General features: G+C 36.8%; 447 protein-coding genes, 2 tRNA genes, 3 rRNA genes, 1 other RNA gene, 10 pseudogenes and 2 riboswitches (2 of these 465 running past the window's edge). Of the genes and pseudogenes, 207 read left to right on the forward strand and 256 right to left on the reverse strand.

From position 1 onward, the window contains the following. Positions 1–1088, forward strand: partial view of an adenylate/guanylate cyclase domain-containing protein gene (locus tag I9192_RS10485; protein WP_004830892.1) — the 3' portion only. It extends 349 nt beyond the left edge of the window; 1088 of the gene's 1437 nt are visible here — the last part of the coding sequence; the start codon falls outside the window, past its left edge; it ends in the stop codon at positions 1086–1088. Between the two features lie 137 nt (positions 1089–1225). Here I9192_RS10485 and fdx read toward each other — a convergent pair whose 3' ends face one another. From fdx to I9192_RS10525, 8 genes are all read right to left on the reverse strand, one after another. Continuing rightward, on the reverse strand, positions 1226–1564 hold the full coding sequence (gene fdx, locus I9192_RS10490) for an ISC system 2Fe-2S type ferredoxin (RefSeq protein WP_004830890.1): 339 nt from the start codon (positions 1562–1564) through the stop codon (positions 1226–1228). A 17-nt stretch (positions 1565–1581) separates the two neighbouring features. Continuing rightward, positions 1582–3441, reverse strand: a complete 1860-nt coding sequence (gene hscA / locus I9192_RS10495; RefSeq protein WP_200150385.1) for a Fe-S protein assembly chaperone HscA — start codon at positions 3439–3441, stop codon at positions 1582–1584. Positions 3442–3507: 66 nt separating this feature from the next. Next, a complete protein-coding gene (gene hscB, locus I9192_RS10500; RefSeq protein ID WP_009584991.1) occupies positions 3508–4023 on the reverse strand; it encodes a Fe-S protein assembly co-chaperone HscB in 516 nt (171 codons plus the stop codon). 100 nt (positions 4024–4123) lie between these two features. After that, a complete protein-coding gene (iscA, locus tag I9192_RS10505; protein WP_004830887.1) occupies positions 4124–4444 on the reverse strand; it encodes an iron-sulfur cluster assembly protein IscA in 321 nt (106 codons plus the stop codon). Between the two features lie 46 nt (positions 4445–4490). Next, positions 4491–4877, reverse strand: coding sequence for a Fe-S cluster assembly scaffold IscU (gene iscU / locus I9192_RS10510; RefSeq protein ID WP_004830886.1), 387 nt, complete (start codon positions 4875–4877; stop codon positions 4491–4493). 108 nt (positions 4878–4985) lie between these two features. Then, a complete protein-coding gene (locus tag I9192_RS10515) occupies positions 4986–6203 on the reverse strand; it encodes an IscS subfamily cysteine desulfurase (protein WP_004830885.1) in 1218 nt (405 codons plus the stop codon). A gap of 1 nt (position 6204) precedes the next feature. Continuing rightward, complete coding sequence (locus I9192_RS10520; protein WP_004830884.1) at positions 6205–6678, reverse strand: Rrf2 family transcriptional regulator; 474 nt, start codon at positions 6676–6678, stop codon at positions 6205–6207. Between the two features lie 141 nt (positions 6679–6819). Continuing rightward, positions 6820–7473, reverse strand: a complete 654-nt coding sequence (locus I9192_RS10525) for a hypothetical protein (protein WP_139421107.1) — start codon at positions 7471–7473, stop codon at positions 6820–6822. Positions 7474–7839: 366 nt separating this feature from the next. Here I9192_RS10525 and I9192_RS10530 point away from each other — a divergent pair. The 3 genes and pseudogenes from I9192_RS10530 to I9192_RS10540 all read left to right on the forward strand — a co-directional run. After that, positions 7840–8223, forward strand: a pseudogene (locus tag I9192_RS10530) (phasin family protein); the annotation flags it as partial. A gap of 165 nt (positions 8224–8388) precedes the next feature. Continuing rightward, positions 8389–8661 (forward strand): HU family DNA-binding protein, encoded by a 273-nt coding sequence (locus I9192_RS10535; RefSeq protein WP_004720620.1) that lies wholly within the window; start codon positions 8389–8391, stop codon positions 8659–8661. Between the two features lie 130 nt (positions 8662–8791). After that, positions 8792–10666 carry a SurA N-terminal domain-containing protein gene (locus I9192_RS10540; RefSeq protein WP_200150386.1) on the forward strand — a complete coding sequence of 625 codons (1875 nt, stop codon included), beginning with the start codon at positions 8792–8794 and terminating at the stop codon, positions 10664–10666. Between the two features lie 81 nt (positions 10667–10747). Here the strand turns inward: I9192_RS10540 and I9192_RS10545 are convergent, their stop codons facing one another. After that, a complete protein-coding gene (locus I9192_RS10545) occupies positions 10748–11668 on the reverse strand; it encodes an AraC family transcriptional regulator (RefSeq protein WP_151797346.1) in 921 nt (306 codons plus the stop codon). 191 nt (positions 11669–11859) lie between these two features. Here I9192_RS10545 and I9192_RS10550 point away from each other — a divergent pair, with 191 nt between their 5' ends. From I9192_RS10550 to I9192_RS10560, 3 genes are all read left to right on the forward strand, one after another. Continuing rightward, positions 11860–13077, forward strand: coding sequence for an alkane 1-monooxygenase (locus I9192_RS10550; RefSeq protein WP_199936485.1), 1218 nt, complete (start codon positions 11860–11862; stop codon positions 13075–13077). 319 nt (positions 13078–13396) lie between these two features. Next, complete coding sequence (locus I9192_RS10555; protein ID WP_004830878.1) at positions 13397–13876, forward strand: winged helix-turn-helix transcriptional regulator; 480 nt, start codon at positions 13397–13399, stop codon at positions 13874–13876. 440 nt (positions 13877–14316) lie between these two features. Continuing rightward, a complete protein-coding gene (locus I9192_RS10560) occupies positions 14317–15660 on the forward strand; it encodes a metallopeptidase domain-containing protein (protein ID WP_200150387.1) in 1344 nt (447 codons plus the stop codon). Between the two features lie 78 nt (positions 15661–15738). On the opposite strand, the gene I9192_RS10565 is transcribed toward I9192_RS10560, so the two are convergent. From I9192_RS10565 to tusD, 4 genes are all read right to left on the reverse strand, one after another. Continuing rightward, positions 15739–16050, reverse strand: a complete 312-nt coding sequence (locus I9192_RS10565) for a TusE/DsrC/DsvC family sulfur relay protein (RefSeq protein WP_005029096.1) — start codon at positions 16048–16050, stop codon at positions 15739–15741. A 77-nt stretch (positions 16051–16127) separates the two neighbouring features. Continuing rightward, positions 16128–16412, reverse strand: coding sequence for a DsrH/TusB family sulfur metabolism protein (locus I9192_RS10570; RefSeq protein WP_005029094.1), 285 nt, complete (start codon positions 16410–16412; stop codon positions 16128–16130). Between the two features lie 20 nt (positions 16413–16432). Further along, complete coding sequence (locus tag I9192_RS10575; RefSeq protein WP_005029092.1) at positions 16433–16783, reverse strand: hypothetical protein; 351 nt, start codon at positions 16781–16783, stop codon at positions 16433–16435. A gap of 43 nt (positions 16784–16826) precedes the next feature. Then, positions 16827–17195, reverse strand: a complete 369-nt coding sequence (gene tusD / locus I9192_RS10580) for a sulfurtransferase complex subunit TusD (protein WP_004830867.1) — start codon at positions 17193–17195, stop codon at positions 16827–16829. Between the two features lie 69 nt (positions 17196–17264). Here tusD and I9192_RS10585 point away from each other — a divergent pair, with 69 nt between their 5' ends. Together I9192_RS10585 and fumC are read left to right on the forward strand one after the other, a co-directional pair. Next, positions 17265–18269 (forward strand): NAD-dependent epimerase/dehydratase family protein, encoded by a 1005-nt coding sequence (locus I9192_RS10585; protein ID WP_005028938.1) that lies wholly within the window; start codon positions 17265–17267, stop codon positions 18267–18269. Between the two features lie 162 nt (positions 18270–18431). After that, on the forward strand, positions 18432–19826 hold the full coding sequence (gene fumC, locus I9192_RS10590; RefSeq protein ID WP_005028937.1) for a class II fumarate hydratase: 1395 nt from the start codon (positions 18432–18434) through the stop codon (positions 19824–19826). A gap of 123 nt (positions 19827–19949) precedes the next feature. Here fumC and I9192_RS10595 read toward each other — a convergent pair whose 3' ends face one another. Further along, positions 19950–20096: a hypothetical protein gene (locus I9192_RS10595; RefSeq protein ID WP_004830864.1), complete on the reverse strand. Its 147-nt coding sequence runs from the start codon at positions 20094–20096 to the stop codon at positions 19950–19952. Between the two features lie 235 nt (positions 20097–20331). On the opposite strand from I9192_RS10595, the gene I9192_RS10600 reads away from it, so the two are divergent. Continuing rightward, a complete protein-coding gene (locus I9192_RS10600; RefSeq protein ID WP_005028935.1) occupies positions 20332–20589 on the forward strand; it encodes a hypothetical protein in 258 nt (85 codons plus the stop codon). An 87-nt stretch (positions 20590–20676) separates the two neighbouring features. Here the strand turns inward: I9192_RS10600 and I9192_RS10605 are convergent, their stop codons facing one another. Continuing rightward, entirely contained in the window at positions 20677–21120 is a 444-nt protein-coding gene (locus I9192_RS10605) for a BLUF domain-containing protein (RefSeq protein WP_004830862.1), read from the reverse strand. A 400-nt stretch (positions 21121–21520) separates the two neighbouring features. On the opposite strand from I9192_RS10605, the gene I9192_RS10610 reads away from it, so the two are divergent. Then, the gene (locus tag I9192_RS10610; protein WP_005028931.1) at positions 21521–21985 is read left to right on the forward strand and encodes a hypothetical protein; all 465 of its coding nucleotides are present in this window, start codon (positions 21521–21523) and stop codon (positions 21983–21985) included. Between the two features lie 226 nt (positions 21986–22211). Here I9192_RS10610 and I9192_RS10615 read toward each other — a convergent pair whose 3' ends face one another. Beyond that, a complete protein-coding gene (locus I9192_RS10615) occupies positions 22212–22589 on the reverse strand; it encodes a winged helix-turn-helix transcriptional regulator (RefSeq protein ID WP_005028929.1) in 378 nt (125 codons plus the stop codon). A 98-nt stretch (positions 22590–22687) separates the two neighbouring features. Between I9192_RS10615 and I9192_RS10620 the strand changes: the two genes are divergently transcribed. Then, positions 22688–23518, forward strand: coding sequence for an enoyl-CoA hydratase/isomerase family protein (locus I9192_RS10620; RefSeq protein WP_005028926.1), 831 nt, complete (start codon positions 22688–22690; stop codon positions 23516–23518). A 380-nt stretch (positions 23519–23898) separates the two neighbouring features. Here the strand turns inward: I9192_RS10620 and I9192_RS10625 are convergent. Both I9192_RS10625 and I9192_RS10630 read right to left on the reverse strand, forming a co-directional pair. Further along, positions 23899–25031 (reverse strand): IS3 family transposase gene (locus I9192_RS10625; RefSeq protein ID WP_223672967.1). Its coding sequence is split into 2 segments (ribosomal slippage): positions 23899–24779 and positions 24779–25031, totalling 1134 coding nucleotides; the frame shifts between segments, so codons are not numbered across the junction. An 833-nt stretch (positions 25032–25864) separates the two neighbouring features. Next, positions 25865–26997 (reverse strand): IS3 family transposase gene (locus I9192_RS10630; protein WP_223672967.1). Its coding sequence is split into 2 segments (ribosomal slippage): positions 25865–26745 and positions 26745–26997, totalling 1134 coding nucleotides; the frame shifts between segments, so codons are not numbered across the junction. An 18-nt stretch (positions 26998–27015) separates the two neighbouring features. Here I9192_RS10630 and I9192_RS10640 point away from each other — a divergent pair. The 3 genes from I9192_RS10640 (at position 27016) to I9192_RS10650 (ending at position 29105) form a co-directional block, all read left to right on the forward strand. Next, positions 27016–27351, forward strand: a complete 336-nt coding sequence (locus I9192_RS10640) for a hypothetical protein (RefSeq protein WP_228289341.1) — start codon at positions 27016–27018, stop codon at positions 27349–27351. A 527-nt stretch (positions 27352–27878) separates the two neighbouring features. Beyond that, entirely contained in the window at positions 27879–28232 is a 354-nt protein-coding gene (locus I9192_RS10645; protein ID WP_200026108.1) for a DUF3969 family protein, read from the forward strand. Between the two features lie 132 nt (positions 28233–28364). Further along, entirely contained in the window at positions 28365–29105 is a 741-nt protein-coding gene (locus I9192_RS10650) for a hypothetical protein (protein WP_200026109.1), read from the forward strand. 64 nt (positions 29106–29169) lie between these two features. On the opposite strand, the gene I9192_RS10655 is transcribed toward I9192_RS10650, so the two are convergent. Then, positions 29170–29364 carry a hypothetical protein gene (locus I9192_RS10655; RefSeq protein ID WP_200026110.1) on the reverse strand — a complete coding sequence of 65 codons (195 nt, stop codon included), beginning with the start codon at positions 29362–29364 and terminating at the stop codon, positions 29170–29172. Between the two features lie 117 nt (positions 29365–29481). On the opposite strand from I9192_RS10655, the gene I9192_RS10660 reads away from it, so the two are divergent. Next, entirely contained in the window at positions 29482–29919 is a 438-nt protein-coding gene (locus I9192_RS10660; RefSeq protein WP_200026111.1) for a hypothetical protein, read from the forward strand. Between the two features lie 167 nt (positions 29920–30086). Here the strand turns inward: I9192_RS10660 and I9192_RS10665 are convergent, their stop codons facing one another. Then, entirely contained in the window at positions 30087–30422 is a 336-nt protein-coding gene (locus I9192_RS10665; RefSeq protein ID WP_199959991.1) for a hypothetical protein, read from the reverse strand. A 67-nt stretch (positions 30423–30489) separates the two neighbouring features. Continuing rightward, a complete protein-coding gene (locus I9192_RS10670) occupies positions 30490–30696 on the reverse strand; it encodes a hypothetical protein (RefSeq protein WP_199959992.1) in 207 nt (68 codons plus the stop codon). 109 nt (positions 30697–30805) lie between these two features. Here I9192_RS10670 and I9192_RS10675 point away from each other — a divergent pair, with 109 nt between their 5' ends. From I9192_RS10675 to I9192_RS10710, 8 genes are all read left to right on the forward strand, one after another. Continuing rightward, positions 30806–31027 carry a hypothetical protein gene (locus tag I9192_RS10675; protein ID WP_198261675.1) on the forward strand — a complete coding sequence of 74 codons (222 nt, stop codon included), beginning with the start codon at positions 30806–30808 and terminating at the stop codon, positions 31025–31027. Next, positions 31024–32187 carry a replication initiation factor domain-containing protein gene (locus tag I9192_RS10680; RefSeq protein WP_227567243.1) on the forward strand — a complete coding sequence of 388 codons (1164 nt, stop codon included), beginning with the start codon at positions 31024–31026 and terminating at the stop codon, positions 32185–32187. Before I9192_RS10675 ends, I9192_RS10680 begins: the two co-directional genes overlap by 4 nt. Before the next feature lie 3 nt (positions 32188–32190). Then, a complete protein-coding gene (locus tag I9192_RS10685; protein ID WP_200150388.1) occupies positions 32191–32484 on the forward strand; it encodes a hypothetical protein in 294 nt (97 codons plus the stop codon). A 115-nt stretch (positions 32485–32599) separates the two neighbouring features. After that, the gene (locus I9192_RS10690) at positions 32600–32791 is read left to right on the forward strand and encodes a hypothetical protein (protein ID WP_199959968.1); all 192 of its coding nucleotides are present in this window, start codon (positions 32600–32602) and stop codon (positions 32789–32791) included. A gap of 3 nt (positions 32792–32794) precedes the next feature. After that, the gene (locus I9192_RS10695; protein ID WP_200150389.1) at positions 32795–33046 is read left to right on the forward strand and encodes a hypothetical protein; all 252 of its coding nucleotides are present in this window, start codon (positions 32795–32797) and stop codon (positions 33044–33046) included. Positions 33047–33191: 145 nt separating this feature from the next. After that, positions 33192–34640, forward strand: a complete 1449-nt coding sequence (locus tag I9192_RS10700; RefSeq protein WP_200150390.1) for a hypothetical protein — start codon at positions 33192–33194, stop codon at positions 34638–34640. Continuing rightward, positions 34633–34911 carry a DUF2523 family protein gene (locus I9192_RS10705; RefSeq protein WP_200150391.1) on the forward strand — a complete coding sequence of 93 codons (279 nt, stop codon included), beginning with the start codon at positions 34633–34635 and terminating at the stop codon, positions 34909–34911. Before I9192_RS10700 ends, I9192_RS10705 begins: the two co-directional genes overlap by 8 nt. Continuing rightward, positions 34911–36128, forward strand: coding sequence for a zonular occludens toxin domain-containing protein (locus tag I9192_RS10710; RefSeq protein WP_200150392.1), 1218 nt, complete (start codon positions 34911–34913; stop codon positions 36126–36128). Before I9192_RS10705 ends, I9192_RS10710 begins: the two co-directional genes overlap by 1 nt. A gap of 554 nt (positions 36129–36682) precedes the next feature. Here the strand turns inward: I9192_RS10710 and I9192_RS10715 are convergent. Together I9192_RS10715 and I9192_RS10720 are read right to left on the reverse strand one after the other, a co-directional pair. After that, the gene (locus I9192_RS10715) at positions 36683–37018 is read right to left on the reverse strand and encodes a hypothetical protein (RefSeq protein ID WP_199959991.1); all 336 of its coding nucleotides are present in this window, start codon (positions 37016–37018) and stop codon (positions 36683–36685) included. A gap of 67 nt (positions 37019–37085) precedes the next feature. Continuing rightward, on the reverse strand, positions 37086–37292 hold the full coding sequence (locus I9192_RS10720; RefSeq protein ID WP_199959992.1) for a hypothetical protein: 207 nt from the start codon (positions 37290–37292) through the stop codon (positions 37086–37088). 109 nt (positions 37293–37401) lie between these two features. Here I9192_RS10720 and I9192_RS10725 point away from each other — a divergent pair, with 109 nt between their 5' ends. The 9 genes from I9192_RS10725 (at position 37402) to I9192_RS10765 (ending at position 42724) form a co-directional block, all read left to right on the forward strand. Then, positions 37402–37623 carry a hypothetical protein gene (locus I9192_RS10725; RefSeq protein WP_198261675.1) on the forward strand — a complete coding sequence of 74 codons (222 nt, stop codon included), beginning with the start codon at positions 37402–37404 and terminating at the stop codon, positions 37621–37623. A 67-nt stretch (positions 37624–37690) separates the two neighbouring features. Continuing rightward, the gene (locus I9192_RS10730; protein WP_200150393.1) at positions 37691–38782 is read left to right on the forward strand and encodes a replication initiation factor domain-containing protein; all 1092 of its coding nucleotides are present in this window, start codon (positions 37691–37693) and stop codon (positions 38780–38782) included. A 3-nt stretch (positions 38783–38785) separates the two neighbouring features. Next, a complete protein-coding gene (locus I9192_RS10735; protein WP_200150388.1) occupies positions 38786–39079 on the forward strand; it encodes a hypothetical protein in 294 nt (97 codons plus the stop codon). A gap of 115 nt (positions 39080–39194) precedes the next feature. Then, on the forward strand, positions 39195–39386 hold the full coding sequence (locus tag I9192_RS10740; protein WP_199959968.1) for a hypothetical protein: 192 nt from the start codon (positions 39195–39197) through the stop codon (positions 39384–39386). Positions 39387–39389: 3 nt separating this feature from the next. Next, on the forward strand, positions 39390–39641 hold the full coding sequence (locus tag I9192_RS10745) for a hypothetical protein (RefSeq protein ID WP_200150389.1): 252 nt from the start codon (positions 39390–39392) through the stop codon (positions 39639–39641). Positions 39642–39786: 145 nt separating this feature from the next. Continuing rightward, entirely contained in the window at positions 39787–41235 is a 1449-nt protein-coding gene (locus I9192_RS10750) for a hypothetical protein (protein ID WP_200150390.1), read from the forward strand. Then, positions 41228–41506 carry a DUF2523 family protein gene (locus I9192_RS10755; RefSeq protein WP_200150391.1) on the forward strand — a complete coding sequence of 93 codons (279 nt, stop codon included), beginning with the start codon at positions 41228–41230 and terminating at the stop codon, positions 41504–41506. Before I9192_RS10750 ends, I9192_RS10755 begins: the two co-directional genes overlap by 8 nt. Next, on the forward strand, positions 41506–42450 hold the full coding sequence (locus tag I9192_RS10760; protein ID WP_200150394.1) for a zonular occludens toxin domain-containing protein: 945 nt from the start codon (positions 41506–41508) through the stop codon (positions 42448–42450). Before I9192_RS10755 ends, I9192_RS10760 begins: the two co-directional genes overlap by 1 nt. Positions 42451–42469: 19 nt before the next feature. Further along, the gene (locus tag I9192_RS10765; RefSeq protein ID WP_200150395.1) at positions 42470–42724 is read left to right on the forward strand and encodes a hypothetical protein; all 255 of its coding nucleotides are present in this window, start codon (positions 42470–42472) and stop codon (positions 42722–42724) included. Positions 42725–43448: 724 nt separating this feature from the next. Here I9192_RS10765 and I9192_RS22320 read toward each other — a convergent pair. Beyond that, positions 43449–43613, reverse strand: a complete 165-nt coding sequence (locus I9192_RS22320; protein WP_228289342.1) for a hypothetical protein — start codon at positions 43611–43613, stop codon at positions 43449–43451. A gap of 41 nt (positions 43614–43654) precedes the next feature. Beyond that, positions 43655–43888, reverse strand: a complete 234-nt coding sequence (locus I9192_RS10775; protein WP_200150396.1) for a hypothetical protein — start codon at positions 43886–43888, stop codon at positions 43655–43657. A 109-nt stretch (positions 43889–43997) separates the two neighbouring features. Here I9192_RS10775 and I9192_RS10780 point away from each other — a divergent pair, with 109 nt between their 5' ends. The 10 genes and pseudogenes from I9192_RS10780 (at position 43998) to I9192_RS10825 (ending at position 49317) form a co-directional block, all read left to right on the forward strand. Next, on the forward strand, positions 43998–44219 hold the full coding sequence (locus I9192_RS10780) for a hypothetical protein (RefSeq protein ID WP_198261675.1): 222 nt from the start codon (positions 43998–44000) through the stop codon (positions 44217–44219). A gap of 67 nt (positions 44220–44286) precedes the next feature. Beyond that, a pseudogene (locus tag I9192_RS10785) lies at positions 44287–45379 on the forward strand (replication initiation factor domain-containing protein). A 31-nt stretch (positions 45380–45410) separates the two neighbouring features. After that, positions 45411–45677, forward strand: coding sequence for a hypothetical protein (locus I9192_RS10790; RefSeq protein ID WP_200150397.1), 267 nt, complete (start codon positions 45411–45413; stop codon positions 45675–45677). A 115-nt stretch (positions 45678–45792) separates the two neighbouring features. After that, complete coding sequence (locus I9192_RS10795; RefSeq protein ID WP_199959968.1) at positions 45793–45984, forward strand: hypothetical protein; 192 nt, start codon at positions 45793–45795, stop codon at positions 45982–45984. A 3-nt stretch (positions 45985–45987) separates the two neighbouring features. Beyond that, positions 45988–46161 carry a hypothetical protein gene (locus I9192_RS10800; protein WP_200150398.1) on the forward strand — a complete coding sequence of 58 codons (174 nt, stop codon included), beginning with the start codon at positions 45988–45990 and terminating at the stop codon, positions 46159–46161. Between the two features lie 223 nt (positions 46162–46384). Then, entirely contained in the window at positions 46385–47011 is a 627-nt protein-coding gene (locus tag I9192_RS10805; protein ID WP_200150399.1) for a hypothetical protein, read from the forward strand. Between the two features lie 50 nt (positions 47012–47061). Beyond that, entirely contained in the window at positions 47062–47832 is a 771-nt protein-coding gene (locus I9192_RS10810; protein WP_200150400.1) for a hypothetical protein, read from the forward strand. After that, positions 47825–48103, forward strand: a complete 279-nt coding sequence (locus tag I9192_RS10815) for a DUF2523 family protein (protein WP_200150391.1) — start codon at positions 47825–47827, stop codon at positions 48101–48103. The genes I9192_RS10810 and I9192_RS10815 overlap by 8 nt, the downstream gene beginning before the upstream one ends. Positions 48104–48280: 177 nt before the next feature. Next, entirely contained in the window at positions 48281–48835 is a 555-nt protein-coding gene (locus I9192_RS10820; protein WP_200150401.1) for a zonular occludens toxin domain-containing protein, read from the forward strand. A 5-nt stretch (positions 48836–48840) separates the two neighbouring features. Beyond that, positions 48841–49317, forward strand: a complete 477-nt coding sequence (locus tag I9192_RS10825; protein ID WP_200150402.1) for a hypothetical protein — start codon at positions 48841–48843, stop codon at positions 49315–49317. Between the two features lie 554 nt (positions 49318–49871). On the opposite strand, the gene I9192_RS10830 is transcribed toward I9192_RS10825, so the two are convergent. Both I9192_RS10830 and I9192_RS22500 read right to left on the reverse strand, forming a co-directional pair. Further along, positions 49872–50207: a hypothetical protein gene (locus tag I9192_RS10830; RefSeq protein WP_199959991.1), complete on the reverse strand. Its 336-nt coding sequence runs from the start codon at positions 50205–50207 to the stop codon at positions 49872–49874. 67 nt (positions 50208–50274) lie between these two features. Further along, positions 50275–50480: pseudogene (locus I9192_RS22500) on the reverse strand (hypothetical protein). A gap of 109 nt (positions 50481–50589) precedes the next feature. Here I9192_RS22500 and I9192_RS10835 point away from each other — a divergent pair. From I9192_RS10835 to I9192_RS10870, 8 genes are all read left to right on the forward strand, one after another. Further along, the gene (locus tag I9192_RS10835) at positions 50590–50811 is read left to right on the forward strand and encodes a hypothetical protein (RefSeq protein WP_198261675.1); all 222 of its coding nucleotides are present in this window, start codon (positions 50590–50592) and stop codon (positions 50809–50811) included. Continuing rightward, positions 50808–51971: a replication initiation factor domain-containing protein gene (locus tag I9192_RS10840; RefSeq protein ID WP_227567243.1), complete on the forward strand. Its 1164-nt coding sequence runs from the start codon at positions 50808–50810 to the stop codon at positions 51969–51971. Before I9192_RS10835 ends, I9192_RS10840 begins: the two co-directional genes overlap by 4 nt. Positions 51972–51974: 3 nt before the next feature. Then, the gene (locus I9192_RS10845) at positions 51975–52268 is read left to right on the forward strand and encodes a hypothetical protein (protein WP_200150388.1); all 294 of its coding nucleotides are present in this window, start codon (positions 51975–51977) and stop codon (positions 52266–52268) included. Between the two features lie 115 nt (positions 52269–52383). After that, positions 52384–52575, forward strand: a complete 192-nt coding sequence (locus I9192_RS10850; RefSeq protein ID WP_199959968.1) for a hypothetical protein — start codon at positions 52384–52386, stop codon at positions 52573–52575. Between the two features lie 3 nt (positions 52576–52578). Beyond that, positions 52579–52830 (forward strand): hypothetical protein, encoded by a 252-nt coding sequence (locus I9192_RS10855; RefSeq protein ID WP_200150389.1) that lies wholly within the window; start codon positions 52579–52581, stop codon positions 52828–52830. Between the two features lie 145 nt (positions 52831–52975). Beyond that, positions 52976–54424 (forward strand): hypothetical protein, encoded by a 1449-nt coding sequence (locus tag I9192_RS10860; RefSeq protein ID WP_200150390.1) that lies wholly within the window; start codon positions 52976–52978, stop codon positions 54422–54424. Continuing rightward, the gene (locus I9192_RS10865; RefSeq protein WP_200150391.1) at positions 54417–54695 is read left to right on the forward strand and encodes a DUF2523 family protein; all 279 of its coding nucleotides are present in this window, start codon (positions 54417–54419) and stop codon (positions 54693–54695) included. The genes I9192_RS10860 and I9192_RS10865 overlap by 8 nt, the downstream gene beginning before the upstream one ends. Continuing rightward, positions 54695–55912 (forward strand): zonular occludens toxin domain-containing protein, encoded by a 1218-nt coding sequence (locus I9192_RS10870; RefSeq protein WP_200150392.1) that lies wholly within the window; start codon positions 54695–54697, stop codon positions 55910–55912. Before I9192_RS10865 ends, I9192_RS10870 begins: the two co-directional genes overlap by 1 nt. Before the next feature lie 554 nt (positions 55913–56466). Here I9192_RS10870 and I9192_RS10875 read toward each other — a convergent pair. Beyond that, a complete protein-coding gene (locus tag I9192_RS10875; RefSeq protein ID WP_199959991.1) occupies positions 56467–56802 on the reverse strand; it encodes a hypothetical protein in 336 nt (111 codons plus the stop codon). A gap of 67 nt (positions 56803–56869) precedes the next feature. Beyond that, positions 56870–57076, reverse strand: a complete 207-nt coding sequence (locus tag I9192_RS10880) for a hypothetical protein (RefSeq protein ID WP_199959992.1) — start codon at positions 57074–57076, stop codon at positions 56870–56872. 109 nt (positions 57077–57185) lie between these two features. On the opposite strand from I9192_RS10880, the gene I9192_RS10885 reads away from it, so the two are divergent. The 8 genes from I9192_RS10885 to I9192_RS10920 all read left to right on the forward strand — a co-directional run bounded on the left by I9192_RS10885 (position 57186) and on the right by I9192_RS10920 (position 62508). Beyond that, positions 57186–57407: a hypothetical protein gene (locus tag I9192_RS10885; protein ID WP_198261675.1), complete on the forward strand. Its 222-nt coding sequence runs from the start codon at positions 57186–57188 to the stop codon at positions 57405–57407. Continuing rightward, positions 57404–58567 (forward strand): replication initiation factor domain-containing protein, encoded by a 1164-nt coding sequence (locus tag I9192_RS10890; protein WP_227567243.1) that lies wholly within the window; start codon positions 57404–57406, stop codon positions 58565–58567. Before I9192_RS10885 ends, I9192_RS10890 begins: the two co-directional genes overlap by 4 nt. A gap of 3 nt (positions 58568–58570) precedes the next feature. Further along, a complete protein-coding gene (locus I9192_RS10895) occupies positions 58571–58864 on the forward strand; it encodes a hypothetical protein (RefSeq protein ID WP_200150388.1) in 294 nt (97 codons plus the stop codon). Between the two features lie 115 nt (positions 58865–58979). Continuing rightward, positions 58980–59171: a hypothetical protein gene (locus I9192_RS10900; protein WP_199959968.1), complete on the forward strand. Its 192-nt coding sequence runs from the start codon at positions 58980–58982 to the stop codon at positions 59169–59171. A gap of 3 nt (positions 59172–59174) precedes the next feature. After that, positions 59175–59426: a hypothetical protein gene (locus I9192_RS10905; RefSeq protein WP_200150389.1), complete on the forward strand. Its 252-nt coding sequence runs from the start codon at positions 59175–59177 to the stop codon at positions 59424–59426. A 145-nt stretch (positions 59427–59571) separates the two neighbouring features. Beyond that, positions 59572–61020, forward strand: a complete 1449-nt coding sequence (locus I9192_RS10910) for a hypothetical protein (protein ID WP_200150390.1) — start codon at positions 59572–59574, stop codon at positions 61018–61020. Further along, entirely contained in the window at positions 61013–61291 is a 279-nt protein-coding gene (locus I9192_RS10915; RefSeq protein ID WP_200150391.1) for a DUF2523 family protein, read from the forward strand. Before I9192_RS10910 ends, I9192_RS10915 begins: the two co-directional genes overlap by 8 nt. Further along, the gene (locus I9192_RS10920) at positions 61291–62508 is read left to right on the forward strand and encodes a zonular occludens toxin domain-containing protein (protein ID WP_200150392.1); all 1218 of its coding nucleotides are present in this window, start codon (positions 61291–61293) and stop codon (positions 62506–62508) included. Before I9192_RS10915 ends, I9192_RS10920 begins: the two co-directional genes overlap by 1 nt. Before the next feature lie 554 nt (positions 62509–63062). Here I9192_RS10920 and I9192_RS10925 read toward each other — a convergent pair. Together I9192_RS10925 and I9192_RS10930 are read right to left on the reverse strand one after the other, a co-directional pair. After that, positions 63063–63398, reverse strand: coding sequence for a hypothetical protein (locus I9192_RS10925; RefSeq protein ID WP_199959991.1), 336 nt, complete (start codon positions 63396–63398; stop codon positions 63063–63065). A 67-nt stretch (positions 63399–63465) separates the two neighbouring features. Next, positions 63466–63672, reverse strand: coding sequence for a hypothetical protein (locus tag I9192_RS10930; protein WP_199959992.1), 207 nt, complete (start codon positions 63670–63672; stop codon positions 63466–63468). A 109-nt stretch (positions 63673–63781) separates the two neighbouring features. On the opposite strand from I9192_RS10930, the gene I9192_RS10935 reads away from it, so the two are divergent. From I9192_RS10935 to I9192_RS10970, 8 genes are all read left to right on the forward strand, one after another. After that, complete coding sequence (locus I9192_RS10935) at positions 63782–64003, forward strand: hypothetical protein (protein WP_198261675.1); 222 nt, start codon at positions 63782–63784, stop codon at positions 64001–64003. Next, positions 64000–65163: a replication initiation factor domain-containing protein gene (locus tag I9192_RS10940; RefSeq protein WP_227567243.1), complete on the forward strand. Its 1164-nt coding sequence runs from the start codon at positions 64000–64002 to the stop codon at positions 65161–65163. Before I9192_RS10935 ends, I9192_RS10940 begins: the two co-directional genes overlap by 4 nt. A gap of 3 nt (positions 65164–65166) precedes the next feature. After that, positions 65167–65460, forward strand: coding sequence for a hypothetical protein (locus I9192_RS10945; protein WP_200150388.1), 294 nt, complete (start codon positions 65167–65169; stop codon positions 65458–65460). Between the two features lie 115 nt (positions 65461–65575). Continuing rightward, complete coding sequence (locus I9192_RS10950) at positions 65576–65767, forward strand: hypothetical protein (RefSeq protein WP_199959968.1); 192 nt, start codon at positions 65576–65578, stop codon at positions 65765–65767. A gap of 3 nt (positions 65768–65770) precedes the next feature. After that, a complete protein-coding gene (locus I9192_RS10955) occupies positions 65771–66022 on the forward strand; it encodes a hypothetical protein (RefSeq protein ID WP_200150389.1) in 252 nt (83 codons plus the stop codon). A gap of 145 nt (positions 66023–66167) precedes the next feature. Continuing rightward, on the forward strand, positions 66168–67616 hold the full coding sequence (locus tag I9192_RS10960; RefSeq protein ID WP_200150390.1) for a hypothetical protein: 1449 nt from the start codon (positions 66168–66170) through the stop codon (positions 67614–67616). Beyond that, positions 67609–67887, forward strand: a complete 279-nt coding sequence (locus tag I9192_RS10965) for a DUF2523 family protein (RefSeq protein WP_200150391.1) — start codon at positions 67609–67611, stop codon at positions 67885–67887. Before I9192_RS10960 ends, I9192_RS10965 begins: the two co-directional genes overlap by 8 nt. Continuing rightward, entirely contained in the window at positions 67887–69104 is a 1218-nt protein-coding gene (locus I9192_RS10970) for a zonular occludens toxin domain-containing protein (RefSeq protein ID WP_200150392.1), read from the forward strand. Before I9192_RS10965 ends, I9192_RS10970 begins: the two co-directional genes overlap by 1 nt. A gap of 581 nt (positions 69105–69685) precedes the next feature. Here I9192_RS10970 and I9192_RS10975 read toward each other — a convergent pair. Beyond that, positions 69686–69874 carry a hypothetical protein gene (locus tag I9192_RS10975; protein WP_004830790.1) on the reverse strand — a complete coding sequence of 63 codons (189 nt, stop codon included), beginning with the start codon at positions 69872–69874 and terminating at the stop codon, positions 69686–69688. 70 nt (positions 69875–69944) lie between these two features. After that, a complete protein-coding gene (locus tag I9192_RS10980; RefSeq protein ID WP_199959706.1) occupies positions 69945–70844 on the reverse strand; it encodes a LysR family transcriptional regulator in 900 nt (299 codons plus the stop codon). Between the two features lie 99 nt (positions 70845–70943). Here I9192_RS10980 and I9192_RS10985 point away from each other — a divergent pair, with 99 nt between their 5' ends. Beyond that, positions 70944–71384 carry a CidA/LrgA family protein gene (locus tag I9192_RS10985; protein ID WP_004830792.1) on the forward strand — a complete coding sequence of 147 codons (441 nt, stop codon included), beginning with the start codon at positions 70944–70946 and terminating at the stop codon, positions 71382–71384. Then, positions 71384–72079, forward strand: coding sequence for an LrgB family protein (locus I9192_RS10990; protein ID WP_009586300.1), 696 nt, complete (start codon positions 71384–71386; stop codon positions 72077–72079). The genes I9192_RS10985 and I9192_RS10990 overlap by 1 nt, the downstream gene beginning before the upstream one ends. Before the next feature lie 42 nt (positions 72080–72121). Here the strand turns inward: I9192_RS10990 and I9192_RS10995 are convergent, their stop codons facing one another. After that, complete coding sequence (locus tag I9192_RS10995) at positions 72122–73285, reverse strand: MFS transporter (RefSeq protein ID WP_200150403.1); 1164 nt, start codon at positions 73283–73285, stop codon at positions 72122–72124. Positions 73286–73676: 391 nt separating this feature from the next. On the opposite strand from I9192_RS10995, the gene I9192_RS11000 reads away from it, so the two are divergent. Both I9192_RS11000 and I9192_RS11005 read left to right on the forward strand, forming a co-directional pair. Further along, a complete protein-coding gene (locus I9192_RS11000) occupies positions 73677–75290 on the forward strand; it encodes a zinc metalloprotease (RefSeq protein ID WP_005028843.1) in 1614 nt (537 codons plus the stop codon). 557 nt (positions 75291–75847) lie between these two features. Next, positions 75848–76081, forward strand: coding sequence for a DUF2171 domain-containing protein (locus I9192_RS11005; RefSeq protein WP_005028845.1), 234 nt, complete (start codon positions 75848–75850; stop codon positions 76079–76081). 166 nt (positions 76082–76247) lie between these two features. Here I9192_RS11005 and I9192_RS11010 read toward each other — a convergent pair whose 3' ends face one another. Then, positions 76248–77198: a DMT family transporter gene (locus I9192_RS11010; RefSeq protein ID WP_005028849.1), complete on the reverse strand. Its 951-nt coding sequence runs from the start codon at positions 77196–77198 to the stop codon at positions 76248–76250. A gap of 148 nt (positions 77199–77346) precedes the next feature. Next, positions 77347–78117 carry an alpha/beta fold hydrolase gene (locus I9192_RS11015; protein WP_004830798.1) on the reverse strand — a complete coding sequence of 257 codons (771 nt, stop codon included), beginning with the start codon at positions 78115–78117 and terminating at the stop codon, positions 77347–77349. A gap of 337 nt (positions 78118–78454) precedes the next feature. Here I9192_RS11015 and I9192_RS11020 point away from each other — a divergent pair, with 337 nt between their 5' ends. Both I9192_RS11020 and I9192_RS11025 read left to right on the forward strand, forming a co-directional pair. Next, on the forward strand, positions 78455–79660 hold the full coding sequence (locus tag I9192_RS11020; RefSeq protein WP_005028851.1) for an amino acid aminotransferase: 1206 nt from the start codon (positions 78455–78457) through the stop codon (positions 79658–79660). Between the two features lie 331 nt (positions 79661–79991). Then, complete coding sequence (locus tag I9192_RS11025; RefSeq protein WP_005028853.1) at positions 79992–81560, forward strand: ATP-binding cassette domain-containing protein; 1569 nt, start codon at positions 79992–79994, stop codon at positions 81558–81560. A gap of 405 nt (positions 81561–81965) precedes the next feature. Here I9192_RS11025 and I9192_RS11030 read toward each other — a convergent pair whose 3' ends face one another. The 7 genes from I9192_RS11030 to I9192_RS11060 form a co-directional block, all read right to left on the reverse strand. Next, complete coding sequence (locus I9192_RS11030) at positions 81966–82394, reverse strand: VOC family protein (RefSeq protein WP_005028854.1); 429 nt, start codon at positions 82392–82394, stop codon at positions 81966–81968. 31 nt (positions 82395–82425) lie between these two features. Then, positions 82426–83172, reverse strand: a complete 747-nt coding sequence (locus I9192_RS11035) for a helix-turn-helix domain-containing protein (RefSeq protein ID WP_005028855.1) — start codon at positions 83170–83172, stop codon at positions 82426–82428. A 531-nt stretch (positions 83173–83703) separates the two neighbouring features. Further along, on the reverse strand, positions 83704–84963 hold the full coding sequence (locus I9192_RS11040) for a hypothetical protein (protein WP_005028856.1): 1260 nt from the start codon (positions 84961–84963) through the stop codon (positions 83704–83706). Positions 84964–85001: 38 nt separating this feature from the next. After that, positions 85002–85946, reverse strand: coding sequence for a hypothetical protein (locus tag I9192_RS11045; RefSeq protein WP_005028857.1), 945 nt, complete (start codon positions 85944–85946; stop codon positions 85002–85004). A gap of 159 nt (positions 85947–86105) precedes the next feature. Continuing rightward, the gene (locus I9192_RS11050) at positions 86106–87431 is read right to left on the reverse strand and encodes a serine hydrolase (protein ID WP_227567245.1); all 1326 of its coding nucleotides are present in this window, start codon (positions 87429–87431) and stop codon (positions 86106–86108) included. A 1025-nt stretch (positions 87432–88456) separates the two neighbouring features. Next, complete coding sequence (locus I9192_RS11055) at positions 88457–88765, reverse strand: I78 family peptidase inhibitor (protein WP_200150404.1); 309 nt, start codon at positions 88763–88765, stop codon at positions 88457–88459. Between the two features lie 162 nt (positions 88766–88927). Then, a complete protein-coding gene (locus tag I9192_RS11060; protein WP_005028868.1) occupies positions 88928–90037 on the reverse strand; it encodes an S-(hydroxymethyl)glutathione dehydrogenase/class III alcohol dehydrogenase in 1110 nt (369 codons plus the stop codon). Positions 90038–90227: 190 nt separating this feature from the next. Here I9192_RS11060 and I9192_RS11065 point away from each other — a divergent pair, with 190 nt between their 5' ends. Further along, a complete protein-coding gene (locus tag I9192_RS11065; RefSeq protein WP_005028871.1) occupies positions 90228–91706 on the forward strand; it encodes a phospholipase D family protein in 1479 nt (492 codons plus the stop codon). A gap of 53 nt (positions 91707–91759) precedes the next feature. Here the strand turns inward: I9192_RS11065 and I9192_RS11070 are convergent, their stop codons facing one another. Both I9192_RS11070 and I9192_RS11075 read right to left on the reverse strand, forming a co-directional pair. Beyond that, the gene (locus I9192_RS11070; RefSeq protein ID WP_005028874.1) at positions 91760–92410 is read right to left on the reverse strand and encodes a class I SAM-dependent methyltransferase; all 651 of its coding nucleotides are present in this window, start codon (positions 92408–92410) and stop codon (positions 91760–91762) included. 201 nt (positions 92411–92611) lie between these two features. After that, positions 92612–94012 (reverse strand): aminotransferase-like domain-containing protein, encoded by a 1401-nt coding sequence (locus I9192_RS11075; protein ID WP_005028881.1) that lies wholly within the window; start codon positions 94010–94012, stop codon positions 92612–92614. A gap of 156 nt (positions 94013–94168) precedes the next feature. On the opposite strand from I9192_RS11075, the gene I9192_RS11080 reads away from it, so the two are divergent. Continuing rightward, complete coding sequence (locus I9192_RS11080) at positions 94169–95032, forward strand: DMT family transporter (protein ID WP_004830818.1); 864 nt, start codon at positions 94169–94171, stop codon at positions 95030–95032. A 186-nt stretch (positions 95033–95218) separates the two neighbouring features. Here I9192_RS11080 and I9192_RS11085 read toward each other — a convergent pair whose 3' ends face one another. The 3 genes from I9192_RS11085 to I9192_RS11095 form a co-directional block, all read right to left on the reverse strand. Beyond that, positions 95219–95809, reverse strand: coding sequence for a uracil-DNA glycosylase family protein (locus I9192_RS11085; protein ID WP_005028884.1), 591 nt, complete (start codon positions 95807–95809; stop codon positions 95219–95221). A 62-nt stretch (positions 95810–95871) separates the two neighbouring features. Continuing rightward, entirely contained in the window at positions 95872–96375 is a 504-nt protein-coding gene (locus tag I9192_RS11090) for a hypothetical protein (protein WP_005028887.1), read from the reverse strand. 99 nt (positions 96376–96474) lie between these two features. Further along, positions 96475–97176, reverse strand: coding sequence for a hypothetical protein (locus I9192_RS11095; RefSeq protein WP_005028889.1), 702 nt, complete (start codon positions 97174–97176; stop codon positions 96475–96477). A 331-nt stretch (positions 97177–97507) separates the two neighbouring features. On the opposite strand from I9192_RS11095, the gene I9192_RS11100 reads away from it, so the two are divergent. After that, entirely contained in the window at positions 97508–97858 is a 351-nt protein-coding gene (locus I9192_RS11100; protein WP_005028892.1) for a hypothetical protein, read from the forward strand. A gap of 13 nt (positions 97859–97871) precedes the next feature. Here I9192_RS11100 and I9192_RS11105 read toward each other — a convergent pair whose 3' ends face one another. From I9192_RS11105 to I9192_RS11125, 5 genes are all read right to left on the reverse strand, one after another. Next, entirely contained in the window at positions 97872–98597 is a 726-nt protein-coding gene (locus I9192_RS11105; protein ID WP_026040424.1) for an SGNH/GDSL hydrolase family protein, read from the reverse strand. Between the two features lie 203 nt (positions 98598–98800). Next, entirely contained in the window at positions 98801–99544 is a 744-nt protein-coding gene (locus I9192_RS11110; RefSeq protein ID WP_004830827.1) for an SDR family oxidoreductase, read from the reverse strand. A gap of 41 nt (positions 99545–99585) precedes the next feature. Next, the gene (locus I9192_RS11115) at positions 99586–100284 is read right to left on the reverse strand and encodes a histidine phosphatase family protein (protein ID WP_005028896.1); all 699 of its coding nucleotides are present in this window, start codon (positions 100282–100284) and stop codon (positions 99586–99588) included. After that, entirely contained in the window at positions 100281–101402 is a 1122-nt protein-coding gene (locus tag I9192_RS11120) for a phosphotransferase family protein (protein ID WP_005028897.1), read from the reverse strand. The genes I9192_RS11115 and I9192_RS11120 overlap by 4 nt, the downstream gene beginning before the upstream one ends. 132 nt (positions 101403–101534) lie before the next feature. Further along, positions 101535–102773, reverse strand: coding sequence for an acyl-CoA dehydrogenase family protein (locus I9192_RS11125; RefSeq protein WP_005028899.1), 1239 nt, complete (start codon positions 102771–102773; stop codon positions 101535–101537). Between the two features lie 106 nt (positions 102774–102879). Here I9192_RS11125 and I9192_RS11130 point away from each other — a divergent pair, with 106 nt between their 5' ends. Next, positions 102880–103797: a LysR family transcriptional regulator gene (locus tag I9192_RS11130; RefSeq protein ID WP_005028902.1), complete on the forward strand. Its 918-nt coding sequence runs from the start codon at positions 102880–102882 to the stop codon at positions 103795–103797. 131 nt (positions 103798–103928) lie between these two features. Here I9192_RS11130 and I9192_RS11135 read toward each other — a convergent pair whose 3' ends face one another. The 4 genes from I9192_RS11135 to I9192_RS11150 all read right to left on the reverse strand — a co-directional run bounded on the left by I9192_RS11135 (position 103929) and on the right by I9192_RS11150 (position 110631). Continuing rightward, positions 103929–105833 (reverse strand): lipase family alpha/beta hydrolase, encoded by a 1905-nt coding sequence (locus tag I9192_RS11135; protein WP_005028907.1) that lies wholly within the window; start codon positions 105831–105833, stop codon positions 103929–103931. An 8-nt stretch (positions 105834–105841) separates the two neighbouring features. Continuing rightward, positions 105842–106843, reverse strand: coding sequence for a T6SS immunity protein Tli4 family protein (locus I9192_RS11140; protein ID WP_005028909.1), 1002 nt, complete (start codon positions 106841–106843; stop codon positions 105842–105844). A 61-nt stretch (positions 106844–106904) separates the two neighbouring features. Beyond that, complete coding sequence (locus I9192_RS11145) at positions 106905–107900, reverse strand: T6SS immunity protein Tli4 family protein (RefSeq protein WP_005028911.1); 996 nt, start codon at positions 107898–107900, stop codon at positions 106905–106907. After that, positions 107893–110631 (reverse strand): type VI secretion system Vgr family protein, encoded by a 2739-nt coding sequence (locus I9192_RS11150; protein WP_200149797.1) that lies wholly within the window; start codon positions 110629–110631, stop codon positions 107893–107895. The genes I9192_RS11145 and I9192_RS11150 overlap by 8 nt, the downstream gene beginning before the upstream one ends. Before the next feature lie 521 nt (positions 110632–111152). Here I9192_RS11150 and I9192_RS11155 point away from each other — a divergent pair. After that, on the forward strand, positions 111153–111914 hold the full coding sequence (locus tag I9192_RS11155) for a DUF805 domain-containing protein (RefSeq protein ID WP_005028916.1): 762 nt from the start codon (positions 111153–111155) through the stop codon (positions 111912–111914). A 417-nt stretch (positions 111915–112331) separates the two neighbouring features. On the opposite strand, the gene I9192_RS11160 is transcribed toward I9192_RS11155, so the two are convergent. From I9192_RS11160 to I9192_RS11180, 5 genes are all read right to left on the reverse strand, one after another. After that, positions 112332–112439 carry a DUF2474 domain-containing protein gene (locus tag I9192_RS11160; RefSeq protein ID WP_085944238.1) on the reverse strand — a complete coding sequence of 36 codons (108 nt, stop codon included), beginning with the start codon at positions 112437–112439 and terminating at the stop codon, positions 112332–112334. 101 nt (positions 112440–112540) lie between these two features. Next, positions 112541–113545 (reverse strand): cytochrome d ubiquinol oxidase subunit II, encoded by a 1005-nt coding sequence (gene cydB / locus I9192_RS11165; RefSeq protein ID WP_005028917.1) that lies wholly within the window; start codon positions 113543–113545, stop codon positions 112541–112543. Then, a complete protein-coding gene (locus I9192_RS11170) occupies positions 113545–114981 on the reverse strand; it encodes a cytochrome ubiquinol oxidase subunit I (protein ID WP_004830850.1) in 1437 nt (478 codons plus the stop codon). The genes cydB (I9192_RS11165) and I9192_RS11170 overlap by 1 nt, the downstream gene beginning before the upstream one ends. A gap of 283 nt (positions 114982–115264) precedes the next feature. Beyond that, a complete protein-coding gene (locus I9192_RS11175) occupies positions 115265–115702 on the reverse strand; it encodes a DUF2946 domain-containing protein (protein ID WP_004830853.1) in 438 nt (145 codons plus the stop codon). Positions 115703–115995: 293 nt separating this feature from the next. Beyond that, positions 115996–116973, reverse strand: coding sequence for a GlxA family transcriptional regulator (locus tag I9192_RS11180; RefSeq protein WP_005028918.1), 978 nt, complete (start codon positions 116971–116973; stop codon positions 115996–115998). A gap of 126 nt (positions 116974–117099) precedes the next feature. On the opposite strand from I9192_RS11180, the gene I9192_RS11185 reads away from it, so the two are divergent. Further along, entirely contained in the window at positions 117100–118887 is a 1788-nt protein-coding gene (locus I9192_RS11185) for an acyl-CoA dehydrogenase (protein ID WP_005028919.1), read from the forward strand. A 67-nt stretch (positions 118888–118954) separates the two neighbouring features. Here the strand turns inward: I9192_RS11185 and I9192_RS11190 are convergent, their stop codons facing one another. Continuing rightward, a complete protein-coding gene (locus tag I9192_RS11190; protein WP_005028921.1) occupies positions 118955–119557 on the reverse strand; it encodes a nitroreductase family protein in 603 nt (200 codons plus the stop codon). A 547-nt stretch (positions 119558–120104) separates the two neighbouring features. After that, entirely contained in the window at positions 120105–120596 is a 492-nt protein-coding gene (locus I9192_RS11195) for a hypothetical protein (protein WP_005028923.1), read from the reverse strand. A 127-nt stretch (positions 120597–120723) separates the two neighbouring features. On the opposite strand from I9192_RS11195, the gene I9192_RS11200 reads away from it, so the two are divergent. Beyond that, a protein-coding gene (locus I9192_RS11200; RefSeq protein ID WP_223672967.1) for an IS3 family transposase occupies positions 120724–121856 on the forward strand; the annotation gives its coding sequence in 2 pieces (ribosomal slippage) (positions 120724–120976 and positions 120976–121856; 1134 coding nt in all). Positions 121857–121951: 95 nt separating this feature from the next. Here I9192_RS11200 and I9192_RS11205 read toward each other — a convergent pair. The 7 genes from I9192_RS11205 to I9192_RS11235 form a co-directional block, all read right to left on the reverse strand. Then, a complete protein-coding gene (locus tag I9192_RS11205; protein ID WP_004830774.1) occupies positions 121952–122209 on the reverse strand; it encodes a hypothetical protein in 258 nt (85 codons plus the stop codon). A 327-nt stretch (positions 122210–122536) separates the two neighbouring features. Beyond that, positions 122537–122848 (reverse strand): helix-turn-helix transcriptional regulator, encoded by a 312-nt coding sequence (locus I9192_RS11210; protein ID WP_004830773.1) that lies wholly within the window; start codon positions 122846–122848, stop codon positions 122537–122539. Beyond that, positions 122845–124176: a type II toxin-antitoxin system HipA family toxin gene (locus I9192_RS11215; protein ID WP_200149798.1), complete on the reverse strand. Its 1332-nt coding sequence runs from the start codon at positions 124174–124176 to the stop codon at positions 122845–122847. Before I9192_RS11215 ends, I9192_RS11210 begins: the two co-directional genes overlap by 4 nt. Positions 124177–124570: 394 nt before the next feature. Continuing rightward, entirely contained in the window at positions 124571–125461 is an 891-nt protein-coding gene (locus I9192_RS11220; protein WP_228289347.1) for a LysR family transcriptional regulator, read from the reverse strand. Positions 125462–125514: 53 nt separating this feature from the next. Beyond that, a complete protein-coding gene (locus I9192_RS11225; protein ID WP_121775868.1) occupies positions 125515–126867 on the reverse strand; it encodes an MFS transporter in 1353 nt (450 codons plus the stop codon). Between the two features lie 46 nt (positions 126868–126913). Continuing rightward, positions 126914–128200 (reverse strand): salicylate 1-monooxygenase, encoded by a 1287-nt coding sequence (gene salA, locus I9192_RS11230; protein ID WP_199958322.1) that lies wholly within the window; start codon positions 128198–128200, stop codon positions 126914–126916. 350 nt (positions 128201–128550) lie between these two features. Beyond that, positions 128551–130743: a TonB-dependent siderophore receptor gene (locus tag I9192_RS11235; protein ID WP_200149800.1), complete on the reverse strand. Its 2193-nt coding sequence runs from the start codon at positions 130741–130743 to the stop codon at positions 128551–128553. 852 nt (positions 130744–131595) lie between these two features. Between I9192_RS11235 and I9192_RS11240 the strand changes: the two genes are divergently transcribed. Continuing rightward, positions 131596–131946, forward strand: a complete 351-nt coding sequence (locus tag I9192_RS11240) for a hypothetical protein (protein WP_227567326.1) — start codon at positions 131596–131598, stop codon at positions 131944–131946. Between the two features lie 22 nt (positions 131947–131968). On the opposite strand, the gene I9192_RS11245 is transcribed toward I9192_RS11240, so the two are convergent. After that, positions 131969–132715 carry an IS5 family transposase gene (locus I9192_RS11245; RefSeq protein WP_005032014.1) on the reverse strand — a complete coding sequence of 249 codons (747 nt, stop codon included), beginning with the start codon at positions 132713–132715 and terminating at the stop codon, positions 131969–131971. Between the two features lie 63 nt (positions 132716–132778). On the opposite strand from I9192_RS11245, the gene I9192_RS22325 reads away from it, so the two are divergent. After that, positions 132779–133330: a DUF6685 family protein gene (locus I9192_RS22325; protein WP_228289319.1), complete on the forward strand. Its 552-nt coding sequence runs from the start codon at positions 132779–132781 to the stop codon at positions 133328–133330. 70 nt (positions 133331–133400) lie between these two features. Here the strand turns inward: I9192_RS22325 and I9192_RS11255 are convergent, their stop codons facing one another. Beyond that, positions 133401–134204 carry a helix-turn-helix transcriptional regulator gene (locus tag I9192_RS11255; RefSeq protein ID WP_200149801.1) on the reverse strand — a complete coding sequence of 268 codons (804 nt, stop codon included), beginning with the start codon at positions 134202–134204 and terminating at the stop codon, positions 133401–133403. Between the two features lie 73 nt (positions 134205–134277). Then, positions 134278–134820, reverse strand: a complete 543-nt coding sequence (locus I9192_RS11260) for a YbhB/YbcL family Raf kinase inhibitor-like protein (RefSeq protein ID WP_042088775.1) — start codon at positions 134818–134820, stop codon at positions 134278–134280. Between the two features lie 344 nt (positions 134821–135164). Here I9192_RS11260 and I9192_RS11265 point away from each other — a divergent pair. After that, a pseudogene (locus tag I9192_RS11265) lies at positions 135165–135356 on the forward strand (alpha/beta hydrolase); the annotation flags it as partial. A gap of 136 nt (positions 135357–135492) precedes the next feature. On the opposite strand, the gene I9192_RS11270 reads toward I9192_RS11265, so the two are convergent. The 8 genes from I9192_RS11270 to I9192_RS11305 form a co-directional block, all read right to left on the reverse strand. Continuing rightward, on the reverse strand, positions 135493–136734 hold the full coding sequence (locus I9192_RS11270) for an acetamidase/formamidase family protein (protein ID WP_199936511.1): 1242 nt from the start codon (positions 136732–136734) through the stop codon (positions 135493–135495). A gap of 221 nt (positions 136735–136955) precedes the next feature. After that, positions 136956–138293 (reverse strand): MFS transporter, encoded by a 1338-nt coding sequence (locus I9192_RS11275; protein ID WP_200149802.1) that lies wholly within the window; start codon positions 138291–138293, stop codon positions 136956–136958. Positions 138294–138441: 148 nt separating this feature from the next. Further along, entirely contained in the window at positions 138442–139467 is a 1026-nt protein-coding gene (locus I9192_RS11280; protein WP_200149803.1) for an enoyl-CoA hydratase/isomerase family protein, read from the reverse strand. 15 nt (positions 139468–139482) lie between these two features. After that, positions 139483–140256, reverse strand: coding sequence for an enoyl-CoA hydratase (locus tag I9192_RS11285; RefSeq protein WP_005031632.1), 774 nt, complete (start codon positions 140254–140256; stop codon positions 139483–139485). Between the two features lie 45 nt (positions 140257–140301). Further along, the gene (locus I9192_RS11290; protein ID WP_005031633.1) at positions 140302–141429 is read right to left on the reverse strand and encodes an acyl-CoA dehydrogenase family protein; all 1128 of its coding nucleotides are present in this window, start codon (positions 141427–141429) and stop codon (positions 140302–140304) included. A 63-nt stretch (positions 141430–141492) separates the two neighbouring features. Then, on the reverse strand, positions 141493–143154 hold the full coding sequence (locus I9192_RS11295) for an AMP-binding protein (RefSeq protein WP_200149804.1): 1662 nt from the start codon (positions 143152–143154) through the stop codon (positions 141493–141495). 94 nt (positions 143155–143248) lie between these two features. Continuing rightward, positions 143249–144139, reverse strand: a complete 891-nt coding sequence (mmsB, locus tag I9192_RS11300) for a 3-hydroxyisobutyrate dehydrogenase (RefSeq protein WP_004830714.1) — start codon at positions 144137–144139, stop codon at positions 143249–143251. A gap of 15 nt (positions 144140–144154) precedes the next feature. Beyond that, positions 144155–145672 (reverse strand): CoA-acylating methylmalonate-semialdehyde dehydrogenase, encoded by a 1518-nt coding sequence (locus I9192_RS11305; RefSeq protein WP_100885265.1) that lies wholly within the window; start codon positions 145670–145672, stop codon positions 144155–144157. Between the two features lie 166 nt (positions 145673–145838). Between I9192_RS11305 and I9192_RS11310 the strand changes: the two genes are divergently transcribed. Next, positions 145839–146720, forward strand: coding sequence for a LysR family transcriptional regulator (locus I9192_RS11310; RefSeq protein ID WP_005031638.1), 882 nt, complete (start codon positions 145839–145841; stop codon positions 146718–146720). Positions 146721–146806: 86 nt separating this feature from the next. Here I9192_RS11310 and I9192_RS11315 read toward each other — a convergent pair whose 3' ends face one another. Then, positions 146807–149011, reverse strand: a complete 2205-nt coding sequence (locus tag I9192_RS11315; protein WP_200149805.1) for an OsmC domain/YcaO domain-containing protein — start codon at positions 149009–149011, stop codon at positions 146807–146809. 623 nt (positions 149012–149634) lie between these two features. On the opposite strand from I9192_RS11315, the gene yddG reads away from it, so the two are divergent. Continuing rightward, the gene (gene yddG / locus I9192_RS11320; RefSeq protein ID WP_004830705.1) at positions 149635–150561 is read left to right on the forward strand and encodes an aromatic amino acid DMT transporter YddG; all 927 of its coding nucleotides are present in this window, start codon (positions 149635–149637) and stop codon (positions 150559–150561) included. Between the two features lie 193 nt (positions 150562–150754). Here the strand turns inward: yddG and I9192_RS11325 are convergent, their stop codons facing one another. Next, a complete protein-coding gene (locus I9192_RS11325) occupies positions 150755–151810 on the reverse strand; it encodes a Rieske 2Fe-2S domain-containing protein (protein ID WP_200149806.1) in 1056 nt (351 codons plus the stop codon). A gap of 289 nt (positions 151811–152099) precedes the next feature. Here I9192_RS11325 and I9192_RS11330 point away from each other — a divergent pair, with 289 nt between their 5' ends. Beyond that, the gene (locus I9192_RS11330; RefSeq protein WP_042088758.1) at positions 152100–153032 is read left to right on the forward strand and encodes a LysR family transcriptional regulator; all 933 of its coding nucleotides are present in this window, start codon (positions 152100–152102) and stop codon (positions 153030–153032) included. Positions 153033–153205: 173 nt separating this feature from the next. Here the strand turns inward: I9192_RS11330 and hpxO are convergent, their stop codons facing one another. After that, positions 153206–154363, reverse strand: a complete 1158-nt coding sequence (hpxO, locus tag I9192_RS11335) for an FAD-dependent urate hydroxylase HpxO (protein ID WP_200149807.1) — start codon at positions 154361–154363, stop codon at positions 153206–153208. Between the two features lie 212 nt (positions 154364–154575). Between hpxO and alc the strand changes: the two genes are divergently transcribed. Together alc and I9192_RS11345 are read left to right on the forward strand one after the other, a co-directional pair. Further along, positions 154576–155583, forward strand: coding sequence for an allantoicase (gene alc, locus I9192_RS11340; protein ID WP_200149808.1), 1008 nt, complete (start codon positions 154576–154578; stop codon positions 155581–155583). Between the two features lie 4 nt (positions 155584–155587). Then, positions 155588–156082 (forward strand): ureidoglycolate lyase, encoded by a 495-nt coding sequence (locus tag I9192_RS11345; protein WP_200149809.1) that lies wholly within the window; start codon positions 155588–155590, stop codon positions 156080–156082. 149 nt (positions 156083–156231) lie between these two features. Here the strand turns inward: I9192_RS11345 and I9192_RS11350 are convergent, their stop codons facing one another. The 15 genes from I9192_RS11350 to ureE all read right to left on the reverse strand — a co-directional run bounded on the left by I9192_RS11350 (position 156232) and on the right by ureE (position 167341). Next, the gene (locus I9192_RS11350) at positions 156232–156954 is read right to left on the reverse strand and encodes an outer membrane protein OmpK (RefSeq protein ID WP_151961328.1); all 723 of its coding nucleotides are present in this window, start codon (positions 156952–156954) and stop codon (positions 156232–156234) included. 145 nt (positions 156955–157099) lie between these two features. After that, entirely contained in the window at positions 157100–157420 is a 321-nt protein-coding gene (uraH, locus tag I9192_RS11355; protein ID WP_200149810.1) for a hydroxyisourate hydrolase, read from the reverse strand. 24 nt (positions 157421–157444) lie between these two features. Next, on the reverse strand, positions 157445–157951 hold the full coding sequence (gene uraD, locus I9192_RS11360; protein ID WP_200149811.1) for a 2-oxo-4-hydroxy-4-carboxy-5-ureidoimidazoline decarboxylase: 507 nt from the start codon (positions 157949–157951) through the stop codon (positions 157445–157447). Positions 157952–158017: 66 nt separating this feature from the next. Then, the gene (gene puuE / locus I9192_RS11365; RefSeq protein WP_200149812.1) at positions 158018–159001 is read right to left on the reverse strand and encodes an allantoinase PuuE; all 984 of its coding nucleotides are present in this window, start codon (positions 158999–159001) and stop codon (positions 158018–158020) included. Between the two features lie 80 nt (positions 159002–159081). Further along, positions 159082–160137, reverse strand: a complete 1056-nt coding sequence (locus I9192_RS11370) for a hypothetical protein (protein ID WP_200149813.1) — start codon at positions 160135–160137, stop codon at positions 159082–159084. A 17-nt stretch (positions 160138–160154) separates the two neighbouring features. After that, positions 160155–160736, reverse strand: coding sequence for a histidine phosphatase family protein (locus I9192_RS11375; protein ID WP_058967666.1), 582 nt, complete (start codon positions 160734–160736; stop codon positions 160155–160157). A gap of 80 nt (positions 160737–160816) precedes the next feature. Further along, positions 160817–161410: a lysozyme gene (locus I9192_RS11380; protein WP_200149814.1), complete on the reverse strand. Its 594-nt coding sequence runs from the start codon at positions 161408–161410 to the stop codon at positions 160817–160819. A 148-nt stretch (positions 161411–161558) separates the two neighbouring features. Continuing rightward, positions 161559–163259, reverse strand: a complete 1701-nt coding sequence (gene ureC / locus I9192_RS11385) for an urease subunit alpha (RefSeq protein WP_005031666.1) — start codon at positions 163257–163259, stop codon at positions 161559–161561. Then, positions 163259–163582 (reverse strand): urease subunit beta, encoded by a 324-nt coding sequence (locus tag I9192_RS11390; protein ID WP_004830685.1) that lies wholly within the window; start codon positions 163580–163582, stop codon positions 163259–163261. The genes ureC and I9192_RS11390 overlap by 1 nt, the downstream gene beginning before the upstream one ends. A 29-nt stretch (positions 163583–163611) precedes the next feature. Then, positions 163612–163914, reverse strand: a complete 303-nt coding sequence (ureA, locus tag I9192_RS11395) for an urease subunit gamma (RefSeq protein ID WP_004830684.1) — start codon at positions 163912–163914, stop codon at positions 163612–163614. 73 nt (positions 163915–163987) lie between these two features. Continuing rightward, positions 163988–164857 carry an urease accessory protein UreD gene (locus I9192_RS11400; protein WP_005031667.1) on the reverse strand — a complete coding sequence of 290 codons (870 nt, stop codon included), beginning with the start codon at positions 164855–164857 and terminating at the stop codon, positions 163988–163990. A gap of 50 nt (positions 164858–164907) precedes the next feature. After that, the gene (locus tag I9192_RS11405) at positions 164908–165474 is read right to left on the reverse strand and encodes a HupE/UreJ family protein (protein WP_004830681.1); all 567 of its coding nucleotides are present in this window, start codon (positions 165472–165474) and stop codon (positions 164908–164910) included. Positions 165475–165525: 51 nt separating this feature from the next. Next, the gene (gene ureG / locus I9192_RS11410) at positions 165526–166140 is read right to left on the reverse strand and encodes an urease accessory protein UreG (RefSeq protein WP_004830680.1); all 615 of its coding nucleotides are present in this window, start codon (positions 166138–166140) and stop codon (positions 165526–165528) included. 66 nt (positions 166141–166206) lie between these two features. Beyond that, a complete protein-coding gene (locus I9192_RS11415; RefSeq protein ID WP_005031668.1) occupies positions 166207–166872 on the reverse strand; it encodes an urease accessory protein UreF in 666 nt (221 codons plus the stop codon). Then, positions 166859–167341 (reverse strand): urease accessory protein UreE, encoded by a 483-nt coding sequence (gene ureE / locus I9192_RS11420; RefSeq protein WP_005031669.1) that lies wholly within the window; start codon positions 167339–167341, stop codon positions 166859–166861. The genes I9192_RS11415 and ureE overlap by 14 nt, the downstream gene beginning before the upstream one ends. 365 nt (positions 167342–167706) lie before the next feature. On the opposite strand from ureE, the gene I9192_RS11425 reads away from it, so the two are divergent. Next, positions 167707–168168, forward strand: coding sequence for a universal stress protein (locus tag I9192_RS11425; RefSeq protein ID WP_004830675.1), 462 nt, complete (start codon positions 167707–167709; stop codon positions 168166–168168). A gap of 33 nt (positions 168169–168201) precedes the next feature. Continuing rightward, entirely contained in the window at positions 168202–168645 is a 444-nt protein-coding gene (locus tag I9192_RS11430) for a universal stress protein (protein ID WP_004830674.1), read from the forward strand. A 65-nt stretch (positions 168646–168710) separates the two neighbouring features. On the opposite strand, the gene I9192_RS11435 is transcribed toward I9192_RS11430, so the two are convergent. After that, positions 168711–168944, reverse strand: a complete 234-nt coding sequence (locus I9192_RS11435) for a hypothetical protein (RefSeq protein ID WP_004830673.1) — start codon at positions 168942–168944, stop codon at positions 168711–168713. Positions 168945–169331: 387 nt separating this feature from the next. Between I9192_RS11435 and I9192_RS11440 the strand changes: the two genes are divergently transcribed. Together I9192_RS11440 and I9192_RS11445 are read left to right on the forward strand one after the other, a co-directional pair. Beyond that, positions 169332–169811, forward strand: a complete 480-nt coding sequence (locus I9192_RS11440) for a CinA family protein (RefSeq protein ID WP_005031670.1) — start codon at positions 169332–169334, stop codon at positions 169809–169811. A 130-nt stretch (positions 169812–169941) separates the two neighbouring features. Continuing rightward, positions 169942–170415: a hypothetical protein gene (locus I9192_RS11445; RefSeq protein ID WP_005031671.1), complete on the forward strand. Its 474-nt coding sequence runs from the start codon at positions 169942–169944 to the stop codon at positions 170413–170415. Positions 170416–170558: 143 nt separating this feature from the next. Here I9192_RS11445 and aroC read toward each other — a convergent pair whose 3' ends face one another. From aroC to I9192_RS11460, 3 genes are all read right to left on the reverse strand, one after another. Continuing rightward, entirely contained in the window at positions 170559–171653 is a 1095-nt protein-coding gene (gene aroC / locus I9192_RS11450) for a chorismate synthase (RefSeq protein WP_200149815.1), read from the reverse strand. 12 nt (positions 171654–171665) lie between these two features. After that, positions 171666–172676: a 50S ribosomal protein L3 N(5)-glutamine methyltransferase gene (prmB, locus tag I9192_RS11455; RefSeq protein WP_005031679.1), complete on the reverse strand. Its 1011-nt coding sequence runs from the start codon at positions 172674–172676 to the stop codon at positions 171666–171668. A 114-nt stretch (positions 172677–172790) separates the two neighbouring features. Beyond that, a complete protein-coding gene (locus tag I9192_RS11460) occupies positions 172791–173174 on the reverse strand; it encodes a lysozyme inhibitor LprI family protein (protein WP_200149816.1) in 384 nt (127 codons plus the stop codon). Positions 173175–173385: 211 nt separating this feature from the next. Between I9192_RS11460 and I9192_RS11465 the strand changes: the two genes are divergently transcribed. The 8 genes from I9192_RS11465 (at position 173386) to gcvH (ending at position 180883) form a co-directional block, all read left to right on the forward strand. Further along, positions 173386–173691, forward strand: coding sequence for a hypothetical protein (locus I9192_RS11465; RefSeq protein WP_026040356.1), 306 nt, complete (start codon positions 173386–173388; stop codon positions 173689–173691). 146 nt (positions 173692–173837) lie between these two features. Beyond that, on the forward strand, positions 173838–175211 hold the full coding sequence (locus I9192_RS11470; protein WP_004830666.1) for an ABC1 kinase family protein: 1374 nt from the start codon (positions 173838–173840) through the stop codon (positions 175209–175211). A 247-nt stretch (positions 175212–175458) separates the two neighbouring features. Beyond that, positions 175459–176745 carry an acyl-CoA dehydrogenase family protein gene (locus tag I9192_RS11475; protein WP_200150422.1) on the forward strand — a complete coding sequence of 429 codons (1287 nt, stop codon included), beginning with the start codon at positions 175459–175461 and terminating at the stop codon, positions 176743–176745. Between the two features lie 23 nt (positions 176746–176768). Continuing rightward, entirely contained in the window at positions 176769–177968 is a 1200-nt protein-coding gene (locus I9192_RS11480; RefSeq protein WP_005031685.1) for an acyl-CoA dehydrogenase family protein, read from the forward strand. A gap of 116 nt (positions 177969–178084) precedes the next feature. Further along, the gene (locus tag I9192_RS11485) at positions 178085–178582 is read left to right on the forward strand and encodes a GNAT family N-acetyltransferase (protein ID WP_005031686.1); all 498 of its coding nucleotides are present in this window, start codon (positions 178085–178087) and stop codon (positions 178580–178582) included. Positions 178583–178816: 234 nt separating this feature from the next. Next, positions 178817–179266: a MaoC family dehydratase gene (locus I9192_RS11490; protein WP_004830661.1), complete on the forward strand. Its 450-nt coding sequence runs from the start codon at positions 178817–178819 to the stop codon at positions 179264–179266. A gap of 93 nt (positions 179267–179359) precedes the next feature. Then, positions 179360–180391 carry an AraC family transcriptional regulator gene (locus I9192_RS11495; protein ID WP_005031687.1) on the forward strand — a complete coding sequence of 344 codons (1032 nt, stop codon included), beginning with the start codon at positions 179360–179362 and terminating at the stop codon, positions 180389–180391. 117 nt (positions 180392–180508) lie between these two features. Then, entirely contained in the window at positions 180509–180883 is a 375-nt protein-coding gene (gcvH, locus tag I9192_RS11500) for a glycine cleavage system protein GcvH (protein WP_004830659.1), read from the forward strand. Between the two features lie 81 nt (positions 180884–180964). Here the strand turns inward: gcvH and I9192_RS11505 are convergent. Continuing rightward, positions 180965–181738: pseudogene (locus I9192_RS11505) on the reverse strand (3-deoxy-7-phosphoheptulonate synthase); the annotation flags it as partial. 85 nt (positions 181739–181823) lie between these two features. On the opposite strand from I9192_RS11505, the gene I9192_RS11510 reads away from it, so the two are divergent. Together I9192_RS11510 and I9192_RS11515 are read left to right on the forward strand one after the other, a co-directional pair. Then, positions 181824–182956 (forward strand): IS3 family transposase gene (locus tag I9192_RS11510; RefSeq protein WP_223672967.1). Its coding sequence is split into 2 segments (ribosomal slippage): positions 181824–182076 and positions 182076–182956, totalling 1134 coding nucleotides; the frame shifts between segments, so codons are not numbered across the junction. An 833-nt stretch (positions 182957–183789) separates the two neighbouring features. Next, positions 183790–184922 (forward strand): IS3 family transposase gene (locus tag I9192_RS11515; protein ID WP_223672967.1). Its coding sequence is split into 2 segments (ribosomal slippage): positions 183790–184042 and positions 184042–184922, totalling 1134 coding nucleotides; the frame shifts between segments, so codons are not numbered across the junction. A gap of 61 nt (positions 184923–184983) precedes the next feature. Here the strand turns inward: I9192_RS11515 and I9192_RS11520 are convergent. The 7 genes and pseudogenes from I9192_RS11520 to I9192_RS11550 form a co-directional block, all read right to left on the reverse strand. Next, positions 184984–185271 (reverse strand): annotated as a pseudogene (locus I9192_RS11520) (3-deoxy-7-phosphoheptulonate synthase); the annotation flags it as partial. Positions 185272–185729: 458 nt separating this feature from the next. Beyond that, on the reverse strand, positions 185730–187871 hold the full coding sequence (locus tag I9192_RS11525) for a sensor domain-containing protein (RefSeq protein ID WP_005031689.1): 2142 nt from the start codon (positions 187869–187871) through the stop codon (positions 185730–185732). Positions 187872–188197: 326 nt separating this feature from the next. After that, entirely contained in the window at positions 188198–189064 is an 867-nt protein-coding gene (locus I9192_RS11530) for an MBL fold metallo-hydrolase (RefSeq protein WP_005031690.1), read from the reverse strand. 6 nt (positions 189065–189070) lie between these two features. Next, on the reverse strand, positions 189071–189481 hold the full coding sequence (locus I9192_RS11535) for a DUF6691 family protein (protein WP_005031691.1): 411 nt from the start codon (positions 189479–189481) through the stop codon (positions 189071–189073). 2 nt (positions 189482–189483) lie between these two features. Further along, positions 189484–189900 carry a YeeE/YedE family protein gene (locus I9192_RS11540; RefSeq protein ID WP_010591261.1) on the reverse strand — a complete coding sequence of 139 codons (417 nt, stop codon included), beginning with the start codon at positions 189898–189900 and terminating at the stop codon, positions 189484–189486. A 202-nt stretch (positions 189901–190102) separates the two neighbouring features. Continuing rightward, the gene (locus I9192_RS11545; protein WP_005031693.1) at positions 190103–190855 is read right to left on the reverse strand and encodes a hypothetical protein; all 753 of its coding nucleotides are present in this window, start codon (positions 190853–190855) and stop codon (positions 190103–190105) included. Between the two features lie 7 nt (positions 190856–190862). Continuing rightward, a complete protein-coding gene (locus tag I9192_RS11550; protein ID WP_005031694.1) occupies positions 190863–191120 on the reverse strand; it encodes a hypothetical protein in 258 nt (85 codons plus the stop codon). Between the two features lie 232 nt (positions 191121–191352). Between I9192_RS11550 and I9192_RS11555 the strand changes: the two genes are divergently transcribed. From I9192_RS11555 to I9192_RS11575, 5 genes are all read left to right on the forward strand, one after another. Beyond that, on the forward strand, positions 191353–191664 hold the full coding sequence (locus I9192_RS11555) for an ArsR/SmtB family transcription factor (RefSeq protein ID WP_004830638.1): 312 nt from the start codon (positions 191353–191355) through the stop codon (positions 191662–191664). A gap of 117 nt (positions 191665–191781) precedes the next feature. Beyond that, entirely contained in the window at positions 191782–193509 is a 1728-nt protein-coding gene (locus I9192_RS11560; protein ID WP_005031695.1) for a SulP family inorganic anion transporter, read from the forward strand. 169 nt (positions 193510–193678) lie between these two features. Next, positions 193679–194875 carry a serine/threonine transporter SstT gene (gene sstT / locus I9192_RS11565; protein WP_005031697.1) on the forward strand — a complete coding sequence of 399 codons (1197 nt, stop codon included), beginning with the start codon at positions 193679–193681 and terminating at the stop codon, positions 194873–194875. 31 nt (positions 194876–194906) lie between these two features. Then, positions 194907–195581, forward strand: a complete 675-nt coding sequence (locus tag I9192_RS11570) for a YoaK family protein (protein ID WP_005031699.1) — start codon at positions 194907–194909, stop codon at positions 195579–195581. 15 nt (positions 195582–195596) lie between these two features. Continuing rightward, positions 195597–196130, forward strand: a complete 534-nt coding sequence (locus I9192_RS11575; RefSeq protein WP_004830633.1) for a DUF2058 domain-containing protein — start codon at positions 195597–195599, stop codon at positions 196128–196130. A gap of 263 nt (positions 196131–196393) precedes the next feature. Here the strand turns inward: I9192_RS11575 and I9192_RS11580 are convergent, their stop codons facing one another. The 6 genes from I9192_RS11580 to I9192_RS11605 form a co-directional block, all read right to left on the reverse strand. Further along, on the reverse strand, positions 196394–197134 hold the full coding sequence (locus I9192_RS11580) for an adenosylcobinamide-GDP ribazoletransferase (RefSeq protein ID WP_005031701.1): 741 nt from the start codon (positions 197132–197134) through the stop codon (positions 196394–196396). Continuing rightward, on the reverse strand, positions 197131–197742 hold the full coding sequence (locus tag I9192_RS11585; protein ID WP_005031703.1) for a histidine phosphatase family protein: 612 nt from the start codon (positions 197740–197742) through the stop codon (positions 197131–197133). Before I9192_RS11585 ends, I9192_RS11580 begins: the two co-directional genes overlap by 4 nt. A 24-nt stretch (positions 197743–197766) precedes the next feature. Next, entirely contained in the window at positions 197767–198819 is a 1053-nt protein-coding gene (cobT, locus tag I9192_RS11590; RefSeq protein ID WP_005031705.1) for a nicotinate-nucleotide--dimethylbenzimidazole phosphoribosyltransferase, read from the reverse strand. 71 nt (positions 198820–198890) lie between these two features. Further along, positions 198891–199412, reverse strand: coding sequence for a bifunctional adenosylcobinamide kinase/adenosylcobinamide-phosphate guanylyltransferase (cobU, locus tag I9192_RS11595; protein WP_005031707.1), 522 nt, complete (start codon positions 199410–199412; stop codon positions 198891–198893). Then, complete coding sequence (locus I9192_RS11600) at positions 199400–200068, reverse strand: 2'-5' RNA ligase family protein (protein ID WP_005031709.1); 669 nt, start codon at positions 200066–200068, stop codon at positions 199400–199402. Before I9192_RS11600 ends, cobU begins: the two co-directional genes overlap by 13 nt. Positions 200069–200169: 101 nt before the next feature. Beyond that, positions 200170–200844 carry an HAD family hydrolase gene (locus I9192_RS11605; protein ID WP_046760683.1) on the reverse strand — a complete coding sequence of 225 codons (675 nt, stop codon included), beginning with the start codon at positions 200842–200844 and terminating at the stop codon, positions 200170–200172. 161 nt (positions 200845–201005) lie between these two features. Between I9192_RS11605 and I9192_RS11610 the strand changes: the two are divergent. After that, positions 201006–201414: pseudogene (locus tag I9192_RS11610) on the forward strand (hypothetical protein); the annotation flags it as partial. 53 nt (positions 201415–201467) lie between these two features. Here the strand turns inward: I9192_RS11610 and I9192_RS11615 are convergent. From I9192_RS11615 to I9192_RS11625, 3 genes are all read right to left on the reverse strand, one after another. After that, positions 201468–201695: a hypothetical protein gene (locus tag I9192_RS11615; protein WP_005031718.1), complete on the reverse strand. Its 228-nt coding sequence runs from the start codon at positions 201693–201695 to the stop codon at positions 201468–201470. A gap of 38 nt (positions 201696–201733) precedes the next feature. Beyond that, complete coding sequence (locus I9192_RS11620; RefSeq protein WP_005031721.1) at positions 201734–202528, reverse strand: hypothetical protein; 795 nt, start codon at positions 202526–202528, stop codon at positions 201734–201736. Positions 202529–202729: 201 nt separating this feature from the next. Continuing rightward, positions 202730–203455 carry a DUF4145 domain-containing protein gene (locus I9192_RS11625; RefSeq protein WP_005031724.1) on the reverse strand — a complete coding sequence of 242 codons (726 nt, stop codon included), beginning with the start codon at positions 203453–203455 and terminating at the stop codon, positions 202730–202732. A gap of 192 nt (positions 203456–203647) precedes the next feature. Between I9192_RS11625 and I9192_RS22505 the strand changes: the two are divergent. Continuing rightward, positions 203648–203767 (forward strand): annotated as a pseudogene (locus tag I9192_RS22505) (DNA adenine methylase); the annotation flags it as partial. A 367-nt stretch (positions 203768–204134) separates the two neighbouring features. On the opposite strand, the gene I9192_RS11635 reads toward I9192_RS22505, so the two are convergent. From I9192_RS11635 to I9192_RS11680, 10 genes are all read right to left on the reverse strand, one after another. Further along, positions 204135–205385 (reverse strand): MFS transporter, encoded by a 1251-nt coding sequence (locus tag I9192_RS11635; protein ID WP_005031728.1) that lies wholly within the window; start codon positions 205383–205385, stop codon positions 204135–204137. Between the two features lie 130 nt (positions 205386–205515). Then, complete coding sequence (locus I9192_RS11640; RefSeq protein WP_005031730.1) at positions 205516–207771, reverse strand: TonB-dependent receptor; 2256 nt, start codon at positions 207769–207771, stop codon at positions 205516–205518. 3 nt (positions 207772–207774) lie between these two features. After that, the gene (locus I9192_RS11645; protein ID WP_005031733.1) at positions 207775–209034 is read right to left on the reverse strand and encodes an MFS transporter; all 1260 of its coding nucleotides are present in this window, start codon (positions 209032–209034) and stop codon (positions 207775–207777) included. Then, positions 209022–209402, reverse strand: coding sequence for a hypothetical protein (locus I9192_RS11650; protein WP_004830621.1), 381 nt, complete (start codon positions 209400–209402; stop codon positions 209022–209024). Before I9192_RS11650 ends, I9192_RS11645 begins: the two co-directional genes overlap by 13 nt. Then, positions 209399–210052: a GNAT family N-acetyltransferase gene (locus tag I9192_RS11655; RefSeq protein ID WP_042088708.1), complete on the reverse strand. Its 654-nt coding sequence runs from the start codon at positions 210050–210052 to the stop codon at positions 209399–209401. Before I9192_RS11655 ends, I9192_RS11650 begins: the two co-directional genes overlap by 4 nt. Before the next feature lie 54 nt (positions 210053–210106). Continuing rightward, positions 210107–211948 carry an IucA/IucC family protein gene (locus tag I9192_RS11660; RefSeq protein ID WP_200149817.1) on the reverse strand — a complete coding sequence of 614 codons (1842 nt, stop codon included), beginning with the start codon at positions 211946–211948 and terminating at the stop codon, positions 210107–210109. Next, complete coding sequence (locus I9192_RS11665) at positions 211945–213414, reverse strand: lysine N(6)-hydroxylase/L-ornithine N(5)-oxygenase family protein (protein WP_005031744.1); 1470 nt, start codon at positions 213412–213414, stop codon at positions 211945–211947. Before I9192_RS11665 ends, I9192_RS11660 begins: the two co-directional genes overlap by 4 nt. Next, complete coding sequence (locus tag I9192_RS11670; RefSeq protein WP_200149818.1) at positions 213407–215194, reverse strand: IucA/IucC family protein; 1788 nt, start codon at positions 215192–215194, stop codon at positions 213407–213409. The genes I9192_RS11665 and I9192_RS11670 overlap by 8 nt, the downstream gene beginning before the upstream one ends. 334 nt (positions 215195–215528) lie before the next feature. Beyond that, a complete protein-coding gene (locus tag I9192_RS11675; RefSeq protein ID WP_200149819.1) occupies positions 215529–215951 on the reverse strand; it encodes an energy transducer TonB family protein in 423 nt (140 codons plus the stop codon). A gap of 196 nt (positions 215952–216147) precedes the next feature. Further along, positions 216148–216576: a DUF4189 domain-containing protein gene (locus tag I9192_RS11680; protein WP_228289320.1), complete on the reverse strand. Its 429-nt coding sequence runs from the start codon at positions 216574–216576 to the stop codon at positions 216148–216150. A 20-nt stretch (positions 216577–216596) separates the two neighbouring features. Between I9192_RS11680 and I9192_RS11685 the strand changes: the two genes are divergently transcribed. Continuing rightward, positions 216597–217622, forward strand: a complete 1026-nt coding sequence (locus I9192_RS11685; protein WP_001988464.1) for an IS30-like element ISAba125 family transposase — start codon at positions 216597–216599, stop codon at positions 217620–217622. Here the strand turns inward: I9192_RS11685 and I9192_RS11690 are convergent. Further along, positions 217613–217759, reverse strand: coding sequence for a hypothetical protein (locus I9192_RS11690; RefSeq protein ID WP_228289321.1), 147 nt, complete (start codon positions 217757–217759; stop codon positions 217613–217615). The genes I9192_RS11685 and I9192_RS11690 overlap by 10 nt on opposite strands. 320 nt (positions 217760–218079) lie before the next feature. After that, on the reverse strand, positions 218080–218547 hold the full coding sequence (ybaK, locus tag I9192_RS11695; RefSeq protein ID WP_004830613.1) for a Cys-tRNA(Pro) deacylase: 468 nt from the start codon (positions 218545–218547) through the stop codon (positions 218080–218082). A 159-nt stretch (positions 218548–218706) separates the two neighbouring features. Here ybaK and I9192_RS11700 point away from each other — a divergent pair, with 159 nt between their 5' ends. From I9192_RS11700 to I9192_RS11725, 6 genes are all read left to right on the forward strand, one after another. Continuing rightward, positions 218707–219342 carry a CDP-alcohol phosphatidyltransferase family protein gene (locus tag I9192_RS11700; protein WP_009584918.1) on the forward strand — a complete coding sequence of 212 codons (636 nt, stop codon included), beginning with the start codon at positions 218707–218709 and terminating at the stop codon, positions 219340–219342. A 29-nt stretch (positions 219343–219371) separates the two neighbouring features. Further along, positions 219372–221120: a bifunctional alpha/beta hydrolase/class I SAM-dependent methyltransferase gene (locus I9192_RS11705; RefSeq protein ID WP_046760675.1), complete on the forward strand. Its 1749-nt coding sequence runs from the start codon at positions 219372–219374 to the stop codon at positions 221118–221120. A gap of 75 nt (positions 221121–221195) precedes the next feature. After that, positions 221196–222551, forward strand: a complete 1356-nt coding sequence (locus I9192_RS11710; protein ID WP_046760674.1) for a phosphatase PAP2/dual specificity phosphatase family protein — start codon at positions 221196–221198, stop codon at positions 222549–222551. Then, a complete protein-coding gene (locus I9192_RS11715) occupies positions 222548–222976 on the forward strand; it encodes a hypothetical protein (protein ID WP_046760673.1) in 429 nt (142 codons plus the stop codon). Before I9192_RS11710 ends, I9192_RS11715 begins: the two co-directional genes overlap by 4 nt. 383 nt (positions 222977–223359) lie before the next feature. Continuing rightward, a complete protein-coding gene (locus I9192_RS11720; protein WP_046760757.1) occupies positions 223360–224046 on the forward strand; it encodes a lysophospholipid acyltransferase family protein in 687 nt (228 codons plus the stop codon). Continuing rightward, complete coding sequence (locus I9192_RS11725; protein ID WP_004830605.1) at positions 224043–224987, forward strand: phosphatidate cytidylyltransferase; 945 nt, start codon at positions 224043–224045, stop codon at positions 224985–224987. Before I9192_RS11720 ends, I9192_RS11725 begins: the two co-directional genes overlap by 4 nt. Before the next feature lie 167 nt (positions 224988–225154). Here the strand turns inward: I9192_RS11725 and I9192_RS11730 are convergent, their stop codons facing one another. The 8 genes and pseudogenes from I9192_RS11730 to I9192_RS11770 form a co-directional block, all read right to left on the reverse strand. Next, on the reverse strand, positions 225155–225658 hold the full coding sequence (locus I9192_RS11730) for an SMI1/KNR4 family protein (RefSeq protein ID WP_174762785.1): 504 nt from the start codon (positions 225656–225658) through the stop codon (positions 225155–225157). Between the two features lie 535 nt (positions 225659–226193). Next, positions 226194–227021 carry a putative type VI secretion system effector gene (locus I9192_RS11735; RefSeq protein ID WP_200149820.1) on the reverse strand — a complete coding sequence of 276 codons (828 nt, stop codon included), beginning with the start codon at positions 227019–227021 and terminating at the stop codon, positions 226194–226196. After that, positions 227018–227837, reverse strand: a pseudogene (locus I9192_RS22570) (putative type VI secretion system effector). The gene I9192_RS11735 and the pseudogene I9192_RS22570 overlap by 4 nt, the downstream one beginning before the upstream one ends. After that, a complete protein-coding gene (locus tag I9192_RS11750) occupies positions 227834–228664 on the reverse strand; it encodes a putative type VI secretion system effector (protein WP_151960667.1) in 831 nt (276 codons plus the stop codon). Before I9192_RS11750 ends, I9192_RS22570 begins: the two are co-directional and overlap by 4 nt. Positions 228665–228678: 14 nt before the next feature. Next, a complete protein-coding gene (locus I9192_RS11755; RefSeq protein WP_200149822.1) occupies positions 228679–231516 on the reverse strand; it encodes a T6SS effector BTH_I2691 family protein in 2838 nt (945 codons plus the stop codon). 10 nt (positions 231517–231526) lie between these two features. Beyond that, on the reverse strand, positions 231527–232474 hold the full coding sequence (locus I9192_RS11760) for a hypothetical protein (protein ID WP_200149823.1): 948 nt from the start codon (positions 232472–232474) through the stop codon (positions 231527–231529). Next, positions 232471–235095, reverse strand: coding sequence for a type VI secretion system Vgr family protein (locus I9192_RS11765; protein WP_200149824.1), 2625 nt, complete (start codon positions 235093–235095; stop codon positions 232471–232473). Before I9192_RS11765 ends, I9192_RS11760 begins: the two co-directional genes overlap by 4 nt. Positions 235096–235181: 86 nt before the next feature. Continuing rightward, positions 235182–235640 (reverse strand): hypothetical protein, encoded by a 459-nt coding sequence (locus I9192_RS11770; RefSeq protein ID WP_005031787.1) that lies wholly within the window; start codon positions 235638–235640, stop codon positions 235182–235184. A 317-nt stretch (positions 235641–235957) separates the two neighbouring features. On the opposite strand from I9192_RS11770, the gene I9192_RS11775 reads away from it, so the two are divergent. Continuing rightward, entirely contained in the window at positions 235958–236494 is a 537-nt protein-coding gene (locus tag I9192_RS11775; protein ID WP_010591799.1) for a lytic transglycosylase domain-containing protein, read from the forward strand. 243 nt (positions 236495–236737) lie between these two features. Here the strand turns inward: I9192_RS11775 and cysK are convergent, their stop codons facing one another. Continuing rightward, positions 236738–237736 carry a cysteine synthase A gene (gene cysK, locus I9192_RS11780; RefSeq protein ID WP_151800943.1) on the reverse strand — a complete coding sequence of 333 codons (999 nt, stop codon included), beginning with the start codon at positions 237734–237736 and terminating at the stop codon, positions 236738–236740. Between the two features lie 234 nt (positions 237737–237970). Here cysK and plsB point away from each other — a divergent pair, with 234 nt between their 5' ends. Then, on the forward strand, positions 237971–240172 hold the full coding sequence (gene plsB, locus I9192_RS11785; protein WP_005031794.1) for a glycerol-3-phosphate 1-O-acyltransferase PlsB: 2202 nt from the start codon (positions 237971–237973) through the stop codon (positions 240170–240172). Positions 240173–240297: 125 nt separating this feature from the next. On the opposite strand, the gene I9192_RS11790 is transcribed toward plsB, so the two are convergent. Together I9192_RS11790 and I9192_RS11795 are read right to left on the reverse strand one after the other, a co-directional pair. Beyond that, on the reverse strand, positions 240298–240987 hold the full coding sequence (locus I9192_RS11790) for a class I SAM-dependent methyltransferase (protein WP_005031796.1): 690 nt from the start codon (positions 240985–240987) through the stop codon (positions 240298–240300). 59 nt (positions 240988–241046) lie between these two features. Further along, positions 241047–241685 (reverse strand): TetR/AcrR family transcriptional regulator, encoded by a 639-nt coding sequence (locus I9192_RS11795; RefSeq protein ID WP_034715301.1) that lies wholly within the window; start codon positions 241683–241685, stop codon positions 241047–241049. Between the two features lie 752 nt (positions 241686–242437). On the opposite strand from I9192_RS11795, the gene I9192_RS11800 reads away from it, so the two are divergent. After that, complete coding sequence (locus tag I9192_RS11800) at positions 242438–243679, forward strand: OmpP1/FadL family transporter (RefSeq protein ID WP_005031801.1); 1242 nt, start codon at positions 242438–242440, stop codon at positions 243677–243679. Positions 243680–243850: 171 nt separating this feature from the next. Then, a complete protein-coding gene (locus tag I9192_RS11805) occupies positions 243851–244096 on the forward strand; it encodes a hypothetical protein (protein ID WP_005031802.1) in 246 nt (81 codons plus the stop codon). Between the two features lie 73 nt (positions 244097–244169). Here the strand turns inward: I9192_RS11805 and I9192_RS11810 are convergent, their stop codons facing one another. Continuing rightward, a complete protein-coding gene (locus I9192_RS11810; RefSeq protein WP_005031805.1) occupies positions 244170–244925 on the reverse strand; it encodes a phosphodiester glycosidase family protein in 756 nt (251 codons plus the stop codon). Positions 244926–245107: 182 nt separating this feature from the next. Here I9192_RS11810 and I9192_RS11815 point away from each other — a divergent pair, with 182 nt between their 5' ends. Next, positions 245108–245644 carry a lecithin retinol acyltransferase family protein gene (locus I9192_RS11815; RefSeq protein ID WP_009584082.1) on the forward strand — a complete coding sequence of 179 codons (537 nt, stop codon included), beginning with the start codon at positions 245108–245110 and terminating at the stop codon, positions 245642–245644. Positions 245645–245743: 99 nt separating this feature from the next. Here I9192_RS11815 and I9192_RS11820 read toward each other — a convergent pair whose 3' ends face one another. After that, positions 245744–246190, reverse strand: a complete 447-nt coding sequence (locus I9192_RS11820; RefSeq protein WP_005031809.1) for an SRPBCC domain-containing protein — start codon at positions 246188–246190, stop codon at positions 245744–245746. Between the two features lie 110 nt (positions 246191–246300). Beyond that, positions 246301–247353, reverse strand: coding sequence for an aldo/keto reductase (locus I9192_RS11825; protein ID WP_200149825.1), 1053 nt, complete (start codon positions 247351–247353; stop codon positions 246301–246303). Positions 247354–247455: 102 nt separating this feature from the next. Here I9192_RS11825 and I9192_RS11830 point away from each other — a divergent pair, with 102 nt between their 5' ends. Both I9192_RS11830 and I9192_RS11835 read left to right on the forward strand, forming a co-directional pair. Further along, a complete protein-coding gene (locus tag I9192_RS11830; protein ID WP_200149826.1) occupies positions 247456–248358 on the forward strand; it encodes a LysR family transcriptional regulator in 903 nt (300 codons plus the stop codon). Between the two features lie 76 nt (positions 248359–248434). Then, positions 248435–249181: an IS5 family transposase gene (locus tag I9192_RS11835; RefSeq protein WP_005032014.1), complete on the forward strand. Its 747-nt coding sequence runs from the start codon at positions 248435–248437 to the stop codon at positions 249179–249181. A 243-nt stretch (positions 249182–249424) separates the two neighbouring features. On the opposite strand, the gene ppnP is transcribed toward I9192_RS11835, so the two are convergent. Both ppnP and I9192_RS11845 read right to left on the reverse strand, forming a co-directional pair. Continuing rightward, positions 249425–249745, reverse strand: coding sequence for a pyrimidine/purine nucleoside phosphorylase (gene ppnP, locus I9192_RS11840; RefSeq protein WP_009584079.1), 321 nt, complete (start codon positions 249743–249745; stop codon positions 249425–249427). 440 nt (positions 249746–250185) lie between these two features. After that, positions 250186–251907 carry a glutamine--tRNA ligase/YqeY domain fusion protein gene (locus tag I9192_RS11845; protein ID WP_200149827.1) on the reverse strand — a complete coding sequence of 574 codons (1722 nt, stop codon included), beginning with the start codon at positions 251905–251907 and terminating at the stop codon, positions 250186–250188. A gap of 167 nt (positions 251908–252074) precedes the next feature. Here I9192_RS11845 and I9192_RS11850 point away from each other — a divergent pair, with 167 nt between their 5' ends. Both I9192_RS11850 and I9192_RS11855 read left to right on the forward strand, forming a co-directional pair. Then, complete coding sequence (locus I9192_RS11850) at positions 252075–252584, forward strand: peptidylprolyl isomerase (RefSeq protein WP_004830577.1); 510 nt, start codon at positions 252075–252077, stop codon at positions 252582–252584. 98 nt (positions 252585–252682) lie between these two features. Further along, positions 252683–253402 (forward strand): UDP-2,3-diacylglucosamine diphosphatase, encoded by a 720-nt coding sequence (locus I9192_RS11855; protein WP_200149828.1) that lies wholly within the window; start codon positions 252683–252685, stop codon positions 253400–253402. A gap of 40 nt (positions 253403–253442) precedes the next feature. On the opposite strand, the gene I9192_RS11860 is transcribed toward I9192_RS11855, so the two are convergent. Beyond that, entirely contained in the window at positions 253443–253709 is a 267-nt protein-coding gene (locus I9192_RS11860; RefSeq protein ID WP_004830575.1) for a hypothetical protein, read from the reverse strand. 303 nt (positions 253710–254012) lie between these two features. Between I9192_RS11860 and nfsB the strand changes: the two genes are divergently transcribed. Continuing rightward, complete coding sequence (gene nfsB / locus I9192_RS11865) at positions 254013–254666, forward strand: oxygen-insensitive NAD(P)H nitroreductase (protein WP_200149829.1); 654 nt, start codon at positions 254013–254015, stop codon at positions 254664–254666. Positions 254667–254757: 91 nt separating this feature from the next. Here the strand turns inward: nfsB and I9192_RS11870 are convergent, their stop codons facing one another. From I9192_RS11870 to I9192_RS11915, 10 genes are all read right to left on the reverse strand, one after another. After that, on the reverse strand, positions 254758–256002 hold the full coding sequence (locus I9192_RS11870) for a D-amino acid dehydrogenase (RefSeq protein ID WP_200149830.1): 1245 nt from the start codon (positions 256000–256002) through the stop codon (positions 254758–254760). A 172-nt stretch (positions 256003–256174) separates the two neighbouring features. Further along, positions 256175–256263: riboswitch (glycine riboswitch) on the reverse strand. A gap of 72 nt (positions 256264–256335) precedes the next feature. Continuing rightward, positions 256336–256824, reverse strand: a complete 489-nt coding sequence (locus I9192_RS11875; RefSeq protein ID WP_004830571.1) for a hypothetical protein — start codon at positions 256822–256824, stop codon at positions 256336–256338. Positions 256825–257269: 445 nt separating this feature from the next. After that, entirely contained in the window at positions 257270–257926 is a 657-nt protein-coding gene (locus I9192_RS11880) for an Imm19 family immunity protein (protein WP_200149831.1), read from the reverse strand. 20 nt (positions 257927–257946) lie between these two features. Beyond that, complete coding sequence (locus I9192_RS11885) at positions 257947–259215, reverse strand: D-amino acid dehydrogenase (protein WP_200149832.1); 1269 nt, start codon at positions 259213–259215, stop codon at positions 257947–257949. An 840-nt stretch (positions 259216–260055) separates the two neighbouring features. Continuing rightward, complete coding sequence (rodA, locus tag I9192_RS11890) at positions 260056–261192, reverse strand: rod shape-determining protein RodA (protein ID WP_004830568.1); 1137 nt, start codon at positions 261190–261192, stop codon at positions 260056–260058. Positions 261193–261293: 101 nt separating this feature from the next. Beyond that, positions 261294–262019: a 2-C-methyl-D-erythritol 4-phosphate cytidylyltransferase gene (ispD, locus tag I9192_RS11895; protein WP_005031833.1), complete on the reverse strand. Its 726-nt coding sequence runs from the start codon at positions 262017–262019 to the stop codon at positions 261294–261296. Continuing rightward, entirely contained in the window at positions 261982–262368 is a 387-nt protein-coding gene (ftsB, locus tag I9192_RS11900) for a cell division protein FtsB (RefSeq protein ID WP_004830565.1), read from the reverse strand. Before ftsB ends, ispD begins: the two co-directional genes overlap by 38 nt. Before the next feature lie 10 nt (positions 262369–262378). Further along, complete coding sequence (gene eno, locus I9192_RS11905) at positions 262379–263668, reverse strand: phosphopyruvate hydratase (RefSeq protein ID WP_004830564.1); 1290 nt, start codon at positions 263666–263668, stop codon at positions 262379–262381. A gap of 45 nt (positions 263669–263713) precedes the next feature. Next, positions 263714–264571 carry a 3-deoxy-8-phosphooctulonate synthase gene (gene kdsA / locus I9192_RS11910; RefSeq protein WP_004830563.1) on the reverse strand — a complete coding sequence of 286 codons (858 nt, stop codon included), beginning with the start codon at positions 264569–264571 and terminating at the stop codon, positions 263714–263716. Positions 264572–264598: 27 nt separating this feature from the next. After that, on the reverse strand, positions 264599–266239 hold the full coding sequence (locus tag I9192_RS11915; RefSeq protein WP_004830562.1) for a CTP synthase: 1641 nt from the start codon (positions 266237–266239) through the stop codon (positions 264599–264601). Between the two features lie 229 nt (positions 266240–266468). On the opposite strand from I9192_RS11915, the gene I9192_RS11920 reads away from it, so the two are divergent. After that, on the forward strand, positions 266469–266933 hold the full coding sequence (locus tag I9192_RS11920; RefSeq protein ID WP_004830561.1) for a hypothetical protein: 465 nt from the start codon (positions 266469–266471) through the stop codon (positions 266931–266933). A 78-nt stretch (positions 266934–267011) separates the two neighbouring features. Here the strand turns inward: I9192_RS11920 and I9192_RS11925 are convergent, their stop codons facing one another. The 5 genes from I9192_RS11925 to I9192_RS11945 form a co-directional block, all read right to left on the reverse strand. Next, the gene (locus tag I9192_RS11925; protein ID WP_010591792.1) at positions 267012–267857 is read right to left on the reverse strand and encodes an IS3 family transposase; all 846 of its coding nucleotides are present in this window, start codon (positions 267855–267857) and stop codon (positions 267012–267014) included. Next, positions 267854–268366 (reverse strand): helix-turn-helix domain-containing protein, encoded by a 513-nt coding sequence (locus tag I9192_RS11930; protein WP_200149833.1) that lies wholly within the window; start codon positions 268364–268366, stop codon positions 267854–267856. Before I9192_RS11930 ends, I9192_RS11925 begins: the two co-directional genes overlap by 4 nt. A gap of 504 nt (positions 268367–268870) precedes the next feature. Then, positions 268871–269956: a YheT family hydrolase gene (locus tag I9192_RS11935; protein WP_005031834.1), complete on the reverse strand. Its 1086-nt coding sequence runs from the start codon at positions 269954–269956 to the stop codon at positions 268871–268873. Positions 269957–270033: 77 nt separating this feature from the next. Then, entirely contained in the window at positions 270034–270444 is a 411-nt protein-coding gene (locus tag I9192_RS11940; protein WP_005031835.1) for a nuclear transport factor 2 family protein, read from the reverse strand. An 88-nt stretch (positions 270445–270532) separates the two neighbouring features. Beyond that, the gene (locus I9192_RS11945) at positions 270533–272557 is read right to left on the reverse strand and encodes an NADPH-dependent 2,4-dienoyl-CoA reductase (RefSeq protein ID WP_005031836.1); all 2025 of its coding nucleotides are present in this window, start codon (positions 272555–272557) and stop codon (positions 270533–270535) included. 165 nt (positions 272558–272722) lie between these two features. Between I9192_RS11945 and I9192_RS11950 the strand changes: the two genes are divergently transcribed. Beyond that, the gene (locus tag I9192_RS11950; RefSeq protein WP_005031837.1) at positions 272723–273274 is read left to right on the forward strand and encodes a PadR family transcriptional regulator; all 552 of its coding nucleotides are present in this window, start codon (positions 272723–272725) and stop codon (positions 273272–273274) included. An 8-nt stretch (positions 273275–273282) separates the two neighbouring features. Then, positions 273283–274194 carry an alpha/beta fold hydrolase gene (locus I9192_RS11955; RefSeq protein ID WP_005031839.1) on the forward strand — a complete coding sequence of 304 codons (912 nt, stop codon included), beginning with the start codon at positions 273283–273285 and terminating at the stop codon, positions 274192–274194. 61 nt (positions 274195–274255) lie between these two features. On the opposite strand, the gene I9192_RS11960 is transcribed toward I9192_RS11955, so the two are convergent. From I9192_RS11960 to I9192_RS11970, 3 genes are all read right to left on the reverse strand, one after another. Beyond that, a complete protein-coding gene (locus I9192_RS11960; RefSeq protein ID WP_010591548.1) occupies positions 274256–275527 on the reverse strand; it encodes a DcaP family trimeric outer membrane transporter in 1272 nt (423 codons plus the stop codon). Positions 275528–275604: 77 nt separating this feature from the next. After that, positions 275605–276969, reverse strand: a complete 1365-nt coding sequence (locus I9192_RS11965) for an MFS transporter (protein ID WP_004830551.1) — start codon at positions 276967–276969, stop codon at positions 275605–275607. Between the two features lie 798 nt (positions 276970–277767). Continuing rightward, complete coding sequence (locus I9192_RS11970; protein ID WP_004830550.1) at positions 277768–278691, reverse strand: LysR family transcriptional regulator; 924 nt, start codon at positions 278689–278691, stop codon at positions 277768–277770. 280 nt (positions 278692–278971) lie between these two features. Here I9192_RS11970 and catA point away from each other — a divergent pair, with 280 nt between their 5' ends. From catA to benE, 6 genes are all read left to right on the forward strand, one after another. Further along, positions 278972–279892 carry a catechol 1,2-dioxygenase gene (gene catA / locus I9192_RS11975; RefSeq protein ID WP_005031842.1) on the forward strand — a complete coding sequence of 307 codons (921 nt, stop codon included), beginning with the start codon at positions 278972–278974 and terminating at the stop codon, positions 279890–279892. Positions 279893–279968: 76 nt separating this feature from the next. After that, on the forward strand, positions 279969–281369 hold the full coding sequence (gene benA / locus I9192_RS11980; RefSeq protein ID WP_004830548.1) for a benzoate 1,2-dioxygenase large subunit: 1401 nt from the start codon (positions 279969–279971) through the stop codon (positions 281367–281369). Continuing rightward, positions 281366–281875 (forward strand): benzoate 1,2-dioxygenase small subunit, encoded by a 510-nt coding sequence (gene benB / locus I9192_RS11985; RefSeq protein ID WP_004830546.1) that lies wholly within the window; start codon positions 281366–281368, stop codon positions 281873–281875. The genes benA and benB overlap by 4 nt, the downstream gene beginning before the upstream one ends. 95 nt (positions 281876–281970) lie before the next feature. After that, positions 281971–282987: a benzoate 1,2-dioxygenase electron transfer component BenC gene (gene benC / locus I9192_RS11990; RefSeq protein WP_005031848.1), complete on the forward strand. Its 1017-nt coding sequence runs from the start codon at positions 281971–281973 to the stop codon at positions 282985–282987. 26 nt (positions 282988–283013) lie between these two features. Further along, positions 283014–283799 carry a 1,6-dihydroxycyclohexa-2,4-diene-1-carboxylate dehydrogenase gene (locus I9192_RS11995; RefSeq protein ID WP_005031849.1) on the forward strand — a complete coding sequence of 262 codons (786 nt, stop codon included), beginning with the start codon at positions 283014–283016 and terminating at the stop codon, positions 283797–283799. 59 nt (positions 283800–283858) lie between these two features. After that, on the forward strand, positions 283859–285085 hold the full coding sequence (benE, locus tag I9192_RS12000; protein WP_005031852.1) for a benzoate/H(+) symporter BenE: 1227 nt from the start codon (positions 283859–283861) through the stop codon (positions 285083–285085). 159 nt (positions 285086–285244) lie between these two features. Here the strand turns inward: benE and I9192_RS12005 are convergent, their stop codons facing one another. The 5 genes from I9192_RS12005 to I9192_RS12025 form a co-directional block, all read right to left on the reverse strand. After that, on the reverse strand, positions 285245–285694 hold the full coding sequence (locus tag I9192_RS12005) for a hypothetical protein (RefSeq protein WP_005031854.1): 450 nt from the start codon (positions 285692–285694) through the stop codon (positions 285245–285247). A 274-nt stretch (positions 285695–285968) separates the two neighbouring features. Beyond that, on the reverse strand, positions 285969–286424 hold the full coding sequence (locus I9192_RS12010) for a hypothetical protein (RefSeq protein WP_005031856.1): 456 nt from the start codon (positions 286422–286424) through the stop codon (positions 285969–285971). Between the two features lie 275 nt (positions 286425–286699). After that, positions 286700–287596 carry a tetratricopeptide repeat protein gene (locus I9192_RS12015; protein ID WP_005031859.1) on the reverse strand — a complete coding sequence of 299 codons (897 nt, stop codon included), beginning with the start codon at positions 287594–287596 and terminating at the stop codon, positions 286700–286702. Between the two features lie 13 nt (positions 287597–287609). Continuing rightward, positions 287610–288692: a LysM peptidoglycan-binding domain-containing protein gene (locus tag I9192_RS12020; protein WP_005031861.1), complete on the reverse strand. Its 1083-nt coding sequence runs from the start codon at positions 288690–288692 to the stop codon at positions 287610–287612. A gap of 25 nt (positions 288693–288717) precedes the next feature. Continuing rightward, positions 288718–291531, reverse strand: a complete 2814-nt coding sequence (locus I9192_RS12025) for a type VI secretion system Vgr family protein (protein ID WP_151801179.1) — start codon at positions 291529–291531, stop codon at positions 288718–288720. A gap of 598 nt (positions 291532–292129) precedes the next feature. Here I9192_RS12025 and I9192_RS12030 point away from each other — a divergent pair. The 3 genes from I9192_RS12030 to I9192_RS12040 all read left to right on the forward strand — a co-directional run bounded on the left by I9192_RS12030 (position 292130) and on the right by I9192_RS12040 (position 295005). After that, the gene (locus tag I9192_RS12030) at positions 292130–293428 is read left to right on the forward strand and encodes an MFS transporter (protein WP_004830535.1); all 1299 of its coding nucleotides are present in this window, start codon (positions 292130–292132) and stop codon (positions 293426–293428) included. Between the two features lie 98 nt (positions 293429–293526). Beyond that, positions 293527–293862: a hypothetical protein gene (locus I9192_RS12035; protein ID WP_005031871.1), complete on the forward strand. Its 336-nt coding sequence runs from the start codon at positions 293527–293529 to the stop codon at positions 293860–293862. Positions 293863–294258: 396 nt separating this feature from the next. After that, positions 294259–295005, forward strand: a complete 747-nt coding sequence (locus I9192_RS12040) for an IS5-like element ISAbe13 family transposase (protein WP_005031873.1) — start codon at positions 294259–294261, stop codon at positions 295003–295005. Positions 295006–295079: 74 nt separating this feature from the next. On the opposite strand, the gene I9192_RS12045 is transcribed toward I9192_RS12040, so the two are convergent. Together I9192_RS12045 and I9192_RS12050 are read right to left on the reverse strand one after the other, a co-directional pair. Then, positions 295080–297107, reverse strand: a complete 2028-nt coding sequence (locus I9192_RS12045; RefSeq protein ID WP_005031874.1) for a DUF4034 domain-containing protein — start codon at positions 297105–297107, stop codon at positions 295080–295082. Beyond that, on the reverse strand, positions 297104–299089 hold the full coding sequence (locus I9192_RS12050) for a DUF1266 domain-containing protein (RefSeq protein ID WP_005031876.1): 1986 nt from the start codon (positions 299087–299089) through the stop codon (positions 297104–297106). Before I9192_RS12050 ends, I9192_RS12045 begins: the two co-directional genes overlap by 4 nt. 175 nt (positions 299090–299264) lie before the next feature. Between I9192_RS12050 and I9192_RS12055 the strand changes: the two genes are divergently transcribed. Then, on the forward strand, positions 299265–299966 hold the full coding sequence (locus I9192_RS12055) for an SIR2 family NAD-dependent protein deacylase (protein ID WP_010591725.1): 702 nt from the start codon (positions 299265–299267) through the stop codon (positions 299964–299966). 54 nt (positions 299967–300020) lie between these two features. Here I9192_RS12055 and I9192_RS12060 read toward each other — a convergent pair whose 3' ends face one another. Next, complete coding sequence (locus I9192_RS12060) at positions 300021–301019, reverse strand: DUF4349 domain-containing protein (RefSeq protein WP_005031880.1); 999 nt, start codon at positions 301017–301019, stop codon at positions 300021–300023. A 134-nt stretch (positions 301020–301153) separates the two neighbouring features. Then, entirely contained in the window at positions 301154–302611 is a 1458-nt protein-coding gene (gene aspA, locus I9192_RS12065) for an aspartate ammonia-lyase (protein WP_005031882.1), read from the reverse strand. 379 nt (positions 302612–302990) lie between these two features. On the opposite strand from aspA, the gene putP reads away from it, so the two are divergent. Beyond that, positions 302991–304496, forward strand: a complete 1506-nt coding sequence (gene putP / locus I9192_RS12070; protein WP_005031884.1) for a sodium/proline symporter PutP — start codon at positions 302991–302993, stop codon at positions 304494–304496. Between the two features lie 40 nt (positions 304497–304536). Here the strand turns inward: putP and I9192_RS12075 are convergent, their stop codons facing one another. Then, positions 304537–305040, reverse strand: a complete 504-nt coding sequence (locus I9192_RS12075) for an Lrp/AsnC ligand binding domain-containing protein (protein ID WP_004830526.1) — start codon at positions 305038–305040, stop codon at positions 304537–304539. Positions 305041–305160: 120 nt separating this feature from the next. Here I9192_RS12075 and putA point away from each other — a divergent pair, with 120 nt between their 5' ends. From putA to I9192_RS12090, 3 genes and pseudogenes are all read left to right on the forward strand, one after another. After that, on the forward strand, positions 305161–307764 hold the full coding sequence (putA, locus tag I9192_RS12080) for a bifunctional proline dehydrogenase/L-glutamate gamma-semialdehyde dehydrogenase PutA (RefSeq protein ID WP_390882957.1): 2604 nt from the start codon (positions 305161–305163) through the stop codon (positions 307762–307764). Between the two features lie 49 nt (positions 307765–307813). Further along, positions 307814–308946 (forward strand): IS3 family transposase gene (locus tag I9192_RS12085; protein WP_223672967.1). Its coding sequence is split into 2 segments (ribosomal slippage): positions 307814–308066 and positions 308066–308946, totalling 1134 coding nucleotides; the frame shifts between segments, so codons are not numbered across the junction. A 34-nt stretch (positions 308947–308980) separates the two neighbouring features. Continuing rightward, positions 308981–310198 (forward strand): annotated as a pseudogene (locus tag I9192_RS12090) (aldehyde dehydrogenase family protein); the annotation flags it as partial. Positions 310199–310639: 441 nt separating this feature from the next. Here the strand turns inward: I9192_RS12090 and I9192_RS12095 are convergent. The 5 genes from I9192_RS12095 to I9192_RS12115 all read right to left on the reverse strand — a co-directional run bounded on the left by I9192_RS12095 (position 310640) and on the right by I9192_RS12115 (position 314122). Then, a complete protein-coding gene (locus I9192_RS12095) occupies positions 310640–311236 on the reverse strand; it encodes a TetR/AcrR family transcriptional regulator (protein ID WP_005031889.1) in 597 nt (198 codons plus the stop codon). 21 nt (positions 311237–311257) lie between these two features. Then, positions 311258–311590: a DMT family transporter gene (locus I9192_RS12100; protein WP_370469257.1), complete on the reverse strand. Its 333-nt coding sequence runs from the start codon at positions 311588–311590 to the stop codon at positions 311258–311260. Positions 311591–312478: 888 nt separating this feature from the next. Then, positions 312479–312703, reverse strand: coding sequence for a hypothetical protein (locus I9192_RS12105; RefSeq protein WP_004830522.1), 225 nt, complete (start codon positions 312701–312703; stop codon positions 312479–312481). Positions 312704–312783: 80 nt separating this feature from the next. Continuing rightward, positions 312784–313782 carry an alpha/beta hydrolase gene (locus I9192_RS12110; protein ID WP_026040405.1) on the reverse strand — a complete coding sequence of 333 codons (999 nt, stop codon included), beginning with the start codon at positions 313780–313782 and terminating at the stop codon, positions 312784–312786. Positions 313783–313906: 124 nt separating this feature from the next. Next, a complete protein-coding gene (locus tag I9192_RS12115) occupies positions 313907–314122 on the reverse strand; it encodes a hypothetical protein (protein WP_004830520.1) in 216 nt (71 codons plus the stop codon). Positions 314123–314445: 323 nt separating this feature from the next. On the opposite strand from I9192_RS12115, the gene I9192_RS12120 reads away from it, so the two are divergent. Further along, positions 314446–314727: a hypothetical protein gene (locus I9192_RS12120; protein WP_005031894.1), complete on the forward strand. Its 282-nt coding sequence runs from the start codon at positions 314446–314448 to the stop codon at positions 314725–314727. A gap of 82 nt (positions 314728–314809) precedes the next feature. Here the strand turns inward: I9192_RS12120 and pepN are convergent, their stop codons facing one another. Next, positions 314810–317419, reverse strand: a complete 2610-nt coding sequence (gene pepN / locus I9192_RS12125) for an aminopeptidase N (RefSeq protein WP_005031896.1) — start codon at positions 317417–317419, stop codon at positions 314810–314812. Between the two features lie 459 nt (positions 317420–317878). Between pepN and I9192_RS12130 the strand changes: the two genes are divergently transcribed. From I9192_RS12130 to dsbG, 4 genes are all read left to right on the forward strand, one after another. Continuing rightward, the gene (locus I9192_RS12130) at positions 317879–318346 is read left to right on the forward strand and encodes a hypothetical protein (protein WP_005031898.1); all 468 of its coding nucleotides are present in this window, start codon (positions 317879–317881) and stop codon (positions 318344–318346) included. Between the two features lie 90 nt (positions 318347–318436). Beyond that, positions 318437–320455 (forward strand): protein-disulfide reductase DsbD, encoded by a 2019-nt coding sequence (gene dsbD / locus I9192_RS12135; protein WP_200149834.1) that lies wholly within the window; start codon positions 318437–318439, stop codon positions 320453–320455. Further along, positions 320452–321288 (forward strand): TlpA disulfide reductase family protein, encoded by an 837-nt coding sequence (locus tag I9192_RS12140; RefSeq protein WP_005031903.1) that lies wholly within the window; start codon positions 320452–320454, stop codon positions 321286–321288. The genes dsbD and I9192_RS12140 overlap by 4 nt, the downstream gene beginning before the upstream one ends. 57 nt (positions 321289–321345) lie before the next feature. After that, positions 321346–322104 (forward strand): thiol:disulfide interchange protein DsbG, encoded by a 759-nt coding sequence (gene dsbG, locus I9192_RS12145; protein WP_005031905.1) that lies wholly within the window; start codon positions 321346–321348, stop codon positions 322102–322104. Between the two features lie 443 nt (positions 322105–322547). Here the strand turns inward: dsbG and hpaR are convergent, their stop codons facing one another. The 3 genes from hpaR to I9192_RS12160 all read right to left on the reverse strand — a co-directional run bounded on the left by hpaR (position 322548) and on the right by I9192_RS12160 (position 324241). Then, on the reverse strand, positions 322548–322979 hold the full coding sequence (gene hpaR / locus I9192_RS12150) for a homoprotocatechuate degradation operon regulator HpaR (protein ID WP_004830512.1): 432 nt from the start codon (positions 322977–322979) through the stop codon (positions 322548–322550). Positions 322980–323505: 526 nt separating this feature from the next. Continuing rightward, positions 323506–323886 (reverse strand): hypothetical protein, encoded by a 381-nt coding sequence (locus tag I9192_RS12155; protein WP_004830511.1) that lies wholly within the window; start codon positions 323884–323886, stop codon positions 323506–323508. Positions 323887–323902: 16 nt separating this feature from the next. Next, the gene (locus I9192_RS12160; protein ID WP_004830510.1) at positions 323903–324241 is read right to left on the reverse strand and encodes an immunity protein Imm33 domain-containing protein; all 339 of its coding nucleotides are present in this window, start codon (positions 324239–324241) and stop codon (positions 323903–323905) included. 166 nt (positions 324242–324407) lie between these two features. Between I9192_RS12160 and I9192_RS12165 the strand changes: the two genes are divergently transcribed. Beyond that, a complete protein-coding gene (locus I9192_RS12165; protein ID WP_200149835.1) occupies positions 324408–324947 on the forward strand; it encodes a LexA family protein in 540 nt (179 codons plus the stop codon). Positions 324948–325030: 83 nt separating this feature from the next. Continuing rightward, positions 325031–326233 (forward strand): winged helix-turn-helix domain-containing protein, encoded by a 1203-nt coding sequence (locus tag I9192_RS12170; protein WP_004830508.1) that lies wholly within the window; start codon positions 325031–325033, stop codon positions 326231–326233. Positions 326234–326368: 135 nt separating this feature from the next. On the opposite strand, the gene I9192_RS12175 is transcribed toward I9192_RS12170, so the two are convergent. Next, on the reverse strand, positions 326369–326548 hold the full coding sequence (locus tag I9192_RS12175) for a hypothetical protein (protein ID WP_174761299.1): 180 nt from the start codon (positions 326546–326548) through the stop codon (positions 326369–326371). A gap of 351 nt (positions 326549–326899) precedes the next feature. Here I9192_RS12175 and I9192_RS12180 point away from each other — a divergent pair, with 351 nt between their 5' ends. The 4 genes from I9192_RS12180 (at position 326900) to accC (ending at position 330725) form a co-directional block, all read left to right on the forward strand. Then, positions 326900–328216, forward strand: a complete 1317-nt coding sequence (locus I9192_RS12180; RefSeq protein ID WP_200149836.1) for a Y-family DNA polymerase — start codon at positions 326900–326902, stop codon at positions 328214–328216. A gap of 235 nt (positions 328217–328451) precedes the next feature. Further along, positions 328452–328907: a type II 3-dehydroquinate dehydratase gene (gene aroQ, locus I9192_RS12185; RefSeq protein WP_004830504.1), complete on the forward strand. Its 456-nt coding sequence runs from the start codon at positions 328452–328454 to the stop codon at positions 328905–328907. Positions 328908–328924: 17 nt separating this feature from the next. Next, positions 328925–329344: an acetyl-CoA carboxylase biotin carboxyl carrier protein gene (accB, locus tag I9192_RS12190; protein ID WP_004830503.1), complete on the forward strand. Its 420-nt coding sequence runs from the start codon at positions 328925–328927 to the stop codon at positions 329342–329344. Between the two features lie 16 nt (positions 329345–329360). Next, positions 329361–330725: an acetyl-CoA carboxylase biotin carboxylase subunit gene (gene accC, locus I9192_RS12195; RefSeq protein WP_005031915.1), complete on the forward strand. Its 1365-nt coding sequence runs from the start codon at positions 329361–329363 to the stop codon at positions 330723–330725. A gap of 60 nt (positions 330726–330785) precedes the next feature. Here accC and I9192_RS12200 read toward each other — a convergent pair whose 3' ends face one another. The 3 genes from I9192_RS12200 to I9192_RS12210 all read right to left on the reverse strand — a co-directional run bounded on the left by I9192_RS12200 (position 330786) and on the right by I9192_RS12210 (position 332785). Beyond that, positions 330786–331631, reverse strand: coding sequence for an IS3 family transposase (locus I9192_RS12200; RefSeq protein WP_010591792.1), 846 nt, complete (start codon positions 331629–331631; stop codon positions 330786–330788). Between the two features lie 49 nt (positions 331632–331680). Further along, positions 331681–332139, reverse strand: a complete 459-nt coding sequence (locus I9192_RS12205; protein WP_228289322.1) for a transposase — start codon at positions 332137–332139, stop codon at positions 331681–331683. Between the two features lie 151 nt (positions 332140–332290). Beyond that, a complete protein-coding gene (locus tag I9192_RS12210) occupies positions 332291–332785 on the reverse strand; it encodes a hypothetical protein (RefSeq protein WP_004830501.1) in 495 nt (164 codons plus the stop codon). A gap of 253 nt (positions 332786–333038) precedes the next feature. Here I9192_RS12210 and I9192_RS12215 point away from each other — a divergent pair, with 253 nt between their 5' ends. The 5 genes from I9192_RS12215 (at position 333039) to I9192_RS12235 (ending at position 339054) form a co-directional block, all read left to right on the forward strand. Then, positions 333039–334511, forward strand: coding sequence for a GGDEF domain-containing protein (locus I9192_RS12215; RefSeq protein WP_005031916.1), 1473 nt, complete (start codon positions 333039–333041; stop codon positions 334509–334511). Positions 334512–334533: 22 nt separating this feature from the next. After that, positions 334534–336024, forward strand: coding sequence for an amidase (locus I9192_RS12220; RefSeq protein WP_005031918.1), 1491 nt, complete (start codon positions 334534–334536; stop codon positions 336022–336024). Positions 336025–336342: 318 nt separating this feature from the next. Then, positions 336343–337221, forward strand: a complete 879-nt coding sequence (locus I9192_RS12225; RefSeq protein WP_005031919.1) for a sulfite exporter TauE/SafE family protein — start codon at positions 336343–336345, stop codon at positions 337219–337221. 142 nt (positions 337222–337363) lie between these two features. After that, positions 337364–338455 carry a 3-deoxy-7-phosphoheptulonate synthase gene (locus I9192_RS12230; RefSeq protein ID WP_004830496.1) on the forward strand — a complete coding sequence of 364 codons (1092 nt, stop codon included), beginning with the start codon at positions 337364–337366 and terminating at the stop codon, positions 338453–338455. Between the two features lie 74 nt (positions 338456–338529). Next, the gene (locus I9192_RS12235; RefSeq protein ID WP_010591581.1) at positions 338530–339054 is read left to right on the forward strand and encodes a protein tyrosine phosphatase family protein; all 525 of its coding nucleotides are present in this window, start codon (positions 338530–338532) and stop codon (positions 339052–339054) included. 114 nt (positions 339055–339168) lie between these two features. On the opposite strand, the gene I9192_RS12240 is transcribed toward I9192_RS12235, so the two are convergent. The 4 genes from I9192_RS12240 to I9192_RS12255 all read right to left on the reverse strand — a co-directional run bounded on the left by I9192_RS12240 (position 339169) and on the right by I9192_RS12255 (position 344984). Then, the gene (locus tag I9192_RS12240) at positions 339169–342234 is read right to left on the reverse strand and encodes a M66 family metalloprotease (protein WP_042066537.1); all 3066 of its coding nucleotides are present in this window, start codon (positions 342232–342234) and stop codon (positions 339169–339171) included. Positions 342235–342540: 306 nt separating this feature from the next. Further along, positions 342541–343269 carry a histidine phosphatase family protein gene (locus I9192_RS12245; RefSeq protein WP_009587013.1) on the reverse strand — a complete coding sequence of 243 codons (729 nt, stop codon included), beginning with the start codon at positions 343267–343269 and terminating at the stop codon, positions 342541–342543. A gap of 104 nt (positions 343270–343373) precedes the next feature. Beyond that, a complete protein-coding gene (locus tag I9192_RS12250; protein WP_200149837.1) occupies positions 343374–344225 on the reverse strand; it encodes a 3'(2'),5'-bisphosphate nucleotidase CysQ family protein in 852 nt (283 codons plus the stop codon). A 504-nt stretch (positions 344226–344729) separates the two neighbouring features. Next, positions 344730–344984, reverse strand: coding sequence for a hypothetical protein (locus I9192_RS12255; protein WP_004830489.1), 255 nt, complete (start codon positions 344982–344984; stop codon positions 344730–344732). A 784-nt stretch (positions 344985–345768) separates the two neighbouring features. Here I9192_RS12255 and I9192_RS12260 point away from each other — a divergent pair. The 6 genes from I9192_RS12260 to I9192_RS12285 all read left to right on the forward strand — a co-directional run bounded on the left by I9192_RS12260 (position 345769) and on the right by I9192_RS12285 (position 351270). After that, on the forward strand, positions 345769–346464 hold the full coding sequence (locus tag I9192_RS12260) for an HAD-IA family hydrolase (RefSeq protein WP_151713131.1): 696 nt from the start codon (positions 345769–345771) through the stop codon (positions 346462–346464). Next, the gene (locus I9192_RS12265; RefSeq protein ID WP_004830486.1) at positions 346448–346888 is read left to right on the forward strand and encodes an RNA-binding S4 domain-containing protein; all 441 of its coding nucleotides are present in this window, start codon (positions 346448–346450) and stop codon (positions 346886–346888) included. The genes I9192_RS12260 and I9192_RS12265 overlap by 17 nt, the downstream gene beginning before the upstream one ends. A 159-nt stretch (positions 346889–347047) precedes the next feature. Next, on the forward strand, positions 347048–348091 hold the full coding sequence (recA, locus tag I9192_RS12270) for a recombinase RecA (protein WP_004830485.1): 1044 nt from the start codon (positions 347048–347050) through the stop codon (positions 348089–348091). A 155-nt stretch (positions 348092–348246) separates the two neighbouring features. Then, positions 348247–349095: an SDR family NAD(P)-dependent oxidoreductase gene (locus I9192_RS12275; RefSeq protein ID WP_151804101.1), complete on the forward strand. Its 849-nt coding sequence runs from the start codon at positions 348247–348249 to the stop codon at positions 349093–349095. A gap of 1 nt (position 349096) precedes the next feature. Beyond that, positions 349097–350527 carry a class I adenylate-forming enzyme family protein gene (locus tag I9192_RS12280; RefSeq protein ID WP_200149838.1) on the forward strand — a complete coding sequence of 477 codons (1431 nt, stop codon included), beginning with the start codon at positions 349097–349099 and terminating at the stop codon, positions 350525–350527. Between the two features lie 128 nt (positions 350528–350655). Next, complete coding sequence (locus tag I9192_RS12285) at positions 350656–351270, forward strand: regulatory protein RecX (protein WP_200149839.1); 615 nt, start codon at positions 350656–350658, stop codon at positions 351268–351270. 104 nt (positions 351271–351374) lie between these two features. Here the strand turns inward: I9192_RS12285 and ffs are convergent. Together ffs and I9192_RS12295 are read right to left on the reverse strand one after the other, a co-directional pair. Further along, an RNA gene (ffs, locus tag I9192_RS12290) (signal recognition particle sRNA small type) lies at positions 351375–351471 on the reverse strand. A gap of 253 nt (positions 351472–351724) precedes the next feature. Beyond that, positions 351725–352837: an OmpW/AlkL family protein gene (locus I9192_RS12295; RefSeq protein ID WP_200149840.1), complete on the reverse strand. Its 1113-nt coding sequence runs from the start codon at positions 352835–352837 to the stop codon at positions 351725–351727. Between the two features lie 1413 nt (positions 352838–354250). Here I9192_RS12295 and I9192_RS12300 point away from each other — a divergent pair. Then, positions 354251–355123: a YbgF trimerization domain-containing protein gene (locus tag I9192_RS12300; RefSeq protein ID WP_228289348.1), complete on the forward strand. Its 873-nt coding sequence runs from the start codon at positions 354251–354253 to the stop codon at positions 355121–355123. A 79-nt stretch (positions 355124–355202) separates the two neighbouring features. Here I9192_RS12300 and lpxA read toward each other — a convergent pair whose 3' ends face one another. The 12 genes from lpxA to rimO form a co-directional block, all read right to left on the reverse strand. Continuing rightward, positions 355203–355991, reverse strand: coding sequence for an acyl-ACP--UDP-N-acetylglucosamine O-acyltransferase (gene lpxA, locus I9192_RS12305; protein ID WP_004830478.1), 789 nt, complete (start codon positions 355989–355991; stop codon positions 355203–355205). Then, on the reverse strand, positions 355988–356473 hold the full coding sequence (fabZ, locus tag I9192_RS12310; protein WP_004719745.1) for a 3-hydroxyacyl-ACP dehydratase FabZ: 486 nt from the start codon (positions 356471–356473) through the stop codon (positions 355988–355990). Before fabZ ends, lpxA begins: the two co-directional genes overlap by 4 nt. A gap of 2 nt (positions 356474–356475) precedes the next feature. After that, positions 356476–357546: a UDP-3-O-(3-hydroxymyristoyl)glucosamine N-acyltransferase gene (lpxD, locus tag I9192_RS12315; RefSeq protein WP_004830477.1), complete on the reverse strand. Its 1071-nt coding sequence runs from the start codon at positions 357544–357546 to the stop codon at positions 356476–356478. A gap of 3 nt (positions 357547–357549) precedes the next feature. Then, positions 357550–358035 (reverse strand): OmpH family outer membrane protein, encoded by a 486-nt coding sequence (locus tag I9192_RS12320; RefSeq protein WP_005031942.1) that lies wholly within the window; start codon positions 358033–358035, stop codon positions 357550–357552. Between the two features lie 42 nt (positions 358036–358077). Further along, positions 358078–360597, reverse strand: a complete 2520-nt coding sequence (bamA, locus tag I9192_RS12325; protein ID WP_005031944.1) for an outer membrane protein assembly factor BamA — start codon at positions 360595–360597, stop codon at positions 358078–358080. A gap of 36 nt (positions 360598–360633) precedes the next feature. Further along, complete coding sequence (gene rseP / locus I9192_RS12330; RefSeq protein WP_005031946.1) at positions 360634–361989, reverse strand: RIP metalloprotease RseP; 1356 nt, start codon at positions 361987–361989, stop codon at positions 360634–360636. Positions 361990–361991: 2 nt separating this feature from the next. Continuing rightward, positions 361992–363188 carry a 1-deoxy-D-xylulose-5-phosphate reductoisomerase gene (ispC, locus tag I9192_RS12335; RefSeq protein ID WP_005031947.1) on the reverse strand — a complete coding sequence of 399 codons (1197 nt, stop codon included), beginning with the start codon at positions 363186–363188 and terminating at the stop codon, positions 361992–361994. Continuing rightward, positions 363189–364013, reverse strand: a complete 825-nt coding sequence (locus I9192_RS12340) for a phosphatidate cytidylyltransferase (RefSeq protein WP_009586984.1) — start codon at positions 364011–364013, stop codon at positions 363189–363191. A gap of 2 nt (positions 364014–364015) precedes the next feature. Further along, positions 364016–364765 carry a polyprenyl diphosphate synthase gene (uppS, locus tag I9192_RS12345; RefSeq protein ID WP_004830470.1) on the reverse strand — a complete coding sequence of 250 codons (750 nt, stop codon included), beginning with the start codon at positions 364763–364765 and terminating at the stop codon, positions 364016–364018. 8 nt (positions 364766–364773) lie between these two features. Next, complete coding sequence (gene frr, locus I9192_RS12350; protein WP_004830469.1) at positions 364774–365328, reverse strand: ribosome recycling factor; 555 nt, start codon at positions 365326–365328, stop codon at positions 364774–364776. A gap of 73 nt (positions 365329–365401) precedes the next feature. After that, positions 365402–366130 (reverse strand): UMP kinase, encoded by a 729-nt coding sequence (pyrH, locus tag I9192_RS12355; RefSeq protein WP_004830468.1) that lies wholly within the window; start codon positions 366128–366130, stop codon positions 365402–365404. A 65-nt stretch (positions 366131–366195) separates the two neighbouring features. After that, positions 366196–367539, reverse strand: coding sequence for a 30S ribosomal protein S12 methylthiotransferase RimO (rimO, locus tag I9192_RS12360; RefSeq protein ID WP_005031951.1), 1344 nt, complete (start codon positions 367537–367539; stop codon positions 366196–366198). Between the two features lie 363 nt (positions 367540–367902). Between rimO and glnL the strand changes: the two genes are divergently transcribed. From glnL to I9192_RS12375, 3 genes are all read left to right on the forward strand, one after another. After that, entirely contained in the window at positions 367903–369009 is a 1107-nt protein-coding gene (glnL, locus tag I9192_RS12365; RefSeq protein WP_004830465.1) for a nitrogen regulation protein NR(II), read from the forward strand. Next, complete coding sequence (gene glnG / locus I9192_RS12370; protein ID WP_004830464.1) at positions 368999–370483, forward strand: nitrogen regulation protein NR(I); 1485 nt, start codon at positions 368999–369001, stop codon at positions 370481–370483. Before glnL ends, glnG begins: the two co-directional genes overlap by 11 nt. Positions 370484–370916: 433 nt before the next feature. After that, positions 370917–371642, forward strand: coding sequence for a hypothetical protein (locus I9192_RS12375; RefSeq protein WP_005031957.1), 726 nt, complete (start codon positions 370917–370919; stop codon positions 371640–371642). Positions 371643–371695: 53 nt separating this feature from the next. Here I9192_RS12375 and I9192_RS12380 read toward each other — a convergent pair whose 3' ends face one another. Both I9192_RS12380 and I9192_RS12385 read right to left on the reverse strand, forming a co-directional pair. Further along, positions 371696–372298, reverse strand: a complete 603-nt coding sequence (locus tag I9192_RS12380; protein ID WP_005031959.1) for a YidB family protein — start codon at positions 372296–372298, stop codon at positions 371696–371698. Positions 372299–372423: 125 nt separating this feature from the next. After that, positions 372424–372894 (reverse strand): DUF6231 family protein, encoded by a 471-nt coding sequence (locus I9192_RS12385; protein ID WP_004830460.1) that lies wholly within the window; start codon positions 372892–372894, stop codon positions 372424–372426. Positions 372895–372926: 32 nt separating this feature from the next. Here I9192_RS12385 and I9192_RS12390 point away from each other — a divergent pair, with 32 nt between their 5' ends. Continuing rightward, entirely contained in the window at positions 372927–373799 is an 873-nt protein-coding gene (locus I9192_RS12390; protein WP_005031961.1) for a DUF2797 domain-containing protein, read from the forward strand. A 199-nt stretch (positions 373800–373998) separates the two neighbouring features. On the opposite strand, the gene lpxB is transcribed toward I9192_RS12390, so the two are convergent. Further along, a complete protein-coding gene (gene lpxB, locus I9192_RS12395; protein WP_005031963.1) occupies positions 373999–375174 on the reverse strand; it encodes a lipid-A-disaccharide synthase in 1176 nt (391 codons plus the stop codon). Positions 375175–375423: 249 nt separating this feature from the next. On the opposite strand from lpxB, the gene I9192_RS12400 reads away from it, so the two are divergent. The 6 genes from I9192_RS12400 to I9192_RS12425 all read left to right on the forward strand — a co-directional run bounded on the left by I9192_RS12400 (position 375424) and on the right by I9192_RS12425 (position 383371). Further along, positions 375424–377583, forward strand: coding sequence for a TonB-dependent siderophore receptor (locus I9192_RS12400; protein ID WP_005031966.1), 2160 nt, complete (start codon positions 375424–375426; stop codon positions 377581–377583). Between the two features lie 60 nt (positions 377584–377643). Next, positions 377644–377922, forward strand: coding sequence for a hypothetical protein (locus I9192_RS12405; protein ID WP_005031969.1), 279 nt, complete (start codon positions 377644–377646; stop codon positions 377920–377922). A 3-nt stretch (positions 377923–377925) separates the two neighbouring features. Then, complete coding sequence (locus I9192_RS12410) at positions 377926–379488, forward strand: PepSY-associated TM helix domain-containing protein (protein WP_005031971.1); 1563 nt, start codon at positions 377926–377928, stop codon at positions 379486–379488. Further along, positions 379485–379772: a hypothetical protein gene (locus I9192_RS12415; protein WP_005031974.1), complete on the forward strand. Its 288-nt coding sequence runs from the start codon at positions 379485–379487 to the stop codon at positions 379770–379772. The genes I9192_RS12410 and I9192_RS12415 overlap by 4 nt, the downstream gene beginning before the upstream one ends. Positions 379773–380069: 297 nt before the next feature. Continuing rightward, a complete protein-coding gene (locus tag I9192_RS12420) occupies positions 380070–381212 on the forward strand; it encodes an alpha-hydroxy acid oxidase (RefSeq protein ID WP_005031976.1) in 1143 nt (380 codons plus the stop codon). 284 nt (positions 381213–381496) lie between these two features. Further along, positions 381497–383371, forward strand: a complete 1875-nt coding sequence (locus I9192_RS12425) for an ABC transporter ATP-binding protein (RefSeq protein WP_200150423.1) — start codon at positions 381497–381499, stop codon at positions 383369–383371. Between the two features lie 100 nt (positions 383372–383471). Here the strand turns inward: I9192_RS12425 and I9192_RS12430 are convergent, their stop codons facing one another. The 4 genes from I9192_RS12430 to I9192_RS12445 form a co-directional block, all read right to left on the reverse strand. Continuing rightward, the gene (locus I9192_RS12430; protein ID WP_005031980.1) at positions 383472–383954 is read right to left on the reverse strand and encodes a MarR family winged helix-turn-helix transcriptional regulator; all 483 of its coding nucleotides are present in this window, start codon (positions 383952–383954) and stop codon (positions 383472–383474) included. A 197-nt stretch (positions 383955–384151) separates the two neighbouring features. Beyond that, positions 384152–385300, reverse strand: coding sequence for a phospholipase A (locus I9192_RS12435; RefSeq protein ID WP_200149842.1), 1149 nt, complete (start codon positions 385298–385300; stop codon positions 384152–384154). A gap of 297 nt (positions 385301–385597) precedes the next feature. Beyond that, positions 385598–388537, reverse strand: coding sequence for an insulinase family protein (locus I9192_RS12440; protein WP_005031987.1), 2940 nt, complete (start codon positions 388535–388537; stop codon positions 385598–385600). Between the two features lie 734 nt (positions 388538–389271). Then, positions 389272–389739 (reverse strand): GNAT family N-acetyltransferase, encoded by a 468-nt coding sequence (locus tag I9192_RS12445; protein WP_005031989.1) that lies wholly within the window; start codon positions 389737–389739, stop codon positions 389272–389274. Between the two features lie 260 nt (positions 389740–389999). Between I9192_RS12445 and I9192_RS12450 the strand changes: the two genes are divergently transcribed. From I9192_RS12450 to I9192_RS12460, 3 genes are read left to right on the forward strand one after another with little or no spacing between them, the layout of a single operon-like run. Then, positions 390000–391004: an adenosine kinase gene (locus tag I9192_RS12450; RefSeq protein ID WP_005031990.1), complete on the forward strand. Its 1005-nt coding sequence runs from the start codon at positions 390000–390002 to the stop codon at positions 391002–391004. 18 nt (positions 391005–391022) lie between these two features. Then, positions 391023–391331, forward strand: coding sequence for a Rieske (2Fe-2S) protein (locus I9192_RS12455; RefSeq protein ID WP_010591332.1), 309 nt, complete (start codon positions 391023–391025; stop codon positions 391329–391331). 18 nt (positions 391332–391349) lie between these two features. Continuing rightward, positions 391350–391964, forward strand: a complete 615-nt coding sequence (locus I9192_RS12460) for an OB-fold-containig protein (RefSeq protein ID WP_151781504.1) — start codon at positions 391350–391352, stop codon at positions 391962–391964. Between the two features lie 315 nt (positions 391965–392279). On the opposite strand, the gene I9192_RS22335 is transcribed toward I9192_RS12460, so the two are convergent. Continuing rightward, positions 392280–392480, reverse strand: a complete 201-nt coding sequence (locus tag I9192_RS22335) for an NAD(P)H-dependent oxidoreductase (protein ID WP_227567169.1) — start codon at positions 392478–392480, stop codon at positions 392280–392282. Between the two features lie 535 nt (positions 392481–393015). On the opposite strand from I9192_RS22335, the gene cydP reads away from it, so the two are divergent. The 5 genes from cydP to I9192_RS12490 are packed head-to-tail and all read left to right on the forward strand — an operon-like array spanning position 393016 to position 396366. Continuing rightward, on the forward strand, positions 393016–393207 hold the full coding sequence (gene cydP / locus I9192_RS12470) for a cytochrome oxidase putative small subunit CydP (RefSeq protein WP_004830439.1): 192 nt from the start codon (positions 393016–393018) through the stop codon (positions 393205–393207). After that, positions 393207–394793, forward strand: a complete 1587-nt coding sequence (locus I9192_RS12475; RefSeq protein WP_004830438.1) for a cytochrome ubiquinol oxidase subunit I — start codon at positions 393207–393209, stop codon at positions 394791–394793. The genes cydP and I9192_RS12475 overlap by 1 nt, the downstream gene beginning before the upstream one ends. Beyond that, positions 394790–395935 (forward strand): cytochrome d ubiquinol oxidase subunit II, encoded by a 1146-nt coding sequence (gene cydB, locus I9192_RS12480; protein WP_004830436.1) that lies wholly within the window; start codon positions 394790–394792, stop codon positions 395933–395935. The genes I9192_RS12475 and cydB (I9192_RS12480) overlap by 4 nt, the downstream gene beginning before the upstream one ends. Positions 395936–395964: 29 nt before the next feature. Continuing rightward, positions 395965–396066 (forward strand): cytochrome bd-I oxidase subunit CydX, encoded by a 102-nt coding sequence (cydX, locus tag I9192_RS12485; protein WP_002120988.1) that lies wholly within the window; start codon positions 395965–395967, stop codon positions 396064–396066. 3 nt (positions 396067–396069) lie between these two features. Continuing rightward, positions 396070–396366, forward strand: a complete 297-nt coding sequence (locus tag I9192_RS12490) for a cyd operon YbgE family protein (protein WP_004830434.1) — start codon at positions 396070–396072, stop codon at positions 396364–396366. A gap of 54 nt (positions 396367–396420) precedes the next feature. On the opposite strand, the gene I9192_RS12495 is transcribed toward I9192_RS12490, so the two are convergent. Together I9192_RS12495 and I9192_RS12500 are read right to left on the reverse strand one after the other, a co-directional pair. Next, positions 396421–396966, reverse strand: coding sequence for a GNAT family N-acetyltransferase (locus I9192_RS12495; RefSeq protein WP_100885372.1), 546 nt, complete (start codon positions 396964–396966; stop codon positions 396421–396423). 249 nt (positions 396967–397215) lie between these two features. Continuing rightward, a complete protein-coding gene (locus I9192_RS12500) occupies positions 397216–397878 on the reverse strand; it encodes a YccT family protein (RefSeq protein ID WP_151806864.1) in 663 nt (220 codons plus the stop codon). 594 nt (positions 397879–398472) lie between these two features. On the opposite strand from I9192_RS12500, the gene I9192_RS12505 reads away from it, so the two are divergent. Both I9192_RS12505 and I9192_RS12510 read left to right on the forward strand, forming a co-directional pair. Next, positions 398473–399666, forward strand: a complete 1194-nt coding sequence (locus tag I9192_RS12505) for a hypothetical protein (RefSeq protein ID WP_139421408.1) — start codon at positions 398473–398475, stop codon at positions 399664–399666. Positions 399667–399790: 124 nt separating this feature from the next. After that, entirely contained in the window at positions 399791–400054 is a 264-nt protein-coding gene (locus tag I9192_RS12510; RefSeq protein WP_005031999.1) for a hypothetical protein, read from the forward strand. A 112-nt stretch (positions 400055–400166) separates the two neighbouring features. Here I9192_RS12510 and I9192_RS12515 read toward each other — a convergent pair whose 3' ends face one another. Further along, positions 400167–400496, reverse strand: coding sequence for a DUF6678 family protein (locus I9192_RS12515; RefSeq protein WP_227567167.1), 330 nt, complete (start codon positions 400494–400496; stop codon positions 400167–400169). A gap of 102 nt (positions 400497–400598) precedes the next feature. Here I9192_RS12515 and I9192_RS12520 point away from each other — a divergent pair, with 102 nt between their 5' ends. From I9192_RS12520 to I9192_RS22575, 3 genes are all read left to right on the forward strand, one after another. Then, on the forward strand, positions 400599–401753 hold the full coding sequence (locus tag I9192_RS12520; protein WP_200149843.1) for a hypothetical protein: 1155 nt from the start codon (positions 400599–400601) through the stop codon (positions 401751–401753). A 9-nt stretch (positions 401754–401762) separates the two neighbouring features. Further along, the gene (thiM, locus tag I9192_RS12525; protein WP_200149844.1) at positions 401763–402629 is read left to right on the forward strand and encodes a hydroxyethylthiazole kinase; all 867 of its coding nucleotides are present in this window, start codon (positions 401763–401765) and stop codon (positions 402627–402629) included. A 162-nt stretch (positions 402630–402791) separates the two neighbouring features. After that, positions 402792–402953 carry a DUF4240 domain-containing protein gene (locus I9192_RS22575; protein ID WP_171496293.1) on the forward strand — a complete coding sequence of 54 codons (162 nt, stop codon included), beginning with the start codon at positions 402792–402794 and terminating at the stop codon, positions 402951–402953. Positions 402954–403014: 61 nt separating this feature from the next. Here the strand turns inward: I9192_RS22575 and I9192_RS12535 are convergent, their stop codons facing one another. The 6 genes from I9192_RS12535 to aceI all read right to left on the reverse strand — a co-directional run bounded on the left by I9192_RS12535 (position 403015) and on the right by aceI (position 411026). Next, positions 403015–403383 carry a 5-carboxymethyl-2-hydroxymuconate Delta-isomerase gene (locus tag I9192_RS12535; RefSeq protein WP_005032003.1) on the reverse strand — a complete coding sequence of 123 codons (369 nt, stop codon included), beginning with the start codon at positions 403381–403383 and terminating at the stop codon, positions 403015–403017. Between the two features lie 307 nt (positions 403384–403690). Beyond that, positions 403691–405304 (reverse strand): phosphoethanolamine transferase, encoded by a 1614-nt coding sequence (locus I9192_RS12540; protein WP_200149845.1) that lies wholly within the window; start codon positions 405302–405304, stop codon positions 403691–403693. Positions 405305–405318: 14 nt separating this feature from the next. Beyond that, on the reverse strand, positions 405319–405900 hold the full coding sequence (locus I9192_RS12545) for a TMEM165/GDT1 family protein (protein WP_171248684.1): 582 nt from the start codon (positions 405898–405900) through the stop codon (positions 405319–405321). Between the two features lie 71 nt (positions 405901–405971). Beyond that, a riboswitch (yybP-ykoY riboswitch) is annotated at positions 405972–406117 on the reverse strand. 345 nt (positions 406118–406462) lie between these two features. Next, positions 406463–408178 (reverse strand): AAA family ATPase, encoded by a 1716-nt coding sequence (locus I9192_RS12550; protein ID WP_200149846.1) that lies wholly within the window; start codon positions 408176–408178, stop codon positions 406463–406465. 111 nt (positions 408179–408289) lie between these two features. After that, entirely contained in the window at positions 408290–410359 is a 2070-nt protein-coding gene (locus I9192_RS12555) for a hypothetical protein (protein ID WP_200149847.1), read from the reverse strand. 241 nt (positions 410360–410600) lie between these two features. After that, complete coding sequence (aceI, locus tag I9192_RS12560) at positions 410601–411026, reverse strand: chlorhexidine efflux PACE transporter AceI (RefSeq protein WP_004830418.1); 426 nt, start codon at positions 411024–411026, stop codon at positions 410601–410603. 156 nt (positions 411027–411182) lie between these two features. Between aceI and aceR the strand changes: the two genes are divergently transcribed. The 4 genes from aceR to I9192_RS12580 all read left to right on the forward strand — a co-directional run bounded on the left by aceR (position 411183) and on the right by I9192_RS12580 (position 415435). Continuing rightward, a complete protein-coding gene (gene aceR, locus I9192_RS12565; protein WP_004830417.1) occupies positions 411183–412073 on the forward strand; it encodes an HTH-type transcriptional regulator AceR in 891 nt (296 codons plus the stop codon). A gap of 88 nt (positions 412074–412161) precedes the next feature. Then, positions 412162–413145 (forward strand): transaldolase, encoded by a 984-nt coding sequence (gene tal / locus I9192_RS12570; protein WP_151751181.1) that lies wholly within the window; start codon positions 412162–412164, stop codon positions 413143–413145. A gap of 116 nt (positions 413146–413261) precedes the next feature. Next, positions 413262–413915 carry a leucine efflux protein LeuE gene (gene leuE / locus I9192_RS12575; RefSeq protein WP_004830415.1) on the forward strand — a complete coding sequence of 218 codons (654 nt, stop codon included), beginning with the start codon at positions 413262–413264 and terminating at the stop codon, positions 413913–413915. A 347-nt stretch (positions 413916–414262) separates the two neighbouring features. Next, positions 414263–415435 (forward strand): benzoate/H(+) symporter BenE family transporter, encoded by a 1173-nt coding sequence (locus tag I9192_RS12580; protein WP_004830414.1) that lies wholly within the window; start codon positions 414263–414265, stop codon positions 415433–415435. A gap of 620 nt (positions 415436–416055) precedes the next feature. On the opposite strand, the gene map is transcribed toward I9192_RS12580, so the two are convergent. Continuing rightward, complete coding sequence (gene map / locus I9192_RS12585; protein ID WP_151713106.1) at positions 416056–416850, reverse strand: type I methionyl aminopeptidase; 795 nt, start codon at positions 416848–416850, stop codon at positions 416056–416058. Positions 416851–417187: 337 nt separating this feature from the next. Between map and brnQ the strand changes: the two genes are divergently transcribed. Together brnQ and I9192_RS12595 are read left to right on the forward strand one after the other, a co-directional pair. Next, entirely contained in the window at positions 417188–418480 is a 1293-nt protein-coding gene (gene brnQ / locus I9192_RS12590; protein WP_004830411.1) for a branched-chain amino acid transport system II carrier protein, read from the forward strand. A 634-nt stretch (positions 418481–419114) separates the two neighbouring features. Further along, positions 419115–419351 carry a hypothetical protein gene (locus I9192_RS12595; protein WP_004830410.1) on the forward strand — a complete coding sequence of 79 codons (237 nt, stop codon included), beginning with the start codon at positions 419115–419117 and terminating at the stop codon, positions 419349–419351. 41 nt (positions 419352–419392) lie between these two features. Here the strand turns inward: I9192_RS12595 and I9192_RS12600 are convergent, their stop codons facing one another. Beyond that, positions 419393–419851 (reverse strand): hypothetical protein, encoded by a 459-nt coding sequence (locus tag I9192_RS12600; protein WP_005032019.1) that lies wholly within the window; start codon positions 419849–419851, stop codon positions 419393–419395. 121 nt (positions 419852–419972) lie between these two features. Here I9192_RS12600 and I9192_RS12605 point away from each other — a divergent pair, with 121 nt between their 5' ends. Next, complete coding sequence (locus I9192_RS12605) at positions 419973–420839, forward strand: alpha/beta hydrolase family protein (protein WP_005032021.1); 867 nt, start codon at positions 419973–419975, stop codon at positions 420837–420839. A gap of 116 nt (positions 420840–420955) precedes the next feature. Here the strand turns inward: I9192_RS12605 and I9192_RS12610 are convergent, their stop codons facing one another. Next, on the reverse strand, positions 420956–422497 hold the full coding sequence (locus I9192_RS12610) for a TerC family protein (RefSeq protein WP_005032024.1): 1542 nt from the start codon (positions 422495–422497) through the stop codon (positions 420956–420958). Between the two features lie 953 nt (positions 422498–423450). On the opposite strand from I9192_RS12610, the gene I9192_RS12615 reads away from it, so the two are divergent. Beyond that, positions 423451–423915 (forward strand): MarR family winged helix-turn-helix transcriptional regulator, encoded by a 465-nt coding sequence (locus I9192_RS12615; protein ID WP_004830405.1) that lies wholly within the window; start codon positions 423451–423453, stop codon positions 423913–423915. Positions 423916–423924: 9 nt separating this feature from the next. Here I9192_RS12615 and I9192_RS12620 read toward each other — a convergent pair whose 3' ends face one another. The 5 genes from I9192_RS12620 to ftsY form a co-directional block, all read right to left on the reverse strand. Beyond that, the gene (locus I9192_RS12620) at positions 423925–424590 is read right to left on the reverse strand and encodes an SOS response-associated peptidase (RefSeq protein ID WP_026040436.1); all 666 of its coding nucleotides are present in this window, start codon (positions 424588–424590) and stop codon (positions 423925–423927) included. 107 nt (positions 424591–424697) lie between these two features. Next, positions 424698–425318: a 2OG-Fe(II) oxygenase gene (locus I9192_RS12625; protein WP_004830403.1), complete on the reverse strand. Its 621-nt coding sequence runs from the start codon at positions 425316–425318 to the stop codon at positions 424698–424700. A 178-nt stretch (positions 425319–425496) separates the two neighbouring features. Beyond that, positions 425497–427659, reverse strand: a complete 2163-nt coding sequence (locus I9192_RS12630; protein ID WP_042085596.1) for a malate synthase G — start codon at positions 427657–427659, stop codon at positions 425497–425499. A gap of 590 nt (positions 427660–428249) precedes the next feature. Continuing rightward, entirely contained in the window at positions 428250–428843 is a 594-nt protein-coding gene (locus I9192_RS12635) for a nitroreductase family protein (protein WP_004830401.1), read from the reverse strand. A gap of 414 nt (positions 428844–429257) precedes the next feature. Next, the gene (gene ftsY / locus I9192_RS12640) at positions 429258–430367 is read right to left on the reverse strand and encodes a signal recognition particle-docking protein FtsY (protein ID WP_004830400.1); all 1110 of its coding nucleotides are present in this window, start codon (positions 430365–430367) and stop codon (positions 429258–429260) included. A 210-nt stretch (positions 430368–430577) separates the two neighbouring features. On the opposite strand from ftsY, the gene I9192_RS12645 reads away from it, so the two are divergent. Next, entirely contained in the window at positions 430578–431939 is a 1362-nt protein-coding gene (locus I9192_RS12645; RefSeq protein WP_009584774.1) for a M16 family metallopeptidase, read from the forward strand. A 13-nt stretch (positions 431940–431952) separates the two neighbouring features. Beyond that, complete coding sequence (locus tag I9192_RS12650) at positions 431953–433563, forward strand: M16 family metallopeptidase (protein WP_005032034.1); 1611 nt, start codon at positions 431953–431955, stop codon at positions 433561–433563. A gap of 10 nt (positions 433564–433573) precedes the next feature. Here the strand turns inward: I9192_RS12650 and I9192_RS12655 are convergent, their stop codons facing one another. Then, complete coding sequence (locus I9192_RS12655; protein WP_005032035.1) at positions 433574–433900, reverse strand: hypothetical protein; 327 nt, start codon at positions 433898–433900, stop codon at positions 433574–433576. Positions 433901–434160: 260 nt separating this feature from the next. Next, positions 434161–434520, reverse strand: a complete 360-nt coding sequence (locus I9192_RS12660; RefSeq protein ID WP_004830396.1) for a hypothetical protein — start codon at positions 434518–434520, stop codon at positions 434161–434163. A gap of 223 nt (positions 434521–434743) precedes the next feature. On the opposite strand from I9192_RS12660, the gene I9192_RS12665 reads away from it, so the two are divergent. The 3 genes from I9192_RS12665 (at position 434744) to I9192_RS12675 (ending at position 436112) form a co-directional block, all read left to right on the forward strand. Further along, positions 434744–434977, forward strand: coding sequence for a hypothetical protein (locus I9192_RS12665; protein ID WP_004719607.1), 234 nt, complete (start codon positions 434744–434746; stop codon positions 434975–434977). 178 nt (positions 434978–435155) lie between these two features. After that, entirely contained in the window at positions 435156–435533 is a 378-nt protein-coding gene (locus tag I9192_RS12670; protein WP_004830394.1) for a DUF2750 domain-containing protein, read from the forward strand. Positions 435534–435680: 147 nt separating this feature from the next. Continuing rightward, the gene (locus tag I9192_RS12675; protein ID WP_004830393.1) at positions 435681–436112 is read left to right on the forward strand and encodes a CBS domain-containing protein; all 432 of its coding nucleotides are present in this window, start codon (positions 435681–435683) and stop codon (positions 436110–436112) included. Between the two features lie 80 nt (positions 436113–436192). Here the strand turns inward: I9192_RS12675 and I9192_RS12680 are convergent, their stop codons facing one another. The 10 genes from I9192_RS12680 to I9192_RS12725 all read right to left on the reverse strand — a co-directional run bounded on the left by I9192_RS12680 (position 436193) and on the right by I9192_RS12725 (position 446173). Then, complete coding sequence (locus tag I9192_RS12680; RefSeq protein ID WP_005032041.1) at positions 436193–437626, reverse strand: molybdopterin-binding domain-containing protein; 1434 nt, start codon at positions 437624–437626, stop codon at positions 436193–436195. A gap of 212 nt (positions 437627–437838) precedes the next feature. Further along, positions 437839–439047 carry a tryptophan synthase subunit beta gene (gene trpB / locus I9192_RS12685; RefSeq protein ID WP_046760820.1) on the reverse strand — a complete coding sequence of 403 codons (1209 nt, stop codon included), beginning with the start codon at positions 439045–439047 and terminating at the stop codon, positions 437839–437841. A gap of 402 nt (positions 439048–439449) precedes the next feature. Next, positions 439450–440637 carry a vWA domain-containing protein gene (locus I9192_RS12690; protein WP_004830390.1) on the reverse strand — a complete coding sequence of 396 codons (1188 nt, stop codon included), beginning with the start codon at positions 440635–440637 and terminating at the stop codon, positions 439450–439452. A 15-nt stretch (positions 440638–440652) separates the two neighbouring features. Next, on the reverse strand, positions 440653–441504 hold the full coding sequence (locus I9192_RS12695) for an AAA family ATPase (RefSeq protein ID WP_005032047.1): 852 nt from the start codon (positions 441502–441504) through the stop codon (positions 440653–440655). A gap of 20 nt (positions 441505–441524) precedes the next feature. Beyond that, positions 441525–441965 carry a hypothetical protein gene (locus I9192_RS12700; RefSeq protein WP_042066816.1) on the reverse strand — a complete coding sequence of 147 codons (441 nt, stop codon included), beginning with the start codon at positions 441963–441965 and terminating at the stop codon, positions 441525–441527. Continuing rightward, positions 441931–442236 carry a YcgL domain-containing protein gene (locus tag I9192_RS12705; RefSeq protein ID WP_005032050.1) on the reverse strand — a complete coding sequence of 102 codons (306 nt, stop codon included), beginning with the start codon at positions 442234–442236 and terminating at the stop codon, positions 441931–441933. The genes I9192_RS12700 and I9192_RS12705 overlap by 35 nt, the downstream gene beginning before the upstream one ends. 204 nt (positions 442237–442440) lie before the next feature. Continuing rightward, positions 442441–443583, reverse strand: coding sequence for a ribonuclease D (locus tag I9192_RS12710; RefSeq protein ID WP_005032052.1), 1143 nt, complete (start codon positions 443581–443583; stop codon positions 442441–442443). Positions 443584–443936: 353 nt separating this feature from the next. Continuing rightward, the gene (gene recR, locus I9192_RS12715) at positions 443937–444533 is read right to left on the reverse strand and encodes a recombination mediator RecR (RefSeq protein WP_004830384.1); all 597 of its coding nucleotides are present in this window, start codon (positions 444531–444533) and stop codon (positions 443937–443939) included. A gap of 10 nt (positions 444534–444543) precedes the next feature. Further along, the gene (locus tag I9192_RS12720) at positions 444544–444873 is read right to left on the reverse strand and encodes a YbaB/EbfC family nucleoid-associated protein (protein WP_004830383.1); all 330 of its coding nucleotides are present in this window, start codon (positions 444871–444873) and stop codon (positions 444544–444546) included. A 112-nt stretch (positions 444874–444985) separates the two neighbouring features. Next, positions 444986–446173: an O-succinylhomoserine sulfhydrylase gene (locus tag I9192_RS12725; protein WP_005032055.1), complete on the reverse strand. Its 1188-nt coding sequence runs from the start codon at positions 446171–446173 to the stop codon at positions 444986–444988. 141 nt (positions 446174–446314) lie between these two features. Between I9192_RS12725 and I9192_RS12730 the strand changes: the two genes are divergently transcribed. The 5 genes from I9192_RS12730 to I9192_RS12750 all read left to right on the forward strand — a co-directional run bounded on the left by I9192_RS12730 (position 446315) and on the right by I9192_RS12750 (position 450422). Next, positions 446315–447406: an alpha/beta fold hydrolase gene (locus I9192_RS12730; RefSeq protein WP_004830381.1), complete on the forward strand. Its 1092-nt coding sequence runs from the start codon at positions 446315–446317 to the stop codon at positions 447404–447406. A 9-nt stretch (positions 447407–447415) separates the two neighbouring features. Then, positions 447416–448288, forward strand: coding sequence for an NAD(P)-dependent oxidoreductase (locus I9192_RS12735; RefSeq protein WP_004830380.1), 873 nt, complete (start codon positions 447416–447418; stop codon positions 448286–448288). Between the two features lie 81 nt (positions 448289–448369). Further along, positions 448370–448636, forward strand: a complete 267-nt coding sequence (locus I9192_RS12740) for a YARHG domain-containing protein (RefSeq protein WP_004830378.1) — start codon at positions 448370–448372, stop codon at positions 448634–448636. 28 nt (positions 448637–448664) lie between these two features. After that, a complete protein-coding gene (locus I9192_RS12745) occupies positions 448665–449081 on the forward strand; it encodes an HIT family protein (protein ID WP_005032059.1) in 417 nt (138 codons plus the stop codon). Between the two features lie 216 nt (positions 449082–449297). Then, positions 449298–450422: a porin gene (locus tag I9192_RS12750; RefSeq protein ID WP_005032061.1), complete on the forward strand. Its 1125-nt coding sequence runs from the start codon at positions 449298–449300 to the stop codon at positions 450420–450422. A gap of 67 nt (positions 450423–450489) precedes the next feature. Here I9192_RS12750 and I9192_RS12755 read toward each other — a convergent pair whose 3' ends face one another. The 10 genes from I9192_RS12755 to murB all read right to left on the reverse strand — a co-directional run. Then, positions 450490–451680, reverse strand: coding sequence for a hypothetical protein (locus tag I9192_RS12755; protein WP_005032063.1), 1191 nt, complete (start codon positions 451678–451680; stop codon positions 450490–450492). A 167-nt stretch (positions 451681–451847) separates the two neighbouring features. Next, positions 451848–452351, reverse strand: a complete 504-nt coding sequence (locus I9192_RS12760; RefSeq protein ID WP_005032064.1) for a DUF2004 domain-containing protein — start codon at positions 452349–452351, stop codon at positions 451848–451850. Between the two features lie 220 nt (positions 452352–452571). Continuing rightward, positions 452572–452686, reverse strand: a 5S ribosomal RNA gene (gene rrf, locus I9192_RS12765). Between the two features lie 170 nt (positions 452687–452856). Then, positions 452857–455747, reverse strand: a 23S ribosomal RNA gene (locus I9192_RS12770). Positions 455748–456104: 357 nt separating this feature from the next. After that, positions 456105–456180 (reverse strand) — tRNA-Ala (locus I9192_RS12775). Positions 456181–456224: 44 nt separating this feature from the next. After that, positions 456225–456301, reverse strand: a tRNA-Ile gene (locus I9192_RS12780). A 59-nt stretch (positions 456302–456360) separates the two neighbouring features. Further along, positions 456361–457899, reverse strand: a 16S ribosomal RNA gene (locus tag I9192_RS12785). The 16S, 23S and 5S rRNA genes sit together here with 2 tRNA genes alongside, the layout of an rRNA operon. A gap of 447 nt (positions 457900–458346) precedes the next feature. Next, complete coding sequence (locus I9192_RS12790) at positions 458347–459375, reverse strand: alpha/beta hydrolase (protein ID WP_005032066.1); 1029 nt, start codon at positions 459373–459375, stop codon at positions 458347–458349. Then, positions 459375–460523, reverse strand: coding sequence for a YdcF family protein (locus tag I9192_RS12795; RefSeq protein WP_005032067.1), 1149 nt, complete (start codon positions 460521–460523; stop codon positions 459375–459377). Before I9192_RS12795 ends, I9192_RS12790 begins: the two co-directional genes overlap by 1 nt. A gap of 14 nt (positions 460524–460537) precedes the next feature. Beyond that, positions 460538–461373: the 3' portion of a UDP-N-acetylmuramate dehydrogenase gene (gene murB, locus I9192_RS12800; RefSeq protein ID WP_004824251.1), read on the reverse strand. It continues 193 nt past the right edge of the window; 836 of the gene's 1029 nt are visible here — the last part of the coding sequence; its start codon lies off the right edge, out of view; the stop codon is at positions 460538–460540.

Raw genomic sequence — 461373 nt, forward strand, 5'->3', positions numbered from 1 at the left:
TCATGATGGCTTCTTTGGCTATCTTGATTGCTTTTATTGTTTTCTATACCAATATTATTTTCATTTTTGGCTTTTACGATTATTTCCAGCAAACCAGCCCTGAACTTTCTGTGCTGTCTTTTATTGGAATTATTTTGTTTGTTAATATCGGTAATTATTATCAAAATCGTCGTATTAAAAGTGTAGAAATCAAAAAAAATACCTATTTTAATGAAATGAATCGCTATATTGAGTTGTCAAATCAACTCAGTCGCTATGCTCCATTGCAGCTTTGGCAGGCGATCATGCGTGGTGATACTGAAGCGAAAATTGAATATAAACGTAAAAAGATCACTGTTTTCTTTTCAGATATTCAGGGCTTTACTGAGTTATCAGAAACATTAATTCCTGATGATTTGGCATTTGTACTCAATGATTATCTCAGTCATATGACTGAAATTGCCAAGCAATATGGTGCGACCATTGATAAATTCATGGGCGATGCGATTCTGATTTTCTTTGGTGATCCAGATTCACAAGGTGTGGAACAGGATGCTAAAAACTGCATTGATATGGCAATTGCCATGCGACAGCAAATGAAGTTTCTACGTGAACGTTGGGTGAAAATGGGCTATGCGCCATTGCATATCCGTATGGGGGTAAGTACAGGCTATTGTCACGTTGGAAATTACGGTGCTGTACATCGTATGGCTTATACAATTGTTGGTCGCGATGCAAATTTGGCAGCGCGTTTACAGTACGCTGCGGATATTGATGAAATTCTTGTTTCAGATGAAACCTATAAATTGATTAAAAATGATTATCTCTGTGCGCCAAAATCACCAATTGAATTAAAAGGTATTCAAGGTAAAGTGAGAACTTGGCAGGTCATGGAGAAATACTCAGCCAGTAAAAATGAAAATCAACAATGGTTTGACTATGAATATAAAGGTTTTCATTTGGTGCTTAATTTAGAAGAAGTGCAAAACTTTGAGTATCCAGAGCTGGTTGAAGTACTTGAAAAAATGGTCGATCGTATTAAAGTTCAGCAGCGACTGACCAATGCGCAAGGTGTTGCAAGACTAAATGCTGAAGATGAAATTCGCTAGGCAGGTTTAAAATTTTACATTGAACATTTAAGTCTGTTGTTATCACTTAAAGACTGAGCAATAAGTAAAAGCAAATAAAAACCACTCATGTTGAGTGGTTTTTTATTTGCTTTTTATTCAGCACTTTTAAAAATTATTTAGTGGTTTTCAGAAGCATGGTTAATGGTGTATTTAGGAATTTCAACTTCCATATCTTCATCCGTGATTTTAACTTGGCAAGAAAGTCGTGAGTCAGGTTCTAAGCCCCAAGCACGATCAAGTAAATCCGCTTCAATATCATCCATTTCTTCAAGTGCATCAAAACCTTTGCGTACAATGACATGACATGTTGTACATGCCTTAGACATATCGCAGGCATGTTCAATTTTAATACCATTGCTTAATAAGCTTTGGCAAAGATTGGCATTTGGTTCAACTTCAAACTCAGCACCATTTGGACAAATTGTTGCATGAGGTAGTACTTTAATACGTGGCATAGTCTTTACCTTAAAAATTAGTTTGAGTTTGACCAGTCATCAAGTTTAGTGCCTTTGAGCGCTTGATCGATATGCTGATTCATTCGTTCTGCAGCAAAAGCATCACTATGAATTTTTAATTGCTCAACAGCATGTTCGATAGATTTGATATCGTCTATTTCAAGCTGTACTTTTAAATGTTCGGCTGCAAGATTTAATCCTTGCAATTGTTCTGGATCGAGTAATTTGCTGTCCACTTTCAATGCTTGTTCTAATGCCTCGAGTTCACGACGTGCCTCAACCTTTGTTTCATTCAAGTGACGTAAATGCTTGTCTTCTTCAGCGAACTTATAACCATCAATTAAAAGGCGTTCGGTATCTGCTTCTGAAAGACCGTAAGAAGGTTTGATGTCAATCTTGGCATGAACACCAGAAGTGGTTTCTTTTGCAGACACAGAAAGTAAACCATCGGCATCAACTTGGAATGTCACTTCTATACGCGCCTGACCAGCGGTCATAGGTGGAATGCCGTGTAATACAAAGCGCCCTAAGCTACGACAGTGCTCGACCAAATCACGTTCACCTTGAACAACATGAATCAACATGGCAGTTTGACCATCTTGATAGGTCGTGAATTCTTGACGGCGTGCTACAGGGATTGCCGTATTGCGAGAAATTAGACGCTCAACCAGCCCACCCATGGTTTCAAGACCCAGTGAAAGAGGGGTTACATCGAGCAGTAATGAACCATCTTTTGAATTACCAATCAGTTGATTAGCCGTGATAGACGCTCCGATAGCCACGACTTCATCAGGATTAATTGTACACAGTGGTTCTTGGTTAAATACTTCACGAACAGCTTTTTGAACAGCATAAGAACGAGTAGAGCCACCTACAAGTACCACATTTTGAATATCATCAAGTGTAAGCTTTGCATCGCGCATTACGCGTTTACATACACTTATTGTTTTATCAAGTGCTACTTGGATAATCTGTTCGAAGGTTGCGCGATCTAGTGTAAGATGGTGTGTCAGTACTTTTATATCAACAGATTCTGCATCACTCAAGGCTTCTTTGGCTTTGCGTGCAGAAACGATGAAATGTGCATATTCTGCATCATCCAAAGTCTCAATATTAAGTTGTTTTTTTGCCCATTTCACAATCAAACGATCTAAATCATCGCCGCCGAGTGCGGTATGACCGCCTGTGGCTAAAACTTCAAAAACACCTTGCGAGAAACGTAAGATAGAAACGTCAAAAGTACCGCCACCTAAATCGTAGATGACGTAATTACGATCTGTTGCAAGGTTGGTGTCTTGATCTAAACCATAGGCTACGGCTGCCGCAGTAGGTTCGTTTAATAAGCGTAATACATTCAGCCCTGCCAATTCTGCTGCATCACGTGTTGCTTGGCGCTGAGCTTCATCGAAATATGCAGGAACTGTAATGACAGCACCATTTACAGGATTACTTAGACTCTTTTCAGCACGATCTTTTAATTGCTTTAAAATTTCAGCTGAGATTTCTACAGGTGTTTTTCGACCTTGTGTGGTTTCAAAAGTTGGCATTTCATTATCAGCACCTGTTAAAGTATGTGGATGTTGAAATTTAATATCAGCTTTTGAACGCCCCATAAAACGTTTTACAGAAACGATCGTATTTTTAGGATCAGTTGTGATGAATGGTTTTGCTGCATCACCGTATTCTGTTGAGTTTTTAGAGTAATGCACAATAGAGGGAAGTAACACACGACCTTGTTCATCATTCAGTACTTTGGCTTTGCCTGAAAGTACTGTAGCAACCAACGAATGCGTTGTACCTAAGTCTATTCCAATGGCAATACGGTGTTCGTGTGGCGCACTTGATTGTCCTGGTTCAGCAATTTGCAAGAGTGCCATTTGTTACATCCTTAAAATAAAAGCTAAAAAACAAAGTCATGTTCAACATGTAGTTAAAATTAAAAGTTAGAAATCATCATCTAAGCTAAAATCTTCATCATCAAGAAGTTGATCTTCGGCTTTATCAATATCATTCATGACTTTTTGGAAAAAACGCAATTTTCGTACAGTATCACGTGCTTCAGCCCAGTCTTCTTCTTCAAAATCAATTTTGAATTCCCGGACTAAGCCCTCGATCCATTGTTGCACTTCTTTTTTGAGAGAATGCAACTGTTCTGTATCGGTTGCTTCATCGAGTTGTTCACGAATTTCGAGGGCAGACTGCAAAAATTCAAAATCATTAATGGATTGATCTAAGTGATGATCTTGCTTTTTGAGTGAAAGTAAATATGCTGCACGGCTATCTACATGAGATAGGGCTTTATACGCTTGATTAATCTCACTCGATTTAATTAAAGCTTTGTCTTTATCATCCGATTTATCAGGATGATATTGCTGTTGCAAGTTTAAGAAATTAGCTTTTAATGTTGCTAAATCAATATCGAGTGCTTCAGGGAGATCGAACAACTCAAAATGACTCATGGGAGATACTCATCCACGATGTTTTACAAGAAAACAGGGTAATTAAATATGATTAAAACAGTGCAAGACACTGTTTTAACATGAAAAAAGTGCAGGGTGATTATACAGTGAAAGATTCACCACAACCACATTCACCTTTTTTATTGGGGTTATTAAACTCGAAACCTTCATTGAGACCATTTTTTACATAGTCCATTTCCATGCCGTCGAGATACACCAAGCTTTTAGGGTCTACAAAAACTTTAACACCAAACTGTTCAAAAATTTGATCGTGTTCATCGATATCATCAACAAACTCAAGTACATATGCCAAACCAGAACAGCCTGAAGTTTTCACACCAAGACGAATACCTTCACCCTTACCGCGATTCTTTAAGTAATTGCTGATATGAGTTGCAGCATTTTCAGTTAAATTGATCATGAAAACTCCATTAAAAAATTATCTGTAAAAACTTAAACAACAGATATTAAGCTTTAGTTTTCTTGTTACGGTAATCTTCAACAGCAGCTTTGATTGCATCTTCTGCAAGTACAGAACAGTGCACTTTTACAGGAGGAAGAGCAAGTTCAGTTGCGATATCAATATTTTTTATCGCTTGTGCTTCGTCTAAAGTTTTACCTTTTAACCATTCGGTGACTAATGAGCTGGATGCAATTGCAGAGCCACAACCATAAGTCTTAAAGCGTGCTTCTTCGATCACACCATTGTCATTTACTTGGATCTGTAAACGCATCACATCGCCACATGCAGGTGCACCCACCATACCTGTACCAACATTTTCTGCATTTTTATCCAAAACACCAACATTACGAGGGTTTTCGTAATGATCAATTACTTTTTCACTATAAGCCATGATGCTTCTCCAAACCTCGGGGTCAGCGTTGATAATATGTATTGCTACAGTCTAATATGGTGGCATTTCACTGATTTTCAATAAAATGCCGTGTTTGATTTTAGAAACTTAGTGTTCAGCCCATTCAACTGAATTTAAGTCGATACCTTCTTTGTACATATCCCAAAGCGGAGAAAGTTCACGTAATTTCTCTACAGCAGCTTTAGAAATTTTAATGACATGGTCAATGTCTTCTTCAGTCGTATAATGACCGAAGCTGAAACGAATTGAGCTATGCGCCAATTCATCAGAAAGACCAAGTGCGCGAAGCACATAAGATGGTTCAAGTGTTGCAGATGTACATGCTGAACCTGATGAAACCGCAACATCTTTCAATGCCATCATCAATGATTCGCCTTCAACAAAGTTGAAACTTACATTTAAGTAGTTTGCAACGTTATATTCAGGGTGACCATTTAAGAACACTTGTTCTAAATCTTGTAAACCATTCCAAAGCTTGTCACGAAGTACACGTAAGCGCGCTTGTTCTGCATGTAAGTTTTTACCTGCAAGTTCAAATGCTTCACCCATACCCACAATCTGGTGAGTAGCAAGTGTGCCTGAACGCATACCACGTTCATGACCACCACCGTGAATTTGTGCTTTAAGACGTACGCGAGGGCTACGACGTACAAATAATGCACCGATACCTTTAGGTCCATAAACTTTATGACCAGAGAAGCTCATCAAGTCTACTTTCATGGTTGAAAGATCAATTTCAACTTTACCAGCAGCTTGCGCAGCATCTACATGGAAGTAAGTTTTGTTGGCGCGAGTAAGTTCACCAATCGCAGCAACATCAGTTACTGTACCAATTTCATTATTGACCATCATTAATGAAACAAGAATGGTGTCTGGACGAAGTGCAGCTTGAACCATTTCTGGCGTAATTAAACCTGTTCTAGGTTCTGGTTCAAGATAAGTAATCTCAAAACCTTCTTCTTCCAATTCACGGCAGGTATCTAAAATTGCTTTATGTTCAATTTTACTGGTGATGATATGCTTGCCTTTCGAACCATAAAATTGAGCAATACCTTTTAGCGCAAGGTTATCAGATTCAGTAGCACCTGATGTCCATACGATTTCTCGTGGATCAGCTTTAACTAAATTTGCGACTTGTTCACGTGCATATTCAACTTTTTCTTCAGCTTGCCATCCATAAGCATGAGAGCGAGAAGCTGCATTTCCGAAGGTACCATCAAAGGTTAAACACTCCATCATGCGTTCTGCTACTTGAGGATCAACAGGCGTAGTTGCTGCATAGTCAAGATAAATCGGACGTTTCATGTCAAATACCTGTAACCGATAAAAGGGCTGAATCATGTGGTGCTGAATTTTGGCGAACCGCAACGGTTTGTACATTGTCGCGTGCGACTAAATCGGCAAGGGTGATTTTAGCTAAATAATCGGCAATATGGAGAGAGAGTTCTTGCCATAAATCGTGAGTTAAACACATCGCACCATTTTGGCAGTTGCCTTTATGATCACAACGAGTTGCATCCACAGTTTCATTTACAGCTTCAATAATTTCTAAGACAGTAATTTCTTCAGCATGACGCGCTAAGTGATAGCCACCATTCGCGCCACGAACACTTGAAACTAAGCCATGACGCTTTAATTTAGCGAACAATTGTTCAAGATAAGCGACAGAGATCGTTTGGCGGGCTGCAATTTCTGCAAGCGTAATCGTTTGTTCAGTAGGCTGCAATGCTAGGTCGAGTAGTGCAGTCACTGCATAGCGACCGCGAGTAGTTAGGCGCATGATTCGATACACATGTTTTAGACTAGATGTATGAATTTTATGAATCCTGACTAAATTAGTCAAGTATTTTTAAGCTTAATTCTGACTAAATTAGTCAGAATTAATTATTATTGTTATAAGGATGAAATCTAATAAAATATTTTACATGAATATTTGCCATAAATTATACATGATTAGTGCAACAAATAGAAAGCCTATTACACCTAAAGCCATATATAAACGCTGTTGATTTTGCTGTAGACGTCGAACTCGATTTTGATATTGCTTTACCTCAACCTGAAGAGTGTTGATCTTTGAACGTTGCTGATCAATTTTTTCAAGTAAGGGTGCAATACGTTTTTTTGATGCACGTGTCTGACTGTCATCATCAGGATGAGTTAACCACTGTTTCCAATCGGACAAGAGTTTGGGTGCAGTTAAATGAATGACCAGATCACGAAATTGATCTTTCACCATATCACTACCTTCCAAACGCATTTTTTTCATACTACGGCGATTGGCAAAAACAAAAATCTGAATTAAATCAATTAATGTGCTACTCACAGAAAGATCGACAGGTTTTTCTGGCGCTTGCAAGTCAAACAAAATGCCACGGTCTGTAAATTGAATATAGAAATCAAAATAAGGAATGTAACTATTTATCTTGATGGTCATTTGCTGTTCGACAAAATTTTTAGCTTGTAAGCGAACAACACGATCATGTTTTAATACAAAAGAATAAATGGTTTCCAAGATAATCATGACAATGTTTAGCAACAAACGAGAGTGACCTTGCTTTTGTTGCGATTCATTCATAAAACATTCCTATAACAAATTGAGAATCCGATCTCTAAAATAACTTTGAAACAATTTCATCCGTGATATGAAACACATTATTTCAACAATCATATAAAAAAAATAATTGAATGACCATTGTTGAATTGGCAAGTGTTCCTTAACATTAAACAATTACTTTGCTTTTGTAGAACAGTTTAGCAAAAGGTTCAATAGTTTTATTTGATATTATAGATATATTTTCTACATAATTTGGTCATATAGGTCATTAAAAGCTGGAGTTTTGGGCAAATGGAGCAGGATATGAAAAAGAGCAATAAAGAACAATTCGGTCTTCAGGAAGACCAAAATGAACAGCATGTATCACATACAAAACCTAGACATCATAAAAAATCAGCATTGGATTTTAGAAAATATACCAAACAAATTTGGTTGGCCGGGTTGGGGGCTTTTTCGCGTGCTGAAGAAGAAGGCAATAAGTTATTTGACTCTTTAGTCAAAGTTGGAGAAGAGCTTGAATCAAAAACGGTTGAAGTTACTGATCAAACAGTGAACAAAGTGTCGGAAAAAACTAAAGAGTCTGTCACAGAAACTAAGGACAAGGTAGAAAAGCTTCTCGATCATGGCGTAAATCATTCGCTTAATCGAATTGGTTTGGTCACTGCAAAGGATCTTCAGCACCTAGAGAACTTAATAATGCAATTACATCACAAGGTGGATGCCTTAGTAGAAGAGAACCAAAACTTACGCGAGCAGTTGCTCAAAAAATGAAATAATTGGGGTGAATCAAAAAAAAAACTCATTTTTAGTCGTAATTTTTGAGAAAAGCGTGTTTGGAGTCTTGCGTTTCCCCCCAAAGCATTGCTATAAAGTCGTCATGGCCTTTGATCTACAGCCTTGGAACTTAAACAAACGAAATAAGAGGACGTAATCTTCATGAATAAATCAGAATTAATCGATGCGATTGCAGAAAAAGGGGGATTGTCAAAGTCTGATGCAGGTAAAGCATTAGATGCGACTATTGCTTCAATTGGTGAAGCGCTTAAAAAAGGCGACACAGTGACTTTAGTAGGCTTTGGTACTTTTAGTGTTAAAGACCGCGCTGCACGTACTGGTCGTAACCCTAAAACTGGTGAAGAGCTTCAGATTAAAGCAAGCAAAGTACCTAGCTTTAAAGCTGGTAAAGGCTTAAAAGACTCAGTAGCTTAATCTGAGCTTATCGAAAGCGCGCCCTCGTGGCGCGTTTTTTATGAAATAAAATTAAATTATCAGTGATTGCTCGTTCATTCATTTCACAATTTCAGTTAGAATCCTTACGAAATATAATATTGGAATACTCATGGAATCGTTTCGCACTCTCATAAGGGGCTGGTTTGGTAAAGTTCTCCTTGTGTTATTTTTAGCGCCATTTGCCGTGGTCGGTATTGAAGGTTATTTCAGTGGTGGGCAAAAAGCAGATGTCGCTAAAACTGTTAATGGTCAAGATATTTCTAAAAAAGAGTTAGAAACGGTCACCAAAAGCTATACGGATCAATTATTGGCAAATCCTAGTGTGCATGGGGACGAGTCACTGTTGAATAAAGAATTTATTGCAAATAAAGCACTTGATTATCTGATCAGTCAAAGTCTTCTAAGACAACAGGCAGATAAATTAGGTGTGACTTTAAGCGATACTCAGATTGAACAGAAAATTGCACAGATTCCTGCTTTTCAGGAAAATGGTAAATTTTCAAATAATCTATATGCGAATTATTTACGTTCACAAGGCTTAACCAGTCAGGCATTTATTCAAAATATTCGTCAAGATTTTGCATTGAGTATTCTGAGTTCAACGATTTCAGATAATGCTTTGATTAGTAAATCTGATATTCAACAAATTGCTAATCTTCAATCTGAACAACGTGAATTATTTTTATCGAGTGTGAAGCTGGATGATTATAAAGCGAATGTTAAAGTGACGAATCAAGAAATTGCGGATTATTACAACAAACATCTCAATAAATTTAAACAGGTTGCGGCTGTAGATGTTGATTATGTTGTGCTTAGTCCTGCGACATTGACTCAACCAAATGCTGCGGTGTCTGATGCGGATTTAAATCAAGCCTATGCGCAATTTGTAGAAAAATATAAGCAAAATTTAAAGCATGATGTAAAACACATCCTGATTACAACGGATTCACGTAGTCCTGAGCAAGCTGCAACTTTGGCGAATGAGGTTTATGCAAAAATTCAGGCAGGTATGACTTTTGCTCAAGCGGCTGCACAATATTCTGAAGATCCAGATTCTAAAGCAAAAGGTGGTGCACTTGCAGCCTATGCTCCAGGTGTATTTGGTGCTGATTTTGATAAAGCTGTGGCTTCAACAGCGAATGGTCAAGTGGCGAAACCTGTAAAAACAGAGTTCGGCTATCATATTATTGAAGTCAATACACCCGCTGGAACAATTCCATCATTGGAAAGCAAAAAAGCAGAATTAACAGCCGAAGTGCTGAAAAACAAATCTGCAAATTACTTCTCTGATACTGTAAATAGTTTAAATGACCAGGTTGTGAATAGCGACTCGCTTGATGTTGTGGCACAAGCAGTGAAAACAGTACAGGTCCAATCAGCCAAGAATGTGAATTTAGCGACAACTAATCCAGTTTTAGCAGATCCTGCGGTTAAAACGAAATTATTTGCTGAAGATATTAAAAACGGCAATACAACAGCTTCAGGTAATATACAAACTGCCAATGGTGATGTGGTATGGATAAAAGTTCGTAAATACTACCCAGCGGGCACTCAACCTCTGGCTCAGGCAACAGCCCGTGTAAAAGCACAGTTGATTGAACAAAAAGCATTTGATGCAGCACATGCAAAATTAAATGCAATGATTGAAGATTTTAAAAAGTTACCTGCACAAGCAGTGACAGCGAAATACCAATCTAATTTTGTACATGCAGGAACATTTACGCGTTCACAGGGACTTAAACGCGAAATTGAGCGTGCTGCATTTAGTCAACCTGTACCCAAAGCAGGTATGTGGTCTGTGACTACTGCGAAGTTACCTGATGAATTGGTTGTTGTAGCGGTTGCCAATGTGAAAAAAGTAGATATTGCCCAAATGAATCCTGCTGAAGTTCAGCAGTTGACTCAAATGTACCAAAAATTCCGTGGGGAACAATTGCTTGATGATTATTCTCGTTATTTAAAATCTCAAGCTAAGATTAAATAATTAAGAAAACATCCAATAAAAAAAAGCGCTTCGGCGCTTTTTTTTATTGGATTATGTATTCTGGAACTGTCTCGTAAAGTTTTAGAGTTGATTGCGGTATTGACTCGGGCTAAGCTCAAATTGTTTTTTGAATGCTTGACTGAATGCGGTTTCAGAAGAATAGCCCACTTGATGGGCAATTTGTTGAATAGAGAGTTGACCTTGTTTAAGCAGCTGACTGGCAAGACGTAAACGATGTTGTTGTAAATAAGCCAATGGTGTCTCGCCAATAATTTGGTTAAACAGGCTGGCAAATTTTGAGCGGGACATACAGCAGGTTTCAGCTAAACTTTCAACAGTCCAGTTATGTTGGGGTTGGCTATGGATGGCTGCCAAGGCATTTGATAGTTCAGGATGAATCAAAGCATTCAACCAGTTATTATGATCTTGCATTTGCTCAATGTAATCTCGTACAGACTCAATCATTAAAATGCTGACCACATGATCCATGATCTTATTCTTGCCTGCGACAGTTCTACGCGTTTCAGCGGATACAAAATAAAGTCCAATTTTAAGCCACTCAGGTGCTTCATCACTCAGCGCATTTTGAATGTGTAGATAGGGAGGGAGTGCATTGATTAATGGGCGTGCCATAATGGCATTCATATGGCATCGGACAGTAAGTATTAAAGTTTTTTCCGAGCTTCCCTGACCAAATTCAATGGCATCCTGTCTAAGTCCATCAAACAGAGGTTCAATATTTAAGTTTTCGACCAGTTGTGTATTGGGCTGATTTTTTACGGTGTGGGCTAAACCTGCAGGAATTAAAAACATATCACCTGTGTGTAAGGTGACATGCATCGATGGGGAAAACTCTAAATAAGCGTGACCATATAAGACAATATGTGCAATGACAGCTTCTTGTTTAGGGCTTTGAAATGACCAATCCCCTTGCGCTTGAAGATAAATATATTCTGAGTGGTTGAGATGAATATCATCAAAAATTTTACTTAAAGCATCCATAAGTATGGTTTAAATTTCCTATTTTCAAATAATAAAAAGGTTTGATGTCATTAAAACATGTGCGTAAAGGACAATCTCTATGTTGAAGATGCCAAAGACTTTTTCATAGGTTTTATGGACGCTTACAACTGTCCTTCAAGTGATCTTTATTTAAATATATAGATAAGTAGAAAGATAGGGAAGATACAGCCATGAATGCACCAGTTCAACTGACTGAACAGCAATTGCTGGACATAAAACCAAAGTCAGGTTTGGCACTTGATAAGAAGCGTTACCTTTGGATGATTAGTCCATCTTTGCCAGTGATTGGTTTAGGAATTTTAGCGGGTTATCATGTTGCACCTAAGCCACTTAAAAAAGTGTTTGCACTGGGTGGTCCGATTGTCTTGCATGTGATTATTCCAGCCATTGATTCATTGATTGGTAAAGATCAAAACAATCCAACTGCTGAAGATGTAAAATTACTTGAACAAGACCCTTATTATTCTCGATTAGTTAAATCTTTTATTCCGATTCAATATGCAGCAAATGTGTATGCATGCTATTTGGTTGGTCGTAAGCAGACTTCATTGCTTGATAAGATACTCTTGGGTATTTCGATGGGGGCGATTAATGGTATCGCCATCAATACAGCGCATGAACTCAGTCATAAGCATGATCGCATAGATCATATTTTGTCACACTTGGCATTAGTTCCATCTGGTTATAATCATTTCCGGATTGAGCATCCATATGGACACCATAAGCGTGCAGCAACTCCAGAAGACCCTGCATCTTCACAAATGGGTGAAACTTTTTATGAGTTTTTACCACGAACAGTCATTGGATCATTTAAGTCTGCAATTGAAATCGAAACCAACCGCCTTAAACGAAAAGGGCTTGGATTTTGGTGTAAAGACAATGAGTTGTTGCAAGGTTGGGGCATGACTGCGGCATTCCATTCGTCAATGGTGGGGGTATTTGGTAAAGGAATTTTGCCATACTTGGCTACGCAATCTGCATATAGTATTGGTCTGTTTGAGATTATTAACTACATCGAACACTATGGTTTATTGCGTCAAAAGGATGAAAAAGGTAAATATGAACGTACCATGCCTGAACACAGTTGGAATAATAATAATATTGTGACGAATTTGTTCCTGTATCAGTTGCAGCGTCATTCAGATCATCATGCTTATCCTACACGTCCATTCCAGGCATTACGTCATTTTGATGAAGCACCTGAGTTACCAAGTGGTTATGCAAGTATGTTATTGCCAGCCCTGATCCCTGCTTGGTGGTTCAAGATCATGGATAAACGTGTATTTGATCACTATAAAGGTGATTTGAATAAAGCCAATATTTATCCAAAACGTCGTGCCAGTATTTTTAAGAAATTTGGTGTAATCGACAAATTGCTCAATAAGTAAACATGAAAAATGCAATAAAAGCCCAATATTGGGCTTTTATTGCATTTAACTCTTTGAGGTATCCTGCGATTTTAATGTTGAATAACATGTATTGTTCTTATTCACTCATCATTGAGCTGCATCATCATCGATAGGCAATTGATCATTTAATTATATTGATTGTATGCTTCATAACATAATGGGGGAGGATAAAAATTTTGCTCATTAAAATTAACTCAAAGAAAAAAATTCTCTTTAAATATACTATCTTTATTATCAGGTTTCTTTCATAGTATACATAAAGTAATTTTAGATGCTAATAGCTTATCTGGACGTTTGTATGAAGTGGGAAGAAATAGGCAATCAACCATGTTCAATTGCGCGCACATTGTCAGTTTTGGGTGATCGTTGGACGATGCTTATTCTTCGTAATGCATTTATGGGAATGCGTCGTTTTGATGATTTTCAAGCAAATTTAGGTGTAACCCGACATGTGCTTGCTGAACGTTTAAAGCGTTTGGTTGAGCATGGCATACTTACCAAAGTTCCATATGTTGAACGACAAGAGCGTTTTGAATATCGTTTAACTGAGAAAGGCTTAGAGCTTTATCCAATTTTATTAACGATGGTGACATGGGCAGATAAGTGGATGGATGAAGGCTTAGGTGCACCAATGGCACTTGAACATACAACATGTGGGCATCAATTTACTGCGATTTTGGTCTGTTCGGAATGTCAGCAAGCGATTACTGCACGTCAAGTAAAGCCAATCGTTACACCTGCATTTTTTAAATATTTGGAGAAAAGTAAACAGGCATGATTTGATTGTATCAATCAAGCATGAATTGAATATGAATGATCAAAACGTTAAAAACAGTTCAGAACAGAAACAAAAAATTGAATATCTTTGAACAAGCTTGATTGTATTACACGCTATTTAAATAAAGGCATTTATACATGCGTTTCGATATTAAGATGAATGTTGGGAAAACATCTAACCTTGATTACTATTTTAATAAATTGATTTTTGTTAAAGTGTGTGAAATTTATACCATGTGTTACTAAAAAATATATAATTCAAACTTAAATAAAAAATTTGCGTTTAAAGCTGAACAATAAATTTTTTTCTAAAACTCATATTGAGATCATTAACAATCAATAACCATTTTTTTTAATAGAAAGGCATAAGTGTTTGGCAAATGATAATTATTTAAATTTAAAAATTCAATAACTTAGAAATATGTAATACGGAGCGATGATATGGCAATTGGATCAAGCCCAACAGTTGGAAAAACAACTCAAACCTGCCTTCAAGAATTTACAATTCATTTTAGACGTGCAGAGGACAGAGTGTTTGATGGTCGTTATGGTTTTGATTGGTATCGACCTGAATTTTTAAAAAAAATGACCTATTATCAACCCTTAACATCTAGCGAAGAAAGGATTAAAGTTGCTTTAGTGACTGGCGATATAGATACACTCAAAAGCACTTATACACATGGACAAAAAACAAAAATTTTGCCTTATGGCAAAGAATACATACCTGCATGGTTGGCGATTTATTCAACAGAGTGGCTTAATGTTCATCGTTCGGGTCAAGGTGAGAACTATAGTGTAGCACTAGATTTAGAGCTAAATCTAATTGAAGGCAAGAATGATGGTGAATTAAATCCAATTGATAAAAATAAAGAATTTGAGTTAAAAAATAATGGAACTATTCTCAAGTTTGAAGCATCAAACCCAAATATTGTGATTGACCCTTCAGAAATGAATATTAATCGATTTCTTAGTACTTTTGGAAATAACAAAAAATTATCAAATCAAGAAAATGATCAGAAATATTTAGTTTCTAATGCAGTTAATATCTCATGTAAAAGTGCATTGGAAAACCATGAAGAGATTTTAGTCTATGCAGAAAAAAATGGTTGTAAAGAAGTTGTCGGTCAGCTCATGCTATACCATAATGCTGTGATTCCGAGTTTAAAAGTTATTTTTGTAGATGTGATTACGAATGAAAAAAAACCGAGACGTTCATATGATTATGAGGATTTTTTACAAAATAGATCATTTAACCAAGCCTTAATTAATGTAGAAATAATAAATGCTCCAGCATTCGATTTTAGAAAGTATCGTAAAAATGATGTTGATGTAAATATTTCTTTAAATAAACTTAATATAAATAATACCAGCTATTTTTTAGATGATTTAAGTAAATTTTATAAAAAATACCAAGATAAAAGCTTGGCAGCTAAAAATTATGTTTTTGTAACAAATGTTTTTAAAGAAGAAGGCGTTGGTAGTGGTGGGGATAGTGTTACCTTATTCAAATGCCCTGAAGATATATTTAATCAAGTCGTTGTACATGAGTTGGGACATCGTTTTGGATTGATTCATTTGTTTGACTCCCAAAAAATTAATCCCCAAGGCAAGTCTTTTCAGTTTTTACCGGGTTTGACAGGTAATTTTTTAGATTATGATCATAGAAAAATTGATGAGAAAGAAAAAAATGGTAAGACTAAGTCAAGGGCTATACGCAATCCCACTTTTTCGTTGAGCTATTTTTTCAAATACCAATGGGATTTACTTAGAAAAAGAGTGAAATAATCTATTTATCTAAGCCATAATCTACAGGGATTCGTTCACGCTAATACATATGTGAACGAATCAATTTATATAAATAGTTCATAAACAATTTGCGGGTTTAGGAATACCTGCCAAACGACTCAAATGTCGAGCAACCAGTCCAGTATTAAATTTTTGTTGCAACATTGCATTATCAATCTCAGGGCTTACGCTTTTCATTAAAAATTTAATCAATGGGCGAGTCGCAGGAGAGTGTCCAAATTGAGTATAGAATTGACGAACTGCATATAAAACTTCGAAATGCCAAGGTGTAAGCTCGAGTTCTAAACTCTGTGCCAGCTCTTGAGCAACCTGTTCATTCCAAACCGTATAATCCACTAAGTGACCGTCTTGGTCTAATTCTAAACTCATAAAACAACCTAAATGATGTAACTCGATTGAGAAAGCAATTAAATTACTTGGGAGATAACAAAGGGTAAAATAGCGGTTTATTTTAAACTGATACAACGTGTGAAGTCTAAAATCAGTTCTGCGAATTGCGCATAATTGATCAATTTAAAATGCTCAGGAACTTTTTCGGCAAGTATTTCTGTATCATTTTCCAAGATATACAGATTTTTTTTCTTTTCTAAACGGTGATCACATACATATAGCACTGCATCTCCCATTAAAAGAATATGATCATCTACTGAGTATATTTGATCTAGTTGGGTTAAAACTTGATCTGTATGTGAAAAGCATGATTGAATTAAGTAAAGTGTTTTATCTGACATTTAAATCTACCTTGCCCATCTTACCAATATAAAACACGATCAAAAGATTGAATAAATTCACTATTCAAATTGATGAACTCAATCTCTTGTTGTGATTGAGTAACAAAAGCAGAGCTTTTATTCATATTCTCTACTAAAACTGGTGTTAAATCATAAAATTCAAAGCTATCCACCATGTTTGACGCGAGTTTAAATGCTTGTTTTAAACCATCAAACGCCAGTTCGGATTTTAACAAACTTAGTCCAGCACCCTTGAGTAACACTTTGACTTTACAACCAAAAGTAGCTAAAACCATAGTGGCAGACAAGCTTTCATAAACTTGCAGATTGGTTAAGTTTGCTTGGGTTATAACCACGAGTACAGTATTCACACAAATCACCTTTTAAATGCAACACTCTAATGGGAAGATCAACTTAGAATTGAATGAGACGATCTGTAGATTGGACTGCATCTGCAAGTTCTCCAAGTCCAACGAGATTAAAACCTTTTGCAAGATTATGTGTTTGAATTTGATGGCGTTTAGCATTTTCTTGATCTGTTATTCCACGCGCTAAAGCGGCACTCACACAGACAGGAAGTCGAATTGCGAGTTTTTGCCACTCTACAGATAAATTACGTTGATCATCAGGAATCCATTGCAAGTTGTTGGCAACTTGTACACCATCTTGATAGAAGAACACACGAAATTCTTGATCTTTTGCTTTTAAAGCCTGAGCTAACCCCAATGCATGCCATGCATGAATTGAACTTGGAGCAGCAGTGATTAGTAATAAAGTACTCATTTGATGGCGATTCACTTGGAGAATGGACAGTTTGCAACATTCAAACTTGATAATGATAGGTAGTATACAATGATTTTAGTGACTGGTGGTTTAGGCTTTATAGGCTCGCATGTGGTTTTAAGTTTGCTAGCTCAAAGGCAAGAGGTCGTCATTGTTGATAATCTAGCCAATGCAAATCTGCAGTGTTTAGAGCGTTTAGAATTTATTACAGGAATGTATATCCCATTTGTCAAAATTGATATTCGTAATACTCCTGCACTAAATAAAGTATTTGAACAATATTCAATAGATACCGTTGTACATTGTGCAGGGTTCAAATCCATTGAAGAATCTAATCTGAAACCTCTTGAATATTATAATGACAATGTCAGTTGTATTATGAGTTTATTGCGAGCAATGCAACGCACAGGGGTCAGAAGTCTGGTTCATCTTTCTAGCCTTATGGTTTATGCACAATCGAGTTTAGATTTAAACGAAGAAATTGCTTTTAATTATTCTTATCCGAATCCTTATATTAAATCTCAACAGATGATTGAAGAAATCATCAAGGACACCTTTAGAACGGATCAGGAATGGAAAATTGCAACGCTTAGGGTATCCAACGTGGTTGGTGCTTTTGAACATGGTGTATTGGGGGAGTTTGTCACTCCGCTACCGAAAAATATTGTTCCATTAGCATTGCAGGTCGCTGCACAACAGCGAGATTTGATTGAAGTTCACCGTCACGCCAATACCCAAGATAAAACCACTGAGCGTAGTTTTGTACATGTACTTGATGTTTGTGATGCGATCCAGTCCAGTATCTATTGGCTACAAGAGCAGAACAATGTCTGTGAAAGTTTTGATATTTCAGGGACTGTAAGTTCGATTCAAGATTTAATCAATACGATCGAGGATGTAACTGCACAGCAAATTCATCAAATTGATGCGGTTTACCAAATACATGAACTTGATCAAGTGGCTTCGAATAGCCATAAAGCGTTAGATGTTTTAAAGTGGGAGGCAAAACGCTCACTTAAACAAATGATTCAAGATGAATGGCGTTTTTACCAAAATACCTTGAATAATTGTTGATATGTAGAAAATGCATAATTGTAAATAATTATCATTTACATTGGTTGCCTATTTGTTTAGCATAAGATTTCGCTGGGGTAATGGCTTGTATTCATTGCATAAAGATGATCACATTATAAGCTGTCACTTGAAAATTAAATTCGGACGATTGAGAGGTTGAAAATGCAGACACGTATTGAGCACGACACAATGGGTGAAGTTGAAGTTCCTAGTGAGGCGATGTGGGGAGCACAAACTCAACGCAGTGTAGAAAACTTTAAGATCGGCACCGAACATATGCCTCGTCCTATGATTAAAGCAATGGGATTTGTTAAAAAAGCCGCAGCGATTACCAATGCGAGCCTCAATCAAATTCCGCAAGAATTATCCCAATATATCGTAGAAGCAGCTGACGAAGTGATTGCTGGAAATTGGGATAGTCAATTTCCTTTAGTAGTTTGGCAAACGGGTTCTGGTACACAAAGCAATATGAACTGTAATGAGGTGATTGCCAATATTGCCAATCAAAAACTTGGTAATCCTTTAGGTTCACAAAAACCTGTTCATCCTAATGATCATGTCAATCGTGCCCAATCTACCAATGATTCATTTCCAACAGCGATCCATGTGGCTGCTGCATTACAAATCAATGAATTACTCATTCCAGCAGTCAAACGTTTACGTGACACATTGCATCGTAAATCTGAAGAATTTAATGACATTGTCAAGATTGGTCGTACACACTTACAAGATGCTACACCACTGACGCTTGGGCAGGAGTTCAGTGGTTATGTGTCGCAACTGGATCATGGACTAAAGCGCTTACAGCAAGCTTTGATTTGGCTATATGAGTTGCCGTTAGGTGGTACAGCCGTAGGAACAGGTTTAAATGCTCATCCTGACTATGCCGAAAAAGCTGCTGAAGAATTAGCTAAATTAACTGGTCTTCCATTTATTACCAACCCTAATAAGTTTGAAGCACTTGCAGGGCGTGATGCAGCTGTATTCGCGTCAGGCGCATTAAAAACTTTAGCTGCGAGTCTTAATAAAATTGCCAATGATATCCGCTGGTTGGCGAGTGGTCCTCGTTGTGGTTTAGGTGAGCTGCGTATTCCTGAAAATGAACCAGGCTCAAGTATCATGCCAGGCAAAGTGAATCCTACGCAGTGTGAAGCAATGACGATGGTGGTTGCACAAGTGATGGGGAATGATACAACGATCAATTTTGCAGGTGCGGCAGGTAATTTTGAGTTAAATGTGTATATGCCTGTTATTGCATATAATCTTGTTCAATCTGTGCAGTTGCTTGGTGATGCTTGTAATAGTTTTGATGAGCATTGTGCAGCAGGCATTGAACCAAATCGTGAAAAAATTGATTATTTTTTACATAACTCGTTGATGCTGGTGACTGCACTGAATCCTGTCATTGGTTATGAAAATGCAGCAAAAGTAGCGAAAACTGCTTATAAAGAAGATAAAACCTTAAAAGAAGTCGCTGTAGAGCTAGGCTTTGTCACTCCAGAACAATTTGACGAAGTGGTTCAACCTGAAAAAATGGTACATCCAAACGTTAAGTAGCTAAAAAATTTAAAAAAGGGCTAAAAATTTTTAGCCCTTTTTTATACAATAAATATCAATGTTGAATAGCGCATGACTATGTTGAGTTGGTTGTTTAGAAATTTAAAAACAATGCTTATCCGCTTAACCTCGCCATGTAGAGAGCATATAGACAATAATTGCGATTAAAAATAATGCAACTATAAATAAAATATATTTCGGAATACGACGCTTTTCTTGTGCTTTCTCAATTCTTTCTTCAGTTGGAGAATGATTGTTATCGATTGACATATTCATTAACCTCAAATTAATTAAGTGCTTATTTTTTATCATGAAGCATTATTCTATTTGTTGTGTGAAAAAATGTAGTTGAAGCGTGAGGCACGTAAGTATATGAAACTTTACGTAGCAAGTTAAATTTAAAGAAAATTTTGAGAAATCCTACGCCGTAAATCTATAGAGCTTGTAAAAGTCCTTAAATATTTTATACTTATAATTTATATGATAATGAGATGTATTCTTAATTATGTTTGATAAAATGTTTAAAGGAAAAAGTTTCGATAATTTTTTAAGATTAAGCTTTTTTATGTTTATGGTTTTAACTTTTTTATCTCTAGGTCAAAGTATTTATGACAGGGTAACGGGTGAAGCAGAACAAATTGTTTTAAAACCTGCTTTAACCTTTATGTTTTTTGCTTTTTTTGCCAAATATCAATATGCCTTCCAATATTGGTCAAAGCGTCTTGAACGAATTAATGAAGAGGAAAGACAGCGGCAACTTTGAATAGATCAAGAGAAAACAATTTAAGTTCAGTCTGAAAAACCACCTCTATGATTAAAAATCATGTGGTGGTTCTGTCACAAAAGAGGCTTATGCAACAAACTCGTTGACATGATATTCAGGTTCACAAGCCAAAATAGATATAAATTTTTCTGTTGTTTCGTCAGTGAGTAAGTAAGGATTGAACGCTTCTAAATGATACTGCATAAAAAATTCTGAAATCTTTTTATTGATTGGGGAAAATTTCATCGTCCATTGTGAAAATAAGCATGTCTGATTTTCTGCATAATATAAGATTTCACAATTGATATGCCGTTCATCTTTGACAATTCGATTATAAAATAAATCATCAATGATGTTTTTATTTCCCTCTAAACATTGGACGAAATATCCATGTCCATAATAGAGCACACCAGTAACTCCATTACGATAATTAAAATCAATTGCTTCGTCTAAGATATTGATTAAATTTTGCTTTAAACCTGAATCTACTCTAGCAATTTTACTAACATATAAAAGTCGAACAGACTCCATCTTTGATTCTCTTTTTAAGGAGGGAGCTTTGATTGTTACATAAAACACGCTTAATCATATATTTTTATGTAAATATCAAGGAATTTTCAGATGAAATTAATGTTAATTTTCTTGTAAATGGAAAAAATAGACCTGCTTCCTGCAGGTCAGTATCCACTTTCTTTATTGTCGTGTTGACCACTCTCTTCAATGGTCAGGGATACTATACAGATGTTCTTTAATAAAAAAAACGCAGTAAATTAGTTGGAATAGTGGGCTAAGACTGAGCCAAAATTCATGATGGCGGTTTGATATAAATAGATTCATCATGTCTTTAGCATGTGTTATAAATATTCTATAGATGAACTCTATATGAATAGAATAATGGTTTAAACAACGCCTTAAATAATGAGAACAAACAATGCGTTATTTATTTTTCTTACTCAGCCTATCAATAAGTGCTGAATTAAATGCTCAAAGCCCATTAGACCAACCTTTTTTACAAAGTGGGGCAGTTGATGAGCAATTTAATATCCTTGATCTCAATGTTTACAACATGTTGGTTAAAGCAATTAATCACAATTTTAAGAATATTGCCACGGATCAATCAGAACGTGACTTTGTTGTTTCTCGAATTATGCTGATTAGCGATGGATTGTGGATTGAATCTGATATGAAAGATATTAAGTCTACAGAAGATTTAACAAAAAAATTTGATGATCAAAAATATCAGCGTTTGATTAAGCAAAATATGTGTAAAAAAGATGACTTACTTGAGTCAGAAGTTTTTAAAAAAACGACACGTGGCAATTTTATTTATCAACTCAACAATGCCGATGGTGATTTTTTAAAAAGATTTACAATAAATTATAGGGAGTGTTTGTAAGATTATGATATTTAATGTTAGTAATTTGATCACAGCGATTCATTTAGCGATTTAGCATCCATGATATTTTATGATTTAAGCATTAGTTTGATATATTAAAACGATCAAATCAAAAACTGCTTGGTTTAATTTGTACTGATGATGAATGGACTGAATACTCAATTGGTTAATTCAGCATTTTTTCATCATAGATCTAATCACATTGTTCATTCTCATTTAGTGATTCTCATTTAATGACTGATTTATCATTACTGTCATAATCAGACTGATACGCTTGAATCATTTCCATGTTTTCTACAGTCCAATCATATAAGGCACTAAAAGGCGCTTTCAGCGATTGACCAAGCGGTGTCAAAGCATACTCCACGCCAAGAATTTTTCCATCTATGACTGTACGTGTCACCATGCCATTTCGCTCAAGCTTACGAAGTGTTTGTGTCAAAACACGTTGGGTAATACCATCCAAACGTCGCTTAATCGCATTAAATCGATGCGGTTCGTCTAAAACCATTAAAATCAACATAGACCATTTATCTGCGATTTGATCAAGAATGGTACGGCTAGGACAATCGGCACGATAGATCGGACTTGGTTCAGTGCTCATCGGTATACTCCAGCATACTTAGGATGTTTAAGGTGCGTAATTGACACCTAGTATACATTGGATACCATGCTTATTCATGCTAAAAAACAAGGTCTATTATGAATACATCAAATTATTCTACACTCCAAATTGAGTATGCACAGGGCGTTGCAACGGTGAGCATCAACCATCCTCCAGTCAATGTGTTAGATGTTGCTTTGATGAGTGAGATTCAGCAATTTTTAATACAGGTACGTGATGATCCATTGAGTCGTGCCATTGTATTCCAAAGTGCTGATCCTGATTTTTTCATTGCCCATGTAGACATGACATTGATTGATGAGCCAAATGCTTTTGATGAGATTGCAAAAGATACTCCTGATGGTTTAAATCCTTTTCAAGCTTTGGGAGAAATGATTCGAAGACAACCTCAAGTAACCATCGCTAAGCTCGAAGGTCTTGCCCGTGGAGGTGGTGCTGAATTCGTGGCTGCAATGGATATGTCATTTGCTGCTATTGGACGTGCAGGACTCGCCCAATGTGAAGCATTAATGGGGATTATTCCTGGAGGTGGCGCAACACAGTATTTGTCACGATGTATGACGCGTGGACGTGTGCTAGAAGTGATCCTCGGTGCAGAACTCGTAGATGCTGAGTTGGCAGAACGATATGGTTGGGTGAATCGTGCATTGCCTGCAAATGAACTGGATGCTTTTGTGAATCGTCTTGCCAAGAATATTGCTGCTTTACCAGAAGGTGTGATTGCTGCGACGAAAAAAGCAGTTTCGACCGTGAATCTGAGCGAAGGATTACTACGTGAACACGAGGCATGGGCAGATCTATTTGCACTTCCCAATGCTGAAAAATTAATTCGTGGAGGTTTAAAGGCGGGCGCTCAGACCAAGATAGGTGAAAAGAATTTAGAGCAATTACTCCGAGATTTATCTTAATCCTGTACTGAGTTTTAATTTGAAAAAATCCTTACTGTGTTGAGTCGAATTTCAAGCATAGACTTCGCATAAAAAATATCTAAATATGGCTTGAATAGTCTGTTGGTCATGGTTTTAGCTTGTTGAGCTAACAGACACGAAATGCAAAAAAGTTCAATTGGATGGATTAAAAAATCATCTTACTCAATGGTTTTTTAATCATCCAAAATGCCTAAAAGAGTTTTTAACACTTAAATTAGAATCGAATATACTGTTATAATTGTGAGATTGCATTTTTTGCTGTTCTTTACTTATTTGTATTTTTATATTTTATGAATAAAGAGGTGGTCCCACTTGTTTGAACAACTAAAAGCTTATTTATAAGTGATACTCTGCTCTAGTTAAGCTACCTTATTTTGTTGTGGTAGCTGGTCATAGTAAAACTCATCTGGAGTCATTTTGTCCAGACTCGAATGAGGTCGTTTCAAATTATAAAATTCAAAATATGCGTTTAATTGCTTCTTCGCATCCAAAACATTGCTGTAGGCTTTGAGATACACCTCTTCATATTTAACGCTCCGCCATAATCGTTCAACCATCACATTATCAACCCATCGACCTTTACCATCCATACTGATTTGAATGCCATTTGATTTCAATACATCAATAAATGCATCACTGGTAAACTGACTGCCTTGGTCTGTATTAAAGACTTCAGGTCGGCCATATTTTTCAATAGCTTCATTTAATGTTTCTATGCAAAATGTAACCTCCATACTAATCGATACTCTATGCGCAAGTACCTTGCGGCTATGCCAATCAATCACAGCACATAAATAAACAAAGCCTTTTGCCATAGGGATATACGTTATATCCGTAGACCACACTTGATTACTGCGCTGAATAGCCAATCCTTTGAGCAGATATGGATATTTACGGTGAGCTTGATTGGCCTGACTTAGATTTGGTTTACGATATAACGCATTAATGCCCATTTTCTTCATTAAAGTACGTGTATGACGTCGTCCTATATGATGTCCTTGACGATTCAATAAATCACGCATCATACGGCTACCTGCAAAAGGGTATTGCATATGTAACTCATCCATACAGCGCATCAGCTTCAGATCTGATTCACTCACAGGTTTTGGGCGATAGTAATAACAACCACGGGAGACTTTCAGCAGCTTAGCTTGCTTAGATACTGAAATCTGAAGTGAGTCATCGATTAACTTTTGTGGTTGAAGCGACCCAGTTTCTTCAACACACCTTCTAAAAAATCAATTTCTAATGCCTGCTCACCGATTTTTGCATGTAGTTTTTTTAGATCGATGGGTGGTTCTGTTGGAGCTTTTGATTGATCGAAAGCTTGCGAGGAAGCTGAAATCAGTTGATTTTTCCAGTCAATAATTTGGTTTTGATGAACATCAAATTCAGCACTCAATTCAGCAAGTGTTTTTTCTGCTTTAATCGCAGCAAGTGCTACCTTAGCTTTAAAGTCATTTGAATGATTTCTTCTTGGTCTACGTGTCATAAAATACTCCATATATTGATGTTTATAACATCATTTGGGGAGCAAAATATCACTTATAAGTGTTGTTCAAATTTCCTGATCCACCTCTCATTTGATCAAATTGTTGTTTTTTCAGTAAAAATAGAGTGCTGTAATTTAGCATAGTTATCTATCACATCTATATGAATGTTTCATCAGTCGATTAGTGAATTTCATTGAGTATTTTTTTGTCTAGTTTTGTTTTCCTGAACTTTTAAAAAATGATCACCCGTGTAGCATTTTATTAAATTCTTATGGGAGATAACGAATGTTAGACTATCTTAAGAGCTTTCATAACATCAATACATATTTAATTTTATCCATTATTCTATTATTTTTGGTGTTAGCTTTAGATTATTTTTAATCAGTATCCATGATAATTTTCTATGATTAATGAAAATTCAACAAATAAAAACTCACTCAGTGTGAGTTTTTATGCAGTCTAAATCTGTGATAGATTTAGACAAATAATTGTTATTCAAGTTAATTTTTTTAAGCTTTGAAAATATGATAATGCCATTATAAAATATAAAAATTGCTTTTTTTATTTGAAATTTTACATTTATGATGAACAAACTCTTAACTACCTTAATAACATCAATAATTGCATGTTCAGTGTATAGTGCTGAAGATATCTTTAAGAAGCCTCAGTCTTATGTGTTTCTGCAAAATGAAACGCAACATGAAAATAACAATGATAACCAAGTTGATTTTTTTGAGCTTTCAAGACAGCAAGAAAAAGATCAGATCAATCAGAGGTGGTCCCACTTGTTTGAACAACTAAAAGCTTATTTATAAGTGATACTCTGCTCTAGTTAAGCTACCTTATTTTGTTGTGGTAGCTGGTCATAGTAAAACTCATCTGGAGTCATTTTGTCCAGACTCGAATGAGGTCGTTTCAAATTATAAAATTCAAAATATGCGTTTAATTGCTTCTTCGCATCCAAAACATTGCTGTAGGCTTTGAGATACACCTCTTCATATTTAACGCTCCGCCATAATCGTTCAACCATCACATTATCAACCCATCGACCTTTACCATCCATACTGATTTGAATGCCATTTGATTTCAATACATCAATAAATGCATCACTGGTAAACTGACTGCCTTGGTCTGTATTAAAGACTTCAGGTCGGCCATATTTTTCAATAGCTTCATTTAATGTTTCTATGCAAAATGTAACCTCCATACTAATCGATACTCTATGCGCAAGTACCTTGCGGCTATGCCAATCAATCACAGCACATAAATAAACAAAGCCTTTTGCCATAGGGATATACGTTATATCCGTAGACCACACTTGATTACTGCGCTGAATAGCCAATCCTTTGAGCAGATATGGATATTTACGGTGAGCTTGATTGGCCTGACTTAGATTTGGTTTACGATATAACGCATTAATGCCCATTTTCTTCATTAAAGTACGTGTATGACGTCGTCCTATATGATGTCCTTGACGATTCAATAAATCACGCATCATACGGCTACCTGCAAAAGGGTATTGCATATGTAACTCATCCATACAGCGCATCAGCTTCAGATCTGATTCACTCACAGGTTTTGGGCGATAGTAATAACAACCACGGGAGACTTTCAGCAGCTTAGCTTGCTTAGATACTGAAATCTGAAGTGAGTCATCGATTAACTTTTGTGGTTGAAGCGACCCAGTTTCTTCAACACACCTTCTAAAAAATCAATTTCTAATGCCTGCTCACCGATTTTTGCATGTAGTTTTTTTAGATCGATGGGTGGTTCTGTTGGAGCTTTTGATTGATCGAAAGCTTGCGAGGAAGCTGAAATCAGTTGATTTTTCCAGTCAATAATTTGGTTTTGATGAACATCAAATTCAGCACTCAATTCAGCAAGTGTTTTTTCTGCTTTAATCGCAGCAAGTGCTACCTTAGCTTTAAAGTCATTTGAATGATTTCTTCTTGGTCTACGTGTCATAAAATACTCCATATATTGATGTTTATAACATCATTTGGGGAGCAAAATATCACTTATAAGTGTTGTTCAAATTTCCTGATCCACCTCTATCAACGTGATGCAAATGTACTCCGAATAAATGAAAATCGCGCCAATACTTCAAATATGAGTCCATTTGAAAGATCTCAATATCTACTTAAAAACAATGATACTCAGGCTTTGAACGCACATACTTATGAGCAACAATTAAAATCTATTCAACAGGCAAGAAATAGGGGAGTGATTTCAGAGCAAGACTACCAACAGCAAATTTTAAAGCAAAATAATATACCTTTACAGCAAAAGGAACAGCCGCTTAAATTTTCTATTCCTTAAAATATGAAATAAATAAACCTCTTTTCAGAGGTTTATTGGATACTTAGACCAAAGTATTAGTTAAAAATTAAACAAAATACATTACATTTATTACGTGAATAATTGATAAAAAATACTATGAACTTTTGTATCGGTGGACCTTGGAATGGCAGTAAGCTGCTTGGAAAAGTAAATTATAAAAAATCTTTTAAAGTGAAGAATGCTTCATCTAACTTGGTGACAACATATATAAAGAAAAAAGTGTTTGTCCAAGATCAGTCTTTTGTATTTTGGGTAGCTGATGAATTATTAGACATACAAGCAAATGAAATGATCAAATCTTATCTCTATAAAAAATGTTAGTAAAAAGAATTTCTATTTTTTGAATAATCACGGTTGCATGGGATGTAGTCTTAGACTATGTTATTTAGAGTAAGATGAATTATGCAACTTTTAGAATGAATAAATTAATAGTGATAATTGTATCTAAAAATAGATATTTTGATGAATAATCATTAAGAATACAAAAAATATTGGAGTAATATTAATTGAATAGTTCTAATCAATTCGGAAAAACTGATTTACAAAAGTTAATTTTACTGGTGAATCTTGGAATTCTACATTCTTTAAAAAATGATTATATAACTATTCATGAAGCTGAGTACTTTTTATATGCTCCATATATGATTAACCTATTAAAAGAGAACAAATATTCAAAAAGCTTAATTGATGTAATTCATAGAGGAACAGAGCTAGAAGACCTTGAATCATTTAATATTGATGTTAAAAATGAAATGAAAAAAATGTTTAATGAGTGTGAGGAATTGATTAAACAGCTTCCCGAGAGTAGTTTTCAATTTGAAAAATGGTATGATCAAAAATTATTCAACAACTTTAAGTAAGTAAACGTGAATTAAAATTATTAGGATTCACGTTGCTGATCTGTAGCAACAATAGTGTTGCGTATGCTACAGTCTTAGATATCTTATTTAACATAAAATGAAGTTGTGCGACTTCAGAATGGCATAAATGATATGAAGTATTTCTTTTTTCAAACTTGTAGCCCTCTTTTAATTTCATATGAAACTCTTGCATTAGATTTTTCAAAAACAATACGACTTAGAAAGCATGACGATGTTGATGGTAATTCTTGTAGATCGAATTACAATACTGCTTTTACCTTATTAATATTAAATGCATCGATACTTGAAGGTGTATTAAGAAGCATATTAATTTGGAAAATAAAAGAAGAAGTTGAAACCACTATAAAAGAAAGACAGAGTTTAGGTTATGACTCTCCCTCAAAAACTGAAAATTTACTTTATAAATTTAGAGAAGACGTTGAGCATCAAGGTGGATGGGAAAACTTAAAGAATCAATATTCGCTTTTTTTAGGCATTTCTTTAGAAAGTGTAATGAACAAAAGTCATGAAAATACAAAAGAAGCAATTAATGTTCTTTTTACACTAAGAAATATCTTAGCTCATGGAACAACCATTATACAGCCTAAGAATAAGATGCCTGATGATATGAAAGATGTGTATCCATATAAATGGCAATCTAAAACACAACAGGCAAGCGTTTACTTAAACAAACAGTTTAATAAAGGGGAAAATATTCTTGATAATTTATCTTCTGATGCTGTTCCAGAACATTTCATGAATATTACTAAACAGTTCATTACTAAGTTAAAGGATGAAATCAAAATTCCTAAAGAATCACAGGAAATTACTAATATGATCGAAAAATACACTTTTGGGTATCGTAGTTTATAACTTTCTTAAAAAGAGTCCACGCTATCTAACGGTGGACTCTAGTCTTAAATTTGGGACTTTTACTTTATTTCAAAACAATAATAACTTCACCTGAAGATGATACTTCAGCAGATTCAACTGCTTGATCTAAAATACGATGTACTAATTCACTATCTTTGATTGGTTCTAGCCCATGATTGATCAGCACCTTGTTCAACTCAATAGCTTTACGTCTCAGCCTTTCTTGTTCTGAATCATTTAAACGAACAGTCACAGCCATTCTTTTACTCCAAAGTTGCAAGTGATTGGTCATATGACTATTCACTCATTGATGCTCATTTAGAAACCTATAAAAAAGCCAATGCTGAAATTCGTGAATATTTAGGAGAGTAGGGTGATGGACAAGGCATATGAACTCATTAATAAAATTCAAAACTTCGATAAAAATATTCATCAACTAACAGAAGTCTATGAAGAATCAAAATTCATCATGGATGAAATTGTTTTAGCTGCTACATACTCAGAAATTGATCTTCGTGTTTGCCAAAATCTTAAAGACTTCCTAAACGGTGTAGTTCAGAACAAATTGAACCATTGCCAACAGCTCATCACTAAAAAAAAGAAGCAAGCTCAAGAAAATTCAGTCGTTCAAACATTTGAACACAAAATAGCCAAAGTGTTAGTAAACACGGCAGAATCAACTGCTAAGCAAGGTCTTCAACCCCCAATTTATAATATGCGGGAAACGATAGGCGATATTTGCCTCATGTACCCAGACATTGAAGTCATAGCCTCGCAGACTTGCGTAGGCTGGACTAATACGCAAGTCGAGTAGCGATCTGATTTCTGCATAACTTATATTATGTTACTTGAAATACTCAGCAACGTGAATTATGATCGTAGAGATTCACGTTGCTGAGCTGTGGCAACAAACAGTATGTGTAGGTCACAGTCTCAGATATTCTATTTAACATAATAGTTTCGTTATGCGACTTCCAAGCTTTATTTTAGATGTTTGCTAAAGTCTGCTTTTAATTCTCTAGCAGTAGGAATGGCAGGGTATTCAGCTTTAAATCTTCTACCAAACTGATTTATGCTTTTTTGTTTGTTTGGTTCAATTCTAATGAATACTAACTCATCAGGTTCATTCCTATGATTAATCTCGCAAATCATTACAGTCCCATGTTTTTCAATGATTTTATATTTTGGGAAAGTTTTTTTTGCCAATTCTTTTAGATTTAATTTTTTGCTTTTTATTGGCTGTTTTCTGTTCTTACTTATTATTAGTAATATTGCCGTAAATCCAATTATTAATAATATGAGAATTGCTATATCCATTATTTTCCCCAATAAAGTAGGGTGATTCCTCACCCAAAAATTTAGTCATCTTGATCTATATAAATAATTAATCTGCTTTTTTTATTTCATCAATATATTTTGTTACATCTTTTGCACTAATTTCATTTAAATGCTTATAAATCAAAGCATTGATTATGTCTGCTTCCTCAATTCTTTCTTTTGTTTCGATAATGAAGTCGAGTGACTTTTCTTTGATCGATTCAACGAATTCCCCGCGAACTCTATAAGTTTTTGATAAATCTGATTTTTTCATGTAACACCTGAACATTGTTTAATGCAACATCATTATTGTGTCACACGTTGCAGTGTTGCACGCAATTCTGTTATATTTCTGTCAAATTGTTGCGTGTGATGTTGTTGCAATGGAAAAAGAACAGGCTTTTGAGATCGTTTCTAAAATAATTTTTGACAGGGCATGTCAATTAATCATCGGTGGCAATCCAGCATTCGAATCAGAAAAGTGTCTCTTTCACATTGAGATGGTCATGCAGGAGTGGGGCTATAAGTCTGCGGTTGTAGCGGAATATTGCGATTCAGTAAAAGAAGAAAACGACAATATGCGTGAAATGGGGATAGAAGAATGATCAAAAAACAATCAATACCGCAAGTTTGCTCGTGGGGAATGGGATTTTTAGAGACCCCCATTAATAAGATGGGGGTAACGGAATTCGAGTCCATGCACTCACATTTGAAAGATGCTGATCTGCCTTTGCCTTTTCAACGTTTAAACCCTGCACCTTATCTACACATGGTTATGACTTCACGAGGTGCTAAACAAGTTCCGTGTCGTTTGCCTGCTGACAATGAAATCGCTGTTATTGATTGGGTAAATTTTACGGATAGCTGTGCAACCTTAAACCATAAGTATGTTAATGCCCTCAAAGATGACCAAATCATTGACCCTATTGAACTCAATTTTCAAATGGCGATTGAGATAGATAAACACATCGAGCACATATTCGGCTTAAACATTACTTTTGCCGATAAAGGCAAAAAAAACATGTATCAAAGTTCCTTTGAAATCGGTGACAAATGCGGATTTATCTGTGTAGGTGGTCAACGTAATACTTATTTAGTCATGCTTTCAGGTCGTGGATGTTCCATGGCAAAAGAGGGATGGGAAAAGCGTCTCTATACATTTCTAACAACTGTTTCTACACGTGGAAAATTAACCCGAGTTGATATTGCTCATGATGACTTTGATGGCACAAAAATCAATGTTGATTGGGGAAATATGATGGATGGTATGGGCGGATTTCAAAACGGAAACCGTGCGCCAAACGTAGAACATAAAGGAAATTGGAAACGTCCCAATGGTCGTGGACGTACACTCAATATCGGAAGTCGTGAATCAGGTAAGTACTTGAGATTATACGAAAAAGGCAGGGCAGAGGGAGACCCTAACGACAACTGGCAACGTGCTGAAATCGAATTTAAATCACGTGATCAAGTTCTACCTTTTGACATGCTCCTATCACCATCTGAGTACTTTACTGGTGCATACCCATGTTTCGAATTCCTAGCTGAAGATATTCAACCTGAACGCATCGAAGTGATGGTTAAAACTGCACAGATTAATGCCAGTGCTGCACTTGCAACAATAAAAAAACAGTACGGCAGATATATCAATTTTTTCAAACAAGTTTTTGAACCTGAAGAACTTATCAATTTAATTTCACACTCTGACCCTTTTGCTTATCCAAAGCGGTTGGATCACGTCTTAATGACAGCAATGAGGATGTAAAACATGTCACAACAAATGAAAGTAACTTTAGTTGGCGCAAAATCAACGGATTGGAAATCTGAGGATGGTCGACATTATGACCATGTAACTCTTTTTGGAATTATTCCAATGGATACCTCTCAAGGTAATGCAGTTGGTCAAGGTGTTGCAGAATTTAAATGGCAGGATTCACGCAATCTTGTTCAATTACAAGGTCGTAAATTCCCTTTTGAAGTCACTTTAGAGTTAGACCTTGTTTCAACTGGTCGTACTACTAAGCAGGTGCTTACAAATGTCATTCTTCCACCTAAATCATAATTTTCCAATGGCTTGCCCGTACTGCGGTACTTACTGGCATTTAGGACAAATAGAAGATCACAAGAATAAATGTGATCAAAAAGGATAAACAACAATGCTAATAGATGATTGCTCGATGACTACTGTGATACAGGGCATTAACTATTGTGTTGTTGTACTGCATCAACAGTCTTGGCTCGACGAATTAAACAACTTGGAACCGTTAAAAGTTGCTGCGTTGTTGTCAGCTACGGCTTTGACTTGGTACGTGGCTTCGGGGATTCGTACCACCCTAAACTTAATCGGACATACGTCCAAAGAGGAGTGAACTATGGAAGTTCAAATTAAAAATGCAAATGCTTCTAAAGCTGTTCAAACAGCAAAACGCATCGCAATGACAACTGGTGTTGTACTTGTCTCTACTGCTACGGCTTTTGCAGCTGAGGGAGATACGACAATTGACTTAACAACAGGTTTAGCTGGTGTTGCAATTATCGGTGGCTTGATGGCATCAGGTACATTAAAAGCATTACCGACTTATGCAGCTTGGGGTATCAAAAAAGCATTAGCAATGCTTCGCTAATTAATATGCGTAAAAAAGGTGGGGAGGAGCGCACAACTGTACGCACCGCACCCCACCTTTTTTTATAGCGAGGATTAAAGAATGACAGTTTATTTCATTATTGTTGCGATGGCAGCTTTTTGGATAGTGCTTTCAGGGGATTGAAATGATTCATCGCATTAATGTTTTTTTACTCTCTTTGATAGTAGCTCTAGCACCCGCTTATTTATATGCATCAGGTAATCAAATCGATCAAGCTATTAAAAGAATTGATGATTTACGCAATAAAATTAATAACATGGGTATTGAGATTAATAAAACTCGTAAAAGTGCAACTGGTACAGTCAGAACAATTGCAGATATCGTTAATGAAGCAGGTCAAAAACAAACTGTAGCTAGAACTGCTGTAGTAGAACAAAAATTAAACCCAATAAAGCTTGGTCAATCAATGATGAAGCGAATAAAAGCAGTAGGAAAAGGTTCTGTACCTTCAATACTAGGAACAGTCGCTATTACAGGGTTATTGGAGGGTATCGGATGGGTAATGGAGGATGGTACTTTAGTCAAGAAAAAAGAAAAAGAAAGTTCAAAAGATGATACTTCACCCGTTTTATATTGTGGTACATCGAATACGGGTAAATGTTCATCATCTCCACAAATTGCATGTGATTCAGATCGAACTCTTGGTGGTGATTCAGGTCGTGTTTATACTAAAAATACTGCTATTGTTGATCCTAAAAAACCCATTTCTACCATTGGCTCAACAACATTTCCTAATTATGTTTGTGCTGTAACTTATTATTTTCATCCAAATAAAACGCCAACATACGATGATACATATGGCTTGAACGCAAAACTTAATCCAAATTACAAGCCTGATGCTAAACCTGAGTATGAGACTATTCCAATAACTGCTCATCAGCTCGGATCAGCAATGCTTGGAGAGGGTTATAACGACCCAGTTGATGATACTTATAATAAAAATATAAATACTGGTGATTACACATCAGTTAGAGAAGCTTATGAAGCTGACCCTAGCGGTGTTGGAAATGAACCGAATAATGATTTATTAGATCGTGCAAAACATGCAACCCCCACATCTGACGGTAAACCTGCACCCTACGGTGATCCTCGTTATACAAATGTTCTCAAAGACGAAAAAGATAGTTCAAATGATCGAGTTTGGAATGATGATGGTTCACAGGCAACAACAGAACCGAAAAAAGATGAAGACGGAAATCCTACTGGGGAATCAACTACAACGTTCCCAGTATTCTGCGATTGGGCTCATGTGGTTTGCGACTGGTATGATGATTGGAAAAAAACAGATGATTGGATGAAAGAAGAACCACAATTAGAAGATCAAACTCTTGAAGTTGAAGAACAAAATATTACTGATTATGCACGTCAAAACTATGTCATTTTTGGGGCATCATGTCCTTTTTCTGCTCATCAGGTAAGTTTGCCACTTGGTATTTTAGGTGAAATTAATTTTCAAGCTGATCTTACCTTTATTTGTACTTTCGGAACTCAAGCTCGACCTTTTGTAATTGGCTTAGGTTACTTAGGTGGGCTTATTTATTTATTAATCGGTATAAGGAATGGTAATGGGTAAATTATTAGTTCTTATTGGCGGTTGGCTTTCAAAGAACATTATTCAAAAAGCATTAATGGGTGCTGGTCTTGGTCTAGTTAGCTATTTAGGAATACTTGTAGCAATAAGAACTGCATTTAATTCAATGATTAATTCTGTTTATTCATTACCTGCTGATATGTTGAATTTGATGGGTATTTTTGGAGTTGATCACGTGCTAAGTACATTTATATCTGTAGGTATTTTTTTATTAACACTTAATTCTGGAAAATTAGCAATAAGGAAAAAATAATGAGTATTGCAGGCGGTCAATTTAGATTAACTTGCGGTCAGATCGGTGCTGGCAAGTCATATTTATATGTCAAACAGGTTGAAGAAGAAGCAAAGAGAAGTGGAAAGTATCAATACATTTATTCAAATATACGTGCTCATGCGGAACTTGCCGAAGGCGTTACGCTATTGCCTGATTCATGGGAAGATTGTGAACCTGATAGTTTAATTATTATCGATGAGGTGCAGATGCATGAAAAGTTTAGTAAACACTTTTCTAATCGTAGAGACGGTGAGATTGCGGGTTTAACAATGATTCGACACAAGCGTCAGGATATTTGGATGATTAGTCCTAATCCTGCACTTGTAAATAGCGATGTACGTAATCTTGTTAATCAGTACTTTTGGCTTGAACCAGTTGGAAAGAAAACGACTAAATGCTTTTGTTTTGATAAGGTTTATAACAATGTTACAAAGACAGTTAAAAACAATGCATATGATGAATTTACTTATTCGATTGATGAAAAGTTTTATAAGTTATATAAATCAACAATTGATGGTAAAGCATCAGGGCGTAATTTTAATTTAAACATTAAGTTAATTTCATTTATTGTTGGTTTGGTAATTGTTTGTCTTATTATTGCTGGTTTATTTGCTTATTTATCTAAAGATACAAAATCTAAAGTAGATCAATTGCAAAACAGTGAAACACAAAATAAAAGCCAAGATAAATCAAAACAAAATAAAAATGATTTAGGAATATTGCCCACTACTCCAGAGCTTACTTCAGAAGAATGCAGAAAAGGAATTAATGTAGATAAGCCTGAATGTATTAAATATTTCAATACTTTAACTGAAAACAGAATGTCTGTAGGCGATTTAAATGTCGAATATGATCCTAACAAGCCTTATGATCAGGAAGATATTCAGAAAGTCGTATCAAAGACTTATCAAGTAACGGCTAAACCTGTCTTTAGTGGTTGTATGAAAAACGGCAACAAATATTATGCGTACACACAGCAAGGCACTAAGTTAGATGTATCACAATCAGACTGTAGGAATATGATAGAAAATGGCGAACGTCCTTTTAACTATTTTGCAAATAACAATAGCAACTTCAGTAACACTAATGCTGTCATGGGTTCTAACGTACAAAGCATTGAACAACCTACACAACAACAGCCAACAATAGCCAATAACGTTGTAGAGCCTCATCTACAAGCAAAAACAATCAATTAAAATAGGTGTATATCCTTGTATTTCCTTTATTTTATAAGTTTTTTACTATTATTTTGGCTTTGTATAAAAATAGATTTACGTCGAAATAATTAAATTGAGATCTTATTTTTAATTTAACTAGCGAAGTCTGTTAAGTTAAAAATGAGGTCATTAAGGCATAAATAAGATGCCAGTAACGGATTTTGAATGAACAATAGGCACGTATGGAAAACCACGTTTTACAATCGAAATATTGGGGTATTACATAAATCAGATTATGTTTTTATGCGTGATTCACTGGAGAAGTACTTAGACCAGATCAGGGAATTAGACATAGACAATTATGATGAAATAGATCAACTCAAATTATTATTTATAAAATTAGATCATCACATTGATAGATTGAGATAGCGCAGGATTTTGCATAACGAATATTATGTTACTTAGGATAGTCGTCAACGTGAATTAAAATTATCAGGATTCACGTTGACGATCTGTGGCAACAATAGCGTTGTGTAGCCACAGCCTATGGTATCCTATTTAACATAATAGTTTCGTTATGCGACTTCCAAGCTTTATTTTAGATGTTTGCTAAAGTCTGCTTTTAATTCTCTAGCAGTAGGAATGGCAGGGTATTCAGCTTTAAATCTTCTACCAAACTGATTTATGCTTTTTTGTTTGTTTGGTTCAATTCTAATGAATACTAACTCATCAGGTTCATTCCTATGATTAATCTCGCAAATCATTACAGTCCCATGTTTTTCAATGATTTTATATTTTGGGAAAGTTTTTTTTGCCAATTCTTTTAGATTTAATTTTTTGCTTTTTATTGGCTGTTTTCTGTTCTTACTTATTATTAGTAATATTGCCGTAAATCCAATTATTAATAATATGAGAATTGCTATATCCATTATTTTCCCCAATAAAGTAGGGTGATTCCTCACCCAAAAATTTAGTCATCTTGATCTATATAAATAATTAATCTGCTTTTTTTATTTCATCAATATATTTTGTTACATCTTTTGCACTAATTTCATTTAAATGCTTATAAATCAAAGCATTGATTATGTCTGCTTCCTCAATTCTTTCTTTTGTTTCGATAATGAAGTCGAGTGACTTTTCTTTGATCGATTCAACGAATTCCCCGCGAACTCTATAAGTTTTTGATAAATCTGATTTTTTCATGTAACACCTGAACATTGTTTAATGCAACATCATTATTGTGTCACACGTTGCAGTGTTGCACGCAATTCTGTTATATTTCTGTCAAATTGTTGCGTGTGATGTTGTTGCAATGGAAAAAGAACAGGCTTTTGAGATCGTTTCTAAAATAATTTTTGACAGGGCATGTCAATTAATCATCGGTGGCAATCCAGCATTCGAATCAGAAAAGTGTCTCTTTCACATTGAGATGGTCATGCAGGAGTGGGGCTATAAGTCTGCGGTTGTAGCGGAATATTGCGATTCAGTAAAAGAAGAAAACGACAATATGCGTGAAATGGGGATAGAAGAATGATCAAAAAACAATCAATACCGCAAGTTTGCTCGTGGGGAATGGGATTTTTAGAGACCCCATTAATAAGATGGGGGTAACGGAATTCGAGTCCATGCACTCACATTTGAAAGATGCTGATCTGCCTTTGCCTTTTCAACGTTTAAACCCTGCACCTTATCTACACATGGTTATGACTTCACGAGGTGCTAAACAAGTTCCGTGTCGTTTGCCTGCTGACAATGAAATCGCTGTTATTGATTGGGTAAATTTTACGGATAGCTGTGCAACCTTAAACCATAAGTATGTTAATGCCCTCAAAGATGACCAAATCATTGACCCTATTGAACTCAATTTTCAAATGGCGATTGAGATAGATAAACACATCGAGCACATATTCGGCTTAAACATTACTTTTGCCGATAAAGGCAAAAAAAACATGTATCAAAGTTCCTTTGAAATCGGTGACAAATGCGGATTTATCTGTGTAGGTGGTCAACGTAATACTTATTTAGTCATGCTTTCAGGTCGTGGATGTTCCATGGCAAAAGAGGGATGGGAAAAGCGTCTCTATACATTTCTAACAACTGTTTCTACACGTGGAAAATTAACCCGAGTTGATATTGCTCATGATGACTTTGATGGCACAAAAATCAATGTTGATTGGGGAAATATGATGGATGGTATGGGCGGATTTCAAAACGGAAACCGTGCGCCAAACGTAGAACATAAAGGAAATTGGAAACGTCCCAATGGTCGTGGACGTACACTCAATATCGGAAGTCGTGAATCAGGTAAGTACTTGAGATTATACGAAAAAGGCAGGGCAGAGGGAGACCCTAACGACAACTGGCAACGTGCTGAAATCGAATTTAAATCACGTGATCAAGTTCTACCTTTTGACATGCTCCTATCACCATCTGAGTACTTTACTGGTGCATACCCATGTTTCGAATTCCTAGCTGAAGATATTCAACCTGAACGCATCGAAGTGATGGTTAAAACTGCACAGATTAATGCCAGTGCTGCACTTGCAACAATAAAAAAACAGTACGGCAGATATATCAATTTTTTCAAACAAGTTTTTGAACCTGAAGAACTTATCAATTTAATTTCACACTCTGACCCTTTTGCTTATCCAAAGCGGTTGGATCACGTCTTAATGACAGCAATGAGGATGTAAAACATGTCACAACAAATGAAAGTAACTTTAGTTGGCGCAAAATCAACGGATTGGAAATCTGAGGATGGTCGACATTATGACCATGTAACTCTTTTTGGAATTATTCCAATGGATACCTCTCAAGGTAATGCAGTTGGTCAAGGTGTTGCAGAATTTAAATGGCAGGATTCACGCAATCTTGTTCAATTACAAGGTCGTAAATTCCCTTTTGAAGTCACTTTAGAGTTAGACCTTGTTTCAACTGGTCGTACTACTAAGCAGGTGCTTACAAATGTCATTCTTCCACCTAAATCATAATTTTCCAATGGCTTGCCCGTACTGCGGTACTTACTGGCATTTAGGACAAATAGAAGATCACAAGAATAAATGTGATCAAAAAGGATAAACAACAATGCTAATAGATGATTGCTCGATGACTACTGTGATACAGGGCATTAACTATTGTGTTGTTGTACTGCATCAACAGTCTTGGCTCGACGAATTAAACAACTTGGAACCGTTAAAAGTTGCTGCGTTGTTGTCAGCTACGGCTTTGACTTGGTACGTGGCTTCGGGGATTCGTACCACCCTAAACTTAATCGGACATACGTCCAAAGAGGAGTGAACTATGGAAGTTCAAATTAAAAATGCAAATGCTTCTAAAGCTGTTCAAACAGCAAAACGCATCGCAATGACAACTGGTGTTGTACTTGTCTCTACTGCTACGGCTTTTGCAGCTGAGGGAGATACGACAATTGACTTAACAACAGGTTTAGCTGGTGTTGCAATTATCGGTGGCTTGATGGCATCAGGTACATTAAAAGCATTACCGACTTATGCAGCTTGGGGTATCAAAAAAGCATTAGCAATGCTTCGCTAATTAATATGCGTAAAAAAGGTGGGGAGGAGCGCACAACTGTACGCACCGCACCCCACCTTTTTTTATAGCGAGGATTAAAGAATGACAGTTTATTTCATTATTGTTGCGATGGCAGCTTTTTGGATAGTGCTTTCAGGGGATTGAAATGATTCATCGCATTAATGTTTTTTTACTCTCTTTGATAGTAGCTCTAGCACCCGCTTATTTATATGCATCAGGTAATCAAATCGATCAAGCTATTAAAAGAATTGATGATTTACGCAATAAAATTAATAACATGGGTATTGAGATTAATAAAACTCGTAAAAGTGCAACTGGTACAGTCAGAACAATTGCAGATATCGTTAATGAAGCAGGTCAAAAACAAACTGTAGCTAGAACTGCTGTAGTAGAACAAAAATTAAACCCAATAAAGCTTGGTCAATCAATGATGAAGCGAATAAAAGCAGTAGGAAAAGGTTCTGTACCTTCAATACTAGGAACAGTCGCTATTACAGGGTTATTGGAGGGTATCGGATGGGTAATGGAGGATGGTACTTTAGTCAAGAAAAAAGAAAAAGAAAGTTCAAAAGATGATACTTCACCCGTTTTATATTGTGGTACATCGAATACGGGTAAATGTTCATCATCTCCACAAATTGCATGTGATTCAGATCGAACTCTTGGTGGTGATTCAGGTCGTGTTTATACTAAAAATACTGCTATTGTTGATCCTAAAAAACCCATTTCTACCATTGGCTCAACAACATTTCCTAATTATGTTTGTGCTGTAACTTATTATTTTCATCCAAATAAAACGCCAACATACGATGATACATATGGCTTGAACGCAAAACTTAATCCAAATTACAAGCCTGATGCTAAACCTGAGTATGAGACTATTCCAATAACTGCTCATCAGCTCGGATCAGCAATGCTTGGAGAGGGTTATAACGACCCAGTTGATGATACTTATAATAAAAATATAAATACTGGTGATTACACATCAGTTAGAGAAGCTTATGAAGCTGACCCTAGCGGTGTTGGAAATGAACCGAATAATGATTTATTAGATCGTGCAAAACATGCAACCCCCACATCTGACGGTAAACCTGCACCCTACGGTGATCCTCGTTATACAAATGTTCTCAAAGACGAAAAAGATAGTTCAAATGATCGAGTTTGGAATGATGATGGTTCACAGGCAACAACAGAACCGAAAAAAGATGAAGACGGAAATCCTACTGGGGAATCAACTACAACGTTCCCAGTATTCTGCGATTGGGCTCATGTGGTTTGCGACTGGTATGATGATTGGAAAAAAACAGATGATTGGATGAAAGAAGAACCACAATTAGAAGATCAAACTCTTGAAGTTGAAGAACAAAATATTACTGATTATGCACGTCAAAACTATGTCATTTTTGGGGCATCATGTCCTTTTTCTGCTCATCAGGTAAGTTTGCCACTTGGTATTTTAGGTGAAATTAATTTTCAAGCTGATCTTACCTTTATTTGTACTTTCGGAACTCAAGCTCGACCTTTTGTAATTGGCTTAGGTTACTTAGGTGGGCTTATTTATTTATTAATCGGTATAAGGAATGGTAATGGGTAAATTATTAGTTCTTATTGGCGGTTGGCTTTCAAAGAACATTATTCAAAAAGCATTAATGGGTGCTGGTCTTGGTCTAGTTAGCTATTTAGGAATACTTGTAGCAATAAGAACTGCATTTAATTCAATGATTAATTCTGTTTATTCATTACCTGCTGATATGTTGAATTTGATGGGTATTTTTGGAGTTGATCACGTGCTAAGTACATTTATATCTGTAGGTATTTTTTTATTAACACTTAATTCTGGAAAATTAGCAATAAGGAAAAAATAATGAGTATTGCAGGCGGTCAATTTAGATTAACTTGCGGTCAGATCGGTGCTGGCAAGTCATATTTATATGTCAAACAGGTTGAAGAAGAAGCAAAGAGAAGTGGAAAGTATCAATACATTTATTCAAATATACGTGCTCATGCGGAACTTGCCGAAGGCGTTACGCTATTGCCTGATTCATGGGAAGATTGTGAACCTGATAGTTTAATTATTATCGATGAGGTGCAGATGCATGAAAAGTTTAGTAAACACTTTTCTAATCGTAGAGACGGTGAGATTGCGGGTTTAACAATGATTCGACACAAGCGTCAGGATATTTGGATGATTAGTCCTAATCCTGCACTTGTAAATAGCGATGTACGTAATCTTGTTAATCAGTACTTTTGGCTTGAACCAGTTGGAAAGAAAACGACTAAATGCTTTTGTTTTGATAAGGTTTATAACAATGTTACAAAGACAGTTAAAAACAATGCATATGATGAATTTACTTATTCGATTGATGAAAAGTTTTATAAGTTATATAAATCAACAATTGATGGTAAAGCATCAGGGCGTAATTTTAATTTAAACATTAAGTTAATTTCATTTATTGTTGGTTTGGTAATTGTTTGTCTTATTATTGCTGGTTTATTTGCTTATTTATCTAAAGATACAAAATCTAAAGTAGATCAATTGCAAAACAGTGAAACACAAAATAAAAGCCAAGATAAATCAAAACAAAATAAAAATGATTTAGGAATATTGCCCACTACTCCAGAGCTTACTTCAGAAGAATGCAGAAAAGGAATTAATGTAGATAAGCCTGAATGTATTAAATATTTCAATACTTTAACTGAAAACAGAATGTCTGTAGGCGATTTAAATGTCGAATATGATCCTAACAAGCCTTATGATCAGGAAGATATTCAGAAAGTTCGTATCAAAGACTTATCAAGTAACGGCTAAACCTGTCTTTAGTGGTTGTATGAAAAACGGCAACAAATATTATGCGTACACACAGCAAGGCACTAAGTTAGATGTATCACAATCAGACTGTAGGAATATGATAGAAAATGGCGAACGTCCTTTTAACTATTTTGCAAATAACAATAGCAACTTCAGTAACACTAATGCTGTCATGGGTTCTAACGTACAAAGCATTGAACAACCTACACAACAACAGCCAACAATAGCCAATAACGTTGTAGAGCCTCATCTACAAGCAAAAACAATCAATTAAAATAGGTGTATATCCTTGTATTTCCTTTATTTTATAAGTTTTTTACTATTATTTTGGCTTTGTATAAAAATAGATTTACGTCGAAATAATTAAATTGAGATCTTATTTTTAATTTAACTAGCGAAGTCTGTTAAGTTAAAAATGAGGTCATTAAGGCATAAATAAGATGCCAGTAACGGATTTTGAATGAACAATAGGCACGTATGGAAAACCACGTTTTACAATCGAAATATTGGGGTATTACATAAATCAGATTATGTTTTTATGCGTGATTCACTGGAGAAGTACTTAGACCAGATCAGGGAATTAGACATAGACAATTATGATGAAATAGATCAACTCAAATTATTATTTATAAAATTAGATCATCACATTGATAGATTGAGATAGCGCAGGATTTTGCATAACGAATATTATGTTACTTAGGATAGTCGTCAACGTGAATTAAAATTATCAGGATTCACGTTGACGATCTGTGGCAACAATAGCGTTGTGTAGCCACAGCCTATGGTATCCTATTTAACATAATAGTTTCGTTATGCGACTTCCAAGCTTTATTTTAGATGTTTGCTAAAGTCTGCTTTTAATTCTCTAGCAGTAGGAATGGCAGGGTATTCAGCTTTAAATCTTCTACCAAACTGATTTATGCTTTTTTGTTTGTTTGGTTCAATTCTAATGAATACTAACTCATCAGGTTCATTCCTATGATTAATCTCGCAAATCATTACAGTCCCATGTTTTTCAATGATTTTATATTTTGGAAAGTTTTTTTTGCCAATTCTTTTAGATTTAATTTTTTGCTTTTTATTGGCTGTTTTCTGTTCTTACTTATTATTAGTAATATTGCCGTAAATCCAATTATTAATAATATGAGAATTGCTATATCCATTATTTTCCCCAATAAAGTAGGGTGATTCCTCACCCAAAAATTTAGTCATCTTGATCTATATAAATAATTAATCTGCTTTTTTTTATTTCATCAATATATTTTGTTACATCTTTTGCACTAATTTCATTTAAATGCTTATAAATCAAAGCATTGATTATGTCTGCTTCCTCAATTCTTTCTTTTGTTTCGATAATGAAGTCGAGTGACTTTTCTTTGATCGATTCAACGAATTCCCCGCGAACTCTATAAGTTTTTGATAAATCTGATTTTTTCATGTAACACCTGAACATTGTTTAATGCAACATCATTATTGTGTCACACGTTGCAGTGTTGCACGCAATTCTGTTATATTTCTGTCAAATTGTTGCGTGTGATGTTGTTGCAATGGAAAAAGAACAGGCTTTTGAGATCGTTTCTAAAATAATTTTTGACAGGGCATGTCAATTAATCATCGGTGGCAATCCAGCATTCGAATCAGAAAAGTGTCTCTTTCACATTGAGATGGTCATGCAGGAGTGGGGCTATAAGTCTGCGGTTGTAGCGGAATATTGCGATTCAGTAAAAGAAGAAAACGACAATATGCGTGAAATGGGGATAGAAGAATGATCAAAAAACAATCAATACCGCAAGTTTGCTCGTGGGGAATGGGATTTTTAGAGACCCCATTAATAAGATGGGGGTAACGGAATTCGAGTCCATGCACTCACATTTGAAAGATGCTGATCTGCCTTTGCCTTTTCAACGTTTAAACCCTGCACCTTATCTACACATGGTTATGACTTCACGAGGTGCTAAACAAGTTCCGTGTCGTTTGCCTGCTGACAATGAAATCGCTGTTATTGATTGGGTAAATTTTACGGATAGCTGTGCAACCTTAAACCATAAGTATGTTAATGCCCTCAAAAGATGACCAAATCATTGACCCTATTGAACTCAATTTTCAAATGGCGATTGAGATAGATAAACACATCGAGCACATATTCGGCTTAAACATTACTTTTGCCGATAAAGGCAAAAAAAACATGTATCAAAGTTCCTTTGAAATCGGTGACAAATGCGGATTTATCTGTGTAGGTGGTCAACGTAATACTTATTTAGTCATGGCTTTCAGGTCGTGGATGTTCCATGGCAAAAGAGGGATGGGAAAAGCGTCTCTATACATTTCTAACAACTGTTTCTACACGTGGAAAATTAACCCGAGTTGATATTGCTCATGATGCTTTGATGGCACAAAAATCAATGTTGATTGGGGAAATATGATGGATGGTATGGGCGGATTTCAAAACGGAAACCGTGCGCCAAACGTAGAACATAAGGAAATTGAAACGTCCCAATGGTCGTGGACGTACACTCAATATCGGAAGTCGTGAATCAAGGTAAGTACTTGAGATTATACGAAAAAGGCAGGGCAGAGGGAGACCCTAACGACAACTGGCAACGTGCTGAAATCGAATTTAAATCACGTGATCAAGTTCTACCTTTTGACATGCTCCTATCACCATTCTGAGTACTTTACTGGTGCATACCCATGTTTCGAATTCCTAGCTGAAGATATTCAACCTGAACGCATCGAAGTGATGGTTAAAACTGCACAGATTAATGCCAGTGCTGCACTTGCAACAATAAAAAAACAGTACGGCAGATATATCAATTTTTTCAAACAAGTTTTTGAACCTGAAGAACTTATCAATTTAATTTCACACTCTGACCCTTTTGCTTATCCAAAGCGGTTGGATCACGTCTTAATGACAGCAATGAGGATGTAAAACATGTCACAACAAATGAAAGTAACTTTAGTTGGCCGCAAAATCAACGGATTGGAAATCTGAGGATGGTCGACATTATGACCATGTAACTCTTTTTGGAATTATTCCAATGGATACCTCTCAAGGTAATGCAGTTGGTCAAGGTGTTGCAGAATTTAAATGGCAGGATTCACGCAATCTTGTTCAATTACAAGGTCGTAAATTCCCTTTTGAAGTCACTTTAGAGTTAGACCTTGTTTCAACTGGTCGTACTACTAAGCAGGTGCTTACAAATGTCATTCTTCCACCTAAATCATAATTTTCCAATGGCTTGCCCGTACTGCGGTACTTACTGGCATTTAGGACAAATAGAAGATCACAAGAATAAATGTGATCAAAAAGGATAAACAACAATGCTAATAGATGATTGCTCGATGACTACTGTGATACAGGGCATTAACTATTGTGTTGTTGTACTGCATCAACAGTCTTGGCTCGACGAATTAAACAACTTGGAACCGTTAAAAGTTGCTGCGTTGTTGTCAGCTACGGCTTTGACTTGGTACGTGGCTTCGGGGATTCGTACCACCCTAAACTTAATCGGACATACGTCCAAAGAGGAGTGAACTATGGAAGTTCAAATTAAAAATGCAAATGCTTCTAAAGCTGTTCAAACAGCAAAACGCATCGCAATGACAACTGGTGTTGTACTTGTCTCTACTGCTACGGCTTTTGCAGCTGAGGGAGATACGACAATTGACTTAACAACAGGTTTAGCTGGTGTTGCAATTATCGGTGCTTGATGGCATCAGGTACATTAAAAGCATTACCGACTTATGCAGCTTGGGGTATCAAAAAAGCATTAGCAATGCTTCGCTAATTAATATGCGTAAAAAAAGGTGGGGAGGAGCGCACAACTGTACGCACCGCACCCCACCTTTTTTTATAGCGAGGATTAAAGAATGACAGTTTATTTCATTATTGTTGCGATGGCAGCTTTTTGGATAGTGCTTTCAGGGGATTGAAATGATTCATCGCATTAATGTTTTTTTACTCTCTTTGATAGTAGCTCTAGCACCCGCTTATTTATATGCATCAGGTAATCAAATCGATCAAGCTATTAAAAGAATTGATGATTTACGCAATAAAATTAATAACATGGGTATTGAGATTAATAAAACTCGTAAAAGTGCAACTGGTACAGTCAGAACAATTGCAGATATCGTTAATGAAGCAGGTCAAAAACAAACTGTAGCTAGAACTGCTGTAGTAGAACAAAAATTAAACCCAATAAAGCTTGGTCAATCAATGATGAAGCGAATAAAAGCAGTAGGAAAAGGTTCTGTACCTTCAATACTAGGAACAGTCGCTATTACAGGGTTATTGGAGGGTATCGGATGGGTAATGGAGGATGGTACTTTAGTCAAGAAAAAAGAAAAAGAAAGTTCAAAAGATGATACTTCACCCGTTTTATATTGTGGTACATCGAATACGGTAAATGTTCATCATCTCCACAAATTGCATGTGATTCAGATCGAACTCTTGGTGGTGATTCAGGTCGTGTTTATACTAAAAATACTGCTATTGTTGATCCTAAAAAACCCATTTCTACCATTGGCTCAACAACATTTCCTAATTATGTTTGTGCTGTAACTTATTATTTTCATCCAAATAAAACGCCAACATACGATGATACATATGGCTTGAACGCAAAACTTAATCCAAATTACAAGCCTGATGCTAAACCTGAGTATGAGACTATTCCAATAACTGCTCATCAGCTCGGATCAGCAATGCTTGGAGAGGGTTATAACGACCCAGTTGATGATACTTATAATAAAAATATAAATACTGGTGATTACACATCAGTTAGAGAAGCTTATGAAGCTGACCCTAGCGGTGTTGGAAATGAACCGAATAATGATTTATTAGATCGTGCAAAACATGCAACCCCCACATCTGACGGTAAACCTGCACCCTACGGTGATCCTCGTTATACAAATGTTCTCAAAGACGAAAAAGATAGTTCAAATGATCGAGTTTGGAATGATGATGGTTCACAGGCAACAACAGAACCGAAAAAAGATGAAGACGGAAATCCTACTGGGGAATCAACTACAACGTTCCCAGTATTCTGCGATTGGGCTCATGTGGTTTGCGACTGGTATGATGATTGGAAAAAAACAGATGATTGGATGAAAGAAGAACCACAATTAGAAGATCAAACTCTTGAAGTTGAAGAACAAAATATTACTGATTATGCACGTCAAAACTATGTCATTTTTTGGGCATCATGTCCTTTTTCTGCTCATCAGGTAAGTTTGCCACTTGGTATTTTAGGTGAAATTAATTTTCAAGCTGATCTTACCTTTATTTGTACTTTCGGAACTCAAGCTCGACCTTTTGTAATTGGCTTAGGTTACTTAGGTGGGCTTATTTATTTATTAATCGGTATAAGGAATGGTAATGGGTAAATTATTAGTTCTTATTGGCGGTTGGCTTTCAAAGAACATTATTCAAAAAGCATTAATGGGTGCTGGTCTTGGTCTAGTTAGCTATTTAGGAATACTTGTAGCAATAAGAACTGCATTTAATTCAATGATTAATTCTGTTTATTCATTACCTGCTGATATGTTGAATTTGATGGGTATTTTTGGAGTTGATCACGTGCTAAGTACATTTATATCTGTAGGTATTTTTTTATTAACACTTAATTCTGGAAAATTAGCAATAAGGAAAAAATAATGAGTATTGCAGGCGGTCAATTTAGATTAACTTGCGGTCAGATCGTGCTGGCAAGTCATATTTATATGTCAAACAGGTTGAAGAAGAAGCAAAGAGAAGTGGAAAGTATCAATACATTTATTCAAATATACGTGCTCATGCGGAACTTGCCGAAGGCGTTACGCTATTGCCTGATTCATGGAAGATTGTGAACCTGATAGTTTAATTATTATCGATGAGGTGCAGATGCATGAAAAGTTTAGTAAACACTTTTCTAATCGTAGAGACGGTGAGATTGCGGGTTTAACAATGATTCGACACAAGCGTCAGGATATTTGGATGATTAGTCCTAATCCTGCACTTGTAAATAGCGATGTACGTAATCTTGTTAATCAGTACTTTTGGCTTGAACCAGTTGGAAAGAAAACGACTAAATGCTTTTGTTTTGATAAGGTTTATAACAATGTTACAAAGACAGTTAAAAACAATGCATATGATGAATTTACTTATTCGATTGATGAAAAGTTTTATAAGTTATATAAATCAACAATTGATGGTAAAGCATCAGGGCGTAATTTTAATTTAAACATTAAGTTAATTTCATTTATTGTTGGTTTGGTAATTGTTTGTCTTATTATTGCTGGTTTATTTGCTTATTTATCTAAAGATACAAAATCTAAAGTAGATCAATTGCAAAACAGTGAAACACAAAATAAAAGCCAAGATAAATCAAAACAAAATAAAATGATTTAGGAATATTGCCCACTACTCCAGAGCTTACTTCAGAAGAATGCAGAAAAGGAATTAATGTAGATAAGCCTGAATGTATTAAATATTTCAATACTTTAACTGAAAACAGAATGTCTGTAGGCGATTTAAATGTCGAATATGATCCTAACAAGCCTTATGATCAGGAAGATATTCAGAAAGTCGTATCAAAGACTTATCAAGTAACGGCTAAACCTGTCTTTAGTGGTTGTATGAAAAACGGCAACAAATATTATGCGTACACACAGCAAGGCACTAAGTTAGATGTATCACAATCAGACTGTAGGAATATGATAGAAAATGGCGAACGTCCTTTTAACTATTTTGCAAATAACAATAGCAACTTCAGTAACACTAATGCTGTCATGGGTTCTAACGTACAAAGCATTGAACAACCTACACAACAACAGCCAACAATAGCCAATAACGTTGTAGAGCCTCATCTACAAGCAAAAACAATCAATTAAAATAGGTGTATATCCTTGTATTTCCTTTATTTTATAAGTTTTTTACTATTATTTTGGCTTTGTATAAAAATAGATTTACGTCGAAATAATTAAATTGAGATCTTATTTTTAATTTAACTAGCGAAGTCTGTTAAGTTAAAAATGAGGTCATTAAGGCATAAATAAGATGCCAGTAACGGATTTTGAATGAACAATAGGCACGTATGGAAAACCACGTTTTACAATCGAAATATTGGGGTATTACATAAATCAGATTATGTTTTTATGCGTGATTCACTGGAGAAGTACTTAGACCAGATCAGGGAATTAGACATAGACAATTATGATGAAATAGATCAACTCAAATTATTATTTATAAAATTAGATCATCACATTGATAGATTGAGATAGCGCAGGATTTTGCATAACGAATATTATGTTACTTAGGATAGTCGTCAACGTGAATTAAAATTATCAGGATTCACGTTGACGATCTGTGGCAACAATAGCGTTGTGTAGCCACAGCCTATGGTATCCTATTTAACATAATAGTTTCGTTATGCGACTTCCAAGCTTTATTTTAGATGTTTGCTAAAGTCTGCTTTTAATTCTCTAGCAGTAGGAATGGCAGGGTATTCAGCTTTAAATCTTCTACCAAACTGATTTATGCTTTTTTGTTTGTTTGGTTCAATTCTAATGAATACTAACTCATCAGGTTCATTCCTATGATTAATCTCGCAAATCATTACAGTCCCATGTTTTTCAATGATTTTATATTTTGGGAAAGTTTTTTTTGCCAATTCTTTTAGATTTAATTTTTTGCTTTTTATTGGCTGTTTTCTGTTCTTACTTATTATTAGTAATATTGCCGTAAATCCAATTATTAATAATATGAGAATTGCTATATCCATTATTTTCCCCAATAAAGTAGGGTGATTCCTCACCCAAAAATTTAGTCATCTTGATCTATATAAATAATTAATCTGCTTTTTTTATTTCATCAATATATTTTGTTACATCTTTTGCACTAATTTCATTTAAATGCTTATAAATCAAAGCATTGATTATGTCTGCTTCCTCAATTCTTTCTTTTGTTTCGATAATGAAGTCGAGTGACTTTTCTTTGATCGATTCAACGAATTCCCGCGAACTCTATAAGTTTTTGATAAATCTGATTTTTTCATGTAACACCTGAACATTGTTTAATGCAACATCATTATTGTGTCACACGTTGCAGTGTTGCACGCAATTCTGTTATATTTCTGTCAAATTGTTGCGTGTGATGTTGTTGCAATGGAAAAAGAACAGGCTTTTGAGATCGTTTCTAAAATAATTTTTGACAGGGCATGTCAATTAATCATCGGTGGCAATCCAGCATTCGAATCAGAAAAGTGTCTCTTTCACATTGAGATGGTCATGCAGGAGTGGGGCTATAAGTCTGCGGTTGTAGCGGAATATTGCGATTCAGTAAAAGAAGAAAACGACAATATGCGTGAAATGGGGATAGAAGAATGATCAAAAAACAATCAATACCGCAAGTTTGCTCGTGGGGAATGGGATTTTTAGAGACCCCCATTAATAAGATGGGGGTAACGGAATTCGAGTCCATGCACTCACATTTGAAAGATGCTGATCTGCCTTTGCCTTTTCAACGTTTAAACCCTGCACCTTATCTACACATGGTTATGACTTCACGAGGTGCTAAACAAGTTCCGTGTCGTTTGCCTGCTGACAATGAAATCGCTGTTATTGATTGGGTAAATTTTACGGATAGCTGTGCAACCTTAAACCATAAGTATGTTAATGCCCTCAAAGATGACCAAATCATTGACCCTATTGAACTCAATTTTCAAATGGCGATTGAGATAGATAAACACATCGAGCACATATTCGGCTTAAACATTACTTTTGCCGATAAAGGCAAAAAAAACATGTATCAAAGTTCCTTTGAAATCGGTGACAAATGCGGATTTATCTGTGTAGGTGGTCAACGTAATACTTATTTAGTCATGCTTTCAGGTCGTGGATGTTCCATGGCAAAAGAGGGATGGGAAAAGCGTCTCTATACATTTCTAACAACTGTTTCTACACGTGGAAAATTAACCCGAGTTGATATTGCTCATGATGACTTTGATGGCACAAAAATCAATGTTGATTGGGGAAATATGATGGATGGTATGGGCGGATTTCAAAACGGAAACCGTGCGCCAAACGTAGAACATAAAGGAAATTGGAAACGTCCCAATGGTCGTGGACGTACACTCAATATCGGAAGTCGTGAATCAGGTAAGTACTTGAGATTATACGAAAAAGGCAGGGCAGAGGGAGACCCTAACGACAACTGGCAACGTGCTGAAATCGAATTTAAATCACGTGATCAAGTTCTACCTTTTGACATGCTCCTATCACCATCTGAGTACTTTACTGGTGCATACCCATGTTTCGAATTCCTAGCTGAAGATATTCAACCTGAACGCATCGAAGTGATGGTTAAAACTGCACAGATTAATGCCAGTGCTGCACTTGCAACAATAAAAAAACAGTACGGCAGATATATCAATTTTTTCAAACAAGTTTTTGAACCTGAAGAACTTATCAATTTAATTTCACACTCTGACCCTTTTGCTTATCCAAAGCGGTTGGATCACGTCTTAATGACAGCAATGAGGATGTAAAACATGTCACAACAAATGAAAGTAACTTTAGTTGGCGCAAAATCAACGGATTGGAAATCTGAGGATGGTCGACATTATGACCATGTAACTCTTTTTGGAATTATTCCAATGGATACCTCTCAAGGTAATGCAGTTGGTCAAGGTGTTGCAGAATTTAAATGGCAGGATTCACGCAATCTTGTTCAATTACAAGGTCGTAAATTCCCTTTTGAAGTCACTTTAGAGTTAGACCTTGTTTCAACTGGTCGTACTACTAAGCAGGTGCTTACAAATGTCATTCTTCCACCTAAATCATAATTTTCCAATGGCTTGCCCGTACTGCGGTACTTACTGGCATTTAGGACAAATAGAAGATCACAAGAATAAATGTGATCAAAAAGGATAAACAACAATGCTAATAGATGATTGCTCGATGACTACTGTGATACAGGGCATTAACTATTGTGTTGTTGTACTGCATCAACAGTCTTGGCTCGACGAATTAAACAACTTGGAACCGTTAAAAGTTGCTGCGTTGTTGTCAGCTACGGCTTTGACTTGGTACGTGGCTTCGGGGATTCGTACCACCCTAAACTTAATCGGACATACGTCCAAAGAGGAGTGAACTATGGAAGTTCAAATTAAAAATGCAAATGCTTCTAAAGCTGTTCAAACAGCAAAACGCATCGCAATGACAACTGGTGTTGTACTTGTCTCTACTGCTACGGCTTTTGCAGCTGAGGGAGATACGACAATTGACTTAACAACAGGTTTAGCTGGTGTTGCAATTATCGGTGGCTTGATGGCATCAGGTACATTAAAAGCATTACCGACTTATGCAGCTTGGGGTATCAAAAAAGCATTAGCAATGCTTCGCTAATTAATATGCGTAAAAAAGGTGGGGAGGAGCGCACAACTGTACGCACCGCACCCCACCTTTTTTTATAGCGAGGATTAAAGAATGACAGTTTATTTCATTATTGTTGCGATGGCAGCTTTTTGGATAGTGCTTTCAGGGGATTGAAATGATTCATCGCATTAATGTTTTTTTACTCTCTTTGATAGTAGCTCTAGCACCCGCTTATTTATATGCATCAGGTAATCAAATCGATCAAGCTATTAAAAGAATTGATGATTTACGCAATAAAATTAATAACATGGGTATTGAGATTAATAAAACTCGTAAAAGTGCAACTGGTACAGTCAGAACAATTGCAGATATCGTTAATGAAGCAGGTCAAAAACAAACTGTAGCTAGAACTGCTGTAGTAGAACAAAAATTAAACCCAATAAAGCTTGGTCAATCAATGATGAAGCGAATAAAAGCAGTAGGAAAAGGTTCTGTACCTTCAATACTAGGAACAGTCGCTATTACAGGGTTATTGGAGGGTATCGGATGGGTAATGGAGGATGGTACTTTAGTCAAGAAAAAAGAAAAAGAAAGTTCAAAAGATGATACTTCACCCGTTTTATATTGTGGTACATCGAATACGGGTAAATGTTCATCATCTCCACAAATTGCATGTGATTCAGATCGAACTCTTGGTGGTGATTCAGGTCGTGTTTATACTAAAAATACTGCTATTGTTGATCCTAAAAAACCCATTTCTACCATTGGCTCAACAACATTTCCTAATTATGTTTGTGCTGTAACTTATTATTTTCATCCAAATAAAACGCCAACATACGATGATACATATGGCTTGAACGCAAAACTTAATCCAAATTACAAGCCTGATGCTAAACCTGAGTATGAGACTATTCCAATAACTGCTCATCAGCTCGGATCAGCAATGCTTGGAGAGGGTTATAACGACCCAGTTGATGATACTTATAATAAAAATATAAATACTGGTGATTACACATCAGTTAGAGAAGCTTATGAAGCTGACCCTAGCGGTGTTGGAAATGAACCGAATAATGATTTATTAGATCGTGCAAAACATGCAACCCCCACATCTGACGGTAAACCTGCACCCTACGGTGATCCTCGTTATACAAATGTTCTCAAAGACGAAAAAGATAGTTCAAATGATCGAGTTTGGAATGATGATGGTTCACAGGCAACAACAGAACCGAAAAAAGATGAAGACGGAAATCCTACTGGGGAATCAACTACAACGTTCCCAGTATTCTGCGATTGGGCTCATGTGGTTTGCGACTGGTATGATGATTGGAAAAAAACAGATGATTGGATGAAAGAAGAACCACAATTAGAAGATCAAACTCTTGAAGTTGAAGAACAAAATATTACTGATTATGCACGTCAAAACTATGTCATTTTTGGGGCATCATGTCCTTTTTCTGCTCATCAGGTAAGTTTGCCACTTGGTATTTTAGGTGAAATTAATTTTCAAGCTGATCTTACCTTTATTTGTACTTTCGGAACTCAAGCTCGACCTTTTGTAATTGGCTTAGGTTACTTAGGTGGGCTTATTTATTTATTAATCGGTATAAGGAATGGTAATGGGTAAATTATTAGTTCTTATTGGCGGTTGGCTTTCAAAGAACATTATTCAAAAAGCATTAATGGGTGCTGGTCTTGGTCTAGTTAGCTATTTAGGAATACTTGTAGCAATAAGAACTGCATTTAATTCAATGATTAATTCTGTTTATTCATTACCTGCTGATATGTTGAATTTGATGGGTATTTTTGGAGTTGATCACGTGCTAAGTACATTTATATCTGTAGGTATTTTTTTATTAACACTTAATTCTGGAAAATTAGCAATAAGGAAAAAATAATGAGTATTGCAGGCGGTCAATTTAGATTAACTTGCGGTCAGATCGGTGCTGGCAAGTCATATTTATATGTCAAACAGGTTGAAGAAGAAGCAAAGAGAAGTGGAAAGTATCAATACATTTATTCAAATATACGTGCTCATGCGGAACTTGCCGAAGGCGTTACGCTATTGCCTGATTCATGGGAAGATTGTGAACCTGATAGTTTAATTATTATCGATGAGGTGCAGATGCATGAAAAGTTTAGTAAACACTTTTCTAATCGTAGAGACGGTGAGATTGCGGGTTTAACAATGATTCGACACAAGCGTCAGGATATTTGGATGATTAGTCCTAATCCTGCACTTGTAAATAGCGATGTACGTAATCTTGTTAATCAGTACTTTTGGCTTGAACCAGTTGGAAAGAAAACGACTAAATGCTTTTGTTTTGATAAGGTTTATAACAATGTTACAAAGACAGTTAAAAACAATGCATATGATGAATTTACTTATTCGATTGATGAAAAGTTTTATAAGTTATATAAATCAACAATTGATGGTAAAGCATCAGGGCGTAATTTTAATTTAAACATTAAGTTAATTTCATTTATTGTTGGTTTGGTAATTGTTTGTCTTATTATTGCTGGTTTATTTGCTTATTTATCTAAAGATACAAAATCTAAAGTAGATCAATTGCAAAACAGTGAAACACAAAATAAAAGCCAAGATAAATCAAAACAAAATAAAAATGATTTAGGAATATTGCCCACTACTCCAGAGCTTACTTCAGAAGAATGCAGAAAAGGAATTAATGTAGATAAGCCTGAATGTATTAAATATTTCAATACTTTAACTGAAAACAGAATGTCTGTAGGCGATTTAAATGTCGAATATGATCCTAACAAGCCTTATGATCAGGAAGATATTCAGAAAGTCGTATCAAAGACTTATCAAGTAACGGCTAAACCTGTCTTTAGTGGTTGTATGAAAAACGGCAACAAATATTATGCGTACACACAGCAAGGCACTAAGTTAGATGTATCACAATCAGACTGTAGGAATATGATAGAAAATGGCGAACGTCCTTTTAACTATTTTGCAAATAACAATAGCAACTTCAGTAACACTAATGCTGTCATGGGTTCTAACGTACAAAGCATTGAACAACCTACACAACAACAGCCAACAATAGCCAATAACGTTGTAGAGCCTCATCTACAAGCAAAAACAATCAATTAAAATAGGTGTATATCCTTGTATTTCCTTTATTTTATAAGTTTTTTACTATTATTTTGGCTTTGTATAAAAATAGATTTACGTCGAAATAATTAAATTGAGATCTTATTTTTAATTTAACTAGCGAAGTCTGTTAAGTTAAAAATGAGGTCATTAAGGCATAAATAAGATGCCAGTAACGGATTTTGAATGAACAATAGGCACGTATGGAAAACCACGTTTTACAATCGAAATATTGGGGTATTACATAAATCAGATTATGTTTTTATGCGTGATTCACTGGAGAAGTACTTAGACCAGATCAGGGAATTAGACATAGACAATTATGATGAAATAGATCAACTCAAATTATTATTTATAAAATTAGATCATCACATTGATAGATTGAGATAGCGCAGGATTTTGCATAACGAATATTATGTTACTTAGGATAGTCGTCAACGTGAATTAAAATTATCAGGATTCACGTTGACGATCTGTGGCAACAATAGCGTTGTGTAGCCACAGCCTATGGTATCCTATTTAACATAATAGTTTCGTTATGCGACTTCCAAGCTTTATTTTAGATGTTTGCTAAAGTCTGCTTTTAATTCTCTAGCAGTAGGAATGGCAGGGTATTCAGCTTTAAATCTTCTACCAAACTGATTTATGCTTTTTTGTTTGTTTGGTTCAATTCTAATGAATACTAACTCATCAGGTTCATTCCTATGATTAATCTCGCAAATCATTACAGTCCCATGTTTTTCAATGATTTTATATTTTGGGAAAGTTTTTTTTGCCAATTCTTTTAGATTTAATTTTTTGCTTTTTATTGGCTGTTTTCTGTTCTTACTTATTATTAGTAATATTGCCGTAAATCCAATTATTAATAATATGAGAATTGCTATATCCATTATTTTCCCCAATAAAGTAGGGTGATTCCTCACCCAAAAATTTAGTCATCTTGATCTATATAAATAATTAATCTGCTTTTTTTATTTCATCAATATATTTTGTTACATCTTTTGCACTAATTTCATTTAAATGCTTATAAATCAAAGCATTGATTATGTCTGCTTCCTCAATTCTTTCTTTTGTTTCGATAATGAAGTCGAGTGACTTTTCTTTGATCGATTCAACGAATTCCCCGCGAACTCTATAAGTTTTTGATAAATCTGATTTTTTCATGTAACACCTGAACATTGTTTAATGCAACATCATTATTGTGTCACACGTTGCAGTGTTGCACGCAATTCTGTTATATTTCTGTCAAATTGTTGCGTGTGATGTTGTTGCAATGGAAAAAGAACAGGCTTTTGAGATCGTTTCTAAAATAATTTTTGACAGGGCATGTCAATTAATCATCGGTGGCAATCCAGCATTCGAATCAGAAAAGTGTCTCTTTCACATTGAGATGGTCATGCAGGAGTGGGGCTATAAGTCTGCGGTTGTAGCGGAATATTGCGATTCAGTAAAAGAAGAAAACGACAATATGCGTGAAATGGGGATAGAAGAATGATCAAAAAACAATCAATACCGCAAGTTTGCTCGTGGGGAATGGGATTTTTAGAGACCCCCATTAATAAGATGGGGGTAACGGAATTCGAGTCCATGCACTCACATTTGAAAGATGCTGATCTGCCTTTGCCTTTTCAACGTTTAAACCCTGCACCTTATCTACACATGGTTATGACTTCACGAGGTGCTAAACAAGTTCCGTGTCGTTTGCCTGCTGACAATGAAATCGCTGTTATTGATTGGGTAAATTTTACGGATAGCTGTGCAACCTTAAACCATAAGTATGTTAATGCCCTCAAAGATGACCAAATCATTGACCCTATTGAACTCAATTTTCAAATGGCGATTGAGATAGATAAACACATCGAGCACATATTCGGCTTAAACATTACTTTTGCCGATAAAGGCAAAAAAAACATGTATCAAAGTTCCTTTGAAATCGGTGACAAATGCGGATTTATCTGTGTAGGTGGTCAACGTAATACTTATTTAGTCATGCTTTCAGGTCGTGGATGTTCCATGGCAAAAGAGGGATGGGAAAAGCGTCTCTATACATTTCTAACAACTGTTTCTACACGTGGAAAATTAACCCGAGTTGATATTGCTCATGATGACTTTGATGGCACAAAAATCAATGTTGATTGGGGAAATATGATGGATGGTATGGGCGGATTTCAAAACGGAAACCGTGCGCCAAACGTAGAACATAAAGGAAATTGGAAACGTCCCAATGGTCGTGGACGTACACTCAATATCGGAAGTCGTGAATCAGGTAAGTACTTGAGATTATACGAAAAAGGCAGGGCAGAGGGAGACCCTAACGACAACTGGCAACGTGCTGAAATCGAATTTAAATCACGTGATCAAGTTCTACCTTTTGACATGCTCCTATCACCATCTGAGTACTTTACTGGTGCATACCCATGTTTCGAATTCCTAGCTGAAGATATTCAACCTGAACGCATCGAAGTGATGGTTAAAACTGCACAGATTAATGCCAGTGCTGCACTTGCAACAATAAAAAAACAGTACGGCAGATATATCAATTTTTTCAAACAAGTTTTTGAACCTGAAGAACTTATCAATTTAATTTCACACTCTGACCCTTTTGCTTATCCAAAGCGGTTGGATCACGTCTTAATGACAGCAATGAGGATGTAAAACATGTCACAACAAATGAAAGTAACTTTAGTTGGCGCAAAATCAACGGATTGGAAATCTGAGGATGGTCGACATTATGACCATGTAACTCTTTTTGGAATTATTCCAATGGATACCTCTCAAGGTAATGCAGTTGGTCAAGGTGTTGCAGAATTTAAATGGCAGGATTCACGCAATCTTGTTCAATTACAAGGTCGTAAATTCCCTTTTGAAGTCACTTTAGAGTTAGACCTTGTTTCAACTGGTCGTACTACTAAGCAGGTGCTTACAAATGTCATTCTTCCACCTAAATCATAATTTTCCAATGGCTTGCCCGTACTGCGGTACTTACTGGCATTTAGGACAAATAGAAGATCACAAGAATAAATGTGATCAAAAAGGATAAACAACAATGCTAATAGATGATTGCTCGATGACTACTGTGATACAGGGCATTAACTATTGTGTTGTTGTACTGCATCAACAGTCTTGGCTCGACGAATTAAACAACTTGGAACCGTTAAAAGTTGCTGCGTTGTTGTCAGCTACGGCTTTGACTTGGTACGTGGCTTCGGGGATTCGTACCACCCTAAACTTAATCGGACATACGTCCAAAGAGGAGTGAACTATGGAAGTTCAAATTAAAAATGCAAATGCTTCTAAAGCTGTTCAAACAGCAAAACGCATCGCAATGACAACTGGTGTTGTACTTGTCTCTACTGCTACGGCTTTTGCAGCTGAGGGAGATACGACAATTGACTTAACAACAGGTTTAGCTGGTGTTGCAATTATCGGTGGCTTGATGGCATCAGGTACATTAAAAGCATTACCGACTTATGCAGCTTGGGGTATCAAAAAAGCATTAGCAATGCTTCGCTAATTAATATGCGTAAAAAAGGTGGGGAGGAGCGCACAACTGTACGCACCGCACCCCACCTTTTTTTATAGCGAGGATTAAAGAATGACAGTTTATTTCATTATTGTTGCGATGGCAGCTTTTTGGATAGTGCTTTCAGGGGATTGAAATGATTCATCGCATTAATGTTTTTTTACTCTCTTTGATAGTAGCTCTAGCACCCGCTTATTTATATGCATCAGGTAATCAAATCGATCAAGCTATTAAAAGAATTGATGATTTACGCAATAAAATTAATAACATGGGTATTGAGATTAATAAAACTCGTAAAAGTGCAACTGGTACAGTCAGAACAATTGCAGATATCGTTAATGAAGCAGGTCAAAAACAAACTGTAGCTAGAACTGCTGTAGTAGAACAAAAATTAAACCCAATAAAGCTTGGTCAATCAATGATGAAGCGAATAAAAGCAGTAGGAAAAGGTTCTGTACCTTCAATACTAGGAACAGTCGCTATTACAGGGTTATTGGAGGGTATCGGATGGGTAATGGAGGATGGTACTTTAGTCAAGAAAAAAGAAAAAGAAAGTTCAAAAGATGATACTTCACCCGTTTTATATTGTGGTACATCGAATACGGGTAAATGTTCATCATCTCCACAAATTGCATGTGATTCAGATCGAACTCTTGGTGGTGATTCAGGTCGTGTTTATACTAAAAATACTGCTATTGTTGATCCTAAAAAACCCATTTCTACCATTGGCTCAACAACATTTCCTAATTATGTTTGTGCTGTAACTTATTATTTTCATCCAAATAAAACGCCAACATACGATGATACATATGGCTTGAACGCAAAACTTAATCCAAATTACAAGCCTGATGCTAAACCTGAGTATGAGACTATTCCAATAACTGCTCATCAGCTCGGATCAGCAATGCTTGGAGAGGGTTATAACGACCCAGTTGATGATACTTATAATAAAAATATAAATACTGGTGATTACACATCAGTTAGAGAAGCTTATGAAGCTGACCCTAGCGGTGTTGGAAATGAACCGAATAATGATTTATTAGATCGTGCAAAACATGCAACCCCCACATCTGACGGTAAACCTGCACCCTACGGTGATCCTCGTTATACAAATGTTCTCAAAGACGAAAAAGATAGTTCAAATGATCGAGTTTGGAATGATGATGGTTCACAGGCAACAACAGAACCGAAAAAAGATGAAGACGGAAATCCTACTGGGGAATCAACTACAACGTTCCCAGTATTCTGCGATTGGGCTCATGTGGTTTGCGACTGGTATGATGATTGGAAAAAAACAGATGATTGGATGAAAGAAGAACCACAATTAGAAGATCAAACTCTTGAAGTTGAAGAACAAAATATTACTGATTATGCACGTCAAAACTATGTCATTTTTGGGGCATCATGTCCTTTTTCTGCTCATCAGGTAAGTTTGCCACTTGGTATTTTAGGTGAAATTAATTTTCAAGCTGATCTTACCTTTATTTGTACTTTCGGAACTCAAGCTCGACCTTTTGTAATTGGCTTAGGTTACTTAGGTGGGCTTATTTATTTATTAATCGGTATAAGGAATGGTAATGGGTAAATTATTAGTTCTTATTGGCGGTTGGCTTTCAAAGAACATTATTCAAAAAGCATTAATGGGTGCTGGTCTTGGTCTAGTTAGCTATTTAGGAATACTTGTAGCAATAAGAACTGCATTTAATTCAATGATTAATTCTGTTTATTCATTACCTGCTGATATGTTGAATTTGATGGGTATTTTTGGAGTTGATCACGTGCTAAGTACATTTATATCTGTAGGTATTTTTTTATTAACACTTAATTCTGGAAAATTAGCAATAAGGAAAAAATAATGAGTATTGCAGGCGGTCAATTTAGATTAACTTGCGGTCAGATCGGTGCTGGCAAGTCATATTTATATGTCAAACAGGTTGAAGAAGAAGCAAAGAGAAGTGGAAAGTATCAATACATTTATTCAAATATACGTGCTCATGCGGAACTTGCCGAAGGCGTTACGCTATTGCCTGATTCATGGGAAGATTGTGAACCTGATAGTTTAATTATTATCGATGAGGTGCAGATGCATGAAAAGTTTAGTAAACACTTTTCTAATCGTAGAGACGGTGAGATTGCGGGTTTAACAATGATTCGACACAAGCGTCAGGATATTTGGATGATTAGTCCTAATCCTGCACTTGTAAATAGCGATGTACGTAATCTTGTTAATCAGTACTTTTGGCTTGAACCAGTTGGAAAGAAAACGACTAAATGCTTTTGTTTTGATAAGGTTTATAACAATGTTACAAAGACAGTTAAAAACAATGCATATGATGAATTTACTTATTCGATTGATGAAAAGTTTTATAAGTTATATAAATCAACAATTGATGGTAAAGCATCAGGGCGTAATTTTAATTTAAACATTAAGTTAATTTCATTTATTGTTGGTTTGGTAATTGTTTGTCTTATTATTGCTGGTTTATTTGCTTATTTATCTAAAGATACAAAATCTAAAGTAGATCAATTGCAAAACAGTGAAACACAAAATAAAAGCCAAGATAAATCAAAACAAAATAAAAATGATTTAGGAATATTGCCCACTACTCCAGAGCTTACTTCAGAAGAATGCAGAAAAGGAATTAATGTAGATAAGCCTGAATGTATTAAATATTTCAATACTTTAACTGAAAACAGAATGTCTGTAGGCGATTTAAATGTCGAATATGATCCTAACAAGCCTTATGATCAGGAAGATATTCAGAAAGTCGTATCAAAGACTTATCAAGTAACGGCTAAACCTGTCTTTAGTGGTTGTATGAAAAACGGCAACAAATATTATGCGTACACACAGCAAGGCACTAAGTTAGATGTATCACAATCAGACTGTAGGAATATGATAGAAAATGGCGAACGTCCTTTTAACTATTTTGCAAATAACAATAGCAACTTCAGTAACACTAATGCTGTCATGGGTTCTAACGTACAAAGCATTGAACAACCTACACAACAACAGCCAACAATAGCCAATAACGTTGTAGAGCCTCATCTACAAGCAAAAACAATCAATTAAAATAGGTGTATATCCTTGTATTTCCTTTATTTTATAAGTTTTTTACTATTATTTTGGCTTTGTATAAAAATAGATTTACGTCGAAATAATTAAATTGAGATCTTATTTTTAATTTAACTAGCGAAGTCTGTTAAGTTAAAAATGAGGTCATTAAGGCATAAATAAGATGCCAGTAACGGATTTTGAATGAACAATAGGCACGTATGGAAAACCACGTTTTACAATCGAAATATTGGGGTATTACATAAATCAGATTATGTTTTTATGCGTGATTCACTGGAGAAGTACTTAGACCAGATCAGGGAATTAGACATAGACAATTATGATGAAATAGATCAACTCAAATTATTATTTATAAAATTAGATCATCACATTGATAGATTGAGATAGCGCAGGATTTTGCATAACGAATATTATGTTACTTAGGATAGTCGTCAACGTGAATTAAAATTATCAGGATTCACGTTGACGATCTGTGGCAACAATAGCGTTGTGTAGCCACAGCCTATGGTATCCTATTTAACATAATAGTTTCGTTATGCGACTTCCAAGCTTTATTTTAGATGTTTGCTAAAGTCTGCTTTTAATTCTCTAGCAGTAGGAATGGCAGGGTATTCAGCTTTAAATCTTCTACCAAACTGATTTATGCTTTTTTGTTTGTTTGGTTCAATTCTAATGAATACTAACTCATCAGGTTCATTCCTATGATTAATCTCGCAAATCATTACAGTCCCATGTTTTTCAATGATTTTATATTTTGGGAAAGTTTTTTTTGCCAATTCTTTTAGATTTAATTTTTTGCTTTTTATTGGCTGTTTTCTGTTCTTACTTATTATTAGTAATATTGCCGTAAATCCAATTATTAATAATATGAGAATTGCTATATCCATTATTTTCCCCAATAAAGTAGGGTGATTCCTCACCCAAAAATTTAGTCATCTTGATCTATATAAATAATTAATCTGCTTTTTTTATTTCATCAATATATTTTGTTACATCTTTTGCACTAATTTCATTTAAATGCTTATAAATCAAAGCATTGATTATGTCTGCTTCCTCAATTCTTTCTTTTGTTTCGATAATGAAGTCGAGTGACTTTTCTTTGATCGATTCAACGAATTCCCCGCGAACTCTATAAGTTTTTGATAAATCTGATTTTTTCATGTAACACCTGAACATTGTTTAATGCAACATCATTATTGTGTCACACGTTGCAGTGTTGCACGCAATTCTGTTATATTTCTGTCAAATTGTTGCGTGTGATGTTGTTGCAATGGAAAAAGAACAGGCTTTTGAGATCGTTTCTAAAATAATTTTTGACAGGGCATGTCAATTAATCATCGGTGGCAATCCAGCATTCGAATCAGAAAAGTGTCTCTTTCACATTGAGATGGTCATGCAGGAGTGGGGCTATAAGTCTGCGGTTGTAGCGGAATATTGCGATTCAGTAAAAGAAGAAAACGACAATATGCGTGAAATGGGGATAGAAGAATGATCAAAAAACAATCAATACCGCAAGTTTGCTCGTGGGGAATGGGATTTTTAGAGACCCCCATTAATAAGATGGGGGTAACGGAATTCGAGTCCATGCACTCACATTTGAAAGATGCTGATCTGCCTTTGCCTTTTCAACGTTTAAACCCTGCACCTTATCTACACATGGTTATGACTTCACGAGGTGCTAAACAAGTTCCGTGTCGTTTGCCTGCTGACAATGAAATCGCTGTTATTGATTGGGTAAATTTTACGGATAGCTGTGCAACCTTAAACCATAAGTATGTTAATGCCCTCAAAGATGACCAAATCATTGACCCTATTGAACTCAATTTTCAAATGGCGATTGAGATAGATAAACACATCGAGCACATATTCGGCTTAAACATTACTTTTGCCGATAAAGGCAAAAAAAACATGTATCAAAGTTCCTTTGAAATCGGTGACAAATGCGGATTTATCTGTGTAGGTGGTCAACGTAATACTTATTTAGTCATGCTTTCAGGTCGTGGATGTTCCATGGCAAAAGAGGGATGGGAAAAGCGTCTCTATACATTTCTAACAACTGTTTCTACACGTGGAAAATTAACCCGAGTTGATATTGCTCATGATGACTTTGATGGCACAAAAATCAATGTTGATTGGGGAAATATGATGGATGGTATGGGCGGATTTCAAAACGGAAACCGTGCGCCAAACGTAGAACATAAAGGAAATTGGAAACGTCCCAATGGTCGTGGACGTACACTCAATATCGGAAGTCGTGAATCAGGTAAGTACTTGAGATTATACGAAAAAGGCAGGGCAGAGGGAGACCCTAACGACAACTGGCAACGTGCTGAAATCGAATTTAAATCACGTGATCAAGTTCTACCTTTTGACATGCTCCTATCACCATCTGAGTACTTTACTGGTGCATACCCATGTTTCGAATTCCTAGCTGAAGATATTCAACCTGAACGCATCGAAGTGATGGTTAAAACTGCACAGATTAATGCCAGTGCTGCACTTGCAACAATAAAAAAACAGTACGGCAGATATATCAATTTTTTCAAACAAGTTTTTGAACCTGAAGAACTTATCAATTTAATTTCACACTCTGACCCTTTTGCTTATCCAAAGCGGTTGGATCACGTCTTAATGACAGCAATGAGGATGTAAAACATGTCACAACAAATGAAAGTAACTTTAGTTGGCGCAAAATCAACGGATTGGAAATCTGAGGATGGTCGACATTATGACCATGTAACTCTTTTTGGAATTATTCCAATGGATACCTCTCAAGGTAATGCAGTTGGTCAAGGTGTTGCAGAATTTAAATGGCAGGATTCACGCAATCTTGTTCAATTACAAGGTCGTAAATTCCCTTTTGAAGTCACTTTAGAGTTAGACCTTGTTTCAACTGGTCGTACTACTAAGCAGGTGCTTACAAATGTCATTCTTCCACCTAAATCATAATTTTCCAATGGCTTGCCCGTACTGCGGTACTTACTGGCATTTAGGACAAATAGAAGATCACAAGAATAAATGTGATCAAAAAGGATAAACAACAATGCTAATAGATGATTGCTCGATGACTACTGTGATACAGGGCATTAACTATTGTGTTGTTGTACTGCATCAACAGTCTTGGCTCGACGAATTAAACAACTTGGAACCGTTAAAAGTTGCTGCGTTGTTGTCAGCTACGGCTTTGACTTGGTACGTGGCTTCGGGGATTCGTACCACCCTAAACTTAATCGGACATACGTCCAAAGAGGAGTGAACTATGGAAGTTCAAATTAAAAATGCAAATGCTTCTAAAGCTGTTCAAACAGCAAAACGCATCGCAATGACAACTGGTGTTGTACTTGTCTCTACTGCTACGGCTTTTGCAGCTGAGGGAGATACGACAATTGACTTAACAACAGGTTTAGCTGGTGTTGCAATTATCGGTGGCTTGATGGCATCAGGTACATTAAAAGCATTACCGACTTATGCAGCTTGGGGTATCAAAAAAGCATTAGCAATGCTTCGCTAATTAATATGCGTAAAAAAGGTGGGGAGGAGCGCACAACTGTACGCACCGCACCCCACCTTTTTTTATAGCGAGGATTAAAGAATGACAGTTTATTTCATTATTGTTGCGATGGCAGCTTTTTGGATAGTGCTTTCAGGGGATTGAAATGATTCATCGCATTAATGTTTTTTTACTCTCTTTGATAGTAGCTCTAGCACCCGCTTATTTATATGCATCAGGTAATCAAATCGATCAAGCTATTAAAAGAATTGATGATTTACGCAATAAAATTAATAACATGGGTATTGAGATTAATAAAACTCGTAAAAGTGCAACTGGTACAGTCAGAACAATTGCAGATATCGTTAATGAAGCAGGTCAAAAACAAACTGTAGCTAGAACTGCTGTAGTAGAACAAAAATTAAACCCAATAAAGCTTGGTCAATCAATGATGAAGCGAATAAAAGCAGTAGGAAAAGGTTCTGTACCTTCAATACTAGGAACAGTCGCTATTACAGGGTTATTGGAGGGTATCGGATGGGTAATGGAGGATGGTACTTTAGTCAAGAAAAAAGAAAAAGAAAGTTCAAAAGATGATACTTCACCCGTTTTATATTGTGGTACATCGAATACGGGTAAATGTTCATCATCTCCACAAATTGCATGTGATTCAGATCGAACTCTTGGTGGTGATTCAGGTCGTGTTTATACTAAAAATACTGCTATTGTTGATCCTAAAAAACCCATTTCTACCATTGGCTCAACAACATTTCCTAATTATGTTTGTGCTGTAACTTATTATTTTCATCCAAATAAAACGCCAACATACGATGATACATATGGCTTGAACGCAAAACTTAATCCAAATTACAAGCCTGATGCTAAACCTGAGTATGAGACTATTCCAATAACTGCTCATCAGCTCGGATCAGCAATGCTTGGAGAGGGTTATAACGACCCAGTTGATGATACTTATAATAAAAATATAAATACTGGTGATTACACATCAGTTAGAGAAGCTTATGAAGCTGACCCTAGCGGTGTTGGAAATGAACCGAATAATGATTTATTAGATCGTGCAAAACATGCAACCCCCACATCTGACGGTAAACCTGCACCCTACGGTGATCCTCGTTATACAAATGTTCTCAAAGACGAAAAAGATAGTTCAAATGATCGAGTTTGGAATGATGATGGTTCACAGGCAACAACAGAACCGAAAAAAGATGAAGACGGAAATCCTACTGGGGAATCAACTACAACGTTCCCAGTATTCTGCGATTGGGCTCATGTGGTTTGCGACTGGTATGATGATTGGAAAAAAACAGATGATTGGATGAAAGAAGAACCACAATTAGAAGATCAAACTCTTGAAGTTGAAGAACAAAATATTACTGATTATGCACGTCAAAACTATGTCATTTTTGGGGCATCATGTCCTTTTTCTGCTCATCAGGTAAGTTTGCCACTTGGTATTTTAGGTGAAATTAATTTTCAAGCTGATCTTACCTTTATTTGTACTTTCGGAACTCAAGCTCGACCTTTTGTAATTGGCTTAGGTTACTTAGGTGGGCTTATTTATTTATTAATCGGTATAAGGAATGGTAATGGGTAAATTATTAGTTCTTATTGGCGGTTGGCTTTCAAAGAACATTATTCAAAAAGCATTAATGGGTGCTGGTCTTGGTCTAGTTAGCTATTTAGGAATACTTGTAGCAATAAGAACTGCATTTAATTCAATGATTAATTCTGTTTATTCATTACCTGCTGATATGTTGAATTTGATGGGTATTTTTGGAGTTGATCACGTGCTAAGTACATTTATATCTGTAGGTATTTTTTTATTAACACTTAATTCTGGAAAATTAGCAATAAGGAAAAAATAATGAGTATTGCAGGCGGTCAATTTAGATTAACTTGCGGTCAGATCGGTGCTGGCAAGTCATATTTATATGTCAAACAGGTTGAAGAAGAAGCAAAGAGAAGTGGAAAGTATCAATACATTTATTCAAATATACGTGCTCATGCGGAACTTGCCGAAGGCGTTACGCTATTGCCTGATTCATGGGAAGATTGTGAACCTGATAGTTTAATTATTATCGATGAGGTGCAGATGCATGAAAAGTTTAGTAAACACTTTTCTAATCGTAGAGACGGTGAGATTGCGGGTTTAACAATGATTCGACACAAGCGTCAGGATATTTGGATGATTAGTCCTAATCCTGCACTTGTAAATAGCGATGTACGTAATCTTGTTAATCAGTACTTTTGGCTTGAACCAGTTGGAAAGAAAACGACTAAATGCTTTTGTTTTGATAAGGTTTATAACAATGTTACAAAGACAGTTAAAAACAATGCATATGATGAATTTACTTATTCGATTGATGAAAAGTTTTATAAGTTATATAAATCAACAATTGATGGTAAAGCATCAGGGCGTAATTTTAATTTAAACATTAAGTTAATTTCATTTATTGTTGGTTTGGTAATTGTTTGTCTTATTATTGCTGGTTTATTTGCTTATTTATCTAAAGATACAAAATCTAAAGTAGATCAATTGCAAAACAGTGAAACACAAAATAAAAGCCAAGATAAATCAAAACAAAATAAAAATGATTTAGGAATATTGCCCACTACTCCAGAGCTTACTTCAGAAGAATGCAGAAAAGGAATTAATGTAGATAAGCCTGAATGTATTAAATATTTCAATACTTTAACTGAAAACAGAATGTCTGTAGGCGATTTAAATGTCGAATATGATCCTAACAAGCCTTATGATCAGGAAGATATTCAGAAAGTCGTATCAAAGACTTATCAAGTAACGGCTAAACCTGTCTTTAGTGGTTGTATGAAAAACGGCAACAAATATTATGCGTACACACAGCAAGGCACTAAGTTAGATGTATCACAATCAGACTGTAGGAATATGATAGAAAATGGCGAACGTCCTTTTAACTATTTTGCAAATAACAATAGCAACTTCAGTAACACTAATGCTGTCATGGGTTCTAACGTACAAAGCATTGAACAACCTACACAACAACAGCCAACAATAGCCAATAACGTTGTAGAGCCTCATCTACAAGCAAAAACAATCAATTAAAATAGGTGTATATCCTTGTATTTCCTTTATTTTATAAGTTTTTTACTATTATTTTGGCTTTGTATAAAAATAGATTTACGTCGAAATAATTAAATTGAGATCTTATTTTTAATTTAACTAGCGAAGTCTGTTAAGTTAAAAATGAGGTCATTAAGGCATAAATAAGATGCCAGTAACGGATTTTGAATGAACAATAGGCACGTATGGAAAACCACGTTTTACAATCGAAATATTGGGGTATTACATAAATCAGATTATGTTTTTATGCGTGATTCACTGGAGAAGTACTTAGACCAGATCAGGGAATTAGACATAGACAATTATGATGAAATAGATCAACTCAAATTATTATTTATAAAATTAGATCATCACATTGATAGATTGAGATAGCGCAGGATTTTGCATAACGAATATTATGTTACTTAGGATAGTCGTCAACGTGAATTAAAATTATCAGGATTCACGTTGACGATCTGTGGCAACAATAGCGTTGTGTAGCCACAGCCTATGGTATCCTATTTAACATAATATACATTATGCGAAATTATCTATATTTAAGATTTGATATACATGGTTCTTATTTATTTACTAAAACGCTTTAAATGCGCTTGTTCATGAGCTTCAAATTTTTCAGGCAACACCAACTCCTGACACATCCAACAAAACTTATATTTGGACTCGATCTTCTTCATCAACTTAACAGCCGAATCTTCAGGACGATTAAGTAAAAATAAATAAATTTGATTTAATTCTTTTAATGTAAATTCCATACCACACCTAAAATTTGTTTAAACCATTGAAAATCAATACGTCGTATAATCTAACGTAAAATATGCCCCATTAAAAATGAATTTTCTCCCGGTTCATTTCAACGATATTCAACCATGCCTTGGTTGCAGGACTCATCGCTACTGTAATATTCCAAGCCATACTCAGTGTCCAATGTAATTTAGGTTCATTGAGTATGGCTGAGCAAAACTTTTGCGGATCTAACTGGTCACAGTAAATTTTAGGTAAAATTGCAATCCCCATATTGAATTCTACCATCTTGGTAATAAAGTCCCATTGACTGCTTTTACAAACAACTTTGGGTTCAAAACCTACGGAGTTCGCAGCCTGAATAATCATTTTGTTTAAAGTAAATGAATCAGCATAAAGTAAAAATTTTTCCTCTTTAAGTTCATTTAGATTCACAGTATTTTTTTGATTCCAATGTGAACTTTTCTTAGCCAATAGACACATTGGCGAATCTATCACAGGAATTGCAGCAAAACTTGGTCTTAAATTTCCCAATAAAATGCCTACATCAATGCTTTTTGCTGCAATAGCTTCTTCAATTGCATTAGCTCCAACCTCAAGAAATTTCAGTTGAATATCTGGGTAATTTTGATGAAACAAGGCAATCAATGGACTGAGTAAAACTGAACCTAATGGTGGCAAGCCTATGGTTAATTTACCTTTTTTTAAATCTTGAACCTGATCAATGTTATCAAAAATCAGTTTTTGTTCATTTAAAATATTTAAAGCATGTTGATAGATTAATTCTCCAATATAGGTGAGTACGACTTCCCTTTTTCTGCCCGCTTCACCCTTTTTAAATAATGCCGTGCCGAGTTCTTCTTCTAAATGTTTGATTGATTTACTAATTGTTGGCTGAGTCATAAACAATCGATCAGCAGCAAGCGTAAAGCTTTCACAATGAACGATTTCCACAAAAATTTTAAGGTTTTTGATATCCATTAATTATTCCAAATGCGCATAATTATGGTTTAATTATTCATAATATGTTGCAATATTTGCAACTAAAATAACACATCTCTTAAAAATATCTGCCTGTAAATGTCTACACATACTCAACACCATTCATTCTCATCAATTTACAAAGTCATCTTACAAATTGGGCTTTTAATCTTGATTTGGTGGATGGGTTCAATAATTCAAAAACAATTTAATTTGCCAATCTCTGCGGCTGTTATTGGTTTGTTTATGGTCTTATTTGGATTAATGACAGGTATATTTAAATTGAATTGGATCAAATCAGGTTCAGATTTTATATTAGGTGAATTGGTCCTATTTTTTATCCCATGTTTTATCGGTTTGATGCGATACAAAGACTTGTTTATGACTGAAGGATGGCAACTTATTGTCGTCGTTGTATTAGGCACAATTTGCGTGATGATCTTCACTGCATATAGTGTTCATCTTGGCTTTAAGTTAGAGAAAAAACTCAGTCAGCGAGCCACAGTTAAAACAACACAACTGGTTCATGGAGATAAATAATGTCCATTATTTCAATTTTTTGTGTTGTACTAACATTGGTTGCTTATATATTGGTTAAAAGGCTTTATCAAAAGTTTCCATATCTTGTTTTATCACCCGCAATACTTGTTCCCATTGTTTTAATTACGATTTTACTGACTACTCATATTTCTTATGATGCCTATATGCTGGATAGTCAATGGATTATCTGGATGCTTGGACCTGCAACGGTGGCTTTTGCGATTCCAATTTTTGAATATCGCCAGATTATCAAGGCACATCTTATTTCGATTTCGATGGGTGTTGTCATAGGAATGCTTGCAGGAATGATCAGTGCTTTTTATCTAGCCAAGTTATTTAACTTCGATCAAACGACCACCTATAGTTTAATGGCGCGGTCAATTTCCACACCGTTTGCCATGGAACTGAGTACTCATATCGGAGGTTCAGTTGAACTGGTGATTTTATTTACCATGATCACTGGGGTTACAGGTATGCTGATTGGAGATTTGGTTTTAGGTTGCTTAAAGCTTAAATCAAGTTTCGCTCAAGGCGCTTCTTTAGGAAATGCAGCGCATGGATTTGGTGCCAGTAAAGCATATATGCGTCACAAAGATGAAGGTGTTATCGCAAGTTTAACTATGGTTTTAGCAGGTATTTTTATGGTATTGGTTGGACCTTTTATGGCTAACATCATTGTACATTTACTTGGCTAACAGTTTAAGTGAATGGTTCTCTTTATTATAAAAGAGATTCATTCACTTTGATGTCGCTTGCAAAGTTTTAGGTAAGAATTGAATCAACAATAATCCAAACAAGGCTGACAGCCCTGCAATAATAAAAATATATGCTCCTGTTAATTGTTCCCAATAATGCCCAGCCAGAATACTTCCTGAAGCAACACCAAGTCCCCACATTGTGCTATATAAAGCTTGCCCTCTGCCTTGTTGCTGTGCAGCAAAGTTTTGTAGAATGACTCGCATTGCAATGATATGAAATAACCCAAAGCTGAAGGCATGAAAGCTCTGCGAAATGAATTGAAGCAAGAAACTTTCGGAAAATAGACCCGCTAATATAAAACGAATACTGGTCATGACCAAACATAAAGCCACTAAACTTCGCCATGAAAAGCGGCTAAGAAAAAAATTGGCGTAATTAAACATCATAATTTCAGCAATGACGCCAACAGCCCACAAAAAGCCAATTTGTGTGGTATTAAATCCAGCGAGTTTTAAGTAATTACTATAAAAGCTGTAAAATGGTGCTTGTGCAAAAAGCATAATAAATTCAATTGTAAAGAATGCGAGCACAACAGGTCTTTTAATTATCGGCAATAAAGGTTCTAGTATTTTTTGGGCACTTGGAGCAGAACTCGGCTCTTTAATTGAAAATGACCAAATAAAAGCACTAAATGCGATACATAACAGCATGATAGGTAAATATTTAACATTAATAACGTCAAGTATTGCCCCTATACTAAATACGCCTACAATAAATCCAATGGACCCCCACTTTCTTATTTTCCCATATTCTGCTGTATGTTTATTTCCAAGCCAAAATAAAGTGACACCTTCGAATTGTGCTAGAATTGCATTTTGAAAAAAGCTAAAGATCAGCATAAGCAACGCAATTGATTGCATATTATTGGGAATAATAAAAATCAGAAACCAAATTGTCGCTTCCATCCATGTTGCAATGCGGACTAGAAGCATTCGCTTCCCTGTTTTATCTGCAATAAATCCCCAGATAAAAGGCGCAAATATTCGTGTTAATATTGCAATGGAAGATAGTAAGCCTATCTCTTTATAGTTAAATCCTTGATCTTGAAGGTATAAACTCCAATACGGTAAAAAAGTTCCGACGATTGAATAATACCAAAAATAAAATCCACTCAGTCTATATTGGATAGGAAAAGCGCGCATAAGCTTAGATTGCTATGTATTTTCAATATCTTAGCATAATAAGGTTTTGGCAAATTAAGTTAATTCTATTCTTTTTGTAGATCGTTATTCTCAACCGCCTATTCTCCTAAGTCAGATGTTTAATGAACATTCTCTCAGCTTTAATCAGCTAGCTTAAAGTTCAATGTATGTATGAGAACAACTATAATAGAATAAAAAACTGGAAGAAAATCAAATGCCCATGCCATTGAGAATATCAGAATAAAATATGAATCAATGCGGTCATTAAAGTTTGTCTTAAAAACAAAATGACAAACAATTTTTACACCTTATTCACTTAATTTTTTTTAAATTACTATCTTGTTTAACATGAATATATAAAAAGCCTTACATCATCGGAGTCATAATAAAAATGATGCGCATCGAATCAAGTCCAGAAAAAGGTAGTGTATGCCAAACGTGCTTAAGAAATTTCTTTGTACACTTTAGACGTCCTTATAAAATTGGGGAGCCTGTTGCAGCAGATTATAATGGTGAATTTGGTTTTGATTGGGTTCGTGATGAATATATATATCCATTAACAATTATCGACACTGATGAAAATAAAAAAGATACCGTAATTAAAGATTATGATAATGTTGTGCGACGTATGCTTAACCATCAATTTGATGGTGGTAGGGGCGTATTTATTAATAAAGGTCTTTATCTACCCGCTTGGCTATCCATTTTTGCAACAAACTGTCCTGGAACATTAGGTAGCGATCAAATCAATAGTCAAGGCGCCAATCTTGATTTAGAGATTCATCAAAGTCCAGATGATGATAAAAGTCCTTTAACCGATGATGGCACTATCCTAATTTTTAAATCTTCAAATTCATGTCTAAAAATTTCAACGTTTGGAAAAGATCAACAAGCTCAAATGGTTGAAGAACCTCTGGCAAATTTTATCAACTCTGGTCGAATTGCAGAACAGTTAGCAACACAAAGACGTTTTTCTTATAAAAAGAAAAAAGCCATTAATATTATTTGTTCAGGAGACACATTGAGCCAAAATGAATATATTCTGGTACAAGCAAAAAAGTCTGGAAAAATACAAAATGTAGGTATGCTTTTAGTCGCTAAGAATAAAGAAATTTTTGTGATTAACTTAATTATGGTTGATGTCAAAGTAAATGGAAAAATTTTAGAAAAGCCGAAAAATTATGAATGGGAATTAAAAAATAGAATATTTAACCAATGTTTAATGATCGCAGATGTGGTTAGAAAAGAAGTATTTGATTTAGATCGCCTTGCTAAAACTGATTCAGAAGTTCAGGCATTTGTACAAAAATGGTGGTCAGATAAAATCAAAATCGAAGATGAAACTAAAATTGGAGATCCAGACCAGCTCTACGTTCCAGTGAATGAATTTCATAAAAAAGATACAGCAGAGGGAGAAGTCACTTATTTAGTTGAGGATAATAGTGAAAAATTTAAAGCGGAATTATTGAAGTTATATGAGAGAAAAAACTTTAAATTATTACCCATAAATTCATCGTATGAATCCCATAGATATGTCTTTTTTGCACCGATCGCAATGAGATATGAGCCTATTTATCAGATGGTTTATGATCCTGTCCTGAAAAAAGATGTTATGACAATGATTGAGCCTGGATCAGTCCTTGAAGGATCTGCAAGTTTTGAGGCTGATACTCGACTTTTTAAACGAGAACCTGAAATAGAGCCTCTTTACAGAACAAAAGATATAGAATGGGGAAAATCTGTCGTTATATTTGCCGATGCCCCACCTTACATCGAAGTGATAGCACATGAATTAAACCATACATTAGGCTTATTACATACATTTCATGATAATGAAATGAGATTTCATCAAGGTTTTACAGACAATGTTATGGATTATTCAAATACAGATGATAAACGTCTTTCAAAATTTAATACCTATCAAACCATTTTTAGAAAAATTCAAGCAGATCAAATTAAGACACATCTATTTACACCTTCTAAACTATTTAAAAAAACGTCTTAGTAGAGTTAAAAAATCCATTTAGTACAAACTATTGAATACTCAATAGAATTGATAAGTTTATTATTTTATGACTGGTAGTTTAGTCATTTTTTTGATTATCTACCAGTATCATCCAAATGTTGAACCTTTTAAGTGAAGTTTATAAGTTCATGTGATGACATTTAAACTCGTATCTAATTGATTTAGTCATGAAGATTAAAAAATTAGCCCCCTGCTTAGCCTGTCGTTTTTAGTCGTGTATCAGTACTTTATTTTATCAATTTATTTTTTTACTCACATAAGAAGCCCATTTTAATGATTCAATTCAAATGAAGTTTAGTTTTGTCAAAACTACGATAAAAGTGTTAAAAACAACAAAAAATAGTCAATAAAAACAATTAATTATTAAGAATTAAATACTACAATGTTTTTTATTTCAAGACATTACCATGTAGCAATCTTAAAGCCTTAAGTAAATGTTTAGATGGTCTTGTAGTGTTTCCTTTTCATTCCAAGACTCTCTGAGATCTTTAGGCTATGGTGAATACTCAAATCACATTTCAATAGGAAAGAATCAAATGACTTCTATCAATGTTGAGAGTATTAAAAATCATGCTGATGTTATCGCTGCGTGCGGAACTAAAGTTGGTGAGGTAGATCATCTGGTAGGTTCAGATCAAATTAAACTGACCAAACATGGAGATGGACACCATCATCTGATCCCAACCTCATGGGTGGGACAAATCCAAGATCAAAAAGTTATTCTGACCAAAGACTCTCAAGAAGTAAAAGATACTTGGATAGAGGTTTAGTAAAAAATCTATACCCGTTTTATTTTAATTTAAACTGAATCTAATGATTATAGAACAGCCCTCTTTTGAGGGCTGTTCTATTGAAGAAACCAAATCATTTTTAAAACTTATTTTCCGATAATAATTCAATATCTTTTGATTTGGAAAATATCAATTAAATCCTATGCTATTTCGATTTTCTGACATGCCCGTCGAACAGCGTGTGTCTTTCCGATTTAAAGGTTTTTTTATTGGTCATTAAGACACCAATAAAACTCATTGCGCCGCCGACCAACATTACTACTGTTATTGGTTCATTAAGAAGTAAAAATGCCAGTAGTACTGCAAATAAAGGCACTAAATTGTTAAAAATAATTGTTCTGGATGTACCTATTTTTGCAATGCCTTGTGCATACCATACGAATGCCAACACTGTACCTAAAGCGCCTAAATAAAGGACACTCAAATAAATACTGGCATGGAACGTAAAACTTTGCCATTGTCGAAGATACGGTATAAAGCTCATAGATAAGAAAAATAGCCCCCAAAGTGTTGAATAGGTTGTAATGATCAGTGGTGATAAACCCACAATTTTTTTACAAAGCAATGTATATGCAACCCAACTGAGTACAGCACAACTCATCATTAATTCACCCATTCCAAAAGAAGTATTTAACTGAGAAAAAAGATGACCTTTGGTCACAACCAGTAAAGTTCCAAAAAATGCGAGAACCACACCCAAATAGTTAAATTTCGAGAGCTTTTCTTTGAAAAGAATTCGTGCTGCAATTATGGTCAATATCGGGGAGAGACTAACAAATAAAGCGGTTCGCCCTGCTTCCATATGCGATAACGCACCAAAGAAAAAAATATTATAGCCAAATACCCCAGTGAGTCCCATACATGCAGTGAGTAAATGCTGTTTAAGGTTTATTGTTTTAAATGACCCTTCAACTTTTATCAAAATTATCATCAGTAAAATAGAGGCAACGATAAAACGCATCAACGCTGCGATTTGGGCAGACATTTCAAAGGCAATCACACGCCCTGCAATAAAAGTTCCACCCCATAGCATCGCTACACAGGTCAGTTTTAAATAAATTGTAAAATCCGCCCAGACGATTTTTTTTGTGTGCATGTGCAATGTTCAATTCAAAATATGTATTTTTTAAATATTAAAACTAATAATACATCATGACATAATGAGCATTTACTCATGAGGCTAAGCACAATAATTCAAAAATATTGATTTATGAAGTGCTGTGGAAATTCGAAATTTTATCTGATTATTTCTCTATAAAGGTAGAAATCAATTGATTTACTTCAGCGGGTTTTTCGGCATGCAACCAATGACCAACCTGTTGAATGATTTCAACTTGGCTGTGGCTAAATTGTGATTCAATTGCATCAAAATGCTCTGGTTTTGAAATATAGGGAGAATTTCCACCTTTGATAAATAATGCTGGGACTGTATTTACCGACTGATTTTGCCAGTCCAAAATATCAGCATAATGGTTAAATAATGCGTGCACATTGAATAGCCACTTTCCTTTATTAAAAGATTTCAATAAAAATTGAATGACCATTTCTTCTTTTAAATATTGGCGCATAAGCTCAGTGGCTTCTTTTCGAGACTCCAATTGCGCATTTTCAACAGCAAATAATGCTTTAAAAATTTGATCATGGTGATTTTCTTGATATGCATAAGGTGTCATATCTAGAACCACCATCTTCAACATACGATCCTGTGCAAGATCCGCCAGTTTCATTGCAATTTTACCGCCCATGGAGTGCCCAACAACAACAAAAGTTTCAATCTTGAGATGGTCGAGTGTTTCCAAAACATCAGATGCCATGAGCGTATAATTCATTTCTACAGAGTGTTCAGAATGCCCGTGGTTACGCACATCGAGTTGCAATATATTAAATTTTTCTTGAAAGGCGCGTGCAATAATCCCTAAATTACTTAAACTACCAAACAAGCCATGGATCAAAACAAGTGTTTGTTGATTTTCCGATGTAGATTGGGCTTGATCGTATTGATAATTGAGTAACATTAAGAATCTTCCAAAATTAAAATTGCTTTCACGCTATGATGACAAGAAGCTAAATCTAGGACAATAGTTTTATCATTCAGGTCACAATAATGCGAATTAAAGGCAAGCCATATTTTAAAATATTTTGTGCCTAGCATTAACCACCATATATTACTTATTTTCTACTTAGCTTCTGCTTTAATCGCAAATTCAGTCGTAAATATAGACAAATAAGACTGAACTTCATCTAAAGTTGAATAAATAATAAAAAATAAACTTCATTCTGCTGTTGAGTCGGACTTCGAATTACCTATATTATCAAACACGAATATCTTCGTTTGATTTAGGACTTGAGACCATGTTTCAACATGTAGATCCTTATGCAGGTGATCCAATTCTTTCTTTAATGGAAGCCTTTGGTAAGGATGAACGGACACATAAAGTAAATTTAAGTATTGGTCTTTATTATAATGAGGACACGATTGTTCCTCAGTTAAATGCTGTAAAAGCAGCGTTGAAGAATATTGAACCAAGCAATGATAAGGTAAAGCTTTATTTACCAATGGACGGTTCAAAGTCTTATAACGAAGCGACCCAAAAATTAGTGTTAGGCGAAAACAGTCAAGCACGTAAAGATGGTCGTGCTGTGACTATTCAGACACTGGGTGGTTCTGGTGCGCTCAAAGTGGGGGCTGATTTTCTCAAAAAATATTTCCCTGAATCTGATGTTTGGGTCAGCCAACCGACTTGGGAAAACCATATTGCAATTTTCAATGGCGCAGGAATCAATTCGCATTTCTATCGCTACTTTGATGCTGCAAGCAATGGTGTTGATATTGAGGGCATGTTGGAAGATTTAAAACAAATTCCAGCCAAAGGTATCGTTCTACTGCATCCATGTTGCCATAACCCAACTGGGGCAGATTTAACACCTGCTGAATGGGATCGTGTTATTGAAGTCTTAAAAGCACGTGATCTAATCCCCTTCCTTGATATTGCTTATCAAGGTTTTGGGCAAGGCTTAGAAGAAGATGCTTATGCCATTCGTGCTTTAGATCAATCTGGTTTAAATTTTATTGTCAGCAATTCATTCTCTAAAATTTTCTCACTGTACGGTGAGCGTGTTGGTGGTTTGACATTCATATGTGATGATCAAGCAACAGCACAAAAAGTTTTAGGTCAGTTAAAAGCAACTGTACGTCGTATTTACTCAAGCCCACCAACAACTGGTGCGTTAGTGGTCGATAATGTATTGAACGACGCAACGCTGACTGAACAATGGCATGCAGAACTTAAAGAAATGCGTGAGCGTATTATTCAAATGCGCGAACTGTTAAAAGCAAAATTATCTACTGCTCTGCCTGATCGCAACTTTGATTATCTGACTGCCCAACAAGGTATGTTTAGTTATACAGGTTTAACTGCTGAGCAAGTGGATATTTTGAAAGATCAATATGCCATTTACTTGGTTCGTAGCGGTCGTATGTGCGCTGCTGGTTTAAACTTGAAAAATATTGACTATGTGGCAAGCTCTGTTGCAGAAGTCATTAAGGCAACCTCTTGATTTAATAGAGAGTGGTTTGAATCTAAAAAAATCCCTGGTTGTTAAAAGCTAGGGATTTTTTAAGTTATCCAATATCATCCATAAACATGGATTGACATCTGGTTTGAATTTTATAAAATAGACATTCTCAACTCATCTTCTAAAGAGTAACGCCAATGAAGTAAGTCATTTTCTCATCATTATTTTTAACTTTTGATGTGCAAAATAGATTTTACTCAAGGCAAAACTTATCTTTTGGTTCTGATACCACACTAACGATAAATAGAATAACCCTGTTATTTATAGCTTTATTTCATACTATTTTGTGCATCCTCTATATGAGGGTTCTCCCATGCAACAGGCATGTATTATTTCTAATCTGAGTTTGGCATTCCCCACTCAAGATTTGTTTAATCAATTGAATTTGGTGCTTTATTCAGGGCAAAGTTCAGCTTTGATTGGACGAAATGGTCTAGGTAAATCATTACTTTTTCAGATTTTGCATTTGCAACAATATTCAAATCTCGCGTATAGCGGTCAAATAACGTGGCATATCCAGCATGACTATTTAGCACAATTGCAACGCTTAGAAGCACAAACCATTGCTCAAGGATTGGAGGTTGAACACTTACATCGTGCATTTCAACGGATTGAGGAAAATACTGCCAGTTTTGAAGATTATGACTTGGTTGAGAATGCTTGGGATCTGCCACAAAAATGGCAACAGATTTTACATAACACACAGTTACCGATGGATTTAAATTATCCAATTCAACAACTGAGTGAAGGACAAAAAACCAAATTAGCTTTGTGTCGTTTATTCTTAAAGCAAGATCATTATTTGCTGTTAGATGAACCGAGTAATCATTTGGATATTCAATCTAGACAATGGCTTATGGAGTCTATTTTGGCTCATCCTGCTGGTGTATGTCTGATCAGTCATGACCGTCAATTGCTTGATCAGGTTCAACATATTTATGCATTAACCGAATTGGGATTGCAGCACATCCGTGGAAATTATACAGACTACATTCTACAACATCAGCAACAGATCGATGCTTTAACTCAGTCGATTCAACAAGATAAACGTGAATTAAAACAGTTAAAGCAACAACAACACGAAAGCTTAATGAAAGCTCAGAAACGGCAACGTAAAGGTGCCCAACTACGTGACTCAAACTCTCAAGCTAAAATTCTACTCGACTTTAAAAAGGAGCAAGCTGGACAAAGTTTTGGAAAATTACGCACGCAACAACTTCGTCAAATGGATGATTCACAACATGATTTACAAGATAAACAAAGTAAACTAGAGAAAATTAAGCCTCAAAGGTTTGAATTTCAACTGCATAGCGCGCGTCAAGGTGAAATATTGAGAATCAATGATTTAAGATTGCCCTATGCATCGACACAAAAAATCAAATTTTCATTGCGTGCTGGTGAAAAAATTCAGCTTAAAGGTGCCAACGGTATTGGAAAATCAACCTTGTTAAAAATGATTGCTCATCATCAGACTCAGGAAATCTTTTTTAATGGTGCTTGTCTATATCTGGATCAAAACTTTAGTCTGTTAAATAATGATCTCACGGTGATTGAAAATTTAGCCATGTTTAACCCTCAAATTGCTGAAGTTGAGTGGCGAAAACTTTTGGGACAATTACGTATCCGTCGCGAGAAAGCCTTGTTCAAGTTGGGGCAATTAAGTGGTGGGGAAAAGCTTAAAGTCGCATTATTAGCCATCAGTCAAGCAGCCAATGGTGTTGATTTACTTTTGTTGGATGAACCTGAAAATCACTTAGACATTGAATCTAGAATGCTACTTGCACAAGCCATTGAGCAATTTAAAGGTGCCGTCATTTTAGTTTCGCATGATGCATTCTTTGTTGAAGAATGCGGAATAAATGAGGCATATCTACTTCAATAGGGTCTGTGGACAATTCGTCTATGTTTGCGACTAGGTGTGTTTTTTAGGCGATTCTAGGCGCGAAATACGAAATTTAGTCATTCTAAATGAGTAGTTCGTAACGACGAAGCGCCAAAAAACACGCTAGTCCCGAAGGGTTGTGGCTAAAATTATCTCAGGCTACGTTATGAAATTTAAAAATAGTCTCGCTATTCTCTTCATTTCATGCCTTGCCTGCTCAATTTTAACCTACAACGCAAGCCATTTATGAAATGTCCACAGACCCTAGTGCTGCAAATGAATATTTCAAAGCAACATTAAAGTGTTTATCGCTCTATAGCAGGATATGACAGATTCTCTAGCAATGAATTGAAATGTATTCGTTTCGACTTAGTGAGAATTTGTCATCATGCCCATGTTGCACATTTATTGTTTTTGAGCTGCTTCAGCGAACCCGAGAATATAACCATTTGGATCTTTCAAATAAAATTCTTGCATTCCATACCACGCTGTTTTTAATTCAGTAAGTTCTAGATTTTTGCTTTTAAGTGCTAAATAAAATGCTTCTATACCTTCAATTTCCATATAAAATGATACAGATGCACCTATATTTAACCCTTTGGAAAATATAACATCATTTTTAAAAGTGTCTGTACGCTGAAACATAAATTCGATTTGATTTCTTTGTACCAAAGCATAAACATAAGCTTTGTTGTCCATAAAACGAGTATCTATTCCATCTTGAGATTCTGCAACTGCCATGATTAATTTAAAACCCAAGTGATCGACATAAAAAGCCACAGTTTTTTGAATATCAGACACTTCAAAGTTTGGAGAGATTTTATGAATATTCATATTGATTTCACCTGCAAATTAAGATGATCAATTATGATTGTGATGTCACCTTAAATAATTGTATAAATCGGTCATTTTTGTTTTTACTTAATTCTTTCGGTGTAGTCCCTGTGTATTTTTTTATTTGTTTAATAAAATGTGCTTGATCATAATATTCACAATTCGGATTGAGATGATCACTGGTTATTTTCCTATATGCTGTATGGCAGCGTACAATGTTCAAAAATTCTTTTAGTGTGATCCCAAATGTTGTCTGAAAATATCTGTTGATTTGTCGACTGCTCCAGAAAACATGGTTAGAAATTTCAGCTACAGTTTTCACTTCTTGATCATAGACCATGCGAAATAATTTCAATTTTCTATGGTCTATTTGATTTAAATCATTAAATAAGATTTCTAAATCTTTTGATATTTGAACAACAAAATGTTCAAATTCATCTGAATGATATTGATCAAGCTGCCAAAAGTTTAAAGCTAAGTTAACGGATGTGTCTAAAATCGACTTTAATTGATCTTTGAAAACATATTCGATTGCCGGGAGTTTAAATCTAACCGCAAAAATCTGAGTGTTTTTTGAAATTCTTATCTCTTTTGGTGTGGTCCATATTCCTGTAAGTTTAACAAGCGTTAATTTCCTGTGACTAAACTCAGCAATTAAGTCGAAATAACCATCAGGCAAAATAGTATGCTGAATGTCTATTTCTTCCGTATCATAATACCAAAAGCACTTTATAAAATGATTTAAAAAACCTTTTGCTTCAATTTCCCGATATTTCAATTCAATACTCCGCTAAAGTTTGATAATCATAGAGAATGAACAAACTAAGTTTTACACTTCAGAGGAAAGGCGACTGTATAAATTATGGTTTTCATTAGATCTCTTGCGTTAGTCAAAATTTGAGCAGCTGTGAGCTTTGTTATATAGTCAATCTGTTGAAAAATTCATACAGTAGAATATCATTTCTCTTGATCAATAAAATTAAAGCGATCAATATATTGTTTGATAATCTAAAGCTTGCATTGCCACGCTTTAGCTCTAAAGTTTAAATTGTTTTGAGTAGGCGATACTTTACTTTTCAGAGATGAAAAGTAACAAAAATCTTCCGTTGAGCGAGGGGTACATCCTAATACCCCCGCTCAACATGGCGACATCCATGTCGCCTCGTGATAGCAAGACTGTTTATGATTCAAAAGTAAAAAATAAATGAATCATCCAAATCACTTGTTTGAATAATCAGGCGGTTTGACTATATAAGGTATTGCATATAGCTAAATGACCCATAAACTTACTTTCGCAAGAGGTCTATTGTTAGGTACATTGAACTAAATAGCCGCTTACTTGTGATTGATCACACCAAAATACATAACATATTCCACCACTTCCAAAATAAACTTCACCGTTTTCCATATCTGGAAGATCAGTATCAAGTTGCATCAGAAAATCCATTTTCTCATTGCACACTGGGCAAGTTAAAACTTGGGGACTTTGAATCCATGTAGGTTCACCGCCTAATCTAAACAAGTTTTCTCTACCATTTGAACTGCCCCAACTTTGATATAGCCATCTAGATGGAGTTTCTGAAAAGCAAATTTGAGTATGTTTAATCGCTAAATCAGGATAACTCTCGACAACTGTTGTATCACCAATTTTAGTCGGCTCTCCAAACTGGTCATGTTGATAGAATATTTCACTATATTCATTTAATTCTCTAATATGCATGCCGAGTTTAAGCCGTTCTAAACTTTTAATATTTAAACCTTTTGGGATCTCCTCAAATGTGATGAGATGGATAAATGGATTATGACTATCCTCTTGAATCAATCCACCAAATGCAAAGTATTTATCGTCGGATGCCAAACGCCAAGTCGGATGTTGTTTTTTATTGATATGGATAGGACGATCATCATGAAAATAATGTTCAGGAAATTTGAAATGAAATGTTAGGTTTGGACAATAGCTTTCAATTTTTCCATGCCTAAATGTAAATCCAACAGATTCTAGATCATCAATTAAATAGTCCTCTATATCCTCTCTTGCAAAAATATTATTTTTAACTGCAAATTGATAAGCAAAATTGAGCGTGTCTAAGTTCCGTGTTTCCATCAAACACCGATAGAGTTTTTGCTGATCCAATAGTGCTGTGGAATGACTTTTTATTTTCTCAATAAAAGGTTTTATATCGTCTGCAGCTAGATTTCTCCAAGGATATTCAGCATAAAAAGCAGATTCATTCGGTTTTAACTCAAAAATGAGGTCTAAATATGGATGCAGTAATTCTGGAAACTGTAAACTGGCATATTCAATGACTGCATCCGCATTTTCATTGTGCTGCTGTTTTAATCGATCAAGTGATAAAACGATCAATTTAGAAAAATCTGCTTTTTCAATATAACTAAGCGAATCATTAAATATTGTTGCTCCTTTCTCAAAATTTGTCATAAATAAAAGACAAAAAGTAGAAGCTGCTTGGTGATCATCAAGCAGCTCAAAAAGCCTTTCATAAAGATTTGGGGTCTTCCAACCCTGTTGTTTAAAATCATCTATTAAATTTTCAGCTTTTTCTTTCATTATTTCTGTTCATCTAAATCCAATAAAAAATTACTGCGTCATAATGGCGTCTTTTCTTTACACATTGCAAGACTTTGAGCTTCGCGTAAATATACCCAAAAAATATCACCTGAATGCTGGATAATTTGCGGATATTTGCCCAAACCACGAGGAAAAGTGATGTCTAAAATTTCGTTTGTGGCGAGTGAAAAAATCTTTTGTTTACCTTTCCATTCGTCATTTTGGAAAACAGGTGTAAGCATTAAATACTTTTGTGAACTACTCAATAAGCCATTTACACCACGCTTTTTCTGATCAATTGAATGCAGATCTCCACTATCAATCAAAGTTTCAACAACCTTTCCCATTAAGTCAGTTTTGATAAAAGCATAATAATCCATTCCCCACTTGTTTATGGATACCAATTGCCCACCCGCGCTAAATATATATAATTCATTATCTTGTAACATGACTGTATCAATTTTAGGTGGGTACTGCTTATCTTTGTGAGATGAGAATGTCTGTGCCTCTAATGTAATCCAACTTTTCCAGTAAGCTTGATGATTTATAACATCTAAATCCAGTAGTGCTAAATATCTTGTATCGTGCCCCATGCCATCACTGTTAAAGCAAATGGGGAAAACAGAACAATCACTTATTGAGTTTTTCCAATACAAGTTAAATCGTTGAGGGAGCGTTTCAGTTTTATCTATCTTAATTGGCGCGAATCTGTTTTTTTCATGTGAATATAATAACAGCTCATTTTTGTCTTTAATGATGCCGAGTTGATGATTTACACAAAACAAAACGGGTGAGTTTTCAAGTTGATAATATTTCTCACTGTAGCCTAGATCTATTGTTTTATATTTATCTTTAGACACATAGACGATTTGATATTTGTGATCTTCACTATACGACAAGAATGCAGATGTATATTCATCTATACAAATTGCAGAAAGTATAGGACCGACAAAGATATCTTTTTGAATAAGCTCTAGTTTCATAAGTTCAATTCAGTTCGCTAAAATACAACTTGGATAACAACTTATATTAAATACTAAACTGCCTTACAGATGATGCGCATCAAGTACAGGATGATCTAAATGTTTGATTGTTTCTAAACATTTATTTTCACAGTCCAGTACAAACATCATCTGATGTTATCATTTGTCCTTTTCATTGATGAGCTCAAAAGATAATTGATCAATATTTTTGTTTTTTGCATGAAACGCTGAAAGGTTGGATAAAACAATCACAGCAGTCTGATCTTTCACATTGATAACCATAGATGATGAATATCCACCTGTTCCGCCATTATGCCAAATTACATCCTTGCCATTAGGTGTTTTTAATAAGTGCCAAGCTAAACCAATTTTTAAATCTTTATTGATCTCAAAAGTCGGTGTACGTGTTAAAGCTAACGCCGTATTCTTGGCGTCAAAATGTGCACGAGCAAACTTTGCTAAATCTTCTGTGGTTGAGAGCATTCCACCTGCACCAAACAAAACGTCAAAGTCCCAATTCGGTATTATTTGACCCTCGGCATTCTGTCCTTTGACCAACTGATCAGCGAGATTATTTGAATTTACGAATGAATTTTTCATTTGATATTGATCAAAAATTTTCTGCTGTAAAAGTGTTTGAAAACTAACTCCTTGTGATTGTCCAAGAGTATAACCGAGTAATCCTGCACCTAAGTTAGAATAAGCATATTTTTTTTGCGCTATATTTTCGATTGATAATGAATCTTGAAGATATTGTTCAATCTGACTTTTACCATAATCTTTATAAGGATTGCTTTGATTAGATAAATCTAGATTATCAGGTAAGCGTGGTAAGCCAGAAGTATGGTTGGCTAAGTCTTTAAAGTTCAGTTGAATATTATTTCTAAATTTTAAAGCTGGATAAAACGAATTGATTTGATCCGTTAATTTAATTTGACCTTCATCAACCAGTGTAGCTAAAACAGTTGAGGTAAAGACTTTTGTAATTGATCCTATTTCAAATACTTTATTTTTATTTTCAATCTCTTGAAGCTTGTTATTGGTTTTAATTACACCATAATATTTGACTTTATCCTTATCAAGGATTGCAATTGAAAGCTGAGTATTATTCGGAAAATTTTGCGCATTGGTAAAGATGATGTTTGAAATCTCTTTAGGATACGTGTTCAGTGCGTTAACAGTATCGCTTTTTGTTTCTTTTTGTTGTTCATTCGGTTTAAAAAGAAGTCCACTGATGTGATTCTGATGATCGATCGAAATTTTCACAGTGAACTCCATTTTTTCAGACTTGGTTTTATAAAGTGCATAGTCACCTTGCTGCTCATTCAAAAACACTGTACTTTCAATTTTTCCTGCCTTGTTTTTTAATCCTGAAAAAAATTGTTTTGTTTTTTCAAGCGGCAGCGCTTGTTGCATTTCAGCAGAGAAATCATTAAAAATTTTCTCATACTGATCGGCATTAAAGTTGCTTATAAGCTTGTTCATGACCATTTTATAGTTTTCATTTTGTGCAAATACTGAGGTTGAAGCCATAATTAATAATAAGATTAAAATCAGTCTTTTCATAATGGGTAATAATAATTGTGAATGAGGAAAGATAATTTTTTACAGCGCGGATGCAATTAAACTATAGCAAAGATAATTTTTCAATCAAGTATGATAAATGAATTTATAAAATATTTTTTTATTCTATCTTAATATCTTTAATAAATAGTATTTTTATTTATATATTATTCACTTATTCTATAACATGATATTAATTTAAAATTATAGATTAAATCTATGTTATTTATTAAAGCGAGATATAAATGATGCACAATGAATAAAAATATGTTGTAGTATTTCAGACATAAAATGATAGGTATTTATCGGATATATCAGCTTTTTAATGGGAATTTCTAAACCAATCATATTTTGGCTATTTTGTTCATCATATCTAAATAACTGATTTTTGGTCATCAGTGAAATATTATTTCCATCCATGTTTAGTTCTTGAATTTCATAATATTTCCATTCAGGAACAGTATCAACTATGATAAATTTTGACAGACAATTTTAGGGTGTGTTGACAAATTCTCACTATTTTGAAATGCGCCTGTCGCATCAAGCGCTTGAACAAGTAGTCGTATGCCAGAACCTCCACTAAATATGCCAATTATTTTATTATTTTTATCGAAATTTAATGTTTTTAAGTGGGTTAGAACACCTCGATCTAACTCATTCGATGTTACAAAAATTTGAGTCTGGTGACATAGAAAAGTAATTTTTTGATTTAAATTCCAAATCGCTTGTAATAAAAGTTGATCAAGTTTGGTTTGCGGTTTTAAATGAATTGTTTTAAATCCTTTTCATACAATTAAACATGAAAAAGAGAATGATCAGCTATAGATAAAATGAACCTATTGATCATTTTTCTATGAAAGAGATCTATTATTTTACACATAAATAAAGATCGAATAAATCAAAATTTATTCGATCTTTACCATAACTTAATGATTTAAAGGTATAAATTAACCACAACTTGCTTGGGTAATTTTTTTAGTCACTGGGTCAACAGTAACCGTCACGCGTTCTACACGATAATCCATTGTTACACCTTGATTTGGTGCAACTTTACGAACTATCGTGGCTTGTGTAAGTTGTTTAATTTTAGCTTCAGACATATCATTTTGACCAATCAATTGCGTCACACGTTCAGCAATACAAGTACTTTGCATATTTTGTGCTGATTGGTCTTGCGCAGCATTGGTTTGAATTGAAGAACATGCAGAAATTGCTAAACTTGCAATACCCAAACCGATAATAGCAACATTTTTCATAAAGTGACCCACTCTGAATTTTTTGAATTAAAGCGATAACATAACAAAAAATGATAAGCTTAGAATATTTTTATATAAAACTCATACATTTATCATGCAAATAAAAACCAGTAATACATGATGCATTACTGGTTGTTTAAATTCTAAACCAGTATTGGGCATTTAGAAGTTAATTACAGTGCGAATTGATTTTCCTTCATGCATTAAATCAAATGCTTCATTGATATTTTCCAAGCCCATTGTATGTGTGACAAATGGTGCAAGTTGAATATCACCTTTCATTGCATCTTCAACCATACCTGGCAATTGGCTACGCCCTTTGACACCACCAAACGCAGTACCTTTCCATGTACGCCCAGTCACCAATTGGAACGGGCGAGTAGAAATTTCTTGACCTGCACCCGCAACACCAATAATTACAGATTGTCCCCAACCACGATGTGCACACTCAAGTGCAGAACGCATAACATTGACATTGCCAATACATTCAAAAGAGTGGTCTACTCCCCATCCGGTCATTTCAACAATCACCTCTTGGATAGGTCTGTCATAATCTTTAGGATTAACAAAGTCTGTTGCACCAAACTCTTCAGCCAGTTTGAATTTTTCAGGGTTGGTATCCACCACGATAATACGCCCTGCTTTTGCTTGACGAGCGCCTTGAACAACAGCAAGACCAATACCACCTAAACCAAACACAGCAACGGAATCACCTGGCTGCACTTTTGCAGTGTTGTGTACTGCGCCAATGCCTGTTGTTACACCACAGCCCAATAAACAAACCTGTTCAGGATTTGCCTCTGGGTTGATTTTAGCTAAGGACACTTCTGCAACTACCGTATATTCACTGAAAGTTGAGCATCCCATATAATGATAAATCGGCTCGCCATTATATGAAAAACGTGTCGTTCCATCAGGCATCACACCTTTACCTTGAGTCGCACGAACCGATGTACATAAGTTAGTTTTACCAGATTTACAGAATAAGCATTCACCACATTCTGCAGTATATAATGGAATCACGTGATCGCCCGGTTTTACCGAAGTCACACCTTCACCAACTTCAATCACAATCCCTGCGCCTTCATGCCCTAAAACAGCTGGAAAAATACCTTCTGGATCATCACCAGATAAAGTAAAAGCATCTGTATGACATACGCCAGTATGCGTGATTTTCACCAAGACTTCGCCTTTTTGTGGTGGAGCGACATCTATTTCCACTATTTTTAAAGGTTGCCCTGGACCAAATGCAACCGCAGCACGTGATTTCATCGCTAAATTTCCTTTTGGTTTGGTTTTTTAACAGTTGGACTACAGTAACCTTTTTTACTTTACAGATTCAACCATTAACTTGATGATATGATTTAGTAAAATCTAAATACTCATTGTAAAAATGAATAATTCAAAGACCTTCTTCGTCTTCATTATGCTGGCTTTTTCAATTACTGGATGTCGTCTTCCTATGAATCAATCACAACAAGAACAACAGAGTCAGGTATATCAAGATCATTGGATCACAGAACCACAAGCAAAAAACATGCTAACGCAAGGTTTGACTGCATATCTTGCGATGAATGATGCCTTTCAAAGCATTGCTTCGCGCATACATTTAATTCGAAAAGCAAAATATACACTTGATTTACAATACTATATTTGGGCTGATGATTTTATTGGTAATCTCATGCTCCATGAATTACTCAAGGCAGCTGATCGTGGTGTAAAAGTCCGATTATTGATTGATGATCAAAATGGAACCAAAATAGATCGACAATTAAGCGCACTACTGACTCATCCCAATATCTCAATCAAACTCTACAATCCCTATAAGTTCAGACATTTCCGCGTGATGGACTATATATTTAGAGCACAACGAATTAATCATCGTATGCACAATAAATTGATTATTGCTGATGGTGCTATTGCCGTGACTGGCGGACGAAATATCAGCAGTGAATATTTTGATGCCAGTGAATCTTTTCAATTTACAGATATGGATGTGTTGTTTTTTGGTCAATCCGTTAATCGTGCCAACGAAGTCTTTACTGAATTTTGGAATTTTGAGCTGAGCTATCCAATTGAGCAATTTATTTCAAAAGGCTCCGCACAGGATTTAATTGATTTAAGAAAAAGTTTTGAAAAACTTGAACAAGCTGAGCACTCTACAGATGAAAAAGTAAATTTAGAGCAGAAAGAACTTGCCAATGAGCTGAATCAAAACAAAATCAATTGGGCTTATGCTGATTTCTTAGCAGATTCACCAAAGAAAAGTCTGGGAAAAGCACAAGGCAATCAATTGATTTCTCATCAAATTCATCAACATTTGGGTGATCCAAAACAAGAAATGGATTTGATTGCTGCATATTTTGTTCCGACGCAAAATGGAACAGATTTTATCAGCCAATTTCCAAAACAAAATGTCAATGTCAGAATTTTAACCAATTCTTTTGTCGCAAATGATGTGGCTTTGGTGCACGCTTTTTATCAAAAATATCGTGTTGACCTATTAAAAAATGGCGCCAAACTCTATGAGTTTAAACCTTATATAGAGCGGAAACGCCGTACATGGTATGAGGTGGTTACAGGCAATATTATTCCTAAAAAGGGTAAGAATAAGTCCAGTCTACATGCGAAATTTATCAATATTGACGACAAAGTCTTTATTGGTTCTTTTAACTTAGACCCTCGATCATTCAACATCAACACTGAGGTTGGTCTTGTACTCAAATCAGATCCTTTACAAGAACAAATTTCTGATTTATTAGATCGAACCTTGCTGACTGTTGCCTATGAGCTCCAATTAAATTCTCAAGGGGAACTGATTTGGCTGGACTACCAAGCCGATGGTAAAGTAATCGAACATCATGTGGACCCTGAAACGACAAGATTCCAAAGATTTATGATGTACAGTGTATCCTACCTTCCTCTTGAGTGGATGATGTAAGTTTAATGTAATGACACATTCAGTACCAATCAAGATATCTATCATCGTGGATTTTACAAATAGCATTCAAATAAACAAAGCCCTTTAATCTCTTTGACTAGTTCAATATCTGTATATCCAGCCTGTTTTATACATTGAAAATGCTCATGCTTAGACATATACAGCTCATTGTTCTGCATTGCCTCATCGGCAAAAATGTGATCACAAACGAGATAAATTGCATCATGCTTTAATAGTTTTTTAATTTGTTGATGAAACTGACTTGCATATTCTTTATGGCGTAATTCATGTAAAGCTTGATGGATAATCACCGCATCGAATTTACCCAATGAATTGTTCCAATCATCTTGCTTAAAATCCTGAATCACAAATTCAGCTCTAGCTAACTCATCTGATGATAACTTACTTTTAGAAAGCTCATGCATAGGTTCTGAAAAGTCTAAAGCGGTATAGAAAATATCTGGACACTGACTCAGCAAATGCTTTGCAAAGAAACCCGGACCTGAACCAATTTCCAGCACACAAAAGCTTGACTCATCTTGATCTTTAAATTGCTTTTCTTTGTATAAGTTCTGAATAAGATTGACATAATAATCAAAAAACTCATATCGCCATGGTCGTTTCTGATTCACTTCTTCAGCCCATTGCAACGCATCTTGTGGATTTCTTAAATCAATTGGACTAGGTACATCCTGAGTATTCATTGTCCTTTTTCCTTAAAAACAATCAGCAATTGCGTGTTATTTAGGCATATTTTTAAACAATAGGGAAAATGATTCGATAAAAGTTTGTAATTGTTCTTATCCAAAAAATATTTTTGATGATTTCTATAACATATCGTTTTACTGCAAAACTACTTTTTTGATTACTATAAATTCAACGTATTCATTACATCGTATATTGTATCAAGAATTCTCTATTGAACTGTTTTGTAGCTGTTGAATAGCTGTCTGTAAAATATCAAAAACCTTTTTATCAATACATTGTGCCACATTAAACCGCATGAATTGTTCACTTTGTTCTGCTTGGCTAAAGGAATTTCCGGGTGCCAAAATTAGACCATGCTTTAAACACAGTTTACTCAATTCAGCAGCTTGCACACCTTGAGGTAAAGTACACCATAAAAAAATTCCTGCTGTTGGAATAACCCATGGCTTTATTCCCAATGTCTTTAACTTTTGAATTGTTTCATTGCTCAATTTTAGTAATTGTTTCTTTAACCAATCTAGGTGTCGAGGATAACTACTATCCATCAGTGCTTGATAAATGATTTCAGCATTTAAATGGCTGGGACTGAAATTTGTCGCGATTCTTAGATCAATCAAATCATCTATAAGTTTAGGATCAGCGATGATATAGCCACAGCGAACGGCTGCTGAAAGTGTTTTAGTAAAACTTCCTATTTGAATGACATGCTGAAAACCTGCTAAAGATGCATAACGGGGTGCTGGAATATATTCAAAATCAGCAAAAATTTCGTCTTCAATAATCATTAAGTCTGTTTGTTCAACCAGTTTTGAAATTTGATAAACAGTTTGTAATGAAATTGTCGCACCTGTTGGGTTGTGGATTCCAGAATTTGTCAGATAAATTTTTGGTTTTAAGCTTAGTGCTTGCTCAAATTTTGCTAGATCTGGTCCATTTTCGGTAAAAGGAATTGAAATAGCTTGAAGGTGATGCGCCTTGATGAGTGCACGAAAATTAAAATAACAAGGATCATCAATTAAAATCACATCCCCTGCGACCAGTAAGTGTCGAAAAATTAGATCAATTGACTGTGTAGCTGAGTCAGTAATAAGAATTTGATTAAGTTGAAATTTTATTTGATATTGCTCTTTCTTTCGCGCAATCAGTTTTCGCAATTCAATATGACCATGGGGTGTTGCATAATCAATGAGCATTACGGCTTCTGATTTTGCAGCTGTTTTTAAAGCTTTACGTATGGTTTGCTCTGGCATCCAACTGGTTGGCAACCAGCCACATCCCGGTTTAAGCACCTCATTTTTTGCTTCAAGTGATTGCCTTGAAATCCATAGAGGGTCAATTTCACGCTGATAATGTATGTCAGTCTCAATAACAGGCATTGGCTCTGATTTACCTCGTACGTAATAACCAGAACCGACTCGTGATTCTAAAACACCTTCTGCAATCAGTCTTGCATACGCTTCCACGATGGTGGAAACCGAACAGTGTAATTGTTTGGCAAGTTGCCTTACAGAAGGCAAACGGGAACCTGCAATTAAACTTTTATTTGAAATTTGGTTGTTAATGAGTTGAATCGTTTGTTCTATTTTAGTTTTTTTCACAAAAATTATCCCCTAACCCATCAAAACTCAAAGCTAAATATCCCTCATTGTACTGGTTTTACTTCCATAACAGTTATTTAAAATTGTATTGGACTGTATATGTGTTTATTCAATAAATCGGCATTTAATCAGTATAAATTTATTGAGTGATTTATCATGGATAAAACAAATCTCGGTTGGATTAATGGTTTTATTGGCGTTGCAATATTTGCAGGTTCACTACCTGCAACACGAGTCGCAGTGATGGGATTTAGCCCAGAATTTCTAACCACAGCCCGTGCAGCGATTGCAGGAATAATTGGCTTGCTCTGTCTGTTACTTTTACGTCAAACCAAACCCAATTTTGCTCAATTTAAATCTTTAATGATTGTTGCTTGCGGGGTAGTGATTGGATTTCCATTATTTACAGCACTGGCATTACAAACCGTATCTTCAGCACATGCTATCGTTTTTGTTGGATTACTCCCCCTATCGACCGCAATATTTGCGGTATTACGAGGCAACGAAAAACCTGCATTACAATTCTGGCTATTTGCGCTGTTAGGAAGTGCCATTGTGATTGGCTTTATGTTTTATGAGAATCGCAATCTAAGCTTCAGTTTAGGTGATCTATATATGCTTGCATCCATTATTGTATGTGGATTGGGCTATGCTGAAGGTGGAAAACTCTCTAGAGAACTGGGTGGATGGCAAGTCATATGCTGGGCTTTGGTGGTATCTTTACCTTTAATGCTCATTGGAAGCTTTTATTATTTACCACAAAGTTTTGAGAATATTCATTGGTCAGAAACACTTGGATTAATCTATGTTTCACTATTCAGTATGCTAATTGGCTTTATATTTTGGTACAAAGGCTTGGCACTTGGTGGAATTGCATCTGTGGGTCAGATTCAACTGGTACAACCATTTATTGGACTAATACTCTCAGCCTTTTTATTGGGTGAACATGTAAGCTTGGCAATGGTTTTGGTTTGTTTTGCTGTAGTATTGTGTGTAGCGATGGCAAAAAAATTCGCATAACTATTGTACTTTTTTTATCAGTGTTTAAGTCGATTGATTTTCCTCAATCGACTTAAAACTTATGTTTATCATGGGTAATTGATAAGCGTTTTGATCAATTCCATTTAAGAATTATATTGTTTATAAGCCTTGAAGAATAATCCATCTTCTAAATATTGATTTTAAAATTAACTTCGCAATACTTTCTTAAAGTAAGCCTATTTCTTTAAATAAGTTTTTATATGCTTCGGCTTTTTTGTCCAACGCTAAAGGATAAGCTCTTGATGAAGACAGCATTCGGTATAAATTTAATTCTCTTTCTAAGTATCGTGCTTTTGAAGCTTGTCCGATCTGAGGTTTTTCAGTTCCTTCAGGCATTGATAACATCAAAGTATCTGTTGCTTTATCGCCTGTGGTCATAATACTTTTACATTCAGGAATATTTTCCAAAAGTTGAGATAAATCTGTTGGTGTTTCGATCTGTAGGAACTTATCCGAAGCATTGCCTTTTAAACGAATAACTTGATAAGCCGTATCAAAAATTGCAATGCCTTTTTCCATTAAAAAACTGCGGATCACAGCTTCTTTAAAGTTCTTGTTGGGCAAATCTAAAAAGTGATCTTTATTCTCAAAGAAAATCAAACCAAAAATCCGCCACATATCATTTTGATAGTTCGGATAGTAAAAATCCATTTTCCAACGTTCTTTTGGCGGTGGAAAGCTACCAAGCATCAATAGCTTTGCGTTTGAAGGTAGAAAAGGTTTAAGTGGATGGGTTTCTATTGTTAATTCAGACATTTATAAATAAGAAATAATTTAAGGATTCTGCTCTGATCTTAACATTATTACTTGCTCAGCCCCTAATTATATACGTCATCACATTGCTTTAAAAACATCTCAAATTTAAACAATTCAGGATCCTGCTTACTCCCCAAAATTTGAATTTTTTTGAATCCTTCTGCCTGTTTAAAAACTCGACTTGAACCTATGCCATTGTTGCATGCTTCCCATTTAAGCCTAGATTGGATTTCATCAGAGTAAAACTTAGGGATAAACTGTATTGAATCATCATCAATTTCAATATAAGTAATCAAATTTCGCCCTTCTATTCGAATCTTCTTTAATTCAACATATTTATTGATCCTATAAGGTAGACCTTGATTGGCTTGTTTTAAAAATACTTGACGCAGATAGTCATCAAAAGCCTGATTATCTACAATTTTATAATCTTGGTTGATAATACCCGCATTTAACAATAAAGCTTCAAGAGCCTCTATTGACTCAAATTCCGTTTTTGAACCATCGGCGCCAGCACAAACATTTACACTTAACAGTAGTGCAATTAGGAGTAAAAACAATCTCATATGTATATATCTTTGTTAAATAAAGCACCTTTATCAATTGTTATACTTATCCAATAAAACCACCCGTAGGTGGTTTAAATACAAAATATACAATAAAGCTCAATAACCATTCGCTTTTAACTTAACTTTGAAAGGCTCTGATTGAGCTTCTACTGCTTCTTTAAGTTCAGGCGTAATTTCAGCACCCATTTCTTCTAACATTAACAATGCAAATTCAGAAGCACTTTCAGCAAAATCTTGATTATTGATCAATGTCTTAGATAATTTTATATTCTTTGGGAAATCTGGAAAAAATTCATTAAAATCCTTTTTATCTTCAATGCCTAGATAAATAAATCTTCTCCAGTCATTGGTTTTAAGATCACGAACAAAGATAACATCTGCTTGGGTCTGCATATTTTTTTTAAACATTTCATCTTGCAATCGCATTGGAACCACACAAACTTCCCCAACGCTAGAGATATAGTTTAACTTTGGTTTTAGCAATGAAAAATCAATATTTTTATAAGAATCATCTTTAGCTAAATCCTGTTGAATTTTTACATCTTCTCTATATTTAGCATCACTGATCCACTCACCAGATGAAAAGGTTTGTCCTTGATGATTAGGCTTTAGTTTACGATCATATTCAATCTGATCATAATAATGAATGATGTCATCAAGTGTGCCATTTTTTAAGATTTCAATTTCTTTATCACCTTGCTGCTTAAAAATTTCATAGCTTTTTTCGCATTGTAAATTTTCTGCAAAAGTAAGACTTGATGCTAAAGTTGTTATAGCAATCATCATTAATTTTTTCATGAAATATTCCCTCTGTCTTTTGGGGAATACGATACGCATAATTAACTCAAAAATAAACTTTTGCTTAGAGATTTCTTCATCAATGTTGCTTTTGGGTAAAATTCAACCTCATATAAATCAAATCAATTTAACCCGCCACACTTTCATAAGATGAAATTTCTAATAAAATATGTAAAAAACTTGAATTTGTAACATATTCAAGTTATGGTAATAAAAATCATTGCACAAATTGGTAAATTATTTAATAGTTAAGTTTTTAAAGAATTGTCGAAAGACTATTTAACTGAATATTTATCAATAATTTCTTATTCACATTAAAAATCAATCTATTATGAACAGTAAACTCGTTACCACATTATTGATGATCTTCGTTCTTTCCGCTTGTAGCAAAGAGCCTGATCAAAATATGTCTAAGCAAACAGATCGCCCTACGGTGACTGCACAATTTGAACAATCAGATGAAATGATTAGTAAATATCTTGATCAGTTGGATGATCCAAATACCACATTAGATGATAAAAAAAGAATCGTATGTGTAGATTATCCTAAGGAATACAAAACAAATTACATGCCGAGTTTACTCAAATTGAATCCAGAAAATTACACACAAGCCAAATTGCTATCCGATTTGGACATCGCTTTGAGTTATTACAAGGAAAAAGAAAATATTCAATGCCCTTAATATTTTTGATTTTTTAATCAATCATTGATTTAAATTTGCTAAAAATACGCTGTGAAATCTCTTTTGCCCAAAGTTGATAGATGTCTTGACTTGGATGAAATCCATCACTCGCCTTTTGCAAATTTAAGGCTTTAAAATGGGCTAAATCAAAATGAATCAACTGGTAATTTTTATTATTTTCAATAAATTGGGCTAATTTTTCATTCATCTTGCTTGAGTATTTTCCAAACAACCACGCCAATGGATTTGGCAAAGCTGGAAATAAATTCATTGGCGGTACACCAGTGACCAAAATCAATTGTGGTGTAAATTTGGACTCAATGGTGGCATAAAACTGTTTTTGCTGTTGTATCCATTTTTTCGGGGAACGTAGTTTTGTCACATCATTGACGCCAACAGATGTAATCACAACATCAAATTGTTGGTTTGCTAACTGCTTGGTTCTCTGCAAAACTTGTAAAGTGGTATCCCCTGTTTTTGCTTCAAGTCGATAAGTCACTTCGAAATCTGTACAAACTTCCTTTAAAATTGAACCCAATAATGCTTGTTGCTGATTTTCAACACCAACACCTGCTGCGGCAGAATCTCCTAAAATCAAAATCGATAAAGCTTGACCAGTACCCAAAACGCCACTTCGCAGCCCTTGAGCTTCAGGTAATCTTGGTGTGTTTTTCTTGACTCGATAACCCTGAATAAGTAAAGCAGGCACCAGTACAAATGTTGAAAATTTCAAAAACATAACAATACCCATAAAATTCAATAGATTGAATATCCATCATCGCCAAAGGCAATTTATGCTGTCTTAGTTCTTGCATAGGTTTAAAAGTAAATTAAAGTAGTCCAGTTCAGATGAATACTAGTTTTCTTTTAACGATAAACTCAAAAGACCCTAATGGGTCTTTTGAGTAATAAATGCTAATCACAGTTTAAAAGTAAAATGAATCAACCTAATTTATTCACCAATTTTAATGGTAATACTTTCATTGCGAGTCCTATAGGTAACCATGGCCATTGTGGGACATACGCTTTAACAGGTTGTTTCTCAATGGCTTTAACCAATAAATGTGAGCCTGTTTCAACATCGACTTCAAAAGGAAGCTTCTTGGCGCCTTCATTGATTTCAGTGCGGATGTAGCCAGGGAAAATTGTTGACACTTTGATTTGGGTATCAATTAATTCAGCACGAATGCCTTCTGCCAAGGCAGCCACTCCTGCTTTGCTAGCACCATAAGCAGTCAAGTGTTTAGGCATGCCGCGGAGAGCGCTCATTGAAGAAATCACCACCAAATGCCCGAATTTCTGTTCACGAAAAATCTCGACTGCTGCCTCACACTGTGCCAAAGCTGAAATAAAATTGGTTTCAACAGTCGCTCGGTTAATTTCAAACTTGCCATTTCCAATACGTCGTCCTTCACCAACACCAGCATTGACAATGATTCGGTCTAAGCTTCCAAAGTCTTGTTTAAACTCACGAAAGACTTGGAATACCTGTTCATAATTGGTCACGTCCAAGACTTTAGTGATGACTTTGACGCCATATTTAGATTCCAATTCCTGCTTTAAACTGTCAAGTCTTTCTAAACGCCGTGCGCAGATTGCTAAATTATAGCCTTTTTGTGCAAATTCCCGTGCCATTCCTGCACCGATTCCTGAACTTGCGCCAGTAATTAAAATCGTTTTTGCCATGATAAATTCCTTGAATAATTTTTATATTTCTCAGTGTGGTCTTAAATCCATGTCAATAACTGTGGATCTTCAACCTTAATAAAATGATGTTCATTTAAACTGAGCAATTGCGGTTCGTTCCCCACCAAACGTAATGTCGTCAGGCTGGTATTGGCAATTGCCCAATTGAGTGCGAATGTTTTGTTTGGATTCAATTCCAAAAGTTTGCCCGCAACAACTGATATTACTCCACCAGAGGTAAAAACAATTGCATAACGAGGTTTGGTTTTGGCTAAATCATCACATAGATTTTGCAATGCACCTTCGACTCGATTCTTAAAATCTGGCCAGGATTCATCATATTCATGATGATATTCACCACCCGTCCAACGATTGATTGCCCCTTCAAAAATCTTGGCTAAATAAGCACGAGGACTTTTTTCTTTAGCCACATCTTGTTTAAGCAAATGAGGTTCATTAAAACGTGGGTCATATTGAGCAAAAACCTGTTGATGATTAAACTCATTCCAATTGTGATCAGTGACAACGGCAACATCTGGAAAACTTTCAGCTAAAGAAAAATGCGCTGTTTGTTGATGCCTTTGCATCGAGCCTGCAATCACATAAGGCGCTTCTTTCAAAATTTTATCGAAATATTGACCCAATACCTTTGCCTGTAATTCACCATTTGGAGAGAGCTTATCGTAACTTTCAGCGCCAAATGATGCTTGCCCATGTCGTACCAAATAGATTGTGGTCATTTCCCTAAAATTTCCTTAAACTTTTCAATGTATTTCTGTGCAACTTCATTGGCTTCAATTTTCTGCATACCAATCAACTTTAAAGCACGAATATGTAAAGCATGGATCACAATCCAAAAATCTTTAAATGCTGGATTATCCGTTTGCTTATGGTAATAACGATAGTAAATTTGCTGCGCAATGACTGCTAAACGGAAAATACCAAAGACTTCATAGAAAGCCCAATTTTCGGGTTTTAGACCTGTTTTTTCTAAATAATATTCAACCACTTCCTTTCGGCTAAACATACCTTTAAGGTGCGTGGGTTGTCTGCGAGTAGACTTAAAGATTTGATTGTCTGTATCTTCAACCCAATATGCCAATGCAGAACCTAAGTCCATTAGAGGATCGCCAATGGTAGCCATTTCCCAATCCAGTACACCAATCACCTGTGTCGGATGCTGAGGGTCAAGAATGACATTATCAAAACGCCAATCATTATGAATCACACAACTGGTCGAATCAGCAGGGATATTTTCATTTAACCACTTACGAACAAATTTAAAGCTTGGTACATTGATGGTATGTGCTTTTTCATAACGTCCATCCCATCCTTCAACCTGACGACGACAGTAACCATCACCTTTACCCAGCTTTTCCAACTCAGTACCTTTAAAAGGAACTTGATGTAATTCAATCAGCTTATCAAGAACATTGATACATAGCTCTCGAACCTGTTGTTCATTAAAATCAAGTTCAGGCGGAAGTTTGGCACGAGGAATGATTCCTTCAATGCGTTTCATCACATAGAAATCGCATCCAATTACTGATTCATCTTGGCAAAGTGCAACCATTTCAGGCAAGACTGGGTAATAAGCTGCGAGCCATTTCTGTACATGATACTCACGTGCCATATCATGTGCAGATTTCGCTTTTGTTCCTTTAGGTGGACGACGCAAAATTAAATCTGCATTGCTATATTTTAAGCGATAGGTCCAATTCGAAGCACCACCAGAATACTGCGTAACTTCGACTGGACCGATAATTTCAGAGCCATTCTCGATCAACCAATTGCCAACTGCACGAATGTCAAGTTCTTCACCTTCACGTACTTTTCCACCAACATCAATAACTGACATGCTTTTTCCCTGAATTTTTTCTGTTTTAAATCAAAAAAACTTTGAACCGTAAGCTAAGTTTGATTTTATGTACTGACCGTTTTATGTATAACATCTTTAAGATAAAACAGTCAGCATTCAATCATTAAACTGTTACTTTTTCTTTGAAGCATATCCCCGTTTTTTTAATTCTAATTTTGCAATCATTCCTTTATGAACTTCATCAGGTCCATCTGCTAAACGTAAGCTTCGTGCTTGTGCAAAAAAGCCAGTTAAAGGGGTATCGCGAGAAACGCCCATTCCCCCATGAATTTGGATCGCCATATCCACCACTTTTTCAAGGACTGAGGGAGCAACCACTTTAATTGCAGAAATTTCAGTAAGTGCTGCCATATTACCTTGAGTATCCATTTTGTAGGCTGCGTACAACGTTAATAGTCGAGCTTGATCAATCGCTACTCGCGCTTCTGCAACACGTTCTAAATTTCCACCCAGTTTCAAAATTTCTTTACCAAAAGCACTGCGGCTCATACCTCGATCAATCATCAATTCAAGGGATTTTTCTGCAGCGCCAATACAACGCATACAATGATGAATACGACCAGGACCTAAACGACCTTGTGCGATTTCAAAACCTTGTCCCGCTCCACCAATAAAATGACTGACAGGCACACGGACATTGTTGAAACTAATTTCACCGTGACCATGTGGTGCATCATAGTCACCAAATACAGGTAACATACGTTCTATTGTTACACCTTGTGTATCTACTGGAACCAGAACCATTGAGTGTTGATGATGACGGTCTTTATTTACATCAGGTGTATGCGCCATAAAGATAATAATTTTGGCATTGGGATCGCCTAAACCTGAAGACCACCATTTACGACCATCTAAGACAATTTCGTCACCATCCACCACAGCTGTTGCCTGCATATTGGTTGCATCAGAGGAAGCAACAGCAGGTTCTGTCATACAAAATACTGAACGAATTTTGCCTTCTAATAGAGGTTGAAGCCATTGTTGTTTTTGCTGCTCTGAACCATAGCGCCAAAGCACTTCCATGTTGCCGCTATCTGGAGCATTACAATTAAATACTGTTGGTGCTAGTAAACTACGTCCAGACAGTTCAGCAATATGGGCATATTCCTGCACTGACAAGCCTGCCCCTAGTTCTGGATCTGGCAGAAACATGTTCCAAAGCCCTGCTTTTTTTGCTTTATTTTTAAGAACTTCTAATTGTGCTGGCCATTGCCACGTTGTCCAGTCACCGCCTTGGTTAAGGTGATGAACTTCATTCCAAAATTCTGTTTCTACAGGTTCAATTTCATTTTCAATAAACGCTTTGGTCCGTTCGACATATTCTTTTGCACGTGCTGAAAGCTCAAACATTTTTATCTTCCTGTAAAATCTTTTGATCAATATTTGGATAACGACCTTTACTTTACATTAGCTGAAAATTTATTATGAACCAAATGATTTAATTCAATATCAGACTATGAATATGATTCATAATAATACGCATCTAGACCTATCAATTTTCAATCATGTTGATATTAATTTATATCCACTTTTTATCGCCATCTATGAGCAGAAAAGTATTTCTAAAGCGGCAAAAGTCTTGTTTATTACACAATCCGCTGCAAGTCATGCCTTACAAAGATTACGACAACATTTGCAAGATGATTTATTTGTACGCGTGGGCAGTAAAATGTTACCTACACCTTTTGCTGAACAGATCTATCCCACTGTGCAGAATGCATTATTTTCTTTTCAAGATATTTCTAAACAAAAACAAATGTTTGATCCAAATTCAATACAAACACTGAGGGTTGCTGTACATGATGAAATTGAACCGATAATTTTCCCCCGCTTAATTCAACATTTTCAGAAATTGAACTTGAACATCCAATTTTTAAGCACGAAATTAGATCGTAAAAATGTTGTTGTAGATTTGGCTACACAGCAAGTGGATTTTGTGATTGATTTAGAACAAAACTATGGTGAAAAAATTAATTATCAAAACTTAGTACAAGATCAGTTTGTGATGTGTAGCCAACATAAGCAAATGAATCGTAAGCTTTATTTTTCATCACCGCATATTGGAGTGTCTTCACGCCGTACAGGTGTGCTCTTGGAAGATATATATTTGAATAAAGAACAGTATAATCGACAAATTTTTTTACGCTGTCAGCATTACTCAACTGCGCTGCAAGTTTTAGCACAATATCCTGAAGCGATTTTAACAATTCCAAAACAGATTTTGTCGCATCTGAATATTGAAGATTGTATTCATATTTTTGATATTCCAGTTGATTTACCTGTTTTAAATATGGGCATCTATTGGCATCAAGCTTTAAGTGAAAATTCTAGACATACTTTTTTAAGAGATGAAATTTTTAAAATTTTTGCTTAGGCTATTTTAGTAATGAAAATTTTATATAAACATCATTAAGACTTAACTCATACCTCATTAAGTCATGATCTCGCTCATTTTAGTTATTCCATTATTTTTGGTCCTTAACATAAATTTAAAATTTAAATCATTCATGGATGTTGAGTTGTTTGCTTATTACATTGTTCAGCTTCAGCACCAAGCTTTAAAATATTCACAATATGTGCAATACAGTAGATGGTATTCAGTTGAACATGTTTATTTTCAAAGCTTTTTGAATGCTCATAGCCATTGATAATAAAAGTTTCTTTAGGACTTCTACCCTCTGCGCGCACATCTTGTCCAGATTGATAGCTCACCGTACCATCTCCTGCACAAGTCGGTTTTAAATCCAAATAAAATGTCGCTTTATTGGTTTTTGAAATTTTAAATTTTTCATCCAATAAAATCTCTCTTACACCATCTTTTTTATATGCATTGTCTTGTAAATTATGCGCCTTGGTTCCGTCTATTTTTACTGATTCGTTTTCATCAATTTGACTCGTCTCTGCTGCGTTAATATCTGTACGGTCTTTGATATTAGGGAATTCAATGATCTGTTTCTTGCCATATAAACTCATTAATTCAATCAGTTCTTCTTCACTCGTAATGTTCAGGACTTCTTTACAACGCCAAACCACCTGTCCAAATGCTTTATAACTTCCATCAGCAGCATAGTTCGCATAAGTATTGCTATGGTAAACATCTTTAATATGATCGTGTAACCGTTGTACAATAACTAAAGTATCTTTATATACATCAAAAATACTATCATACCCCTCCTTATCAACTATTTTCGCAATCAAACCCGCCGGATCAATAAAATCAGGGTTAATCATTGCCCACCAACAATCTTTACGTTGGTAAATATCAGTATAGGGGTCATTACTTTTTGGCAATGTTGCCGTGATTTCTCCTGTTGGTGTTTGAGCTTTAATGACCAACCATGCGCTTGGATTTTTCGGAAAATCTATACTATTTGAATAGTTTGAAAAAGGTAATAACTCCAAACCACCTGGCGCACTTGCTAATGTTGCAGTCAAGCGTTCAGAGGTATCGCCAAACATAAATTTAGTTGCCCAAGCTAATGCACTATTGAGTAACCCTGTAGAAGCTTTCCATCCATCCCAACCCACAGTAAGGCGTTGATAGACTGCTGGTGCACCACTACCCGGCATTGCACCATGAACCACTCCTGCAATCTTATCTTTGACTTTATCATTTTGGATTAATGCACGAGTCACCAATCCACCCATAGAGTGGCTAACAATAATGAATTTCTTAAATTTTGCTGTCGGAAATTCTTTTTTCACTTGTGCCATGACTTCATTATTAAGCCGATCAGCAACTTGATCCGCTGACTTCATATTGGTCTGTAACCAATTATAGCCACAAGCAAACACTGGAAAGGCATAATCTGCCAACTCCTCATGTTGTGCCAAGTTTAATAAATCAATCGTATTTTGAGCAGACCAGTGATTGAGGTTTTTTTCAGTGTCTTGATTTGCATGTTGAACTATTTTTTCCCATTCCGCTGTACCATTAAACTTATCCTTTTCTTGATCTTTTAATTTTTTAAATGGACGATTTAACTGATTTTCCATATAAATCAACAAATCAGCATAACCAATAGTGATCACTGATCCCCAGCCACGTGCTAAAGCAAGCTCTTGGGTAAGATACGGCAGATCCTTCTTATTGATTTTAACATTGCCATCATAGCCCACTTCTGTGGTTTTAGGATTTAATGCAATTTGTCGCGCGCGAGCATCGCGTTTACTGTACTGAATAATTGTACTCAGTGAAATTCGGGGATACCAAACTTTATTTTTCTTTTTATCTTTAATATTTGAACCCATAATGCCTGGAATAAAAATAATGGGAACCACATATTTGGCAGGTGCAAGAATTTCACACTCAGTTTTGACGCTACTCGGTGTGGTTTGTGACACATAGGATATCATTCCTGATTCGTATAGCGTTTCATATGGTTCATGGCTGTGTATATTGTTAGACATTGTTATTCTCAAAATTTACGGATGGTTTTTAAAATTGATTCATAAAGTTTAATTGCATCGACCTGGTGTAAACTGCTACTTTGAGTCAGCGGGGAATCATATCCAGTGTCTACTTCAAAGCTAATTAAAGGGTCTTGATTGTTATTGGCAGTACCTGTATGTTCCCATAATGCACTTATGCCATCTCTACCTTTCATTTTTTCCACTGATATCCACTCTTGACCGGTTAAGTGACTAGTCTGTTTTTCTCCTTTACGAATATTGCCTTTGTCTATTTGAAGCTGACTTTGACCTACCTCTTTTAATTTCTTTTCGATGCGTGGAATCATTGGTAAAACATATTCATCATTGGTCTCTGCTTCAAAACGTAACACAACTGTTGGATAGTTTTTAAAATCAAATGCATGAGTCTGAATGCTATAACGATAGCGCTGAGTTTCATCTTTGATAAAACCTTGATAGATACATTGCCCTACTTCTTTGGGAACTTCATGTTCAGGACGATAACGTAAATTTCGAACCAGATTTTGAAGAGCTTCATTACTTTTCTCAGTTCTTTTAGGAGAATCACTATGTCCACCTTCAATCAAAAATACAACATTCTTGTCCCATACAAAACCAAACACTGTAAAAGGATGCCCTTCGTTCTTAGACTTTTTCCCTTTAATGATTTTAGTTAATCGACCATCTACGATTTGTTCTTTCGGATCATCTGTTATAAACCAACCGTATTCAGAGTATTCCTTTCTGACTCGTTGAATAGCGTCATCAAAATCTTGTTTGGTGGCTTTGTTTTGCGAGCTAATCGTAAATGAATCGTATTTATCATAACGTTCAAGTGGATTGGCTTCGGCTGGAATATCAACGACATAGCGCCCAATACAATAAGGTTTTGTTTTTTCTAAATTGATCATGTTATTTCCACTATTGTTTATTTCAGATTTTGCAGTAATGCAGCCTACACTCATCAAGCAAGTGCTTAATAATAAAAAAAATAATATTTTGTTCATTGGTAGTCTCTTTTAACTTTACGTGCTTGAGTGCTAGATTATTTTTTAAATATTGACATCCTTAAAATTTTCGGATGGTTTTTAAAATTGATTCATAGAGTTTTAATGCATCGATCTGCTGTAAACTGCTACTTTGAGTCAGCGGGGAATCATATCCAGTGTCTACTTCAAAGCTAATTAAAGGGTCTTGATTGTTATTGGCAGCACCTGTATGTTCCCACAATGCACTTATGCCATCTTTACCTTTCATTTTTTCCACTGATATCCACTCTTGACCAGTTAAGTAACTAGTCTGTTTTTCTCCTTTACGAATATTGCCTTTGTCTATTTGACGCCGACTTTGCCCTACCTCTTTTAATTTCTTTTCGATGCGTGGAATCATTGGTAAAACATATTCATCATTGGTTTCTGCTTCAAAACGTAACACAACTGTAGGATAGTTTTTAAATCTAAAACCAAGTTTTTGGATGCTATAACGATAGCGTTGAGTTTCATCTTTGATAAAACCTTGATAGATACATTGCCCTTCTTCTTTGGGAACTTCATGTTCAGGGCGATAACGTAAATTTCGAACCAGATTTTGAAGAGCTTCATTACTTTCGGCTGTCCACTGTGGTGTATCACTGTGCATACCTTCTATTAAAAATAATGTCTTTTTATCCCATACAAAACCAAACACTGTAAAAGGATGCCCTTCATTCTTAGACTTTTTCCCTTTAATGATTTTAGTTAATCGACCATCTACGATTTGTTCTTTTGGATCATCTGTTATAAACCAACCGTATTCAGAGTATTCCTTTCTGACTCGTTGAATAGCGTCATCAAAATCTTGTTTGGTGGCTTTGCTTTGCGAGCTAATCGTAAATGAATCGTATTTATCATAACGTTCAAGTGGATTGGCTTCGGTTGGAATATCAACGATATAACGTCCGATACAATAAGGTTTTGTTTGATCTAAATTAAGTATATTGACATTACTATCATTAGCGACAGAATTGGCACATATACTGTGTGCTTGGATAATCAAAAAAGCCATTAAAATACACTGTTTAATCATCGACATATCCAAGTAATGTGACCTTGGCTTTGGTCATGGCAAGCGAGGTCACTAGATCAGTTTTACCTTCTGCATCTGTGATACCTTCAATGATTTTTCCATTTTCAGTTTTGATTTTATACTTCATATTCGGCATTGCTTTACCTGCCTTATTTCGTAACACAAAAAATTCATCATAGTCCACTTGTAGTTTAGGCATCGCTGTTAAATCAGTATTTAAAGTATCTCCTGGCATGGTTTTGATTTGACCAGCTTTTAACGACAAAGTGCCAGGACAAACAATATCAATATTCCCGCCCTCCATTTTGAAGAAACTGCCGCCAGATGCGATCAATATCCCTTTACCACTTTCGATTTTGACAAAATCATTTACCGAATACAGATGCATGAGTTCTTCTGAAGCAATTTTTAAGCGATCTGCTTGCGATTCAATTTCTACAGGACCTTGCCCAGCTTTAATTTTGATTCCAGCAGTTTTAGCAAAGAGTGAAATCTTATCTAAAACATTTGCTAAAAATCCTCGACCAGAAAATATTTGAACATTACGTTCAGTGCTTAAATCTATATTTTCTTTAGCTTGCGCAATAATTCCTTGATCTGCATCTAAAATCAGCGACTCTTTGGCATCAATCGCGATATAAGGTGTTGAATTTGATTCGTTCCATTGAGGTAAATTTGTCTTAATTGTTTCTTGCAAGCTCAGTTCTGGTTCAGTTGTTTGATGTTTATACGTTGCCGTTTGAATCACTTTATTTATTGCTAAAAATTTTTCGATATTCTGTTGTAAATGATGATGATCGAGTTGCTTTCCTAAAGCATTCTCAGCTTCTTCTGTGGTAATCAAGATACCTTTGGGTGCACGCATTGCGCCCCACTGATCAGTCCTTAACTCAAAACCCTCTCCACGACCTTCACTTTCTGCGGTTTCTTTAGGGTGACTTAAATTGCCCAAATTCAGTTGACTCGCGCCATGACTCGATTGTAATTGTGTGCTTATTTGTGTAGTCGTATCATCAAACCTGAGTTGCCCAAAGCCCTCCCCAGCGACCTCTTTTGAACGAATACCACTGAGCTTTTTGGTGTCAGGTAGTTTGCCTTTAATATCGAACTGGGTTGGATTTCGATGTCCTTCATGAATCCGTCCAGTAATAAATGGTCGATCAAGGTTTCCCTCAAAGAAATCTACCGCGACAATCTCTCCGACACGCGGGAGAAATCTTGCGCCATAACCTTCACCCGCCCAAGGGGTAAGCACATCGACCCAAGCGGAGTCAGTGTCATTATCATTAGCTCCTGCACCGCCATCATGGGCATGGTCTTCTGTTCGGGTAAACAAGAAACGAATTTTTATTCGTCCCCATTCATCGACATAGATTTCTTCACCATCCCCCACCACAATGGCACGTAGAACATATGTAGTTGGACGATGTGTTAATGGATGATATTCAGGTACAACACTTACATGCCGTCGTACCAAAGTTAATTCGTTGCCTTGACGCTCTTGTTGACGGTCTTTGTTCGTTTGCCAGTGACTCAGGGTGAGGAGTTTTTCAATTTGATCTTGAATGTCTTTGGGAAAATTGTTCTGATTATAAAAATGCTTACTTAATATCAACATCTCATTGTTTTCGCTATGATTCCTATCCAGCTCTGGATGACCTGTTAACTTAAACCAATAGCCGACCTGTATATCACGTACACTACTCTGTGCCTTAAAATATTTGGCTTGCAAAGCTTGGTATTGATTTAGTTGGGTACTCAACTTCTCTAGTTGATGATTGCCTGATGTTGTGGCTTGATCTTGACCTTTAAGATCACGAATCCAAGCAGGAGAAATACTCCACGCTTGTTCTAAACTTAAACTTTCATTGTCTCTATTTGCACTGTGTTTATGTGCACTCAGAATAGAACCACTGCCATCTTCCTGCGCTAAACTGTCTGCTTGCCAACGTTGTACATGGATTGCTGTTGACTGTAAATTGCGTTCAGCAATCAAACTGGTAATACTGTCATAAGCTTCAGTCGCATTTGATCGATGATAGCGAATGTTGCGACGTTCAAGTGCCTTAAACTGATCATTGTGATCAATTAATCTAAGTTTTTGTGGTTCAATACTTTGATTGTTGTTTAAAGCAATAAAATCAGATTCATCAATCAGCCAATTGATTGATTCCTCGCGTAGAATCCGAGTCAAATATGTGTAATCAGATTCGTTCAATTGCATAGAAAACGGGCGTACATCATAGCTCTTGCTGAGACCACTCAGGTCCAGTTTTAAACTGGATGCAAACAAAGCGCTTTTGGCTCTCCATTCATTGAAAATTATTTCAAAAATTTCAGGAACACTTTTATCTAAAAACACCCGACTATTATGACGCTTATGCCATAAGCTTGTTGCATCTTGCAGGGTCAAACGATAAAGCGTAAAAGCCCCATCTGATTGTCCCTGACTCGCCCCAGTAATCATCCCTGTAGTTCTAAACAGCTTACCTGAATCTGTGACTTGATCTACAGAGACTTGGCAACCGATAAACGCTTTAAGTTCAATAAATGGATTGAGAGACAGGCAAATCAGTTCTGCTGACAATCCTTCATTGATGGCGTGATAACCATCAATACGTTGTAACATCACTTGTGCACTGAGTTCCAAGTTTGAAAATTGAACACTAATTGCGCGTTTTTGTGTCCCATATCCCATTTTATCAAGAATAGTAAAAATATTATTCAACATTATTATGACCTTATTTTTAATGTAGAAAAACTTAACACAAAATTTAAATATACTCAAATAATAATGATAGTTATTATTGATTATCGTTGTTGGCGCACAAACACACCCTTTTAAACTATTGATTTAAATAATAAAAAACTACAAAAAACAAAATTTTGTGTTTTAAACATATGTACTTAATTATCATAATTAAGTACATAATGGTCGCTGCTTTGCAGCCACTTTAAAGAAGATAAAAATCATCAATCAAAAATTATTTTTTTTACGGTACAGTTTTATCTGTACACGTTTTATTGTTGAGAATGTGCACCTTTAATTAATTTGAATTCGCCAGATTAAAAACTAAGTATTTTTAGTCGTTTATCCAGTTTAATACGATTAATATTATATCTAAAAATGCTTAGGCTATTTAGATCAATATGATTGGCATTGCTTATTTACCCTTGTTTATATTTTTGTTTTTGACTAAAATAGCGCCGAAAATTTAAACATTCTTAATAAAAACAACGTATAGGAAACTTATGAATCCTCTTGAAACTCAGACTTCAATGTCTCAACCCCACCCTGCTTCGTTTACCCCCAATAAAGATAACCCATTTTCACCTAAAGGGCGTTTTGGTCGCCTGTCTTATCTTGCTTGGTTATTTATTATCAGTATGCTCTACACATGTGTACTGTTTATTATTGCTGGTATCGCTGTTGTCGCGCTCATGCAAACAGGAAGTCAGAATCCAGCTGCTTTATTGCAATCTGGCTTAGGCTATTTTGTTATTTTCCTCGCTGTTATTGTGGTTATTGCTTTTACCGTAGTCAATATTTGTATCGCGATCCGACGTATCCATGACTTAAATAAAAGCGGCTGGCTATGGTTGTTATTTTTAATTCCTCTTGTGAATATTTTCTTTGGTATATATGTGATGTGCGCCAAAGGTACTGAGGGCAATAATAACTATGGTCCGCAACGACAAACCGAACAAACAGAAAAGTTACTCGGTAGCTTATATGCTGTTTTCTTAGCTATTTTTATTGTGGCTTATGGTTCGATTGCAGTATGGATGATTTCAATGCAAGGCAGCATGCCACAAAGCATGGATAGTATGGAAATGACTGAGCATGATACGTCTAACTTAGAACAAGAACTTGCGCAAGCAGCTCAAGAGCTCGAACAAACAAGTGATGAGATCGAACAATCAGCACATGATTCTGAACAAAGCACTGAAGCAGCAAATCAAACTGAAAATGAAGATACTCATTCCAACACACAAGAAGTCAATCAAAGATAATGCTTCCTGAGTATTTAAAAGAGGTCTAATCAAGACCTCTTTTTTATTGAGCAATCATAATCATTATTTCAATTTTTCAGATTGGTTAATTAAAGAAAATTTAGCTTGATTTTCACGGCGTCTTACTCAACGAAAAAATTTGTCATCTTTTATCTAAACAAAAAAACACTGTTTTATTTGTAGTGCAAGAGTGATACATCACCTACGCAAATCTACTTAAACTTTAGATATAAAGTGTGGCAATGGAAAGTTCATATCATTCAACAATAGCTTTACTGGATAGATTTTATTGATCAAGAGAAATTATAATTTACGCTATGAGTTTTTCAATGGCTTAACGATATGAAAAAGATCTATTGATTTAAATAAAAAATGAGGAATAAATTCCTCATTTTCATTTGTTCTAAAAATTAAAATTTAATATGCCCATTGAATCAACATTCTAAAAAAACCTGCAATGATGGCTAACGTTAAAAAACCACCAAGCCATAACAAAATAAACCACTGTGTTTGAGAAAGTTTCAAAATTCACGACCTCGCTACTGACAATGTATCTGGTTTCAATCAACCCAACGATCAATTTAAATCGCTGAGTCTTCTATCTTCTAAAAGATTTACTGCATGAATCAGTGATAACCCTCATCCCCAATACGCACTTTATCTCTAAATACCCAATATGAAAGCCCGGTATAGATCAAAATAATGGGGATTAAGATTAAAGCGCCAATTAAGGCAAACAATTGACTGCTTTGTGGCGCTGCTGCATCCCAAATCGTGATAGACGGCGGAATAACATAGGGCCATAGACTAATGATAAATCCAGTATAAGCAAGGAATACCAAAGCTAAGGTGTAGATAAAAGGACTGAGTTCATTATGATGTTTACATGCACGTAAAATCAGAACAGTAAAGATCACCACCAAAATTGGTACAGGGCTAAAATACATCAATTGAGGCTGACTAAACCAACGTGCGGCAATTTCAGGGTGTGCCATTGGTGTATAAATACTGACAGCGCCAAAAATGAGTAATAATGCAATCACTAACTTCGGCATGAGTTGATACATACGATGTTGCAAATCAAGCTCAGTTTTAAAAATCAACCATCCGCACCCCAAAGCAGCATACAGTACAACCACTCCTAACCCTGTAAAAATCGTGAACGGCGTCAACCAATCTAATCCACCACCTGCGTACATATGATTTTCAACTTTAATTCCTTGAATATAAGCACCTAAAATCATACCTTGGAAAAAACTGGCAAGAATTGAGCCACCAATAAAAGCCTTGTCCCATAAATGTTTGGTTCTATTGGCTTTGAAACGAAATTCGAAAGCCACGCCACGGAAAATTAAAGCCACCACCATCAAGATAATTGGCATATAAAGTGCGGATAATACTGTGGCATAGACCATCGGGAATGCAGCATATAAACCCGCCCCACCCAAAACCATCCATGTTTCATTGCCATCCCAAACAGGGGCAACCGTATTCATCATCACATCACGTTCTTGTTGATCCTTGAAAAATGGGAACAGAATTCCAATACCCAAATCAAAACCATCCAGAACCACATAAATAAATACACCAATGGCAATAATGACAATCCAAATCAGAGATAAATCAATCATTATTTAGGCTCCTGTTCGTTTGAATCAACACTTTCATCTACACTGGTCAGTGGTCGTTTTGATGCAAGAATTACAGCTTCTTCACTATGTGCTTGACCTTCAGGTGTTGAATAAATAAATTGCGGACCTTTATGCATCAGTTTCAACATATAGTAGATGCCAATTCCAAAAACAACACAGTAAACCACTACAAAAATAATCAGTGTTAGACCGACTTGTTCAGCAGATACAGGTGATAAAGCATCTTTCGTGCGCATCACGCCATACACAACCCACGGCTGACGACCAACTTCAGTGGTGAACCAACCTGCAAGCAAGGCAATAAAACCCGATGGTCCCATCACAAAAGCAAAACGATGTAGCCATTTGTTTTCGTATAGCTTACCGCCCTTGCGTAAGAACAAAGCAAATGCTGCAAGTAAAATCATCAGCATTCCTAGCCCAACCATGATTCGGAAGCTCCAAAACACGATGGTCGAATTAGGACGATCTTCAGGTGCGAATTCTTTTAAGCCTTTGACTTCACCATCCATCGTATGGGTCATGATCAGACTACCCAAATTTGGAATACCGACTGCATATTTAGTTTCTTCAGCCTGCATATCAGGAATCCCGAATAAATATAAAGGCATACCTTCACCTTTATTGGTTTCCCAATGTCCTTCAATCGCCGCAAGTTTAGCAGGTTGATGCTTCAGGGTATTTAGACCATGGTTATCACCGATTAAAACTTGCAATGGCGCAAGGATTAAAATCATCCACATTGCCATAGAAAAAGAGGTTTTGACCAAAGCATCACGGCGACCTTTGAGTAAATGCCATGCAGCGGTCGCAGCAACCAACAATGCTGAAACTAGGAATGCGGCAGCTGCCATATGTGCTAAGCGATATGGAAATGAAGGATTAAAGACAATGGCGAACCAATCTTGTGGAACGATAATGCCATTTTCAATCGTGAAACCTTGTGGCGTTTGCATCCAACTGTTTGAGGATAAAATCCAAAACATTGAAATACAGGTACCCACCGCAACCATTGCAGTTGCAAAAAAATGCGCCCGTGGACCTACACGTCCCCAACCAAACAACATGATTCCAAGAAAGCCAGCTTCAAGGAAAAATGCACTGAGTACCTCATAAGCCAATAAAGGACCTGTGACAGAACCTGCAACACGGGAAAACTCACTCCAGTTGGTTCCAAACTGATAGCTCATGACAACGCCTGATACGACGCCCATCCCAAAAGCTACAGCGAAAATTTTCACCCAAAATTTAAATAAATCTTGGTATACAGGATTTTTTGTCTTGAGCCAACGCCATTCTAAAACAGCCAAGAAACTTGCTAATCCGATTGAAATTGCAGGGAAAATAATATGAAAAGACACTGTAAAGGCAAACTGTATACGTGCCAATTCTAAAGCTGTTAATCCTAAATTCATGACATCACCTTATGCATAGATAAAGGTTGAGTATTGAATGCTTCTCGCAATATTTTTTGTTTTGCCAGATCAGCATACGCCTGAAATTTAGCCATAGTCTGTTGCTTTATGTTTTCATTCTGAACGATTAACCCTAAAAATTGCATGCAAGGGATCGTTTCCTGCCATTTGAGGAAAATTGAATACATCATGGTGATTCTCTACATCATAAATTCGAAATAGCATCCGATTGTTTTACATGCTTAAAATTAAACATTTCAAAGCAATGGATGGATGAATATGTTTATGTATAGCGTATCGGTGGGGCTCGCCCTTGAGGAATAAGAAATAAACGCTGTAATTCAAAATAGACATGTTGGAAGGCTTCAACATAAGCCAATAAGCGTATTTGTATACGCACCAATATTTCTTTTACGCCAATTTCAGGTGGCATCACCAAATTACCATAGACCACGCAATACTGGCATTGATGGTTCATATCATGATGATCATGACCTGAAGATGTTGCCTGTTGTGTCTGATCTAAGTGTAAATAGTGATGAATAAAGCTGGATTCTTGCTCATGATGACTATGTGCATGTGTTGGACGTAACAAAGATTGAGTGATGTCTTCACAGACCGGAGCAATTTGATATTGTTCAGGCAAGAGCGGCTGTAAAAAAACCGCAAGCTGTAAAAATACTGTTGCAAATGCTAGCAACAAACCACTGCGTCTTAACACAATTGATTGCTCATATTGACAGAGATACGAAAAAGGAAAATGTCACTTGATGCAGTCATTCTTAATCTGTGGTCAATAATGACTGAATAAAAACCAAGCACATTACTCAACTTTTCTTATATTACTATAGTACATTTATTTTGTTATTCAAAGCTTCTTTAGCACTATTTTAGCAATACTTTGCACTTTTTTTCATTTAGATTTTCTATATAAATCATCACTCGAATAGATACATTGATTAATTTATAAACTACATTAGATAAATGATAGTCAGTCTTTCTATAAAGCGGATTTTAGCAACGGCTAAAACGACGGCGATACTCCAGTGGTGTCAATCCTGTCTTCTTTCTAAATAATCGTCTAAAGGAACTTGGATCAAGATAACCGACACTTTGCATAATCATGTCAATGGATTGTTCTGTTTCCTCTAAACGCTTTTGCGCGGCTTCAATACGAATCGCCTGAATATAACTATTCGGTGGTACACCTAAAGCTGTTTTAAAACGGCGAATCAAAGTCCTCAAAGTCACATTAAACTGCTGTGCTAAAAAAGCGATGCTGATCGGCTCTGCAAAATTAACTTCTATCCATTGTTGTATACGCTGCACCAATTCATCATGATGAAGATTAGAAATTTGTAGAATTGAATAAGACAGTTGACTACTACGACGATAATCAATCACAAAAGACTTCGCTGTTTGAATCGCAATTTCAAAACCATAAAAATGTTCAATCAAATGCAAGCCCATATCAAACCATGCCAATCCTCCACCAGCACAATAAATATGTTCAGAGCGAGTAATTAATTGCTCTGTCTTTAAACTAACATTTGGATAACGGCGATCAAATAAATCTTTAAAGCCCCAATGTGTTGTAGCTAGACGTTGATCTAAAATCCCAGCCTCTGCTAAAAAGAAATTACCCGTACACATACCGACAATCATCCACTGTTGTTGGTTTGCATATCGAATAAAGTCTATTACTCCTTGCTGTTGGCTAACAATCTGTTCAATAGAAGCCCCTATCGTCGGAACAACGATGACATCCGTAGCTTGAACCGCATGAAAGGCGATGTCAGTCTGAATCTGTATACCGTTTATACATTGAATAGCATCTCCGTTTAAACTGGCAATTTGGACTTGAAAGAGTCTCTGAACATCTTGGTTCTGAATACGATTCCAACTGGCTCCAGTCATTGAAAATAAATCAACAATACAGGTCAAAGCTGAAGCCAAAGCACCATCAAACCCAACCACGGTGATTTTAATCATGAATAAAAATGCTGTAAGAATAATAATGTCATTTATAGCACTGATGATGTCATTTTTGACAAGTCTTATATTGATATTTTTTGATTAAGCTCGTTTCAAAATAAAAGTATTTAAAAAGGAATTTTTATGTCTACATTGATTCATGCTAAAGATCTCAACTTTTTGCTCTATCAAGTTTTCGAAGCTGAACAGTTAACTGAATTAAACCGCTACAAAGAACATGATAAAACCACATTTGACAGCATATTAAATACCGCACAAGGTATCGCAACAGACTATTTTGTCCCGCATAATGCCAAAGCCGATCAAAATGAGCCTATTTTTGATGGCGCGAATGTCAAAACAATTCCTGAAGTTAAAATTGCATGGCAACAATATGCTGCTTCAGGTTTATTGTCTGCGCAGCATGATTATGAGCATGGTGGGATGCAACTTCCCACTTTAATACATATGGCATGTCATGCATTTTTTATGTCCGCCAATCCTTCTACAGCAGCATATCCATTTCTCACTGCTGCAGCAGCGAACCTGATTCAAGCGTTTGCTGCACCTCAACACAAACAAACCTTTTTACCCGCAATGTTTGATGGTCGATTTGCTGGAACAATGGCACTCACGGAACCAAATGTCGGTTCTTCATTGGGTGATTTGACCACCAAAGCGATTCCGCAAGCAGATGGTAACTATCTGATCAAAGGTCAGAAAATGTTTATTTCTGGTGGTGATCAAGATATTACTGAAAATATTGTTCATTTGGTTTTAGCAAGAATTCACGGTGCGCCGCAAGGCGTTAAAGGAATTTCACTGTTTATTGTGCCAAAGTTTAAAACGTATTTAGATGGTTCTGTAGCAGAATCGAATGATGTCCATTTGAGTGGTTTATTACATAAAATGGGCTATAGAGGGACAACTTCGACTGTGCTTAGCTTTGGTGAAAATGATCAATGCCAAGGTTATCTGATTGGACAAGCTGGTGATGGCTTAAAATACATGTTCAAAATGATGAATGAAGCACGCGTTGGTGTAGGTCTGGGTGCAGCAATGATTGGTTATCGTGGCTATTTAGAATCTTTAAACTACGCAAAAAATCGACCACAAGGTCGATTGGCTGATGAAAAGGACCCATCCAGCAAACCTGTCAATATTATTGAGCACAGTGATGTAAAACGAATGTTATTGGCACAAAAGTCTTATGTAGAAGGTGGATTGGCCTTATGCTTATTTGCTGCACGTTTGATTGATGAACATCAGGCAGCGGACAATACAGACAGCGCGATTCTTTTAGACTTGATTACACCAGTCGTGAAGTCATTCCCCTCCGCCTATGGTCCCAAAGCCAATGATTTAGCAATACAAGTGCTTGGCGGTGCTGGATATACAAAAGACTATCCTGTCGAACAATGCTACCGTGATAATCGCCTCAATCCGATTCATGAAGGTACCTATGGCATTCAGTCCTTGGACTTATTGGGGCGTAAACTATGGCAACATGATCAACAAGGCTTAAAAATACTGTTGCAACGTATTCATCAAACGCTTGATGAAGTCAGTGATGATGCTGCCCGCGAAATTGCTACGATATTCTGTAAGCATTTAGCCACGATTGAAAAAACCACCAATATACTCGGCGCTGCACTTAGACAAGGCAAAATCAAACAAGCCCTTGCCAACTCAGCACTCTATCTCGATATGTTTGGAAAGTTACTGGTTGCTTGGTTATGGCTTGAGATGGTCAATAAAGCAGTAAAAGCGTTTAAAGAATCAACGCATCAAGAGGATATAGATTTTTTAGCTGGAAAAATTCAAGCAGCACGTTATTTTATAATGTGGGAACTTCCTGAAATTGAACATCAAGCCAAACTTCTAATCAGCTTCGATGAGACATGTTCAATGATGCAAAATGACTGGTTTTAAATTCAAAACGGTTTAATGAAAGCACCTTAACTGCATAGCTAAGGTGCTTTTTTAATAGGTATTTAAGTTATTTAAACACTTTAAAACGCACAGCATCATCCATATATGTTTTTTCTGATGCGTCAGCTTCAATTGAACCAAACACCAACTGCGCACGAAGTTTCCAATTTTTAGGAATATCCCATTCAGCATGAACTTGTTCATCTACAATAGGATTATAATGTTGTAAAGAAGCACCTAAGCCATCGCTATTTAAAGCTGCCCATGTTGCAAACTGTGCAATCGCGGTAGAATGTTCTGCCCATACTGGAAAGTTATCGGCATAAGAAGGAAATTGCGCTTGCAAATCTTTCACGACATCTTGGTCTTCAAAGAATAATACTGTTCCAAACCCTGCAATAAAACTATCCATTTTTGCTTCGGTTTTTAATGCACTTGCTTCATCTTTAGCATAAGTTTTGAGTTGGGCTTTGACAAAATTCCAAAATTTTTCATGTTCAGCATTAAACAAAATCACCGCTCGAGAAGATTGCGAGTTAAAAGACGATGGGCTTTGTTTGATTGCTTGTTGAATGAGATCAGAAAGATATTCTGGAGAATGATTGACATGACGTCCAATCGCATAAATAGTACGGCGTTTATGAATTAAATCTAAAAAAACATTCGACATGAATTAAAATCCTTGGATATATCCTCGGGAAAATCCGATAGCACTAAAAATATTGTGAAGATATTTTAAAAAATCATTAATTTCAATGAATTGATAAAATCTGAAGTATTACAACATAAATAAGTGACTTATGAATATCTGATTTCGATATAAACTTTGAATCAAAACAAATCATCAACATTAAGTACTCTTCGATCACAGACCAATGTTTTCTTAATGGATTCATTTGATTTTTATCAGAACAACATGTTTGCTATTTATACAATTTTTCATCTTTATTACACATAAGTATCTTATTTTTAAATAGTGTCCTTATAATCTTCTGTAATCAAAAGTTGTAAGTTTTTATACCGCTTTAAAAAATCAATGAGTTATAAATGAAAGTCTTAAATTTAATGGGTCTACTCAGTTCAATCTTTATTCTTTTTTTTATTATCTATTCATTATAGCCACTTAATATAATCAGCCCCTAAAATGACACCGTTATAAGTTCAACAAGAACAGTAATGACTGTCCTTGTGAACGATGATGTACTTTCGAGATTTAATTAAAAATGTGCATTTAATACCTTTGCTGATACTGTATTTTTCCAAAGCTCACGTAATGTCGGCAAATAAAATTTTTCACCAAGATCAATCAACTCAGCATCAATCAAGGCATGTGTTTCATGCATAAATAAATAATCTAGCTCAACCGTAGACAATTGCTGCTGTTGTTTGGCAAATTCTTTACGCTTGGCTTGTGCTTGTTTAAGCAGTTGATCAGCAAAATCCTTGGTTTTATATTGACTGATTGCCTGTAATCTTAGTTCGATCACGCCCCAACCTGTCAATAGTTTTTTAAAGGTTTCAAAGTCTTCACTGGTCGACTCCCATGTCATTTTTTCTAGATCTTCATCTTCTGGGAGTACAGGAAGTAAAATTTCCATCACACTAGGAAAAATCTTTTTGAAATTTAGAATAAATTTAACAGGATGTTCACCAGGATAATCTTTAAACTGAACATGTTTCTGGACATCTGTTAAATAAATAGACAACATTAAAAAATCCTTAGTTAAGACACTGTTTCAAATGATTTAAGAGGTGGATCAGGAAATTTGAACAACACTTATAAGTGATATTTTGCTCCCCAAATGATGTTATAAACATCAATATATGGAGTATTTTATGACACGTAGACCAAGAAGAAATCATTCAAATGACTTTAAAGCTAAGGTAGCACTTGCTGCGATTAAAGCAGAAAAAACACTTGCTGAATTGAGTGCTGAATTTGATGTTCATCAAAACCAAATTATTGACTGGAAAAATCAACTGATTTCAGCTTCCTCGCAAGCTTTCGATCAATCAAAAGCTCCAACAGAACCACCCATCGATCTAAAAAAACTACATGCAAAAATCGGTGAGCAGGCATTAGAAATTGATTTTTTAGAAGGTGTGTTGAAGAAACTGGGTCGCTTCAACCACAAAAGTTAATCGATGACTCACTTCAGATTTCAGTATCTAAGCAAGCTAAGCTGCTGAAAGTCTCCCGTGGTTGTTATTACTATCGCCCAAAACCTGTGAGTGAATCAGATCTGAAGCTGATGCGCTGTATGGATGAGTTACATATGCAATACCCTTTTGCAGGTAGCCGTATGATGCGTGATTTATTGAATCGTCAAGGACATCATATAGGACGACGTCATACACGTACTTTAATGAAGAAAATGGGCATTAATGCGTTATATCGTAAACCAAATCTAAGTCAGGCCAATCAAGCTCACCGTAAATATCCATATCTGCTCAAAGGATTGGCTATTCAGCGCAGTAATCAAGTGTGGTCTACGGATATAACGTATATCCCTATGGCAAAAGGCTTTGTTTATTTATGTGCTGTGATTGATTGGCATAGCCGCAAGGTACTTGCGCATAGAGTATCGATTAGTATGGAGGTTACATTTTGCATAGAAACATTAAATGAAGCTATTGAAAAATATGGCCGACCTGAAGTCTTTAATACAGACCAAGGCAGTCAGTTTACCAGTGATGCATTTATTGATGTATTGAAATCAAATGGCATTCAAATCAGTATGGATGGTAAAGGTCGATGGGTTGATAATGTGATGGTTGAACGATTATGGCGGAGCGTTAAATATGAAGAGGTGTATCTCAAAGCCTACAGCAATGTTTTGGATGCGAAGAAGCAATTAAACGCATATTTTGAATTTTATAATTTGAAACGACCTCATTCGAGTCTGGACAAAATGACTCCAGATGAGTTTTACTATGACCAGCTACCACAACAAAATAAGGTAGCTTAACTAGAGCAGAGTATCACTTATAAATAAGCTTTTAGTTGTTCAAACAAGTGGGACCACCTCTAATGTTTATTCTAGAGTGCATTAACTAATGACCATTAAACGATAAATTTAAATTCAAATTTTCCTTGATAATCAATTTGATCCAAATAATCTTTAATTTCATGAGCGATATTTCTAAATACTTCTAAAACATCGCTGGGTGGATCTATTAGTACTTCAATCTTAAAATTTTCATCATCTTTTTTTGTATGGTGTATATAAGTACCATCACAACTCATTTTTAACGTCAGATAATCTTCAATTGTGTCAGTAAACTGTTGTGTGACTAACTCAATTTTTGAAAACTTGTGCATTTGTGTTTTTTCCTCAATCTTATTTCGCGATCTGATAAAGAATCTCGTCTAGAGTCCTTTTGGGTTATAAGATCGATCTGTTATAGAGACGATGGCGCTTAAGCTACGAGTCTCTATATCGTATTTTTTAGATATATTAATTTAAAATTAGCTAAATAATCAAATTAAAATTTTAAAAGAATTATACCAATTTGAGATTTTGTATGACTTAATCAGCATTTTGTTAGTTTTTTTCTATTCAATTCTTATTTTTAATCTATATTGATGAAACCAAATTAACTGATTGAAAGCTGTAATTATTATTAAATTTAACCATCTGAGTAACGATCAAGTATTCGATGATTTAAAAATTTTTTCAACAATATGCTCATGCGTAGGAATGAGCCCAGCTTTTAATCCAAGGGGTTTAAACACTTTATCAACAACAGATTGAGTAAGTTTTCCTTTATCTTGCTCGATATCGCTCAGTGTACGTCGACTAATACCGACCAGTGTTGCATATTGTTCTTGTGACATACTTAATAGATTTTTCCGAAGATAAGCCAACAATTGCCCCATGCTTATTTCATTCATTAAGTACTTTGTATACAAATCAATCAGAACTTGCTGGCGATCTTGTGGTTGTTTTTTAATATTCATAAAAGTTCCCATCGCTTTAATTTAGCTTCAATGTAGTCGAATGAGAGTACAGGCATTTCAATGATCTGTTTGGGTATGCCCTTGTCTATTAATCTTTGTTTGAGTTCAAGCAATTTGTTTGCCAATGATTTTAGCGTCTCTAAAGATATATCAGGATCACACCACGGCGCCAATTTCTGTGAAATTTGAATCCATTGGTATTCACCACCTTCTTCATAAGGACTTCCCCATGTTGTTGACCTAATCACATGCTCTGGGTCTGCTTTCATAGGAGCAAAATCATAAATCGGAGAAAGAAAAACATTTCCAGTCTTTTTTAAAAATGAAGTATTACGCCCATGATTATCTGAATTACCAAAAATGATATTAAGTAAATCTCTTTCTAACCACTCGCAAACAAATTGAGTCGAATTAAACTTAGTATCTATGGTTTTAAGCAAAATACAAAGACTGTCAATCACTTCAAAATGATTAAGATGGCTCCCTGCTGACTTATTTAAAATTGAATACACTGATTCGAGTCCATATCGATGCCATCGTTGATCACACCATTCAGTATCAAATCTTGGCAACCACAATGAAGGATACTTTTCACCTTCAATAAGTCGCATATTGGCAGTATCAATTGTACTAAAACCCAGTTCATTCAATTCACGGTAATAATAATATTCAGCTCTTAGAATGTTACAGTCAATTTCACTGCGATTATTTCTCGGAAATTTAACCAAGTAATGCTGATCAGGAGTATCAAAGCTTTGTTGATAAGTATCAATCCAGACTTTTTGATCCACTGTGTAACGCACAAGCAGTTTTGGTGCTTCACCACCTGCACCGGTTGCTCCCCCGCTGATAGCTCCCATTTGCTGTGCATACTCTAAAAAATCTGCATTACGATCAGCAACATCTGCCGTACTAAATTTGCGTAAATGTAAAGTAGACTCAGGATTTACGGGAGGAATTGATTCTTTAATTCGTAAATTTCCAACAGGTGCAATCACTCCTTTTTCTAATAAAATAGTGTCTTGTTCTGCATGTGAGAATTTTTGTAAGTTGAGATAGTTAATCCAATAACGTCGTGCAGCACCTGAAGGAATAATATCATCTAAAAAGCCAAACCATGTTTTGGCTTCATGTTTAATAATCAGTTGCACTGGAAGCGATAAACTACAAGCATGTTCATCCCTTTTGTCTAAATATGAAATGGCGTATTCAATTTGGTACTCTAGTTCACAGGGACTCGCCGATCCCTTTTCAGGATCTAATATTTTAAGTTCTGCTATATCTAACCAGTGCCTATCAAATAATGCCTGTATTGTAAATTTCTTCATAAATAGAAATGAGCAGTTATTTGCTCAAAATTAGCATGAAAAACAATAAATGTGAATATATTTGCTCATTTCTGCGAATTTAAAATATTTTTGTGCAAATTTTTGCTCAAAGCTACGCTTAAATACCACTATTATTTTTTGAACTTAGCCCCATAATTTCAAACTAATCTTGTGGGTGAAGTACATCCAAAGACACTTTAACCCGATCTACTACAATCATTGTTGTGAAATAGATTACTTTCCCCCCATATAATATTCGTACATTCAAATATTTGTACATTCAGAGGTAGCGTCTGGAACATTCATATTAAAGTATTTTTAAGTTGATTTAAGGTCGTATCAAGATGACAATAATCACAAGATTGTTCATTTCGTAAATCATCTGATCTATACTTTAGAGTAATTGAAAAAGTTGTTGTAGTGTTTGGATAAACCAAGTTCGTGCATCCAAATCATCTCGATGATTGTACCAATTTACGCTGACATTAAAGGGTTTGACTGAAAATGGTAATTCAAAACTATTTACATCACTATTTCGCTCATACACTTTTGCAGCACGTGAAGGCAAAGTCACCAATAATTCAGAACTGTTCACCACATCTTGCAATACACTAAAATGAGGGAGTTCTAGCATAATTTTTCTCTTTAACCCCAATTCTTTAAGCTTCTGATCAATTTCAATATGCCCTGTCGAAGATTTAATAGCCGCATGTTTTTCTTGTAAATACTGCTCTAAACTCAGTTGCTCTCTAACCCGTGGATGGTTTTTGTCAGCAATGCACATATAGCGTTCTTCAAATAAGTTGCGAGATTCTATTTTTGGCATGACGGTATAGCTGCTATTAAATACAGCCGCATCTAAAAAACCCTCAACTAGCCATTCCTCGACTTTATCAGACTGAATTTCTTCAATTTCTATTTTAATAAATGGTGCTTCTTGTACCAGATGTTGAATCAATGATGGTAAAAGGCAAAATTCTCCTAAGTCTGATAGCCCTAAACGAAAAGCTCGCGTTGATGTTTTGGGATCAAATCGTTGTGAAACGATAATTGCCATTTCAATATCAGAAATCGCCTGCCTAAAACTGGGATATAAACTTTGCGCAAGTTTGGTGGGTTTTACGCCAAATTTATCTCGCTCAAAGAGTGGATCGTTTAAAGATTTTCGTAAACGGTTCAAATTATAGGTGACTGAAGGCTGACTCAAATTCAGTCGTTCAGCCGCATGACTGATATTTTTAGTTTCAAAAATAATGACAAACACTTTGATAAGACTTAGATCAATCAATTTTAATCTCTCGATTCAATGAGGAAGGTTTTACCTTCCCCAATCTAGCTTTAGACTTGTACTGTTTTAACCGCTAATTTTGTGTTTTTCAAACGCAGATGAATCATTGAAATACTCAGCACAGCAATCATACATGGGATTGATAGCGCGATGAAATTATAATGAATCGGTAAATTTAAGCTTAATAACCAACCACATAAGATGGGTCCTAAAATCGCCCCCAAACGCCCTACACCCAATGCCATTCCTAAGCCCGTTGCACGGATATTTGATGAATAAAATTGTGACATATAAGCCAATAATAATATTTGCCCACCAATGGAAGCCGCACCAGCAACAGCAATACAAAAATAAAGTATAATCGTTGGTAAGTTAAAACTGAGTAATATAAATGCAGCAGCCCCACTTAAAAATAGCGTACATAATACTTTGACCAAATTAAACCGATCCGCTAAATAGCCTCCACAGATTGCGCCAAGCATTCCGCCGATGTTCAAGGCGAGCAGAAAAACCAAACTAGTCGACAGATCATAGCCTGCTTCTAGCATTAATTTCGGTAACCAGTTGCCTAAGGCATAGACCAAAACCAATGCCATAAATACACTCAACCAAAATAAAAGTGTAATCATTGCTCGATTGTCTGCAAATAAATCCTTAATTGGAGATTGAGAGGAAGATTGATTGTCTTGATCGAGACAAATTTTTGTCTGAGCTGTGTAATTAATATCGCTATTAATTTGTTTAAGAATGTCTGCTGCTTTTTCAGTTTTATTTCTGCGAACCAAATAATCAATTGACTCAGGTAATAACAGCCAAATGATAGGTACCAATAACAGTGGTATCCCCCCAAGAATAAACATAATTTTCCAACCAAATTGTGGAACTAACCACATTCCCAATAAAGCTGAACACATTCCACCAACTGCATAACCACTAAACATGAGCGATACTAAAGTTGAGCGTAATTTTTTTGGTGCATATTCGGTCATGAGTGCAATGATGTTTGGCATCACGCCACCCAAGCCCAAACCTGCCAAAAATCGAAAGATTCCAAAACTTTGCGGATCACTTGCATAGCCACAAAGTAAAGTAAAACCACTGAATAAACAGATGCATAAAATGATTAATTTTTTACGGCTAAAGCCATAGCGCTCTAATTTATCACTCAAACTTCCAAAAAGAATCGCTCCAAACATCATGCCAAATAAGGCAACACTACCTAAAAATCCTGCTGTGATACTGTCAATTTTCCATTCTGCCATCAGCTTAGGCAGTGCCACCCCATAAATCACTAAATCATAACCATCAAAAATGATGATCAATGCGCTGAGTAAAATCACTCGCCAATGAATCGCCTTCAATTTGGCATGATCAATGACTTCATTTGCATTTATCGTTTGCATAATAGACCTCCCTGGTCAGATTATTCTGTTTTATCTCTTTTTTTATTTAGCTATATATTGCACTTTGCTGTAATTGATTGGTCAATGCAGCTTGGGCTTGCTGAATATCTTGCTCAAGAGAATGCTGCCATAACCAATCAAAACGATGTGTTAAATGCTGTCCGATAGATTCAAAATCTGAATATTTTGATGAACAAAGCTCGTATATTTCACCTGACTCACGTGACGTGTTTTGAACTTTGACTGCTCGTTCTAAGCGTATTTGCTGATATATTTCAGAAACAAACTGAATAGATTCACATGTTAGTTCAGGGTTTTCTAATAATTTTGCAAGGATTAAAGCATCTTCCAAACCTTGCCCAGCTCCTGCACCTTGATGTGGTAACATTGCATGTGCAGCATCACCTATCAAAATCACATTATTGGTATTGTTTTTATAAGTCTCTAAAGGCTGAATTTCATGTAAAGCCCAGATTGTTGGCGAGTCAATCAGTTCCAATAAGGCTTTACAGCTCTCACTCCAGTCTGAAAAATCAGCCAACATTTGCTGTTTTGAAACAGCCATTGTCCAAGGTATATTTTCAGCCAATACCGTTTGTGTACGATCTGACTTAAATGCCACAATATTGATTTCCTCCCCCTGTCGAATTGGGAAGGTCAAAATGTGTTTATCTTTACCTAAAAACATTTGCGGAACATCTGCGATTTCCACATCGCGCCCTAATTTTTCAATCGCTTGTTTATAGTCTTGATACTTAATGATCCCCCGATATGCCCAAGTTCCAGAAAATTGAGGTTCACTGCGCGGCAATTGATGTGAATCCAGCACATGATTTCGGACAACGGAACGAATACCATCACAACCAATTACATAATCAAAGGTTGCCTCTTGACCATCAATGAAGCACACCGTCACTTGATCTTCATCTGCTTCAATATTTTGTACACGTTTGTTGAAGTGTACATTTGATAACGGAACTAAAGGAATTAAGCTATCGAGAAAATCTGCACGATGTACTGAAGACTGTCCAACAGATGGAGCAAGAGATGCTGATAGATATTCGTCGGTATAGCCATTCCGCCATTGGAACCAAATATCGGTATAGGGCGCTTTGACCTGATCTGCAATAGATTGATATTCTTGGCTTAAACCTAACAATTGGATTGCTTTTACCGCATTTGCACCAAAAGAGATTCCTGCACCAATTTCTGAAAATTCAGCAGCAGACTCAAATAAATGTACATCTAAGTTTGTATTTTTAACCAATTGGGTCATGAGTGCTAGTCCAGCAATACCTCCACCAATGACTGCAACTCTAATTTTTTTGTCCATTTTAGCATTCCTTACTAAATTACTTAGAATTCTATAATTGGTTATTTTTTAAGATAAATCCAATTTATATTTTTTGGTTTATACTATCTATTTTTTTGATATTTAGTTCACGATCTACTTTTAAATCTGCTTTTGTTTTTTATTAATTATTAATAAAATCAATTATCTAATAAATTTCATTGGATCATGATGAAAGGCTAATAATTTTGAAAAATTGCCAAATAACTTAATTTAAGCGCTTAACGCGAAACAATAAGATTTTGCATTTCTGACCTGTATCACTCATTTTGAGTAATACAGGTCAATCTGATGATCAGTTTAAATAAATACAAATTAGGAAAAGACACATCCTAGAAACTTACAGTCCAAGCAAGTTGCGCTGTCCGTGGGGCGCTAAGAAACAAATAATCATCGCCTAAGAAGTTTCCTGCATCTCTCCAATACTGTTTATTGAAAAGATTGTCGATATTGAATCGAAGTGTATTGTCATAGCTATAAGCTCTGAAATTATAAGCTGTGCCTAGATTAAATACGGTATAACTCGGCACTTTGACTGTACCCGTTTTATTGGCATATTTACTGCTGCTGTATTGCATACCTGCCAATAAGCGTAACCCATCTATTTGAGCCACTTGATAAGAGAGATAGTTTGCAAAACGAACTGATGGTATATTTTGTGTCTGATGCCCTTGATATTCAGTAACTTGGATGTCCTTTAAACGTGAACGTGTCAGTGCCAAAGTCGAGACCAAATCCAGATTTTGACCTAAACGCCCTTGCAAACCTAACTCTAATCCAAGGTTATGCTGTTGACCTTCAGCAATGAAATCTCGTTCAGTATTGGTATATTGATTGTCCTGTTTTAAATCAAACACTGCTGCCGTAAACAATAAATCTTGCCACTCATGCTTAACGCCTAATTCATACTGAGTGGAATGTACAGGAGCTAAAGTTTGACTTGGATTGTTGGCAAACCACGGCGCTTGTCCACCATCACTTATGCCTTTGGCATAAGAAGCATAAATGTTGGTATGTTCCCAAGGTTGATACATCAGCGCAAATTGGGGTAAGAAACGATTAAAATTGGTGTCTCGAATCTTATTTGACTCGACATTGTAGGCTCCCTCATTGAGATGAATCAGTTTGCCCCCCAAAGAGACTGACCATTCTGGATTAAAAGCAATTAAATCAATGATATTCAATGCTGTTTGTTGACTATCTAATGATTTATAGTGTTTACCCAAATGCTTATCTGTGGGGATATAGCTTTGCGGGTCCTCACCTATATTTCCTGTAGACTCAGCCCCTTCAACTACAGGTAAATTAATTGCATCATATTGTGTATGACGTTTAGCAGTTTGAGATAATTCTAAACTTAACTGATGCTGCAAAAAACCAGTGCTGAATGCCCCATTCAATCCGATTTTAAATTGGTTGGTTAAGTAGCTATCATCTGCACTGCGAAAATCATAAATATCGTAGTTGCCATTTTGATCAAAGCTATTCCCTAAGCCCGTCGTTTGACAAATACTGCTATAACATCCCCAAGGAAATGCAGCGTAATCATCTATCACCACACGACTTTGTGATGCTGTAAAATTTGCTTTCCAATGATCATTGAACTGAAATAAATATTTTAAACTGGCATTTAAACTGTCGTTGGTTATGGGTTTACTCCAGCTTTGATAAGCAAGTAAACGATCCCATTTCACATTTTGGGGAAGTGTCGTTCCATCCAGTAACTGATATCCAGCCACTGAACGTTGACGTTGTCGCTGTGATTCTAAATCAAATTCTAACTTTGAACGTTCAGAAATATTCCAATCCAGCGCCATAGAACCAAACAAGCGCTTACCATCGGCATGTTCAACGTAGGAATGAATGTCTTCTGTTGCAAGATTGATGCGATAACCAAACTGTTGGGTGTCTCCAAACAATCCACCTAAATCCGTTGCCACGCGAAAACCACCATAACGGTCGGTTTCTAATGTCATTGAACGAATATCTTCAGGTCGTTTGGTGACATAATTGATCACACCACCCGGTGTTGACATTCCATTTTGAACGGCACTGATGCCCTTTAAAATCTCGACCTGAGCTTTATTCTCAAGCGCAATATTTTGTTCGCCACGGACTAAGTTGCCATTCAGTAGATAGCTTGATCCAAGATTTAGCCCAAAACCACGCATCATAAAATTAGAATAATAACCAATAGGCGCATAACCATCGCCAATAGCTGCATCATTCTTCACCACATCAGAAAGTGTTTTAGCATGCTGATCTGCTAAACGATCTGCAGTAATGGTATGGATTGAAGCCGGAATTTCAGCAATATTAGACTGACTAAAACCTGATAAATTGACCTTGGGTTGATAATAAACCGTTTGTGCTGCTTCGGTTTGAACGTCGACTTTAATGGTTTTAAGCTGATGTGTATTTTTTTCCGCTTCTGCATGTAGCAGTACTGGACTCAATGCCAAACATGAAAATGAACCAACTGCCAGCAACGCTTTTTGTAAACGAGAAAATGGATACCTTTTCACTGTAATTGCCTAACCCCAAGATAATTTTACAAGCTAAATTTTAGCGCATGAGTATTCACAATTTTTTCTCAATGAACAAGCATTTCTATGCCATATTTAAGAATTATTCATGCTTTTATTGTGCAAGAAATCCATAATTTATTTATGTATATTACGATAAGCCATCTTTCTGTTTGCGTTATTTTTCAGCTGTTTTTTATTAAGTACTTTAGACCTTTTACGAAAGACATTTTAGAAATAAGGGACATGTCACTGCGCGACTAGACGCTTGAAGTCAATATCATTGAATTTTATTATTTTTTATATTTCATAAAACTATTAGAGCTCTTGCATTAGTCAAAATTTGAGCAGCTGTGATCTTTGTTATATAGTTAATCTGTTGAAAAATTCATACAGTAGAATATCATTTCTCTTGATCAATAAAATTAAAGCGATCAATATATTGTTTGATGATCTAAAGCTTGCACAGCCACGCTTTAGCTCTAAAGTTTAAATTGTTTTGCGTAGGCGATACTCTACTTTTCAGAGATGAAAAGTAACAAAAATCTTCCGTTGAGCGAGGGGGTACATCCTAATACCCCCGCTCAACATGGCGACATCCATGTCGCCTCGTGATAGCAAGACTGTTTATGATTCAAAAGTACAAAATAAATGAATCATCCAAATCGCTTGTATGAATAATCAGGCGGTTTGACTATATAAGGTATTGTATATAGCTAAATGACCCAAAAACCTACTTTCGCAAGAGGTCTATTATAAAATAGTTTATACTTTCGCAAGAAATATAGTGTTTTTAATTTGATTTTAATTTATGTTAAACAGCAATTAAATTTATTTTTTTAGAGTAAATTAATGATAAACTATATTCGAACGTTTTATATTGAGTCTAAAATTAAAAAAACAGTAGATTTGGAGCTAAACAAATACAATTACTTTAATTTAATAAAAAAATTTAAAAATGAAAATTTTATTAGCGCAAAAGAATTACTAAGATTAGATGTTTTATTGGATTCATATACATATTCAGTAAAATTAAGACCTCTAGATGGTAATCTTACAAACAGTAGAACAGAACTAGAAAAATATCTGAAACTTCTTGTAAAAAAAGATGTTGAAAGAAAATATATTAATTTAAGAGATGTCGGTTTTTTATCATGCTCACGAGATGAAGATCTTTTTTCAGATTATACTAGGGTCTGTTGACATTTAGGGTTCATAATTTAACCTACAATGGGAGCCATAAAAATATACAAGCTAATGCAACAGAACTTTCATAGTTCCGTTTTAACTTGTCGTATCGAGTGGCTATTCCTCGAAATTGCTTTAATCTACAGAACATATTTTCTACTAAGTGCCTGATTTTATATAAATACCAATCCATATGGTCATTGTTTGATTGGCTATTGGATTTTTTAGGTATATTCGCTTTTGTTCTAGTTGCTCTAATCTGCTCTCTTAATGGCTCTGAATCGTAACCTTTATCTCCACATACAACCTCTACCTCATTTAAATCGAGTTTTGAAATTAAATCAGGTGCGACTTTAACATCATGCGTGGTTCCATCAGTAATAATGAAATCAATAGGATTCCCATTTGAATCTACAACTAAATGTATTTTGGAGGAGTTTCCTCCTGCACTTTTAGAGATTGCCTGATCAGCAATACCCGCAGAATGTTGATGAGCACGAATATGGGAACCATCGATGAATAGCCATTCCATATCGGTATTCAGTGATAATAATTTGAATATAGTGAGTAACTTACCACTACTTGACCAGCGATTAAAACGTTTAAAAATAGAGTTAGGTTGTCCAAAGCAAGTGGGTATGTCACGCCAAGGACATCCAGTTCTTATCCTATAAAGAATCGCTTCAATAAAATTTCTTAAATTTGAGTTGAGATGAATGGATAAATTACGCAAAATAGCTTTCAACTTTTGCCAGTGTTGATCTGTTAACATGGTACGAGGCATAGCGAATAGTAGAATTGGGTTTGGCGATTTAATTTTACTACTTCGCTATTTTTTAATCTAAAAGTGTCAACACACCCTAATATTTCTAGTTGGTGGCTTGCAACATTGTTTAAAGGAAAGAAAAGCTTATCAGATGAAAAACGAGAAAAATATCTAAAATTTAATCAAGAACAGATATCAGAAACTATTATAGACAAGGAAAACCCATCACCTGATAGTTTTACAGATAATCATCAGGATTTTTATAAATTTCAATGGCATAATAAGATTATGGCTAATAATGGTGGTGGCTCTCACCGTTTAGGACGCGTTATAACTCTATGTAATGAGTTTGATCATAATGAATTTTATGAGACTAATCTTCATAGCTTTTATATAGATAATTTAATTTTAGATACATTATTTGAAAAATATTGCCTTTTTATAGTTTTTAAAGATGAATCAATTATTCATTTTATAAACTTTATTTACTCAAAAAAAATTGAAGCATATACGCTTGATTTAGAAAATTTTAAAATTTTAATAATTAAAAAGGATAATACCTCTTCAAGCATATGTTCGATTTTAAATAATCAGCAGAATATTAAAGAATTTCTGGAGGAATTTATGATCTGAATAGTCATTAAAAAAAAGCGAGATATACCTAATTTTTTATTTAAGCTGATTGATGCAAAAGTTTGTGTAATCATTTCATTATGGATTTTCGAATTTCTCGTGGTGTCATTCCAAATAAAACTTTGAATTGTTCTGTAAATCTTGATTGGGATTGATAACCACATTGATTAGCAATGTGACCAATATTCAATTGAGTCGTTTGCAACAAATGTAATCCATGACTTAAACGTGTTCTACTCCGAATATCTTGAATATTCTCACCTTCATTTTTTAATTTACGTCTCAAGGTCGAACTACTCATAAAAAGATCTGCTGCAATTATCTCAGCAGTCCAATCCAAAGTTAGATTATTTGCAATCATGCGATGTATTTTTTCACTGAACCGATGGGTTTGATTGATATTGGAAACATCGCGATATCCAAGATAATAAAGAATGCTCAACAGTTCTTTTTTTCTATATTTCATCACTCCTGCTGAGGACATTATTGCGAGTTGCATATATTGTAAAAGTGCAGTTTTAAGGATTGTATTGATATCCCCCTGTAGATATTCAACAAGCTGCTGAGGGTTCATTGGCAAGTCAGTAAAATCCTCTTGCTCAAAATCGATCAGCACAGCAAGATATTCCTCTTGATGAGGTATATTTCTCATATCTATACGTGAGCTATTCGATAAAAATACAAAAGTTCCTGATTGGCATGTGACCAATTCCGATGTTCCAAGTTGTTTTTCACCATTTAAAATAAAGATAAGCAATGGCTTTATAATTGGTACGTTACTAATCATTTGTTCTTTATGGGAACAATAAATTGAAAAGGGTAAATATTGCTGTTGATTGATCGCTGTTTTAGCTATAGCAATGAGGTCATTCATGATTGAATATTTGGAATGTAATCATGATTTTAATTACATTCCACTCCTTTCAAATTAGATTATTTAATAGCCCCTATCTTTGATAAAGAGCTTCGATTGTACTTGATGCAAGACTATGCGCTTTAACCATGTAGCCTGTTAATGCACCTGATGCACCTTTGGGTAGATCTAGCTTCTCAGAAAGTGCGTAGATCGTAAATTGATAACGATGAATCCCATGACCTTTTGGTGGGCAAGCTCCGCCAAATCCAGTTTGTCCAAAATCATTTGTTAAATTTATGACTCCTTTAGATTCTAATTTTCCATGACCTGATGGAATCGAAGTGACTTCGGTGGGTATATTGACTGCTTGCCAGTGCCACCATCCACTGCCTGAGGGAGCATCTGGATCATAAACCATAATCGCATAAGCTTTGGTTGCTTTTGGCGCCCCACTCCAAGACAGCTGTGGAGATTTGTTTTCACCTGAACACCCAAAGCCTTGGTATTCATGTTTCTTTTTCATGATTTCTCCCTGCGTGATGTCTGTACTTTTGAGCTTGAACTCATCCGCATAGGTAAAGCCTGAAAAAATACTGAGCAACGGAAATATAAATTTCACAATGTTTTTATTCATTAAGTTTATCCTGTCTAAATACAGTATCTTAATGTTTTTAATAAAATTTAATTCTCTCTAAGTTGCCATTTTTTCGCCTAAATCAATCATTCTTAATTATATTGGAAAATATATTGAAAAATATGTCGATAAATAGCTGATATGAAATTGATTACAATCAAAAATGTACTCATCGATGATGCCCTAAATGACTACTAATCTAGCAATACTATAAAACCCATCTTCATACTGATATTATGATGGATTTTAAATATTAAATTAAAACTATGTTTTTAAATGATTTATTTCAATACAAGATATTGATTTAAATTTTGTAGGGCAAAATTGGTGACAGATAAGTTGCCGCAACTATTTTTGCGTGTGAATATGATCCAGTCAGGGATGATGCTGAGCGTTATGCCGAAAGATTAAAAAATGCAGGTATTGATGTGAAATTACATCTGTTAACTGGAATGATTCATGGAGCAATTCATATGACCGCAATCACCTCAGAAGCCCGAAAAATTTATCAAAAAATTGAGTTAGCTATCAATTAAGGCTGAACCAATACGACAAGACTTAAGCAAGTTCAAAAGGTCAGTCTCTCAATATTTTTGTTTTAAATGTTTCATACAACCCAAACAGCCTGTTATTCAGTGAACAGGCTGTTTTGAACGATATAGCTATATCAATTTAAGGTGTTGTTGCTTTACTTGCGTCTTCAGCAAACTCTCTAAAATCAGCTTTTCGAATTTTAGCGTGAATACCTTTGGTTTTATCGACGACTTGAGACACTTCAAAATCAGTTGCAGCACTTAAGTAAGCATAAGCAATTGCTTCATCAATGCCATATTCTTTATTTAAGAAACGAATTGCTTCTCGTGTAGACTTTTTCATCGCTTCGTCAAGGTCAGGGTCTAAACCGGGTGTGATCCAAAACTCAGCATTTTCTGCTAAGGGTTGTACAATCTCTTGCCCCGGAATCTTATCTTTACCTGCTTTTAACAAAGTAAACTTTAAAGTCGCACGAGCAGAAGCCTCTAAAGCAGTTAAAGCGACTTCACCATCACCTTGCGCAAAATGACTATCGCCTGTGTAAAACAAAGCCCCTGCAACCTGAACAGGATAGTAAGCTGTAGACCCAGCGCCTAATTCATTAATATCAATATTACCACCATACATTGCAGGTGGGACTGAATGAACGGGTTCTGAAGTATTCGGTGCTACACCCATGATGCCCATGAACGGGCTCAACGGGAATCGAATTGACTTACCTGATTCAGTTTTTAATACACCTTCATATTCACCTTTGGCATTTTTTTCGATGGGGGTAAATACTGAAACATTACCATAGCGTTCAGGATGTTCGGGTGAAGCATCCGCCTGTTGCGGTTTTTTAGGAAACTCACCAACCAAAGCACCTTTGCCATGACGATTTGAAATCACCCCATAAGGCACACGAGGTTCAACTTTAATCACTTCTACTTTTAAAATATCACCGGGTTGTGCGCCTTGAATTGCAATTGGACCAGTCACGATGTGTGGTCCGTCTTTATGAAAATCATGCTTTAGATGAGATTTGGTAATAGTTTTTGCTTCATCTAAAATATATTCATCTGGAACACCCTTAGACTTAAAGAATTTTTCTGCATCTCTTCCTTGATCTTCAAGCAAGCCTTCATGTGAAACCGTATCGAATGTCACGGTACTTCCTGATGGCACCGAAAGTACAGGTTTAGCATCTTTATTTGGTAGGTATCCCCACGTTATCGTATTCAAGGTCGAAGGAACATAATAGTTACCTTTATATTCACCTTCTTTAAGCTGAACGGGTTTAGTGGAAAGCTGTTTAAGAACATTAAAATTATCCGCTTTAGCGACTGAAGAACCGAGAGTGGCAAAAATAAATAAAGACAAAACCGTGTGCTTAAACATGTAACAGCCCCTTAATCATTGAAAAATAAAAATATTGTGCATGTGAAGTACAGCAAGTTTCATGCCATAGCAAAAAATCACAGGATTTAGAGGTTTTCAATTGAAAATGTGCTGTTTAAAGCCACAGTGATGAACCAATAACGGGCATTTTTAATTATTGGTAAAAAAAACAGCAACATGAATTTAGCGTAAGCTGTACATGTTGCTGAGGATTTTAAATTTTATGAGGATTTAATTTCTTTTTGTGCAAAAGACTTTGCTTTGTTTGGAAATACATCAGGCTTTAAGAATGATGATGCAATGATGGCAATCACAGCAAAACTGACGATATAAGTGATGACCAAATGTGTGCTACCACCACCGATACTTAAAAGTTTTGTCGCAATCAAAGGAGCTAAACCTCCACCTAATACACCCGCAAACTGTACAGAGATCGAAATACCACTATAACGAATTTCAGCAGGGAATTGACGCGCAAAAAGCTGAGATTGTGGTGCATACATAATTGGAAATACAACGCCAATTGCCAATACAATCGCAGTCCAAACCAGCACAGGATCTTTGGTATTCAACATGGCAAAGAATGGATAGCTATACAGTGCTAAGACGCATAGACCAAACCTAAACATATTCCGTTGACCAACCTTGTCTGATAAATATCCACACAGTGGGGTCATGACCATAATTACCCCTGCACCACAAATCGTCGCAAATAATATTTCTTGTCGTGCGATACCTAACTGTGTCGTGGTATATGCCAAGGTAAAGGTTGAAGCAAGATAGAACCACGCATTTTCAGCTGCACGTGACAATATAATAGTCAATAATTCCTTAGGATGATTTTTAAATACTTGCAATGCAGGGACTTTAATTTCTTCAGCCTGTTGTTTAACCTGCTCGAAATCTGGAGATTCTGGAACTTTAACTCGGATATACCAACCTACGCCCAATAACACAATACTGGCTAAAAACGGTATTCTCCAACCCCAGCTAAATAGTGCTTCTTCGGGTAACATCGAAACCAGACCTAAAGCAATTGAAGCCAGCATTAGACCACCACCAGTACTGGCTTGTGGTAAGCTTCCCCAAAAACCTTTATTACCTTCAGGTGCATGCTCGACAGCCATCAGCACTGCTCCGCCCCATTCTCCACCCATTGCCATGCCTTGGATAAAGCGCAAGATAATTAAGCAAATGGTTGCCCAATATCCAATCGACTCGAATGTAGGTAACAGCCCAATCATGACGGTAGGAATACCCATTAACATTAAGGTCACCAACAACATTGATTTACGACCAATTTTGTCACCAAAATGTCCGAATACGATCCCACCCAATGGTCGTCCAATAAAACCAACAGCGTAGGTTGCAAATGCCGCAAGAACACCTGTCAAAGGGTCTAAGTTGGGAAAGAATAACTTATTAAAAATCAGTGCTGCTGCTGCACCATAGATAAAAAAGTCATACCATTCAATGGTCGTCCCCACCATACTTGAAATACCTGCTAAGCGGTGTGATGACTTTTTATTATTCGGATTTGTTCCTTGTACATCCTTCATTGCTCTATTCCTTCTTAACCGTTTTTTACATCCATTGAGATATATTCCATATATCTTGTATGATCCTTGGATTCACTTAAAAATTTCTCTGATTCTCCCTTCATTTATTTGAATGAACATAACGTTTTAGCATCAGTGCGCTTTATGGCTAACCCAGTTCAGCCAATATTTTTTCTAAAACAGGATTGCTTTTTTGCCACTTTGGTTGCTTATCTTTATCAATGATTAGGGCACGAACGCCTTCTAAAATATCACCATGCTCAAACCAAATATCCTGCAAATCTCGTTCAAGTTGCATACATTGCTGTAAAGAAAGCCCTCGACCTAAATATTGCAGTCTTAAACTGGTCTGCTTGGCCAATAAGGAACGTTGCTGCAAAGTATTTAAAACTTGAGTTGCCCATGCTTGATGTTGCTGATCTGACTCATTGGCAAGGCTTTGTTCAATTTCATCTAAGTTCTCAAAACCAAAATGCTTACGAATATTGTCCACCCATCCACTGAGTTCACTTTCTACAGGTCGAGTGATAAATTTTGAAATGATCTGATCAATATGATCTTTGCTTAAATGATCTGTTTGGCTTAAAGCTTCTTCTAGTTTAGGAAACTGTTGACTGGGTACATGATAATCTATCAAATCTAAATATAAGGCATCGCTACTCGTGATCTGGTCACCTGTAGTCGCCAGATACACCCCAATATCATCCAAACGTGATAAGAAATGTGTGGCTGCGACATCTGGAAAGAAACCAATTGCTGTTTCGGGCATCGCAAAACTTGATTTTTCACTGCTGACAATAATATGGCATGCCTGAGCCAAGCCAAAACCGCCTCCCAAAACATAGCCATCAAGTAACACCACAACCGTTTTTTGTGAGGCACGTATACAGTTCAGCATGGCATATTCAGCGATGAAGTACTCCTTATGACCCGCTGTGCCATTTTTAAAGTGATCATAGAGGTAACGAATATCACCACCTGCACAAAAAGCTTTTGGACTGTTGGATTTAATCAATATCGCCTGAATAGTTGTATCGTGTTGCCAAGTTTCGATTTGCTGATGAATACCATGGATCATGTCTAAGGTCAGTGCATTCAGACTCGATACACGATTCAAGACAATGATGCCTAAAGCGCCTTTCTGTTCAATGATTAAATGATTTTCGTGGTCCATGATTTAATCCTCTTATTATTGATTTTTAAATTGTGCTTGGCGCTTTTCTACAAAGGCTTGCATACCTTCTTTTTGATCTAAAGTCGCGAATATTGAATGAAAACTACGACGCTCAAAACGTAAACCTTCGGCTAAACTCACTTCAAAAGCACGGTTAATCGACTCTTTGATCATCATTGTCGCCACTAAAGATTTTTCAGCGATCTTTTCAGCTGCTTGTAAGGTTTCAGCTAAAAGTTGATCTTTAGGGAAAACACCGGCGACTAAACCACTGTGTTCAGCTTCAATTGCCTCCATATGTCGAGCAGTCAGACACATTTCCATCGCTTTGGCTTTACCCACAGCCAAACTTAAGCGCTGTGTTCCGCCTATACCGGGAATAACCCCAAGCGTTACTTCAGGTAAACCAAACTTGGCATTGTCAGCACAGTAGATAAAATCACACATCAACGCCAATTCACATCCACCACCTAATGCGTAGCCACTGACTGCGGCAATTAAAGGTTTACGGCGCTGAGCAATTCGATCGGCAAGGTTAAAGAAATCATCAAAATAGATATTGGGAAAGTTTAATCCTGCCATTTCTTTAATATCAGCACCTGCTGCAAAGGCTTTTTCTGAGCCAGCCAGCACCATACAGCCAATATTTTGATCTTTTTCTAAATCGTCCAAAGCTAAATTTAATTCATCAATCAACATAGAATTCAATGCATTTAATGCCTTGGGACGGTTAAGCGTAATCAAACCTACGCCGTTTTGCTTTTCCAATAAAATCGTTTCAAATTGCATATTTCAATTCCTAATCTGTAGCTACGCAGTGTCTTGTGGTACGACTTATAAACTTCGTGCAATGACCAAACGTTGGATGTCACTGGTGCCTTCATAAATTTGACAAATACGAGCATCACGATAAATACGCTCAATAGGAAAGTCTTTTAAATAACCATAACCACCAAATACTTGTAGCGCTGAAGAACAAACACGTTCAGCCATTTCTGACGAAAATAGTTTTGCCATAGATGCTTCGTTCAAACAGGGTTTACCAGCCTCTTTCAACCGTGCAGCATGGTGAACCAACTGTCGTGCAGCTTCGATTTCTGTTGCCATACTGGCTAAACGAAATGCAATCGCTTGATGTTCAAAAATAGGTTTCCCAAAAGTAATACGTTCTTTGGCATACTTGCTCGCTTCTTCTAATGCTGCACGGGCTAAACCTACTGCTTGGGCTGAGATCCCAATACGTCCGCCTTCAAGATTAGACAAGGCAATCTTTAAGCCTTCGCCCTCTTTACCCAACATCAAGCTTTGGTGTACACGAACATCTGTCAATGCAATTTGGCAAGTATCTGAGGCATGTAAACCCAGTTTTTCTTCTGTACGAATGACTTCATAACCGGGTGTTTCACGCGGTACAATAAAGGCACTGATCCCTTTTTTACCTGCTTGAGGATCAGTTACTGCAAAGACAATAATGACACCTGCATTATGACCAGACGTAATGAACTGTTTAGCACCGTTAATTACCCAATCATCACCATCTTTCATTGCGCGTGTTTTCAGTGCTGCGGCATCAGATCCAGTATGCGGTTCAGTCAAAGCAAATGCGCCAATCATTTCCCCTTGCGCTAAGGGCATTAAGTATTTTTGTTTTTGTTCATCCGTACCAAATTTAGCGATCGGCACACAACCCACAGAATTATGTACACTCATGATGGTTGAAGTTGCACCATCTGCTGCTGCAATTTCTTCTAATGCAAGCACATAAGCCAAATTTCCTGTATCAGAACCACCCCATTGTTCAGAAATTAACATCCCCATAAAACCCAATTGTCCCATTTGAGACAGTGCTGTTTTTGGAAATACACTGTGTTTATCCCATTCGGCTGCATAAGGTTTAATTTGTTCTTGAGCGAAATTTTTCGCCATATCCTGAATCAATAATTGTTCTTCAGTAAATTGCATTTTTCATTCCTTGATCTGTTACATCACCTGCATAAAGCCTACTCAGCTTATGCAGGATTTATACTAACCTGCATTCTTTTCTAATTGTTGTTTGGCAATCTCTTGATTACGCAATAAAAACCGTTGGATTTTGCCACTAGGTGTTTTTGGAAGCTCTGTCACAAACTCCACTTGTCTTGGATAAGCATGTGCCGATAAGCGCTTTTTAACAAATTGCCCCAGTTGTTCTGCCAAACTGTCAGAAGCAATTTGATGCTCTGCTAAAATCACAAAAGCTTTGACGATTTCAGTTCTTTCCGCATCAGGAACACCGATCACAGCTGCTTCAATGACCGCATCGTGTTCAAGTAAAGCACTTTCTACATCAAAAGGACCAATTCGATAGCCTGAGGTGGTAATCACATCATCACTACGCCCAACAAAACTCATGCTGCCATCTGCATGCAGTTCAGCAGTATCACCGGTTAAATAGTAATGTTTTACAAAAGGTGATTTACGGCTTTCTTGATAGCCACCGAACCACATCATCGGTGATTGCTGGATATCCACTGCTAAAATTCCAGGTGTATCTGCTGGGAGCTCGTTGCCTTGTTCATCAAGCACAGCAACACGGTATCCTGGACTTGCAAAACCAGCAGCACCAACACGCACCTCATGTTCCAAACCATGATGGTTACACACCACCATGCCAACCTCAGTTTGTCCATAATGATCGAAAATAGGTGCATCGAGTGCCTGTTTAAACCAGCGGAAAACTTCAGGATTTAGAGGTTCACCGGCACTACTGACTACACGAAATTTACCTTTCAGTTGCGCCATTTGGGCAGGATCTGCAGCCATCATCATACGATAAGCGGTCGGTGCGCCTGCCAAATTGGTAATTTTATAATCCTCAATAATTTGACATAAACTTTCGATGCTAAAACCGCCTTCATAAAATAAAGTTGCATGCCCCAACAACAATGGTCCTGTAATGCCATAGTACAGACCATATGCCCAACCTGGGTCAGCAATATTCCAAAAGTTATCTTCTTCACGTAAGCCAATGGCATCTTTCATGTAATTACCGAAAGCAATTAAGGCTTTGAGTGGTACTTCTAAGGGTTTCGCAGGTCCAGTGGTTCCCGAGGTAAACATCAACAAAAATGGAGTTTGAATATTTTGCATGACCAAATCACAGTGTTCAGACTGTTGTTCGACCTTTTGCCAAAAATCTAAATCGCCATCCATAACACCATGACCATGCTGATCAGCAACCGTCATTATTTGTGGACATTGTGCGATTTCATCCAATTTGCTTCGATTCGCTGTATCAGTTACGACCAATTTACTTTTTGCCAATTGAAGACGATGTTCAATGGCTTTGGGACCAAATGCAGTAAAAAGTGGCTGATAAACTGCACCAATTCGCCAAGCTCCCAAAATCACAACCAGCAATTCTGGTGTTCTTGGTAGTAAACCCGAAATACGATCGCCTGTTTGGATACCTTGTGATTTTAAAAAGTTAGCAAACTGACTCGACCACTTTTTCAGTTGACTAAACGTATACTGTTGTTTGCGTCCATCTTTGCCTTGCCAATATAAGGCAATTTTTTCGCTATCAGCATCTGCATGTCGATCGCAGCATTCATAACATGCGTTCAGTTGCTCGACTGAACCCGATAACATTGCTTTTACTGCACCGTCTAAATTAAATGAATTAGCAACTTGATGATAATTCGACATATTATTTACTCCAGTCTGGATTTATTGTTATTCATGACACGAGTGAATCTATAGCTTTCACCATCCTTTGATGGTGAAATGGCTGATATTTGGATTAAGCTTCTTTCGCTAAGTATTGTTGGATAATGCTAGAAAAATCGAGCTGGGCATTTCCTTGCATACACAGTTGCTGATACAACTGCTGAACCAAACCACCTAAAAGAACAGGTTGTTTGACTTGCCCTGCTGCTTCAATGGCTAGACCAAGATCTTTCAACATCAATTGCGTGGCAAAACCATCACTATAGCCACGCCCAGCAGGTGCATTTGCAGAAATACCCGGCCAAGGGTTACAGACTTCAGAACTCCAGCAACGACCACTTGAGCTATTGATCACCCCTGCTAAAGCTTGCGGATCAATACCGAGTTTTGCGCCAAGTGCCATGCCTTCAGCAACGGCTGCCATCGAAATGCCTAAAATAAGATTATTGCAAATTTTCGCAATTTGACCTGCACCCACTTCGCCACAGTGCACGATATTTTTGCCCATCGGTTTGAGTACAGATTGAACTTGTTCAAAGGTATTTAAGTCTGTACCGACCATAAATGTCAGTGTTCCTGCTTGTGCACCAATCGTACCGCCTGATACTGGTGCATCGCATACTTGAATCCCTTGCTCTGCGCCTACGACTGCAATGTCTTTGATTGTTTGTGGATCAATGGTACTGCTGTCTATGCATAAACTACCTTTTTTGAGTACTGCAAGTACGCCATTTTCACCCAAATAAACCTCTTTGACATGTTTTGCAGCTGGGAGCATAGTAATCACCACATCGGCTTGTTCAGCAGCAGCTTGTGGGTTGACATGTGCAATGCCTCCTGCTTCAGTAAAATGAGCAATGGCAACTTCACTCAAATCAAAGCCATGTACCTTTAAACCAGCTTTGAGGAGATTATGAGCCATCTTACCGCCCATATTACCTAGACCAATAAATGCAATATTCATCCTTGAACTCCTCGATTAACGCAAGCTAATGGTGGTATTCACTTCACCTTTTTCTTGTGTATCTTCAAACCAACGGCTAGTAATGGTTTTGGTTTGCGTATAGAACTGCACGGCTTGCTTGCCATAAGGTCCTAAGTCTCCGAGTTTCGAACCTCGTGAACCTGTAAAGCTAAAGAACGGAACAGGTACAGGAATTGGAATATTAATGCCGACTTGTCCTATATCAATGTTGTTTTGGAAAGTGCGGGCAATCGCACCGCTTTGAGTGAACAAACCTACGCCATTTCCAAATGGATTTGCATTGACCAACTCCATAGCTTGTTCAAGCGTATCAACATGAATAATGGCGAGCACAGGACCAAAAATTTCTTCTGTATAAATGCGCATATCGGTTGTGACTTGGTTGAAAATAGTTGCTCCCACAAAATTACCATGTTCATAGCCAGCCACTTTTACATCGCGACCATCAAGCAATAATTGAGCGCCTTGTTCAACACCACTATTGATTAAATCTATAACACGGGCTTTGGCACGTGGAGAAATAACAGGACCAATATCGGTTTGAGGTTCATGCCCTGCATTGACTTTTAAGGTCTTGGCTTTTTCGACTAATTCATCAACCCAGTTTTTGGTTTCACCCACCATCACCGCAACAGAAAGCGCCATGCATCGTTGCCCAGCAGCACCAAAAGCAGCACCCACCAAGGCATTTAAGGTTTGTTCTTTATTGGCATCTGGCATTACCACAACATGGTTTTTTGCCCCCATCATAGATTGCACACGTTTAGCATGTTGACCCGCTAAGTTATAGACATGTGTGCCCACAGCAGTTGAACCGACAAAAGAAATTGCTTTAATATCTTGATGTGTACATAGACGATCCACTACTTCTTTACCGCCATGAACAACATTCAATACACCTGCTGGAACGCCTGCTTGTACAGCCAACTCAACCAACATCATGGTCGATAATGGATCTTGCTCAGAAGGTTTAAGAACAAAGGTGTTGCCGCACACGATTGCCATTGGAAACATCCATAAAGGAATCATGGCAGGAAAGTTGAATGGAGTGATACCTGCACATACGCCCAGTGGTTGTTGCAAGGTATAGGTGTCTACACCACGTGCCACACCTTCGATATATTCGCCCATTTGTAAAGTGCCAATTGAACAAGCATGTTCAACCACTTCTAAACCACGTTGAATATCACCTTCTGCGTCTGCCAAAGTTTTGCCTTGTTCAGCAGTCAACACACGGGCAATATCTTTCATGTTGTCACGGATTAAATCCTGTAACTTGAGCATAATGCGCATGCGTGCTTGGATTGGTGTTAAACGCCAAGTTTTAAAAGCTTCCTGTGCAGCCGCAATTGCCGCATCCACTTCATTCAAAGTCGCCATAGGTACACGACCCAGAACTTCCTGTGTTGCAGGATTTAAAATATCTTGCCATTCGGTTGTATTGGATTCGGTAAATTTTCCATTAATTAATAATTTAGCCGTCGTCGAATGAATATTTGACATCGTGTTCATAACCTCTCCATAGGCACTATTTTTTTGTTGTTACTTTCTTAGAAAATAGCCAAAAGCAGTATTTTCATCAGCTCTGTTTCAATTCAAACTAACAAAGAAAATATAGATGACCAATAGAAATTAACGCACAATGAATGTGCAAATATGCACAAGGACATCTTGAACAATGAAAGTAGATTGGGATCACTTACAGTTTTTTTTGGTGCTGGCTCGCGCAAAAACGCTTACCAATACTGCACGGATCATTGGGGTTGAACACAGCACAGTATCTCGACGAATACAGGCTTTAGAGCTTGCTTTAGGTACACCATTATTTAGAAGAGAAGCAACGGGCTATGAACTTACACAGGAAGGTTTAGCACTTGTACCTCGTGTCGAACAGATGGAACAAGCCTTTTTGCAAATTGAAAAACCGAACTTACCTTTGCAGGGACATGTGCGAATTGGCACACCAGAGGGCTTTGGTACTGCTTTTTTAGCTCAGTTATTGGCAGAATTATCCAAGCAATATCCACTGCTCACTATTGATCTCATCCCTGTGCCTAAAATGATTAAACTTTCGCATCGTGAAGCTGATATTGTAATTTCAATTGATCGTCCTAAATCTGGTCCTTATATTATTACCCGCTTAACGGATTATTGCCTTAAAATTTATGGCAGTAAAACCTATTTAGAATGCACCCAACCCATTAAAAAACTTGAAGATTTAAAAAATCATAAATTTGTGAATTATATTGATGATTTAATTTACAGCCCTGAACTGTATTGTTTAGAACGTTTACCTTTACAACTGAATGCTAATTTTCGAAGTAGCAGTATTTTAGCCCAACAGATCGCTGTCAGTGCTGGTGCTGGATTGGCAATTTTGCCCAAATTTTTAGCGGACAATAAACCTGAACTTGAACAGGTTTTAGCAGAAGAAGTTCGCTTTATTCATACCTTTTGGATGCTGACTTTGGTTGATTTACAGCACGAACCCCGTATTAAATTGGTCTGGGATTTTTTAAGAGCACAGGCGGACAAATATCAGAATTTATTGATGGATTAATCAATCTTCCTAAATGACAAAGCTTTATTTGAACGGTGTATGACCAGCAAAGTTATTTGATGGTCATACTTTTCAAGAACACATTGTTAGTTTGCTAGACCCACCGCTTTAGCACGTGCCTTATGCAATTTTTTATAACTGTCAATCAAACGTAAATGACGGTCTAAACCCTCTAGCTTCATGCTGGTTTCTGTTAAACCATAAAAACGAATGCTTCCCTCTAGAGAGCCAATCACTGCATCCATACGCTCATCACCAAACATACGGCGGAAATTCGCTTCATAGTCATCCAGATCCATCTCGTCATCCAGTTCGACTTCGAGCATGACATTCATACACTGATAGAACAAACCACGTTCAACGGTATTGGTGTTGTATTGAAGGAACTGTTCCACCAAGTCTTTGGCTTCTTCAAACTGCTGTAAAGCAAGATAAATTAACAGTTTTAACTCAAGAATAGTGAGTTGTCCCCACACTGTATTATCATCAAACTCAATACCAATTAACGTCACGATATCGGTATAGTCATCAACCTCAACTTCTTCAAGACGCTCAACCAAAGCTTCAAGCTGATCATCATCCAAACGATGTAAATTTAAGATATCTTCACGGAACAACAAGGCTTTATTGGTATTGTCCCAAATTAAGTCTTCGACCAAATAAATTTCAGAATAATCTGGCACGATAATACGGCATGCAGTTGCACCTAAATGCTCATAGACCGCCATATAAACTTCTTTACCCATTTGTTCAAGTATGCCCATCATGGTTGCAACTTCATCAGCATTGGCATTTTCACCTGTACTGCTAAAGTCCCACTCGACAAAGTCATGGTCAGCTTGAGCACTAAAGAAACGCCAAGACACCACACCACTTGAATCAATAAAATGTTCAACAAAGTTATTCGGTTCAGTCACGGCATTACTGCTAAAGGTCGGCTTAGGTAAATCATTTAAACCTTCAAAGCTTCGACCTTGTAATAACTCAGTCAAGCTACGCTCCAAAGCCACTTCAAGCTTAGGATGCGCACCAAACGATGCAAATACGCCACCTGTACGCGGATTCATTAAGGTGACACACATCACTGGAAATTCACCACCCAACGATGCATCTTTAACTAAGACTGGGAAGCCCTGTTCTTCTAGACCTTTAATACCCTCAATAATACGTGGATACTTGGCTAAAACATCTCCAGGTACATCAGGAAGAGTAATTTCACCTTCCAGAATTTCTCGTTTAACTGCACGTTCAAAAATTTCAGATAAACATTGGACTTGCGCTTCGGCTAAAGTATTTCCAGCACTCATACCATTACTTAAATATAAGTTTTCAATCAAATTTGAAGGAAAATAAACCACTTCCTGATCAGACTGACGTACAAAAGGCAACGAGCAAATCCCTCGTGCTGTATTGCCTGAGTTGGTGTCATAGAGATGCGTACCTAACAATTCATTGTCTGGGTTATAAATCTCTAAAGTATATTCATCCAGAATTTCTTTAGGGAGTTCACCATTTGGACCTGGTTGAAACCATTTTTCATCTGGATAATGCACAAACTCAGCATTGGCAATCTCTTCCCCCCAAAACTGATCGTTGTAGAAGAAATTACAGTTTAAACGTTCAATAAATTCGCCCAAAGCAGATGCCAAAGCGCTTTCTTTGGTTGCACCTTTACCATTGGTAAAACACATAGGTGACTGTGCATCCCGAATGTGTAATGACCAAACATTGGGAACAATATTTCGCCAAGAGGAAATTTCTATTTTCATGCCCAAACCTGCCAGAATCTCTGACATATTGGCAATGGTTTCCTCTAAAGGTAAATCTTTACCTTCAATATAAGTTGAACTTTCTTTTGCTAAGTTTGGCATCAGCAAAGCTTGCGCATCAGCATCAATGCTTTCAACTTCTTCAATGACAAATTCAGGACCTGTTTGAATGACTTTTTTAACTGTACAACGGTCAATCGAACGTAAAATCCCTTGGCGATCTTTGTCAGAAATATCAGCAGGAAGTTCGACTTGAATTTTAAAAATTTGTTTATAACGATTTTCTGGATCAACAATATTGTTTTGAGATAAACGAATGTTATCAGTCGGGATATTTCGTGCAGCACAATAAACTTTAACAAAATAAGCTGCACATAACGCAGATGATGCAAGAAAATAATCAAAAGGACCCGGTGCAGAACCATCACCCTTATAGCGAATTGGCTGATCAGCAATAACGGTAAAATCATCGAACTTCGCTTCTTGTCGAAGATTATCGAGATAATTAACCTTGATTTCCATGTGGGCACCTAAAGAATCTTATGTGTGAACACGGACACATAAATTTAAATATTGAAAATAAGTCAAATAACACACAACAAATTGACTTAAAAAGAAACTAACATCAACGAATATTAGTCAGAATGGGCGCTATTATAGAATTATTTTATTAAATTGATAATGCTTGTCTGGCGCTAATCGAAAATCTATCTAAATCATCCTGTGTGAGCATCAAATGTTTATCTGCTCAATACTGCATAGATCAGTTGAATTTTTTATTGAATAAGAAACCAATAAGTGTTTTTTCCAAAAATATTTTTTGTAATTTCCATCTGAAAGCGAGACCTAGTGTGCCTTTTCATCGAATGTTTAAGTTATAATTACTTACATTATTTTACCTTTCATAAAATTCTGTATCAATAAGGGTCTGTTGAGTAATCGTCTATGTTTTTGACTACGCCTGTTGTTTAGGTGATATTCACACTGAATACGGAATCTAGTCATGCTATATGCTGAGGTGCATTGTTTAGCAAGCTAACAACGTTGTGACAAAAATACCACTCTCCCCGCTGTGGCTTGCGTTGTAAATAAACAACGAAAGCCTTTTATGAAAAATCAACAGCCCCTAAAATCTGAAGTTTGCTATGTCAAAAAATCTCGCTACACTGATTGGTTTCAGTGCAATTTTGCAGTGGTCATCCATCGTAGGTTTACTGAAAAAAATCAGTTTTAGTATGGGCGCAGATTTAGCAGTACTACTTATGTATAGCTTAAGCACATGTATTTTGTTGCTCTTCTTTAAAATTCCAAATTTAAAACTCATTTCAAAGAAATATTTAATCTTTTCAACTTTGCTCTTTGTGATTTATGAGTTGTGTTTTTCTTATGCAATCGCTCTAGCACAAACGGCTCAACAAGCGATCGAAGTCAGTTTAGTAAATTATCTTTGGCCTGGCTTAACGGTTGCCATGTTGATTCTATTTAAAGAAATCAAATTTAATATTTTTGTTGTGGTTGGTTTAGCTATTAGTTTAAGTGGCATTGTCATGATTCAAGCTGGACAAGGCGCTTTAAACTGGACAAATATTTTATCCAATATTCAAGCCAATCCAACCAGCTATATTCTTGCTTTCCTTGGTGCATCGTTGTGGTCGTTATATTGTGTTATTACCAAAAAATACAGTGATGGACACAATCCGATTTCATTCTTTTTTGTAGCGATCAGTTGTGTACTATGGGCAAAATATTTATGGTCACATGAATTTAGCTTTAATGTAATCCAGCATTTTGAACTGTCTACCTTTGCGCTGTTAGCCATGGTGTCTTTTGTTATGGCAATGGGTTATGCCGCATGGAATATTGGAATTATCAAAGGCAATATTACCATTTTGGTGACCTTGTCTTATTTTAGTCCAGTCATTTCAACCGTGATTTCCATGACGATTTTACAAACCCGTTTACCTACAGAATTTTGGTATGGTGTGATTTTAGTGACAGCAGGTTCGCTGGTATGCTGGGTTTCAACCAACTGGCAACAACTTAAAGATAAATTCCTCGCAGTCCTTAATTAAAATATTTTTAAATTTTTTGATTTAATAATGCATACCAATTTAGCATAACCAAATGGTTTATCAGATTATTTCTAGAACTGGAAGAAAGTTTAATAAACTGACACCTAAGCTGAAAGGTTTTATAAAAGATGCTTTAAAGATTTATAAGGCATTAAAAAAGCACCCGAAGGTGCAAAGCACAAAACATTAAAAATTAAATAATATAGCGTTTACTTAAGCCCCACTCAGCGAGAATCCGACGGTACATGGTAGAAGAGCGGTCTGCTTCAAAGTGGGCTTCCATTGAAATATCTAATGGAAGTTCTTCAGGTTTTTGACTTTCGATCATGTCCTGATCTTCTGCAAAAATCTGAGCGTTGAAATCATAAACCGCCTGTAAATCTCCTGTTGTATCGAAGTTACGTGTGAGTGGGACAAATAAACGGGTTTTGTTAGATGAAACAGGACAACATGCATTTAAAATTTTTAATACACCTTGTCGTGGAAATTCAACTTTTAACACCGCCGAAAATGGTGGATAAACATCAAAAATACGTTTCCACAAAAATCCTTCTGGTGCTAAATGTTGTAAGCCATGCGGATAATTACTCACACCGCTGACATATTCAGTGTGTAAACCATAATATGTTCGTTCAGTGGTGTATTTAGGAACGATCGGATTATTTGCATCTGCAAAAGATTGGTGATGCACCCATGCAAAATGTGCAACATCAATAAAACCTTCCAATTGACGACCACTAGAGCCTGCAATATCAACAAATCGAGGCAATATTGCCTGATGCTCTGGATCATCCCATGTATCTAAAACAGGAAAATTTGCTAGCTGTTCATCTCGGCTAAATAAACTGGTCCAGACCAAACCATACTTTAAAACCACAGGAAATTTTGTCAGGCTAAAACGCTCAGAAATTTTACTGAGTTCAGGTTGTGCTGGAATCTTGGTACATTGTCCTTTGGTGTTGTAATGCAAGCCATGATATGGGCAAATAATCTCCTCACCCTCTACCCAGCCTTTTGTTAACGGTACGCCACGGTGAGGACAAATATCACGAACCAATTGAATTGCACCACTTTCTGTTTGGTAGAGTGCCATTTTCACATCTAACAGCTGGACTTGTTGCGGTTGCATTGTGACGTCTTGAATACGTGCCACTGGATACCAGTGTTGAGCAAGTGTCTCCCAGTCTTTAGGTTCAAATGTACTACATTGCGGTTGGCTAAATAGTTGAAGAACTGGAATGGCGTTCATACTAAACTCACAAATTTTATATTTAACTTCATTAACCTATGCCATGATGCAGTACTGAATTTCAGTTAAGTGCTTAAGGCATACTTTAAAATTACAAATTTAGTTAAATTCTGTCTATTAGAAAGTTTAATGTCGATCATTCTAAAAATTAGAACACATTGAAAGAATATTATTTTTATTTTAGAACGAAAAATTGGCATAGAAATCGCTTAGCTTTTCACTGACCTTGTTATTTGCTTAACTGAAAGAATGAGCAAAATGTCATCCGTATCACCATGGACAGCGTTATATGCCAATAAATATGACTTTTTCTCGATTCTCTGATTATTTTATCGCTGTTGCAAAAACAGGGAGTTTAAGAAAAGCTGCGGATCAGCTGTATATTTCTGTTTCTGCAATACACCGTCAAATTGCTTTAGCTGAAGAAGAATTTGGAATCGATCTATTTGAACGCTTACCCAATGGCTTAAAGCTCACCCTTGCTGGAGAATTACTCTATGCAGATTTAATCAAATGGCAGAAAGAATTCCAACTTACCCGTAATCGTTTTGATGAAATACAAGGGCTTTCACGCGGAACCATTGACTGTGGGCTGATTACTGCGCTCAGTGATGGTTTTGTTCTCGATTCTATTCAATATATGTATGAGAACTATCCTTGGATCAATTTTAACTTTCATATTCAAGACAGTGAAAAAGTTTCAAATATGATTATGGACGCTGAGATTGATTTTGGCATTTTGTTGAATCCTAAAGGACATCACCAACTTGAGGTTTTAGCATTTGTTGAAATTCCAATCGGGTTTGTTTTACCTAAAGATCATCCACTCACTAAAACTGAAAAAATCCATTTATCAGATACCTTAAATGATCAACATTTAATTCCAAGTGCACCATTAATCATTCAGGATTATGTGCAAACACTGTATAAACATTATCAACTTGTACCGCAACACCAGTTAGAATGTAATGACATCCGAATGATAATGTCATTAATTCAGAAAAATTTAGGTATAGGTCTACTTTCTTATATCGATGTCTATCCTTATTTAGAACGAGATGAACTTTGCTTTAAACCGATTCGTGAAAAAGGTTTGTACCCACTAACACTAGCCTTATGTGTTGCACCAAAGCGACAGCTTTCTCGTGTTTCACAAGTCATGATTAAGCATTTGATTGAACAAATAGAGCGATTTAAGCTCAAATTGATTGATTATCAATAAGCGCTGTAGGGGATGAATCTGATATACATTTTCTTATAAGATACGCAGCAGTCTGAAGCACATCTTGTCGCATATTGAAGTTAACGTCCTTGTCAGCACTCAATAAAAGTTGATAAACATCTAAGATGTCATTAACCCAAATCAACTTTGAATTAAACCGATATAACCATATATCAATCCAAAGGATTACCGACAATATTATTAATAATGCCACGCATGATATGAGGACCTTGTTCGCGACGCAAATCTGCATACCATTCTTTGGTTACAGTCTCATCTTTCATATGCGTGACATCACAACGTTTTCGCGCGCGCAATACCAATTCATTGGCACGCTCATTGCGTTTATTTTGATAACGTTTTAATGCATCTTCTAAACCTAAAGTATTGATCTGCAATGCTCTTGCCAAATAGATCGCATCCTCCATGGCTTGACAACCTCCTTGACCAATATCAGGAGTGGTACTGTGTGCAGCATCGCCCATGATCACTACACGCCCTTTATAAAATTGGGTAAAAGGTTCAATATCATGAATTTCTACACGATTGGTGGTTTCTACATCTATTGCCTCAATTAGGTTTTGTACAGGTGCACACCAATGCTGAAAATATTGCTTAAATAAAGTTTTATATTGGCTTTTGTTATTGTCTAAACCCACAGGCAATGGAACATCAAAGAAAAAGTAAAAGCGATTTTCAGCAATCGGCATCAACGAAACTCGTTTTCCATCACCAACAAATGTTGTCCATTGATCTGCTTGTGCCAACTGATCAGAAATTTCAACCAAACCATTCCAGTTGACATATCCCGCATAGCGTCGTTCAACCTGCTCACCTAAAACATACTGGCGTGTCAAGGAATGTGTGCCATCGGCACCAACTACCAGTGCTGTGGTAATTTCAGTTCCATCTGCAAATGTAACCTGAACATGTTGATCGATTTGTTTTAACGCCACCATTTTTTTTCCAAGGTGAATATCGTCTCGACCAAACTCATCCATCAACATATTTTGTAAATCTGCACGCGAGACTGGATACGGACGTTGTCCAACCTCTTCAATTAATGGCAGTAAACTAAATTGCGTCATTTTATCGCCCGTTAAACCATCGAAATAGGCTAAATGATCCATTTGACCACCAAGTTTGGCAATTTGTTTCGTTAAGCCCAAGTAATTTAAGCACTTCACGCCATTTGACCATAACGAAATTGCTGCTCCTACAGCCCTGATCTGCTCAGTTTGTTCGTAGATGGTGACCGTATGACCGAATTTTTTTAGTGCAATACCAGCGGTTAGTCCTCCCATACCTGCACCAATAATTGTAATCTCCATCTATTTCTCCTCTGATTGTTTTCTCGCACTGTTGCCTAAAATGCTAAAAACGTGCCATTTATATAAAAATCCATACATTTTTAGAGAAGAATTGGCATAGGCTGTGCATGATAAGTGCCATAAGATATTGTTTTTATGAGTGCTTATAAAATATTTGTCACTGATAACAACGCTTCTATTAATGTGAATAGTAATATGAATGGTAAATAAATATGGCAACTTTACTTGCACCAAGTTTTGAACTTCCTGCACATTTACAGCGATATACAAATTTGGCAGATCCCCGAATTGGGGCAAAAGTACTTGAATGTTCAGATGATTTTTTTGCTGAGGCTTCACGAATGTTGCAATTCGATGCGCCTATTTTTGTCGAAGATAAATTTGATGACCACGGTAAGTGGATGGATGGTTGGGAAACCCGCCGTAAGCGTCATTCAGGTTATGATTGGGCAATTATTGAATTGGGAGTTGCAGGTAAAATCAGTGCATTTGACATAGATACTACTTTTTTTACCGGCAACTACCCTGCATCGGCTGCTATAGAGGCATGTTATGCACCAAATGGGAACCTGAATGATGCACTGTGGCAACCCATTTTAGCCAATTCTATACTTGGACCTAGCCAACATCATCTCTTCAATGTGAAAAGTGAAGATATTTTTACCCATGTTCGATTAAATATTTTCCCAGATGGCGGTATTGCACGTTTTAGAGTTTATGGTGAAGTGAGTATTCAGATTCAAGACCAAATACAGACTTTAGATTTATTGGCATTGGAAAATGGTGGGCGGGTAATAGCTTATAGTGATGCCCATTTTGGACACCCTCGTAATTTGATCAATCCAGGACGTGGAATCAATATGGGAGATGGCTGGGAAACAAAACGCCGTCGAACCCCTGGCTTTGATTGGTGTGTTTTAGCACTCGGCAAAAATGGTTTGATTGAAAAAATTGAAATCGATACTGCACATTTTAAAGGTAATTACCCTGCTCAAGTCTCCATTCAAGCCACTTATGTTGAAAATGCGACAGACCCGCAATTAATTCCACAAAGTATGTTTTGGTCTTATTTATTACATCCCCAAGATATGCAAATGGATCATATCCATCTATACATCGATGAAATTTTAAAACATGAAAAAATTTCTCATATCCGCGTCAACATGATTCCAGATGGGGGCATCAGTCGGATTCGTCTATGGGGGAAAATCATTGACTGATCTCATGAACTATATCCAAATTCAACCACTCAGCAAAGATGCTTTTGCACCTTTTGGTGACGTGATTTCCTGTGAAGGCAATGATTTTTTTCCGATCAATAATGCGCTAACCGAACGTTATCATGCCTTAGCTTTAGCACAAACCAATACAGGACAAGTCGGTTTAAGTATTTTTCGGAATATTCAAAAAACAACTGTTCCCTGTACAATCAAAATGCTTGAACGCCATCCTCAAGGTTCACAAGCCTTTATTCCGATGCATGGTCAATCTTTTTTAATTGTCGTTGCAACACAACTTGACCAAAATACGCCTGATCTAGCACACATTTATGCATTTATCAGTAATGGAAAACAAGCCATTAATTATCACAAAGGAACTTGGCATCATCCATTATTGACGCTTGAAGCACCGAGTGATTTTGTCGTGGTCGATCGTATTGGAGAAGGTCATAATTGTGATATCTTTCCATTCGAAGAAAATATTGTGTTAACTTTTTAATCATCGGCTTATTGCTAAACCATTGGGTTCAGTAATAAGCCAAAGTAACATAGATTTATGCGACACAAACGCTATAAAACCATAATTTAATTATCATAAAGACCAGTATCCTCGATTCCTTTTCTCAGGCTTTCAATGCATTTAGATCATTAAAAATGATACTTAATCAATGCACTGACATTATTTTCATCTTTTCCTGAGATACCATATTTATTATTCCAAACCGAATATTCAACACCTAAATATAACTTTGTGTTGGGTGAAATATGTTTGCCCGCATTCCATTTCCATTGTGTGGTCCAGTTTAACTCACTGGCATGGTCATCTTCTGCAGTTGACCAATCCAGAAAACCATCGATCAAGAAATCTTCAGATGCAACTGTAAATGGCACACCAAAGACGAAAGTCAATTGATAGTCATCATCTGTATTTTTATAATTGTCAGCTTTATAGAAATTTAATTGGGCATATTGAAAATATGGAATCGCCAAATCCACACCGATCCCATATAAGTAATTATTAAAACCTTCTCCACCTTCCCAAGTAGTTGCAATCAAAACATCTTTAATAGGACCAACCTCTAACTTTCGCCCTGAAATCGCCCCTAAGCTCAAGCGTGGTGAAACTTCAAAATAAGTTTCATTACCTGAAACGTCATTATTGGTGCGGTCAGCAAATGCAAAAAAATCACCATATTTCAATTTTGCCGCGTACTCAAAAGTAATTGTAGACTGATCATCTTCTCGAGCAATCAGTTCATAGTTTTTACCGTATAACCCTGTAATACTAAAATCTTGCCAGATTGGAGCAGCTTGAGTGCCAAGTGCGGTACATAGCAAAGTTGTGAACGCAGCAAACTGTGTCAATTTCATTTTATAAATTCCCCACAAGAAACAAAGATAAACACCACAATAGATAAGCAAAAACAAAGCCAATATTTTTATAATTGGTAAAAAATATATAAAAAAAGCTCAAATAAATGAGCCTTAAGTCCTTGATAAAATTTATTTTTATATTTCAACTTCCACGATATGTAGAATATGCAAAAGGACTGATTAATAAAGGAATATGATAATGCTGATTAATATCGTTTACAGAAAAGTCAATCACAACTTTAGGAAAAAAAGTAGCTAAATCAAAGCGATTAAAATAATCTGCAGTATAAAATACTAAACGATATTGCCCCGTTTGTATCTCACTTAAATTGAAATCTGCAACACGCCCGTCTTTATTCGTTTTAGACTCAGCAATCAGTTGCTCCTGTGCATCAAATAATTTGATCACAACATCTGTTGCAGGTTTTCCCAAATGTGTATCTAAAATATGGCTACTAATCATCGGATTTCCTTTATGACTCAAATTCTAATGTTCAGACAATGCCTGCGTTAAACGTAAAATTGCGATTTCACTCAACTGTTGTTTCACGATACGTTGTTCTGTTTCAACATCATTCAACAAACGGTATTTCAATGCCTGTAAGATTTCATTGTGATCCAAACCTAATGCACGAATCAAAAACAGAAATCCAAACTTTTTTTCATAGGACAAATTGCCTTTTAATAAAGCATCTTCTATTTCACTGCTGTGTTTTATTGCAGATTGTTCACGATTGGAAAATTCACGTTCTTGTTCAGTCAGATTCACTTTAGCCTTTTTTTTACCAATTCGAGGATGATTGTTTAACGCTGTTAAAATCTCATCCCAAGTCCAAGTTAATGCCTGTTTTTTGGCATAATCCAGAAGGTCGTCTAAACTTGTAAATGGACGTGCAGAAACAATATCTTGTGTCCAACGTGGAATCTGTACACAATGATTAAGCATTGCTTGAGCTTGTTGTTCTGAAATTTGATTAAATTCATTTAAATTCACAAGTTATACCTATCATTCAAAATGACTAAAGATTGAAGCGCTTTTTTAAAGCTTTTCTGCTCATTTTTAACATTGCTTTGATGCTTTTTGCGCTGAATGGTATTTAAACCAATGTTCTGCAATATCTCCACGCCGACATACCCAAACATTGTCATGTGACTGAACATAATCCAAAAAACGTTGGAGTGCTTTAAAACGTCCCGGGCGCCCTAATATACGACAGTGCATGCCAATCGAAAGCATTTTTGGCGCTGTTTCGCCTTCCGTATAAAGCACATCAAAAGCATCTTTAAGATATTGATAAAACTGTTCTCCGCTATTAAAACCTGCTGGTGCACAGAATTTCATATCATTACTTTCTAAGGTATAAGGAATAATTAGATGAGGTCGGCTTTCGCCATCTGCATTGGTTAAACTCGTCCAAAATGGCAAATCATCGCCATAATAATCACAGTCATATTTAATCTGCGGAAATTCGGTCAATAATTGCCGTGTGTTGGGGCTATCTCGACCTGTATACCAACCAATGGGAGCTTTTCCAAATAATGCTTCAAGCACACTGATCGCTTGATCCATATGTTGACGTTCTGTGTCTATATCGACATTTTGGTAGTTGAGCCATCGTTGACCATGTGAAACCACATCATAATTGGCATTTTTAATTGCATTGACGATATAGGGATTGCGTGCCAATGCCATCCCGACTCCAAATATGGTCATGGGTAAATTTCGTTTTTGAAATTCGTTATGAATGCGCCAAAAACCTGCCCGAGAACCATACTCGTACATTGAATCCATAGACATATGTTTATCTGGAAAGCTTGTAGCACCGACAATATCGGACAGGAACTGTTCAGAGCCAGCATCCCCATGTTCAATATGGTTTTCAGCACCTTCTTCGTAGTTCAATACAAACTGTACTGCCAGTCGAGCTTGGTTGGGCCATTCCACTTTAGGAACTGAACCGTGATAACCAATCAAATCCCGTGAATAAGAAGCATTTTGAATTTGATCAATAAGTGCTTGACCACGTAAATAAGTTTTACTCACTCAAACCGCCTTTAAACTTTTCAATCACCATTTTTTAGTGTGAATGATTAAGCAGTTTTTATGCCAATTTTCTTGATGCGCTATTGCATGGGTTGAGAACTTAACTGCAAATGCTTTTTATCTCCACTAAAAATATATTGGTGTTTCCCAATTTGAAAACTGTAATTGCTCTGCTGATTTTCAGCCAATTGATTCGGTACCATTTTTGAGTTATTTTCAGTGAATTCTTTGACTAAAAATTGATAAATTTTCTCAGCCATTTGTGGATCTAATAATTTATTCACGATTCTATTTTGAAGATATTGATCTAAGTGCTGAGTAAAAATTTCAATTAAATCTTTATCACCTGAATTAAAAATAGTTTTTAATTCATTCAATGTAGCAACATGCTTATCGAGTATTTTTAATCCTGTTGTTTGTATGGCATTCACTTCAAATTGATCTGTACGCTCAAAAACTGCATTTAGGCTTTTTTTAGCATCTGTAAAATTTGGATCCTGATCAGAATATTGCCGATAAATCTCATCAAAAAGCTGCTGATATGTATATGAAATCGAAGCATAATCAGACAATCTAAAATATTGCTTTTGATTTAAATACACTAAATCATCTGAACATTTCTTGCCACATTGTGCTTTCTGTTGTTTGCTTATTGCACTTGTTTGGAGATACTGCTTATAAAGATGATCGGCATCATCAAGGTATTGTGGATTGTGCGTCCATTTGTATTTCACCAAACTTGCATCACCTGCGGCAAGATAAGTTTCATATCTCATCACTTTTCTATCCTTAGCTAAGTCTTTCTCCCATAAATCACGATATTGGTTCAAGATCTTAACGCCAGCAATGGTAAAGTCAGAAGCAGCTAAGGCACAATTTTTATTGTCTAGATAACCTAAAAAATCAGAAACAAAAATAACATCCATCTGATAAACATCTATTTTTTCTGAGTTATCACTTTTTAAAAATTCACCCAACACTTTAAGAGGCAAATAATCAACTCCCTTACATTGTGTTTGCAGTGGTTGGGCAAGTTGAGTTAAATCCGCCTTTAAGGTCACAATATCTGCATATGTGGACAGCGATATACCACCCAGTAATCCCAATAAAGCTATTTTTCTCATCATAGGTTTCATGATGTTCTTCTCATATTTTATTTGTAAATAAAAAACTCGGCATTGCCTAATTGATTATTGAGTAAATCATAGCGAAATTCACGCATCAATGTTGAGCTCAATGCTTGCTTCTGTGCCATCATGATTTTTAACAGTTGTAGAAACTGACCGTGACTAAAGACCAGCAAATGTTGATCGGTGTAATGCGATTTAAGTGCATCTAAATGTTGCATAAAATCTGTCACGCGGTGATAAAAATTGGCAAAAGATTCAGCATCATCACTTGTGATTAGATTAACATCGGCACGACTCCAATAGTCATCTACCCATGGTTTACGTTCTTCTAAAGTGGTGTTTCTACAACGTCGATCTGATAAATATGAAAATTCTTGAATATTCAAAACTTCAGGTGTAATTTGATCCCGAAGTAAAACAGGTTCGGCAGTCAGTCGTGTTCGCAAAAAAGGTGAAATATAGATTTGCTTGGCTTTTGGTAGAGTATTTGCCAGATTTTGAGCCTGTTGATGTCCATATTCTGTCAAAGGAATACTGGCATGCGATTCTACTCTTCCATTAACGTTTCCTAAGCTTTGCGCATGGCGAATTAAATAAATACTCATTTAAACTTTGCTCTACTTTGTTTTATTATAAAAAGTACTTCATATTTTTTGATGTTCAGCATTTAAGCAAAAACATTCAATCAATGTTTTAAAAATAACGCTTTCTCGACCGTTCTACGGTTGACTAAACCTTGTACAGTTTTCCCACCTGCTTTAATCCATACATCGAATTGCTGAGCTGCACCAAGATAATCCAATGCATTTAATCGTTTCAATAAAGTCGAATTTTGAAAAGCATTGATTCCAATGTTATACGCCAATGATACCAATGCATCAAATTGATTTTGACTCAATGGCACTTGAACAGCACGACTCACAGCTTGTTCAAAACGTTTCAGGTCAAATTGCATATAGCTTTTAGCTTGTTCAATGCTACATTGATCACCATATTGAATAGCTTTTCCATTCGGATAACGGGTTGTCCCATAACCAATTGTAATTACACCGACTCCATCATCATAAGCTTTCAACTTTAAGCCCTCAAAGCTACAAATCAAATCAATACCTTTGGAACTTATCCGAGTGATTTTATCTTGGGCAAAACCAATGATATTGTTATCAGAGTCAATAGCAATACCGATATTTGAATTAGAGTAATCGGGCTTAGTTTTATTAGATTTATGCTGTGCTTTGTTAAATAAGACTTGAAACCATTTGGACCAAAAGTGAGACATGGAGAAGACTCTGAAAATTGATGAAACATAGCTTTGGTCTACATTCTATACAGAGCTTTGTGCTAAAATATAGTGGTGTTTGGTTGTCATGTTTTTTTAAAACTCCTTTTTGACTAAAAAGGAGTTTTAAGCTTTTTACCCATAATGATTAAAACAGAAAATAACGCTGTGCCATCGGTAAAACTTCAGCAGGCTCACAAGTCAAATGAACTCCGTCTGCACGAACTTCATAAGTTTCAGGGTGTACATCCATGACAGGACAATAACAATTATGTTTCATGTCATTTTTACTGATATTTCGGGTATTTTTACAGGGAGAAATCAGCTTTTTCAGTTGCAACTTTTCTGCAACACCCTGATCAATCGCAACCTGAGATAGGAAAGTAATACAGGTATTATGAACACCTCTTGGATATGCGCCAAACATCGGACGATAATGAACGGGCTGTGGCGTAGGAATTGAAGCATTAATATCGCCCATTGGCGCAGCAGCAATCATTCCACCTTTAATAATCATCGATGGTTTAACCCCAAAAAATGCAGGTTTCCACAATACTAAATCTGCCAACTTTCCTTCTTCAACTGAACCTACCTCATGGCTTAAACCATGAGTAATCGCAGGGTTGATGGTATATTTTGCAATATAGCGCTTTACACGATTGTTATCGTGATATTGATTATCACCCTCCAATGGTCCACGTTGTACTTTCATTTTATGCGCGGTTTGCCATGTTCTTAAAATCACTTCCCCCACACGTCCCATCGCCTGTGAATCCGATGACATCATCGAGATAGCACCGAGATCTTGCAAAATATCTTCTGCGGCAATTGTTTCCCGACGAATACGGCTTTCTGCAAAAGCGACATCTTCAGCAATTGCTGGATCTAAATGATGACAGACCATCAGCATATCTAAATGCTCATCAATGGTATTGATTGTATAAGGTCGTGTTGGGTTAGTAGAAGATGGCAAAACATTCGCTTGCCCAATGGCTTTTAAAATATCAGGTGCATGTCCACCACCTGCACCTTCTGTATGATACGTGTGGATTGTACGATTTTTAAAAGCGGCTAATGTTTCTTCAAGAAAACCACCTTCATTTAAAGTATCGGTATGAATCGCAACTTGTACATCATACTCGTCTGCGACAGTTAGGCAATTATCAATTGCAGCTGGTGTAGAACCCCAGTCTTCATGAAGTTTCAGCCCAACCACACCGGCTTGAATCTGTTCTGCAATGGGTGCAGGCTGACTCAAATTCCCCTTGCCTAATAAACCGATATTCATAGGCAAGTCATCTATCGCTTGTAACATCGTCGCAATATGCCACGGACCTGGGGTTACAGTTGTGGCTGAAGTTCCTGCTGCGGGACCTGTACCACCGCCAATCATTGTAGTCGTTCCCGACATCAATGCTGTTTCGACTTGCTGCGGACAAATCCAGTGGATATGTGTGTCTATTCCCCCTGCTGTTAATATTTGCCCTTCACCCGCAATAACTTCAGTTGCCGCACCTAGTGGAATGATAATATCTGGCTGAATATCAGGATTACCTGCTTTGCCTATCTTCCAGATTCTACCATTTTTTAAGCCAACATCTGCTTTGATAATTCCCCACCAATCGACAATCAAAGCATTGGTAATCACGGTATCAGCAACCTGATCTGCCAACAGTTGTGACTGCCCCATACCATCACGAATGACTTTACCACCACCAAATTTAACCTCTTCACCATAGGTGGTTAGGTCCTGTTCAACTTCAATAAATAGCTCAGTGTCTGCTAATCGAACACGATCTCCTACTGTAGGACCAAACATTTCAGCATATGCGCGACGTGACATTTTCATTATTCATTATCCTGTTGGTCTAATTTGCCCATGACGCGACCTGCAAAGCCATATACTTCACGTTTACCTGCAAGTGCAACGATTTCTACATCACGACTTTGCCCCGGTTCAAAGCGTACTGCCGTGCCTGCGGCAATATTCAAACGAAAGCCTTTGGCACGCTCTCGATCAAATTGCAAAGCATCATTGGCTTCATAAAAATGAAAATGCGAACCGACTTGAATCGGGCGATCGCCTAGATTTGCTACACTTATTTTTAAGACTTCTCGTCCAACATTCATTTCAATATCACTATCAGGCGTGATCATTTCACCGGGTATCATCGTCTTGCTCCCAAATTTAGAATTTTATTTTATTCAATCGGTTGATGAACGGTGACTAACTTTGAGCCATCTGGAAAAGTTGCTTCAACCTGTACTTCAGCAATCATCTCTGCCACACCATCCATCACGTCTTCGCGACTGAGTAATGTCGTACCATAGTGCATCAGTTCGCTGACCGTCATGCCATCACGTGCCCCTTCAAGCAATGCTGCGGAAATAAAAGCAATCGATTCTGGGTAGTTCAGTTTTAATCCACGTGCTTTACGTCGTTCTGCAACCAAACCAGCGGTAAAAATCAGAAGTTTGTCTTTTTCTGTAGGGTTGAGTTCCATGATTTATTCCTAGCTAATTCATTTGTTGTACATGCAATATCTATGCAACAATATTGAGTATGATTGAAAATTTTCACGTTCGCCAAATTCTTGGAAATTCCTCATCTAAATCAAACCAAAAACGTCTTAATTTGGCACGAATTGCAGCAAAAGCATCATGACAATGTCGAACATCATCACCGAGATAACGAGCACAGACCACATCCCCCAGTAAGGTTAAAGTGACGGGCAGATTCATTCTCATGATCAATTCTCGGATTAAGTCGATGTGTTGATCCAAATAAAAACTCGAACGAAACTTTTCAGGGGCTACCGCCCAAAAACTCCCCATCACTGCATAATGATTCATTCCTAGACTAGAACTTAACCAACGATCATCGCCTCTAAAATGCAATGTATCTGCGACCAATAATTGTTCATTGCGTTTCAGTTTAAATTGATTTTTATAAGCACCTGTTTGAAATTTTTCTTCACGTGCCTGTCGCCCAATCACCAACATATCCCAACCAATGAAACTCGCCCGTGAATCAAGTTGAATAATGGTTTCTGAGCGCGCATTCGCACCATCAAACAACATGGTTTCTTGTGGCAACCATTCAAAAACTGCATCATTTTCTACGTGGATAAAAATATGTTGGAATGCCTGTTTGGCATTGGTTCGGTACCATTTCCCTGCGCCCGGCGTAGTGACCAATGCATGTGCGGAAGCACCCACATGAATATCAAAGGTTAAATGATCTCCGCCTGCAATACCCGCAGGCGGATGAACAATAATGGCATGACAAATTCCTGTTCTTTCTGGCCAAAGCATTTTTTGAACACGTACAGGACCATAATGCTTGCGATGACTCAGTACGGTTCGATCAGCCTGTACCTTAAAGCCCAATTCTAATTTGGCATACCACAAAGAATCATGGCATGGTTGGGTAATTAAATTTGTCATGACCATTTATACATTTTATACATCAAAGGCTTTTAAAGGTTTATTGAACATCAAGCCAATCCAATCACAGCGACTAATGCTGCCAATGTGCCAATGATCTGCTTGCCATAAGGCACATATTTTTTAATCAATGCACCAATGCCTAATCCACCTGCATAAATCAGTGCCATTGCTGTGACCATACCCAAAACTAAAAGACTGGCATGACCAGATTGACCTAATTCTGTGCCATGTGCGACTCCGTGAAAACTTGCCAATAACACAGCTGCAATCGGCAAGGCTTGATTGGATTTACTCCACAGCGCGATCGCCAATAAAACCAAAGAAGCGATAATGCCATATTCAGCAACTGATGACGGAATTAGATCTTGACTGCCAATCATAAAGCCTCCGACCATTGCGATGGCAAGACCAATCAAACCAAATAATTTCCAACGCTGGTTCGCTGTCCACATCAACACGCCAAAAGCGATTGCCATCATCAAATGATCCAAACCTGTAAATGGGTGAATAAAACCAGCCCAAAAGCCTGTATGATGATCATGTCCAGGATGAGCCAAAGCAAAAACAGGGATATATGCGATCAGTGTAATCAAACTTTTTTGAATTAAACGCATGTTAATTCTCCTTCAATTTTTATTAACTTTTTACAATATTTAATCTATGAATTAAGCTTTAAATAAGCCCTGTTTTTCAATAAACTCAATGATTTGATTTAAGCCATCTTGCGTTTTCATATTCGAAAATAAGAATGGTTTTTCACCCCGCATACGCTTTGCATCTTGATCCATGACGTCAAGATTCGCCCCAACCATCGGTGCTAAATCTGTTTTATTAATAATCAATAAGTCTGATTTGGTTATTCCTGGTCCGCCTTTGCGCGGAATTTTCTCACCGCCTGCAACATCAATTACATACAAGGTTAAATCTGATAATTCTGGGCTAAATGTAGCTGCTAAATTATCACCACCACTTTCAATAATAATCAGCTCCAGTCCATCAAACTTTTCACATAGATCATCGATTGCCGCAAGATTAATGGAAGCATCTTCACGGATTGCAGTATGTGGGCAGCCCCCAGTTTCAACACCTACGATTCGGTCAGGCGACATGGCTTCATGACGTGTTAAAAAGTTGGAGTCTTCTTTGGTGTAGATATCATTGGTCACCACAGCCATATTATATTTGTTACGCAATGCTAAACAGAGATTTAAAGTTAAGGCTGTTTTTCCCGAGCCTACAGGTCCACCTATTCCGACACGCAAAGGGCTACGTTCTGTCATGATTTTTCCTTTTTTTGTGTATGATACTGAGTTATCAAAAAGATACTTTAATCAGTATGTGTTTAACTATGATCTAAATAATCGTGAATATTGCGTTTCATGCGACATACTTAACATCGCATAGTTAGGTAAAGCACTGCTCAATTCATCATCTTCAAGTTGTAATGCTCGTTCTATTGCTTGAGGAATTAAACTGTGTAGATGCCATAAAATTCTTTGTCCACTCATTTGTCCAAGTGGAACAGTCTTTACCGTTGCAAGAACTTGGTTTTCTAAAACAGTGAATGTGTAAGCGGTCAGTACATCATGCAAATTCAGTTTTAGACTGCCACATAAATGTGCATAGACAGGGACAAAACCAAATTGCTTTTTCACTTCAACTTTTTGCAAAAGCACATCTCGAATCCATGCATTTAAGGAAAATGCCAATTGCTGTGATTCAGCCAACAATTCTTTGGATTCACGGCTCGCTCGATAAAAATTCGCCCAAACTAAAAACTGTTCATCATTCGAATAGTGTTGCATCAAGCGTTTTAAAATTGGCAATTCAAAACGCACCAACAACATCTCTAACACTTCATTAAAATAAGCAATACTTGACACTTCATCATGAATTAAGCCTTGCTCAATTGCACTTTCTACACCTTGCGAATAGCAATAGGTACCAATAGGCAAAGCTGTAGATGACAGCGTGAGTAAGCTGAGTAATTGCGTTGCATTAGTGATGGACATGGTGCAAAGCCTTAATTGGGCTTAAACGATGATCATGCTGATGTTGTGCATAAGCCCCACTTTCAGGCTCAAACGGATGTTCAACTTCATTCACTGTTAGACCAAGCCCTATAATCATTTCAGCGAGCACATGATCTGGTTCAAAGTAAAGTGCCGTTGGGGTCAGCATTAAAGGCACATGGCGATTACCCAGATGATAAGCCGCTTTTAATAAATCAAAACTATTCGACGCAATAACTTGCATCAACTTTTCAGGTTTTGCATCTATTCTCAGCACTTCTCCTTGTTCAGTTGCGATATAAGAGCCACTACGCAAAATACCTGTTCTTGGTAAATCTGCACCAATATCGTGCCCATTATTCAAAGTTGCACGAAAACGGCTCTTTTGCCGAGTATCAAAAGTGAGCGCTACACTTTCTACTGTCTTATCTGGGTGTATGCTTTCTAAACGTTGTGTATAAATTTTCATGCTCATCCACTTTGATTAGACATCACATTTAAAATGTTCCAAATTGATGCCAAAAATTTATTCATTCATATTGCTTTGCATTAAATTAATGCATTTATCATGCCAATTTTTGTTTTGTATAGATCAATGACAGCATATTTAAAACTTTAACGATAAAATGAAATTCATATTTTTTATAAAATTATCCAGTATTTTGAAATGAAAAGTTAAGATTACAAAATAAAACCATAAAAAAAATATGTGTATTTCACAAAATATTGAAATAACAGATATTTAATCAAATTTAAATGCAATTATCGAATTGCGACAATGGCTACAATGTGTTATCAATGAATCAAGAATCAGATAAAAAGGAGACACTAATAATGGCTTATCAACATATCCTTCTTGCTGTAGATGACTCTCCTATTTCTTATGCTGCAGTTGAACATGCTGAGAAACTTGCACTTGCTTTTAACTGTAAAATTACCGTAACCAGCGTGATTGCTGTCGACCCATTTAAGGGAGTCGACTTCTATAAAGTTGCGCCTGCGGTGACACAATATTTACTCGAAGCTGAGAAAAATGCGCTTGCACGTTTAAAAGATATTCAAGAAACATTACTGCACCATGGCGTGAGTGCTGTGGATACCAAAGTTGTTCGTGAAGTTCCTCCAGCAACCGGTATTTTGAATGCTGCTGATGAATTGAATGTAGATCTTATTGTTATGGGATCACATGGGCGTACAGGTTTCAAAAAATTCTTTTTAGGTAGCGTTGCTCAGGAAGTTTTATCGATTTGTCCACTGCCTGTACTGATTATTAAATCAACACTCAGTGAAGATTAGTATTTTCAAGCTCAATAATTAAAAGGTGAAATTATGTCTTATCAAAATATTCTTGTTCCAGTTGACGGTTCAGACATTTCTTTCTCAGCAATCAAGCATGCTGCATCTATTGCCAAAGCATTTGGCAGTAAACTTACTGCGATCAGTGTTGTTGCAGATGATCCATTTGCAGCAGCGGACTTCTATTATTCTCCAGATATGCTGAAAGAATATATTCAAGAAGCAATCAAAAATGCTGAGGAAGCTTTAAGCAAAGCGAGACAGCTGGCAGAACAACAAGGTGCACAAATCGAAACTCAAGTGGTGAGAAATTCGGTGTCTGCAGAAACCTTCATTAAGACAGCGGAGTCATTGAACACTGATCTGATTGTTATGGGATCACATGGACGAAAAGGCTTCCAAAAGTTTTTATTGGGAAGCTTCGCTCAAGACGTACTTGGACAAACTCAGTTGCCAGTGTTAATCATTAAACAATAAATTTAATTTGTTCAATATTAAAGCCCACGATATCGTGGGCTTTAATAATTAAAACGAATAGAAAATTATGTGATTGCAATCACTTTGACTAAAATGGTTTGCGACTCTTCGAAATCATCAAAAATTTGTTTTCGATTTAGCTCTTTTGACTTGACCTTGAATTCGTGATTTTGATAATGAATTACATCGGGTATTTGATCAAAATAATCACCTTCAGCTTCAATACTTTCTTCAAATAGAGGTGTGCCAAGCTGATATTCTCTGCTCTTTAAGACAACATATTTAACTGTTGTTTTCATTATTCACACTCCTTTTTCATATGCACTTTATTTTTATTTATATCACTTTTTTAGCTGTTTGAAAGATAAAATTTGATAATATTGAATAGTAATTCTCCAAATGGCATAAAAAGGAAAACCCACTGATTAAAAGTGGGTCGGCTGTAGATACAGACGTTTACGCTAATTATATTTTTAACTGATTTTGTAATTATCTTTTGTTTTTATTTTGTCTGAGTAAAGTATCGCAAAGAAATATGACAGTGTTATTTCAAAATCACGGAGGCACATTCAGACTGATTATTTTTTACTCACAATAGTACACTATTCAGCAGGTTGATAAAATTTGCTATTATTTCTGCATTCAACTGATTGAATACAATATAATTCATCAAAAGTTCAGAACCAATGTCTTTAGTACAGTGTTGTAACCTTCTCGAACAAAAAGGTTTAAAAGTCGCCTTTATTGAAAGTGCCAGTTCTGGCTATTTATGTAGTCAATTTTCAATTTATAAACATAGTGGTGCTGATATTTTATTGGGTGGATTAGTCAGCTATGATCCGTCTATTAAAGTTTCTGTGCTGAAAATCGCTCCTTCTCTTATCGAACAGTATACAGCTGAATCAGCTCAAGTAACTGAGGCAATGGCGGTTCATGGCAAGCAACTGTTTCCTTTGGCAGATATCATGGTGAGTTGTACTGGTTTGCTTAAACCAGGAGGTAGTGCAACGGCTGAAAAACCGGAAGGTACATTTTTTATTAGTATCCTTTATCAGCAACGAAAATACAGTTACCAATATTTCATCGATGCAACGCCTGTTGCTCGCTTAGAGCAATTAACCGCCAATGTCGCCAGAGAAATTTTGAATATTTTAACAACTGATTAACATAACTGCTTCAAATATAGGCGCTGTACAATTTACTGAAATATTTTAATTCACTTTTTTACTAAAAAGCGGTAAATTTTATATACATTATGAACAATCAATAACACGAATGAACTTATTAGGAAGCGTTATGAAACTTCAATTTGCTTTAATTTCTTCTTTAGCATGCTTAACTTTGGCAGGTTGTGCTGGTTCTTATCCAGAAAGAGTCGTGACCAAAGGACCTTTAATCTGTGAAGCAAATGAAGTTTGCCCTGAGCTTTCGATGCGTTGGAAAGATGAAATCCGTGATGGTTTTAAGATTACTGCAGAAATCGATAATCCAACCAAATATGATATTACTCAGTTCGTTTTCCTTGTTGATGGTCAACCTTATACCTACTCAACCATCAATAGCACACAATACGCTGGTACAGTGTCATCAAACTCAATCAATGTTCCAGTAAGTTTCCTAAACTCGTTCCGTAACGGTAAAGAAATTTCGCTTAAATTGGTTACTAATCAAGGTGATGTAGAACGTTCAATTTTAAAAGCTGATGGACAACAGTCTTCTGCTTACTTGACTTTCTTAAAAGGTTATACAGGTCAGATCGTTGAAAAATAATTAAATTTTCAATGCTTTGAATAAAAAACCAGACATCAAGTCTGGTTTTTTATGTATAGAAGTTACCATTTTTATGCAACTTCTCATACTTTTCAAAATCATAAGGGGTATTTTTAATTAAAAAATACCCCCGAATATTGAAATCATTTAGGCTCAATTGGCGCAAAAGGAGCAACGACATCCGCATTCTGTGCGCGATGACGCATAAAGTGATCCATCAACACAATTGCCAACATTGCTTCAGCAATAGGCGTTGCACGTACCCCCACACAAGGATCATGGCGACCTTTGGTTAATACATCCGTATCTTCACGATTCAAATTAATGGTTTTGCCAGGAGTCGTAATACTTGCAGTAGGTTTGAGTGCAATCGCGACACGAATGGTCTGACCAGAAGAAATTCCACCCAATATGCCGCCTGCATGATTGGCAAGAAAGCCATCTGTGGTCAACTCATCACGCGTTTCATGACCAAACTGTTCTGCAACAGCAAAACCATCACCAATTTCTACGCCTTTGACTGCATTGATTGACATCATCGCATGTGCAATATCTGCATCTAAACGATCAAATACAGGTTCGCCCCAACCTACAGGCACTTTTTCTGCCAAAATCTCAAGTTTTGCCCCACAACTTGTGCCTTGTTCTCTTAAAGAAGTCACTAAGGCTTCAAAACGAGGCACTGCATTGATGTCACCACAAAAGAAAGGATTATTAGGTACTTCATTCCAATCTAATGTTTCTGTTTTTTCAGTTCCGATCTGCGTCACATGCCCACGAATCACAATACCAAACTTTTCAGCAAGGAATTTTTTAGCAATCGCGCCCGCAGCAACACGCATTGCTGTTTCACGTGCGCTTGAGCGACCACCACCTCGATAATCACGGAAACCATACTTTTGGGTATAGGTATAATCTGCATGCCCTGGGCGGAATGTTTGTGCGATATTGCCATAATCTTTGGATTTTTGATCTGTATTGCGAATCAATAAGCCAATTGACGTACCTGTCGTTTTACCTTCAAAAACACCTGAAATGATTTCTACTTCATCTGGTTCTTTACGTTGTGTAGAAAACTTGGAAGTCCCCGGTTTACGTCGATCCAGATCAATTTGTAAATCTTGGGCAGATAATTCCAATCCGGGCGGTACGCCATCCACAATTGCCATCAATCCTACGCCATGAGATTCACCACAAGTCGTTACACGGAAGAGCTGTCCAATACTATTACCTGCCATGTTTACAACTCCTTATGCTTGAATCGATTGAATAAATAAATCACGGAAATTGCGACACTGTTGAGCAGTAAGCGCAAATATGCCTGAACCACCTTTTTGGAACTGTAACCAATAGAAATCAATCGTATTAAAATTCTGTTTCATTGCCCATTCAGAATTACCGACTTCGATGACAATCAAACCATCTTCAGTCAAGTAATCTGCCGCTTGAGCCAACATTTTACGGACTAAGTCCAAACCATCCTGACCAGCTGCCAACGCCAATTCTGGCTCATGATGGAATTCTTCTGGTAAGTCAGCCATATCTTCAGCATCCACATATGGTGGATTAGAAACGATTAAATCATATTGATTTTCAGCAGGAATTTTTGCAAACAAATCTGATTCAAGTAATGCAACTTGATACTGCTTGTTATGATGTTCGGTATTGATAGAAGCAACTTCTAAAGCCTCTTTAGAAATATCAGTGGCATCAACCTCTGAATCTGGGAATGCATATGCCAATGCAATCGCGATACAGCCCGAACCTGTGCACATATCTAAAATGCGTTGAGGCGTTTTTGGATTTGGATTTTCTGGCAAATTATTTTTAGCTTCAAGAAGCTGTCCATTTTCATCCAAACAATAGGGTGCAAAACGATTTTCAATCAATTCAGCAATCGGTGAACGTGGAATCAATACACGTTCATCGACATAAAAAGGTTTACCAAAGAAATAAGACAAGTTTAATAAATAAGAGGTCGGAATTTTTTCATTGATACGACGTTCTAATAAATTAAGAAATTCAGCTTTTTCACTTGGCAACAATTTTGAATCTAAAATTTCAGCATCAGCATTCCACTCTAGAGATAGTGTTTGTAAGACCAGTGCAGAGCTTTCAGCAAAATAATCTTCTGTACCTTGACCTAAATGTGCATCGTATTGACGTAAAGCTGTAACCCCAAAACGAATAAAATCACGAATTGTTGAAAGGTTTTCAGCAGCTTCCTGTAAATGTTCAGGGCTAATAGTCGGTCGATCCACTTAGGGTTTCTCCAAGGTCATAATTTCAAACGCCTTATGATACCTTGTTTTCAACCAGATTTATAATCCTTTACTACAATTTACTTGCCAATTATTTATCCACTTTGTCAAAATTTACAGGCGATAAGTGAGTTTTTCTAGACTATTCGCGCGGTTTACAGTTTGTTTCAGGGCGCAATTGTAATATTTCATTTTATAATCGTCTGAAACAGATTTTTGAGCTTTATCACACTGTTGACTACGTTGTTTTAACCATTGTTTTTGATATTTTTTTTGCGTTTTCTTTTCTTTATCCGAATACAGATCAAGGGTCTGTTTAAAAAGTGATTTTAAACGATCATCTTGTTTGCTAAATTCACTTTGCATACAATTTGCTAGGCTTGCGGAATGTGTACCAGCAGCATTCATACAACTTATATAATCTGTACTATAACCCATTGCCTGTGCCTGAATCGGCAAAGCCAAAACCAATCCCAATGCCCAATATTTTAAATACATCAAATTCCCCATAAACAAGTTATTCTAATTTAAGTGCTTAAAATAGCAGTTTAAAAGATTTCAAATAAAATACAATCTCCTCATGTTTGTCTAGATTTTCAGTATTGAAATCGTTAAGCAATCGACTGCAAGTAAGGCTTCGCTTGAAATTATATGGATTCGCCTTTATATATAGAAATGCCCTCAAATTTATTCTGAATTTAGTTAATTTATGAGTTACAAACACAACAATCTCATGGCCATGCGGCAATCTTGGTGGAATGATGAATCTACAGCAACTGTAAAAGCTGAAAAGCAATTTTTTCAACAAACACTCAGTGAAAAAGGTGTTTATGAAACCCCTTCACTTGAAGATGTAAAATATTTTTTCTTTAGTCTGCCGAGTATCATTATTGTCAAAGGTTATGCACTTGGATTTACAAGCCAACAAGTTAAAGACATGATCAGCCAACATATTGAAGTCAATCGACTAAGCTTATCTGCTCGGAATGAGATTAAAATTCAGTTCAGAATGTAATCATTTATTTTGCTGACGGTCTATTGAATCAATTTAATTCCCCCATTCAGCGAATTGAACTATTTAAATACAGCCATTCCATGTAATATTCCTTACACTTAGTTCTTATTTATCTTTTCGAATCGCTTATAAAGGATTTTATCTTCATGTCAGATCAGAACGAAAAGCTCAAACAGTTAAAAACCTCGTCAATGGATCGCCGTTTATCAATTGCAAAAGCATCCTTATTGGCTGGTACACGCTGGGCAGCTTCAAGTGCGAGTTCAATCTTTTCAAGTGAAGAAGAAAAAGAGAAAAAACGTAAACAAGCGATGAAAGAACAAGCCAATTATCTGGTTCAGGAAATTGGCAAGTTAAAAGGCTCGATCGTCAAAATTGGTCAAATGATGGCACTCTATGGCGAACACTTTTTACCTGAAGAAATTACTCAAGCGCTCAATACATTAAACAATCAAACCGTTGCACTTGCTTGGCCAGCAATTAAACAACAATTGGTCAGCCAGTTAGGCTCCAAACTGAATGATTTAACCATCGACCACGAACCCATCGGTACAGCTTCCCTTGCCCAAGTTCACCGTGCAACGCGTAAATCTGATGGTTTAGAACTGGTTTTAAAAATTCAATATCCAGGCGTTGCGGATGCCATCGACTCAGACATGAGCCTATTTAAAAATATGCTCAAGTTAACGCGTATGGTTCCGCAAACACGTGAATTTGATCAATGGTTTGATGAAGTTCGCGAAATGATGCATCGTGAAGTAAATTACGAGGTCGAAGCGGCAACAACTCGACGTTTCGCACAACGACTCAAAGAAGATCCTCGCTATGGCGTTCCACAAATTATAGATGATTATTGTACCAATCAAGTGTTGTGTATGACATTTGAACGTGGTGTGCCGATTAACAGCCCTGTTATGCTGTCATTACCTCAAGAAAGACGTAATCTTTTGGGTGAAGCTTCACTCGAAATTGCAGTGCGTGAACTCTTTGAATGGGGTGAAATGCAGACAGACCCGAACTTTGGTAATTATTTGGTTCGTTTAGGTAATGGAGAAGACATCAAAGATAAAATCATCTTGTTAGATTTTGGCGCGATTCGTCAGTTTGATAACCAACTTCTTAAAGTTGCCTGTAATTTGATTAAAGCAGGTTATCACCATGATGCTGAAGCGATGGTCAATGCAATGTCTGGCTATGAGTTTTTTGATGCAATGCCGCTCAGTATTAAACCCGATATGGCAAAAGTTTTCTTATTGGCAACAGAAGCATTCAGCACACCACTAAATAATCCTGATCTACCTGCTGGTGTGATGGATCAACATAATCGTTATGACTGGAAAAAAAGCCAATTACATAGTCGTGTGATGCAGCGTGCTTCCAAATCAATGGCATCACGTTATTTCAGTGTGCCACCGAAAGAGTTTATGTTTATTAGCCGTAAATTTATTGGTGCCTATACCTTTATGACTGTAATTGAAGCCAAAACCAATGTACGTAAAATGATTACTCCGTTTCTGTAGGTCAATCTTAAAGTTCTTTAAAGTGACTTTGCAAAAATGTCACTTTTACCAATACCCAACATTTGTTGGGTATTTTTATTTAAAAATAATTAAATAAATACAACATATTAAATCTGATAAATCAACTTTAACAACCATTCATCTACGGTCAATCAGTTTGTCATCTATGACATAGTTTTTTCTTTTTTTGCATGTCAGGATGATCGCATACCAACACTAGAATACAGGGTATTTCGGAATGACCAATATGGTAAATAAAGCTCAGGGGTTGGGCTTAAATCTAATTACAAAAATTGCAGGCAGCGATTTACTTGATCAATTTAAATTGCGCAAATTTATTGAAAGATCACTTTATCAAGGATCAAAAGCAGGTTTTAAAACGCTCAGTGCCACGCAAAAAGCCTTTAAATCAGATCCAAATGTGTCTAAACAAAGACTGCCCAACCAACAAAAATCGCTTTTTGATCTAAGCTTGACAGAAGAACAGCAAATGACTGTTGATGCAATGGATCAATTTGCCGCAGATGTACTTTATCCATTGGCGCATCAAGCCGACCATCATGAAAAATTTCCTGTAGAACTCTGGCAGCACAGCATCGACTTAGGTTTGAATTACTATGCGTTGCCTGAAGCCTTAGGTGGAGTTGCTTCTGAGAAAAATATTGTCAGTAATATTTTGATTGCCGAGCGCTTAGCAAAAGGTGACTTTTCTCTTGCAGCGGGATTGCTCTCAACATTTAGTGTGATTAATGCAATTACGCAATGGGGTTCTGAGAAATCACAATCGCTTTATTTACCTAGTTTTGCCAATGATACTGAAATTCAAGCCACTTTTGCGGTACAAGAAGCAACCCCTGCCTTTAATCCAATGCGTTTAAAAACCAAAGCAACATCACAAAATGGTCAGTTTAGCTTAACGGGTGAAAAAACGTTGGTTTTGCTTGGTGAAACGGCTGATCTACTACTGGTTAGTGCTGAGTTTAATGGTAAGCCTGATGTGTTTATTGTCAACCGTGACTCCAGTATTACGGTGAAAAAAACACCGGCAATGGGTCTAAAAGCGACGGAAACAGTGACCCTTAAGTTTGATCAAACGCCTGCACAACGATTGGGTGATGAGGACTTTAACTACCCTGCCTTTTTAGATTTAGGTAATTTAATGTGGTGTGCACTGGCTGTAGGAACTTGTGAAGCAGTCAAAGAATACAGTATCAAATATGCCAATGAACGCACTGCATTTGGTGAACCTATTTCACATCGTCAAAGTGTAGCTTTTATGATTGCCGATATGGCAATAGAAATTGATGCAATGCGTATGCTGATCCTCAACGCTGCAAGTTTGGCAGAATCAGGGCAACCTTTCCATCGTGAAGCATATTTAGCACGCTTACTTTGTGCTGAAAAGTCGATGAAAATCGCCACAGATGGCGTACAAATTTTAGGTGGACATGGTTTTACCAAAGAGCATCCTGCTGAACGTTGGTACCGTGATCTGCGTGCTACAGCTGTTTTACATTCTGGTTTACATGCTTAAAACGAATAAAAAGGATATTACTCATGAATTTACAAAATCCAAAAAAATTCAAAATGCTTTTAGACCAAGCACATGAAACAGCTGTTAATGTATTACGTCCAATTTCACGTAAATACGATAAAGCAGAACATGCCTACCCAAAAGAGTTGGATATGCTTGCCTCTTTACTTGATGGTATGAACGATGGGGGCGATGGCTTAAATGCTGGTGCTGCAATCAACAAACGTGGTGACCATGACAACAGCAATAAAAATGGGACCAATATGTCAACCGCCTTAGGCATTATCGAAATGTGCTATGGCGATACTGGTTTACTTCTGTCTATGCCACGTCAAGGTTTAGGAAACTCTGCGATTGCTGCGGTTGCCAATGATGAACAGCTAGAACGATTTAAAGGTACATGGGCAGCAATGGCGATTACTGAACCGGGATGTGGTTCTGACTCCGCTGCTATTCGTACCACGGCAACACAAGACGGTGACGAATATATTCTCAATGGCGAGAAAATCTTTGTAACTTCAGGTGAGCGTGCAGATTCTGTGGTGGTCTGGGCAACATTAGATAAAAAATTGGGTCGAGCTGCGATCAAATCTTTTGTTGTACCTAAAGGTACACCAGGCATGAAAGTTGAACGCTTAGAACATAAACTCGGAATTAAAGCATCAGATACGGCTGCAATCAGTTTTATTGACTGTCGAGTACCTGCCGCGAATTTACTTGGCAATGCTGAAATTGATGTCGCAAAAGGCTTTGCAGGGGTAATGGAAACCTTTGATAATACTCGCCCTCTGGTTGCAGCAATGGCTGTAGGTTGTGCCAAAGCATCTTTAGAACGAATCAAGGAAATTTTTAAAGATGAACTTGATGCTGACTATGCCACTCCATATTTACAGAGCTCCAATTTAGCAGCGCAAATTTATCGAATGGAAGCGGAATGGGAAGCTGCTCGTTTACTCACCATTAAAGCCACTTGGATGGCGGATAATAAAAAACCCAACTCGCGCGAAGCCTCAATTGCCAAAGCTAAAGCTGGACGTATTGGCAATGAAATTACATTGAAATGTGTAGAACTCGCCGCAAGTGTGGGCTATAACGAAGATGAACTGCTTGAAAAATGGGCACGTGACTCAAAAATTCTCGACATTTTTGAAGGTACACAACAAATTCAACAGTTGATTATTGCCCGTCGTGAATTAGGAAAATCATCCAGTGAACTGAAATAGTTTCGAATGGTTGATCAAACCTCAACTGCTATAGTTTTGATCAATTAAATTATCAACTGATCACAAAAGGTAGAATTTTTGCTATAAAAATTCTACCTTTTTATTTTCATATTCATATGTATCAAATTCGAACCATACAAATACAAGATAATGCTGCGATTGCACAAGTCATTCGGGAGGTATCTAAAGAATTTGGTCTTGCACCTGAGTCTGGCTTTGCTGTTGCCGATCCTATTCTGGATGATTTATATCAAGTATACGCACAAGACAATGCACAATATTGGGTGATTGAGGATGGCAATGGTCGAATCGTTGGCGGTGGCGGTATTTCACCATTACAGGGCGATTCCTCTATTTTAGAAATTCAAAAAATGTATTTTTTACCCGAACTTCGTGGTCTGGGATTTGCAAAAAAGATCCTTGAACAATGTTTTGAGTTTGCCCAACATCATGGTTTTCAAGCCTGTTATTTAGAAACCACTAAAAACCTGTGGCAAGCGATAAAACTCTATGAAAAATTAGGCTTTGAGCATTTGCCCGCGCCTAAAGGCAACACAGGTCATAGTCATGCTTGTGAAGTTTGGATGCTTAAAACATTTGAACCTAGCACTTAATTAACTTTAGTCGTATTTTCATTGCTTTAAAGTCATTGGACAATGCGAAGATTAGAATTGTTTAAAAACTGAAATGTATTTTTTAATGCGACTTAAAAAAATGAATCCTTGGCAAAACAGTCATTGAAATTGCTTAACGGTAATTTACAATGAAAATGTTTAGATAATTTAATTTTTATACTTAGAAATTCATGATTTATAAGTATCTTGTGAAATTAAGGGAATGTATAAACAATGTTGTATTTGGAAGATTTAAACGTAGGTGATCATTTTAAAAGTCGTGAATACGAAATGACTTTGGATGAAGTTTTAGAATTTGCACATAAGTATGATCCGCAAGTGTTCCATACCGATGCAGAAAAAGCCAAAGATCATCCAATTTTTAAAGGATTAGCAGCAAGTGGCTGGCATACATCGGCAGTCACCATGCGACTCTGGACTGAATGCTTCCCTGTTGCATATGGACTGATTGGTTCAGAGTCCAGCTTACGATGGCCCAGACCTACACGAGTTGGCGATCGAATTCATGTCGATGTTGAAATTGTTTCGATTACCCCTTCTAAAACTAAAAATGATCGTGCTATTGTGACCTATATCACACAAGCTAAAAACCAAAATGATGATGTATTACTTATTTCAACCACCAAAATCGTGGTATTTAAACGTAATTTTGATGCGCATTAATCCTCAATTTGTCTTACAATATTTAAGGGTTTTTCCATATCATGACAATATGATGAAACAAGTAAAAGCAATGTTCAGAGCAATGGAAAGCACATGAAAACAGTCTCAGCTCGCCAAGATCAGGGAATTCCTGGTGTTTATGGACTATTATTATTAGATATCGTTTCGCGTTGGGGATATAGTGCGGAAACATTATTTGCACCGTTTAACTTTACCAGTGAACAGCTCGCAGAACCAGAGTGTCGAATACCTACACCACTTGCCAATGAGCTCATTAAACATGCGCTGAAACTGACAGGCGAAAGCACATTAGGCTTTCACCTCGGAACACAGATGCGTATTTCAATTCATGGCTTTATTGGCTATGCCATCATGACTGCCAATGACATTACTGATGCATTGGTACTGGCAAACCGATTTATTCAATTGCGTATGCCCTTTTTGCAATTGTACTTCTCAACATTCGGTGAAAAAGCGACATTACAGTTGCAATGTGATATTGAAATCGAACCTTTGCGCACTGAAATTGTGATGGGTTTGACTTTTGGGATCATGACCATGGCAAAGGCATTAACTGGAATTAATGACCTGCATGGTGATATTGATTTTGACTTTCCAAAGCCAGAAGGTTTTGACAAATACGTTGAAAAACTGTCAAAGCAATATACTATGCGTTTCGAACAGCCACACTTAATTGCCAGTTTTGACAAAGCTTATTTGGGTTTAAAGATGGTCAATGCCGACCCAATTGCCAGTCAAATTGCGATTAACCAATGTGAAGCAGAACTTTCCGCTTTAGGCGAAAGACGCCGTTTAGCAATGCGTGTGCGTGATATTTTAACTCATTCAGAACAGCATTATCTCAGTATCGAAAATGTTGCAGATCGCCTACATATGTCCGATCGTACCTTAAAACGTCAATTGGCAGCTGAAGGAACTTCTTTTTCAACATTGGTTGACGAAGTTCGTTACCGTCACGCAACTTCGTTACTTTCACGTACCGACTATACCCTTGAGCAAATTGCTGATGAACTTGGCTACAGTGATGTAGCAAATTTTAGTCGTGCATTTAAACGTTGGAGTGGACGCAGTCCTAGCAGTTGGCGTAAAGATCCTTACTTATAATATGCTTTGCACTGATTATTGATTTATATGAATAAGTTTATCAGTATCTCTGCTTTTTGTTTTGTTTGAAAAAGCGGTATAACTCGTGGCAAAAATAAATGGATTAATGGAGTCATTATGAATCATCCTTCTGATTTGAAGTATGCAGCAACACATGAATGGGTAAAAATTGAGGGTGATCTCGTGATTACCGGTATTTCAGATCATGCTCAAGATGCTTTGGGTGACCTTGTTTATGTTGAAGCTCCAGAAGTAGGTAGCCGTGTAACTGCTGGCGCTCAGGCAGGTGTTGTTGAATCAGTGAAAACTGCTTCTGATATTCATGCTCCTGTCTCAGGTGAAGTGGTCGAAGTAAATACCGCGCTTGAAGATGATCCAGATTTTGTCAATGATGACCCATATGGCAAAGGTTGGATTTATAAGATTAAGCCAGACAATATTGCTGATGTTGAAAAGTTACTCAGTAACACTGAATATGAAGCTGGACTTTAATTTTTAAGCACTTTATAAAAAGACCAGAATTTTCTGGTCTTTTTAATTTCATATCGAAAATTAGTACAGTTCTACAACTTATTAAGCCGAACACGCTAAAGTCTTTTCAGAAAGCTGTTCAGCAACTTCCAAAAGCAACTGCTCAGTTTTGCTCCAACCTAAACAGCCATCCGTAACAGATTGACCATAAGTCATATCACAAGAAATTTTTTGATTGCCATCAACCAAATGACTTTCCAACATCACACCACGAACATGAGTTAAATGTCTTTCTTCAATAATTTGCTGTAAAACCAACGGTTGCTTTAAAGGGTCTTTACTGCTGTTACCATGGCTACAGTCAATCACCAGCGCAGGTAATTTTCCTTGATGTTGATGGCGAATCTGCTGAATCGATGCAGCATCATAATTGGTTCCTTTGTTAGAACCACGCAAGATGATATGCGCTAAAGGATTGCCCTGACTATGTATGATGCACGGTGTACCTTTTTGACTCATGGCAAGGAATTGATGAGCATGGCTTGCAGATTGGATTGCATCTAAAGCAATTTGAATTGAACCATCTGTACCATTTTTGAAGCCGATACTGAAAGGCATGTGACTTGAAATTTCACGGTGAATTTGTGACTCACTGGTACGAGCACCAATCGCACCCCAAGCCAACAAATCATCAAAATAAGCTGTTGCCATCGGGCTTAAAATTTCGCTGGCAATCGGTAAACCTTTTTCAATAATTTGCAAATAAAGTTGGCGTGACTTCTCTAAACCCAATTGCATATTGGCAGACCCATCTAAATTTGGGTCGTATAAAAAACCTTTCCAGCCCACTGTTGTGCGTGGCTTTTCAATATAAGAGGTGGATCAGGAAATTTGAACAACACTTATAAGTGATATTTTGCTCCCCAAATGATGTTATAAACATCAATATATGGAGTATTTTATGACACGTAGACCAAGAAGAAATCATTCAAATGACTTTAAAGCTAAGGTAGCACTTGCTGCGATTAAAGCAGAAAAAACACTTGCTGAATTGAGTGCTGAATTTGATGTTCATCAAAACCAAATTATTGACTGGAAAAATCAACTGATTTCAGCTTCCTCGCAAGCTTTCGATCAATCAAAAGCTCCAACAGAACCACCCATCGATCTAAAAAAACTACATGCAAAAATCGGTGAGCAGGCATTAGAAATTGATTTTTTAGAAGGTGTGTTGAAGAAACTGGGTCGCTTCAACCACAAAAGTTAATCGATGACTCACTTCAGATTTCAGTATCTAAGCAAGCTAAGCTGCTGAAAGTCTCCCGTGGTTGTTATTACTATCGCCCAAAACCTGTGAGTGAATCAGATCTGAAGCTGATGCGCTGTATGGATGAGTTACATATGCAATACCCTTTTGCAGGTAGCCGTATGATGCGTGATTTATTGAATCGTCAAGGACATCATATAGGACGACGTCATACACGTACTTTAATGAAGAAAATGGGCATTAATGCGTTATATCGTAAACCAAATCTAAGTCAGGCCAATCAAGCTCACCGTAAATATCCATATCTGCTCAAAGGATTGGCTATTCAGCGCAGTAATCAAGTGTGGTCTACGGATATAACGTATATCCCTATGGCAAAAGGCTTTGTTTATTTATGTGCTGTGATTGATTGGCATAGCCGCAAGGTACTTGCGCATAGAGTATCGATTAGTATGGAGGTTACATTTTGCATAGAAACATTAAATGAAGCTATTGAAAAATATGGCCGACCTGAAGTCTTTAATACAGACCAAGGCAGTCAGTTTACCAGTGATGCATTTATTGATGTATTGAAATCAAATGGCATTCAAATCAGTATGGATGGTAAAGGTCGATGGGTTGATAATGTGATGGTTGAACGATTATGGCGGAGCGTTAAATATGAAGAGGTGTATCTCAAAGCCTACAGCAATGTTTTGGATGCGAAGAAGCAATTAAACGCATATTTTGAATTTTATAATTTGAAACGACCTCATTCGAGTCTGGACAAAATGACTCCAGATGAGTTTTACTATGACCAGCTACCACAACAAAATAAGGTAGCTTAACTAGAGCAGAGTATCACTTATAAATAAGCTTTTAGTTGTTCAAACAAGTGGGACCACCTCTGATTGATCTGATCTTTTTCTTGCTGTCTTGAAAGCTCAAAAAAATCAACTTGGTTATCATTGTTATTTTCATGTTGCGTTTCATTTTGCAGAAACACATAAGACTGAGGCTTCTTAAAGATATCTTCAGCACTATACACTGAACATGCAATTATTGATGTTATTAAGGTAGTTAAGAGTTTGTTCATCATAAATGTAAAATTTCAAATAAAAAAAGCAATTTTTATATTTTATAATGGCATTATCATATTTTCAAAGCTTAAAAAAATTAACTTGAATAACAATTATTTGTCTAAATCTATCACAGATTTAGACTGCATAAAAACTCACACTGAGTGAGTTTTTATTTGTTGAATTTTCATTAATCATAGAAAATTATCATGGATACTGATTAAAAATAATCTAAAGCTAACACCAAAAATAATAGAATAATGGATAAAATTAAATATGTATTGATGTTATGAAAGCTCTTAAGATAGTCTAACATTCGTTATCTCCCATAAGAATTTAATAAAATGCTACACGGGTGATCATTTTTTAAAAGTTCAGGAAAACAAAACTAGACAAAAAAATACTCAATGAAATTCACTAATCGACTGATGAAACATTCATATAGATGTGATAGATAACTATGCTAAATTACAGCACTCTATTTTTACTGAAAAAACAACAATTTGATCAAATGAGAGGTGGATCAGGAAATTTGAACAACACTTATAAGTGATATTTTGCTCCCCAAATGATGTTATAAACATCAATATATGGAGTATTTTATGACACGTAGACCAAGAAGAAATCATTCAAATGACTTTAAAGCTAAGGTAGCACTTGCTGCGATTAAAGCAGAAAAAACACTTGCTGAATTGAGTGCTGAATTTGATGTTCATCAAAACCAAATTATTGACTGGAAAAATCAACTGATTTCAGCTTCCTCGCAAGCTTTCGATCAATCAAAAGCTCCAACAGAACCACCCATCGATCTAAAAAAACTACATGCAAAAATCGGTGAGCAGGCATTAGAAATTGATTTTTTAGAAGGTGTGTTGAAGAAACTGGGTCGCTTCAACCACAAAAGTTAATCGATGACTCACTTCAGATTTCAGTATCTAAGCAAGCTAAGCTGCTGAAAGTCTCCCGTGGTTGTTATTACTATCGCCCAAAACCTGTGAGTGAATCAGATCTGAAGCTGATGCGCTGTATGGATGAGTTACATATGCAATACCCTTTTGCAGGTAGCCGTATGATGCGTGATTTATTGAATCGTCAAGGACATCATATAGGACGACGTCATACACGTACTTTAATGAAGAAAATGGGCATTAATGCGTTATATCGTAAACCAAATCTAAGTCAGGCCAATCAAGCTCACCGTAAATATCCATATCTGCTCAAAGGATTGGCTATTCAGCGCAGTAATCAAGTGTGGTCTACGGATATAACGTATATCCCTATGGCAAAAGGCTTTGTTTATTTATGTGCTGTGATTGATTGGCATAGCCGCAAGGTACTTGCGCATAGAGTATCGATTAGTATGGAGGTTACATTTTGCATAGAAACATTAAATGAAGCTATTGAAAAATATGGCCGACCTGAAGTCTTTAATACAGACCAAGGCAGTCAGTTTACCAGTGATGCATTTATTGATGTATTGAAATCAAATGGCATTCAAATCAGTATGGATGGTAAAGGTCGATGGGTTGATAATGTGATGGTTGAACGATTATGGCGGAGCGTTAAATATGAAGAGGTGTATCTCAAAGCCTACAGCAATGTTTTGGATGCGAAGAAGCAATTAAACGCATATTTTGAATTTTATAATTTGAAACGACCTCATTCGAGTCTGGACAAAATGACTCCAGATGAGTTTTACTATGACCAGCTACCACAACAAAATAAGGTAGCTTAACTAGAGCAGAGTATCACTTATAAATAAGCTTTTAGTTGTTCAAACAAGTGGGACCACCTCTATATGCACGCATCACTAAAAAAATATGATCTGAAACTTTTTCTTGGAGTTGAATTAAACGATCTGCATATTCAAGTGCAGATTTTTCATCATGAATTGAGCATGGACCTGTGATCACAAGTAAACGATGATCTAAACCATTGAGAATGTTTTGAATTGTTTGACGTTGTTCAGCAACTTGAAAAGCAAGTTTATGTTGTAATGGGAATTTTTCTTTTAACTCATAAGGCAAAGCTAACTGAGTTTCTATCGTTTGATTTTGTTGTAAAGCGATATTTAGAGCATTCATAATGTATTCCTTTGGACTCTCACTCAGTCCTAACTTTTATTTGAGCGTATGGGATCTATTCAAATGGGCAATCAAATTGTTCATTTGACCAAAGTAAAACCAATAAAAGTTGCTAAAATATACAGCGTTAAATTTCATCATGACATTCTCCAAAACTTTAAATTCAATCTATTTTAAAAGGTTAATATATAGGCATAAAAAAACCTGATCAGGGTTGCCGATCAGGTATTAACTTTGATGGGCAACCATTTCAGTGCCCGAACGACTTCAGGCAACTATCTAAAGAATTGCCAAAAATAATAAGAAGTAGCGATTACAGGTTGCTTTAACATCTTTATGTCGTTCATAAAAATCTATCTTGAATTCACAATACTCGCTGTGCCATGACTTTTCAAGCTATTTTTAAAAATATTTTGATTTTATATAAATGCGCTGAATAAACTGAATTAATTATGCATTTAATGATACATGTCCGGCGAAACGAGAATCTGTTTGCCTAACATTTTTTGTACTTGATCTGCGTTGATCGCTTGGCTAAATAAGAAACCTTGACCGAATTTGCATCCTATCGCGATTAAACTGTCCAATTGTTGTGTGGTTTCAATTCCTTCAGCGACAATATCTAGTGATAAAATTGGACCAAGCTTGGCAATTCCTTCGACGATCGCCTTGATTGAATCTTCCTCATGCATACGGTTAACAAAATTATAGTCAATCTTGAGGCTATCTACTGGATAATCTCGGATATGTGACATTGAAGAATGCCCTGTCCCAAAATCATCTAAAGCAATACGAACCCCTGCATGTTTAAGTTTTTTTAATGCCCGAACCACATATTCATAACCACGATCTGCAAGTACATGCTCCGTTATTTCGATTTCAATCAAATGTGCAGGAATTGCATAGTTTGTCAGTCGTTTTAATAAAGTTTCGGCATAATTATCTCGCATAAACTCTACAGGTGAGGCATTAATCGAAATGGGAACAACCTTTAAATCCAGGTTCATCCAATGCGACATATCGGTAAAAATACGATCATGCATAATTTCACTGATTTTAGTGGCCAATTCAAAATCATTAAACGCCTCTGCTACGGTAGAGGGGAAATAGACCTCTCCTTCTACATCTCGCCACCGCAATAATGCTTCAAAGCCAATAATTGAACAATCATCCAGTTTTACTTTAGGCTGGTAAAATGCCTCAACCTGATTACTTCGTATCATGTATCGTGCAGTATGTAATTGTTTAGCTTTACGTTGTGCAGTCTCCAACATATCAGCCCCAAACATACGCACACCACCACGTCCACGCTCTTTTAAGTCATTCAATGCTGTATCGGCACATTTTAAAAGACCCGATCCATCTTTAGCATCATCAGGGTAAATTGCTCCACCAATACTCATACCGCCGTTTAATAACTTACCAGTATAAGTAATTGGCGCTTCTAATTGTTTTAATAATTTTTTTGAGACTGTTTCAATTTTTTGATTGTTTTCTACATTTTCAACCACTACAGCAAACTCATCCCCCCCCAGTCTCGCAATATAGGCATGTTCATCAAGACAATTGGCTAGTCGTTTCGATAAAACTTTGAGTAAATGATCCCCTGCTGAATGCCCTAAAGTATCATTAATGTGTTTAAAATGATCGAGGTCAAGTAATAATAATCCAATTTTGCCACGGGAATCTCGGGCTTTACTGATCGAAGATTTTAGCCTTTTTTTGAATACACGACGGTTCATCAAACTCGTCATTTCATCAAATTCACTGTTTAATCGTAGCTTTTCTTCAGCAATGCGTTGTTTCGTAATATCTCTTGATACACACAAAATACTGGTCGTTTGCCCTTGTGCATTGACAATAGGCGTCAATATATTGTCCCAATACATGGTGACATTATTTAAAATACTCTTTCCAGCAAATCGGGCATTTTTTCCTTTAGCCGCTTCTTTGATTGCTTTTTTACCTTGCTCACGCACTTCAGGGGGCAACAATCCCAACCATTCCATACCAAAACTTGTGACTTTTTCTTGTCCGAGTAGTGCGAGACTGCCCGATTTATTCATGTGTAAAACATAACCATCTGGGCTAATGATTTTGATACAGTCAACACTCGCATCGAGCATGTCAGTATTGGCTTTTAATAATTGTTGAGTTTCCTGTAATTTTGAAAGGCGTTCATGAATATTGCTACATGTGATTGTCCAATCAAAATATTGCTTTTGATATAACGCACTTTGTGCGTTCAATAAAAACCATTGATATTTACCATCATGGCGTCGGATACGGCATTCTTGTTCAAAACGTTGACCTGTTTTGTATGCTTTCATCCAAATGTTTTGCATCAGCGCTCTATCTTCTGGATGTAAAAACTCCATCCATTGATGAGCGTCAATCTCATTATGATCAATTCCGAAATATTGTTTTAAAGCAGTATTACAATAGCCTTCACCAAATTTAGTCATCCAAATTAAATGTGGAACTTGGTCTAAGGCAAACTTAACTTCATTTGAAATTTGCACACACTGCGGCTTTATAGAATTCCGAGACGAACCCACCTGATTTATATTTCGATCATAAGGTAAATGTGCGCCAGCCATAGATTAATCCTATAATATCAGTGCAAATTCAATATAAACTCTTTTTCTAGATGATATATTTTAGCCACATGTTTATTTTGCAATCATTAACAGAAATGTTAACCCTTTCATTTATCAGAAAATAAATTGAATCAAGTCACATTTATAATAAAAGAATGCGAAATTATAGACAAATTTATCAATAAAATCTATGTTTAAATTATTGTCTACTATTTTTCTAATTTATCTTCATCAGATTAACACTGACATGTTTATTCACAATAATCAATTGAAGTTTGTCGGATAATATTTGAAACAATTGACTATTGTTTAAAATCACTTTTTTATTATTTAAAATAATTTAGCGGCAACTTCAAGTATCGAACCCCATTACTTTCAGCTTCAGGAAACTTCCCTGCATCCATATTGATTTGGATCGCAGGAAGAATCAATTTAGGCATGGATAAGCTAGCATCACGCTGTTCACGCATGCGAATAAATGCTGGTTTTGTGACACCGCTATGGATATGAATATTTTCTTGGCGTTGAGTTTTAAGATCCGTTTGGCAAGCATAGTCTGTACGTGACTCAGAAAGATAGTCATGGCATAAAAAAATGCGAGTATCATCAGCTAATTTAAAAATCTGCATGACAGAATCATAAAGTTGTGCCGCACTACCTTTTGGAAAGTCACAACGAGCAGTACCATAATCTGGCATAAACAATGTATCACCAACAAATGCCGCATCTCCGATCACATAGGTTAAACAAGCAGGAGTATGACCAGGTGTCGGAATATTATAAGCCTCTAATTGACCTATTTTAAAAACTTCATGATCTTTAAATAAATAGTCAAATGACTGATGAGAGTTTAATGCCTTTATATCCAGATGATAAATTTGGCTAAAAGTATCCTGTACGATAGCAATCTTTTCACTCATTGCAATTCGTCCACCAAGCTTTTGCTTTAAGTATTGTGAAGCCGTTAAATGATCAGCATGTACATGTGTTTCCAAAATCCACTCAACACAAAGTTGGTGTTGTTGAATATATTCAATGATTTGATCTGCATGCGTGGTGCTGGTGGTCGCTGATGCTGTATCATAATCCAATACACTGTCAATAATTGCACAACATTTGCTTATTGGATCAGTCACAACATAACTGAACGTATTGCTGTTTTCATCAAAAAAATCTTGAACAATTGGATTCATCACCAACTACACTCCTACAACCTTACGGTGAATAAGGACACCAGCCAACATTGCGATAATAAAGTACAGTGCGGGATAAACACCTGCGCCGATCAAAGTAAATGCAGGAGCTGGACATATACCTGCGATTCCCCATCCTATTCCAAAAAGCACAGCGCCGAGGATCAACTTTGTATCGATTTTCGTATTGATCGGTAAGTCAATTTTTTCATTAAATAAAGTGACTGGCTGACGTTTCACCTTCTGAAATGGTAAAAATGCGACCATGATCGCGCCGATCATGACAAAAGCCAAACTTGGGTCCCAATGACCAAATATATCTAAAAAACCAATCACTTTTGCAGGATTCGACATGCCTGAAAGCATGAGACCAATTGCAAATAAACCACCAAAAACAAAAGCAAATATATTTTTCATGTTCATGCTCCCAACACATGACGCATCACATAAACAGTCATGAATCCTGTCAGCATAAAAGTACAGGTTGCAACGAATGAGCGTTTAGATAAGCGACTAATCCCACAAATACCGTGTCCACTGGTACAGCCTGAACCCAGTCGCGTACCAAATCCAACCAAAAGACCTGCAATGATCAATAAAATTGGATCTGTAGTCATCATTTCAATTTGAGGATGAACCATAGAATTATAAAAAAATGGCGTAATCAACAAACCTAATAAAAACCATAATGCAGGCGTTTTTAATAGGGTTTTAGGGTTTAATACTTGTGCAACTAAACCACTAATACCCGCAATACGACCATTCACCAATAAATAGCCGACAACAGCCAGCCCAAGTAAAGTGCCACCAATGAAAGCAAGGATAAAGTCATGCATCATTTTAAACCCAAACAATATATATTTTTATAATATATGTTTTAATAATTTATTCAATATCATTGTTGTATATCGATATAAACTTTTCTGCAAACACATGAATAATATAAATTTTCAAAATTAAGCGCTATGAGTTTGGCTAGACCAACTCATAACTCGTTGATACATTGACAGACCTTTGAATGAAAAATTGAATACAGAATCATTCTTCATTAAATTCATTCAATACTTTATCAACAAACCATTTGGGAAAATAATGGACAGCTGGATTTAATTTTAATACTTCGGCATTCTCAATTTCAGCAATAAAAGAAGCTTTTTCACCATCACTTGAATTATCAAAAATATATGCGCGATCAGAAACCTCAATAGCGGACATCAATAAATCTAAACTGCGATAGTATCGTTCATAGATCTTATGTTCTGGAACATCATGTCCACCGGCATAAACACGATACTTAACACGTGCAATATTTATTTTAGGATCTACTGTTGCAACATAATATAAATATGTTTTGAACCCTTGACGTTTTGCTTCACCTAAGAATTCGACTTTACTGGCATGTGACATCACTGTTTCAAATGTAAAGCTTATTTTGAGCTTTAAAAACTCCATTCGAATAAAATCAATGATGCGCGCACAAAGATATGAATCTACTTCATCTAATTCAAAAACAATCACTTGATCATGTATGATTTTAGGTTGAGTGAATAATAGAGGTACTAATGTTTCATTTCTTTTACGTTTATTTTGTTTTAAAAACGTCAATAAGGCAGGAGCTGATAAAGCTGCATGGTAATCATTTAAACAGAGTTGCTGAGTAGCAAGCAACTGCTTTTCCAGTTCATCAGCATTTAAATACGCTCCAATTTGATTCGGAGCTAAATAATCTTTGATGGTACTTTTACCTGATCCATTCGGACCAGCAAACATTCTTATTCGTGGTGGTCGCATGTAAAAATTATGCCAAGACCTCTTGTTTCTTTTTACGCTTTAAAACACTACGTTTTAATTTAGGTAATATATATGCTGTAGATAAATCTTGAATAACGGTGACTTCACCATGCAATTGTTGAACAAGTAGTCGATCTTTAACATAGGTGACACCCGCATCAGACAAACTCGCCTGCCTAAATGCATCATGAAATGCATCAATAGCAAGCATTGGAATTGTTGCTTCTTCCCGTAATGAAGTTTTCATGACTGTAAATTGACTCATGGAAAAATCCCCAGTCTGTTTGCGTTGTTTTCGTTATCATAACATAAGACGTATTTTTGTCTATTTATTCAACATCTTTCATACATGTCAAAATACCGCTAAATATTGTATAAATATCAACATGTATATATTTATAAAATTGATTTAGAAATTCACGAAAAAACATATGTTCGAACCCATGCGACATGCTTGGACACAGTTATACTAAGCCAAACCATGATGGAAATGTTTTATGCCCAACGATCTTAAAATTGATGTCATGCGTGACTCTGCCTCATCAGTTGTTACAATCCTAAAATCTTTGGCGAATACTGATCGTTTACTCATTTTGTGTCATTTGGCTCAACAAGAGTTGAATGTTTCACAAATTGAAGAACATACTCAAATTAATCAACCAACACTCTCACAACAATTAATGATGTTACGTAAAAGTGATGTGGTTGCGACACGTAGAGATGGAAAACAGATTTATTATTCGATTAAAGATGACAAACTCACCACTGTTTTAAAAATGCTGTATGACCTTTACTGTCCTAAAATTTAAACTTTTCTATAATTTTAAAAATAAAAACAGAAACTTATCTCTTAAGCACTTATTGTCGCTATTTTTCTTAGCATTTTTTCTGCATAATATATATGAAAATGTGATATTGAAAATCCAATGGCTACTCCTAGATTGCAATTTAGTAAAATGCTTCCTGCTTGGCAATGGTTACAAGACTATACTGTTCCTAAATTTCGAGCCGATTTACTCGCCGCTTTAATCGTTATTGCCATGCTGGTTCCACAAGGAATGGCATATGCAATGGTTGCAGGCTTGCCTCCAGTCACGGGGTTATATGCCAGTATTTTACCAATGATCATTTATGCCATCGTTGGCGGAAGCCCAACTTTGTCCATTGGTCCTGTTGCACTGATTTCGATGATGACCTTTGCAACGCTTGAACCTTTGTATGAGGTTGGATCACCTGTTTATATTCAAGCCGCATGCTTATTGGCAATTTTAGTTGGCATACTTTCGACATTACTTGGCATTTTTAGGTTTGGTTTTTTAATTCGTTTAATCAGCCATCCTGTAATTAAAAGTTTTATTATCGCCTCTGCTGTGTTGATTGCACTCAGCCAAGTGAAGTTTATGTTGGATATTCCACTAAAATCAGGAAATATCGTTGAGTTTATCCAAAGTGCTTGGCAATATCTTCGATTTACCAGTATTGAAACTTTAGTTTTTGGTATCGCTGCAACACTGTTTTTGCTCTATATGCCAAACCTTTTGAAGTCAAAAATCTGCCATACCTTTTCAACTTCTGTGCAATTTTGGATCAAGGCACTGCCTCTTATATTGGTGTTTATTTCAATTGCATTGATTCATTTTTTACATATAGATCAATATGGAATTAAAACTGTCGGTGAAATTCCTTCAGGATTTCCACCGTTTGCCATGCCTTACTGGAACTGGGATTTAGTGATTCAGCTTCTGCCTGGTGCAGCCATGATTACAATGGTCAGTTTTGTAGAGTCTATATCCATAGCTCAGACGACTGCCTTTCAACAACGTAGTGAATTAAATAGCAATCAAGAGCTTATAGCCTTAGGTCTTGCCAATTTTAGTGCTGGTGTTACCTCGGCATTTCCTGTGACGGGTAGCTTATCCCGTACTGTAGTCAATGCAGATGCTGGTGCAAAAACACCGATGGCTGGAGTTTTATCATCTATTTTTATTGTTATTGTCAGTTTATATCTTACAGGATTATTTAAAGAGTTGCCTCTGGCAATTCTTGCAGCAACCATTATGGTGTCGATTTGGAAGTTAGTCGATTTTAAGCCGTTTATTGAAACTTGGCGCTATTCAAAAGCAGATGGTCTTGCAATGTGGGTGACCTTTTTTGGCGTATTGTGTATCGACATTTCTACAGGTCTAATCATCGGCATTATTTCGACATTCATTTTGTTATTGTGGCGAATCAGTCGCCCACATATCGCTGTGATTGGTCTAGTTGAAGGTACTCAACACTTTCGTAATATTTCCCGCCATGAAGTGCTGACCAGTACCAATATTGTCTCAATCCGTATAGATGAGAATTTAACTTTTTTAAATGCTAATACTTTAAAAGAATTTGTGATTTTTGAAGTCAGTCAACATCCTGAACTGCATCATGTTGTGATTAATTGTTCAAGTATCAGCAATATTGATGCAAGTGCTTTAGAAACATTGGAAGAAATCAATAATGAATTAAAGAATTTAAAAATTCAGATGCATTTTACTGAGATTAAAGGTCCAGTTATGGATCGTTTAAAACAGTCGAATTTAATCAATGAACTGAGTGGGACAGTCTATTTGACGCATTACCAAGCAATGCATGCCTTAGATGCTCAAACTTTCAGATAAAAAATCATTTAATTTATCAACAATTTTTAATATGATTGCTGAAAAAGCTATATATTTTTTAATATCTTAATTTTTATGGTGAAAATGTGGTATTTAAGTTTTCGCGTTTAGGTATAGAATAGCCGGCTTGTTCATTGATTTTAGACCAGTTTAGGCAAAAAGGTTCAATATGTTTGCTGCCCTAGCACGTTTAAGTTTAGTTACACGTATTCTTATTGCCATCATTCTTGGTTTTTTAGTTGCGTATTTATTTCCAAATTCAGCCGGATATTTCAATATTTTAGGCGAGCTTTTTATTAAAGCATTAAAATCTATTGCACCGATTCTGGTATTTGTATTGGTTCTCGCTTCAATTGCTAATTTTAAAGTGGGTGGCGGTGCAAGCAATTTAAGACCTATTCTGATTTTATATGCCATCGGAATGTTATTGGCTGCGATCAGCGCAATAATAATTAGTACATTATTCCCAAGTACACTCATTTTCACGCATGCCAGTGAAGCAGCTTTACAACCACCAGGAAGTGTGGCTGAAGTATTAAAAAATTTACTGCTGAGTTTTATTACCAACCCAATCACAGCACTACATGAAGCCAATTTTATTGGTATTCTGGCTTGGGCTGTTGGTCTAGGTGCTGCACTTCGTCATGGTTCGGAAACCACAAAACAAGTGATTACAGATGTAGCAGATGCAGTTAACAGTATTATTCGTATTGTGATTTCATTTGCGCCAGTCGGTATTTTTGGTTTAGTGGTCGCTACTTTTGCACAAGCTGGTTTGGAAACGCTAAAAAACTATGCACATTTGATTGCAGTCCTTGTGGGAACAATGTTGTTTGTTGCGTTGGTGATCAATCCATTGATCGTGGGTATTGTGATGCGTAAAAACCCATACCCTTTGGTACTCAAATGCTTAAGAGAAAGTGGAATTACTGCATTCTTTACGCGTAGTTCTGCGGCCAATATTCCAGTCAATCTTGATTTGGCGAAGCGTTTGGGTGTAAATGATACCACTGCCAACGTCGCGATTCCTTTAGGTGCGACAATCAACATGGCTGGCGCAGCAGTAACGATTACGGTACTCTCTCTAGCAGCAGTACATACCCTTAATATTCATGTTGATATTGTCACCATGGTTATCTTATGTATTGTATCTGTTTTATCTGCATGTGGTGCTTCAGGTGTTGCCAGTGGTTCTTTGCTACTGATTCCAATTGCATGTGGTTTGTTTGGGATTCCTTCAGAAATCGCGATGCAAGTGGTGGCGATTGGGATGGTCATCAGTGTATTGCAAGATTCAACAGAAACTGCATTAAATTCATCTACTGACGTTATATTTACAGCAGCAATTGACCTCTCAAAAAGGTAATTTGCCGAAGGTATGAAGAAAAGAAGGAATTATGCCTCTTCAATATTTACCAGCCTGGATTCAGCTTGGTGCTTTTATGCTTGCAGTCAATGCAGGCATAATTAATGTATTGGGCTTAATCACGGTTCTACACCAATCGATCTCTCATATGACGGGTAATGCCAGTTTGTTTGCTCAAGCACTGGTACATCAACAATATAGTCATGTTGTATATCTGCTGCTGATTATCATCAGTTATGTGCTGGGTTCAAGCTATAGTGGCTATATTTTAGGTAATAGTCATTTTCAACTTGGTCGTAGATACGGCATACCGCTGAGTCTAGTCAGTATTTTTATTTTTTTGTGTTGGGTATTTATTCCCTATCATCCGCAATACGCCTTACTTTGGGCAAGTGCCGCCATGGGTATACAAAATGCCATGGTGAGCCATTACAAAGGTACAATTATTCGTACCACGCATCTTTCAGGTGTATTAACAGATTTAGGATTAGCATTAGGCTATTTTTTCAGAGGGCTTGTGGTTGAAAAACGCCGCATAACTTTGCATTTACTGATTCTTTTTGGATTTATTCTGGGTGGAATCATTGCCAGTATTGTCCATCCTTATTTACAATTGAATGCATTCCTTATCCCTGCTGGATTAAGTTTAGTATTAAGCTTAGTGTATTGGTTTATTTATTTTCGGCATGGCTCGAAACACAGTTAATCGTTGGTTATTATTATGGTTAAAAACGCATTACAAGCGCAATTACTCAAAGCTGGCTTAGTTGATAATAAAAAAGCAAAGAAGCTTTCTAAGCAAGCACAACATGAACAGCGTACTGGTCAAAGTAATGAGGCTGAACTCAAAGCAAAAATTGAGCAAGACAAACAAGAAAAAGTCTCTAAAGACCAGGCACTGAATCAAGAAAAACAAAGAATTTTAGATGAAAAAGCATTGAAAGCATCAATCATCCAAATGATCAAGCAACATAAAATCAAAGATACAGATGGTGATGTTACCTATCAGTTTATTGATGGTTCAATTAAGAAAATTTATCTTAATCAACAAGTCTACAATGCTCTGGTTGCAGGTAGCTTAGTGATTGCACATGATCATGATGCTTATGCCATATTACCTAAAGCTTTAGCAGATCGTATCAATGAGAAAATGACTGGCTTTATTATTGTCAATAATTCTGAAAAGAATGAACAGGTCACAGATGAAGAAGATCCGTATGCAGCTTACGTCATTCCAGATGATTTAATGTGGTAATTTTGGGTCAGATTAAAACGTATTTAATTATGTAAAAAATGGATTGTGTGCTCAGGTGAATCGAAAAGAATCATCGACACAATCCAGCTTAAACAGCGCAATGAACGATCTTGAAATAAGCATTCTGGCACTAACCATATGTATTTTTGTCACGCAATCAATGCATTGGTATCAATAGATATCAAATATAGCTGTGACTTTGAAATCACTTAATCAAAAAAAGTCTTGATTAATATTCCCACACTAAGAACGATCAAGAATAATTAAAGATAAAAACCCAAAATCACAAAACTAAGCAAACAAACAGTTTCTGCAATCTCTATACTCGCACCAATCGTATCCCCTGTAATGCCATCAATTCTTTGAATAAATTTATGTCGGAGATAAATGAGCGTTAAAATAAAAATGATTGCTGTCGCTAATCCAACCCAAACAAAGTATCCGACAGCCAATAGACTGATACTAAAAATGATGATCGACCATGTTTTAGGGATGTATTGTGCAATGGTAGAACCTAAACCTCTTTCACGAACATATTCTGTGGTCAGAAATAAAAAAAGTGGCGTTAAACGTCCAAAAACTGGAAATAACACCAAAGCAGTGTAGAGTTGTTCTTGAAGTAAAACATACAATGCAGACCATTTAATGATACAAACAATGATCAGACTTAATACGCCGATTGGTCCACAGGCAGGGTCTTTCATTATTCTAAGGGTATTTTCTTTATCGCCAAAACCACCTACCCATGCATCGGCAGTATCGGCCAAACCATCCAGATGAAGTCCACCTGTTAACCAAATCCAGATCACCAGAATAAAAGTGCTTAATAAAACAACAGGTAAAATATGCAATAGGCTGGCTACTGCATAAAGCACTAAGCCAATTAATAAACCAACCACTGGATAGAATAATAATGAACAGCCATTCTGCTGCGGTGAAGGCATTTTTCTTAAATGAACAGGAACAATCGTTAGAAACTGCAATGCAATAAAAAATGGAGTCATTTACCATCCTCCAAAAGTTCCAGTTGCATGGTTTCACTGTCTAAAATAAAGCGATTTAATTGCCCTAAATCAGCAGTCATTTTTAAAATATCATCTAAAGATTGTTGCAGTGCCATACATTTTAATAACTTAATCACACCGCCATGTGTGACCACTAAAGCAGTTTGACTGTTTGATGCCAGCATATGTTGTTGAATCGAATACAATGCCTGATTGATTCGAGATTGAAAATCTAAATATTTTTCAGCATTGGGTGGGGTAAAACGAGTTGGGTACTGCCAAAAATTTGCCAAAAGTTCAGGAGAATCTGTATAAATCTGTTGAACAGAAATACCCTCCCAGTCCCCAAAATGTATTTCTTGAAGCCGTTGATCCTGCATCAACGGAATCCTGACTTGTTGTGAAAAAGACTGAGCAAATTGTGCACAGCGTTTTAAAGGAGAGCTGAACACATAATCCCACTGTGTTTGAACTGAGTTTTGATCTAAGAATATGCTCTGGTGCATTTGCTGCCAGCCCAATTCTGTTAAATCGTCATCAGTCGAGCCGCGCAAAGTATGACTTAGCGTGGTTTCGCCGTGACGTAATAGATCAACCCTCAGTTTCATTTATCTGCTCTTGTTTTGAATATTTTAAACTTTTTCACCAATCACAGCAGCTTCAGCAAATGTTGCCATATTGTTATGTAAGCTACATGCGAGTTTAATGACCCCTAGTGAGGCTCCTGCTCCACTTCCTTCCCCCAAACGCAAATTCAATTTTAATAATGGATCAGCATTGAGTTCTTGTAATATACGCAAGTGACCATATTCAGCAGATTGGTGCCCAAACAACATCCACTGACGAACTGCAGGATTCAACTGAACTGCTACCAAAGCTGCAACAGAACTGATAAATCCATCCACAATCACAGCTAAACCGACCTGAGCACAACGAATATATGCACCCGTCATTGCTGCAATTTCTAAGCCACCGACTGCACAAAGCGCCTTAAATACATCACTTTTAACATAATTTTTATGCATTTCAACAGCATTTTTAATTATATTTTTCTTATGTATCAATTGCTCTTCTCGAATCCCTGTACCTACACCTGTTAATTGCTCTGCTGGTTCATTTAATAAAAAGCTTGCAACGGCTGAAGCAGCACAGGTATTTCCTATTCCCATTTCTCCAGCAATATAAATCGAAGCATGATTGGCAAAGGCTTTTTCAACACTTTTACGTCCTAAATCCATAGCTTTAGCACATTGTTCTTCAGTCATCGCCACTTGTTTTGCAAAGTTTGCTGTTCCTGGTGCAATACAGTGACGTTCAACACCTTGATATTCGTAAGCGTCTCCGACCGTACCACAATCAATCACTTGCAATGTCGCTGCATATTCTTTGGCAATCACACTGATACATGCGCCGCCAGTTGCAAAATTTTGCAGCATTTGTCGTGTTACCGCTTGCGGATAGGCTGACACATTTTCTGCCATTACCCCATGATCACCTGCAAATATTGTAATCCAAGGATGTTCAAGCTGTGGTTTAGGATTATTTTGTAGACTTGCCAATTGCACAGCGACATTTTCTAGAGCAGCAAGTGAACCCGTCGGCTTGGTCAATTGCGATTGACGTTGTTCAGCCTGTTGTTTCATCTCTGCACTTGGAACTTTGCATGCTTCTAACCACCAACTCATTGTTTTTCTCCATATCAATCATTTTTAAACATATAAATATCAATTCGATCTATGATTTCGACCACTAGAAATCATAGAGCTTCGTTTTTTAAAACCATTGGAAAACCAGCAACACAAAATAAAACTTTATCAGCAATTTGCCCCAACTGCTGATGCAAGCGCCCAGACTCATCAACGAATTTACGGGTGATTTCTCCCATAGGAACAACACCAAGTCCAGTTTCATTACTCACCAAGATCACTTGAGACTCTAATTTAGGCAGGATTTGCAGTAGTTTTTGACATTCCTGAATCTGTAGATTTTGATCATCATGTATTAACAAATTACTCATCCACAAAGTTAAACAATCGACTAGAATCAAATGCCCTTTTTGATCATTTTTTTCCAATATATCCGCAAGATAATGTGTTTCTTCAATCAATTCCCATTCACTTGGGCGTTGCGACTGATGGTGAGCTATGCGTACTTGCATTTCCTGATCCCAAGCTTGGGCAGTCGCAATATAGATCACTTTTAAATCTGAATCTTTTGCAATCTGTTCTGCAAGTTTACTTTTTCCAGAACGTGCGCCCCCCAAAATTAGTTGCAGCATGGATTCTGCTCCAAAGATACTTTTTTAGTATTTGAGTTGAGTGAATAGTATTCTAAATCAAATAATTTGCCTTGTAGATCGTTTGCTTTATAAAAACCAAAATGCAGTTGATCTATCGTGATTTCAAACTGTTGTTGCTGTGTCATTTCAATTTCTTCTAAAATTTGTTGTGATGGAAACTCTGCCTTATAAAGTCCTAGAGTAATATGTGGACAATATTGTGTAGGTGCTATTTCTTGGGTTGAATATGATAAAATTTTTTTAATATTGCTTAGGCTATTTTGATCATCATGAATATCAACAAAAAGTGCACTGCTAAAACTATTTATCTTACCCGTCTTGAGTTTAAAAGGTTGAAGATTACTTTTCTTTAAATCTTGCAGATGCTGTTGTAATTGTTTGAATTGGAAATCATCATCGAATTGTGGAGATAAATCTGTTAAAAACCCACAAATATATATCGTGATATGAAATTGTCGTGTGTTGGGATGAAATAAAAAATTTGAAAACTTTTGTCTCAATTGATTTAGATAATCAACTAAGGCTGGATGCTTAATTTCAATGTACCATAAAGCGTAGTTTTCCCTCCCTTTGTGCCACTCAGGATAATCATATGCTTGTGTTACTACAGTGGTACTTTGGGAATGTAAGAACATGTTAAAATTCACATTCGTTTGAATGACTCTATTAAAGCATGGAATCCACTGATTTAATTACTAAATTGCATGAGTGTTGTTCAATCAAAAGAGAATTTTATTCAATTTAATTGTTCAAGCTTACTTTTAAAATCTTTCATTGACTCAAAATAATCATCTGCCATGTCCAACATGCGCTGATTTGGCGCTTTAATATCTCGAATCAAAATAGCTACACCACTTGCATCGTGTGCTGAACGAAGCCCATTTTCTGAATCTTCAATCATAAAGCAGTTTTTTGGTGCTAAATTGAATTTTTCACACGCAGTTTTAAAAATTTCTGGATGAGGTTTTCCTTGTAATACCTCATCACCACACACTAAAAATTTAAAATAATGCTCAATATTGGCGATTTGAAGGTATTTCTCCGCAATCTCCCGCGCACTTGATGTAGCGACTGCCATGGGAATCTGACGTGAATACAAATACTTCAATGTTTCGAGTACACCCTCTTTTAATGGCACGCCATTTGACTCAATCATTGCCAATTCAATTTGAGCTGCACGTTTACGAATCTGCTGATAAGGAATATTTGCGCCATAAAATTGCTGTGCTAAAAGTTCAGAGCTTGACTCATTAAGCCCTAAGCATTGCATTAAATAATCCAGTGAGAATTCAAGCTGCATAATGTCTAAAGAGGATTGTTGTAAAGCTTTAAATCTAAGCCGTTCTGTATCCAGTAAAGTGCCATCCATGTCAAAGATCGCAGCTTGAATAATATGTTGATGAAACTTCACACTTGACCTATAGAAAATAAATAAAAGGGAGACGTATATCTCCCACACATTAAAATAGCAAACTATTGAATATTATAGCATTGCTTAAGCTTTAAATAATCATAATAATAACTCTTGGTTTTATAACGCGCATAATCACATTCTTGTTTAAAACTCCCTAAAAGCAACAAGAAAGATTTTTAAAATTGATTGTTACTATATTACCCAACTTTAGTAAAGGTGCACATGATGCTGGTGGTAACGGTGATTTCTTAGCTGAGGAAGCCATGCAAGTCAAATTCGGTGATCGTAAAAGCAATCATACTGACAGACTCATGGTACCGAGAACACACCACATTTTAAAGCTGCACTAGAAGATGGCGATATTGTGAATATGCCAACGGATCAGGACATCGTAGAAGACCATCAAGCTTTTATTATGATCAAAGGTGTGGCACGTATCCCCTCAACTGGATCAAACAGCAATGATAAAGTTCGTCAGGGGATAGTGGTATTGCACATTTATTGGCTGATTATGCGAGTAAGAATCCATCTGCCCTAATTGAATTTATTACACTTCCAAGTCATTAGCAGATTGAAATGAACCCTAATGATTTTGATAGGGTTAGTGATGTCAGGTATTTTTAATAAATTCTGTTGTACTTACCTTGAAAGATATGATCAATTTGTTCCATATATTCTAATGCTAGAAACAACTTTGGACTTTCATATTGATTGGATAGGAAATAATCAATAAGTCCATTGGCATTAACAGATACATCAATAATCTGAATTGTTGGGTCGTAATCTTTTAGTTTACTTATCTCAAAATTAATTTCGGCTAGTAAAGCTTTTTTCTCGATAGACTGCATATATATTGCTCACAAACATTTGAAGGTATGAAAAGATGTTATTCAATTTTATTGAAATAAACAAATTTTTCGTTTTCTTCTAAAGTATAAGAGTAGCAATATGTATTATTCTCTAAATCACTAAATTCAACTTTAATAACCTCATCTTTAAATATGGGATTTTTTTGATATGATAAAGTATAAAATTTTATTTTAGTAACATCAGTGGGCTTCATCTCATCTATATTTAATATTTGGCGAACTTCTAAGGTTGAATTTATTGTCATACTCCACACCTGTGATGTTATTTTAATGAATTTTATTGGAATATTTAAATTTATAAAAACTAAATAAAAAGAATTCTTAATGTTTGAATATTCAATATTTTTTATGAGGTTAGTGCCACTTAAGCTGAGTCGAGGCAAAGATTGATATTCTTTTTCTTGAAGTACACTTTCAAACTGTTTCTCAGCAAGTAAAAACATATTTTGCTGAGCTTCGACAGATTTCTGCATTTCATAAACCTGTTGCTTAAGTGTAGCATTTGAAATCTTCAACTCTTCTGCTTGCATTATTAATGCTTTAGTATTCTGTTTTAGCTCAATACCTTGTTGTTTATAACCTAGGTATAAAAATAAAAAAGCGAGTGGTGCAAATGACCCTGCTAAAAAATCACCTAGTTCATTAGATGATAGCATAAAATTTTTGCCATCACTACGAATAAAAAGAGCTGTGTAAATGACTATAAATAATAAGTAGATTACTACAAACCAGAATGACCATTCTTTATAAAAAGTTGGACTTACATTTTCAATATTAGTTTCTACAATTGAATCTTTATTAGGCCCTGACATAGAATCTTTTTCCGTCTTATTAGAAAGTTATAAAAATAAAATAATAAAACGAAGCGACAAACCTTGTTGGAGCAAGATTCGTCCCTTTGGTAAATTCACTACCGCAGGCAAAGCCTCGTTATCCTGTACAGGATAAAAAGAGGCTATCAGAAAATGAGAAGATTTTGCAGTAGGTAAGATAATCAAGCTCAACTCAATATATTAATTTTGTCTTCGAGCCATTCTTCGTTGTTGTGCATTTTGAACACGAGCAGGTTCAGTATAGACTCTCTCAAGTAAAATATAAGTGAAGTCTAGGAGATCCGCAGCATCATCCTTAGTTAGTGTGCCATCGTGTGCTGCATCATTGCCGTCATCTTTTATACCTCGAGATAAGTCTTCTAAATCTCTAGGTAAAATATTTTTAGTAAATATCCAATTCAACCGACTATGGATAGATTTATTATCATTAGCTGATGGACTTAAATTTTGATTTTGAAAAAGAATATGTTTTGTTGTTATATCTAGACAAAGTCTAAACATAGCTCCTGAAGCATTGAAACAACCTATAGCAAAACATTTAGCAGCTTCATTAAAAATTTTTTCAATATCTGAAGGAATATACTCTGGCGGTAACTCAGCATTAGGTAAAATTGGAGAGTAATTAAAATTTTCAAACCATATAAAAATATCTACATGAGAATCTAGATAATTCTTAATCTCAGTCATAATAGTTTGAAAATTATTGTGAGTGTTACGTTTTAAACTGATGGCTCTTTCTAATTTAATTACAGCATTAATCGTAAAAGTTGCATAACATGCTCTACATGTCGAAAAAAGATACCATTCTCTAAACTCATAAAGTGAAATTCTCAGTGTATGTCCTTTTACATCAAATGTGCTTTTTTTAGCATTACAGTTTGGGCAATCAAAAACAAATGTACTCATTCACAATTCTCACTGGAACCATTTCCGTCTTATTAGAAGTTATAAAAATTAATAATAAATCGAGGTGACGAATATTGTTGGTGCAAGATTCTCCCCTTTGATAAATGCACTACCGCAGGCAAAGCCTCGTTACCCTGTACAGGATAAATAGAGGCTATCAGAAAATGAAATACTTTTGCAGTAGGTGAAATAATGAAAACCAAGCCAATCGTGCCGTGGATGGGTGGAAAACGTCGTCTGGTGTCGCAATTGATGGCAAATATGCCTAAAAACCAATCTTATGTAGAATTGTTTGCTAGAGGTGCAGCATTAGTGGCGACTGATACACTTGGTCAGATGCATGGAAAATTACAAGCTCAAATTAATAATGGTTCAAAAGTTGAATGGATTGATGCTCAGACAATAGGTAGATTTGGTTACGCCTTTAGTCACGGAACGATTCGTGATAAACCCGCAAAACTAGAATTTGCAAAAATAGATAGAAATATTGGGATAAGAGAATTCTTAGCTCATACAACACAGTGCGTAGGCAAACTTTTAAAGTTATGTAAAACCTTTGCAAGAGATGAAACAGTATATTTCCTTATTTGTATCAAAAATTTCTTAAATTATCTCGTCGCGCATCACAATGCCGAAGAAACTAGTCAAATAATATGACACTGATATGACTTTATCGATATTATTTTTCTCTATTCCATTTAAAAACAATGAAATAAACATAAAATACGGCAAAAATACCAATCAATAAATAATATGGAAAAATTATGTTGAATTGATACAGTGCTGTACTCAACAAAGGGGCAAACACTAAGCTGAGCGCTTGCACCATTGTACATAAGGCTGCTATTTTCGTTTGATCATGGATTGAGACCGACTGTGATGCACCTGTGGTAAATGCAGGCATCAAACACGCCACGGCGATCCCATAAAAAATATAAGCGAGCTGAAAGATGATGATCTCTTGGGTATATGTCGACATCAACAACCCTATCAACATTGCCGATAATCCAGCCACCAATAAGGTTTGCAATGACCATTTTAACCATTTTGAAATTGCTACTTGCATAACAACCAATGCAATACCAACAATTAATGAACATTGCGAAAAATACAATGCACTTTGTTCAATACTGAACTTAAATTTATCTTGGATATAAAAGCCAGCCGTTAAATTCAGGGTAACAATGGCGACGTATAAACTGAATCCTAAGATTAGCCAGATAAAAGCTTTGTTTAACGTATGTTTATTTTGATTTTGTGCTTGATACTGCTCACCAATATCCAGTGGTTGATTGGCTAAATCTGTAGGGTTTTGATGCAAATTTTCTGGAAATTCGACCGAATTTTGATTATTTTTTTGGTAAAAGCTTACGATCAATATACTCAAGGTTGCGAGAATCACCACAGCCAACCACATGGGAATTAAGATCCCATAAACGATCAATAATGTCGTTAGAAATGGTCCTAAAATTAATCCTAAACTGTTGAATGCACCAAACTTTGCCATCATTTGGCTACGTTGTTTTTCTTCTTCATAGCGTGTCATCACATAACTTTGTAAAGCAATCTGCGGCATTGCCATAAAAATACCTGTACTGCTGCGACTTAATAACAGTAAAGCAAATAACAGTCCTGCTGGTACACTATAATGCAATCCATAACTGAGTACACCTGAGAACAGTCCCCATGTGATGGTCATACCAATAAAACCTAAACTGAGTAAATAATATTGATTTTGTAATTTAGTTTTTTTTGAGATCCACATTGCTGTTAAACTCATCAACAAAGCACTTGCAGAAACCAATAAGCCTGCTTGAAGTTCTGACATTTTAAGCTGCCGAATCAAGGGAGCAAGCAAAGGCAAAATCATGGAAAAACTCATTCCATTTGCTAGACTTGCAGCTAATAAAATCGTATTGTTTTTATTCATTTAGACCTTATTGAAATATCAGAGTGAGCAGATAATCAAATACATTATGCAATTGAGACGCATTTCCATATTGATCAAATTAAAAAGCCCCTTTTACGTGATTGATTGGCAAAAGAGGCTAAAGGTTTAATTAATATTTAACGCTATAGCTTAGACCATAGGTACGACCTTGTGCAGGTAAGCTTGAGATTGCACCATAAACAGTTGAAACAGCTTGGCTATATACTGATTTATAATCTGTATTCCAGACATTATACACACCAAATCCAAGTGTCCCAGGTCCAACTTTGGCATTAGTAATCACATCCATCGTTGTAAATCCTTTAATCTCAGCGGGTGGACGAGTTGAGCCACTGTCGATCGCATCTTGACGCGCTTTGTCTGTCCCACCTATGGCTAAGGCTTGTACTCGCACACCAATGCCATCATCAAACTGCCAATCTGAATAAACCGTTCCTTTTAATGGTGCGATTCGGATTGCATCCAATTCTTGCCATTTACCTTGAGTATTCTTATATTGCCCAGTGGTATATGCTGCTGTTCCACCGACAGTCCAATTCGATGAAATTGGATAAGAGAGATTCGCTTCTGCACCATACACACGTTCATCCGTGTCAATAACCTCTATAGCATAATTCGGTGGTCCAAATTTCAGACTCTTGTCTGAATCATTATAAAACGCAGTAATACCTGCATTTAAACCTTTGGCACCTTGAATTCTCCAACCCAATTCATAGTTATTAACTTTAATTGGATCAATCGTCTGACTACTTACTACAAAGTTTGCAGGTACATCACGCAGCATACGTTGTATGTCTGGTAAATTTGAACCTTGTGAGAAATTGGCAAAAACTTGTTGTGCATCGGTCAAATGATAGACAGCCCCAATATTAAACAAAGTTGCATCATGTTTAACCGTTCCACCATTTAAGGTTTTTGCTTGATAAGTTGGCACTATATCAGCAACGACTGCTTCTGTGTAAGGTGTTGACGAATCAACATCACTTTCAACGCGCTCATATCTTATGCCTGCTTGTAAATCAATACGGTCGGTAATATCCAATTGGCTTTGCGCAAAAAAACCCAGCTTACTGGTTTCTACATCTGGACCGAATTGATAGCGCTTAAGCGGTTTAAAGGCTAAACCATTACTTCCCATAAATGTGGCTAAATCATAACGTTGCATATCCTGACGGTCTTGCTCATTTTCATAATCTACCCCATAGGTCAGACCTAACTTACGACCTTGTAAATTAAAATCTTTTTGTAAAGCAAGTCGAGCGCCCCAAACATCAATATCTGTATCAGATTGATAGACTAAATAAGTGCTACCTGGCGTTGGTAATGCAGTATGAGCAATTGGATTCACTGCTGGATACCAACGAGCTTGCTCATTACGATAATAGGCTTCAGCATTTAAAATCTGCGTAAAGAAGTCATCATTTTGGTATTGGGTATTAAAACTATAGCGTTTGGTTCTTGGCTGATCATCGAGCTGTAATCCTTTAACGGCTTTTTGGCTCGGTTGTGCGCCAAATAAGACCGCAAGTCCTGGACCATAGTCTGGACCATAATCACTGTCTTGTTCATCGTTATAATATTGACCACCAAAACTGAGACTTTGACCATCGGCAATTTTCCAAGTCAAACGTCCATTCACATCGATGGTTTCAGTATCTTGACGATCCGTCTGCGCAACTTCAGGTCCGACTCGATCGCCATGACTGTCTTGGATTTCACCACGTTTAGCATAGCCAATACCGAGTGTTCCTTTTAGAGCGTCTTGATTGAATGAAATGCTTTGTGATGCTTCATAAGCCATTGCATCACTTTTAAAGTTGTTGCCAGACGTGACACCGACTTTAGTTTCAAAACTTAAAGGTTCTTCGCCACCATTTTTTGTGATGATATTGATGATTCCACCTGTTGCGCCAGAGCCATAAATACTACTTGCGCCAGAAACCACCTCAATTCGCTCAATCATAGATGGGCTAATGCTATTGAGTTGTCGTGAACCATCGCGATAACCTGTTTGAGGTACACCATCAATCATGTATTGGACCACACGCCCACGCATCGTCATACCATAGTTTGATGTTGTACCCGTATTCGGCGTTAAAGACGGTACCAACAAGCCTAAAATATCTGCGGTGCTTTTACCTGCATTGGCTTGCTTTTCGATTTCAGCATGATCAATGCTATACACTGTTCCAGCGATTTCGGAAATACTTTTTGCAGAGCGCGTGGCGGTTACAACGATGGGTGCCAAGCTTTTCACTTCTGATACGGTATTATCATTATTATTCGCAGGCTCTTGCGCATAAAGTTGAGTACATACAGCTAAACTTAAACAGGTCAGTTGTATATGTATTGATTTTTTTCTCATGAGTTATCCTTCCATAATCTTTGATTTTGGATTTATTTGCGATTTTGAAATAATGAGATGTGATAAAATTACACTCACTACAGATGCTACGGCCAGTACAATATAAAAATTGCCATAACCTAATGATTTGGCCAGAAAACCTGAGCCTGCCCCACCAATGAAATAGACCAACAATTCAAAACACACCAGAATTGTAAAATCAGTTCCTGCTTGTTCTTTTGAGCTATTTTGCATAAAGTATGCATAGAGCGAAGTCATTGCAATATAACGAATTGCCAAAAATGCAATGACAAAAATTCCCAATAATAAATGCCACTGGTTTAACCAACCGAGCAAAATAGCAAGTCCCAATAATCCGTAGATTAAGGTTCGTAGCCAGCCCGCCCAAACCAGCAACTGTGTTGCCTTTATTTTTTTCAATAAGAGTGCTGCTGAAACCGCAGCCAGCAACCCCACACCTGCACCCACTACAGACATCAATACCCCAATCTGTGACAGTGACCAGTGTTGATCAATGAGCATTGGGTTAAGCATTGCCATTGCAGGTGCTTCGACAAAGCGATAGCAGACAATTAACAATAAAGCCCAACGAATTTCTGGTCGTTTAAATGCACGAATCAAGCTTGGAGGGTTTTGTGCAATATGTTCTTTGGGTTTTTCTTTGATTTGAAACACAGCCAGCATGGTTAAAGCTGTCATCACCGCTAAACAGGTTAATGCTGTTTGCCAACCATGATATTGATAGAGCCATAATGTCGCCGCACCACCAATCATACTCCCGATGGCAACACCAATACTCTGCGCCATACTGCCAAAGCGATAATCTTGTTCAGAAAAAGCTTCAACAGTATAGCCGTCTATGGCAATATCTTGCGTTGCTGCAAATGTTGAAATCCATAGTCCAATCACGACAAACACAGCCAAACCATATGAAAACTGGGTAAATGCCAGTGCCAATACACCCAGTACCAAAGCAATTTGCGTAAACAGCAACCAGGTTTTTCGTTTTCCTAATTTTTTAACATATATTCGATCAATCAACGGCGCCCAAAAAAACTTAAACGCCCATGGAATATATAACAGTGACAACATTCCAATCCAGCGTAAATCAACCCCTTGATGCCTTAAAATTGCAGGCAGTGCCACATTGTAAAAATACAAAGGCAAAGCATGTGCTAAATACAGAACAATCACAACACTCAAGCTTAATATTGAAATCTGCTGTGTCATTGATGTATTTTTTGAATTATCTATGTTCTGCATATCCACCTCTGCACCGCCCACTGCAGTGCATCGCAACGATCCAACGTGACGTAATAAGGAACACGCCAAGCCACATGTAAAGCTGGTGAATTCAGGCGTTGTTGATCTGCATCATCAAGCGCAATCCGCACCAATCCCACACAATATTTAAAAAATTTGACTTTATTTTTTTTATACCAAGCGGCTTGAACTTGGCGATATTCCTCTGGGAAAGTCGTACCATCTAGACTTTGCATCACCAGTGCAAAATTTTGTTGATGATGCAAAAAGTTTTCAACTTCTGCGAGCCATTGCTCAAATTCAGCAATTGATACATCTTTTGAAAACGTCATATCCATAATTTGAATATGTGTAGACTGGTAACTCATATGGAGGGTTCAACTCGCTCTGTTTGGTTGGGAAATTTCTTTTGCGCAAGATATTGCTGGGACTGCGTAAGAAAATCACCAAATTTTTGATAAAAGGTCTCTCTAAAACAATAATACAGCATGGCATCTTTTTCAGGCATTGGAATTATACCCTGAGCTTCATAGCACATGTCTTCTACCACTGCTGCATAAGGTTTGACTTTAGAGTCAGGTTCACCCACGATTTTCAGAGATGCTGCATTTTCAAAAATATAAAAGCTTAATAAACGCATGACTGCTCTTAAATAACCTTTACCAAATGCTGATTTTTCACCAAAAAGTAGATGCCAACCTAAATCTAATTCATGTCCCGAATAATAACGCCCCAATCTATCACGTTTTCCTTCATAAATTTCGGTATAACCTACATCTTGCCCGTCTACGCCAACAATTAACAAACGATGGTGGTCGTCAGCCAATTGTTTTTCAAAATATACTTTGAGTTCAACTTCAGACTTATTCAATTGCCACTGCGGAATTACATGCGGTTCATGCATCCACTTATGTAACAGTGCCATATCATCAGGATATTTCACTTGGCGCAGATAAAATTGTGTACCATTCTCATAGTATTCATAAAAATCAGGTAATTGGCTTGATAGTGTTTTCATTAATGTCACCTTGATAAAATTCATTAATTCAATATTTAAGATTCATTTTCAATGCTATACAGACAGACTTGCTGAATGCTTTTGTGTTAAATGCTGTCGTTGCGATTGTTGCTCTGCCCACTGTTGTAATGTGGTTGGACTGACAGGATTGGCAATTAAATCTAAAAAGACAGGAACAGGACGCTCAGCTTCATCGTTATAACTGGTGGTAAATAAACGCACCCGATTTAAGCAGATCTTGTCATATTGGCTTCTAAACATTGCAAATTTTTCAATACGTGCTGAAAGCTCAGGGTGCTGTTGATGAAATTCAGCAATCACATCCGAAATTGTTTGCCAAAATTCCACTTCGTTATGTTCTGGAAAGTCTTGAAGGAATACATTACTGATATAACGGTAATGCACCATGAATAAACCTGTAAAAATAAAGTGACTGAGCTCCAAAGCCGAATGGCGAAGTAAAATTTTTCCTTCTTCTGGAAGTTCTGAAAGCTCAGGGAAGTCTTCATCTACCAGATTAATATCATCAATAAAGTCTTTCAGTACCATGGCTTTGGGTACACCATTTTCGTGAATTAGCATGGTATTTTCACCATGTGGAGAAAATGCAAGACCATATTTATACAAGCAGATCAGTAAGGGTTTTAAACTGACTGTTGCGAATTGTTTTAACCATGCCAAAGGTGTTAGACCTGATGCTTGAACAAGCACGTCTAGAACAGATCTGCCTTGAATATCACGATGTAATAACGCAGCTTGGGAGAGTACTTGCTGATGATCTGCGACATAAGGATCGATACTTTCACGCCACAAACAGCCAAATAACTCCTTGAATTGATAAGGCGCACCTTCGATTTGGTCATAACAAGGCTGCTGAATGGTTAGCGTCGCAACTTCACCTAGAAAAACCACGCCAGATTTTTGTAAATCTGCATCTTGTTTGAGTAAATTTTTTAGCCAAGCCGTCACAGCTGGGGCAGCTAAATTTCGTTTTGATGGTAATCCTCGATAAACTGCTGTATTAAAAATACTTACTGGTAGTTTAATGTAATGACGTTGTGTGTTTGATGTATTGCATAATGTACGAATAGATTGCATTGGTACATAATCATCTTGACCAATATCAAGCTCTACAATTCGCTGATGGACAATTTCGTTGCTATAAGTCGGTACAATCCATTGGTGCCATTGCCAAGCATGTACAGGGATTAAATAATAATCCTCTGCATTCAAAGCATGGCTTTGCATTGTTTCACGAAATTTATTCAGTTCTTCAGCATCAAACTCATACAGATAAAGGTCACCTGCTTGCCATTCAGGTGTTGAACGAAATTCAGCCAAATCGCGATGTACAGCTAGCCAGAGTAATTTGACTTTAGGTGAGACTTCGGGTGCAGCACTGAGGTAGTCGTCATAACCAAATCCCATACGCCCTTTGCTCATAATAAGCCATGGATGTCCACGTAACATCCCTTCAATCTTATGGTGTGATTCTGTGAGTACCGCTGTACTATTTAAGCGATTTTCATCAAAGACATGCGCTTCTGCCAACCACGTATTATTCATTTCTTTGATCAAATAAGCTTTGGTAAAGGGCTTTACTTCGGCTTGATTAGAAAATGCTGCAATAAATTGATGCAGATTCCAAGCCGCTTGGGTGGAATCTGCATTCAAATCACGTACTGAGCCTTCTTCAATCAACCAATGCCCTAACAAATATTGTTTGGCATTAAACTGATAACGGCGGTCATCCAGCGTCAACTGAAATAAATCACCGCCTAAGTTTTCAGCCTGAATAATTTCCTCATATAAAAATTCAGCAATTGCCATTTCGATCAGGCGTTGTCCTGCACTCCGCCACTGCTTTTGATTAATTTGTAACTGTGCAAAACTCATATGCTTTTCTCAATATTTGAATATCTTTGTGGGTTTTGTTTATGCTGAGAACTTTGCGACAAAGTTGCTGATGTCATTTTCAGATTTTTTGCCGAATGCTCAATTTCATTAGATGGTCTATATGAATGTACTGCTGGATTTTTCTGAATCGCTTGTACTTGTGGATTTTGCAAAGGATCAAAATGCTGGAAACATTGCGACTGTTCAGGTAGGTCATATAAGGCATAACCCAATAACTGATTAGCAATCGTTGCCGCACGATATGCACCCAAACCCAAGTCTGGTGTACCTACACCATGACTATGCATTTCCATATTTTGTACATAGATTTCGCCAATACCTGTATATGCAGTACGATAATCAACTGTAATATCCCAATGTCCCTGTGCATTGGTTTGAATATGTGGTTTAACATGCTTGAGAAATTCAAACTCTGGACTTGTATAGCCTGTCGCGCAGACAACATAATCACTGTCAATACTGAACTGATTTAAGCTGACACGATCCTGAAAAATCAGTTTGATTTTCCCTTTATCTGTCAGCGCAGCATCAATTAAATTCGATTGGCTATGCAAATGTGTCGCAAGTTGTTGATTGGCAATATTTCTATGGTAAAACTTTTTATAAATTTCTCGAATGGTCTGAGCACTAATACCTTTATAAAGATAGGCTTGCTTCGCTAACTGCACATCCTTATTTAAATCATCAAATTTATAAAAATGCTGAATATAATCTGGACTAAAGTGTTCCAATCCTAAAGGCGTATATTCCATCGGGAAAAAGCCATTGGCACGTGTCAACCAGTTTAAGTTAAACTGTGGTTTAGACACTTGATCAAATTGATACTGTCGATCAAATAAATCTAAAAAGATTTCAGCTGCTGACTGACCCGAGCCTAAAACCACCACATTGCCTTGCAAATCTTGCGTTGAATGTTTCAGATAGTCTGCTGAATGCTTGCAACGTTCAGGATACGCTTGCATAAACTTACGCACACATTGTGGTACATAAGGAACATTCCCAGCACCCAATACAAGATTTCGACAATTGTAGCGTTGCTGAATACCATCTTGGTGCACAGACACTTCAAAACCATAGCTTTTCGGGATGATATCCGTCACTGTAGACAGATACTGAATACATTCAAGCTGATCAGCAACCCATTGACAATAATGGTTATATTCCTTACGCGGAATATGTGGCTGCTCAAGAAAATAAAACTTATATAACCTTTGCTGATCTTTTAAATAATTAAGGAAGCTAAATGGACTGGTTGGATCTACCATAGAGACCAAATCTGCCATAAATGGAACTTGTAATAAGGTATTGGGCAACTGCATACCTGCATGCCAATCAAACTGTTCCTTTTTTTCAAAAAAGAGATATTGCAAATCAGATTTTTTGTGTAACAGACTGGCTAAACTTAAATTAAATGGACCTAAACCAACAGCAATAAAATCAAGCATAGATCGCATCCTTCTGTTTAAGACACAAAGGATTCGGCAATTGAACATAAACTGATTGCTGTTCAACAGGTGCAATCAACTCATCTAATTCATATAAACGCGTCAGCAAGTTACCTTTATACGGCAACGTAGGCTGATATAACAAAGCATGTAATAAAGTGCTTTCAGGATACTGTTGCAGCAAATCAGATAACTTATCCTGTAAGACATGTATGAGTCTTTGCTCTGAAATACTGCCAGTCGCGCCAATTGCATTAATAATGCCGAAAATAGTATTGCCAAAGAAATAGTAGCTAAATCTTTCATCTACAAAAGACTTAGGGCCAACAGCATGTGCTTTTTCATCAAGTTCAGGAAACTCTTTTAATATTTCAGTAGCATATTCTTCGATATAGTAAAAACCTTGATTATCCCTTAACCATAAATTTTTAGGATAGGCATTTTCAAACTCAACCAAGACATTCTGTTGATGGGATTCAAATGCCATGCCGTAACGATGATAGAGATACATCATCGGCACTAAACTGATTTCCAAGAATTGCTTAAACCAATTCAATGCGATCTGTTCAATATTGTGCTGTGGTTCAGCTTGGGCAATGTCTTCAAATAAATGATCAAAACGATTTAAATCTTTTTCAGGATGATCCTGGCACAAGGATGCAATACAGGTGACTTGCTGCGTTTTGTCAAAAGGTTGATCTCTGAAAATACAGATGGTTTCATTGACAATGTTGCCATCAAGCCTTAGAGCAGTCCAAGCGGGATCGTTCACTGCTTTGAGTGTAGGACAATGTTTAACAATTGATTGTCCCATCTGCCCATGCCATAAACGATGCGTCATTTCACCACGATGACATTCTTTGGCTAAATTAATTCGAATTGAGTTGGTGATCATCACCGATAATGAAGGCTTAACCATCCACGGCGCAGCATAACTTGCTAAGGTTCTTACTGAAGTGGTTGCTGAAAATTGCCAAGCTTTTTCGCCAAAATTGATTATCTTATGTTTAGCTTTTAATTCTTTATACCAGTCTTTACTTTGTAAATATCGTGCTTGCCAAGGGTGCAAAGGCAATAACTTATAATTTGAATAGGTATTTAGCAAAGTGATTTCAGCTTCATTTAAATACCAATGTATCTCTTGCCTAAGTTGTGAAGTGATATCCTCTGCACACGAAGCATTACTCTCAGCGACATATTCTGGTGCAACCAACCAGTAATACAACTGAGTTTTACCTTGATGTTCAGGAGAAAATTTCAACCAGTCTTCATGGATAAATCCCAATCTACTTTTTGGCGCAGGATGCATACTATGTCCAAGAATTAATGCTTGTTCTGATTGAATGAAATCCTGTTTTGCCTGAATTAAACGATCAAAATCAGGCTGTCGATGTGTTAAAAACTGAAGCAATGCATCACGACTTTGAATCCATTTTTCGACCAGTGATGCGCAATCCAGTGTTTGTGAAGCATTTTGTACCAACTCTTCTAACAGCAAGCTGACCATCGCAATTGCACTAAACTGTTGTATTTGTCCTTTAGTAAAGACTTGTGGAAGTCTGGCAATTCTGTGTCTGCCAACAAAACTATTATATGACAATGGAACAAATAATTGAGACTGAATTGATTCCAAAGGAATTATTAACAACGTCAAGCCTTGGCTAAACGTGAGTTGAGTAGAATTTTGTTGATATTTTTCAAGTAAAATTCCACTACCTGTTTCTTGTGAGTATGCATTGATTAGGTGCTGCATCGCCAATCGGCTGGCAAGCTCTTTCATCTGACCATATCCTCTGTACAAGACTTTTTACTGCACTAAAAAGTTCTAAATTTAATTTATGTTTTTTCTTGGATCATGCTGTCATGCTCAGCACAAATCGATCTTAATGTTAATAATTCTCATTTAAGAATGCAATTTTGTATTTTTCATGTATTAGGATAGTTAATTTGATGATTTTATGAATTTTTATCATACATCGTATTTTTTTCGATCATTGATATCTTAAAATTTTCAATTGTAATAAATGATAATATTCTCATTTAGGATTGAGAGATTTCATGAAAATTTTCATCAAATTGCATTATTTGTATAGTTTCTTGTTCAACATCACAAATTAATTTAAAAAGTAGAAAGAAGAAATGAAGCGAAATGGAAAATGTGTATTTGGTTTAAAATTATAAGTCATCTTGGCTTTTTTTGCGGCACTCAATATTTCTTCAGTTTTAAAATCAGCTAGATTGGCATTCAAGATTTGAGCATCAATAACATCACCTTTCTCATTGACCCAAAATTCAAGCTCCACAAAATAATTTGTTTGTTTCGCTGTTTGGTGAACATATTCAGCATTCTCATGACTAAATTGAGGGCTGACAGGTACAATCCATTCGGGCTGAATTCTCGGAGTAAAGAATTCATCTTTATCTACGACCATACCATTTTTCCCCATAATGAGTCGATTAATGAAGTTATATGCATAAGCAGACTGTAAGGACAAAATTACCGTAAAAAAAACCAAAACTGTTATTTTATTTTCCATAAGATTGACCTTGTATTTTTATTTGGAAATCATACAGTTAATGATTAATATTATCTGAACTATCTTTCACGGAAATGATGATATAAAAATATGGACCATTTTGAAAAAGATATGATTGATTAAAATTTAAAGAAAACCTGATTTCACAAAATCCTATAACTTCATCTATCATTTTGTTCAATCTTAGCGATATCATTTACAAGCTACATCCAGAATAAATAATACGGCAGGATTGTTGGTTAGCTAAAGAACAAAACATTAGTGCAGCTTCTTTCGCCTTATCCTCTGAAACATTATATTTAATTTCAGATTTTTGACCGCCATTGATTGGATCTGCCACAGCAACACAACCATTTTTATAAGTATGGGATACCTCACACTTCTGTACAGCATGTTGCTGACATGCTGTTAATGCATCAGCTTGTGCTGCATCTTTCGATGTATGGTTTTTTGAGAAACCAACTGAACGTCCCTTTAATTCTCTGCCTTTTTCTTCTGCAATCGCTCCCCATAAGTTTTCAGCCATAGGATACAATGTTGGATTTTGATTATAATTTCCACCACCTCCGTTAGGAATCGGCGCGCAACCTTGGCAGAGTAAAACTTGAAGTGCGACATAAACCACCTAATTAATTTAAAGGGTTTATGGAGTATATAAAATTGTCATACCATCATCTTAACTTTGAAGATCGTACTGCATTAATGCTTGAGTCAAGAAAAGAAGGCTTTTCAGCCAGAAAATTTGCTGAACTCATTAAAAGACATCCTAGTACGATCTATCGTGAGCTTAAAAGAAATAGCATCAATGACGTTTATCAAGCTCAATATGCTTCTGATAACACTTTTGCTAGACGTAGACGTGGTCACAGAAAACTCAAAATCGATTCAATCCTCTGGAAATTTATTGTTGAAGCGATCCGTTGTTTATGGTCTCCTCAGCAAATAGCAAAGCGTTTAAAGACATTTCCTGATTTGGATCAAACAATGAATGTAAGCCATACAACGATTTATTCAACGATACGAGCATTACCCAAGGGTGAGTTGAAAAAAGACTTATTATCCTGTCTACGTCATGAAAATAAAAAGCGAAAAGCTAACGGTGAACCTAAAAAAGATTCTATATTACAGGATATTAAAACTATTCATGAGCGCCCAGCCGAAGTTCAAGAAAGAAAAATACCGGGTCATTGGGAAGCTGATTTAATTAAAGGTAAAGACAATAAAAGTTCGATAGCAACACTTATTGAACGAAATACACGGCTCTGTATCTTGGCAACATTACCTGATGCAAAGGCAGAATCAGTGCGCAAGGCTTTAACTGAAGCTCTGAAATATTTACCTGCAGAACTGCGTAAAACGTTGACCTATGACCGTGGACGTGAGATGTCAGAACATAAAATACTCGAAGAAGATTTAGGCATAGATGTATATTTCTGTGACCCACATTCACCCTGGCAAAAAGGCACATGCGAAAATATGAATGGTTTAATTAGGCAATATTTACCTAAAGGGATTGATTTAAATCAGGCAGATCAGCATTATTTAAATCAAGTTGCCATGTCACTGAATACTCGTCCTAGAAAGGCGTTAGATTGGCTTACACCATTAGAGAAATTTGCTCAGCTTGTTGATTATCATATGGCTTTTGAAACTGTCGCACCTCATGTTTGAATTCGCCCTTGAACACCTTGCCCACCAATTGGATAATATCCTGATGGACAATTGCCTTCTGCATAAACATTGGTAATTGCTAAAAAAATAATAAGACCAGCAAAAATAGGAAATTTAAAAATCTGATGACTAGTCATGATCACTTTATCTATTCCTTTATGAAAATAATCTCTAGTAAAAAATTATTCATCTTTAATTTTATCAATTTGTCATTGATTCATCATAAATCAAAAAAATATTAGCAGCACATCAAGCTACAAGAATCATGTAATTTTTTATATTTATTCATGTTAGTTCTATTTTAACGATGAATATAAATCGACCTAAAAAACTTGCTTTTCCTTTAGATAGGAGAAAGTTTGAACTGATGGCTATTCTGCTTGTTCAAAAAGGAGATTTTAAAAAATAATTAAAAATATCATGAATAACATTTTTTTAATTCTTCGCTAAAGAAAGCTTAGATATCCAAAACATCTACAAAATTTGCACCCAAAACCTGTGCCAAATCTTGTGGCTTCACGCCAATATCCAGACCTCGTTTTCCACCACTGACATAAATTTTTACTAATGACGCTGCACTTGCATCTATGACGGTTTTTAAGCGTTTTTTCTGACCAACAGGGCTAATGCCACCGACTAAATAGCCAGTTAAGCGCTCAGCATCTTTAGGATCTGCCATATGCAATTTTTTACAGCCAAAAGCACTTGCCACTTTCTTCAAATTCAGTTGATGATTCACTGGAACAACAGCGACAAAATAATTTTTATCATCAGTCACCATTAGTGTTTTAAACACTTCTTCAACGTTTAAGCCTAGTTTTTCCGCCGCTTCTAAGCCAAAACTCTTGGCGTTCACATCATGTTCATATTCATGGATAGAAAATTCAATTTTATTTGATTTTAAAACTTTACAAGCAGGTGTCATATGATCAACAAGATATGGAAATTAAAAAGATATTGAAATTATAGGACGATTGTTAAAATTTTTAAATTCGTTTTCAACATTCGTCGCTTAAAATTATCGCTTGTAAAATCTTGAACAACCTGATTAAAATTACCACAAAGACTTTATTTTAATAGAACAATGCCATCTATCTATCAATTAAAACCAGCCTTTCAAAACTTACTCCGCCCCTTAGTACAATGGCTTTTTAAGCGAGGTGTAACTGCCAATCAAGTGACACTTTTTGCGATGTTTATTTCATTGGCTTTAAGCATTTTTTTATACTTATATTATTTGAATCATCCTGTGAATTGGTGGTTGTTATTGTTTCCGTTGTGGATGCTGATTCGAATGGCTTTTAATGCAATTGATGGCATGTTGGCACGAGAATTTAATCAACAATCCAATTTAGGTGCTTTTTACAATGAATTAAGTGATGTCATTGCAGATACAGCACTCTATGTCTGTCTAATTGCTTTTGCTTTTATCCATGCAAAATTACTGTTATTAGTGGCTTTCCTTGCTATTTTAAGTGAGTATACAGGTGTCATGGCACCTCTGATCGGTCAACAACGTCGTTATGATGGTCCTATGGGAAAAAGTGACCGTGCATTTTGGTTTAGCTTAATAACTGTGGTGATTGTATTTTTCCCACTGTTTAATACAAATTTACAACTACTCAGTTTAATCTGTAATGGCATACTCAGCCTAATGGGTGTGTTACTCGCTTTAACAATCTATAACCGAATTAAAAATAGTTTAAAAACAGCTTCATAAAATAGTTTCATCTTTCAGGGTAAATTGCTATGTATAACAATAGTCACCACACCTTCACCAGTCACGATGGCACAGCATTGTTCTACCAACATTGGGCAACACAATCACCATCGGAAACAAAAAAAGCCATTATCTTATTTCATCGTGGTCATGAACATTCTGGACGTATGGCACATTTAGTTGAGGAACTTAATCTTCCAGATTTTGATTTCTTTGCATGGGATGCCCGAGGTCATGGTGACTCTCCAGGCGAACGTGGAGATGCCCCAAGCTTTTCTGCTTGTGTTAAAGATATTCAATACTTTGTCCAACACATTCAGCAAAACTATGCCATTGACCCAGAGAATATTGCAGTTGTTGCACAAAGTGTGGGCGCGGTACTTGCAGCTACATGGGTGCACGACTATGCTCCTAAAATTCGTGCTTTGTGCTTAGCATCGCCAGCATTTGACATTAAGCTGTATGTCCCCTTTGCTGAACCAAGTTTAAGGGTCATGGCAAAGCTACGTGGCAACTTCTTTATTCAAAGCTATGTCAAAGCCAAAATGCTGACTCATGACGAAGATCGAGCGCAAAGCTACGATACTGATCCGAAGATTGCCAAAGCGATTTCGGTAAGAATGTTACTCGGGCTTTATGATGCCTCAAAACGCATTGTTGCTGACTCACAAAATATTTTTGTGCCGACCCAAGTATTATGTTCAGGCTCAGATTTTGTCGTTTTCCAAAAACCACAACGTGAATTTTATCAAAAACTTTCGCATCCGAAAAAAGAATTACACATTTTAGATGGTTTCTTTCACGACACTTTAGGTGAAAAAGACCGACATATTGCAACGGAGAAAATACGTCGCTTTATTCAACAATGTTTTGCGACTGCTTATCAGGCACCTGATGTTTTAAATGCCGATAAAATTGGTCCAAGCTGCGCAATTGCAGAAGATCTCAGCTCACCATTACCGGCTAAATCAATCAAAAATGCATTTTGGGAAGTCACCAAAAAGAACCTAAAAATAGGTAGTCATTTCTCTCAAGGTTTAAAAATTGGTGAAGATACGGGTTATGACTCAGGCAGTACTTTAGATTTTGTTTATCGTAATCAAACCGAAAGTAGCAACCCGATTGGTAAAATTATTGATCGTCAATATCTCAATGCAATTGGTTGGCGTGGTATCCGAGTACGCAAACAAAATATCGAATCTTTACTGCAAAAGTACGCTGATATTCTGATTAAAAAGCGTAAACCACTTCGAATTATGGATATTGCATCAGGTCATGGGCGCTATATTTTAGATGCAGTTGCTCAATTGCCTAAACAGCCTGAGTCAATTCTGCTCCGTGACTATAGTGACATTAATGTAGCTGCTGGACAGAAAATGATTGCTGAACGTGGCTTAACGGATATTGCAGAATTTGTTCAAGCAGATGCTTTTGATACTCAATCTCTGGCATCGGTAAAACCAAAACCATCACTCGCTGTGGTATCTGGTTTATATGAGTTATTTAGTGATAATGATTTGTTACGCCAGTCACTCGATGGATTAAGCAAAGCTGTTCTAAAAGATGGTTACTTGATTTATACAGGTCAAATCTGGCACCCACAACAAGAGTTTATTGCTCGTGCGCTCACTTCACATCGTCAAGGTGATGCATGGGTGATGCGTTTACGTTCACAAGCTGAAATGGATGCACTTGTTGAAGCTGCTGGCTTTAAAAAAGTCGATCAGTGCATTGATGAGTTTGGAATATTTACCGTTTCAGTGGCGCAAAAGCTATAAAAAACTGTCATTAAAATTCATGGCTGGATATTAATTTTATTCAGCCATCACGAATAAAATAATAATGGATGTTATATGCCAACACTCATCAAAGAAACAGGAACATGGAAATGGGGCTTACTCTGCTTGGTTTTCCTGGCACCATTCTTTTTTCTGACCTATGGTTTTGCGAATCAGTATGCTTCTGGACTCGCCTATGTTCCAAGTATTGTATTTGACTGGGAAAAGCATATTCCACTTTGGGCTTGGACTATTGTCCCTTACTGGTCAATTGACCTGTTTTATGGTCTGTCTCTGTTACTGTGCTGGAACAAATATGAACTGAAACAACAGGCGCTCAGATTGTTTTTAGCACAAGTGATTTCGATCAGTTGCTTTTTATTGTTCCCGTTAAAATTTAGTTTTGAACGCCCTGCCTTAGATGGTTTTTTTGGACTATGGTTTGATGTGCTGATGGGTTTTGACAAGCCTTTTAACCAAGCACCTTCTTTGCATATTGTTCTTTTAGTGATTCTTTGGGATTTTTATCGTAGACATGTACAAGGTTCATGGAAATACTTGGTGGACTTTTGGAGTGCGTTGATCGGACTGTCCATCCTTACGACATGGCAACATCACTTTATTGACCTTCCTACAGGAATTTTAGTCGGTGCTTTGTGTTTGTGGTTATTCCCAATAACCGTTAAATCACCATTTAGAAAAGATGGCTTACAACAGTTAACAGCAAAACATTTAAAACTAGGCAGTTACTACCTGTGTGGTGCTGTAATTTTCTTGATCTTAGCCTATGAGTTAAACCCTTGGGGATTATGGCTAATCTATCCAGCGGTCAGCTTATTTATCGTTGCACATAGTTATAGTTTTGTACGTCCTCATTTTTTCCAAAAGCAAACCAATGGAAAGATGACCATCGCTGCACAGATTTTACTTGCACCGTACCTTATTTTTGCTTGGCTCAATAGCCGAATTTGGACTAAAAAACATCCTGAAGATTCATTGGTCATTGATTCAGAGCATAGAAAAATCTTTATTGGGCGTATCCCCACTCAAAAAGACAGCGAAAAATATACCGCAGTATTTGACTGTGTTGCAGAATTACCCTTAAACAGTGGATCTGAATATCAACAGTACCCAAGTCTTGATTTGATTCCTTTGCAAGCCAATCAACTTGAGTATGCGGTAAATCAATTCAATCTCTTACTCACCAAAATTGATGGCACGCCATCGCAAAACATTCTCATCTGTTGTGCCCTTGGATATTCAAGAAGCAGCGCACTACTCAGTGCTTGGTTAATGCAACAAAACCAAGACAGCACTGTTGAAGAAGTCGTTGAAATCATCCGCAAGGCACGTCCGTGGGTGGTATTAAAAGCACCACAAATTGAAGAGCTTGAAATTTATCAACTCAAATTAAAAGGCTTGGCGCCATGAAAATGAAATTTTTCATTGTTGCCAAGCTTTTATCTGCAACTGGTGGTTTGCTACTTTCTGGCTATGTTGCTTTTGCTTTATCTATTTTTGCGATCCTATTTAAAGGTTGGCAGACCATAGAGCTTTGGATATTCATTGTCATTACATTATTGCTCATGGCTGTTCATCATTACCTTTCATTCCGTGTCAATTTTGATGCGGAATTGATTGAAATGCTGGCGATCCAATCTAGAGCTGATAGCATTGAACATCTTACTCAGCAATTCGATCAAAGCTTACTTGAAATGAAACTTCTTCCGCAAAATAAAGTCGGTCGAGATTGGACACTGCGTTTTGCTGGCTGTTTTCGCTTAATTAAGTTGCAAATTGCCTTAGTATTGATACAGTATCTGGTTTTAATTATTTTAATTTATCGAATCATTTAAGTGAACATTTGAGTCAGAATATAGACGGTAGTTAGTTTTTCTTTCTTTAACTTCGACCAAAGCAAAGTCATGAAAATCGCTGTATTTGAAGGACTAAGATAATGAAATTGCTTCAAGTTAGGCTATGATTTAAAAAGTAAAAATGATAAATTAATATTGTGATATAAATGATTTTTACTATTTATTCAAAAGCGTTAATTTAAAATCGATCATGTGGGGCTGTTGAATTGAATATTATTCTGCTCTTTTTAAAGCAGAAATTTAAGTTTTCATCATTTCAATATCATATGAACAGTACAAAAAAGATTAAATATCAATTGGCTTAAACAATGAATCAGTTACCCGAACAGCGTCCTGAACAAGATCAAAAAATAGAAAATAATATGCCTGCACTCAACAAAATGCAGAGTTTAGAGACACCTCGCGGAAATTTTGCTTCAAGCTCAGTTGCTCGTTTTATTGCATTTCTGACCCGACGTGGCGCACGACTGATCACAGGCGCACGTAGTTTGTGGATTGGTTGTCAGCCTGAAATGAAACAAAGAATCTACTACGCCAATCATAACAGTCATATCGACTTTATTTTATTGTGGTCTTCACTGCCAAAATTAATGCGTCGCAAGACCAAACCCGTTGCAGCATCAGATTATTGGCTGAAAGATGGTTTTCGCCAATTTTTGATTAAAGATACTTTTAATGGGGTCACTATCCAACGTAACCGTGAGGATGGTTCTGATCCATTACAGCCTGTAAAAGATGCACTTGCACAAGGATACTCAATTATCTTCTTTCCTGAAGGCACACGTAATTTAGATGATGATGTTGAGTTACTGCCATTTAAAAGTGGTCTTTATAACCTGCATAAGCAATTTCCAGAAATCGAAATCGTTCCAGTTTGGATTTCAAACTTAAGACGTGTCATGCCTAAAGGTTCATTTATTCCTTTACCTTTGTTATCTACAGTATGTTTTGGTTGCCCTTTAGAACAACATTTAGAGATGGATAAAACGACTTTTATCGACTATGCCCAAAAACAACTATTGCAATTAAAAGAGGTTGAAAATCAATGATTGTTGATAATCTACATAAAACCTATCTTTTATTTGGTATTTTTGCTGGTATTTTGGTTTTTGCATCCTCAGTCGGATTTATTCTTAAACAAAAAGCTGGACATCAGCCTGCACCAGTCATTGATAATTTAAATGCGAGAATTAATGCTTGGTGGGTGATGTTAATTGTCATTGGTGCAGCAATTCTGCTTGGTCAAACTGCATTTATTATCTTATTTGGCATTATTTCACTTTTTGCATTGCGTGAATTTACCAGTCTATTGCCGACACGGCGTGGTGATTACTTTCCGCTGTTGATTGCGTTTTATTTTGTAATTCCATATCAATACTATTTAATCGCTATCGACTGGTATGGCTTATATTCTATTTTTATTCCATTGTATGTGTTTTTACTGATTCCGATTGCCAGTTTAAAACAAGAAGACACCAAACATTTTCTTGAACGTAGTTCAAAAATTCAATGGGGTTTGATGGTCTGTGTTTTCTGTATTTCTCATGTTCCTGCACTACTCAATTTAAAATTACACGGTTTTAAGGGTGAACCGATTTGGCTGGCAATCTGGTTAATTATGGTTGTGCAGGCTTCAGATGTTTTGCAATATGTGTGCGGAAAGCTTTTTGGCAAACACAAGGTTGCCCCTGTTTTATCTCCGTCTAAAACTGTCGAGGGTTTACTTGGTGGTATCGTCCTAGCCACAGCTTTAGGTGTTGCTATGGCATGGTTAACTCCATTTAGTTATTTACAGGCAGCATTTATTGGTCTTGTGGTGTGTATTTTTGGTTTCTTTGGCGGTTTGGTTATGTCTGCAATCAAACGTGATCGTGGCGTTAAAGATTGGGGACAATTGATTCACGGTCATGGTGGTATGCTAGATCGTATTGATTCTATTTGTTTCTCAGCACCGATCTTTTTCCATATTTTAAGATATTGGTGGAGTTAATCTGCCATTATCGGCTAATCTGTAATAAGTGAAGAGTAAAAGTTCAAATATTTTATATTAGGTCTTTTGCGAAAGTAGGTTTTTGCTCATTTGTGCTTGATGCGACAGCTTCTAAATCAAAAGCCATCCCTACTCGAATCTCAAACAATGCCAGAGGTCTATTACATTTAAAATATTTGATCAAAAACTCTGAATCTGCTCTGGTTTGATATATATTTTATAAGTGTATTGGAAAAATCATCAAATGAATCAAAGATGACATCGACTTCTTCATATTCAGGTTCATAACCATACACAACCTTATTTTTATTTTTGCCTTCTAAACAAATTGCCAAATATGAGTAACCATTTTTAACTGACATCAAAAAGCAAAAATGATGATCCCAAAAATTATTAATTCGGTTAATTTCTACATCATTCATTGCTGCATCTAAGCTTTGTTGTCTAAGTTCTTCCCAATCGAACTCAGATTCTGTTTCACCTGTAATTTCGGCAACTGTAAAAAACCAAGCAACATCACTTGGATTGCTTATTGTTTTATAATTCATAAGAATTTCTTGTAACTCAATAGGTAAATAATCAAAACCTGTTATATTGGCATCTCCTTTGTAAGGTCTCTCTTCAATATTCCAGTTATTTTTAGTCAATACTTCTATTAATTTAATTCTCAAGACTAAATCCTTTTTTATCTAAGACACTGTAACTACTACTCTTTGTATCTTTTAAATTGAGTTAAATTTTTACAAACTACTAGTTGGTTTAAAGTGGATTGGCTTATTTCTGGGAAGTCACTTTGTTCTCCCGTCTTTAAATTAATTTCAGTATTCGTAGTTGCTGAATTTAAAATTGATTTATCTTCAGTTTTATAAAAATCAACATCGAATATGGCATGACTTGTCTTAACAACTCTCTGCTTTTTATTATACAAATTATAAAAAACAACTTCATTATTTTGAGGGGAACTATTTTTGAATTTCTTAGGAATCCCCCAAACTACTAAATAACTATTATTACAATTAGTTTTATATCCGTTAATTTCACCTAAATTTATTTTTTTATGTTCTTATCTTTCCGTACAATCAATGTGCTTGTATTTTCCAGTTTTACATTCAAACTTGTAGAAGCATAAGATACACAACTATAAAGGCATAGGCAGAATGTAGAAATATATTTAATCATCATATTAGCTTCATCTTTTTTATAATTTCATTTTTTTCCATATTTTTCTTCATCATATTGTTTGGCTAAATCAATACGGTAGGTATAATCTTTCCAACGCTCATGGATAAAATCTTTATCTTTATTTTTCCAACTCAAATCACTCAATGCAAAATTTTGTAAATCTATTCTGCTGGGTTTATTAAATCCTAATTTTTTTAATATTGCTTCTAATTCTATACTTTGACCATCAAAGCTAGCACCTACTCGCCAACCAATAAATAGTGATATAATCATTATAACTAAAATATTTATTTGAATACCTAATTTAGCATTCGCCATTTCACTTATCGAATTAGACATAAAGTAATCAATTATAAATTGCACAATTAATATAAATAAAAATGCCCCTCCCGCCATCTTCATTCCAAATACTCTATATCGAAACCGCCCTTTAACCACTTCTTGACCAGTCCATGTATAACTGCTGTTTTGATCAATAATAGTTGCTGCACGAGCATATTTATTTTGACCCGAAAGCGGTTCTGCAATCACTTTAACCATATCTTGCTTTTTAAACATCACCACAGGAAAACAGCCCGTAAAGTAATGTTTTTGAGCATTTTTATCAGTGACTTCTAGGGCAAAATCACTCACTTCTATACCTTCATCACTGGCTGCAAAACTGGCTAAAGCAGCATTCCCAATTTGTCCAACTAGTGCTGAACCTACTGCTATTGCACCTGTAGCTGTTTGCATACTGGCATTTAAGTTTTGCATGGTTTCGCTGGTCAATAAGTCTGTGACTTCTCCTTCAACGATAAAAAGCCGATCTGCCAATTCATCAATCATTCGGTCTGTCTTTTTAAAACTCATTTTTTTCCATATTTTTCTTCATCATATTGCTTAGCTAAGTCTAAACGGTAAGTATATTCTTCCCAACGATCAGGATATTCATTCATTTTTATCTTATTCTTTCTATTAACTGAAAAAACTGAGAAATCATTTAAACTTGCCATACTGGGTTTATTAAATCCGAGTTTTTTTAGTATTGCTTCTAATTCTATACTTTGTTCATCAAAACTTGCGCCTACTCGCCAACCTATCAAAATAAACACACACATACATACACATAAAGTAATAAATATAGGAGGATACAAAATAAAAGTGATATCCCCGTCAAATAAAGCAAATAAAATAAAAACTATTATTGAAAAAACTCCCCCTCCCCCCCAACTTCATTCCAAAAATCCTATATCTAAGTCTCCCATTAAATACTTGTTGAGCAGTCCATATATAATTATTATTTTTATCAATAATAGCTGATACATAAGTATATTTATTTTGACCTGAAAGTGGTTCTGCAATCACTTTAACCTTATCGCCTTTTTTAAATATCACGACAGGAAAACATCCTTTAAAGTAATGCTTTTGATTATTGCTATCAGTGATTTCTACAGCAAAATCACTCACCTCAATACCCTCATCACTGGAAGCAAAACTGGCTAAAGCTGCATTTCCAATCTGTCCGACCAGTGCTGAACCCACTGCTATTGCACCTGTAGCCGTTTGCATACTGGCATTTAAGTTTTGCATGGTTTCACTGGTTAACAAATCGGTTATTTCACCTTCAACGATAAAAAGCCGATCTGCCAATTCATCAATGATTTTGTCTGTTTTTTTTAAACTCATTTTTTCCCATATTTTTCTTCATCATATTTTTTTGCTAAGTCTAAACGATAAGTATATTGCTCCCAACGATCAGGATATTCATCCATATTTATTTTATTCTTTCTATTTACAGAAGAAACTGAAAAATCATTTAAACTTGCCATACTGGGTTTATTAAATCCTAATTTTTTTAATATTGCTTCCAATTCAACACTTTGCTCATCAAAGCTTGCACCTACTCTCCAACCAATAAACGCAAAAACCAATACAAATAAAAAAGAAATGATTTTAATACCCAAATCATTGATTAACATATGATTTACTGAATCAGTTATAAAAAAATCAACAACCAAAGCAAAAATCAGTACAGAAAAACTAATAAACCCAAATAGTTTCGTTAAAAAAAATCTATATCGAAGCCGTCCATTAAATACTTGCTGAGCAGTCCATATATAATTATTATTTTTATCAATAATAGCTGCTACATAAGCATATTTATTTTGACCAGAAAGCGGTTCTGCAATCACTTTAACCATATCGCCTTTTTTAAATATGACCACTGGGAAACACCCTTTAAAGTAATGCTTTTGATTGCTTTTATCAGTAACTTCGATGGCAAAATCACTTACCTCTATTCCTTCATCACTGGCAGCAAAACTGGCTAAAGCTGCATTCCCAATTTGTCCGACCAGTGCTGAACCCACTGCTATAGCACCTGTAGCCGTTTGCATATTGGCATTTAAGTTTTGCATGGTTTCACTGGTCAATAAGTCTGTGACTTCTCCTTCAACGATAAAAAGTCTTTCCGCCAATTCGTCAATTATTTTGTCTGTTTTTTTCAAACTCATGTATTAATACTCTATTATACAAATAATGTCTGAAAATCTTCTATTTCTTGCTTTTCAGACATTGGTTGATTGGTTTTTAAAGCTCTAAAAGTAGAATACTGACACCAACGACGAAGTTTAGTCGCTTCCATATAAATAAATATTGTAATCTCAATTACTGTTAAAACTAATCCGATACCACTTGCCCATGCCACACCACGAAGCAAGGCGACACGAAGTGCCTCCTCTGTAAATTTAGTCGCAATTAGTCGACCTCCTATACGTTGAATTACAGGACTTTCACCAACCTTTTTTAAATAATTGATTAATGGGCTAATATAGGTTAGTGTTGCTAATAATCCAAATACAGCTCCTCCTGCACCTACCAAACCTCGAGTATAGTAAAGAAACATTAATGATTTATTCACTGAGTCTACTTTAGTTTCATAATTTTGAGCTTTAAATAAATCTAATACGCATGTAATACTTCCTGCAACCGTACTTAAACTCCCTGCCGCCCATTTAATACCCGCTCTTTGAATATTTGCTGCGCCTCGTGTGGCTGCTGCGCCTGCACCACCATAGCTAGTTTGAGTTGCAACTTCACGCACCCCTTTTGCCAAACCATAGAATATATCCAAAGCAAAAGCCATCAATGCGGATACAGATGCCACCACAGCTGCAATTTGTACATTATCCTTATATTTTCCAGAGCTAAGCATATGCGTTAAATTAATCGCCTCTAAAAATACAAGAATGCCTGATGCGCGCACCTGATGATAATTGTTGGTATGGTTCACCATACCTTTACTACCCGCTTTTTCAATTTCTTCTAAAGTTAATGCCACTTGTTGCTTTTTTGCCATCGCATCATCGATCAATACATCCAAAGAACGCATTGTTGCTTCCTTTGCATTTTTTGAAAGCTGACCACCGACTCTTTCACCAATTTCAGGACTGAGTTTGATATTTCCAGAGTTTAATTTTTCAGGGTTTATATTATATACAACTTGATCAAATCTTAATTTTCCTGCCAACTCACCCATCTGAGCAAACAACAGTTTTTGCGAAATCGCAGTGACAAATCGACTTTCAGCAGTTGAACCCATGCCTGCTCTAAACACCACACGGGCAAAGTTAGAAACATACAGCATGACCTTTTTTTCAACTTTAGAGAATGCGATATTGCCTTTATTTTTGTCGATTCCCTGATTTCTTGCCCATTCATCCCATGCAGAATCGGTTTTCTTTAAAAAGTCTATTGCGCCTTTCATGGCTTTTATACCCACAGCAGTAAAATCTGTTGCAGCTTTTTTCAGTTCTTCATGCTTGGCTTTGGCTTCTAACTGATTACTATACAAACCACGTATAAATAAATTTTTACGCTCATAATCTGGCTTTTTAACCCAGTCATCCAACTGTTTTGCACCTGCTTCAGCACCTTCCATTCCAAATAGCATGGTCGCTACATGCGCTTTAAAAGCACATCCACTCTGTAAATCCTTTTGATCATAGGCATCTAAAGCATCCAATAAACTTTCAGAAACCACCCAATTTAAATGTTCTTGAGCACGTTGATTGGCAACCTTTAAAGCTGTGTCATATTTTTGAGCTACTTCCTGCTTAAACGCTTCAATTTCTTTATAGTTTAAATTATCGAGTAGAACTTTGCGGTCAGTTTGGTAATTGGCTTCACCCACTTCTTCGCCATGACCCGCCCGTTTTTTCATGGTACGTTCATGTTCTTCGATCAACAATTTTTTGCTTTGTTCAAGTTGCTCAATTTCTGCTGTATTATTCCATTTCCTCGCATAGATAAGTCGTTGCTCAATCGCATTTAAATTGCTTTTATATCTTATTTCAATGGCGGGTGCTGTTTGTTCATGAATTTCATTTTCGCGCTGTACGATTTTTTCCTTATTTTTAAGCAATGAACCTTCTATGCTTTTCACGCGTTGTACGGAGTCCAGTTTACGCTGATTGGTGACACCATATTTATCTTTTGCTTCTAAATAGTCATCTACAGGGACATAAGCTTCATTTCGATATTCATTTAATTTTATCGTGATTCCAACGGGATCATATAACACAACAGCTGAAAAAGCTTTCGGCTTTTCGGTGAATTTCTTCACGAGCTGCTTCCAACGATCAGTACCAAATGAAAAAGGCTGGCTGATACCACCCTTTAAGGTCGTGTTGTTTAAACAATGTTGCTGTTGAGACGTTCCTTTCGCCCATGCTGCAACATCTACAGACTGCCATTTGCCTGAACTAACATATTCATCCGCTTTGGCTTGATATTCCTCTCTTTTTTTATCAGTCATGGGCGCATGGGTATAAATCAAATACGCTTTTTCTGCCAAATTTGTTGCAATATATTCAACTGTGACAAATGAAGCAAATACCGCATGTTCATTTCCCTGACAGGCAAACTCAAGTACAGATACGGGTGCAGGTTTATCCAATGGGAAGGATGACAAATACCCCTTTGGCGTCACGATGTAGCCACTCCATTCATAACCTTTTTTTCTTTTGATCATGGCGTACACATAACCAGAATCGATCATTTCAGTTGTATATTGTGAATACGACAAGGCAACGTTTTTTACATTTTTTCCAAGCTGAGAATTAAGTTGAGGTGCTTTATCTCGAGTAACGGTGTAACGTAAAGGCAAAATCTGTAATCCTAATTTACGGCAAAAATTACATTGATCTTTACTGCCTTTTGCATCAGAAGTCTGTTGATTGACTTGTATTGCAGCATTCGCTGCTTTGGTAATCGCATTTGGTGCAGCCAAAATCTCTTCTTGCTGTCTACGTTGTTCTGCTTTTTTATTTTCTTTTCTTGCAAAAGCTTCTTTATCACCACCCATATTATTCTCCTTATTCAAGTATTTCTGTTTTAATCAATGCCCAATCGTCTTCAGCGATAAAATTCATCGCTTCGGTAAAATTATAATTTTTAGGTTCAATATTCCAATACTGTTTAAGCACATTTACAACATGAGGATGTTGTATAAAGCCTTGCCCTAATAGCTCCGCATATAAACCATAACTTACCAAATCAATATATTTTTTAATATGATATTGCTCATGAGCTTGATATAAGTTTTTAAGAATCTTTTGAGGATCTAAATCATGACTGTCGATCTGTTCTAATTCATGTGCTTTCCTAAAAACAGTATTACTGATTTCAATTAAATCCAGTTGTAGAGATTGTTGCACATTAATTTTGTTGATCGCTTTAAGTTGTAATTTTTTCTGATCTATATTTTCCCAATGGTAGTACCCCGTCGGGTGAATAAAATGCCACTGGATAAAATTTGCCAATAAACTATTTAACTGCAATTCGTTGAATATTTGATCTAAATAAATCATCACACGAGGGTCGTACCAACGAAATAAAATTTTGGACTCTATATCTTGCAATACCAATGTCGTTTTAAATCTTCGATTTAATTCATCATTTTCATATTGAGAAGCCCCAAAACCGTGAACCAAGTACCGATCATTTGCAATATCAAAATGCTTGAGTAAGTGTTCAGCCAGCTCAAATCCAATGTCTTTCAATATCTTTTCATCTGATATTTCAATAAAAAACAGACTGGTATCTTTATATCCATTCCCCTTAGCTAGCGGAATATAAATAATCTGATCTACTCTCAAGTTATTTTTTAGATCATCAAAGATATCTGGTGCTAAAGTCTCATCAAGCAATACCAGTAATCGACCATGCTGAAAGAACACTGTCTGCATTTTTTGATAAATCGTTTCCACTGAATTATTTTCAGGCAAAATGCTTGTCTGTTGTAGGTAATGCTCAGCCATCATAAGATCACCTTTGCTGATCCATTTTGAGCGGCATGTCCTTGTTTTGCTGAGCAATCAGGCAAATCTAAACTAGGTGGATTTATCGAAGCGGACGATGTAAGTTTCTGCTGTCCAGACTTTACTTCAAACAAACCACCTGTGGTTGCAAACACCCCCGAACCATTGAGCTTTAATTCAGTGCCATCACTGATAAATTTAATTTCTTTTGGACTAATGATATAAATCGTGTCTTCAGTCGAAATAATTTGAATGCCTTTACGTGCGATCAGATCTGCTGCATCACCTTGTGCCTGAATCTCAATTTTACCTTTTCCTGCAAATAGCCTTGCACCTTCCTGTGCCGCAAAAAGACTGATTTTAGCACTTGCATGTGCAATCAAAGATTTCTGCGTACTGAGATTCATGCTTTCGCCTGCTTGCTGGCTGATTTGCCCATCTGCTGAAAGATGAACGTCGCTATTGGTCAACATAGCTATAGAATTCGGTGAAGTTAACATCATCACTGCGGATTTAAATGCATCTGCCTTTTTCGGATCTTGTTCAGTCAAAGTTTCGATAAAACCTTTGATATTTTCTAAAACCTCTAAAGGATCAGTTTGTTGATGCTTGGCAACTTCACTTAGTGCTTTTGTGTTGTTGAGACTCGATTCAAGTTGTGACTGCGTTTCAGAGACATCAAGATGATTGCCTGATGCTGAATCCTGAGCATAAGTACTCAGCAATAAACCTTGCCCTGCACGTACCGCACCCCATTGATCCGTTCTTAGCTCAAAGCCTTCTCCTCGACCTTCGCTGCTATCTGTCTCTTTTGGATGACTGAGGTTGCCAAGATTGAGTTGAGTTGCGCCATGACTGCTGTGTAACTGACTGCTGATCTGATTGGTGGTATCATCAAATCTCAGTTGGTTATAGCCACTACCCTGATATTCCTTACTTTTAATCCCTGCCAACTTCTTGGTATCGGGTAACTTGCCTTTGTCATCAAACTTGGTTGGATAACGGTATCCTTCATGAATACGTCCCACCACAAAAGGTCTGTCAATATCCCCCGCAAAGAAGTCAACTATGACCAACTCTCCAATACGCGGTAAGAAGCGTGCTCCATAGCCCTCGCCTGCCCAAGGAGTGAGTACATCGACCCAAGCTGAGTCGGTATCATTGTCGTTCGCGCCTGCGCCACCATCGTGACTGTGGTCTTCATTGCGAGTAAATAAAAATCGAACTTTGATACGTCCCCATTCATCGACATGAATTTCTTCTCCACTTGGACCAACCACTCTCGCTCGCATTGGATGGGCTGCGGGTCTTTGAGTTAAGGGATTATATTCAGGAACAACTGTAATATTACGTCGTTGTAGAATGAGCTGATTGGCTTGGCGTTCTTCGCTATTGTTTGTGGTGATATTGCTGATTTGCCAATGGCTTTGTTTTAACAAAGTGTCGACTTGATGGCTCAAGTCTTTGGGTAAATTATTTTGGTGATAAAAGGTTTTGGAGATGATCAGAAATTGCCGATCGGCAGAATCTTTTTGATCGATTTGAGGATGCCCTTTTAGCTCAAAGTGATAACCCACCTGCGCATCTCGTACCGTTGAAGTTGCGATAAATTGTTTGGCTTGGGCATCGTAGTAATTGCTGAGGTTTTGGTTAAAACGTTCAACCTGACTGTTGCCCGATGGCGTTACACCATCTTCTCCATTTAAGTCTTGAGTCCATGCAGGGCTAAAGTGCCATACTTGTTCTAAGCCTAGACTGGCGTTATCGTACTGGTCACTGTGCTGATATTTGCTTTGTACATTGCCCGCACCTTCTTCGGTTTCAAGAATATCGGCTTGCCAACGGTGGATATGCACAGACGTCGGTTGAAGGGAGCGTTGTCCTGTAAAATTGATAATCGAATCGCGAGTCTCTACAGATGAACTTCGATGAAAGCGGATCGTGCGTCGTTCTAAACTTTCGTATTGAGTATTGTCATCAATCAATCGAAGCTTTTGAGGCTGGATGGGTTCATTAAAATGAGACACTTTAAGCTGTGCTTCATCAATTAAACTGGTCACGCCTTCCGATGCTAGAAGCCTTTGAATAAGATCTATATCTCGTTCATTATTCTGCATAATGAAGGGTCGAATATCGTAATCTTTAGTTAGACCGCTTTTATCCAAAGTCAAACTTGAAGCAAACAGTGGAGATCTTTCTCGCCATTCATTAAATATAACTTCGACTACCTGTAAAGCAGACATATTCATAAATACGCGCGAGTTTCTACGCTGTTTCCATAGTGCGGTTGGATCTTCAACCGTGAGGCGATAAATCGTCAAAGCACCATCAGAGGCACCCACCTCAGCTTTGGTGACAATTCCTGAAATACGATTGAGTTCGGAGCGATCATTGACCACATCAATGGCTACACGACAGCCAATAAAGCGTTTTAATGCAATATCGTTCAGCGTAGATAGACAAATCAGTTGTAAGTTCATCCCATCATTGATGGCATGTATCCCATCAACGCGTTGTAAAAATACTAGTTGATTAAGTTCAGTATTTGAAAAAGACGCATGGATAGCACGTTTTTGAGCAGTAAGACCTAATTTTTCCAAAGCAAAATAAATATTATTAAACATGATTAATTGTATAGTTGTTCTAAATTAAACACATTCTACAAAAAAGATCATATTTTGTCCATGTTTAATTTTATCTACATAATTCATTATGTTTCATTTCCTTTCAATAGTTTTCTCCGATACATTACCGCCCCCATAGTTAAATTAAATTTTTCGCATAATTCTTTTATAGAAAGTGTATTTAATTCCTGTTTAGGCGTTCTTACCCAATTTAGAAGAGGAACTCGTTTTTTTTCACCTAATAATTCTTTTAAATAAGAACAAGCAGTTAAAATTTCTTGGTCAGTTTTATTGAGTCCTATCGCAATCTCTTTGATTGAATACTGTATACTCATATTTTTTTGAAGACCCAATGCACATCTAAATCTAGTGATTATTTTAATTAGCAATCCGAGTAATTTCATTGATTTAGCCAAATCATATTTCTTTAAAAACTCAGCCAAACCATCGGTCAAAATGAAAATATATTGACTCTTTGCAATTCGCTCATACATCGAACCTTTGTAGATCATAATCCCAGCTTGTGTATTTCGCTCTTCATACACATCCCACTCTTCACCTTACCAATCTTTAATTGTCTTTATTGGATAAATTTTATATCTTTGAACCATAAGCATAAACATTTTTTATCAAATTCTTCTTAATACTCAAAGAGCTTTATTTAATTTCAATCACAAATAAAAATTATATTTATTAAACTAATTTAAATAAAATATTTCCAAAGCTGTAATTGCTCAATAACAAGTCGTTCAAAGCTAAAGATACAAATCGTGAATAAATCTACTGATATAGTGAGATTGACAGGTATAAATTGGACACTTACCATCATGACCAATCTTAGATCAGCAGTATTGGTTTTGTTTTGAATCTTCAGTATCAATTAAAAATAATTTCTATCATTTGTGTGACACTTGCAATTACGGCGTGTTCGTCTTTAGGCGGTGGTTCTGTGCAAAAGCGTGCAGCTAAACTTTCTACAGGTATACAAAAGGCTTATTCAGTTTCTCCTGATATTGCAAATCGAGTCTCACCTTTTATTGTACAAAGTGCAGATCTATATGATGTTGATCCTTTACTGATTGCAGCTACAATTCGCCAAGAATCCAGTTATCGTAGCTATGTGACTTCACCTTCTGGAGCGGTTGGCTTAACTCAGGTCATGCCACGTTATTGGCAACAAGCTTGCCCGGGCGATCTATTTGATGAATATACCAATGTACGCTGCGGAACCATGATCTTAGCGAAATATAACCAATCTGCAGGAAGTTGGAAAAAAGCTTTAGGTTATTACAATGTGGGTCCTACAAATTATGAATCAAATCGTAAAATGAAACGCCAAGGTAAGAGATATGCCAAACAAGTGAAACAGCACGAAAAACAGTTAAAATCTTCGTTATAAAATTTAGCACTAAAATCTAATATCAATCCCCAGAATAAAGTTAAAATTAATTCAACTTAACTTTGCAAACAAAGCACTGCTTTGTTTGCAGCGCAAGATTTGGCAATATCTCTAAAAAGTTGAGCATCGCCTACATCTAAATATCAAAAAACCCTCTCTGAATTATGTATGAGAGGGTTTGTTTTTTGTCGACTTCACCATTAAGTGTATTGTCGATCAGATACAGTTACTGGCTATTGGCGTTTAATCCGCTGAAATATCTTCAAACAATACTGAAGATAAATAGCGTTCACCAGCATCCGGTAATATTACGACAATGGTTTTTCCTGCATTTTCAGGACGAGCTGCCAATTGTGCCGCTGCTGCTAATGCTGCACCACTTGAAATCCCCACAAAAATACCTTCCAGAGTTGCACTTTTGCGTGCAAAATCAATAGCAACTTGGTTTTCAATCGCAATCACTTCATCGACCAAATCTAAGTTTAAATTCTTAGGAATAAAGTTTGCACCAATCCCCTGAATCTTATGTGGACCAGGTGTTAGCGTTTCGCCACGCTTGGTTTGACCTATGATTGGAGAGTCTGCTGGCTCTACAGCAACTGAATGGATCGCCTGTTTTTTAACATTTTCAAAATAACTAGAGATCCCCGAAATTGTTCCCCCAGTGCCCACACCAGCCACAAGAATATCAACTTTACCACCTGTTGCAGCCCAAATCTCTGGACCCGTTGTCGTCTCATGGATTTTTGGATTAGCTGGATTTTCAAATTGTTGCGGTAAGTAATATTTTTCAGGTTGCTCTGTGGCTAAACGTACAGCTTCTTCTACCGCACCTTTCATCCCTTTTGCTGGTTCAGTTAAGATTAAGTTTGCACCTAAAGCTTTTAATACTTTACGACGTTCAAGGCTCATACTGGCAGGCATTGTCAAAGTAATTTCATAACCTTTTGCTGCTGCTACAAATGCCAATGCAATTCCTGTATTACCACTTGTTGGCTCAACAATATGCATCCCCTGCTTTAAAAGCCCTTTGGCTTCTGCGTCAGCAATAAGTGCTGCACCAATACGGTCTTTCACTGAAAACGCAGGATTACGGCTTTCTGTTTTTGCTAATACAGTCGCACCACCCGTAATCAAACGGTTGATACGAATCAGTGGTGTATTACCAATCGATTCAGCATTATTGGCATATACAGCAATACCTAAATTTTCTGTGCTTGGGAAATTTGGATCTGTAGACATGGTCTTTCCTTGAATTTAAAAATTAATTTATATCAATCTATCATAATGCTTTTTTATGTAGCTTTGACATTCAGTAACTGAATTTAATTATAGCAACAATAAAATAGTTTATTCATATAAATCATAAGTTTAGTTTTTACGCAATGTATTTGACTGAATTGTCAGCAAATCAAAGTATATATTTGTATATTATTTCAAGCATAATAACCCCATAACTCATCTGAAGAGAAGATTATGGCAAGCAGTGCTTATCAAAAATTTTACCGTCAATTTACAAAAAAAATCTTAGATAAAATTGTCAGCCCACAAGTTTTGGGTGATACACAAACACTTGAAAATACAATTAACGATCCAAATACACCTCATTTTCCAATTTGCTATGTTATCCAAGACGACTCTACATCCAATAAAGTCTTGATCGATAATGAAACTGAAAAGAGAAAACTCAGCCCAGCTTTTGCACCACTTCAGCTCTCATCTGACTACCAAGAAGATGATTCATTTATTACTTTAGAGCCAACAAAAAGTAATGCTTCAGCTTATTACCCAGATAAAATCATTCGTCTGGTTGAATTTTTGTTGAAGCATCCAGAACAAGATGTATTGCTGATCCCGACCACAATTTTATGGGGACGTGCGCCTGAAAATGAAGACAGTTGGTATAAGGCATTGATGGCAGATGCTTGGGCAAAACCGACAGGTATCAAACAAGCACTCAATATCACGTTGTATGGGCGTGAAAATTATATCGAGTTCCATCAAGCGATTTCTCTACGTCAATTGATCAATTCAGCAATCGAGCTTACACCGAATTTCTCACCTGCTCACTATGTGGTTACCGAGCTGAATAAACAATTTAATGGTTATAAAGAAGCCATTCTTGGTCCTGATATTTCAGATCGTCGCAATGTCATCAATAAATTGATGACCACTGAAGCCATAAAAGAAGCTATTTTAAATGAAAGTATTCACAAGAAAATCAGCATCAATGAAGCTGAAAACTTAGCACACAAATATTTAGATGAAATCGTTTCTGATTTTTCCTACTCAACCTTACGCTTTGCTGAGATTGCATTAACCAAGCTTTGGACGCAATTGTATGATGGAATCGAAGTACATAACTTTGATACGGTGCGCGAACTTGCCAAAGATTATGAGATTGTCTACACCCCTTGTCATCGTAGCCATATCGACTACTTGCTGCTGTCCTATGTGATTTATAACCGTGGATTGATGGTTCCGCATATTGCGGCAGGTATTAATCTAAATATGCCTATCGTTGGACAGTTAATGCGTGGCGCAGGTGCGTACTTTATTCGCCGTAGCTTCAATGGAAATGCGTTATATACCGCTGTTTTTAAAGAATATATCTACAGTATGTTAAATCGCAATACACCGATGGAATACTTTATAGAAGGTGGACGCTCACGAACTGGATTATTATTGCCGCCTAAAAAAGGGATGTTGGCAATGACGATTCAAAGTTATCTACGTGGAAACAGTAAACCAATTGCCTTTATTCCTACATATTTTGGTTATGAAAAGCTGATTGAAGGAAGTTCATACATCAAAGAATTGGGCGGTCAAAAGAAACAAGCTGAATCTTTATTTGGTTTATTAAAATCTATTCAAAAAATCGAAAAAGTATTTGGTGTGGTACATGTCAATCTAGGTGAGCCTGTTTTTCTTGAAGATATTTTGCAAAAGAATCAAGCACCGCAACATGTCGGATTGCATGATGAAATTCCTGACAGTGTCAAAGCCACAGTGAATGATGTTGCAATCGATATTTTGGAAAATATCAACAAAGCGGTTGTGATCAATCCAATCAGTTTGATTTCTTTGGTGTTGTTAAACGCACCAACGCATAGTTTGGCTGAACGAGAAGTTTTGGTTCGTTTAGAACAATTCCGCAATTTATTGAAACATCATCGCTATGATGATCGTATGCAAATCACTGAACTCTCCAACAAAGAAATCATTCAATATGCCATGAAACTCAAACAAGTTGAGTTGATTGAACATGACAATGAACGTTGGGTAAAAGTCAGTGATATACAAGTCGGCTTACTCAAATATTTTAGTAATAACATCCTACACACCTTTATTCTGCCTGCTTTAATCGCAAAAGTATTTAAACAGCACACTGAAGAACAGATGTTTAAAATTGAAAAATCTACCTTATGCTCACAAGTGATTGAACAATATCCCTTGATCCATAAAGCATTTTTCTTAAAATGGGACGAAACTGAAGTTGATACCCAGATTGAATATGTTCTGGAATATTTCAGTGCTGAAAAACTGATTGATATTGATGCAGATCAAATCATCAGCATTTCAAACGCAGATCCTAAAATTCGCCTACTTTCAGCCCTTGCACATTTATATGATGTCAATGTGGTGAAAGAGCCTGAAAAAGATTCAAAGGATAAATAACTGCATCGTAAATTTGAATAAATCTATACTGGGATTAAATCGAAACCAATCGTTTTGATAAAATACCCAGTATAGATATTAGAATTAGACACAGCGAAGATCACTAAAATTCGATGATAAAAGTTCTATCTGCCTATCGAATACTTTAACCCAATAAAACCATAGTAATTGAGCACTTGTGCAAAACTTTTTACTAAAGCAAAACCAGCCTGTTTGTACAAATCAATGATCTCGTCTGGACGAATTAATGCAAAATCTTGAGTGATACGATCAGCCATAATCTCTACTTGCTTTTCATGTAATCCTGAATCCAATGTCAAAGTTTTTAGACTGTCTAACTGTTGCTCATTTTCAAATTGAGTGAGCTCTACACTTAAACATAAGCCTGTATTGCTTAGGCTATTTGAAATATCTTTAAAAAAGTCTAATTTGCTTTCTACAGGCACAAAATGTGATACCAAAATCGCCAATGCGGCATCAAAGGTTGTGTCGATATTGTGCAATATAGAGGTATCACCAACGATACATTCAATTCTTGATGAAAGCCCTAAACCATCAATATGTTGTTTGGCTTTATCAATCATGTTGGGTGCAGGATCAATTGCTGTAAAATTCCATTGCGGAAATTGCTCTGCCAAGTACTGCAACTCATATCCTGTACCACATCCCACCACCAAAATATGGGCTTGTTGAGGCAAATAGGTTTTCAGTAAAGCATGAACTTGTAAGTGAATCAGTTCGTAACCAGGAATCAACTTGCGGATATGCTCATCATAACTTTCTACAACCACGGGATGATTAAAGTCCTTTGCCATGATTTACCCCTCTAAGTTTTAATTTTTAAGTAACTGATTGATAATTAATAGATCAGTAATTAAGACTCTGACACGATCGTATGTTTAACTTTAACGGCTTGCAGACAAAAATCAGCAATTTGTTTAACAAAATATTCTTTATAGGTTTTATCAAAGCGCTTGGTTTTCGCAATACTGAGCGGTTCGATCACCACAAATGTCATTGCACCTACAATACACAATGCGGTGGTATTTAAATCTTCAAAAATAAACTCACCTGAGTGTCTTCCCTCAGTTAAAATTTTAATAATACTTTCTTTAATCAACTGCTTACTCTGGAAACGTTCAAGCTCAAATTGTGGATCAACAGGTTCAAACAACAGAGAATAAGACAGTCGTGGGCTATTCATTGCACGTTTAACAAAAGTTGTGACTGCACGATGCAATTTTTCAACAGCCATTAATTCAGTATGAGCAATATCATTCAGAATATTCACTTCGATATGAATAGCGGCATTTAAAACTTCAATCAACACTTGATTTTTATTTTCAAAATAGCGGTAAACTAAGCCACTTGAAACACCAGCACGATCTGCAATTGCTTGAATTTGCGCATCTTTAAATCCCCCTTGTGCCACCAGTTCACGAGCTGACAATAAAATCATCTCTCGATTCTGCTGCATTTTTTCTTCCATGACAGAGGATCTTTTATAATTCATAGTAATATGCAAATCCTATTCAGGCTTAAATCGTTCAAGCTAAATATTAATAAATTTTAAATCAATATGCTATCAATCTCTGCAATTTCATACTGATATATAAACTTCACCAATGTATTTTCATGATCTGTTAAGTGTTGATTTTAGCCAAATACAACCAGATGCACAGCCAGCATTAAACTTTGATTAAGCACAAAATGCCATATCAAACTGTTTATCTTAGATACAGAACAATCTCACTTTGTCCGTTAATCCCCCCTTTATTTGGTCACTCATCCCCTTTTTTCACATGATCAAAAATGCTTCACTCACCTTATAAAGTGCTTAGGGTCTGTGGACAATTCGTCTATGTTTGCGACTAGGTGTGTTTTTTAGGCGATTCTAGGCACGAAATACGAAATTTAGTCATTCTAAATGATGAGAAACACTGTTTCGCAAGGGAACGACGAAGCGACACAAAACACGCTAGTCCCCGCTACGCCTTGCGCTGCAAACAAAGCAGTGCTTTGTTCTTGCTCAGGGTTGTGGTTAAAATTATCTCAGGCTGCGTTATGAAATTTAATAATAGTCTCGCTATTCTCTTCATTTCATGCCTTGCCTGCTCAATTTTAACCCACAACGCAAGCCATTTATGAAATGTCCACAGCCCCTAAATAAAACCAGTGAAACTAATTACTTAAGATAGTTTAATGGTTGCTATTTTATTTGACTTTTATGACCGCAATAACAAAAAAATTCAAGGAACGAACAGCATGAAAACACAGCCCCTCCTTCTCAGTATACTTACTCTATTTTCAACAGCTTATGCTCAGGCGGCTGCCATGGATCAATCAGGACAATCAATACTGGCATTTCTTGAAGACAAAAACTATTTTGAAGCCAGCATTTCCGCTGTTGATCCAGATGTTTCTGGTAAAGTTCGCAATCGTCCAGATTTGGTCAATGCAGGTAGCAATGATCTAAGTACTGGCAATATGGCGCGCTCATTCCAATACTATAATGCAACATTGAAACTTCAAATTGCGCCAAAAGTTTCTTTTGGTGTGATTTACGATCAACCGTATGGTGCAGATATTGAATATCCTTTACGTACGAATAATACTTTCTCGGATAATGAAATTACCATGAAAGGTACTTCTGCCGATGTAGATACACAAAATATTACGATGCTATTCGGTTTTCAGCCGAATACACATTTTAATTTGTATGGCGGTGGCGTTTATCAAACTGTAAAAGGATCAGTATCTTTACGTGGCAATTCGATGAGTGTGTTTAATGGCTACGATGCAAAATTCAAACAAGACAGTGCTGTAGGTTGGATGGCAGGTGCAGCTTTTCAAATACCCGAAATTGCCTTAAAAGCCGCAGTAACCTACCGTTCTAAAATCAAACATAAAATTGATGCGCAAGAAACGATTTTTGGTGAAGCATTGGCTTTTACTGGGGATCAACCAACTGAAATCAATACACCTCAATCCGTCAATGTTGACTTACAAACTGGTGTTTATAAAGACACAATTGCGTATTTAAATGCGCGTTGGGTAAATTGGAAAGATTTTAAAATTCGCCCTACCCAATTCGGTGCCTTAACCGAACTCGCAACGGCTGAACTGAGCCAAGGATTGTATTCAGGAGGATTCAATCTCGATGATTATCAAAAAGACCAATACAATTTAACACTTGGTCTGGGACATCAGTTTACTGAAAAATGGGCAGCTTCAGCGGATGTGTCATGGGACTCTGGTACAGGTAATCCTGCTTCAGTATTAAATCCAACCAAAGGTGGGTGGGGATTGGGGATTGGTGTTCAATATAATCCAACTGCTGATTACTTTATTGCTGGTGGGGTTAAATATCAATGGATTGGCGATGCAACAGCACAGGATGGAACATATTATATTCCTGTTCCAGGTGCTTCTGAAATCGCACAACAAGGTGACTATCGAAACAATAATGCCATTGGCTATGGTTTAAAAATCGGCTATCGGTTCTAAAAACAACGATTTGGATAAATTTATTTTTTAGCGTAGACTTCATTCTGGCGTATATATTTGAAGAATGAAGTCTTTTTTATTCAAAGAATTCATTTCATCGTCATTTATAAATGCTAAAAACTTTAACGATCAATATGAATAAAAATCAATTTTCAATTTAAGGGTAATAATATGAAATTATTGAATTTAACAGCAATGATTGCTTTAACTACAGCATTAACAGCATGTGGTGGCTTGCCAAAGGAATGCGAAGAATCTTGGAAACATATGGAAGATTTAGCAAAACAAAGTGGTATTCCTGAAGATTCGCTGAAAGAACAGAAAAAGGCATTTGAAGAAGAAATCAAAAAAATGCCAAAAGAAGATGCGATCAAAGCATGTAAAGCACAATCATCAATTTTTGGGATGGTTAAATAATTTAATCAACAACAATATATGGATGTGTCTTTACCTACATCCATATATTCTTCTGCTATTTTTTAATCCAAAATTAATGACACTGCTCAGCTTCTGTATAAACAAACATAGGACCTAAGTCATATATTTGATCATTCCTTTTTGCTTGTGGAATGTATGCACTTGAAATGCTTCCATCTAAATATAAAGCTTGATCAGTCTTGAGCTGTGTTTTAAAAATATCAGCGAACTCATAAAAATTAATTTTGCCACGACTAATCACAAAATAGAGCTGATTATTTTTAATTCCAACCCCATTCCTAATTTTCAACGAGTCTGAGTCTTTTACAAAGATTGGATTAATTTGTCCATTGATGACCAGCATCGGACCAGATTGTGTCGCAAAGCGTGCTTTAAACTTAGACTTTTGATACTGGGTTGTGGTTTGAATGACAGCTCGATGATCATTCCATGCCACCACACCATTGGGTTGCATAAAGAAGTTACCAAATTTATTCTTTTGTTGATTTAATTCGACCTGTTGTTTGTTTTGCTCAATATACAGCCCAACAGGTGTAAAATTGGCATGATACATCCCTGCATTCATGGCAAAACTGATATTACATTGCTTCAGGTTCTTTTGTAACGCAGCGAATTTCTTATAGGGTCGAGCCTGTGGATCTTTGAGGAATAACTGTAGCTTACTCAGATCATCAATTCGAACCACATCTGCTATCACTTTCTGATCTTTACTGATTTTAGTATAAGTCGTCTCAGCATGTAGCTGAAATGGAAAAGTACTCAATCCTATACTGGTCAAAAAGGTATAGATCCAATATCTCAAACGCATAAACTTTAATTCCAAATCATCTTTTCAATTTTTTAATTCATAATGTATGCTATTTTGCATTTTAAATGTAATTTTTTACTTAATTAGCACTTTAAGGGCTATTAAATTCATTACGCATCGCTATAATCATTCTATCCTTTCAATTAAATACATGTGTACAATTTATTTGAACTGAGTGAAATATGCAGACAAAACAAATAACCAAATATCCGATTGGAGCACATTTAATCGTCAAACATTTTGGCTATAGCCATCATGGTATTTATGCAGGACGAGGTCGTGTGATTCATTATTCTGGTTTTGCACATTTCTTTAAAAAGCGTCCTATAGAAATGACCTCTCTCGAAAAATTCTCGCATGGTAAATCCATACGCGTGCGTCTTTATGAGCAACCCAAATTTTCAGGTCGTCATGTCGTACGTCGTATGCGCTCACGTATGCATGAAAACAGCTATCATTTAATTATCAATAATTGTGAACATCTTTGTAGCTGGGCAATCACAGGGGTAGAAAGTAGTCCACAAGTGGTTAAAATGATGAATCGTTTAACCACAATCGGTTATATTAGTTCAATCATGACCTATATGAATGGATTATTCTTAACCGTGGCAACCACCTGTTTTGCTTTGGTGTTATATATAAAAATGAAACTCAGGGCTCAATCAAAACTTAAACTTCCTGCCTACCTTTCGATGAAAGACCAACACACCAAAAAGTAAAAGTTTTAGGCTTTATTCATTTATATAATGAGCAATCTATAGCACCCAATTCAAGTAAAAACTGAGTGCTAAATCATGAGATATGATGTTCTCGTTTTTTTAAAAAGGTGGAAATTTATCTTCGACCAAATTCAGCACCAAGCCATGTTCCAAATATGCTTTTAGACCATCCAATACCGTCGTAAATCCGCCAGTCGCATCGATAATAAATTTAATCAATTCAGAACCCTGCAATGGGATATCATAATTACGAATCGTGACATAAGTTTGCTCAACACTGACCGCTTCAAAAATAAAATCTACAGACGTTTTAGGATCTTCGCCCCATGCAATTTGAATCAATTTATTTTCAAGAATATTAAAAACCATGACCTTCGATTTTACTTGATATTTATCCCAACTCCACTGCACAATTTTTCCTTCTTTTAGTGGTCCAGTGGAACTGCTAAACCAAAACTTAGTGGTTATTGCTGGGTCTATAAAAGCATTAAAAACCTCAGCTACAGGTTTACGAATTAACATTTGTGTTTCAATGGTTGGATTCATTCTTATGACTCTATTTAATTTATAGGAATAACAATTGGATCAATAGGATGATACTGATAACACAACTGCGTATGAATCAGTATCAGGTTTTTGTTAATCAATTTAAAAGCTTAGTTTTGAATAAATGAAGATTCTACTAAAGCTTGATAGCGTTCGGAGAATTGACCATTCCAATACGGATAATATGGATATGGTGGATATACTGCACTGATTTGATTTAAACGCTGTAACTGTGTTTCTGTCAATATGACATCTTTTGCAATGAGATTATCTTTTAGCTGTTGCTCGTTACGAGCACCAATCAATACCGTAGAAACTGTAGGGCGCGTAAGCAACCACTTTAATGCAATTTGTGCAACTGAATAACCTGTACTCAACGATAACTCTTTTAGAATATCAATAACATCATAGAGATATTGATCATTTACTGGTGGTGCAAACTGCGCTGTTGCATGTAAACGACTTTGAGTTGGGATGGGATGCTCTCGATCAAACTTTCCTGTCAAACGTCCCCACCCTAAAGGACTCCAAACCACAGCACCAATGTGCTGATCATGATTTAAAGGCATCAACTCCCATTCATAGTCGCGCCCAATCAGCGAATAATAGACTTGATGAGCCACCATTTTTTCATAACCATAACGATCAGCAATTGACTGCGCCTTCATCAATTGCCAGCCTGAGAAGTTTGATGCGCCGATATAACGCACTTTTCCACTACGCACTAACGCATCTAAGCTTTTCATCAATTGTTCTACACAAGTAAAACTATCAAACTGATGTAACTGTAATACATCAATATAATCGGTATTTAAACGCTTTAATGATTGCTCAACGGCACGCATTAAATAATCACGGCTAAAACCGACTTGATTCACTTGGGGATCTTTACGAATCCCCACTTTGGTTGAAATAATTACATCTTGTCGATACGGTGCTAATGCAATTCCTAGCATTTTCTCTGACTCACCTTCTGAATAGGTATCAGCGCTATCAAAAAAATTAATTCCTGCGTCTATACAAGATGCAACCATTTGATTGGCTTCAATTTGTTCGATCTGTCCCCATGCAGAAAATAAAGGTCCTTTTCCACCAAAAGTTCCCGCACCAAAACCAAGCTCGGATACTTTTAATCCCGAACTTCCTAGAAAATTATATTTCATGACCATTCACCTTGTTTCAATAATCGATATTGCAAAAATAGCAATTTCAATTTATTTAAAAAATCAGGATAATCAGAAAATACTTTTTCGATTTTATGGAAAATGAATACAGAAGATTTTCAATTCTTTCTTCGTGTTGCTGAACTTGGCTCGATCAGCCAAGCAGCAAAGCATGCCAATATCGCTGTTTCAGTGGCAAGTCAGCGCATTCAACGATTAGAACATCACTTATCGCTTAGGCTATTTTATCGCACTACCCGTAAATTGCGTTTGACTGAAGAAGCTAAGACGTTGATTGAACATGGGCAACCGCTACTAGAAAGTTTTCAGATATTGACTGAAAATCTTAAACATCGCGATCAACAGCTTGTTGGAAATATTAATCTCACAGCGCCTGCGAGTTTCGGTGTACAAATACTGGTTAAAGTGATTGCTGAATTTTTAAAGCAACATCCAGCATTGTCGATAAACTTAGATCTTAATGATCAGAACGTAGATTTGATTGCTCAAGGAATGGATATTGCAATTCGGATTGGAAAACTTCAAGATTCATCGTTAATTGCTAAACCGTTATGTATCAATCAGCGCTTACTCTGCGCCTCTCCAGAATACCTTGAGCAGTACGGCACACCTCAACATATTGAAGATTTAGCGCGACATCGCTGTATCGTTCAACGCCATCAAAAAGGCATCACTGATACATGGAACTTTATTGATCCTTTAAAAGGAGATAAATTATTAAATATTCATGTCAAAGGACACTTTATTACCAACGCCGGTGAAGGTGTGCGTCAAGCTGCATTGGCAGGTCTAGGCATTTCAAATCACTCTTTTTGGCATGTTCACGATGATTTAATGACTGAGAGATTAATCCATGTTCTTCCTGAATTTACGGTGGAACCTACCGCGATTTATGCTGTAGTCCCTGATCGAAAACTCATGCCAAACAAAGTCAAAGTTTTAATTGAATATCTGCAAGAGCATTTTAAAAACTTTAATAAATAGGGTGTGTTGACACTTTTAGATTAAAAAATAGCGAAGTAGTAAAATTAAATCGCCAAACCCAATTCTACTATTCGCTATGCCTCGTACCATGTTAACAGATCAACACTGGCAAAAGTTGAAAGCTATTTTGCGTAATTTATCCATTCATCTCAACTCAAATTTAAGAAATTTTATTGAAGCGATTCTTTATAGGATAAGAACTGGATGTCCTTGGCGTGACATACCCACTTGCTTTGGACAACCTAACTCTATTTTTAAACGTTTTAATCGCTGGTCAAGTAGTGGTAAGTTACTCACTATATTCAAATTATTATCACTGAATACCGATATGGAATGGCTATTCATCGATGGTTCCCATATTCGTGCTCATCAACATTCTGCGGGTATTGCTGATCAGGCAATCTCTAAAAGTGCAGGAGGAAACTCCTCCAAAATACATTTAGTTGTAGATTCAAATGGGAATCCTATTGATTTCATTATTACTGATGGAACCACGCATGATGTTAAAGTCGCACCTGATTTAATTTCAAAACTCGATTTAAATGAGGTAGAGGTTGTATGTGGAGATAAAGGTTACGATTCAGAGCCATTAAGAGAGCAGATTAGAGCAACTAGAACAAAAGCGAATATACCTAAAAAATCCAATAGCCAATCAAACAATGACCATATGGATTGGTATTTATATAAAATCAGGCACTTAGTAGAAAATATGTTCTGTAGATTAAAGCAATTTCGAGGAATAGCCACTCGATACGACAAGTTAAAACGGAACTATGAAAGTTCTGTTGCATTAGCTTGTATATTTTTATGGCTCCCATTGTAGGTTAAATTATGAACCCTAAATGTCAACAGACCCTAATTGATTTAAATATTTAAAATTTAACTTATACCAAAGGTCAAAAATAATTTTAATTCATCAATATCATTATTGAAAATTTTTATTGTTAGGAATTTTCACAACCTCATATTTTGAGAAACGCTATGATCTATTTACGGTCGCGTTGTCAATATTTAAGTTGGTTACCTTTACGGAGCTTCACTGATCATACTGCAACAAAGAATGGGCTTATTCCAAATGACAAATATAATCGACTACTTCTGTGGATTGCATACTAAAACGGCTATTTGCAGGAACTGTAAAAAATTCACCTGGATGATACACCTCAGTTTCTTCACTCTGCTCTCTTTTTACAAAACATTTTCCAGAAATAATTTCGATTTTTTCGCAGACATGTGTTTCAAAAGTTAAAGGTTTGTCTGTGGGCAAAATCACGCCTAATGTTTTTTTAGAACCATCTTGGCATTCGATAACGTAACTGATTGATCGCCCCTTATAATGTACATTGGGCTTGATATGAACCGTAACTGCATCAAATTGAGAAGACATTGGCTGACCCTGATTATTATTTGTACGTTTAATATATCGCTTTTATATCCCTCAGCTCAATCAATTTTATTGAACATAAAAAAACCTAGCCGAAGCTAGGTTTCTTACTATTATTAAATTATTTAACCTGAGTTCGATATAAAAATCTTGATGAAATATGATACTCGGAAAAGTCATCCGCAATTGTTTGAGGCAGGACTACTTCTATAAAGTATTGTTTCTGTGACTGATTAAATATGTTGCTGGTGGTTGACGAGTTTTGCGGTGAGCAGCGATACCGCTGCGCAAGGTGGTTGCCCTTGCGGAGCTTCGCTCCTCATCCCGAAAGAAAAGTAGGGCTAGCCGCAGGCTGATCCTTAAATTGGGTGAAAACGCAGCAAGACTCCGTCGAGACTTATTTTTTTTCAATGAGTTGAAGATGTGGTTGCATCCAACTCACGCTATTTAACCGGCTTAAAGCTGTCTTTCAAATCTAGAATACGGTTAAACACAGGTTTTTCAGCTGCATGGTCATATTGATCTGCAACAAAATAACCTTCTCGTTCAAATTGGAAACGATCTTCTGGTTTTGCTTGAGCCAAAGCAGGTTCGACCACTGCTTGTACGATTTTTAAAGATTCAGGATTTAAAAACTTCAAGAAATCATCATCAGCATCAGGCGCAGCTTCTGTAAATAAACGATCATAAATACGCACTTCGGCAGGAATACCTTGAGTTGCAGAGACCCAATGAATAACTCCTTTTACTTTACGACCTTCTGGATTTTTACCTAAAGTTTCAGGGTCAATAGAACATTTCAGCTCAACAACTTCACCATTTTCATCTTTAATCACTTCGTCACATTTGATCACATAGGCATGACGTAAACGAACTTCACCATCTGGAACCAAACGTTTAAAGCCTTTTGGTGGCACTTCTTCAAAATCTTTACGATCAATATAGATTTCTGTGCTTAAAGGAATAATGCGATCACCCATATCAACATTTGGATGGCGTGCATGATTGAGTTCCATATCCGCAGGTAAATTGGTTAATGTTACTTTCAAAGGATTTAATACAGCCATACCACGCGCTGCTGTATTTTCAAGCGACTGACGAATACAGAACTCCAGCATTGCCACATCAACAATACCATCCGTTTTAGACACACCAACACGCTTACAGAAATCACGTAAACCTTCAGGAGTAAATCCACGACGACGCATGCCCACAACAGTTGGCATACGTGGGTCATCCCAACCATTAACATAATTGCCTTCAACCAACTTACGTAATTTGCGCTTAGACGTAATGGTGTAATCTACGTTTAAACGGCTAGACTCATACTGACGTGGCACAGCTTTAGAATGAACTTTTTCAACAATCCAATCGTAGAATGGACGATGATCTTGGAATTCCAATGTACATAAAGAGTGTGTAATGCCTTCTATCGCGTCTGACAATGGATGCGCATAGTCATACATTGGGTACATTTTCCATTTATCACCTGTTTGATGATGTTCTGAATGAAGTACACGATATAAAATTGGATCACGCATATGCACATTTGGAGATGTCATATCAATCTTGGCACGCAATACTGCTTCGCCTTCAGCAAATTCACCATTATTCATTTTTTCAAAACGAACAAGATTCTCTTCAACAGAAGTATCACGATAAGGTGAGTTTTTACCTGACTCTACGAAATTACCACGATTAATTCTAATTTCTTCAGGGCTTTGCAAATCTACATAAGCATCACCTTGTTTGATTAACTGGATTGCCCAAGTATGCAATTGGTCAAAATAGCTTGATGCATATCGTGGTTCACCATTCCATTCAAAGCCCAACCACTTTACATCGTTGGCAATTCCGTCGACATATTCTTGTTCTTCAGCATCTGGATTAGTGTCATCAAAACGTAAGTTACATAAACCTTGATATTCTTCGGCAATACCGAAATTCAAGCAAATCGCTTTAACATGACCGATATGCAAATAACCATTTGGCTCAGGTGGAAAACGAGTCACGACTTGTTGTGTACGACCTGTTGATAGATCATCAGTAATCACTTGACGTACGAAATCTAAGCCCGGTTGTTGTTCTTGCTGCGCATTATCGACAGGGCTGGCATTATTTGTCGGGCTTTTCGGCAGTTCTGAAACAACATCATTTGGCTTCATAGTTGATAAATCACTTCTAAAAGTTAAAATTGAATATAGAAAATGCGATTTTATCCTTTTTAACAAAAGAATTTCACATTTTTACTTGCTATGTAGTTTACAGTTTGCTTATGCTTCTCTCAACCAAAAACCCATGACATTTTTCGTCATGATTAGGAGATTATAGAATGAGTTTTCCTCAAGTCGAATTAAACACCAACAAAGGACGTATTGTTCTTGAACTTAACTCTGAAAAAGCACCAAAAACTGTTGCTAACTTTTTAGAATATGTTCGTGATGGTTTTTATGATGGCGTAATCTTCCATCGTGTTATTGACGGTTTTATGATCCAAGGCGGTGGCATGGATGAAAACTTCAAAGAAAAAACAACGCGTGATTCAATTGAAAATGAAGCTGACAACGGTTTGAGCAATGACGAAGGTACGATTGCGATGGCACGCACACAAGCACCTCACTCTGCTTCTGCACAATTCTTTATCAACGTAAAAAATAACTCTTTCCTTAACCATACAGGTAAAACTGCACAAGGCTGGGGTTATGCCGTATTTGGTAAAGTGACTGAAGGTATGGATGTTGTTGAAGCAATTAAAGGTGTTCGTACTGGCAACCGTGGTTACCACGCTGACGTTCCGCTTGAAAATGTGGTTATCGAATCTGCAAAAATCATTGCTGAATAATAAATAAATCCTAGGCTGTGTTCTTTGATTAAAGAACAACAATGCAGCTTGTTCTGTTATAAGGTGCTGCTGAGTAGGATAATTTTATAGGAAAAAAAGTGACCTATCTGTTTATCGCTGATTTACATTTGTCACCAGAACACCCTCGACTGGTTCGAGGGTTTTTTGATTTATTGGATCAATATAAAACTCAAAATACTCAATTATTTATTCTGGGTGACTGGTTTAATACTTGGATTGGCGACGATTATACTGCACCATGGCTAGATGAAGTTGTTCAACATTTACAACAATTTAACCAAGCAGGTAATCAAATTTACTTTCAAGTCGGCAATCGTGATTTTGCTTTAGGGCAAGCATTTCTTGATCAATTCAATGGCAAACTGCTGCCTGATATTTACACACTGACAATCGCACAAACACATTTTCGTTTAGAACATGGCGATGCCTTATGTACTGATGATGTTGCTTATCAAAGATTTAAGAAAGTCATTCGTAATCCTCTTGTATTAAAAATCTTAAAAAATACACCACTAAACTTTAGACAAAAACTTGCCAATGGTTTTCGTAAACGAAGTCGTGAATCTCAGCAAAATAAATCTTATGAAATTATGGATGTCAATTCAAAGGCTGTAGAACAGGCTTTAGAAAATACGGATATCTTGATTCATGGACATACCCATCGTCCTGCAATCCACGATGTAAAGAATAAACCTCGAATTGTCCTTGGCGATTGGCGAGAAAAAACCTCAGAAGCCATGATTTTAGAGGTAGATGAAACTGGAAAATGGCAATTTATAAAATGGCGAATCCGTTAAAATCTATATAACCTTGCATCTTATTTTTCAATAAAACACTTTATTTTTCAGTATTAATCATATTTTCGATAAAATTTTGAATATTTTTTAAATTTACCTTGTCAATCACAACTAAATTTTCTTCAAAAAAATAATTATATTCACTTAAATTATCTTTAATCGTTTGCTCTAGACGAACAGGATCATAAAAAGTAAAAAAATAACTTTTCCCTGAAATATCAATCATTAATAGTAACCAACCTTTCTTTTCATATTCCCATTCGTAATCATGAAAATCTTGCGGTAAATGAATATAATATGCCGTCATGTTTCCCTCTCCAGCTTTTAATTATTATCTTGTTATACAATCACTTTATAGCGATTTAATATTTATTTCAAACGAGCATTTCAAGCTTTTTATCTTTCCCTATTTTGCATATTTATGGCACAAAACTTTATAATTCATGACAATTCTATTTGTTATAAATTCACATCATAAGAATATAGTAAATTCGATTTTCAAATATTTCAAATCGCTCATAATTTTCATGTTTATTTACGATTTTAACATTCACTTTTAGGTGTTTTAGCATAGAATATATCGATAATTTACGATATATGAGATAATTTCATGGATCTATTGACGGTAGCAAAAACACGTTATACCACCAAGGCTTATGATGCGACAAAGAAAATTCCTCAAGAACAATTCGAGCGTTTAGTTGAAATCTTACGTTTAACACCTTCTTCAATTAATATTCAGCCATGGCATTTCTTTATTGCAGATCATGATGAGGCTAAACAACGCATTGCAAAAGCCCTTGTTGGTAAATATGCCTATAACGCACCCAAAGTATTAGATTCATCACATACAATTGTATTCTGCACCCAAGCAGATATCAGTGAACAACATCTGGCAAATTTATTACAACAAGATGATCTAAGTGGGCGTTTTAAAGATGCACAAGCTAAACAAGATCAAAACGATGGTCGTAATGGATATATCTCATATTATCGTAATGAAAAAGGAGACATTCAGCGCTGGGCTGAAAATCAAACCTTTATTGCACTTGGGCAAATGCTTTTAGCCGCAGGGATTGAAGGCATAGATGCGACGCCGATAGGCGGTTTTGATGAAGCGATTTTGACAGAAGAATTGGATTTAACTGAAAAGAATTTGATTCCTTCTGTCATTATGACACTCGGTTATCGCAGTGATGTCGATTTCAACGCTAAATTGCCCAAATCTCGTTTAGCTCAAAAAGATTTGATTACTCGTCTTTAAAATAGAACACGTAGATTTGCAAAGAGCGGCTTATATCCGCTCTTTGCAATTAAGTATATCAATGCTTTCTTTAGTTTTATAAGGCTTATCTTTATAAAGGATGTGAGCTTGCAACTTCTTGACTGATCATTACAGCAGTTGCAGCAGATAATGTCCAACCCAAATGCCCATGCCCTGTATTATAGAATATGCGTTCACGTTTACCTCGTTTTACCACAGGCATCATATTTGGCATCATTGGACGTAACCCTGCCCAAGGCACGCAATGCTCTGTCGATATATCAAAATTTTTATTGACCCAATCTGTTAAAGGCTGAATACGATCAGAACGAATGTCACGGTTATAACCGTTGAATTCCGCAGTACCTGCAATACGTAGGCGATTCGCACCTAAACGAGACGTTACAATTTTTGCACTTTCATCGAGCAAACTGACCCAAGGTGCACCATTGATACTTTTTTCATCATTAAGCTGTACAGTGATTGAATAACCTTTTACAGGATAAACATTCACACGATCACCAAGTTGGTTGGCTAGTTGATAACTGCCGACTCCACCACAGATCACAACTGCATCAGCACTCAATTGCTCTATAGCAACCGAATGACCTTCCATATTTTCAACACTTGGGTGGTATTGAATATTAACGCCATTTGCAGTGTGTTCAACATTCACGACTTCCATACCAAATAAATATTTAACCCCATATTTTTCAGTGGCTTTGGCGAGACCTGTCGTAAACTTATGAATATCACCTGTTGCATCACCTGGACAATAAAAACCACCGTAATATTCACCAGTTAAACTGGGTTCAATGGATTTAATTTCCTCATTGGTAACGGCATGACGCTCTAGACCACCTTTACATAACAAAGCATTGACACTGGTTGCAACTTTATAATCATATTCAGAATGGTAGAAATGCAAAATTCCACGTTTTTCTAAATCAAAATCAATACCTTCTTGTTCAGCAATGCTAAACAATCTTTGACGTGCTAACAGCGCCATTCTAACCGTGTCTTGTGTATTAGTTTCATAATGTTTGATATTACCGAGGAATTCTACTAACCAAGCATATTTATGTAAGTCAAAAGAAGGATTGAGCAACAATGGTGCATCTTTTTTTGCCATCCATTTAATGCCCTTGAGTACCGTAGACTTTTGATTCCATACTTCTGCATTACACGCAGATAGTTGTCCACCATTGGCAAATGAGGTTTCCATAGCAGGAAATAAATGTTTATCAATAACAGTTACTTGATAACCTAATTGAGCAAGTTCGTAAGCTGAGGTTACACCTGTAATACCCGAACCAATTATGACCACATGACACATACACACACTCCTTTGAAATGTAATTCTTCTCATTACATTGTCAATGTATGCCCCATCTGTCATGTGTACCTGAGAGCTTCGATAAAAACCTAAACTATTTAGGTTTTACCTTCCCCTTCGGTGAGCCATTTCTTTTTTGTTTTCAATAGAATGACTTCTCTCCAGAGGTTTTACAATAATTACAGTCCTTTTGCCTGAGAGTTTCCGGGGTCGTTGCTCCTTCGGCGAGTCTACAAGAGACTTCTCTCTTGCAATCATCTTTCCTTTTATATAGCAATGTATATGCCATTTTGAATAAAATAGATACACTTTTGCGGTAATGAATCGTAAAAATTATTCTGCTTTACCAAACTCTGCTAAAAATTGCTGTTTATCCTCGTCCGTCAAGAATCTTAAAATATAAGCTTGAATACTGTTTTGTTCTAATTGTGCTGTTTGCTCAATTTTGGTTAATGCTACATCGAGTTCAGCCATATTTTCAGCGTATAAGTGCTCCAACCAAATAGCTTCATCAATATCTTGCTCAGTTAAAATCAACGCGACTCCACTTTCGGAAACCAATGCTTCACTGAGTTCTACACTCATATTGCATTGTGTATAAGTCTCACCTGCCCAAGAATTGACCAACAATTGTATATGTGACGCATCCAGTTTTAATTCTACGTATAAATCAGTCGCGGAAAAATACATTATTCTTTCAAATTCTGACTCATAGGCATAAGCTGAAAAATTATCTAATAAATGTTGAATCTGACGATTCTGAGTATTCGCGATTACAGCTATACCATCTACAGCAAAACGTAAAACTTTTAACGCATTCATTTTCTACTCGATAATCTTGACTAGATTTGTTGATTAAATTTGTTGATTACATCTGATCTTATTCCACTTTACCCATTATCGGACTGTAAAGTCGATCAACTGTAGTCTGAAATTTAGGGGCAGTGGACATTTCATAAATGGCTTGCGTTGTAGGTTAAAATTGAGCAGGCAAGGCATGAAACGAAGAGAATAGCGAGACTATTTTTAAGTTTCATAACATAGCCTGAGATAATTTTAACCACAACCCTGAGCAAGAACAAAGCACTGCTTTGTTTGCAGCGCAAGGCGCAGCGGGGACTAGCGTGTTTTTTGGCGCTTCGTCGTTCCCTTGCGAAACAGTGTTTCTCATCATTTAGAATGACTAAATTTCGTATTTCGCGCCTAGAATCACCTAAAAAACACACCTAGTCGCAAACATAGACGAATTGTCCACAGCCCCTAATCTTTAGATTGTATTTAACAGTTTATTTAACTTTTGGATATATTCCATATCATCAGGGTGCTGTTGCAAATTACGTACACTATGATTTTGGTGATTACACACTCCAACAGCCTCATCCAGATAAAAATTATTTTGAATGATCAAACCATTCACTATACAGCTGGCAATATATTCTTCATGACCTTGAAAAGATTTTATATTCGATAATCGCTTGGCAATCAGCTCTGTGACAACCTTTAACTGGTTCTGTTCAACAGCAAGCATCGGTAGCAACAATAAGAAATCTAAATCTGTCGATTGTAAGCGTTGAAACTCTTTCAAACTCAAAAACCATGCTTCAAAATGCCCGCCAATATTGCCGATATACAGATCATTGAGAAAATAACGAATTTCCTCTGGTGTAAATTGAATATCAATGTAGAGTTTAGAATGAATTGCTAAATGATAATACCGCATTGCCCGATCAGTATGTTCAGGTAAAAAAGACCTGTACCATGCTTCAAGCTCTTTGCTATAAAGATCTATTCCTGTCTTCTCCTCAATCGCCTCATCCAAATTCAATTCTTTTTCTTCATCAAAACCACGTAATAATGCAATAAACCAATGCCAAAAATGCTCATTGCTGAATGTGATTTCGTGTTCCAAAATATGTTGACTCATTGATTCTTTCTTAAATGTAATTAATTATTTACTGCATCATATCGAAACACGTTCAAATCATCGTATTCAATTTTTGGTGTTGTTCTTGAAATAATATCGGAGAGTAGTTTTGCTGAACCGCAAGACATGGTCCAACCCAATGTGCCATGTCCAGTATTGGTATATAGGTTTTGATACTTGGTTTTACCAACAATCGGCGTACCATCAGGCGTTGCAGGTCTTAAACCCGTCCAAAAATGTGCATCCGTAATATCACTGGCATTTGGAAATAATTGCTGGAGTACCATCAGCAAGGTATCTTCACGACTTGATTTTAAAGAGCGATCAAAACCATTAATTTCAGCCATTCCTCCAACTCGAATACGGTCATCAAAACGTGTTAAAGCTATTTTATAAGACTCATCTAAGATCGTGGAGATTGGTGATAATGCTGGATCAATAATCTTTGTGGTGATCGAATAACCTTTTAAAGGATATACGGGCGCATCAATATTGAGTTGTTTTAACATCTCATGACTATAACTGCCCAATGCCATCACATAAACATCACCTTTCAATGTACTGCCATCTTTGAGTTTAATGGCTGTAATTCGATCTGAATCTTTTTCAATTGTTTCAATCACTGTATTAAAAAGAAAATTTACACCTTGCTGCGCAGCGAGTTCTGCTAATTCAGTGGTAAATTTTTGGCAATCCCCTGTTTGATCATTAGGCAAGCGCAAACCACCAACAAAATCAACAGTCGCATGCGCCAATGCAGGTTCTGCTTTTATCACACCAGCTTTATCTAATAATTCAAATGGCACACCTTCATGCTTTAATACTTCTGTGTCTTTGCCTGCCACATCTAATTGCTGCTGCTTACGAAACAGTTGCAATGTCCCAAGCTGACGTTCATCGAAATGAATTTGGGTTTCTGCACGCAGTTCATCTAAGCAATCACGGCTATATTCTGAAATTCTCACCATTCGCTCTTTGTTGATTTGATAGCGATTGATATTACATTCAGCTAACATTTGTACCATCCACTGATACTGATACATATCTCCAGTTAGTTTAATGGCGAGCGGCGAATGGGGTTGAAACATCCATTTAAATGCTTTTAAAGGAATCCCTGGAGCAGCCCAAGGAGAGGCATAACCTGGAGAAATTTGACCTGCATTCGCAAAACTTGTTTCAAGTGCTACATTCGGTTGACGGTCAATTACAGTGACCTCATGACCTGCTTGTTTGAGATAATATGCCGATGTTGTACCAATAACACCTGCGCCCATGATGATGATATGCATACTGAACCGACCTTATACGAATTTATCGTCTTATAATAAAAAGTTATCTATTCTAATCTGAATTTTTGCCACTCTTTTAATGTAGCACTTAGAAATAATTTGGCAACACAGATTTCGTATGGAACTGTCACTATGGTTTATACTTTTGAATTATTTAGTTTTTTATCTTAAAATAATCATTTTCATTTTTTTCATAGAATATATAACAAGGTATATCACTTTCAGCATATAGTATTGTGATAAAAGTCTTGCTCAGCTCAGAAAGCACGCATATTCACTAATAATGATTATAGAATATATTTTATCCCTTTACGCTTCTTATACATTCCTGAATTAAATCGCATACATATAGCGCTAATCTGCTGAAAAACTCACTTTGAATGAATCATTTGTATAAATATTCAGCCAGTCTAATGATAAAGTAACGTGAGTTCGATGAAACCGCATCTTCAACTCATTGAAAAACAATAAGTCTCGACGGAGTCTTGCTGAGTTCTCATCCAATTTCAGGAACAGCCTGCGGCTCGCCATACTTTTCTTTCGGGATGAGGAGCGAAGCTCCGCAAGGGCAATCACCTTGCGCAGCGGTATCGCTGCTCACCGCAAAACTCGTCAACCACCAGCAACATATTTAATCAGTCGCAGAAACAATACTTTATAGAAGCAGTCCTGCCTCAAACAGTTGCGGATGACGTTTCCGAGTATCATATTTCATCAAGAATTTTTATCGAACTCAGGTTAAAGTAGATAATTATGACTGATCATATCGCTTAAATTAAAAAAGCTCGCTTCATCTATAAAGATTCAGCGAGCTTTGTCATCATCAGCTTAAGGATAAAATCATCGATGGGTATGAATGGACATTACAATCCCAAAACTTGCCAACAAAGCAATCACGGCTGAACCGCCATAACTCATCAAAGGTAAAGGATCGCCTGTTACAGGCAAAATTCCACTCACCATGCCAGAGTTTACAAAAACATAGAAGAATAAGGATAAGCCAATTGTTCCAGCTAAAAGACGTCCATAATTATGAAAGCTATTTAAGCTAATGATCATGCATCTAAAAATCATCGCGGTATACAAGGCAAATAAGAAAAATACTCCAATAAAGCCAAATTCTTCTGCATATGTCGACATGATAAAATCGGTATGGTGTTCTGGTAAGTAGCCTAATTGAGACTGTGTCCCTTCCAAGAATCCTCGCCCTGTCATGCCCCCCGAACCAATTGCAATTTTAGACTGAATAATATTCCAACCAGCTCCCAGTGCATCGGACTCAGGATCAAACAAAGTCATAATTCGTTTCTTTTGATATGCTTGCAAGACAAATGTCCAAATTAATGGAAAAGCCATTGCTAATGCAGCCAGTGTACCAATAATTAAAGTCCATGACATGCCACTGAGAAATAAGGCGAAAACCCCACCAATCACAATACCAATCGCCAAGTCTGGCTGCAGAAGTGCCAATACAAATGGCACTACCATAATCATCAAAGCCACCACAATATGTCTAAACTTGGGAGGTAAAGGATTTCGTGCAAAATACCATGCCATCATTAAAGGCATTGCAAACTTCATAAACTCACTGGGTTGCATACTGCCAATACCGGGTATGGTTAACCAACGTTTTGCGCCTAAGCGTACGTCACCAATCAGTAAGACCAAAATCAGTAATAGAATGGCAAATAGATAGAACCATGGGCTAATCGCTTGATAAACTTTGGGTGGAATCTGTGCACAGACAAACAATAAAACAAAACCCACACCAAAGCTGACCGCTTGACGAATCACCATAGTCATGTCTTCCGAAGAAGCACTGTAAACCATCAATAAACCAAGAACAGCATTGATGATTAATAAGCCCAATAACCATGGGTCAAGATGCAATTTATCCCATCTCGACATCTTCTGATTAATACTTAAACCATCTCGAACGGACTGACGTAAAAACTTATACTGGGGCGATGGTGTCATGAATGCAAATCTTAAACCTAGCTTAATCTAGCCAAATTATAGAGATAAATATTCAAGGAGAACATCTATCCTTTGAGAATTATTTTTAATTTCTCAGTTTTTTAATGCATTATTTGTGATTGTAAAATTAACTTCGCCAACTCTAAATCGTCAGGATAAGTGATTTTAATATTATCTGAACGCCCCATCACGACTTGGACAGTGTGATTACTATGTTCTAAAGCACTCGCTTCATCTGTAATCATGACTCCATCGTTAAGCGCTGTTTCAATGGCTGTTTTTAAAATTGAAAATGTTGAAATTTGAGGCGTTTGTGCTTGCCACAATTGATCACGATTCACTGTTTTAACAATATTATGTTGCTGATCAACACGCTTTAAGGTATCTCTCACAGGGATTGCAAGAATCGCATTGCTATTTAAGTTGATTGCTGTATTAAGTAGATTGACAAGACACTCACGTGTTACACATGGACGTGCAGCATCATGTACAAAGACAAAATCATCAGGTTGGGCAAATTGTTCGAGATAGCTTAATGCATTTAGCACGGAGTCAACACGTTCATTGCCACCTAAACAAAAATGACTTAAATGTTTATTTTTTAGAGCCAATGTCTGGGCATAATGGTCTTGCTCACCAATTGCAAGTACATAACCCGCAAGTGGCAATTCATTTAAACGGTCGATGGTATGCGCTAAGACTGTTTTATTTTGAATAATTTGATATTGCTTAAGTTCTGTTTTTGAAAAACGACGACCTGAGCCAGCAGCCGGGACAATTGCCCAAATTTTACGGTTGGTCTGGTACAGGTTCGTTATCGTCTTCATTGGTTCTTAAGTCTACATTTGGATCTGTATAAATCTGCTTATAATGGGTACTAATCGTACTCATTTGTACAAATGTTTCATGTGGCTTCACTAGACCGAGATCTAAACGTGCATGTTCTTCTATGGCCTCAGAACCATTTTTCAAATCATACACTTCAGCAGCGAGGATACGGTTGCGTTCTTTTAGATCAGCATTGACTTCAGCTTGCTGTTCAATTTGCTGTACTAAAGCTTGGTGAGGAAAATGACCTCCCTCACCAAACCAGAAGCGATATTGCAATACTGCAACGATTAAAATCGCCAGTATTGCAATCACTTTACTTGAAGTAGTTTTAAAGACTTCTAACATTTCAAAGAGATTAATTCAGACCTTTGAATTCAGCTTTACCGCGATAAGCTGCATGAGTCAACTCTTCGATACGAAGTAATTGGTTATATTTTGCAACACGGTCAGAACGGCAAAGTGAACCTGTCTTGATTTGACCAGCAGCAGTACCTACAGCCAAGTCCGCAATGGTAGAATCTTCTGTTTCACCAGAACGATGTGAAATAACTGTGCTATAACCATTTGCTTTAGCAAGATAAATCGCATCTAAAGTTTCTGACAATGTACCAATTTGGTTGTATTTGATTAAGATCGAGTTACCAACTTTCTCATCAATACCACGTTGTAAAATCTTAGGATTAGTTACAAACAAATCGTCACCAACCAATTGGATTTTATCACCGAGAATAGAAGTCAAATAACTCCAACCTTCCCAATCAGACTCATCCAAACCATCTTCGATTGAGATAATTGGATATTGTTTTACAAGACCAGCTAAGTAGTCAGCAAACTGGTTGCTTGTAAATGCTTTGTTGCCTTCTCCAGCAAGAATGTATTGACCATTCTTGTAGAATTCAGAAGATGCACAGTCAAGCGCTAACATGATGTCAGAACCCGCTTTATAACCTGTGGTTTCAATAGCAGAAAGGATAACTGTAATCGCTTCTTCGTTTGAACGTAAGTTTGGTGCAAAACCACCTTCGTCACCCACCGCAGTGTTTAAACCTTGCTTTTTCAATACAGATTTCAAAGCATGGAAAATTTCCGCACCAGCACGCAAAGATTCAGCAAATGAAGTGAAGCCTACAGGCTCAATCATGAACTCTTGGATATCAACAGTGTTATCTGCATGAGCACCACCGTTCAAAATATTCATCATTGGAACTGGCATAGTCAAAGTTGTTTGACCACGTAAGTCTGCGATGTATTGGAACAATTCAGTTTTTTTCTCAGTTGCAGCAGCACGTGCAGCAGCTAAAGATACAGCCAAAGTTGCGTTTGCACCTAATTTTTCTTTATTTTCAGTGCCATCAAGCGCAATCATTTTGTCATCAAGCGCTTTTTGTTCAAATACGTTTTGACCTTTTAATAAGTCTTTGATTTGACCATTTACGTTTTGAACTGCAGTGCGAACACCTTTACCTAAGTAACGTGATTTGTCACCGTCACGAAGTTCTAAAGCTTCACGAGAACCAGTTGAAGCACCAGATGGTGCACATGCACGGCCAACAACGCCAGAGTCTAGGATTACGTCTGCTTCGATGGTTGGGTTACCACGAGAGTCCAAAATTTCACGTGCACGAATGTCAACGATTTGGCTCATGAATAATTCCTCAGTTGATTAAAAATAAGATGCTGTTTAAGGGCATCAATGAGTATCTAACTTTTTGAAACCTTTAACTAAGGTATCCAATTCTTTTAATTGTGCTAAGAATGGCTCAAGTTGAGACATACGCAATGCACAAGGTCCATCACATTTTGCTTTTTCAGGATCTGGATGTGCTTCTAAGAACAACCCAGCCAAACCTGTTGCCATACCTGCTCGCGCCAATGTAGTGATTTGCGCACGGCGTCCACCCGCTGAATCTGCACGACCGCCTGGTGTTTGTAAGGCATGGGTGACATCAAAAAATACAGGAACATTCATTTCTTTCATGGTATCAAAACCAAGCATATCAACAACCAAGTTATTGTAGCCAAATGATGTACCACGCTCACACAGAATGAGTTTGTCATTACCAGCTTCTAAACACTTGTTGAGAATATGGCTCATTTCACGCGGAGAAAGGAATTGTGCTTTTTTGATATTGATAATGGCTTGTGTTTTCGCCATTGCTTCAACCAAATCTGTCTGACGACTTAAAAATGCAGGAAGCTGAATGATATCTGCCACTTCAGCGACAGGTGCAGCTTGGTAAGGTTCGTGAACATCTGTAATAATCGGCACATTAAAATGTTTTTTAATGTCGGCTAACCATTCAATTCCCTTTTCCAAACCTGGACCACGGAATGAATGTAAGCTTGAGCGATTGGCTTTATCAAAACTGGCTTTAAATACATAAGGGATATTTAAGCGCGTACAAATATCGACATAAGTCTCTGCAATTTCAAAAGCCAAGTCTTTCGACTCAAGTACGTTCATTCCGCCGAATAGTACAAATGGCAAGTGATTTGCCATTTGTATATCGCCTAAACGTACAATTTCTTGTGGTTTTAATTGTGACATTTAAACTTCCTAGTTTGTTTTACACACTTACTTACTGTTTTGGTGCTGCTTTTTTGCGGCATCGATAAAACTAGCAAATAATGGATGCCCATCACGTGGTGAACTTGTAAATTCTGGATGGAATTGTACAGCAATAAACCAAGGATGGTCAGGAATTTCTACTGTTTCAACAAGATGTTGCGCAGTTGAATAGCCTGAAATTTTCATGCCTGCTTGTTCAATTGCAGGAATGAAACGATCGTTCATTTCATAGCGATGGCGATGGCGTTCAGTAATTTCTGCTTTCGCATACACTTCACGTGTTTTAGTGCCTTCAACCAACTCGGATGTTTGTGCACCTAAACGCATTGTTCCACCCAGATTTGACTCAGTGCTACGATGCTGAATTTCACCACGTTCGTCTAACCATTCAGTGATTAAACCAATCAATGGGAATTTTGTTGAACGATTAAATTCTGTAGACGTTGCTTCTGGCATACCTGCAACATGACGAGCAAACTCAATCACAGCCAATTGCATACCCAAGCAAATACCCAAAAATGGTACTTTGTTTTCACGTGCATATTGAATAGCTTGCATTTTGCCTTCAGTACCACGCTCACCAAAGCCACCAGGTACCAAGATCGCATCGACATCTTTTAAGATTTCAGCAGGATTTTGGCTTTCCAATTCTTCTGCATTGATATAATCAATTTGAACTTTAACGCGATTTTGAATACCAGCATGTAAAAGTGCTTCATTGACAGATTTATAAGCATCTGGCAATTCAACGTATTTACCGACCATTGCAACACGAATGGTGTATTCAGGATTAAGTAAAGCTTCTACAACGTGATCCCAGTCTGCAAGATCTGCTTCTGGCAAGTTGATATAACCAAAACGTTCACAGATTAAATCATCAACATTTTGTTCGTAGAATGTACGTGGAATTTGATAAATCGAACGTGCATCTTTACAGACCACAACCGCACGCGCTTCAACGTTGGTAAAGAGTGCAATTTTACGTGTGGTATCGGCATCAACATCATGCTCAGTACGACAAATCAAAATGTCAGGCTGAATACCAATCGACAATAACTCTTTCACTGAATGTTGAGTTGGCTTAGTTTTAAGTTCAGCAGCAGACTTGATATAAGGTAATAAAGTCAAATGCATTAACATGGTACGTTTATGACCAAGCTCAACCATCAACTGACGTACAGATTCCATGAATGGGAGGGATTCAATGTCACCGACTGTACCACCGATTTCAACGATAGCAACGTCATAACCTTCGCCTGCACGAAGTACACGCTCTTTAATATTATCCGTAATATGTGGAATAACTTGGACTGTACCACCGAGATAATCACCACGACGTTCTTTATTCAAAACATCTTGATATACACGACCAGACGTAAAGTTATTCAATTTGGTCATTTTGGCACGACGTAAGAAACGTTCGTAATAACCCAAATCTAAATCAGTTTCAGCACCATCTTCTGTGACAAATACTTCACCGTGCTGGAATGGGCTCATCGTCCCAGGATCGACATTAATGTATGGATCCATTTTGACCATGGTTACTTTTAAACCACGGGCTTCTAAAAGTGCAGCAACTGAAGCAGCTGAAATACCTTTACCTAGTGATGATACAACACCACCAGTGACGAATATAAAATGGGTCATCAAGTTTCTCGTACAATGGAGCCTAAATTGGCCTACAATGTTGTGCGATTTTACTTTACCTTGTACCAAGAAAGCAAAGTCAATTCACATCAATTCATAGAACAATAAACAATTGGCTATTCTATCAGCATTTCCAATAAAAATTTAGCACTTGATAAGGTGATTTTTAAATATCATTTTGCTGTTATACTAGTTAACATCTCTTTAATCTGTTTTGTTTTGAGTAATTATGAATAAGAAATTTTTAATTTGTGGCGCAATTGCGACAGCACTACTTGTATCTGCTTGTGTAAAAAAAGAAGAGCCGAAAGAGACTGAGCAAGAGAAAGTTGAAACTGCTCAAACAGCGGCATCTGAACCAGCTCAATTTGAAAGCTTACCGAGTGCTGAACAAAATACTCAACAAGTCGAAATTCCTGCGCATGTAGAAGTTGAACGTACTGAAACAGCGAATACAACAACAGAAATTCGTCGTGAACCAACGCATGAAGCGCTTGCAACAACACAGGCTGCTGAAAATAAACCTGCTGCAACAGAAGCTAAACCTGCAAAAGCAGAGTCAGTGAAGACTGAAACAGCTCAAACTGCACCAAAGACCCAGACTGCGCCTAAAGCAAACTCTGGCACTGCTCAATCTGAAGATGACGCAGTTGCTGCTGCAATCGCTGCAGCTACACCTGCATTGAAAAACTAAAAGCTTATTTTTCAACAAAGAACTAGTTTTGTAAGCAAAAAACCAGTCATTTGGACTGAACCCCAAATCTTGGACAGTTTAGTTAACGCTGGATTGAGTTCTGAATTGAACAGGGCTCAATCCTTTTAGTTTAATTTGTATTCTCTCATGATTATAGTAATGGATGTAGTCATGAATTTGTTGCTCTAAGACTTCAATGCTTTCTGGTTTCTCTAGATAAATCGTCTCTGATTTTAATGTACCAAAGAAACTCTCCATCAAAGCATTGTCCCAACAATTCCCTTTTCTACTCATACTTTGCTTAATCTTATTCGCTTTAAGCGTACTCCTAAATTGGCTCATTTGATAATGCCAGCCTTGATCTGAATGAAGCATAAGCTTGTGTTTTCGTGAGTTTGGTAAATGACTTATGGCTTGATCAAGCATATCTTTAACAAGTTGAAATACTGGGCGTCTTGAAAGTGTATAGCTCACAATCTCATTGTTATAGCAGTCTAAAATCGGAGATAAATATAACTTCGTATCAGCAACTTTAAATTCGGTTATATCTGTCAGCCAACGCTTATTGGGTCGCTTCGCTTCAAAGTTACGTTTGAGTTTATTTTTGACTATTTTATTGGATGTACCTTTGTAGGCATTGTACTTTTTACGCCGAATCAATGAAATTAAACCAAAGCCTCTCATCAACCTAGCAATCAATTTATGGTTATGATGAAGACCTTGTTGCTTCAAGGCTAAAGTGATTCGTCTATAACCATATCTACCTTTATGCTGATCATAAATTTGGCAAATTCGTTGCTTGAGCTCTGCATATTTATCTACGGCATTTAGCTTGGCTTTATGATAGTAGAAACTACTCCTCGATAACTCAGCAATATCTAAAAGCAATGGCAAAGCAAACTCAGTACTCATCTGATCAATCAACCTTGCTTGTTGTCCTTTTTGGGTGGATTCAGCAAGGCGTCGAGCTTTTTTAAGTAAGCATTCTCAGCGCGTAAATAGAGTAGTTCATGCTGAAGCTCAGCAGTTGTTTTTTCATGATCAGGTTTATCAACAATATATTTATGTTTATTTTTAGACATGGGTGCTCTTCCTTTAGACTTTGGTTCTAGTCCAAGCATACCATCGGTTTGATAGATTTTACGCCATACACTGATCAAACTCGGGGAAGAAATACCAAAACGAAGAGCTGTATCAGATAAACTTAATCGCTCATCCTGCATAGTTGTTAATACTTTATATTTAAATTCAGCTGTATAAATTGTCTTATTCTGTTTTGGTTTTATTGCATCAATTCCACCTAAGTTGAATTGAGCCAACCATTTAGAGACATCCTTATCACTAATCGAAAAATGCTTGGCTGTTGATAAACTAGAATGGCCTTGAACATAATAAGCAATGACTGCTTGTTTAAACTTTAAATTGTATTTCATAAAAATACCCTATAAGTTGTGTCCAACTTATAGGGTTCAGTTCAATTCATGACTGGTTTTTTGCTAATTATAATCTTCATAATAAATATAATACTAAGATATAGTAAAACCGCCTAATTATTCACACAAGTAATATTTATATACTACTGATATTAAATAAAATTTATTCTTTTTATACGATTTTAATGATTCATTTATTTTGCCCTTTTGAATCATAGGTGGTCGTGCTATCGTGAGGCGACATGGATGTCGCCATGTTGAGCGGGGGTATATGAGCAAAAACAAAGCACTGCTTTGTTTGTAGCGTAAGAACCCTATTAGACGAAAGATTTTTGTCACTTTTCATGTCTGAAAAGTGAGTCATCGCATGCGCAAAAAAAATTTAAACTTTAGATGTAAAACGTGGCAGTGCAAGCTTTAGATCATCAAACAATATATTGATCACATTCATTTTAGTGATTAAGAGAAACGATATTTTACAGTATGGTTTTTTCAACAGATTGACTATACTGAATACTGTTTTAGAAAGTCCGCCATTAAACGTGAAGCCCAAGATTTGGTATTCAAGCCTTCATAAAAACCACAATGACTGCCCTTTTTGGTCGTCACCACCACCACGTTATCCATATTCTGAATGGTTTCCTTATAAGGTTCCAAGTTTTTAATTGAGCACACCGGGTCATCTTCTGCATTTAGAATCATCAGTGGAATTTTAACATTTTCAAAAACATAAATAGGATTGGTGGCTTTTGAATAACTTTCATAATCTGAAAAACCAGCCATTTCAAAATATTCAGTCTGAAACTCTTGTAATGTTTTGGTTCTCAATACATTTTGTACTGAATGTACTGGTGTCCACGTTTGTGTATAAGGCGTGATAAATGCTTTAAACAATTTTTTGGTCATCACCTTGGTATAAAAAGGATGTACATTTTCAAAACCAATTTCAGTATCATAGCCCGGGCACATCGCAAATGCTGCTTTAAATGGTGTGTCTAGACCTTGCTCACCCAAATAGCGTACCAACAATCCAGTACCTGCGGATGATCCCACCGCAAACAATTCAGTCTGTGGAAATAAATCCTGTATATAGCTCAATTGCTCTTTTAGATCGGATGTTGAACCAAAAATTGACATCAATGGAACAGGCATAGGTAGACCTGCATGCCCACGGCGTAAACATAGTGCAATTCGCCAACCCGTATACTCATGTAAATCTTTAACTAATTCACGCATACTTTCTGGCGTTCCAGTAATGGTATGCATGATCACAATGGTCGGTGTCTCTTCAGGTAGATCATAACCATACCATGCAATAGCAGTAACGCCACCATCTTGCATAGTGATTTGATCAATCCGGTCATATTGCAACTTAACTGTCTTTTTTTTAATTAAATCAAAATATAAAAGGTGTGCGTGTGTATTGGTCAACCACGGTGTAGGACGATATTTGTCTTGTAATTGAGGTAGTTTATCTAAGATCTCAGACATTGCACCTTGCTGATTAAAATACAACTTTGGCAATTCAGCGCCAGTCACTTGATCTAATAAACTTTGGGTAATCTCGGTAAACTTATGGAGTACAGACATTTTCCACCTCAACTTTTTATTTATGATAATCATACTTTAAATATGGGAGTCAACGCTCCCAGTATTTATTTATACCATTATGCTTTGGGTATAAAGGCAGCCATTCGTTGCCCCATTTGGGCAGCTAAAGCTTCCAATCCACTTTTCGGGCGAATCATCACTTCAAAATCTACAATTTTTCCAGCCTCATTAAAACGAATCATATCAATCCCTTTTAACTTTTTCTCAGCAACATTGGCTGAAAACTCTAACACTACACTCTGCTCATCGTCTGTATAAAACTCTCGATGATAGGTAAAATTTTCAAAAATTTGGATCACATTGCTTAAAATAAAAAAAACAACTTGCTTCCCTTCATATGGGTGATAAGCCACTGGCGAGCGAAAAACCACATCATCCGCAAGCAGTTCATTTAAAATACTCATATCACGGCTTTCTAGCATCTGATGCCATTTTTGTATTGCAGATTTGCTTTGTGTAAAACTCATTTCTTTCATCCTGAATAGAATCCTCCCTAATAAAAGTTTTAAAGACAATTCAACAAAGAGAGGATTTTGATTAAGTTTTTAAATTGGATTAAATCACTGCTGCTAATTCTGCGCCTTGACGAATCGCACGTTTAGCATCCAATTCTCCCGCTTCCTTCGCGCCACCAATTAAATGAACTGATTTTCCTTCCGCTTGAAGTTGATCAAACATCGCAGTAAATGGCTCTTGTCCAGCACAAATCACCACATGATCAACATCTAAAATCATGACCTTGTCACCAACGGTAATATGCAAGCCTTGATCATCAATCTTGTCATAACGTGCACCTGGGATCATATTGACATGACGATGTTTCAGACCTGTACGATGAATCCATCCAGTTGTCTTACCTAAACCCGCACCCACAGAATCGGTTTTACGTTGCAGTAAATAGATTTCACGAGGCGATTGCTCAACTTCTGGCTGCTTTAAGCCACCCACATGCGCATAAGATGTGTCAATCCCCCATTCATCATAGAATTTCTGAGGATTTAAACTGCCACTCTCACCTTCATGTGAAAGGTACTCAGCGGTATCAAAGCCAATACCGCCTGCGCCGATGATTGCGACTTTTTTGCCAACAGGCTTACGATCACGTAAAACCTCGATATAGGACAATACTTTCGGATGATCAATGCCTTCAATATTTAGATGGCGTGGTGTCACACCTGTAGCCACAACAATTTCATCAAACTTTGCAGCATTCAATTCTTCATATGTCGCAGTATGGTTGAGTACCAGTTTAATGTTGGGTTGTAATTCAATTTTACGTTTGAAATAACGTAAGGTTTCATAGAACTCTTCTTTACCTGGAATGGTTTTGGCAATGTTGAACTGACCGCCAATCTGATTAGATGCTTCAAAAACGGTGACTTTATGTCCACGATCTGCGGCATACGTTGCAAAGCTTAAACCAGCAGGTCCTGCACCAATCACGGCGATATTTTTAATAACATCGGATTGCTTAAAAATCAGTTCAGTTTCATAGCAAGCACGTGGATTGACTAAACATGTAGCAATTTTCATGGAGAAAATATGATCTAGGCACGCCTGATTACAACCAATACAAGTATTAATTTCATCTGCACGACCTTGTTCAGCCTTTTGCACAAAATGAGAATCTGCAAGCATCGGACGCGCCATAGAAATCATATCAGCATCGCCTTGAGCCAAGACATGCTCTGCCATTTCTGGGGTATTGATACGGTTCGATGTGATTAAAGGTACTTTAACAGAACCTTTTAATTTTTTAGTCACCCAAGTAAACGCTGCACGAGGTACTTTGGTCGCAATCGTCGGGATTCGTGCTTCATGCCAACCGATTCCAGTATTGATAATCGTTGCACCAGCTTTTTCAATTTCTTTCGCCAAGTGAATGACTTCTTCGAGCGTAGAACCACCTTCAACCAAGTCCAACATAGACAAGCGATAAATAATAATAAAGTTTTCACCTACCTCTTGGCGTGTTCTTCTTACAATTTCAATTGGAAAACGGATACGGTTTTCATAACTGCCACCCCACTCATCATCACGGTGATTAGTTCTTGCAGCAATAAACTCGTTGATCAGATAACCTTCTGATCCCATAATTTCTACACCGTCATAGCCTGCAATTTGTGACAATCGGGCACAATTGGCAAAGTCTGCAATCGTTTGATGAACTTCTGCTGACGTTAGTGCATGTGGCTTGGTTGGATTAATTGGGGCTTGAATCGCTGAAGGTGCAACGTTTTCAGGCTGATAAGAGTAACGTCCAGTATGTAAAATTTGTAGTGCAATTTTACCTCCAGCATCATGAACTGCTTGAGTAATGACTTTATGTTTTTCTGCTTCTTCTAAATGATCTAATTTTGAACCACCAAAAAATGTTACACCATGATCATTGGGTGAAATACCACCTGTAACAATCAGTCCTACACCACCTGCAGCACGTTCTGCATAAAATGCAGCCATACGCTCATATCCACCTTGAACTTCTTCCAGTCCAACGTGCATAGAACCCATCAACACTCTATTCTTTAATGTAGTAAAGCCTAAATCTAAAGGCGCAAGTAGATGCGGATAATTAGACATGTAAACTCCTTGGCGTGCATTCGCTAGCTATCAATCTGATGAAAAAGTCTAATATTTTTTAATGCAACAAGTTGCATAGTTTGGGTATTTATAATCGAGATTTGATTTTTATGCAACATGTTGCATAATGACTTTATATTCATTTTATTGACCTAATATTACACAATGTCATTAGCCCATGTTTTATTGACCAGTCTGATCGAAAAACCAAGCACAGGTTTTGAGTTGGCTCGACGCTTTGACCGATCCATGGGATTCTTTTGGAATGCGACCCATCAGCAAATATACCGTGAACTCAACGGCATGCAAAAAAAAGGCTGGATTTCGACTTTAGAAGATCAGGCGGATCAAGGTCGTAAAAAAACCTATCAGGTTGAACAACTTGGGCGTGTCGAGTTGGCTGACTGGATGGTTAAGCAAGGACAGCCTGCTCAACTTCGTGAAGAGCTTATGGTACGCTTACGTGCTGAAGCACAATTTGGTGGAAATACTGTTTTACCTGAATTAGAACGTCATTTAAAATTGCATCAAGAAAATTTAAAACTCTATCTTCAAATTTTTTCCAAAGATTTTGAACACACAGAGACACTTGATCGTACTTTATATATCCATAAAATGATTTTACAATTGGGAATAGACTTGGAAACTGGCTGGATCAACTGGCTCAATGAAGTGATTCCACGACTAAAAGCATTTGAGAATAAAGACAATCCGTAGGAATATGCATGCCACACTATACAATGCCTGATGGCGAGAAATTATTTGTCCGTGAAATTGGTCAAGGCGAGCCTGTAGTTGTTTTGTCTGGTTTAGGCATGCATAGCTGGCAGTGGTTACCTTTTTTATTACCCAACATTAAACAATACAAATTTTATATCCCCGACTGGCGTGGTTTTGGTGGCTCGAAGACGTGTAATATTCCACAAGATATAGATGCAATATCAAATCACTGGCGTGACCTTGACAGCTTAATTGATCAACTGAATTTAGATAATTTTATTCTCATGGGTTATTCCATGGGCGCAACCACAGCCATGCATGGTATGCAGTATGGAAATTTGGCTGGCAAATTAAAAGCTTATTTACATATCGATCAAACCCCTAAAATTCCAACAGACGATACTTGGGAATTTGGTTTATTTGGCAAAAAATATTTTAAAATAAAGCGCTTACTCAAAGATTTTTCTGACTTTTTACATCAGTATTCTCAGTATCGTTTTGTCGATGAATTGCCGATTGAGCCAAGAACAGAACTGATTCAAATTTGGTTGAATTTCATTAAAATTCAAGGCAGTAATAAATTAAGTCCATTTATGTTTAATTTAGCCTTAAAACATCCACAACTCCAAAAACACTTATTGCCTATCCGTCGCATGGACTATTTAACGTGGTATATCGACAATTATCTCAATCATAATGAAGATTATCGTGATGCCATTGCTCAATTGGCTTGCCCTACGACCTTCTTTATTGGTGAAAAGTCTTCACTGTATCCAGCTGAAGGACAAATGCAAGTTTCCAATAGTTTGATCAATGCTAAAAATATTATATTTAAACGCTCCGGACATACTCCTCTTATCACTGAACCTGTCAAGTTTAGTCAAGAAATTCGCTCTTTTCTAAAACAGTCTGCATAAGCGATATTTATAAAAAATCCTCGTTTAAAGCCAATTAAACGAGGATTTTAAAACTCAGTCTTTAAAAATTATACATTGCCACTGCATTAAAACGATTATCTTCTCCTGTATCTTGTCCATTTGCACCAGCAGCAAAAGCTTGACGCTCACCATAGACATATTCCAATCCAAAGCTTAATGGTTTTTTCGGGCTATAAAATACATTTGCCCAAGCCTGCCATACATGCTTATTGGCTTTTGTAGGATCACTCAAATATTGGATATATTTCTGATTTTCATCAGCTTTCATATAACCATAGCCCAAAGTCGAACGCCATTGTGGATTAAACTGTTGAGTCACACCCAAAGTGATAGAGTCAAATTCATTCAATGCCATGATTTTTTTGTTGGCATCCATAGAAAACCCAGCATTGGTCCATGACACTAAACTAGAGTCTCCTTTCACATGATAATAATCTGCTTTTAGTGTAGTTTTTGTACTCAGTTCATATTTTGCCCCGACACCCACACCCCATGCCAATTCATCATCGGTTGTAGTACGCTTTTGACTCATCATTGCCCTTAAACTCATAGTCCCCGCACGATCTGCAAAGCTATGATTCAGGCGTGTAGAAAATACTGGCAAGCGCATACTGGATAGTGCATCTTTTGAATCCTCCACAGCACTGACAAGTTGAGTTTCTGCATTAAATTTATGCGTATAACGGACTTGTGCATCACGCTTTACTGCCCCGCCAACATAGCCCAAAGCATCAATCGTTTCTGGCATATAATCTGGAACTGCGAAATTTGACCAAGTTTGACCAACCAACCATGAACCATAATTAAAATAGGCATGTCGAATCCTCAATGCATCATTTGCTCCCAAGAAATCAACTTCTATTTTCGCATTTATATCCTGATCTGCGGTTTTAAAATCTAAGCCTATGCGCGTTGCTGCTAGGGTTGATTTTAGTACATCACTACTTTCGTTATTACCTTTCAATGGAACGGTATTGATTTGATTATAAAGCCGCTCAGCACTTCCGCCTTCTGACTGATATAACAAGTCTGCACGGACATTGCCGTATAGACTCATTTCAGCGCCTGCTTTAGAACGTATTAACCAGGATGATGTTGATGAATTTGTCGCTGTTATCGGATTCGACTGTGGCTGATTTTGTATCAGTTGGACAGCTTGATTTTGCTGTTTCTGATGCTGCTCAAGCATTTCACGCAACTGTTTGACTTCACTCCTTAATTGTTCAACTTCTGAAAGTGAATCTGCATGAGCCATATTTAGACTAAACAAACCGATTGAAACTAAAACGACGTTGTAGTTAAATTTTTTCATTGTAGAAAGCATCCTATTCTCTACGATTGATTATTTTGAACCAGCCTTAATCTCCGTGATTCAGGCTGAAAAATCGATTAATTTGTAGTATTGCCAACAATATTTTGTTGCGGTGAAGTTGCTGAAAGCACTGTATTTTTTTCGACAGAAGCCTTTAAGTTGACTAAAAATATTGCAATTGCAGCAATCACACCTGGAATTGCAATCACAAGAAAATTCATTTGATGAGGAAGTTCAAACGTGAGCAGTGCGCCAGTGAGGACTGGACCTACAATTGCACCGATACGTCCAATACCCGATGCCCATCCCATACCTGTGGAACGAACAGCCGCAGGATAAAATTGAGCAACAAAGGTATAAAGTAAGATTTGCGAGCCGATTGTTGCTGCACCTGCTATCGCAATAAGTGTATAAAGTACAGCCTGTGGGCTTTTAAAACCGAGCAAAATGAGTGCCATAGCACCAACAGCAAACATGATGGTTAATACAGGTTTAATATGAAATTTATCTGCCAATGCACCACCACCAATTGCACCGACCATTCCGCCAATATTCAGTGCAAATAAGAAAATCATACTTGCACCCAATGAATAACCTGCCTGAATCATCAGCTTTGGTAACCAACTGCCCAATGCATAAACCATCAATAAACACATGAAAAATGCAATCCAAAACATGAAGGTGCTAAAAGTACGTCCTTGTTGAAATAGCGCACGTAATGGTGCTTGATCCTCAGCAGTGACTTCATTCAGCACAAACTGAGTGGATGCTGTTAAATCTTGTTGCGGGGCAATTTTTTGCACAATCTCACGGACTTGGTCATTTTTTTCTTGTTGAGTCAAATACATCAAAGACTCAGGTAAAAATTTCCAAATCAAAGGGAGCGCTAAAAAAGGAATGATGGCGATGTAGAACATAATTTTCCAGCCATAATCAACCACCAACCACGCTCCCAATAATGCTGAAGCCATGCCACCAATCGCATATCCACTAAACATCACTGCAACCAATGTGCTGCGAATACGTTTAGGTGCATATTCAGTCATCAATGCCACCACATTTGGCATCACACCACCGATTCCAAGACCTGCTAAGAATCGTAAAATCCCAAATTCAATTGGTGTTGATGCAAAAGCACCTAAAAAAGTAAATCCACTGAAAATCGCCACACAAATCATAATGGTTTTTTTACGACCTAATTTATCCGACAAAGTCCCAAAACTCATCGCACCAAACATCATGCCAAATAGTGCTGTACTGGCAAGCATTCCCGCTTGAACAGCGGTAAGCCCCCACTCTTGCATCAACAATGGTAAAGCTACGCCATAAATGACTAAATCATAACCATCAAAAATAATGATAGATAAACACCACAATAAAACTCCCCAATGGAATGGAGTAAATTTTGCGTCATCGACAATCCGATTGATATTTAATTGCATATTCAGCCTCCTGCTGAGAAACGTCATCTAAGTTTTCTCAGACAATGGCGTAAGCGCTATTTTTTGTCCAAAACCGATTACATATATATCCATACCTAAAAAGTCGGTTTAATGTTTTTATTTGAATAAACAATAGATTAAAAAGCTTGAATAAAATAATTCAGCCTTATATTTTTGCTCATTTATTTTTTATTTGAACTTTTAAATGGCTGTTTTTAGATTTATTAAGCAAAGCAAAAAGCTTATTGTGTACTTTTAATATGTTACTTTTCACATAATATATAAACCATTATTCATTTTTTAATTGCTTAGCGATTAATATTCTCGATTTGTATATTTTAGAATAACGATTGCCTTATTCAAAAATAATGAAGACAAAATAATATGAGAGTCCCTTCTCCCAGTGAGAGAAGGCTTGCATGAACAGATGATTTTAGGTGGAATGCCAATCCAAATGAGAATTATGCGAATAAGCCTGATGATTTGGTTAGGGTCTGTGGACAATTCGTCTATGTTTGCGACTAGGTGTGTTTTTTAGGCGATTCTAGGCGCGAAATACGAAATTTAGTCATTCTAAATAATGAGAAACACTGTTTCGCAAGGGAACGACGAAGTGCCAAAAAACACGCTAGTCCCGAAGGGTTGTGGCTAAAATTATCTCAGACTACGTTATGAAACTTAAAAATAGTCTCGCTATTCTCTTCATTTCCTTGCGGAGTATACTCCTCATGCCTGCTCAATTTTAACCAACAACGCAAGCCATTTATGAAATGTCCACAGCCCCTAAATATTTTTAATTTAATCCATTATGCTAAAACTCGCACGGTCATATTGAAACCCTTCCAAATCATAAACTTGATAAATACAATCAAACAAAGATCGAATATCTTCGCTTTCATCCATACAACGAATCGCCATAAAGATAGGACTTTTTGCAGAGCTGTCCAACATGGGGATATAGATTAGATTCGGCAATTGAATGGTTTTTGCACTTTCAGGTACAACACATACGCCTTCTCCTGCTGCAACTAGACCCAAAGCCAATTGAATCTCACGGACCTCCTTGAGATTTTTAGGATCTAGACCATGTTCAGAGAAAAGATGACGAACCTGTGTTGAAAAGTTGGGCTTCGGATGGCTTGGGTATAGAAATAGATTCTCATCTTCAATATCTGCAAAATAAGTTCCTTTTGAATCAGCCAAAGGATGGCTAATATGAACAGCCAACATTAATGGTTCTTCTCGTAATAAAACTCGTCGAACTGCGGGATCAGAAATCCTAAGACGCCCAAATCCAACATCAATACGCCCCTCTTTTAGCGCTTGAATTTGATCTTTGGTACTCATTTCAACCAATTCAATTTTTAAATGAGGTTGCTGTTGTCGAAACATATAAACAATTTTAGGGAGCAAACCGTACAAAAGTGAGCCAACAAAACCCATGGTGACTGTTTTTTCGATCAAACCAATCCGTTTGGTCATCGACTTGACTTCTTCTGCATTAGACAAAAGTTTAACGGCGTGTTGATAAAAAAATTGCCCCGCTTCAGTGGTTTTTAATGGACGGCTTCCTCGTTCAAAAAGTGAGATACCCAATTCACTTTCAAGATTTTGAATCTGTCTGCTCAACGGGGGTTGAGCAATATAAAGCTTTTCAGCCGCTTTGGTAAAACTCTGTTCTTCTACAACAGCAACAAAATAGCGTAAATGCCTGAGTTCCATCTCAAACTCCATACCTTTAAGATATAAAAAAATGCAAATTTGATCTTAGACAGCGATCATTCATTCTTTTAAGGTATATCAAAAGCAAGATGCAAAGCAAGACTGAAAATTTAAGTGATTCAAAGCCAACCCAAGAATGACATTCTGTTAGCCAAATGAATTTACAAACCAGTCTAAGCTAGAAGTCTTGTTGCCAACAACATGGAAAGTGGGCAGCAAAGTTGCAAGCAAATTTTATTCAGCATGTGATGCCAAACCACTCATACTTAAGGAGCTTAGTATGAATCGTCAAGAAATCGATGCTTTAGTCAAGCAAATGAATATTGATACAGCAACAGCTAATGTTAATCCTCGTATTCAACAAATTGTGGTTCGTTTAGTCGCTGATCTTTTTCAAGCCATCGATGATCTCGATATTTCCCAGACTGAACTATGGAAAGGACTAGAATATTTTACTGATGCAGGTCAAGCCAATGAGCTTGGACTATTGGCGGCAGGTTTAGGACTTGAGCATTTCTTAGATCTACGTGCTGATGAAGCCGATGCCAAAGCAGGCATTACGGGTGGAACACCACGTACTATCGAAGGTCCACTTTATGTTGCTGGCGCACCAGAATCAATCGGTTTCGCCCGTATGGATGATGGTTCTGAAGATGATCTGATTGATACCTTATTGATTGAAGGTACAGTTACAGATCACCACGGCAACCTCATTCCCAATGCTAAAGTAGAAATTTGGCATGCCAATCGCTTAGGTTCGTATTCTTTTTTTGACAAATCTCAAGCTGATTTTAACTTACGTCGCACCATTTTGACCGATGCCAATGGCAAATACGTCGCTCAAACGACTATGCCTGTAGGTTATGGATGCCCACCTCAAGGGACAACTCAGGCACTTTTAAATCACTTGGGTCGTCATGGTAATCGTCCATCACATGTGCATTATTTTGTCTCAGCACCAGGTTATGGAAAACTGACCACCCAATTCAATATTGAAGGTGATCAATACCTTTGGGATGACTTTGCTTTTGCTACACGTGAAGGTCTGGTGGCTACTGCTGTAGACATCACTGATGAAGCAGAGATTGCCCGTTATGGTTTGAACAAAGCCTTTAAAAAGATTGAATTCAATATTCAACTGATTCAGACACAAGACCAAGCCCCATCGACTGAAGTCATTCGTCGACGCGCAAGCGCTTAATCATACGTATAGAACCGAGTGCTTTTAATCCCAACATTTCGGTTCGTAATCTTATTTGGAAAGCCGGAGAAATAACATGCCACGTATTCCAGTGATAAACACCAGCCATCTTGACCGTATTGATGAGCTTTTGGTTGATAACTTTGAAACAGGTGAATTTAAACTTCATCGCTCAGTATTTACAGATCAAAGTCTATTTGATCTTGAAATGAAATATATTTTTGAAGGTAATTGGGTGTATTTGGCACATGAAAGTCAAATCCCCAACAATAATGATTACTACACCACCCATATTGGTCGCCAACCTATCATCATTGCACGAAATCGCAATGGTGAATTAAATGCAATGATCAATGCATGTTCACATCGTGGCGCTCAGTTGTGCCGTCATAAGCGTGGCAATAAGGCAACCTATACTTGCCCTTTTCACGGTTGGACATTTAACAACTCAGGTAAATTACTCAAAGTGAAAGATCCAAGTGAAGCAGGTTATTCAGACTGCTTTAACCAAGAAGGGTCTCATGATCTAAAAAAAGTTGCGCGTTTTGAAAGTTATAAAGGTTTTCTTTTCGGAAGTTTAAACCCTGATGTACCTAGTTTGGTTTCATTCCTTGGTGAAACAACCAAAATCATTGACATGATTGTAGATCAGTCTGATCAAGGTTTAGAGGTCTTACGTGGCGCATCGACTTATACATACGATGGTAACTGGAAACTTACCGCTGAAAATGGTGCAGATGGTTATCATGTCTCTGCAGTACATTGGAACTATGCCGCAACCACCCAACAACGAAAAGAAAAACAACAGGAAAATGATAATGTTCGTGCCATGAGTGCAGGTGCATGGGGTAAGCAAGGCGGTGGCTCTTATGGTTTTGAGCATGGTCACATGCTGTTATGGACCCAATGGGCAAATCCTGAAGATCGTCCGAACTATCCAAAAGCCGCAGAATATACTGAAAAATTTGGCGCCCCCATGTCGAAATGGATGATCGAACGCTCTCGTAATTTATGTCTTTACCCAAATGTTTATTTTATGGATCAATTCGGATCACAAATACGTGTACTTCGCCCGATTTCAGTCAATAAAACTGAAGTCACGATTTACTGTATTGCCCCTGTAGGAGAAGCGCCAGAGGCACGTGCTCGTCGTATCCGCCAATATGAAGATTTCTTTAATGCATCGGGTATGGCGACTCCTGACGACCTCGAAGAGTTCCGTGCCTGCCAAGCAGGTTATGCGGGTATTGAACTGGAATGGAATGATATGTGTCGAGGTTCAAAGCATTGGATCCAAGGTCCAGACGATGCTGCCAATGAAATCGGTTTAAAACCAAAACTCAGTGGCATTAAAACAGAAGACGAAGGTTTATATCTTGCACAACATCAATACTGGTTAGAGGTGATGAAACATGCTATCCAATCAGAAAAACAACTTGCTCAAAAAGAAGTGAACACGCAAGGAGAAGTCGCATGAATGCAACAGCACCTATTGAACAAGTGTCTTTAGAAAATATTGCTCAATTTCTCTACCGTGAAGCCCGCTTTTTAGATGATGAACAATGGGACCAATGGTTAGCATGTTATGCACCCACTGCATCTTTTTGGATGCCTGCTTGGGATGATGATGATCGCCTTACAGAAGACCCGCAATCAGAAATTTCATTGATTTACTATCCAGATCGTCAAGGGTTGGAAGACCGTGTTTTCCGTATCAAAACCGAACGTTCTTCAGCAACAATGCCCGATACACGTACCAGTCACAACATCAATAATATTGAAGTGGTTGCTACTGATGGACTTAAAGTCACGGTTCGTTTTAATTGGAACACATTAAGTTTCCGCTACAAAACCAGTTATAGCTACTTTGGAATGTCACGCTACGAAATCGACTTTTCAGGTCCTCAACCCCAGATTTTAAATAAATATGTGGTGTTGAAAAATGACTACATCAATCAAGTGATTGATATATATCACCTCTAATTGTGTTGACACCATAAGCTGATATTCGCTCTAGCTCAAGCATATTTGGGCTAACAGCAATCTAATGTTTAAAGATTTTTATAGGACCACCAGCCATGTCAAACCACAATGTTGCACTTCAATTTGAAGATGGCGTAACTCGTTTTATATCTGTTGCACAAGGTGAAACTTTATCTGATGCAGCGTACCGTCAAAAAATTAATATTCCTTTAGACTGTCGTGATGGTGCATGTGGAACCTGTCGTGCTTTTTGTGAATCAGGTACTTTTGATATGCCTGAAGAAAGCTATATTGAAGATGCGTTAACAGCTGAAGAAGCTGAGCAAGGCTATATTTTAGCTTGTCAATGTAGACCCAATTCGGATGCTGTTTTTCAAATTCAAGCCTCTTCTGAAGTATGCAAAACTGAAATTCATGCCTTTCAAGGTACGCTGTCACGAGTAGAAAACCTGTCCGATTCAACCATTACATTTGATATTCAATTGGATGAAGGTCAGCCTGATATCCATTTCCTTGCAGGACAATATGTCAACGTTGCCATCCCAGGAACCAATGAAACACGCTCCTACTCTTTTAGCTCTAAACCGGGACAACGTTTAACAGGCTTTGTGGTTCGTAATGTTCCCAATGGAAAAATGAGTGATTTTTTAAGTGTCAATGCCAAAGCTGGCGATAAAATGACGTTTACAGGTCCGTTTGGAAGTTTTTACCTTCGCAATGTAGTACGCCCAGTACTTATGCTCGCTGGCGGTACGGGGATTGCTCCTTTTATATCCATGTTGCAGGTACTGGAAGAAAAAGGTTCAACACAGCCTGTACGTTTGGTTTTTGGTGTCACCAATGACTTTGATCTTGTGGCATTAGATAAGCTCAATGAACTCCAAAATAAGTTACCGTGGTTTGAATTTCGAACAGTCGTTGCCCATCCAGAATCGACACATGAACGTAAAGGTTATGTGACGGGTCATATTGAAAATGACTGGTTAAATCAAGGTGATGTCGACGTTTATCTCTGTGGTCCTGTACCTATGGTTGAAGCTGTTCGTACATGGTTAGATCAAGAAGGTATTCAACCTGCAAATTTCTTATTTGAAAAATTCTCAGCCAATTAAATTTGTCTGATTTTGGAGCTGAGCAAATGTCAAATAGACAAAGATTTGAAAATAAAGTGGTGATTGTTACCGGTGCCGCTCAAGGTATTGGACGTGGTGTAGCATTACAAATGGCTGCCGAAGGTGCGCAAGTGGTTATGGCAGATCGCTCGGCTTATGTCGAAGAAGTACTGGCAGAAATCATACAGTTTGGGGGTAAAGGTGTCACGATTCTAGCAGATTTAGAAACCTTTGCAGGTGCTGAATCCGTCATCAGCAAAGCGATTACATGCTACGGACGAGTCGACATTTTGGTCAATAATGTCGGTGGTGCAATCTGGATGAAACCTTTTCAGGAATTTTCTGAAGCGGAAATTATCAAAGAAGTGAATCGTTCATTGTTTCCGACTTTATGGTGTTGTCGTGCAGTTTTACCTGAGATGATCAAAAATCAACATGGCACGATCGTCAATGTTTCTTCGATCGCCACTTGTGGTATCAATCGTGTACCCTATTCTGCATCCAAAGGTGGTGTCAATGGTTTAACGACTGGACTCGCCTTTGAACATGCCAAAGATGGAATACGCGTCAATGCTGTGGCGACTGGAGGAACAGAAGCGCCACCTCGTAAAGTACCACGCAATAGCGCAGCATTGACTGAAAACGAACAAAAATGGATGCAGGATGTCGTTGAGCAAACCATAGATCGGACGTTTATGGGACGATATGGCACGATCCAAGAACAGGTTAATGCCATTTTATTTTTGGCATCAGATGAATCTTCATATATGACTGGTACGATTGTTCCTGTCGGTGGTGGTGATCAGGGATAAACTGATCGCCCATTTTATGCAACAGGAACATTGAATTCATCGCATGGAGGCTTTGCCCAATGGCAACCCTGTTAAAAACACTTAAGCAAGATTGGTCAATTTCCGCAACGGTCGCTGGGTTCTTAGCTGTACTGATTTCTTATGCGGGACCCATGATTATCTTTTTTCAAGCCGCCCAACAAGCCAACGTTTCTTCTTCCATGATGGCATCATGGATTTGGGGTAGTTCGATTGGCGCGGCGATTGCGGGTATTATTTTATCCATTAAGTTTAAAACCCCAATTATTACAGCATGGTCTGCGCCTGGAACAGCATTGCTTGTGGCATTGTTCCCGCATATTTCATTAAATGAAGTCGTTGCTGCTTATATCACATCGGCAGTGATTATTTTTTTGATCGGCATCACTGGCTCCTTTGATAAACTTTTAAAATGGATTCCTCAAGGACTGGCGGCTGGTATGATGGCTGGCATTCTTTTTCAGTTTGGTCTGGGACTTTTTAAAGCCACGGATCACATGCCTTATCTTGTCTTTGGTATGCTGATTTGTTTTTTATTGGCAAAACGGTATTCTCCCCGTTATGCCATTATCTGGGTACTGATTGCAGGTGTTGTACTGAGTTTCAGTCTAGGACAAATCCAACCTGTTGCAATGGATTTTTCTCTTGCGATTCCACATATGATTTACCCTGAATGGACATGGTCTTCTACACTAAACCTTGCGATTCCACTCACCATTGTCAGCTTAACTGGGCAGTTTTTACCCGGTATGGCTATTTTAAAACTGAGTGGTTATCAAACTCCTGCAAAACCTATTTTAACTGTCGCAAGCATCACCTCGATTGTAGTTGCATTCACAGGTGGAATCACCATTGTACTTGCTGCAATTACAGCTGCACTGTGTACAGGTAAAGATGCTCATGAGCTTAAAGAAAAACGCTATATTGCAGGTATCGCCAATGGTATTTTTTATATTCTGGGCGGTTTATTTGCAGGTAGCCTAGTCATGCTCTTTAGTATTTTACCGAAAGAACTGATTGCAGCACTTGCGGGATTGGCATTGTTAGGGGCAATTGCAACCAATATGAGTGTTGCTATGAAAGATGATTCTCAGCGAGATGCCGCCTTAATTACATTTCTCGCTACGGTTTCTGGAATGCACTTTTTAGGGTTTAGTTCGGTTTTTTGGGGTATTTGTATTGGAATGATCAGTCATTTACTGTTAACGCCTAAGCAGTCAAAAGTTCAGACTCCAATGCCAGTTCAGGATTCTACACCGAGTCAGTAAAGTAAAAATTCATTTAACCTTGTTATAAAGCCTCATTGATTAGATGGGGTTTTTATATTATTTTTTAAATAAAATATTGTTGTGGACTCTATGTATTGAGTTATTCATTGCTTTTTTTATTTTATCGCAATATTTAAAAAAAATCATAACATTAAAAAATTAACACGCTGCTAAAGTCTTTTTATTAAATTTTTTCCTATATTCTATAAAATTTTCTTTTAAACCTATTTGCACCTCTTTTCCATTTAAATAATTTCCGTATTTTATTTGATCTGATTTAATTTTAGCATCATCATCTAAAAAAATAGAAGCAAATTCTTGTTGTGAACTTCTCAACATTACTCCTTTTTTAAAATAAACTATACTTTCATATCCTCCAAAATTAGATTCATTATCTAACCTTGAAACAATTACACATTGCGCAACATTAATTCTATAAATATGTGCATACATAGTTAATACCATACCGTTATCATAATTTGCTGGAATATTTAATGATTGTACTACTTTATACTTTTTACTGATTTCTTCACCAGTAAGTAAATTATCTTTTGCTTTGACATTTATAGTTATAAAAAACACTAAGGCTATGCAAATTCTTAGAATCATAATAAAGTCATCTTTTTAAAAAGTTATTTTTTTATAATTACTTATTCCTAATTACAAAAGCTGTAGCTTTAAAATACGCCAAGTCTTGCCATTCTGATATAATTAAAAATAATGATCGCCCTTTTTTCCCATGCCTCTCCCCATTACAAATCATAATTCGATGCTATTTGAGCTACCATAGTTAAAATTTCTATATTTTTTTAGTATCAGACTTGGAACCCAAATGCAATTTACCATCTTCCAAATGGGAGTAGGTAAACAGAAAAAATTTTAATTAATTAGAACACTTTCTTAAAGTATTTTTACTAATATTACTTATGTACCTACTAAATTCTTTTTTCAACTTAATCAGTGAATTTTCACTTTCAGGGTTTTCATAATTTACCTTATTTAATTTAATAGAACCCTCACCATTTAAAAATATATAGTTGTAATTTACATAGTATCCATATAAAACTTTTGAGTTATAAAAATATAAGATGGTTTCTGTACCATATACTCCAGAATCACCATCAATTTTTGAAACAAGAACACATTCATTCTTATTAGCTTTATATATACTTACCTTACCATCTAATATAGGACCTCCATTTTCAACCTCATAATCAACAATAAAGCTTTGTAATAATTTATACCTATTACCAATCTCGTAACCAGTATATTTAATATCATTTTTAGCCTGTACAGTGCAAACGCTAAATATAAAAATGATTACAAATAAAAATCTCATTGAACGCACCTCATCAGAATATAATATTTTTAAATCAACACATTTTAAAAATTAGGTTAACAAAATTTATATTTTATTTTTAGAAATATTCATCAATTCCCACTCAACAAAAAAGACCAAGTTTCATAAAATCAAATATAACCTTTCTTTTTTTCAAAAAAAAGAGCCAGATTCAACTGGAACTAATATCAATAATCCAAAATTTTAACTAACTTAAAAATACAATAATTTTTATCGCAGTGTTAACCACTCTTAAAATAAACTGCCAATATAACTTATCGCTCAATTTTATTTTTCAATTCATCCATTTTATCTTTTGCAATCCCTAAACCCATTTCATATGCTAACTCATAATATCTATATGCTTTCCTAATATCTTTTTCAACATCATTACCATCTTCATATAATGATGCTAAATTATAAGCAGCTCTAGGATCATTTTGTTGCAAAGCTTTCTCATACCAATATATTGATTTAGAAATAGATTTATCTACAACCTCACCTTTCGCATACATTACCGCAACATTAAACTGTGATGGAGAATAATTACTTTTTGCAGCTTTCAAAGAGTATTCGAAATATTTATTTTTATTAATCGAACCATTCCAACCATTTAAATAACAGTTCGCTACATTTGACTCTCCTAAATAATATCCTAAATCTGCAGACTTTTTAAAATAGTCACATGCTTGTTTTTTATCTGCAACCACAAAAGCACCATTAAAGTACATAAGCCCAATCGAGTTTATAGCTTCTGGAGTATTTTTCCCCATTGATTTTTTGTAAAACTTATAAGCAAGTTCATCATTTTTTTCTACTCCTTGCCCTCTATAATAAAGATTAGCAATATTATTTTCAGCTATTCCACTACCATTATCAGCCGATTTTTTATACCAATGAATAGCTTTTTTAATATCTTCATGTTGTCCTAAAAATCCATTTTCATACACAACTCCTAATAAATTTTGAGCGTTAGCGTCTTTATTCTCAGCATACTCCTGTATTTTTTGGAATAATTTTTTTTGTTTAATCTCATCACTACTTTCTACTATTTCTTTAAATTCCTGAATGTTAATAGCTGACTTAATACCTTGAACACCGCTCTCTCTTTTTGCCTCGCATCCAGTAATAGTAAAAAATGCAAATAAGCTTAATACATACAAAAATTTCATTTTTTCTCCAAGCTTAATTTAAAGGAATAACAAAAGTATAGCTAAGGTTGTGTTGTACATTAAAACCACCTCCAACACCAGTCTCAGCACCTACCATAGGCGTTGTCCCCTCATCAAATTTACCCTCGTATAACTTTTCTGGCGTTAGTCCTGCTCCAACAACTCCTGAGCCTCCTAGAAGAATATAAGCATTAGCATTTATACTATAACCAAACCCTTTCAAATCATCTAAACTTGTAGCTTCACTAATTAAATACCCACCTTCTATAGAAAGAGAAGGAGTACCTTGTACTGCTGAAACTCCTGGAGCAACGAATACTCCCCATTTCCCAGAAGGTGTCCTTGCAACGCCAACTTGTATGCTAGCCCCAGCACCAATAACAGCAGCAATTGCACCAGAAAAGTTTACATACATGAGTTGAGTACCCTTCGACTTTTCTTCAATTTTTAATATAACTTTTGAATTATTTTTAGAGACCTCAAACTTTTCTTTTATATACATCTTATATTTTTTGTGGTCGGCTAATTCTTGCCTTTTAGCATCTATTTCATCTTTTATGATAATAATTTGCCCTACTTTAATAGTATTAACATTAATACCATTATTTCTCGCTTTTATGTCTTCAATAGATACACCATGCTGCTTTGCAATAATAGCCAAATTTTCTCCAGATTTAACTGTATGCTTTATAATACTAGGATATAAATAAATATCCTTATCTAATATTTTATTTAGAACACGCGTTCTCCTTTCATAACTACCAGCTATTTCTTGTTTTGGAAATGTTTTTGTATTAATTATTATTGACGGGACATTTACTGTTATTGTTCTTTTTTCATCTTTACCCATTCTTTTATTATATGAAAAACAACCTATTTCTGTCCATGATTTATATGGCGTCGGGAATCCCATTACTTCAAAAATTAATTTTTCTATACCAACTAGCATTTCTCCTTTTCCTTTACCATTCCTTGTAATTGAGTCAACTAATATTCTTTTTGTATTTTTTTGTTCATTATTTAGAACCAAAATTCTATAACGTAAACCATCAACTGGATTTTTTGATCTATCATTAAAAAACACTTCAAACTTCATAAACTTAGCCTTCTATTTCATTATCTTATTGTTCTTGAAAATCTTCATCAATAATTAACCATTCATAGGTTGGATCATCAATGATAACTTGTAAATCTTCCTGTTTATTATCAATACTTGCAAAACGTTCGGTTCGACCATATTCGTCTAATGTCCCAGATTTATATATGTTCTCCCCTTTCAGCAATGCTCGGTAATGAACCTTTGAAAACTCATAATTTTTAAATAGATCAAAAGCATCAATACGATTTGTAAATAAGTAACTCTCTTTATTCATTGCTAAGCTACTAAAGCTTGGTAATATAGGCTGAATTTTAACCCCGCTTTGAAACATCTGTTGCCCAGACTTTACCTCAAACATTCGATCTGTTTCACATAAAATACCAGCACCGTTCAAGGTAATCCTTGAGGATTTGCCTGTAATCTGAACTTCTTTCGAGCTATTGATTTCAACACGATTTTCTGTCGAAGATATTGTGATCCCAAGTTTGGCAAATATATCTAGGGCATTTGCCTGTGCATGAATATTAAATTTTCCCTGTGCTGCGATAATGTTGATGCCATTCATCACTGAAAATAAACTTATTTTATTTTTGGCATGCACAATCCAGTTCTTTTGCGTACTAAAGTTAATGCTGTCACCAGCAATTTGATTGATTTGGGCATCCGCAGATAAATAGATATTTTCAGGTGTGCTCAAAGCAATACCATCTTGGGAACTCAGTAAAAGCACCGCTTGATTAAATTTGGCAATTTCTTGTTGGAGCTGTTGAGCAAATATTTTAAGTTGCTCAACTGATTCTATTTCATCGGTCTTTTGCTTCTTGGCGATATCACTGAGTGCTTTACTTTTGTTTTGACTGTCTTCAAGTTGTTTCTTGGCAGGCGTTGCATCAAGATGATCGCCTTTGGCATGTTCTTGTTGATAAGTCGATAGTAATAAGCCTTTCCCTGCACGTACTGCGCCCCATTGGTCCGTTCTTAATTCAAAACCTTCTCCGCGCCCTTCACTGGTCTCGGTTTCTTTTGGATGGCTTAAATTCCCAAGATTCAGTTGGCTTGTCGCATGACTGCTGTGTAACTGAGTGCTGATCTGGTTGGTGGTATCGTCAAAGCGCAGTTGATTAAACCCTTCAGATTTATATTCCTTAGTTTTGATCCCAGAAAGTTTTTTAGTATCAGGTAGCTTTCCTTGGTCATCAAACTTGGTCGGATAGCGATACCCTTCATGAATTCGTCCCAGTACAAATGGTCTATCAATGTCACCATCACTGAACGAGATCATGACGATCTCCCCGACCCTCGGTAAGAATCGTACTCCATAGCCTTCTCCTGCCCATGGCGTCAGTACATCCACCCAAGCCGAGTCAGTATCATTATCGTTCGCGCCTGCGCCACCATCATGTTGGTGGTCTTCGTGACGGGTAAACAAGAAATTTACCTTAATCTGACCTCGTTCATTGACATAGATTTCCTCCCCACTCGGTCCGACTACTCTCGCTCGCATTGGATATGTAGTAGGTCGATGTTTCAGCGGATTGTATTCAGGGACAACGGCTATATTGCGTCGTTGTAACAGCAACTGATTGGCTTGGCGTTCTTCGCTGCTGTTTGTGGTGATATGGGCAAGTTGCCATTGGCTTTGTTGGATGAGTGCTTCGACTTGGTGAGTTAAGTCTTTTGGTAAATTATTTTGGTGATAAAAGGTTTTGGATATAATCAGAAATTGTCGATCGGCAACATCTTTTAGATCTAGGTTTGGATGTTGGTTAAGCTCAAAGTAATAGCCAACCTGCGCATCTCTTACTGTCGATACGGCAATAAATTGTTTGGCTTGAGCGTCATAGTAATTGCTGAGGTTTTGGTTAAAACGTTCAACCTGATTGTTACCCGATGGCGTTACTCCATCTTCTCCATTCAAGTCTTGGGTCCATGCAGGACTAAACTGCCATACTTGTTCTAAACCTAAACTGGCATTGTCATAGTTTTCACTCTGCTGATACTTACTTAAAACATTGCCTGCGCCTTCTTCTATATCTAACATATCAGCTTGCCATCGTTGAATATGCACAGACGTCGGTTGCAGTGAACGCAATCCTGTCAATGCTGTGATGGTATCTTGCTGTTCGACAGCCGAACTTCGATGAAAACGGATAATGCGACGTTCTAAACTTTTATATTGAGTATTGTCATCAATTAAACGAAGCTTTTGAGGTTGGATTTGTTCATTAAAATAAGACACTTTAAGCTGTGTCTCATCAATTAAAGTCGTCACGCCTTCCGATGCTAGAAGCCTTTGAATAAGATCTATATCTCGTTCATTATTCTGCATAATGAAGGGTCGAATATCATAGTCTTTGGTTAGACCACTTTTATCCAAAGTCAAACTTGAAGCAAACAGTGGAGATCTTTCTCGCCATTCATTAAATATGACTTCTACTGCCTGTAAAGCAGACATATTCATAAATACTCGCGAGTTTCTTCGATACTTCCAAAGCGCAGTTGGGTCTTCTACAGAAAGGCGATAAATTGTCAACGCACCATCCGAGGAACCCAGCTCAGCTTTTGTCACAATTCCTGAAATGCGATGCAACTCAGATCGGTCATTGACCATATCAACGGCTACACGACACCCAATAAAGCTTTTTAAGGCGATGTTGTTTCGTGTAGATAAACAAATAAGTTGTAAATTCAAGCCATCATTGATGGTATGTGTCCCATCGATACGTTGCAAGAATACATGGGCAGCCAAATTGGGATTGCTAAATTGAATATGTAAAGCCCGTTTTTGAGCAGAAAGTCCCATTTTTTCCAAAACAAAATTAATATTATTAAACATGATCTATTGTGTATTTTTTCTAAATTCACCATCACCATATAATAAAATATCATGATTTGTCTACCACAAAGTATTTTTCACATGAAACCTAATTAATTGATTTATTGATAATTTTCACAGTATTTTATAAATTACAGTATATATTATGAAATTAAATTTATTGCATGATTGCCTATCAATTCTGTGAGTTATTATATAATTTATAGTTATTTTTATATAAACATGACAAATAAAAACTCAATTCACCATTCCCGTTAAAATTCTCATTTTATTCGATCAGTTTAAATATGTTTTTAACCAAGGAAATTTAAAAATTATAAAACTCGTAAGTACACTAAACATGTCTGATTATTAATGTTATATATTTATTTTTATAACATGCTATTAATCTATAAATTCTCATATTACGCAAATAAAAACAATAGCATTCATGCATAATTTTATAGATTGACATGTAGTAAGCTGTGTATTTTTTGTTCCAATGTCGCTTTTCATTCATGATTTAAATCTAAAATCATCAAAAGAATTTGGAATTTAAAAAGTCTAATTTTCTCATTTTTAAACATAAATTATTGCAGCACAAAAATAAGGATGTTTTATGACTGAAACACATACCTACGCGCCTCACGAAAAACGTAATCGTGTCATGGCTATTGTCGGCGCTGCATCTGGTAACTTAGTGGAATGGTTTGACTTTTATATTTATGCCGCTTTTGCCACCTATTTTACCCATGCATTAACTGCACCCGATATGAATGACTCCACCAAAGCAATTTATGTGTGGGGTGTTTTTGCTGCCAGCTTTTTTATGCGCCCAATCGGCAGTTGGTTATTTGGATGGATTGGCGATACTTTTGGGCGTAAAAAGTCGATGATCATTTCCATTAGTTTAATGGCGGTCAGCTCATTTTTATTTGCAGCACTTCCAACCTATGAACAAGTCGGTATGGCTGCCCCATTTTTATTGTTAGCGGTCAGACTTTTGCAAGGGCTTTCAGTAGGTGGTGAATATGGGACAGTAGCCACTTATATGAGTGAGGTGGCTTTAAAAGGTCAACGTGGTTTTTACTCATCATTCCAGTATGTAACCCTGTCTGGCGGACAGCTCTTGGCGAGTCTACTTGGCGTGATCATGTTGGCACTGATGTCAAAAGAACAGCTTATGGATGGTGGATGGCGTATTCCATTTATCATTGGCGGGGTAGTTGCGATTCTTTCGTTCTTTGCTCGTCGTCATTTGAAAGAAACACTTTCTGAAGATGATGGACGTAAAGAAGGTTCAGGAAGTCTAAAAGAGTTACTGACCAAGAATTGGAGCACCTTTTTACTGGTGGTTGGTTATACCTCGGCAGGCTCTTTGTGTTTTTATATCATCACGGTATATTCAAAAACCTATATCACCAGTTTAGGGTTTGCTGATAAAACAGTGGGTTATATGATGACCATTGCATTGTTTATCTTTATGTGCGCTCAACCATTGTTTGGAATGCTGGCAGACCGAATTGGTCGTCGATCGTCCATGATGCTGTTTAGTATCAGTTGTGCAATCTTTATTTATCCAGTCATGGTAATCGCTATGCCATATTTTAGTGGTTCAGCATTTATTGTGACCGCATTGTTGGTGTTCTTAATGATGTTACTGAGCTTTTATACCTCTATTAGTGGACTGGTAAAAGCTGAGATGTTCCCACCGCATATTCGTGCATTAGGCGTTGGTTTTGCTTATGCCGTCGGAAATGCAATTTTTGGCGGTTCAGCCCCCGCTGTCGCGCTTAAATTAAAAGATTTAGGACATGAAAACACGTTCTTCGTTTATGTGATTGTTATGCTGATAATTTGTTTATTCTGTAGTATGCAACTACCGAAACAACCCAAATATTTACATCACGATCACTAATCTCTTGCAATGATTTAAGGTCTGTTTATACAGACCTTAAAATTTTCATGTAAAATATAGCATTAAATCATAAGACTATAGAATATCTTGAGGAAATAATGAAAAAACTCTCACTTATATTTATATCTTTCGCGATTAGTCTGAGTGCCTATGCCAAAACACAAAACTATATTTTGGTGGATGGTGGTGGTGTAGATGACCTTTCATTAATGTTGAAAAATGTACAAGGTAAGACGATTCATGCCTACTGCGATCAGAAATGTGGCAAATGGTTTGATCCAGATGAAGAAATAGATGGACAAACACTTAAAAAGCAATACTTTGAAAAAAAAGTTCAAGCAGACATTAAATTAGAGAAAAATGCAGGACGTGTTGCAGGTCCAAGTGACGATGAATCATTTTATTTCATCAAACATATTAAATTATTAAAATAATCCCCCTCTACACTTTGCAAGAACACCAGCGAATCTTGAATCTAGCTTTGTTTAAAAAAACAAAGTATCGATATGGATGTCACCATGTTGAGCCGGGGTATATGAGCAAAGACAAAGCGCTGCTTTGATTGCAGCGCAAGAATGCGATTCAACAAAAAATTTGCTTAGCAAAGTAAAGAATTGCCTACACAAAACAATTTAAACTTTGGATGTAAAGTGCAGTATTGCGAGCTTTTATATCATCAAACAATAGATTTATCGCATTGATTTTATTGATCTAGAAATTATATTTAATGTCTATTTTTCAACAGATTGACTAGGGTGTGTTGACACTTTTAGATTAAAAAATAGCGAAGTAGTAAAATTAAATCGCCAAACCCAATTCTACTATTCGCTATGCCTCGTACCATGTTAACAGATCAACACTGGCAAAAGTTGAAAGCTATTTTGCGTAATTTATCCATTCATCTCAACTCAAATTTAAGAAATTTTATTGAAGCGATTCTTTATAGAATAAGAACTGGGTGCCCTTGGCGTGATATCCCAACTTGCTTTGGACAACCCAACTCTATTTTTAAACGTTTTAATCGCTGGTCAAGTAGTGGTAAGTTACTCACTATATTCAAATTATTATCACTGAATACCGATATGGAATGGCTATTCATCGATGGTTCCCATATTCGTGCTCATCAACATTCTGCGGGTATAGCTGATCAGGCAATCTCTAAAAGTGCTGGAGGAAACTCCTCCAAAATACATTTAGTTGTAGATTCAGATGGTAATCCTATTGATTTCATTATTACTGATGGAACCACGCATGATGTTAAGGTCGCACCTGATTTAATTTCAAAACTCAATTTAAATGAGGCAGAGATTGTATGTGCAGATAAAGGCTACGATTCAGAGCCATTAAGACAGCAGATTAGAGCAACTGGAACAAAAGCAAATATACCTAAAAAATCCAATAGCCAATCAAACAATGACCATATGGATTGGTATTTATATAAAATCAGGCATTTAGTAGAAAATATGTTTTGTAGGTTAAAGCAATTTAGAGGGATAGCCACTCGATACGACAAGTTAAAACGGAACTATGAAAGTTCTGTTGCATTAGCTTGTATATTTTTATGGCTCCCCTTGTAGGTTAAATTATGAACCCTAAATGTCAACAGACCCTATATAAATTTCTGTTCAACACCTTGACCATGAAACGCCATTTAAAACAATACGTCCTGTCGACCTGGCATATCTTCAACGGGGATTTTGTCGACAGTAAACTGATATTTCAAAATCTTTTTCATCGAATCTGTTTCAACCACAGCAATTGCATCAAGCACATCATCGTTTTCAGGTTCTTGTAAACGTGCTGCCTCACACCATTTAACTGCCATCGTATAGTCAAAGTAGTGCGGACGATTGGCTTGATCTGCGTAAAGCCTTGCTAATGCACTCATTGCCTTGATATGCCGATTCCAACCATGCGAAATCAATTGCGGAATAATAATATCACCCAGCTCAGGGTAATAACTGTAGTGATATAAGCGATCCGCATATAGATCTATGATGTCATCTTCAAGTTCTTGATACTCATAAGTACCATCTGTGCGTGATTTTTCAAGTCCTATTCGTGCTTGTTCAAAATAATCCAAACTTTGTTTTAATAATGGAAATGGGTTGCTTTCATCATCTTTAATACCCCGATTAAGGTAATTTACCCCCATATTATACATGGCAATATAATGCCCTTGTTCAGCAGCTTTGTTGGAATACTTCTTTGCTATATCTACATCATATAAACTCGAATCTTCTCTTGAATGAATATAACCACTCGTAAAACTTGGGTTGACATAACCAAGCTCTGATGCAGCGTGTAACATATCAATCACATCAGGATAGCTTTCAAGTTCATCAAAACTTTTATAAACACGATAGAAGCAACAGTATTCACCTTCAGGAAAAGCTTTAGGTTTTTCTAAACTTTTAGCGAACTCAAACCAAGACTGAGCCACCAATGGATTTTTTTCTACACCAGACCAACCATGCTGAGTAAGTAATCCATAAAGAACCGCTGCGCTGGCTAGGGTTTTACGATTGGAAATAGCAATATGACCTAAAAAATCATGATCTTTTACATATTTAAACCAATAATAAATTGCACGTTGCAAATCATATTCATCAAATACATCATGCCCAATCGTATGCAAATAACAATCTAGAATTTTTGCATCAGACTCATTCAACAAAGTATAAAAATACGCCAAACGCAAATAAATCTTAGCGCGATTTTTTTCACTCAAAGGACGTTTTAATAAGTCTAAAGCGATTTGAATATGTTTTTTAATCTCGCCCGTTTGATCATCGGAATAGCTGTCCTCTACCGAGTCGTACCACATCACAAAGTGAAGTTCATTTTTTTCAATTTCAGTAAAATGATCACACCAATCAGATTGTATAAACTCGATGATTGCCTGATAGTTATAGCCCCAACGTGGCAATAAATACCAGCAATAGTCAATTGCAGCAACAAGACCATACTGAGACTGATCAAGAAAAACTTTCAACCAAAATGCCGCTTCATTTTGCGGTAAATCCAATTCAGATTTTAAATCCAGATACGGTTTAAGCATGTCTGGAATTTGTTGAGGCAATGTCAAAGCTAAATCTGTTGATAATCCACTTAACTTGGCAATTTTCTGTAATTTGGGTTTAATGACATGTTTTAAATTTTGAGGTTGCTTTTGTTTAAATAACCACTTATCAAACCACTTTGGTTCATCCAGCTTTGCTGCTGCATTGAGTAAGTGAATCACAACAGTCCAAGCATTTGGAGAAAAAGCGATTGCTTGCATTGCAGTTATATAAATCTGCTTTTGTGCTTCACGAGCACAATCCCACATATCTTCTGAAACTTGATTTGCCCAAGTTCCCCCGCGATATTCAGAAGCCCAAAATGCCCAATAACGTACCTTGATCACATAAGGAAAAAAACTCTCAGGGTATGTTTTTGACCACTCTTCAAGGTGCTGAAGTGCCTGAGGTCCTTGATTTAAAAACATCTCAGAAAACATTTGATAAGGGTAAGCAAACCAATCACTTTCCCATTGAAAAGCACTTTTCTCAGTACGGCTATTCCATAGTTGGGTAAAAAATTGCTCTAAGGCTTCATATTGTCTATTTTCGAGTAGACCCAGTGGATATTGCCCTTCTTTTCTTAAACTTTCATGGACATACTCAGCTTTAATCATGATGAAGCTCTCATACTGTAATCTGGTGATGTTCGAGCGGAATCAAACATAATGGGCTGGATTTTTAAGTCTGCAAGTTCTGGTAAAAGTGTTAAATTCCAGTCCAAAGATTTCCAATTGCATGAACGTTTTTCAAGGTATTGCTGGATTTCATGGCGTGCAGATTTATCATAATTGTTATAGTCCGAGTGGCGCACAATCAAGTCAATTTCACGACCTTGTGCATAATATTGCCCCATTTCCTGCCAGCTTGTACAACACTCTTGGATAATTTGAGCCGAAGCCAAAATGTATTGCCAAGCTTCATCTTCACCGACATATTCAAATTGATGCAATAAGCGCATCATGATAATTTTTTGGATGTGGGCATAGACCAAAACATCACGATAATAAGGTCGAACCTCTTGATTCAAATCATACCAACCATATAAGTCGCCAACATAAAAATACTCTTTTAAAAAGAATTCAATTTTTTGCAAACGTTCAATTTGACTATTTTGTTCTAGTTTCAAAAGTTGGTCTAAATGTGTTCTAAATTTTGCTTCATTATTTTTAAAATCATCAAGCATTAGTGTATCCACATCATCACAAGAAATTTTATTGCGTACATAAATCAAATCACCTGTTGCCAAAGCCCATTTTTTTCTTTGATCTGCATTACTTTTTAAAAATGGCATTGCAGGGATTGCAAAAACAAACATTAAAATTTTAAATATCCAGCCAATCCAAGGAATTTGACTGAGCATACCTAACACTAAAAAAATGAGATAAAAAGGCAATAAGATCAAATGTAAAATAAGTGGAAGTGTTTTTTTCTTTTCAAATTTTAGTGGAATATTTAGTTTTCTTTGATCAAAATCTGTTTGATTAAATTGCATGACTTGTTGTATTAAAATATTTTGCGGGTTTTGAATGTATTCCTCTTTATTTGTTGCCAACATCATCCATTGTAAAACTGAGCTTTGTTGTGTACATAGATCCATTAAATCTGGATTTTGCATCACAATTCCTTCAACAACCAATGGATCGCTTAATTCATAAAAGTAAAAATATGGCAGTTGTTCAATGTGCAGTAAGCTATTTTTCTGTTGCTCAACTGAATCATCAATTTGCTGTGAGTCTAAAAGTTCAGGACGATATATAATTCCAAGATTCGAACAATCTGAATTGTGATTATTTTTTGGTTGAATATGATTTAAAAATAATAAAACATCATCCACATATTTTTTAACTGGAACTTGGTTTTGTTTCCCCTTAATTTGCTCAATGCACCACGCTTCACCATCCCATTCTAAACTAATGGTGACATGTGGCTTATTAGAAGCATCTCTTAGGCTAAAATAACGAAATAGACCATATTCTTTCTGTGTCACATAATGCTCACCATAGCCATCTTTAAGCTCAGTCAGGTTAGCGAACTGTCCTAGGCAATGTTGCATATAACGTGACTCAAAAGCCATCTCTTTACGCAACAACATTCCTGTGGCGGTAATTTCAATAAAACGTCCCGTATCTACCGCTAAAACCTCGCTAATCGCGTGTTCAGAACTGTCCCATTGCCCTTTTTCCAAACGCTTTTTCATTGCTTCATGATCTTTATGCCAAGCGTCTAACACTTGGTCATAAGTCATTTTCATGAATTTGCCTTTTAGATTTGTTTTGAGTCTGGAATTAAAAAATTCTAATAGTGGTTTTTCTAGCGCCAAAATCTGTTCATGCAAAGGATCAATGTACAGCATGTGGCTATCTGGTTGTTGTTCGAGTTTTTTCAAAAACCATGCAGGAATCGGCTGAGGTAACTGGCAGATTTTCCAAGCAGCAACTGAATTGACATGAAAGACAGGATTAAAATGTTTAATCACATATTCAAAGAATTTTTTTTCAAACCATTGGGTAATTTCTGGGTCATCTTTACGGCGTTGGCTACGTTCTACTATTGTTTTTTTAACTTCAGGTGCATTGACAATATCTCGTGTTTCCATGCTATTCCATTTAACGTATTTCTACTACATTACAGTCTGATTTTTATAAAAATATTCCAAATATCGAAATATTTAATGTGAATAGTTTATAACAAAATACTCCTTAGGAAATAGAATTCCCTAAAATTTAAATGTATTTATGTTAGTATTTTAAAAATTTTCAAATGCTTATATGATGAAAAAAATTGTGATTTTCTCAGGCGCAGGAATGAGTGCGGAAAGTGGTATTGATACTTTTCGTGATCGTGGTGGATTATGGGAAAACTACAATATCCAAGAAGTCGCTACCCCTGAAGCATGGCAACGTAATCCTGAATTGGTTCAGCGTTTCTATAATGAACGTCGTAAAAACATACTTGAAGCCAAGCCCAATCTCGCCCACAGGATCATTGCTGAGCTTGAACAATACTTTGAGGTACATGTCATTACTCAAAATATAGATGACCTTCATGAACGTGCAGGAAGTCAACAGGTGATCCATCTGCATGGCAACATTCGACTCGCCAAAAGCTCAAAACCACATGCGGAATACAGCAATGAATTTTACCCCATTCAAGGTTGGAAGTTGGATTTAGAAAAAGATCAATGCCCTGAAGGCTATCCACTCCGCCCACACGTCGTTTGGTTTGGTGAAGCTGTGCCTGCTTATGAACAGGCAATCCAAACTGTTCAAGATACAGATATCTTTATTGTAATTGGTTCAGCCTTGGCTGTTTATCCTGTCGCAGGTTTGATTTATGAAATTCCACAATATTGTGAAGCATATTATATTGACCCTCAAGCCAGCCATTCGCGTGTACCAGTACAATATGAATGTCTAAAAATGAACGCAACGGATGGTATGCAGCAACTTTTTGAAAAATTTACAAAGCATTAAAAAAACCAGTGTAATTACACTGGTTTTAAAGACTTCATCATACACTTTGATGAATCATTTATTTTCATCATTTGGGTGAGCTTGCTCTTTCTTCTCATCCTTAATTGGCTTAGTTGCTAATGAATCATTGAATAACTTATTCAATAAAGGCTTCGTCACTCGATAAATAATACATCCAACCATGATCAGTAAATAAAGTGGCCAAATGGTCACTAAAATAACCAACAAGTCCAAAATAAATTGCCAACCGTATTGAACACCTTCCCAAGCGCGTTTCCAAAAACCATCACCATTTAAACGTGCTACTGCATCTACATCGACATCTAAACTTTCACGAACCATTGCTGGTTGTTTAATGGTGATACTAATGGTGCTGAAACGAACACGGTCTTGCACTTCAAGTTGTGTTAAACGAGAGATTTCATTCAGTTGAGACTGTTTAGTATCACCTGGTACAGTCTGAGTTTGTGCCATTTTTTCTTCCAATAGCTTTAACTCAAAACGTTTTGCGGAATACTGTTGCTGGTTCAAAAAGTACATTAAAGGCAACAATTGATTTACATACACAGCAGCTTTGTCACTAGGCACACGTACAATAATTTCTGCATGCGGATCAACTTTTTCAAAAACTCGGATTTTACCATCACCAATTTTTTGCGTTTGTTTATCTAACACATCAAAGCTGATATTTTTCTGCTCAATAAAACCACCTGCCTGAAAAGTAAGCTTATCGATTTCTAAAGCAGTTTTTACCACATCCTTAGCCGTAAAATTAACTTGTGCTTCTCGCACCATACGACGTGCTTTTTCTGCTTGACTGACATCGGTACTTAAAATGGTTTCAGGCTTTTGTTCAGTTACAGGTGTGGTATCAACAGTATTTTCAGCAGCTTGTTCATTACTTTTTTCAGAAGCATCAGCGGCTTGTACAGCATCTTGCGCAACCACTTGTGAATCTTGTGCAGATGCACTTTCAGCAGCTTCTTCTGCTTTTTTTGCACATCCAGAAATTAGAACAAGACTAAGCGCGAGGATTAAATGTTTATTATTCATAAATTATTGACTTTAGTTAATGATTTTTAAGTTTTTGAGATTATAAAGACATTTTCCGATTTTTACCATGCATAAAAATACAGCATCGAAATGCTGTATTAAGAACTGATCTATTTTATTTATTTGATGCTTGTTTAACCTGTATGCCCTATTTCATCATAAGACTGCACTGCAATTTCAGAAATCATATTTTCAAATGAGAAAATTTCATCTAACTGTTGTTGTGTTAATAAGCCTTGTTCTAATACGACCTCTTGAATGGTTTTATTTTCAGCTATGCACTGTTTCCCGATTTCATCACATTTTGCATGCCCTAAAATAGGATCAAGTAGAGTAATGATGCCCACACTGCGCATTACAGCGTCATAGCAGGTTTTTTCATTGGCAATAATGCCCTGAATACATTTCTCATCCAAGGTTTGAATCCCATGAATCAATAACTCAATGGATTCATTCATCGAGAGCGCAATCACAGGCTCCATTACATTCAACTGTAATTGCCCTGCTTCAGCAGCAAAAGTAATCGTCAAATCATTGCCAATTACTTTAAAAGCAATTTGATTGACCACTTCAGGAATAACAGGATTAACTTTTGCAGGCATAATTGATGAACCTGCTTGCAATTCGGGTAAGCGTATTTCCCATAATCCTGTACGTGGTCCGGAACTCAGCAAGCGTAGATCATTACAAATTTTAGAAAGTTTGACAGCCAAACGCTTCAATGCACTGGAAAGAATGATAAAAACACCACAATCACTGGTCGCTTCGACATAATCTTCAGCGCCAATCAACTTTAGACCTGTTAATGCGGTTAAATTATGATTTACTTGTGCTGCATAACCATGCGGTGTATTTACACCTGTCCCTATCGCAGTCGCACCTAAATTAATTTCCAATAAAAGTTCTCGTGTTTTTTTAATTAAACGTACATCTTCTTTTAATAGGGTGGCAAAGGCATGAAATTCTTGACCCAATGTCATCGGCACGGCATCTTGTAATTGAGTTCGCCCCATTTTCAGTACAAATTGAAATTCTGATGCTTTTAAAATGAGCGAACTGATCAAATTGTTCATTTTTTCAAATAACAGATCGAATGAATAATATGTCGCTAGACGTAACGCTGTCGGATAAACATCGTTGGTGGATTGTGATTTGTTGACATGATCATTGGGATGAATAATATCATATCGACCTTTTGCATAACCAAGTGACTCTAAAGCAATATTTGCAATCACTTCATTGGTATTCATGTTGATCGATGTACCCGCACCGCCTTGGTAAACATCCGATGGAAATGAATCTTTCCAGTCTTGAGGATTTTCAATTAACTTATCACAAGCTTGTTGAATGGCTAAACTCATCTCTTCCGATATTTTATTAAATTGAAAGTTAGTTTGTGCCGAAGCTTTTTTAACTTGGGCTAATGCGCGGATAAAAAAGCTTTGTTCACCGACAGTATGTTTAGAAATATTAAAATTTTCTAAAGCTCTAACGGTATGGATGCCGTAGTAACTATTTATAGGTACTTCTTTACTTCCCAATAAATCTTTTTCTATTCTTGTAATTTCTGCAGCAAGTTGGACTGTTTCCATGGGATATTCTCGTTATTTATGCACTATAGCCTTGCATTTCCTATCATATTCTCTCTATAAAAATTTTGTATTAGCAAAATATGTCATTTCTATCCGCAATTTTTCGATATGATATAGGTATTGTTGCTCATGTAACTTTATGTAACCACATTCACTTATACTTCTTCAATGTGAAAATGCACAGCATTTTATTTAAATTTGCTTTATAAATGCTGATTTTCGCTTTTGTATCCAAATGTACAATTGGATACAAAAAGCTTGCATAATCACCTTATAAAAATTACAGCGATATTTTTTATTTATGTGAAAGAATCCGCTCGTGAAACTCATGTGAAAAAAATAAAACTTGGAGATTTGCTCCACAAGGAATGAATTAGATATGGACTCAATCAACCCCACAGTTGTGACCTTTATTTTCTATATTATTGCAATGGTCTGTATCGGCTTATATGCCTATAGAAAGACCACTGATTTCTCAGACTATATCTTGGGTGGTCGAAGTTTAGGTAGTTTTGTCACCGCGCTTTCGGCAGGTGCATCTGATATGAGTGGTTGGTTGCTCATGGGGCTGCCAGGTGCAATCTATCTCACGGGTTTATCTGAGTCATGGATTGCGATCGGCTTAATCATCGGTGCATGGTTAAACTGGTATTTGGTCGCAGGTCGTTTACGTGTTCACACTGAAGTACAGAACAATGCCCTGACATTGCCAGATTATTTCACCAGTCGTTTCGGCGATAAGAAAAAAGTCTTACGCATTATTTCTGCATTGGTCATTTTGATTTTCTTTGGTATTTATTGCGCTTCAGGTATGGTCGCAGGTGCACGTTTATTCGAAAGTATTTTTGCAATGAACTATACCACCGCACTTTGGGTCAGCGCGATTGCAACCATCAGTTATGTCTGCATCGGTGGATTCCTGGCTATCTCTTGGACAGATACTTTTCAAGCTGGTCTAATGATTTTCGCATTGTTGCTAGCGCCAATCATGACTTTCTTGGCTGTAGGTGATTTACAACATGTGACGCAATTAATTGAAACCGCTCGTCCACATGCTGCAAATATGTTCCAAGGGGTAAGTTTTATTGCCATTATTTCATCAATGGCTTGGGGCTTAGGCTATTTTGGTCAACCGCATATTCTGGTCCGCTTCATGGCTGCTGATTCAGTCAAATCAATCCCAAATGCACGCCGTATCGGTATGGCATGGATGATTCTTTGTTTAGCTGGTGCCGTGGCAGTAGGTTATGTCGGTATTGCTTATTTTCAAGCACATCCAGATATACCTTCAGCAGCAATTGTGGCAAAAAATCCTGAAACGGTATTTATGGAACTCACCAAAATATTATTCAACCCGTGGGTTGCAGGTGTTGTTTTGGCGGCAATTCTTGCTGCTGTGATGAGTACCCTAAGCTGCCAACTTTTGGTCTGTTCAAGTACATTAACCGAAGATTTATATAAGTCTTTTATTCGTAAAAAAGCGTCACAAACTGAATTGGTTTGGGTCGGTCGTTTGATGGTGCTTGCGATTTCTGTGCTTGCCATTATTTTAGCCTTTAACCCAGAAAGTAAAGTACTTGGTTTAGTTGCTTATGCGTGGGCAGGTTTTGGCGCGGCATTTGGACCATTGATTTTACTTTCAGTGTTCTGGAAACGCATGACTTTAAATGGTGCTTTGGTCGGAATTATTGTCGGTGCTGTGACTGTAATTGTTTGGAAAAACACCATGGCAGCGACTGGGCTTTATGAAATCATTCCTGGTTTTATCTTCTCTCTGATCAGTATCATTGTGGTAAGTTTATTGGGTAAAGTGCCTGAAAAAGAAGTCACTGATCGTTTTGATGATGCTGAACAAATATATGACCGTGAAATGAAAAATTTATAAGCGTAGATCATGAAACGATAAAGGGGCTGATGCCCCTTTATTATTTTTTCGCTTTTACTTTGGATTTAAAATTAAGATGTAATTGTGAACTGTCTTTAATTACTTCCATGACTGGGTAGCTTCGTGTTTCCTTGACACCAGGCAACTGCCACAATACTTGTCCCGAAATATGCCGAAAAGCTTCCATGTTGGCACAGCGAATTTTCACCAAAAAATCAAAGCCTCCACTAATCATATGACAAGCCATAATTTCAGGATATTGAACCACAGCCTCTGAAAAGGCATCCAAGACATTCGGGGTCGTTTTGTCTAATAAAATCTCAACAAATACCACAAAATTTGCTCCCAGCATCTTGGGGTTAAGCTTTGCCTCATAACCAAGAATATACCCTTCTGCTGTGAGTTTCTGTACACGGGCTAAGGCTGCTGTAGGAGACAAATTAACTTCTTCAGCGAGTTTAATATTGGAAATTTTTCCATCTTTTTGCAAAATTTCTAAAATCCGAATATCTATACGATCCAGCGTTAAATATGCACTTTCCATAGAATAATTCTCTAAATATTCTTAAAATTATAGTGAGTTATTCACCAAATATTCTGCAATCATAAATTATATAAACCACACAGCTCAACAAAAATATTTGCGAGTCACAGGACGTTGACAATGAATATGAATTCACCCCAAATTTTAGACCCTAAACTCGCACCAAGTTTAGATTACATCACTGAATTCAAAGAAAAAACAGACTTTGAAGATGCAATCAATTCAGCATGGCGACGTGCTGAACCAGAGTGTGTTGAAAATCTAATTGAACACAGTCAACTGTCTGAAGAGATGAGTCAAAAGATCTATGACACCGCATTTAATTTGGCGCATAGTCTAAGAGATCGTAAAAGCTCATCAGGTAAAGCTGGTATTGTACAAGGCTTACTTCAAGAGTTTTCTTTATCGTCTCAAGAAGGAATCGCCTTGATGTGTCTGGCTGAGGCATTGCTGCGTATTCCTGATAGTGCCACTCGAGATTTATTAATTCGCGATAAAATTAATCAAGGCAACTGGAAAGATCACTTAGGACAAAGTAATCTGATGTTTGTCAATGCCGCAGCTTGGGGATTAATGCTGACAGGCAAATTAATGGAAACACCAAAACAGTCTAGCCTTTCAGGCGTACTTACCTCTCTTCTGGCACGTACAGGTAAAGGTATTATCCGTAAGGCTGTTGATGTTGCGATGCGTATGATGGGTGAACAGTTTGTAACTGGAGAAACCATTGAAGAAGCATTGGATAATGCCAAAGTACTTGAAGATAAAGGCTTTCGTTATTCTTACGATATGTTGGGTGAAGCTGCACTCACTGAACATGACGCGGATCGCTATTTTGATGATTATACTCAAGCAATTCATGCGATTGGTAAAGCGTCGGAAGGCAAGGATGTCTATACAGGTCCTGGTATTTCCATCAAACTTTCTGCACTACATCCACGTTATCAACGCTCGCAAACAGAACGTGTTCATCACGAACTTTATCCACGTATTTTAAATTTAGCGCTTTTGGCAAAAAATTATGATATTGGTCTAAATATTGATGCAGAAGAAGCAGATCGTTTAGAACTTTCTCTGGAATTGCTCGAACGTTTATGTTTTGAGCCACAACTTGCTGATTGGAAAGGTATCGGCTTTGTAATACAAGCCTATCAGAAACGCTGTTTCTATGTGGTTGATTATATAATAGACCTCGCTCAACGTAGTCATAAACGCTTAATGATCCGTTTGGTTAAAGGTGCTTATTGGGACAGTGAGATCAAAAAAGCACAAATTGATGGTTTTTCTGACTATCCAGTCTTTACCCGTAAAGTTCATACCGATTTATCTTATATTGCTTGTGCAAAAAAATTACTTGCAGCACCAGAGCAAATTTACCCTCAATTTGCCACGCACAATGCGCAAACGCTTGCCACGATTTATCAACTGGCAGATCCACAAAAATATTATTTGGGTCAATATGAATTCCAATGCTTACATGGCATGGGTGAACCTTTATACGAACAAGTGGTGGGAGATATTTCGGCGAAGAAATTAGGTATTCCTTGCCGTATTTACGCACCTGTCGGCAATCATGAAACCTTGTTGGCTTATCTTGTACGTCGTCTTTTGGAAAATGGCGCCAATACTTCTTTTGTTAATCGTATTGCAGACAAAAATATTCCCATTGAAGATTTGATTGAGAATCCAGCTCAGGAAATTATTGAAACTGCGCAAAAAGAGCATCAAATTGGTTTAAAACATCCTGCAATTCCACTACCGCATCAGTTATATCAGGGAATTCGTCAAAACTCACAAGGTTTTGATCTTGCCGATGACAGCCAATTAAAAGCTCTAAATCAAACCGTTCAACATTTTTTAAAGTATCAATGGAACAGTTATAGTTTAATTGATCAGTCTAATGTATCGGATTTTGATGCAGCAAATTCACAAAAAATTCTCAACCCATCAGATCATACCGATATTGTCGGTCATGTCATTGAAGCGGAATCTGCACAGGTAGATTTAGCATTGGACAATGCACATCGTGCATTTGAAGCATGGAAAAATACCTCTAAGGATTTTCGTGCCAACTTACTACTGAAAGCGGCTGACCTAATGGAAGCACGTCTGCAAGAGCTTATGGTATTACTCTGCCGCGAAAGTGGCAAAACCTACAGTAATGCCATTGCTGAAGTACGTGAAGCTGTTGATTTCCTGCGTTACTATGCCGCACAGATGCAAAGTATAGATCAACATCTTACACCGCTTGGGACAATTTTATGTATCAGTCCATGGAACTTCCCTCTTGCTATTTTTACTGGGCAAATCTCGGCAGCCTTAGTTGCAGGCAATACGGTGATTGCCAAACCTGCAGAACAAACCCCTTTGATCGCAGCACAAGCAATTCAAATCCTTTGGGAAGCAGGTATTCCACGATCTGTCGTGCAGCTACTTCCTGGACGCGGAGAAACAGTCGGTGCAAAACTCAGTCAAGATGAACGTATTCAAGGTATTATGTTCACGGGTTCCACCGAAGTTGCTAAAATTTTGCAAAAAACAGTTGCACAACGTTTGAGTCCAACAGGTCAACCCATTCCACTGATTGCTGAAACAGGTGGTCAAAATGCCATGATCGTGGATTCATCAGCATTGACTGAACAAGTCGTGATCGATGCAGTTAACTCAGCTTTTGATAGTGCGGGTAGAGGTGGATCAGGAAATTTGAACAACACTTATAAGTGATATTTTGCTCCCCAAATGATGTTATAAACATCAATATATGGAGTATTTTATGACACGTAGACCAAGAAGAAATCATTCAAATGACTTTAAAGCTAAGGTAGCACTTGCTGCGATTAAAGCAGAAAAAACACTTGCTGAATTGAGTGCTGAATTTGATGTTCATCAAAACCAAATTATTGACTGGAAAAATCAACTGATTTCAGCTTCCTCGCAAGCTTTCGATCAATCAAAAGCTCCAACAGAACCACCCATCGATCTAAAAAAACTACATGCAAAAATCGGTGAGCAGGCATTAGAAATTGATTTTTTAGAAGGTGTGTTGAAGAAACTGGGTCGCTTCAACCACAAAAGTTAATCGATGACTCACTTCAGATTTCAGTATCTAAGCAAGCTAAGCTGCTGAAAGTCTCCCGTGGTTGTTATTACTATCGCCCAAAACCTGTGAGTGAATCAGATCTGAAGCTGATGCGCTGTATGGATGAGTTACATATGCAATACCCTTTTGCAGGTAGCCGTATGATGCGTGATTTATTGAATCGTCAAGGACATCATATAGGACGACGTCATACACGTACTTTAATGAAGAAAATGGGCATTAATGCGTTATATCGTAAACCAAATCTAAGTCAGGCCAATCAAGCTCACCGTAAATATCCATATCTGCTCAAAGGATTGGCTATTCAGCGCAGTAATCAAGTGTGGTCTACGGATATAACGTATATCCCTATGGCAAAAGGCTTTGTTTATTTATGTGCTGTGATTGATTGGCATAGCCGCAAGGTACTTGCGCATAGAGTATCGATTAGTATGGAGGTTACATTTTGCATAGAAACATTAAATGAAGCTATTGAAAAATATGGCCGACCTGAAGTCTTTAATACAGACCAAGGCAGTCAGTTTACCAGTGATGCATTTATTGATGTATTGAAATCAAATGGCATTCAAATCAGTATGGATGGTAAAGGTCGATGGGTTGATAATGTGATGGTTGAACGATTATGGCGGAGCGTTAAATATGAAGAGGTGTATCTCAAAGCCTACAGCAATGTTTTGGATGCGAAGAAGCAATTAAACGCATATTTTGAATTTTATAATTTGAAACGACCTCATTCGAGTCTGGACAAAATGACTCCAGATGAGTTTTACTATGACCAGCTACCACAACAAAATAAGGTAGCTTAACTAGAGCAGAGTATCACTTATAAATAAGCTTTTAGTTGTTCAAACAAGTGGGACCACCTCTGGTCAACGTTGTTCGGCACTGCGAGTATTGTGTGTACAAGAAGACAATGCAGCAACTTTAATCAAAATGTTGAAAGGCGCCATGCAGCAATTAAATATCGGTCAACCGATTTTACTCAAGACTGATATTGGACCTGTAATTGACCTTGAAGCACAGCAAAATATTGCCAACCATATTGAAATGATGCGTAACAAAGGTCATAAAATACATCAATTGGCTTATGACACACCAAGTTCAGACTTAAATTTAGGGACTTTTATTGTTCCGACTCTGATTGAGCTACCAAATCTTGATGATTTAAAACGTGAAGTCTTTGGTCCAGTATTGCATGTGATTACCTACAAATACGGAGAGTTAAAACAACTTTTGGCTCAAATTAATGCCAAAGGCTATGGTTTGACTATGGGTCTACATACCCGTATTGATGAAACGATTCAAACCACTATTGAACATGCTGAAGTGGGTAATTTATATATCAATCGAAACATTGTGGGTGCTGTTGTTGGGGTTCAACCGTTTGGTGGTGAAGGACTTTCAGGGACAGGTCCTAAAGCTGGTGGTCCTATTTACTTATATAAACTCATGCAACAAGCAGAGTTAGCTGCTGTTGCCTTTGGTACAGTTAAAAATATTTCTGAGCAGTTAAATTTGACACCTTCCGAAGTGCAACAGCAATTCCAGCTATGGGCAAAGCAACAGTATCCGCAGATTAAACTGCACGCATATACTTCACCTCTGGCTTTATACGCACTGCCTGGACCAACAGGAGAATCAAATCAATATCATATTGTTGCGCGCCATCGCATTGCCGTAATTGCCGAACAAGAAAATGCGTTATTGAATCAATTCAATGCTGTAATGACTTTAAATAGTCAAGTGGGCATTTTAGCGACAAATGCTTTAGCATTAAAAATGATTCAATCCATGCCAAAGAACTTACAGCAACAATTTTTTATGATCAATGACTTATCCAATGATGAATTTGATGCAGTACTCCATCAAGGTTCTACACAAAATTTGATAGTCTTACAAACCACAATTGCACAACGTCAAGGTGCTATTGTTGGCGTCACACATCATGATGCCAACGATAAGATTCCACTTGCAGCATTACTCATTGAGCGAGCCATCAGTATTAATACTGCTGCGGCTGGTGGGAATGCAAGTTTGATGACCCTAGACCAAGCTTAAACTAAGCGTAAGTTTAAATGAGTTGTATCATTTTCCATACCAAGTCAAAGTCATTTGACTTGGTTTTTTCAGCTGAAACCTTGCGATTAAACGTAAATTTTTTGCAAAATAAAATTGCACCATCTATAGGCAAACCGCCTGATTATCCATCTAAGTGATTAGATTACAATCATTCATAGCCAATGAACTTTATGCTTATACACAAATTATTAACAGCTTAGAGATCCATTTGTTTTTACATTTTTGGATCATCGAGAGTCTGTTTATCGTGAGCCGACAAGAATGTCACCATGTTATGCGGGGCATCACCTACGCAGATCTATTTCGACATTTCATAAAAAGCGTGGCAATAAATACTTTATGCCATTCAGCAACAAATTCATCATATTGATTTTATTGATCAAAAAAATAATATTTTAACTTCATCAACTTACAAATATTTTATTTCACATGAACTTTCCGCTCATCTTCCAAATAAGTTCTAGCTAACAATTCTTTTTTTACTTCCATATAATCATCTTGTTTTTTTGGCACTAAACTTTCAATAAACCAAAGCCCGTCTGCTGCATAGCGTAAGATTTTCAATTCAATTGAATGGTCTGTATCAGCATGTTGTAATAACCTTTGTGCCAACCAACAATCCCACTTATCGCTAAAGGATTTATCTGTCATTACTGTCATGCTTAAAGCACTCCACAACGTATCTACACCAAATTCTGAACTTAAAGTGACATCAATATAAGCACGCGTAAATCGACCATATTGAATAGCATCCTTTTCCATCACCACACTGATTCGTTCGTCAAGTTGTTGTATTAAAGCCTCAAGCATTGCTTCAATAAGGATCTGTTTGTTGGCAAAATGATGAAACACACCACCTTTTGTAATACCAGACCGAGTTGCAACCGTCTGAATTGAGATCCCATTTACACCTCTTTCTGCCGCCAAATACATCGCATTTTCGATAATACTTTTTTTAACGCGCTCAGGATCTTTTTTACGCTGATAAGGATTTGTTATAGTTTTACCAATATTCACACTATCCTACCCACTGCTCGCTTAGTGCCCTGCAGAAGTTGAAAACAAGTTAATCACCAATACACCTGAAATAATTAACCCAATACCGATAATTGCAGCAATATCCAAACTCTGCTTGAAAATAAAATAACCGACCAAAGCGGTAAGAATGATTCCAACACCTGCCCATATTGCATAAGCAATACCTAAAGGTATGGTTTTAATCACTTGTGAAAGTAAATAAAAGGAAATGACGTAAAACAGGACCACCAATAAGCTTGGGGCAAGTTTGGTAAAACCTTGGGATTTGACCAAAAAAGTAGAACCTGTAACTTCTGCAATAATTGCAATCGCCAACAAAATATAAGCAAACAGGATTGAGTTCATCGTTTGAACCAAAAAAGATACCGAATGGTTGGTATGCTATATAATTTTAATGAAAAGTTCAAATATCAAGCATGAAAAAATGTTGAAGTTTTGTGCTATACTATTTCTGTATCTCTTTGTTTAATTATACTTTTTATAAAAAAAGGTGGAATATCCATTTTTTCCACCTTTTCTTTTTTCACTTTTTCAACTTAGATCGGATTGATAAAATAAAAAAATGAAATGATAAAGATCAAAACCGTTATCGCTAAAATTAGATAAGTATTTAAAGTATTGAAACTTTTTATAAAATTAAGAATTTCCATTTTTCTTCGTCACAAAATAAAACACTTTTTTATTCTAATATATTTTGTCACAATTTGTAAGATCATTAAGTATGATTAAAACTCAAAATACATATTTTCTTCATATTTCTGTGATCTTGCACAATTTTTATTTGAGAAATAAAGGTTTAAGTCATCTTTTTGGAATGATAAACTTCATCATATAATTGTTTTTATTCAATAATCATTACTTATTTTCATTTTATTCTATACTGATCAAAATTTTTATACAAAAAGTAGATATTATACAGATATTTTAACTTTAATTAGTAATACTTAATAGAAAATAGGTCAACCACTTTACCCTTTGGTAAAAAATTAAATAAATTAAATACTTAATCATATTATATATTTCAACAATATATTTTGGAGGGGTTTATTGACTAATACGATAAGCAATTTTTCATAATGATCTGTGATGATAAAACCACAACAATGATTTTAATCGTATAAAAATTAAGATATTGCTGCATAAATCTATTGTTTTGAACTATTAATGAGTTTTTTTCATGAATATTACACTCTTCCCTGAGTGATCGATCTCTAAAACCCTTTATTTGACTTCGAAGTGATGCTTTTCAGTGACTAATTTAATTTTTATATCTTTGTAGTAACGAATCATTGGATCATTGACATCTTTTTTCAGTGCATCAGCAAATTTATCTTCATTCATCAACTTCGCATAAGTCTTATATCCAATCTTTAAAGTTTCCGCTTGCTTTCCGGACTGTTGAAATTCTTCAATACGCTTATTAATCTGCTTAACACTAATTTCCATCTTTAATTCCCCGCGAACGCTTTAATTTTTTATAACACTGTTTTATGACAGTTCCATTTAAAAAGGGAATTTTTTTAAGTTTATTTCTGTAAATGAGTATTATTCTTCAAAAAATCTAAGGTTTTTACAAAGGTCTGTTGGCTGGCTTGTTTTCCTAAAAAGAATTGATATTCATGAACCAACCATTCTTTTGATTCAGGATAAAACACAGCTTTTACAGGAATTTTCTTTTCTTGCAACGCATTCACAAATGGGATGGACTGGTTTTCTGTCAAGAAATCTTTATTGCCACCACTGATAAAAACAGGTGGATAATGGGCTGTCAAATAATGAATTGGTGATAATGCCTTTAAATAGTCAGCATTATTTTTTTGATTTCCGGTATACGCTTCAACAAGCGTATTGACACCCCATTCGATCAATTTAATTTCTTCTGGTGCTGTATCCACAAACGCATTCATGTCATAAATTCCACAATGCAAAATTAAACCCTTTACTTGGGATGGTTGAATGAGTGGGGTAAATGAAGACTGCTTTGCATAATCAACATTTGTGAGTAAGGCTGCATAATGGCTGGCTAAGTTCGCACCTGCAGAATCTCCAGCTAAAAATAATTGGTTTGCATCAATTGCATATTGTTTGGCATTTAGCTGAATAAATTGTAATGCTTGATTAATTTGATTGAGTTGAGTGGGATAAATGGCTTCAGGTGCAAACTGATACTCTACTGACACCACATTATAGCCTTGAGCTGCGAGTAATTTAAAATAACCTCTTGCGTTGTCTTTAGCACCAGAGATCCAACCACCACCATGAATCCAAACAATGGTTGGTCGTGGTGTTGACTGTTTAATGTTCTCAGGCTGATAGAGATCAAAATTTAATCTTGGCGTTGTTTGATAAGCAATATTATGATGTACAACCACCTGTTCAGGTGCATGTTTATCCATCAACAATTGTTGAAAATGTGTTGATGTATCAAATACTCGCGCGATGACTTTGCTACTTTTCTGTACATTTTGACAAGCAGAAAGTGTGAATAAAGATATTGCACAGATAAAAATATTAAATCTAAGCATATTAAACTCAAAACGATCACTCACCATAGCGTTGATGAGTTTAAATATATTGATGGCAATATAACCTAGATTTAAACACTTTTCTTGCTGTTTTAATACATGTCAAAATCAACAAAACTTACTGTTAAATTTTAGCAATTTGTTGATGCAAACTTTGCAAAAACAAGTCTGCCTCTGCTTTGCTTTGACATTTTTTATGATACGTTCCATTCGCCTTTTGACTATGGGGTGTATATTTAATATCAATAGAAAAATCTTGTGTAATCATATTCTTCGAAACATGCACTGCAATAATATGTAGAGAGTTTAGATAAAAACCATCTTCTATTTTAACCAACATTTTACCGCCTCAAATTTTCATACAATCATAAAAAGGTGAAAAAGCTCATAATGTGATGAGCAGACTATTTAAATAAATTAAAGTTAAGTGTATCTCAGTTTAGCTAGATTTTAAAATTTTGATTCTGTTTTTATGTAACATAATTTAGACAAGGATTAATCAGATTTAAAACATAAAAGTAACTTTCAATAAAACTGCTCTAAATTGTCCGACATTTTTTCAGCCATCCTCGTTGATTGGTGCTAGATTGAATAAATCGTGATATTTATCACATTACATAAAAAAATTTATTTGTTTTGATCTCTTTTATGGAGGTTGTGTATATGAATTATTTAATTATTTTGAATTCTTCTCATGAACATCATTTTGAGGAAGTTCATAAACTGATCTGTGACTATGATGCTTCGATTCGAGTTAACCCTTCAACTTGGCTCATACATACCCATTATGATGCAACAATCATTCGTCAACACTTAACCAGCATTATCAGTATCCATGATTCGCTTTTAGTATTTAAAATAGATCAAGAACACTCTTTTACCAATGATTTGGACTTAAATGATTGGCTGGAGGATATTCATAATGAGAGTGCCATTAGTCTTTAGTGATGAATGACCAATGTAGTTCTTCATTTAAACTAAGCTATCCCCCTGAGATCAAAGGGATAGCAATATTTTTAATGGTAAATTAAACACTCAACATACTGTTTAGTGTCTCACTGACATTTTTTGATTTCACTTGAGATTTTAACGCCTCTAGTGATGCTTTCACTTCACTGCGTTGTGGTTCAGCCAAAGTATACCAGCGTGTCAATACTTGTAATAAACGAGAACCGACGATTGGGTTTTTCTCATCTAAGTATTTCGCCAATTCAACAAAATGTTGAACACCAAAACTCCATGTATTTACAGGATTAGCATTTAAACCACCGCTCACTGAACGTATACGGTTTGGTGTACCCAAATCATAGTCTACATGTGAAGTTAAATATTTGATTGTTTCAGCAGTTGCTTTTGGATGCGCAGCTTGAATCATAAACCATTGATCCAATGACAAATCCTCATCTTTAAAACGTGTATAAAAGTCTTGTAAAGCTGCTTTGGCTTGAGGAGCATCATTCCAAACTAAAACTTTCAATGCACCCAAACGTTCCGACATATTCATTGAGTTTTCATATTGAGTATAAGCCAAATCAAAAACCTCACGATCGCCTTGTCGTGCCATTAAACTCAACATAATATTTTTCAAAGCACGGACACCCATCGCTTGTGAAAATTCATGTTGTGAATCGGGATCAAGTGACAAATAAGTGTCTTTGGCAAAACGACCCAATACTTTTGCCAATTGATTTAAAAGTGCTTCACGCGCTTCATTGACAATCAATGGATTATAATCTTGATCAATGCGACTGCCCAAGTAACCTTCTGTAGGTACATCAAACAAACGAGATGCCAATAACGGATCTTTTTCAATTACATTCGGCAAAGTTTGTTGTATTGCGTCTACATAAATTTGGGCATCGTGACCATTAAGCAAAATACGTTCAAGTAAAGTTTGTGTCGCTTGCCATTGATTAAAACCATTGGTTTCGTATTGCAGTAAGAATGCCAGCTCTGCATCTGAATAATTAAATTCAAGATTTACTGGTGCAGAGAAATTACGCAACAAAGAAGCAATTGGCTTTTCAGTTATTCCTGTAAACTCAATGCTCGCTTCTGCTTGATCAAACAAATACACACCATCTTTCACATCATTTTCAAATAGAGCATCTGATTTCAGGGTATATTGCGCTCCTGTCTGCGCATTAAATAATGCCAAAGCAACAGGAATAGGCACCGCTTTTAAATTTGGATATTTAGCATGGGGTTTTAAACTTTGTTTAAAACTTAAACGGTAAGTTTGAGCAACTGCATCATACTCACCTTTGGCTTCAAGTTTTGGTGTTCCTGGTTGATTATACCAAATGAGGAATGCTGATAAATCTACCCCTGAACCTGCTGTCAATGCAGCAACCCAATCTTCAACTGTCACCGCTTGCCCGTCATGACGACGGAAGTACTCATCTGTACCTTTGCGGAATTTTTCTTTACCCAATAAGGTGGACATCATACGATTGATTTCAGCACCTTTCTCATACACTGTTGCTGTGTAAAAATTGTTGATCTCTACAAAATGATCTGGTCGTGGTGGATGAGACAATGGACCCGCATCTTCTGGGAATTGATGTGCTTTCAGAACAGCAACATCATCAATTCGTTGTACCGCAGCAGATTGAAGATCTTCAGAGAAAGACTGATCACGGAAAACCGTTAAACCTTCTTTGAGACACAATTGGAACCAATCACGACAAGTAATACGGTTACCTGTCCAGTTATGGAAATATTCATGCGCAATCACAGATTGCACACGCATAATCGCTGCATCTGTCGTATATTCTTCATCCGCAAGCACACATGAAGTATTGAAAATATTCAGACCTTTATTCTCCATTGCCCCCATATTGAATTGACTGGTGGCAACAATCATATAATTGTCTAAATCATAAGCTCGACCATAATGTTCCTCATCCCAACGCATAGAATGCTTGAGTGCTTCCATTGCAATATGGCATTTTGGAATGTCCTTCTCTTCTGCATAGATTTCTAAAGCAACATCCCGACCTTCTGAAGTCGTATAACGATCTTTTAATACTGCGAGATCACCGATCACACAAGCAAATAAGTAAGCGGGTTTTTTAGTAGGATCTTGCCAAATTGTATAATGACGATCTTCACCAGTTTCACCTGCTTCAATCAAATTACCATTTGCCAAAAGTACTGGATATTTTTTGTCAGCCTCTACACGTGTGGTAAAAACAGACAATACATCTGGACGGTCTGGATAGAAGGTAATTTTTCGGAATCCCTCTGGCTCATTTTGGGTCACAAATAAATCAGTACCAGCGAGATACAGTCCTTCTAGCTGTGTATTGGTTTCAGGATGAATAATGACAACCGTTTCAACAAGTGCCTGTTCTGGCGCATTGCTGATAACGAGTTGTTCTGAATCCAACTTATACTCACTTTCTGTAAGTGGCTTACCATTAATTTTAATTGATTTTAATTCTAAATCACGCCCCAGCAAGACTAAATCGCCGACTGCTTGGCGTTTCATTACTAATTTTGAACTTACATCAGTATGGTCATCATAAACTTGAATATCCAGATGAATAGAATCTACAACATAGGATGGTTTCTGATAATCTTTTAAGTATATGGTTTGATCTGCTTCAACGATGGGGTTTGCCGCAATATTCATATGATGTCCTAATCCTATTGTTGAGTTTAGACGTAGTGTTGTGAATTTGATCATGCTTCAAATTTCACAATTTGTCTGTATTGTTTATTCATTTATATATGGGTGTAGTTGAAATTAATTTCAATCGTTTCAAAGCAAATGAATGCAAAAAACGTGCGAGATGCCCTTTATTTATACAAAAATAGCATTCTTGAATAGCATTGTTCGCTAGGCGCATTTAGAAATGATTTCTATAAGGGGAAACTAAATACTTATTTTTGACCAAGCGAAGAAGTCTCATGTATGTGCATATCGATCGGTGCACCCAATACAGTGAATTCGATTGAACCCAATCAGCGTTTTTAGTTTTTGAGTTAAAATCACGATTCGATAGTAGATATAAAAATTGAATAATAGACATATACACTTGTTATCAGAAGTTATAACCCTGTTTAGACAAGGGCAATAGCTGGAAAATTAATGAACAATGTGCAATATCAAGATATAGGAAAAAATATTAAAATGCTTAGGCTATTTATGATCACTTTATATCTCTTGAATATATCTGCATCTGCACAAGCGACAGCATCATACTTTTGCTTTAAAACAGAGCATCAGAAAAATATTTTGCTGGTTTCTGCTGAGGAGTTTCCTGAGATCAAAACGATTCAATATTATCCATATTTAAAAAAGATTGATTTGAAGTTTTCTCATTATGATGCAATAGATACAGCAACAGGCAGACCAAGCGAATTTCATTATTTTTATAAAGAAGTTATCAATAATCGATTGTTGGGAACTTATGAAGTGATTTATCAAGGTGCGATGTTCTATACAATCAACTATACCGCTAAAAATGATCGTCGCCCAACAAGATTTGAGAGAATTGATCATCTAGATCCAAACACACAGCAAAGCTTAAATCGACAAGGTATTGATTGCTTTTAAACGATATTTTTACAAAGAAACACGCAGAATAATGCTTTCTTAATCTGAAATTATGGATAATGGCTTTAAACGAAACAAAGATATGTCATTATGAAGTTGCGAACATTGTTCAGTGTGTGCTGTTTTACTTGGTTAGGACTTAGCACGTTTACCCATGCAAATCCTGAATTTTTAGCTCCAGATCAAGCTTTTCAATTTTCAGCAGAATCACTTTCAGAAAACAAAGCCCAATTGAATTGGACGATTGCACCTCATTATTATCTCTATCATGATCAATTCAAGGTCACTGTAAATAATAAAGCAGTACCATTTAGCTTACCAAAAGGACATATCAAAGATGATCCAACCTTTGGTAAAACTGAAGTTCACTATGAAAGTGTAAGCACCACTATTCAGGTTAAACCCAATACTCAATATGTAGTAATGTACCAAGGTTGCTCCGCTGATGGTTTATGTTATCCACTACAAAGAAAAAATATTGCTACAGATGCAGATGGTTTATTGCCTCAAAACAATACTGCATCTAAAAACATGCTGAGCAGTCGTACAAATAATTCCTTGTTGAGCCAATCTGAAACCGCTCCATCTCTAGATAAAAATATTAAAAATGATTCAGATCATGCAAAAATCCCAACATCGAATGCAGATAATGCAGAAAAAAATTCAACTATAGCAACGACAACGAATGTACAAAAAAGTATTAATCAAGATCAATCCACTGAGGCTAGTGTAGATCCTAACCAGATACTGAGTTCAAGCGCTGTCATTACAAAAAAATCCAATTCCTCCCCCCTAAATGCTAATTCTTCAACAAATGACCACACAACGTCATTACAGTGGAATGATGATCAATCATTTTTTAAACTTTTATCAAAAGATTCATTGTTTCTGAATTTATTGGTATTTTTTGGTTTAGGAATTTTGCTTGCTTTTTTACCTTGCTCACTGCCCCTCATCCCGATTCTTTCAGGCATCATTATTCAACGGGCTAAAGGCTATAAAGCGGTAGTAATTGCCCTCTCCTTTGTGGTGAGTATGGCGGTCATTTACGCCATTATGGGAATTGTAGTTGCTGAGATCGGTTATAGTTTTCAACGCTGGTTCCAAAGCCCTTGGATTGTTTCATTATTTGCTGTGTTATTTGTCATATTGGCATTGAATTTATTTGGTTTATATCAGCTCAATTTACCGCAATTTATAACCAATAAACTCAGCAATCTACAAAACAATCAAAAAGCTGGCACCATTTTAGGTGCTGTGGTGATGGGTGCTTTATCCGCACTGATTGTAGGTCCTTGCATGAGTGCTCCACTGGCAGGTGCATTATTATTTGTTTCACAAACCCAAAATGCTGCTTTAGGTGGTCTCTATCTATTTATTCTAGGTCTAGGTATCGGCGTACCTTTATTTATTGCCAGTGTATTCGGTTCTAAATTATTACCAAAACCAGGAAAATGGATGGATCGAATCAAAGTCAGCTTTGGCTTTGTGATGCTCATGGTTGCGTTGTACTTTATTCGTCCAATGCTGCCTTCTACGGTTTATGCTGCAATTTTCGCTCTATTGTGTATCGCGCTAGCAATCTACTTATTTATTGCCTTGCGAGATAGTGAAAAAGTTGTCAATAAAGCCATACTTACAGTGATTGCCGTACTGAGTCTTTTTGCGGGACTTTGGAACATTCAACAAGGTTATGCTGCTTATCAAATTCAACATAGTCAATCCGAACATTTGGTCTGGAAGAAAGTCACTACCGCTGAACAACTTGAAAATGCTTTGGTTCAAGCAAAACAGCAAAATAAACCGATTATTATAGATGTTTATGCAGATTGGTGTGTGGCATGCCAACCCATTGAAAAAGAGGTTTTCCCACGTGTTGACGTACAGGATGCATTAAAGAATTTCACACTGATTCAGTTAGATTTAACCGAATATAATGCCTCACAGGACATTATTTTAAAACAACGCGAAATATTAGGTCCACCAACGATGTTGTTCTTGAATCATCATGCAGAAGAAATTCGTGAATTGCGCTTCACTGGAACTTTCTCAGCACAACAATTGCTCAAACAAACAGCACAAGTGCAAGAAATCGTGAACGCACAATGACCATGATAACCCTACAAGCCATTCATCTCGGTCCATTCATGCTACCTTGGACGCTGACGATCTTGATGGTCGCCATCTTAGTCAGCGTCATCATAGGAAAGTTGACTTACCGTTACTTTGAACTAGAAACTTCACAGTGGCCAACTTTTAAAGATTCGATTTGGACTGGGATTTGGCTTGGTGTGTTATGTGCACGTATAGGCTTTGTATTATTGAATTTAGAGGTTTACTTAGACCATCCTATTGAAATCATCAAAATTCAAGACAAAGGATTTAATCTTTATTTAGGCGTTATTACAGCTTTTCTCTGGATCATATGGAAAAATCGCTTGCTGAAAAAAAGCTTTATCCTATTGCTACTCACAATATTTAGTTTATTAAGTGTTTCAGCTCATTACACCTATCGACAAATACAACTGCAATATCAACAATTTCCTGACGTTCAACTACTGAATTTACAACAGCAACCTATCAAACTCACAAAATATTTAGGAAAACCGACTGTGATTAATCTATGGGCAAGTTGGTGTCCACCATGTAGACGTGAAATGCCCGTATTAAGTGCAGCACAGAAAAAATATCCCAATGTGAAATTAATCTTTATTAATCAAAATGAAGATGCGGTAACTGTGCAAAACTATCTGCAACGACACTCACTGCAACTAGATGAAGTTTTATTGGATACAAATGGTTCAACTGCTCAAAAAATGGGAATGTTTGGTTTACCCAGCACTTTATTTTTCGATGCACAAGGCAAATTAATCGATACACATATGGGAGAAATTACCCATGCTGCCTTACATCAAAAAATTCAAAACTTAGTTTCGGATTAAATGATGTCAACATCACTGATTTTGTCATGATGAGTTTTCAACATAAGGAGTTTCTTAATGATAGATTTAAAAACACTCGGTATTTACTCGTTGAGTTTGGTCTTAAGTGGCTCACTTTTTGCCGCAGATGCTGATTTTCTCAAAAATAAACTTGAAAAAGAAGGTTATAACTTCGTTAAAAAGATTGATGCCCCTGAAGGTATGGAAGGTTGGACAGGCTATAAAGACGAATATCCATCTACCTTATTTATAGCTAAAGATCAAAAACACTATATCGTGGGCGATCTTTTTGATGCATCTGGAAAAAATTTAACAGAACAAGCGATTAATACGCATGTTAAAGGTGCAGTCCTCGATGAGATTTGGAAAAGCTTAGAAAAATCCACTTGGATTCAAGATGGTGATACAAACGCTAAAAAAATTGTCTATGTGTTTAATGATCCTAACTGTCCCTACTGTCATACCTTTTGGCAACAAGCACGTCCATTTGTTGCATCTGGAAAAGTACAATTACGTCATATTATGGTCGGTGTGATTCGCCCAAGTAGTAAAGGGCAAGCAGCAACGATTTTAAATAGTGCAAATCCTGCTGAAATTTTTAAACAGTACAATCTAAGTAATGGTAAAAACAAATTGGTTGAAATGAAAAATCTACCAAAAGCGCTATCTGAAAAATTGGATGCCAATACTAAACTGATGGATAAGTACGGTTTTTATGCCACACCAGCAATGGTTTGGAAAGATGCCTCAGGTGAAATCCAGAGCCAACAAGGTGCACCTAAAGATATTCAGAAATTATTCAATGAGTCCTTATAGAGGCTGTTAACAATTTGTCTATATTTGCGACCAGATATTTTTTAGGCGATAGTAGCCTCGAAATACGACATTTAGTCATTCTAAATGATGAGAAATACTGTTGCAAGGAAATGACCAAGCAGCAAAAAACGCGAGTCTTTCACTGCAACTTACGCAGCAAACAAAGCATTACCTTATTCTTGCTCTGGGTTATGGACACCCTTACCAATCACTCACTTTGATCTTGCTGGCATGACATGGATGTTCTGCTTATATCATTGTTGGGCATTGCTTAAAATTTTCAGCGCATGATCTAAAGCTTATTAAGAACTTAAACTGTGTAATATATTCAACATAGCATTGCTACATTACACTTTTATATTATATCCAAATGAATGCCTTCAACCGAATATACTTTAAGGTCTTTAATCCAAACAACTGATTTTAAAATAATTTTATAGCTTTTAATTGGATTTTATTTTTGATAAATCATGCAACAACTCCATTAATTGTTGGATCTTTTCAGCACCATATTGTTCTTTAATATTTTTATAGGACTCCTCCATTTTTAAGGCTTGGCTTTCAAAATAATTTCGACCTGCTTGGGTAAGTTTGATTAAGCTCACTCGTTGGTCATGTAAATCCTTACTTTTGATAATTAAATTCTGCTCAGCCATACGATTGACGATGCCTGTTAAACTTGGTCTTAAAATACAGGTTAATTCTGCCAAGTGGTTGTTCTCAAGCTCATCGTATTGATAGAGCGTACAAATCACACGCCATTGTTGCTCAGTTAAGCCCATCTCATTTAAAGCAGGGCGAAAATAGGTTTTGGTGGCTTCACGCGCCTGTACCAGTGCTAAAGTTAGCGAAGGTGATAATCGAATTGTTTTCATAGAAATCCTTTCATGAAACTCATGCGAATGGATAGGTAAATCGAGTTTTCATTCAATAGATCCAAATTGGTTTACTGTAATGATTTAAGTTAACTTTCTTTTTGTTACATCTAAATTTATATCAGATGTGAAATAAAATAAAAAATTAATTTTAATTAACAATAAAGTTTACTTTTTTTCATTCATCGCTTGAGTCTGGCATTTTTAATGGGCGGAATTACACAATATTGCTTTATTTTATTGAATACTTTACAGCCATAAATAAACTACTTTTCATCTTTATCAGATCGATTTACTTCGAATATTAGTTTTATTTTCCCCATAAAAAAACTCGCAATAAAGCGAGTTTAGGATACATCAATCGCGAAATTGACGATTAAAACAAGATGAATCAAAGACCAGGGAAAATCAACTATCATCATGTTTTAATGCCTTTATTATTCATGATTTCTAAAAAATTTCCTTGTCATTTTCAGCCAATTAAATGTCATTTCCTGACAAAATAAAATTTAAAGGATATTTTTGTTTATTTTTCAACCAAACAAAATTTTTCCAGTGCCACTCCTGAAATTTGCATGCTCTGCTTTTGTCGGTCCAAGAAATCATTGGCAATCATTAACATCATGTTTGCTGTATCCAATTGCAAATTTTCTTGAGAAATTTGCGCAATCCCTTGATATGCTTCTAAACGAGAACAAAAAGCTTTTCTCTGTTGATCCGCGTCTTGGTTTCCCATTATTTCATCATCTAGAATCTGTTTGGTTGCATTGACTTGAGCAGTATAATTTTGAATACGCTGGTTATATTCATCTTGTGTAAGTTTTTGCGTCTGGTCTTTAGCAAAAACTGATGTCATTAATCCAATACCCGTCATCACCAATAACTGCAAAATAAACTTATGCTTCATAAGCACGCCTTTTCATTTATATGACATCAGCTTTCCAAACATCCTCATAATCATCTGCATCAATCATAAAACGAAAGCCTTGCTCCAAAGCTAAATAAGGGATTGCATCTGGAAAAACGTCTTCTAATTCTTTTACACTAATGACATCAAAGAAGTCCTCACCTTCTTCTAACTCTCCCCCATAAATAAACCACGAAACATTTTCAGCATCGGGTTGTTTACGTAAACCCACAATCGGTTCTTTATTTAAAGTGTGTTTGGCAATTGCAACCAGATCTGTTTCATTGACTTTGATATAACGTGAATCAAACTCTTCACAGACCAATTTTTGTTCTTCTACAAAATCTTGCAACATATCTATTCTCAAACAACCTGATTTTGTGAGATTGTAAGCTGACAGTTTGACAATCACAACTAAATTCACATGCTGTTCAAACGATAGACAGCATTGCAAAAAATAAATAATTTGCTAAACTTGATTTTGTAACGTATTCAAATTAGATCATTCGAGGTCAAACATAATGCAGCAATATTCACAGACAAAGTCTGGACTCGTTGACCTCAAAGCATATCCGAGATCTCGAACCACTCAACAGGACATGATCATCAAAGATGAAATATCCGCTCAAAACTTATATTTTTTTCACCCACATCTTAAAATAGAAATCCCCTATCCGCTTGAAACTGTTGCTGCAGGTTTTCCCTCTCCAGCACAGGACTATACTGAAAAGAAAATTGATCTAAATGAACACTTGATTCATAACCCTATTGCAACGTTTATTTTAAAAGTTAATTCTTTATCGATGAAAAATGCGGGAATTGAAATTGGTGATGAAATTCTGATTGATCGTAGTCTAGATGCTGAACATGGTGATGTAGTATTGGCATTAATCAATAATGAATTTACCGTTAAACGATTTATGCATAAAAAATTATCCACGGGCTCATATAACATTTGGCTTAAAGCGGAAAATCCAGATTTCCCCGATATTCATCCGCATAGTGAAGAGCAGATTATGATTTGGGGCGTTGTGACCTGTATTTTGAAAAAACTCAAATAAACTGCAAAATTGATTTTGCTGCCTAATTAAATTAAAGCTACCCCTTCCTTATCTAGGATTGATTTGCATGGAAATTAAATGATATGACTGAATTATTGAGACGTTTAGCACTTTCGCATCAAGGTTTAATTTCTCAACCTGCATTTGGTTTAGGCTTATCTGGAACACTTCAAACAATTCAACATCTAGGTTATGTGCAAATTGACACTATTTCAGTCGTCGAACGTGCTCACCATCATATCTTATGGAGTCGAGTCCCAGACTATCAGCCCAATCATCTAAATCAACTGGTACAACAACAACATATTTTTGAATATTGGTTCCATGCAGCATCTTATTTACCGATTCAAGATTATCGCTATGCGCTTCCTCATATGACATCAGTACGAAATGGCGAACATCGCTACTTTAATCGGGGTGATCAACATTTGATGAAAGAAATTTTAGCAAAGACTCGCGCTGAAGGTAGCATTCGTTTACGTCATATCGAGCAAGGCAATCGACTAAACTCAGGGGGATGGTGGAACTCCAGTTCAGCACGCCGTTCAATCGATCAATTGTTTATGCAAGGCGATTTGATGATATGCGAACGAAATGGGATGGAAAAGGTCTATAACCTGACTGAGCGTTGTCTCCCTAGCCAGCTCAACTTAACCATGCCGACGTTAGAAGAATATGCACGCTATTTATTTAATACTACGCTGAGAGCGCACGGTATATTTACCTGGAAACAATTACTGCATCTTAAAGTCGGCAGTCAAATTCGCGAAGCAATGCGTAAAATAGTCAAGGAACAACTGGATGCAGGCGTGATCATCCCCTTATCTCAGTTAGGTGATACCGATAAAGAAAGTTCAAATATTTATATTAAAACAGATGCTTTAGAACGCAAACATCAGATTGAATTAAAAGTTAAAATTCTGTCCCCTTTTGACAATCTTGTCATACACCGAGAACGTCTAAATACACTGTTCCACTTTGATTATCGTTTAGAATGTTATGTAACCCCAACTAAGCGACAATTTGGATATTTTTGTTTACCTATTTTATATGCTGATCAAATGGTGGGGCGTATCGACTGTAAAGCACATCGAACCAAAAAGGAATTTGAAGTATTGAATCTGCATTTAGAAGATCATTGCTTTAAAAATAAACATATAGATTATGATCACTTTCTCAATGCACTCAATGATGAACTACTTAATTTTGCGCAATTTAATCAATGCCCTAACTTAATAAACCACCCTAGTCAGCTTTTTAATCGTGCTCTACAACAATGTTCATAAGGTGAAAGATCAGCTCAAATCTGTATTTAAGCTGAATTAGAAAACCTACTCATCTACTACCAAACACAAGTACAGCGCCTCAATCCTTAATTGAGGCGCTGTACTTTTATTTATTGCGTAAATTAAGTCTGAATGCTACTTTTGCTGAGCTTTATTCTGACTTTGTTGATTATGTTGAGCCTGTTGATTTGATTGCTGATTTTGCTGCTTCTGTTGGTCCTGCTGACTTTGTTGCTTTTGCTGTTGATTAGATTGGTTAGGTTGACGTTGTGGGTCATTCTGCTGATTTTGTTGCTGGTTGTGTTGATTAGCCATTTTCATATCCATCCTTTTTTACATATTGGGATATGCCGTACAAATCGACGACAACTATTAATTTAACGCGCTCAGCATTGGAAACAAGCGTATAGATGTTTCATTTTTCGACATCGTAACACCCAATATGAGATTCATGTTTTAAAAGAATAACTTCGAGGTTGAAGCTTTTTACGTGGATTACTTAAACCACGATGAAGCACAACAATCCTTACAAAGCGCTATATTGATCTACTGAATAGCAAAATTTTTATGCTGTGAAATTCAAGCTATCCACACCTATTTAAATTTGAATTTATTTTAAACATCTTTTAATATTTCACTTGAATTTGTAACTTTTTCAAAATCATCATGAGTGAACAAGTTTTTGCTTTAATCGACATCAACAATTGTTATGTCAGTTGTGAGCGGGTATTCAATCCAAGCTTAAACAATAAACCTGTCGTCGTATTAAGTAATAATGATGGCTGTGTTGTTTCACGCAGTAATGAAGCCAAAGCATTAAATATAGATATGGCTGTTCCTTGGCATGAGGTTGAAAAAGTAGCGAAAAAAGCAGGTGTTATCGCCTATTCAAGCAACTATGCTTTATATGGCGATTTCTCAGAACGTTTTTTTAAAACACTTAAAACCTTTTTTAAAGAGGATGATCTAGAACCCTACTCAATAGATGAATGCTTTATTAATTTAAGCTCTTATCGAGACTTATTTGACTTAGAAGAATATTGCCGCAGATTGGTGAAAACTATTCAAAAATGGTTAGGTTTACCGTGTTGTATTGGCATTGGTTATAGTAAGACGCAAGCCAAGCTTGCCAATAGTTTTGCAAAAAAACGGCATGGATTTGAGAATGTTTGCGATTTGACTGGCTTAGATTTATGTAGCTTTGAAGCTTTGCTTCTCGAAACCAATGTGGCTGAGGTGTGGAGCATTGGACGTAAAACCAGCAAACGGTTACAAGCATATAATATTTATAATTGCTATGACTTAACTTTTGCCAATGAACACTACCTAGCACGAGAGTTCTCAGTGGTCATTGCACGTACTATTCGTGAGCTAAAAGGTCAATCCTGCATTGCTTTGGACGATCCTGAAATGCCCTCTAAACGGATTCTTTCTTCTCGAAGTTTTGCTTCAGCATTAACCAATGTTGAAATCATCAAACAGGCGATTATTTTTCATGTTAATCGAGCACATCAACGCCTTACTCGACAGCAACAACTCTGTGCAGTTGTGCATGTCTCTTTGTATGAAAAAATTCCTCAGGCACCTTATAAAAAAGCCCAAAGCAGTGCTTCAGGCTTGTCATATGCAACAGATGATTTGATGACTTTAACTAAGGCAGCATTGCAGCAAATAGATGTTTTATTTAAAGAAAATATCAAGTATGTAAAAGTCGCAGTGATGCTTTCTGCCCTTCATCACAAAAGCCAACACATCAATGACTTATGGCATCCCGTAGACTTTATTCAGCAACGTGATCAACTCATGGATACGCTGTCCAATATGAAGCAACGCTTTGGTCCTGATTGTATTCAAGTGGGTTACCATTCCAGTAGTGAAACATGGAAAATGCGTCAACAAAATCGCTCTCCAAGTTATACGACACGCTGGAGTGATATCTTATGTATTGATGATAGTCATATGGCTGTTACACAAATCAAATGAATAGTTTTGGTCACTCAGTTTAGAATGGAATCACTTTAAAACAATGCATGAAAATGTCATATTTTAACATTGCCATTTAACGACAAAATTTACATTATATATGCCGTACAAGGCACAGCATTTCCGCGACGATTCAAAGAAAATATAAAGTATTTGTGGAAAAACATGCCATAATATGCAAACTTTGCAGACATCTTGCAAAGATTTTTGCAACTTTTGAATTGGAGCAGTCTCAATGAGTTCGACCATTTTGGTCATTCACGGACCAAACTTAAACTTGCTAGGAAAGCGCGAACCAGAGGTCTATGGTCACCTCACATTGGATGACATTAACCAACAACTCCTAACGCAAGCTCAGCAAGCCAATATTACTTTAGATACTTTTCAAAGCAATTGGGAAGGTGCTGTGGTGGATCGTATTCATCAAGCACAACAAGACGGCGTCAAAATTATTATTATTAATCCTGCCGCACTTACACATACTTCCGTTGCTGTACGTGATGCCCTTTTAGGTGTCGCTATCCCTTTTATTGAAGTACATCTTTCTAATGTTCATGCCCGTGAAGCATTTAGACATCATTCTTATTTATCAGATAAAGCCGTTGGCGTAATTTGTGGTCTTGGTGCTAAAGGTTATTCTTTTGCACTTGATTACGCTATCGACAAAATTCAATCTTCAACTCAATCATAATTTAGGAATACGAACCCATGGATATTCGCAAAATTAAAAAGCTCATCGATTTGATGATCGAATCTGATCTTCAAGCAATTGAAGTGAAAGAAGGCGATCAATCGATTGCTTTAACTCGTCGTAATCCTGTGGTTGCTGCTGGTGTAGCACCTGTTGCACTCCCAGCTGCTGAAGCACCAGTAGTTAAAGCTGCCTCTCGTGGTGCTGTAGAAACCTCACCTATGGTCGGCGTGTTCTATTCTGCACCAAGTCCTGGCGAAGCTCCATTTGTCAATGTTGGTCAAACTGTTTCTGCGGGTGAGACTTTAGGTATCATCGAAGCAATGAAAATTATGAACCCAATTGAAGCAACCCAAAGTGGTGTAGTTGAAGAAATTCTTGTAAAAAATGGTGATGTAATCCAGTTCGGTCAACCTTTATTCCGCTACCGCGCGTAATACCTCGGGGGTTGATATGTTGCAAAAAGTTTTAATTGCAAACCGAGGTGAGATTGCGCTACGCATCACTCGCGCTTGCAAAACTTTAGGGATTAAAACAGTCGGAATCTATTCTGATGCTGACAAAGATTTAATGCATTTACGTTTTTGTGATGAAGCCGTATGTATTGGTCCGGGTGCAAGTAGTGAAAGTTACTTAAATATTCCTGCCATTATTACAGCTGCAGAAATTACTGGTGCAGATGCAATCCATCCCGGTTATGGTTTTTTATCTGAAAATGCTGAATTTGCTGAAATTGTAGAAAGTTCAGGTTTTATCTTTATTGGTCCACGTCCTGAACACATTCGCCTAATGGGCAATAAAGTTTCAGCGATTACGGCGATGCGTAAAGCAGGTGTACCAACAGTTCCTGGTTCTGCACATGCAGTGACGCCAAACAATGCTTTGGCTGAAGCAAAAGAAATTGGCTTTCCATTGATCGTCAAAGCTGCTTCAGGTGGTGGTGGTCGTGGTATGCGTATTGTTGAACGTGTAGACACCCTACTCGAATCTGTTCAAGCTGCACAGCGTGATGCAGAAATGTGGTTTGGCGACGATACCGTTTATATGGAACGTTTCCTACAAAAACCTCGTCATGTTGAAGTTCAGGTTTTGGCAGATGGTAATGGTCAAGCAATTCATTTATATGACCGTGATTGTTCGTTACAACGTCGACATCAAAAAGTCCTTGAAGAAGCACCTGCACCTGGTCTACCAGAAGAAGCACGCGCTCATATTTTAGAAGCATGTGTAAATGCTTGTAAATTAATGCAATACCGTGGTGCTGGTACCTTTGAATTCTTATTTGAAGATGGCGAATTCTTCTTCATTGAAATGAATACACGTGTTCAAGTTGAGCATCCTGTGACTGAACAAGTCACAGGTGTAGATATTATTGAACAGCAATTGCGTATTGCTGCTGGTCTAGGTCTTAATCTTCAACAAGAAGATATTAAGATCGAAGGTCATGCCATTGAATGTCGTATCAATGCCGAAGATCCATCTACCTTCTTACCTTCACCGGGTAAAATTGAATCATTCTATGCACCCGGTGGCGCAGGGATTCGTTTAGATTCTCATATCTATCAAGGTTATAGCATCCCACCATATTATGATTCAATGATTGCAAAATTGATTTCTTATGGTAAAGATCGTGATACTGCGATTGCCCGAATGAAACAAGCTTTAGATGAAATGATTTTAACTGGGATTAAAACCAATATTCCATTACATAAAGATTTGATTCTTGAAGATAAGAACTTCTGTTCGCAAGCGATGGATATTCATTACCTTGAAAAACATTTATTAAAGCAACTTCAAGGTCATGAAAATGATGCTTAACTGATCTTTGCTTAACAAAAAACCTCTGTAAAATGGACTGAACCCCAAATCTTGGACAGTTTAGTTAACGCTGGATTGAGTTCTGAATTGAACAGGGCTCAATCCTTTTAGTTTAATTTGTATTCTCTCATGATTATAGTAATGGATGTAGTCATGAATTTGTTGCTCTAAGACTTCAATGCTTTCTGGTTTCTCTAGATAAATCGTCTCTGATTTTAATGTACCAAAGAAACTCTCCATCAAAGCATTGTCCCAACAATTCCCTTTTCTACTCATACTTTGCTTAATCTTATTCGCTTTAAGCGTACTCCTAAATTGGCTCATTTGATAATGCCAGCCTTGATCTGAATGAAGCATAAGCTTGTGTTTTCGTGAGTTTGGTAAATGACTTATGGCTTGATCAAGCATATCTTTAACAAGTTGAAATACTGGGCGTCTTGAAAGTGTATAGCTCACAATCTCATTGTTATAGCAGTCTAAAATCGGAGATAAATATAACTTCGTATCAGCAACTTTAAATTCGGTTATATCTGTCAGCCAACGCTTATTGGGTCGCTTCGCTTCAAAGTTACGTTTGAGTTTATTTTTGACTATTTTATTGGATGTACCTTTGTAGGCATTGTACTTTTTACGCCGAATCAATGAAATTAAACCAAAGCCTCTCATCAACCTAGCAATCAATTTATGGTTATGATGAAGACCTTGTTGCTTCAAGGCTAAAGTGATTCGTCTATAACCATATCTACCTTTATGCTGATCATAAATTTGGCAAATTCGTTGCTTGAGCTCTGCATATTTATCTACGGCATTTAGCTTGGCTTTATGATAGTAGAAACTACTCCTCGATAACTCAGCAATATCTAAAAGCAATGGCAAAGCAAACTCAGTACTCATCTGATCAATCAACCTTGCTTGTTGTCCTTTTTGGGTGGATTCAGCAAGGCGTCGAGCTTTTTTAAGTAAGCATTCTCAGCGCGTAAATAGAGTAGTTCATGCTGAAGCTCAGCAGTTGTTTTTTCATGATCAGGTTTATCAACAATATATTTATGTTTATTTTAGACATGGGTGCTCTTCCTTTAGACTTTGGTTCTAGTCCAAGCATACCATCGGTTTGATAGATTTTACGCCATACACTGATCAAACTCGGGGAAGAAATACCAAAACGAAGAGCTGTATCAGATAAACTTAATCGCTCATCCTGCATAGTTGTTAATACTTTATATTTAAATTCAGCTGTATAAATTGTCTTATTCTGTTTTGGTTTTATTGCATCAATTCCACCTAAGTTGAATTGAGCCAACCATTTAGAGACATCCTTATCACTAATCGAAAAATGCTTGGCTGTTGATAAACTAGAATGGCCTTGAGCATAATAAGCAATGACTGCTTGTTTAAACTTTAAATTGTATTTCATAAAAATACCCTATAAGTTGTGTCCAACTTATAGGGTTCAGTTCAAAACAGAGGTTTTTTAATATCAATGAAATCGATTTATCATTTAACTCAGTGACCTATCAGCACAACATCTTTAAGCCATGGCACTGTTCAAATTATATATCTCAAACCTAAGGCAAGACTTTGCGCAAAGTGGCAAAACATTGATCCCCTTTATCTGACGCACAAAAACTCATGGTATTTTTATTAATCCACTTTACATAATACTGCGACACATCCCCAGTTTGATCTTCTTTACGCCCGGAACAATCGGTTTCGTTATTTTCATAGCGAATTTGCATGATCAATGCAGGAGGTTTTTCTAAAGTATTATCAGGCGAGGGTTGATAATCAAAAAGTCCTACTGACCACTCTTTGGCACTGTTGACAACAACTTCATTGGAACCTCGGAAATTATAATATTCGATGCATTTTTTATTTTCAGGAATTTCCATTCCCCATAAACCTAAAATTTCAGGTCGAGTACTAATTCGAATGGTGCTGGTTGTATTTGTCGCCATTACATTGTTGGTCGTTGTTGCTTGAGCGCGTGGAGGTGCCTCATCAGCTTTAGTGTAAGAAGAAAAGCTAAGCAGTAAAGAAATTATAAGTGCTGTTTTTTTCATACCCAATCTTGTATGCCAAATTTTATCATGTATAAACTATCATACATTTATAATAAAACATGTAAAATTAACCATATAAGAACAATCTTTATCCAAGCTCAACTGCAGAATAAATTTCTAAAATGCTGGATTAAAGGCGATTAAAACTATTGATTTATCGATATACATAGATATGATTATCATTACTACCTTAAAGACAAAGCCACGTGACTTGGAATTGGAATTAAGCATTCTTCTAAAATAGGTTAGTCATTTGCCACGAGCGATACTGTATTTAAGTCAAACGTTTAAGGACAATATTTCTGCATTTTTTCTGATTGCAGTGATCATATTTGCCTGTGCTTTGGCTGGAATATTGGGTAGACCGCTCTCCTTTCTTGCTATTTTCTGGCCAGCAAATGCCGTCTTACTCGGACTCTTTTTAAGATTTACCACGCTCAAAAATATTGGTGGGTGGCTAGGTGCATTTACAGGTTTTATGCTTGCAGACCTGATCACTGGAAATAGTTTTTTAGTGACCTTATTTTTAACCTTAGCCAATCTATCGCACACTTTGGTAACCTTATTACTTATTCATTTCTTTAAACTAGACTATAAACAATATAATAAAGGTTTAACTTTTTTATATCTTTTTGGCATCAGTGCATTTGGTGGTTGTCTCGCCGCAGCTACAGTTGCTTGCTTAACGGTTCCTCACTTGCCCAATACCTTTATGTCTATCGATCGAATCTGGATCGACTTTGGGATGTGGTGGACTGGAGAAATCCTCAATGTCATCGCATTTTTACCAATCGTCTTAGCAATTCCAAACCGCACTACGTTACAAAGTTATTTCCATGAATTTAAGCAACAACCCGTTCAAGCCCAACTTATTTTACCTTTTTTAGGTGTTGTTTTCTCAGTAACACTCACCCACTTTTTTATCGGTCCGGGTGCAATCATGTTCCCAATTGCGGCATTGATATGGGCTGCACTCAGTTATAATCTATTCTTTGTCTCAATTATCAATTGTGGGGTATGTATGCTTTTATATAATGCATTGACCTCATACTATATTACCCAATCACCAAATGCCTATCTAGAAACAACGCTTTCCGTTCGAATAGGTTTGTTTATGCTGGCATTAGGACCGTTGACGCTAACCATTATCAGTCGTAACCGACAAAAGTTATATCATCAGATTTTATATCTCGCCAATCATGATGGTTTAACAACTACGTTAAATCGACGTTATTTTTATGAGGAAAGTGAACGTACAATCGCCAAAAATACTGAAAAAACAGCGCATAGTGTGACGATATTACTGCTGGATCTAGATCATTTTAAAAAAATTAATGATCAATACGGACATTTGATTGGGGATTATGTTTTACAAACATTTTCCCAACAAGTAAAAGCACAGCTACGTGCCCATGACTTGCTCGGTCGTTTAGGGGGAGAGGAATTTGCAATTTTACTGAAAGATTTAAGCTTAGATCAAAGTATCGCAATTGCTCAAAGAATCTGTAATATGACCTTCGATACCCCTATTTATTTAGATGATCAACGTACACTTCAGATCAGTGTAAGTATAGGTTTGAGTTACCAAACATTACCCCACTGTATTCCCTTTCAACAGCTCATCAAACGTGCAGACGCAGCACTGTATTTGGCGAAAGAAAAAGGAAGAAATCAACTTTGTTTAGAAACAGATATTCAACAAGATCAAAAAATATTTGCCCATTAACCTTAAATTGCGAGGGAATGCAATGAAATATTCAGAATATATTCAATATGATGGCATCGGTTTAGCACAACTGGTACAAAGCAGACAAATACAAGCGCATGAATTACTTGAAATCGCCATTCAACGTGCTGAACAGGTCAATCCTAAAATCAATGCCATCGTGATTCCGATGTATGAACAGGCAATGAAAAATGCCAATAACCACCATTCAGGTCATTTTTCTGGCGTTCCTTTTTTATTAAAAGATCTCCACCAAGAGTTCGCAGGTGTGGCAACCTCTTTCGGTTCAAAATCTTTTAAAAATGCCCAATATATTGCCAAAGAAAACGCTGAAATCGTTACTCGCTGGATTAAATCAGGTGTCGTAACTTTTGGTTTAACCAACTCTCCTGAATTTGGCATTAAAGGCATCACTGAACCTGAAGCATGGGGAAGCTGTAAAAACCCATGGAATCTCAAATATAACAGTGGTGGTTCATCAGGGGGTGCAGCCTCAAGTGTTGCTGCTGGAATTGTACCTATTGCAGGGGCAAGTGATGGTGGAGGCTCAATCCGTATTCCCGCATCATATTGTGGGTTGTTTGGATTAAAGCCAAGTCGAGGACGTACGCCTTGGGGACCTAAAATTAGTGAAGCCATGCATGGTGCAGCAATGCAGCATATATTGTGTAAATCCGTAAGAGACAGCGCAGCAATGCTGGATGCAACACAAGGTTCAGATCACAGTGCACTTTTTAATATTCAACGTCCAACAGAAAACTATTTAGAGATCATTCAAAAAGCTCCAAAAAAATTACGTATTGGTTTTTCAGTCACGTCACCCATTGGTACTCAAGTATCACAAGATGCCGTCAATGCCATTCAAAACACCGTAAAGTTGCTACAATCCTTAGGGCATATCGTTGAAGAAGCTTCACCGCAGATTGATGGAATGGCTTTGGCTAAAGATTTTATTACCACATGGTTCAGCCAATGTGCTTATACTGTAAAACAAGTTAAACAGCAGTTTGGTGCAAAAGATCAAGATTTTGAATTAGATACTTTAGCCATTGCTGCATTTGGTGCTAAAGCATCTGCATTGGATTACATCAACAACCTGAATAACTGGGGAACTTATGTAACTCAAATGAATCAATTTTTTAGCCAATATGATTTACTCCTTATCCCCTCCACTGCATCTGTTGCACCCAAAAATGGTGAAGTCAAAACACCTGCTTGGCAAATTCCTATTTTAAAAGCGTTACTTAAAGTTGACCAAGCACACTTACTGGCTAAAGGAAAACTGGTTGAACAATTGATTAAAAATAATTTGCAGTGGGTACCCTTTACACAACTGGCAAATATTACGGGCTTGCCTGCCATGTCTGTACCCTTATATTGGAACAAAGATCATTTACCCTTAGGCTCTCAATTTATTGCCCCATTTGGGCATGAAGATACGCTATTACAATTGGCGGCACAGCTAGAACAAGCACAACCCTGGGCAACACGTTACCAATCCATCAAGGTATAAATTAACTTATTGTAAATATTCATATAAATTTTACCATTTATATGAATATTTACGTATTTTTTAATAACTATAAAAGTTTAATTAAACCTTTAAATCCCCAAATCAAAACTAAACTTTGCGACAAAGAATAAATGATCAAGCAGCTGATTTATTGTTTATAAAATGCCTCCACCACCTAGCCAAACATTTAAAAAATTGGGTATTTTTAACAATAGAGGCTTTAGCATTTTTTTGCATAAGTAAATCAACAATCAAGACAACCACTTATACAAAAAAGTCATAAGATATGCCTGTTTTTTGATATCTGGCAAATAAGTCATGTTTGGTCCTGTTGAGTTTATTTTGGCTGGCGTTTTAGTCGGTTTCTGTGTAGGTATTACCGGTGTCGGTGGTGGATCACTGATGACACCTATTTTGATTAGTTTATTTCGAATTGAACCACACATCGCCATCGGAACGGACCTCCTCTATGCTGCGATTTCAAAGTTCTGCGGTTCACTTGTACATGCAAAAAAACTCAATATTGTTTGGCCTATCGTACTTTGGCTCGCTTTAGGGAGTGTTCCAGCATCATTTGTGACCCATTGGGTTTTAGAAAACTATTTGAGCGGTTCAACCCATTACAAAGCCATCTTAACCATGGTTTTAGGGTTTATGCTGACGCTAACAGGTCTATCCATTATGTTCCGTGCCAGAATTGAAAAGTTTTTTGCCAAATTTCGTGAAGATCAACACGACTTTCAAGAGGTAAATAATTTTAACATTCAAGGTAAGCGTGTATACGTCGTGCTCATGGGCATTGTACTGGGTGTATTCGTGACGCTCTCCTCTGTAGGTGCTGGCGCTTTTGGTGTCATGGCACTCATTCTGATGTTTCCGAACTTACCGATGATTCGTATCATTGGTTCAGATGTGGTACACGCAGTTTTACTCACCTCTGTGGCAGGTTTTGCACACATGACTTCAGGCAACGTAGATTTTCAATTACTCGGATGGCTACTGGTTGGGTCTATTCCTGCGATTATTGTTGGCACATTAATCAGCTCGAAAATGCCTGAAAAGATGATCCGTAAAGTACTTGGAATCACCCTATTTGCTCTAGGTATTAACTTTATCTTAAATCCAGTTAAATCTAAACCTGTTGAAAAACCACAGGCAGTCATGGTTACTCAAACGGTTCAACAACAGCAGGTTTAAATTTAATCTGTAATTGATAACTTATCATTATGAATGGGTTGTGAAGTTTTAATGATTTATTTATAACAAAACTTGAACCAATTCATGTTATATTCTGACCACTAAAAATACTTTCTGTATGTTCTAATACCCAGTGACGGCAATGAATACATTAAATTCAAATCCAATTATTCAATCAGATATTGATGACGTGAATGTCCAAAGCATTCAAACGCTTGTAACTCCAGCTGAACTTAAAGCTGAACTCCCATTAAATGAAAATGCTTACCAAACTGTACTTCATGGTCGGGAAACAGTCCGTAATATTTTAGATGGTAAAGATAAACGTCTATTTGTTGTGATTGGTCCTTGCTCGATTCATGACCCTGTTGCAGCCCATGATTATGCAGATCGTTTAAAAGTTTTAAGCGAAAAAGTAAAAGATACGCTCTACATCATCATGCGTGTTTATTTTGAAAAACCTCGTACAACTGTAGGTTGGAAAGGTTTGATCAATGATCCTGACATGAATGATTCTTTTAATATCGAAAAAGGTTTACGTTTAGGACGTAAATTACTGCTTGAGTTAAATGACAAAGGTTTAGCTTGTGCGACTGAAGCGTTGGATCCAAACTCACCTCAGTATTATCAAGATTTAATTTCATGGTCTGCCATTGGCGCACGTACCACAGAAAGCCAAACCCATCGTGAAATGTCATCTGGTTTGTCATCACCTGTCGGTTTTAAAAATGGTACCGATGGTGGCTTAACTGTTGCAACCAACGCAATGCAATCCGTGAAGCATGGTCATAGCTTTTTAGGTCTGAATAACGAAGGTCAAGTTTCAGTGATTCGTACCAGTGGTAACCCGTATGCGCATGTTGTATTACGTGGCGGGAATGGTAAGCCGAACTATGATGCAGGCTCAGTTGCAGAAGCAGAAAACGCACTAGCAAAAGCTAAAGTCAGTACGAAAATTATGATTGATACCAGTCATGCAAACTCAAATAAAGACCCATATTTGCAACCATTGGTATTGAAAAATATCACAGAACAAATTCTTGATGGGAATAAATCGATTGTTGGCATCATGGTTGAAAGTCATATCAAAGGTGGGCGTCAAGATATTCCAGAAAATCTAAGCGATTTGGAATATGGTAAATCAGTGACTGATGGCTGTATTGACTGGGAAACTACAGAAAAAGCATTGCTTGAAATGGATGCAGCCTTAAAAGATATTTTACCTAAGCGTTAATTAGTATAAAAACGCCATCTACATAGATGGCGTTTTTGTTTATGATGTTATTAAAATTTTTCTGTAAGAATGCTATGAACGAACTTGAACAAGAACTCTGTCAAATCGCAAACTTTCAGTTTGTCCATGAACATTTACTGACTTCAGGTCAACCGACGGCTGAACAACTGAAGCAAATTAAAGAATACGGCGTAGATACAATCATCAATCTGGCATTTACAGATGCGTCGGTACATTTAGAACATGAAGATAAAATCTGTGCTGAGTTAGGCTTAAACTATATCCAAATTCCCATTCATTGGGATCGACCTGCAGATGACCAATGTTTATTTGCTCTAGATTTGATTGCACATTTAGTGCAGGAAAAAATGGTGTGGGTACATTGTGCCAAGAACATGCGTGTCAGTAGCCTAATGTATTTATATCGTCAATATTTTATGGATATGGATATGCCAACAGCACAAGAGTTGTTGCATCAAGTGTGGGAACCCAATGAGACATGGACAGGGTTAATGCATGCAGTCAGTCTACAACTTCAAGGACGTAAAGCAACTGAAGATTTACAACACTCATTAATGCATGCAGACCAATTTTCTTAAAAATATAACACCCTTGATATCTTTGATCGATTTCAATATAAAAGCATCCAGTATGATAAAAAATAAGCGCCCTTAGGCGCTTATTTTATAGCGATCTAAACAATCTGATTCTGCTTAATGAATCAATAATTGTTTGATCAATGGTAAGTTTGCTGAACTTGTCGCAGCCAAAATCAAACTATTATTGGAGAGTAAACTTGTCCATTTTTGATTCCCACCTGTCCCGCAGTTATAACTAATCAAACGGGCACGATTGTTATTTAAATAACCATATTCTAAATCAAAACATTTTGAACCTTGTTCAATGCGTTGTAATGTAGAATTAATCATCCATGCCTGCGCTGAACTCTCATTATTACATGATGCAAGATTGATCACACCAGCCTGACTTGCTAAACATTGATCCATATATTTCTTACTATGGATTTTACCCATCGCATCATAAATCCATTGCTCAGAGTCATCACCTGTACAAGCACTCTTACCACTGATGTAGGCATTTAGCTTGCCATCAGACAGTGTTTCTACCTTCAAACAGTTGGTTCCATTTTTTAGACTAGAAACTTCATTTAAATTAAAATCATTATTCAATTCCAATTTAGCCACAAATCGGTTAAATGCCTCAATCGCTTCAGCATTACCACTTTCCAAATCAACTCGATAAGCATTAATCCAACGATTTAAACGATAAAGTTTTATTTGCTGTTGGGTGTAACGTACCATTTCAAGCTGTGCATTTGGAGAAAGTTCAGTTTTAAATAGACGATAAGAATCAAATAGTAAACGTGAATTCGCATCAAGTTTAACCACCGCTTTACCTTGATTATTGAGTAAAGCTTGTTCAAGCTGCGGCATTTCAATTTTTCTTAAAGCAGAATATTCTGCTTCCTTACCAATGCTCACAAAAGGCGTCATAGCTTCAACTGCAACAGGAATACTGATGCTAGAGAGCTTAACTGCCTGTTGACCCATTTTTTGGCAATAAAGATCCACATTTTGAGGTGTATCACTTTGTGCAAGATTGACATGGAACTTATTGGCATTGCTTCCAGCATTTACCCGTTGTGGTGCAAGTGCAATATGTTCAACTTTACTGGCATATTGTACATTCAACCAACAACTTGCAGCAGTGCTAGAGGTATTGACTTGTGGCAAATTGAATACATTGCCCCAGTTACCACGTGCAGCAGGATAAACAATACCCACCTGATTTACAGGGTCATATCCCCCTAAAATTGTATAAACTGGCACACTAAATAGACGCGGCTTTAAAAAATTTCCATCTGCACTGTTGTACCAAACATTGCCTGAGTTTGGCGTTTTGGGTTGAGCATCCACCATTTCTCGTGTGTTTGCATTCCACTTTTTATAACCTGTGATTGAGTTTGCATCCCAAATATACTTATCAAATGCAGGCTGAATTTTCAACCAAGTACTATAACCTGTGTAGTGGGTATATTTAGAAATCGAGCTGGCACTTGCGCCACCACTCATTGCATCCCAGCCATAAGCATATAAATTTTGGAAGTTAGGCACCCCATTACTCCCATCTCCTAAATTAGTACTGCCCCAATTTAAGTTGCCGCGCATCTTATTACGAAATGCAATATAGCCCCAGCCACTATCCGCATGATGTGCAGACCAGAAATAATTGGTTGGGCTACCACTGGTTTCAACAGAGCCTGGATAATGTCCTAATCCATAATGATGTCCAATTTCATGACTGAATTCATTTCCTATAGAATCAATCAATGTCAAAATCCCATTACCACCACTCAAGCCATGATTTGACTCACCATTGGCATATTTACCTCTGGCATGATGAATCACAACACTTTGTGTCAGCTGTGGTTGTTCCTGACTTTGCATTGAGGAACTGGTCACCCCCCAATTAGCTAAATTTATACCGACACTAAATGTAGATTTCGCAGTATTCTCACGCATGTCACCATCATAAACGCCCCCATTGGTCGCGCTCGCTGAATCATAAATCACGCCACTCGCAACCATCACACGATTGAGTTTCATTTCCTCATATTTACTGACAATCATTTTTGCAGCTGGGATGGTTTGTAAATAATCAGTACCCGCTTTTTCTGGTTCCAAAAGCATATAGTGCCCATTGGATTTTGGTGCATCGGTCAATAAACCTAAGCGAATACTTTGAACCACAAGCTCTCCGGGCGCTGCAAAGTCAATATCGCTTCCGCCAAGCGTACCACTACGATTATTGACTGGATCGATGACGCGAATAGAAAGTCCTGGACGAACTTCATTCCACTTCAAAGCAAGTGACCATGCTTGCTTTGAGTACATGACACGTGCTCGATCGTCCTGATTGGATTGATCTGAAGCTGCAAGGCGTGATGGTTCTTTTAAATTAACTGTACGAATCAGTTGATTACCTTGATAAATTTCAGCTTGTAATTGGTTGAGTTCCCCCATCGCAACCAAAGGCGTTACCAATAACAAAGCATCTTTGTCAGTGGTCAAACGTGGCATTTTATCCTGTTCATTATTTTTAGGATTGACCGCATGACTTTGAACAAACTGTACCATTGCAGCGAAATTACCCGTTAAATCATTACGCAGTAATCGATTTTCGCCTTGTCCATTAAAATCATAGAATCCCAATATCTTATTCGAAATTTTATTTTTAACAGGCTCTGGATATTTTTCAGCAACAGGTGGCGTTGTACCCGTATTACCATCTGAACCATTGTTAGGTGGTGTTTCTGTAGAGCCATTGTTTGAACCACCCGAACCATTCTCTGGTGGTGTTCCTGTAGAACCATTGTTGGAGCCACCCGAACCACTATTTGGTGGAGTTTCTGTAGAGCCATTGTTAGAGCCATCCGAACCACTATTTGGTGGAGTTTCTGTAGAGCCATTATTCGAACCGCCCGAACCATTCTCTGGAGGTGTTTCTATAGATCCATTGTTGGAGCCATCTGAACCACTATTTGGTGGAGTTTCTGTAGAGCCATTATTTGAACCGCCCGAACCATTATCTGGTATTTCTGGTGTACCATCTCCAGGCAGTTCATTTGTACCATCTCCTGGATTTTGTGGCAGATTTGATGGCTGATCATTTACAGAATGGCTTTCCCCTCCACCCCCACATGCAATCAACATTGCTGAAAGCGTACAAATTGTTAAATATTTAAACCTTAAGTGCATCACAGATCTTCCCCAATATTTATAACGACTTATCTCTATCCATGTTTTTTGAGACAAAATTGAAATATTATTTAATTTCAATAACTTAAATATAACACACCAATTTAAATTTCATCATTTTTTTATCATTAACCGACGAAAAACCTATCACAACAGCAAAATACGATTGTGCTTGTCATCTAGAGTAGTGATTAATCTGAATAGAATACAATTAAGTTTATAATTTTAGTCATCGTTATATTGGCTTTACTACAAGCTTAACCAACGATCAAGTAAGGCAATAATAATCAACCATTTTTTATCATATTATTGTTGAAAGTCACGTATCAACAATTCACCTCTTTCGCCACGCCAAATCCATTTTAAATGGCTATCCACAAAGCGCTCTCCCTCAAACCAAACAAACAACCCTTCCATCATTTCAGGCCAATCACTTTGATCAATTTGAGTACGTTTCGAAATCACAGCAATAATTGCAGCAAGAATCGTATCATGGCTTACAGCTAAACTAATACCATTGCTTACTGTTGGATGTGTTTCATAAATCAATTCAAGCACATCAACTACCCCACGAATTGGATGCTTCATTCCGGGCAAGGCATTATTCACAAAGCTATTGATAAAACCGAGCGCACCCTGCTTGCGAAAGTATGGCGCAGCTTGCTTAATATCCAGCACGAAACTTCCAGGCTCAACCAATAAGCCTTTTTCGACAATTTCAATATGATGGGTATTGGGTTGGGGGGAGACACCATCTGCCCCTTGAATCATCAAAGCAGCAGTATCTACACAACGTTGAATTGGACTAGAAATACAATGCTGAATGACACGATCGGTATGATCTATTAAATATGAACCCCAAGCATGTGCTAAGTCACGCCCCTGAGTTGTTAGTTGTAAATCATAGCCAGCCAATCCCTGTCCATTAACAACTTCACGAATTGAATGACGCGTAAATAAAGTCACAGGGGTCTGCGCATCTGGCAATAAATCTATTGCTTTCAGCATGCTTTTCGGCAATAAATCTAACGCCATATCAACTCAAAACTCTTTTTATACAGCTTTACTATAACATAAGTCACAAAGTGTTAAATCATCTGTAAAATAGATATCTATATTATCTAAAAAGCTAAATTATATTAAAAGCTAACATTACCAAGTGCATCCAAGGCAATTTGTTTGGTTTCCTCATTCCGAAATGCAATAAAACCTTCATTTAATACAGTATTTCGTTGATTATAAGTAAAGGGTACTGCCGCTAAGCTGACCAATCCACCACCTATACTTTCGAGCAAACCTTGCCCTGCACTCGTATCCCACTCGGAGGTTGGGTGGAAGCGTGGATAAATATCAATTTCACCTTCCAGCATCATACAAAATTTATAGGCGCTGCCCGCCTCTCGTTTAATGACAGGTGACTCTTGTTCGATATAATCAATATATTGCTGATATTTGGGATTCTTACTGCTGTGGCTTAAACCAATTTGGATTGCATCTTCTTCAACTTCTTTAAACTTGCAATAGCGTTCCCATGTTCCCTGAGTAAATGAATACTTATATGGAAGTTCTGTTAAATAACCCAAATACATAACTTGTTCAGTTGGTACAGCAATAATAGAGAATATGGTTTTATGATTATGAATCAGGCTTAAATTGATGGTGAATTCATCACGTTCATGAATAAATTCTTTGGTTCCATCTAAAGGGTCTAGCATCCAACACACCGCCCAAGCATGACGTTCTGAATAATCACTTTCTTCAGACAACACAGGAATTTCGGGCGTAACTTGTGCCAATTGTTCAATTAAATAAGCATTAACCTTTAAATCAGCTTGGGTTACTGGAGACTGATCATCCTTTTGATCAATATTAAATGCTCGCCCAGCACAATAGTTTTGGTATTCCTCAAGTAAAATTTGACTTGCTTTGGCCAAAACAGGAACCAATTTAGAAATTTGGTCATCTTGTGGTGCTTGAGTAGTGATAAACATTGATCTGACCTGTAGGATGTCTGATTTTTGTGCTTAAGCCTATCATTTTTTTATGTTGAGTGCATGAAAACAATAGCTTTTAAACAATTAATTGTACTTTAAAGAGATGATATGCTTTTGAATATCACCATAGACTTTTAGGTATTTATTTAATTGACTAGACTAAGCTGTCTCTAAAAACTTGAAAAATTATATTCTTACCAAACCAATGATCTTTCAAAATAGATTGATAAAAACACAATAAGCTTCTTTCATAAGTCGTTTTTAATACCATAAATCAACATTAAAGCCCCTGCACCTTAACCTTCTCCCGAAGGGAGAAGGTACTTTCAATCCCCCATATGATTCGGACCACATGATCATTTTTTTGACTCATAAAATCGATCTAATATATTGTTTTATATTTAATTTAACAGAGGAAAACCGTTCTTAATTATATTTGAATTCACCAGCCATAAGTGACTATATACTTCATTCATGAAAGAAAGGTCCTTGAGCGCCTCATTACTCATCCCCAATTAATTCTATTTCAGCCTTAATGAAGTATTCACGCAAATAATCATTCATCAAAGTAGAAGCTTCAGATTCGCTCAATTCATCTACGATCCAAAAAATGTATACATTTTTTTTGATGTGAATTATTTTTCTATTATATTTTACTATTCTCTGTAATTTATTATCTTTAACTTTAAAAGATTTATCATGGGAATCTCCCAATAACTTGCATCCATTCCACGGTCCACCAATACAGATGTTCATTTTAATCCATTTTAGCTAAAAATTTGTCTAAATTAAAAATGGTCTACATAACAAAATAACATGTACCATCACACAAAAAACTCCAGTAAAGGAGATAGAAAACACATTCGCAGTCTCTAAGAAGGATTTTCTATTCAAAATACTTTTATCACATTGGCAGAATATGACTATTTCAATTTTTTTCTTTTAAATCAATATTTAACATTAGTTTATCTAAATAAACTATTTAACTGATATTTTAATTTCAAAGACAAAAATACCCAGTGATGAAGCAAGTTAGTATATGAAATTAAAAAATTGTGTGGATTGACCCTAAACAATAGAGTGGACAGTCGATCAATGTTCATTTTTTAACACATTTCTGTGTTTACATTGAAATTCAAGTCTTAATCGAAGCTTATGTCCAAATATCTAAACCTTAGACTTCTCCATTAAAAAGACAGCAATATTGAAAGGCTATTTTCTCTTTGACGACATATGCACAGACACCAATAAGCGATCACGAACAATTACGATTTCAAATCTATCTCTGTTTTTCCATTGTTAGATTTTAACCAACGTTTAGTGAATCCCATGATTTAAGAATTCAAATCTCTTATACTTGGTTGTCATGAGATTTGTTTTTAAATATATGCACACATATGTACATAATTTTTCTTCAAGCATACATAACTTTATAAGGCTTTAAAAATTTTTAATCCTGAATTATAGAGTTAAAAAATTTAGTATTTTTACATATTATGATGAGCTTTGATGTACTTTAAAAATCTTAGGAGTTTCTTGAATGCAAAAACCGATCATCTTTTTTGACATGGACGGTACGCTCCTCGATTTGGCTTTTGACGATCTCATCTGGAACACCAAACTCCCTGAGCGTCACGCACAAACACATCAATGTAGTTTAGAGCAGAGCCATAACACCCTGAATACATTTTATCAGCAACATAATCACACACTGTGTTGGTATTCTTCAAAATATTGGTCTGAGAAAGTGGGCGTAGATGTTTTAAAATTACAATATGAATATAAAGACAAAATTGCAACTCGACCAGGTTGCTTTGAACTACTGAAACAATTAAAAGCACAAGGTTATCGTTGCTGGCTACTTACCAATGCAGATTGCGCAGGATTGCAGCTTAAACTTGAAAATATCGACCTAAGCCCTTATTTTGAAGTGATGATCAGTAGTGAAGAAATTGGATATTCCAAAGAGTTTGTCGAATTCTGGGAAATTCTTCAACAGAAGTATCCTTTTGATCCTCAAAATGCTTGTTTGGTTGATGATACTACTCCTGTGCTCAAAGGTGCTGAGAAATTTGGTATACAACATTTGATTACGATTACTCAACCATCAAGTGGTCGTGCAGCACGTCATGTCCTTGAGTTGGAATACCCTGCAATTCATCATTTAACTGAGCTTTTACCATTACTCACCAAGTTAAACTTAGAAAATAAGGATGTCGATGTCAAAACAGCCTGAGAAACAACAACTTGAAACAATGCGTGTAGACAAGTGGCTTTGGGCTGCACGTTTCTTTAAAACACGCTCGATTGCCAAAGATGCAATTGAAGGCGGCAAAGTTCATCACAATAATGAGCGTGTCAAAGTTTCTAAAGAAATTCGTGTGGGCATGGAATTAACCATACAGCAAGGATTTGATCGAAAAACAGTGGTGATCAAAGCATTGTCTGCAATTCGTGGCGGTGCGCCTATTGCACAACAACTATATGAAGAAACAGAAGTCAGTGTGGCACGTAGAGAGTTGATTTCAACCCAAAGAAAATTGCATAATCTAGCGCGACCTGATCATCGACCGAGTAAAAAAGATCGACGACAAATAAGCAAATTTAAGCAAGAAAATGATCAGCAATTTGACCAATCTTGGTCCTATGATGATGACTGAATTCGTTTAAGTTAAGTACGACAAAATATGTCGTACTACTGTTTTTAAAGATAGAACCATTTTTAATTTTCTGTCACTATTACTCCTGTGGACGAAAGATCAAATTTAATGACATCCACTTAAGATATTAGTGATATTACATCGTTTGAGGTTTACGAGATGGATGATAACAAAAGCAAGGCACTGAACGCGGCACTTAGCCAAATTGAAAAACAATTTGGTAAAAATACAGTCATGCGTTTAGGGGATAATACTGTACAAGCTGTTGAAGCTGTTTCTACTGGCTCTTTAACACTTGATATTGCACTAGGAATCGGGGGCTTACCCAAAGGACGTATTGTTGAAATTTATGGTCCTGAATCTTCTGGTAAAACCACAATGACTTTACAGGCAATCGCACAATGCCAAAAAGCGGGTGGAACTTGTGCCTTTATTGATGCCGAACACGCTTTAGATCCACAATATGCCCGTAAACTTGGGGTTGATATTGACAATCTTTTAGTTTCACAGCCAGATAATGGTGAACAGGCACTTGAAATTGCCGATATGCTTGTTCGCTCAGGTGCGATTGATCTGATCGTTGTCGACTCTGTAGCTGCATTGACTCCTAAAGCTGAAATTGAAGGCGAAATGGGTGACTCTCACATGGGCTTACAAGCACGTTTGATGAGCCAAGCATTGCGTAAAATCACTGGTAATGCAAAGCGTTCAAACTGTATGGTAATTTTCATTAACCAAATCCGTATGAAAATTGGTGTTATGTTTGGTAGCCCTGAGACCACAACTGGTGGTAATGCATTGAAGTTCTATGCTTCAGTACGTTTAGATATTCGTCGCATTGGTCAAGTCAAAGAAGGCGATGAGATCGTTGGTTCTGAAACCAAAGTGAAAGTTGTTAAAAATAAAATGGCTCCTCCTTTCCGTGAAGCGATTTTCCAAATCATGTATGGTAAAGGTGTTAATCACTTGGGTGAGTTGGTTGATCTTGCAGTTGCTCAAGAACTGGTTCAAAAAGCTGGTGCATGGTATTCCTACCAAGGCGATAAAATCGGTCAAGGTAAAAACAATGTCATTCGCCATTTAGAAGAAAATCCACAACTGGCGCAAGATCTTGATCGTATGATTCGTGAAAAGCTCTTAACTACAGCAAATGCTGCACCTGTTGAAGAAAAAGAAGAAGAACCTGACTTTTTAGATGTTTAATCTGATCTATCATTTTGTCATTTCTTTATTTTTCCTAAGCGCCTTTCGAGGCGCTTTTTTATACAAATTATTGAATTGAAATTGATTGTGATTTCTAATAAATTTCAGTTATAACTGATTTAAAATGATATTCAACATCAAATATATTTATTCTTATGCAGACAAATATTACAAGATTGGCTGAGTTTTTATTTTTTCAAGGTCCAAGAATTACTCAAGCAAAAATAGATCAACATTTTAAAAATAAGACGATTCTGATTACAGGTGCCAGTTTTGGAATTGGTGAAGCATGTGCGAAACGTTTAGCACATACTGAATGTACCCTGATTTTAGTTGCGCGAAGTACTGACAAACTTTTACAGCTAAAAAATGAATTAGAACGTGGTCACTGCCATGTTGAAATGGTCAGTGTAGATTTATATGAACTGGAAGCAGCTGAAAATATATTTCAAAGTCTGCAAGATAAAAATTTGCATGTTGATATTCTGATTCATAATGCAGGTAAATCCATTCAACGCTCGATCTGGGAGAGTTTAGATCGACCTCAAGATATTGATCGCTGTATTGCAATTAATTACATCAACCCTGCTCAACTCACTCGTTTATTATTGCCAGACTTAAAACTGAAATGTGGGCAAATTTTGGTTGTTTCTACCATTAATGCCAAACTATTCGCTCCCCCACTTTGGTCAAGTTATCAAGCATCTAAAGTTGCTATGCAACAATGGATCCTTGCCATCCAACCCGAACTTGCTATTCAGCAAATTGATACTAGTATCATTTATTTACCATTGGTACGCACACGTATGATTTTGCCAACCAAACACTATGATCACATGCCTGCAATGCAGGCACAAAGTGCAGCAAATGCAATTTTAGATAGCCTGATCGGACATAAACGGCAATGGCAGCCATGGTGGTTAATTTGGGCACAAGTTACATCAAGTCTATTCTCAAGACCAATTTATTATTTTTATCGCTTTATTCTTGGACGGAAAAAGTAAAATGTCATGGCGATTCGTAATCAAATGGTGTCTTAGTCTGTTATTCAGTGTTATGAAACATGGTGTGCATCTATACAGTATTTTAGATGCGCAAACCCGAATCAATAAAAATAAAACGGCATTGATTATCGATGGTGTAGAGATGAGTTTTCAGGATTTAAAACATCGTACTGATCAACTTATTTGTGAATGGATAAAACCAGAATATCAAAGTCAACTTCCAAATCAACTTGCACTCATGCTTGAACAAGATTTAGATAGCCTGGCTGCTTTATTTGCTTTAAGTCGTTTAGGCAAGGATATTGTGATCATTAATCCCAATTTAATCGAACATAAACTTCAAACGCTGCTAGATCAGAAAAAATTTTATTTGATTGGACATTTAGCGCGATTAAAAAAAATTAAAGTTCAGCATTATTCAGATATTCCACCACAACACGACTCACAACATTTTCATATCAAACGCTATTTTTTTAACAAAATTAGTGTCTGTTCCTCAGGGTCTACGGGTATTCCTAAAGTAGCAACACGACATTCAAATCCACTGCAATGCCTGCCTTTACTAGATCTCATGCTTAAACAATTAAAGTTCTTTAAAATTAAACGGATTTTTGTCATGACACCGATCTGCCATGCTGCTGGCTTAACTGCAAGTTTAATGGCTTTAAGCTTTAATAAGACCGTCATCTTGCAAAATCGCTTTGATGTACAAAGTGCCTGTTTATGGATTAAACACTACCAAATTGATTGTCTAAACTTAGTACCCACAATCTTACATAGACTGATTAAGTCTCGCTCAATGCTCAGCTCGGTCCAGCATATCATTACAGGAAGTTCGCCTTTAAGTGCTCATTTGGTTCATCAAGTTCAACAACACTACCCTTACATTCAATTATTCAATCTATATGGAAGTTCAGAAACTGGGATTAATATGATCGCAACCCCTAAGGATTTAAAAACACATCCGGACAGTATTGGTAGAGCTATTCAAGGTGTTGAGTTTAAAATTACTGATCTATCAGGAGAAATTCTCGAACAGGGTCAAATTGGTACTTTATGGAGTAAGTGTGCGTGGTCAATTACCCCTAATCAATGGATTGAATGTGGTGATTTAGCTGTCCGAGATTCGCAAGGATATTATTATTTAAAAGGTCGACGTGATGATATGTTAATCTGTGGAGGGATCAATATTTATCCAATTGACTTAGAAAATATTTTATACCAACACTCTCTCATAGAATATGCTCAAGCATATGCGGTAGATGATGTAGATCTAGGACAATGTTTAGCAGTTAAAATCATCCTTAAACAATATTTAGATCTCAATCAATTACAAGATTGGATCAGTCAAAAGGCACCACGATATTTACGTCCAAAATCGATTTTTATCATCGATCAGATTGAATCAGACAGTATTGGTAAGCCTATTTAGTAAATTGAATAATATGCCTGACATGACAGTTCACCTATTCATCTATCTGTACAGCTTATGCGCTGTTAAAACCCCAAATAGGCGCTACACTATGACAAATACCAACGAAAGTTATTGTTATTAAAGATATGAGCCAAGCTAAATTTCCTAAGATGCTAGACTACGAAAAACTAAAGCAGCAGTTTGGCGAGGATGAAACTGCACCTCTTCCTCCAACTAGCACAATAAGCAATGAGGTCAATAATGAGCATGCCTTTATCGCTAATCAAGATTGCACACCAGCACCACAGGGCTTAACGGGAACACGTTTACGATCATATGCTTTTGCAGTCTTAACCCGTAAAGAATATTCCAAAGCAGATCTTATTGAAAAACTGATGACTTTGGCACAAAGCCGTGAAGAAGTTTTAACATTAGTGGACGAATTATCTGAAAATAACTATCAAAGCGATCAACGTGTCGCTGAAATGACGGTTCGTAGCCAAGTTCGCAAAGGCAAAGGACCTAATCGAATCAAGTTGGCCTTGCGTGCTAAACATCTCGATAAAAGCTTAGTACAAGAAGATATTGCTGAAATTGATTGGTATGAACAAGCTTATCAACTCAAAGTCAAAAAATATGGTTTTGAGGTAAGCAAAAACCCTAAAATCAAAGCTAAACAAATTCGTTTCTTACAATATCGTGGCTTTGAAATGGACGCGATTATGAAAGCGATTTCTAGAAAAGAAAATGAGGATGGATAATAAATATCTAAAATGAGTTAAAGATAAAAGTATGTAGTGATTGTGGAATAGAAGAAAAAAATTATATTTTGAATAATTATTAAATTTAGAAAATCTGGTGGCAACCCTACTAGCAAAATTTCGGCACATCATAGTTCTGATACCGTTGCTACCTTCCGGTCCTGGCGGGGTTTTCAGAGTACAATTGCGAAACCACCAGCAGGGCTACCATTGCAAGAACAGAGTATAGAGATTTTTTATTTTCTTGCAAGCCAAACATTGTGATTTTCTCAAGTTATTCATTCGTTTGCTTATTTCATCATCAATGTGGTTATCTTTTGCAAAAAAGCCATAAAAAAAAGCCATAAAAAAAAGTTGAGTGGATTAGACTCGGGCTTTATGGCTTGAGGGGGAAACTTAATCATCATTAAAACGTGTTATGGCTTACTCATATTTAAGGATTCACCTGCTCTCTTTAAAAACGATATCCAATGCCTAAATAGCTCATCAATGGATCAATCTGAATTTTAGTTTTGGCATAAATCAATTGTTTTCCAGTATTGTCATTTAAAACTGAAATGGTGGCTGTATTGTCAAGTTTTGCATATGATACAGATGCCGTGGCAAACCAATTCTCTTTAAAGTCATAAGTAAACCCTGCAGAAAAGATCGGAGCAAAAGCATCGTTTGCATCTGCTTTAACTCGCATTTTTCCTGTTGAAGCTTTACCATCCAAAGCAGCACCTGCCTTATGATCATCAATATTTTTAATCATATGCCCCGCTGCAATTAAATCATTTTTAACGCCAGAATTGACTTTAATCTCATTGAAATAAGCATACATAAAGCCAAAACCTAGAAATGGTCTTAATTTATTAATACCAGGTCGCCCAAAATAATATTGTGCTTGTAATGCTGGTGTCCAAGCTCGTGCTGAGGCGGCATAGTTATATTGATCTAAATTTGTAATTAACAAATTATTTTTTAAGTATAAATTTCCGGAATCCCCGCCGAATGGCTGTGAGGTCGCTGAAAATGGTGCATATATCTGCCCTTTTCCTTTTAAATCTACAGTAGGTGGAATACCGCCCATCAGCTGAATCGAAACATGTTCATTGATGTTATAATTAAACATTAGCCCAGCCGTATTGACGTTTTTAACTTCCAATCCTGCATTTGCCGTCCATGCACTTAAGCCATTAATTTCAGCGATACCTGTAGCATATTCAAGCGCAGCTTCAGGATTCTCCGCATTTGGGACCAGCTCCAAAAGATTATCAAGCACATATTTCCCTGTCGTAGGGTCTTGCATATTGACCAAACTAATCAGTTGCGGGTCCATTTGATTGATTCGAGCTTGATCTAGATTTTTAGCAACAGCAGCCCCTGAAATCATCCCTACTTTAGACATTGTTTTTTCAGCAACAGAAGTATTAATCCTGAAAGGTTGAGCATCTCCTGTTGACCGCACATTCAGCCAACCCGCTGAAATGGAAAATCTTTTAAAATCTTGAGCATATACCATATGACTAGCAAATAAGTATGATACGCCAAGTACAATGTTTACATACAATAGCTGATTTTTCATACACTCATCCTTAAATATAAATTTATTTTTACTAAATAATTCACATTAAGAATGTATACAAAAAAACAATTTTGACATTTAAATTCAGACGAAGTGAAAATGATTAATTATAAAAATCTATATATCATTATTATAAAAATTCAAAAATATAATTTAAAATGATTCAAAAATAAAATCATAAATTTATTGAAAATTAAAAACACTTCAATAATTTATCGTTTTTAAAAATATAATCAAAGCATCAACTTCATCAAATATAAAAAAAGTTCACAGTCCCAATATAATACACAAAATAATCATACACTCTCAAACAAAAATGTATTTCTTTTTGTACATAATGATTAAATTTGTGATCTAGACATAAATAAAACTTAAAAAATAATATTAATATTAAAAATTTAATATCAAATATGGAGTAATACACATAAAAATCAAGCTAGCATATTTATATAATGAAAATTTCATAGAATAGCTCACCCTCTTTTCACTTTTTCTCAAAGTTTGACCGATCTCGAAGCTTCCCTATTATCAAAGATAAGAAAGAATACTCAATATGATTAACCAATCATCATTTTTAACAAATATAGTCAAACCGCCTATTTACATACAAGTGATTCATCTTCAATCAACTTTATGCTTTTTATATGAATTTTTAAAAGTTTTGCTTAAACAGTTTTTGTATTTTTGATTTACTGATTGTTTTGCTATCGCGAAGCGACATGGATGGTCGCCATGTTGAGTGGGGATATATGAGCAAAAACAAAGCACTGGTTTGTTTCCAGCGCAAGAGTGAAACACCATCTACACAAAACAATTTAAACTTTAAATGTAAAACGTGGCATTGCAAGCTTTATATCAGTAAACAATATATTTATCGCATTGATTTTATTGATCTAGAAATTATATTTACTGTATGAGTTTTTCAACAGATTGACTATAAAATGATAAATAATACCTACTCGCACTTGTTCTATTAAATTTAAACATTCGTCAATGTCTAACAAAACTGTGACATCGATCCAGAAATCCACACTAGGTTTAGATATAATCGAGAATTCAGACATTTTGATGAGACTCAATTAACAAACTTTACCTTTTAAAATTAAATTGCTTTATCCATAACAAAGATTCAGCGCAACCATGATAAATAAAATGTACTCAATAAATAACAATGGCTTGATTGGAACCACAGTCATTAGATAAATTGCTATAACACATTCGTCATCTCAAAAGCTTAATTCCCCATTGATCAACGGATTTATTACAAAAAGCCTTCACATTCCACTAGAATTATCTGAACATTGTAAAAGCACCTTGCAATTCCGCTTCTAGCCGTTTTTAATGATCACATTTACTGGTTTTCAAGCAACTTTATTCCTTATTTGGGAAGATTTTGACTTTAATGGATTTTCAATTATGCTAAAAAAGCATGCTATCTTTTCGATTGCCTTACTCAGTTCAGCATCTTTATATGCGATTCCAATTGAGTCTCGTGGATTAAGCAACGCGTCCTCAGGAAATGATATAGCGAATTCCCCTGCTCCAATTACTGGAAATATGAATTGGGATCTTATTCAAAAGAATCAGCAACTCGAAAATCAGATTCGTGAATTACGTGGCAAAATTGAAGAACAAGATCACGCTATTGATCAGCTCAATAAAGAATTAAGCAATCGCTATACCGACCTCGATCAACGTCTTGAGTTATTGAACCAAAAGTTAGAGCCAGACAATAATTCTCAAGAGCAACAAGCACCTGTTGAAAATGCACCGACGACAAATCCTGCTGTCGAAAATTCAGAACAGACCACACAGACAGCAGCACCGAATCAAACAGCCACACAACAGCAACCTGCAACACAAACAGCTCAAACCTCAGCAACACCTACAAACAGTAACAATACCAGTGATCCTATTGCGCTTGAAAAAGCCGCCTATACTGTTGCTTTAGATGCTTATAAGAAAGGTGGTGCAAAACAAGCCATTGCGCCAATGCAAAATTTTATTAAAAATTATCCAAACAGTATTTATACAGGAAATGCTTATTTTTGGTTGGCTGAGTTTCAATTGGCAATTGATCCACCGAACTACAATGAAGCTAAAAAGAATTACGAGATCGTCGCTGCTAAATTCCCTAACTCGTCAAAAGCACCACGTGCTTTATACCAACTTTATAGTATTGCAAAAGATGTCAATAAAAATACGCAAACAGCAAATGTCTATAAAAGTAAATTGTTAAGCACCTACCCTAAGTCTGAAGAAGCAGGTTATTTCAAAAAGGGCTAAAAACAAAGTCATTGTGTTAGTTATAAAAAATGCCTCATCGTGAGGCATTTTTTATATTCAGCTTTTTATCATGAAATGATTAACGCACAATACCACGTTTAGATTCTAATACAGAATCTATCAGCAATTGTGCTTCCTCAACTTCAGGAAGAATCTCTTGGCGAATGCGTTCAATTGCCTGTTCAGTCGTTAAATTTTCTTTATAGATCAATTTAAAAGACTCTCTTAAGCCTTGAATCACGTTCTTAGACCAGCCTTTACGACGCATTCCTTCAACATTCATACCATATGCATGTGCAGGATTACCAGAAACCATCACATAAGCTGGTACATCTTTTAGAATGAGTGATGCTCCGCCAATCATACTGTAAGAATCAATCTTACAGAACTGATGGATACCCGAGTTTCCACCAACGATAACAAAGTCACCAATATGAACATGACCAGCAATACCAACATTATTTGCAAAAATATTGTTATTTCCAATCTGGCAATCGTGTGCAATATGCGTATTGACCATCAGTAAGTTGTTGCTACCCACTTTGGTTAATCCATGATCTTGTACAGTTCCACGATGTAGACTGCAATGTTCACGAATCTTATTGTTGTCACCGATTTCCAACCAAGTTTCTTCACCTTGATATTTTAAATCCTGACAAACTTCACCGACACTCGCAAACTGAAAAATTTCGTTGTTTTTTCCAATTCGGGTAAACCCACCAATCACAACATGTGAATGGAGTTTGGTACCAGCACCAATGGTCACTTGAGGTCCAATAATACAATAGGGACCAATTTGAACATCAGGTGCTATCACTGCAGAAGCGTCAATAATAGCGGTTGGGTGTATTAAATCGTTACTGCTCATGCCTGCTCTAATTTCTGATGAGAAATGATAATTTCAGCTGTCGCTGCTACCACGCCGTCAACACTGGCAGTACATAAATACTTGTAAATGCCACGTTTTTGCATGAGTAATTCAGATTTTAGCACGAGTTGGTCACCTGGTACGACTTGTTTTTTAAATCGTATTTTTTCAGCGCCAGCGAATAAGAACAACGAACCAGGTCGAGGTTTTTCATTATTCATGATAAAACCAAGCACACCAGAAACCTGTGCCATCGCCTCAACGATCAAAACACCCGGCATAATTGGATAGCCAGGGAAATGACCTTGCATAAATTCTTCATTAATTGAAACGTTTTTGTATCCTACAATCCCATTCTCTGTAACTTCAGTTACACGATCTACAAGCAAGAACGGATAACGGTGAGGAAGATACTCACGAATCGTTTGGGTTTGCATTGGTAATTCAGGAACCGTAAAAGGTAGAGATTTAGACTCAGTCATAATTATTTACGCGACTTTAAAGTTGATTCAATGGACTCGATTTGAGCCTGCATATGATCTATTTGTTTCACCAATTTGGTCAATGGCACATCTGCTAATTGTCTTAAGCGAACAACTGTTCTTTTCCAATGATTTGTTTCAAATTGTCCAGTTCCTGAAGAATAAGAACCTGCTTCAGAAATACTTTTTGTGACTATTGACATTCCAGTAATCGTCACATTATCGGCAATTTTTATGTGACCAACCACCCCAACAGCACCAGCAAAGATACAGTTTTTGCCAATAATTGTGCTGCCGGCGATACCACACTTCGCAGCGATAGCCGTATTCTCACCAATCTGAACGTTATGCGCGATTTGCACAAGATTATCAATAATCACACCATCATGGATAATCGTATCATCCAAAGCACCACGATCCACGCTACAGTTTGAACCGATCCGCACATCATTTCCAATACGGACAGAACCCAACTGCGCGATACGATTCCATTTTCCTTGATAAGGTGCAAATCCGAAACCTTCGCCACCAATTACAGTATTGGCATGAATTCGAACACGGTCTGCAATCTTGGTCTGACCAGTCAGTGTGACTTGAGAATCAATAAAGCAGTCTTTACCAATCTCAACACCATCATCTATTCGAGTATTAGATTGAACAATCGTATTGGAACCGATGACACAATCTTCACCGATCACCACATAATGCCCAATATAAGCATCGTCAGCAATAATCGCAGATGGAGCGATCTGAGCAGTACTTTCAATCCCACGTTTGGTCACTTTAATCTCAAATTGATGCGTAAGCATTGCAAAAGCAAGATATGGATTTGCAACCACAACGAAATTCTGGTGATTGGAAAGTTGCTCTTTTAACGCAGCTGTCACAATTAAAGCACCAGCTTTAGAATTCTGTGCTTCAGCTAAATATTTATCGCCATTGACGAAAGCAATATGATGAGATTGAGCCTGTTCTAAACTCGCAAGTCCACTGAGTAGCAACTTTGGTTGACCAATTAGCTCACCTTGAACAAGTTGAGCTAATTCATCGAGATGAAATTGATTTGATCGCATTGATTATTTAATTGCATTAACCTTTTGGATCATTTTAGCAGTTAAATCATTCTTTGCGTCATACGCAAGTGCTGAATTTTTATTCAAAATAAAGTCTAAACCTGCTTCTTGGCGCAATTGTTCAGCAGCTTGCTTTACGCGCGTTTCAAAAGTCGTATTGGTATTTTGAATTGTGCTCTGAACTTTTGCCTGAACACCTTGCTGAATCGTTTGGAATTCATTTACTTTAGCTTGGTATTGCGCATTGATTTGCTGAACATTTGCACCTTGAGCTTGAGCTTTTTGCTTCAACGCTTCAATATCTTTAGTGATTTGTTCTAATTTAGTGGTTTGCGGTTTAACAGATTGCTCTAAACTTGCATTTTGCTGTTTTAAGAACGTACTACTCTCTACAACTTTTTCCAAGTCAACCACGCCAAAGCCCGCTGCTTGAACCAGTCCAGCAAACCCTAAGCCTAAGCCCATCACCATCATTTTCATTGTTTTCATATGTGTTCCTTATCGTCTTTAAATATTAAAGAAAGATCGCACTTAGAAAGTACGACCAATCTCAAATTGGATATTTTTAGTTTGATCGCCTGGTTTATCGTTCAATGGGTATGCATAACTCAATGAAAGTGGTCCAATCATGGTGATCCACGTAAAGCCTACGCCAACACTATAACGCATGTTGCTTAAATCAAAGTCATAGTTGTCTTTACAATATTGTTTTGCATCTACACCTTGATCTGAAGCCCCACCATTCCAGTACAGTTTTCCAGTTGCCGTACTACAGTTGGTATCAAATACTTGTGCGCCTTCTGCAAAAATCACTGGACGAATCTGGCGTGCCCAGTCCCCTTTGAATGGTACAGGAAGAGCTAACTCAGTACCGAACTGCACTAAAGCATTACCACCGACTTCTTCAGGATCATAATCTTTTGTAAGATTTTCATTATATGTTACACCAGGATATTTGGGACCCAAAGTACTGTTGTCATAACCACGTACCGAACCAAAACCACCTGCATAGAAGTTTTTATAGAATGGTAGATCATTACCATAACCTAACTTACCATAGCCACGTAACACAAAATCACGCCCTAATGGGAAATACGCCTGAGTATCATAAGTGATCTTTTGATATTCAACATCACTGCCAGGTAATGCTATTTCAGCATTCACTCGATGTGCTGTACCACTGGTTGGGAAAATCGGACGGTTTAAGGTGTTGTATGACCAACCTAAATTTAAATTATAGGTTAAATAATCACCCTCAAATGCATTTCCAAAAGTTACAGTTTGCCCTTCTGGACATATTTTCGGTCCATCTGGGTTACTCGGATCTGTAATCAGATCAACAGCACAGCGTGTTCCATAACCACGTGTCTTACCACCATTTTCTAGTAAATAGTCACGAACATAGGTCGAAACATAAGCACCAGTCGTTACCTTGGTTTTATCAATATTTAAACCTGCACTGATGTTTTGATTTTCATCAATTGGATAACCAAAGGTGAGTCCACCACCAATACTGTCAGTGACATAGTTGTTGACGTTATAGTTGTCATTCAGTTTGGTTTTACGATAATACATGTTATAGCCACGGCTTACCCCATCAATGGTAAAGTATGGATCTGTAACACTTAGATTATAATAATCTTGAGTTTCTGAACGAGATAAATCAATTGCAACACGGTTACCTGTACCCATAAAGTTGGTTTGGCTTAACCCTGCTTGGAATGTGATACCACCGTTTTGAGAATAACCCACAGCCAATGTACTGGTCCCTGAATGTTGCTCTTCAACATCAATATTCAAGTCCATTTGATCTGGTGTATTCGGTACACGCACAGGTTTAATATCAACTTTACTAAAGAAACCTGTACGCTCTAAACGCACCTTAGACAAGTCAATTTTTTCATTGCTTGCTAAAGCACCTTCCATTTGACGCATTTCACGACGAAGCACTTCATCAGCAGTTTTGGTATTCCCTGTAAAATTGATGCGTCGAACTGTGACTTGTTGACCTGGATTAATATAGTAGTTTAAATCCACCACATGGGTTTCATTATTGATTTCAGGGACAACATTCACTTCCGCGTAGTAATAACCCGCATTACCATATTTACGAAGTAAGAGTTGTTTCACCGCATTGACTTTTTCTTGTGAATAGGTTGTGCCATCTTTATAAATTTGCAATGCTTTAAGTTCATCAGGTTTATATAACGCATCACCCAAGAATTTAGACTCACCAAATTTAAATTGCTCACCCTCATTGACCGAAACTTCAATAAAGATATGTTTTTTGTCTTCGCTCAAATTGAGGTTTGAACTGTTAATATCGAAGTTGATATAACCTCTATTCAAATACAATGCACGTAGCGACTCTAAACTCGCAGACATCTTTTCACGAGCATAGCGGTCATTACGAGAAATCACAGAAAGCCAACCACTTTCTTTTACAGCAAATGCTTGCTTGATATCATCATCACTAACGACAGTATTACCAATAATATTGATATCAAAAACTTTAGCAGCTTTTCCTTCATTAAAATTGATATTCAGTTCAACACGGTTGTTTGGACGTGCAATTTGTTCAACTTTAATGTCAGCATCATAACGACCTTGCTGAGCATATTGTTGCTCTAATTCAGTTTCCAAAGTTTGTAATGCTGATTTTTTCAGCACTTCGCCTTCAGCCAGCCCCATTTTCTTTAAGCCGTCTGTTAAAGCTTCTTTCGGAATGAGTTTGTTGCCTTTAAAGTTAATCTTTGAAATAACAGGACGTTCAACAACTTTGAAAACCAATACATTATCTTGATTTGAAGCTTGAATATCATCAAAAAGATTTGATGCATACAAAGCACGAATAGACTCTGCGATAACTGGATCACTAACACGGTCACCACTATTTATTGGTAAAAGTGCAAGGACATTTTGTTGCGTTAAACGAACCAATCCATCTACACGAATATCACGTGCAATGAACTCATCTGCCGCGTGTACTTGCTGTACAGCTGCCATTGCACTAACGAGTGCCAATGGCATAAATAAATGTGAGTGCTGCATGCCTATTATTTTCCAGTAAGTTAATCCAGTATCGCGTTATAAACGCATAAAATCATTAAATATTGCAAGAAGCATCATGCTACCGAGCAGTACCATACCAATTTTTAACCCAACCAATTGTATTTGTTCAGAAACAGGCTTACCACGAATTGCTTCAATAATGTAGTAAACCAAATGTCCGCCATCTAACATTGGAATAGGTAATAAATTTAAAATCCCCAAACTTACACTCATCAAAGCCATAAAGGAAATAAAGGTTTGCCACCCCATTTCAGCACTTTGACCAGCAACTTTAGCAATGGTAATTGGACCAGATAAATTATCTAATCCAATTAAGCCACGTACCATTTTGACCATAGAATTCAAAATCATTGCTGAAAGTTGCCCTGTTTTTTCAACAGCAACAACAAATGCTTCAGCAGGATTGTATTGAATGGTTTGCTTATATTCAGCAGGAATAGACAATTTATCGGTCTGTGCTTGCACACCCAACATACCTGTCACATTCCCCATGTTGTCACGTTTACCTTGAGGCATCACTTGTAAATGTACAATTTGCCCTTGGCGTAACACATCCACATTGAGTAACTTTTCAGGTGATTTTTGTACCACATCTACCACATCAAACCAATCTTTCATTTTCACTTGATTGATCGAAATGATTTGATCACCCTCTTTCATCCCTTGGCGAATTGCAGCACCATCTGAACTTAACTTATAGACAGTGGCAGGAATATGCGGTCGATAAGGAGTAAAGCCAAGCACATCAAATGGTGACTGACTTTGATCTTTTAAGAAATCTTTAATGGGTAAAGCAAAACTTTGCGCTTGCCCATTACGCTCCACTTGTACATCAATATGACCCGTTTCGCCAACACGATCAACAATTGCGTAATTCAACTTTTCCCAGGTACTTGCTTGTGTACCATCAATCGCAACAATTTTATCACCCACTTGCATCTGAGCAGTCGCTGCAGGCGTATTCGGTAAAACAGCACCGACACGTGTATTCAGTTGTTCCTGTGCTGGTAAAAATAAAATCCAAAATAATAAAATTGCAAAAATCAGGTTAATAAATGGTCCTGCTGCAACAATGGCTATGCGCTTCCACGGAGATTGACGATTAAATGCAAAAGGCAGATCTTCTGCACTCACATTGCCCTCACGCTCATCCAGCATTTTGACATAACCACCGAGCGGCAAAGCTGACAGTTGATATTGAATACCTGATTTTTTAGAGGTCCATTTTAATAAAGTTGGACCAAATCCAATTGAATAAACAAGGACTTTTACACCAAGCTTTCGTGCTACCCAATAATGTCCAAATTCATGGATTGCAATCAATGGACCCAATAGCAATATCGCAGCGACAATGATAAATAGTACACTCATGATCAGCGTCCCAATTGTATAATGCGTTGTGAAGCAACTTGGCGGGCAAGTTGATCTGTCTGCAAAATCGTTTCAATCGAATCTGCTGAACCATTTTGAACGTGATTTAAAGTATGTTCAACCACTTGTGAAATTTCCAAGAAAGCAATCTTTTCCTGTAAAAAAGCTGCAACAGCGATTTCATTGGCTGCATTCAGAATTGATGGTGCAAGTCCTCCAGACTGCATGGCTTGACGAGCCAACTTAAGTGCTGGAAAACGAACAATATCTGGTGCTTGAAAATCAAGTTGCGAATGGATGAATAGATCTAAAGGTGGGACATGTGTTTCAATCCGCTCAGGCCATGCTAGTGCATGTGCAATCGGGGTACACATATCTGGATTACCCATTTGAGCCAAAGTCGAACCATCCACATACTGAACCATTGAATGAATGATACTTTGTGGATGAACAACAACTGTAACAAATTGTTCTTTAATTGAAAATAAATGACACGCTTCGATTAATTCCAAGCCTTTATTCATCAATGTTGCAGAATCAACAGAGATTTTTTGCCCCATTGACCAATTTGGGTGCTTACAAGCTTGTGCTGGTGTTACGGTTTGGAGTTGTTCAAGCGTATGATTCAAAAAAGGACCGCCTGAAGCGGTCAATAAGATTTGCTTTACCCCTAACAACGGTTCGCCTTGACGCTCAATCTGCAAATAATTTTGTGGAAGGCACTGAAAGATCGCATTATGCTCAGAATCTACAGGCAACAATAAAGCACCATGTTCTTGAGCTGCTTGCAACATCAGATCCCCCGACATCACCAAGGCCTCTTTATTTGCAAGCAATACACGCTTACCTGCTTTTACTGCAGCTAATGTTGGGAGTAATCCTGCAGCCCCAACGATTGCAGCCATCACCACATCCACATCAGGATGTTGTGAAACTTCAATCAAACCTGCTTCATCACTCAAGATTTCAATATCTGTAATCTTGTATGTAGTTAAGCGTTGTTTTAATTCATCAACTTTACTGAAAGGTACAACCACATACTTCGGTCGATACTGTTTGCATATTTCACTCAGTTCTTCTATTCGACTATATCCAGTCACAGCAAAAACCGAATACTGATCTGGATGCTGTTCTAAAATTTTTAAAGTACTGCGCCCAATAGAACCTGTAACACCTAATATACAAACAGATTGTGACATCTATAAATCTACACCAATAAGTTTTAAAACATACATTCCTGCTGCAAAAATAGGAGCTGCAGCAAGCAATGAATCAATACGGTCAAGTACCCCACCATGCCCTGGAAGGATACGACCTGAATCTTTAATTCCAGCGCGACGTTTGATCATAGATTCAAACAAATCGCCTAACACTGAACTAAATACCGTCACAATAGACAGAACAAGGAAAAGAATATGTTGTGAAAGCGTTAAATGTAGGTAAATCGATTGAACAATGACAATAACGATAGCAACTGTGATAATCCCGCCAATTAAACCTTCAATAGATTTATTTGGACTCACATCTGGTGCCAATTTACGCTTACCAAATTTACGACCAACGAAATATGCACCACTGTCCGCACCCCAAACCAGTAAAAACAGGTACATCAGCCACCACGGTGAACTCTTCCACACTTCAAAAATAGCGGTAACAGCAGCACTGATCAGCACCAATCCAACGATATTTAAAGTAACATTGTACCAACCATCATATTCAGGATAATTTTTAACCCAATACAGGCTACACAACCAAGTGAGGATAGATGCACTCCAAAGGATAAGTGCCAAATCATTAAAATATAATGCTAAACCAGAAAAGATAGCGGTGAGTAAACCAAATCCAGCAGCTTTTAACTTGTTTACAGAGTCAGATTCATGTGGCATGAGTTTAAACCACTCATAACCTGCCGCCCCAGCTGCGATAATCATTAACACTAACATCGGATATTGTGATTTTGTTGCAAACATGCAACTCAGCACGACTGCAACCAATACCAATGCGGTTATAATCCGCTCTAACATTATCAGTTCTCTATATGTTCTTGTTGAATTTGTTCAGATGTTTTTCCGAAACGTCTTTCTCGCCCTGAAAAAATATTAAACGCATGATCCAACTCTTGTACCGTAAACTCAGGCCACAAAGTCTGAGTGAAATACAACTCAGCATACGCAGCTTGCCACAATAAAAAGTTAGATAAGCGGTAATCACCGCCAGTACGAATCAACAAATCTACAGGTGGCAAATCGCCCAAACTTATTTGTTGTGCAAATAATTCAGTATTGATTTGATTCACATCAATTTTTCGATCTTTGACTTGTTGCGCAAGCTTACGTGCAGTATCTGTAATATCCCACATACCACCATAACTCACAGCAATTGTTAAAGTCATGTTACTGAACTTAGCAGTCCTTTGTTCAGCATGCAACATTAATTCACGTAGCTCTGGAGAAAGCCGACTACGATCACCAATAAATCTCAACGCAATTTCGAATTTTTCCATACGGGGAATTTGCTCATGAATTGTTTCTTCCAACAATTTCATTAACAAATCAACCTCATACTGTGGTCTATTCCAATTTTCACTTGAAAACGCAAACACAGTCAGGGCTTGAACACCCACTTTGCGGCAATGCTCTACAATTGGGTCAAGGACATTTTTACCTTCACGGTGCCCATCACCTTTTTGTAGTTGTTTCTTTTTAGCAAAACGATTGTTGCCATCCATAATGATGGCAACATGTTTTGGAAGATGGTTGTCTTCAGATGCGGTCATTATAAATCTTAGACCTTCATCAATTCAGCTTCTTTAGCAGCAAGACGTTTATCTACTTCAGCAACAAACTTGTCTGTAATTTTTTGGATATCATCACCTGCACGGCGCTCATCATCTTCAGAAATTTCTTTATCTTTCAATAATGCCTTAATATCACCCAAAACATCACGACGAATGTTACGAATCGCAACTTTGGCATTTTCAGCTTCATTACGTGCAACTTTTTGCATGTCTTTACGTGTTTCTTCAGTCAATGCAGCCATCGGTACACGAATTGCATCAGCAGTTACTGGGTTTAAACCCAAGTCTGATTCACGAATCGCTTTATCAATTGCAGATACCATTGAACGCTCAAATGGTTGTACCAACAAAGTACGTGAATCTTCAACACCAACGTTTGCAACTTGGTTTAATGGCACATCAGAACCATAGTAAGGAACCATAACACCATTGAGGATTGATGGATGCGCACGACCTGTACGAACCTTTGCAAAACCATGTTCCAAAGACTCCAATGATTTATTCATACGGTCTTCAGCGTCTTTTTTAAGATCGTTAATCATATGATCTTCCTTACTTATAAATGTGTATAACGTAAAATTGCAGTAGTATAAAGAGCTTTATCCCACACGTACATTAGTTTGTAACGTGTGTCCCTTCTTTTTCACCCATTACTACAGAAAGTAATGCACCTGATTTGTTCATATCAAACACTTGAAGTGGTACATTATGGTCACGACACAAACAAATTGCAGTTAAATCCATCACACCAAGTTTCTCATCCAATACTTGGTCAAAGCTTAAATGATCATATTTAATTGCATCGTCATATTTACTTGGGTCTTTGTTATAGACACCATCTACTTTTGTTGCTTTTAAAATAAGATCAGCTTCAATCTCAATACCACGTAAGCACGCTGCTGTATCAGTAGTAAAGAATGGGTTACCCGTACCTGCAACAAATACACAAACTTCACCTTGAGTAAGATGACGAATTGCATCACGGCTTGAATAAGACTCTACTACTGCACCAATTGGAAGCGCAGACATTAAACGTGTTTTAATGTTACGGCGTACCAAAGCATCACGTAATGCCAGACCATTCATGACAGTCGCAAGCATACCCATTTGATCGCCTGTTACTCGACCAACAAGCCCATCTTTTTGCAGTTGACTGCCGCGATATAAATTACCACCACCAACAACAATACCGACTTGCACACCTAAACCGACCAAGTGAGCAATAGATAAAGACATTTGATCCAACACAGGAGCATCAATCCCCATGTCTTTATTACCTGCAAGCGCCTCACCCGAAAGTTTGAGCAAAATTCGCTCATAGCGCGGCTTTTTAGAATCTAACATCACAAAACTCCAATACTTATATCTACAATTTTATTCGTATTCAATCAATTTGAAATCAATTACTTTTATGCCGATTTAATTTTAATCAACTTTGCAAATAAATCGTATTCATCTGCATCTGTGATTTCGACTTCAAGTAAGTCACCTGCTTTAATCAATGATTTATCGATATCTTCAACAAATACGTTACCATCAATTTCAGGTGCATCCGCATAAGAACGTGCAACAGCCACAGGGAACTCTTCTTCAAGATCATCCACTAAAACTGTCATGGTTTGACCAATACGTTTTTGTAATTTGGCAGCAGAAATCGCTTGCTGAACTTCCATAAAGCGTTCATAGCGCTCTTGCTTAATTTCTTCTGGAACGTGATCTGGCAAATCGTTGGCAGTCGCACCCTCTACAGGCGAGTAAGTAAAGCAACCAACACGATCAAGCTGAGCTTCTTGCAACCAATCCAGTAAAATTTGGAAATCTTCTTCAGTTTCACCTGGGAAACCGACTACAAATGTAGAGCGAATCACCAGTTCAGGACATTTTTCACGCCATAATTTTAGACGCTCTAATGTATTTTCACTATGGGCTGGTCGCTTCATCAATTTTAAGATGCGCGGACTGGCATGTTGAAAAGGAATATCTAGATATGGCAGGATTTTGCCTTGCGCCATCAAGTCAATCACCGCATCAACATGCGGATATGGATAGACATAATGTAAACGCACCCAAATTCCTAACTGACCTAATGCTTCGCACATGTCATAGAACTTGGTTTTAACAGGCTGACCATTCCAAAAATCAAGCTTATATTTAGTATCAACACCATAAGCAGAAGTATCCTGTGAAATCACCAAGACTTCTTTTACCCCTGCTTTTTTCAATGCTTGTGCTTCACTCAACACTGAGCCCACAGGACGTGATACAAGGTCACCACGCATACTTGGAATAATACAGAACGTGCAACGATGGTTACATCCTTCTGATATTTTTAAGTAGGCATAATGTTTTGGGGTCAAACGAATTCCTTGCTCTGGGACAAGGTCAATAAAAGGATTGTGCTTAGGTGGCTCTGGAACATACTGGTGTACAGCTTCCATCACTTCCTGATATGCAGCAGCACCTGTAACTTTGAGTACATTAGGGTGCATTTGGCGAATCTTGTCTTCGTCTTTACCTAAACAGCCAGTAACAATTACACGACCATTTGCGCTCATGGCTTCGCCAATAGCGTCTAAAGACTCTTGTACTGCAGATTCAATAAAACCACAGGTATTCACAACAACTAAATCAGCACCATCATAATCTGATGCAACATCATAACCTTCAGTTTTCAACTGAGTTAAAATTCGTTCAGAATCTACCAATGCCTTAGGACAACCTAAAGATACAAAACCGACTTTGGGGGACTTCATGAATCTGCGCTCCACTATAATCCGCGTATTGTATGACTTTTCCAGAGATAAAAACAGGTGGAAACACGACTCTTTGTATAATGCACCAAAATACATCCAATCAAATAATAAAATTCCAACATTGCACCATTTTGGAACACTATCATGATAGCTTAATATCATGATGACTGATGTACAGAGAATAAAGGTCGTTAAATGCGCAATTTTTATTATTCATGTAAGAAAACTGCGCAACAAATAAAAGTTGGCGCGCATCTTGCTTTATATGAGCACGATTTATATCAATTCAATACCCTTGATTGGGATAAATAGAATAGAGGTGCAGATGCCATTGCGCTATTTTAAGACAGGAAAGCTCTGCTAATGGATCAATACCCAACCATTGACTATCGACTGCTTGTGGATAATTTAACCACAGCAATCCTTTTGGTCGATTGTAATCTAAATATTTTTTATCTCAATTCATCTTGCGAAGCCCTGTTTGATATTAGTTTGTTTCGCGCCGCTGGTCAGCCTGTAATCAATATCTTGCATGCACCAAACGATAGCTTTAATACTTTGGATGCACTCAACAACACCATTAAAACAGGTCAAGCCTATACACGCCGTGAAGCGATTATCAATGTCAATTTTAAAGACATGCATGTTGATTACTCGGTATCTCAACTGAATACTGGCAAACCCTATCACCCATTATTGTTAATAGAATTGAATCCAATTGATCGGATGTTGAAAATTTCAAAAGAAGAGAATCTTATTCAGCAACACCAAGTCGCACGACAACTCATACGTGGCGTTGCACATGAGATTAAAAATCCATTGGGCGGTATTCGGGGTGCAACTCAGCTTTTAGCACGAAGTTTAAACGATCCTCAATATGCAGAATTCACAGATATTATTATCAGTGAAGTTGACCGCTTAAGAAACTTAGCAGACACCATGCTCGGCTCACGCCAACTTCCAAGTTATGAAGCGGTCAATGTTCACGAACCATTGGAACGCGTTCGTTCACTGATCGTGAATCAAACCAAGAAAAAAATTAAAATTACGCGTGACTACGATCTTTCTTTACCTGATGTAAAAGCAGATCGAGATCAATTGATTCAAGTCATGTTGAATATTAGTGTCAATGCGGTTCAAGCGATGACAGAAAATCGAGAATTCTTCATTGATCATCAACCCGAATTAATATTGCGTACACGCATCCAACGCCTTGTCACCATTAATGGCGTACTAAATAAATCAGCTATTCGTATTGATATCGAAGATAACGGTCCTGGTGTACCTGAGGAAATTTTAGAATCCGTCTTTTATCCACTTGTCACCGGTCGAGCCAAAGGGACTGGACTCGGTTTAAGCATTGCACAAAACATCATGCATCAACATAACGGAATGATTGAATGCCAATCTGTTCCGGGAAAAACAGTATTTAGCCTATATTTACCTTGGGAGTCTAACCATGTCGCATAATAAAATTTGGGTGATCGATGACGACCGAGCTATGCGTTGGGTCTTGGAAAAAACATTCAAAGAAGAAGGTTTTGATGTGACCAGTTTTGAAGAAGCACAATCTGCTTTAGATCAACTGCCAACTGATGCGCCAGATGTCATTCTGACAGATATTCGAATGCCAGGTATTGATGGTCTCACCTTCTTAGGCAAAGTCAAAGGAAGTTATCCAGATCTTCCTGTGATTATCATGACAGCCCACTCAGACTTAGAATCTGCAGTATCGAGCTATCAAACAGGTGCTTTTGAGTATTTACCAAAACCTTTTGATATTGATGAAGCGCTTGCACTGGTCAATCGTGCCATCCTACACATCAATAAATTACAACAACAAGAATCAGCAAAAGCAACCCCGATTCAGTCTACTGAAATCATTGGTGAATCTCCTGCCATGCAAGAGGTTTTCCGTGCAATTGGACGACTCTCACAATCTCATATCACCGTATTAATCAATGGTGAGTCTGGAACAGGGAAAGAATTAGTTGCTCATGCTTTACATCGCCATTCACCAAGAAGCAGCAAACCTTTTATTGCTTTAAACATGGCTGCAATTCCAAAAGATTTGATTGAAACTGAATTATTTGGACATGAGAAAGGTGCATTTACAGGTGCCAACACACAGCGTCAAGGACGCTTCGAGCAAGCCAATGGCGGTACGCTCTTTTTAGATGAAATTGGCGATATGCCTTTTGAAACACAAACCCGTTTGCTACGTGTTTTAGCTGATGGTGAATTCTATCGTGTTGGAGGACATATTCCTGTACGTGTAGATGTACGTATTGTTGCTGCCACACATCAAGACTTAGAAAAACTTGTACATGATGGTCGTTTCCGCGAAGACTTATACCATCGTTTAAATGTGATTCGCATTCATATTCCTAAACTGGCACATCGTTCTGAAGATATTCCAATGCTGGCACAGCACTTCTTGGCACGTGCTGGTAAAGAACTGGGCGTAAGTCCTAAAATTTTACGCCCAGAAACACAAGAATACATCCAGAAACTTCCTTGGCCAGGTAACGTGCGCCAATTGGAAAATACCTGCCGATGGTTAACTGTAATGATTACGGGTCGTGAAGTTTACCCAGAAGACTTACCTTCTGAGCTAAAACAGATTCCAATCAGCAAAACCGACGATCAAGGACAAATTCAAGCAGGCGTTGATCGTATTGCACTACACCATTGGGATGAACTTTTAGGTCAATGGGCGATTCAAAAACTCAAAAATGGCGAGATGAAAATCTTAGACATTGCCACGCCAATGTTCGAACGGACCTTGATTAATGCAGCACTACAACAAACACGTGGACGCAAACGACATGCTGCTGAGTTATTGGGTTGGGGACGCAATACTTTAACCCGTAAACTCAAAGAATTAGGCATGGACTCCACTGAAGATGATGAAGAGGAGGATAAAACTGTATTAGCTGAATAACTGATGTTACACAGTAACTCTAAAATTAAATTTTGGAGCTAGAAGAATGTGGATACGCGGAAACGTCATCCGCAATTGCTTGAGGCAGGACTCCTTCTAATAAGTAAAGTTTCTGCGAAACTTTGAATATTGTGACGATAGTGAACGAGTTCTGCGGATGACAATGGTTTTGGGTACTTTTGACAAAACAAAAGTACCTTGAGCCGAAGGCTATTCCATAAATTTAAACTTTGGATGTAAGACTCCGTCGTGTAAATTTAGCTTTTTCTTTTTTACCTACTTAATTTAAATCAAGTGCGTAACATCAGTGAATAATAAATCACTCATAAATATAAAGTTTACTCCAACCATATTTGCTAAGAATATGGTTGTTTTTTATGTGCCTATCGTTAAGAATAGCCACGTGAAATTAAACTTTATCGCTAGGATAAAAATGAACAAAACTGTTGTTGTTATCGGCTTACTTTCAATCTTGACTGTTGCGTGCTCTAAAAACAAACCGCATGACAATGTAGAGCATCAGGCAGAAAAAGTAGCAGAAGAAAAACCGCTGAAAGCTGCAAATTCAGATGATTGCTTTAAGTTAGAAGCCAATAAACAGTTCACTTTAAACAACAGTGATGAAACTGAGATTCAAATTGTTCCGACGACATTTAACAGTCAGAATGCAATTGCAATTGTGAGACAAGGTGCTGGTGTTCGTACAGATTATATCTACGATCTCACGGGTCGTACCATGTTGGCGAATTTAGATTATGGTATTGCCGCACTGGGTTCAAATCCCAATGACGTATTGGTCAAAACCACCTATCAAGCTCCTCTTCCAACCTTTCCATCTAACCTTAAGCCTCATCAAAAATTTCAGATGACTTATAATGCTGTTATTGAATCTCAACTAGACAATACAGACAAGTCTGAAAATAATAAAACTGTTGATATTGAATTTGTTGGTTTTGAAAATCTCAGCTTAATTGACAATAACAACAATACTTTAAAATTCAACAATGCATGTCATTTTGTCTCGCAAATTGGCGATAGCACGCTAGATGAATGGTATGCTGAAGGTTATGGGCAAATTAAATATATTAAAAGAAAAGCCAATGGTGAAGTGAAAAGCAGTGAAGCTATTGGTGACGATCCAGAACCTGAATCCAAATAAACAAAAAGCCAGTTAAAAATGCTTTAACTGGCTTTTTTCGGTAAAAATACAGCTTATTTCATAAAACCTGAGACTAGGTTCAATACATTCTGAATATCGCCATTGGCTTCATTATGATCCGTAGCATCACCTTGTGGTGTAAGTGAATCAATGATTTGCGGTAGCACTGTTGAAATTGCACCATACACTTCATTGGTCGGAACATTAGCCTGTTGAGCAACTTGTTCAACTTGTTGACCACCAAACAAACTTTGAATTTGATCTACATTTATTCCACTATTGCCTTGTGATGGATCAACCCAACTTTGAACTTGTCCGCCCAAACCTGCACCTTGCAGTTTAGCCAAAGCCCCTTGCAACCCACCATTTTGCTGAATCCACCCTAAAACTAGCGGAACCACTGCAATCAATAAAGAAGAAGCATTAAAACCACTTGCCTTAGGTGCTTGTTGTTGTTGACCACCTGTTAAGCCTCCGAGGACTGAACCCAATACCCCACCCAGTCCACTGCCTTGTGACTGTTGTTGACCACCTAAACCACCAAGCACTGAACCCAATACACCGCCTAATCCGCCACCAAGCCCGCCTTGTGATTGTTGTTGTCCGCCAAGTGCTTGTTTTGCTAAAATTTCAACAATATTTGTTAAATCTGTCATGAAGTTTTCCTTTTTTAAGTTTTATGACACGACTACAGCATACTTGGCTTTAATATATTCACCAAAATTGGAATTGTTAATTTTTGCAATGTCTTAATGTAATTTTTACCCCACACACACAGACATTACCAACGAAACTTATTCCAGTTTTCAGGGTTTGCCCAAAACTTAGAATTAAACCAGTCTGGTACATGTTTGTAGGTTAAAATATTAAATTGCCATAGTGCAAAATCATTTTCATGTGAGGTCTTGTCAATCAATTGAGTAAAGCCCAGTGATCTAAGCAAATGCTCATCATTGAGCCTGCAAGCCACCACGATTCGTCTTGCCAAAAGATCACGCAACTTCACCAACAGTTGCGATTTATGCAAATCTGAAACACCTAGCATATCTTCTGTATCTAAAACAACAAATCCTAAATCATATCGCTGGGTAAAAGGCAGATTTAAAAACTCAGATACGTTAAAATAGGACCACTGAATTGAATAATTTGTAGAGTATTGCGCCAAATTTTGCCCAATACACAATGCAGTTTGAATTGGCTGTTCTTGCGATAAATCGTCTAGCATTGAAGTGATGACATTTTGCTCAGCCATAACTGCACCTTTTTTGAAGCGAGTAATTAAACATGGAACTACAAGGCATTTGTCATAAAATGCATGCAGGTCTTAAAGACCTTAGTTTAACTGATCAGCAAACACATAAGGCAAATGTTGAATATAAATTTATATTAGATCGCTCAGAAATCGAGCTTCCATTTAGCTTGGGACAAGAAATTGAGATTGAAGCAACTGGAAATATATACTGTGTTTCTTGTGGTGCGAAAACGCCTAAGTCTTATTCACAAGGTCACTGCTTTAAATGTATGAAAACCAAAGCATCTTGTGATATGTGCATTATGAAGCCTGAAACTTGCCATTATCATTTGGGCACCTGTCGAGAAGATGATTTTGCGCATGAAGTGTGCTTCCAACCGCATATTGTATATCTAGCGAATTCAAGTGCATTAAAAGTAGGAATTACCCGCTTAGGTCAAATGCCTACACGTTGGTTAGATCAAGGCGCAACTCAAGCTTTACCAATTATGAAAGTGGGTTCACGCCGTTTATCTGGACAACTTGAAGTGATGTTTGGTTCACAGGTTGCTGATAAAACAGATTGGCGCAAGTTGTTAAAAGGCGAAGCTGAACCGATTAATCTGATTGAAATACGTAATGAGTTGGTACAAGAATTTGCACCTAAAATTCAAACCATTCGAGATGAATTTGCACAACACCTTGAGTTTAACGAGACAGTTGAATTGCTTGAAGAAGAATTACCGCGTGAATTTGTCTACCCTGTTGATATTTATCCTGAAAAGATTAAATCTCACAATCTAGATAAAACACCAATTATTCGTGGCAAATTACAAGGGATTAAAGGTCAATATTTAATTATGGATACGGGTGTGATTAATATCCGTAAATATACAGGCTATGAACTAAAAGTTCGGGCAGAGTAATCATCCATTTTGTGTCGAATTTAATATTTATAAAACTCCTCTCTGATTTAAATCTAGGAGGAGTTTTTTATTAAATTTCTTGCCAAACCAATAGGCTTCCTGAAAACTTGCAAACAACCAATATCAAAAGTCTATAACTCAATATTGCTAGAATTAAATAAATTAATTCAATCATTTAATCAAACGATTAACTTTATAGTCATGATTTTAACAGTGCTAAAATTGCTTGTACTGGATCTTCACTATTTCCTGCCAAAAGCTGCTTATGCATTGTAATCAACTGCATCACCTGAATTTGAGCAGTTTCAATATCCATCAACTTTTCTATCTCATGTGCTAATTTTTCAGGCGTAGCATCTTTTTGAATCAACTCTTGAATTGCTTTCTTTCCCGCAATAATATTCGGTAAAGAATAATAAGGAATTTTGACCAGTAATTTGGCAATCACATAAGTCAGCCAATTGAGTTTATAAAAAGTGACCATTGGTCGATGCAACAATAAAGCTTCCAAAGTTGCTGTACCTGAAGCCAAGGCGACAATATTTGCAGCATTCATAACCTGACGACCAATTTTTGACTCTTTATCGGTATTTTCCAACAAGTGAATTTTTGCGATCAAATCACTTGGATAATGCTTTAATAATGCTTCAATTTGTTGTTTGCGCTGATCATTAATTGCAGGAATAACAAACTGATATTCAGGGTATTTATGATGAATAATATTTGCAGCATCTAAAACCAAAGGTCCAAGTCGTTCAATTTCACCACGGCGACTTCCGGGCAATAACGCAATGTGCTTTTGACTGAGATCCAAACCCAGCTCTTGTTTGGCATCCAAGATTGGATTTTGTAAAGGCAGCTGACTAGCAAGCGGATGACCCACAAAAGCAGCTGGAACTGCAAATTTTTGATAGAAGCTTTTTTCAAAAGGAAATAAACAAAGCACGAGATCGATGCAGGCTTTAATCCCATGTACCCGTCCTTGTCGCCACGCCCAAACGGATGGGCTGACATATTGAACCGTTTTAATTGGCAGATTTTTTTGTTTTAAACTCTTCGACAAACGTAGATTAAAATCTGGAGCATCAATACCAATAAAAATATCGACTGGATTGACTGACCATTTTTCAACCAAACCATCACGTACCGCAAACAGCTTTTTTAAATCTTTAAGGACTTCCACAATCCCCATTACAGATAAAATATCCATTGGATAAAAACTGTTGAATCCTTCCGCGATCATTTGAGGTCCACCAATCCCCTCAAACTCAGCATCTATACCCTGTTCACGAAAACTACGAATAAGTTTAGCCCCTAAAGTATCTCCTGACACTTCACCGACCACAATTCCAATTTTAAGCTTCCGATTTTGCAAGATATTCTTCCCATTTTGCAGTATACATGCATCATAGCATAGTCAAATTAGTTTCACCGCAATGCCTTTATACAATCAGGATAAAGCCTTACATGAATTTGAACGGCTTATAACAATGATATTGGATGACAATTCACTCAGTTTTCTATCATTAATCTATTTTCTATTTATATTTTCAATTAGCCGACTATTGTCTCACAGATAGACAAACAATAAACTAAGCGATAATTATTATCATTTAAGACCACAATGATCAACTCTCTCCCAACCCGCTTTAAACTCTCGCTCATGAGTTTAGCCGTATTCACTGCGCAACAAAGTTTTGCTGATGATTTACAAAACTTACCCACGATTTCCGTTCAAGCGACAGCTGAACAAACGGAATTAAGCTCCGAGCAAAGCAAATCGTATATCGTTAAAAAATCAACCAGCGCTGCCAAGCTGAATATCCCTGTTAAAGAAACTCCGCAAACAGTCAATGTCGTTACACGGCAGCAAATGAATGATTTTGCAATGAATAGTACCAGAGATGCCTTGAGTAATACGCCTGGAATCACTGTCAGCAATCAAGAAACTGAGCGCTCAACCTATACTGCTCGTGGTTTTGAAATCTCAAATCTATTAACGGATGGGGTTGGATTCCCTTCAAGTAGTTATAATTATAACAACACCAATCCAGACACTTATTTTTATGATCGAATTGATGTGATTAAAGGTGCAGATGCACTGACCAATGCCTTCGGTGATCCAAGTGCAACTATTGATTATATTCGTAAACGACCAACGCAAGAGTTTCAAGCCAATGCGGGTATTAGTTATGGTTCTTGGAATACTCAACGTTATGAGGCAGATGTTTCTGGTGCGTTGAATAAAGATGGTAGCATTCGTGGTCGCTTGATGGGCTACGAGCAAACTGGGGATTCTTATCTCGATCGTTATTCATCAGAGAAGAATGGCTTTTCAGGCATCATTGATGCAGACCTGACAGATTCCACCCTACTTACCGTAGGTTATAGTCAACAACAAAATAAACCAAATGCAAATAACTGGGGTGCTTTGCCACTTCTAGGTGCAGATGGAAAGCAACTTTCCTATAATCGTGATTATAACCCTAATCCAGATTGGGCATATTGGGACAACAAAACACAAAATGCTTTTGCAGAGTTAAAGCAAAAGATTAATGAAAAATGGACAGCCAAGCTTAGTTATAATTATACCCAAACCGATCATAACAGTAACTTACTCTATTATTATGGTTATCCTGATCAAAATGGTGGAGATGTCGCTCTTACTGCTTGGGGTGGCAAAGAAAGTCTAAAAAGTCATTTTGCTGATTTGAATGTACAAGGCTCATATTCACTATTTGGTCGTGAGCATGAAGCAACTCTAGGTTATAGTTATCTACAAAACAAGCAATATGATCAACAGACATCAGGCACAATTAATGATAGCAATATCAGGAACGATAATTCATTAGGCTACTTACGCCAATTCACTACAGACTGGGCAAGCTGGACACCTCAATCAGTCACTTGGTCAGCTTTTAGTGAGGCTGCAAACTATACGCAAAAGCTCAATTCAGTATATGCAGCGACACGCGTACACTTAAATGATGATTTAAAACTATTACTTGGTTTAAATTATGTTCAAGCTAAGAGTGAAGGTAAAAGTTATGGCTCATCAATGGCATATGATGAAAACAAAGTATCCCCATATGCTGGAATTACCTATAACTTCACTCCAGAATATACAGGTTATTTAAGCTATACCTCTATTTTCCGTCCACAATCTGGATTAGGAACGGATAATAAAGCACTCAAGCCTGTTGAGGGTGAAAGTTATGAGGCGGGTATTAAGAGTTCATGGCTAGATGACAAACTTACTGGAACCTTGGCTGTGTTCCGTACAGAACAAACGAATTATCCTCTACGCAATTCTGACGGAAACCCACTCAATCGTAAGGTGGAAACCAGCGACTTACGCTCTCAAGGTGTTGAAGTTGGTTTGGCTGGGCAATTAACAGATCACTTAAATATTGCATTTGGTTATAGCCAATTTAGCTTAAAAGATTTAAAAAATGGTGGTGATGCACGGACCTATAATCCAAATCAAACCATTAATCTTTTGACCACCTATACTGTACCTGCACTACCAAAGCTTAAAGTGGGTGCATCATTGCAATGGCAAGAGGCAACCAAGCTGTATGATTCTTCTGTAAATAGTACAATTACCCAAGATGCATATGCGTTAGTGAATCTGATGACCAGTTATGATTTAAACAATCATATATCGCTACAGGCAAATGCAAACAATGTAACAGACAAAAAATATTTATACAGTTTTCCAGATGGTCAGGCATTTTATGGTGCGCCAGCCAACTATAGTGTTGCTGTAAAATTTAAATATTAATCGGAACTCGCCTTAGTCCTAAGTGATTAAGGCGTTTTTAATTGTAAAAAAGTGCCCTTTATGCAAACTGTTCTTTACCCCTTATCAGTGTTATACCGCTTTATACTGGCATTCGGTATTGGCTATGCAGGTAGCTATTTATTATCAGTCGCATTGATTGATGTATTTTATCCTTACTTGGCAAAAGCCGAGTCTATTTATTTGGCCGCATTTATCGCACTGTTTTTTTACATTGTTTTTGTGATTATCAGTTTTTGTGTACGTTCTCTAAAAAAGCTGTCGATAATCAGCCTCATACTCATGATTGCCCTCTTTCTCTTTTCAAAATTCATAGGTTAGCTCATGCATAAATCTGTTCGTCAATCTATGGCATGGTTACACTCTTGGATTGGTCTGAGTTTTGGTTGGTTACTGTTTGCAATTTTTTTAACCGGTACTGTGACTTACTATCGGCATGAAGTGAATATGTGGATGCAACCACAATTTGCCAGTATGCAAGTCAATCAGCAAACGGCTGTGCAATCTGCTTATGATTATCTACAGAAAAATGCACCCAATGCTAAAAGTTGGTATATCGGTATCGCCAATCCGAATAGCCCAGTCAATAAGATTTATTGGCAAAAAGCAGATGGTGGATACGAAAGTAAAACTTTAGATGCCAATAATGGTCAAGAACTCAGTCTTTCTGCAACACAAGGCGGCGATTTTTTTTATAGTTTCCATTATCAGTTATATGGCATTCCCTATGCAATTGGGCGTTTAATTGTTACCTTTGCTGCACTGATTATGTTTATTACCTTAATTTCGGGCATCATTACGCATAAAAAAATATTCACTGAATTCTTTACTTTAAGAGCCTTTAAAGGTCAACGCTCGTATTTGGATTTCCACAATATGAGCTCTGTCATTGCATTGCCTTTTTTCTTAACCATTACCTTTACAGGGCTAGCTATCTTTTTCTACTTGCTCTTTCCTGCGGGTATGAAAAAATCTTATCCAGACAATCCATTTCAATATTTCGATGAGATTCGCAATATTTCAACAACAGCGAAAGACCAAACTGTAATACCTGAAAAGATGAAACCAATTCAGTACTTTCTCCAACAAGCGCAACAACAATGGGGAAAAACCAGTTTTGATCATATCGCTGTGGACCAACCGAACACACAATTAGCCAAAGTAACAGTCACAGCTTTGGAAGACCATTCCATCACTCGAAATCAAGCACAAATGAGTTTTAATGGCGCTACAGGCACAATCTTAGGCAACACGCGTAATAACAGTGCCATCGCAACATTAAATGCGAGCATGTATGGTTTACATATGGCAAATTTTGCTCAACCACTTTTGCGATTAGCTTTGTTCTTTTCTGGCTTGCTGGGCTGTGCAATGATTGCCTCTGGTTTATTATTATGGAGCCTAAAACGCCAACTTCAAAAGAAAAATGACCAATTTCACTTTGGACACTACTTGGTCAATCGATTAAACACAGCACTGATTCTTGGCTTACCGATTGCCACGTTAGGTTACTTATATGCCAACCGAATTGTCAGTATAAAAGCAGATGGTCCTAATTATGAAATCTATACTTTTTTTTATTTATGGCTATTCAGCTTGATTATTGCTCTAGTTTCTAAACAGCAATATTTGTGGAAAACACAGCTTAAACTAATTATTGTAATGACATTAGCATTGCCAATTTTCAATCTCTATTATCTTATTTCAAACCATTATATTCATTCAATCCATGATTATTGGTTATTCCTACGTGTAGATGTCATGATTTGGATGATTGCGTTCTTAGGTATATTTTTACATCAAAAAATTACACCAATTCAAAATAAAGCTGTGGCAAAAATTCAGAAAAAATTAACCCACAAACAAATTCAGGAAATAAGCTCATGATATTTGCTCTTGCATCATTATTGATTTTAATAGCAAGTTATGGACTTTACCTTGTCAGTTCTAAACAGATTAATAAAACACAGAAGAGTCGATTTTCTGTGCTTAGCAAACATGTTAAATCTGTAAAACTCACTGCATTCATTTGCATTGTCATTGCCTTGTTGCTCTATAACCTAGAGTATGGCGATAGCATTTCATTTGTTGCTTTATGTGTGCTCAGCACACCGCTACTGTTTGGATTAATTCTGTCGATAAATGATTTAAAACCTAAAACCAAAAAATAGCAGTACCCTTTCCTCCAAGGAGTTCTTGAGTCTTTATCTTTAAAAATATATGACAAGATAGACAAAAAAACTGAATTACATTTTTACTTTAACAAATAAAACACTGTATGAATAAGCAACAATACAGTGTTTATATGAAACATGGCTGAGTCAAAACCAGTGAATAAAATTCAACCATTTAGTTTACTTTTCATCTATTTTTTACTTATTGTTAAAATAATCGTCTTAGAATAATCCTTATCACTCTTCCCCAATAACAATTTGAATTGCAATTGCACAATTCAACAAGGAATCATCATGACCACATTACAAAAAATCACCTGCGTTGCAGATATGCGTGAAATTTATCATCGACGTGTTCCTAAAATGTTTGTTGATTATTGTGATTCAGGTTCATGGACAGAACAGACATGGCATCAAAATAGTGAGGATTTTAAAAAATACTTGTTCCGACAAAAGGTTTTGGTGGACATGGACAATCGTTCCGTGAAAACCGAAATGTTAGGACAATCTGTTTCCATGCCAGTTGCACTTGCACCAACGGGTTTAATTGGTATGCAACATGCCGATGGCGAAATTCTTGCAGCCAAAGCTGCTGAAAAATTTGGTGTTCCTTATATTATGTCAACCATGAGTATTTGTTCGATTGAAGATGTCGCTGCTGCAACCACACAACCTTTTTGGTTTCAGCTGTACATGATGAAAGATCGACATTTTATGCAACAGCTTATTCAACGTGCAAAAAATGCTAAATGTTCTGCATTGGTGTTAACGGCTGATTTACAAATCATGGGACAACGTCATAAAGACATTAAAAATGGTTTATCAGCACCTCCAAAATTAACCTTGGGCAATCTTATCAATATGTGTACCAAACCCGTTTGGTGCTTAGCTATGCTTAAGACTCCAAGAAGAAGCTTTGGTAACATCGTCGGACATGTCGATGGGATTAGTAATACGGGTTCTCTAGCTGCATGGACAACTGAGCAATTTGACATGAAGTTAAGCTGGAAAGATGTCGAATGGGTCAAACAACAATGGGGCGGTAAACTGATTATCAAAGGCATTATGGAAGTGGACGATGCAATAGCTGCTGTAAATGCTGGAGCAGATGCAATTGTTGTTTCCAATCATGGTGGTCGACAATTGGATAGTGCTCCATCAAGCATTTCAGTTCTTGAGGAAATTGTACTCGCTGTCGGAGACAAAACAGAAGTCTATATTGATAGTGGAATCCGTAGTGGGCAAGATGTTTTAAAAGCCATCGCTTTAGGTGCTAAAGGCTGTTTAATTGGTCGAGCATTTATTTATGGTTTAGGCGCTTATGGAGAACAAGGCGTATATCGCGTCTTGGAAATCATTCAAAAAGAACTGGATTTAAGTATGGCATTCTGTGGGAAAGTGAATATTCAGGACATTGATAAAAGCATTTTAAGATAAGCCTCGCCGACTCACGTCAAATTGGATATTCAACGATTGAATATCCATTTCAGTGATTCAAACAGATCCATCAAAGATATAATTGACATGATCAATAAATCAAATCGTTTTTTTTCGATATAAAAAACTGGTGTAATCCCCACTAAAACGATACAATCAATTTCACTTTTTTACTCTCCCAATATTGCTGAATTTTGCTTAAACTGATTCCAGCATTTCAGTCAATGACATCACTTCACCGCTATAATTTAATCAATCTATAAAATTTCCATGAGGATTTTATGTTGCTGCAATGGTTTGAAAAGTTAGTAGATCCATATCCATCGAAAGGTTTAAACGAACCATTACCTACGACATTCTTTGCTTTTGTTTGGCAGGCTGCCACTGGTGTTAAACGCTATTTATTGATCTTAATACTCTTCACTGCTGCAACAGCCAGCTTTGAAGCACTATTTTTTTCACAAATTGGTCATCTCGTTGATTGGTTGACACAATCAAAACCTGAAGCGTTTTTGACCAATCACCAGCAAAATTTGGTTGTACTCTCACTTATCTTATTAGCGAATATTTTTTTCGCCAATATGCAATCCATTGTCAGACATCAAATTTTGTACAGCAGTTTTCCGATGCGTTTACGTTGGAGATTCCATAATCTATTGCTTCGTCACGGTTTGGACTTTTTCCACAATGATTTTGCAGGGCGTTTGTCAGCCAAAGTCATGCAAACTGCGCTTGCTGTGCGTGAGTTCTGGGTAATCTTGGGTGATATGGTCACTTATGTCGTGATTTACTTTATTACCATCAGTATTGTATTAGGCTCAATTTCTCCAATTTTACTGATTCCACTTCTGGTTTGGTTAGCACTATTTATCAGTGCAGCAAAATATTTTATTCCAAGATTAGGACGTATTTCCAAAGAACAAGCAGATGCTCGCGCAGTGATGACAGGTCGAGTGACCGATGCCTATACCAACATCCAAACTGTAAAATTATTTGCACATGCAGGGCGTGAAAGCCAATATGCAAAAGAATCAATGAAAGAATTTATGCGCACTGTCTTTAAACAAATGCGTTTAGGTACTTCATATGAAATTTGCATTAATTTACTGACTGCGGTTTTATTTTTTGGGGTTTTGGGGACCGCAGTTTGGTTATGGCTACAGGGTCAAGCTGCCATCGGTGTGATTGCCGCAACCACTGCTATGATTCTTAAATTAAACAGCATGGCTGAGTTTATGATGTGGCAAACTTCTGCCCTGTTCGAAAATGTAGGGACAATTCAAGATGGTATGCAAACGCTTGGTCGCCCGATTAACATTCAAGATAAAGTGGATGCAAAACCGCTTGTGGTAAGCCAAGGCAATATCCGATTTGATGATGTCACTTTTGCCTACAACAGTAAAAATGTGATTGATCAATTTAATTTGAATATTCAACCAGGTGAAAAGATTGGTATTGTGGGTCGCTCTGGGGCAGGTAAATCAACACTGATTCAGTTATTGCTACATTTCTACACCATCAATAATGGCAAAATCAGCATTGATGGTCAAAATATTGAAGATGTTACTCAAGACAGCTTGAGAAAAAATATCGCACTTGTGACACAAGACACTTCATTATTACATCGTACAGTTGCCGAAAATATTAAATATGGTCGCCCAGATGCGACTGATGAAGAAATGTATGAAGCAGTACGTAAAGCAAAAGCTGATGAGTTTATTCCTCAACTTTCCGATTTAAGAGGACGTACAGGTTACGATGCCTATGTTGGTGAGCGTGGTGTAAAGCTTTCTGGTGGTCAGCGTCAACGTATTGCAATTGCACGTGTATTTTTAAAAGATGCACCGATTTTAATTTTAGATGAAGCTACCAGCGCCTTGGACTCTGAGGTGGAAGCTGCGATTCAATCCAGCCTTGATGAGTTGATGGAAAATAAAACAGTCATTGCAATTGCTCATCGCCTTTCAACTATTGCACAGATGGATCGCTTAATTGTCTTAGATCAAGGTCATATTGCGGAACAAGGCACACATGAAGAGTTGATTGCTCAAAATGGGATTTATGCTCACTTGTGGCAAAGACAGACTGGTGGCTTTTTACTTGAACCTGAGCAAAAAATCAAACAGGAAGATGAAGAGAAACAAGCAAGCCTGAGTTAGTACAATTAATGAAATGCTAATAAAAAGAAAAGCCACGTCATCTTGTAGACGTGGCTTTTCTGTTGAAGAAAGCGTTTAAACTCTTTTAAACTTCACAGCTTTATTCTTGATCTTCAAGCTCTACACTCTGCATCCCTTTATTTAATTTATTCAAGAAATGCACAAAAGTGACTTTATCATCAAATAAAAAACCATCCATCGCTTGACGATAAAATTCATATACTTTCAGTTGCAACTGATTCCAAAATACGTGCCCCTGTTCTGTTAACATCACTTTCTTAGCACGGCGATCAATTTGATCCGCAAAACGAATGACATGTTGGTCACGCTCTAAACGCTTAAGAACACCATCTAAATTTTGTCGGCTTACTCCAAGATATTCTGTCAAATCAGAAAAAGACATTCCTTCTCTTACCTGCTCTCTTGACAATGCCCCAAGTACAGCCCAATGCACTGGAGAAACACCAAGTTCTTTACTACTCATCCGATCAAGCGTATTGCCGAGTTGAAAGAGTCTAAAGGTTAAACGGTTATTGATGGCATATAAATTAGCATCATGTGCGCTAATCTGTTCATTTGACATTAGACTTGATCCAAACTTGCTTTATCATTTTTAGTCATTAGAGATAGATATCCATATAAATAACCTCTCTAATACAGCTAAGTAAATTTTCATTTCTATCATATTTGTACGATGAAAAATACCGCTCAAATGACTTAAATATTAAAATCTAGCGCCGTTTCTTTCACACAAAGAGATAATTTAAACATCAATCATCACTAGTACCAATTCATCAAAGAAACACCTAAGCCGACATAAGTTGCACGATGATTATAATCAATCAAACTCTCACCATAACCATCAAACAATTGAAAATGCCCACGAAGTTTACCTTTGATTGGAAACGCCCAATCAAATTGCATCGCACCATGTGAATCATCACCACCTTTTAAAGAGTGGCGCAGCATCAGTGAAAAGTCATTATCATTCCAACGGTAGAATGCGGTTAAATCGCCACGCCCGATATAGTTTTTAATATCTGGATTATTATCGTCTTTGAAATCTTCTTCGATGCGATACCATGGACGGACCATTAAGGCAAAATTATCTTTTTCAAAACCAAGATTTAAAATCATACGGTTCCAACTACGTGAAAGCGGATCAGAACGACCATTAGATTGGTGATTTAAGGTTAATCCAAGCAAACGACCATTTAAACCTAATAAATTATAATTGGTTCTAAACATCAAGCTTGCTTCAGGCTCATAGTTTGTTTCACGAAATGGACGAGACTCTTCACTGTTATAAACCTGCCAACGCGAAGATTGTGTATAGCCCAGCCAAAGATCACCATTATTTCCAAACAGATTTTCCACTGCCTTAGTTTTTAAGGAAATTTGGAATTTAGCTTCCATTGATTTTAAATTTTGATTTTCATCTACAGTATTCTGTGGATTTGGACTATGTGGGAATTCATTTTTCTTGCTGGTCCAGAAAGCAGGAAGCAAATAAACAGGTTGATGTGCACGAATATTCCATGTGCCCAACTTACTGTCTTGAGACAACTCCCAACGGCGATCCAATAACGATGTGTTTGGGTCAATCTTATCACCATGAATGGCAAATAAATTTTCAGCAGTTTGCCCAATTTTTTCTTTAAGCGTTACTGGCTCTGGCTTTGCTTTCTCGATGTCCATCGCTGCCCGTTGTTCTGAAACCAGTACTTGCGCAGGAACTGCAGGCGTTTTAAATATCTTATCGTAACAGGCTAAACGATCAGCATTTGATTCTAGTGCCACACAAGCTTGAGTGCTTGCAGGATTCACTTGAGCCGCATCGTCTGCATAAACAGTGGTCACCAAACCAAAACTGAGCATCATTAAGATGCTCAGATTCACTGGTGTACGTTCAAAACTTTTGAACGACATAGATTTCTCCAGAAAGAATTTAGGGGCTGTGGACATTTCATAAATGGCTTGCGTTGTAGGTTAAAATTGAGCAGGTAAGGCATGAAATGAAGAGAATAGCGAGACTATTTTTAAGTTTCATAACGTAGCCTGAGATAATTTTAACCACAACCCTTCGGGACTAGCATGTTTTTTGTCGCTTCTTCGTTCCGAACTACTCATTTAGAATAACTAAATTTCGTATTTCGCGCCTAGAATCGCCTAAAAAACACACCTAGTCGCAAACATAGACGAATTGTCCACAGACCCTTTTTTGAGTTAATTTACTTTTTTAATTTCAAAACCTAATTGTTCTAACAACTCTTTTTTGGCAACTGGTGCTACGACTGCTTTTACAGGCTTTTGCTCAACCAAATAAGTTTGTGTTACACGCTTAAGATCGTCAATAGTAACGTTTAATAATCGTTCACGTAATTGCTTTCTAAACGCAGGAGTGCGTCCATGAAGCAAGGCATAACATGCCGTGATTGCTTCACCTGCTGGAGAACCAGGTTTATCCATACTTGAAACCAACCCCAGAATTGCTTCTTCAAGTTGATAAGCATGCTGCTCCTTGTTCAACAACCAATCCAAACTTGCTTCAAAGTCTTGGAACGTTTCTGCAAGACGAGGGTCGCGATAACTATAAAAGCGGAAAGCACATGCATTGCCATCATAACTCGCTCCACCCCCATATGCGCCGCCTTTTTCACGGATTGCACTGTGTAAGAAGCCATTACGTAAATAACCAGCCAGAACCATCAAAGGTGCAGCATCTGGATGTGAAACTTCCACCGCTTGATACGCAGAGGCACAGAACTGGACATTGGCTTGAATCAACCAAGCTTGATCAGCATGACTGTCATCTTGCTCAACCTTAGACAAATATACTGGTGCTTGATCTACACTCAATTTATCCCAAACGATTTGGACTTCTTCAACCAGACGTTCTGAATGATGTTCTTCACACACCAATAAGAACTGTTTTGGTGCAAGCATTAAACCACGATGAATTGATTTTAGTTCTTCAATGAATTCATCATAAGCCACTTCATCATTTTCAATTTTAGCAACCAGATCACCCAACCAATTTAAAGCACCCAAGCCTGTATTATCATAATCACGTTTTGCCAGAGCACTCATCTGACGCGATGCAATTTGCATTGCATAACTATGACCAGAGCCAGACAAACGTGAAGCCCAACGTGTCTTACGTTGTTGTAACAGTTCGATAATGCGATCTTTCTCATCAAAACGTAATTGCTCAAAAGCAAGCTTGAGTAAACCAATCGCATCAAATCTATCTGTCAATGATTTAGTGGTCAGGGTTAACCAAGCACTAATTTGACCTTTATCATCGGTTTTAGAACGCAATGATGCGCCCATGCCTAAACCGCCACTCACCGCAGTTTGAAGTTGTTGAAGTTGCAAATAATCATATTCACCAGCACCAACTTCCCCCATTAAAACGGACAATAAGTTGAAATAAGGTGATTTTACAATTTGATCAGGAATTTGAATCAGCACTTGTTGATAGTAAATACCATTAGTCCCTGCATGATACAAATTCAATGGCGTATCAACACCATTACAGATAATCTCACGCAATTGACCTTGTACAATTGGCAACTCAGCTGGAATATCTTCCAAACCCACTTTAGGCAATAGATCTAAATCATCGGGAGTCTCTTGACGAACTTTTAAAGCTTCTGTTTGTGCAATAATTTCAGCTTTATCAGCATCCGTTAAAGTTGCACCAATTTTTGCCAAACGTGCTTTCTCTTCTTGTGCTTCCAGTGCAGATTTATTTGCATCTGGTACAAGGGTCATTTGTACACGATGTGGATTATCCAATAAATGAACTTGAATTAAGTTCGATAACCACATTGGATCTTTGAGCTCTTCTTTGACTTCAGCAATAACGGTATCTACGTCCCATGCATGAATTGGATCATTGTGATGAATTGCACTACCTAGACCATTCAAAATCAGTGTTAAACCATATGGAGTACCATCACCACTGATTTCACGTTGATGCAATTCAATTTGATGTAAAATCGCATCAACCATATCTTTGTCAATTGGTTTTGAAGCAACGTCTTGTAAAATGTTCAACACACCTTGTCTAAATGCTTCGGCATGTTCAGGATTGGAGCCTTGTACACCACAATAAAAAGTCATCTCATAGTTTGAATCATCTACACCCATGATTGGACCGGTAGACTGCGCATAACCACAAGTCTCAAGATAATGACGTAGTGGTGAAGCAGAGTTTTCTAATAAAATCCCTTCAACCAAACGCATACCTAAACGTAATTTAACATCACTGGTTTTTGGCAATAACCACGACAAAATATGGTATGTCTTATCTTTTAAATCTTCTGCATCAACCGCATACGTTTCTTGTACTTCAATCGGTGCCGTTAAACGTTGCTCTTCTTTAGAATAGATCGTTTCGCCTTTCGTAAACTTAGAAAGTGCTAACTTTTCAAACTGCTCTTGTAAATGATAGGCAGATTGATCACCAAAAGTCATGAAGATTGCATTGCTTGGGTGATAATGTGATTTATAGAAAGTCACCAACTCATCATAACTCAAGTCTGGAATATCCTTAGGATCACCACCAGAATTATAATGGTAAGTGGTTTTCGGGAATAAATGATGTGCCAACTGGTGATAAAGTTGATCAGAAGGTGAACTCATTGCACCTTTCATCTCATTAAATACCACACCCTTATAAACTGGCTGACCATCTTCCAGCTCAATACGAATGCCTTCTTGTGCAAAATCCAAAGGATTTAAATTAGCAGCAAAAGCAGCATCCATATAAACTTCCAACAGGTTTTGGAAGTCTTTTTTGTTTTGTGTCGCAAATGGATACGCTGTCCAATCCGCCGCAGTAAATGCATTCATAAATGTATTTAAAGAACGTCGAATCATCAGAAAAAATGGATCACGTACAGGGAATTTCTCTGAACCACATAACGCAGTATGCTCTAAGATATGTGCCTCACCCTTTGAATCCATCGGTTGAGTACGGAAAGCAACCAGAAACACATTTTCGTCGTGATCGGTTGCCAAATGGTAGTGCATTGCACCAGTCACTTTATGTTTATATTCAGACACTAAAATGTCTAAAGCTTCTACATGGTGTTGACGTACCAGCTGAAACGCAGGATGAACAGTTTGAGATAAGGTTTCAGTGACATCTACAGTCATGCGATCTCCAATATTAAATGTTTATCTATACGTTTAAGTATAACTGAAACTTAAATAAATGCGATTCATTCCTAACACTAATTCTTAGTAAATCAATCAGGATTAATCAGGACTCGTCGTTGAAATATCAAGAATGAGCAATGAGTTAAATAAAAAAAGTGATGATCAAAAGATTCGATCATCACTGTAAAACTTAAATTTTTTATTGATAATGACTTGAATCTGATTTTTTATATAAGCGTCAGAAACTTTTGGTGATTAGTTTAATTTTTGCATTTTGAATCATCGATGCTCTTTCTATCGTGAGGCGACATGGATGTCGCCATGTTGAGCGTAGATATGTGAGCAAAAACAACGCACTGCTTTGTTTGCAGTGCAAGAATGTTGTTCAACAAAAAAGTGGTTATGAAAAGCGAAGCATCGCCTACACAAACCAATTTAAACTTTAGATATAAAGCTTTGTATTGCAAGCTTTATATCATCAAACAATATCTTTATCGCAATGATTTTATTGATCTAGAAATTATATTTACTATATGGATTTTTCAACAGATTGACTATAGCTTATTGAAAAATAAAATTATAAAAATCAATATTTAAGTTTTGGAGATTAATTTAGATCAATCCCCAAAAGCATAAAGCCCCTACATGAGTTCAGATGATGCGCATGTCTACTTATTGATTCTTCTAATCTTTAATTAAAGGCTCATTATTGGGCAAAGATTTTCAATTCACTATATCAAGTATTTGAAATAGTTATAATTGGGATGATTTTCAACAAATACATAATTTTGCTTTTGATAAAATGGAGCTGCATCTTTTTCGCTATTTAAGCACAGTGCAGAAAAATGAGATTTTGCTTTTTTTTCGAGGTCTTGCAATAAACGCTTACCTATACCGCTTTTACGATATTCAGGTAACACATAGAAACGACGTACACGACCGATTTTATGCTGTGTTTCAGGCTTTTGATTGGTCTCACTATCTTCGCTCATTTGAATATTGAGACCGCCACAAGCAATCAGTTTATCGCCATTAAATGCAACCAGTAAAAATTCACCTTGACGATTAAATTTATTTTTTCCTTGTTGATACTCATCAATCAACCGTTGAATAAATTGAAAACCTTCTTTTTCAGCAACCGCGGCTAAATCTTGAATTTGTGCAGGCAATTGATCAACCTGTTGAATTAAAATATTCACTCAATCTCCAATGTGTTTTAAAACGATAGACCATTGACTCAACTTGTATCTATTCTCGATATATAACCTGATGATATAGCGAACTCAAGATAGAGCTTGTGTTTGAATCTTAGGAACTATTCAACTACTGTGCAATAGCAGAACTTATAAAAATTCATGAATGTACTACTTGAGTCATAAATGAATTTTTTTCAACAATCTACTGTAAAGTTGAGCATTGGTGTAAACTTTAGTTTTTTAACATTGATGTGATGAAGAACATGGCAACAGTTGATCTTTTTGCAATTGGTAATGCATTAATTGACCAAGAATTTAGAGTTTCAGATCAGTTTTTGACTGAACAAAATTTGCAAAAAGGTACCATGCAATTGGCTGATGGTGATACTCAAGCCCAACTCTACAACAATTTAAATGCCAGCCAAGTTTATAAAGGACAAGCTTCAGGCGGTTCTGCTGCCAATACCACAGTTGCATTTAGTGCGCTGGGGTCTTCTGCATTTTATGCTTGCCGTGTAGGCAATGATGAATTAGGACGCATTTATCTTGACGGCTTGAATGATGCTGGAATCATAACTTCACAAAAATCGATCAGCGAAGGTGTGACGGGAACATGTATGGTACTTGTCAGTGATGATTCAGAACGCACCATGCAGACCTATTTAGGCATCACTGCAGAACTTTCAGCACAACAAATGGATTTTGAACCTTTAAAAACAGCACAATGGCTCTATATTGAAGGTTATTTATCCACCAGTGATACTGCTCGCTTAGCGGTCAAACAAGCACGTCAAATTGCACGCGAACACAATGTTAAAATCGCCCTTACCCTTTCCGACCCAGCAATGGTGCAATATGCTCGTCAAGGTTTAAACGAATTACTCGACGATGGCGTAGATCTGATTTTCTGTAATGAACAAGAAGCGATGCTGTATACAGAAACGGATACTGTCGAAGCTGCTTTGGCAAAGTTAAAAACCTTGAGCCGAGACGTCGTGATTACGTTAAGTGCAAAAGGCGCTTTAGTCTCCAATCAAGATCAACATTTTTATGTCCCTGGTCGTAAAGTCAATGCTGTTGATGCGAATGGTGCTGGCGATGCCTTTTCAGGCGCATTCCTATATGCGTTAAATTGTGGTGAAAATTTACAAACAGCTGCGCAACTTGCTATTCTTGTTTCTAGTGAGGTAGTGGCTAAATTTGGACCTCGTTTAGAAATTGCAGAATATGCGACTCTGCTCGAAACATTCAAAAAGGAATGTGCATAAATGGCTGAAAAAATTGCAATGACCGATGAAATTGAAGAGCGCAAAGCACGTGCCTTCGACACAATGACAGGTGATACAATTTTTATCACTCAACGGGATGGGGCTTTTTATGCCTATCAAAATGTGTGTCCACATCTTCAAACTGAGCTTGAGTTTCTTGAAAATCAATTTTTAGATCAAGATGGCGAATATATCCAGTGTTCAACACATGGCGCTTTGTTTGAAGTCGAAACAGGTGAATGTATTTCTGGACCATGCCTTGGTGATAAATTGGAAAAAGTGAATATTTCAGTTCATTCAGATGGTGGAATCTACATTGTAGATTAATAACCAAGGACAACTGCCATGCTGGAATTCTTATTTGAACATGAATTAATGCCCTTTCATTTGAGTGTTTTGGCGTTAATTTTACTTAGCATGGCAGAAACTTTTGGATATTATCTTGGTATCCGACCTAGTACGTTTCTTAAAAAAGTGTCTCCTGATTGGTTGATTGAATCCCCTCTTTTACAAGTAAAATTTTCAAAAGTTCTTATCTTCGTTTTTTTATTGCTTAACTTTAGTTTTGCAGGCTATTTTTTACAATTATCAATATTTGCCAGCAAACAAGAATTTGCTGCTTGGTATTATGTAATTTTACCTGCTTTGGTCATCGCAATTTTTTTTACTGTATTTATGATCCACTGTCTTGATCAAGTGATTAAACCCAAAATCACCAAGAATCAAGTGGACTTACTCGGACGCCTTGCAACAGTATCAAGTGGCAATGCACGACCTGGATTTTCCGCACAAGCGCGTGTCCGCGATGAAAATGGTCAACTCCACTATGTCCAAGTCGAACCTGAGTTCGGTGAATTAGAGTTTCAATCACAAATCATCTTAATACGTTTCAGAAAATCACATTATATAGCCAAGAAAATTTCCACATCCAACCAGCTATTTAGCTCAGATCAATATTAATTCAGCATCTATTTTTGTGATTAGGAGCTGTTGATTGATCATTCACACCTTGTACGCGTAAAAAGCGTATCATTTTACCCATTTTGAAATTTTGCTTTGAATACGCTTAAGATATGAATCGACTCGAGCTTGGCTTAACTTTTCAGCTTTGTAGATAGATAACATGTACAACTATGAGTTTGGTGCGCAGATACCCAATAATGCAATTTTCAATATCCGTTTTAGTGGCTGCCAAATGATTAGACAGTCAACCCATCATATCGGAAAAACAAATGCTAGCACTTTTGTAGAAACTAAGTCTGCAAATTGATTTTTTTACTTGAGAATCACATGCAGTCTTATCTTGTAATAACTCAAACGTTCTTCATAGGTGAATGCAGGAGAAAAATCTGCTGCATATAGATCTTCAACCACTACTTCATGACCATTGGCAATTAAGCTAGCAATTGCTGTCTTTGCCATGCGATGGCATAAACTATCATTGATTGGATGCGCAATGACAACTAAGCATTTCATAAAACCCCCTCTTTTATCCCATAAATAATGATTAATTAGTTAAGATGAACAAAATTTAACCAACCCAGCATACATCAAAAACAAAACGCAGAACTTATATTTCATAATCAAATAAATGCGACCTCATATTTAAATCATCAGTTTTAAATTTTTTAATCAGGGCTAATAAAGCCTTATAAAAATCAACAATTATTTTTCTGATTCTCTAAACTCTATTTCAATAAAAATAAAACATCGGAATTAAACCAACCATTTTGATCAGAATTATTTTTAATCAAGAATAATTCAAACCATTTTGGTTGGTTTAATAAAATCTAAACAATACCATTTTGGTTGGTTTTATTTTTATTAATTCTAAGTATTTTGATCAACTTTAAAATCATTATTTCTTAGTATATTTTTTAACACATTAAAATATTAAGTATCTGTTTTAATTAATTTTAATAATATATTTTTATTTTAAGTGTTTTATCTATTTATTTCTTGTTGTGTTTTGTTTAATAATATAAGCATATTTAAATAATAGGCTTAACGCATGAGCTTAAAACCTAATGATTTAAACCGTCGGTTAGTCAGAGAAATTGCAATCATATTAATAATTAAGATTGCACTTTTAATGACGATCAAACATATCTGGTTTGATGCACCGACTATTCCTAAAGATTTTGATAACCAAGTTGCTGAGCGTATTGCTGGCAGTCCTTCCCAAATCAAGGAGACACGTTGATGATTTCTGAAAGCGTGGTCGATCTTTCGCGGTTCCAATTTGCAATGACCGCGATGTATCACTTTATATTTGTACCTCTTACTCTCGGTCTGGCTTTTATTCTTGCCATTATGGAAACCACGTATGTGATTTCTGGTAAAGAAATTTACAAAGACATGACCAAATTCTGGGGCAAACTTTTCGGTATTAACTTTGCTCTAGGTGTAACCACTGGTCTAACTATGGAATTCCAGTTCGGTACAAACTGGGCGTACTACTCTCACTATGTCGGGGATATTTTTGGTGCGCCACTTGCCATTGAAGGATTGATGGCATTCTTTTTAGAATCAACTTTCATTGGTTTATTCTTCTTTGGCTGGGATCGCCTTTCAAAAGTTCAACATTTAAGTGTGACATGGCTAGTTGCACTCGGTTCGAATTTATCTGCACTGTGGATTTTAGTTGCCAATGGTTGGATGCAAAATCCTGTCGGTTCAGAATTTAATTTTGAAACCATGCGTATGGAACTTGTAGATTTTGGCGCTTTGATTTTTAACCCTGTTGCTCAAGTAAAATTTGTTCATACTGTTTCAGCAGGTTATGTCACTGGGGCAATCTTTGTTTTAGCCATTTCGAGCTATTACTTATTGAAAAAACGTGATTTACCTTTTGCGCGTCGCTCTTTCGCCATCGCTGCAATTTTTGGTTTAGCATCAACACTTTCTGTAATTTTACTGGGTGACGAATCAGGTTATGAACTGGGTGATGTTCAAAAAACTAAACTGGCGGCAATTGAGTCTGAATGGGAAACTCACCCAGCTCCTGCACCGTTTACTTTGTTTGGTATTCCAAACCAAGAAGAGCAACGCACTGACTATGCGATAAAAATTCCATACGCAATGGGTATTATCGCAACACGCTCATTGGATAAAGAAGTAACGGGTCTTAAAGACTTGATGGTTCAACATGAAGCACGTATCCGTAACGGTATGGTGGCTTATAGTGAACTTGAAAAACTTCGTGCTGGTGACCGTTCGCCAGAACTTATGGCTTCTTTCAAAGAAAATCAAAAAGATTTAGGTTATGGCTTACTTCTTAAGAAATATACTGAAAATGTAACTGATGCATCTGAAGCACATATTCAGGCAGCAACGAAAGATACGATTCCTAACGTAACAGCATTGTTCTTTTCTTTCCGCGCAATGGTTGCTTCTGGTTTCTTAATGCTACTTCTATTTATCCTTGCAACTTTTGCAGTAGCAAAACGCAATGCTGAAAATAAACCATGGTTACTTAAATTTGCACTATTTGCTTTACCGCTTCCTTGGATTGCAGCACAAACTGGCTGGTATGTCGCTGAAGGTGGTCGTCAACCTTGGACCATTGGTGAAGTACTACCTACGCACCTATCTGCATCAAGTTTAAGCACTGGTGATGTATGGGGTTCAATCATTGCATTAGCTGCGTTCTATACTGTGCTGTTGATTATTGAAATGTATCTAATGATCAAGTTCTCACGTTTAGGACCAAGTTCTTTACATACAGGTAAATATCACTTTGAAAAACTTGAAGCTCAACAAGCTCAAGCTGGGGAGGCTCAATCATGATCGAATATGAACTTCTCAAAATTATCTGGTGGGTTTTGGTTGGTGTCTTACTGATCGGCTTTGCCCTCACTGATGGTTTCGATATGGGCTCAATGGCATTGATGCCATTTGTAGGTAAAACAGATGACGAGCGTCGTGCAGCAATTAACACGATTGCTCCGCACTGGGAAGGCAACCAAGTTTGGTTTGTCACTGCCGGTGGTGCTCTCTTTGCAGCTTGGCCAATGGTTTATGCTACAGCATTTTCTGGTATGTATTGGGCACTGTTACTGGTCTTATTTGCATTATTCCTCAGACCCGTTGGTTTCGACTATCGTTCTAAACTTGAAAATACCAAATGGCGTAATTCATGGGATTGGGGTTTATGCATAGGGGGTGCTGTACCTGCACTGGTGTTCGGTGTTGCCTTTGGTAATATGTTCTTGGGTGTACCATTTACCTTAGATGAAACTGTACGATCAACCTATACAGGTAGTTTCTTTGCGCTACTCAATCCATTTGCTTTAGTTTGCGGTATTGTCAGTTTATCGATGCTTTGTGCACATGGTGGCGCTTGGTTAATGCTTCGTACAGATGGCGTATTACGTCAACGCTCTGCAAAAGCAACTCAACTCATGGGTACAATCTTTTTGGTCTGTTTCTTAGCTGTTGGTGCTTGGCTCTACTTTGGTGGAATCGAGGGTTATACCTTAGTCAAACCATTTGATACCAATGCTGTTGCAAACCCATTGGCAAAAGAAGTTTTGACTACAGGCAACCATGGTTGGATGAATAACTATTCAACTTACCCGATCACAATACTTGCCCCAGTTTCAGCAATCTTGGGAGGCATCCTGATCATCTTCGGTGCAGGAAAAAATAAAGCAGGTATGAGCTTTACTGGTTCGACTCTGGCTGTAACAGGTTCAATTTTAACTGCTGGTTTTGCACTGTTCCCCTTCTTAATGCCATCCAGTATCAATCCTACTGTAAGCTTGACCATGTGGGATGCTGTATCCAGTAAAAATACCCTAACAGTAATGACCGTTGTAGCTTCAATTTTTGTTCCAGTGATTTTAGCCTATACCACATGGTGCTATTACAAAATGTGGGGCGTCATTACCAACAAACATGTTCAAGAGAACTCACACAGCCTGTACTAAGGCTGTGTCAAAGCAAATAGGAGAATATTATGTGGTATTTCGCTTGGATTTTAGGGATCTTGATGGCATGCTTTGCAGGTGTCTTGAGTGCCCTTTATATCGAACATCATCAAGATTTGGATGAGGAATAAACCATGGCAGAGATCGCAATGACAACAAAAGAAAGGAAGCCGAACAAGTTTGCAATGGCCATTTCGTTTTTGATGGCATTGCCACTTGCAGCAGTATTACTCATCCACCCTGGTGCAATGCTTGATGCCAATGGACACTACAACCATAGTGCCCTAATGATGGTCATGATTGGCATTTCAGGTGGGTTTATACATGGTGTAGGATTTCTGCCACAGTTTTGGTTATGGAAATGGTTGTTTAGCCCTTATGTGGCATGGCCACTTATGTTGTGGGGCTATTACACTTGGTTCTTAACCTAATCTAAAAAACAATAAAACCCTGATTTATTCAGGGTTTTATTGTTTCATATCAACTCAAATCCTATCCGCTATACTCTTTTTCATTTCAACTAAATGTAAACCCACAATGGGGATACCTACATTTGCACTTAAAGGATAATCATCAATGTGCCCTGTTGATTGATAACCACGCCGCTCATAATATGCAATCAGCTCATGACGAACACTGAGCACCCACATTACAAAATGCGTTAAATCAGGATGAATAGACAGCATCTGATCACGTACATAATGTTCTGCAAAATCAAGTGCCTTCTTACCAACACCATGATTTTGCATTTTCGGTGCTATACAAAATGTGCCAATTTCGACTTGGATTGGATTAAATGTTAAACCTATACAGCCCACGATCTCTTCAGCGTGCTCAACAACAAATAATTTGAAATGATCATCTGCCAACATTTGTGCCAATTGTTCAGCATTGATTCGAGTGCCAGTGACCATTTCTACTTCACTGGTCCAACTATTTTCCTGTTGTTGCCGATAGGCTGAATTGATCAAATTAATCAATTTCTGAATATCTAAAATTTGTGCAGTTCTAAATTTAAGTGAGTGTTTCATTGAATTTTAGGTCTATCATTTTATTGTGAGCAAATGACTTTATAAAACCTAATGGCTATTTTGAAAAGCGGTTTTGAAGAGTAATCTTCAATCGTAGATTTGAATAGAAATATTAAGATCGGATATCTTCTTTAAACAAGAAAATAATTCCTTTAATCAATCAACTCTTAAAAAAGACCATCGAGATGGTCTTTGATATTATCTAAAAAATTTCTACTGTCACAAGCGTCTGCGAAGTGTCAATTGACGCTATTGATCAGCCAACCAAGTCATAAACTTTTGACGTTCTGCTTTGCTTGCTTTTTGCCAAATTTGAATCAATTGTTGATCAGCAGCATTGCTATTGGTTACAGCTGGTACACTTTTTGGCGAAGCATTTGAAACAACTGCGTGAGATGGTGCGGTATATACTGGCGCAGGTTGATTCACAGGCGCTTTATTACTTGTGGTTAAATCAATCACACGCCCAAATACGCCAGAACCAAACCAAGGTTTTGCTTCAGTATTGGCACCTGTTTGTTGAACCACGAGTCGATTATTATTGTCTAAAATTGCAATCGTTGGCTGTTCTGCATATTTTTTTGCATCATCAAAGTTATTTGGAGCACCCACCAGAGCCAACTTATAATTTTGTCCATCTTTTAAATCAGGTGCTGTAATCGTGACCACACCTGATTTTAAAATATCGTGTTCACCATTTAAATGCTCAAAATATTGCTGATAACGTACACTCACAGCAGTCTGACCGGGATCAACTTGATACTCGTTCTTTTTACGAATCAAACCTGAATTGACTTCTTGATCATTCACAGCCAATACAACAATTTCTTCTGGCGCAGATAGCGTAACTGCTGCAAAAACTGACCCACTCAACATTAAACCCAATGCAGCAATTCCGTATTTAAATGCCATGTTGCTCTACTCTTATGTCAAAAATATGTAAAATTTATTGCACTATGCAATGTGGTGATGACAGTTTTATGACAACAACTGGCGTTTTATCATGAAGCTTAAATCATTGGTTTTTTATTTTTGTTTATAGGATTTATTTTTTAGTCACCATATTGATCAAAAGCATCTGATTTGACAGAGATTTACCCCAAGTCTATGTCAATATAAAATCGATTCTTGCTTAAAATATTGAATCTTTATTTGACATATAAAATGGTAATTTTATCCTTGTGCAATTTATCACAACACTTTAAATGATCATACCGACCATATTTTTTAAAAGTGACAGTTTTCATTACAGTGATTTAAAAATCAGAACAATTTATCGTAAAAATACAATAGCACTATGGTGTATGTGAAATAACAATTGATTTTTGGCATCTACAGCATATATCTGATCTTGTATTCATCTGAAATAATACCACTCATCTCTTTGTCCTAAAAACACATGTCAAAGCTATATTGACTCTACTATAAGTAAACAGGAACTTCGTGTACAAATATTCGAACAAAGAAGTTCATCATTCTAACAAAAACAACAGGGATATATTCACTATGGAACAGAAACCTACTCCTCGATATAAAGCGATATTAACGGCTTGTATCATCGGCATAGCTTCAATTTCAGCAACATCAATCACAACTCAAGTGGTGGCAGCAAACAGTAATGTAACTTCGATTACACCAGCCCAGCTTTCAAGTGTTGCCTATAGCATGAATGCCAATATGGCACAGCGTAATTTGACAACATCTGAAAGAACTCTGTATCAGCAATTGTATAATATCGCCAATAGCCAAAATTCATTATACAACCCATCTATTTTTTCAATCGTTCAGCAGTACGAAAATGTTCGCAGCAAAATCCGTCAACAATTTGCAGTCGTACAACAGTTGGCTGAGAATACCTACGGCACCCGTGCCCAACAGAAAGTTTTACTGGCAACCAATGCATTTATCTTGATGTATTACGATGCACTCAGTCGGAACAATCCCAAATTTTATTGGCCAAATCTAGGAGTTTTCGTCGCTAATGATGTACGTTCTACATATGCATTGAGCTATTCTTTATCCAATGCCTTAGATCCTTTGAATGTCAAAAACGGACAAAATGTTGTCATTGCTGGAATGCCAATCCCAACATTGCAATCGACCATCGCCAAAGCCAATAATGAGTTAATTCAAGGACAAGCCAATGTGATGGCAGATATCGGTGGGCTAAGTGTCATGCATCAGCATTATGATTCAACAATTTTGGCACAACAGCTCAGTGGCTACGGTGCAAACCTGTCTCAAGCATTTAAATTACAGAAACTTGCAGATGAGGAAGCATTGCGATCTGGAATTTACTCATCACAGTTTAAAAAGCTCGCAACCAATGCTGCTATCAGTTTTGGTATACATGAACAGGAAAAAATTTTACAACCGATGTGGGACAAGCCTTTGATGCGAGACTTTGCCAACATCAACAATTTTATGCTGTCATTAAGCCTAGAGAATTTAGGCTTAAGGGGGGATATTTTTGTTGGGGTGAATAAATTTAAACTGATTTTTACACCTTATCTCATTATTCGCGCACCCTTTACAGCCACAAATCTCGCTAATTTACAGCATCGAATCGCTATTGCTCGTAATGGCTTCAATGTCTTAAACGAATGGAAACAAAATATCTTTTTTGCACCGTGGATTCCGATTTATCAAGCACAGATTGGTCGAGGTGAAGGATTGTACCAGCCAATAGGCGCGAGATAACAATTAGCTCACTGTGCATAACATTACATTTTTTTCAAAGCGACTACATTTTGAGCACAGTTCTTGCTTGTTTAAATGGGTGTATATCGCACAATAAAAATACTCAACAGAAAAGAGGTGCAACATGATTTTTAAAGACCATATTGTCCGTGTTGAAAATATCAAGACGATGCAAATGCTAAATGATGCAAAAATAGATCATCAAGTGATTGCATTGTTTATGACCTGTGAAGGTATTCCTTTATCCACAGAAGACGTCAGCTGTATTTTAAGACAGTATGATTGCCTAGGACAGCACAAAGTTTCAGCTCAAAAGGCAAAAGCTTTGTTGCAGGCTAAAATGGAGCATTTTGAGGACTCAAAATTACCTTGCCCTGCTGCTTATTAGTTTATATCAGTATGAGCGTCGCACTTTAACTCAACTTTTAGTGGCAAATAGAATTCAGCTTGTATTTGCCACTTTCATTAAAAACCGTTTAACACTGACAACCTCAACACTGTTATTTTTGCAAAGCGATGGTGAATATTTGGTTTTCAATATGATAATGCAACCCTAATTGCTGCATTTTTTCTTCCAATAATTCAGAATGGTCAATATATTTCAAAGCGACTCGTTGACCAATATAACGATTTTCGATTGAATTAATTTGAATCTGTCGAACTGTCCTCAGTGGAAAAATACCATAACCACATTCAATGTAATTTGGTGTTGGAAAAATTAAAAAATGATCCCATACTGATACTTCTAATGTATCAATCAGTTGAATGCGATAATTAAGATTTAATCTTTCAATCTCATTGAAAAGCAATACGATTGCATCAATCATCATCAGATATGAATATTTTATAAAACATTCATTTTAAGCAATCAGCTTTCCTCAATATAGATGTGTATAATGAAAAATCCTCAATAATTTTGTATTTAGCCCTATATGCTTCAAATTCTACAGAAACAGCTTGATGAAAGTACATTTTGCCCACTGTGTCAGGCAAGTATGTATTATGTCGAGGCTGTGGAGTTTGAAAAAGACGTTCAGTTCCATCAGTGCAGTCATTGTCATCATCAAGTGTTCCCCAATAATCAAGGCAACTGTCATTGTGAAACGTGTCAAAATAAACGACGTAAATTAATTAAAGAAACGCGCCTGCAAGAAACAAGAAAACTCAAAAGAAAAGATGATTTTGAATTGGGTTTAGATCAACTCAGCTTTTTACATAAGTTATTTTTATTGAGTATTTTAGACAATCAAGTACATGAAAATACCCAACATCAAGAGTTTATTGATTGGGAAATCATTAAATATCAATCAATTACACCCAATTATTATTTTCAAAGTCAACTTCTCAATCAATTGATTAAAGAAAACGTTCTTGTGCCAAAAGATTTTAGTGATGATGCACATCAATACTATATCAATGTCCGTTTAGATGGTTATTCCGAACCCAGCCTCTTTAGCATTACCACACAGCTTCGCCATTGGTTTTATGAAAATTTAAGCCAAGGAATACCATTCAGACATTCAGAAGAAGTCAAAAATACACTCTACGTGTTGTTATATCAAGAAATCGTGCAATTTACTCAACATTATTGTCGTACTTGGGGAATTCAAATTTCGGGCAATAAGAACTTCCAAACATTTTGTTATCGACTACTTGATGTTTTGGCTGTAGGGCAAATTTTCTATTTGATTCAGACCGCTTTGGAATATTTATATCAGAAAAAAGCCTTGCAAGTCCGAAATGAAAATTTTATTAACACCAATATTCTAAAAAAAACCGTTCAGCAATATCGTGAACGTGCTGTCGCAGAAAAATGGGAAACATCGACGCTACCTCGCCCACCCAACATCCCTTTAAGTCGCATGAGTGAAATTCTGTTTTATCATTTTTTAGGCTACGATGAAGGAATTTTCTTCCAACCAGTGTGGAAGTCTTGGAAAAAGATTGAACCGCGCTTAAACTTTTATTCACAAAAACGCTGTATGTACTGTGGTTCAAATGAACTCACTGTTGAATATGATGCACAAAATTACGTGACATTGCTCTGTCGAAACTGCAAGCATCAAGATCACTACTTTACTCAGTAAGGACTTTATATGAATCATCCTGAAAATATTACCCATTCTCAAACGGATCAACTTCATATCCAGACTGATGTTATCTTACAGAAAGTTGTGGATGCTTGGACAGAATTACAAACCCAACAACCGTTGGTACACTGCATTACCAACAGCGTTGCAGCCAATTACGCAGCCAATATTTTATTGGCGGCTGGTGCATCACCGGCGATGATTGATAATCCCTTTGAAGCAGAAAGTTTTGCCTCTATTGCAGCGGCATTGAGTATTAATCTTGGAACACCAACATCTGAACAAATGCAAGCCATGCAAATTTCAGCACAGACTGTTGCAAATAAAAATACACCTTGGGTACTTGATCCTGTGGGTTATGGTCCATTTCTAAAATGGCGTAGTGAAATGGTCGATCAATTGGTTTTACTTCATCCGACTATTATTCGTGGCAATGCATCTGAGATCAGTGCGCTCGCAGGCAACCAAGTTGAATCCAAGGGTGTTGATAGTGCAGTGTCAAGTAATGAAGTTTATTTACAAGCTCAAGCGCTGTTAAATCATAGTGAATGTGTTGCAATTTCTGGTGAATCCGATTTCGTCCTTTCAAAAGAACTTCATCATGTGATTCAAATTAATGGGGGAAGTTTTTTACAGCCTAAAATTACGGCGACAGGTTGTGCTTTAGGTGCTTTAATTGCGGCATATAGCACTGTGACCACTCCAGCAATTGCCACTATTTCTGCACATATTCACTTTGCCATTGCTGGAAAATTGGCTTTTGAAAAAGCCTCGGCTGTGGGAAGTTTTAATGTGGCGTTCCTCGATGAAATTTACCAAATGAGTGCCAATAAAATTTGGGAATACAGTGATATTCAAGTATTAGGTCTCTAAATTAATCTGAAATTAATTAGAGGATAATACTGAACAGCATGTAGAAGATTTAATTGCATATTTGTCTAGGTTTGATCAGCAACCATTTATTTTGTTTGGAAAAACTGCAACTTAAAACTTTCATGACTTTATCCTACTGAAATTGCAGAACTTGCCACAATTTTGCAATCAAACTTTACCAAAGAGCATGGACTATATCATTTCAATGGCTATTTATCAGATGATCGTTTTCTTTATTTTAGGTGCTGGTTAATTCTTATAGGAAAAGAATTTTTTGAGGGCACATTACAAGAGATTGAAAACTTCGTCAGTTGTACTGTTTGAATAAATTGCTCAATTAAAGCGTGAATAAAAAATGGGGCTTATCGTTAAGCCCCATGATTGATCATTTTTTTACAAATACTTTCTTATATATTTCTCTCGGCATTTCAGCAAATTCGACACACAGCTGAATTTCCAGACCTTGAGCTGAATAGTCTTGAAACGACTGTAAAAATTGTGACAGATTTTCCGTCATTAAATTTTTTTGTTCTTCACTGCGTCCGCTTAAACCTTGTAAACGAACAAAGATGAATGCTTGTTGATTGTCTCCAAAACCGATCAGATAATCTGAAACTGATTGAATACGCGACTTAATATCATGTGCATCGCTGACTAAGCCCGTATCAAACAAAGCATGATTTAAACCCAACATCAATTTCTTTTGATCTAAATTCTGAATATTGTCTGAATAATCAATAAACATTTGTGGCATCGTGTTAACCATATGAAAATATTATAGATTAGTATTGAGTATAACATCCCTACTCTAGAAACTGTAAAATTAACGCAAATTTATAACTTTAGTTGTATATACTTCATTAAAAAATAAGCAAAAATTTAGATATAGCACTATTATCAAAGCATTGGTTATCAACTTTTTGCTTAGAATTCTCCACTCCCAAAATCTTGTTGAATGTAACTTTCTGATCGTTGCATCATATTCATTAATTTTTATTTCACCACCACGACGTATACACTACCTCATAACCAAGGCAGGTATACTGAACGAAAAAATAAATTTAGCGCCATAATAACTTCGGAATAAAATGACATTTCTCATCTAACCAACATAGTTTTTCTTGAGTTTCCAATCGATCATGAAGTCCCATTAAATGTAAAACATAACGGTCTAAATCACTGGCATCGACAGGTCTTTGGCTACTTATTCCCTTTTTCGGCATTTGATCATACCAAATCAGGATTGGTACACGATAACCTGCTTCGGTATCCGAACTATGACCTACATAATTGAGTTCATGACCCACTTGATTTCCATGATCAGATAAAAAAGTAAAAGATCTAAAATCAGCCCTTTTGGACAAAAGCAAATCAAACAGTTTAGAAACAATCCAATCTTGATAAAGGATACTATTATCGTATTCATTACGTTTTAACTGAATAAAATGATTGATTTTATTTTGCTCTAGCGTCCTTTCAACCTCATCATTTGTCGCATCATTAAATTTAGAAAACTGTTCAGGATAACGTAACTTATAATTTGGGTGTGAACCAATCAGATGTAGAATAATGAGCTTACGAGGCGTTGGATCATCTAACGCAGCTTTATAAGCTGGAAGAATATTTTCATCCAATGAACGACTACTCCGACCGGACTGTTTATTGATAAAAACCACTTCGTCGGCATAGTTTGCAAATAATGATGAGATATAAACATCATCTTGATTACTGATCCAATACACCTTGAATCCTGCAGCTTTTGCATAGCCCATAATATTTTCTGGTGCTTGGTCATCCATCGCATTGCGTGTGCCATCATTAAATAAATAACGTAGCGATTGAATGGTTGAAGATGCAGGCGAATAACCTCGACAAAATACTTTGAACTGCCCACTACGTTTGCTTAATTCAGGTGTTGTATTTCGAGGATAACCGCATAAGCCAAAATTAAAACTGGTAATACTGTCTGTTAAAACCACTGTATGGGTTTGCTGTTCAGCAAACGGTTTACGTCTATCCAATCTTTTTTCTGCGTTGGACGTCCAAGTTTGATGTATATGATGGTGTTGTGAAACACGTGACTGAAAATCTTTAATTTTGCCATAATATCCAAACCAATAAGCAAGTGGATGCAAAGCAAAAGAAGGCTTAAGTACGTAACTGACCACACACAGTAATATCAAAAAACCGAGGATTGAGCGCCCGACGATACGCATTGGATAAATATGGTGATGTGGCTGATCAAAATATTTGAATAAGACTAAAAAATACAATCCTAATGTGGTTAAAAAGCACAAAAGTAAAAATCCAAACAATCCAACATGCTGTTGTATAAACTCTAAACTTTCATTGAATGTGGTATTTGCAATCGACTCAACAATTAAATAGCCTTCTGCATCACTGTTAAATAACCACCAGCTCAGTGAAAGTAAGGTTGTATGCAAGAAAAAAATAAACCACCAAAGTATCGCGGATATTTTCCAAAACAATTTTGACTTGCTACTCGCTTGGAAGCATAACCAAACACCTGGCATTGCTAAAAATGCCAAACGTAAACTATCCGCCCAGCTTCCAGCAAAGCCCAATGTGAAAAAGACAATCAAGACAGGCAAAAGCAAATAAAATGCAAAAAACCATCGTTGTATATCTATCGGCAATTGATTAAATCGGCGCATAGCACTTAAACGCTTCAAACTTTGAAAAAGTAATGTTGAACGAGAGCAGCAACACCAATCGTTAAGAATACCAGTGCACCAATTTTATGAATCAATGAAATTGGAAGTTTTTCTGCTAGTTTGTTGCCGATAAATACTGCTGGAGCATTCACCAACATAATTCCCAAAGTAGTCCCTACTGTCACCCAGCCGATACTGTCAAAACGAGCAGCTAAAGCAACTGTTGCAATTTGGGTTTTATCCCCAATTTCTGCCAAAAAGAACAGCACAAATGTTGCACCAAATACACCATATTTTTGCCATTTATTGATACTTTCGGATTCATCCCCCAACTCATCAGGAATAAGCATCCATATCGCCATCCCAATAAATCCTAATGAAACAATCCATAGCAGTACAGTTGGACTCAATACCGTGGTGATCCATTGACCCAATATGGCTGAAACACCATGATTGACAAGTGTGGCTAAAAAAATCGCCAATAGAATGGGAATGGGTTTTCGAAATCGTGCAGACAGAAGCAGAGCTAAAAGTTGAGTTTTGTCACCCATTTCAGATAAGGCAACAACAGCAAGAGAGATAAGGAAAGCAGACATCATAATACTTTTCTCTGGCTAGCAATAATTCCCAATGATTTATAACTCTAGCTAGCCAAAGCAGAGTAACAAATCAAAGGTCTTGCCAACAAAAAGAAATTATGATCAAAAAGATCTTTTGGTTCTTTGCTATGATGACCATGCCCATTTGAGCAATTATGTTGACCATCACCTTTTTACCCGAGGTAAAAAGCGGCTACTCCCCAATGAAGTTTAGTTATCATAAAGAATACTTGACCAATTTTCAAACATAATTTTGCGATATCAAAGTTTCACATTTGATCTAGCATTGCGAGCCTGCAATAGTATGTTTTTACTCGATCTGTACAACTTATAGCATCTGAGATGCAACGCTAGAGTTGATGATCAATTCTAAATTTTCATAATCATCAAATTGTTCAAAAGAAACACTTCAATCTATCGATGTTCGTGTATGATAAAATCAGCACAACTGAAAGCTGAGATTATAATCCTCCATATGCTTATATTCTGGGAATATCGCAATATACGAATTAAGTAATTTTTTCTCAACTTATTCATACTTCCATCATTAGAAGGATTTTTATTCGACAAACAGTAGGGCTAAACGCACTTGGTCATATCCCATTTTAGGGCTGGTCAACTCTACGATTGGGCGTAATTTTATCGCACCATCATCATTAAAATGACTTGGATCTTGCCGTTTCATTAATTTTTTATAAATTGTCCGTATTTTCTCGACCACCTCTTCACCCGGATTAGCAACAGAAATATCAAGCCCTTGTTCCTTATGCAGTCTCGCCAAATGATTGATGATTGTTGCTGGGGTTAAACCTCGCTCAATGGCAATATCTTGAATTTCGTAGCCACTTTCAAACAACTCACGCGTTTCGTCCAATGTGGCTGAAGCATAGTTGGCTTTACCGTTATTACGCGCCAATTTTTTTTCATTGCGTTCTATTTCAGTGGCGTTCAATGTCCCACCACAATGGCGAATAAAAGCATTATGTTGGGGTGTTAAGTCAACCTCCGCATAGTGCTGTTCAGCTTCACAGGAAAGCTCTTGAAAACGACGATCTGCTTTGATTGCCAAACTATCAAGTTCTAATGCTTGATCGTTGAAGCCAAGCAATCTAAGCCCCTCTATTGATTTTAACCGTGACAAAGCAACATAACCTTGTCCTTTTTCAAAAGTATGACTCAAATTAATTTCAGCAGCTTCTAAGGTCATGCCTTGTGATTTATGAATAGTAATTGCCCACGCCAAACGTAATGGAACTTGTTGTAAACTGGCAATGGTTTTACCGCCTTCATTGTCCACTGACCAAGTTTCAGGAGCGACCAATAAAGTTGTTCCATCGGTCATTTTCACCTTGGGCAACATCCCCATTTCATCATCTTCTTCAAAACCAATCACTTCACCTAAACTGCCGTTGATATATCCCATGTCAAAATTATTTTTAACAAACATCACTTTGGCATGTTTTTTTAATGTCAGTTCTTCAGGCGCACGAACTGAAGATTTTAATGTTTCTATCAGCTTTTCATTCCCATCTGTCACTGCAACAAATTGATGATCATCACCCTCAATTGCATTTAAATGCTGAAAATTGATGCTATCCACATCCATGTTGTGCGTATATAAACGGGTGAACATTTCACCTATATCTTGATGACGCGTATTTTGTAAGGCTTGAATATGTTGTGGCTGAATATTCTGTGCACGAATTGCATTGAGAATATCATTGAGTGCAGAATCATCTTGACGATGCTGTTCAGTCAAATAACAAACCCGAAATTTTGCCTCAACCCATGCATTAGACATAAAACAAAATTTATCACGATTCAGCTCATTATTTTTTCCTACAGGCGGAAGCTGAAAGAAGTCGCCAGCAGCAATCACTTGAATTCCACCAAAAGCATCATCAGATTCTTTAAAATATTTCAAAACTTGATTGACCAAATTTAACTGTTTGGCATGCAACATTGAAATTTCATCAATAATCAATACTTGAGCATTTTCCAGATGCTCTTTGAGATATTTACGCTCTTTCATCCTCTTCAAATCATCGTCTGAAAGCGTATCTTTAATGCCGATACCAGCCCATGTATGAATGGTCATTCCATTCATATGCGTCGCTGCAATCCCTGTAGAGGCTGTAATTGCGACAGGTATTTTACGGACTTTTAAATAATTGATGTATTGATTCAACGTATAGGTTTTTCCTGCACCAGCAGAGCCAGTCAAAAAGACATTTTCACCCGCTTTCATGAGTTTGAGTGCAGTTTCTTGTTTCATAACAGCCTTGAATTACCTTAACAGGATGGGACGGCTATAGCCTAACGATTTTTAATTAAAAAGTTAAGCCAAAAATAGCTTAGAAAAAAGAATAGACCCTGTTGACGATGTTTATAAGTTACCGAGTTCTTCATTCGGTTGAATACTACTTTTCCATTTTAAATGTTGATTCACATTTTCGATAAATGCCAGTGCCTTGCTTATATAAGATTGATCTGGAATATGATTATTAGGCAAGCGAAGTTGATCAAAGCTCAACTGCCCTAATTTATAGTAACAACCTAAAGTCATGACTTGATTGGGTTCAGCTATATTTGACATATGGAATGCTGCATATTCACGCTCCACTATTCTGGTGCTGTAGGAGACAGCTAAACAATGTTTGAAAACGACTGACTCTTGAGTAATTCGTTGTAGACTGTTGAGTTCCTCATAACACCAATCTTCAAAATAAATCTTTTGCATCGGCGCAATGCGATTCCACGAATCCACAGTAATTTTTTCTTTGAGTTTCGACATTGTCGTAACAAGATCATTGTGCAAATGCCATCGCTTCGCTTGTTGATAAAGACCAGACCAAGTCACATTACGTTCGATTTCATGATGCGTATTAAATAAATGCATCACATAGTCCAGAACAAAACTGTCATAAATACTATAATGCGGCATTCGATCGGTATTGATATGTTTAAACTTCTTACGAAAATCATCTACCTGAATATTATGTTCGCGCATTTGAATAAAAAAATCAGGATGTTGCTGCAACTGAGGATCGATGAATCTGATTAATGGCGCAGGTAATTGATTGGCAATATGCTGAACAAACAACATAAATGCCTGAACAACACGACTAATTTTGACAAATATTTTCTTATAAGATTGGGCTTGATCACCAAGGATCAATGTAGCGAAATCCAACCATTCTTCGATATATAAATAAGAATTTGAAATCAACTTTTGCTGTGATTTATGTTCACTGACCGATTCTATAAAGCGGTAACGGCTATTTTTGGGATGATTTTGCCATTCATTTGTAATGGCAAATGAATGGCATTCTATTAAGAATAACCGTGCAGCACTATTTTTAAAATATTTTAATACAGCCAATATTACTTCAGGAGAGATTTTTGAAGTATCAATGAGACTTAATACCGTGATTGTCACTCTAACGTTTACATCTATAATATGCCGACTAATCCAATCATTAACCTGTTCATTTTGTTTATATAGCCAATTCACAGTACGTTTTAAAGCAAATATCGGCAATTTTACAAGTTGATCCAACTCCCAATATTCATCCTCTGCCTGCAAAAAATGTTGTTTACTCAATAAGTCCTGATACTGCCAAAAACCACGTTTCATATGCTTGGCATATGCCAGCATTTGTGGAAACTCTTGTGCATGTTTCGACAATAATTGATAACTTGTAAAATATTGCTCAATCTCGCACAAACGTAATGACTCGGGGTGAAAAACTTTAAAAATCCGAAAAAAATGTTTGGGTAGGAACTGGTCTAATGCAAAAATAGCCTGATGGAATTTTGGAATAAATTGCTGGATAGATAAGAACGTTTGCCCCAAGACAGAATTAATCAGCAATAAATGCTTAATATTAATTTCCACACTTAACGGAATAGCTTTACCATATTGAGCAAAATCAGAAATATAAGCATGATCAAAATAGTTATAATGGATTAAAATTCGATCAATCTGCTCAGCATCTGCTTGATTGATATTATACAAATACTGCTCTACTCTGTTTTCACCATCAATCCAATCAAAGATCTGCTCAATCAATGTTTGACGAAGAATTTGTGCTTTGGTTTTTAAATCAGTGGGATGAATTGCATCATAAGATTTGGTATAAAAAAATACCTCTTGCGACACATATTGAATCAGTCGCTTAGGATAATGCGGTGACTCAGATAAATGTGCCAGCTTATCCTGATCAAACTCAAAAGACAGCCCTGCTGTCTCATCAAATTTAATCTGCAATAATTGGTTGGCTATACCGATTTTGTGCTGTGCATGATCAAATTGGAAAAAGTTATCTGCATTCACCGCTTTTAAATAGTGAAGCTGATCAAGATAAATACGCTCTAAGCTTGCTGAAACTTGAATTAATTCTTGTGCAGCAAGTTGGTGTCTGTTTGGCAGCTGATCTTGAACTGTCTGCACCATAATCTGCTTAATCCGTCTCTTTAAAATTCTATCGAGTTAAATATTCTATGCGAACCATTTAACAAAACAAATCGTATTAGATTATCTTTTGCAAAAGTTTGTTAAGTCTCTGTGGAGAATTTCACAAACGATTTACATTGTGGGTTTAAACGAAAAGGGTTCTGCTATTTTGAACAGCAGAACCCTTTCAAGCAACAGTGGCAATTCTGACAGAATTTCAAATTACATGTTTACAGTTTCATTAAGAATGTACTGGTTTGATTCCCATACGATCCTCAATCAAATCGTAACACCATTGGAAAATAAAGGTATAGATTAAAATACATGTGGTCATCCCTAAGTCCAATAGGACCGCCTGCCACAATGTCATATCCATTGCATAAGCAACCATTGGAATAGTCGCCAACATCAAGCCACCTTCGAAACCAATGGCATGCAGGATACGCACGCCAATAGTACGTTTAAGCTTTCTTTTATGCTCAAATTTCTCGAAGAAATGGTTAAAAATCATATTCCAAACTACAGATGTCACAGCCATAGCCACACCCAATACACCTGTAACTTCCATTGGAACTTCAAAAATAAAACTTAATGCAATCGCTATGATCACCAATAGGATGATTTCATAGCTCAATGCATGAATAATCCTTCTTTTGGAAATCATCATTTAAAACTACTCTTTTTGTTTCGACTGTTGCATTATATTTTTATAATATTGATCAATCGAGTCAGATTCTTTCAATTTTATTGAAAGATTAACTTTATTCTCTTTGCGATATTTCTTTCATTTTCACATGATCTCATTTACTAATGGCGGTCCAATATGAATATCAATCAAGAACAGTTGATGATTTTTAAAACAGTCATGGAAACAGGTTCTTTTTCTGCTGCCTCAAGACAGCTTGGAAAAGTTCCATCTGCGGTCAGCATGTCGATCGCCAACTTAGAAATTGATTTAAATCTTAAACTTTTTAAACGGGTCGGACGCGAACCTATACCAACATCACAGGCACAGCTTCTATATGAAAAAACCGAACAACTTCTAATTGAAATGAATCAATGGAAACAACAAGCAATTGCCCTCAGCGAAGGTTTGGAATCCTCACTGAATATTGTGGTGGTTTCAGAGTTGGTACATACCGATTGGACCGAATATATTGCATTGCTTGCTCAACAGTTTCCAAGTTTACAAATCAACATTTTTTCTGCGCCACAAGAAGATGCACTTAAAATGCTCATGAATCAGACAGCGCAATTGGCGTTGATGTTTGAACGTGAAATGTTAGAAAGCCGCGAACAATTTGTTGAGTTAAAAAAAGAAGCTTTAGTGCCTGTATCTGCAATCAATCACCCTCTATCTGCCCACTCAAAAGTAAGTTTTGAACAAATATTGCAATCCAGACAAATTGTTGTCGCCAGCCGAGATCGCACGATTAAACCAGAGTTACTCTATTCTAAAAATTACTGGCGTACTGACAATCATCACTCAGCTTGTTCGCTGATCTTAAAGGAATTAGGTTGGGGAGTACTTCCCTTAGAAATGTTTAATGAAAACCCAGAGCTCAAACATAAGTTAAAAATACTTGATTTGCTCGATTTCACACCAAAATTTGAATATTTTGTTGATTTGGTTTGGAGTCGTGAGAGTAATTTAGGTTCAGCTGCTCGTTTTTTGATTAATCACATTCGAAATCAAAGAATTCATACAAAATAATATGTCTTTCAGTACATTTTCCTATTTTGCTGAAATCGCATTGTGTTATAACTAAATCACAAATATTTTAACTAAGAAATAACCGGTAATGACTCAATCTGCATTAGACCAATTAAAACGCTTAACCACTATTGTTGCTGATACAGGTGATTTAAACGCTATTCAACAATTTCGCCCGCTAGATGCAACGACTAACCCTTCACTGATTACAGCTGCCGCTCAACAGCCTGAAAGTCGCACCTTGATTGAAGATGCTTATGCACAAGCTAAACAAGAAGGCTATGCACTTGATGAACTGGTCGAACGTACCATTGATATTCTGACAGTAAAACTCGGTGTAGAAATTTTAAATCTTGTTGAAGGACGAGTTTCTACGGAAGTTGATGCGGCACTTTCTTACAATACCGAAGAAACAATTGCGAAAGCCAAAGAACTATTGGCGCTGTATCAAAGCTACGGAATCAATCAAGATCGAATTTTGATTAAAATTGCATCTACTTGGGAAGGTATTCAGGCGGCTAAAGCACTTGAAGCAGAAGGCATTCATTGTAACCTGACTTTATTATTTGGTTTACATCAAGCCAAAGCATGTGCTGACGCTAAAGTCACGCTGATCTCTCCATTTGTTGGGCGTATTTTAGATTGGTATAAAAAAGCTGAAAATGTTGACAGCTACCCGATTGATAAAGATCCGGGTGTACGCTCTGTCAAACAGATTTATCACTACTACAAACAGAACCAAATTAAAACAGAAGTTATGGGCGCAAGCTTCCGTAGCGTAGACCAAGTTCTAGGACTTGCTGGTTGTGATTTACTGACTGTTGCTCCTGCACTTCTTGAAAAACTGGAAAATGATCAACGTACAGTAAGCGCTCAGTTGAACCATGAACAATCACATCAAGATCAAGCACATCAAGAAATTTCTAAAGCTGAATTTAAACAGCAACTTGAAACAGATTTGATGGCATTCCAATTATTACAAAGTGGAATTGATGGCTTTATTAAAGCCCGTGAACAATTGGCTTTATTATTACGCCAATCCTTTGGGCTTGAAGCTGATTTTATTGATTGAGTTTCAATCATTCACAGTGTTTAAAATGCACTAAAATTGCTCACATTCTAAAGCCGAGTTTGTTATCATAAGCACTCGGCTTTTTTTATTCGCTTTTCTTAAACTGTGAGAATATTGTGTTTGGTATTACGGATGTCGTGACATATATATTAGGGACAATTTTTATCGTCATTCTCCCGGGTCCAAACTCGCTCTATGTGATGTCCATTGCGTCAAGATTTGGGATTAAAATAGGCTATATCGGCGCGTTTGGTGTTTTTACTGGTGATTTAATCCTGATCCTTTGTACCGTATTGGGTGCTGCATCCTTATTACATGCCTTTCCTTGGTTATTTGTAATTCTTAAAGTTGTGGGCGCGACTTATTTGTCCTATCTAGGAATTCGATTATTAATTGCCAGTGTTAAAACTTGGCGTAGCACACCACAAACGATTCAATCAGATGCTCTCTCATCAACCACGACTGAACAATTTCATCCTTTTCGTACAGCATTGACGATCAGCTTGTTAAATCCGAAAGCGATTTTATTTTATTTGTCTTTTTTTGTGCAATTTGTTGACCCAGATTATCCTTACCCAGCGCTAAGTTTTGCTGCTCTTTCTGTGATTCTACAAATCATTAGTATGAGTTATTTAACCATTTTAATTTTTTCTGGGGTTAAACTCGCAACCTTCTTTAACACCCGCTATAAAGTTGCGGCAGGATGTGTTGCAGCGGTCGGTCTATTGTTTTGCGCCTTTGGTATAAAGCTCGCAGTTTCGACCATGTAAAAGCATATAATGAGTTGGGTAAGCTTAAATTTAAAGCGTCTTCCACATTTAGGGGTATACAGCTTCGAAGGTTAAAATTGAGCATTACTTTGTTTGTAATGCAATAATGGGGTTAAACAAAAAAAAGTAGTTAAGCAAAGTGAAGCATCGCCTAAGTCAGGATCAAGTAATGTTAATGTGTAGAATTGCTTGATCATAAAAAGCTTGAATTATCCAGCAATGATAATAAATTCAATTTTTCTATTTGCTTTTGATATTAAATTCTAATTAACGCTGTCAGCTTTAAAATGATCCATGTATGATGGATGCATTTTCAACCATTCAATCAAATTTAAAAGCAAGGGATCATGCAAAAGCTTCTCCAAGACTTCTCAGTACCTGCCGTATTTGCAGGCTTTATTACTTTCCTTATCGGTATCAGTGTTTCAGCTGTTTTAGTGATCCAAGCTGCACAATTACTTGGCGCGAATCCAGAACAAATTACCTCTTGGTTTTGGGCATTAGGTCTAGGTATTGGTCTCTCAGGTTTAATTCTGTCTTGGAAATTTAAATATCCTGTTGCAACCTCATGGTCTACTGCTGCACTCGCATTAATCATAGCAACAGCAAGTGGTTATTCACTTTATGAAGCAATTGGCGCTTTTTTAGTATCAGGTTTGCTTACAGCTGTACTTGGATTTTCAGGTATTTTTGAAAAAATCATCAATTATATTCCACAAAGTCTGACCAGTGCGATGTTGGCTGGAGTATTGCTAAAATTTGGAATTGCCTTATTTGCCAGCATGCAAAATGACTGGGCTTTTATCCTCAGTTTATTGGCTGTGTATGTGATTACAAAACGTTTATGGGCACGTTATTGCATTGTCATCACAGTGATTGCAGGGATTATCATCTGCCCATTCTTTATGGAGTTTCATGTTCCAACGCTTCACTGGGGATTGGCAAAACCTGTATGGATGATGCCTGAATTTACATGGTCAGCAATTTTAGGGCTAGCGCTACCACTATTTGTGATCAATATGGCATCTCAATACTTACCTGGGATAGCGATGATTAAAAGTTATGGCTATCAACCGCATGTCAATCAGTTAATAGGTTGGACTGGAACCGCTCAAACGTTACTTTCACCTTTTGGCTGCTATACCGTGAATATTGCTGCAATCAGTGCCGCAGTAAGCCTAGATGATCAAGTGCATCCCGATCCATCTAAACGTTATATTGCTGGTATGAGTTGTGGATTTTTCTATATTTTAATGGGCTTGTTTGCTGCCACCTTAACCAGCTTATTGATGTCGTTCCCGCACTTATTTATCGTTGCTTTAGCAGGTATTGCTCTATTTGGTACGATCAGCCACAACATTGCGATTGCATTCCATGAAGTTAAAGACCGAGAAGCTGCATTACTGACCTTTCTCTTTAGTGCCTCAGGAATACAGTTTTTCGGTATAGGTTCTGCTTTTTGGGGACTTTTATTTGGTTTTGCCGTTTCGTTTATCTTAAATTTTAGAGTCAGAAAATAATCAAACCCGATAAGGTGAGTTGCTTGACTTACCTTATCTAAAATTTAACTGAATAAATGTATTCACACCTCTACTGTTCAAAACAATAACTAATCATATTGAGCAGGGGTATATGAGTAAAAACAAAACACTGCTTTGTTTACAGCGCAAGAATAATGTTCAACAAAAAAAATGGGTTATGTAATGTGAAGCACCGCATACGCAAATCGATTTAAACTTTAGATGTAATGCGTCGCATTGCAAGTTTTATATCATCAAAAAATAGACTCATCACACTAATTTATTGATCTAAAAATTATATTTATGTATGTTTTTTTAGCATATTGACTGTAAAAACACCAATACAAAGAAAGGGAATTTTAGCTAAAAAAAAGCTTACCCTAGGATGGATAAGCTCGAAACTTGAAACAACAATAGAAACTTCAAAAAAGAATCTGGTGCAGATTATAGTGATGAATAATTACTCAAACCAATATTTAAAAAAACTTAGTGAATAGTTTTTCTTACAAAATAAAATTAAACTGTTCACAATTATAAAAAATTAACACTAAACACATCACGCTTTTTAAGCATAAAAATATATAACAATCATCAAACTTTCCAAACTTAAGACTAAAGTATTAGATTTCTGGATAGTTACCTGTACCCTCAGGCCAAGGTGTTAACAGTTCAAACCCTGTTTCTGTCACAGCAACCATATGTTCCCACTGTGCAGATAAAGATTTATCTGCTGTCACAACAGTCCAACCATCTTTTAATTCTTTGACACTGGCTTTACCCGCATTAATCATAGGTTCAATGGTAAATACCATGCCTTGTTTAAGCACTAGCCCCTGTCCTGGTTTTCCATAATGCAATACATTGGGCTGTTCATGATAAATTTTACCAATGCCGTGACCACAATATTCACGAACAATACTATAGCCTTCACGTTGACCTACACTTTGGATGGCATGCCCAATGTCTCCAAGTGTTGCACCGGGTTTTACAGCATGAATACCTGCAACCATTGCCTCATATGTAGTTTCTACTAATTTTTTAGATTCAGGCTTTACAGTACCCACATAATACATACGACTGGTATCACCAAAATAACCATCTTTAATGATTGCTACATCAATATTAATAATATCGCCATCATTCAAAACAGTATTTTTAGATGGAATACCATGACATACCACTTCATTGGGAGAGATACAGGTGGTTTTTGTATAACCATAATAACCCACATTGGCTGGAATAACTTTGAGTGTATTCACAATATAATCATTACAGATGTCATCCAAATATTCAGTGGTTACCCCTGGCTTAACATATGCACCAATCATTGCTAAAACTTGGGCAGCTAAACGCCCTGACACTCTGAGTTTTTCAAGGTCTTGTTCAGTTTTGATGGTGACTGTTGAAGCTTTCATTGGATCTGTCCGCAAAAGTGAACCGATATTATATGCTTTTTCGATTGCTTTAGGGCTTTTTCTTGTTGATGATGAGAGTTAAAAATGTCGATTGGTACGCATAATTATAAAAATAAGCTTTAAACTACAAATTTGCGTTTTTTAATCCTATAAAATTTTCTTTAAAATTGGCTTTTACAAATTTAACCAAATTAAGCGCTGAATCATTCACATAAATATAACTCATATGGTTAATTGGTTAAAATTTATAAAAAACAGGAATATTACCCATAAAATAAAATACAAAAAATCTCGCATTTCCACTAAAATCGCTGTTTTGCGTTTTTAACCACACTTTATGACTAATCTCCGTACCAAGGATATTATTGCTCTAGGGTTCATGACTTTTGCCTTATTTATTGGGGCAGGCAATATTATCTTTCCACCCATTGTCGCTCAACAAGCGGGTGAACATGTATGGCTAGCAGCATTGGGTTTTCTAATCACCGCTGTAGGCTTACCTGTCATCACCATTATGGCGCTTTCAAAAACTGAAGGTTCGATTGCAATTTTAAGTTCTCCTTTAGGCAAAGTTGCAAGTTTAATCTTGACTGTAGTGTGTTACTTATCAGTCGGTCCACTTTTTGCTACACCACGTACCGCTACAGTTTCGTATGAAATCGGTTTTTCATCTTACTTTGGTACAGGTGGTACTCCGCTATTTATTTATAGTGTGATCTACTTTGCCTTTGTTACTTTAGTGTCTCTTTATCCAAACAAACTGTTGGATACCGTAGGTCATATTCTTGCACCTCTTAAAATTATTGCACTTGCCATTCTTGGTATTGCAGCCTTTATCATCCCGACTGGTTCAATCTCGCCTGCCATAAATAATTATGCAACTAGCCCTGTTTCTGAAGGCTTTGTAAATGGTTATTTAACCATGGACACTTTAGGTGCATTGGTGTTCGGTATCGTGATTATCCATGCCATACATTCTCGTGGTGTCACCGACAAAAAACTGGTAACTAAATATGCAATCATTGCAAGTTTAATTTCTGGCGTAGGTTTAACACTGGTTTATATCAGCTTATTTAAGCTCGGTTTAGGTAGCCATGATGCAGCACCAAATGCAGCAAATGGCGCCGTGATTTTGCATGCTTATGTTCAGCACGCTTTTGGTGATCTTGGCTCATTATTTCTTACTGCTTTGATTTTTATCGCATGTATGGTCACTGCGATCGGTCTAACATGTGCATGTGCTGAATATTTCTCTGAGTTGACTAAGATTCCTTACAAAGTTTTAGTGATCATTCTGGTTTTATTCTCTTTAGTCATTTCAAATTTAGGTTTGACTAAATTGATTGCATTTTCTGTACCGGTTCTCAGTGCGATTTACCCGCCCGCTATTGTCGTTATTCTATTGAGCTTCTTTTGGAGTAAATTTAATAATCCAGCAACAGTGGTTGCACCAGTAACTGGCGTTGCATTCTTATTTGGAATTATTGAAGGTATTAAAGTTACGGAATTTAAAGATAGTTTACCGCTATTGATCCAAAACTTACCTTTAAATGAACAAAACCTTGCTTGGCTTATTCCATCATTGATTGTTTTAATTATTTGTGTCGTTATCGATAAAGTTAAGAAATAAAGCGTCTTAGCCATCGTCCTTAAAATTTGATTTTACCCAAATCTAATTTTAACTGTGATCAATAATTGTCATGTTTACCCAACAGACTGTTATTGTTTGCGACACAATTTAAAATCATTCAATGTATTGCATGTGATTAATCACACACTGCTAAAAATTACTTTTGCATTCTCAGTTTTGTTGATCATTTTTATTCTTTAGATGACAAGAACATTCCTTGAATATACATAGCAACCAACTGATTAAAGTTTAACCATAAAAACATATCAACTTACAATTTGCCGCAATAAAATATAAATTTTCATTATTGATCATAATTTCTTATAAAATTTGCATAAATATTGCATAACTTTCATCGACTTTAGTCAAAATTCTCTTGCACTTGTTATAAGTTCCTGTATTTTAATTTGATAACCACTTCACACTTCTTCAACAAAAAATACACTATTTAAGAAAAAAATCACTCATATTTTCATTTTTTATAAAATAAGTCATGTTTGTAATAAATATGTCATAATTATTTTGAATAATAGAGGTATTTGCTCTTGAAATAATAATTAAATGTGGTACAACTAAATAAACCAATCCAGACTAAAACAATTTGGTTTTTGTCGAGCAGACAGGAGGTATGGAGATGTTATCATTACATTTCAACAAGCAAGTCTTCATTAATTCTTTGAAGGCAAACACAAAATTAGTCACATATTTGAGTACAACAATTGCCCTTTTGGCTACTCTGCTCATCCACGGACTTATTCAAGGCAATTTAAAACCTGAATATTTTGCTTATGCATTAGCGGTATCTGCGGCTTTCTATATTTGGGACGTTGTAGATCATAAATCGCGAAAACTCGCAAAAATCACTGAATAAAAGATGGATGCCAAGCATCCATCTTTATCTATAACAAAAAATTATAATAATCCTTTAATCATCCCTAAAAGCAAGATTCCTGTCGCAAAAATCTCTCCAATCACCAATAAAATCATCGCTAAACGAAGTAAAATTTTCGGTAAATGTACAGCACCTAATTGATGAGGTTGCTTAAATTGGTTGGTCGTATCTTTGAGCCAACCATGTAAAACATAACTTGCAATAGAAAAACTAAAAAAAACTAAATTTACGATCACACAGAGTAAATTAATTATTTCCTGGAAACTCGAACAATACGCCATCACAGCTAAAATCAAGCTAGCAGGCGCGTAAAGCAAGCTACTTCGATGTGCTATATCGACATAGTAGTGTGCTCTGGCAAGTTCTGAACGACTGATCTGGACGTACTTCCAGACACCTGTGAGCATCCCTACCCACAAATAAACCCCACTAAAAATAAGTGCCAGTTTTACCGATAAATTTAAAGTGATTAAATCCATTTAATAAAGTTCCTATTTTTCCTTATCACATTCAGATCTGACTTAAGAGTCATCTTTCAAACAAGTTTCTTTTTAGAACTTGTGTAAAGTAGTTTTAAATTGAACAGCTTTGGATTGTACTATGACAATATATGAAAATTTAACCATAAGCTGCGCAGATAGCTATAGCTTAAGTGCACGTTTTTATCCGGCAAAACAATCAACTCAGCACTTACCTGTACTGGTTTGCCCTGCTACAGGAATTACACAGGGCTTTTATCATCATTTTATCGAATGGCTTACTCAACAAGGTCTAGATGTGATGGTCTTTGATTTCCGTGGTATTGGAGACTCATTACATGGACCATTATCTCAATCCAAAGCAAGTATTCAAGATTGGGGACAGCTCGACATTCCGGCCGCCATTGAGTCACTTTTAAACAAGACAGGAAAGAATCAACTGACTCTCATTGGTCATAGTGCAGGGGGTCAGTTACTCGGTATTGTTCCAAATTATAAGAAAGTCGCACAAGTTATTTCGATATCTGGCTCTACTGGTCACGTCAAAGGACTTAAAGGTCGTACTAAACGCTTAGCACCTGTCATGTTTAATTTAGTCTTCCCAATTTCCAATCGCATCAAAGGCTATGGTGCAACTAAAATGCTCGGCATGGGAGAGAATCTACCGCAAAAAGTAGCACAGCAATGGGCTGAATTCTGTAGCCAACCAGGTTATGTAATAAATGCTGTAGGTAAAACCGTATTTGAAGATTATCATCATGAGATCGAGTGCCCTATCACCTCTTATTGGTCTTCAGATGATGAGATTGCAACTTCCACTAATGTAAAAGACCTGCTTCGTCTTTACCCTAAAGCCGTAACTGATATGATCGAGCTGAGCCCACAACAACATGGTCATAAAGTGATTGGGCATATGTCAATGTTTAAGAAAAGCCATCAAAATCTCTGGCCAATCATGACCCAAAAAATATTTAATCAAAAACTTTAGTTTTCAGCACTTAAATACGTAATCCTGTTTAAGTGCTCTTTTTATTCAAAAAAATGCCTCAGGACTGAGGCATTTTTATCAAGGATGAATGATTTAAATCACTTTACAAACAATGATTATGAAAACTGTTCTGGACGAGTAATTTTTACCGTTTTGATTCGATTCTCATCCATTTCAATCACTTCAAACCAAATCCCTTCATGCTCTATTTGCGTACCCAAATGCACATCGCCTTGCGTTTTATCGAGAATTAATCCAGCGACGCTAAAGTAGCCAGAATCCTCTTGAACAAGGTCAAGCATTCCCAACTCCAATTCAAGTTGATACAAATCAAGCATACCTGATGCCTTCCAAGTGTTTTCATCCACTTTAATCAGCTCCAACTGTTCATCTGCATCTGGAAACTCACCTGCAATGGCTTCAAACACATCAAGCGGAGAAATCAAACCTTGAATATTTCCAAACTCATTACTCACCAAAACCAATGAACCTTTGGAAGTTCTTAGTGTATGAATTGCATCAATGACCTTCATTTTCTCAAAAATAAAGATGGGACGATTACGTTTCAATAAAGCTTGAAGCTGTTCTGGCTCGTCCAATACATCAATTAACTCTTTAGCACGAACAACCGTAACCACTTTGTCTAATTGCCCACGACAGACAGGGAATAAACTATGCGGTACAGCTAAAATTTGTTGACGTATGCTCTCTGCATCATCTTCTAGGTTAATCCATGAGATCTGAGTTCTTGGTGTCATAATCGATGCTACAGAACGTTCCGCAAGGGTAAGTACGCCACCGACCATATAACGTTCTTCATCACCAAACGCTTTTTGTGCTGCTAAAGCTTCAGGGCTTTGCAATAAATCAGCATCTAACTTACTGCCCATCAATTTTAGAATTGAATCCGCAGTACGATGACGCAATGGCGTTTTAGCTTGATGTTTTTCAGCATTACGGCTTGAGAATTGATTAAATGCTTCGATTAAAATCGCAACGCCAATACCTGAGTAGATATAGCCTTTCGGAATATGGAAACCAAAACCTTCCGCAATCAAGCTAACCCCAATCAACAATAAGAAGCTTAGACATAGAATCACCACTGTAGGGTGCTTATTTACGAATGTCGTCAATGGCTTAGATGCAATTAACATTACAATTACAGCAATCGTAACTGCCGCCATCATCACATAAATATTATCCACCATACCAATCGCAGTAATCACCGAGTCTAGTGAAAATACAGCATCTAAAACAATGATTTGGGCAACAACAGCCCAGAAGCTGGCATATACAGCAGCACCTGAACTTTTGACTTCAGGCTTCCCTTCCATTTTTTCGTGTAATTCAGTGACAGCTTTATAAACGAGGAACAATCCTCCAAATAATAAAATTAAGTCTCGTCCTGAAAAGGATAGTCCCCCAAATGCAATTACAGGTTTAGTTAAAGTGACTAACCAAGAAATAATCGTCAATAAACCTAAACGCATGATCAACGCCAAAGAAAGACCGATGACACGTGCTTTATCTCGTTGTTCTGGAGGAAGTTTATCTGCAAGAATGGCAATGAATACCAGGTTATCGATACCCAGTACAATTTCTAAAACGATAAGGGTTAAAAGTCCAACCCAAATTCCAGGGTCTAATAAAAATTCCATTATTAGATCTCCCGATTATTCTTATAAGTATATAAATTGGAGAAAAATAAGCTTAACCTACACGGCGACGGATCCATGAATGATACCTTTTCAACTAAATTACTTTAATTATGCACAATATCGACGACTTGTAATTATATTTCATGAAATTTTTACATTTATTTAATCTTTAAGTATTATCGATTTTTTCAAAGCTACATCTGATTATCAAGCTTTCGCGCTGTTGCCAATAAGAGATTCAATAACTTTAGAAAATAGTCGAAGATTTCGATAAATTTTAATTATTTTTCACCTGTTGATTTTATTGATTTTTTTAAATTAAAAATTGATATATTATGCATTTATACAAAAAAATTGTGAAATTCATTGGCTACAATCGACAATATTTTTCATAAAGCCAACTTGGTTTTTTTTATTTTTCAGATATAATAACAATTGATGTTAATTTGTTTAACAAATAAACCTATTTTGTTGCAAAACATTGTTGAAATTTATGGCTTGAATCATGGAAATAAAAACGTTGAACAAAGTTCTTCATGATTGTTTTTCAAACAATGGCTAAACCATCTTTCATTTTGATTAGCAATAATCAAAGGGGTTCACTGTCGATTATAGTATGATTTTTTTAAGAGTAACTAATCAATTCAGTTTTTTTAAAAAAATTATAATGCACTATAAAGACTGTAAAACATGAAACTGGTAATCAAGCAATTGCATGAAGAAGCAACTATTTTCCGCTATATGAAGTTGTCACCTATTCATATAAAAACTGCATTTTAATGTATTTTTGGAATAGTTTAACTTAAGTTAATTTTCTAGATGGATCTATTTTTCGTCGATTTTTCTAGTTTTTTGGCATTAAGTGTGACGCACATATTGATTCAGATATTCGAAATAAAATATTATTAGTGCTTAACATATGGCAATAATTACAAAAAAACAGGGACATTCAGATGACTAAGAAATATTCAAAATTTCTGCCTTCTGCGGAAAATTTTAATATTGAAAATTTTCCTTATTATTGGGTTACACAAGTCCATGCTCAGTACGTCTTAAACTTAGATCAAGTGCTCAAAAAGTATGGGGTTGATAATTCACGGCGTCGTTTATTGGTTTCCTTAGAAGCCAAACCTGATGCCAGTGTATCTGAGCTTTCCGAAATGATTGTCTCTAAAATGTCGACAACCACAAAAATTGTCTACCGTTTAAAAGAAGAAGGGTTGGTAGACACGTATTCTTGCAAAAAAGATAAACGGATTACACGCGTCTGTTTAACTGAAGAAGGGAAACAAATAACCCAAAAAATCAATGACTTAATGGGTGTGATTTTAGAGCAATCCTTTGAAGGACTTACCCCACTTCAAATTGAAAAAACCATAGAGAATTTAAAAATTATTTTTAAAAATCTTGCACATTGATGTTGAAAATTATTCATCAAATATACTTAACTGTGGAGAGTTGATGTCATTACGTTGTTTAGGACAATAAAAGCATTCAAACTCCTCCACAGGAAATCCCTCTATAAAACTCGAAATATCAGGCTGTTTCAAGTTCAGCCACGCATCCAAGCGATGATGTGGAATCACGACAACAGAACGCTTATCTGTTCTGGGCTCATGAAACTCACTCATCATGGGATGAAAATGAGCATCCATGCTAATCATAGTTGCTGACCGAATTACTTCACCATTTTTTAACCGTGCAATTTCATATAATGCTGCAATATAAAATGCCTGACCATCCTTCCGTCTAACACCCCATCGCTGTGGCTTTCCATTGACATACTTAGACTCGTAAAACTCAGTAACGGGAATAACCCCGAATTGGCATTTACTCAATGCTTCTGTAAAACTACGTTTTTCTATCAATGTTTCATTACGCGCATTATAAGTATGCTTCCCCGCCTCTTTATCTTCAGCCCATTTTGGAATTAAACCAAAATTGACCAAACGCCACTCAAGACTTTTTTGAGCGTTAAAAAGTAATGGCATTGCAAAACTAGGAAATACTTCTGGTTGATATGTAAAAGGAATAGCAGGTAAGCCAAGTTGTTTTACTTGTATGGCTGTGATCGGTTTAAAATTAGCACACATAAAAAATGATAATGGATTGATCACATTCATTCTCTTTATTTTATGAATGTGATCTAACTCAATACTCCTGATATATTCAGAATTAACCTAAGTCCATCTAAAATAGCTTATCCAAAGATTTTTTTAACTTTCGCACTTAAACCATGGAAAAACTTATGTTTAGCATTGGCTTTTTCACTGGTCAAAAAGTTAATTTGAATCGATTGGCGCTGCCCTTCATAAGGAATATAGCCATGCCAACCATTATCAGTAACTTTAAATGCAACCAAAGAACCAGGACCAGCGCCAATCTCAGCAACATAGTTATTGATATCTTTGTCGTCATTTAAAATACGTAAACGACCATTCGGTGCATCCCATGATTCATTTAGATAAATCAGAATAGTCAACAGTTTACTTTTAGAATCACTGTGAATACGTCCATCTTTTTGGCGAGAGTAACCACGTAAAGTGATCATCATCGGATGTTCCATCACATTAACATCAAATTTATCTGTCAGAATTTGGCGAAACTCTGGTGTATCTAAAGATTTTAAAAAACGATCAAAATTAGGCTTAATTTCTACATCTTCAATATTAAAACTTCCACCTTGTTCAATCTTTGGGAAGTCCTTGATCACTGCTTGAACTTCACTGTCTGCCAACGCATTTTCAACCACAAAAAACGGATAAGGTGTCGTGACGACTTCAGCATTTTTCAGCGCATCTAATTTCAGAATTGATGTCATTTATAATTCAACATAATAATTAACTCCTTTAAATTGTAGCAGAGTTTTCATGTTGTTGGCTTAAACCAGAATCAGCGAAAACAAATTTTCTGGACTTAAAACTGTCTTTTTGCCACTTTAGAAAGCCATAAAGCCTCCGAAGAGGCTTTATGTTTGATTTAAAATCTACAGTGTAAAATTAATCACCTGTATAACCTTTTAATTTTAAACGGTATGCATGCAATAATGGTTCAGTATAGCCTGATGGTTGCTCACCGCCCTTAAAGACTAGATCATAAGCAGCTTTGTAAGCATAACCATCGAAGCTTGGTGCCATGTTGGTATATTCTGGATCATTGGCATTTTGCTCATCCACAATTTTTGCCATACGTTGCATAACCTCTTCAACTTGTTGCTGAGTTACAATGCCGTGACGTAACCAGTTCGCAACATGTTGAGATGAAATACGCAATGTTGCACGATCTTCCATTAAACCAACATTATTAATGTCAGGCACTTTAGAACAGCCTACGCCCAAGTCAACCCAACGTACAACATAACCCAAGATCCCTTGAAGATTGTTTTCAAGCTCTTTGGTTTTCTCTTCTTCAGTCCAGTTTGTATCAGTCGCCAAAGGTGGAGTAAGTAAATCATCTAAAGGTAAAGCTTCAGTTTTCAACAATTCTTGCTGACGAGCTGAAACATTACACTGATGATAATGAATCGCATGAATCACCGCACCTGATGGAGATGGAACCCAAGCACAGCTTGCACCAGCTTCAGGATGCTCGATCTTGGTTTTGTACATGTCTAAAAGCATATCTGGTTTTGGCCACATGCCTTTACCAATTTGTGCTTTGCCACGTAATCCAGCTTGAAGACCTACCATCACGTTACGGTTTTCATATGCTGGGAACCAAATTTGCGCTTTTACTTCACCTTTACGAACAAATGGTCCTGCTTCCATGAATGTATGGATTTCATCACCAGTACGATCCATAAAGCCAGTATTGATGAAAATCGTACGATCTTTTGCTTGAGCAATACAGTTTTTCAAGTTTACAGAAGTACGGCGTTCTTCATCCATAATCCCGATTTTCAAAGTTTTCGCTGGTAGACCCAATGCTTGTTCAGCACGTTCAAATAATTCAACAGCAAAAGCAACTTCTTCTGGACCATGCATTTTTGGTTTAACGATATACATAGAACCTTTACGAGAGTTCTTGTTTTCGTTTTGACCTTTGATGTCCGCAAAAGAAAGCAATGGCGTGATTAAAGCATCCATAATGCCTTCGTAAATTTCAACACCATCTACAAGGATCGCAGGGTTTGTCATTAAATGACCCACATTACGAAGCAACATCAAAGAACGACCATGAAGTGTCGTTTCACCACCAATGAGGTTCTTGTGGCTACGATCTTTGTTTAATTTACGGGTAACGGTTTTACCGTTTTTCTCGATAGATTCTTCAAGAGTACCCTTCATCAAGCCTAACCAGTTACGGTAGCCTTCAACTTTTTCTTCTGCGTCTACAGCTGCAATCGAATCTTCCAAATCTTGAATCGTCGTTACTGCTGCTTCTAACACAAGATCTTTAACGCCAGCCGCATCTGTTTTACCGATTGGACTATTTGCGTCAATTTCAATAATTACGTGCAAGCCATTATTGAGCAGTACGATTTCAACGGGTGCAGATTCTTCACCATTGAAACCCACAAATTGAGCTTCTTTTGCTAAAGTGGTTGTTGAACCATCTTTTAGCGTGACCACTAATTTTTTATCTTCAACTGCATAGCGAGTTGCATCTGCATGAGAGCCATTTGCAAGCGGGAATGTTTCATTTAAGAAGTTCTTTGCAAATGCAATAACTTTGTCGCCACGAACAGGGTTATAGCCTTTACCCTTTTCTGCGCCACCCTCTTCAGAGATCACGTCAAAGCCGTAAAGTGCATCGTATAAAGAACCCCAACGGGCATTTGCTGCATTTAGGCAGTAACGTGCATTACGCACAGGTACAACCAACTGCGCACCAGCCAATAATGCGATTTCTTCATCTACATTTTCTGTGCTGATTTGGAAATCTTCTACTTCTGGTAATAAGTAGCCAATTTCTTTTAGGAAAGCTTTATAAGCTTCAAGTTCAAATTTATTGTTGCGGTGCCATTCATCAATTTTAGCCTGAATCTCGTCACGCTTTGCTAAAAGCGCCTTATTCTTTGGGCTAAGATCGACAACAACTTGCTCAAAGTTTTTCCAGTATGTTTCACTGTCTAAACCAGAACCTGGTAGTGCTTCATTTTCGATGAAATCGTAAAGTTCTTTAGCAATCGCTAACTTGCCTTTTTGAATACGTGCAGTCATTGTCTTTCCTGATATTGCTACTTTTTATAACAAGAGTTTCTAGTATACCGATTTAAACCATGCTGAATAGTATTATCACATTCCTAAATAGTGATCATTTTAATTAAAATAAATACATACATTAACTTAAAAAATAACGATCAGAAATCCGACAATATCATCAACTTGAATGGCTATTTACAGTGTATAAATTTTTTAAAATGTCTAAATTAGACCAAAGTGCTGAATCTACGCTAATTTACTCATTTTTTAATACACTTTTTTTCCTTGAGCAAAGATTAAGCCACGAATAAAGCTAAATGTCGATAAAGTAAAGTGATATTTCTATGTAAAGAATTGTTCGATCCTTTATGGCTTGAATTTTTAGCTCAATGATTGTCTGGAAAGTATGATCAACTCGTTTTTAAGGAATAACTAAAGTGAACTGAGACACTCTATGGTTGGTTGTTTTGTTTTAAAATTTGATAAAATCAACGCAAATAAAAACCTGCTTAAAATTGGTCTCTTAAGCAGGTTAAATTTGATCAAACGAAAATCAGGCATAAATCAAACATAGATTTGAGATTTGATTTTTTTGATCTGATACAAATTTAGTTAAATGTTTTGAAACGTGCAGCATCATCAATAAATGCTTTTTCACCAGCAGGTGCTTCAATTGAACCAAATACCAATTGCGCACGAAGTTTCCAATCCGCAGGGATTTCAAAAGTTTCTGCAACTTCATCATCCACGATCGGGTTATAATGCTGTAATGAAGCACCAATACCTGCTTCAGATAAAGCTGTCCAAGCTGCAAATTGCGCAATTGCAGTCGAGTGTTCAGCCCAAACCGGGAAATTATCTGCATAAAGTGGGAATTGCTCTTGCAAACCTTTCACTACGCTTAAATCTTCGTAAAACAACACCGAACCTGCGCCAGCAATAAAGCTATTAATTTTACCAGCAGTTCCTTCAAATGCTTCAGCAGGAACAATTTTACGTAAAGTTTCTAAAACAATTGTCCAGAATTTTACGTGTGAATCACCAAATAAAATTACTGCGCGAGAAGATTGTGAGTTAAATGCAGATGGACTATGTTTTACTGCATCTTTGATGATTTCTTCAACTTTTGCTTGGTCTAAGCTGATATCTTTACCCAATGCATAAATTGTCCGACGTTGTTTGATTTGATTTAAAAATGACATAATGATAATCCTTCTTTGGCGCGATACGCCGTTTTCTTTAACATAGACAAAGTTTATTGCATGATTTTGACTGTTTCCATGCATAAATACATAACAATGTGTTCTATATTTAGAACAATATTAGAAATAGAAAGACTTTTAAACAATTATACCCCTATCCAAAATCACACTAATATACTGATTTTTATAAAAATTAAATCCATGCAGCTAATTTTAAAAAAATATTGTTGCCATTTTCTTCAAATTGTTATTGCGTAGACCACAAAAGAAATTAAGGTAAAAATCATCTTTAATTCAACACAGATCAAGCTATTCTCAGCATCTGGTACGCTAAATACTTTAAAGCATAAATTTAAACAGAAAATAAAAACTCCGCATCAAGCGGAGTTTCCAAATCAGCGAATCAGACTACAATCATTTATCTGTTTCAAATAAAGCAGCTACAAATGATTTAGCAGAGAATGGGCGTAAGTCATCTATTTTTTCACCAACACCAATAAAACGGATTGGTACATGTGTACGACTGGCAATATTAAATAGCACTCCACCTTTTGCAGTACCATCCAATTTAGTAATCGTTAGACCTGTAAGACCTACAGCTTCATCAAACATTTCCACTTGGTTAATCGCGTTCTGCCCTGTACCCGCATCCACAACCAACATCACTTCGTGCGGCGCTGTCGCATCAATTTTCTGCATTACACGTTTTACTTTGGTCAGTTCAGACATTAAATTGCTTTTATTGTGTAGACGTCCAGCGGTATCTGCGATAAGAACGTCAATTCCCTTAGCACGCGCACTTTCAAAAGCATCAAAAATTACAGACGCACTATCAGCACCATGACCTTGAGCAACAACAGCAATATTATTACGCTCCCCCCAGATTTGAAGCTGTTCAGTTGCTGCTGCACGGAATGTATCACCTGCGGCAAGCATGACTTTTTTGCCTTCACCCTGTAAACGTTTTGCCAACTTACCAATTGTAGTTGTTTTACCCACACCGTTTACCCCAACCACTAAAATCACAAATGGATTTTTATTTGGGTCGATATGCAATGGTTTTACTCGTGGGGCAAGTAATGTCACCAACTCTTCTTGCAAAGCTTTATACAATGAATGTGAATAGATCAAATCTCCACGTTCAGTACGCTCAGTTAAATTCGCAATAATGGTTTTTGTCGCTTCGACACCAATATCAGCAACTAAAAGCTGTTCTTCAACTTCTTCTAGCAATTCATCGTCAATCTCTTTCCCGCCGATCAATATGTTGACCATACCATCTGCGAAGCTTTTGCGTGATTTAGACAAACCTTCTTTCATACGACTGAAAAAACCACCTTTGGCTTTTTCTTCAGTCGCTTCAATCTGTTGTTCTTGACTATCAGCTTGAGTAGATTCCGTTTTCGGTATTTCTACTTTATTATTTTCAATAATAGGCACATTGACGGCTGGTAAACTAGGTAATGTGACATCGTCATCCCCGATATCCGCATCAATCAAGAATTTATTTTGCTGTTCTTGCATGCCGATTCCTTGAAAAGCATAGCGTTAAAAAAGAATGAGTTTAGCATAGATTGAAACATTTTTAGCGTTAAAGCAGTGATAAAACAAGCAAACCAAAATGCAACACGATCGCCTTGCTTTAACTGATTCATTTTTTAAGAATAGTTATAAATTTAGAATAATTTTTTTAGGTCATCTGTGTATATTTTGAAATCTAAATTCTTACAACTTATGCAACACTCCAAAGTTATTATTGCGCCTTTATTATTCTTATGCACTTATACTTTCAATACTCAGCTTCATTCAGCCCCAGAAAGTCAACTTGCACGTACAACTTTTGAAACCACGCTAAAGAATGGTCTAAAAGTCATTATCCGCGAAGATCACCGCTCCCCTATTGTCATGACTCAAATTTGGTATGGTGTCGGCAGTAGTGATGAATCTGGGAATGTACTCGGTATTTCTCATGTACTTGAGCATATGATGTTTAAGGGAACAAAGAAAGTTCCAGATGATGAGTTTGCTCGGTTAAGCCGAATTTATGGTGGACGTACTAATGCAGCAACCTATACCAATTACACCAATTATTATCAGCTTTACCCTAAAAAATATTTTCCCTTGGCTTTAGAACTTGAAGCAGATCGAATGACCAATTTGGTGTTGAGACAGCAGGACTTTGACCCAGAAATCAAAGTCGTTATGGAGGAAAGACGGCAAAGAACAGATGATAATCCACGTAATCTTGCTTTTGAACGTTTTAAATGGATTGCCTATCCAACCAGCCATCATCGACAACCCGTGATTGGATTTATGAAAAATCTACAAAATATTCGTTTAGATGATCTCAAACATTGGTATCAAACTTGGTATACACCCAATAATGCAACACTCGTTATTGTAGGAGATGTCAACTCAGAACAAGCATTAAAACAAGTCGAAAAATATTTTGCAGCAATCCCGAAAAAAGAACTTCCTGATCGCAATGATGTGCTGGAATTTGATCGAATGGGTTATCGACATATGGAAGTCCACCTCCCAGTACAAGTTCCAAACTTGTTTATGGCATGGAATGTTAAATCTATCGCTACAGCAAAAAACCCACAAGATGCTTATGCATTGACCATCATTCAGTCCTTACTCGATGGGGGAATTTCAGCACGTTTGCAAGATCGTTTAATTCGCGATAAAAAAGTGCTTACTGCCATTAGTGTCAGTTATGATCCGTATAATCGAGGTGACAGCTTATTTATGATTTCGGCAATACCGAGCGATGGTGTATCCCTGCCAGATGCGCAGAAAGCAATAGAAAAAGAAATGAACTTATTTAAAACAGAATTAGTTAATCAAGCCGAACTAGATCGCGTAAAAAATAACTTCGTTTCCAATTTAATTTACAGCCAAGATGATATTGGTGGTCAGGCCAACATGATTGGCAACTTAGAAGTGAATGGTTTAAGTTTTCGTTTGATGGATGAATTGCCAAAGCATTATGACAAAGTGACACCACAGGATTTAAAACGGATTGCCAATATTTATTTTGTCAAAGACAATCTCAGTAGTATGTATTTATTACCCGAAGATTCAAAAGAATAAATAAGGAAGCATCATGAATTTCAAACCATTCTCTATTTATTCATTTAAAACACCATTACTCGTATTGATCACCTTACTCTACTCAAGTGTCAACTATGCTGAAGTCGAACTTGATAACCACGAAGAAAGTGAAAACGTGATGGATGATTCCACATTAAAGGCCAATTTAACCTTACAAAGCTTAAAAAATTTAGATAAACAGCAGCAATATCAAACACCTTTTGTTCAAGACTTGGAAAATAACCAAAAAGTCAGAACTTTATTCGTTTCAACCACGGACCTCCCGATCGTCGATATTCAACTGACATTCAATGCAGGTTCTTCTCAAGATCAAGCATTGGGACAGGGCTTATTTGGTATGTCGAATATGGCTGCCAAACTGATTACAGAAGGTACAGATCAATATTCTGCAAAAGAAATCGCCTCAACCTTTGAAGGCTTAGGTGCACAATTCAATGTAACCGCATATCGAGATATGTTTGTCGTAAGATTACGCGTATTGTCAGATCCGGAAAAATTAAATCCAGCTGTCAATATGATGTTACATGTACTCAATCATGCCCAGTTTAATCCATCTGGTTTAAATCTTATCCTCAACAATACCAAAGTTGGGCAAAAACAAATTCAAGAAAATCCAAGCAGAATGATGAACATCCGTTTTTATCGCGCACTCTATGGACAACATCCTTATGCTGAACCCACTGTTGGCACCAACGGCAGTTTAAAAAAAATTACGCCAGAGCTACTACGTTCATTTAGACAAAAATTACTCGTCGCTCAAAATATGAATATTGCCATTACAGGGAATCTAACTGCTGCTGATGCGACTCAACTTGCCAATACCATTAGCCAAAATATGACGCAAGGTGAAGCAGCTGAAGTATTACCAGAACCGCAAGAACAACATGATTTTAATATTCATTACATTCCATTTAATTCTACACAAGCCAATGTCATGATGGGGCATCTGGGTGTAAAACGAAGTGATCCTGATCGAATAGCTTTAGAAGTGGCTAACCAAATGTTTGGCGGTAGTGGTTTTAATTCAGTACTTATGAAAGAACTTCGCGTCAAACGTGGCTATACCTACGGCGCATATAGCACCTTAGCGACCACTTTAGCACAAGGCTTTTTTAGCTTGAACTATGCAACTGAACAAAATCAATTGATGGACAGTATTCAAGTTGCACATCAAGCATTGCGTGATTTTGTCAAAAAACCTGTACAAAAGAAGCAACTTGAGGAAACCAAAGAAGGGATGCTACGTTCCTTTCCAATGACCTTTAGTTCAAATGCTAATATTAATGCACAGATTGCATCAATTGGATTTTATCAACTGCCTGCCGATTATTTAGCCCAATATCAGAAACAATTGAGTCAAATTACCGTCAAGCAGGTTCAAACAGCAATCCAAAAGCATCTCCGCGCGGATCGTCTCACTTTGGTTGTTGTTGCACCTACACTGGATCAACAAGCACTTAAACAAATGCTGAAAGATGATATAGGTGCCAATCCTCAAATCCAATCAGGTCAAACTCACGAAATAAAGAAAAATCCAATGCCAGATATCCCAGCATTGATCATCAAAAAAACCATTCGCCCTCAAGAAGAGTCTTTAAAATAGCTTTTGAGGATTATTCAGGATCAGTGATATCCACAGCAGGATATTCCCTAACACGCTGATGTTCAAAGTGATAAGCTCGCAACAAACGCAGATAATCAGCAACACTGATTTGATCCTGATGTTGTAATTGTTTAGCTATATTTTGGGTTTGAGGATAAGCGGCTTGTTGGGAATATTGAATCACATATTGATATTGTTCTGGGCTTATTGGACGCAATAAGGCCAATGTTGCAAGAACAATCATCAGTGCGATGATCACAACGACAAAAGAATTCAAGATTTTTTCCACAGGAAATGAACAGCATAATTTTTGAAAATAATCTTTGATTTTTTGCATGAACTACCTCTAATTACAGATAGTTTATCATTCTGAATATAAAAATATAGCGCTTTCTGAACGACATCTGAACAACACTGCAAAGATCGATGTTTTGTCTTTGCTCTATGACAAGATGAGTTGACTTTCAGAACATGCAATATGACCTTTTACCCTCTCAACTGCTCCATGGCTAATATACATGTAAAGCCCTCTTCTATTTTAGAAAAGGGCTTTAAATCAAACCAGATAAAGTTGTTAATAAGCTCAAGACTCAACGATCAAAGAATGGTTGCACGTAAGAATGCAAAATATAGAATGATTGCAATAATTGCTAAAGCTATGCATACAGCAAAAATACTTACACCGCCTTCAGCATGTGCAGGATGTAGATCGTCATCATCAGCGAGACGTCTTAATTCCCCATCATAAACATGGTAAAAGTTCTTTTTTTGCACTGGGTCTAAATTTCTGGTATAATCATAAACACGTTTTCGTTGGGCTAAACAATAATCACCAAGATGAATTTCTTGATGGTAAATTGCTTCATCCAACTGCCGACGATGATACTGAGCTAATTCAACAATCTGAGACTCAGCAGCGGGTACATCAAAAGTAAAGCCATCTATCGTGTTTGTCATTTTTGCTCTCCCTTTGTCTTAATTCTCATATTGATTTTAATAAATATTATTTCTGTTTAATGTTTAATCATGTAATCTTATTTTCGTCAAGTGTAGATTTCAAATTACTTGACAAGTAACGCAAACTGTAATATTAGTTTAATAAAGTTAAGTTAGATTAGTTAAGTATAAGCTCCGATGGGGAGCTATGTTAAAAGATCATAATTACAATAAGGAGTTACCTATGATTCACCAAATCTCTCATCAAGACTTAGAACATGTATATGCGGATGCTGTAAACACAATCCAATGTGAAATGAACTTTGTAGAAGCAGTAAAAGCATTAGAAGATGCAGCAAAAGCTGGACATGGTAAAGCAGCAATGTTTCTTGCAGAACTTTACTACCAAGGTTTCCGCGTAGAACGTGATTCTTTAAAAGCGCAGTACTGGCAAAAGATGGCCACGATGCAAGCATAAGCAAACGTCACCTAGGTGGCGTTTTTTAATGCCTGAGGATTTTTTAATTAATAAATACTTACGCATTTGATACAATTTTTATTGTTTTAATAAATGCTTACGATTCACTATAAAGTACTCACAGTTCTTAAATGTATTTCTATTACAATAACACTGGTACATAAACAGACTATCGACTATGAAGAAGTATATCCACCTCCAACCAATATCGAACGAATTGTTTATTAAAATTTCTATTCTAAAATCACTGATGTATTGTGGTGTACTTTGGGGGCTTTACCATGAAGGATGGGCAATGAAATCAGCTTCAGAAGAAGTCTACTTCCCATTTTGGCTGAATGCGGTTCAAGCACATCAGTATGCCAAGATTCACTGGCCTCACTATACACCACGCAAAATAACACCAAAAGACTTTAGAGAATCTTTATTGCCAACGCTTACCCGCTTGAACATCATGCCTGCATTATTTAATTCTTCATCTCGGAAATTCAAACTATCAACCACTCAAATGGATCATTTCTTTTTTCACAATACCGCTCAATTTCAAACGGCGTAAAGAACAAGCAGTATATTTTGATGTTTTCAAAATGTTGTAAAAAATAAACTTTATATTTTGTGACTGTAGAGTATTTGCAAAGTTAAAAAATACAGTTAATTTAAAGAGGTGCAGATTGATCAGCACCAAAGAAAAGGAAGAATAATTATGACGACAGTAGCACAAGTCATCCAAGATAAAATTGGTCACGAAATTTACACGATTTCCCCCTCTGCCACTGTATTAGAAGCCATTACACTTATGGCAAATAAAGGTATTGGTGCTGTCGTAGTCACAGAAGATACCAAAGTTGTCGGCATTCTTTCTGAGCGTGACTATACGCGTAAAATTGCCCTTATGCAGCGTACTTCAGATCATACAACTGTTGCTGAGATTATGACCTCCAAAGTCATATCTGTAACACGCAGCCATACAGTCGAGCAGTGTTTAGGTCTAATGACCGATGGTCATTTACGTCACTTACCGGTAATTGAAGCAGAAAAATTAGTTGGTTTTGTATCTATTGGTGATCTTGTTAAAGCCACGATGGAAGATCAAAGAAAATTAATTGAACAATTACAACAATATATTTCAGGTTAAGAAAAAGATAGATATAGCCCTTCAAATGGAGGGCTACATGATCAATGACTATAAATCATAATGAATATTTCAATCATTTTTCAAATTTCTAGATAATAAAAATAATCACCTGCTTTTAACTGATGATCTTCATTTAATACTGGAATAAAACAATTACATTCTTTAAAGAAATTCAGCATATCAGGACGTTCATTTTCTACATTGATTATTTTAATTTCTGGAATCTCTTTGGTCACAATTCTATACCTTTCATCATAAGCCGTACGTGATACATAAGCCCATAAAATTTTGTATTTATATTCTCGGTCAATATCAAAACTATAATCATGGGATAATACTCCTACTTTCCATTCAGGTAAAAATGGTTTTCGGTACATCCGTTGCAATATTGTTGGCTTTACCAATAAATGCATATTTACAATGATGTCAAGAATATAACCTGAGATATAGCCCATCAACGCTTTATCTTCATACTTCATCGTCCTTTGGACAATTAAACGTCCTTGTTGATTGTAGAATTTTACCTCTTCTCGGCATACTGGGTTTCTTAAATCACCTGAAAATAATCTGAAATGATTGCCAGACGATTGAATTTTTTGATTATATTCACCTTGTGAGTATAGTCTTCTTAACTCATTCAGAGATCTAAACAAACCTAATTGATTGAAAAAACGATGATCTGCTAAACCGCACGCAACAATATAATCATAGTTTTGGGTCACCTGCTGAATATTGTTTAAATAAGTTTCAAAACTAGTCGCAATGCTGTCATCCGTAGTTTTTGTATCTAGCGGGACATTCTTGAATGGTTTTATTTTAATTACTTCAAAATCAAAACCCCAACTTTGCATGCAATCTTGAATATATTCCATTTCAAAATTTTTATTCAAATTTTCGAGGTCATAATCTACACACAGCACAGCAAATCTTAATTTTTTATAAACTTTTATTTCACTTATGCCAGCCTGTCTTAGTAAGGCTTTTTTTGCATTTGTAATAATATCATCTTTTTTTAAAACTAAATCTTTCTCTTGGTAGTCAGCCCCAATATTGACAATGCCCGTTCCTTTTTTTATATCAGCCAACACATCTCCTTTTTCAGGACTAAGATAGGCTGCTCTAAACCAAGGTAAATGTTGCTCTAAGGGTATCACCGTATTTGCTATATCTCCTATTTTCATATATGGAGCTATATCAGATAGGAATGTGTTTGTCTGTTTAATTGCAAATGGATTTTCCCCATTCATTAAATTTCGAAAGAAATGTATCGTTTCGATTTCTTTATACTGTTCTACAGTAGTAATATCATCTTGAATATTCAAAAACTTCCCATAAATTGCTGATAATGCTACAGTCGGATGTGCTGAATTAGCATAAATATCTTCTGCAAGCTTTCTACCTAAACAATTTTTTAAGGAAATTTTTTCTGTTAAATTTGAAATAGGCATGACTTGAGCAATATGCTCTTGCTGCCATAAATTATAATTTATATATTTACGGTTTCTGATTTCCAATGTAATAACTCAACAATGTTATAAAATTAAGCGATGATGCTTCAATGATTTTTATTAAAAATATGCTATTTGATATAATTTACATATCAAATAAATTATGCTAATGGCGTCGTTTAAACTCTTTTTCTCCAATAAAGTTCAATAATTTCATTATGATAACAGATAAATAAAAAACCCAGCCGAAGCCAGGTTTTAGATTGTTGAATTTTAAATCAGTTGAGATTTAACTTGCCAGCAACATAGTCTGCATCTTTATCACCACGCCCAGAAAGATTGACCACAATTTTGATTTCTTTCGATAATTTCGGTGCTTCACGAATTGCCCAAGCCACAGCATGTGAACTTTCCAATGCCGGTACAATACCTTCTACACGGGACAGCATCATAAATGCATCTAAACATTCTTGGTCAGTCGCAGTTGAATATTCCACACGTCCCAAATCTTTCAAAAAGCTATGTTGTGGTCCAACACCAGGGTAATCCAAACCTGATGCAATCGAATGCACAGGCAACGGCTCACCCTGCTCATTTTCAAGTACATAGCAAGCCATACCATGAATTTGACTTGGCTTCCCTAAAGTCAATGTTGCTGAATGCTGTTGAGTATCCAAACCATGACCAGCAGGTTCCACACCAACCAGTTTAACCTCTGCATCATTTAAAAATGCCGTAAATGCGCCAATTGCATTTGAACCGCCACCTACACAGGCAACCACATAATCGGGTTGAGCACCAAAACGATCTTGTGCTTGAACTTTAATTTCATTGCCAATAATAGATTGGAAATCACGTACCATTTTTGGAAATGGGTGTGGACCAACCACAGAACCGATCGCATAAATAAAGTTTTGTGGATCTTTTAAATATTCATCAAATGCGCTATCTACCGCATCTTTCAATGTTGCCGTACCTTGCGTAACTGAAACTAATTTAGCGCCTAAAATTTTCATTTTGACAACATTTGGGTGCTCTTTTTCAATATCGACTTGTCCCATATGAATTTCACATGGAATCCCTACAAGTGCACAAGCAGTCGCCAAGGCTACACCATGCTGACCCGCACCCGTTTCTGCAATCACTTTGGTTTTACCCATATACTTGGCAAGTAAAGCCTCACCTAAGCAATGGTTAATTTTATGTGCGCCAGTGTGATTTAAATCTTCACGCTTTAAATAAATTTGTGCACCGCCCAATTGCTCAGAAAGGCGTTTGGCATAAAATAAAGGGCTTGGGCGACCAACATAATTGGCAAATAAATCCGCTAACTCATTCTGAAATTCAGCAGTTTGACGAATTTCTTCATAAGCAATGTTGATTTCGTCCATTGCCGCTTTTAAATGTGGTGGAATAAATTGACCACCATATTCACCAAAAAATCCTTGTTCATTTGGCAGTGCAATACCATTAATTTGATGATCCATATCTATCCCTCATTAAAATATAAGCCGTTGAATGAGTGGGTCTATTGACAGTTCTGCAATATTTTCGACTCAATGTTTTAACTCATACACGGCACAACTTACGAAATTGAATTATTCTAAATGATAAAAATATTATTTCACAAGGCAACAAGCCCATAGTAGAACCATTTTAGTCTTCACTATACTTGATGCTACAAGCTCGACCTTGCGTTATTCTGGCTCAGCCTATGGCTAAAATTATCTTAGACGATCATAGGCATCGACATGAAATTTAAAAATAGCTTCACTATTGTTGTATTTCATGTCTCACGCCATATACATCTCATGCGCAATTTTAGCCTACTTCAGAAGCTATTTTTTACCAACCCAAAAAACAAACTAGACCTTGATACGATCCCAAATTTAGCGTGACAAATATTTGGTCATATCTTCAATGCCCTTTAAAGTCATTGGAAACATATGGTCCTCAAATATCTGTTTAATCAAGGCAATGGTTTGCGTGTAGTGCCAGTAATTTTGTTCTTCTGGATTCAGCCACGCTGTTTTTTCAAAATGTTGACGTAAACGACGTAACCAGACATCACCAGCTTCATCATTCATATATTCAACGGAACCGCCCACCGATTTTAATTCATAGGGTGCCATACTGGCATCACCAACAACAATTACACGATAGTCTTTACCATAAGTATTAAACAAATCCCATGTGTTCATTCGTGTAGAAGAACGGCGATGATTATCTTTCCAAACGTAATCGTATAAACAGTTATGAAAATAAAAATATTCTAAAGTTTTAAATTCTGTTTTTGCTGCACTGAATAATTTTTCACATTGTGCAATATGAGCGTCCATCGAGCCACCCACATCAAATAGCATCAAAACTTTAATACGATTACGCCGTTCGGGGACCATTTGTACATCTAAAATGCCCTGCTTGGCAGTTTCATAAATAGTACTGTTGATATCTAACTCTTCAGCAGCACCCTGACGAGCAAACTTACGCAACCGACGTAAAGCCATTTGCATTTGCCGTGTACCTAAAATTTGCTCATCATCCAAATTTTGGTATTTACGCTGCTCCCATACTTTGACTGCTGAGTTTTTGCGGCTTGGTCCACCAATTCGAACACCTTCTGGGTGGTCACCATAAGCACCAAACGGAGAAGTACCTCCAGTACCCACCATTCGATTGCCACCTTGATGCTTTTTATGTTGTTCACGTAAACGTTCTTCCAACATTTTCATCAATTCTTCAAGCGAACCTGCTTTCATTAATTCAGCACGTTGCTCAGGTGTCAGATGCTTTTCAAGTAGCTCTAAATCAAACCAATCCTTTGGCAGTTTTTGAACTTTGCTGAGCAAATCATCAATATCAAAGGTGTGAATTCCTTCAAAATAATCTTTCATGGCACGATCATATTTATCAAAGAAGCGCTCATCTTTGACCATGACCGTTTTCACCAATTGATAGAAATCATCTTGATCTGCAAACACCAAGCCCTCACTCACCGCTTGGTTGAGATCAATCAATTCACGGGTAGATACAGGTACACCATATTTTCTGAGGGTATAAAATAATCGCACAAACATATGGCGATCTCCTCATTAACGACGTGACATAAAAGCTAAACGTTCAAGCAATTGAACATCCTGCTCATTCTTAATCAATGCGCCATATAAGGGTGGAATTGCTTTCGCTTTATCATGATTACGCAAAATATCTTCTGGCATATCATCTGCCATGAGTAAACTCAACCAATCAATCAATTCAGACGTTGAGGGTGGTTTTTTTAAGCCTGGAACTTGGCGCAATTTAAAGAAGACTTGCAAAGCTTCAGAAACCAGAGTTCCAGAAATATTGGGAAAATGTACTGCGATAATTTCACGCATGGTCGCTTCATCAGGGAATTCAATATAATGGAAGAAACAACGACGTAAAAAGGCATCAGGAAGTTCTTTTTCATTATTTGAAGTGATGATCACGATAGGACGCTGAGTAGCAGTGATCGTTTCACCTGTTTCATAAACAAAAAAAGACATCTTGTCTAATTCATGCAACAAGTCATTCGGAAATTCGATGTCTGCTTTATCAATTTCGTCAATTAATAATACACAACGTGATTCACTGGTAAACGCTTCCCACAACTTTCCGGGCTTAATATAGTTTTTGATGTCATAGACACGATCATCACCCAACTGACTGTCACGTAAACGTGATACAGCATCGTACTCATATAAGCCTTGCTGTGCTTTTGTTGTCGATTTAATGTGCCATGTAATCAGTTTAAGTCCTAAGCTTTCAGCAACCTGTTCTGCCAGTAAAGTTTTACCTGTCCCAGGTTCACCTTTAACCAGTAGTGGTTTTTGAAGTGCGCGAGCAGCCTTTACGGCTAATTTTAAACTATCAGTTGCGATATACTGTTCAGTACCAGTGAATTGTTGAGCATCAACAGACATAGATTACCTTTATTTTTTATTTAAAGTGGTGAAATATTTTTAGCGACAGCGTTGGCTTGCGTATTTTTATTGGTTTTGTATTTAGACCAAAAAAATCCGATGATTAATCCCAGCCCCATCACAAATGCAATCAAGGCAATGTTTGACCAAATCAATGCTGAATCTTTGGTTAAAATACCAAATAACAAGCCAAATATTGCAGGTGCAATTGCTGAGTTCGGTCCTTCAGAAATGGTGGGCGTTGCAAGAACTGCAAATACAATAATCCATGTGATCCCACCAAGTGGTGATGGCAATCGTTTTGAAATCGAATACCAGCACCATAAAATTAAGAGCGTCCCAAGAATATAGACAGAAATTGCAATATTATCTTCTGGGATCGAATCCAATAGATCTAAAAAACTTGTCCATATTCCTGATAACTGATCAAGCACCGCGTAATCCCTCTGGTTCTGCCGCATTAGGGTTAATTAAACCTTCTGGCGGCATTTGAATAAAGAAGCCTTTCGTCTTCAGTGAATCAATCACATGTAAAACATTTACTCGTGCTAATTTTCTTGATTCATTAAGTTCAAGGTGCATGACATGCGTTGCACGACCAAAAGCAATACGTACAGGTTCAGATAGTACCTCTAAAGGATCTGCACTTTCGTCATGGTCTGGATGATTAGGACGAGCCACATAAAGATACATTTCATCTTTCTTGCTCGATTTATAAATATCACAATGCATTTTAAACAACAGCTTCCATAAAACTTATGTGACAGCATACATGAAAAAAACGACAGATACATTATCGAAATTTAACGTATCAGTCGTTATTTATGATCATTTGTAAAATCTTTGAGTAAAAATAAAGCATCACATATCATGACACCACATTTACAGATCTTGTTGAAAAGCTAAGCAAACAGACCATCAAAACATGACATCAAGTTATTCATTCACTTTCATTTGCATACTTAAATAGTGAACATCGGCATGTAATAACTGAATCAGTGGTTGCGTCAATTGTTCATAACGCCACCCCAGTAGATAGCGTGGCAAATCTTGTTCTTTGCCTTGAAACACCACATGATGATACAAAGCATTCAACCACTTTTTACGCATGAGTACTTCTTTAGGGACTTGCATATCCAATGAAATTTGTGAAATTAACTCATCAACTTCAACTGTGATACCTTGCGAGGAGTGTTTAATTGGTCGTGCGATTCGTAATGGCCACTCATCCATCTCTGGTAAAAATTTTAATAAGTCTAAAATGGTTTTACCGTGCTCACGAACAATATTAGGTCGAATGCCCTTTACATTAGACAATTGAAAGTTATTCTTCGGATTAACTTCAACCAAATCAATCATCGTGGCATTTTTAAGAATAAAACTGCGGGGTTGATTCAGTGCCTTGACCATTTCTTCGCGCCACACACACAATTGTTGTAATTGCATCAATTGTTTGCGCGAATGACGATAGTTACCAATATCACTATATAACTTTTCTTTTGGTGTTTCTGAAGCAATTTCAAAGGTGAGATTTTGACAATCTTCCAATACTTGTTGATATAAGTTCTTCTGTTCCAACTGCGCTTTAACTTTTTCAGCCAATCTCATAATGTATAGAACATCATTTGCAGCATAATTCATCTGCTCAGTGGTCAAAGGACGAGCTAACCAATCTGAACGGGTCTGATCTTTATCAATCTCAATGTCTAATATCAGTTTTAAGGCATTTTGATAACTGACTTGTAAGCCATGCCCTAGGAAAGATAACGCCACTTGCGTATCAAACACATTCTCAAGATTCTTTTTATCAGCATAATGGTAGATTAAATCAATATCCTCACCACAAGCATGAAAAATATTTTGCTGCGCTTGAAAAAGTCGATGCCAGAACTGATCTAAATTGAGCGTGGTACCATCGAGTAAAAACACTTGACCATTGACATTGATTTGAAATACACCGAGTTTAGGCCAAAATGTATCAACCTTGATAAATTCAGTGTCTAGACCGTATGTTGATGTGTGTTGCATTAAATTCAACACAGATTCAAGTTCAGTCTGTTGATTAATAAATTGGAACATGTCAGTTTAAGTCAAAATGTTACATTCAAATGAAATATGATTTTACCTTAATATATAAAATTTAAATATAATATTTTTGAACTAATTTGAGATAAATGTCTTATTTTTCAATAAAATTATTTTTAAAATATCCATTTTATATATAGGTTTTAGAACTTAATGAATTGATCCTTTAGAAAAAATAACGAATCATAGACGGACCGTTCTATCTAAGGGATTTTACCTAATTTTTCTCAAAGTTATGTAAATAATTTTAAATAAAATCGAGTTTGTTTATCTTTTAAACACCTTTGAATTCAAAATAAAGTGAATGAAAATAAACAAACCCAACATCTGATGAAGACAAAAAAGTATTATTTCATCCGCATACGATTGTGTACTGCTTGACTCAGTGTATGGCTATCCACATATTCCAGCTCACCGCCTTGTGGAACACCTTGAGCAATTCTTGTCATCTGTAGTGAAAGATGTTTGGTTGCTTCAACAAGATAATGTGCTGTCGCTTGCCCTTCTACAGTTGCATTGGTTGCTAAAATCACTTCAGTAATATTGCCATCACTCAAACGCTGTACCAAGTAAGGTATACCAATTTCTTCTGGACCAATTCCATCTAAAGGCGATAAATGACCACCCAATACATGATATTTTCCACGAAAACTTCCGCTTTGTTCAATTGCCATAACATCAGCTGGAGATTCGACTACACAAAGCAGTTGATCATCACGATCATTCGAACAACAAATATCACAAACTTCATTTTCTGTCAGAGAGTGGCAAATACTACATTCATGAATAAAAGAAGTCGCTTCATTTAACGCATGCGCCAAACCAATCGCGCCTTCTTTGTTTTTCATAATCAGATGTAATGCCATGCGTTGAGCCGACTTTGGTCCAACACTTGGTAAGATCCGTAACGCTTGTACAAGCTGATCAAAACGGTCGCTAAACACCTAAGATTCCTTAGAACAAACCTGAAAGACCAGGTGGTAGACCCATTCCTGAATTGGCTTCTTTCATGGTTGCTTCTGAAATAGCCTCTGCTTGACGTGCAGCATCATTCATTGCAGCTGCAATCAAATCCTCGATCATTTCTGGATCATCTTGTAATAAATCTGGGCTGATCTCGATACGCTTAACAACATTACGGCAAGTCATCGTCACTTTGACTAAACCACCACCCGCTTCTGCTTGAACTTCAGTTTGAGCAAGTTTTTCTTTTGCTTTCTTAACATTACTTTCCATGTCTTTTTGCATGCGCTGTGCTTGTTGCATCAACATATTAATGTTCATAAGGTACTCCGAACAAAAAGTCTTTAAATAAATTTTTGTCTTGCACACATTGGCTTTTTTTTTCAAAAATCACAAATGGGCGCAAGACTGTATTTGAGCAATGACGCTTATCTTAAATTAAATCTAATCCATGAGAAAGATCACGAATAATATCATTGACATCTTCCAAACCAACAGACAGACGAATTAAACCTTCACGAATGCCCGCTGCAGCTTTTGCTTCAGGCGAAAGCTTACCATGTGTTGTTGTTGCAGGATGAGTAATGGTCGATTTGGCGTCGCCCAAGTTGCCAGTAATTGAAATAAATTGTGTGTGATCAATGACTTTCCAAGCCCCTTCTCGCTCACCTTTCACCTCAAATGAAACAATCCCACCAAAGCCTGTTTGCTGTTTTGCCGCCAATTCATGACCAACATGCTCGGGCAATCCAGCAAAGTAAACTTTTTCCACTTTCGGGTGTTTAACCAACCATTCAGCAATGATCTGTGCACTTTCAGAGTGCGCCTTCATACGCAGTCTTAGCGTCTCTAGACCTTTTAAAAACACCCAAGCATTGAAAGGACTCATCGACGGTCCTGTCGTTCTTACATAACCAAATACTTCTTCTAGAAGTTTGTGACTACCGACAACAGCACCACCTAATGCGCGACCTTGACCATCCAAATATTTAGTCGCTGAATAAATCACTAAGTCCGCACCAAATTGTAGAGGACGTTGCAAGATTGGCGTACAGAAACTATTGTCAATCGCCAACAAAGCATCATTTGCATGTGCCAAATCAGATAAGGCTTGAATATCAGCTACTTCTGCCAATGGATTGGATGGCGATTCAACAAAAAGTAATTTTGTTTCAGGGCGAACAGCTGCTTGCCATGCGCTTAGATCAGTCAAATCAACAAAAGTCACGGCAACATTAAATTTAGCAACATACTTTTCAAACAACGCGACTGTTGAACCAAAAACAGCACGTGAACAGATCACATGATCGCCAGCTTTCAAGAAAGACATCGCTACAGCCATAATCGCTGCCATACCTGAACTTGTTGCCACAGCACGTTCACCACCTTCAAGAGCAGCTAAACGCTTTTCAAACATCGTAACCGTCGGATTGGTAAAACGTGAATAAATATTGCCTGGCTCTGCACCTGAGAATTTTGCTGCTGCTTCAGCTGCATTTTCATAAACGAATGATGAAGTCAGAAAAATTGGTTCCCCATGTTCCCCTTCAAAACTGCGAGTATGACCTGTACGAATCGCTAAGGTGTCAAGTTGGTATTCAATGTCGTCGTGCTGGCTCATTTCAACTGCTCAGTCCTAAAACTGCCTTTGTAAAATATTGCCAACATTTTGAGCGTCCTATGTATTTAAGGTCAAGGTAAAATCGCAAATTATCACATACACTTCGCATAAATCTGTATAAAAATGAGACAAACATCGCTTATGACCCAAGTATCAGCCAAGTTCCAAGCAAGGAAAGCCAAGTTAAAAAATTTGACGACACGGATTTTCAATGGCAAGTCACTGGTTTTATCTCAAAGTACACCTTATGAAGTCATTGCAGAGCATCATCAAACCAAAGTACGTTACTATGCTGCGCCAGAAAAAAAGTTTAAAGAACCTTTGGTTTTTACCGCACCGTTGTCGATCAATATGGCGATCTATGATCTATACCCGTATCGCTCATTAATCAAACATTTTACAGAACAAGGCTTTGATGTTTATTTATTGGATTGGGGAAAATTAAGCTATCAAGATCGTGACTTAAACTTCCTTTACTTTATCGACGAATCGATGCCTTTATGTATCGACAAGATCCGAGAGCATTCACAAAGTGATCAAATTTCACTGCATGGGTGGAGTATGGCCGGAATTTTTGTATTACTATACAGTGCTTTACGTCAGCCCAATCATGTAAAAAATCTCATTGTACTCGCCAGTCCTATCGACAGTTATGCTTCTGGTGGAATTGGAAAACTGTATCAAAGAATCAATAGTCTGATTATCAAAAACCAAAAACTTAAAGATACACTTTATAAAGGAGGCTTACCGAGAAAACTGATCCATACTCCTGGTTTACTAAATGCGATTGGATTTAAAATTCTTGATCCCAAAGGCTGGTATGAAGGTCACAAACAATTATTACTCAATTTAGATGATCGAGCACTTTTACATGAGCATGCCACACTTGGCAATTTTCTCAATCATATGGTGGATTATCCTGGGGGTGTTAATCAAGACATGTTGTTTAATGTATGGCTCCAAAATCCACTAAAAAATGGTGTTATACAACTCAGCCGACATAAAATAGAACTTAAAAATATCAATTGTTCTTTGTTGGTGGGTGCTGGAAAAAGTGATCAAATGGTCACTGCCGATGCAGTTAAGCCTTTAATCGAATTGACAAATAGTAGCGATGTCACGTTTACTCTAATCCCTGGAGGACATTTAGGACTGATGTCTAGCCAAAAAAGTGCAGAAGAATTTTGGCCGACATTATCCAAATGGTTAGAACAACGATCGACTAAAAGTTAAGAGACAGTTATGAATACTACAGTTGCATTTATCGGTTTAGGTGCTATGGGCTATCGTATGGCAGCACATTTGCCTCAACATTTTGATACTGTTTATGTATGGAATCGAAATTTTGAAAAAGCCAAACAACATGCAACTGCGTTCGGCACTCAGGCGGTAGCTTTAGAACAGGCTGTTCAGGCTGATATAATTTTTTCATGCTTACCCACCAGCCAAGATGTTGATGATTTAATTCAGGGACTAAAAATTAAATCAGGTGCGATCTGGGTAGATTGCACCAGCGGTGTGCCTGATGCAGCACGTCAACAAGCATTACAGCTTAAACAACTTGATATTGAATTCTTGGATGCACCTGTAAGCGGACAAACCATTGGTGCTGAAAATGCCACACTCACCTTCATGGTGGGCGGATCGAATGATGCATTCCAACGCGCTTTGCCTGCAATGCAAGCAATGGGAAAACTAATTAAACATGTTGGCGATTCCGGTGCTGGATTTGCGGTTAAAGCAGTTAATAATATGATGATGGCAGTTCATTTATGTGCAGCCGCAGAAGGTTTTACCACACTCAAAGCGCATGGCGTAAATTTGCATGAGGCATTAGATTGTATTAATGCTTCAAGTGGAAAAAGTGGTGTTACTGAATCAATCCTTCCGCAACGTATTCTCAACAGAAGTTTTCCACTGACCTTTGGGCTACCTTTATTGGCAAAAGATACAGGAATTGCCATTGATTTAGTTCGCGAGGCGAAACTCTCTACACCAATTCTTGGTTTAACACAAAGCCTAATCCAAGCAGCAAACAGTCTTGCAACACCAGACAGTGACTTTTCAACTGCGGTAAAAATGTATGAATCATGGAGCAAAATTACATTAGATTAATTTTTCGTCATTGAATAATCACAACCAGCCCCTATAATCTAATCAAGTGACACACGATTATGTCAATTTTGAGGCAAACTCATGAACAAATATTTTATTGCTACACTGTCTGCTTTATCCATTTTTGTGGGCACACAAGCTTTCGCAGATAATGCACAAGAATGCAAAAAATTGCAGGATGATTACAATGTGATTTATGCATCAAAAGGTTTCTGTTTCAAAGATCCTGAAGCAAAGGCAAAATATAATAATGACAATTGTTATACAAGTAAGCCTAAATTTACTGAAAAAGAGCAACAAAAACTTGACTCTATCAAGGAACGTCAGAAAGAATTGAATTGTAAATAATTACATTCATACATTTAAGGAAGTAAATATGGCTTATGATGATCAGAATATTTTTGCTCGAATTTTACGTGGCGAACTTCCAGCATTAAAAGTTTATGAAGATGATCATGTACTTGCATTTATGGATATCATGCCACAGGCAGATGGTCACACTTTAGTTATTCCAAAAACCAAAGCCATTACATTATTGGACTTAGAACCAGAAGCTGCTGCCTATACCATTAAAATTGTACAAAAAGTTGCTCAGGCAATTGAAAAAGCTTTAGATGCAAAAGGGATTGTTTTAATGCAACTCTCTGGCGCATCAGCTGGACAAACTGTGCCGCACGTACACTTTCATCTTATTCCAAGCTCTGTACACGAATTAGGTCGTCATGCTGTACAAATGGGCGATCAAGAAAAAATTAAAGTGTTGGCTGAAAAAATTAAGTCCGCACTCTTATAAAAAATTTTCTTTAGAAATGAGGCATTTATTGCCTCATTTTTTTGCTTCAAATTCTTATTATGTATCGCTTACGTCATCAAATTGTCATTTATTCTTCACTTATATGTAACAAAGTTTACAGATACTGCATGCAAGTTAGTAAGTAGTGCTTAACCAACACTTACTGAATAAAAAAAGTATCAGCAAACCCATTGAACATGTTTTGGAGAAAACTCAATGAAAAAAGTGCTACTCGCTGCAGCCATCACTACCCTTAGCATAAGCGCAGCTCAAGCAGCGCCTACATTGTACGGTAAGTTCAACGTAAGTTTAGATCAAATCGATAAAAATAAATTCGTAGATGAAAGCGTTACCAATGTAACCTCTAACAACTCTCGTATTGGTATCAAAGGTGAAGAAAAATTAACAGATAAATTATCTGCTCTCTACTTAGCAGAATGGCAAGTAAATACAGATGGTGACGGTACTGACCTAAGTATGCGTAACCGTTATGTGGGGATTAAATCAGACGGTATTGCAACATTAAAAGTGGGTCGTTTCGATACTTACTTAAGAAATACAGCAGGAAACAATCAAGATATCTTCAATGACCTTATTGAACTCGATATGACAGCGATTTTGGCGGGTGAAGACCGTATCAATAACGTTATTGGTTTTGAAACTGATAAAAAATTATTGGGTGGTTTAGGCTTTAACATCATGTTCCAGCAAGGTGAAGAATCATCTGCATTGAAAAATGATGCAAAAGGTCAAAAAGGCAGTCGCGATGGCTTTGGTGATGGTATTTCAACATCGCTCACTTATGAAAATAAAGACTATGGTTTAGCAGCTGCTGTTGGTGGGAACTTCGGTATCGCATCAAAATACAATGCATATAGCTCTGAACTTGGTGGCAGCTCTATCTACTCTGATGCAATCCGTGTTACAGGTTCTTTAGACTTCAAACCTTTAGGTCTTGATGGATTAGTATTAGGTGCATTATGGCAAACATTTAAACCAACTGATGATACTGTTGCTGTTTCTAAAACCGCTGGCACTCCTCCAGTCACAACAACAACTTCATTTAAAGGCTTAAAAGAAAATGCATATGGTATCACTGCTGCTTATGCAATTCCTTCAACACCAATTAAATTGAAAGCTCAATATATCTCATCTACCACTGAATTAGATGGTCGTGATGATCGTCAACAAGATCTTTACGGTGTAGGCGCAGATTATAACATCAACAAGCAAGTTCGCTTCTACGGTGTAGTGGGGCAACAAAAACGTGATTGGGCTGCTTCTGCTACAGCTGAGAAAAAGAAAACTGTTGTTGGCTTAGGTATGGAATATAGCTTCTAATTCCAAATCGAAGGTTTACACAAAAAACGGCAAGTTTACTTGCCGTTTTTTTTTACAATTCCCTTTTCTAAAAATCTCGAAACTCATCAAACCACGCATTTACTATTTTTTGATCTATATCAAATTTTGAAGATTCAACAAGTTGCTGTACAGCAACTCCTGTATCTTCCCTTTCAACAGTTTCAATATTGGGCAATGTATTAATCATCTCTATAAGTTCAATAATTGATTCTTTCACATCTTGCTCATTCTGTGCTTTGGAGATTTTTTTTAAAGCAGATTTATATGCTTTGATCGCAATTTTTGCATTTTTGCTTTGCCAGCTTTCAAATGGAATTCCATATTCAGTGCTAAACCATATTGGACTTCTCAGTTTAGACACCGAAGAATAATCCAATTGTTTTTCTTTAGCCAAATGCTTTAATTGGGTATTTAATGTTTTCCCAGTTTTTTCATCAATATTCCATGCAATGAAAGAGCTTAAGTTTTCCCAAGTATTTAAAGCAGGAAAGCCTTCCAAATTTACTGCATAACGTATTCCAATACGTTCAAGTTGGTGAAGTTGTTTTAAACATGCTGTATTGGTTATATTCCCGGTTAAGTTCAAATTTTTCAAATTAGGAAACTGTAGTAAGCTTTCACAATCAAAAGCCTGACCAATTGGTTTAACAATTACATCGAGTGAACTAATTTTTGCCAAGTCAGTAATAATTGGAAGATGGTACGCGGATACAGATTGATCTTTCTCAGTATTGGGTTCTATTCGAATATGATGAATTTCTTGCTTGGTCTTAATTTCAAAAAGCTCAATTTTTCCAGAGAGATGAAGTGAATATAAACTAATATTATTACTATGATCCAAAGTCAATTTGATCAGATCATCATTACTTTTTATTGCAAGATTACGAATTTGGGCATCACTCAAATCAAGACACAACGAGCGAGAGGGTTGCCAAAAGAAATTTTCAATTACTCTCTTCTTCGACCACTCCACAAAACTAGTATCATTTCCCCAATAGTAAAAAAATCTTGGCCAATCTCCATAAGGATGCAAATGCGCATTTTGTTGACCATGTGGCGTATAAAAGGTATTAAAGACATCCCAATCGATTACAGCATTTTCACCAACAAGAACATCAAACTTTTTCTTGTCCATGCCAATTCGCCCAATCGAGAAACTCCCTTGACCAGCAGGAATTTTGATTTGATGGCTATCCGTACCTGTTAAAGAAATATAAATGGGAGTATCTCTATCCATGTTCATCCATTATTTTTCAACTGCACTATTCATTTTTGAGCTAAAACTTGAGTACTGATGATTGTGCAAATAAGTATATAAACTCAATACTAAATATATCAAGCTTAAAGCTTTAGCTTTGTTTCATATTAGCAAAGTTATGAACATGTTAGGTTTAACTCTGTATATCAGCTCTCCCAACTCAAATGATCTAAATGACCTTGATGATCTGTTTTAACCACCATCAGTTGATCAGATAATTCACTGTTAACTGTGTAATCAAACACTGCAAAATACGATGTGTCATATTTCCCATCGGGATAAAGCCCTATCCTTGTTAAATATAACTTGTTTAAAAACTGTTGTGTCTTGTCTATTGAGTTGGAAATCCCGATGTGTGCTAAGAAATCATCACCCAATTCATCAAGATGAAAATCCACATATTCTTTGACAGTCCCGTCCTGCTCACCTTCAAAATTTTGTTGAATATAAGCGTGGTTGTTTTGGTCAAATTTTTCTATATTTTCTATAAATGATTTAACTCGTTCAAAATTTTCTAAACTCAAAGTATTCGCTTCAAAATTCAAATCGATTTGAACCACTTTTCCATTCACCTCAGCATCGACTTCATAATATTCTTCTAAGTTTTCTGAGTTTATAGTTCCAAAATACGGCAAAGTATATGATGGCATTTTTATAGTCCTCATGCTTTTATGTTTAAACGATGTATTCGGCTTAACCAGATTAAATTATTTTAGACACTATTTACTATTGGTTAAAATATATGAATGGTATATTTTTGCTATTCTATTTCATATTTTCCTATATTTGTTCTTTATGGGACTTTTTCACTTTTCTTCACGCATAAAAAAACACCCTCAACAGTTAGTTGAGGGTGTTTTAAGAATTAAAAGCTGGCGATGACTTACTCTCACATGGGTAACCCCACACTACCATCAGCGCTAAGAGGTTTCACTTCTGAGTTCGGGAAGGGATCAGGTGGTTCACTCTTGCTATTGTCGCCAGCAAACTGTTATGGACTTTTTCGGGTCTTATGGGTATGCCTTACTTTGTTCCAAATGAGTTTAACAGAAGAACATTTGAGTTGGTTATTGTAACTAGCTTTACAACTAAATCAAGTTTCTTTGATCTTTTATGAATCAAATGATGCTTCACATACAACTGCTTGGGTGTTGTATAGTCAAGCCTCACGAGCAATTAGTATTGGTCAGCTTCATGCGTCACCGCACTTCCACATCCAACCTATCAACGTCGTAGTCTTCAACGGCTCTTTAGAGGACATAAAGTCCTAGGGAAATCTTATCTTGAGGTAGGCTTCCCGCTTAGATGCTTTCAGCGGTTATCCCTTCCGAACATAGCTACCCGGCGATGCGACTGGCGTCACAACCGGTACACCAGAGGTTCGTCCACTCTGGTCCTCTCGTACTAGGAGCAGATCCTCTCAAATTTCCAACGCCCACGGTAGATAGGGACCGAACTGTCTCACGACGTTCTAAACCCAGCTCGCGTACCTCTTTAAATGGCGAACAGCCATACCCTTGGGACCTGCTTCAGCCCCAGGATGAGATGAGCCGACATCGAGGTGCCAAACACCGCCGTCGATATGAACTCTTGGGCGGTATCAGCCTGTTATCCCCAGAGTACCTTTTATCCGTTGAGCGATGGCCCTTCCATACAGAACCACCGGATCACTAAGACCTACTTTCGTACCTGCTCGACTTGTGGGTCTCGCAGTTAAGCGCGCTTTTGCCTTTATACTCTACGCGTGATTTCCGACCACGCTGAGCGCACCTTCGTACTCCTCCGTTACTCTTTAGGAGGAGACCGCCCCAGTCAAACTACCCACCAGACATGGTCCTCGTCCCGGATAACGGGACAGAGTTAGAACCTCAATATTACCAGGGTGGTATTTCAAGGATGGCTCCATAGCAACTGGCGTCGCTACTTCTAAGCCTCCCACCTATCCTACACAAGTAAGATCAAAGTTCAATGTCAAGCTGCAGTAAAGGTTCACGGGGTCTTTCCGTCTAGCCGCGGGTACACCGCATCTTCACGGCGATTTCGATTTCACTGAGCCTCTGCTGGAGACAGCGCCCCCATCATTATGCCATTCGTGCAGGTCGGAACTTACCCGACAAGGAATTTCGCTACCTTAGGACCGTTATAGTTACGGCCGCCGTTTACTGGGGCTTCGATCAAGAGCTTCGCTTACGCTAACCCCATCAATTAACCTTCCAGCACCGGGCAGGCATCACACCCTATACGTCCACTTTCGTGTTTGCAGAGTGCTATGTTTTTAATAAACAGTTGCAGGGGCCTGGTTTCTGTGGCTGCCAATAGCTCAAGGAGCAAGTCCTATCACCGTCAGCAGCGTACCTTCTCCCGAAGTTACGGTACCATTTTGCCTAGTTCCTTCAGCAGAGTTCTCTCAAGCGCTTTGGTCTACTCGACCTGACCACCTGTGTCGGTTTCGGGTACGATTCCTGTGTAACTGAAGCTTAGAGACTTTTCCTGGAAGCATAGTATCAGCCACTTCACGAGTAAACTCGCTTGCTATCAGTTCTCAGCATAGAGCACCCCGGATTTGCCTAAGATGCATGCCTACAACCTTCCACCTGGACAACCAACGCCAGGCTGACTTAACTTTCTCCGTCCTCTCATCGCATTACACAGAAGTATTGGAATATTAACCAATTTCCCATCGACTACGCCTCTCGGCCTCGCCTTAGGGGTCGACTCACCCAGCCCCGATTAACGTTGGACTGGAACCCTTGGTCTTTCAGCGAACGGGTTTTTCACCCGTTTTGTCGTTACTCACGTCAGCATTCGCACTTCTGATACCTCCAGCATGCTTCTCAACACACCTTCATCGGCTTACAGAACGCTCCCCTACCACGTATACAATGTATACATCCGCAGCTTCGGCATATAGTTTTAGCCCCGTTACATCTTCCGCGCAGGCCGACTCGACTAGTGAGCTATTACGCTTTCTTTAAAGGGTGGCTGCTTCTAAGCCAACCTCCTAGCTGTCTATGCCTTCCCACATCGTTTCCCACTTAACTATAATTTTGGGGCCTTAGCTGGCGGTCTGGATTGTTTTCCTCTTGACTACGGACGTTAGCACCCGCAGTCTGTCTCCCGGATAGTACTCATAGGTATTCGGAGTTTGCATCGGTTTGGTAAGTCGGGATGACCCCCTAGCCGAAACAGTGCTCTACCCCCTATGGTATTCGTCCGAGGCGCTACCTAAATAGCTTTCGGGGAGAACCAGCTATCACCGAGTTTGATTAGCCTTTCACCCCTATCCACAAGTCATCCCCTGGCTTTTCAACGACAGTGGGTTCGGTCCTCCAGTTAGTGTTACCCAACCTTCAACCTGCTCATGGATAGATCACCCGGTTTCGGGTCTATACCCAGCAACTAAACGCCCTATTAAGACTCGATTTCTCTACGGCTCCCCTATACGGTTAACCTTGCTACTGAATATAAGTCGCTGACCCATTATACAAAAGGTACGCAGTCACCGAACAAGTCGGCTCCCACTGCTTGTATGCATGCGGTTTCAGGATCTATTTCACTCCCCTCACAGGGGTTCTTTTCGCCTTTCCCTCACGGTACTGGTTCACTATCGGTCAGTCAGGAGTATTTAGCCTTGGAGGATGGTCCCCCCATATTCAGACAAGGTTTCACGTGCCTCGCCCTACTCGTCATCATTATATGTGCACTTTCGTGTACGGGACTATCACCCTCTACGGTAGCACTTCCCAGAGCTTTCCGCTAATACACATATAACTTAATGGGCTGATCCCCGTTCGCTCGCCGCTACTGAGGGAATCTCAATTGATTTCTTTTCCTAAGGGTACTGAGATGTTTCACTTCCCCTCGTTCGCCTCGCATGACTATGTATTCATCATGCGATACCTACCTTATGGTAAGTGGGTTTCCCCATTCAGAAATCTCCGGATCACAGGATATTTGCCGCCTCCCCGAAGCTTATCGCAGGCTATTACGTCTTTCATCGCCTCTGACTGCCAAGGCATCCACCACATGCACTTAATTACTTGACTATACAACCCCAAACAGTCGTTAATCCCTACAAGGAGGATCAACAATGTGGATTTAACCACTTCTATTTGTTGCTTGTGAACTTAATCACTGTACAGCTTCAATTTAATTCATATACCAAAACGCTTGATTCAGTTTTATCGCTAGTTCTCATTTCATTCCGCTTTAACAATTGCTTGTTAAGCTTCATAAAACGAGTTAAACAATTATTTCAACTCAAATATATTCTGTTAATGATTCACTACCGCCTCGTCAGCAAGTAGTTCACTGTGATAAATCACAGAAGTTAATAAACTCTATAAACTTCAGTTCATTAATTTCTATAATCAATCTTTTTTAATCAGGTAACTGCGTAGTAGTGGTGGAGACTAGGAGAGTCGAACTCCTGACCTCCTGCGTGCAAAGCAGGCGCTCTACCAACTAAGCTAAGTCCCCAGCTTAAGATCTTAATATATCTGCTCTTCTGTGTTCAGTAGACTTGGTGGGTCTGACAAGACTTGAACTTGTGACCCCACGCTTATCAAGCGTGTGCTCTAACCAACTGAGCTACAGACCCTCAGATACATCAATGAAGAACAACTTGTTGTGGATTCTTACCAATCGTCAATCTTTCGTTAAGGAGGTGATCCAGCCGCAGGTTCCCCTACGGCTACCTTGTTACGACTTCACCCCAGTCATCGGCCACACCGTGGTAAGCGTCCTCCTTACGGTTAGACTACCTACTTCTGGTGCAACAAACTCCCATGGTGTGACGGGCGGTGTGTACAAGGCCCGGGAACGTATTCACCGCGGCATTCTGATCCGCGATTACTAGCGATTCCGACTTCATGGAGTCGAGTTGCAGACTCCAATCCGGACTACGATCGGCTTTTTGAGATTAGCATCCTATCGCTAGGTAGCAACCCTTTGTACCGACCATTGTAGCACGTGTGTAGCCCTGGTCGTAAGGGCCATGATGACTTGACGTCGTCCCCGCCTTCCTCCAGTTTGTCACTGGCAGTATCCTTAAAGTTCCCATCCGAAATGCTGGCAAGTAAGGAAAAGGGTTGCGCTCGTTGCGGGACTTAACCCAACATCTCACGACACGAGCTGACGACAGCCATGCAGCACCTGTATGTAAGTTCCCGAAGGCACCAATCCATCTCTGGAAAGTTCTTACTATGTCAAGACCAGGTAAGGTTCTTCGCGTTGCATCGAATTAAACCACATGCTCCACCGCTTGTGCGGGCCCCCGTCAATTCATTTGAGTTTTAGTCTTGCGACCGTACTCCCCAGGCGGTCTACTTATCGCGTTAGCTGCGCCACTAAAGTCTCAAAGACCCCAACGGCTAGTAGACATCGTTTACGGCATGGACTACCAGGGTATCTAATCCTGTTTGCTCCCCATGCTTTCGTACCTCAGCGTCAGTATTAGGCCAGATGGCTGCCTTCGCCATCGGTATTCCTCCAGATCTCTACGCATTTCACCGCTACACCTGGAATTCTACCATCCTCTCCCATACTCTAGCTTCCCAGTATCGAATGCAATTCCCAAGTTAAGCTCGGGGATTTCACATCCGACTTAAAAAGCCGCCTACGCACGCTTTACGCCCAGTAAATCCGATTAACGCTCGCACCCTCTGTATTACCGCGGCTGCTGGCACAGAGTTAGCCGGTGCTTATTCTGCGAGTAACGTCCACTCATCTTGGGTATTAACCAAAAGAGCCTCCTCCTCGCTTAAAGTGCTTTACAACCATAAGGCCTTCTTCACACACGCGGCATGGCTGGATCAGGGTTCCCCCCATTGTCCAATATTCCCCACTGCTGCCTCCCGTAGGAGTCTGGGCCGTGTCTCAGTCCCAGTGTGGCGGATCATCCTCTCAGACCCGCTACAGATCGTCGCCTTGGTAGGCCTTTACCCCACCAACTAGCTAATCCGACTTAGGCTCATCTATTAACGCAAGGTCACAAGTGATCCCCTGCTTTCCCCCGTAGGGCGTATGCGGTATTAGCATCCCTTTCGAGATGTTGTCCCCCATTAATAGGCAGATTCCTAAGTATTACTCACCCGTCCGCCGCTAGGTCAATTACCGAAGCAATCTCCCCCGCTCGACTTGCATGTGTTAAGCCTGCCGCCAGCGTTCAATCTGAGCCATGATCAAACTCTTCAGTTAAAATCATTAGTGACTTAAGGTCACAATTCTGGCTCATCAATTACTGACAAATTCTCTCAAATAAACTTCGAGTAATTTAAACCAATCAATCAATGATAATATTTCGATCAATCAATCAGTAAAAATCCACACAAGTTGTTCTTCATATTCTCTTAATGATCAATTTACCACCTCGTCAGTGATAAATAAGACGCAATAAACATTCAACAACTTAACCCTCTAAGCTAAGTTCGTTTGCTGTATCGCGTCGGGATGCTGCGTATTCTATATATTTTTTATAGACACGCAACCCCTATTTTGAACTTTTTCAACCACATGGTTATTTTTTCAACAAAAAGCGCAAAAAAAACTGCATTTTTCACTCATTTTTTAAGCACTTCTTTAAACTCATGCTTTTAAAATCTTAAAAAAGACCTCATCAATCAATAGTCGTTATTTGATTCTTATTCAAAAATAATCACCTGAAGAATGTGCATGTAAGAAAGCAGGGATTAATCCCGTTAATGCTGCCCGAATATCTGCACGTTCATTAATGAGTTGATGCGATCCTTCTTCAAGAATTAATAAAGTTTGCAATCTGAATTGGCGACGTACGAAATCAATATTATATTTCCAATCCACTGTTTGATCTTGAGCACCTTGTGCCAACCACACAGGTATACGACATTTTGGAAATTCTTCCATTTCCTGCATCCATTTCGACATTGCAAGAATCCAGTCCATTCCCATCATACGGGGTTGCAAAGGATCTTTTAGTCGTACAAATCTTAAAAACTCTGGATTATGATTATTGCGTTTAAAATGACGTGGAACTTCTCTTTTAATTCTACGAATAATACCCAAACCAATAGAATTGTGCCACCATGCGGTTTTAGCTGGTCTCACCAAAGGTGATAAGAGTAAAACACGATCAACAATTGGATTTTCTCTTTTTTGTGCATATTCAAGTAAATGATGCATCCAAATTGCACCACCTGTACTCTGTCCTACCCCCAACCAAGGTTTAGGAAGATGCTGTGAGTTTTTAACATATTGGTAAACAGCATGCAGCACTTGTTGATAGTGGTCAAAATTTTTAATATTTGCTGGAGAGCCATTACTTAAACCATGTCCTGGCAAATCATAAGTAATAACACTAAAGCCTTGTTCAAGGATTTCTTTAACAATCGGTTGATAGATACCACTATGCTCTAAATAACCATGTAATAAACAGACTGTTCCTTTTACTTTTTCAATTTTAGGCTTAAATACCTGAACATGCAGTTTAAACAACGGCATGTCAATAAAGCCTTGCCATTGAACACAATCTAATTGATCAAAACCATAAAGTCGTTGATAAGCCTTTATTTCTTGGTTTGGCACATAGGTACGATTTAAATTTAAAGCTTCTAATAGTTGTGGTGTGGTATCACGACTTGGTACTGGCAAATCAAGTTGTTTTAAAATTGTAGGATTTAAAAATGGGATATCCGCCATTAAGGCACCTCTCTACAGCCACTCGAACCAAACAACATATCTCGAATTGTTGCTAAAGTTTCATAGTTGGCTCTGCGGCTATGATCATAATTCTGTTTGCTTGGTTGCCATTCTGTAAGTTGAGTAGGCATTGGTGCGTCCACTGGAATGGTTTCTATACCATTCAATGCAAATAAACGACGTGTTCTAGGCATGTGATAACGATCTGTAATCAACATGACTGTAGGTGCTCCACCTTTTTTTTGTAATAGTAATGAGCTAAAACGTGTATTTTCACAGGTATTCATACTGCGATTTTCCAATAATTTTGCCTGCACCCCACGTTCAGCCAACCACTTTTGCATATAAGGTGCTTCAACGCCACTCAACACAATAGGCAGTTTGATTTTTTTCTCTAGTTCAATAGTCGTTTCCAGTCTTAGTTTAGTGTAATCATTGACAATAATATCTTTCTGATTTTTATCTAAAGTTAGACCACCACCCAAAACCACAATGGCATAAGGTTGACTGACTGGTTTTGGGAGTTCACTATTTTTATTGGGTAAGCTTTCTAAATCTTGTTGTACTTGTGAACTTGATAATTCAACGGCAGAAGCTGAGGGATTTTCATATAAAGCCTTATCATCAACCTTATATTTTTTTAAGAAAGTTAAATATTCATCCATCAGCGCTTTGTTGTCTTCACTATTTAAATCTAATAAGTTTTTAACCACATCATTAGGCTGGTCTTCTACAGCATCAGAAGCTGCATGTTCAGACACTAAAGGAATCACTGGTTTGATTTGCTCTTCATCATCTTCTTTTTGTTCTTTGGCAATTTTTTCCTGTAAAGCTCGATAACGCAATTGAAGAGCAAGCAAATCCTTAGCATCGTTGTTCTTTAACAGTTCTTCCATCAACTTTAGATAAGCTTGACGAGCAATCCACAAATCCGAACCTGGTTCTAAGTTTTCTGTTTCAGATAATGCCGCATTTTGTTGGCTTTTTGCGGCAACCTGATTGACTTCAACAGGCACAAATGTATTGAGAATCCTCACCATAAGGTTCGAATAAAATGGCGTATACCAAAATACAATCAGACAGCCAAAAAGTACAAATAGTATTGCAACCATCCGTAAAAATCTGACCATCCAATGTTGTTTAACCATATATAGACTCAATGTTAATGGTTCTGAATTAATCCCATTTCGTTAAAAAGTACAGGTTCTGGCTCTAACTGCACAGCAAACTGATCAAACACATCCCGCTGAACAGCTCGATAAGCCGCTTGAACATCTGACAATGTTGCATCCGCATAATTCACCAGAACTAAAGCTTGTTTATGGAACATGCCGACTTGATTAAGTTGCTTACCTTTCCATCCTGATTGGTCAATCAGCCAACCAGCTGCAATTTTAACGCGATCCTCTGTTTGAGGATAATGTGGAATATTAGGGAATTTTGCAATTAATTGTGAAAATACATCTCGCCCAATAATCGGATTTTTAAAGAAACTTCCGACATTTGGATATTCCTTAGGATCAGGAAGTTTACTTTGTCGAATTTGGATGACTTGTTTTTGCAAATTCTCCGCACTCAAGTCATCTGCCATTGCTGCTTTTAAATCACCATAGTTGATTTTTAAATCAGCCTGTTTCAGTAATCTAAAAATCACATGAGTAATAACATAACGATTTGGATCATCTTTAAAAATACTGTGACGATAAGAAAATTGACAATCCTGAGCACAGATGGAATGCATTTGCTCTAATTCACGATCATATACTTCCACAGATTCAATAAACTCACCTGCTTCAACGCCATAAGCCCCTATATTTTGTACAGGAGAAGCACCTACCAAACCAGGAATCAATGCAAGGTTTTGTAAACCATAAAGATGCTGTGAAGTCGTCCACAATACAAAGTCATGCCAGACTTGCCCTGCACCCACCTTTATTGTTTTACTCCGTTCATCTTCACCGATAAACTCTATCCCCTGTATATCGATCGCAACAACCA

The sequence above is a fragment of the Acinetobacter bereziniae genome, assembly GCF_016576965.1.
Taxonomy (GTDB): domain Bacteria; phylum Pseudomonadota; class Gammaproteobacteria; order Pseudomonadales; family Moraxellaceae; genus Acinetobacter; species Acinetobacter bereziniae.

Coding starts and splice junctions, on each gene's coding strand:
- fdx (WP_004830890.1), bottom strand. CDS start 1,564: ATGCCACGTATTAAAGTACTACCTCATGCAACAATTTGTCCAAATGGT.
- hscA (WP_200150385.1), bottom strand. CDS start 3,441: ATGGCACTCTTGCAAATTGCTGAACCAGGACAATCAAGTGCGCCACAC.
- hscB (WP_009584991.1), bottom strand. CDS start 4,023: ATGAGTCATTTTGAGTTGTTCGATCTCCCTGAAGCACTCGATATTGAT.
- iscA (WP_004830887.1), bottom strand. CDS start 4,444: ATGATCAATTTAACTGAAAATGCTGCAACTCATATCAGCAATTACTTA.
- iscU (WP_004830886.1), bottom strand. CDS start 4,877: ATGGCTTATAGTGAAAAAGTAATTGATCATTACGAAAACCCTCGTAAT.
- I9192_RS10515 (WP_004830885.1), bottom strand. CDS start 6,203: ATGAAACGTCCGATTTATCTTGACTATGCAGCAACTACGCCTGTTGAT.
- I9192_RS10520 (WP_004830884.1), bottom strand. CDS start 6,678: ATGCGCCTAACTACTCGCGGTCGCTATGCAGTGACTGCACTACTCGAC.
- I9192_RS10525 (WP_139421107.1), bottom strand. CDS start 7,473: ATGAATGAATCGCAACAAAAGCAAGGTCACTCTCGTTTGTTGCTAAAC.
- I9192_RS10535 (WP_004720620.1), top strand. CDS start 8,389: ATGAATAAATCAGAATTAATCGATGCGATTGCAGAAAAAGGGGGATTG.
- I9192_RS10540 (WP_200150386.1), top strand. CDS start 8,792: ATGGAATCGTTTCGCACTCTCATAAGGGGCTGGTTTGGTAAAGTTCTC.
- I9192_RS10545 (WP_151797346.1), bottom strand. CDS start 11,668: ATGGATGCTTTAAGTAAAATTTTTGATGATATTCATCTCAACCACTCA.
- I9192_RS10550 (WP_199936485.1), top strand. CDS start 11,860: ATGAATGCACCAGTTCAACTGACTGAACAGCAATTGCTGGACATAAAA.
- I9192_RS10555 (WP_004830878.1), top strand. CDS start 13,397: ATGAAGTGGGAAGAAATAGGCAATCAACCATGTTCAATTGCGCGCACA.
- I9192_RS10560 (WP_200150387.1), top strand. CDS start 14,317: ATGGCAATTGGATCAAGCCCAACAGTTGGAAAAACAACTCAAACCTGC.
- I9192_RS10565 (WP_005029096.1), bottom strand. CDS start 16,050: ATGAGTTTAGAATTAGACCAAGACGGTCACTTAGTGGATTATACGGTT.
- I9192_RS10570 (WP_005029094.1), bottom strand. CDS start 16,412: ATGTCAGATAAAACACTTTACTTAATTCAATCATGCTTTTCACATACA.
- tusD (WP_004830867.1), bottom strand. CDS start 17,195: ATGAGTACTTTATTACTAATCACTGCTGCTCCAAGTTCAATTCATGCA.
- I9192_RS10585 (WP_005028938.1), top strand. CDS start 17,265: ATGATTTTAGTGACTGGTGGTTTAGGCTTTATAGGCTCGCATGTGGTT.
- fumC (WP_005028937.1), top strand. CDS start 18,432: ATGCAGACACGTATTGAGCACGACACAATGGGTGAAGTTGAAGTTCCT.
- I9192_RS10595 (WP_004830864.1), bottom strand. CDS start 20,096: ATGTCAATCGATAACAATCATTCTCCAACTGAAGAAAGAATTGAGAAA.
- I9192_RS10600 (WP_005028935.1), top strand. CDS start 20,332: ATGTTTGATAAAATGTTTAAAGGAAAAAGTTTCGATAATTTTTTAAGA.
- I9192_RS10605 (WP_004830862.1), bottom strand. CDS start 21,120: ATGGAGTCTGTTCGACTTTTATATGTTAGTAAAATTGCTAGAGTAGAT.
- I9192_RS10610 (WP_005028931.1), top strand. CDS start 21,521: ATGCGTTATTTATTTTTCTTACTCAGCCTATCAATAAGTGCTGAATTA.
- I9192_RS10615 (WP_005028929.1), bottom strand. CDS start 22,589: ATGAGCACTGAACCAAGTCCGATCTATCGTGCCGATTGTCCTAGCCGT.
- I9192_RS10620 (WP_005028926.1), top strand. CDS start 22,688: ATGAATACATCAAATTATTCTACACTCCAAATTGAGTATGCACAGGGC.
- I9192_RS10640 (WP_228289341.1), top strand. CDS start 27,016: ATGTTTATAACATCATTTGGGGAGCAAAATATCACTTATAAGTGTTGT.
- I9192_RS10650 (WP_200026109.1), top strand. CDS start 28,365: ATGAAGTATTTCTTTTTTCAAACTTGTAGCCCTCTTTTAATTTCATAT.
- I9192_RS10655 (WP_200026110.1), bottom strand. CDS start 29,364: ATGGCTGTGACTGTTCGTTTAAATGATTCAGAACAAGAAAGGCTGAGA.
- I9192_RS10660 (WP_200026111.1), top strand. CDS start 29,482: ATGGACAAGGCATATGAACTCATTAATAAAATTCAAAACTTCGATAAA.
- I9192_RS10665 (WP_199959991.1), bottom strand. CDS start 30,422: ATGGATATAGCAATTCTCATATTATTAATAATTGGATTTACGGCAATA.
- I9192_RS10670 (WP_199959992.1), bottom strand. CDS start 30,696: ATGAAAAAATCAGATTTATCAAAAACTTATAGAGTTCGCGGGGAATTC.
- I9192_RS10675 (WP_198261675.1), top strand. CDS start 30,806: ATGGAAAAAGAACAGGCTTTTGAGATCGTTTCTAAAATAATTTTTGAC.
- I9192_RS10680 (WP_227567243.1), top strand. CDS start 31,024: ATGATCAAAAAACAATCAATACCGCAAGTTTGCTCGTGGGGAATGGGA.
- I9192_RS10685 (WP_200150388.1), top strand. CDS start 32,191: ATGTCACAACAAATGAAAGTAACTTTAGTTGGCGCAAAATCAACGGAT.
- I9192_RS10690 (WP_199959968.1), top strand. CDS start 32,600: ATGACTACTGTGATACAGGGCATTAACTATTGTGTTGTTGTACTGCAT.
- I9192_RS10695 (WP_200150389.1), top strand. CDS start 32,795: ATGGAAGTTCAAATTAAAAATGCAAATGCTTCTAAAGCTGTTCAAACA.
- I9192_RS10700 (WP_200150390.1), top strand. CDS start 33,192: ATGATTCATCGCATTAATGTTTTTTTACTCTCTTTGATAGTAGCTCTA.
- I9192_RS10705 (WP_200150391.1), top strand. CDS start 34,633: ATGGGTAAATTATTAGTTCTTATTGGCGGTTGGCTTTCAAAGAACATT.
- I9192_RS10710 (WP_200150392.1), top strand. CDS start 34,911: ATGAGTATTGCAGGCGGTCAATTTAGATTAACTTGCGGTCAGATCGGT.
- I9192_RS10715 (WP_199959991.1), bottom strand. CDS start 37,018: ATGGATATAGCAATTCTCATATTATTAATAATTGGATTTACGGCAATA.
- I9192_RS10720 (WP_199959992.1), bottom strand. CDS start 37,292: ATGAAAAAATCAGATTTATCAAAAACTTATAGAGTTCGCGGGGAATTC.
- I9192_RS10725 (WP_198261675.1), top strand. CDS start 37,402: ATGGAAAAAGAACAGGCTTTTGAGATCGTTTCTAAAATAATTTTTGAC.
- I9192_RS10730 (WP_200150393.1), top strand. CDS start 37,691: ATGGGGGTAACGGAATTCGAGTCCATGCACTCACATTTGAAAGATGCT.
- I9192_RS10735 (WP_200150388.1), top strand. CDS start 38,786: ATGTCACAACAAATGAAAGTAACTTTAGTTGGCGCAAAATCAACGGAT.
- I9192_RS10740 (WP_199959968.1), top strand. CDS start 39,195: ATGACTACTGTGATACAGGGCATTAACTATTGTGTTGTTGTACTGCAT.
- I9192_RS10745 (WP_200150389.1), top strand. CDS start 39,390: ATGGAAGTTCAAATTAAAAATGCAAATGCTTCTAAAGCTGTTCAAACA.
- I9192_RS10750 (WP_200150390.1), top strand. CDS start 39,787: ATGATTCATCGCATTAATGTTTTTTTACTCTCTTTGATAGTAGCTCTA.
- I9192_RS10755 (WP_200150391.1), top strand. CDS start 41,228: ATGGGTAAATTATTAGTTCTTATTGGCGGTTGGCTTTCAAAGAACATT.
- I9192_RS10760 (WP_200150394.1), top strand. CDS start 41,506: ATGAGTATTGCAGGCGGTCAATTTAGATTAACTTGCGGTCAGATCGGT.
- I9192_RS10765 (WP_200150395.1), top strand. CDS start 42,470: ATGAAAAACGGCAACAAATATTATGCGTACACACAGCAAGGCACTAAG.
- I9192_RS22320 (WP_228289342.1), bottom strand. CDS start 43,613: ATGGATATAGCAATTCTCATATTATTAATAATTGGATTTACGGCAATA.
- I9192_RS10775 (WP_200150396.1), bottom strand. CDS start 43,888: ATGAAAAAATCAGATTTATCAAAAACTTATAGAGTTCGCGGGGAATTC.
- I9192_RS10780 (WP_198261675.1), top strand. CDS start 43,998: ATGGAAAAAGAACAGGCTTTTGAGATCGTTTCTAAAATAATTTTTGAC.
- I9192_RS10795 (WP_199959968.1), top strand. CDS start 45,793: ATGACTACTGTGATACAGGGCATTAACTATTGTGTTGTTGTACTGCAT.
- I9192_RS10800 (WP_200150398.1), top strand. CDS start 45,988: ATGGAAGTTCAAATTAAAAATGCAAATGCTTCTAAAGCTGTTCAAACA.
- I9192_RS10805 (WP_200150399.1), top strand. CDS start 46,385: ATGATTCATCGCATTAATGTTTTTTTACTCTCTTTGATAGTAGCTCTA.
- I9192_RS10815 (WP_200150391.1), top strand. CDS start 47,825: ATGGGTAAATTATTAGTTCTTATTGGCGGTTGGCTTTCAAAGAACATT.
- I9192_RS10820 (WP_200150401.1), top strand. CDS start 48,281: ATGGAAGATTGTGAACCTGATAGTTTAATTATTATCGATGAGGTGCAG.
- I9192_RS10830 (WP_199959991.1), bottom strand. CDS start 50,207: ATGGATATAGCAATTCTCATATTATTAATAATTGGATTTACGGCAATA.
- I9192_RS10835 (WP_198261675.1), top strand. CDS start 50,590: ATGGAAAAAGAACAGGCTTTTGAGATCGTTTCTAAAATAATTTTTGAC.
- I9192_RS10840 (WP_227567243.1), top strand. CDS start 50,808: ATGATCAAAAAACAATCAATACCGCAAGTTTGCTCGTGGGGAATGGGA.
- I9192_RS10845 (WP_200150388.1), top strand. CDS start 51,975: ATGTCACAACAAATGAAAGTAACTTTAGTTGGCGCAAAATCAACGGAT.
- I9192_RS10850 (WP_199959968.1), top strand. CDS start 52,384: ATGACTACTGTGATACAGGGCATTAACTATTGTGTTGTTGTACTGCAT.
- I9192_RS10855 (WP_200150389.1), top strand. CDS start 52,579: ATGGAAGTTCAAATTAAAAATGCAAATGCTTCTAAAGCTGTTCAAACA.
- I9192_RS10860 (WP_200150390.1), top strand. CDS start 52,976: ATGATTCATCGCATTAATGTTTTTTTACTCTCTTTGATAGTAGCTCTA.
- I9192_RS10865 (WP_200150391.1), top strand. CDS start 54,417: ATGGGTAAATTATTAGTTCTTATTGGCGGTTGGCTTTCAAAGAACATT.
- I9192_RS10870 (WP_200150392.1), top strand. CDS start 54,695: ATGAGTATTGCAGGCGGTCAATTTAGATTAACTTGCGGTCAGATCGGT.
- I9192_RS10875 (WP_199959991.1), bottom strand. CDS start 56,802: ATGGATATAGCAATTCTCATATTATTAATAATTGGATTTACGGCAATA.
- I9192_RS10880 (WP_199959992.1), bottom strand. CDS start 57,076: ATGAAAAAATCAGATTTATCAAAAACTTATAGAGTTCGCGGGGAATTC.
- I9192_RS10885 (WP_198261675.1), top strand. CDS start 57,186: ATGGAAAAAGAACAGGCTTTTGAGATCGTTTCTAAAATAATTTTTGAC.
- I9192_RS10890 (WP_227567243.1), top strand. CDS start 57,404: ATGATCAAAAAACAATCAATACCGCAAGTTTGCTCGTGGGGAATGGGA.
- I9192_RS10895 (WP_200150388.1), top strand. CDS start 58,571: ATGTCACAACAAATGAAAGTAACTTTAGTTGGCGCAAAATCAACGGAT.
- I9192_RS10900 (WP_199959968.1), top strand. CDS start 58,980: ATGACTACTGTGATACAGGGCATTAACTATTGTGTTGTTGTACTGCAT.
- I9192_RS10905 (WP_200150389.1), top strand. CDS start 59,175: ATGGAAGTTCAAATTAAAAATGCAAATGCTTCTAAAGCTGTTCAAACA.
- I9192_RS10910 (WP_200150390.1), top strand. CDS start 59,572: ATGATTCATCGCATTAATGTTTTTTTACTCTCTTTGATAGTAGCTCTA.
- I9192_RS10915 (WP_200150391.1), top strand. CDS start 61,013: ATGGGTAAATTATTAGTTCTTATTGGCGGTTGGCTTTCAAAGAACATT.
- I9192_RS10920 (WP_200150392.1), top strand. CDS start 61,291: ATGAGTATTGCAGGCGGTCAATTTAGATTAACTTGCGGTCAGATCGGT.
- I9192_RS10925 (WP_199959991.1), bottom strand. CDS start 63,398: ATGGATATAGCAATTCTCATATTATTAATAATTGGATTTACGGCAATA.
- I9192_RS10930 (WP_199959992.1), bottom strand. CDS start 63,672: ATGAAAAAATCAGATTTATCAAAAACTTATAGAGTTCGCGGGGAATTC.
- I9192_RS10935 (WP_198261675.1), top strand. CDS start 63,782: ATGGAAAAAGAACAGGCTTTTGAGATCGTTTCTAAAATAATTTTTGAC.
- I9192_RS10940 (WP_227567243.1), top strand. CDS start 64,000: ATGATCAAAAAACAATCAATACCGCAAGTTTGCTCGTGGGGAATGGGA.
- I9192_RS10945 (WP_200150388.1), top strand. CDS start 65,167: ATGTCACAACAAATGAAAGTAACTTTAGTTGGCGCAAAATCAACGGAT.
- I9192_RS10950 (WP_199959968.1), top strand. CDS start 65,576: ATGACTACTGTGATACAGGGCATTAACTATTGTGTTGTTGTACTGCAT.
- I9192_RS10955 (WP_200150389.1), top strand. CDS start 65,771: ATGGAAGTTCAAATTAAAAATGCAAATGCTTCTAAAGCTGTTCAAACA.
- I9192_RS10960 (WP_200150390.1), top strand. CDS start 66,168: ATGATTCATCGCATTAATGTTTTTTTACTCTCTTTGATAGTAGCTCTA.
- I9192_RS10965 (WP_200150391.1), top strand. CDS start 67,609: ATGGGTAAATTATTAGTTCTTATTGGCGGTTGGCTTTCAAAGAACATT.
- I9192_RS10970 (WP_200150392.1), top strand. CDS start 67,887: ATGAGTATTGCAGGCGGTCAATTTAGATTAACTTGCGGTCAGATCGGT.
- I9192_RS10975 (WP_004830790.1), bottom strand. CDS start 69,874: ATGGAATTTACATTAAAAGAATTAAATCAAATTTATTTATTTTTACTT.
- I9192_RS10980 (WP_199959706.1), bottom strand. CDS start 70,844: ATGGATATCAAAAACCTTAAAATTTTTGTGGAAATCGTTCATTGTGAA.
- I9192_RS10985 (WP_004830792.1), top strand. CDS start 70,944: ATGTCTACACATACTCAACACCATTCATTCTCATCAATTTACAAAGTC.
- I9192_RS10990 (WP_009586300.1), top strand. CDS start 71,384: ATGTCCATTATTTCAATTTTTTGTGTTGTACTAACATTGGTTGCTTAT.
- I9192_RS10995 (WP_200150403.1), bottom strand. CDS start 73,285: ATGCGCGCTTTTCCTATCCAATATAGACTGAGTGGATTTTATTTTTGG.
- I9192_RS11000 (WP_005028843.1), top strand. CDS start 73,677: ATGATGCGCATCGAATCAAGTCCAGAAAAAGGTAGTGTATGCCAAACG.
- I9192_RS11005 (WP_005028845.1), top strand. CDS start 75,848: ATGACTTCTATCAATGTTGAGAGTATTAAAAATCATGCTGATGTTATC.
- I9192_RS11010 (WP_005028849.1), bottom strand. CDS start 77,198: ATGCACACAAAAAAAATCGTCTGGGCGGATTTTACAATTTATTTAAAA.
- I9192_RS11015 (WP_004830798.1), bottom strand. CDS start 78,117: ATGTTACTCAATTATCAATACGATCAAGCCCAATCTACATCGGAAAAT.
- I9192_RS11020 (WP_005028851.1), top strand. CDS start 78,455: ATGTTTCAACATGTAGATCCTTATGCAGGTGATCCAATTCTTTCTTTA.
- I9192_RS11025 (WP_005028853.1), top strand. CDS start 79,992: ATGCAACAGGCATGTATTATTTCTAATCTGAGTTTGGCATTCCCCACT.
- I9192_RS11030 (WP_005028854.1), bottom strand. CDS start 82,394: ATGAATATTCATAAAATCTCTCCAAACTTTGAAGTGTCTGATATTCAA.
- I9192_RS11040 (WP_005028856.1), bottom strand. CDS start 84,963: ATGAAAGAAAAAGCTGAAAATTTAATAGATGATTTTAAACAACAGGGT.
- I9192_RS11045 (WP_005028857.1), bottom strand. CDS start 85,946: ATGAAACTAGAGCTTATTCAAAAAGATATCTTTGTCGGTCCTATACTT.
- I9192_RS11050 (WP_227567245.1), bottom strand. CDS start 87,431: ATGAACAAGCTTATAAGCAACTTTAATGCCGATCAGTATGAGAAAATT.
- I9192_RS11055 (WP_200150404.1), bottom strand. CDS start 88,765: ATGAAAAATGTTGCTATTATCGGTTTGGGTATTGCAAGTTTAGCAATT.
- I9192_RS11060 (WP_005028868.1), bottom strand. CDS start 90,037: ATGAAATCACGTGCTGCGGTTGCATTTGGTCCAGGGCAACCTTTAAAA.
- I9192_RS11065 (WP_005028871.1), top strand. CDS start 90,228: ATGAATCAATCACAACAAGAACAACAGAGTCAGGTATATCAAGATCAT.
- I9192_RS11070 (WP_005028874.1), bottom strand. CDS start 92,410: ATGAATACTCAGGATGTACCTAGTCCAATTGATTTAAGAAATCCACAA.
- I9192_RS11080 (WP_004830818.1), top strand. CDS start 94,169: ATGGATAAAACAAATCTCGGTTGGATTAATGGTTTTATTGGCGTTGCA.
- I9192_RS11085 (WP_005028884.1), bottom strand. CDS start 95,809: ATGTCTGAATTAACAATAGAAACCCATCCACTTAAACCTTTTCTACCT.
- I9192_RS11090 (WP_005028887.1), bottom strand. CDS start 96,375: ATGAGATTGTTTTTACTCCTAATTGCACTACTGTTAAGTGTAAATGTT.
- I9192_RS11095 (WP_005028889.1), bottom strand. CDS start 97,176: ATGAAAAAATTAATGATGATTGCTATAACAACTTTAGCATCAAGTCTT.
- I9192_RS11100 (WP_005028892.1), top strand. CDS start 97,508: ATGAACAGTAAACTCGTTACCACATTATTGATGATCTTCGTTCTTTCC.
- I9192_RS11105 (WP_026040424.1), bottom strand. CDS start 98,597: ATGTTTTTGAAATTTTCAACATTTGTACTGGTGCCTGCTTTACTTATT.
- I9192_RS11110 (WP_004830827.1), bottom strand. CDS start 99,544: ATGGCAAAAACGATTTTAATTACTGGCGCAAGTTCAGGAATCGGTGCA.
- I9192_RS11115 (WP_005028896.1), bottom strand. CDS start 100,284: ATGACCACAATCTATTTGGTACGACATGGGCAAGCATCATTTGGCGCT.
- I9192_RS11120 (WP_005028897.1), bottom strand. CDS start 101,402: ATGTCAGTTATTGATGTTGGTGGAAAAGTACGTGAAGGTGAAGAACTT.
- I9192_RS11125 (WP_005028899.1), bottom strand. CDS start 102,773: ATGTTTGAGCTTTCAGCACGTGCAAAAGAATATGTCGAACGGACCAAA.
- I9192_RS11130 (WP_005028902.1), top strand. CDS start 102,880: ATGAATATGATTCATAATAATACGCATCTAGACCTATCAATTTTCAAT.
- I9192_RS11135 (WP_005028907.1), bottom strand. CDS start 105,833: ATGTCTAACAATATACACAGCCATGAACCATATGAAACGCTATACGAA.
- I9192_RS11140 (WP_005028909.1), bottom strand. CDS start 106,843: ATGAACAAAATATTATTTTTTTTATTATTAAGCACTTGCTTGATGAGT.
- I9192_RS11145 (WP_005028911.1), bottom strand. CDS start 107,900: ATGATTAAACAGTGTATTTTAATGGCTTTTTTGATTATCCAAGCACAC.
- I9192_RS11150 (WP_200149797.1), bottom strand. CDS start 110,631: ATGTTGAATAATATTTTTACTATTCTTGATAAAATGGGATATGGGACA.
- I9192_RS11155 (WP_005028916.1), top strand. CDS start 111,153: ATGAATCCTCTTGAAACTCAGACTTCAATGTCTCAACCCCACCCTGCT.
- cydB (WP_005028917.1), bottom strand. CDS start 113,545: ATGATTGATTTATCTCTGATTTGGATTGTCATTATTGCCATTGGTGTA.
- I9192_RS11170 (WP_004830850.1), bottom strand. CDS start 114,981: ATGAATTTAGGATTAACAGCTTTAGAATTGGCACGTATACAGTTTGCC.
- I9192_RS11180 (WP_005028918.1), bottom strand. CDS start 116,973: ATGATTAAAATCACCGTGGTTGGGTTTGATGGTGCTTTGGCTTCAGCT.
- I9192_RS11185 (WP_005028919.1), top strand. CDS start 117,100: ATGTCTACATTGATTCATGCTAAAGATCTCAACTTTTTGCTCTATCAA.
- I9192_RS11190 (WP_005028921.1), bottom strand. CDS start 119,557: ATGTCGAATGTTTTTTTAGATTTAATTCATAAACGCCGTACTATTTAT.
- I9192_RS11195 (WP_005028923.1), bottom strand. CDS start 120,596: ATGTTGTCTATTTATTTAACAGATGTCCAGAAACATGTTCAGTTTAAA.
- I9192_RS11205 (WP_004830774.1), bottom strand. CDS start 122,209: ATGCACAAGTTTTCAAAAATTGAGTTAGTCACACAACAGTTTACTGAC.
- I9192_RS11210 (WP_004830773.1), bottom strand. CDS start 122,848: ATGAATATTAAAAAACAACCACAAGATCGCCAGCAAGTTCTGATTGAT.
- I9192_RS11215 (WP_200149798.1), bottom strand. CDS start 124,176: ATGAAGAAATTTACAATACAGGCATTATTTGATAGGCACTGGTTAGAT.
- I9192_RS11225 (WP_121775868.1), bottom strand. CDS start 126,867: ATGCAAACGATAAATGCAAATGAAGTCATTGATCATGCCAAATTGAAG.
- salA (WP_199958322.1), bottom strand. CDS start 128,200: ATGGACAAAAAAATTAGAGTTGCAGTCATTGGTGGAGGTATTGCTGGA.
- I9192_RS11240 (WP_227567326.1), top strand. CDS start 131,596: ATGATAAACTATATTCGAACGTTTTATATTGAGTCTAAAATTAAAAAA.
- I9192_RS11245 (WP_005032014.1), bottom strand. CDS start 132,715: ATGCCTCGTACCATGTTAACAGATCAACACTGGCAAAAGTTGAAAGCT.
- I9192_RS11255 (WP_200149801.1), bottom strand. CDS start 134,204: ATGAATGACCTCATTGCTATAGCTAAAACAGCGATCAATCAACAGCAA.
- I9192_RS11260 (WP_042088775.1), bottom strand. CDS start 134,820: ATGAATAAAAACATTGTGAAATTTATATTTCCGTTGCTCAGTATTTTT.
- I9192_RS11270 (WP_199936511.1), bottom strand. CDS start 136,734: ATGTTTAAGCACACGGTTTTGTCTTTATTTATTTTTGCCACTCTCGGT.
- I9192_RS11275 (WP_200149802.1), bottom strand. CDS start 138,293: ATGAAGGATGTACAAGGAACAAATCCGAATAATAAAAAGTCATCACAC.
- I9192_RS11280 (WP_200149803.1), bottom strand. CDS start 139,467: ATGGACCACGAAAATCATTTAATCATTGAACAGAAAGGCGCTTTAGGC.
- I9192_RS11285 (WP_005031632.1), bottom strand. CDS start 140,256: ATGCAATTTGAAACGATTTTATTGGAAAAGCAAAACGGCGTAGGTTTG.
- I9192_RS11290 (WP_005031633.1), bottom strand. CDS start 141,429: ATGCAATTTACTGAAGAACAATTATTGATTCAGGATATGGCGAAAAAT.
- I9192_RS11295 (WP_200149804.1), bottom strand. CDS start 143,154: ATGTCGAATTATCATCAAGTTGCTAATTCATTTAATTTAGACGGTGCA.
- mmsB (WP_004830714.1), bottom strand. CDS start 144,139: ATGAATATTGCATTTATTGGTCTAGGTAATATGGGCGGTAAGATGGCT.
- I9192_RS11305 (WP_100885265.1), bottom strand. CDS start 145,672: ATGAACACGATGTCAAATATTCATTCGACGACGGCTAAATTATTAATT.
- I9192_RS11310 (WP_005031638.1), top strand. CDS start 145,839: ATGAAAGTAGATTGGGATCACTTACAGTTTTTTTTGGTGCTGGCTCGC.
- I9192_RS11315 (WP_200149805.1), bottom strand. CDS start 149,011: ATGGAAATCAAGGTTAATTATCTCGATAATCTTCGACAAGAAGCGAAG.
- yddG (WP_004830705.1), top strand. CDS start 149,635: ATGTCAAAAAATCTCGCTACACTGATTGGTTTCAGTGCAATTTTGCAG.
- I9192_RS11325 (WP_200149806.1), bottom strand. CDS start 151,810: ATGAACGCCATTCCAGTTCTTCAACTATTTAGCCAACCGCAATGTAGT.
- I9192_RS11330 (WP_042088758.1), top strand. CDS start 152,100: ATGCCAATAAATATGACTTTTTCTCGATTCTCTGATTATTTTATCGCT.
- hpxO (WP_200149807.1), bottom strand. CDS start 154,363: ATGGAGATTACAATTATTGGTGCAGGTATGGGAGGACTAACCGCTGGT.
- alc (WP_200149808.1), top strand. CDS start 154,576: ATGGCAACTTTACTTGCACCAAGTTTTGAACTTCCTGCACATTTACAG.
- I9192_RS11345 (WP_200149809.1), top strand. CDS start 155,588: ATGAACTATATCCAAATTCAACCACTCAGCAAAGATGCTTTTGCACCT.
- I9192_RS11350 (WP_151961328.1), bottom strand. CDS start 156,954: ATGAAATTGACACAGTTTGCTGCGTTCACAACTTTGCTATGTACCGCA.
- uraH (WP_200149810.1), bottom strand. CDS start 157,420: ATGATTAGTAGCCATATTTTAGATACACATTTGGGAAAACCTGCAACA.
- I9192_RS11370 (WP_200149813.1), bottom strand. CDS start 160,137: ATGAAACCTATGATGAGAAAAATAGCTTTATTGGGATTACTGGGTGGT.
- I9192_RS11375 (WP_058967666.1), bottom strand. CDS start 160,736: ATGAGTATTTATTTAATTCGCCATGCGCAAAGCTTAGGAAACGTTAAT.
- I9192_RS11380 (WP_200149814.1), bottom strand. CDS start 161,410: ATGTCTCACTTTTGGTCCAAATGGTTTCAAGTCTTATTTAACAAAGCA.
- ureC (WP_005031666.1), bottom strand. CDS start 163,259: ATGAAAATGTCACGTCGCGCATATGCTGAAATGTTTGGTCCTACAGTA.
- I9192_RS11390 (WP_004830685.1), bottom strand. CDS start 163,582: ATGATACCCGGTGAAATGATCACGCCTGATAGTGATATTGAAATGAAT.
- ureA (WP_004830684.1), bottom strand. CDS start 163,914: ATGGAACTCAACCCTACAGAAAAAGACAAACTTCTGATTTTTACCGCT.
- I9192_RS11400 (WP_005031667.1), bottom strand. CDS start 164,857: ATGACAAATTTAATTACCCAACCATGCCATGATTCTTTGTGGTATGCC.
- I9192_RS11405 (WP_004830681.1), bottom strand. CDS start 165,474: ATGCGTTTAATTCAAAAAAGTTTGATTACACTGATCGCATATATCCCT.
- ureG (WP_004830680.1), bottom strand. CDS start 166,140: ATGACAGAACGTAGCCCTTTGCGTGTCGGAATAGGTGGACCTGTAGGC.
- I9192_RS11415 (WP_005031668.1), bottom strand. CDS start 166,872: ATGTCCATCACTAATGCAACGCAATTACTCAGCTTACTCACGCTGTCA.
- ureE (WP_005031669.1), bottom strand. CDS start 167,341: ATGAAAATTTATACACAACGTTTAGAAAGCATACACCCAGATAAGACA.
- I9192_RS11425 (WP_004830675.1), top strand. CDS start 167,707: ATGGCTTATCAACATATCCTTCTTGCTGTAGATGACTCTCCTATTTCT.
- I9192_RS11430 (WP_004830674.1), top strand. CDS start 168,202: ATGTCTTATCAAAATATTCTTGTTCCAGTTGACGGTTCAGACATTTCT.
- I9192_RS11435 (WP_004830673.1), bottom strand. CDS start 168,944: ATGAAAACAACAGTTAAATATGTTGTCTTAAAGAGCAGAGAATATCAG.
- I9192_RS11440 (WP_005031670.1), top strand. CDS start 169,332: ATGTCTTTAGTACAGTGTTGTAACCTTCTCGAACAAAAAGGTTTAAAA.
- I9192_RS11445 (WP_005031671.1), top strand. CDS start 169,942: ATGAAACTTCAATTTGCTTTAATTTCTTCTTTAGCATGCTTAACTTTG.
- aroC (WP_200149815.1), bottom strand. CDS start 171,653: ATGGCAGGTAATAGTATTGGACAGCTCTTCCGTGTAACGACTTGTGGT.
- I9192_RS11460 (WP_200149816.1), bottom strand. CDS start 173,174: ATGTATTTAAAATATTGGGCATTGGGATTGGTTTTGGCTTTGCCGATT.
- I9192_RS11465 (WP_026040356.1), top strand. CDS start 173,386: ATGAGTTACAAACACAACAATCTCATGGCCATGCGGCAATCTTGGTGG.
- I9192_RS11470 (WP_004830666.1), top strand. CDS start 173,838: ATGTCAGATCAGAACGAAAAGCTCAAACAGTTAAAAACCTCGTCAATG.
- I9192_RS11475 (WP_200150422.1), top strand. CDS start 175,459: ATGGTAAATAAAGCTCAGGGGTTGGGCTTAAATCTAATTACAAAAATT.
- I9192_RS11480 (WP_005031685.1), top strand. CDS start 176,769: ATGAATTTACAAAATCCAAAAAAATTCAAAATGCTTTTAGACCAAGCA.
- I9192_RS11485 (WP_005031686.1), top strand. CDS start 178,085: ATGTATCAAATTCGAACCATACAAATACAAGATAATGCTGCGATTGCA.
- I9192_RS11490 (WP_004830661.1), top strand. CDS start 178,817: ATGTTGTATTTGGAAGATTTAAACGTAGGTGATCATTTTAAAAGTCGT.
- I9192_RS11495 (WP_005031687.1), top strand. CDS start 179,360: ATGAAAACAGTCTCAGCTCGCCAAGATCAGGGAATTCCTGGTGTTTAT.
- gcvH (WP_004830659.1), top strand. CDS start 180,509: ATGAATCATCCTTCTGATTTGAAGTATGCAGCAACACATGAATGGGTA.
- I9192_RS11525 (WP_005031689.1), bottom strand. CDS start 187,871: ATGGCTGGCGCACATTTACCTTATGATCGAAATATAAATCAGGTGGGT.
- I9192_RS11530 (WP_005031690.1), bottom strand. CDS start 189,064: ATGAATCCAATTGTTCAAGATTTTTTTGATGAAAACAGCAATACGTTC.
- I9192_RS11535 (WP_005031691.1), bottom strand. CDS start 189,481: ATGAAAAATATATTTGCTTTTGTTTTTGGTGGTTTATTTGCAATTGGT.
- I9192_RS11540 (WP_010591261.1), bottom strand. CDS start 189,900: ATGCATGACTTTATCCTTGCTTTCATTGGTGGCACTTTACTTGGGCTG.
- I9192_RS11545 (WP_005031693.1), bottom strand. CDS start 190,855: ATGCGACCACCACGAATAAGAATGTTTGCTGGTCCGAATGGATCAGGT.
- I9192_RS11550 (WP_005031694.1), bottom strand. CDS start 191,120: ATGAGTCAATTTACAGTCATGAAAACTTCATTACGGGAAGAAGCAACA.
- I9192_RS11555 (WP_004830638.1), top strand. CDS start 191,353: ATGCCCAACGATCTTAAAATTGATGTCATGCGTGACTCTGCCTCATCA.
- I9192_RS11560 (WP_005031695.1), top strand. CDS start 191,782: ATGGCTACTCCTAGATTGCAATTTAGTAAAATGCTTCCTGCTTGGCAA.
- sstT (WP_005031697.1), top strand. CDS start 193,679: ATGTTTGCTGCCCTAGCACGTTTAAGTTTAGTTACACGTATTCTTATT.
- I9192_RS11570 (WP_005031699.1), top strand. CDS start 194,907: ATGCCTCTTCAATATTTACCAGCCTGGATTCAGCTTGGTGCTTTTATG.
- I9192_RS11575 (WP_004830633.1), top strand. CDS start 195,597: ATGGTTAAAAACGCATTACAAGCGCAATTACTCAAAGCTGGCTTAGTT.
- I9192_RS11580 (WP_005031701.1), bottom strand. CDS start 197,134: ATGACTCCATTTTTTATTGCATTGCAGTTTCTAACGATTGTTCCTGTT.
- I9192_RS11585 (WP_005031703.1), bottom strand. CDS start 197,742: ATGAAACTGAGGGTTGATCTATTACGTCACGGCGAAACCACGCTAAGT.
- cobT (WP_005031705.1), bottom strand. CDS start 198,819: ATGAGTTGGTGGTTAGAAGCATGCAAAGTTCCAAGTGCAGAGATGAAA.
- cobU (WP_005031707.1), bottom strand. CDS start 199,412: ATGCTGCAACTAATTTTGGGGGGCGCACGTTCTGGAAAAAGTAAACTT.
- I9192_RS11600 (WP_005031709.1), bottom strand. CDS start 200,068: ATGTTCTTACATTCCCAAAGTACCACTGTAGTAACACAAGCATATGAT.
- I9192_RS11615 (WP_005031718.1), bottom strand. CDS start 201,695: ATGCAGTCTATCGAGAAAAAAGCTTTACTAGCCGAAATTAATTTTGAG.
- I9192_RS11620 (WP_005031721.1), bottom strand. CDS start 202,528: ATGTCAGGGCCTAATAAAGATTCAATTGTAGAAACTAATATTGAAAAT.
- I9192_RS11625 (WP_005031724.1), bottom strand. CDS start 203,455: ATGAGTACATTTGTTTTTGATTGCCCAAACTGTAATGCTAAAAAAAGC.
- I9192_RS11635 (WP_005031728.1), bottom strand. CDS start 205,385: ATGAATAAAAACAATACGATTTTATTAGCTGCAAGTCTAGCAAATGGA.
- I9192_RS11640 (WP_005031730.1), bottom strand. CDS start 207,771: ATGAGAAAAAAATCAATACATATACAACTGACCTGTTTAAGTTTAGCT.
- I9192_RS11645 (WP_005031733.1), bottom strand. CDS start 209,034: ATGCAGAACATAGATAATTCAAAAAATACATCAATGACACAGCAGATT.
- I9192_RS11650 (WP_004830621.1), bottom strand. CDS start 209,402: ATGAGTTACCAGTCTACACATATTCAAATTATGGATATGACGTTTTCA.
- I9192_RS11655 (WP_042088708.1), bottom strand. CDS start 210,052: ATGAAAACACTATCAAGCCAATTACCTGATTTTTATGAATACTATGAG.
- I9192_RS11660 (WP_200149817.1), bottom strand. CDS start 211,948: ATGAGTTTTGCACAGTTACAAATTAATCAAAAGCAGTGGCGGAGTGCA.
- I9192_RS11665 (WP_005031744.1), bottom strand. CDS start 213,414: ATGCTTGATTTTATTGCTGTTGGTTTAGGTCCATTTAATTTAAGTTTA.
- I9192_RS11670 (WP_200149818.1), bottom strand. CDS start 215,194: ATGAAAGAGCTTGCCAGCCGATTGGCGATGCAGCACCTAATCAATGCA.
- I9192_RS11675 (WP_200149819.1), bottom strand. CDS start 215,951: ATGGAAAATAAAATAACAGTTTTGGTTTTTTTTACGGTAATTTTGTCC.
- I9192_RS11685 (WP_001988464.1), top strand. CDS start 216,597: ATGGAGTATATAAAATTGTCATACCATCATCTTAACTTTGAAGATCGT.
- I9192_RS11690 (WP_228289321.1), bottom strand. CDS start 217,759: ATGACTAGTCATCAGATTTTTAAATTTCCTATTTTTGCTGGTCTTATT.
- ybaK (WP_004830613.1), bottom strand. CDS start 218,547: ATGACACCTGCTTGTAAAGTTTTAAAATCAAATAAAATTGAATTTTCT.
- I9192_RS11700 (WP_009584918.1), top strand. CDS start 218,707: ATGCCATCTATCTATCAATTAAAACCAGCCTTTCAAAACTTACTCCGC.
- I9192_RS11705 (WP_046760675.1), top strand. CDS start 219,372: ATGTATAACAATAGTCACCACACCTTCACCAGTCACGATGGCACAGCA.
- I9192_RS11710 (WP_046760674.1), top strand. CDS start 221,196: ATGCCAACACTCATCAAAGAAACAGGAACATGGAAATGGGGCTTACTC.
- I9192_RS11715 (WP_046760673.1), top strand. CDS start 222,548: ATGAAAATGAAATTTTTCATTGTTGCCAAGCTTTTATCTGCAACTGGT.
- I9192_RS11720 (WP_046760757.1), top strand. CDS start 223,360: ATGCCTGCACTCAACAAAATGCAGAGTTTAGAGACACCTCGCGGAAAT.
- I9192_RS11725 (WP_004830605.1), top strand. CDS start 224,043: ATGATTGTTGATAATCTACATAAAACCTATCTTTTATTTGGTATTTTT.
- I9192_RS11735 (WP_200149820.1), bottom strand. CDS start 227,021: ATGAGTTTTAAAAAGACAGACCGAATGATTGATGAATTGGCAGATCGG.
- I9192_RS11750 (WP_151960667.1), bottom strand. CDS start 228,664: ATGAGTTTGAAAAAAACAGACAAAATAATTGACGAATTGGCGGAAAGA.
- I9192_RS11755 (WP_200149822.1), bottom strand. CDS start 231,516: ATGGGTGGTGATAAAGAAGCTTTTGCAAGAAAAGAAAATAAAAAAGCA.
- I9192_RS11760 (WP_200149823.1), bottom strand. CDS start 232,474: ATGATGGCTGAGCATTACCTACAACAGACAAGCATTTTGCCTGAAAAT.
- I9192_RS11765 (WP_200149824.1), bottom strand. CDS start 235,095: ATGTTTAATAATATTTATTTTGCTTTGGAAAAATTAGGTCTTACTGCT.
- cysK (WP_151800943.1), bottom strand. CDS start 237,736: ATGTCTACAGATCCAAATTTCCCAAGCACAGAAAATTTAGGTATTGCT.
- plsB (WP_005031794.1), top strand. CDS start 237,971: ATGGCAAGCAGTGCTTATCAAAAATTTTACCGTCAATTTACAAAAAAA.
- I9192_RS11790 (WP_005031796.1), bottom strand. CDS start 240,987: ATGGCAAAGGACTTTAATCATCCCGTGGTTGTAGAAAGTTATGATGAG.
- I9192_RS11795 (WP_034715301.1), bottom strand. CDS start 241,685: ATGAATTATAAAAGATCCTCTGTCATGGAAGAAAAAATGCAGCAGAAT.
- I9192_RS11800 (WP_005031801.1), top strand. CDS start 242,438: ATGAAAACACAGCCCCTCCTTCTCAGTATACTTACTCTATTTTCAACA.
- I9192_RS11805 (WP_005031802.1), top strand. CDS start 243,851: ATGAAATTATTGAATTTAACAGCAATGATTGCTTTAACTACAGCATTA.
- I9192_RS11810 (WP_005031805.1), bottom strand. CDS start 244,925: ATGCGTTTGAGATATTGGATCTATACCTTTTTGACCAGTATAGGATTG.
- I9192_RS11815 (WP_009584082.1), top strand. CDS start 245,108: ATGCAGACAAAACAAATAACCAAATATCCGATTGGAGCACATTTAATC.
- I9192_RS11820 (WP_005031809.1), bottom strand. CDS start 246,190: ATGAATCCAACCATTGAAACACAAATGTTAATTCGTAAACCTGTAGCT.
- I9192_RS11825 (WP_200149825.1), bottom strand. CDS start 247,353: ATGAAATATAATTTTCTAGGAAGTTCGGGATTAAAAGTATCCGAGCTT.
- I9192_RS11830 (WP_200149826.1), top strand. CDS start 247,456: ATGAATACAGAAGATTTTCAATTCTTTCTTCGTGTTGCTGAACTTGGC.
- I9192_RS11835 (WP_005032014.1), top strand. CDS start 248,435: ATGCCTCGTACCATGTTAACAGATCAACACTGGCAAAAGTTGAAAGCT.
- ppnP (WP_009584079.1), bottom strand. CDS start 249,745: ATGTCTTCTCAATTTGATGCAGTTACGGTTCATATCAAGCCCAATGTA.
- I9192_RS11845 (WP_200149827.1), bottom strand. CDS start 251,907: ATGAAGCCAAATGATGTTGTTTCAGAACTGCCGAAAAGCCCGACAAAT.
- I9192_RS11850 (WP_004830577.1), top strand. CDS start 252,075: ATGAGTTTTCCTCAAGTCGAATTAAACACCAACAAAGGACGTATTGTT.
- I9192_RS11860 (WP_004830575.1), bottom strand. CDS start 253,709: ATGACGGCATATTATATTCATTTACCGCAAGATTTTCATGATTACGAA.
- nfsB (WP_200149829.1), top strand. CDS start 254,013: ATGGATCTATTGACGGTAGCAAAAACACGTTATACCACCAAGGCTTAT.
- I9192_RS11870 (WP_200149830.1), bottom strand. CDS start 256,002: ATGTGTCATGTGGTCATAATTGGTTCGGGTATTACAGGTGTAACCTCA.
- I9192_RS11875 (WP_004830571.1), bottom strand. CDS start 256,824: ATGAATGCGTTAAAAGTTTTACGTTTTGCTGTAGATGGTATAGCTGTA.
- I9192_RS11880 (WP_200149831.1), bottom strand. CDS start 257,926: ATGAGTCAACATATTTTGGAACACGAAATCACATTCAGCAATGAGCAT.
- I9192_RS11885 (WP_200149832.1), bottom strand. CDS start 259,215: ATGCATATCATCATCATGGGCGCAGGTGTTATTGGTACAACATCGGCA.
- rodA (WP_004830568.1), bottom strand. CDS start 261,192: ATGACACCATCGCCCCAGTATAAGTTTTTACGTCAGTCCGTTCGAGAT.
- ispD (WP_005031833.1), bottom strand. CDS start 262,019: ATGAAGACGATAACGAACCTGTACCAGACCAACCGTAAAATTTGGGCA.
- ftsB (WP_004830565.1), bottom strand. CDS start 262,368: ATGTTAGAAGTCTTTAAAACTACTTCAAGTAAAGTGATTGCAATACTG.
- eno (WP_004830564.1), bottom strand. CDS start 263,668: ATGAGCCAAATCGTTGACATTCGTGCACGTGAAATTTTGGACTCTCGT.
- kdsA (WP_004830563.1), bottom strand. CDS start 264,571: ATGTCACAATTAAAACCACAAGAAATTGTACGTTTAGGCGATATACAA.
- I9192_RS11915 (WP_004830562.1), bottom strand. CDS start 266,239: ATGACCCATTTTATATTCGTCACTGGTGGTGTTGTATCATCACTAGGT.
- I9192_RS11920 (WP_004830561.1), top strand. CDS start 266,469: ATGAATAAGAAATTTTTAATTTGTGGCGCAATTGCGACAGCACTACTT.
- I9192_RS11930 (WP_200149833.1), bottom strand. CDS start 268,366: ATGAAATACAATTTAAAGTTTAAACAAGCAGTCATTGCTTATTATGTT.
- I9192_RS11935 (WP_005031834.1), bottom strand. CDS start 269,956: ATGTCTGTACTCCATAAGTTTACCGAGATTACCCAAAGTTTATTAGAT.
- I9192_RS11940 (WP_005031835.1), bottom strand. CDS start 270,444: ATGAGTTTTACACAAAGCAAATCTGCAATACAAAAATGGCATCAGATG.
- I9192_RS11945 (WP_005031836.1), bottom strand. CDS start 272,557: ATGTCTAATTATCCGCATCTACTTGCGCCTTTAGATTTAGGCTTTACT.
- I9192_RS11950 (WP_005031837.1), top strand. CDS start 272,723: ATGTCATTAGCCCATGTTTTATTGACCAGTCTGATCGAAAAACCAAGC.
- I9192_RS11955 (WP_005031839.1), top strand. CDS start 273,283: ATGCCACACTATACAATGCCTGATGGCGAGAAATTATTTGTCCGTGAA.
- I9192_RS11960 (WP_010591548.1), bottom strand. CDS start 275,527: ATGAAAAAATTTAACTACAACGTCGTTTTAGTTTCAATCGGTTTGTTT.
- I9192_RS11965 (WP_004830551.1), bottom strand. CDS start 276,969: ATGCAATTAAATATCAATCGGATTGTCGATGACGCAAAATTTACTCCA.
- I9192_RS11970 (WP_004830550.1), bottom strand. CDS start 278,691: ATGGAACTCAGGCATTTACGCTATTTTGTTGCTGTTGTAGAAGAACAG.
- catA (WP_005031842.1), top strand. CDS start 278,972: ATGAATCGTCAAGAAATCGATGCTTTAGTCAAGCAAATGAATATTGAT.
- benA (WP_004830548.1), top strand. CDS start 279,969: ATGCCACGTATTCCAGTGATAAACACCAGCCATCTTGACCGTATTGAT.
- benB (WP_004830546.1), top strand. CDS start 281,366: ATGAATGCAACAGCACCTATTGAACAAGTGTCTTTAGAAAATATTGCT.
- benC (WP_005031848.1), top strand. CDS start 281,971: ATGTCAAACCACAATGTTGCACTTCAATTTGAAGATGGCGTAACTCGT.
- I9192_RS11995 (WP_005031849.1), top strand. CDS start 283,014: ATGTCAAATAGACAAAGATTTGAAAATAAAGTGGTGATTGTTACCGGT.
- benE (WP_005031852.1), top strand. CDS start 283,859: ATGGCAACCCTGTTAAAAACACTTAAGCAAGATTGGTCAATTTCCGCA.
- I9192_RS12005 (WP_005031854.1), bottom strand. CDS start 285,694: ATGATTCTAAGAATTTGCATAGCCTTAGTGTTTTTTATAACTATAAAT.
- I9192_RS12010 (WP_005031856.1), bottom strand. CDS start 286,424: ATGAGATTTTTATTTGTAATCATTTTTATATTTAGCGTTTGCACTGTA.
- I9192_RS12015 (WP_005031859.1), bottom strand. CDS start 287,596: ATGAAATTTTTGTATGTATTAAGCTTATTTGCATTTTTTACTATTACT.
- I9192_RS12020 (WP_005031861.1), bottom strand. CDS start 288,692: ATGAAGTTTGAAGTGTTTTTTAATGATAGATCAAAAAATCCAGTTGAT.
- I9192_RS12025 (WP_151801179.1), bottom strand. CDS start 291,531: ATGTTTAATAATATTAATTTTGTTTTGGAAAAAATGGGACTTTCTGCT.
- I9192_RS12030 (WP_004830535.1), top strand. CDS start 292,130: ATGACTGAAACACATACCTACGCGCCTCACGAAAAACGTAATCGTGTC.
- I9192_RS12035 (WP_005031871.1), top strand. CDS start 293,527: ATGAAAAAACTCTCACTTATATTTATATCTTTCGCGATTAGTCTGAGT.
- I9192_RS12040 (WP_005031873.1), top strand. CDS start 294,259: ATGCCTCGTACCATGTTAACAGATCAACACTGGCAAAAGTTGAAAGCT.
- I9192_RS12045 (WP_005031874.1), bottom strand. CDS start 297,107: ATGATTAAAGCTGAGTATGTCCATGAAAGTTTAAGAAAAGAAGGGCAA.
- I9192_RS12050 (WP_005031876.1), bottom strand. CDS start 299,089: ATGGAAACACGAGATATTGTCAATGCACCTGAAGTTAAAAAAACAATA.
- I9192_RS12055 (WP_010591725.1), top strand. CDS start 299,265: ATGAAAAAAATTGTGATTTTCTCAGGCGCAGGAATGAGTGCGGAAAGT.
- I9192_RS12060 (WP_005031880.1), bottom strand. CDS start 301,019: ATGAATAATAAACATTTAATCCTCGCGCTTAGTCTTGTTCTAATTTCT.
- aspA (WP_005031882.1), bottom strand. CDS start 302,611: ATGGAAACAGTCCAACTTGCTGCAGAAATTACAAGAATAGAAAAAGAT.
- putP (WP_005031884.1), top strand. CDS start 302,991: ATGGACTCAATCAACCCCACAGTTGTGACCTTTATTTTCTATATTATT.
- I9192_RS12075 (WP_004830526.1), bottom strand. CDS start 305,040: ATGGAAAGTGCATATTTAACGCTGGATCGTATAGATATTCGGATTTTA.
- putA (WP_390882957.1), top strand. CDS start 305,161: ATGAATATGAATTCACCCCAAATTTTAGACCCTAAACTCGCACCAAGT.
- I9192_RS12105 (WP_004830522.1), bottom strand. CDS start 312,703: ATGGAAATTAGTGTTAAGCAGATTAATAAGCGTATTGAAGAATTTCAA.
- I9192_RS12110 (WP_026040405.1), bottom strand. CDS start 313,782: ATGCTTAGATTTAATATTTTTATCTGTGCAATATCTTTATTCACACTT.
- I9192_RS12115 (WP_004830520.1), bottom strand. CDS start 314,122: ATGTTGGTTAAAATAGAAGATGGTTTTTATCTAAACTCTCTACATATT.
- I9192_RS12120 (WP_005031894.1), top strand. CDS start 314,446: ATGAATTATTTAATTATTTTGAATTCTTCTCATGAACATCATTTTGAG.
- pepN (WP_005031896.1), bottom strand. CDS start 317,419: ATGAATATTGCGGCAAACCCCATCGTTGAAGCAGATCAAACCATATAC.
- I9192_RS12130 (WP_005031898.1), top strand. CDS start 317,879: ATGAACAATGTGCAATATCAAGATATAGGAAAAAATATTAAAATGCTT.
- dsbD (WP_200149834.1), top strand. CDS start 318,437: ATGAAGTTGCGAACATTGTTCAGTGTGTGCTGTTTTACTTGGTTAGGA.
- I9192_RS12140 (WP_005031903.1), top strand. CDS start 320,452: ATGACCATGATAACCCTACAAGCCATTCATCTCGGTCCATTCATGCTA.
- dsbG (WP_005031905.1), top strand. CDS start 321,346: ATGATAGATTTAAAAACACTCGGTATTTACTCGTTGAGTTTGGTCTTA.
- hpaR (WP_004830512.1), bottom strand. CDS start 322,979: ATGAAAACAATTCGATTATCACCTTCGCTAACTTTAGCACTGGTACAG.
- I9192_RS12155 (WP_004830511.1), bottom strand. CDS start 323,886: ATGAAGCATAAGTTTATTTTGCAGTTATTGGTGATGACGGGTATTGGA.
- I9192_RS12160 (WP_004830510.1), bottom strand. CDS start 324,241: ATGTTGCAAGATTTTGTAGAAGAACAAAAATTGGTCTGTGAAGAGTTT.
- I9192_RS12165 (WP_200149835.1), top strand. CDS start 324,408: ATGCAGCAATATTCACAGACAAAGTCTGGACTCGTTGACCTCAAAGCA.
- I9192_RS12170 (WP_004830508.1), top strand. CDS start 325,031: ATGACTGAATTATTGAGACGTTTAGCACTTTCGCATCAAGGTTTAATT.
- I9192_RS12175 (WP_174761299.1), bottom strand. CDS start 326,548: ATGGCTAATCAACACAACCAGCAACAAAATCAGCAGAATGACCCACAA.
- I9192_RS12180 (WP_200149836.1), top strand. CDS start 326,900: ATGAGTGAACAAGTTTTTGCTTTAATCGACATCAACAATTGTTATGTC.
- aroQ (WP_004830504.1), top strand. CDS start 328,452: ATGAGTTCGACCATTTTGGTCATTCACGGACCAAACTTAAACTTGCTA.
- accB (WP_004830503.1), top strand. CDS start 328,925: ATGGATATTCGCAAAATTAAAAAGCTCATCGATTTGATGATCGAATCT.
- accC (WP_005031915.1), top strand. CDS start 329,361: ATGTTGCAAAAAGTTTTAATTGCAAACCGAGGTGAGATTGCGCTACGC.
- I9192_RS12205 (WP_228289322.1), bottom strand. CDS start 332,139: ATGAAATACAATTTAAAGTTTAAACAAGCAGTCATTGCTTATTATGCT.
- I9192_RS12210 (WP_004830501.1), bottom strand. CDS start 332,785: ATGAAAAAAACAGCACTTATAATTTCTTTACTGCTTAGCTTTTCTTCT.
- I9192_RS12220 (WP_005031918.1), top strand. CDS start 334,534: ATGAAATATTCAGAATATATTCAATATGATGGCATCGGTTTAGCACAA.
- I9192_RS12225 (WP_005031919.1), top strand. CDS start 336,343: ATGTTTGGTCCTGTTGAGTTTATTTTGGCTGGCGTTTTAGTCGGTTTC.
- I9192_RS12230 (WP_004830496.1), top strand. CDS start 337,364: ATGAATACATTAAATTCAAATCCAATTATTCAATCAGATATTGATGAC.
- I9192_RS12235 (WP_010591581.1), top strand. CDS start 338,530: ATGAACGAACTTGAACAAGAACTCTGTCAAATCGCAAACTTTCAGTTT.
- I9192_RS12240 (WP_042066537.1), bottom strand. CDS start 342,234: ATGCACTTAAGGTTTAAATATTTAACAATTTGTACGCTTTCAGCAATG.
- I9192_RS12245 (WP_009587013.1), bottom strand. CDS start 343,269: ATGGCGTTAGATTTATTGCCGAAAAGCATGCTGAAAGCAATAGATTTA.
- I9192_RS12250 (WP_200149837.1), bottom strand. CDS start 344,225: ATGTTTATCACTACTCAAGCACCACAAGATGACCAAATTTCTAAATTG.
- I9192_RS12255 (WP_004830489.1), bottom strand. CDS start 344,984: ATGAACATCTGTATTGGTGGACCGTGGAATGGATGCAAGTTATTGGGA.
- I9192_RS12260 (WP_151713131.1), top strand. CDS start 345,769: ATGCAAAAACCGATCATCTTTTTTGACATGGACGGTACGCTCCTCGAT.
- I9192_RS12265 (WP_004830486.1), top strand. CDS start 346,448: ATGTCAAAACAGCCTGAGAAACAACAACTTGAAACAATGCGTGTAGAC.
- recA (WP_004830485.1), top strand. CDS start 347,048: ATGGATGATAACAAAAGCAAGGCACTGAACGCGGCACTTAGCCAAATT.
- I9192_RS12275 (WP_151804101.1), top strand. CDS start 348,247: ATGCAGACAAATATTACAAGATTGGCTGAGTTTTTATTTTTTCAAGGT.
- I9192_RS12280 (WP_200149838.1), top strand. CDS start 349,097: ATGTCATGGCGATTCGTAATCAAATGGTGTCTTAGTCTGTTATTCAGT.
- I9192_RS12285 (WP_200149839.1), top strand. CDS start 350,656: ATGAGCCAAGCTAAATTTCCTAAGATGCTAGACTACGAAAAACTAAAG.
- I9192_RS12295 (WP_200149840.1), bottom strand. CDS start 352,837: ATGAAAAATCAGCTATTGTATGTAAACATTGTACTTGGCGTATCATAC.
- lpxA (WP_004830478.1), bottom strand. CDS start 355,991: ATGAGCAGTAACGATTTAATACACCCAACCGCTATTATTGACGCTTCT.
- fabZ (WP_004719745.1), bottom strand. CDS start 356,473: ATGACTGAGTCTAAATCTCTACCTTTTACGGTTCCTGAATTACCAATG.
- lpxD (WP_004830477.1), bottom strand. CDS start 357,546: ATGCGATCAAATCAATTTCATCTCGATGAATTAGCTCAACTTGTTCAA.
- I9192_RS12320 (WP_005031942.1), bottom strand. CDS start 358,035: ATGAAAACAATGAAAATGATGGTGATGGGCTTAGGCTTAGGGTTTGCT.
- bamA (WP_005031944.1), bottom strand. CDS start 360,597: ATGCAGCACTCACATTTATTTATGCCATTGGCACTCGTTAGTGCAATG.
- rseP (WP_005031946.1), bottom strand. CDS start 361,989: ATGAGTGTACTATTTATCATTGTCGCTGCGATATTGCTATTGGGTCCA.
- ispC (WP_005031947.1), bottom strand. CDS start 363,188: ATGTCACAATCTGTTTGTATATTAGGTGTTACAGGTTCTATTGGGCGC.
- I9192_RS12340 (WP_009586984.1), bottom strand. CDS start 364,013: ATGTTAGAGCGGATTATAACCGCATTGGTATTGGTTGCAGTCGTGCTG.
- uppS (WP_004830470.1), bottom strand. CDS start 364,765: ATGACCGCATCTGAAGACAACCATCTTCCAAAACATGTTGCCATCATT.
- frr (WP_004830469.1), bottom strand. CDS start 365,328: ATGATTAACGATCTTAAAAAAGACGCTGAAGACCGTATGAATAAATCA.
- pyrH (WP_004830468.1), bottom strand. CDS start 366,130: ATGTTAGATTCTAAAAAGCCGCGCTATGAGCGAATTTTGCTCAAACTT.
- rimO (WP_005031951.1), bottom strand. CDS start 367,539: ATGAAGTCCCCCAAAGTCGGTTTTGTATCTTTAGGTTGTCCTAAGGCA.
- glnL (WP_004830465.1), top strand. CDS start 367,903: ATGGATCAATACCCAACCATTGACTATCGACTGCTTGTGGATAATTTA.
- glnG (WP_004830464.1), top strand. CDS start 368,999: ATGTCGCATAATAAAATTTGGGTGATCGATGACGACCGAGCTATGCGT.
- I9192_RS12375 (WP_005031957.1), top strand. CDS start 370,917: ATGAACAAAACTGTTGTTGTTATCGGCTTACTTTCAATCTTGACTGTT.
- I9192_RS12380 (WP_005031959.1), bottom strand. CDS start 372,298: ATGACAGATTTAACAAATATTGTTGAAATTTTAGCAAAACAAGCACTT.
- I9192_RS12385 (WP_004830460.1), bottom strand. CDS start 372,894: ATGGCTGAGCAAAATGTCATCACTTCAATGCTAGACGATTTATCGCAA.
- I9192_RS12390 (WP_005031961.1), top strand. CDS start 372,927: ATGGAACTACAAGGCATTTGTCATAAAATGCATGCAGGTCTTAAAGAC.
- I9192_RS12400 (WP_005031966.1), top strand. CDS start 375,424: ATGATCAACTCTCTCCCAACCCGCTTTAAACTCTCGCTCATGAGTTTA.
- I9192_RS12405 (WP_005031969.1), top strand. CDS start 377,644: ATGCAAACTGTTCTTTACCCCTTATCAGTGTTATACCGCTTTATACTG.
- I9192_RS12410 (WP_005031971.1), top strand. CDS start 377,926: ATGCATAAATCTGTTCGTCAATCTATGGCATGGTTACACTCTTGGATT.
- I9192_RS12415 (WP_005031974.1), top strand. CDS start 379,485: ATGATATTTGCTCTTGCATCATTATTGATTTTAATAGCAAGTTATGGA.
- I9192_RS12420 (WP_005031976.1), top strand. CDS start 380,070: ATGACCACATTACAAAAAATCACCTGCGTTGCAGATATGCGTGAAATT.
- I9192_RS12430 (WP_005031980.1), bottom strand. CDS start 383,954: ATGTCAAATGAACAGATTAGCGCACATGATGCTAATTTATATGCCATC.
- I9192_RS12435 (WP_200149842.1), bottom strand. CDS start 385,300: ATGTCGTTCAAAAGTTTTGAACGTACACCAGTGAATCTGAGCATCTTA.
- I9192_RS12440 (WP_005031987.1), bottom strand. CDS start 388,537: ATGACTGTAGATGTCACTGAAACCTTATCTCAAACTGTTCATCCTGCG.
- I9192_RS12450 (WP_005031990.1), top strand. CDS start 390,000: ATGGCAACAGTTGATCTTTTTGCAATTGGTAATGCATTAATTGACCAA.
- I9192_RS12455 (WP_010591332.1), top strand. CDS start 391,023: ATGACCGATGAAATTGAAGAGCGCAAAGCACGTGCCTTCGACACAATG.
- I9192_RS12460 (WP_151781504.1), top strand. CDS start 391,350: ATGCTGGAATTCTTATTTGAACATGAATTAATGCCCTTTCATTTGAGT.
- I9192_RS22335 (WP_227567169.1), bottom strand. CDS start 392,480: ATGAAATGCTTAGTTGTCATTGCGCATCCAATCAATGATAGTTTATGC.
- cydP (WP_004830439.1), top strand. CDS start 393,016: ATGAGCTTAAAACCTAATGATTTAAACCGTCGGTTAGTCAGAGAAATT.
- I9192_RS12475 (WP_004830438.1), top strand. CDS start 393,207: ATGATTTCTGAAAGCGTGGTCGATCTTTCGCGGTTCCAATTTGCAATG.
- cydB (WP_004830436.1), top strand. CDS start 394,790: ATGATCGAATATGAACTTCTCAAAATTATCTGGTGGGTTTTGGTTGGT.
- cydX (WP_002120988.1), top strand. CDS start 395,965: ATGTGGTATTTCGCTTGGATTTTAGGGATCTTGATGGCATGCTTTGCA.
- I9192_RS12490 (WP_004830434.1), top strand. CDS start 396,070: ATGGCAGAGATCGCAATGACAACAAAAGAAAGGAAGCCGAACAAGTTT.
- I9192_RS12495 (WP_100885372.1), bottom strand. CDS start 396,966: ATGAAACACTCACTTAAATTTAGAACTGCACAAATTTTAGATATTCAG.
- I9192_RS12500 (WP_151806864.1), bottom strand. CDS start 397,878: ATGGCATTTAAATACGGAATTGCTGCATTGGGTTTAATGTTGAGTGGG.
- I9192_RS12505 (WP_139421408.1), top strand. CDS start 398,473: ATGGAACAGAAACCTACTCCTCGATATAAAGCGATATTAACGGCTTGT.
- I9192_RS12510 (WP_005031999.1), top strand. CDS start 399,791: ATGATTTTTAAAGACCATATTGTCCGTGTTGAAAATATCAAGACGATG.
- I9192_RS12515 (WP_227567167.1), bottom strand. CDS start 400,496: ATGATGATTGATGCAATCGTATTGCTTTTCAATGAGATTGAAAGATTA.
- I9192_RS12520 (WP_200149843.1), top strand. CDS start 400,599: ATGCTTCAAATTCTACAGAAACAGCTTGATGAAAGTACATTTTGCCCA.
- thiM (WP_200149844.1), top strand. CDS start 401,763: ATGAATCATCCTGAAAATATTACCCATTCTCAAACGGATCAACTTCAT.
- I9192_RS12535 (WP_005032003.1), bottom strand. CDS start 403,383: ATGCCACAAATGTTTATTGATTATTCAGACAATATTCAGAATTTAGAT.
- I9192_RS12540 (WP_200149845.1), bottom strand. CDS start 405,304: ATGCGCCGATTTAATCAATTGCCGATAGATATACAACGATGGTTTTTT.
- I9192_RS12545 (WP_171248684.1), bottom strand. CDS start 405,900: ATGTCTGCTTTCCTTATCTCTCTTGCTGTTGTTGCCTTATCTGAAATG.
- I9192_RS12550 (WP_200149846.1), bottom strand. CDS start 408,178: ATGAAACAAGAAACTGCACTCAAACTCATGAAAGCGGGTGAAAATGTC.
- I9192_RS12555 (WP_200149847.1), bottom strand. CDS start 410,359: ATGGTGCAGACAGTTCAAGATCAGCTGCCAAACAGACACCAACTTGCT.
- aceI (WP_004830418.1), bottom strand. CDS start 411,026: ATGATGATTTCCAAAAGAAGGATTATTCATGCATTGAGCTATGAAATC.
- aceR (WP_004830417.1), top strand. CDS start 411,183: ATGAATATCAATCAAGAACAGTTGATGATTTTTAAAACAGTCATGGAA.
- tal (WP_151751181.1), top strand. CDS start 412,162: ATGACTCAATCTGCATTAGACCAATTAAAACGCTTAACCACTATTGTT.
- I9192_RS12580 (WP_004830414.1), top strand. CDS start 414,263: ATGCAAAAGCTTCTCCAAGACTTCTCAGTACCTGCCGTATTTGCAGGC.
- map (WP_151713106.1), bottom strand. CDS start 416,850: ATGAAAGCTTCAACAGTCACCATCAAAACTGAACAAGACCTTGAAAAA.
- brnQ (WP_004830411.1), top strand. CDS start 417,188: ATGACTAATCTCCGTACCAAGGATATTATTGCTCTAGGGTTCATGACT.
- I9192_RS12595 (WP_004830410.1), top strand. CDS start 419,115: ATGTTATCATTACATTTCAACAAGCAAGTCTTCATTAATTCTTTGAAG.
- I9192_RS12600 (WP_005032019.1), bottom strand. CDS start 419,851: ATGGATTTAATCACTTTAAATTTATCGGTAAAACTGGCACTTATTTTT.
- I9192_RS12605 (WP_005032021.1), top strand. CDS start 419,973: ATGACAATATATGAAAATTTAACCATAAGCTGCGCAGATAGCTATAGC.
- I9192_RS12610 (WP_005032024.1), bottom strand. CDS start 422,497: ATGGAATTTTTATTAGACCCTGGAATTTGGGTTGGACTTTTAACCCTT.
- I9192_RS12615 (WP_004830405.1), top strand. CDS start 423,451: ATGACTAAGAAATATTCAAAATTTCTGCCTTCTGCGGAAAATTTTAAT.
- I9192_RS12620 (WP_026040436.1), bottom strand. CDS start 424,590: ATGTGTGCTAATTTTAAACCGATCACAGCCATACAAGTAAAACAACTT.
- I9192_RS12625 (WP_004830403.1), bottom strand. CDS start 425,318: ATGACATCAATTCTGAAATTAGATGCGCTGAAAAATGCTGAAGTCGTC.
- I9192_RS12630 (WP_042085596.1), bottom strand. CDS start 427,659: ATGACTGCACGTATTCAAAAAGGCAAGTTAGCGATTGCTAAAGAACTT.
- I9192_RS12635 (WP_004830401.1), bottom strand. CDS start 428,843: ATGTCATTTTTAAATCAAATCAAACAACGTCGGACAATTTATGCATTG.
- ftsY (WP_004830400.1), bottom strand. CDS start 430,367: ATGCAAGAACAGCAAAATAAATTCTTGATTGATGCGGATATCGGGGAT.
- I9192_RS12645 (WP_009584774.1), top strand. CDS start 430,578: ATGCAACACTCCAAAGTTATTATTGCGCCTTTATTATTCTTATGCACT.
- I9192_RS12650 (WP_005032034.1), top strand. CDS start 431,953: ATGAATTTCAAACCATTCTCTATTTATTCATTTAAAACACCATTACTC.
- I9192_RS12655 (WP_005032035.1), bottom strand. CDS start 433,900: ATGCAAAAAATCAAAGATTATTTTCAAAAATTATGCTGTTCATTTCCT.
- I9192_RS12660 (WP_004830396.1), bottom strand. CDS start 434,520: ATGACAAACACGATAGATGGCTTTACTTTTGATGTACCCGCTGCTGAG.
- I9192_RS12665 (WP_004719607.1), top strand. CDS start 434,744: ATGATTCACCAAATCTCTCATCAAGACTTAGAACATGTATATGCGGAT.
- I9192_RS12670 (WP_004830394.1), top strand. CDS start 435,156: ATGAAGAAGTATATCCACCTCCAACCAATATCGAACGAATTGTTTATT.
- I9192_RS12675 (WP_004830393.1), top strand. CDS start 435,681: ATGACGACAGTAGCACAAGTCATCCAAGATAAAATTGGTCACGAAATT.
- trpB (WP_046760820.1), bottom strand. CDS start 439,047: ATGGATCATCAAATTAATGGTATTGCACTGCCAAATGAACAAGGATTT.
- I9192_RS12690 (WP_004830390.1), bottom strand. CDS start 440,637: ATGTTTGTGCGATTATTTTATACCCTCAGAAAATATGGTGTACCTGTA.
- I9192_RS12695 (WP_005032047.1), bottom strand. CDS start 441,504: ATGTCTGTTGATGCTCAACAATTCACTGGTACTGAACAGTATATCGCA.
- I9192_RS12700 (WP_042066816.1), bottom strand. CDS start 441,965: ATGCGGCAGAACCAGAGGGATTACGCGGTGCTTGATCAGTTATCAGGA.
- I9192_RS12705 (WP_005032050.1), bottom strand. CDS start 442,236: ATGCATTGTGATATTTATAAATCGAGCAAGAAAGATGAAATGTATCTT.
- I9192_RS12710 (WP_005032052.1), bottom strand. CDS start 443,583: ATGTTCCAATTTATTAATCAACAGACTGAACTTGAATCTGTGTTGAAT.
- I9192_RS12720 (WP_004830383.1), bottom strand. CDS start 444,873: ATGAACATTAATATGTTGATGCAACAAGCACAGCGCATGCAAAAAGAC.
- I9192_RS12725 (WP_005032055.1), bottom strand. CDS start 446,173: ATGAGCCAGCACGACGACATTGAATACCAACTTGACACCTTAGCGATT.
- I9192_RS12730 (WP_004830381.1), top strand. CDS start 446,315: ATGACCCAAGTATCAGCCAAGTTCCAAGCAAGGAAAGCCAAGTTAAAA.
- I9192_RS12735 (WP_004830380.1), top strand. CDS start 447,416: ATGAATACTACAGTTGCATTTATCGGTTTAGGTGCTATGGGCTATCGT.
- I9192_RS12740 (WP_004830378.1), top strand. CDS start 448,370: ATGAACAAATATTTTATTGCTACACTGTCTGCTTTATCCATTTTTGTG.
- I9192_RS12745 (WP_005032059.1), top strand. CDS start 448,665: ATGGCTTATGATGATCAGAATATTTTTGCTCGAATTTTACGTGGCGAA.
- I9192_RS12750 (WP_005032061.1), top strand. CDS start 449,298: ATGAAAAAAGTGCTACTCGCTGCAGCCATCACTACCCTTAGCATAAGC.
- I9192_RS12755 (WP_005032063.1), bottom strand. CDS start 451,680: ATGGATAGAGATACTCCCATTTATATTTCTTTAACAGGTACGGATAGC.
- I9192_RS12760 (WP_005032064.1), bottom strand. CDS start 452,351: ATGCCATCATATACTTTGCCGTATTTTGGAACTATAAACTCAGAAAAC.
- I9192_RS12790 (WP_005032066.1), bottom strand. CDS start 459,375: ATGGCGGATATCCCATTTTTAAATCCTACAATTTTAAAACAACTTGAT.
- I9192_RS12795 (WP_005032067.1), bottom strand. CDS start 460,523: ATGGTTAAACAACATTGGATGGTCAGATTTTTACGGATGGTTGCAATA.